Raw genomic sequence first — 386,665 nt, forward strand, 5'->3', positions numbered from 1 at the left:
CATGAAAAAGCTTATGCACGATTTAGTAAAAATACGCGTTCGTCCTTACTATATTTATCAATGTGATTTATCAGAAGGAATTGGGCATTTCCGAGCACCTGTTTCCAAAGGGCTTGAAATTATGGAAGGGCTGCGAGGTCATACGTCTGGCTACGCTGTTCCAACGTTTGTTATTGATGCGCCAGGAGGTGGAGGAAAGATTGCTGTTCAACCAAACTATATTATTAGTCAAAGCGCAAGTAAAGTTGTTCTGCGAAACTTTGAAGGCGTGATTACGACGTATCCGGAGCCAGAAAGCTATGTGCCTGGGCGTGCAGATGATTATTTTCGAGCTGTTTATCCAGAATCGGATGATAAAGATTCTTCCATCGGCATCTCGGGTCTTATGAATGATGCTCAATTCAACCTTGTACCGGAAGGATTAGGGAGAGTAAAAAGACGTAAAACATATGAAAGTGACAGTGCTCACGAAAGCCTAAAAGACAAACGTGAAAAAAGAGATGAATTAAAAGATAAAAAGTTTAAAGCTCAATTGAAAAAAGACGGTAAAAGCGACGATGCTCCATCATCTTAAGGAGGTCCTGTAATATGACTGTTCAATGCGCATGGTGCGAAGAAGAAAAAGCGGTAGAAACAACCAATACCGCATACTGGGAATTGCCAGATGGAACGAGAAGTATCGAAATTACTCATATGCCATGTATCAGCTGTTCAGGTTGCGGGATGTCATATCAAGAAGAAGAGATCATAGAAGAAGTGGAAACACAGCTGCTTCTTGTCGATACAAAAAAACTTGATGAATCCATTCGGTATGATGAGCTATTAAAAGTGCCAAGATTATTAAAGCGCAACTACTTTAAATTCTAAAAATCCGCCCCTTATTTTGTAAGGGGCGGATTTTCTTATTGATAAGCCTTTGTTCCAGCAGTACGTAGGCTGTATGCGTGCTTTAAAGCTACTGTAACAGGACGAACAGTTGGAAGTTCGACTTCGTCTATTTTCGAAACGGGCAAAAGACCAACAGACGTGCTCGTAATAAAAACTTCATCAGCGTCTTTTAAAAAGGAAGGAGTCATATTTTGTTCTCGGATTTGAATGGCTTGTTCCTGCGCACATTCCAGTACGTTAGCGCGCGTAATACCGGATAGAATTTTTCTTGTGGCAGGAGTCGTGAACAAGACGTTGTCTTTTATCGCAAATACATTGCTGCTCGACCCTTCGGTTATGTATCCGTCTTTTACTAAAATAGCTTCTTTGCACCCTTTAGAAGCCGCAGCTTGTTTGGCCAGAAGGTTAGGAAGTAGGTTCAATGATTTGATATAGCAATTAGCCCATCGTTCGTCTTCCAATAGAAGAGTGGAGATGCCTTTTTCATAGGCTTCTTCAGGTGTTTGGCGAGGATGGCGTATTGTGAGTGCTAATTGTGCAGGTACATCAGGAAATAAATGATTTCGAGGAGCAATCCCGCGCGTAACTTGAATATAAATATCAGCGTCTTTTAACGTTGATTTTTCCATTCCTTGACGAATGATGTCCTTTAGTTCCTGTCTTGAAACCGGCAGTTCAATAAAGATTGCCTTTGCACTTCTTTCTAAGCGGTCTAAGTGACGTTCAATCGAAAACGGAACTCCTTTGTATACACGAATAAATTCATAAACACCGTCTCCAAACTGGTGACCGCGTTCATCAATTGGAATAACAGCCTCGTTAATATCTCTAAACTCTCCAGCATAATATGCTAATTCCATCTTGAAAAACTCCCTTCCTTTAGATATTAAAACGTTAACATAAAATTCAGCAAAATGAAATTATTTACTTGGTTTCTCTAAAGAAAATGAAAAAAGTCATACTCCTTTAGGAGTATGACTTTTATGAAAACGTACGTTTGAATGCTAATGAAAATTTCTGAATGGCTTTTTTAGGTGTAACAAACTGAACGATGAGCTTGGTACCGGTGATGAACCAATCGACAATACGGCTGCCAAGAAGCATCGTTACTAAAATGGACAGTGCGATTAAGACGATAATACCCCATGATGTTGGCTCTAGACTTTTTGAGAAGTCAGTTGTAAAGAACCATTTTAAAATGAAGCCGTGCAATAAATACACGTATAGTGATCGCTGTCCAATGCTTGTTAAAGCAAAACCGCGCGTTGGAATTAAAGCCATAAAGGCAAAAGATACAAGAAAAGCAATTCCATAGTGAGAAACGCGCATTAAAAATTCGGCCACATTGTCGTACGTGTTCGTTCCATACAGCATATCTGTGTAAGCCGTGTCGTCTAAGAAAGAATAGCTTCCAATTAATGTAACTAGAAATACGATGGATGCAATGATTCGATTTCGCGCTGTCAAAAGATTTGTAAAAGGCTCTTGTCGCTGTGACAAATAGTAGCCTAAAAGGAAAAACGGGAAGAAGACAAACATTCTGCTAATGCTTAGAATTTTATCAAATCCGTCAATATCAATGAAGCCCATTGCAAGTCCAAGCGAAATAGAGACAGTTAAGCTAATCCACATTGGGAATTTTGCAAAGAAAGGAAGCATTAATTTCCAAAAAATTAAGCTCAGTAGAAACCACATTGCCCATCTAGGAACCAAATATTGAAGCGTGTACGTTTCATCTGTATAAAGCACACTATAATAAAGAGTATAGATCGTTTGGAAAGCTAAGTAAGGAAGAGCCACCTTTGTAAATATTTTTTTGTAATATCCTTTTTTATGGAAATTTTTCGAGAAATAACCTGCTAGTAAAATAAAGACAGGCATATGGAAAATAAAGATAAAGTGATAAATGGACAGCATTCCGCTGCTATCTGTTCGGTACGGAGAAATCATGTGCCCAAATACAACTAAAAAAATTAATACGAATTTAGCATTATCAAAGTAAGCATTTCGAGTATTCATAGTATTATTTTTCCTCAACATATGCTGATGTAAACCTCCCACCAACAAGATTTATTTAAATGGCGATTATTGTTAGAATAACCTTTCACTACGGAATTAAAACATGAATTCTTCTTTTTTGCAATTACATAAAGGCTTGAGAAACCTGTCGAATCAACACTTTTGTTATAAAAACGATGTGTTTTTGTTACAAATGTCTTTTTGAAAAAAGAAAAATATTGATATAACAATATTTATTCGTTACGCTAATAGTGAAATTTGTTTTGCAACTGTAACATGAATTTAATATTTTTTGTCCAGTAAAACACTCATATTGCAGTGTTCGACATCTACATATCACAGAAGAAAGTTGTAGATTTCTTGAAAAAATGATAGAAAAGATACACATACCGCTGGAGGGGGAGTACGATGAAATCCTTTTATCACTATATAATGAAATTCCGATCAAATAAAAAACATGATCGAATGGGAGAGTTTGCGCGAAGTGCTTATGATGATCACAGCTTCCCGAAATCTTCAACAGACTATGACGAACTGAGTTCTTATTTAGAGCTAAACGGACATTATTTATCAAGTATGACCGTATTTGATGAAGCATGGGAGCTTTATCAAAATAATGCGTGAGAAAATAAAAAGAGGCTAGAACAACAGTATTTTAGTTGAAGGAAGATCCGAACGATTCATCGTTCGGATCTTTTTATTTTCCTTAGCCTGTACAATAAGCAGAAAAAAATGATAGAGGGCAATAGATAATAAAGGCTTGGTTCTAAAGATGTTATACTTCCCCTTTTTTAGTTACTGCATATAATATTGTAACTTTTCAGTAGGTGTATGTTTACTAAGGAGGTGCGACGATGGCAGGGAAGAAAAAACCTAAATACGGAATTGGTGAAACAGTCGTTGTAACAATATACGGGACCGTTGGCACTATTACCGATATAAAAGTGATGGATGGGATTTTTGTATATGAAATCAACCATAGTGAAGGTCTTTTTTTAGAAGATACAATTGAACTTCTAGAAGAATATGAAGGTCAAATATTAGTACAGGAAAGAGTAGAGCTTGAATATAAATTTTTCTTCGGCGATATCGTCCAGGTTTTTAATTATGGAAAAGAGTTATTTAAAATCATTGGTATTCGAACAGAAATATGGCGTTATAAAGAGGATTCATGGGAAGATATTGTCTATGAATTGTCACGTGTAACAGATGGAGAATGGCTTGAGGCTAGTGAAGAAGAACTCATTCTCGTAACTCCTCATGAGGAAACAGAAAATTACGCTCAAAGTGTTGATATGTTGTATTTAGGTAAAGAAATTAAAAAGACGGAGTTGCTACCAAAGATGAAAAAACAAAACGGTTCTGAAAAAGAAGAAGTGAGGTTAACTAAAGAAAAGCATGAGATTATAAACGGTCTTTTAGATGTGTACAATGATTATAAATTTTTGTATGAGCTTTTTGAAGATGAAGAATACGCTGAAGTCATGAACTTAGTGCTGAAACATTTAAAAAAGATAGCAAAATCCGAACAAGGAAAATAGCAGGTAGATGCCTAATAAATAAAAGATAGCCGAGATAGATCATCACATCTCTCTTAGCTATCTTTTATTGTGTATACGGCGATGGTAATGAAAAAAGAATGGGTATAATTACCTTTCTATTTAAACTGCTGAAATTTTAGACATACTATTGCCAAATTGTTCATAAATGTGTATAAGGTAAAACTTCAAGCAGAAGATGGAGTGAACCTATTTTTAAGAAAAATAAGGTACGCTAATCCGTTCAAACGGGATAAGGAGTGATATTGTGAAAGAAATCGAAGTGGTCATTGATACGGAAGAAATTGCGGAGTTCTTTTACAATGAACTAGTCAAGCGAGGCTATGTTCCCGCTGAAGAAGAGCTAGGCGAATTAGCGGATATAACTTTTGATTATCTCATTGATAAATGTATTATTGATGAGCAAGATGAAGAATAAAAAGATAGATACATCTGTAACGACGGGGAAACTCGTCGTTTTGTTTATGAGACAGGGGTTATGAAAAAGGATTAGCAGCTTTTATAGCGGATTGCACTTTTATATGATGCTGAAGGGGAATTTTTTTAACTGAAGAATCGGGAATAGAGTCAAGAAGAGAAAATATGCTTTCGTCTTCAAACCAATCTTCTTTTCTTAAAAAAAGATGTATGCGGTCTCCCCAGCTCATAGTTAAAGTCGGGCTATAGAGCTTTTTGGAATGAGTTCTGTCATTTGTAAATATATCTGAATTATAATCGCTTCGAGACCCTGTATGAGGGTGTTTAAGGCTAAAGGTATAAATAGCATCATGCAAGTTTGAATAAAAAAGAAGAACGTATAGGGTTTTTCCCACTTCAATCCGTCTTATCACAGACTCAAAATGGTACACTTTCGTTCCACATAAATCAATTTTATTACCTGAATAATAGGGAAAGACGATTTGAGTCATACCGAGAAAATTTTGAGTGTGAAACTGCCAAGAGTGAAGAACATCACGCTGAAACTCTTTTTTAAAGAGAACATTTTTTTCGATATGATACTGTTCGTTCACAATCAGGGCTATTGATAAGAGCGTTTTGTTTCTATGCTGCCAAAAGTCATTCCAAACAGCTTTCATAAAAGAAGATATGTGAAAGGCGGGGAGTAAATGAAACAGATTGCTGTTTTGCTCTTTGCTTTTTTCATAGAGTAACAGCTGAGCGTAAGCATCATGAAATATCGCTGAGTTGGAATGTTCTAAAAACAAGAAGTATGCGTGCTGTTTCTCTGATGAAAGCAGGGATTTTATTAAGGTAGTGGAGAGATCTGTCATATAATAGCCGCCGTTTCGTGAAACTAAGTGTGCTAAAAGAGCCCAGTGAATTTCAGGGTGTTTTTGATAATAGTCCAAATAAGCTTGTGTACGTGTAACATTGTTTTGATTAGCTTTTTTTACTTTTCTTCGAATTTCTTTAATCCATTTTACATCTTCTCCAATAAAAGAGAGCGGGAGAATAGCAGGAGGTTTGTGCTGCATCATCTGCTGCAGACGAAGAACATCCTCCAATCTAATGAGGGGATTTGTGTCAGTAGAAGTCATGTTAAGCCTCCTTTGAAACGTTTAACTATTTTAAAAAAGGGTAAGGGACTTTTTGAAACCTTTATAACATTTCGTACGTATAAAGGGTAACAAATGTTAAGAAAAGAGGTTTTCTTTATGTTCAGAAAAATATTTGAATCATTAACTGGATCTAAACATCGCCGCTACAGCAGCAGTGATCGACACTACCGACGTCCACGCCACTACAGCAGCAGTGATCATCATCACAGACGTCCGCGTCACCATAGCAGCAGTAGCGATTATAAACGAAGCAAATATTATGACAGCCACAGTCATTCAAAATATGGTCATCACCATTACAAGCGTAAACGCAAAAGCGGAAGCTTCTTCTCAAGCTTTTTCTCAAGTTGATTTGGAATGAAAAATCGAATGTTCAAACACTTTCATCGCTGGCTAGTTGACCGTCCTTTTAAAAAAGGAACAGTCATTTGTGAGTGCTATGAAATCATAAATGTACTGGGAATGGGGAGCTATGGTATAACATATGTTGCTAGTGACATTGTGCAACAAAAAGAGGTAGTAATAAAGCAACTCCGCAAAACGAAGCAGCGCACGCCTCAGGGGCTGAAGTCTTTTCATTATGAAGCAAAACTGCTGTCTCAACTAGATCATCCTCAAATTCCTTCGCTGTATGAAGCTGTTGAAATAGATGAAGGGTGTTTTCTAGTGATGGAGTTGATTCAAGGAAAAACGTTTGAAGATTTAATTTTTGAAGAGAAGCGCGTATATACAGAAGAAAAAGCGCTTGACATTTTACTTGATATTCTAAAAGTAGTTTCCGTTATTCATGAGCAAGGAATCGTTCACCGTGATCTTCGTATTCCAAACATTATTGATGTTAACGGGACCATTTATGTTATTGACTTTGGTCTTGCAAGATTTTTGGGAGCTCATGAAGAAACAAGCAGCCTTATAGAAGAACAGCAGTTTATGAGACAAACATCGGTTGCAAGCGATATCTATGCGCTTGGTCATTTTCTTTTATTTTTATTGTATTCTGGTTATGAGCCGACGGATAAACAAGAAAAAAGCTGGGAACAAGAGCTAAGCTTGTCGGCGCCCATTAAAACCATCATTCAAAAAATGCTGAGAGCAGATGAAGCGTATGAAAGTATTAAAAGTTTACAAAAAGACATTTATGACTATATAAATAGTAAGAACTCGGGGAGGGAAAAGCATGGCGCTATTTAATAAAGCGTTAGCCCGCATTGGAATTGGTGCAGCGCGAGTGGATGCTAAGCTTGTCAATGATGAATTTCGTGCTGGTGAAACGATTGAAGGGATTGTTGAAGTGTACGGCGGAAATGTTGAGCAGAAAATTGACAGTATCTATCTGCGTCTATTCACAACCTATGTAAAAGAAAGAGACGATAAAAAATACAAGCAGGACATTGAACTTAATACGTTTAAGATTAACGACCCGTTTACGATCCAACCATCTGAAACCAAGTCTATTCCTTTTACCTTTCAGCTACCTGATGATACGCCTGTTACATTAGGGAGAACCCGAGTGTGGGTGGCGACGAGCCTCGATATTAAAGATGCGGTTGATCCGTCGGATATTGATCATGTAAAAGTGCTCCCTAACCTTATGGTAACAAGCACAATTGAAGCGATGGAACAGCTTGGCTTTCGCTTGCGCCAAGTCGAGTGCGAAGAAGCTCCTCGCAGGATGAGAAAAAGACTTCCTTTTGTTCAAGAATTTGAATTTGTTCCAAGCGGTGGAGTGTACGCTGGGAAAGTAGATGAAATTGAAATCATCGTGCAGCCGAGCGGCTTACATGACTACGATTTATTTATAGAAGTAGATCGACGGGCCAGAGGACTTGGCGGGTTTTTATCTGAAATGCTGGATGCAGATGAGTCGCTCGTTCATGTTTCTGAAAAAGAAATTCCTCAGTTAAAAAATAGATTAACCAATATTATTTCACGCTATAGCTAACGTGCATAGCTCTCCTTTATTTTTCGTATATTAAAGACAGTAAAAAGAAAGGAGAGAGGTATATGCCGCAATCAAAACAAACGAAAAAAATAAATGCAAAAGAGGAATTTTCGGCTGAATTTGTCGTTCATCAAGCTCCCAAGCCGGAAGACTATATTCAGCCAAAACGTGTGAATAAGTAAAGCATGTAGCACGCTACATGCTTTTTCTTTTAATAGGTTGGAGGAAATAAAAAATGGTAAATCGCACTACAAAATATTCTCTATTTATTGTATCGCTTTTAGCTTTCTTTTTACTCATTTTATTTACGTTTAATACACCTTGGGTGAAACAGCTTGACTTTAATGTACTTCATACCATTGAAGGATGGAGGACGGATACGTTAACACCCATCATCATATTTATAACAACTGTAGGATCTTGGTATGTCACTGCGCCAATATGGTTTGCCATTATAGTACTTCTTCTTTATAAACGAAAAGGATTGCTCGCTTTATATATCACGCTTGTTTTTTGGGGAGTTCGCGCTTTAAATTGGGGATTGAAGGAGATTTTTGCAAGACCAAGACCTGATTGGAGTCAAGTCGTTCCCGCCTCTCACTATAGTTTTCCGAGCGGACATGCCATGAACTCAATGGCGTTTTACAGCGGAGTGCTTTTGTTAATATGGATGTATACAAGAAGCAGGGCTATTAAAACGGCAGCTGCATGCGTAATTGCTATTATTATTTTATTAATTGGATTTAGCCGTTTGTATTTAGGCGTACACTTTTTAACGGATATACTAGCAGGATATTGTGTAGGACTTGCTTGGTCATTAGGAGTCTACCTCCTTTCTAAGCGCCTATATAACCAAAAATAGGAGCAATGGTTACATTTTTTTCGTTAATATTTCATTTTGTTTAAGTAGGCCTATTGATTCATCCATTCAAAAACAACTAATGATAAAATGGGAAACAAATATTTTATGTACATGTTTAATAAGAAAAAACTAGTAATTTCGACAAAAAACGTTTTGATTCGATAAAGGGTTTTCGGATTTTATCACTAATTATATAAGAATACATGACGTAAAAGAGTAAATACTTGCTTTTGGGTGGAGGGAAGAATGTTGAGTGTGTGGACCACAATAAAAAAACAATTTAATATTAGCACAGAATATGATGTAACCATTATGCAAACAGAAGAAAAAGGCGAAAAGCGCGGATATAAGCCTGTCCATCGTCTAACGATTACAGCATTCGATCATCAAGACGCTGCAACACAAGTATTTCAGATGTTTAATATTGCTGATAATTTGCCAAAAGATTGTGATGCGAGATTTATTAGCACAGGCGATATTTTGTTAATTGATGAAGGTACTCGAGGGAAATATTACTACAAGCTATGGACAGACGGATGGCAAAAAGTGAATCGCCTGCATGTACGTTAAACATAAGGTAAAAGCGACCTATCTGGCCGCTTTTTATTTATATGTTGACTCTTAGTAATCACGAGTATGATGACCAGGGCCATTTTTTCGGTTTGTTGCTGAATATTCATCTCCATGGGCTTCATGTTCTGCTATAATTGCTTCTTTTGGAATGTGATTATTCTTTTTAGGCGAATTAATTCGGTTGCGATGTTTTTTCCCCATACATATCACCTCAGCTAAAGTTAGTAAATCCCTTGCGCTATTAGCGTACCCTTATATAAAAAGACATACTACGCCATTTTTTGGGCAGTATGTCTTTTTATTTTTGACGCATAATTTTAGAAGTAAATAGACATGCAAGGGATACAATATGGTATAGTGAAAGCGTAAGATTTTTTACATATAGGAGGTACGAAATGAGCGTACATATTGGGGCAAAACAAGGTGATATTGCAGAAACGATTTTACTTCCAGGTGATCCACTTCGTGCAAAATACATTGCAGAAACGTTTTTAGAAGACGTAACTTGCTATAACGAAGTGCGCGGTATGCTTGGATTTACAGGAACATATAAAGGAAAGCGCGTTTCTGTTCAAGGAACGGGAATGGGTGTACCATCGATTGCTATTTATGTAAATGAACTAATGAATGAATATGGTGTTCAAAACCTAATTCGCGTGGGTACATGCGGAGCAATCCAAAAAGATGTAAAAGTACGTGACGTTATTTTAGCCATGTCTTCGTCAAGTGATTCACAAATGAACCGCGTTAAATTTGGTCCTATTGACTATGCACCGACAGCTAACTTTGATTTATTAAAGCGCGCTTATGATGCAGGTGTTGAAAAAGGCCTTCAGTTAAAAGTAGGAAGTGTATTTACATCTGATCAATTTTACAATGAAGACGGCCAGCTAGAAAAATTAGCAGCTCACGGCGTATTGGCAGTTGAAATGGAAACGACGGCTCTGTATACGCTAGCCGCTAAATACGGCCGTAATGCTTTGTCGGTTTTAACAGTAAGTGATCACATCTTCACTGGTGAAGAAACAACGTCAGAAGAACGTCAAACGACGTTCAACGATATGATTGTTGTTGCGCTTGAAGCAGCAATTAATGAATGAACATAATTTCATTTATTTGCTGAATGGAAGCGAAATGCTGCCGCGTAACAAATAAAAAGACGAGAAGCAATCAAGCTTCTCGTCTTTTTATTTGCGAAAATTAATTGTTTCCAAATAGGAAATTGTATGGTACGATTTGATACGTTAAAAACGGCCTTGATTTTCGTGAAAGTCGAAAATCGTATAAAAAATTCATAAGAGGTGATAAACCATCATGATGGCAAGTATTAAGCAGCAGTGGTTTTCAAATGTTCGAGCAGACATTTTGTCAGGGATGACAGTTGCTCTTGCGCTTATTCCAGAAGCCCTTGCTTTTTCCATTATCGCCGGTGTCGATCCTATGGTTGGTCTGTATGCATCTTTTTGTATGGCAATTGTGATTGCTTTTACAGGTGGAAGACCAGCTATGATTTCAGCTGCAACAGGAGCAATGTCTTTATTGATGATTAACTTAGTCAAAGATCACGGCATTGAGTATTTATTTGCAGCTACTGTTTTAACCGGAATTATTCAAATTTTACTTGGTGTTTTGAAAGTAGGAAGGTTTTTATCGTTTCTTCCTCAAACAGTGATGATTGGCTTTGTAAATGCGCTCGGTATTTTGATTTTTACCGCACAGCTTCCGCATTTTGAAGGAGCAAATTGGATGATGTACGCCATGGTAGCCGGAACGCTGCTCATCGTCTATTTATTTCCGCTCATGACCAAGGCAATACCATCTCCGCTTGTTGCGATTGTCTTGATGACGATTGTAGCGATTGTCTTTCATTTAGATTTAAAAACGGTAGGAGATATGGGGAATATTACGCGTTCATTGCCGGTTCTTCACTTTCCAAAGGTTGATTTATCAGTGGAGACACTGCTCATCATTTTACCTTATTCGCTTCCTTTGGCGATTGTAGGCCTACTTGAATCTATGCTAACGGCAACGGTACTGGACGAAATTACAGATACGCCTTCGAATAAAAATAAAGAAGCGCGCGGTCAAGGCATTGCTAATATTGTAACAGGTTTCTTTGGAGGAATGGCTGGCTGTGCCATGATTGGACAATCTATGATTAATGTAAAATCAGGGGGACGTGGAAGGTTATCTACCTTAGTCGCCGGAGTCTTTTTATTGTTCTTAATTATGGTGCTTGGCGATGTTGTTAAACAAATTCCAATGGCTGCTCTTGTAGGCGTTATGTTTATGGTAGCTGCCGGTACATTTGATTGGCAGTCCCTTAAAGACTTAACGAAATATCCGCTATCGGATGCCATTGTAATGGTTGTTACGGTGGTTATCGTATTGTTTACACATAACTTAGCATTAGGAGTAATGGTAGGTATTGTTTTAAGTACGATTGTATTTGGCTGGAAGATGGCTAAATTCAAAACAACTTCACAAACAGAAGGTAATACGAAGCAATACAGAGTTTCAGGGCAATTATTTTTTGCTACCATCAGTTTCTTTATGGATGAATTTCAGTATGAAACAGACCCAGATACCATCATTATTGATTTTAGTTCTTCTCATATATGGGATCAATCGGCCGTGATTGGCATCTCGAAAATTATCGATAAGTACGAGCGATTGAATAAAAAGGTTATTGTAAAAGGATTAAATGAAGAGAGTAAAAAAATCGTTAGGCAGATTGGCTTAACGTCGCTGTCGAACAAATAAAAGGTGTGCAGTAGCACACCTTTTTTACTTGTTTCGTTTTAGTAGCTGTATGAGCCAGGTGGAAAAAGAAGTTGTAGATGAAGGTGCGGATGTCTGTTTTAACAAAATAGCATAGGCTTTGCGCCGATATTGGTAATCAAGCATGCATATCTACTCCTTTTAAAACAGATTTTGAAAGCGTTTTCTTTATTGTAGCATGCTTAATAGGGAGATAAAAGAAAAAAGAGAGACCATTGTCTCTCTTTAATCATTTCCAAACATATAGCGTTTGTGATGCCATGAGATTCCAAACATCAGACCCATTGCAAACATGTTCCCCATCAGTGAACTACCTCCATATGAAATAAAAGGAAGTGGAATTCCGGTAATAGGCAAGACTTGAATGGTCATACCGATATTTTGAAATACGTGGAACGTAAGCATTGAAATAACGCCTACACATAAGTAAGAATTGAATTCATTTTTTGTTTCAAGCCCTAGCTTGATCAAGTAATAAACGAGTACGAAGAAAAGACTAATAACAATGCTGGCGCCTATAAAGCCAAACTCTTCTCCAATAACCGCAAAAATAAAGTCGGTCTGTCCTTCTGGCAAATAGACAACTCCATTTCCGATCCCTTTACCGTTTACCATTCCTGACCCAATCGCATCTAACGATTTCTTTAAATGATAGCCCTCTCCCGAACTATACGACTCAGGATCAAGCCAAGAATAAATACGTCCAAATTGGTATTGCTTAACCCCTAGATACTTTTCTAATAAGTTAGGTGCATAAACAACAAGTCCCAAAATAACAGAACCAACCGCTGTAATACCTAAAAATGCAGGCGCGATGATTTTCCAGCTTACGCCTGAAACAAATACAAGTCCAACTGTGATTGCTAAGAACACAAGAGCGGTACCTAAGTCAGGCTGCTGCATGATTAACAATAAAGGTAAAGCAAGTACAGCGCCTAGTTTACCAAGCAGTAAAAAGTCTTCTCTTACTGTTCGGATACGATATTTTTCATTGTGTTTAACAATGACCGTACTCAGTGTGATAATCAAAAACACTTTCATAAACTCTGATGGCTGCAACGAGAAGCCGGGAAGTGTGAACCAACTTTTTGCCCCGTTAATTTCTCTGGCAATACTTGAAGGAGCCACTAGTAAAAGAAGCAATAAAAAGTTCCCAAATCCATAAAAAACCCACGTTAGCTTTTGAAGCTGATCGGAGTCAAAACGCATGACAAATCCTATAATCACCATTCCAATAATATAAAAAACAACTTGTTGCGCTACGAAGTTCTTATCATACTGCCCAATTTTTTCAGCACTATGGATTGCCACAACGCTTACGCAAAACAATAGGAAGATTAGGAAAGCCAAGTTCCAGTCAAATCTACTAACATTTCTTTGATTTTCACCCATATTATTCACCTGTCACTATTAAATCTCATTCTTTCTTTATGATAAAAGAAAAATGCTGGTTTTTAATGCAAAGTCGATTAATGAAGAGTCGCACTAACCCCGCTTTGCAGTTTTTGCTTTGAATATAGACTTGCTAAAAGTAAGAAAAGATATGTCGCAAGCTGCGTTACCATACAGCCTTTTATTATACATGAATTATTCTATAACATAAATAGGAGAAATGATAACAATTTCTTTTTTCTAAAAACTCTATTTGTAAGGATTTATTCAATTCATCTTCTTTATCTCCTTAAAGGTTAATATGAAAACATATTATAGGAATTTATCTTTTTTTGCACGTGAAAAGATAAAGAAACATGTATATATATAACGAAAGAAAGGGGCAAATAGTTTCATATGAACGACTGAAAAATTCTAAACTGCAAGGACTAAATCTAGCAAGCTATACATATGAATAATAGTAAAGGTAAGAGAAAGTGTTCTACACTATCTTTTTCTACATGCAGACATTCAACTTCTTAGCTCCCTACAAGTAAACAGTCATAGTCTACTTTCTTACTGATGAACGTATGGAAGGCATAGGGTAGATTACCGAATAAGAGACACAGGATATTAGGAAAATAATAGATAGAGATTAATAGAATCATAACGTAGAGAGGTGTGTTTATGATTATAGGGGCAAGTTTGACAGCATTTTTATTATTATGGTGGACAATTTTTTATATCGGGCGCTACCATCATTATGTTTCAGAGCCTGTTGGCAAAAGAATTTCCCTTCACGTAGGAATACATGTTACCTTAGTGGTTGGAGTGAATGCATGTCTCTGGCTTGAGCAGCCGCTGCTTTTTTCTAGCATTTTAGCAGGGTGTGCAGGACTAGGAGCCGGATGGTTTGTGGGGATTCCTTTTTCGGTAAAAAGTATTTTAAGCGGAATAATGGGGGGCATAGGAACCGGTGTTAGTTTTTATATCTCTATGAGTATGTGGATAGATCAATTTAACTCGCTGTCTTTTTTATTGATAGGAACGAGCGTTATTTTTAGCGGAAGCTCGTTATTTCAAGTGTTAAAATCGATTCCGTCATTTGAAAAGGTACTGGTGAAAATGTGGGTTCAACATCCTTTTCTGATAGCGCCTATTTTGATTACCGTATTTTGGCTGTATAATTTTATTGAAAAATATTTTCCGCAAGCAGATCCAACACGCAAGTAGTTTCCGTGTTGGATTTATTATTTCTTCGGGTAAGCCTCCTTTAAGCTCACCAAGTTTGACATCGTTCCATTAGTCTATAGAAGGTAAAAGTAGACATTCACCTATCTTCATTATGATGCATATTGTAACGTAGCAAGCATTATAAAGGGGGAGTGCGTATGTATCCATATCAATACGATCCACGTTTTCAAAATTTGTTTCCACCTGGAGGAGGCCAAGGCTTTCCATCGTTTCCACCTGGAGGAGGAGGTCAGGGCTTTCCGCCGCCACCACCTGGAGGAGGAGGTCAAGGCTTTCCACCGCCACCACCTGGAGGAGGGGGCCAAGGGTTTCCGCCGCAGGGAGGAGCGCAGCCACCTTCAAGTCCGCCGCCAGGTTTTACACCTGCACCAAAGCTAGGTTCAGGAGGTCCATCGCTTTATGCTGTTGATCCAGGCGCTATTTCAGGATGCTTATACCGATATACCTATATATGGCCGAGAAATGGTCGACCTTACTGGTTTTACCCAACCTTTGTGGGCAGACGCTCAGTTGCAGGATATCGCTGGACAGGATCTTTCTGGGTGTATGCTGGGGTAGATGTAAATCAAATTCGAGAATTTCAATGTGTATAAAACTCCGCTTGCGGAGTTTTTTTGTGCGAAAGGGTTGACGCATAAAAAATGGCGTTATATAATAAATCTCGAATTAAAGATAATTTGTTTAGTAATATCTCGAATTGATGATAATAGACACTTTTTAGGAGATGACATTTATGGCAAATGTATTATATGTAAAAGTAAATCCGCAGGTTGATGAAGCATCATTTTCAACTCGTTTAGCACAGGTTTTCTTGGATGAGTATAAAACAGCAAACCCGACTGATACAGTGACAACGCTTGATCTGTATAAAGAAACAGTTCCATTCATTGATGGAGATGTTTTAGCAGCATGGGGAAAAGCTGGAGCTGGTGAAGAATTATCAGCTGTTGAGTTAGAAAAAGTAACGCGTATGGGTGAATTAGTAGAGCAGTTTTTACAAGCTGACAAAGTTATTTTCTCAGCTCCAATGTGGAACTTAAGCTTCCCTCCACTAATGAAAGCATATATTGATAACATTTTAATTGCAGGAAAAACGTTTAAATATACTGAAAATGGTCCAGTAGGATTAGCTTCAGATAAAAAGGTAGTATTACTAGAAGCTCGTGGAGGCGTGTATTCAGAAGGCCCTGCGGCAGAGCTCGAATTTACTCAAAGCTATTTACGTACAGTAATGGGATTCATTGGTGTTCAAGATTTCCAACTGGTTGTTGCAGAAGGCATGGCTTACACGCCAGCAGAAGCAGACAATATTCTAGCAAAAGCATCTGAAAAAGCAAAAGAAGTTGCGTCAACGTTCTAATCTCAAGAGGCTGGGACAAAAGGATTTTAGGCGAAGTGAAAAACGAACCACTGATCAAGATGTTTGATTAGTGGTTCGTTTTTTTTTGTTACGGTGAACGTAGGTTTCATGTTTGTAAGTCTTTCTAGCAGTTGATGGGAGGGCAAGCCGAAGACTCCTGCGGGAAAAGCGGAATAGGTGAGACCCCACAGGAGCGTATGCGACGAGGAGGCTCAGCATCCGCCCGCGGAAAGCGAAGTCTTGCACGGAAATCAACTGCGGTGTCAAAAGCGGTTCGGCTCATGTATACGAGTTATTCGTCTTTAGATTGGATTCATTTGTTTATGTCTTAACCTCTTTTTTAGGGTTGAAATTCAATATCCACCCTTCAGAAGATGTAGAAAGGGTTACATAAAGTGCAGCATAGGGAACGTGCTTCTTATAAAAGCGCTTATACATTTTTATTTACAAGATAAAAAAAGCATGGTTAAATAATGACCATGTTAATGTACCATCAGGATAGGGGAAGTTTTTCTGCAGAATCATTGGGGTATGCTACAAGTACAATCTAAAAAAGGGTGATTGAGATGTTTAAAAAATTATTTGGTAATAAGACAAAATCAAAAGAAACAACCGTTCTAGCTCCGCTTTCAGGTAATATCCTGCCAATCAGCGAAGTGCCAGATCCAGTGTTCGCACAGAAGATGATGGGAGACGGTTTTGCAATCGAACCTTCAGAAGGACAAGTTGTTTCACCCGTTGCTGGGGAAGTCGTTCAGCTTTTTCATACAAAACATGCGGTAGGCTTAAAAACAGAAGCCGGTACAGAAGTATTAATACATATCGGCCTTGAAACAGTGGCAATGGAAGGCGAAGGATTCGAAGCTCACGTAACACAAGGTGACAAAGTAAGTGTAGGAACACCTCTTATTACATTTGATTTAGCGCTTATTCAAGAAAAAGCGAAAAGCATTATCACACCAATTGTTATTACAAATAGTGATGCAAGTGAAAGTTTCGAAATTTTGGCTCAAGGGACGGTTCAAAAAGGCGAAACTGCTTGTGCAAAAGTAACGATGAAGTAATAAGCAAGGCCTTTTCCTTTAAGAAAGGAGAGCGCATTTGAAGATTTTAAAAGTGTTAAATAACAACGCCGTTGTCTTTAAGGAAGGCGGAGTTGAAAAGATTGCGATGGGTCCCGGCATCGCTTTTCAAAAAGGTAAAAATGATCTTATTAATGCTGCAAAAGTGGAGAAAGTCTTTGTCATGAAAGAAGAACAGGAAAAGTTTCAAGAACTATTAAAAAATCTTCCTGAAGAGCATATTCAAGTGGCGGAAGAAATCATTTCGTATGCTGAGCAGCAGCTTTCTGCTACGCTAAGTCATCATGTGCATATTGCTTTGAGCGATCATTTATCCTTTGCTGTCGAAAGGATAGCCCGCGGAATTTCTATCCAAAATAAATTGCTTAATGAAATTAAATCACTCTATCAGCCTGAGTATGAAATAGGAGTGTGGGCTCTTCAGCATATCAAAAAGAGGTTAGACATCACGATGCCGATCGATGAAGCGGGATATATTGCGCTTCATATTCATACGGCGAAACTGAATTCACCAGGAATGCAGCAGCTCATGATGAATACAACGATTATTAATGAAATGGTTACGATTATAAAAAAAGAGCTGAATATGGAGATTGATGAAAACAGCATGTCCTATCAGCGTCTGCTGACTCACTTGCGCTTTGCGTTAAATCGTTTAGCGCAAAATGAACCTTTTCATGAGATGGATGAAGAGATGCTCGACGTATTAAAAGTCAAATATAAAAAATCGTATCAGTGTGCTGAAACGATAAAGCAATTTGTCAAAGAGGAGTACGACATTAATTTTCCAGAAGCGGAGTTAGGCTACATCACGCTTCACATTTGCCGAATAGAGCAAAGAATATAGAAAAAAGCATTGACGAATATTGTTGCATTGAGTACAATGAAAGCGTATTAATTGAATAATCGGGATTGTGACTGGTAAAGCAGGCAAGACCTAGAATGCGCATAAAGGACAAGTGTGTCTTTTATAAGCGTGTTTTAGGTCTTGCTTTTTTTATGACATACAACAAGGAGGAAGTAAGATGGACGTAAAAGAAATTGCTAAAAAGCTTGTTCCGCTTTTGGGAGGAAAAGAAAATATTGCTAGTGCCCAGCACTGTGCTACGCGTTTGCGCCTCGTTATTCGAGATGAAAGCAAAATCGATCAAAAAGGTTTGGATGAAATAGAGGATGTAAAAGGGGCTTTTTCAAATTCAGGACAGTTTCAAATCATTTTTGGAACCGGTCTCGTTAATAAAATCCACGCTGCTTTTGTTAAAGAATTAGGCGCTGAAGAGGCTGCTGCCCCAGTAGATCACCAAGAAGAAATGAAGAAGAAGATGAACCCATTTGCCCGTTTTGCTCGCATGCTTTCCAATATTTTTGTTCCGATTATTCCAGCCATTGTAGCAAGCGGTTTATTAATGGGATTGCTCGGTATGATGAAAGCGTTCCACTGGGTCTCAGAAGATAGTGCGTTATTTGTTTTATTGGACATGTTCTCAGGCGCAGCATTTATCATTTTACCGATTTTAATCGGGTTTTCAGCTGCAAAAGAATTTGGTTCAAACCCTTATCTTGGAGCGGTTATCGGAGGAATTTTGACGCATCCGATGTTATTAAATCCATGGACATTAGCAGATGCTAAGCCAGAATATATGGATTTGTTTGGCTTAAGTATTCCGCTGATTGGCTATCAAGGTACGGTCGTTCCGATTTTATTGGCTATATACGTCATGAGCAAAATTGAAAAGGGACTCCGGAAAATTGTGCCGAATTCGGTTGATTTACTTGTTACGCCTTTTTTAACTGTTATTATTACAGGCTTTGTGTCACTTGTGTTTATTGGTCCTTTCGGTCGCTATATTGGAGATTTAATTTCCATTAGCCTTCAGTCTCTATACGATGTAGCCGGAGTGTTTGCAGGAATTTTGTTTGGTGGCTTATATTCAACCATTGTATTAACAGGCTTGCAGCATAGTTTTCATGCTATTGAAGCAGGACTGCTTGCTAATCCGAAGATTGGCGTTAACTTCTTACTTCCTATTTGGGCCTGTGCGAATGTGGCGCAAGGAGGAGCAGGGCTGGCTGTTTATTTTAAAACGAAAAATGCCAAAACGAAAAAAATTGCGATTCCAGCTGCTATTTCTTCCTTCTTAGGAATTACAGAACCGATTATTTTTGGGGTCAACTTACGACTTCGCAAGCCATTTATTGCTGCAGCTATAGGCGGAGCAGCGGGGGGAGGCTACGTGGTACTTATGCACGTAGTAGCTAACGCCTACGGACTCACAGGTATTCCAATGATGGCAATCGCCGCACCGCTTGGTATGAGCAATTTAATTCACTATATCATCGGTATGATTATTTCTGTGGGTGTAGCATTCGGCGTTACGTGGTTCATGAAACTAAAAGAAGACTGAGAACCAGCGCTAAGCATACGAGAATAGAGAATGGGATTAGATTTGCTCATCATATTTTATGATGAGCAAATTTTGTGTCGTAAATATGAAACTTTTTAAAAAGTAATACGTAGAACAGTCAAAGAGATAAGTTGATGTTGTGTAACAGGAACGTAAATGCTACACTACATATATTGGATTGTACTATTATAGTCAGAAAGAGAGCTGGCACATGGAATTTTATCACGATCTTTTTCTATATGCGCCGTATTTATCTGCTTTCGTTTTATACATCCTTTGTTATTATATGCTTCGTGAAGCTAGGTTTACGGCTTTTCATGCGGAACCTGTCACTGACCATGTGAATGCAGGGATCGATCCTTCAGTATTAACGATATGGAAAAGACGAAATGTATTTATACATGTGTATAGAAAAACACCAGTTAAAGAGAAGAATAATGATGAAGAAGATCCTTTCCTTCTGAAAAACACTTCATACATTTAGTCATTATTAGGAGGAAAGAATATGAAAAGAAATAAAAAATTATTATTGCTTGGTTTAATGGGAGCGCTTCTTTTAGCTCTAGCCGGCTGTAGCAGTACAAAAACACCGGTTACGGCTACAAGTGGCGGATTCTGGGATCATTATTTTGTTTACCCTTTATCTATGGCATTAACGAAAATTGCCGAGTGGGCAGGCGGAAGCTATGGTCTGTCTATTATTATTGCAACGATTATCATTCGTTTAGTTCTATTGCCACTTATTTTAAAACAGCAAAAGAGCACGATGGCTATGCAAGCACTTCGTCCAGAGATGGAAAAGATTCAAAAGAAATATGCTGGTAAAAAAGATCCGGAAACACAGCAAAAGCAGCAAAAAGAAATGATGCAGCTTTACCAAACGCATAAAATTAATCCGGTTGGCGGATGTTTGCCAATCTTTATTCAAATGCCTATTATTATCGCATTTTATAATGCCATTGCACGAACGCATGAAATTGCGCAGCATTCATTCTTATGGGTAAGTTTAGGAAAGCCAGATCCTTACTTCATTTTACCGGTAGTTGCAGCGATTACGACATTCTTACAAATTCGTGTAAGTATGACGGATGAAATTCAACCTCCAATGAAAATGATGATGAACATTATGCCAATCTTCATCTTAGTAGCGGGAATTTCACTTCCATCTGCTCTTGCACTATATTGGGTAATTGGTAACTTATTCGGAATTGGACAAGGTTACTACTTGAAAAAACGTATGAGTTTATTAAAAGAAAAAGATGCGGCTAATAATGCAGCACAAGCTAAAACAAAGCCATCACCAAAATCTAAGTCAAAATCATAATATACAAAAAGCGCAGCTATCCGCTGCGCTTTTTTATTTTTTCAAAAATGTGATGAGATGAGGAGATTTGTGTAACGCTATAAAAAAAGACAGGAGTGAACATGGTGAAAAAAATAGCGTTATGTCTGCTTTTTCTTATGTTGTTCCCTATGCAAATAAATGCTGCCAATACAGTGAAGGTCAGTTTTATACGGCAAGGAAACCTATGGGTATATGATAACGGTACCGAAAGGCAGTTATCCTATGCCCGTCATGCCTCTATGCCTCAATGGTCATCACATGGAGATATAGTTGCGTATGCAGAAAATGATTCTTTAATGATTGCACCGTTAAAAGGAAAACCGCTGCTTGTTGAACATGATGTGACTCATTATCAATGGTCACCGGTTGCCGAGGAGCTTGCGTATATTTCGAATGGAATCTTAGTATATTACAACGTTAAAACGCATGAAAAGAAGCGTGTAGCCATAGGAGTTGATCAGTTTTCATGGTTTCCGGAAGGAGATCGATTTTTAATTACGTCAGCTGCTGCGCTGGCGCCCACGGGATGGGGACCGGTAAAGCTATATACAGTGAGCAAATATGCAGGGTTAGACGTGAAAAAAGTAGAGGCTTTTACGACGCTGCCAGCAGAGAATGATTCATTTTTTGCGTATACAACAAGCAGCTTTAAATGGTCTCCTAACGGTCAATGGATTAGTTTTATCGCTATTCCAACGGCTTCGATGTCTGCAGATGCAAATAAGCTGTGCATCATTACAAAAGAAGGAAAAGCTTTTCAAGTGGTGGGAGATATGCTTAATGTACCCAATTGGTTTAAGTGGAGTAATGAAGAGCAAGTACTGGCATTTATTAATGGAGAAGGAAGATTTGCCACCGAAAATAAAAAGTTCACTTTAAAAGAGATGCCCGTTTTTAAAGAACATGTGTTTACGCCAAAAGGCTTCGCAGATTGGGATTTCACTTGGACAGAAAAAGATAACATCATCATTTCACGTGTGCCCGAAGCAGGGTGGTCGAATGATGAAAAAAAGAGGCCGCTGCCTTTTTTATATAGCATGAATGTAAAGACCAATAAGCAAAGTCAGTTCACATTTCCGCAAAAAGGCTTAGGCGATTACGCGCCTGTTTATCATAAAGCAACGAATCAAACGATGTGGATTCGTACAAATCGAAAACAAGCAAATCTTTTAACACGCGTAAAAGATACGAAAAATGACAAGGTACTCATTTCAGATTTAGACCTGCCTGGAAATTATTATGAGCTGTATCGGTGGAATGAAGTATTTAGCGTGTACAGTCCTTAATAGCTAATTAAAACATAAGAAACTAAGGTGAAAAGATGAATATACGATTGTTGGCAAAAGAAGACGCTGACGTGTACTTTGAACTCCGTCTTCGTGCTTTAAAAGATCATCCCGAAAGTTTTATTTTAAGTTATGAAGAAGAATATGAAAAAGAAATTGCTGATATCAGAAATTATTTTCCAAGCAGCCAATCAGAATTTGTAGTAGGAGCTTTTATGGAAAGCCAGCTTGTAGGGATTGTAGGGTTTCAGCAGCAAAAGCCTTTAAAAGTTCAGCATAAAGGAGATATTTGGGGCATGTACGTAGCCCCTGAAGCAAGGGGGAAAGGTCTTGGGAAGAAGCTGTTAAAAGCCGCTGTTGAACAAGCTTTTTCCAAAACGAATGTTTTGCAAATCTACCTAGCTGTCGCTGCTAAAAATGAAGGGGCAAAAGCCCTATACAAAAGCCTCGGTTTTACTTCTTATGCGTATGAAAAAAGAGCTCTTCAAGTAGATGGTGAATTTATTGATGAAGAGCATATGGTATTGTCTATAAAAAGCCTTTGACCATATCAAAGGCTTTTTTGTACGGGAAAAATTTAGCTGAAACGTATAGAGATGGAAGCACATTCCCCATAAATATGCTATGATTTAACATATAGGATTATGGAGAGGCGAGGCAGCGGATGGAAAAACTGATTGAATTAAAAAATGTTGCAAAAGTATACAAAAAACATACCGTATTAGAAAACATTCATACGACCCTTTATAAAGGAGAGACTGTTGCGATTGTTGGAAAAAACGGGGCGGGAAAAAGTACGTTTTTAAAGCTAATTGGCGGATTATCTAAACCGACTAAAGGAACAATTCACCTTGATAAAGAAACCGGTACGCCTGGATTTGTGGTAGAGCAATTTCCTCAGGAGCTGCGTTTTACCCTAGTAGGTTATTTGCAGCACATGGGACGAATTCAAGGATTGTCTAAGAAAAAGCGCAGCTCTAGAATTGAAGAGCTGCTCGAAACTTTCGAAATGGTAGAGTTTAGACATGAAGAAATCGTTTCTTTTTCAAAAGGAATGAAGCAAAAAGTCAACATGATGCAAGCACTGCTGAGTTCTTCTAAGCTGCTATTACTTGATGAACCTCTATCAGGATTAGATGCGCGTGCTCAGCTAGAAGTAGAACGAATTTTTACAAAGCTAAAAGAACGAGGGATGACCATTGTATTTACGTGTCATGAAGAAAGGCTCATACATGCTGTAGCAGATCGTGTTATCACCATTGGGTCACAGCGCATTTTAAAAAATGAGCGCGTTCAACTCATTGAGCATTTAACGGTTATTGAGGCAAATGTGATTCTTAATAAGCCACTTCGTTTATTAAAAGAAAAGTGCACGAAAATTGAACAGCACGGAAACTACTGGATTTTTTATATAGATAAAAAATATGTAAACGAGTTTCTTGCAGAATTACTTGCTGTTCAAGGTGAAGTTGTAAAGCTATATCATATGGAAAGGGAAGAAATTTAAGATGGGTGCATTGATTCGCTATCATTTTATTACATATATTAAATCGTATCGATATATTCCGCCGCTTGCACTTTATATTATTTCGCTGTGTATGAACTATACATATAGACCGAACCCGGTGCTTGATAGCTTTTTTAATACGGCGCTTTTCCTCTTTTTTCTAACCACTTGGTTTACAATGTCGCTGTTTCACGCGGAAGATTCCAGTCAAGAAGTTATTACAAAACTTCACGTAGGGAAAAAGAATAAGTACTTTACGAGCAAACTTATTAGCTGTGTTCTGCTGTTTACATTTTTATCAGCGGTTTCAATTGCCTATCCCGTGCTGCTTGATATGTTTGAAGTGGATATATCCACTAAGCAAATGGTGTTTGGGTTTATTATTCACTGGACGTTTAGTTTGCTTGGTATGAGCATAGGTCTTGTTTTTACAAGAGATGTTGTAAGAGAAGGCAGCTTATCATGGTTTGGACCTCTATTTATTTTAATCATTACGCTTGCAGCGGCAGGCGTTTCATTTCCGTATCAAGGAGGCGGACTGCTGCTGTATGTACTGCCGCCCGTATCTGCAATCATTCAATTTATTAACGAAGGATTAAATAAATTTTTGGTGTTTGGCTGGGCTTTGCTTTATGCCATAGCATTAATTAGCCTGTACTTGTGGCGAGCGAATAGAAGAGATGTATAAAGAATAAACACTTGCCGCGGCAAGTGTTTATTTTTTATGAAGCACGTTATAAAGACGATCCGGGTAATTAGTAAACATGCCGGTTACGCCCCACTCGATAAGTGTTCTCATTTGTTTTTCATCATTTACTGTATACGGGTGGACGTCTAAATCATACGAGCGAGCTTTTTGTACATATGGTTTTGTCAGCGTGCTTGCGTTAGGACCGATGCCGTTCGCGTATGTTTTAATTTGTCTGAACTGCTGATCTGTTAACATATTGGTTTGCTTGGAACGAATCAGTTGAATTAGTTTCATAGTAGGTCGGTATCGATGGACGGTTTTTAAGCTTTCAGGACTAAATGATTGTACAATGACGTGACTGGTATGAATGTTGTACTTAGCCATCAGCGTTAACAATTCTTTTTCCATACCTGGATATTCATGAGGAGATTTTGTTTCAATATAATAGTTTGTTCGATTGCCAAACGTACGGAATATTTCTTCTAAAGTTGGAATGACCGCTTTTTTAGGACCTTTTCCTGCGTTCAAACGCTGAAGTTGCTTCACTGTATACTGTTTTACATATCCTGTTCCATTTGTCGTGCGGTCAACTTTGTAGTCATGAATGGCTACAAGCTGCTGATCTTTAGACATGTGAAGATCAAGTTCAATGTAATCCGCTTTTTGCTGGACGGCCGTGAGATAAGATTGCATCGTATGCTCTGGCTCATATCCTGATGCGCCTCGATGAGCAATAATGGCTACTTTTTCTGCTTGAGTAGAAGCTGCCTGCGTATGTATAAACATAAAAATACCGCATAAACAAAAAGTGATTGAGCTTACAAACCACCATTTTCGTCTCATATCAAAACTCCTTTTTATTGAGGGGTCGTGCATTAGTTTACCAGCGAGATGTTGTGTTCATATTAAGGCTGTGTAAATATTTAAATAAAACGAACCAGTGTGTAATTAAAAGTAATAAAGGCCGATGTTTAGTGAGAAACATCGGCTGTTTTTTCCGGGCGGAGGCTTGTATAAATAACGAGTCTGCGCTCATGAGTTTTCTGTCTATGATCAAATGTTCCCGTACAGGTGATTAAATTAAGCTGGTGTTGAAAAGTTGGACCGAAAATCTCTCTGATAGGAGCAGACTCTCGGGGGTAAGAAGCTTTATTGGTAACAACAAAGGCCAGCTGCTGACCTTGCTGATCGGTTACAAAAATTTCATCTCCTTTTGTGAGCTTGTCGAGATGATAGAAGATAGCGGGTCCTTTTTGGTCATCAACATGTCCTGCAATGACCGCATTTCCTTCCTCTCCGGGTCTTGCTCCAAGCTTAAACCATGCTACATCATGACCGTTATCAGGAACGCTCATTTCACCTTGATTAGTAAGGCCCATTCCTTTTATAAAAGCCTTGATATGAAGCTTCGGAATAATAAGCTGAGATGGAAGAGGTGTAGAAGCGGTCCCTGAAGAATTCAAGGATTGAGCCGATTTTGTTTCAGCCATCTTCACAACAAAATCCGTCGAGCTGTTTGCAAATGCTGATTGGGCAAACCAGCTGCTCATGAATAGTATAAAAGAAAAGGTGAAAACCCCTCCTATCCATTTCATTCGCTTTCGTATCCTCTGTGACGACGAACAACAAATATAGCGACCGCTCCAATTCCCAATAAAGTAAGAACCGGCACAATTGAATTATAATTATCCTCTGAAGCACCGCCCATACCTGTTTTTGGCATTTCGGAAGGCATAGCGGTATTATCTTTTAATAACAGTGTTTCAAGGCTGTCGGCTTTGTTAATAGCGAGCACCGTGTAGACCGTGTTGGCTTCTAAATTAAGCTTTGGAATTTCCAGTATTTTTTTGTTGTCTTGACTAGTTGCGATGGTTAAATCATAAGTTCCGGCATCTACTTCAGAATAATTTGTCATTTGTTTAAAAGCAGTGTCTTTAAACAAAGTAGGGCCGTGATTAATACCTACATTAACAGCGGGAGCATCTGGAGAAAAGTGAGCAATTCGGATTTTACTCTTTCCTTTAGCTACGTTCATATCATCTTGAGCTACTTTTAATTCTAAGTGTGCAACTTGGTTAATAGCAGCAAGGGTATAGGCTTTGTTTGCTTCGACGGTTACATTAGTGGAAATGACAGGTTTTTCTTTTCCTTTTGTACCTATAGCATATACCTCTACTTTATGAGACCCCGCAGGTACCTTAAGGTAATCTGTCACATCTTTAAACGATGCGCCGACTACGATGCTTTGATTGTCCACATATATATCTACTTCAGGTGCATCAGGTGATGCATGCACAACTCGTATCATTGCCTCCTGCACAGCTGCAGAAGTGAAATTATCTGAAAAAGCTAGCAATAAAACTGCGAGTAAAGAAGCAGCAATAATCTTTACACGGTTCATAACGTTTTACTCTCCTTTTAATCTAAGTTTGTCCTGTTAATCCCGTATGAAAAGTGGTCGGGGTGCATTCACTTTTGAACGTACTCGGGCATTTATTCACTTGTTATCATCTACAATTTTATCCAATATATGCATAATTTATTTCATTAGATGAAATTTTTGTAAAAGAGCAGATAAATAGTTTGAATTTTGTGATAATATTAAAATAGAGCGTTTAGTTAGTAATTGATGTCTCTATCACAAAAAGGAGGGGAAGTTATGTGCTGCAAACGAATCATGAAATAAAAAAGGTTGTTCATCGTTCGCTATCAGCTAAAATGATTGTAAAGCGTATGCTATTTATTTTAGTGGGGGCCCTTTTAATGGCCGTCGGGCTAGAATTTTTTCTTGTCCCTAATGAGGTTATTGACGGTGGAATTGTAGGTATATCTATTATTTTATCCCACTTAACGGATGTTCAAATCGGCTTTTATATCTTCGTATTAAATCTTCCATTCTTTTTTATTGGATACAAGCAAATTGGAAAAACATTTGCGCTATCTACGCTATTAGGTGTTATCATTCTATCCATTGCTACCTCTATTTTTCACGACTTGCCGGTCTTAACAGGCGACCCTCTTTTAGCAACTGTGTTTGGCGGAATTGTTCTTGGTGTGGGAGTAGGAATTGTTATTCGATACGGAGGTTCTTTAGACGGCACCGAGATATTAGCTATTTTATTTAATAAGCGTACGCCGTTCTCCGTAGGTGAGACGATTATGTTTTTTAATTTATTTATTTTGGGAAGTGCCGGTTTTGTATTTGGCTGGGATCGCGCTATGTATTCTTTAATGGCTTACTTCATTGCTTTTAAAACGATTGACATTGTGATTCAAGGTTTAGATGAGTCCAAGTCAGCTTGGATTATTAGCGAACAATATGAACAAATTGGTGAAGCAATTCTTGCTCGTTTAGGGAGAGGCGTCACGTATTTAAACGGGGAAGGTGCGTATACGGGAGATGATAAAAAAGTGATTTTTTGTGTTATTACCAGGCTTGAAGAAGCAAAGTTAAAAGCGATTATCGATGAGATAGATCCATCTGCTTTTTTTGCTGTAGCAGCTATTGCTGAAGTCAGGGGAGGAAGGTTTAAGAAACGAGATATTCATTAATGAAGGTTGTCTGCTAATGAGACTGCCCCTTATTATAGCTTACAGCCGAATTTTTAGCTTTCTCTGCTTGATTGTTTGTAATGGTTTACGTTACTTTTGCTGCTTCATGCATATTGAGCCCCTCTTTTTTCTTGTATGTCTTTGAAACAAACATGTAAAATGTCTAAAAGATATAAAAAGAGTACATAGTAAAAAAACAGAAAGAGGGAGTGACATGAAAAAAACGTTAAAAATACTAGGAGTCAGTCTTGCCGTTCTTGTTGCAGTAACCGCGGCTTTTTTTGTTATATGGTCGGGTTTTGATTATGAACCTTCAAAACAGCTTCACTCACTGATAGATGAGAAAAAAGTAGTGAAAAAAGACGATTATTACGTATTTAAGCCTCAAACGAACAAAGAGATAAAGGCCGGCTATATTATTTATCAAGGTGCTAAAGTAGAGCCGTTAGCATATGGCTATTATGCTCAGCAAATTGCAAATGAAGGATATCTTGTTGCTGTTGTAGATTCTCCGTTTAATATGAGCTTCTTTAGTCAAAATAAAGCGACGGATATTGTGAAGAGCTACCCGAAGATTGCCGCATGGTTTATCGGAGGGCATTCCCTTGGAGGAGTGAGTGCAGCGTCTTATGCGTATGATCATCAAAACTCAATAAAAGGCTTAGTTCTTTTAGCATCGTATCCGATGAATAAAAATGATTTTTCAACCTCCACTTACCCTATTTTGTCTTTAACCGGTGAGAAAGATGGTTTGTCGACGCCTGAAAAAATTAAAGAAACCAAGCATTTACTTTCAAAAAATACGGAGCTGGTCCAAGTAAAAGGAGCTAATCACGCACAGTTTGGAATGTACGGGAAACAAAAAGGCGACAACAAAGCCAGTATTTCTCCTAAAGAGCAGCAGGATGAGCTAGTAAAAAGAACGGTCAAGTGGTTCAACAGTCAAATGAAAAAGTCCGTCAGTAACTAACTGACGGACTTTTTTTCTTTTTTTTTGGAAATAATACTTGAAAAAATAACCAGTTAGTTATATAGTTAGTTGCATGAGTAATGAACCACTTAAGTGAGGTAGTCAAAATGAAACAATCATTAGATCATCAGCGACCAATTTTTCAACAAATCAAAGAAACCATCGAAGAGAATATTTTAAATGATGCTTTTCCAGAAGAAGAAAGAGTACCGTCTACGAATGAATTTGCCAAAATGTATCGCATTAACCCTGCAACGGCAGCTAAAGGAATTAATCAGCTAGTTGACCACGGAATATTGTATAAAAAGAGAGGGATCGGGATGTTTGTATGTGCGGGTGCCAAAGAAGTGTTGCTTACACAAAGAAAAGAAGAATTTTATAACCGTTTTATCGTTCCGCTGAAAAAAGAAGCACAGCATTTAGGAATTACGGTAACCGAGTTAAAAGAGCTGTTAGACAAGGGGGAAATAGAATGAATATAGAAGCGCAGCTGTTAAATAAATGCTACGGATCTAAGCAAGTGTTAAAGGATATTTCACTTACGCTAGCACAAAATAAAATATACGGACTGCTAGGTAGAAACGGAGCGGGTAAAACGACTCTGATGCAAATTGTAGCCGGACATATTCCAGTTACAACAGGAGAGGTAAAAGTGGGAAATCAATCTCCGTTTGAAAACCGCTCTGTTCTACAAAACATCTGCTTAATTAACGAAAGCGGAAATTTCAAAAAAACATTAAAAATCAAAGACGTGCTAAAAATTGCCTCCTTTTTTTATCCTTATTGGAGCCAGGAAGCTGCTGAGAGGCTTATGGAAGAGTTCGATTTAGATTGTAATAGGAAAGTGAAAGCATTGTCTAAAGGTATGGAATCAGCGTTAGGAATTATTGTTGGGTTATCTTCTCGCACAAGCATCACAATTTTTGATGAACCTTATATTGGACTTGATGCTGCGATGCGAGCGCGCTTTTATGAGCTTTTATTGGATGAATATGAAGAATATCCACGCACGTTCATTATTTCAACGCACTTAATTGATGAAGTAAGTAATTTGTTTGAAGAAGTACTTATTATGCAAAAAGGAAAGCTGATTCTTCAGGATACAGCAGAAAATTTGCAGCAGCGCTGTGTAAGTGTGAAAGGACCTAAAAGTCAAATTGAAGAGTATGAAAAAGGAAAGCAAGTCATCCATGAACAAGTATTCGGGGGAGAGAAAAAAATAGTGCTGTTTAATGAAGATATTTATGCTGAAGAACTTGTCGACAGTTCGTTTCATGTAGAAGCCGTTCACATACAGGATATTATGATTTATCTTACAGCCAATCGTGGAGGTGTAGCGTAATGAAAGGACAGTTTGCAGCCATTAGTTATTCGCTCTACGTTGAACTAAAGTATTTAATGATTCGCTTTTGGACGATTCTGCTAGCTTTTGTTGCAGTAGATATTTTAGTGTTCAGTCAGGTGAATGAGCATCTTCTGTTAGTAACAAGTATGCCGCAGTATATCTTTTCAGGTATTGTAAGTTTTATTATCATTCGAAAAAGTTTTTCCTTTTGCTTAAAGTTAGGAGCTACTCGTAAAGCATATCTTTCAACGATGACCTGTGTTTTTGCTCTATTTGCAATTGTAATGTCTTTTATCAATGTTGTCATCATGAGCATTTCAATGAAGGTGATTAATAGTTTGAATTTAATGAATGTTCAGCTTTATTATGCAAGTGATTTTATTTTCCATGATCCTACTCTCGCTGTTCACTTTTTAACGGACGCTGTCTTTATCTTTTTTATTACAGCAGCCGCGTGTTTGCTTGGCAGCATTGTCTACAAATTCGGGCAAACAGGAGGGATGATCAGCGGTGCTGTTCTGGTGTTACTGTTCACAATTCCAGTAACAAAAGAACCGATTATTCATTTTATAAAAAGCTTTTCGAGCGGGTCGTTATTGCTTACATTCGGAACAATGGTTATCGTAAGCTTCCTACTCTTTCTTATCAACTGGCTGTTTTTAAAAAAAGCATCTCCTGTCCATCAAGCCTAATAAAAAAGCAATCATTCCTTTACTGAATGATTGCTTTTTTACTGTACTTTTTTTGAACAAGCTGCATCAATATCTAGAATCCAGTCGTGAAACTTTTGCTGAAGAAGTTGAAGAGAAGACTGATTGTTCGATACAATGTCCAGTCCGCGCTCATCGTATAGGTGGAAGATGGTTTCTTTATTCAAATTCACAATGTAACACTCTTCTTCAATAGCCGGATGAATATGAAGATCACGGTTGGCAATTGATTGTAAAAGAAGTTTTTCTTTCACATCATTTGTTTTACAAGCAATAATATACTCAGCGTTATTTAATAATGCTACGGATTGAACTTCTTGTTTCTTCAGGCGAGAGCGGATGAATTTTTTAATAGCTGTTTCTTTTTTCTTTTTTAAAAGTAAATCATCCTGTGCAGCATTCGCTTTGAAAACAAGCAGCAGCTCATCATTTTTTTCATGGAGTGTCTCAAAAATTTCGTAAGCGCGTGCGTACACATTTTTCATGTATTCTCGTTCCCATACGCCTTTTTGATTGGTAAGCGTAAAACGGATGCCTGCCGGCGCGTTATAAAAAAGAGGTCTCTTCATTTGAACATTTGGAAACATTGTTGTTAAGTATGATTGAAGCCGCATTGTGGTCATACGCAACACCTCATTTAGTTTAGTCCTGACTTAATATGTTGAATTTAGTCTATCACGTGATTAGCTAAATTTGTAAAGAAGTAATGTTATTTAATCAAAAGGTAACCAAACTGTTATATTTTGTTGATTTTGCATTATTTCTTTACACAACCTTTGCGGATGAACAGGTTTTTTCATACGGCTGTCGTATTACTTAACGTAGTAACGACGTGAAGAAAGGATGATAGACGGTGAAAAAACAGCTTGTTCTTATTTCAATTGTTACAGCTGCTTTCTTTGTGCTTATTTTTCACAAAACGATCTTTCAAGAAGGTAATCCTCTTCCCATTGCATGGAGTATTGTAAAACTAAAGTCTTCAGGTGAAGATGTTGTTCAAATATCCGATAAGCCTAAGAGGTACCTCATTCATTCAAATGACTATTTAACGTTTATTAAACAAATGAAAAAGAAAAAAGTGAATTTTCAATATCAAGACGATAAAAAGTTTTATTTTAATAACGACGATGAACGCCAGCTGTTCGTCAGCAAAAACTATACCGATAAGTTCACGATTATGGAACTAAAGAAAAAAGAGCTGACTGAAGCTGGCGTTGAGTAATAAGACTAATCTCTGCCCTGTGTCCCAAAATCTTTAATTTGAACATGAACATGATAGTCGATGGTCGACTGGCTAAATATTTCATCCCATTCATGCTGATGTTTTTTCCAAAAACGAGGATAATGAATTCGTACGTAATCATGCAGGTCAATCACATCAGCTTTGTAGTTATTTTGCAGTAAGCCGAGTGTTTTTTTCGCATCTTTTCGAATGATTTTTTCTATTTTTTTTTCGATCTTTTTTACATTAGAGGCGGCAAGAGACTGTTTTGAAGTCTCCCAATCTTCTGATAGTCTGCCTCTTGTTTGGACGTTGATGTCAAAATGAACGGAGTGATTTGAATCAATGCGGGCCTTCACATCTTGCTGAACATCTCCAATTTCATAGGAAAAGGGATATGGACCGTGTTTGCCGTAAATAATTCCGCCTTTAATATTCCCCGTTAACCACGTTAAAGCCTCTACTTGGTGCTGAGTTAAGATGAATTTTGCTTTTTTATCTTTGATGATCGCCGCACCGTCTAGTTCAACGCTGTTTTTTATTTTAGAAAGCCGCTGTATTAAAAAGCTTTGATCGGTTTTTAACTTAGCCGATAGCTCTCCCATGGTTAAGGGATTTAGAATTTTATTCGTCTTGAATTTATTGTAAACAAGCTCATAAATTAAGTTGACTGGAGGCACAGACATTCCTTGAATCGTTAAAACGTTTTTAGCATCGCCTTTTGTAACAAACGCAAGGCTGCTGCGCCGTATTTCATTATCACGGACAAACTGATTGATAAGCGCATCCAGAGGGATCGTCTTGCTTGCTTTTTCTCCTATTAAAAGCGCTCGCTGATGCTGGCTGTATATAGGGTCAGATTTCAGCGAAATATTTCGCGTGATTTCATGAATGGTAGGACCAGCTGTTGTAATGTTCTTGTATGGAATGGAAGAAGACATATTTCCGGATTCCGTTTCGGTCAACGTTTGATGAGTCAGCACAAGCTGATTTTTTCCTGTTTTTGGTTCGATTTTTGGTGTAATATCCATTGCCACTCCTATAACAAGAGCAAGTTGTTCAATATTCCGATGGCTCATACAGCCGCATAATAAAAAAACGGTCATCATGACAGGAAGACATTTTTTCGTCATTTGAACACAACCTTTTTTATTTTCATTAACGTGCTGAAAAAAAGAGGGATAACTAAAAATGTCACTAAAAATGCCCAGCCTAATACCGTTGAAAAATGGGACACGTCGCTTGCTGTTTTGGGGGCTAACGAGCTCATAAATAAAATGGGCACAAGAAAGATAATATTGGTAGTTGATCGGTTTTTGAAAATCTTTTTAAATCCTGAAACAGCCAAAAAGAAATACATTACAAAGGTTAAAAAAAACTGAAGAAGCCAGACAATAAGTAAAAATAATTCAAGCCTCTCAAAGAAAATTCCTTTTACTTCATGCGTCTGAACAAATTCAATCGTAGGCCAGACGGTCGTTTTTACTTCCGGAACGGATAACGCGCCGACAACTAATACGTAAGTGATAATATATAAAAGTAAAGGAATAGAAAATCCGATGATCGAAACTTTTCGTAAGTGATTTTTATTTTTCATATGCTTCGGAAGAAATACAATGGTTTCAATCCCTAAAAAAGAAACAGAGACGGTTGTAAAGGCAGCAAGAAGCGGGCTGAATCCGTCAGCTAATACAGGCTGCAAGTTTTTTAAATCCACCATACCGATGCTAAGAGCGTATAAGGTAAGAAGAATGATGACCGTTACAGGAAAACATAGTGCCATTACTTTTCCAATAGAATCAATACCTCCCGTGATTAAATAAACGCCTGTCAAAATAAACGAAAGAATAATTAATTCAATGGGCATCGTTTCCAGTAAATAAAAATGAATCATTTCTGCCATAGCTCTTACTTCAAAACTTGCTACAGATGTAAAATAAACGACCATAGCAAAGTTGAAGATATTTCCAATTATCTTGCCGGTTACTTCCTGTGTAAAATCAAACATACAGCTGATTGTAAAATACTTAACCATCCAGACTAAAAAAAGAACAATTCCAATAAACAAAAGACCGTCCATAATCAGTACAATCCATCCGTCTGCATTATTTGTCTGGTTTGTAATACTGCTTGGCAGTGTTAATAAACCGACGCCAAGCATAGTTGAAGAAATAATTGAAATGGCGTAAAAATCTGAAAGAAGCTTGCTTGATTGTGATTGTTGCATATGGTCCTCCTTTTGTTAGTTTTGTTTTGATTTATTTTTAGACTGTTTTAGGCTTTTGTTTGGAAGACGAACATAAGAGTCTTTCCACGCTTTTTTATTTAACGCAAAAAACGGTTTAAAGTAGGCTATACCAAAACTTTCGAGTTTGGTTAAATGGATGACGAGCACAAGGAAAAACATGGAAACTCCGTATAATCCAAAAATTGCTGCAATCATCATAGATACGAAACGCAAAATTCGAAACGAAAGGCCAATTCCGTACTGAGGAACGGTAAAGGACGCGATTGCCGACACGGATACAACAATAATCATCACGGAACTAACGATATGTGCTTCTACCGCTGCTTGACCAATCACAACGCCTCCTACAAGTCCAACTGTTTGTCCAACAGGAGTAGGGAGACGCAGCCCGGCTTCGCGCAACAATTCAAGCGTCACTTCCATGACCACTGCTTCGATAAAAGGAGAAAAAGGAACGTTTTCTCGTGTGGCTGCAATAGTAATAGCCAGCTCTGTCGGAAGCAGACCTTGGTTAAACGAAACGAGTGAAATATAAATAGCTGAAAAGAACAACGTAATAAAAATAGACAAGTATCTCAGCAATCTTAGCAATGAACCCGCTATCCATCTTTCGTAATAATCATCGGGTGATTTCATAATCATATCGAAAGTAGTAGGCACTAAAAGAGCAAAAGGAGAACCATCTACTAAAATGGCTACTCGCCCTTCATTCACCGCAGCGAGAACGCGATCCGGTCTTTCTGTATTTTGTACTTGAGGGAACGGTGAGTAGGGTGCTTCTTCTAAAAATTCTTCAATCATTCCTGAGTCTTGAATGTTATCTAAAGGAATATCTAATAATTTCTCTCGGACTTGATTCACGATGTGAGTTTGACAGTGTTTATTATGAAAAACGATACTTGTTCGATGTTCCTTTGCATTTCCAATGTAAATGTCTTCAATAACCATTTCTTCTTCGGTAGAACGCTGCCTTAAAAGACCAAGGTTTTCATCTAAGTTTTCGATAAGCGCAATTTTAGGGCCACGCACTACTTTTTCTGTGGTAGGTTCACTTAAAGAGCGCTGTTTGGTCATAGACATATTCAGCGAATATGCCGTGGTGCTTTCGCTAATAAACAGCAAGGGCTGACCTTTAAAAAAACACGAGATTGCTTGCTTGTATGTATAAACTTCTTTGTCTTTAATGACAGAAATAAATGAATCGATGTCATCGAGTGTTTGCGTTTCACTTTTTGCTTTGGTCTCAACAACATGCTGAGTAAGATTATCAAGCTTTTCTCCGTCTACTAATCCTTGGAGGTAAATAATGCATATATATTTTGTGGGGGACAGCCATAATTTTTTGGAACCAACATCTGTATTTTGACCCACCAAATCTAGAAACGTTTGAACGGTGTAGTCTGCATTGGGCTGAAATTTTGAATCGAGCATAAATAAACTCACCGCCTGTTGTGTTAATGAGCTTAGTGTTTGCGATGTAAAAACGAGTTATACGAAAAATGTGGAAGAATAGAAAAGATATGTTATGGTAAAGAAAAGAGGTGATGGTATGCTACATTCATTTACGTTAAAAACGAATAAGCGTGACGAAATGATCGACGTTACGAGTCAGGTACAAGCAGTAATAAGAACAGAAGGATTAAAAGAAGGGGCTGTAGTTGTTTACTGTCCTCATACAACCGCTGGTATAACAATTAATGAAAATGCGGATCCGGATGTAAAAACGGATATGATCCGACGCTTCGATGAAGTATATCCTTGGGAACATCAGTTAGATCTTCATATGGAAGGAAATACGGCGGCTCATCTCAAATCGAGCACGGTCGGCTCCTCTCAGCATATAATCATTCACGATGGGCAGCTGCTGCTAGGAACGTGGCAAGGAATTTATTTTTGTGAGTTTGATGGACCGAGGAACCGTACGTATTATGTGAAAATTTTATCCCTGCAATAACTTTTTTTCATACTCATTGTCCAACTTTCTTTTTAAAGTTGTTATAAAACAAAGTTTAGTTAATATAAATGTTATATAACAGTTAAAGGGAGAGATTGAACAATGGAAAAGATCGGTGCAGAACAAGAAACAGTAAAAAAAGAAAACGAAAAAACAAACTTTACATGGGTGGAAGAATACCCAACTATTTTAGACATTGTTAATGAGTATTACAGTACGTGTCGATAATGTGAAGAATCTGGGGCAAAATTATTTTAGTTGAAGGAAGATCCGAACGCGTTTGATTCCTGCTGGAGAATCCAACGCATTCGGATTTTTTCATTGATATAGTGAACGTAGATTTTATGTATGTAGACGAGGAGGCTCATCAGCCGCCTGGGGAAAGCGAAGTCTTACAAGGAAATCAACAGCAACGTAGCAAGCAGTTGAGATTATTTATCCCGTTTGTTCGTCTTTTTGGAATAATTTAGTTAGGTCTTAATATCTTTTTTATAAAAAAGATATAATAGTAGCAATTTTTCTAAAAGGTTTAATATAATAAATATTAGGGTACTGAATTGTATGAAATAAAGATAAAACGCATCGTTTCATACTATTTCCTTTTTTACCGCTAGTATAGCCTTGAAGAAAAAGTTTCATTTGATATACTAACTATACGCTTAGTCTTTAAGAGAAAGATGAAGATTCATTGTCATTGTTACACGCAGTGAATGAGCTGCCTTTGCTTGGCGAAACCGTCGTACAAACAAAGACAGATAGCGAATTGTTTTGGGTGCGTTCATTTAGTTCAAAACAGGGAGGCGATTAGTCTATGTTACTTGTACGTATGGCCATGATTGGTTTCTTTTCACTAACAGCCATATCATTGTTTTCTTTTCAGTCCGTTGAAATTATCCATGCAATTATGGACTTTTTTTCATCAGCTGATAAGTACTAAAAAACGATATCTTTTTTAAATAAAAAGCGGATAACCCTTAGGGGGCTATCCGTCAAAAACCGCCCAAAAGGCGGTTTTTTTATGCTTATAGCTGTGCTCACAAACGCACTGCATTCATTCTCTGATAACAAAGTCTACGTGTTTTTTTGATTAACATTCGTTAAAATAAGTATTTACGTACTGTTCAAACTGAAGCCAATCGTCCACGCGAGGGACATTTACTTCTTCGTTATACGGGTAGCTCATGGCAACAGCATGGCGACCTGTAGCTTGAAAAGCCTTCAAATTATGAGGTGCATCATCAAATAGCAAGTCTCCGTATATTTTATCTTTTTGGTGTGTAAACACGATATTGTACTTTCCGATAAACGGAAGATGTTTTTCAACCCACTGCTCTTTTTCTGTATAAGCATAGGTACGGCTGCTTGTGACAATTAAAATGGAAAACCTTTCATAAAGTCGTTTGAGAACCTCAACAGCATGAGGCAGAGGTTGTAAATGTAAAAAAAGCCCCGGCTGATCGAGGTAGTCATAAATCTTTGTGCCGCATTCCGGCTTTACATACTTTTCTGATTCCCAGCATTTTAACTTTTCAACCGATAAGCTGTCGCAATAATCTTTGTTATATTGGTTATGCCAATCCGTCATAAGATCACAAATGACAGAATCCATGTCAATTAAAAGGGTGTGCATTTATTCAACTTCCTTTACAGTATTCATCTACACGCTTGGTTTTGCAATGCGCTGCTTCTACTATACCAAATCTTTTACATGCAGAAAAAGAGCAAGCCGCATCAAAATCGCACAGCTTGCCCTTTTTATCGAAACTACATTCTTTTAGCACCTAAATAGCGTTTGCTCCAATAGCTCTCTTTTAGAGAAGAGATGCTCACACCTTTAGATGAAGAACAGTGAAGAAACTGGTTGTTTCCTAAATAAATTCCTGCATGGGAAGGCCCTTTTGTATAGGTTTGGAAGAACACAATATCTCCAGCTTTTGGACTTGAGACGCGCGTTCCTTTTTGATAAATCTGAGCTACTGTCCGAGGAAGCTGGACCCCGCCGCCATGTTTGAACGCATAGCCAATAAAACCGCTGCAGTCAAAGCCGCTTGGCGTTGTTCCGCCCCAGCGATAGCGAACGCCCATGTACTGTTTTCCTTTGTTAATCACTGCGTTAGGGTTATAGCGCGCTGAGCTAGAAGGCGATTTGCCCTTTGCTGAAACGCCTAGTTTAGCGTACGTTCCTTTTCCGACAATACCATCTGCTGCTAGTCCATTTTTGCGCTGAAATGATTTTACAGCAGAAGTTGTAACAGTCCCAAAGTATGTAGTCGTATTCCCTTTAAAATAACCTTTATTTTTCAACGTTTGTTGTAGTTGTTTAACATCTTGGTGATTCATGCCTTGGCGAAGCGTTTGGTCGCCTAGAGCCGCTTGGCTGACAATCGGGCTAGTAGAAACAATAACGCCAGCAAGCGTAAGAGCTGCTATTACTTTTTTCATAAAACTAGTACCCCCTGAAAATTTTTCCTGATTTGAGTAAATTCATCATATCATCTTTCGACAGTGTTCTACGTTACAATTTCATTACATATATGAAAAAAATGAAATATAAAGGTGAATATAGTCTTATAAAAGCTGTAATTAAAAGGGTTCTTTAGATGTGTAATATTGCTAGAAAAACTTTGAATATTTGACGGTAAATAACTAAAAGATATGAAAAAGTATGTACATTTAAAATTTAACAAAGAAATATGTTGTGAATTACTACACAAAAAGTTCGAACTCGGGTAAAATGTAGAACTATAATATAGTAGTCATATATGTGACTTTGATGAGGTGAAAGTAATGAAAAGAATAGGTGTATTAACAAGCGGCGGAGATTCTCCAGGTATGAATCCTGCGGTTCGTGCTGTTGTGCGTAAAGCAATTCATGAAGGTATGGAAGTTTATGGTATCTTCCAAGGATATCAAGGATTAATAGAAGGAAATATTAAAAAGCTAGAAGTTGGAGATGTTGGTGACATCATTCAACGCGGCGGAACGATGCTTTATTCTGCAAGATGTCCAGAATTCAAAACAGAAGAAGGGCGTTTAAAAGGTATTGAAAACCTTAAGAAGCACGGTATTGAAGGCTTAGTAGTTATTGGTGGAGACGGATCATATATGGGAGCTGTAAAACTAACAGAGCTTGGTTTCCCTTGTATCGGCATCCCAGGAACGATTGATAACGACATTCCAGGAACAGATTTTACATTAGGATTTGATACGGCTCTTCATACGGTTATCGATGCAATTGATAAAATCCGTGATACGGCGACTTCTCATGAGCGTACGTTCATTATTGAAGTTATGGGGCGTAATGCAGGAGACATTGCTCTTTGGTCAGGTCTTGCTGGAGGTGCGGAAACAATCCTTATCCCAGAAGCAAAAGATGAGTTCCAAGAAATGGTTGATCGTTTGAGAAAAGGACAAGAGCGCGGTAAAAAGCACAGCATTATCGTAGTAGCTGAAGGTGTAGCTAATGGTAATGAAGTAGCGAAGCAGCTTCATGAAGCTGCAGGTATTGAAACGCGTGTAACAGTATTAGGACACATTCAGCGCGGTGGTTCTCCAACTGCTCAAGATCGTGTGCTAGGAAGCCGTTTCGGCGGTCGCGCAGTCGAACTTCTACTAGAAGGTAAGGGCGGCCGTGCAATCGGTATCCGTAAAAATGAAATTGTAGATTATGATATTATGGAAATTTTAGGTGAACCTCATCATATCAATGCTGATATGTACCGTTTATCTAAAGAACTTTCAATTTAATCCCAGTGTTTCTGAGGCGAAGCTTCTTATATAGAAGGAGTTTCGTCTTTTTTTGATTGCATGCCTGTCCCTTCACAGTGTTTGCATGTTTTCATGTAACCGATACCAGGAATAACAGCTAGCTTTCCGAGCCCTTTGCAAAAAGTGCAAATTAATTCAAAACCAAACATTGGTTCATCCCCTCTGTACACGTTTTCTTTCAGTTTATCATAAAAGTAGACAAATAATTTTAAAAATTATAGAAATAATCAAAAAAATGATTACATTTGAACAGCGAGTGATATAGTAAAGAGAGAAGACCATTTTATAAAAGAGGAGAGGAAGCGTGATGTTTAAACGAATTTTACTTGCCTCAGATGGCTCAGAGCATGCAGCTAAAGCAACAGAAAAAGCCGTTCAGTTGGCTCAGCTTACGGAAAACAGTTTTATTCAAGTTATTTATGCAGTAGAAGGTGATTCAAGATTAAAATCACTTAGCCGCGACGAGGAACGGGAAAGTCGGATACATACAACGGATGAAATTTTAAAGCAAGGAAACGTGGAGTATGAGATTACCTTTATGCACGGAGACGCGGCTAAAACAGTGATTCAATTTGCTAATCAAAATTCATTTGACCTTGTAGTAATAGGAAGCAGAGGGTTAAATCCTGTAAAAGGCATGCTGCTTGGAAGCGTTAGTTCTAAGATAGCACAGCAAGTAACAATTCCTGTGCTAATTGTTAAATAGGAGAGAAATGCAATGTCAAACCAGTACAAAGAATTAAAACAGCTCATTGATGATGCTAAACACATTTGTTTTTTTACGGGAGCAGGAATGAGCACAGAGTCGGGCATACCCGACTTTCGCTCTCAAAATGGCTTATATCGCCAAAACAAAAGCTTTGTGGACATAGTAGCCGCTGACTTCTATGAACAGTATCCTCATGAATTTTGGCCGCTGTTTAAAGAGATTTTTCATATTAAAATGCTGCATCAGTATAAAGCAAATAAGGGCCATCGCTTTATTGCTGAACTAGAAGACGGCAAAACCGTGCATGTGATTACGCAAAATATCGATGGGCTGCACCAAGATGCAGGAAGCACGAACGTTTTTGAAATTCATGGGTCCATTAAGAGAGCTCATTGTCCGAGGTGTAAAAAAGAGTATGACTTAGCGTATTTAAATCAGTCAGCTCTCCCACAATGTACAGCGTGTGAGCGCCTTTTAAAGCCAAATGTCGTTCTCTTTGGAGATGCCATTCATCAGTTCGATGAAGCAGTTACAGCAGCGCTGTCATCTGATTTATTCATCGTGCTTGGTTCATCGCTTGAAGTAGCACCGATTAATCAGATTCCGCTGCTTGTGAGCCGGTACAATCGTACAAATATGGTGATCATTAATAAAGAACCTACGCATTACGATTATTTGTTTGATTTGGTTATCTATGATTCCATTGGACAAGTGGTTGCAAATTTATAAGCGTCTATGCATGGACATAGCGCTTTTTTAGCATTTAGTGATAAAGTGTAGGGATGTATCATATGGTGTAGTACATCATCCATTCGCTAATGGATAGAAGGGATGTTTTTGCATATGAGTGGAGGCCTGAGAGTTTGTCTTTTCATTGTTGGTATTGCACTCAAAGTGACAGCTGTTTTGACTTTGATTTTTGAAATGAATCTTGTCCCTATTCACGGAAGGAGTCTCACTTATTATGCTGAAGCGATAGGTATGAAACTCCCCATTATCTGTTTTGTCCTTGGTTTTTTTTGTGTAGCAGCAAGCTTTTATTTGCCTGCTAAAAATCGCCGCACCAGTAAATAGCAAGGGCAGGAGACTAACTAAAACGTTTGACTGCAAAGTTTTTAACATTTAAAATAAAGTCAATAAGTTTAAAAAGAAATAGGATAATTATTCCTGAATCTTTTTAGATATACGGAAATAGAGGTGATTGGATGGGGCAGTGTACCACGTTGGCGAAGTAGCATTATATGCACCAGTGTCAAAGCGTACAATACATTATTATATAAACCTACATTTGCTTCACGCATATCGCTCTTTATCACATAATCGCTCTTTTAAGGCGTTAACAGACTTTAACTTTATAAAGATTGGAAACTACTAAATTTTTTATAAATGAATGGAAGAGAGAATCAGCGCTGAAGCAACATCATGAAATGAAGCGATGTGAGCCATTGCTTCACATCTAGAACAGCTGAATAAAGAATGACCTGCTACATTAACGAGTGAAACGTGAGATAAGGAAGAAAGGCTGGCAGTTTTGCTCCATATAAAGATGTTTATACATTTATCATGTGATTCCTCCTTATATGCACTTTTCCATGTGATCAGTACAGGGATAGAGTTCTTTATCCAAATTTTTTATTTTTTAGGAGGTGAGTCCTTACTCGTTTTTAAACGAGCTAAGGAACTTGATTGGACATATTTAACTTGATTTTACTAGCGGTACTGATTGCATTAACTGCTTTTTTCGTTGCTACCGAGTTTGCGATTATTCGCGTGAGGAGTTCCAAAGTGGATCAGCTTATAGCAGAAGGGAGCAGCAATGCAAAAGCTGCGAAGCAAGTTATTTCAAATTTAGATGAATACTTATCTGCGTGTCAGCTTGGTATTACGATTACTGCGCTGGGAATTGGTTGGTTAGGAGAGCCTACAATTTCGCATCTCCTGTCACCATTACTTGATCAACTAGGGATAAGCGGAGCTTTAACAAAAGTACTATCTGTTGCGATTTCTTTTGCGGTTGTTACATTTATAAATGTTGTGGTCGGAGAGCTTGCTCCGAAAACATTTGCAATTCAAAAAGCAGAGAAAGTCACTTTATTATTTGTTCGTCCGCTTATACTTTTTTATAAAGTAACCTATCCTTTCATTTGGCTATTAAACAGTTCTTCTCGTTTAATAACAGGGTTATTTGGTCTAAAGCCTGCTTCAGAAAATGAGCTTGCACACAGTGAAGAAGAGCTTCGCATCTTGTTATCAGAAAGCTATAAAAGCGGTGAAATCAATCAATCGGAGTTTAAATATGTAAGTAAAATTTTTGACTTTGATGATCGCGTTGCCAAGGAGATTATGGTGCCGCGTACGGAAGTCGTTTCAATTGACCAGGAAGATACGGTCGAATACATCCTTGAGATGGTCCAAGAAGAGCGGTTTACCCGCTATCCGGTCATTGATGGAGATAAAGACCATATTATTGGAATGGTCAATATGAAAGAGATTTTAACCGAGATTGTTATGAACAACAGCAAGGAAAAAATAAATTTAAAACAGTATATCCGTCCTGTTATTGAAGTAATTGAATCGATTCCTATTCATGATTTATTGCTTAAGATGCAGCGTGAACGCATCCATATGGCTATTTTAATCGATGAATACGGAGGAACTGCAGGGATTGTAACAGTAGAGGATATTTTAGAGGAAATTGTCGGTGAAATTCGGGATGAATTTGATGCGGATGAACTTCCATTAATTCAGAAAGTCAAACCCGATCATTATATTGTAGATGGAAAGCTATTAGTAAGTGAGCTTAACGAGCTCCTTGGCACAACAATTGATGATACGGATGTTGATACAATTGGAGGCTGGGTCTTGACGGAAAAATATGACGTCAAGCAAGGAGAAAGCCTTAGCTTTGATCAGTATGACTTTACTGTTACGAAAATGGAAGGCCATCACATTCAATATATTGATGTGATCAAAAAACGTCAGGTGCATCAAAGTACGGATGAAGCGGTTAATGTGTCGGACATGAACCAGTCACAGGCTTTATCTTCATAATAAGAAGGCGCATTGCGAAAGAGCAGTGCGCCTTTTTTATAAAGAAAATGTGGAGGGAAGATGACAAAGTAATATGATGGAACTATGGGATAATATTACCGCTATGAATCTTGAAATCAATTTGCTTTAATAAAAGTATGAAAACTCTATCAAAACTTTTATTAGTAACATTGTTGTCTGTCACTCTAGCTTTTGGTCTTAATAACACTGCGCAAGCAGCAACCGTACATACCGTTCAATCGGGCGATACGATGTGGAAAATAGCAGTAAAATATCAGGTTGGCGTTTCCGAGCTGATTGAAGCGAACTCTGCTATTAAAAATCCTAATTCTATCTACCCGGGACAAAAAATTACCATACCAACAGATAAAGCGGGAAGTTCATACGAAGAGCAAGTGGTTCAGCTAGTGAATCAAGAACGTGCTAAAGTAGGGCTTAAACCTTTAAAATCTAATTGGGAAGTAGCTCGCGTTGCTCGCTATAAATCGCAGGATATGATTGATAAAAACTATTTCAGTCATACATCGCCTACATATGGAAGTCCGTTCGACATGATGAAAAAATTTGGTATTACATACAGTACAGCAGGTGAAAATATCGCTGCTGGACAAGCAACTCCAAAAGAAGTGGTTAACGCATGGATGAATAGCGAAGGTCACCGTAAAAACATACTATCAAGTCAATTTACCGAAATCGGAGTAGGTTACGCTAAAGGCGGAAGCTACGGTCATTACTGGACTCAAATGTTCATTTCAAACTAAAGAAGAAAGGAAAAAAAGCTGACTACTAAGTCAGCTTTTTTTAGCTTCGAGCACTTTCTAGAAATTCTTTTGGATTGCCAGAAAGCTTTCCGTCCTGCTCAACGATGAGTGTGCGCGTAGGGAAAGCAAATTCTACGCCTTCTTCTTCAAGAATGTCCATAATTTCGAAGTTTATATTTTCTTTTACATCTAAGTAATCAGCAAAAACGGTTGTATTTGTAAAGAAATACAGATAGATATTTAAACTAGATTCATAGAAACCGTCAAAATTTACAAGAATCGTTTCATTGTGAATTTCTTCGTGCTCAGTCAGCATCTTTTTAATTCTTGCCACTACGGTTTCTAACTTTTCTTTTGGTGTATTATAATTCAAGTTTAAATGAAAGGCAATTTGACGTTTCCCCATTTTAGCCCAGTTAATAATAGGTTCATTAGAAAGAGTAGCATTTGGAACCGTTACGACTGCTTGAGCGAACGTTCGAACTTTGGTGCTTCGAAACGTAATATCTTCTACAACGCCTTCAACACTTGGTGTTTTAATCCAATCTCCAATGGTAAAAGGCTTTTCAGTAATAATTACGATTCCGCCGAATAAATTACTAACGGTGTCTTTTGCGGCTAAGGCAAAAGCAAGACCACCTAAGCCAAGACCCGCTACAAAGCCATTTACGTTAAAACCCCATTCTTCTGCGATGATGGAGATAGAAAGCATAACAACAACGATGCGGATAAACTTTTCAATAAAAGGAATAATGATTCGATCCACTTGGATATCAAAATTTTTGGCAAACGTTGCAAAAAATAAATTGGTAGAAGCAGCTAAATTATACAAGCCCCATCCTGCAAGGCCAACAGAAGCTGAACGAACTAAATGTCTTTCCGTATCGGCTGTTAAAACATCAAAGGGAAGATAGGGAAGAGCAAGCTTGAAACCAATAATCACAAAAATCCAGCGCAGCGGCTTTTCAAAAGCTTCTAAAACGCTCGTAATTAAATTGATTTTTTTATTTTTGACAAAACCAATAATAAACTTAAACAAATAAGTCGTGAAAAGTTTGCGAAGAATTAAAAAGATCAAAAAGATCCCAATCGCAATCACGATTTTTTTCCAATCATCTAATGATGATAGAGATTTCAAAAAATCCATACAATCCTCCTAGTTACCAAAACTGTGCTACAGTCCATTTATATCCGTCAATTGAAAGCATTCCTATGTAGAGTGTTCTTTACCCTAAATTCATGCTTTTTAAAAGCTTCTTCCCTATTAAAATAGCACAAAAATACCTGTAAATCTATTTAAGTGATAATTATGAATATATCTCTTTTTAGTAAAAGAGACAGACAATAGTCTGAAAATAAGTTGTATAATAAATAGGTGATATTATAACCATTAATTTATCTTATTATTTATTTAAAACGTTCGTTGGAGGGAGAAAGCTTTGTTAAGTCAATTAAATAGAATGCTAGAAAAATTGATGCCGTTTATTACGCCGGTCAGCTTGCTCATAGGAGTTCTTATCGGTTCATCATTAAGTCAGTATACCTTCTTAATTCCATGGCTTTTTGCATTAATGACGTTTGCCGGAAGTTTGAATTCAAACTTTCACCAGTTAAATGCCACGATACACCGTCCATTTCCAATCATTATGGCTCTGTTTGTTTTACATATTTTTATGCCGGCATGGGCTTGGAGCGTTGGCCAAGTGATTTTTCCACATGATGTATTTACAAGCACGGGTCTTTTGCTAGCAGCAATTATTCCAACGGGAGTGACTAGTTTTATATGGGTCTCGATTTACAAAGGAAGCATTCCTCTTGCACTATCCATTATTTTAATTGATACTCTTTTAGCACCGCTTATCGTTCCTTATACGCTTTTATTGGTGGTTGGAGACACCGTACATTTGGAAGCGCTAAAGTTAGTCAAAGATTTATGTTTTATGATTGTCCTTCCATCTCTGTTAGGCATGTGCTTAAATCAATATACAAAAGGAACAATTAAGCAGACCTTAGGACCAAAGCTGGCACCTGTTTCGAAAATAGGGTTAAGTGTGATGGTTATGGTAAACGGGGGAGTGATTGCACCTTATTTAAAACATATTGATAAAAAACTGCTGTTTATTATCGTGATTGTCTTTTTAATGAGTTCAGCTGGTTATTTCTTCAGCTGGATGATTGGCAAATGGCTAAGATGGGACCGAGCAAAAGTTGTGACGCTTACGTTTTGCGGAGGCATGAGAAATATTAGCGCCGGAGCCGTATTAGCCGTATCTTATTTTCCAGCTCCCGTTGCTGTACCGGTCGTATTAGGGATGTTATTTCAGCAGGTATTAGCTGCTTTATCAGGGCGTTTAGTTCAAAACTATTACCAGAAAAAAGACGCTGAATTTGCTTCATTAAAATAAATGAAAAAAGCAAGGGACGAACCACAGTAATCATAAAGTAAGCACTCTGTTTTAACGATCAGAGATAAGATACTTTTACACTTGCTGCGTTCAAGATAATGAGATGATTAGAAAAAGCTGCGGTGTGGCATACTAGAAAGAAAAAGGTCGGATATTCTTGCTTATCAATATAGCGCTGGCGTTTGTTTTACCTTGGATTTTTGGCATCCTCTATTTACATCCTAGAAATCGTCGTTTACTGCCTTTAGTAGGAACTGCTTTTTGCATTTTAGCAATCGTTATCAATGAATTAGGGAGCTATTATGGCTTTTGGAAACTCCGGACTTCTTTAGAAAATGAAGCATTAGAAGCGCTGCCTTTTAATTTAGGTGTTTATCCTGTATTGGCCAGCTATATGATTTTTTTAATCCAGCGAATTGGAAAGCCTCATTTTTTTATTTTTCTTATAGCGCTGTTTACAACATTTTTAGAAGGAACGTATATGTATATGGAAAGAGTTATATACGGAAACGGATGGAATCTCGGCTGGACATTTTTTTCCTACTGGATTCCGTACAGCGTAATTTATTTATACTATAGGTATTTGGTTAGTCTTAGACTGCTTCACTAGAAGAAAAAAAGAAGTAAATTTGCACAATAAAAAAGCCGTGAATATTCACGGCTTTTTTTATTAGATCGCTTCTTTCGAGCTAGATTTATCTTTTGAATGATCCCATGCATCAATATCATCAAGTCCAGAAATGCTGTCTTGATAGAAGACAGGGTCTTTTCCAGCTTTCTTTTGGGCAAGATAATCTTTGAGTGCGGCAAAGGCCACTTTCGAGAGCAGGAGAATTGCGATTAAGTTGACTACTACCATAAAGCCCATAAACAGGTCTGCTAAGTCCCATACAAGCTGAATTTGAGAAATAGAACCGAACACGATCATTGCAAGCACAGCAACACGATAAGTCATCAGCCAAGCTTTATTCGTGTTCAAGAACTCAATATTTGTTTCTCCGTAGTAGTAGTTACCAATTAATGTACTAAACGCAAATAGGAAAATCATAATTGCAAGAGCACCTGTTGCCCAAGAACCAATATGAGTGCTTAAAGCAGCTTGTGTTAATTCAATACCGCTTAAATTTTTATTTGTATAAGTACCTGAAAGTAAAATGATAAAGGCAGTACTACTACAAATAATAAGCGTATCCGTTAATACACCAAAGGCTTGAATTAATCCTTGTTTTACCGGGTGGCTTGTTGTTGCAGCTGCGGCTGCGTTTGGCGCACTACCCATACCCGCTTCGTTTGAGAATAATCCGCGTTTAATTCCTTGCATAAGAGCTGCTCCAAGAGAACCTCCGGCAATTTGATCGAAACCAAATGCATTTTTAACGATTAACGCAATAAGAGAAGGCATTTCTTGAATGTTCATGATAATAATGAAAAGTGCTACTGCAATATAGGCAACAGCTAGTACCACAACAATGTATTCTGACATTTTTGCAATACGCTTAACTCCGCCAAAAATAATGGCAGCGAAAGCCACTGTCATAATAATTCCTAACACTAAACGATTTGTTCCAAACGCATTTTCAAACGCAAGAGTAATCGTGTTTGATTGTACAGCATTAAAAATTAAGCCGAATGATAAAGTGATTAAGACAGCAAACAGTCCGCCCATCCAGCGCTTTTTTAACCCTTTTTCCATATAGTAAGCCGGTCCGCCTCGGAAGCCGCCGTCTTTGTCTTTTACTTTGTATATTTGTGCTAACGTACTTTCGATAAATGCTGAAGCTGAACCGATAACGGCAAGCACCCACATCCAAAATACAGCACCAGGTCCCCCTAAAGCGATCGCAATCGCAATACCTGTAATGTTCCCCGTACCAACGCGGGCTGCCATACTGATACAAAACGCTTGGAATGGCGAAATTCCGTCTTTAGAAGAGCTATCCGCACCTTCTTTTAATACACGAACCATTTCTTTTAATAACCGAATTTGTAAAAACTTTGACCTGAATGTAAAAAACAAACCAAATGCAATCAGCATCGCAATCAGTAAGTAGGACCAAAGAAATTCGTTGATTGAACTAACAAAACCTTGAACTACTTCTTGCATAGTTTCACCTCTTCATAAATTATAGTAGAATAATAATAAAAAACGTGAATTTATAGAATTTTCCCTCTATTTAGATAGATCTCTCTATTTCCCCGCTGTTTTTCTTCATTATCCTTGTCGAATCTTGTTGCTAAATCTGAACCTTATATATATATAAAATAATAATTTTGGTCTTTTGTCAACTAACCTCACATGGAAAAATAGGGTGATATGACAAATGAAGCGGGTATGAAAAGGTGATAACAGCAGGGATGAAAGAAATTTCATTTTGTTTTAATTAATTGTTGCTAGAAAATAAAAGTTTTAGGCCAAGTACCCCAAAAACGGTTCCTTTTACATATTTTAATGTGTGCTGAAAGATACGGCTTTTTTTGACTTTCTTCCCAAGGCCAGAAGCAAATAGCGCAATAAGTGAAAAGATGATGAGCGTTTCGGCGATAAAGATGATCCCAAACAAAATCATCTGCAAACTTACATGTCCAAGAGACGAATTAACAAACTGCGGTAAGAACGTAATGAAGAAAATAGCTACTTTTGGATTGGTTAAGTTGCTAACAAATCCTTTTCTAAAGTGATGGTGGTGCTGAACGTTTTCTGTTAATTCCAACGGACCGCTTTTTTCGCGAAACGATTGGTAGGCTAAAAACAGCAGGTACAGAACACCTACAACCTTTAGAATCGTAAAGGCAATAATTGATTTTTGAAAGATAATAGATAGCCCCACTGCGGCTAAAAGAGTATGTACAAATGTTCCCGTAATGGATCCCAGTACGGTTTTGATGCCTGCTTTGACGCCTGAAGCAATACTTTGTGTCATTACAAAAATCATGTCTTGTCCTGGTATTAAGACAATGATAAGTGACACGGCTATGTAAGGTATAAGCCAAGAAAATGTCATGATGATTCCCTCCCAACAGAATTTTAACAATTTCGACAAAAAGTTCTCAAGAGTGTGTGCTAATGAATTAATAGTTTAATGGAGTAAAGCTAAGAGGATATAAGGGCGTAAAAAGAGGTTACTCTCCTTAATAAAAATCAATAAAAGGTGTAGGAAAAAAATAGGTGGTGTTGTATAATAATTCGATATACTTAATTTTTATAGAAAGAAGGTAAAATTTATGAACTACTGTTTAGCACAGCCGGAGGACGCTGCTACAGTTCACGATCTTATGCTGCAAGCCTTCTCCGTCTATCGCGATTCTGTCCCACCTTCCAGTGCTCTTGATGAAACAACGGAATCTATTATGCAATCGTTAAAGCATGGAAAAGAAGCTGTCATTTTATACGTTGAAAATAAGCCCGTAGCGATGGCGCGTTTTACGCTAGAAGAAACGAGCTTATATTTTTACCGTCTGTCTGTTATTCCTGCTTTTCAAGGAAAAGGACTGGCTAAACGGCTTATTCAATGGTTAGAAACATACGCCAAAGAGTGTGGTAAGGAAAGTTTATCATGCAAGGTGAGAATGAGTGTTTCTCGTAATATAGCTTTGTATGAATCAATCGGCTTTTACATAGAGAAAAAAGAAATCGTACATAGAGGGGGAGTGAATATTCCCGTAGTAAATATGAAAAAAGAGATTTTAAAAGGAGTAATGGCATGAATAAATCAACTCTTCCTTTACCGCCTCCTGTCTTTCTTTTAATTGGTGTATTAGCCGTTTCCTTTTCTTCTATTTTAATTAAATGGTCGGATGCGCCTGCTTCTATTTTAGGAATGTATAGACTGCTGTTTACCGTCCTTTTATTTTTACCGTTTTTACCATGGAGAAAAATGAAAATTCTTTTTAAAAACAGCACGGTAAAAGAATGGCTAATGCTAGCTGTATCAGGCGTGTTTTTAGGGCTTCACTTTCTGTTTTGGATGGAATCTTTTTCACATACAACAGTTGCTAGCGCGATGATTTTGACTGCGCTCGAGCCGGTCTTCGTAGTGATTGGAGCTTATTTTTTATTTAAAGAAAAAACAAGCAAAGTAGGAGTTATCAGTATTTTAATGGCTGTTAGCGGCTCGGTGATTATCGCATCGGGCGATATCGGAGTATCTAAAACGGCTCTTTACGGAGACTTACTTTCTGTTTTAGGTACAGTGGCCGTTTCTGTTCATATGCTGGCGGGGCAAGATCTATGCAGGAAAATGCCTCCAATCATCTATAGCTTCGCCGTTTTTTTAATCGGTGGACTGGTTCTATTTGTCTACAATATTTGTACAAACGTATCGCTGACTCAGTATGACACAAAGGATTGGTGGATCTTTTTGCTTTTAGCGCTTATTCCTAATATTTTTGGTCACGCCTTATTTAACTGGCTGTTAAAGTATGTAGGTGCTACAACGATTTCGATGGCTATTTTAGGCGAGCCAATTGGTGCCATCATTCTCGCCTATTTCTTGCTTGGAGAAATGACAACCATTTCTCAGCTAGCGGGAGGCATGATTGTGATGATTAGTGTGATGATCTTCTTAAAGCACAAAGCAGCAGAGCCCGAAAAAGTTATAGCTTTTCAAGAAAAGTCGAATACCAGCTAATGGGATAGGCAAGCAGCACCGAGTATGATACAGTTTATTTATCATTATTTACCATTTAGTAAAGAGGTTTTTATTAAACTACATAAAGCAGGTGTAAATATGCTGAAAAAACTAACGGACCACGTTTATTACTTTCCTCATTCTGAAGAAACGGATCGGCCGGTGCTCGGGCTTATATGCGGGGAAAAGTATAGTTTCGTCGTAGATGCTGGGAATTCTCCTGCGCATGCATCATCATTTTTAGAAGAAGTGGAAAAAATGGGAGCCCCTCCAATCAAAGGAGTAGCTATTACGCATTGGCACTGGGATCATACATTTGGCATTCATGCAATGAACAAATATACAATCAGCCATCATTTGACGAAGAAAAAGCTGGCCTATTTAAAGACACTGCGCTGGGACGATGATTCCTTGGATAAACGCGTCCAGGAAGGGGAGGAAATCGAATTTTGCCGGGATATGATAAAGAAAGAAATGCCGTGTCGAGAGACGTTAATTTTACGGGAGCCGGACGTAACGTTTCATCATCATATGGAAGTTGACCTAGGTGGAATCACTTGTTGCATTCAGCATATTGGAGGGGTACACGCGCAGGACTCGTCCGTTGTCTACGTCCCCAAAGAAAAAGTACTGTTTTTAGGTGATTGTCTATGTCCAGATTTTTATAGCGGTGACTGGAGTTATGATAAAGAAGACCTTGAGCGGATTCAGAGAGAACTTAAAAAATATGATGCGCAGTATTATCTTTCATCTCATTTTGACCCTGAAACTTCTGAGGAACTTTGGAGAGATTTAAACCAATTGAGTGCGATTGGAGAAATTGTAGGAAATGAAGTCGATTTAGAAAAAGCATGTTTTCAGTTTGAATGTGAAACGTATAAGAAGCCAACAAATGAGCAAAAAGAGAGAATACAGTATTTTGTTAATGGAAATGCAAAACGTAAAAGCAGAGAACTGTTTTGATAGTTTATGCATAGCCTAATGGTAAATAAGCCCGCCTGTTCATACTATATTATGAGCAGGCGGGCTTATTTAATTGGTTATGCTGTAATATGAGTTTTAAGTTATGATACTAAAATAAATAACTTGACGAAACAAAGTTATAAAAATATAATAAGTTACATAAAGTAAGTTAATTAAAAAATGATCTATTTAAAAGGAGAAATAATCATGAACTTTCACCGTGCACCCCATGTATTTGTTGGGAAAGTAAATTTAAAAGTAGAAAATTTAGAGCGTTCACTTGCTTTTTATCAGCAAATAATCGGGTTTAAACTTTTAGGGAGAAAAGAGAACAAAGCCTTGTTAACAGCTGATGGACGCACGGCGCTTTTATCGATTGAACAGCCGGAAAGCGTTACAGCAAAACAGCCTCGTACAACAGGCTTATATCATTTTGCTCTATTGTTGCCGACTCGTTCTGATTTAGGAAGTATTCTGCAGCATCTGTTAAATAGCGGTTATCCGCTTCAAGGGGCGTCTGATCATCTAGTGAGTGAAGCGCTGTACTTGGCAGATCCAGATGGAAACGGCATAGAGATTTATCGAGATCGTCCGTCAAGTACATGGGAATGGAATGACAGTGAAGTAGTAATGGCTACAAAACCTTTAGACGCAGAAGCGATATTATCTGAAGGAAACGGTAAACCATGGACAGGATTACCTTCAGCTACCTTAATGGGACATATTCACCTTCACGTTTCTGAATTAGAGCAAACGGAAAACTTTTATCGAAATGGATTAGGTTTTGAGGTTGTGAGCAATTACCATAATCAAGCCTTGTTTATTTCAACTGGCCGCTATCATCATCACATCGGACTAAACGTTTGGAATGGAATTGGAGCGCCTAGTCCTCTTGAAAACAGCGTTGGTTTGGACTCATTTACACTTGTTTTTCCAGCTGAAGAAGCAAGGGAACAGGCAATAAATCAGCTTCGTGAAATCGGAGCAGCTGTGTCTAAAGAAAACCAAGATTTCATCACAAAAGATCCATCAGGAAATATAATTAGATTAGTCCTTTAACATAAAAGCTGCCGCAGTTGGCAGCTTTTATTTATCGCAATGTTCGTCAAAATAGGCAAGAAATGTACACTTTTTTCTCAAATAGTAAGATGATAATGGCGAAAATAGTGTTATTTTCAGGGAAATAAACGAAGAGTCTTATGCTTAAAAAAGTTTGTAAACAAGCGTGCGTGGGAATAAAATACATATCAAGCATCATTTCTTATCATTATTGAATCTTTATATAAAGTCTTTCCATATAAAACCTTGAAGGAAGGGAGCGGAAACCTGTGAGATATAAAGTGAAACATTGGCTTAGATTAACTTCAGACGAGCGCTATCTTGTATTGTTTGCTACTGCTGCTTTGCAAAAAGAAAAGCGATAAAAGAGTTGTTAATAGTAAGGAAAGTAGCTTTATATGCTAACGAAAAGGTAATAAAAGGCCTGAAAATAATATATTTATTTTCAGGCCTTTTATTGTTTTCAAACCTTGTTTAAGTCAACTGTTGAGAGATAGCTTCGGCCGTTTGTTTGCCGTTTGTTATACACGCTGCAATCCCCACTCCATAGTAAGAACAGCCGGCTAATGTAATAGCGGGGTGCTTGTCATACAATTTTTGAGTCAAGCTGCGTACGAGTTCACCGTGTTTAAGGTGATAGGTAGGCATCAATTTATCCCAATTTGTTACGTCGCTTTCAATGGGCTGCTCTTTGATCCCTAAGCTGTTTTTAATGTCCTTTTGTGCCACTGCTAGCAGCTCTTCTTTTGACATCGTCCGCAGGCTGTCAAAGTGGTGACTCGTGCTTTTATAAAACAGGCGAACTAACAAATTCCCTCGCTTAGAGGTGTGAGCCCATTTTTTGCTCGTCCACGTGCAGGCATTGGCAATTAAGTTGCTTGATTGAGAGGTAATAAACCCGGTGCCTTCATCGGGAAGGTATTCGTCTGGAACGTCATAGCCGATGTACACGCTAATGAGAGAAGAATCTTTTAACTGCTCAAAGTCTTCGTTTAGTTCGGGATCGTTCAACAGATGCTGAGCAGCCGTGTGCGGTGTAGCTAACACCACGTAATCCGCTGAATAGGCTTGCCCCGGCGTAGTGATTTGATAGCGCTCATCGTACTGTTTTATGCTGGTGGTTGGCGTATCTTTTAAAATCGTTACATCAGAAAGCTCTTCTTCTAAGCGGTGAATAATCGTTGATAAACCTTGTTTAAACGAAATGAATTTTTTATTTCCTGCCGTTTTAAATTTTTTTTCATTGGCGCCCATTCCTTTGATGATGCTGCCGTACGTGTTTTTGTAGTCGAGCAGATACGGGAGAGTCGAAGAAATCGTGAGCTTGTCTAAATCGCCAGAGTAGACGCCCGATAAAATAGGTGCAATTTGCTTTTCTACTAGCTCTTCTCCTAAAAAATGTTTTAAAAAGAGTCCAATCGAGCTGTCTTTCGTAAACGTTGTATTTTTAGTAATTAAGTCTTTTAAAGCTGTAATTTTAGCTTTTGAAGAAATCAGCTCGCTTTTAAAAAGAGATTCCACGCTTGTTGGAATACCGAACATGGTATCTTCAGGAATTGGAAGCAGCTCATTAGCAGAGTAAATAAATGATTTGCCCGTTTCGTTATAGACTAAATCGTTTGTTAAGTACAGCTCTTCTAGCAGAGGCATAACGTTTTCTTTTCGAGCCACAATAGAATCCGCCCCTGTTTCCATAATAAATTCCCCAGCTTCACGCGTATTGATTTTCCCTCCTAGATGGGGATGTTTCTCTAGTAATAATAATTTAAGCGGAAGATTACGTTCTCGTTTTAGTTTCTGCAAATAGTACAGAGTGGTTAAGCCCGTAATTCCTCCTCCAATAACAGCGACCGTTTTCAAAATATTCACTCCTACATTTTCAACAATTAGTCTGTAATATACGAAAATCATACCACTATGACTAGGAAAAGTGTAATGAATTGATTGTGAACATAGTGTATGCAAACACGAAAAGAAATATTGAAACTATACGATTAGATATTTTGAAATTACATAAAATAAAAGCTCATACACGTAGAGAAAATGACTGAGACGCAGCAGTGAAGGAAGGAGGAAGCATCATGCTCGGCGGTTTTATGGAAACGCTGAAAAAAGACTGGCTCGCTTTAGTATTAATAAGTGTTCTTATATGCGGGATTACCTTAAATGTACGAGCTGAAGAGAAGAGCGGACGAAGCGGATACATCGAACCAAAGCTAGTTTTTCCTGTGATCAGTGATGTTCATATTAAGGAAACAGGAACGCTTGATTTGCGTACTTTTCAACATGCATTAACGCAATTAAATGAACAGGCACCGAAACAAGATGCATTTGTAGTCGTAGGAGATTTGGCCGACACAGGCGCGTTAAAAGAATACGATCGCTTTTTTTCTATTTATAATCAAAATAAACAGTCGCAGGCCGTGTCTCTTTTTACAATTGGCAACCATGAATACCGGGACAGTGTAACCAATCAGCAAGCGCAGCAGCGTTTTTTATCTAAAACCAAAATGAAGTCTCTTTACTTTCATCAAGTGATAAAAGGATATCATTTTATCATGCTTGGAACAGAAAGCCGTCTGACCGCCGGTGATTATTCAATCAAACAAATTAACTGGCTTGCTGAACAGTTGAAGATAGCAAAGCGAGATGATCCTAAAAAACCGATTTTTGTCTTTATTCATCAGCCTATTAACAATACATTGTACGGGAAAAACAGATGGGGGATAGAAGTGAATGAACAGCTTCTTTACAATACGTTAAAACCTTATCCGCAGGTCATTACGTTTTCTGGTCATACCCACCATCCGTTGGACGACCCTCGTACTATTTTTCAAAGAGATTTCACTTCTCTTGCAACGTCTTCTGTTCGGTATATATGGCCTGGTGCTGGATATTTACAAGGTGAACTTCCTCCTGGCTACCGAGATGTGAGTCAAGGTCTTCTTGTAGAGGTTTATAATCGAAAAGTAGTCGTTAAAAGGCGGGATTTTCACGCAAATAAGTGGACGGGAGAAGCGTGGGAAATTGACATACCTGCAGATACAAAAAAATTTCACTACACGAATGAGCGAGATTTAGTAAAACCGATTTTTCTTCCAAGCTCTACTATTTCTGTTATACAAGAAAAAGCTTCAGCAAATCAGCTTTATATCCAGTTTACGCAAGCGGTGGATAATCTGATGGTTCATTCTTATCGCATTACCGTCAAAAATAAAGAAACTGGAAAAGTGGTCAAAACATATAATGCATTTTCTCAATATTACAGCGATCCTGTTCCGGATGTTTTAAGTCTTCCGTTATCCGGTTTGCAGCCTCATACTGCGTATCAAATAGAAGTAGCGGCAGTGGATGCGTTTGATAATCAAAGCGATCAAAAATTAATGATTGAAGGCTCTACTAAATAGCTGAAAGAATCCTGATTTTTATTGATTCTTTTAGCTTTTTTTCATCTGTTTTTAATGTTATTTTCATTAGATTTTTAAGTGGAGTTGCTACACTGAAACTGTATTTAAAGTCATAATATGTAATTTTTATGAAAGTATCAAAATCAAAAGGAGTTTATATGAAAGGATCTTTTGTACGTTTTTTAGTAGTGGGACTGGTCAATACAACAGTAGGTCTCTCCATTATGTATGTGCTGCTTCATATCTTTCATCATTACTGGATAGCGACGTTCGTCGGCAATGCAGCGGGGGCAGTCGTCAGCTACGTGTTAAATCGAATATTTACGTTTAAAAGCGGAGTTCATTTATCAAAAAGCATACTGCGTTTTATTTTAGTTATCGGCATTTGCTACGGCTTGTCTTACTATATTGGACTGCAGTTCTCCAGCTGGTTATTGCATCAACTTCCTGTTGCGGTGCGTCCGTTCAAAAAAGACGTCGGTATATTAATTGGAACAGGTCTGTATACGCTTTTAAATTATACGGGTCAAAAATACTTTGTATTTAATACAAAAAAAGAAGCAGTCGTCCACGATTAGCTTTTAGTCATTATGAAATGGAAATAGGTGTTAACAGATGAAGAAAGAAACAGCTATGAATAAAGAAAAAACATTGCTTATTATCGCTTTCCTTTTGCTGCTTGCGTATGTATCTCCTATGTTTTTGCTTGGGGAAAATTCACATATACGCGTGCATGATAATTTAGACTCAAATATTACGTGGTATAAAGTTCTGCATCGAAGCGGAGAGCTGTTTGGCTCCAGTCATGCCGTATTACCTCAAATTATTAACGGATTGCCGAGGAATACGTTTGGAACAGAATTTAGCGGTATCCAGTGGCTGTATGGTGTATTCCCGACCATGCTTGCATACAGCCTGAGTCAAACGATCACGCGCGTATTTGCTTTAATTGGAATGTATTTATTATTAAAAAAGCATTTTATTAAAAGCAAGGATGCGTATGCGATTCGAGTGCTTGTATCGCTTGCTTTTGCACTTACGCCATTTTGGCCTTCGGGCATGCTGAGTACATTAGGACAGCCGCTGGCGCTGTGGGCGTTTTTAACCATTCGAAACCGCGAAGGAACGTGGAAGGAATGGCTTACACTTTTACTGCTCCCGTTTTACGCGAGCTTTGTGCTCGGGTTTTTCTTCTTTTTAGCAGCGATGGGGCTGCTATGGCTAAGAGACGTAGTAAAAAAACGAGCGTGGAATATTCCTTTTTTAAGCAGTATTGCAGCGATGACTGCTGTCTTTCTGCTCATTGAATACCGACTTGTTGATTCGCTTTTATTTCCGGAGGCCCCGACGAGTCGAAATGAATTTTTAAGCTCTACTCTAAGCTTTGGACATTCCGTTCGCCTTGCTTTGAAGAACTATACGCTCGGGCATACGCATGTAATGACGCTTCATACTTTTGTCATTTTGCCGCTTTCTTTTGTCGTATTGTGGTTTGTTGCTCGAAATCGCAAGGAAAAGCTTGAAAAAACGTTTTTGCAGTTATTTATTCTTAATCTACTACTGTCGATTTGGTATGCGTTTTGGTTTTATAAAGGTTGGGAGCCGCTAAAAGAAAAATATCAGCTTTTTAATACGTTCAACTTTGCTAGATTTCACTTTTTACGCCCGCTCATTATTTATTTGATGTTTGCCGCTGGCAGCTATGTTTTATGGAAAAGGAGCAAGGCGTGGAAAAAGTTTGTGTGGGTATGTTTGATTTTACAGCTGCTTGTGTTATTTATAGCAAATCCTGAACTTTACTATCGCTACAATCACGAGCCTTCAGTCAAAGAATTTTATGCTGTGCATCAATTTGATGAAATAAGTAGATATATTGGAAAACCTAAATCATCTTATCGCGTAGCGAGCATAGGGCTTCATCCATCAATTGCTCAGTATAACGGCTTTTATACGCTAGATACGTATAACAACTTCTATCCGTTAACATATAAACATGAGTTTCGCAAAATTATTGCCAAAGAGCTTGATAAAAATAAAAAACTAGAAAGCTACTATGATCATTGGGGCAATCGCTGCTATGTGTTTGTTAGCGAGCTAGGGAAAAAATATGATTACCGAAAAGACTCAACGAAAAAAATCCATCATTTGCAGCTTAATATCAGCCAATTTAAGAAAATGGGCGGTCGCTATATTTTTTCAGCTGTGCCAATTGAAAATGCTGAAAGCGACGGTTTGCACTTTTTAAAAGCATTTAACGATAAACAGTCCGCTTGGAAAGTGTATGTATATGAAGCAAAGTAAGGGGGCAATAACATGAACAGACCTATTTTAACGATCGTGGTTCCATGCTACAACGAAGAAGAAGTATTCACAGAGACGTCTTTTCAATTAACTACTGTAGTAAAAGAACTGATTAATGAACGACTTGTATCAAGTGAAAGCACTATTTTATTTGTAGACGATGGAAGTAAAGACAGCACGTGGTCGCTTATTGAAAAAGAAAGCTGCAGCAATTTGTTTGTAAAAGGGTTAAAGTTAGCGCGAAATGTAGGACATCAAAATGCTTTGCTTGCAGGACTAGAAGCAGCTCATAAGCAATCTGACTGCGTCATTTCCATTGACGCGGATTTGCAAGATGATATCAGCGTCATTCGTACTTTTGTAGAGAAATATTGGCTTGGGTATGAAGTTGTATATGGCGTTCGAGACAGCAGAGAAACCGATACATTTTTCAAACGAACCACGGCAGTAGGGTTTTATCGTTTTATGAACAAGCTAGGAATTCAGCTCGTTCAAAATCACGCTGATTTTCGCCTTATGAGCAAACGTGCTCTTGGTGAACTCATGAAATATAAAGAAGGAAACGTCTTTTTGCGGGGCCTTGTACCATTAGTAGGATTTCGCTCCACGGAAGTCACATATGACCGCAAAGAACGGACGGCGGGTGAGTCAAAATATCCGCTAAAGAAAATGCTCGCTTTTGCATTTGACGGGATTACGTCTTTTAGCGTAGCACCTATACGCTTACTGACGCTGCTTGGAGGAGCTTCGTTTCTCTTTAGTATTTTGTTTGGCATTTATGCGCTGATTCAAAAATATTTAGATCATACGCAAATTGGCTGGACGTCTCTTATTTTATCAATTTGGCTTGTAGGCGGCCTGCAGCTAATGGGAATAGGTCTTGTCGGAGAATACATTGGCAAGATTTTCAACGAAGTGAAACAGCGTCCTAAATATGCGATTGAAAGAGATTTATATACAAAACACTCGTTAGACACACAAAAAGATTTGCTGATGCATTAATTAAGAAGCTTCTCCTGAATGGAGAGGCTTTTTTGTTAAAGTGTTTATCATAATTTTTAAGGTAATAGGAGATGCTACTACTAAAATTTCTAAGGAGATCAAAATCTATGAAAAGACTACTTTATACAGTCAGCACTTTTTGTTTTGTTTGGCTTGCTTTTGCAACCATTCATGTCAGCGCTCTTTCGATTGAGAAACTTCCAATGAAGAAATCATCTGAACAATGGTCGGTCGAACTGACAAAAGCGAGCATGACGGGAGATAATCAGCTAAAGTGGAAAAATAACGTCTATCATACATATGGATTAACCGTTGAAAACATTGGAAAAGACGTAGAGCGTGTGCAGGTCCAAGCTTTTCGGCACGAAGGAAAAAATAAGGCGAAATACAGCTTGTTTTCTCCTATTGAAAGGTCTAACTTAAGCAAAAGCGGTCAGCGTTTTCGCTATGCCAATTTTGCTGTTCCTGGAAAAGCGGCAGGCTTAGACATCATGATTAACTGGACGGATGAACAAGGCAACCATCAAGAACATTTTGAATTTAAATAAAAGTCTTCGCTTAGGCGAAGACTTTTTTTTGCAGGAATTTATCTCTGTATGTGGAAAACGAACACGAAAGGAGAGATTGTGATGATTGCAAAAGCTACTGAAGAAGAAATACAGGAAATTCGGAAGAAATCTGCTGATGCGCTGTTTGAAGGAACAACGCATCAGTTTCAACCGTCAACTGAACGCGTAAATGAACTAATTGATAATGCCCTTGAAAAAGGGTGTTATTATTTAGTATCTAGACAAGAAAATAAACTTGCAGGCTGGGTTTTTGTCGGTCCATCTGCCGACTTCTTTTCAAAAGCAGAAATTGGCTTTATCTACGAGTTATATGTTTTACCAGAATACCGCGGGCAAGGTCTAGCCAAGCCGTTAATGCAAAAAGCAATTGATGAATTGTCTATCAAAGAATACCCTGAAATCAGACTCAGCGTTCATGCTGGGAATTTTGCACAGCATGTGTACCGTGAACTTGGATTTGTAGATAAACAAATATCAATGAGCCTACAGGTGGCAAAACGTCCGTAATGTTGGTGAATGTCAGCGAGTCCATAAAACATAAGATGTTATACATGCGATGAGGTTCGGTAATGAAAGTAAAAGCAAATAAGTAGCCCAAACGGTGCTTTTATCCAGTGATTCAACAGCTCCGGCACCTGTATTACCTGAGGAGGGAGGATCTTCAAGCGCGTTCATAACTAAAGCCGCCGCTGCTAAAATAATCCCTCCAATGCTTCCGGTTGTTTTGACAATTGCAACGTGGAAAGTAGATGAAAAAGCAATGCTAAGAAGCAGCAGCAAGCTTCCCAAAAAAGCAGATAACATATATCGTTTCATGTGCTCACCATCCTTTATAAAATCATACCATATTTTACTTCTTTTTTCTTTTTATTGAAAAGCTATTGACGTAACCTATAAAACATATTAGAATAGTCAGAAATAATTTAAAAACGAAATATTCTTATCTAGAGAGGTGGAGGGACTGGCCCTTTGAAGCCTCAGCAACCACAATTATTGAATGGTGCTAATTCCAGCATAGCCTAGCTCTGACAGATAAGAAGAGGAATCTTTTTCTATGATGAAATCCTCTTCTTAGGAAGAAACATTTCGTATAGAAAAGGTGATGACATTGAAAAATACACAACAGGCGCTAAGCGTTGATGATTATTTAGATCTATACTTGTTAGCAAAAGAACTAAAAGACGAAACGTGGCAGCAGGAAATTTTAGCCGCGCTAAAAACGAAGCAAAATCGTTCATTTGAAGACAAACAATCCGCACTCGTTCAAGAAATATGGGAAGATTTTAAACAGTTAAATGAAGATATTTCTTTTACGTATCGCTTAATTCAAGAAGAGCCAACTAATGAACAGTTTCAAGTTAAATTAAGGAACTTGAGAGAACGGCGGATCACGCTGAGTCGTGAATTATATTTAGCTAAAAAACAGTATGTTGAACACACGCAGTAAAAGGATCCGCTTGATAAACAAGCGGTTTTTTTGCATGTGAATGTTAGAAGCGTTCTATTTCGGGTAGTAAATAGATAAGACAAAAAAAGGAGGGATAACAGTGGCCCAAGGTGTATTATGTGAAGTGAATGAGTGCATGTATTGGAAATCGGGAAATAAATGCAGTGCAGAGTCCATTTACGTTGTGAGTCCTGAAAGTAGTCACCATGTTTCTGAAACGGAAGAACCTGGCTGTAAAACTTTTGAACCCGCGAGATAAATGCTAGTTTTATAAAAAAGCATAAAATGAACGATGCGCTGACGGAGTTGAGTCGGCGTTTTTCTATTTTTTTAAAAAATACTATTACTTAGGTGCGATAATAAATACATAGTAAAAAAGCAGTGTCTACGTCTAATTGTGCGTTTAAACAAAATGATACGATAATTTTTTTGTTTTTCGACAAAAGAAAAGGGAGAGAAAGGTGATAGAATACAAATATACAGCCTAGCTGACTTTTAGCATAAATTTATATGAAAGCGCTAACAAAAAGCTGTATTCATCTCGTTTTGACAGATTGGAAAAAGGGGAGACGTTTATGCAGGGGAAAACTCAGGGGAAAGAATTGAAACGCGGGTTAGAAGAAAGACATGTGACGCTGATGTCCTTAGGAGCAGCCATAGGGGTAGGGCTGTTTCTTGGATCTGCATCTGCTATTAAATTAGCAGGGCCGGGAATATTATTGGCGTACGGATTTAGCGGAATGATTATGTTTTTTATTATGAGAGCACTTGGAGAAATGGCGATTCAAAAACCTGTTGCAGGTTCATTCAGCAAGTACGCGCGCGACTATTTAGGGCCCCTTGCTGGTTATCTAACAGGTTGGAACTACTGGTTTTTATGGGTTGTAACATGTATGGCTGAAATTACAGCCGTTGGTATTTATATGGGATATTGGTATCCGGATGTACCAAACTGGATTTGGGCGTTATCGGCGCTTGTCATCATGACAACAGTTAACTTCTTAGCTGTTAAGGCATATGGTGAACTGGAATTTTGGTTTGCACTTATTAAAATTTTAGCGATTGTGTTAATGATTGCCGTTGGATTATTAATGATTGTGTTTGGAATCGGGAACGGCGGCGTTGCGACGGGTATTAAAAACTTATGGGACAACGGCGGGCTGTTCCCGAACGGATTCAAAGGTATTTTACTGTCGCTGCAAATGGTTATGTTTGCATATTTAGGAATTGAAATGATCGGCGTTACCGCGGGAGAAGTGAAAAATCCAGAAAAATCTCTAGCAAGAGCGATTGATTCGGTCTTTTGGCGTATTCTTATTTTCTACGTTGGTGCATTATTTGTCATTATGTCAATTTATCCTTGGCAAGAAATTGGTTCACAGGGAAGCCCGTTTGTATTAACATTTGAAAAAATCGGGATTCCAGCAGCGGCAGGCATTATTAACTTTGTGGTGCTAACAGCAGCTCTTTCTTCTTGTAACAGCGGTATTTTTAGTACAGGCCGTATGCTGTTTAACTTAGCAGAGCACGGAGAAGCTCCAAAAGGATACGGTCAGCTGACAAAAGGCGGCGTACCTGGAAAAGCTGTTTTAGCATCAGCGGGTGCGTTATTAGTCGGAGTAGCGTTAAACTACATTGTGCCTGCCAAAGTATTTACGTGGGTAACAAGCATTGCAACATTCGGTGCGATTTGGACATGGGGAATTATTTTGCTTTCTCAAATTAAGTATCGCAAAACGCTAAAAAAAGGTGAAGAGGCAAAGTTAAAATACAAAATGCCTTTATTTCCGTTAACGTCTTATGTGTCACTTGCGTTCCTAGCGCTGGTGGTTGTTCTTATGGCGTACAATCCAGATACAAGAATTGCAGTTGTTATCGGACCACTATGGTTTATCGGTCTTATTATCGCGTACTACGCAAAAGGATTTCATAAACGAAGTCAAGGTTCAGCTGGGACTGAGCAAAAGCTAGTGAAGTAAACGAAAAGACCTCTTTCTTGGAAAGAGGTCTTTTCGTTTATTTGTTCTTACTTTCCTATAAATAATTAGTTTAGGTAGGTTTCAATAATTGTTTCAATATCATAAGGAGTAACACCTTCATCAAGCGAATAAATAGTGTCAGCTTTTTGTTTGTCATGGACAAGTGTTCCTCTAGCTTGTGCGTGAAATGAAAAAAGATCATAAAGCGTTGGCTTTAACAGCTTTGTCATGGCTTTTCCCATAAGAGAGACCGAACCATTGTTTTGTTCAAGATTATTTTCAAATTCAACATGGTGATGCAGCGAAATATCCGTCCAGATTAATTTTCGCTCTTGTAAATCAAAAATTAAAGGGATGGAGATGGTGGAATCACTAGCAAGATCTACTTTATTTTGTACGGTAGAAGGTTCGAATATCTCGCCGGACTCTATGTGCTGTCTCATCATCCATCCTCCAAAACATTCGGGAAGCATAACAAAAGGCTGGACAGAAAATGAATAAACGTTCATCAATATATAACGGCCGCCTTTTTTTAGAATCGTAGGGATATGCAAGTCAATAAATTCACATGCCCCGTTAGGAGCAGATGTAATATCTCCGCTGTGAAAAGCTTTGAAGCTTTTTGAAGATAAGTTTGTATAAGAAATATGCTCTTTATACTGCCAGTTTTCATCGTAAATTCCGGCAGATAAATCAATATCTACACTACCGGTATGTTCACCATTTGCAAAGCCTTCTTTCCACCAAATGAAAAAACGAAGCGTATCGCCTTCAGGAATTGTTAATTTACTTCCCCTGCTAATCGTTTTTAATGTTTTGCTGCTTGAACGCTGTGAAAACGGTATAGTTTGTTCACGCAAACGTTCATCAAGCCATACATTTCCAAGAGGTGGCAACTTAGCAAAACGGTCATGTAAAGCATCTTTGCATGCATCTATTACACCATCACAAAGATTTTTACGAAGAGAGGGTAAGGGATTATCAAGCGCCATTACTTTGGACACATTCCCTTTTGGAAACACTACGCGCATATCTTGTCTATGATGTCGATGTTTCATATGTGAATAGAGCTGAAGCAGTACTGGCGTAGAGACGTGATGAGCGACTGCTGCAAATGCTGTAATAATAGAAGCAGCTTCTTGTTCCCCAGTAGATAAGCGCAGCAAATGGTCAATTCGTCTAGCAAAGTCACCTGGACGTTTTTCTAAAAGTGAAACTGCTTTTGAGACGTCTTGTTGCTCGAGTGCTTTCTCTAATTTACTATAGAACGTCAATGGTCTTTTATGATTCCGAACAGTATCGAATCCTTTAGCAGCATGAGGAAATCGATGTTTGTATTCTCCAGGATGTAAAATTTCACCTAAACGAATCCACTTTACTTTATAACGAAACATATCTTCTTCTACGTTTGGAGTGCTTTCTAGCAGCTGCAACAAGCTTCGGCGTTCAAAACGACTAAACTTCTTAAATAAAGTGGGTGATGAAAGACTAATATCGCCATCAGATAAAGCGGTTGCCAAACGTAAGACATCTGTTGCTGTTTTAAAATAAGAAGACAAGACATCAATAGGTAGTTTTTTTGTCTTAATTAACACTGAGCTAACAAATGCAGCATTTTCTTTTTGAGGAATGACTGCTGGAAGTAGATCTAATGCCGGTAAATTGATAAGAGACCATTCGATGTCTGCTCGATCCGTTTGCGATAATGAGGTATTTGCACCAATTAATTGGCATATCATAAGGTCAAATTCTTCATCTGTTCCGAGGTCAATAATCCGTAAATCTGTAGTATCTAACAGTGGAAAAACATCTTGTTTTTCACTGTTTGGTAAAACCCCAGTCAGATAGTGAAGTACGGCATTTATGTATAGTTCTGCTTCGGAAGCTTGCATGACTTCGTTTGGAAAGTTAGGATACATCGGTTTATATTTGACATGAGCGCCAACAAGTCTTTTTAAAGATAAGAGAAGCTGCTCATAAAAAGACATAAATTCGTAGAACGGAAGAGTGAGTAACCGATCAATTAAAGAAGTTGAAGCTGTAAATCCTAATGCCTCAATGTTTTTTAACATGGAAGCTACATAAGCAGGGGATAATATATCTGATCCTTGCTTCACAATTACTTTAGACTGTCTTCTTAAAAAAATATCGTTTTTCATTCAAACACCACCATGTATGATTTGCACAGAAAAAGCCAGGCGCTGTGCTTCCTGACTTTGAATATATGTATAGTTAAGTTAATAGATTAAGGAAAGCGATACCTCTAAATTCTAAGAGTTGGATGAGAAGGAAGAAGTATCATAGCCTTAATCTTTGAATATTGTAACATCATATCAAAAAGATGTAAAATAATAATAGTTTAGTAATAAAAGGAATTTTTTATCTTTTTTATCTATTGAATTCTCCCAATTTTAAACCCATTATCAATCTGATGAAAGCCGACTTTTGGATAGTAGTTCATAGCAGAAGGAGCGGAAAGTAAAATGAGCGCGGCTTCTTCACCGATTTCTGATTGAACGTGCTTGATGAGCTGTGTGCCAATTCCTTGATTTTGATAGTCTTTTACGACAGCTAAATCCGATAAATAGCAGCAGTAGCTAAAATCTGTTAACGCTCTGGCTATGCCAATGAGTTCGCTGTCTTTCCAAGCGGTAATGGTAAGGGAAGCATGATCAAGCATTCTTTGAATCCGATCAAGATCTTGTGCCGGACGTTTAATACCTGAATATACAAACACTTCAGCAGCTTGTTCGGCACGGATTGAGACGTTGGTTTTGTAAGTAATGGTCATTGTGTCATCTCCTTGATTTATAAGATATAGTCCAGTATATGAAGAATCTGAACTGAGAATAAGTGTCAGAAACAGTAAATTTAATAGTGTCAGTTAGAAAGGAAAGAACATCATGTTAGAGTTAATGCCTTTGCTCGATAAAAGAAAAGCAGATCCCTTATACATGCAGCTTTATACTTACATAAAAAAACAAATTCAAAAAGGCACCATTCCGCCTCATGAAAAACTGCCTTCTAAACGAAAGTTAGCTCTTCATTTAAGCATTAGCCAAAATACGGTTGAAGCGGCTTATGTACAGTTAGAAGCTGAAGGCTATATCGAGATACTAGCCAGGAAAGGAGCATTTGTAAAAGAGATAAAAAATGAAGTCGTGCTTCAAAAACAGCCTCCCGCCTATGTCTCTTTACCGCAAGAAGAAGGGAAATCAACTGTCATTGACTTTAGCCATGGAAAGGTAGACGTAGAAAAATTTCCGTATAACACGTGGAAAAAGCTAACGGTTCAAACAATTTATCATGATGAAAGCCAGCTTTTTTATAGCGGACATCCACAGGGCGAACTGCTTCTTCGTCAAGAAATTGCAGCGTATCTTTATCATTCAAGAGGAGTGCGCTGCACAGCGGAGCAAATTGTGATAGGTGCAGGTACACAGTACCTCATGTGGCTGCTTTCTGTCATTCTAGGAAAAGAAAAGATAATTGGGTTCGAAAACCCAGGCTTTCACCGAACGAGGCACGTTTTTCAAGAACAAGGCATGTCGGTCGTCCCTATTTCTCTTGATAGTTCTGGCTTGAAAGTGAAGGAACTGAAAGAAAGCGGAGCGGATGCGGTGTACATTACGCCGTCTCATCAATTTCCTGTTGGGATGGTCATGCCGATAGCAAGAAGACTTGAACTATTAGAGTGGGCGGCAGAAACGAATGGCTATATCATAGAGGATGACTATGACGGAGAATTTCGCTATAAAGGAAAACCGATTCCGGCCCTTCAAGGATTAGATCAAGACGATCGCGTTATTTATACGGGTACGTTTTCAAAATCGTTGATGCCTTCTCTTCGAATAAGTTATGCCGTCCTGCCACACCGGCTTCTTACAAGTTATATGAAACACTGTGGACTTTTTAAACAGCCTGTTTCAAGGCTTCATCAGCATACGCTTTTTCTGTTTATGAAAGAAGGGCACTGGGAACGTCACTTGAATAAAATGAGAACAGCATACCGTAAAAAACAAGCGCTGCTGCTAGATTGTTTGACTACTATTATGGGAGAATGTGTAGATGTTATTGGAGAACATTCTGGCTTGCATATTCTTCTTAAGGTAAAAAACGGAATGAGTGAACAGAAACTAATTGAAGCAGCTGCCAAGCAAGGGGTAACGATTTATCCAACATCTATTTATTATCATAGTGCGGGTGAAAACAACACGCCCTATGTATTGCTTGGATTTGCAGGACTGTCTGATGGAGAAATAAAAACAGGTGTAAACCTGCTGTTTAAAGCTTGGTTTGAACAGAAGGATTAAGAGGTACGCTGGGGGGATTTCTATGAAAGTAAAGCGGAAATTGTTTGGTTTATGGACAGGAGAGCTTACGGCAGCTTTACTGTTTGCTGCGCTGTGGATAGGGTACTTAAATGAGTTTTCTCATCTGGCTTTTTATTTAACAACGTTTTCAAGTGTGTATGCTTTTATTATACTTGAGTTTATCCTGTTTCAAGGAAGCTTGTACTGGTTTATGAAATGGAGGCGAGTGAGCCGAAAAGAAGATTCTCATTTGCCCTCCAGCTACATTCAGTTGTTTCTGCTTTTTAAAAAAATGAATAAAATTCTTCTTACGTTAGGTTTAGGTGTACTCATTTACCACTATATGCAGTTAGGGGTTAAGGGACTTGCTTTTTTTCTAGGCCTTTACGCGTTTGCTTGGATTGAATATATTAACTACTATGTGATTAAACTTTGTTATCAAAGTCCAAGTGAAATCAAAGAGTTTTTTGAGAAAAAAGGCTTTAAACGATCTATTTTAGCGAGAGAAATAGATAAAAACCAGCGCGTTTGATTATACAGACTGCGCTGGTTTTTTTGTCTGGAAATCGAGAATTTTTGAAAATTAGTGGATCTGTAGGTAAAGGAAAGTTTGATAGGAAGAGGATGCTTCTTGTAAGGAAGATACGAATGTATAAAAAAGAGGTGTTACATTCATGCGGTTGTTTCTTGACCAGTCATGGTTTGCGAAAAATGATTTTCTTAGTTCGGCTGTGAGTTCAAGCTGCACGCCGGCTTTTAACAGGTTATCGTTCACAATGTTTTGTTCGCTTGTTCCCGCTATGTTAGAAGGAGCGTCACGGACGGTAAAGCCGTTTTTGCGCAGTGATTGCTTCATCAGCTCTTTATAAAGCTGATTTTTTCCACCTATATACACGATAGGCTGACTGCCGCTGTAGCCGTGAATCGTCAAAACGTACATGCTTTGCTGAGCCATTCCTCTAGCAATCGGTTCGTCAAAGTTTTCTGAGGTTATGTGCAGAACTCCATTGTTAGTGGACTTGATGCCTTCGAATAAATAATAAGAAGCAGAAAAGCGATCAGCGAGTTCTTTGGCAACTTCTGATGTACCTGGTTCAATTCCGCCGCCGTGAATGGCCATAATGGATAAATAGCTAAAGCGCTGCTCGTAGCGAATGTCGTAGTCTTGGTGAAGAATTTCGTACTGCTGCAGTTCTGCATAAGAGGAGTAATAGTCACCGCTTGCATAAGAGGGAGGGGGAATCAAAAAGCAGTACATAAAACATAGCAAAATGCTTGTACTCCATTTGAATAAACGGTTCATTAATAATCACCTCTATTTATTCTATGATAAATAGAGGTGATTATTAGTGTTTTCGCTTTTTGATAAAATGCCAGTTTACTTGAAACTCAATAGGTTCTCGTTCTAACCGTCCCCATTCATCAAATCTGCTGTAATAATCGATGACTTTATCCATTTTAAAGAGCCTCCTATTCAAAAAATTAGTTATAGTAAATTATAACAAAAATAGAAATAGTTAATAGGTGCATTTGTGAAAAAGTGAAGAGAAAGGAGGAAAAAAATGACCGCAGCTTTTATTAGTCGTCTAGCCCTATCAGGTTTGTTAGGGGCTTTGGTTGGTTTAGAAAGAGAGTTTAGAGCAAAAGAAGCGGGGTTTCGCACTCATTTTTTAGTTGCTGTCGGTAGCACGCTGATTATGCTAATTTCGAAATATGGCTTTTCAGATGTGCTTCATCAAGATCATATGGCTCTTGATCCGAGCCGGGTGGCCGCACAAGTAGTAAGCGGTATTGGTTTTTTAGGAGCAGGTATGATTATTATTCAAAAGCAGCATATTAGAGGGCTCACAACAGCCGCAGGCGTATGGGCAACGTCGGGAATTGGTTTAACCATTGGGGCCGGTATGTATACAGTCGGCATTAGCGCAACTATATTAGTGCTGATTGGCTTAGAAATATTGAACGTAATGTTTACATCTCTTTCTACTCATTCCCTTTTAATTAAGTTTCGTGCAGCAAATCAAGAGGATATTTATGAGCTGCTTGATAAGATTGAAAAAGAAAATATTATGATTTCGTCTTACGAAATTCACCAAGATCATCATCAAGGAGAACTGCTTTATTTTGTTGAAATAAAAGGAAAGGCAAAAAAGAAAGGAAATAAAGTAGAATTGATTAAATCGATTCACTCTATGGCTCACGTGTTATTTATTGAAATTGAATAAGCACTCATTTATTTTTTTAAAAGAGACTGGAAGAAACGTATTTTAGTTGGCGGAACAGGTGAGACCCCGCAGGAGCGTAAGTGACGAAGAGGCTCAGCAGCTGCCTGTGGAAAGCGAAGCCTTGCACGGAAATCAACCGCGGTGTTAAAAGTAATCCATACTAACTCATTTATCCAATTTGTTCTCTCTATCTTGCTTAAACCGTTTTGCTGTGTTTTATCATAGCAAAAAAAGGCTATTACCTAAATATAGAGAATTTTACTGGAGGTTATAAAATGAAAATTGGAGTTGTAGGTGCTACAGGAAAAGCAGGAAGTTTTATCGTGAAAGAAGCCTTAAATCGCGGGCATGACGTGACGGCAATTGTACGTGATGCGGGCAAAGTAGAAGAAAAGGATGTTCGTACACTGGAAAAGGACATCTTCGATATTACGGCAAACGATATTGAAGGTTTCGATGCGGTAGTGAATGCGTTTGGAGCTCCTGAAGGAAAGGAACATCTGCATGTAGAAGCGGGGCAATCGTTAATTCATGTATTTAAACAAGCTCCGGACGTTCGTCTTCTTGTTGTAGGAGGAGCAGGAAGTTTGTTTGTAGATGAAGAGAAAACGACGCGTCTAGCAGATACGCCTGATTTTCCAAAAGAGTACAAAGCGACAGCTGACAACCAAGCCCAAAATTTAAAAGACTTAGAAAGTACAAGCGATATTAATTGGACGTTCATTAGCCCAGCAGCATTTTTTAATCCTTCAGGAAAACGAACGGATGCTTATAAAACAGGGAAAGATCATGTTATTTTAAACTCAGAAGGAAACAGCCATGTCAGCTATGCGGATTACGCCATTGCAGTTATTGATGAAATTGAGCGAGGAGAGCATGTAAACGAACGCTTTACCGTTGTATCCGACGCTAGATAAAGGAAAAGCCGCTTTATGCGGCTTTTTTTGTGCATGTTATACTATGGAAAAAGAAAAGGAGTCCAGCAGAAAATGGAGAATAAAGAAAACGTAGCCTTAACGTTTTATAGTGAAGCCTACGAGTCATCTATACATAGCTATACGCTGCCTGAAGAGCAGCTCATTTACACGGCACTTCCCGCTGAAGCTATAGCTAAGTGTAAGCAGGAAAGAGATAGAACGCCCGTTTTGATTTTGGCAGAAAACAAACTAGCCGGCTTTTTCGTGCTCGACGCAGGGGAAGCCGTTAAAGAATATACCGAGGGATCCGGCGCGCTTTTAATACGGTCTTATTCCATTCATCCTGATTATCAAGGAAAGGGAGTTGGCAAAAAGTCATTGAAACTTCTTCCTTCTTTTATCAACCATCACTTTCGCACTAAAAATAAAGTGGTGCTAGGCGTGAACCATAAAAACACGGCGGCGCAGCACCTATACAAACGATGCGGCTTTGTCGATACAGACCGGCATGTTTTTGGAAGCCAAGGAAAGCAGTTTGTTTATCAGATGAACATAAAAAAAGCTTGAACAAGAGTTCAAGCTTTTTTCTTATATAACAAGGAGAAAGCTAGAGCAAATAGGCAGCGCTACAAGGGACGTTTTTAATACGGGAGCAGGTACACGATTTGTAAATTTTGCTCCAATATATGAACCGACCATTGTGCCGACAACTACTTGAATCAACAGCGGGATATCTAAAAAGCCCTGCTGATAATAGCCCATTCCTCCGCCAATTGCAATCGGAATAATAACGAGCATCGTCGTTCCGGCGGACTGGCGAATAGACAAGCCTAACACCATCATAAGGCCAAGCTGGATAAATGGAGTTGAGCCAATTCCAAACATTCCGGACAGAGCGCCCGTAATTAAGCCGATTAGTAAAGAGTAGACGACAAATTTAGCTCCTGTTGGAACAGTACGTTCTTTTTGCTGACGGGAAAATAAAAACATTCGCAGCCAAAGTAAAACACCAGATAATAAAAGCATGCCGGCTGTGAGCCATTTTAGCTCGCCTTCTGGGATGAAGGATGAAAGGTTAGACCCAATCCAAGCGCCTAATGCACCGAGGATACCAACAGAGATACCGGATTTTAAAGATACGTTACCTTCACGGTAATGACTGACGGCGCCAGATAAAGAAGAGAAAATCATTGCGGTAAGAGCCGTTGCGAGTGCAACGTGTACAGATACGCCGTACAGCAGCGTTAAAATTGAAATAATAAAACCTGATCCGCCTGCTCCGACAAATCCTAAGATCAGTCCGACGGCTAACATTGTTAAAACAATTGAAACATCCATAAACGAATTCCTTCTTTCAACACTTATTCTATGCAGACACATAACATTTTCGGCAAGTGCTACGTTCTTCATTTAAACATGAATTTTTTATGACGTCCAATGTATAATTTATATGAAATCGATAGTATTATGTAATAAGTAAAGGATGTGAAAAAAATGGAATGGCAGCAGCTCGAATATTTTAATGTTGTAGCTCAAACGGAACATTTCACAAAGGCCGCAGAAAAATTATCAATCGCGCAGCCTACGCTCAGCCGCTCAATTTCTAAATTAGAATCAGAGCTTGGCGTACCGCTATTTGAACGAAAAGGAAGGCAAGTTATTTTAAATCGATACGGAAGGCTTTTTTATGAACGAACGGCTAAAGTATTAAACGAAATGGAAGAAGCGAAACGTGAGCTTTCAGATTTGATTCATCCTCATCGCGGCAGCATTTCGTTTGCTTTTTTAAAATCATTAGGCGCTTCGTCCGTCCCGAAACTAGTTCATGCTTTTTTACAAGAGTATCCGAACGTTCAATTTCAAATTTTTGAGAACGCTACGAACATCATGCTCGATCAGCTTCAAACGGGAGAAATTGATTTTTGTATGTCTTCCGTAACGGAATCTAGGGCAGGAATTCAGTGGGAATATTTATGGAAAGACGAGCTGTACGCGTATGTCCCTGATACGCATTCTTTTGCCTCAAGACAAGTGCTTTCGCTTTCAGAGTTGGCTCATGAATCGTTTATCGCGTTAAAAAAAGGATACGGAAGCCGAACAATTTTTGATCAGCTGTTCGAAGAAGCTGAAATTGTCCCAAATATTACGTTTGAAGGAGAAGAATTTTTGACGGTGATTGGTTTTGTAGCGGCTCATTTAGGGGTTGCCTTGCTTCCTGAAATAAAGGGAGTGGACTTGCGAGGCATTAAAAAAATAAAGCTCAAAGAAGACACAGCTTCAAGGATAATTGGGATTGCGTGGAACAAGGATAAATACTTAACTCCTGTTGCGAAAAAGTTCCAGGAATTTTTAATTCAGTATTTCAAAGACCATCATACAGGAGGAAAACGATGAAGAAAATTGCTTGCCTGCACGCTCATCATTCGAACATCTCTTATATAGAAAAAGCGCTGCCGTTTGCGAGCTGTATGCATTTCGTAGACCCTGGACTTGTACATCGGGTAAAAACCGATCCTAAATTTGCAGCGGAGTCAGCAGGTGCAAAAGTAGAGAAGCAGTTAAAGTGGATGGAAGAATGTTCAGCGGATGCCATTTTACTTACGTGTACGAATTACATTGCTCTTTTACCAGAAGCATTTACAAGTGATGTTCCAATTATTAAAATCGATGAGCCTTATTTTCGCCGAATATGTGAAATAGAAGAACCGCAGCTTATCGTGTTTACAAATCCGGAGACCGTAGAAGGAACGATGAAGCGTCTACACGAATTTGCATTTTATCAAAATGTAAAGATAAAAGTTCACCCTGTTGTGATAGAAGGTGCTTTTGAACTAGTAATGACTGGAAACCTAGAGAAGTATAAACAGAAGGTGAAACATGTCTTAGATGAGCTAGTAAAAGACCACAACACTGTTGTTTCAGTGGCGCAGCTCTCGATGGTAGAAGCGGCTGAGGAGGTAAGCGACCGTATTATTACGCCTCTTCAACCGTTAGCGGAAGAAGTAAGAAAAACAATTATTAGGTCATAAGAAATGAAAATAAGGAAAAATAAATGGTAAAATATTCACTTTATTTTGACAAAAATTTCATTTCCTTATATGATAAGTAGTGTTATAGAAACCACTTATTATATAGGGGAGGCATCGTTTTGTGAAGAAAGCAAATGCACGCGATAAGATTTTAGAAACAGCATCGCGGCTTTTTCAGCTGCAAGGCTATCATGCAACGGGATTAAATCAAATTATTAAAGAGAGCGGATCACCAAAAGGGTCTCTTTATTATTATTTTCCAAAAGGGAAAGAAGAACTGGCGATTCACGCTGTTCAATATACGAATAAATACGTCCAAGTTCAAATTAAAGAAAGTTTAAATAAATCTTCTGACGCGGCACAGGCTATTCAGTATTTTATTGAAGAATTGTCCAAGCAGTTTGAACACGAAGAAAGTATTGCTGGTATGCCTGTTGGGCTGATGGCTGGAGAAACGGCGCTTATTAATGAACCGCTTCGCGAAGTCTGCTATGCAGCGTTTCAAGATTGGGAAAAACTTTTTAGAGAAAAAATGATAGAGAGCGGATTTCAAGATAAGCAGGCAGGAGAGCTTGCAGTTGTGATTAACTGTATGATCGAAGGAGGAATCTTGCGTTCGTTAACAGAGAAAACAGGTGCTCCTTTGCAGCAGATTCAGCAGCAAATTCCGGTTTTGATTCGCAAATAAAAAAAAGCTTTTCACTTTTAGAGTGGAAAGCTTTTTTTTATGGATTGACGGAATTTGGCATATATTGATAAAATTTAAAGGTATATTTTCTGAAAATTATATTTCTTTAAAAAGAAAGAAAGGAGTAGCTCGTGATTTTTACTATTATTCAAGCTGATGATACGTGGGCACTATGGGGAATTCTAGCGATTTGGGCTTCTGTTAGTATTTTTCTCGAACAAAAGTATAAGTGGGCTTCTTTTCTGTCAGGAGCTATTATTGCGCTAGCAGGAGCGCTTATCCTATCAAATTTAAAAATTATTCCAACAGAGTCTCCGGTCTATGATGCGGTTTGGGCGTATCTAGTACCGCTTGCCATTCCATTATTGTTATTTCAAGTCAATATGAAAGAATTATTTCAAGAAAGCCGGAAACTGCTTTTTATTTTCTTAATCTGTGCGGTAGGAACGGTCATAGGGAGCACAGCAGGCTTCTTGTTGTTAAAAGATTATATTCCTGAACTAGCAAAAATTGCAGCTGCTATTGGCGCTTCTTATGTAGGCGGAGGGGTTAACTTTGCTACCGTTACGGCCAAATTTGAACCATCAAGTCAAATGGTTTCCGCGACGGTGGTTGCTGATAATATGGTCATGGCTTTACTGTTTGCCGTGTATATGTTTGTTCCTTCTATGAAGTTTTTTAGGAAACATTTTAAGACACCTCATATTCAAGAAGTAGAGGCGGGGCAATATGGAGAAAATGATCGTCATACGCTTGCAGAAAAATATTGGGCAAAAAAAGAAATTTCGTTAAAAGACGTGGCGGCTTCCATTGGTACATCATTTTTTCTAGTGGTTGCATCTTTTAAATTAGCCGAATGGTTTGGAACAATCGTTCCAGCCGGTCCAAATGCTTCCGTAGTTCAAACGTTATTACATACTATTTTGAGCGAAAAATACTTATTGCTTTCCACACTTACGTTTCTTGTCATTTATCTGTTTCCTTCTTATTTTAAAAACATTAGCGGAAGCCAAGAAATCGGCACATACTTCATTTATATTTTCTTTGTTGTCATTGGAGTGCCGGCGTCCATTCCATTAATTGTTGAAAAAGCACCTCTTTTGATTCTATTTGTGCTCATTGTGGGGATGAGTAATTTGATAGTGGGACTGCTTTTAGGAAAAGTATTTAAAATTGATTTAGAACATATTTTACTGGCGAGCAATGCAACGGTAGGGGGACCTACGACAGCAAGCGCGATGGCGATTGCTAAAGGATGGGGAAGTTTGGTTGGTCCTATCTTGGTAGTAGGAACGCTTGGCTATATTATTGGTAACTATATCGGCTTTGCACTTGGCTATTGGTACTTAACATTTTAAATAAAAAAACGCCTCCTCTGATGACTCAAAGGAGGCGTTTTTTTATTTAGCGTGCTTGACTGCTGAAGATTGATAAAAGCGACCTTTAAAGATATACGTAGCTGTAATAAATAAATAGATAGCTAATGTAATAGTCGTAATAACAACGGATGTTGTGCAGATAACACCAATTAAAATAGCGCTTAGTGCAATAAGGGCAGCCCACGTTGTATAAGGAAACCATTTAACAGAGTAGCTGCTCGATGCTTCTGGCTGAACTTTGCGGGACTTTAAGTGTGCAATCGCAATAATCAACCAAATAAACAATACCGTATACCCTAAAGATCCCATCAAATAATCAAATGTCTTACTTCCTGCAAATAAGGAAATCAACACGCCCACATAAAGGGATGATGTACACATTAAGATTGCATAGACAGGAACTTTGTTAACAGAAAGTTTCGAAAATATCTTCGGCACTCGACCGTCTACTGCTTGCGTATACAAAATACGTGATGAACCGTAAAGTCCTGAGTTCATAGAAGAAATAACGGCTAACAAGATCACGGCATTCATAATATGATCTGCTCCGGGAATGCCAATCATTTTAAATACCATTACAAAAGGACTTTGAGAAACGCCGTTCACTTCATTCCAAGGAATCAAGCTCACGATGATAAAAAACGGGAACAGATAAAAAGCAATGATACGCGTTAATGTACTGCGCACAGCCTTAGGTACTACTTTTTCAGGGTTTTTTGTTTCAGCTAGCGTTACTCCGATGATTTCAGTTCCACCGTATGAGTAGATGACAACTAACATCGCCGTAATTAGCCCGGTTGGTCCCTTTGGGAAAAAACCGCCGTGAGCGCTTAAATTTGAAAAACCCGCTGCGGTATGATGACCGAATGATACAAACAATAATAAAAGTCCAGCGATAATAAAGATCACAATGACCGTGATTTTAATTAAAGCTAACCAGTATTCCGTTTCAGCAAATACTTTAACTGAAAGCAAGTTAATGGCTGTAACAATAACGGATACGCCTAAAGCAAGCATCCAAATTGGGTAATCAGGAAGCCAGTACTGAATAAAAATAGCGGCTACAACGGCTTCAGCTGCAATGTTTAACACCCACATTTTCCAGTAAATCCAGTCCAAAAAGTAAGCGGGATAGCTTCCTAAAATCGACTGAACTAAATCACGAAACGTTCGTGCTTCACTATTTCGAACCGCCATTTCAGCAAGACCTTGCATGATGAATAGTAAAATAATTCCGCCAATTAAATAGGCAATAATAACTGATGGTCCTGCCATATCAATAGCCGAGCTGCTTCCTTTAAATAAACCAGCGCCAATTGCTCCACCTAGCGCCATCATCATAATGTGACGTGAAGTCATTGTTCGCTGCAAACCTTGGTTGTCCTTCTTCATGACTTTTCCCTCCACTTTTTTATAAAATAAAAAAAGCTTATCGTCTCCTACCTCATTATCAAATGAGAGAAGAGACGATAAGCTTTAGCTAACCGCGGTACCACTCTTGTTGGCTCTTAAAGAACCCTGCTTAAAACCTGATAACGAAGGTTAGACGTTAAAACTTAGAGAACACTTCTGCATTCTTTCTGAATTACCACTCCTGGGCGAGTTCAAAGTATTATTGGACTACGTCACACCAACCCGTAGCTCTCTTGACCGAATAATAAGCTTCTACTACTCCCAATCGCTGTGTTTTTGATTAAAATCTGAAAGTTCTTGATGAATAACCATTACTATACGTGCTTCTTTTTTCTTTGTCAACAGCTATTTTTGAAAAAATAAAAATGATTCTACTCTATTTTTATAGAACTCAGGACTGGTTATTTTGGTAAAAAAATCAGTCGTTTCACCTAATTTTCACCAAATCTGCTTACATTAAGAAATATGAAAAAGGAGTTGTTTTGACAAATACATAGGTGAGGAGAATGAATAGAGTGAAAAAGATGATGTACGTCCGGTTTGGACTGGATCTTTTAATGGCCGTTACGTTTGTTTTGTTTTTTAACAAGCAAGTATTGGGAGGGTTAACATTTCATGAAATTGCGGGGTTGGCGATTGCCGTCGCCTTTTTTACCCACGTGCTGCTAAACTGGCAGTGGGTAAAGAAAGTTACGGTTAAATTATTTGACCGCAGGCTTCCGCGCAGAACAAAGTTCGGTTACTTTTTAAATATCATGCTGTTAATTACGATGTCATTTATTATGATTAGCGGTATTTTTATTTCAAGAGTAGTATTTCCAAATATTAATGTTGGGAACGAACAGTGGTTTAAGGTTTCGCATATTTCCGTATCATTTTTAGTGTTAATTTTAGTAGCCGCTCACATAGGTCTTCATTGGCAATGGGTTATAAATGTATGTAAAAATATGACGAAATTCAAAAAGTCAAAGAAAAGCTTGAGCATAGCAGCTAAGCTCACAACCGCTGCGCTGTTAGTCATTGGCATATACGAAATAAATGAAACGGGTTTTCTTGGAAAACTTGGAGGAGTAGCGAGAGTACTGAATGTAAGTTCCTCAGATATGCCGCAAAAAGGCGGTGGGAAGCCGAATTTTGATCGCCATTCATTTAGCGAGAACAAATCTTCTGCGACGGCATCTGCTGGTCACGAACGTCCAAACTTTGATCACGATGGCGGAGGTCCGGAAAGAGGAATGAAAGGAAAAGAAAGCGGTTTTGAAAGTCCAAATCCTTTTGTTGTAATCGGTACTTATTTTGCTATTATGTCAGTTTTTATTATTCTTGTTTATTATATTGAAAAAATATTAGCAGGTGTGAAGAGACGTAAAAAAATAACGGGTCCTTCTGCGGAAATTTAAAATGAAAAAGCTTTCTATTTCACCGTTTTTTCATCGTATAGAAGTAAAATCATTTATGTAAAAGCGAATGCTTTGCAAAATTAAAATGAGAGAACCTTAGGTGGTGGAAATCGTGAAACAACATACACAGCCTGAAACGGAACATAAGAAAAATTGGTTTATTAATGCGCTATTGAATTTTGGTATTTATAAAAAAGGAAATCGGCATCTATACGAACTGACACTTCAAGAGTTAGAAGCTCAATACGTAAAAGTAAAATCTTTCATGTATAATCAGGAACCTCTTTCGCAATGATAAAAAGGCACTCAGTATATGAGTGCTTTTTTGTGTTAGAAAGTCTTATTCTTTGACAGGTAAAACTGTACAGATTAAAATCACAGTATATTTTAAAGTTACAGTTTTAAATGACACATATTATTAGGAAGGAAAACAGTCTCTACCTATAATATGCCACTATTTTTGACCGTATCATTTTTGGAGGGAAATAAAATGACAAATAAAAAGTATGAGCCGCTTTTACAGCCATTTACTTTTTCAAATGGCATCAAATTAGATAACCGCGTTATTCTTGCTCCTATGACAAATTTTTCATCAAATGAAGATGGGACAGTATCAAATGCAGAAGTAGACTACTACGTACGACGTTCAAAAGGTGTTAGCATGGTCATTACAGCATGTACATACGGAACGGCGAACGGAAAAGGATTTCACGGAGAGTTTGCTGCAGACAGCGATGAAATGATTCCTAGCCTGCGTCGATTAGCAACAGCCATTAAAGATCAAGGAGCAAAAGCAGTTCTTCAAATTTTTCACGGAGGCCGCATGTGTCCGCCTGAGCTTGTTCCGAATGGAGAGGTTGTTAGCGCAAGTGCTGTTGCTGCAGAACAAGAAGGAGCTCCGGTACCTCGAGAGTTAACAAATGAAGAAATTGAAGGCATTATTCACGATTTTGGTGAAATGACGCGCCGTGCCATTGAAGCAGGATTTGACGGAGTTGAAATTCACGGAGCAAATAACTATTTAATTCAGCAGTTCTTTTCTCCGCATTCTAATCGCCGCGAAGATAAATGGGGCGGCAGCGTAGAAAAACGCTTAACATTCCCGCTTGCAATCGTAGACGAAGTAAAGCAAGCCGTTTCTAAGCATGCAAAAGAATCATTTTTAGTAGGCTATCGCTTCTCGCCAGAAGAGCCTGAAACGCCAGGAATTACAATGGCTGATACGTTGAAGTTAGTCGATGCACTAGCAGAAAAAGACCTTGATTACCTTCACGTATCGCTAATGGAATTCTGGTCAAAACCGCGCCGAGGCGTGGAAGATACTCGTTCACGTATTGAAATTATTCAAGAGCGAGTAGGAAGCCGCGTACCTGTGATGGGCGTAGGTTCTATTCATACAGCAGACGAAGCAGCAGCCGCTCTTGAAACGGGCATTCCACTGCTTGCGATTGGCCGCGAATTAATTATGGATCCAGACTGGGTTCAAAAAGTAAAAGAAGGCCGTGAAAATGAAATTGTGACAACATTAAGCAAAAAAGATCAGGAAAAGCTTGTGATTCCTGACCCGCTGTGGCAAGCCGTTATTAACACACCAGGCTGGTTCCCGGTTGAAGATTAAAAGAAAGGCAGAAAAGCGCAAAGACGATGGGACTGATCCCATGTCTTTGCGCTTTTTGCTTTTTCATGGAATAGCGCTTTTGAACCATTAATTTACAAATGGGCTTCTTTATGTTTGAATAGTAATAGTTTTCTGAAAGTGAGGTGAGAGAATGAAAGCAGGGCCAATGGTGAAAATGATGATTTCAATGAGTATTTTTGGTTCAATTGGCTTTTTCTCCACACAAACTGGACTGCCTTCTTTTGATTTAGTATTTGTTCGCTGTATTTGTGCAACGCTTTTTCTCGGAATATGCTGGTTTGTAACAGGTGAATATAAAAGAGAAAAATGGAATGCCAAAGAAATAAAGCAGATTTTACTGTGTGGGATATTTCTTGTGTTTAACTGGGTGTTTCTATTTAAAGCATTTGAAATGATGTCCGTTACGGTTGCTATTTCTATTTATCATCTTGCACCCGTTTTAGTATTGCTTCTGGGGAGCTTTATGTTTAAGGAGAAATTAACGGTTCTTGGCGTGATGTCTATCTTCATTTGTTTTGGAGGAACACTTCTAATTATTGGAGTGGAGCAACTTACGATTGACGGCTTCATGTCTTCAGGAATACTCTGGGCGCTTTTAGCCGCTTTGTTTTATGCATGCACGACGCTGCTTGGTAAAGGCATTATTCATACGAGTGCTTATGCTGTTACATTTCTTCAGACTTTTTTAGGAATTTTTCTATTATTGCCGTTTGTTCATTTTACTGATTTTCATTTCCTAACAACGACCAACTGGACATCTATTTTAGTAACAGGCTTTGTACATACTGGTTTAGTGTATTATTTGTTTTTCGACAGCCTGCGCTATTTAAAAACTCAGGTGATTTCGGTTCTGGTGTTTTTAGATCCAGCCGTTGCCATTTTATTAGATACAGCATTCACGGGATTTCGTCCTACGCTTTTGCAGCTTGCAGGCATTGTTTTGATCTTTTTAGGAATGCTTTTTACTTTGAAGCCAAAGCCTTCATCTGAAAAAAATATTTCCAATAGCAAGATTAAAAAGATCACATAGAATTTCTATTTCATCTGCAGGTGTTCATTTATTAGAAAAAGGGGAGCTAGTCATGAAAGTTAGTAAGCAAAACGCAGAACACTACGTGTGGGGAGGAAAATGCGATGGGTGGCACCTAGTGAAAAATAAAGACGTAAGTATTATTCATGAGCGCATGCCCCCTTATACGGAAGAGGTAAGGCATTATCACTTGAAAGCACATCAATTTTTCTTTGTACTAAAAGGAACAGCTGCTCTAGAAATAGACGGAGTTATTTACGATGTAAAAGCACACGAAGGAGTAGAAGTATTTCCTTCGATTCTTCATCAAATGATGAATCGTTCGAGTGAGGAGATCGAGTTTCTTGTGATTTCACAGCCTTTTGCACAAGGAGACCGCATAGCTGTTGATGAAGATAAAGACTAAGCATAGATAGGTCTATTTTTACTAGTCCTAACAGTAAGCGAAGAATGCCATCCAGTACAATAGTACCTTTTCATTCAGCAAGTGAAATATTATGCCTAATAAAATAAAAATACTTTTATTGCAGAGCAGAAATGTGGTAAATTAATATGTATGCAATATAGGGAGAACAAAATTTACAAATTAACAATTGTGTAATATTAACATCACGATAAAAAATAAGAGATTGCAAGTTAAAATGTAAATTTTGTAGATGACTAAAAAAAGAGATGAAGATGATATTGTTTGACAAATTGAATCATTTTCAGGTAATCTTTTGCAGGACGTAACCGTTACGATTTAATGTAGGGGACTTTCCTGAGGTTAGCTGAACATGAAATCTCTACTTTTTAGTGAAAGGAATTTGAAAATGAAAAAACTATTTTCAAAGCCGTTGTTTTACTTTTTTATAGCGGTTTTATTCATGTGGATCAAGTCTTACATGTCTTACAAAGTGGAGTTCAACTTAGATATAAGTGACTCAATGCAAAAAACGTTATTGTTTATTAATCCAATTAGTTCAACTTTGATCTTTTTAGGGTTAGCATTGTTTGCAAAAGGAAAAAGAGCCATCGTTTGGACGCTTATCCTTAGTACAATCATGACGGTCATTTTGTACAGCAATATTTTATATTATCGATTCTTCAATGACTTTGTGACATTGCCTACTTTAACGCAAACAAGCAATGTGGGTCATTTGGGAGGCAGTATCGCTGATTTAGTAAAAGCTCACGATATTTTTTACTTTGTAGATATCATTTTACTGATTGCGCTATTGTTTGTTAGAAAAATCGAATGGCCAAAAGCACGTCTTAAATTCCGCTATACGTTCATGGTGTTAGCGGCAGGAGCTGTCGCATTTGCAATTAACTTGCACTATGCTGAAAAAGATCGCCCTGAATTATTAACAAGAACATTTGATCGCAACTACCTAGTGAAATATTTAGGAGCATACAACTACACGGTGTATGATGCAGTTCAAACGTTTCAAAACTCAAAGCAACGAGCATTCGCAAGCAGTGATGACTTAACAACAGTGAAAAACTTCAGTACAAGTCACTATGCAGCTCCGAATATTGAGTATGCGGGTAAAGCAAAAGGAAAAAATATTATTAAAATTCATCTAGAATCATTTCAGTCATTCCTAATTAATTACAAGTTAAACGGACAAGAAGTAACGCCGTTTTTAAATTCATTAGCAAATGGAAATGAATTTATGTATTTTGATAACTTCTTCCATCAAACAGGACAAGGTAAAACAGCTGATGCAGAGCTTATGATGGATACGTCATTATATGGCTTGCCTCAAGGATCAGCATTTAGCTTAAAAGGCCGCAACACGTACCAAGCAGCACCAGCGATCTTAGATCAAGAGGGCGGCTATACAAGTGCTGTGTTACACGGAGATTATAAAACATTCTGGAACCGTAATGAAATTTACAAACAGTTCGGTGTGGATAAATTCTTTGATGCAAGTTATTACAATATGACTGGTGATAACAAAGTAAACTATGGATTAAAAGATAAGCCATTCTTCAAAGAATCTATGCCAATGCTGCAGTCATTGAAGCAGCCGTTCTATGCGCATATGATTACATTAACAAACCATTTCCCATTCGTTCTTGATAAAGGTGATGCTAGCATTGAACCGGCGAACACAGGAGATGGAACGGTAGACCGTTATTTCCAAACGGCTCGTTATTTGGATGAATCACTGCAAGAATTCTTTACAGAGCTAAAAGCTTCAGGTTTATATGACAACTCAGTTATTATGATTTACGGTGACCACTACGGTATTTCTGAAAATCATAACAAAGCAATGGAAAAAGTTCTTGGCGAGAAAATCACGCCATATAAAAACGCTCAGCTTCAACGCGTACCGTTCTTCCTTCACGTACCAGGTGTAAAAGGTGGAGTGAACCATACGTACGGCGGTGAAATTGACGTAGTGCCTACGCTTCTTCACCTAGTGGGAATTGATAGTAAAGAGTATGTTCAATTCGGTACAGATTTATTATCAAAAGACCATGATCAGGTAGTAGCATTTAGAAACGGTGATTATGTTTCTCCGAAATACACGTCAATTGACGGCAAGTATTACGATACAAACACAGGAGAAAGAATCACAGCAACAGACGAAGCGAAAGCTTATAAAAAGAAAGTTGGAAGAGAGCTAGAACTTTCTGATAAAGTGTTATACGGTGATTTATTACGATTTAATAAATTAGATGACTTTAAACCGGTCGATCCATCAAAATATATGTATGGAAAAGACCAAGAAACAGAAAAATAATGTAAGCTTTCACACCATACAATCCAAACAAGCAAGTAGAGGAGCTTTTTAAAAGCTTAGCTACTTGCTTGTTTTATGAGAACTTCATTGAAAAAGAAAGCTGGTGACAGAAACGTGGAGCGAACAAGACGCAAAAGAAGAAGAAGAGTTCGATGGGGCAGAGTGTTCTTTGCTTTGTTGTTCATTTTTATTATCGTTGGGGGCATATACAGCTATTTCCAATATAAGCAAGGGCTATCGATGGCAAGCGATGGTAAATTTGCGGATGACGGCACGACATTTGAACAGTTTCAAGGCAGTCTCCCGAATAACGGAGAAGTAAATATGCTGCTGTTAGGAAGTGACTCGCGCGGGGAAAAGCATTCTCGTACAGACTCTATTTTAATTGCTCACTACGATTCTAAAAGCAAACACCCGAAAATTGTTTCTCTTATGAGGGATATGTACGTGGATATTCCAGGACACGGCAAGCAAAAGCTGAATGCTGCTTACGCGTTCGGAGGTCCTGAGCTGCTGCGTCAAACGATCAAACAAAATTTTGATATTGATATTAACTATTATGCAGTTGTGGACTTCGAAGGATTTTCAAAAATTGTAGATACGATTGCGCCTGATGGCATTGAAGTAACCGTGCCTCACGATATGTCTTCGGGAATTGGTATGACGCTTCACAAAGGTACCCAAGTTTTACACGGTGAACAGCTGCTTGGCTACGTACGTTTTCGCCATGATAACATGAGTGATTTTGGACGCGTTCAGCGTCAGCAAGAAGTCGTTTTAAAGCTCAAAGATGAAGTAGCAAGCCTAAACAGCGTGTTTAAAATACCGAAGCTTCTCGGCGTAATGGATCCTTACATCGATACAAATTTAGATACAAAAAGCATGATGCTTCTAGCTAAAGATGTGGTAACAGGAAACATGAAAGACGTTCAAAGCCTGCGACTGCCTTTAGACGGATCATTTGAAAACAAAACGTATAGCGGCGTTGGTATGGTGCTTGATATTGATTTAGATAAAAATAAAGAAGCGCTGCAAGAATTCTTAAATGACAAATAAAGAAAAGCCTCCAGACGCATGTCTCGAGGCTTTTCTTTATACATAGACGATGATGCGTTTGAATGACGTGATTAAACTGGTCACTATACCAGAGCATACAACAATGAATAATGAATAAATAGCTGTATCGTTTTGAAGCAGTAAAATACCTGAAATAATAATAGATGCGTCAATCACTAAAATGATGATGCCAGGGTTTAACGATAACCATTTCGCAAGTATCAGAGAAAATAAGTCGACCCCGCCTTGACTTGCGTGCTGCCGGAGCATGATGCCGGTTCCGATTCCGTTAAAAATGCCTCCAAGGCAAGCGCTTAAGATAATGGGAAGATGAAAAATCCCGTGAAGCGGAAACAGCAAATCAATCATAACGGCTGAGAGAACCATGCCATAGATAGCATTTAAAAAATAAGAGCGGTTAAAACCTAGAGCGAGAAGGTAAATCGGCAAGTTTAAGCAAAAAATCATCACGCCTACTTTATAGCCAAGTAAATAATTAATGATTAAGCTAATTCCCGTAATGCCTCCTGTTACAAGCTGAAGCGGAAGAATAAAAACGTTAATTCCGATACTAACAAACACACTGCCAATTCCAATTGCAATTAATTTTTTGTACATGCTGTCTCATCCTTGTCTATGAATCTCTTTATATGTATATGAAGACAAGCAGAGTTTCAGCACAAAGACTGCTTCAGAAACCATAATGCACGGATTAAATATATGCAAAGGAAGCTGTTTCGCAATGCAAATGTGTTGCATAAACATTCTTCACCATAGACAATAAGAATTAACGAAGAAGGTAAATGGAGGAGAAAAAATTGATCGTTCGAAAAGCTAGAGAAGAAGAAACATCATCTATTGAAACAGTAACGCTTGCTGCTTATGAGCAATATGCAGCTGTAAAATCGGAAGCACACTGGAAAAGATATCGAAAGGGAATTTTACATACCCTGAGTGAAGAAAAGAAATTTGAATGCATGGTAGCTGAAATCGATGGAGAAATGGCAGGAAGCGTTTTGTTTTATCCGCCGAATACGGATGTATATGGAGGGTTATTAAAACCATTTCCATGGGCTGAAATTCGTCTGCTGGCAGTTGCTCCATCTCATCGCCGAAAAGGAGTCGCCAATGCGCTTCTTGAAGCGTGTGAAAAAAAATCTCGGGAGCTAGGGTGTTCTTATTTAGGTTTACATACAGATCATTCAATGGAACATGCCATTAAGCTGTACACTAAAAGAGGTTACGTTCGTTTTCCTGATAACGATTTTTATCCGGTAAAAGATTTGCACGTTATGGCATTTAGAAAATCAGTTTAATAAAAAAGCCTTTGAAATCATTGACTTCAAAGGCTTTTTTGAGATTCTGAATTTAAAATGACAAAAGCGAGAAAAAGAATAGGAGAAGCTAGCCAAATTGCTTTTGTTCCGAGGGTGAAAGTAGAAATAGAGCCTAACAATGCACCACTTAAAAAAGAGAGGATAATGGCCGTAAAACGAAGGCACTGATAAGCAGCATTTTCGTCGCGTTTGAATATAGCATAGTATGCTGCTTGAGAAGCAGTACGAAGGTTTCCAGTTGTCATTGTTGTATTATATGACCATTTTATCAAAGTTCTAAATGAAGAAACTTGAAGAGCAGCAACAAATGAAATTGTTACTGTAACCAACATATTAGGAACACTAGGTGGTAAAAACCCAACAATAATGAGTACGACAATTTCTAAAAGCAATACGATACGAGAAGTATCAGGGAGTACAGATACAAATCGCGGCTGCTTAAATGTTTCGGTTACAGCAACGCCTAGGATAAAGGCTACAATAGGGGGAATATGAAGAAAAGCTTCTGTCCATTGACCTTGTGCTGCCTTTACACCTAATAAAACGATATTTCCACTTTGTGCATTTGCAAATACTCCGTTTCTGCTTATATACGTATAAGCATCAAGAAAACCTCCCACAATAGCTAACAAAATTCCAAGGATAACTGAATTTGCCGTTGCAGCTTTTTTGAATCGTTTCGTTAATTGTAAAAAGTAAGATGATTTGTTTGTGAGCATGTCTTTTTTCTGCCTCCTGAAAATCTAAGGTGCATTATCTAGTATAAGCAAAAAATCGGCTTTTCTTCAATTGCTGTGACTCCATGTAAAAAAGATAGGGAAGATCCCTATCTTTTGTGTCATTTATATAACGTGACGATTCCAGTGGCGGTGAGCTGAAACAGCTTCAACAAATTCATCTGTAAAACGTGTAGAATCTCCAGTTACGACACCGGGACTACTATCTAAGCCAGCAGCTTTTAGCCACTTAACACCTTCATCTGTGGCGCCAATTGGTTTAAAATGCTCGAATGCTTCTTGAGCAAACGTCAGTGCTTCTTTACGAAACTTCTCATCAGCTGACGAACTTCCGACAACATAAACCGCATCGAATAAGACAGAATCACTTGTTAAGAACGTGTGCTGTACTTCAAGTTCTGACCCGTCTGTTCCTTTTACGTTTTGGAGGGTTGTGCTTACAATTTCAGGCTGAATGCCCTGTTGTTTTAAACTGTTTAACACTTGTGGTAGGTCACCGCTAAAGTCATTAGCTACAATGACAGCTACTTTACGCGTATTCGGCTTTTTAATCGTCTGTTCCTGACTAAGAGCCGGAGACGACTTGGTCACTGGCGCGTCTTCTCCTGATGGAGGCGTTGCACCAATCGCTTGTGCCACTTGTTTAGCTAGCACTGTACTGACGTTGGCAAACATATCAACAACCTGTTGCTGAACAGACTTGCTTTTCACTTTTCCAAGCTCAAAGCTGAAAGCACTGATAATATGCTCTTTTTCAGGGTCGCTCATGCTATTCCAAAATAGCGTTGCCTGTGAAAAGTGGTCTTTAAAACTTTCGCTTCGGCTTCGAACTTTTCTTCCTTCCACTTTTTCTTGATAGTGAGCATAACCGCCCTCTGACTCTGGTACAGGAGCCGGGGTATTGGCTGCAAGAGAGTTTCTGTGATAGCTGACAGGCCCTTTGTTAATCGTTTGACGTCCGTAACCGTCGCGTTGATTGTTATGAAACGGGCATACTGGACGGTTGATTGGAAGTTCGTGAAAATTCGGACCGCCAAGACGAATAAGCTGGGTATCCGTGTATGAAAACAATCTTCCTTGTAAGAGAGGATCATTGGAAAAATCAATTCCCGGTACTACATGCCCCGGATGGAATGCGACTTGTTCTGTTTCCGCAAATACGTTGTCTACATTTCGATTTAAGGTCATTTTTCCAACCAATTTGACGGGAATGTCTTCTTCTGGCCAAAGCTTAGTTGGATCGAGAATGTCAAAGTCGAATTTAAATTCATCTTCCTCAGCTATGATTTGAAGCCCTAGCTCATATTCAGGATAGTCTCCGTTTTCAATTGACTCCCATAAATCGCGGCGATGAAAATCAGGGTCTTTCCCAGAAATTGTTTGAGCCTCGTCCCAAACAAGGGAATGCGTGCCGAGCACAGGCTTCCAGTGGAATTTGACAAAATGAGCTTTTCCTTCTGCATTAACTAAGCGAAAAGTATGTACGCCGAAGCCTTCCATCATACGCAAGCTGCGAGGAATTGCACGGTCTGACATTGTCCACATGACCATGTGGGCAGACTCTTGGTTATTAGCGACAAAATCCCAAAACGTATCATGTGCTGAAGCCGCCTGAGGCATTTCGTTGTGTGGCTCAGGCTTAACAGCGTGAATTAAATCCGGGAATTTAATCGCATCTTGGATAAAGAACACGGGAATGTTATTTCCAACTAAGTCATAGTTTCCTTCTTCTGTATAAAATTTTGTTGCAAAACCACGTGCGTCGCGAACCGTTTCAGCTGAACCTTTAGAACCTGCTACAGTAGAAAAACGGACAAATACAGGTGTTTTTACAGACGGATTCTGTAAAAATTTAGCTTTTGTATATTCACTGAGCGAGTCATACAGCTCAAATTCTCCGTGAGCAGCGAAGCCTCGTGCATGAACGATGCGTTCAGGAATGCGCTCGTGGTCAAAATGCGTCATTTTTTCACGGAAATGAAAGTCTTCCATAAGGGTTGGACCACGTTCGCCTGCTTTTAAAGAAAATTCATCTTCGGAAAGCTTTAACCCTTGATTGGTTGTGAGTGCTTGGTTTCGATCGTCTGTTTTAAACTGCTCGAGCTGTTCTTGCTTGCTTTTTTCATTTACAGGGTGCTTTTTTGTCATACTTGTCTTCCTCCTTGATCTTCAGTTAATAATCATTACAAAATGTGTACCCTATCAAAAGTTGAAGCAAACAGAAATGTTGGAATTTTTTCGTAGGAAATCCGTTATTTTCTTGTTATGATTATGAATAAGTATTCATAAATACAAAAAAAGGAGAGGGGATACATAGATGAAAACACGGGTAACAGATTTATTAGGAATTCAATATCCAATTGTACAAGGAGGTCTTGCGTATCTAGCGTACGCAGAACTTGCGGCTGCTGTCTCAAATGCAGGCGGGCTTGGACAAATTACAGCTATGACGCTCCGAACACCTGAGAAACTTCGAGCTGAAATTAAGAAAGTACGTTCTTTAACTGAGCGTCCTTTTGGCGTTAATTTTGCTGTTGGAGGTCAAACAGAAGGTTCTTATAAAGAACTTCTCGACGCAGCAGTAGAAGAAGGTGTTCCGGTTATTTCCATAACAGGAGCAAATCCCACACCTATTTTTGAAAGATTAAAAGGAACGGGAATTAAAACGCTCGTGCTGGTAGCCAACGTACGTCAAGCTCAAAAAGCTGAGAAGCTAGGAGCAGATGCTGTCATGGCAGTAGGGCAAGAAGCCGGAGGGCATATTGGACGTGAGGATCTAGGCACAATGGTATTAATTCCTCGAGTAGCTGCGGCTGTGTCAATTCCGGTCTTGGCAAGCGGAGGGATTGGAAACGGACAAGGATTATTGGCAGCGTTATCATTAGGCGCTGAAGGGATAGAAATGGGAACACGTTTTATCGCGACAAAAGAATGTGTAGATGCCCATGATGCGTATAAACAAGCTATTGTAGAAGCAAAAGAAACGGATACCGTGGTTATTAAACGTTCGTTCGGGGCACCTGGACGCGTATTGAAGTCTCACTACACTCTTGACATTATTGAGCGTGAGGAGCAAGGAGAGAGGTACGAAGAGTTAAAAGACGTCATTAGCGGAGGGGCAAACTGCCGGTATATTTATGAAAATAAAATCGATGAAGGCTATGGATGGGCAGGCCAAGTCGTTGGACTGATTGATAGTATTCCAACGGTGCAAGAGCTGTTTGACAGTATGATAGAAGAAGTGCACGCCGGTTCTAAACGACTGCTGAGTATAGTGGAAAAGAAGTAGAGATACAAGCCGTCATACTGTAGCAATTGTTCGCATATTTATAATCTATATCTCTAAATGAGGTGAGAGAATGAAAAGAATGCGAGCATTTGCTATCATGACGTTTTTAATAGTAGGTTCAGGATATGCAGTTTTTATTAAAAAAGAAGAAGTTTCCAAGACTCAGCAAGCACAAGTGTACGAAGAAGCAAAGCCTGTTATTAAACAAATGGACAAACTGGATATTTGGCATAAAATCAGCAGCGGTTTAACTGAAGCGGGCTATGAATCAAGGGGTGTGAATTCTTCCCTTTATTCAAAAGACAGAGTAGAGCTGGATGTGTATATGGAGCCTTCCGTTTCAGCTGATGCCAAAACGCAAGAAACGATTAAACAAATGGTATATAAAATACTGGAAGAAAATAAATTTCAGCAAAAGGCCTTTCATGTAACAATTAAATTCCTGCCCGAAAAACAAGCAAAATAGACTTGTCTCGGCCAGGAATTTTTTTTATTAAAATGCTTTTTCATTGGCTGCTGGAATACTCTCAGGGAGAGAAATTTCAGCATTTTTGGGCTGATACGTAATTTTTCCGTCCAGCACATCATTGGCTTTTTGTAGGTCTAATAAATTTTCCCATCGTGCGATAATAAAAGCAGCTACCGCATAACCAATAATATTAACTGTGGTCCGGTAATTACCCATAAAGCGATCAGGAGCAAGCATCAGAGCAACGGCAGCTACCGGAATGGATCCAGTTGCTGCTGCGGTAGCAGAAAGAGCAACAAAAGCTGATCCTGGAATGCCAGCCATTCCTTTAGACGTAAGAAGAAGAACACCAAGCATTAAAAGCTGATCAGTGAGGCTCAAGTCCACGCCCGTTGCTTGTGCTAAAAAGACGAGAGCAAGAGACAGGTAGATAGAAGCACCGTCTAGATTAAACGAATAGCCCGTAGGCACAACAAGGCCAACGACTGCTTTGTTGCATCCTGCTTGTTCAAATTTATCCATGAGCTGCGGCATAACGGCTTCAGTAGAACCCGTAGCAAATGCCAGCATAATTTCTTCTCGTATATATAGAATAACTTTCCACAAGCTTAATTTTAAATAGGTTCGTAAAATAACAGCTAAAACAAGAACAAATGCTAGACAAGCAATTGTCATAGCGATAAATAGCTTTCCAAATGCAGCAAGTGTTCCAAGACCGTACTGACTAACCGCAAATGCCATGGCGCTAAACGTGGCAAGAGCCGTTAACTTCATGATGTATCCCATAATTTTAAATAACACATCATTTACTTTTTCTAATACGTGTAGAAGGGTCTCCGCTGTTTTTCCACCTATATGGACAAGAGCGATTCCGAACAAACACGAAATTAAAAGCACTTGAAGCATGGAGTTGTTTGAAAAAGCACCAACTGCACTGTCTGGAATCATATTAAGAAAAAAATCACCTTCGCTCGGAAGTTCGGAGCCGTTTGTCTTCGCGTCCATTTCAGTTGTGCTTAAGCTTGAAGGATCAACATTCATACCGGCGCCGGGGTTCATTACGTTTGCTACTAATAGACCGATAAGTAGAGCGAATGTTGTGACAATTTCGAAGTAAAGAATGGTTTTTCCACCGATACGCCCAACTGTTTTAATGTTTCCAACCTTGGCAATTCCGACAACGACTACCCCAAAGATAAGAGGAGCAATCAGCATTTTGATGAGCTTAATAAAACCGTCTCCAATCGGTTTCACAGCATTTCCAAAGCTTGGCCATAGATATCCTACGGCTACGCCAAGTACAATTGCCATCATAATTTGAAAGAAAAGACCTTTATAAAAAGGTTTTTTCTTACTTTTTGCCGCTGTTTGTGTCATGTGTTCTCCCTTCGTCGTACAATTTTTTGATATTACAATAGATGTTATGTTTTTTTACATTTTAACGTAAGGTTATTTGAGGTGTCATTGGTCTCTTTGACTAAAATTCAATAAAAATATTAGTTGAAGTGTATAAGAAGGGAAGGGAGTGGTTTAAAACATTATTATTTTTAATGTAGATCTTTAAAAAAACTAATAAAAAGCACATGCAGAGGCATGTGCTTTTTATTTATTAAATTAGTTTAATTCCGCTAATTAAAATGATGGTCGCCATAATGGCTTGAAGCGGTCTTGAGGGCACTTTCGTTGATAAACGGCTTCCGAGTAACACACCCGGAATAGATCCAGTTAATAGGTTAGCAGTCAACATATAATCCACGCTTCCAAAGCTTGCATTTAAAATACCAGCCACCGTAACGAGAAGAAACGCATGTGCAATATCAGTACCAACCAGCTCAGATGTTTTTAACTTAAATAAGTACAGCATTGCAATGGCAAATAATGAGCCAGAACCAATCGATGTTAGTCCGACAATGAACCCAAAGACTACGCCAATTCCGATTGTTAATCCTTTTTTCTGATTTAAGTCCATTTCCTGAAACCGATTTGGGCGAATTAATTTATCAAAAAAGACGCGAAAGATAATTGAGATGGCAACCAGCGTCATGACGTACCCGAGAGCGTGCTTAATAATCGTTTCTTGATGCTCGTGAAAAGATGGGAATGCATGAAGTGTGACAATAGCCAGCACAGCGCTCGGAATACTTCCGAAAGCTAAATATTTTGCTAATTTAAAGTTAATGGTTCGCTGTTTGTAGTGCTGAGCGACTCCGAATAATTTTGTGATAGAATTGTAGACAAGATCTGTTCCTACGGCAATGGAAGGGTTAATGCCGAGTACAATCAGTAAAGGTGTTAATAAAGCGGCACCTCCAACCCCCGTTAAGCCTACAAGGGTTCCAACGAATAATCCCATTAAGGTAATTGATAGTTCCATATTTTGTCCTCCTACTCTCAAAACCAAGTACATTGATCTGATTATAGAGCATTGTAACTCATATGTAAATAAAATTCTGAATATTTTTAGTGAAGTTGAAAAGGTTTTCTTAGTCTTCACTATTTTAGGGAACGGACGATAAAGTCATAGGAAGTTATAAAAAAGTAAATAGAATACGTTTATTTATCTATGATTACGCTCTAATTTGTGTTACAAATGTAAATGCAATAAAAGAGTTTATTTTTATCTCATTTGAAAGACCGGTGAATGCATGAGTTTTGTTACGAAAGATTTGTTAATTAATTTTTTATTTATTTTATTGGCGCTGTTTTTAGTGCAGATGTTTTATTTGATCAAGTATGCTAAAAAAGTTCATTGGTGGAAAGATCACTATATCGCGGTATTTCCGATTTTAGCTATTACCTTTTGCCTTTTGTTTCCGGTTAACGGAGCTTATGTCCCGGATGACTATCGAATGGATTTACGAAGAATTCCTTATATTTTAGGAACGTTATATGGAGGCTGGCCGCTAGGAAGCTTGCTTTTTGTCTTTATTTTACTGCTGCGCTTGCTAATTGGCGGGTACGATGTAGGGTTTTTATCAACATTAATTGCTCTTCCGATTTTATCCATTCCTTTATTTTTCATAACAAAATACTTTTTACATTTCTCATTAAAAAATAGAATTATCGTGAGCACCTGTCTTAGTGTAATTGGTTCTTTATTAGCTATGCTTGTATCTATTTTCATCTTACACGTAACAAGCATTCCTATTAGCGTGTGGGTTCAGTTCGCTGTTTTAGATGTGGCAGGCATGTTTGTGATTACCATACTGTGGGAAGCGATACGGGCAAATTTATTAGTGCTGCAGCGCCTGATGAAAGCAGAAAAGCTAGAAATTGTCAGTCATTTAGCCGCCAGCATCTCTCATGAGGTGCGAAATCCTCTAACTGCAAGCAGAGGATTTATGCAAATGCTGCAAGAAGATGAAAAAGAACCTGCTAAAAAACGCTACATTTCGATTGCTATTAATGAACTAGACCGCGCAAAAGAAATCATTGATGATTACTTGCTATTTGCCAATTCCGCTCCAGAACGAAATGAAAAAATGAATATGTCAGAAGAAATTCATCACGTCACCCATATTATGACGCCTCTTGCCAATATGAACGGAGTCGCGATTGATTTTACATTCGATGAAGAAGTGAAGTTCTTCGTAATGGGAGAAAGAAGAAAGCTTCAGCAGTGTCTAATCAACTTATTTAAAAATAGTATTGAAGCCATGCAAAACGGAGGCACGTTAACTATTAAAGTAGGAAAAGAAGGCGGAGTTGTGATCGTTGATATTATGGATACAGGCTGCGGTATGACGCAAGAACAAATCAACCGGTTAGGCGAACCGTATTTTACAACAAAAGAAAAAGGTACGGGGCTTGGAACGATGGTATCTTTCAGTATTATTCATTATATGAAGGGAAAAGTAAGTGTGTCTAGCGTAAAAGGAAAAGAAACGTGCTTTTCACTTCAATTTCCCCTTTGTGAGTAAAGAGCAGCTTTAGGGCTGCTCTTTTTATATGCAAAAATTTTAAAAATAGATAAAAGTAAACTGATTATTAAAAAAGTATTGAATTTAAGAAATGAAAGCGTTACAATCTATTTAAAGTTATCCGAAACGTTTTGGAGGAATTTTGATTGACAACGATTAAAGATATAGCGCGAGTTGCCGGCGTATCTGTAACAACGGTGTCTCGGGCTTTAAATGGTTATTCAGATGTAAATGAAAAAACAAGGCAAAAGATTGCAGCCGTAGCAAGAGAGCTGGACTATAGCCCCAATACGTTAGCTCGAGGATTGGTTATGCAAAAGTCAAAGACAATTGGACTACTAGTTTCAGGCATCAGCAGAGAGAGCGTAAAAGATAATTTCACGTTTGAAGTATTGTGCGGTGTAAATGAGCGTGCATCTACTTTGGGGTATGACTTGATTTTATTTAATACAAACACGATGATGCAGCGAGAAAAAACGTATACTCAGCTTTGTCGAGAGCGAAGAGTGGACGGGGCAATTATTCAGGGCATCAAAAAAGAAGATCCTTATTTAAAAGAAGTAGTAGAAAGCGATATTCCTTGTGTTTTAGTTGATATTCCCGTCCATTCTAGTTCAGTAGGCTATGTCACCACCGATAATGCTTTGGGAGCTAAAAAAGCGGTTGAACATTTAGCGAGTCTTGGCCATCAGAATATTGGGATGATTAACGGACATGAAGACGCATTTGTCAGCCAAGAACGTCTCAATGGATACAGACAAGCCCTCAAAGAATGCGGTTTGTCGTTTCGGTCTGAATGGGTTGTAAGCGGAAAGTTTGAAGAAAAGAAAGCAGAGAAAGCTGCCAGTGAGCTTTTAAATAAGTATAAAGAGCTCACCGCTATTTTTTGTGCAAGTGATTTAATGGCACTGGGAGCATTAAAAGCATGCAAAGAACTTGGCCTTGATGTACCAAAAGACGTTTCGATTGTCGGATATGATAATATTGTTCTTGCTTCTTACTCGTCTCCAAATTTGACGACTGTAGGGCAGGAAGTATATCAGATTGGCTATGAAGCTGCAGATTTACTAATTGAGATGCTAGAAGGGAAAGAAACAAATATGAAGCGTTATCTTGATACACAGCTGATTATTCGAGAATCAACAGCTAAAAACCACGGCTAGTGGTTTTTATATAATGTAAAAACCGAAACGTTTCGGTTTTGTGCTTCGTTTTTCCAAAACGTTTCGGTAAAATTTAGGGGGATGGAAATGGATTACCGTGTGATTAAAGAAAATGACTTATTTTTACTAACAGATCAAGCAGGAAATATCACTGAAAACCATCAGTATGGTTTAGGGCTATATATGAAAGATACGCGTTTTTTGAGCAAATTTCATTTGAAAATTAACGGTACAGATCCTGTGTTATTGTCCTCAAGTGCCGACGAAAACCTGTTAGCCACAATTCTTCTTACTAATCCGCATATGGAAAAAGAAGGAGAACTATCGCTGTGGCGAGAGTCTGTAGAAATAGAAAGAAAACGCTTTATATATGAGGGTGTTTTCTATGAAAAAATAAAATTGAAAAGTTATTTTCCTAAAAAAATTGCTTTTACATTAAGTATCCAAGCAGATGTCGATTTTAACGATATGTTTATCGTAAGAGGTTTTCAAACTGGAAATGTCGGAAAAAGAACAGGGCAAATAAAAGGGGAAAGCAGTTTAATATATACATACGAAGGATCAGATGATATCAAGCGTTCGACATGGATTTCTTGGGATAAAAAAGCCTCACACGTGTATGAACAAGGAGAGGTTATGTTTTCTTTCGAACTGAACCATCAGGAAGAAGAAGAAATTACATTAATGGTTCAGCCGCAAATGGGCGAAGACATCAATGAAAATATTTTATCAGCTGGTGAAGCATTTAGTTTACTAACGCAGTCATATAAAAAGTGGGAAAAATCTTCTACAAAAGTGACAACCGATCATCCGACAATGCAGCGCCTTATTACAAGAGGACTTAACGACCTGCGCGTACTGCTAACGGATGTAGGATTCGGTGCTTTTCCTGTAGCTGGATTGCCTTGGTTTGGTGTGCCATTTGGAAGGGATAGTCTAATTGCAGCGCTTCAAATGCTGGCTTTTAATCCGGAAGTAGCAAAAGGAACGCTACGTACTATGGCAGCATATCAAGGAACGGCAAATGATCCATGGCGTGATGAACAGCCGGGTAAAATTATGCATGAAATACGTTACGGAGAACTAGCCAACACAAATCAAATACCTTTTACTCCATATTACGGAACAGTTGACGCGACACCATTATTTTTAATTTTGTTAACGGAATATGTGAAGTGGACGGGAGACTTCGAGTTTGTAAAAGAAATGCAAATGACTGTCGATGGAGCTTTGACATGGATCAATGAATATGGAGATCGAGACGGTGATTTATTTCTTGAATACCATCAAGAATCAAGTAAAGGAATTGCTAACCAAGGATGGAAAGACTCAGGGGATTCTGTTGTCCATCGCAGCGGTGAATATGCAAAAACTCCTATTGCTTTAGTGGAAGTACAAGGCTACGTATATCAAGCGAAAATGGGTATTGCTTCTTTGTATGATCAGTTAAACAAAACAAATGAAGCAAATAGTTTACGTGAAGAAGCTGAGCTGCTGCGTAAAAAGTTCAATGAAGCCTTTTGGATGGAAGACGTGTCATTCTATGCCATTGCACTTGATGAACATAAACATCAAGTAGGAACGATTACGTCAAATCCAGGTCATGTACTTTTAGCCGAGATGATGGATGAGGAGAAGCTGAACAAAGTAGCGGAAAGGCTAGTATCAGAATCTATGTTTTCGGGATATGGAATTCGTACAATGGCAGAAGGAGAAGCGGGTTATAATCCAATGAGTTATCATGACGGGAGCATTTGGCCGCACGATAATAGTTTAATTGTTCTCGGTTTGAGTAAAGCGAACAAGCAAACAGAAGTCAATAAAGTGATAAAAGGGCTGGTTGATGCAGCTGAGCATTTTGAATACGACCGCCTTCCAGAGTTATTCTGCGGCTATTCAAGTAACCTTGGCAAGCCTGTCAAATATCCCGTTGCCTGCTCACCTCAAGCTTGGGCAGCCGGAACGCCTTTAGCTTTCGTACAGGCGATGCTAAGACTGTTTCCTGATAGTACAGCAGGTACTATACAGATAAATCCTTTGTTCATAGACGATATGAATGAAATCTCTGTAGAAAACCTTGTGATTGGCAGTGGGAAACTTTCATTAACGGTTAAAAAAGAAGAAAGCGAAACTATTATTTACGTGAAAGAAAATACGACAAAATACGAGCTTCTATCTCAATGTAAGGTAAGAAATTATGTAGGTTAATGTTACTTCGACCGCGGCTTATTAAGCGTCAATTAATAAGCCGCAGGTCAATGAAATGAAAGGAGACAGCTAATGAAGAAGTGGATACTCGCTTTAAGTTTGGTTCTGGCAGTGGCTGGAGCAGCTTTAACTGGATGTTCAAATGTACAAGAAGTTTCCGGGGAAAATGGTCAAGTCGAAATTGTATTAGCCGGCTGGGGAGGCAACCCAACAGAGACGAAGCTGCTTAATCAAACTATTCAAGACTTTGAAAAACTCCATCCATCAATTCATGTGAAGCATGAAGTAATCACTGATCAATACATGGATATTCTAAAAACGCGTTTAATAGGTGGAAATGGTCCAGATGTTTTTTATCTTGATGCACTTGAAGCGCCGGGTCTTATTAATACAGGGGTTTTAGAACCTTTAAATTCTTATGTAAAATCTGATTTTGATGTTCAGGATTTTGAGAAACCATTATTGAAAGCGTTTCAAAAAAATGGAGAGACTTATGGTTTTCCAAAAGATTACTCCACATTAGGCTTATTTTACAACAAAAAGCTATTTAAAGAAGCAGGAGTAGAAGTACCAAAAACATGGGATGAGTTTAAAGAAGTTTCAAAAGTATTTAAAAAGAAAGGGATTCAAGCGTTTGGTGTTACGCCGGAATTAGCGCGTATCTTCTACATGGCGCAGGCAAACGGAGGAGACATTGTAAAGAGCAATAAGGCAAACTTTGCTACGAAAGAAGTCGTGGATTCTCTTCAGCCGCTCATCGATCAGCATTTAAAAGATAAAACGTCTGTACAGCCCTCTGATGTAGGCGCAAATTCAGGTACGGACATGTTTGCACAACAAAAAGTAGCTATGGTGATTGAAGGGAATTGGATGATTCCATTTTTACAGGAGTCCTTCCCAAAACTTGATTACGGTACAGCGGAAGTTCCGACAATAAACGGTCATAAAAATACGATGGCATTTACGGTCGCGTATGTAATGAATGCTGACTCAAAAAAGAAAAAAGCATCTTGGGAGCTCATTCAGTACTTAACCGGGAAAGAAGGAATGGAAACTTGGACAAGCAAGGGTTATGCATTGCCAACAAGAAAATCCGTAGCGGATAAGCTTGGTTTTGCTGAAGACGAAAAACGAGGTCCATTAGTAAAAGGAGCTGCTTATGCAACTGTCTGGCAAGATGGTCCGTATTTGCCTATTATCATGAATAACTTTAATAACCAGTTTTTAAGCGCCTTTTTGGGACAAAGTGATTTAGAGACAGCTTTGAAAAAAGCACAAAAGCAGGCAAATCAAGAGATTAGTATTTACGAATAAGGCTCGGCGGGGGAGTGGAGGAAATGAAAAACGGAAAAATACGAACGTACAAACCTCGTGATGTAGGGCAAGGATATGCTTTTATGACGCCTACACTGTTTGTACTATTGCTGTTTGTTATTGCACCTATTTTTTATGCCATCTTTTTGTCTTTACATAAAGTTCAATTGCTGGGAGGAACTGAGTTCCATTTTCGAGGGCTTGAGAACTACATGAAGGTTCTTGAAGATGAGAAAGCTAAAATTGCTCTTTGGAATACGGTGAAGTATGTAGTAATTGTTGTACCGGTACAAACCGCATTGGCACTTATACTGGCTGCCACATTAAATGCAGGGCTAAAAGCAGAAAAAGTTTTTCGCATTATTTATTTTTTACCTACACTTACATCATCGGCTGTATTAACGCTTATTTTTATGTGGATGTACAATCAAAATGGAATTGTGAACGAGTTTTTAAAGTTTGTTGGTCTTCCAACTTACAATTGGCTTGGAGATCCTCAGGTCGCTTTGATTGCCATTATGATTATGAACATCTGGGCAACAGCTCCATTTTTTATGGTTATTTATTTGGCAGCTTTGCAAGACGTACCAGATTCGCTTTATGAAGCAGCTCAGTTAGATGGGGCTAATGTATTTCAACGATTTTGGCATATTACAGTTCCGAATCTGCGACCGGTTACATCATTCGTAGTGATCATGGGACTGATTGGTACGTTTCAGTTATTTGATCAATCGTTTATTTTCTCAGGAGGTTCAGGAGGTCCTAATAACTCGACTCTGACTGTTGTTCTGCTTATTTATCAATATGCATTTAAAAATTTAGGTACTATGGGGTATGCTGCAGCACTAGCCTTTATGCTGGCGCTCGTGATTTTGGTGGCAACGGTTATTCAGAGAAAGTTTTCAAAAGAAGAAAGTATGTACTAAGGGGGGGAGAAAAAGATGAAGAAAAAAACAGGAGTCCTCATTTTATATACGATTTTAAGCATATACGCGCTGATTACTCTGATTCCATTTATTTGGGCGCTGTCCGCTTCTTTTAAAACGCTAGAAGAAATTGTGTCAGGTACGGTGAACTTTATTCCGAAACACTTTACGCTAGACAACTATAAACAAATTTTTGTGGAACAAAAGCTGTTCCCTCGCTGGATGTTTAATAGCTTATTTATTGCCGTAGTAGGAACAGCTCTGAATTTGCTATTTAACTCAATGGCTGGTTATGCCCTTGCACGCCTCAGTTTCCCGGGAAAGAAAAGTTTATTTATTATTATTTTAGCGGTGCTTATGATTCCTGGACAAGTAACGATGATTCCTAATTTTTTAATTTTAAAAGAGTTAGGCTGGTTAAATACCTATCAGGGAATGATTGTACCGGGAATGGTAAATGCGACTTTTATATTTATGATGCGTCAATTTTTTATTAATTTCCCAAAAGAGCTTGAAGAAGCAGCGGAGTTGGATGGGTTATCGAAGTTTGGAACATTCTTCAAAATAGTCCTTCCACTTGCAAAACCTGCCTTAGCAGCACAAACGATTTTTGTATTTATGGGGTTTTGGAATGATTTTATGAAGCCTTTAATTGTGATGTCTGATGAAAATATGTTCACGTTGACTTTAGGCCTTAACACATTTAAAGGTCAGTATATCAGTTATTGGAACTATATTATGGCAGCTTCCATGGTTTTTACACTTCCAATTTTGCTCATTTATGCGTTTTTTAACAAATATTTCATTAAAGGAATTTCGTTTACTGGAGGAAAATAAAAAAGAGGCTGGGATAAAAGTATTTTAGTTGGAATTACAAAAAAACGAACGATTAATTAAAAAATCATAATCGTTCGTTTTTTGTTGTCATGGTGAGCGTGAATTTCATATGTTTAGTTGCTTCTAGCTGTTGATTGAAGTTCACTCACATACTGATCAATCATCGTTTGCAGTTCCTCTAGGTTCGTTTTACTGTTGTTAACAGGCAGCTGCTTTAATGAATGAAGGGCACTATCCACAACAAACTTGCGGGGATTTGATTGTTTAAACAGCTCTTCTTCAATAAAACTAATAAGCTCTGTACATTTTTGACGTTCAAATTCATCCGTAAATTGTTTGTGAACCTGCTTTTTTAAATCGATAAGTGCTGCGGAAATGTCCTGTTCTATTTGATTTTTAGTATTTGGGCAAGATGGAAGCCATTCTTTAATCGTTTGCGGATCGAGCAAAATGTCTCCTGAATTTGCTACTTCGTCTACAAGAGGAAGCAGACGCTTAACGCTGTAAGTTATAATCTCATGGGGATCAGTCTTTGTACCATTGACCATAAAGTTATAGTGAAAGTTGCGGTGAAGCATGCCAAGAAACATAATTGCACAATCTAGCAGGTAAGGTTTCTTTTCTTGACCAAATAAATCAATGAACCGTTTGTAGAACCAGTTTACTTCAATAAACTGGGTTTTTTTTATGTATGCTTTTAAATCAGGGTCATTGGAAACAAATACTTCTTCAAGTAATGTAAAAAATTTGTGTTTGTGATGGTTTTTCATCTGTGCATCGATCTGTTTAATAAATACATCTACATCGGTCAGACTTTTACCAACCAGCAGCTGATTCCGCTCTTGTTCAATGGTCGTATGAAGCCATGTAAAAACAGCGATTAATAATTCATTTTTTGAAGAAAAATAGTTGTAGAATGTTCCTTTTGAAATGCCGCTATAATCAATGATGTCTTGAATAGACGTAGCTTGAAATCCTTTTTCAACGAAGAGATGGTGTGCATTTTTTACAACTTGCTGTTTTCGGTTATTCATTATTATCACCTAAATATAAAATTAGACTCATGGTCCAACTTTATGATACATGATTTAAAGCGTTTACACAAATGTTCTTTTCAGAAAACTGAACGATATCACGACAATATATTGGTATAAAAGGATTATAGGACTAAAAAAGTTGAGAAAGTAAAGAACGTGAACGTAAGATTTTTCACTTGCATAAATTGAACTCACAGTATAATATACTCTATGTAGAACACGTGTCTAAAAAAATGAACCTAAAGTATAAGGAGGTACAATAATGAGTCGATCGATAAATCAAATGGAAAAGCCGCCTTATGGCATAATTGCTATTTTGTTAATTGGCGCTTTTATCTCATTATTGAATGAAACGTTATTAAATGTGGCGCTGCCGTCTATTATGAAAGACTTAGATGTGACAACGTCAACTGTCCAGTGGCTTTCTACTGGTTATATGTTAGTGAATGGTATTATGATTCCAACTACCGCTTTTTTAATTCAGCGCTATTCTGTCAGAGGCTTATTTTTAACGGCGATGACTTTATTTACAGCAGGAACAATACTTGCAGGTGCTTCGCCCGTATTTTCTGTGTTGTTAACCGCTCGTATTATTCAAGCGTCAGGCGCAGCTATTATGATGCCGCTTTTAATGAACGTATTGCTCACAAGTTTTCCATTAGAAAAACGCGGAGCTGCGATGGGGATTTTCGGTTTAGTTATGATTTTTGCTCCGGCAATTGGTCCTACATTATCAGGATGGCTAATTGAACACTATGAGTGGAGAATGCTGTTCCACCTTGTTACGCCAATCGCAGCCATTGTATTAATAGGCGCTTTCTTCCTATTAAAAGACAAAAAAGAAAAAGTGGAAATCAATTTGGATTTTTTATCCCTTTTGCTATCTACAATTGGATTTGGCGGACTTCTATACGGGTTTAGCTCAGCAGGGGATAAAGGCTGGGATTCTGTGGAAGTATACGGTACCATTATCGTAGGAGCTGTGGCGCTGATTTTATTTATTACACGTCAGTTCAAGCTTAAAACACCGATGCTTGAATTCCGCATTTTTAAATATCCAATGTTTGCTTTATCATCAACGATTTCGATGGTGATCACAATGGCATTATTCTCAGCCATGCTGCTAATGCCAATTTATGTTCAAACGGTACGAGGCATCTCTCCGCTTCATTCAGGATTACTAATGCTTCCAGGTGCGCTGCTAATGGGTGTAATGTCACCGATTACCGGAAAATTATTTGATAAATTCGGAGCGCGTGCATTGGCTGTAACGGGTCTAACGATTACAGCTGTTACGACGTATTTCTTCAGTAACTTAGAGCTTGATACGACGTATACAACGCTCATTACGCTTTACACGCTTCGCATGTTCGGAATGTCTATGGTGATGATGCCGGTTATGACAAACGGATTAAATCAGCTGCCGCAGCGCTTTAATCCGCATGGTACTGCCATGAACAATACGCTTCAACAAGTATCGGGAGCTATTGGTTCGGCTCTTTTAGTAACGGTGATGTCAAACCGTACAGCTACTCATGCAAAAGAGCTCGCTCAAGATGCAATGAGCGGAGCAGGAGCAGCTAATGCAACCGCAGCCGGGGCAGCTCAAATGAAAGAGCAGATTGGGATGCAGGCAATGGTACAAGGGATTAACGATGCGTTTGCTATCTCTGTAGTCCTAGTGGTGGTTGCCTTAATTCTTTCATTGTTTATGAAACGAGCAACGCCGGCAAGTGAAGATGAAATGATAAAGGAAAAAGCAGGACGCGAGCAGTTTGCTAAATAAAAAAGAAATCCCCGCTGAGACAGCGGGGATTTTTTCAGCTTGTATATCTAAAGCTTAAGCCCATTTTCTTTAATAATTTCCGGTAGCCGATAGACGTTTGATCAGCCATAATATGCGCTTCCATCTGCAGGTCTAAAGGCAAGTCTTCAGGTTTTTGATTTTCAACCATTTCACGGTCTTCGTCAAAGACGCGAAGGTTAAAGTCATACACACCTTCAACGGGAGAATCTTTGTCAAAGTTTCGAGCGATTGGCGCGAATAAACGTGTTTCGCGGGCTGAAATAGGAGAGACTGCATTCATAATCCACAGCTCTGCGCCTTCTGGGAAGTATACTTTTAGCGTAGCTGTAAACGGCGGATAAACATCAAAGACGCGAAGCCATTTAAAATCAGGTGGATTTAAATGCTGCTGTTCTTTGGAATAATTGCTCACGGTGCTCGTATATTCTACATGAAGCCCATAGTCTGTATCGCTTACTTTATATTTAGGCACAAAGGCGTTGTTTCGATCACCAAATGTGTCCGTGTGAACCCAAGCAAAATGAGCTACGTCTAAAAAGCCTTCCATTTGACGACCGGCTGAACCCATGATATCAAAGCTCGGACAAACAATTTGCTGAAAATCAGGGTCTTCCCACGCATTGAAGTAAGGCAGGTTATCTTGTTCTCCTGTCAGGGAAGTCCAAACTAATCCAAATCGTTCAATAACTGGATAGACGGCCATACAGAGGCGGGGAGAAATGTTGGCGTCAGGGTGAGCTGGAATCGACGTGCATGCGCCGTCCGTTGCGTAGCGGAAGCCGTGGTAAGGACAGACAATTTCATCATCTTCCACCCAGCCCATGCTAAGCGGGGTCCCTCGGTGAACGCATAAATCGCGTGCCGCTACAACTTTGTGTGTGGTGCGGTATAGAACTAGATTTACATCTAGCAGTTTTACAGACGTTGGTTTCTCAGTTACATCACTGCAGCGTGCGACGGGGTACCAATACTTAGCGAGCGTCGTCCAATCTTCCAGGCTGAACGTGCAGTCTCTTGGGTAGGGAGTTGCCGTTTTTGATTTGGTCATGGTTGGTTGTTGTTCCATCTATTTTCTTCCTTTCTTTTGTAAGCTCTTTTACTAAGGGTAATATAAAAAAAGAAAATTCACACAATTTATGTGAGAAGTTCTAACATAAAATATGGAACTTTGTAGAAAGTGCGAATTTCAGAAGACGCCAATTAGAGAATATACCAATAAAAAAATTTAAAAAAGCGCTTCCTAAATAAATTTAAACGTGATATAATTTTCCAAGACGCTGGTGTAGCTCAGTAGGTAGAGCACTTGCATGGTAAGCAAGAGGTCGCAGGTTCGATCCCTGTCGCTAGCATACTCAAAAACCTTCTTTCTTGTTGAAAGAAGGTTTTTTTATTTGAATTGGCTTTAAATTTATTCTCCGAATTATTCTTCCCCGCCTTGTGAAAACTTTAACAGTTTGATAGCCTTATTAGGAGGCTGTTAGAAAACATGTGTATCTTTTCCACTATGTCTTATGAATCATATTTAGAAATATTCTTAAAAGAATGTTTATTGCCTCTAAGTATTGGGTACACGAAACTAGGGGTTAAATTTCAACAGGGAGTGTGAACGATAATTTGATTACGTTTAAGAATGTGTCAAAGCAATATCCAGACGGTACGACCGCCGTGAAAAATATTAATCTAGAAATAAAAGAAGGAGAGTTTTTCGTTTTAATTGGTCCGAGTGGATGTGGGAAAACAACCACCTTAAAAATGATTAACCGTCTTCATGATATTACCGAAGGAGAACTATACATAAAAGATAAGCTCGTATCGGACCACAACATACATGAGCTACGCTGGAACATTGGTTATGTGCTACAGCAGATTGCTCTTTTTCCTCATATGACCATTGCTGAGAATATAGCCATTGTACCGGAGATGAAGCATTGGAAGAAAAACAAAATCAAAACGCGTATTGATGAACTGCTTACCTTGGTAGGACTAGACCCAAAGCAATATCGAAACCGAAAGCCGTCTGAGCTCTCAGGTGGCCAGCAGCAACGTGTAGGTGTAGCACGTGCCCTCGCAGCTGATCCCCCCGTTATTTTAATGGACGAACCCTTTAGCGCCCTCGATCCGTTAAGCCGCGAACAGCTTCAACAAGATGTTATTAGCTTAAAAGAAAAAATCAAAAAAACATTTGTGTTTGTTACGCATGATATGAGCGAAGCCATGACGCTTGGAGATCGTATCTGCCTGATGAAAGATGGGGAAATTGTTCAAGTTGGCACCCCGGAGGAATTCATTCAAAAGCCTAAAAATGAGTTTGTAAAAACATTTATTGGAAATCAAGGAAATACTTTATTTGAGACATTGGATATGTTTGTCAAAGAAAGTGAACAGCCAGACGTAGAACCTACTGAAGAGCTAGCTTCAACCGCCACTGTTCAGCAGGCAATGGACGCCCTTTACGACCATGAAGCAATAGCTGTGAAAAAAGGGAGCAAACGCATTGGCGTTGTAACGCGCAAAACTCTATTAGCGTTTCTTTCTGATAAAACGAAAGAAGGAGGAACGCTGTAATGAATGCACTAAGCACATTATTAGATCAACGAGGAGATGCCCTGTTTCAAGCTCTTCTTGAACACATTCAAATTTCAGTACTGGCTCTTGTGATCGCCGTATTAATTTCAGTGCCGCTTGGACTGTACTTAACGAGGCATGACCGCATTGCTGAACCGATCATTGGCGTAACAGCCGTACTGCAAACCATTCCCTCACTCGCTTTATTAGGATTACTGATTCCTCTTGTCGGAATTGGAACCTTTCCCGCGGTTATTGCACTGTTTTTATATTCGCTTCTTCCTATTGTACGAAATACATATACCGGAATTAAAGAAGTGGACCCATCTTTAATTGAAGCATCCAAAGCCATGGGGATGAACTCGTGGAGACGATTAATCAAAGTAGAACTTCCTCTAGCGCTTCCTGTCATTATGGCCGGAATTCGCACAGCGATGGTACTCATTATTGGTACAGCGACAATCGTGGCTCTTATCGGAGCAGGCGGACTCGGAAGCTTAATTTTGCTTGGTATTGACCGAAGCGATAATAGTTTGATTTTATTAGGAGCCGTTCCAGCAGCATTATTAGCGCTTATTTTTGATGGAATTCTGCGAACGATTGAACACTCTGCTAAAAAAGGGTCCAAAAAACGCTCGTTCATCATGATCATCGTATTAATACTTATTCTTGTTTCTCCGTTTGCAGCAATGAGCGCAACAAAACCAGACCTTGTTATCGGAGGGAAAATTGGCGCAGAACAAGATATTTTAATTAATATGTACAAAGAATTAATTGAAGATCAAACCGATATGAAAGTAAATCTTCGTTCGTCGCTTGGAAAAACAGTATTTGTATTTGAGGCTCTGCGTAACAAGGAAATTGATTTGTACCCTGAATATACGGGGACAGCCATTGTGACGCATCTAAAGGAACAGCCGGACAGCAAAGATGAAACACAGGTGTACAAGCAGGCAAAAGAAGGATTTCAAAAGAAATTCGGCCTTGTCTATTTAGATCCAATGAAGTTTAATAATACGTACACATTGACCGTTACAAAAGAATTTGCTAAAGAAAATAATCTAACGACCATTTCAGATTTGGCAAATGCAACAGATAAAGTAAAAGCAGGATTTACGCTTGAGTTTAAAGATCGTGAAGACGGCTACGTAGGCCTTCAAAAAGAATATGGCCTTACCTTCCCGAATATTAAGACGATGGAGCCGAAGCTTCGCTATCGCGCTGTAGAAAAAGGCGATATTAACATGCTTGATGCTTATGCAACGGATCCTGAAATCAAACAGTTTGGTTTAAAAGTCTTAAAAGACGACCAGCAGTTCTTCCCACCGTATCAAGGAGCGCCTGTGCTTCGTGAAGATACGCTAAAAGAGCACCCTGAACTGAAAAAAATCTTAAATCAACTGGGTGGTAAAATCAGTGACGACGAAATGCGTGAAATGAACTATCAAGTAAACGCAAAAGGAAAAACGGCTGAAGAAGTCGCTCATCAATTCTTAGTGAAAAAAGGATTAATTAAAAAATAAAAATGAAGACAAAAAGATCCGAACGATTTATCGTTCGGATCTTTTTTTAGGCGTGATTTCGTTATGTTTCAATCTCTTTTTAATGTGAGAGAAGCGTTAATGAAAATGAGGTCTTATGAACAAGCTAAAGGTACCAAATTTGTTTTCTGATGGAGAGGAGGCGCCGTTATGAATTCATTTTTTGCGTGTCATCCTGTACAACATTCTTTTCAGCTTTTTTCAGTTGAACACCTTGTAACTTTAGCCATTATCGTGATCATAGGAACAGTTATTTTTTTGTGTCGAAAGCAGCTGCGAAAAAAGAGGTTTGTGTTCGTTTTGCTTTCACTCGTTCTAATTGCTTCAGAAACGGCCTACCAGGCTTGGGAAATCGGATGTCATCAGTGGTCCGTTGAAACTTCTTTGCCTCTTCAGCTGAGTGATATAGTCGTGCTGCTGGCTGCTGTTATGCTGATAACCAAAAGCAGATTTCTTTTTTATTTTGTGTACTTCGCAGGAATCAGCAGCTCTGTTCAAGCGATGATTACCCCAGACCTTGGCGGCTATGCGTATGCCCAGTTTCGCTATGTGCAGTTCTATGTATCGCATGGTGGTGTGGTACTTGCTTGCTGTATGCTAATTGCTGCCTGCAGATATGAGCCGACGCTTCGTTCTTTATGGGTAAGCGTAGTATTTGTTAATCTGTACGGAGGTTTTATCTATGTCATGAATCGTTTACTCGGTGCGAATTATTTATACATGATGAAAAAGCCAGAGCACGCTTCCTTGCTAGATGTTCTTGGACCTCATCCTTGGTATTTAGTATGGATTGAAGGAATCATGATTCTTAGCTTTCTTGTCCTTTATCTTCCGTTTTGGGTACATAAAAAAATTAAAGGTGATAAAAGCAAAGTCAATTTTATTGAAGCAGAATGATAATACTGGTAATTTATAAGTGTAAACGAACTCGGATTTCCTGAAGGAAAAGGAAAGAATGAGTGAACAAGACGTGAGAGGCAAGCGTAAAAAATAGAAAAGAAAAAAGCAAGCACAGACATCAGAAGGAGAGTATCCAAATGAAAACACTGGTTATTTTAGCGCATCCAAATCTAGCATCTTCTCGTATTAATAAAGCGTGGGCAGAGCGAGTAAAAAAAGAGGAGGATGTGTACGTTCATGATTTATACGCAAACTATCCCGATTTCAAAATTGATGTAGAAAAAGAGCAGGAGTTAGCTGTTCAATTCGATCGTATTGTTTTTCAATTTCCATTTTACTGGTACAGCTCACCAGCACTCTTAAAAGAGTGGCAAGATGTTGTTTTAACATACGGATGGGCTTATGGAAGCAAAGGTACTAAACTTCAGGGAAAAGAGTTTGTCGTAGCTACTTCGACAGGAGGCCCTGCAGAAGCTTATCAAGAAGGGGGATACAACCGTTACCCAATGAATCATCTGCTTCTTCCTTTCCAAGCTATGGCAAATTTAACAGGTATGAAGTTCCAAACTCCATTTTTATTTCAAGGAGCAGGCGGTGACCTGAGTGACAAAGTTATTCAAGATAGCGCAGAAAGCTACGCTCAATTACTAAGATAATAAAAAAAGCCGCGTCAAAGCGGCTTTTTAATTTGCGTTTGTTCGTGAGAAAGAAGTAAGCAGCTTTTGAGGAGCAATATCTAATCCTTCAATCAGTAGTCCTGTCATAGCCGTTAGACTCCCGACTTCAAAAGATTCCCCAGCTCTCCAAAATGCTGATTCACCTTGTTTGATATAAATTTTCAGTCCGTTATCGCCAGCTACCCAGCCTTCCCCGTGAACGACTAAAAGAAGCTGTGGAATCGTAGCTTCTTGACGGGGGGTATAATCATTTTCTTGAAAAGATAAAAAGCTGATTTTGACATCTCCAGTATGAGAAAGCAATGGGTTTACTTTATAGGTAGAATGAAGAAAGGAACGCTCTTCTTCAGATTGAAAACCATATAATTTCATCATTTCATCTCCTTGACTAAAAAATATAAAAAAGAAGTCCTTCTCTTTTCATATACGCATACAGGAGAAAAAATAGAACTCCAAAGAAACAGCTGTTTTCTAGAAAACAACTCCATTTTATCTCCATTTTTTGTCGAAGCTGAAAATTTTTTGAAGGATAGGGAGGAAAAACAGAAGTTTTTTTGAATAGTATAAAAAAAGGTGTCCTCTAATGGACACCTTTTCCTAATTTAAAAATGACTGTAACGCTTGTTTGTTTTCTTCAAGGTCGATGCTTAAAACAGCACCAATACCGGATATTCGTTCATTTGAATAGGAACCTTCAACCGGTAAACGAAGAGATTTTAAATCTGGCTGATTTCCAACTAAAAAATCTTTTCCTATCACAATAAATGTTTTTGGCGGAATATTTGTATCCACATATGGATCAATGACACCCCATAGCTTAGGAGCTTTCGCCAGTGTCTTTACTTGAAGAGCTTCATCCATTAATTTACCAATCACTTCTTGTTGACGCTTCACACGCCCGAAATCACTTTGGCTATCATGGCGGAATCGCACGTATCCTAGTAATTTATCTCCGTGAAGAGTTTGTTTTCCAGGTTTTAGCGTCATGCCAATTCCTGACGACATTTCGTGTGGCACGGTAACCGTAATTCCCTCAGGGGCAATCGTATCGGCAACTTTAGAAAAACCTTTAAAATCAACAACGGCATAATAGTTTACATCTACGCCGAAATTTTCTTTAATTGTCTTACGCATTAATTCGGGCCCGCCAAATGCATAGGCTGAATTTAATTTGTTTTTGCCATGTCCAGGAATATCCACATATGAATCACGCATCAAAGAAACAATTTTAGGCTGATTGCTGTCTTTGTCATAATGAGCAATCATGATTGTATCGGCACGCGAATGTTCTTCACCGCGAGAGTCAATTCCGAGAAGCAGCACATTCATGCTATCTAAATTGGCACTTGCACCATTAAAATCAAACTGTCCATCTTTCCCAAAAGCTCCGTCTGCTTCTGCTAATCCTTGTTGGTATTGATAATACACATATGCACCAGCGGCGATTACAAGAATGAGAAAGAAAAGAAGTAGCTTTCTAAAGCGTTTCTTTTTTCTTTGCTTTTTTCTTTTATGTTGTTTACGTTCTGTACGTTCTTCCAAATGTCTCACCATCGCATTCAAAAATATTAATACTTTTTTGTCTAAAACCAATTATGCAAAAAATTATAAAACGACATAATAAAATTAACACTAAGGAATTAGATTAGCAAGTACGTTCACTAGTAAATCTGCGAAGACAGCTAAAATAAGAGAAGTGTACAAATAGAAGAAAGAGGAAATAAAGGTTATTTTTTTCGAGGATATTTGTTATAATCTATCATAGTTAGGGAAAAAGTTCTGTCTTTTAAGAAGGGTATAAGAGAAAAGTCTCTGTTTGTTGAGAATTAAATATAGGTCTAAGTGTAGAAAAAAGGAGTGAAGCGAATGAGTATATATGTGTCATCTTCGAACCTTGTGCTGATTCCAGAAGCGGCGTTAAGTCATTGGAAACCTTATGGCGCGGGGGAATTGACCGGAGCTATTATTTCAGGTAAGGATAGTGCTGAAATAATTAGAGAGCTTAATCAATCGTCTATTCTGCCTTTTACAAGTTTTTTCTATCGAAAGCATTTTGTTATTCTATTTGATAAAGAACAAGTGAAAAATCATTTTGAACAGCTGCTTTTATTATATAAATCTCAGGGCTATATTTTTTATTCTTCTACTTTATACGATGATCATTGGTCCCAGGTCCTTGAAGGAACCAAGCAGCTGCTAACGGTAAATGGACAAGTGGTACCGGTGCTTGAGCTTGAACAAAACGGTGAATTTGACGTTGTGCGTGATGAAGGTGGTCTTCACATTGTGATAGATGATGACGAAGACGAAGAGAAGCAGCTAGAAAAAAAAGTTCATGAGCTCCCGCTTGAAGAAGGTAGCTATTTTATTGGCGATCCGGGATTTGTTGAAAACCGAGACATGCTGGTAAAAGAATATTTTCCTAAAGGTACGTACGAATTTATTTATAGATACGGAGAAAATGGCTGGCTGATGAAAGTAAGTATTCAGCGAAAAGCGATTAAAGAGCAGCTTACTACTCTTCACGCGGCTTTGTCTTAACCTCTATTCATTGTACAATATTGCTAAATAACTATGTTATAATAGTAATATTGCACAATGAAAGGGGTTTTTTTAATGGAAGCACGTTTGCAAAAAGTCGTATCATGGCTGAAGGAAAAGAATGTAGAAACGGCCTTTATTTCGTCAACTGAAAACGTATTTTATTTAACTGGATTTCACACGGATCCGCATGAGCGTCTGCTTGGTTTATTTTTATTTAATGAAGCGGAGCCGATGCTTGTTTGTCCATCAATGGAAGTGGGTCAAGCAAAAGAAGCCGGCTGGAAATTTGATGTGATCGGATATGAAGACCATCAAAATCCTTGGGAACTTATTAAAGAAGCTTTACATAAACGAAACGTAATGGATGTGAAAAAAGTTGCTGTAGAGAAAGAGCAGCTGCTGTATGCGAGAGCTGAAGAACTGCTTAATTTATATCCAAATGCTGAGCTAGTCGGAGCAGAAGAGAAATTAAATCAGCTGCGTTTAATTAAAGATGAGCGTGAAGTTGAGATTCTGCAAAAGGCAGCTGCATTAGCTGATTTTGGCGTGGAAGTAGGCGTAGCTGCCTTAAAAGAAGGCGTTACGGAAATGGATGTTCTGGCTAAAATTGAATACGAGCTAAAGCGAAAAGGAATTCGTGAGATGTCGTTTTCAACGATGGTGTTATTTGGTGAAAAAACGGGAGAAGCGCACGGGAACCCAGGTCTTCGCACGTTAAAGCCAGGAGATATGGTTCTCTTCGATTTAGGTGTAGTGCTAGATGGATACTGTTCAGATATTACGCGTACAGTCGCGTACAAGTCGATTAATGATAAGCAAAAAGAAATCTATGAAACGGTACAGCGCGCCGAGCAGGCAGCTCTTGAAGCTTCCAAGCCTGGCACTCGCATTGGCGACTTGGATATGGTAGCACGCAATATTATTACAGAAGCAGGGTATGGAGAGTATTTCTTGCATCGTCTTGGTCATGGCCTTGGTATCAGCGTGCATGAGTTTCCTTCAATGAGCCGCAACAATGATGATGTGCTTCAAGAAGGCATGGTGTATACGATTGAACCGGGTATCTATATTCCAGGACTCGGAGGCGTGCGTATTGAAGATGATGTAATCATCACAAAAGATGGATACGAAACGTTAACGAAGTACCCAAAAGAATTACAAATTATTTCATAATAATGTCATAAAAAATAGAGGCTGCCATGGTGCAGGCTCTATTTTTTTATGGGAAAAGAAAAAATTGGTTAAGGTTTCTTGTTTGCTTCTTGAGACAATTTCATAGTATGTTACGAAACGATAACATTTCTATCACATTTTCTAAAAACTATATCGTAAGCGAGTGCGGTAGTATATGCTGTACAGTAGGGGACTTTTTAAGGTCGCAAGCAAGGAGGTTTTTTATGAGTAATTTTACAAAAGATGAAGAATTAATTATACATAAAGCAATAGATGTATTTGGTCAAAAGGACCGAATTGAAGATTATTCAGATGAACGAAAAAAGCATGGTATTCACGTTGTGGCATGTGAAAATCATCCGCGTCAAGACGTAACCGCGTATGCAACGCTCGGTGGACATCAATGTCCGACAGGTTATACAGTTGGAGGGATCCCGCTTCGAATTGAAATTGTTGGGGCATGTCATGAGGAGTTCGGTATTTATTCTGCTATTTTAGCAAACTGTATTTTCCATATGATGAAATCTCATGTCTCCATTTTCCCAGGAGCTATTTATAAAGACGTTATTGCAGTCCTTGATGACAGCTTTCATATGCAGCACATTTTGCTGATTCCGCCGTTTTTATGGGATAATTTTTCAACGATTGAACTATCTGATAAAAAAGTAACGTTCCTGCAGGCCGTTCCGATTTCAGAAAATGAACGTGCTTTTGCACTTGAGTACGGAGTAGATTCGTTGCTAAGCCGCTTTGATGCTGAGCAGGTTAATGTCTTCAATTTAGAAAGAAGATCTGTTGTATAAACAAAAAGAGCGCCGACTGAGACGCTCTTTTTTGTTATTGATTAGTAGGTCAATTCTTTTTGAGGTATAGCTTTTTTATGACTCGTTTGGTAGCTGTGAAGCACCATGCCTGCTACGATAACTCCCATTCCAACCCAAGAAAGAATCGATGGCAAAGGACTTGATAGAAGGAAGACCTCTCCTAGCAGGGCAAATAAAACTTCCATCGATTGTGTAGCTTCAACTGCACCTAACTTGTGAGAATCTTTTTTCACAAGGTCAGTTGCCGCAAAAAATAAAATCGTTGCACACACTCCTGAAAGTAAAGCAACTAAACTGCTTTGATACATCTGAGTTGGTTTTGGTAGTCCATCGGTCAAGTAGGCATAGACAGAAAGAATAATCCAAAACGGCAGGCTTGAAAGCGTCATTCCAAGCACGCGCTGAAACGTATTAAGCGACGACAGCTCCATCATCTTACGGTTGCCAAGCGGATACGCAAAAGACGCAATTAAAATGGGAATCGTACAAAGCAAGGCAGTAGCCGCCGACAGTTCAGTCGCATGCTCAAGCTGCATGAGCACAACTCCTATTAAAATAATAAACGAAAAACCTAGCTGCTTGAAAGGAATGGCTCCTCGCTTTTTTCCTTCCTTGTAAAACAAAGGAGCTAGGAGAGACCCCGATAAAATCGTGATTTGCCAAGTTCCTGCAATAAGCCAGCCGGGACCGTAGGCGGAAGCAAAACAAAGAGGAGCGTAAAATAAGCCAAATCCGACCGTGCTCCATAGCAGCCATTTTTGCGGCTGGGCTTTTATTTCTGCCACCACAGGTTTGATGCCACCCCAAAAATAAACAAGCATAAGCAAAAGAGGTACCATAAAAAAATAGCGCAGAGATGCGCTCCACGCCCAGCTGCCTCCAGATAAATCCATCGCTCGATTTAAAACGAATGTAAAAGCAAAAAAGAATGATGCAGCAACGCCTAATAAAAGAGGCTTCACTTTGCTTCCTCCTCACTTGTCAGCGCTTCACCTAGTGTCAGCCAGTTTGTTTCGACAAGCTGTGATGTCAGTGCGGAATCTTTTTGACGGCAAGCATTTATGATTTCTTTGTGCTGATCAACGGAAGAAAGGCTAGCAAGAGAAGAAAAGCGAGCGATTTCCAGACGTTGAATTTTGGCGCTTGTTTGTTTTACAACACGTTCTAGCTCTAAATTATTTGCCCGGTTTAAAAAAACGGAATGAAATGCTTCATCCGCTTCGATCGCTTTCAGTACATTTCTTGTTTTGATTGCATGTTCTAGAGATTGATTATGTTTGATTAGTTCGCCCATATCTTCTTCTTGCAATGAAGTACAAGCCAGCTTAGCAGCAAGTGCATGAAGAGCTGCGACGACAATAAAGGATTGTTTTGCCTCCTCAAGGTTTAATGGAGCCACTTTTGTAGAAGAACCAGGTGTCGTTTGTACAAGGCCTTCATCTTCGAGCCTTTTTAATGCTTCTCGAACAGGAGTGCGGCTAACTCCAAATTGCTCAGCCAGTTCTTTATCCTGAAGCTTTTGTTCCGGCTGAAATTCAAGCATAACGATATTGTGTTTAAGTGTTTGATAGACTTCCTCCCGTAGGGAAAGTCGTTTGAGAGGTTGAATGTTATTTTTCATAAAACCAATATATCGCATATCATATTAAATAACAATGTGAAATCTAAAAAACTTCGTCTAAAAAGCAGACAGCTGCTTTTTAGATGAAGAGCTTAATTACTGCTGCGCAAAGATTTAGATAAGATGCGCGCAATTGCTTTGCTGTGCTCAACCTGCGTTTTTTTGGACTCTTTTCGTTCAAGAGCTACTTTTTGAAGGCTTTTTTCTTCTTCAGTTTGAGCAATAACTTGAGGAACGGGAGCAGGCTTCCCATTTTCTAATGCGACGAAGGTAAGAAAAGAAGTAGCAGCAATACGTTTAATGCCCGTTAACAAATTTTCGGCAATGACTTTAACAAAAATAATCATGGAACTTTTTCCTGTGACAACAACGAATGCCTCATATGAAATAAAATCTTCTTCTGTGACGGGCTCGATAAAGTCAACATGATCAATGGAAGCTGTAACACACGACTTTCTGGAATGTTTAGCTGCTGAAAGAGAAGCCGTCATGTCCATGTCAGCGACAATTTTGCCGCCAAAAAGGGTGTGGTGATTGTTCAGGTCATTTGGAAAAATGTGCTGTGATTTGACTACTCGTGAGACGCTGCAAAGTACTGCTTTTTCACTCATTGAAAACACTCCTTCAAACTGTTTATATGGTTTAATGTATGTTGACTACTTGTTCTTATGTATACAAGTTATAGAAAGCCCTTTCGTAAAAAGCTCTTCAAAAGCTTCTATATGGTAAAATAGAACAAATATGAAAGAGAGGATGAGAGCATGAACTTAACGCAATTTTCTAGAAGAAAATATACGGATTCCCCTACACCTTTAGAAAAGCTATCGGTTTTATCTCAGCAGTTAAACGGACCTTCAATTTATATGAAGCGCGATGATATGCTTGGACTGACAGGGGGCGGAAATAAGACGCGTAAGCTTGAATATCTAGTAGCTGATGCAAAAGCAAAAGGGGCAGACGTGCTTGTAACGTGCGGTGCGATACAATCCAATCACTGTCGTTTGACGCTTGCTGCTGCCGTAAAAGAGCAAATGAAATGCGTGCTCGTATTAGAAGAAGGGGAAAATAAAGCAAGTGATCAGCCGACGGGAAACTATTTTCTTTATCATTTATTAGGCGCTCATGACATGCGGTTTGTCGCTGAAGGTTCGGATTTGACAGCGGAAATGGAAAAAGTAGCGCGCGAGCTAAGTGAAAAAGGTCATAAGCCGTACCTAATCCCCGTAGGAGGTTCAAATGTTATCGGTGCAACAGGCTACGCTGCCTGCGCACAGGAGCTGCTTATGCAAAGCTATGAGCAACAAATAAAGCTTAGCCACGTAGTTTGCACAAGCGGAAGCGGAGGCATGCATGCAGGGCTAGTGGCAGGCTTTCAAGGCCTTCAAAGCGGGGTGTCTGTTATTGGAATGAATGTGAGTCGTGCTAAAGAAGAGCAAGAAATGAAAGTTGCCAAGCTGACGAGTGAACTTTATGATCATTTACATAGCAAAACGCCTTTTAAAAAAGAAGATATTGTTTGTATGGATGAATATGTCGGTCCAGGCTATGCTGTTCCAACAGAAGAGATGGTGGAAGCAGTCAAACTTGTGGCCGGTACGGAAGGAATTTTATTGGATCCTGTGTATACGGGAAAAGCGATGGCCGGCCTGATTGATTTAATTCGAAAAGGTTATTTTAAAAAAGATGAGAATGTGGTGTTCATTCACTCCGGGGGTTCACCAGCTCTTTATGCATATACATCGGTTTTTTCATAAAAAAGCAAGGGAGTCGACTCCCTTGCTTTTTTAGTTTATATAGGAATAGTAAGTGAAAACGTCACTCCGGCGTCTGTGTTTTCAGCCGTAATGGCTGCATCGTGCATCGTAACAATACGCTTTACGATACTTAGGCCAATACCGAATTCACCGTTTGCTCCTTTTTTAAACGGTTCAAACAAGTGTTGAAGCACGCTTTGATCAATCGGCGGACCATCGTTGCTGATGGTACATTGAACGTTCGTTTGGTGTTTAGCAAGTGAAAGTGAAACCTTCGTATCAGCATAGCGCAGCTGATTGTCGAGTACATTTTCAAGGACTTTTGTCCACAGCTCTTTGTCTCCCTTAATCGTTGCATTTACGTCGTCAAATTCCCACTGTATTTCAGGGCGCCTCCACCGCAAGCGATCCACTACTTCATGAAGAAGTGCAGTAAAATCAAAGTCGTCTTGTGCAAGCTGGTGAGTGGACATATAGTCAAGCTTGGTTAAGTAAAGCAAATCGCGGATTTTTTTCTCAAGATTTTTGGATTCATCTTCAATGACTTTTACCGTTTGGGATAAATCACCTTTTGGATAAATGCCGTCTTGAATCGACTGAGCGTAGCTTTGAATAACCATTACCGGTGTTTTTAAATCATGTGAAATATTTTGAAGGAGCGTTTGCTGTGCTTCATCTTTAGATACGAGCCTTTTGCGCATTTGCTCGATGGACGCGCCTAGCTTGCCGATTTCATCGGAACGGTTGACTGTAACAGGTTCATGCCAATTTTGTTCGGCGATTTTTTTTACATCTTTTTCAAGCGATACAAGCGGCTTGCTTAAGTATCTTGATAGCCAAATAGATGGAAGCCAGCTGAATAGAAATACAATTGAAATGACAAGAAGCAGCTGTTTAAAAAGAGTAGAAGTGAGCGCGTTGCGATACGTATCCCACGAAAATGAAAGTAAAAAAGCAGGCTGTCCGTTTACGCTTACTTTTCGAATCACATAAAAAAGCGTCCGGTTGCCGAGATCTTTTTCATAGCGAGCGACGATTTTCCGCTGACTGATTGCATCTTCCTGTGCTTTTCTCAAAAAGTCTTGAGGCAACACCCGTGATGAAAAATAAGAGATATCCGCATGTTCAGGCAATAAAATATGATCCACGGTTCGATTGCCAAGCGTTGGTTCACTGTCTTCATTGCTAAAGTAGTATTCACCTGAGCGGCTTGGCAGGCCGTATTCTTTTAAAATATGCTGTTCATTTTCAATAGTGGTATAAATTTCATTCGTGAAGAACTGCCTAAGCGTCGTTGGGAATAAAATAGCGAGCAAAATTGAAATGAGCAGTAAAATACCCGAGATGACGAGCCAAATTTGAAATGCAAGCGACTTGTTTTTCATGCTTTCATCATCCGGTATCCGTATCCGTAAATCGTTTCAATTCGTGCTTGCGGCATTTTTTTACGCACGCGCCTCACTAAATCATCCACCACTCGGTCTGTGCCGAAATAATCTTCTCCCCAAATGAGATTCAACAGCTGCTCCCTTGAAAAAGCCTGTCCAAGGTCTTTTGAGATAGTGACAAGAAAATCAAATTCTTTAGACGTCAAATCAATCGGCTTTCCATTTTCACTGACTGTACGCGTATGTAAATCGATTTCATAAGGAGTCAGCGTAATGGTATCGGTTTTCTTTTGATTGGAACCATATACGAGGTTTAGCAGTTTGTTTGCTCGAATAACTAGTTCACGAGGTAAAAAAGGCTTTGATAAATAGTCGTCGCTGCCCATTTCAAGTCCAAGAACCCGGTCAATATCGGCATCGCGTGCTGAAATGAAAATAACAGGCACATGTGGCGTTTGCTGCTTGATTTCGCGAATGAGCTGATACCCGTCAATATCAGGCAGCATAATATCTAAAATCCACAGGTGCGGAGGAGTTGCAATCATTTCTTTTGCGTCCGTGCCGTTAAAAAATGAGCGAACGTCCCAGCCTTCTTTTTGAAGGTAAAGGGTTAAAACTTCGTTTAAATTTTGTTCATCCTCTACTAAATATAGTGTAAAGCTCAAATTTGACACCTTCCTCTGAATATATGAAAATTAAGGTAAATAAAGCATATTGCGCCATCTATGCGCGTTTTTTTAAAGGTTTATGTACCCGCTATTATACTACGTGTTTGCTGTTATAAAGAAATTTTTCACAATTTCACATATTGTTTTGATACTTATCCCAAACTTTTATTTTATAGTATAGATAACATAAAATTTGCTACGTTAAAAGGAGTGTTTTTCATGGATCCACGTGATTATGAAAGAGAGCAAGAACGAAAAGAAGAATATGAAAACCGCCAGCAGCGCTACGATCAGTATCAGCCTGCGTCATCATCACAGCCTCCAAGAAGACGCTTATTTCCAGTGATCGCATCTTCCATCGCGGGAGCAGTGCTAGGGGGAGGAATTGTGCTATACGGCGCTCCGCAGCTAGGGTTAATGGATTCAGCGGATACGCAAACAGCGAATCAAACAACGCAGACTCAAACGGCAACAACAACGAGCACAACGCCTCGAACAGTAAGCACAACCGTGAATCAGTCAGATCTTGTTTCAGTTGTAAATAAAGTATCAGCTGCTGTTGTAGGCGTGAACAACATCCAGCAGCAAACAAATCCATTTTCTGGAGATACCCAAACGCAAGAAGCGGGAACGGGTTCCGGTGTTATTTTCAAAAAAGAAAATGGAAAAGCCTACGTTGTGACTAATAACCACGTTATTGACGGCGCAAGCGAAGTAGAAGTGTCACTTTCAAACGGACAAAAAGAAAAAGCTAAAATTGTCGGAGCTGACGCGCTAACGGATTTAGCGGTGCTTGAAATGTCCGACAAAAATGTTGAACAAGTGGCGAAGTTCGGAAAATCATCAGATTTAGTGGCGGGTGAAACGGTTCTTGCAATCGGAAACCCTCTTGGTGAACAATTTTCTCGCACGGTCACACAAGGTATCGTGAGCGCAGCAAAACGCTCTGTCCCTATTTCAGAGAATTGGAACGTAGATGCAATTCAAACGGATGCGGCGATTAATCCAGGAAACAGCGGCGGTGCCTTGATCAATTCTTCTGGTGAAGTAGTTGGTATCAACAGTATGAAAATTTCAGAAGACAATGTAGAAGGAATCGGCTTTGCTCTTCCAAGTGATGAAGTGCAGCCAACAATTGAACAGCTGATGAAAAACGGAAAAATAACGCGTCCATATATGGGGGTAGGTCTTCAAGATGTAGGTCAGCTTTCAGCTGCAACAAAACAAGATCAGCTAGGCCTAACAAGCGATACGTCTGAAGGAGTTGTCGTAACGACGGTTGAACCATTCTCTTCTGCTTCTGATGCTGGTTTACAATCAAAAGACGTGATTGTTGCCATCGATGGAAATGAAGTCAAAACATCCAGTGATTTACGTCAATATCTATACACAAAACGCAAAGTAGGAGACACGGTAAAATTAGACGTGTACCGAAATGGAAAAAAACAAACTATTTCTCTGAAGCTTTCAGAGCAGCAGGATAACAATGGATGAGTTCAGCACCGTTAAAGCTGCTGCTAGCAGTATTAACAGCGTTCGGATTTTTAACAGGCTGCGGAGGGAAGCATTCAAACACGATGTTTCCTTCTGTAGAAATTAGTCAGCTATCTTCTGCTAAAGAAGTGGCAGCGTATGAAGGAGGAAAGGTGACAGGAGCTGAATTCAATCGTTTTTTAGCAGTTGAAGGGTTCTTAAATCCCGATGCTCCGCTAAATGATACAAGCTACCGCAAAGAGTTGTTGCGGCAGCTTGTCATGCAAAAAATCTTAATTTCGCATCTAAAGACAAGTGACAGGGTACAGAAAAAAGTCGAGGATATGTGGAAACAAATCAAACGTTCATATGACGAAGATACAAGAAAACAAGGCTATGAAGTCTTGCACATTCGTTCTAGCGATGTAACTAAACAGTTAATAAATCAGTTTAAATTAGAAGAATATTTCCGTAAACAAATTACGTCTGATGAACTAGACGCTTACTATACACGTATTGAGAATGATGTAACGCGCGTATCTTTTTCGCAGCTAACTTTTACAACTTTACATGATGCCGAGACCGTTGCGGCTGAGCTGCAAAAAGGAACATCGCTTCAAGACGTTCAAAAAAAATATGCTGATGTCCAGACCATCAGCAAAATAGAGAATGATGATAATCTAAAGCTTTCAAGTCTATCTCCCTCTTTTATAGATGTTTTAAAAAAACAGCACATCGGAGAGTGTAGTAAGCCCATTAAAATGGGTAAAGTCTATTATATTCTTATTTTAAAACAAAAAGATAAAAAAACGGAATCAGAAGTCAAAGAAGAAATGATGAAAGAACTTGTTTTGAATCATATCAACCGGTATATCCAGGATCAACTGCCAAGGTTTCACGTGACTTTCAACCTTAGGTAGTTCCCTTTTATATAGATTGATTGTTTTCAAAAAACAAGCAGGTAAAAGAGCTTTCTGTTAATAGAGAGCTCTTTTACATTTTTAAGTAGACAGAAATGTCGGTACCTGATAGAATGAAGTTGTAAAACTTTCATTATTCGGAAAATTTATACCCTCCAGCTTTGGAGGGTTATTTTTTATGCTTTTGGACGAATAAAAGAGGCTAGGACAGAAGTAGTTTAGTGGAAAGAAGATCCGAACGATGAATCGTTCGGATCTTTTCGTTAGTACGGTGAACGTATGTTTCAATCACTTTTCATCTTTTAAATGACTCAATAATGCAGAAGACATCTCCACGTGAGAAAGGGCGATGTGTGAAATCGTTTTGGCATAAGGTGTAATTTCGTTAATAAATTGCTCGAGTACGTGCAGGTGAGGAAGCTGAAGCTTTGTAATGAAGCAAGCCTGTCCGGCGATGCGTTCACAGAATAAAGCATAGGGATACTGAGAAATAAATCTTTTAAAACGCTCGTGCTCTCCGTTTTTCATGGTTACTTCAATAAAACACGAGACGGGCAACTGCAGCTTTTCATAATCAATATCGATTGTATATCCTTTTATAATACCAAAGCTCTCTAGCTGTCTTACTCGCTCTGCCACTGAAGGAGGAGACAGGTTAATTTGTTTTCCTAGCTCTCTTAAGGAAAGACGGCTGTTTTGCTGCAGTGCCTGCAAAATCGATAAATCAATTTCATCAATTTTCAATTGAAAACCTTCTTTCATATTAATGTTTCATTTGATTAGTAACAGCAGATAATATGTTTTATTTGTTATCTGAAATCTCCATTTTTCTTACTATAATAATTAAAAAGGAGTGAGTGAAAAATGGCAAGAGTTTTGTTAACAAACGAAGAGGGAACAAATTTTGAAAAAGCACTGAATTTAATTCCAGATGTAAAAAGGTTGTATGATGAGCTATACGACAAGCTTTGGAACAGTGATATAGTAAAAAGAGAGACTAAGGAAAAAATCAGGCTTTATCTAGCAGGTGTTAACGGCTGTGAGACGTGTATGAGCATGTCATATGTAGGCGATAAGACGCTTAATCAAAAAGTGTTAAGAGAAAAAGAGCTGGAAGAAAAAGATCGACTGCTGTTTCGATTTATAGATGTATACCGAGTGCGTCCAAGGGATTTGACGGATGCTGATATGGATCAATTAAAGAAATTTTACAGTGATACGCAGCTATTAGAGCTTTTGGCTGTTATTAATTTGTTTGATCAATTTCACAAACTGATTGTCAGTTTAGATTTATATGATTTTTGCAGTTTGCAGCGCAAGTGATGTCTTCCCTAAAAATATCTTGACAGACAAAATCCACAGGAGTAAGATAGCTTTCGTGAAGTGAAACGTATCATGAATCGAATCGATTATTCTAAAAAATAGATCATAGACATTTGAATAAAAATCGCTTAATCCATTACGGAGCGGAGGACCCATTATTTACGCACATATTGTGCTCCGGGGTGAATCCTTAAAAAGGTAGGGTTACTCTTAAAACCCGAACCCGACAGCTAACTTCGCAAGCGTTTTGAGGGGGAAGAGTGTGAAAAAACACAGGAGCCTTCCTGTGTTTTTTTGCGCTTTTTTTAAGAAAAACATGTAATTTTTTAGAAAAAGTATAAGCTAAGAGAACACACAGCAGTTGAAGAAAGGAATAAATACATTATGAAAAAACAGTTTGCTGTATTGGGATTAGGTCGTTTTGGAGGCAGTTTGGTTGAAGAGTTTGCTAATTTGGATGTGGATGTGCTCGCTATCGACCGCAATCAGGAGGTAGTAAAGAAATATAGCAACTCAGCTACATATGTCGTGCAAGCGAACGCAATTGATGAAGCTAGCTTAAAAGGGCTAGGCATTCGTAACGTTGATCATGCTCTTATTTCGTTTGGAGACGATATCGAAGCAAGCGTGCTTGCAACGATGCTTTTAAAAGATATGGGCGTTAAGCAAGTATGGGTAAAAGCGGTGAATATGTATCATCAAAAAGTGCTGGAGAAAATAGGAGCGGACAAAGTCATTCACCCTGAGCGCGATATTGCGAAGCGGATTGCTCATCACGTGGTGTCAGAAAAAATCATTGATTACATTGAACTGTCAAAGGATTATAGTATTGTCGAAATTGTCGCTTCTAAAAAGCTTCATAATAAAACGCTGTTTGATTTAAATATCCGTGCCAAGTACGGCTGCAATATTATCGGCTTTCAGCGAAAAGACGGGGAAATGGTGATTTCGCCTACCGCGCATGAAATAATTGAACAAGGAGATATGCTGATTGTTATCGGACATAATCGCGATTTAAACCGTTTTGAAGAAGAAGGAGTTTAACTCATGAAAAAACAAATCATTAAACTAACTCCTCCGCAGCTTCTTGTTTCCATTTTTGGCGGAGGAATTATTATTGGTGCTCTTCTATTGATGATGCCTTTTTCTACTACTGAGCCAATCCGGTGGGTAGACGCCCTTTTTACATCTACTTCCGCTATGACAGTGACCGGCTTAGCCGTCGTAGATACAGGTACGCGTTTTACCGTCATCGGTCAAACGATTATTATGCTGTTAATTCAAATAGGCGGTCTTGGCATTATGTCATTTGCCGTGCTGATTTTTATGATGCTAGGTAAAAAAATTGGATTTAAAGAGCGTATGCTCGTTCAGCAGGCATTAAATCAGACGAGCGTCGGTGGAGTTGTGCTGCTAGTTAAAAGGTTGTTCATCTTTTCATTTTTAATTGAGTTTGTTGCACTGATCTTTTTAGCGATACGCTGGATTCCGGAATTCGGATGGTCTAAGGGGCTGTTCTTTAGCTTGTTTCATTCGATTTCGGCTTTTAATAACGCAGGGTTCGGACTACTGTCTGATAACTTAGTTCAGTATGTAGGAGATCCTATTATTAACATCACGATTTCTTTTCTCTTTATTATTGGTGGGTTAGGGTTTACCGTCCTTGCTGATATGTGGGTGAAAAAATCGTATAAAAAACTAACGCTGCATTCAAAAATTATGATTATCAGCACGTTCGCCATTAACGTGATTGCCATGCTTTTTATTTTTTTCTTAGAGTACGGCAATTCGCATACGCTCGGAAATTTATCATTAGGAGACAAAGTATGGGCTTCTTATTTTCAAGCGGTAACAACAAGAACCGCTGGCTTTAATACAATTGATTTAGCTCATTTGCATGACGCAACGGTGTTTTTAATGGTTTTATTGATGTTCATTGGTGCAGGGAGTGCGTCAACAGGAGGGGGTATCAAACTCACGACGTTTGTGGTGATTGTCTTTTCTGTATGGGCATTTTTACGAAGCAGGGAAGATATTGTGCTGCTAAAGAGACGACTTCTTCCTCTTCATGTGTTTAAGGCACTAGCCATTACGATGATTTCAATTATGTTTGTGTTTGGGGCCATCTTCCTGTTAAATATTTCGGAAAACCTGCCGTTCGTAAAAATTATGTTTGAAGTTGTTTCTGCGTTTGGAACAGTAGGTTTATCGATGGGAGCGACTCCTGAACTTTCGTACTTTGGACGCGTGATTATTATCTTTATCATGTTTTTAGGAAAAGTGGGGCCATTAACGCTTGCGTTTTCATTATCTAAGCAAAAGCGTGAAGCCGTTCGCTATCCAAACGAAGATATAATGCTAGGATAGAAAAATCGCCTTCGATGAGGCGATTTTTTTATATTATTTATACGTTCAAGACATATAAGAGGTTACGCACAAAACAGTTGCGATGAATAAAAAGAAGGCAAAAACAAGAACAATGGGCAATTTGGAATGTCGGCGCATTAAAGCCCCTCCTTTTTTATAGTAAAAAAATCTCTTACTATATATAACGAAAGAAACAAAAATATGATTCACTTTTTTTGGCGAAATTTGAAGGTTTTTCTCATTGGAAAAATCCGCACCCCTGTCCTAAACATTTTGCCAAGCTGTTGCATACACTAAAAGCAGATAACAGGAAGTGAGGGATGGTACGTGGGAAAACAAAATTTTGCGTTAATCGTTGTGTTATTTGTTTTACTTGTTATTGTAGGTGCGTCTGGCTTTCGCTTTTAAACGTTAACTTTATTTGCGCATAGCCCCCGTCAAAAAGGGCATACTAGGCGGAAGTAAAAACCAAAAATTTCTTCAATATTGCCGAACAATGAGTTCCTCTACTCATTCATCTAATCGGTATGTAGCCATGCGAAAGCATGGTTTTTTTTGAAATAGGAGAGGATGAATGATGTTCATCCTCTCTAGAAATTAGTAGTAGCAAGAACACCCTACGATTACTAATAGGATAAATAAAACAACGATAAATGAAAAACCAAAACCGCCTTTTGCGCCCATATGTGTAACCTCCTTTAATAAAAGTCTCTATATCCTATGTACTAATTGGGTTAAGTGATTGAGAAATTTGCCTATTTTTTAATGGTAACGTTTTTTGTGAAGAATGAAGAACACTTACTTTTTTCATTTGCGCAGAAATCCTTTATGATAAAGAGGAAAAGGAGGGCAAACAGGTGGGAATACATGCACAATACGTCATGAATCAGCTAGAAGAGGGAAAGTGGAAAGAGATCAAGCGCGAAATTCAACAAGAAATGAAGAAAAAACCTCAAGCATCTGATTTGTACTGTTACTTAGCCGTTTGTTTAGCAAAGCAAATCGAAGAATCAATTATCTTTGAAAAAATGGTATTGAACTTAGAAATGGACCGGGCTCTTCATCAGGCATTAACATTAAATCCATCTTCAAGCTTGGCGCACTTCGTTCGAGGAATAAAATATCGGGAAACTCCGCTTATGTTTGGAGGGAATTACGAAAAATCGCTGTTTTATTTGCAGAAGGCGCAAGATCTTGGTTTTGAAGGGATTATGCTGCCGCTCGAACTCGCCAAAACCTATATTCAATTAAAAGAAATGGAAAAAGCGAAAGAACAAATCGCCTATGCTCGGGAAATCAATCCTACGCACGCGGACATTAAAAAAGTCGAAAACATGCTCCAAACAGGACGATGAATCTAAAGTCCTGTTTTATTTTTGATTTTCAGAAAACGTATGCTGATTTTCATAAAGGATTGCTTTTTATATAACAATAAGAATATTTATAAAAAATTTAAGAAGTGCATGTAAGTCGAACGACTTCTTAACTGCTAGATTTTCTACATTATTAGAGCGTTCAGTCTACATAGTTCCAAAAATAGTAAGAAACTATCAGCCTATGGATAAATTGTTAGAAAATATAGATAATTGTAAATGAATAGAGAGAAAAGTTAAACATGCGATTAACTAAAAAAGCAAAGGTATGATTTACTTTGCTTTTTATTTATACGCATATGTAAAAAATATCATAATAAACCAATTTATTCTTCGTGAAATCCATCGTCTCAGGCGATGTGAAATAATGCATTTGAAGGAGGAGACCCAGATGAAGGTTATGAAGATGTTGGCTATTACGTTATTTAGTTTATGTTTAGTTGTCACACCAGCTGCTGCTGAAGTTCCGGGTGTCGACCATTCAATGAAACGGGGTGCTACACAAGGAATTGTAGCGGCATCTCACCCGCTGGCTGCTGAAGCGGGGAGGAAAGTGTTAGCTGAAGGCGGAAACGCTGTAGATGCGGCAGCGGCCATTCAACTATCTCTAAACGTTGTGGAACCGATGATGTCTGGTATCGGCGGCGGCGGTTTTATGATGATTTATGAAAAAAAGAAAGATAAAATTACGATGCTAGACAGCCGTGAAATGGCACCGGCTGATGTCACCTCTAAGCTGTTTTTAGATTCAAAAGGAAAAGTCATTCCTTTCAGTAAGCGTCACATAACAGGAAAAGCAGTTGGAGTTCCGGGCACGTTAAAAGGAGTAGAAACAGCCCTTGAAGATTATGGAACAATGGACTTATCAGATGTTATTAAACCTGCTATTACTCAAGCGGAACAAGGAATTAAAGTGAATTGGTCGATGGCTCAGTATATCGATGAAAATGCGGACAAGCTTGAAAGATACCAAACGGCCGGTAATGTATTTGTACCGAATGGCAAGCCGTTAAAAGAAGGAGATAAGCTTGTTCAGCCTGATCTTGCGAAAACATTAAAGCTTATTCAAAAAGAAGGGTCAGACGCTCTTTATAAAGGAGAAATTGGAAAAGCACTTGTTAAAGAAGTTCAAAAACGCGGTGGAAGCATGACCATGGATGATTTAAAAAATTATGTTGTAAAAGAACGCGAGCCGGTCAAAACAACTTACCGAGGCTACGATGTGGTTAGTGCGGCTCCTCCTAGCTCCGGCGGATTAACCGTGCAGCAAATTTTAAAGCTAATGGAAGGTTATGATGTAGAAAAAATGGGTTCCAATACGCCACAGTATTTGCAGCATTTAACGGAAGCGATGCACTTAGCTTTTGCAGACCGCGCGGCGTATATGGCAGATGAAGACTTTTACGAAGTGCCGAAAAAAGGCCTGTTAGATGAAGATTATATTAAAGAACGTCGTAAATTAATTAATCCAAATAAAGCAACGCCTAATGTTAAAGAAGGAGACCCTTGGAAATATGAAGGAAAAGAAAATCCAAATAAAGCAACGGTAACGGAAGAAAATCCAATCGGCCAAACGACTCATTTCTCTGTTGTAGACAAATGGGGAAACATGGTTTCTTACACGACTACCATTGAACAAGTTTTTGGTTCAGGAATTATGGTTCCTGACTACGGATTTATGCTCAACAATGAAATGACGGATTTTGATGCCACTCCGGGAGGCGTGAACCAGGTTGAGCCTAAAAAACGTCCTCGAAGCAGCATGTCTCCAACGATGCTGTTAAAAGACGGAAAGCCGTTCATGGCAATTGGTTCACCGGGAGGCCCAACCATTATTGCGTCTGTAGCAGAAACGATTATGAATGTTATTGACCATAAGATGCCAATTCAAAAAGCGATTTTAACGCCTCGTATTTATTCAAGCGGCTATCCAACCGTAAGATGGGAACCTGGCTTTAGCCAAGATACACTCCTTGAAATGATGGCTAAAGGACATGCGTTTGAAGAAAAGCCAGAGCATATTGGAAATGTCCAAGCGGTTATCTATGACTATGAAACGGGGAAAATGTACGGAGGTGCTGATAATACGCGCCAAGGCACGGTATTAGGAGTAGACGCAATTAAATATGTATCCAAACAGCCAAAACCAATTAAAGAAGAGAAAAAAGGAGAGTTTACGGTCGAAGTCAACCGTGCCGTGTATCCATTTACTGATAAGCAAGTAAAACTGATTGATGGAAAGCCTTACGTTCAGTCCGACCGCTTGCTGCTAGGATTAGGCGTCATTGATTCGAGTGATTTAAAGCTGTATAAGCCAAATCACCACTCCTATTTATCGGTTATCAAAGTAGCCAAATCACTTGGCTACAAAGTGAAATGGGATGAAGAAAAGAAAGTAGTCTCATTAGAAAAAGATCCTGGTGAAAACGATACCGGCGATGATGAAGACGGAGACGTTATTACAAATTAAATGGGATAAAAGTAGCTTAGTTGAAGGAAGATCCGAACGCGTTTGATTCTTGATAGAGAATCTAAAGCGTTCGGATTTTTTATTGCGATGGTAAACGCAGGTTTCATTTATATATTGGCTCACTCCTTTTTAAGAAAGCAAATAAAATTGGCGATTTTAAACCAAACGACAAAAAAATTTGCGTAGTTTGCCAAAAAGTTGTAGAAATCGACAGTTTTTTTGGCATGTGTAAGAAAAACTGTGATAAAAAGACTGATAGAATGCTACAAACAAAGTTGGCATCATTTTTGCATAAGAAATAGATGAGGGGCTGTATCAATGAAAAAATACATAGTTAAATAAACGCCTATGTTTACTTCACACAGACTAACATGCAACGGAGGTATAGAAAATGAAAAAAGAAATTTCAATTATCGGTGTACCAATGGATTACGGGCAAACAAGAAGGGGCGTAGACATGGGGCCGAGCGCAATCCGCTATGCGGGCATGAATACACGCTTAGAAGCTCTTGGCTATACCGTACATGATGAAGGCGATATTAAAGTAGAGATTAAAGAACGGGCAGACGTGGATAAAAACACGAATTTGAAAAACTTAGCGGCTGTAGCCAGCGGAAATGAACAGCTTGCTGCAAGAGTTGAAGAAGTGAAAGAGCAAGACCGCTTTCCGTTAATATTAGGCGGAGATCACAGTATTGCAATTGGAACGCTTGCAGGAGTCGCAAAAGGTTCAGAAAATTTAGGCGTTATTTGGTATGATGCTCATGGTGATTTAAACACCGCTGAAACATCTCCATCGGGCAACATTCACGGCATGCCGTTAGCGGTGAGCCTGGGTATAGGACATCCTGTACTTTTAAATATTGGAGGGTATACACCAAAAATTAAACCTGAAAATCTAGTTATTATCGGTGCACGCTCGTTGGATGATGGTGAAAAAGAGTTAATTAAAGAAAAAGGAATTAAAGTGTATACCATGCATGAAATTGATCGTTTAGGTATGACGCAAGTGATGAAAGAAACGATTGATTATTTAAGCGGTACAGACGGTGTGCACCTGTCGCTGGACTTAGACGGCTTAGATCCAGATGATGCACCAGGCGTAGGTACACCTGTAAAAGGCGGCATCAGCTACCGAGAAAGTCATTTAGCAATGGAAATGTTAGCGGAAGCAGACATGGTCACATCCGCTGAATTTGTAGAAGTGAACCCTATTTTAGATCAGCATAACAAAACTGCAGAAGTAGCGGTTGCGTTAATGAGTTCATTGTTTGGTGATAAGCTTTTATAAGAAAAAGCTACTTACAGGTATCGTGTGGAGAAAATCTGTTATGATCCAAGAAACGGTCATACAGGACTAAGCGGCTGCCATCCTCGCTACGGGGGTGGCGCCATTTGAAAATCATCCGGCATCAATTGACTTCAGTCAGGAAGAGCTGCGTAATAAGCGGCTATAAAAACAAAATAAACCTATAAAAATGAAAGCGATTTCATTTTTATGCAGCAAAGGGAGGAAATGGGATGAATATTCCACAGGGACAGCCAGGAGAATTAAAAAGAACGATGAAAACAAGGCATCTTTTTATGATATCACTAGGGGGATGTATTGGTACCGGTTTTTTTCTTGGTTCAGGTTATACCATCAATGAAGCAGGTCCGATGGGAGCAATGATTTCCTACTTAGTAGGAGGGATCATTATGTATCTAACGATGCTGTGTCTTGGAGAATTATCCGTTGCTATGCCAGTTGCAGGATCGTTTCAAACGTACTCCACTAAATTTATCGGCCCTGCAACCGGTTTTGCGATTGGATGGCTGTACTGGCTAGGATGGGCAGTAACGGTGGCACTTGAGTTTTTAGCTGCCGGACAATTAATGCAAAGATGGTTCCCAGACTCGCCCGTTTGGTTATGGTGCGCCATTTTTGGAGCGTTAATTTTTTCACTAAATGCACTTTCAGCCAAAGCATTTGGTGAAACAGAATTTTGGTTTTCAAGCGTTAAAATTTTCGCCATCATTATGTTCATTGTGGTAGGTGGAGCGGCAATGTTTGGACTTATTGATATGAAAAGCGGACAGGAAGCACCGCTTCTATCAAACTTCTTTGCCGAAGGGCTGTTTCCAAACGGAGTAACGGCTTTGCTGATTACAATGATTACGGTGAACTTTTCGTTTCAAGGAACAGAATTGATTGGAATTGCGGCGGGAGAAAGTGAAAATCCGGAAAAAACAATTCCAAAAGCGATCAAACAAACGGTTTGGCGTACGCTTTTCTTTTTCGTCTTATCCGTGTTTGTCTTAGCAAGCATGATTCCTCGTGAAAAAGCAGGCGTTGTAGAAAGCCCGTTTGTTGTTGTGTTAGATAGTGTAGGTGTACCTTACGCGGCGGATATTATGAACTTTATCATTTTAACAGCTCTTCTTTCAGTCGCAAACTCTGGGTTTTACGCGGCTACACGTATGCTTTATTCTCTTTCAAGAGAAGGAATGGCAAGTCCTGCGCTTGGAAAAGTCAACAAAAGAGGTGTACCGTTTAATGCACTATTAATTACGCTTGTGATTTCATGTTTTTCGCTGCTTTCAAGCGTAGTGGCAGCTAAAACCGTTTTCGTATGGCTGATTTCACTCGCTGGACTTGGCGCTCAAATTGGCTGGATTGCGATTACAGCTTCACTGCTTGCGTTCCGTCGTGCTTACGTGGCTAAAGGTGGAAAAGTAGAAGATCTGAAATTTAGAACACCTCTTTATCCGGTTCTGCCTATCGTAGCGCTTATTACGAACTGTATTGTTATGATCAGTCTTGCGTTTGATCCTGAGCAGCGAATGGCGTTATACTGCGGAGGTATCTTCTTTATAGGCTGTTATGTTTATTATTATTTGAAAATTCGAAAACAAAATCAGTCAAAACAGGAGCAAGAAGTTCAGCTTGCGGAAAATAAACGAATGATTATTTAACATAAAAACCCGGAAAATCATGATTTTCCGGGTTTTTTATGTACTTGTCTTTAGCTATCTAGTGTTGTCTCTTCATTTTTACGGCGGCGAAGTCTCCATAGCGTGATAAGGGCAAGCAGTGTAAGAACGATACCGCTGCCGAGCAGGATATGACTCACTGTTTTATCCTGCTTTTTTTGGCCTTGTTCAAAATATTTCTTGTACATCGCCACCGCAGCTTTATTTTGCTTGTATTTTTTCGGAACGCTCATTTCTTTTCCTAGTTTCCAGCCGTCTTTATAAGCTTTTTGCTGTAAAGATTTCACATCTTTATTCGAATAAAAACCTGCTTTGTACCATTTTTCTAGTTGAGGCTTATCCTGAAGACTTTTAGGCGCTCTATAGGTCTGATAAGTGAAAGCTGAGTCGTATCCATCTGCTTTTACGTCTTTTTGTTTTTGTTTCTGTCCTTTTTCATATCCTTGTTCAAAGGCTGTTTGCAATTCGCCCTCTGCTTCTGCAGGTACTTCGAGTGGAAGGTCGTGATAGCCTTGTACGTAGCCTTGCTTTTCAAACTGCTTTTTTTGCTGATTCAGTACTTCGGCTTGAGCGGTTTCAAAGCCTTCTGTAAAAGCCTGACGTGTGACATCCTCATCATCATACATGCTGGGAACACTCATCGAATCATTTTCAAGACCTTGTTCATAGCCTTCTTTTTTTGCTTTAACAGATAGGTCCATTAAAGAAATAGCTTTTTTGTAGCCTTGAACATAACCTTTATTCCAGTCGGATGACTTAGAAGGGAAGGGGTCGATTTCTGATTGAATAGTAGCATGTTTGTAATCAAGGACGCCTTGCTGATAGCCTTCCTCTTCGCCGGCAGCCATTTCATTTTCTTGTTCAGTCTTGAGCTCTTCCTCTTTTTGCTGCTGTCCTTTTTTATATCCTACCGAATACCCCATCATAAACCATGTGAATTCTTCAGAAGATTTGTCCAGCCCTGTTGTTTGATCGAACTGCTCGAATTTTTTCTGTGCGTATCCATCTTCTTCTCCGAGCGAATAGCCTTCTTGATAAAGAGAGTCAAAAATAGCTTTTACATCTTCAGTTGTATCCACGTCCGTTGACTGGTCCAAAACATCGGAAGAGGAATCCGGGGAATCAGGAGTAGCATAAGAAGAGATGGGGTCACTTGCAAGAATAAGTAAGCAAGCTGTACTAATAACGGCTAATTTTTTTTTCATCATTTCTTCACCTTTTAGTTCAAAGTTAATATTTATTTTGTAGTTTAAGCGTACAGCTTTCCATGAAGAAAGGCGTGTAAAAGTTTCTCCAATTATGAAAATTATAACATTTAAATGGAAAGGAGAATAGGTGGTAAAAAGGAGAAATATGTGTTTTTTACGGAGTTTTATTTTTGCTGCTGTTTTGCTTTTTTTACTTTAAATGAGCGGTAAAATACTTCAACTACAAAACAGAACAAAAGGAAAAAAAGGACAAATAATTCAGCAAACTCCATAACACGAAACGGACTGTAGGCATTTTGCAAGGCCATGGAAAAACTAAATCCTTGCATCATATCCACGCTGATAGAAAATCCCATTAAGCATCCTAACAGTAAAGCTGATATCCAAACGATTTTCATATGTCTCACTCTCCGTTTTTATTTTTTTCTTAAAAACATTCTACTGATAGTTTTTGTTATTTTTTTGGTCTTACGCTTTGATTGCTCTATTAAAAATTGCATACAAAGCATTTATTTGGAAAAAGCTAAAAAAAAGAAAAGAAAGGTGTTTTTAATCGTGCCTTCTTTATTTAAAAATAAAAAAAGCAAAGACAATAAAAAGGAAACAGAGGGTTCGCTACCAGAGGAACAAGAACTGCTGATGCAGTCGCTTGAAGGTAATATAGCTAACATAAAAAAGCGAACGGGGAACAGCTCGGATATGGTGATCCGCTATATAAAAATTGGGGAAAGGGCAGCCATTCAAGCCGCTGTTATCTATATAGACGGAATTGTAGACAATCAGTCTATCCAAGAGCTTTTAGTAGACACCATGATGAAAGATGACGTGTTTTCTGAACCAATAACACCTCAAAACGCCTTTACGTTATTAAAAGAAGATGTAGTAGGAATTGGAGACGTTGCGATTTTACATACGTGGAGTGAAGTGTTTCCCGCCTTGATGTCAGGAGACACGCTTATCTTGATAGATGGAAACAACCATGCGATGAGTGCAGGTACGAAGGGCGGGGAGTGGCGTTCAATTCAAGAACCGACTACACAGCTTGTCGTTCGGGGTTCTAAGGAAGGGTTCACGGAATCGATTGCTAAAAACATGCCCATGGTCAGGCGAATTATCAAATCGCCTGACTTATGGGTAGAAACGATGAAGATTGGGAAAGTAACGCAGACAGACGTTTCAATGATGTACATTAATGGGATTGCCAATGACAAAATCGTAAAAGAAGTAAAGCAGCGTCTTAACCAAATTAATATCGATAGCATTTTAGAATCAGGCTATGTAGAGCAGCTTATTGAAGACCAAACGTACACTACTTTTCCTACAATGTATCACACGGAGCGTCCCGATATCGTTGCAGGAAATCTCTTAGAAGGGCGTATTGCGATTTTTGTAGACGGAACGCCATTCGTTCTGATTGCACCTGCTGTCTTCATTCAGTTTTTTCAGTCTCCTGAAGATTATTATTCGCGCTTTGATATTGCCACGTCGATTCGTTTTTTACGCATTCTTATTTTTTTTATTTCACTGATTGCACCGGCTACGTATGTAGCGATCACAACTTTTCATCAAGAAATGGTTCCGACGAAGCTGCTCATCGCCATTGCTGCACAGCGGGAAGATGTTCCGTTTCCTTCCTTGGTTGAAGCGCTCATTATGGAAGTCACATTTGAAATTTTGCGAGAAGCTGGTATTCGACTTCCAAGGGCAATCGGTTCTGCAGTTTCAATTGTAGGAGCGCTCGTGATTGGGCAAGCATCGGTTCAAGCAGGGATTGTGTCTCCAGCGATGGTTATTGTTGTAGCGATGACGGCGATTGCAAGCTTTGCGACGCCTTCATTTGCCATTGCGATTTCTGCTCGGCTCATTCGCTTTGTTTTTATGATTGCAGCGGCTACTTTCGGGTTTTATGGCATTATCCTGTGCTTTTTAATGATGATTGTTCATCTCTGCAGTCTTCGTTCATTCGGTGTTCCATACATGACGCCTCTTGCTCCATTTATTCCGAGCAATTCAGGTGATACCATTGTTCGCATGCCGTGGTGGACGCTTAGACAAAGACCAAGGCTCATCAGTAGTGGAAATATGGTGAGAGAAGGAGACAACCAGCGCCCAATGCCTCCTAAAAGCCGGGGAATGGCAAACACTACGGTGAAAGAAGGCGATCAAAGTGATGCGTAAAGGGCTTTTATGTACAGTTATGGCATTTTCGATTTGCATCCTTTCAAGCTGCTGGAGCAGTAAGGAATTAACCGATTTAGCGATTGTCGCAGCGATGGGAATTGATAAAACAAAAGATGGTCAGTATCAAATCACGCTGCAAATTATTAATCCAGGTAACGTAGCCGGCGGTCTTCAAGGCGGCGGGGGTGGTACCCAAAGTCCGTCTGTTTCCGTATACGGAGCAAAAGGCGCAAACTTAGTGGAAGCAAGCAGAAGAGCATCGAGCACGGTATCAAGAAGACTGTACTACGCTCATACAAACTTAATTGTTATCGGAGAAAGCCTAGCGAGAACGGAAGGCATTGATGTCATTATTGATGGCATTGACCGAGATCCGGAATTTCGAATTACATCTGATATGGTCATTGCAAACGGCGTAAAAGCTTCCAGTTTTGTAAAATCTCTTACGCCAATTGATAAAATTCCAGCTAATAAAGTCCTTAAAACGCTGGAGCTCACCGAAAAAAAGTGGGGAGAACATATGAAAGTATCGGCTCAAGAAGTTATGAAAAACCTTGAATCCCCGGGAAGTCAAGCGCTGATGTCAGGGTTTGGAATAAGAGGTAGCGCTCAAAAAGCCCAAACGCTGCAAAATCTTCAGCAAACTGCTCCTGAATCGACTCTTCGTGCAGAAGGACTCGGCATGTTTAAAGATGGGAAGTTGATTACATTTTTATATGGAAAAAAAGCGCGAGGCGTGATGTGGCTGCGGGATAAAGTGCAGGGAACAGATGTGAATATTTCATGGAAAGATAAAAAGAAAGCCATTGCTTATCAAGTCGTCCGTCAGCGAACAAACGTGAGTGCAAATATGGTAAACGGCAAACCAAAGATGATTGTACGAACTAGAGTAGAAGGAGATATTGGTGAAATGGAAGTACCTATAGATATTAAAAATCCATTTGTGATTCTTGATATTGAAAAAAAAATAGAAGCAGCGATTGAAAACGAAATAAAAGAAGCGTTTGCTTTTGCTCAAAAAAAACAGACGGATGTTGTGGGATTTGGAGAAGTCGTGCACGAAAATTATCCGAGGCAGTGGAAAAGGCTTCAGCATGAGTGGAGCGATGTGTATTTTCCTGAAGTGGAGATGGATGTGAAAGTAGAAGCGTATGTAAGACGAGCAGGTTTGCGAAACAAGTCGTTTATGTCTGATGCGGTAAAACAACGCCAGTAAACAGGAGGGAGCAATGAGTGGAAAAAGTGAAAATTAGCTCTGTGCAGTTTTTTATTTTAATCGTCCTTTTTGAACATGGAAGCGCATTGCTCATTCCGCTTGCAATGGATGCAAAACAAGACGCCTGGCTTGCTATTTTACTCGGTATGTTTGGGAGCTTATTGCTTTACCTCATTTACTACCGGCTGTATAGGTACTATCCTAATATGCTGCCGACAGAATACATGCAAAAGCTGCTAGGGAAAGTCTTGGGATCTGCACTTGCTTTTTTATATTTGCTTCATTTTTCATATGCTGCCGCTCGCGTACTTCGTGATTTTGGAGAAATGCTGCTGACATTTGGCTACCCCGACAGCCCTTTGTTTGTCGTGAACGCGATGTTGATGCTGTTGATTATTTATACTGTGCACAAAGGACTTGAAGTAGTGGCTCGGGCAGGAGAGCTCATGTTTATTTTGATGTATATCTTGGCTGTAGCAGGATTTGTGCTTATTTTTGTTTCAGGATTAATTGATTTTACTTCTTTAAAACCGATACTTGGAGATGGGATTTGGCCGGTTTTAAAAACAGTCGCCACTCAGACTCTGTATATTCCGTATGGAGAAGCTGTTGTGTTTACGATGATTTTTCCATATGTAAAAGATCCTAAAAAAGTAAAGCTTGTAGGCCTTTGCGGCATTGTGTTAAGCGGCATTAATTTAGCAATTACAATGGCGATCAACGTGAGTGTATTAGGGATAGGGTTGACTAACAGGTCGGTCTTTCCGCTTTTAAGTACGGTAGAGAGCATTAGAGTAGCTGATTTTTTAGAGCGGCTAGACGTGTTTTTTATGATTGCGTTAGTCATTGGAGGGTTTGTTAAAATCAGCGTCTTTTTTTACGCGGTAATTGTGGGGCTTTCCACGCTGTTTAAGGTAAAACGACCTTCTGCGCTGACATATCCTGTTGGCACGGTGATTTTATTTTTTTCTCTGACGATTGCAAGTAATTTTCAAGAGCATTTAAAAGAAGGCTTAACGATTATGCCGGTGCTACTTTTTATCCCTTTTCACGTAGTGATTCCGCTTACGCTGCTCTGTATAGCCTTTATTAAACATCGCATAAAAAAAACAAAAGCGCTGCAGCCATCCTAATGGCTGCAGCGCATTCGTCTGCGATCCTCTACTGCAAGTGCAGCTGTTCCCGCTCTTTTTTTACTTGTTCTAGCTGTGAAATCGTAACAAGCTGATATCCTTGTGCGTGAAGCTGCTTCATAATTTCAACTGCTGCTTCGGCACTTGTTTGGTAAATATCATGCATTAAAATAACTTTCCCGTCTCCGACTTGGCTCATAACTGCTTGAACGGAGTGAGGAACGTTTCGATATTTCCAGTCTTCAGGATCGATATCCCATAGAGTCACGCCAACATTTCCGACATAACGTCTTACATTTGCGTTCACAGCTCCATAAGGAGGACGTACATGCATTGGTTCATAGCCGCTCACTTGTTTAATAAGCGCTTGGGTATCGCCTATTTGGTGTTTGACCTGCGCTTCATTTAAACGTGTGAGCTGAGGGTGGTCCCAAGAGTGATTTCCGACTTCGTTGCCTTCCTTCACCATACGTTGGATTGTTTCAGGATAATATTGAACGCGGCTTCCTAACACAAAAAAGGTAGCGTGTCCGTTCACTTCTTTTAATCCATCTAAAATCACATTGGTAGATGCAGGGTTAGGTCCATCATCAAAGGTCATCGCAACGACTTTTTTAGTTGGATCAATAGGCGCTCCTTGCTGCGGTATTTCGTTAACGATATGTTTTGGAGGCGTTTCTTTGACTTTATTTTTATTTGCGGCTTCGTCTTTGTAAGCATCACTCAGCATGTCTTTAAATAAATCTTTTTGGATAGCGATTGTTTTGGTTTTCGTTTGTTCAGCACCTAGCTGATAAGGCTTAAAGTAGATCACAATACTGTTTTCAAGCAGCGCAAACTGACTGAAATTTTGATTGGCTGCCTGAGTTCCTTTTTGAAGGCCCGGGTCAAAATCAGCTTTTTTCATTTGTTTTTTTAATTCAGCGTATGAAATAGCCGAAAGGCGATCTAAATAGTTTGCATTCTCGTTAAATAAATCTTTTAACGTCATTTGTTTTTGAGCAGGCAGGTCAAATGTAAAGGTTTTGAGAGAAGACGTTCCTTTCTCTCCATTTATAGATTCATATTCATCAAAGACAATGCTTAGCGTTTGCTTGCTGTAATGGACGATTTTATATGTAATCGTTAATTCAGATTTTTTCTTTTTTGACTGCTTCTTCAGATTTTTTTCATAGTGTGCCACTTGATCTATTACGTAAGCTTGAATGGATTGATCAATTTCTTTTTTACCAAAGGAAGGGTAGCTAATGGCATAGCCTCCGTCGGTAAGGTCCTTAACTAGCGTTTGAATTTCAACGTCTGGATAGGTTTGATCTGTTTGAATACTTGCCGTTTTTTTCTCTGTACTGTTTGCTTTGACGATATACCCTGCTGTACCAAGAAACAAAATACAGCATCCAAGCAGTGTCAAAATACGTTTGTAGCCCATGGTTTTCATGTAGTAATATTCCCCTTTTTGTATATATCTACCTAATAGACGCATGAGACCATCATTTAGTTTTACTTTTTTTAAAAAAAACCAAACTATTTTTCTACTCATTCCGTCTACCTTATAGATGTACTTCAGCAAGAGAAAATAGAAGGGGTATGAAAGACAATGAAAAAACACGATGCACATCAGATGCTCGTAGCATGCATAAGCGAGCATAAAGCAGATTTTTACCGGCTTGCTTTTAGCTATGTAAAAAATCAAGAAGATGCGCTTGATATTGTGCAAGAATCGATTAAAAAAGCACTCATTTCAATAGACAGTATCAAAGATATTCAATCGATTAAAAGCTGGCTTTATAAAATTGTTGTACGAACGGCAATCGATTTCCTGCGTAAGCATAAACGTTTAACGCTTATGGGCGATGAAGAGCTTGAGTATCTGAGCAGCGGACGTGAAGATCAGTATGAAGATATTGATTTAAAGCAAGCAATGGATCAGCTGCCGGTTAAATATAAGACGATTATTATTCTGCGGTTTTTCGAAGATTTAAAAATGGACGAAATTGCGGAAATCATTGAGGAAAATGTAAATACAGTAAAGACAAGGCTATACAGAGCGTTGAACCTGTTGCGGATTACGATGACGGAGGAGGACTTAGAACAATGAATGAAAAAATAGAAAAGTTAAAGAAGCAGTATCATGACATTCCTATTCCAGACGAATTAGATGGTGTTGTTGCACAGGCACTTTCTTCACACCCTCGTAAAAAGAAATTCTATATTTGGCCGAGCTCGATTGCGGCAGCAGCGATGATTTTTATCACAACGGTGAATGTAAGTCCAGATGCGGCAAATGCAATGGCAAAAATTCCTGTACTGGGAAAAGTAGTAGAAGTAATTACATTTGAGGAACTAAAACAAGAAGAAAAGCATTCTCGTATTGACGTGAAAACACCATCGATTTCAGGCTTGGAAAACAAAGGTCTTCAAACAAACTTAAATGAAAAGTATATAAAAGAAAATGAACAGCTGTATGAACAGTTTAAAAAAGAGATGAAAACATTACGAAAAGAAGAGAAAGGAAACGTGGCTGTCAGTAGCGGCTATGATATTATGACAGATACCGATGATTTGCTTGTGGTTCATCGATATGTGGAAGAATCGAGAGCTTCAACGTCGAGCGTTAATCAGTACGACACGATTGATAAAAAACACGAAGTGCTCGTTACGCTTCCAAGTTTGTTCAAAGATAAAAGCTATATAAAGGTCATTAGTGAAAATATTAAACAGCAAATGAAAGATCAAATGAAGCATGAAGAAGGCAAAATCTATTGGCTGACTGAAGAAGATATGGATCCTTTTAAAGAGATTGCTGAAAATCAAAGCTTCTACATTACAAAAGATCACAAGCTTAGAATTGTATTCGATAAATACAAAGTCGCTCCAGGATATATGGGAAACATTGAGTTTGAAATTCCAACGGACGTTATTTCAAACCTTCTAGTTGGTAAACGGTATATTCATTAAAAACCAGGCGTGAACACTGAACGTTCACGCCTGGCTTTTTACATAAAGAAACGTTTAAATTTATTTTTATGCAAAATAAGTTGAAATATATAAGCAATCATGTATAATATTCTGTATATATTTTCATTCTTTTTATTTATAAAGTCTTAGGGACAAATGATGTGAACGGTTGCATTTCTAGAGAGGAAGTGAAGAGGTGAAACGCACGTTAAATCAAGATACGATTAAAGATGCCATGCTGTTTAATCAGCTTGTGATGCAAGTAAGCAAAGCTCTTTGGAAGTCTACTGAAAAGGATTGGGAACAGTGGGTTAAGCCGTACGATCTGAGCATTAATGAGCATCACATTTTAGGGATTGCTTATCAGCTGGAAATTGCGTCGATGACCGACATTTCAAAGCTAGGCGTCATGCATTTATCCACAGCTTTTAACTTTGCAAAAAAATTGCACCTGCGGGGCTATCTTACCCTTTCTAAAAATGAGAAAGATAAGCGGAATACATACGTGCAGCTCACAGAAGAAGGAAAAAAGATGTTTTTAAAAACGATCGAGGATTATAACCCTCTTGAAAATCCTTTGTTTCAAGGAGCGATGCCGCTGCGAGATGTTTATGGAGAGCTGCCTGACTTTGTTGAGCTGACCGCTCTGATTCGAAGCATATACGGAGATGATTTTGTCCAGTTCATCGAACGTTCTTCTCAAGAGCCCGCTAGCTTGAAAAAATAAAAAAGCCTTCTTGTGCAAGCTGAGAAGGCTTTTTTGCATATCAACTTTTTTCAGTTAACCGTTCAAGTTCTTCTGAGGAATGGGCCATCTTCTCAATCCGCAGAGATAGCTGCTTCATTGCGTCAGCGATTTTATCAAGCTCTTTTTTTGTTAGAACTGTTTGCTGTTTGTTCTCGGTTGTTATGCTAAGGACGTTCGTGAAAAAAGAAGTAATGTTGTTCATATTGTCAGCTGTATCTTTTGTTAATGTAGCGACTTCTCCACCTAACGCCGAAACGCTTTCGATTTGTTTTTGAATGTCTCCGATAAAAGTAGAAATATTAGAAATCGATTTCTTCGTTTCTTCTGCAAGCTTCCGTACTTCCTGTGCCACCACTGCAAATCCTTTTCCATGCTCACCTGCTCGAGCAGACTCAATCGAAGCGTTTAATGCCAATAAATTCGTTTGCTCCGCAATAGAAGTAACAATCGAAACGATTTGATGGATTTGCTGTGATGTATGTTCGAGCGTTTTCATTTTGTTTTGAATGAGCGACGTATTTTTTTGTATGCTTCCAAGCATGTTTTGTTCTTCTTTTAATTTTGCTTGACTCGTAACGGATTCTTTCTCAATGACTTCTGCCAATTGGGAGCTTTTGTTTGCATAAGAAACGACGTCAGAAGACTGATTGTGCACTTGATTCATAAATTTCTTCGTTTCTTCAGATAACGAGGAAAGGATAGATGATGTACGAGAGATTTCTAGCTGAATTTTCTCTTTTTGAGTCTGAAGTCCAGCGCGCTGCTCGTCATATTCAAGCTCATAGGCTTTTAACACAATTTGCTGTTCTAGACTAATAAGCTTTGTCATACTTGCGATAAAAGCTAGACATTCTTCTTTTGATTCCATCGTACGTTCACATACTGAAAGAAGCGACGTAAATAAATTTTGAAATGCGCACAAATACCAGTTTGGCTCAAGTCCAATTTTAACGTGCATCTTGGAAATTTTTTGACGTTTTACCACAAAAGCGTCGTCTATTTGTCCATCAAACATTTCTAAGATGTGCTGTTTTAACGTTTGTTTTAATGCATGGACGCTGCTGTGCTTTTCGATAATCGCAACCAAATGAGCCTGTTCGCCAATAGCTTTATAAAAATCATTCACGATTTCTTCGATGGCGTTCAGCGCGTGAACTTGAAATCTGGCAATGCGTTCGAGATCCTCTGCCGTTAAGGAAATCATGTTAATCTGCTTTTTTATCATCGGGTCCGATACATGAAGCTTTACAGTGATGGATTCGACAGCCGCGGCTTCGGGGTGCACGTTGTTTCGTTTAAACCAATTCATGTTTATCACCTTTATTTGCTAGAATAGTTGTTTTTCTCTTCTTCTTATATTTCGGCGTTTTACGTCTAAGAGTTGAGGCTGTTTAAAAAGATTGTTATCAAATTGTTATCTTCTATTAATTGAATTGTTATCCGCAGATGTTATGGTTGTACGGTGCTTAAAACATGATTCGGGGAGGAAACGAAATGAAAAAAATGCTATCGGCGCTTCTTGTAGGAGGAGCTTTATTTGCAAGTCCGGCAATGGGACATGCTGCGTTTGGCGACACGGTTTTAAAACAAGGGATGACAAATGATGATGTTGAACAAGTTAAAACGGTGTTAAAAGATAAAGGATTTTTAAAAGGCGAAGTATCGCGTTATTTTAATTATGAAACAAAAAAAGCGGTTATGGCTTTTCAAGAGAAACATAACCTAGAAGCAGATGGAATTGTTGGAGAGAATACATACAATGCATTAGGTAAAGGCGGCGTTGTAGAAGGCGAATCAGAAGTGAATACGGATAAAGTAATCAGCAAAGCAAAATCCTTAATGGGCACCCCGTACAAATGGGGCGGCACTACACCTTCGGGATTTGACTGCAGCGGATATCTTCAGTATGTATATAAAGAAAGCGTAGGCGTTGATATTCCAAGAACGGTTGAAGATATCTATAAAGCAGGTGAAAATGTAAGTGAACCGCAGGTAGGAGATCTTGTTTTCTTTGAAACGTACAAAGAAGGTCCTTCTCATGCAGGCATTTATCTTGGAGACGGACAGTTTATTAACGCATCGTCTTCTAAAGGCGTTACAATTAGCGATAAAAATTCAAGCTATTGGAAAGAGCGCTATATAGGAGCAAAGCGTATTGCAGTCAACTGATTCATAATTTAATAAATAAACAAGGCAAAGCTTAAAGGCTTTGTCTTTTTTTGTTTTCGTTTCAACAGGACTAGGTAACAAGGATCCTGTGTAAAATGGGCTAGTCATGTGCGTATTTGTATGAAAATACGACAAAAGTTCTGTCACCTTTACGACAGAGCTTGTATATATTGATAAAGTAATCTCTTAGGTTAAGTCAATTGTTGTAGGTAATTTGAAGGGATAACAGTATAAAAAGGAGGAACAAACTTTATGTTTTTTTGTTGTTACCGTCGCTATGTAGAAAAGATAAAATACCTGTTGTTTTCAAATCGATTTGCTGAATTTATTCAGGAAAACACAAAAAAAGCAGTAGAAGACGTTGTTTATTCCGACACGTTTAAAGAGTATGTGATCAGTATTATTAAAGAAGCTCAAGAATCACCTTTTAAAGAAATTGCCAAGCAGTATATCGGACAAGAAGTTGTAATTGAAACAACGGCTGGTCCGCTTGAGGGCGTCGTGACGTTTGTTGGGGATAACTATTTAGAATTGATAGAGTCTTCCACATCAACGGTATTACTGCCATTTACAAGCATCGTCACCATTCAAAGTGCTTAAACGAAAGGAGAGAAAAGTATGTTTCAAGATGCATTAAGAGAAAATGTGGGTTCATTTGTGCAAATCATCACAGCTATTGACGTTATTAATGGAACACTGCTTGCTGTTACGGACGCAGCTGCTGTTGTACGTACATCAAGCTCATATGGTGAGCCAACGGATGTAACCATTCCACTAGTATCCATTACGTATGTTCGAATTTTTAGCGGAGTTGAGTGAGTTTGAAAGTATCAGTGATTATTCCAGCCTGTAACGAGGCCGATTCTTTGTTACCTGTCATTAAAGAAGTTCAAAAAATGAAGCCGTTTGAGATTATTGTCGTCGTAAATGGATCCAGTGATACAACAAAGGAAATAGCCGAGGATGCAGGATGCCGCGTTGTTTATTATGAAGAAGCTCTTGGTATTAATATCGGAAGAGCCATTGGGGCTAAAAAAGCAAAAGGAGATATTTTGCTTTTTTTGGACGGAGATATAGCGGTTCCTCATGAGGAGCTGATGAAATATACTCAAGCTATAGAAACCGGTCATGATATCGCTTTAAATAATCTTACATGGATTATGAAACGAAAGGTGCGTCCTCATCCTGTTTCTGTTGCCAAATATATGCTGAACTTGTGCTTACAGCGTGAAGATTTATCTGTTCAAGCCTTAACAGCTATTCCTCATGCCATCAAAAAAACATCAGCAGCTAAAATCGGATACGAGAATTTAGCTCATCCGCCCCTCGCTCATACGATTGCTCTTTTAAAAGGAATGTCAATTGTTGCACCGTGTTCTTCAGACGTTATTTATACAAACAAGATTCGAAACACTCATAAAACCATTCCTACCAATTCCCCTTTTCCTATTTCCACTAACTATATCATTGGAGATCACATTAAAGCGTTAGCTCATCTTATTGAAGAAAAAGGAATAAGAGGCGGACTAACAGACGGCGATCGAAACCGGGAAGTTGTTTCGGCTTATACACCGAATGTGAAACGGAAAACAGGCGTTAAGTACAGCGCCGTTATTCCAGTAGGTGAAGAAAAAGAAACGATTGCAAGCGTGATCCAAGAAGTGAAAAAAGCAGGAGTGGAAGAAATCATCGTGGTTGCCAACGGAGCCGATGAAGTGACGGTTAAGCGAGCAATTGAAGCGGGTGCTACTGTTCTTCATTACAAGCAGCGGCTTGGGCATAACGTCCCTCGAGCAATCGGTGCGATGTACAGCAGCGGTGAGATTTGCTTGTTCATAGATGGAGACATTGTGATTTCCGCGGAAGATTTACGACGGTATTTAGAAGCAGCTGACCAAGGCATTGATGTAGCGCTTAATAATTTAGAGTGTCTGCTGGATGAAGTGCATCCTATTCACTCGGTAAGTACTGCCAAATATTTTCTGAACCTTATCTGTAAACGTCCTGATTTAACAATTAATACAACGACGGCTATTCCCCATGCCATTAAACGAAATGTAATGGAGAAGGTTGGCTACGAATCTCTTATTATTCCGCCTTTATTTCAATTAAAAAGTATTATGTACGGCTTTATGGTTCAGCCCGTTCATTTTGTTGATGTGGCGCGAACGAACCGGGTTCGAAAGGAGCACATGAAAGTCAAAGGTTTGGCGGCATCAACGCAGCGTATTCTAGGAGATTATGTTGAGGCCCTTGCATACTATATTAGCCAAACAAGTGAAAGAGGCGAGTTTCTTCCGGACATACGAAGACATGATATCTTGTTTGAGGTGTTGAAGAATGAATAAAAAAGTTGCTGTTATTGGTCTTGGCTATGTTGGATTGCCGCTTGCTCTTTTATTTGCAAAGAAAAACTATAGCGTCGTTGGTCTTGATATTGACGCACGAAAAATTGAGGCGCTAAAACAAGGGAAAAGCTATATTCCAGATGTGCATAGTGATGTGATTCAAAGCGAGAAAAATTTTGAAGCATATGAGTTACAAAAAGGTATCTCTGCATTTCAAGCATGCGATTATGTAGTTGTGACCGTGCCAACTCCTATTACAGAAAATCATAACCCCGATCTAGGACCAGTCATTAGCGCATCTGCATTCTTAAAAGAACAGATGGTAAAAGGGCAAACCGTTATTTATGAAAGCTCTACTTACCCAGGCACGCTTGAAGAAGTCGTGTTGCCTATTTTGAAAGATTCCAACTTACAGGCAGGTAAAGATTTTTATCTAGCTTATTCTCCAGAACGAGTTGATCCGGCAAACAAATCATACGATATTGAGCATATTCCAAAAGTAATTAGCGGCTACAGCAAAGACTGCCTTTATCACGTGCAGACGTTTTATGAAAGTATTTTTCAGCAAGTCGTACCTGTTTCTTCTCCAAAAGTAGCGGAAATGTGCAAGCTGTTTGAAAACATTCAGCGCCTTGTCAATATTTCGTTGGTGAATGAAACAAATGAATTGTGCGAGGAATTAGGGATTGATTTTCATGAGGTATTACAGGCGGCATCTACTAAGCCGTTTGGGTTCACACCGTATTATCCAGGACCCGGAATTGGAGGGCACTGCATACCCGTTGATCCGCTTTATTTTTTATGGAAACTAAAGCAAAATGGGTTAACGAGCGAACTTATTGAAGTTGCTCATCATATTAATGAAGAAATGCCAAATAAAGTAATTAGACGTGTTGAAAAGCAGCTCGCAGCAAATGAGAAACGCGTGTTTGTTGTAGGCATCGCGTATAAAAAAGACGTAAATGATATGCGTGAATCGCCTGCGCTGACGGTATGTGAAGGTCTTTTAGCCAAAGGATATGAGCTGACGTATCATGACCCTTACATTGACTCCGCTATATTAAATAAGCAAACGTATTTCTCTGTCCCGCTGACAAAAGAAGAAGTTAAAAAAAGCGATGTTGTACTTGTGTTAACCGATCACAGTCAAATCGATTGGTCGATTGTAAAATACGCAAAAAAAGTTGTCGATACAAGAGGTATTTTAAATGAATGAAACCGCTGAATTGTTCAGTGGTTCTTTTTTTAGGGGGGATATCAATGAATACTCTTTCTGTCGTTCTGCCCGTTTACAATGAAGAAGAAATGTTAAAAAGCGTGCTTAAACAAATTAAAAAAGTGAACGTGCTTGAGATTATCATAGTTGCAAACGGCTGTACCGATGCTTCAGTTAAAATAGCGAAAGAAGAGGGATGTACGGTAAAAGTAGTAGAAAAACGCCTTTCTCCACATGAAGCGAGAATGGAAGGGGCAAAGGCTGCTAAAGGAGATGCCGTCTTATTTGTAGACGGCGATATTATTCTTTCGGCTTCCGAGCTTGAGCGTTTTGTTCAGCCGCTGTTATTTGAACATAGCGATGTGGTGCTAAACAAGTGGGAAAAAACAAAGATGAATGCTTTTAACCGCAGCGAGCTGACGTGGAGTACGGTTCTGCATCATGCACTTGGAAAGCCTCATCGTGCCAACGCTTGTTTAAAAGCGCCTTACGGTGTGCTAGTAAGCGTATTAAAGAACCACTGGGAGTTGCCGCCTCTTTCTTTATTTGTGACGTTCTTAACACAGTATCGTGTAAGCTCGCATATTACGATCGAAACGCAGGGAAAGGGAAGCTTTCGTCCGTTTGATCGGCCGCTGCGTAGCAGAGAACGAATTCAATCCTACCAGCAGCTTCTTCAAACATATTATACGTTTGCGTCACACCGTAAAAGGCGAGTGGATATGCTCGCACAGCCTCTTCCAGTTGTTGAGCACGGCTGGGGGAGATTATCTTCTTTTTATGGAGGTAAACAGCTTTCTGTTATTATTCCGGTTTGCAACGAAGAACAAACACTCAAACAAGTGATTGCAGAAGCAAGAAAACTTGAACCGTTAGAAATTATTGTTGTGATTAACGGCTCTACGGATCAGTCGGAGAAGTATGCCAAAGAACAGGGTGTTAAAACTATTGTTTACGATGAGCGGTTAGGGCATGATTGCGGAAGAGCTGCAGGAGCACTTGCAGCAACGGGAGATATTCTTCTCTTCATAGACGGGGACTTTGTTCTTTCAGCTCAGGAGTTGTATCCGTTTGCTGCAGCGGTAGCGAGCGGTGTCGATGTAGCTTTAAACATATGTGAAGATGAAGAAAAGCTCACGCATGTGGTCCAGGGGTGGAAGTACGTGTTGAACGAGACAATAGGAAGAAAAGATTTATTAATGAGCTCCATGACAGCTGTTCCTCATGCCATAAGCAGAGAGTGCCTCGAGAAAATTGAGCCCGAATCTCTTGCTGTACCGCCTTTTGCCCAAGTAAAAGCCATAGTAGGGGGTTTTCATGTGCAGGCCGTTCACCATGTTGATGTAAATAAATTTAACCGATTTCGATATTCTGAACACTTATCATTAAAGAGCCATTCTGCTACGGCAGAACTCATTATTCAGGATCATATTTTTGCATTTCTATCTTATCTTCAGCGTGACTGAGCAGGAAGCATGGTCTTATTTTCAAAAAAATGTTTAAAATGAGGTAAAGAAATTTGCTGATATCTTGTTTTTCTGTTCTAACCTCTTGAATTTGTTCACAGTTGTAACTAAAATTGTTACATGTGCAGACAAAAGTAAAAAAGGAGGAAAAGAAATGAAAAGCTATCAGCTTGGAACGTTTTTACTTCGTCTTATGTTAGGACTAACGTTTTTTATTCATGGACTTGGCAAATTTCAAAGCGGTATTGATAATACGGTCGGTTTTTTCCACAGCATGGGGATTCCCGCGTTTTTCGCTTACGCAGTTGCTGTTATTGAATTCGTAGGAGGAGCTGCTATGATTCTTGGGTTTCAAACGCGCTTAATAGGTGTTCTGTTTGCGATCGTGATGATTGGCGCTATTTTCACAGCGAAAAGCGGTGCTGGTTTTACAGGCGGCTATGAGCTTGAGATTGCCCTTTTTGCTGTTTCGCTTCATGTGATTCTAGCAGGAAGCGGCGCGTACGCGTTAGACAACCGATTACAAAAGCCAGAAGAACATTATTCTTAAAAAGGGTAGGCGCTATGCGCCTACCCTTTTTTGTAAAATATATACTTCTATCGATTCATTTTTACTAAAATATACAGCTATCATTTTTAAGGAAATTCGTATATATGGTACTATTTGGTCATAGATGACTACATAGTCAGTCTATTTGAACGATACGGGGAGGTTTTAACATGAAAACCGAAAGAGAAAACGGAATCGTCCGTCAAGTGAATACGATTCAATCAAAAGAAGAGCGCTTTAATCCTTTTTCATGGTATGAAGAGATGAGAAACAGCGCGCCTGTGCAATGGGACGAAGAAAGGCAGGTATGGGATGTTTTTCACTATGCTGGAGTCAAAGAAGTGCTAGAACAAAAAAATATTTTTTCTTCTGATCGAAGACCTCCACAAAACCAAAGACAAACTGCTCTAGGAACAAGCCTAATTAATATTGATCCGCCTAAGCATGCTGAAATGAGAGCGCTTGTTAATAAAGCTTTTACGCCTAAAGCAATGAAAGCATGGGAGCCTAAAATTGCGCGCATTACCGCTGAATTATTACAAGAAGTTGAGCATCTTGAAGATATTGATATAGTTGAGCATCTTTCCTATCCGCTTCCGGTTATGGTAATTGCCGATATTTTAGGCGTCCCGATAGAAGATCAGCGCCAGTTTAAAGACTGGTCGGATATTATCGTAGCGGGTCCATCGAATAATGAACGTGAAACGCTCGAAAAATTGCAGCAAGAGAAAATGAAAGCAAACGATGAGTTAGAAACTTATTTTTATCGAATCATTGAAGAAAAACGGACGCAGCCAGGAGATGATATTATTTCCGTGCTTCTTCAGGCAAAAGAAGAAGGGAAACAGCTAACGGATGAAGAGATTGTCGGTTTTTCTATTTTGCTGCTGATTGCAGGAAACGAAACAACTACGAACTTAATTTCAAATACGATTTATTGTTTAATGGAAGATAAGGCTTCTTTTGAACATCTCAAACGTGAGAAAGAGCTTTTGCCTTCTGCGATCGAAGAAGTTCTTCGCTATCGTTCACCCGTTCAGGCTCTTCACCGAATCGTAAAAAAAGATGTGACTCTTGCCGGTCAAAAACTAAAAGCGGGCGAACACGTTATTCCATGGATGGGATCCGCGCACCGAGACGCGCAGTACTTTGAAGACCCAGATGTATTTAAAATCGACCGAAAACCAAATGTGCATATGGCATTTGGAAGAGGGATTCATTTTTGCTTAGGAGCACCGCTTGCTCGAATCGAAGCAAAGATTATGCTGGCTGAGCTGATTGATCGCTATCCGCATATGGACTGGAGCCCGGCATTTGAGTTAAAGCCGATTGAAAGCACGTTTGTGTACGGGTTAGAAGAATTATTGATTCGTAAACATGTATAAAAAAAGCACGCTTTGCGTGCTTTTTACTCTTTCTCTGCCTGAATTCTCGCTTCAGCAATTTTATCCGTATGATCATATCCCCATTTAAACATCAGCTCGATAATAGGAATGAGAGTTTCTCCAAAAGGCGTTAAATAATATTCTACTTTAGGCGGAACTTGTTTGTAGACTTCGCGGTGGATAATTCCGTCCCGCTCAAGTTCACGAAGCTGCAGCGTCAGCATTCGCTGCGTCACGCCTGGAATGAGTCTGCGCAGTTCATTAAAGCGCCGGCGTTCCTTCGATAATTGATATAAAATGACGCTTTTCCATTTGCCTCCGACTACATCAACGGCTGCTTCCACAGGGCAAGAATAGCCGTGAGGCTCCCATTTTGTTAAGTCGTATTTCATAGTGATTACTCCTTTTATCCGTGAGTCCAGCTGCATTTGTGCTGTCTATACTATAGCACGTCTTATTTGATAAAAACATGGAAATGATTCATGGAATTATTGACGGAAAATTAAAAAAGTAATGGAAATAATTATGAGTTTGTTGTATGATGAAACTATGAAAATAATTTTTCTATTAAAAAGCGAAATATTTTGAAAGCGCTTTATTTATAAAGGACGACAGGGGAAAGGGCGGAGGAACGATGAAAAGATTTATCAAAGTAGAAAAAAGAAATCACGTGGCGGTTGTACGAATGAATCAGTCGATGCTTAATCGTTTGAACAGTGAAGTTATGTATGAGCTGCAAGAAACGATGAATGAGCTGCAGCACGATGCGTCGGTTGGATCTATTGTATTTATGGGAGAGTACTATAAAATGAACGGCGATCATAGAACAACTTCTTTCCTGCGTGAAGAAACAGGAAGGCTTTATCAGCCGATTCATGCAGTAACAGCTCGAGCGATTTTTCATCGCATTTCATGCAGCTCCAAACAAACGATTGCGCTTCTTACAAACTTTACGTTTGGCGGAGGGTATGAGTTAGCTTTAGCATGCGACGTACGAATTGCAGAAGAACCTGTGCAGCTGAAGTTAACAAACGGTATGACCGTTAGTGCGCAAGAAGCATGCAACATGGGTAAAGTGCAGCATATTGTGCAAAAAGGAAAAGGGTTGGACTATTCGCTTGCGCTGAACGCATTAGAAAAGGAAGCTTAAAAAACGCTTTCACTTTATTTTTATAAAGTGAAAGCGTTTTTATTTCATTTTGTTGATAAAAAGGTATTGAAAATTCTGAAAAAAGGAGTAGAATGATAACAAATCTACTTATTTTAAATAAGCAAAGGAGCTGGTATCAATGCCATTCATTTTTAAAGAAGCGGTAGTCGGATTGTTTACAGCGGCAGCAGCAGGTTTACTGGCGTTTCAAGGGGTAGAAGTGGTGTCAGCCATCATTCATCTGCTAACTTTTTGGAAACAGTAATAGCTAATAAGTAGAGAAACAACTTATAAAGATAAGGGGCTTGAGACTTTCTCAGCCCTTTTTGTTGTGGAGCTCATTATTTTTCAGTATACTAACGGTGGAAATTAAGACATAATATGGTTACATAGCAGGGATTTACGAACTCAGTAGGGAAGTATGTAGACTCTGAAAAAATAAACAATGATCGCTTTTACCCGGTAACAAGTTTTGTTATCGGGTAACGTGTGTAAGGGGTGTGGATAAGTGAAAGATAAAAATTTAACAGAAGAACAGCAGCGAGTTGATTGGGTAGTCGAAGAAATCAGCCAAAAAGCTGAAAAAATAGGCAAAAGCGTAGGAAGCGTAAAAGGCGAAATTGTCGATTTGCGAAGCACGTTTTGGGACGATGTCACGGTTAATATGGATGAGCCGGATGACGTGATTGAGACATTTACGAGCATTAAGCAGCAGGCAGAACTTTTAGCTGAACGTGAAATTACCCATAGACAAGCGTATGATCAATTAAAAACATTAAAAAAGCTAACGCAATCCCCTTATTTTGGACGTTTTGATTTTATAGAGAATGGTGAAAAAGAAGCGGAAGCTATTTATGTGGGCGTGGGCTCTTTAATGGATCAAAAAGATGAAGAGTTTTTAATTTATGATTGGCGTGCGCCTATTTCGAGTCTTTATTATGATTATTCACCGGGAAAAGCGCAGTACGAAACGCCAGGTGAAGCGATAAAAGGCGAGATGAAGCTAAAGCGTCAGTTTATTATCGAAAATAGCGTAATTAAAAGCATGTTTGATACAGGAATTACCATTCGAGACGAGCTGCTTCAAGAAGTGCTCGGACACAACGCAAGCAGTCAAATGAAAAGTATTGTAGCGACCATTCAAAAAGAACAAAACCAAATTATTCGAAATGAAAAAAATAAAGTGCTGATCGTCCAAGGAGTAGCAGGGAGCGGTAAAACGTCTGCAGCTCTTCAGCGGGTGGCTTATCTTCTCTATCATCATCGAAAGCAGCTGACTGCAGAAAATATGATGCTGTTTTCGCCAAATCCGCTTTTTAACAGCTACGTCTCAACTGTTCTTCCGGAGCTTGGAGAAGACAATATGAAACAAACAACGTTTCAGCAATATGCCGACGGACGGTTAGGAAACGAGTTTGACGTGGAGGATTTGTTCGTTCAAATTGAATATTTATTAACGGAAAAAGATGCTGCGGCAAAAAAACAAAAAATGCAGGAAATCCGCTACAAAGCAAGCCGTGAATTTAAAAAGCAGGTAGATGCGTATATCGAAGAGCTGTCTACTAAAGACATCATTTTTAAAAACATTAAGTTTCGCGGCGAAATCGTGTTATCTGCTCGGCGTTTGTTATCTTATTTCTATTCGCTTGATACGGGAATTTCCATTCCTAACAGAATGCAGCTCGTAGCCGAGTGGGCGCTTAAGCTCATCAACCAGCTTGAAAAACTTGAACGTAAAAAAGATTGGGTTCAAGAAGAAATTCAGCTTTTAGAAAAAGAAGATTATGTCGAGGCCTATCAGCACCTGCAGAAAAAGGAAGGCTATACCGAAAGCTCATTTGATGACTTTGACCGGGAACAAGCGTATTTAGCCAAAGCCGTTGTAGCTAAGAAAATGAAATTTATTAAGCAGGCCATCAAGCAGCTTAAATTCATCGACATTCGTCGTATCTATATGCAGCTGTTTGAAAGACATCACCTTTTTTCACATGTAGAAGGATGGGACGAAACAGCTAAAAACACGGTGGAAAGAGTTATGAACATGAAGCTGTCTTATGAAGATGTAACGCCTTACTTGTATATAAAAGATCAAATTGAAGGGCGAAAAGCCAATCCTGTCATTCGCTATTTGTTTATTGATGAAGCACAAGATTATTCACCGTTTCAGCTAGCGTTTTTAAAAGAGCTGTTTCCGCATGCTAGAATGACGCTGCTTGGAGACTTGAATCAAGCGATTTATGCGCACGCCTTGAACGCACCGACCATTCTTTCAAGCGAACTGTACGAAGAGAAAGAAGCAGAAACGCTGACTCTTACAAGAAGCTATCGATCAACGCGTCAAATTGTCGAGTTTTCAAGGGATATGGTGGCAAACGGCCATTTAATCGATCCGTTTAATCGAGACGGAGCGAAGCCGACCCTGACGGCTGCAGGTAACGTCAAAGATCTGCATGACGCAATTATAAACAAAATTAATGAATTGAAGCAGCAAAACTATAAAACAATTGCTGTGATTGCCAAAACTGCTGAAGAAAGCCGAGAAGCATTCCAAGCACTGCCTGATTCGATGTCTGCAAGGCTGCTGACAAAAGAAACAAGTTCATTTGAAAAAGGCATGCTTGTCCTGCCAGCCTACTTAGCAAAAGGAATTGAGTTTGATGCAGTCATCATTTACAATGCCTCGAGTGAATGTTATCAGGATGAATATGAGAGAAATTTATTTTATACAGCATGCACAAGAGCGATGCATGAGCTCCACCTGTTCTCACTTGGTGAAATTAGCCCGTTTATATCAAATAAAGAAACTTATGAATACAACGGTAAATAAACAGAGAACGGTCAGTGTCTTGAGTGTCTGAAATAGTAGTACGAAAAATCGAGGGTGAAATCGCAAAGGTTTTACCCTCGATTTTTTATTTATATGGAGTCAGCTCCTGTTCATTGCCAAAATAAAAATTGTTTGATTAAGTTTCCACTACTATAAAACGAATTAGAAAGACAGTGAAAGGAGGATTTTTATATCCAATATTTACGAATAAATGTATTACTCACCTCTTTGATAAGTTTATTTTTCTCGGGTATTATTCTTATTTCTTATAAGTTATTTGCTGCAGGAATGTTGCCCATCATAGGCTTGCTTTTTATCTACGCTTTAACCTCTAAATACCGTTCAACTGTTTCTCTGTTTCTATTCTTTTTAGTAGGGACATGTATGTTTCAAGTAGGAAGCAATTATTTCATTGAATGGGATCTATCTAAAGAGATGAAAATCATTGTAAACAGAGTTTTACTTTTGTTTATCATAGGTGGACTATTGCTTTCAATTTTATTGTCCAAGCAAAAGGTATTTCTTTTTGCATCATTACCAGACTGGCAGAAACGTATAGTGATGCCACATCATTCAATTAAACTAACGTATTTTTTACTGTTTGGTCTAATTGGTTCGGCTACAATTTTTGTACCTTTACTATTCGCTGAAGATATAAGCTATACAAAATCATTCGTCATATACGGTATAGTATTCTCAATTATAAATGCAATTTTAGAAGAGGTGCTTTGGAGAGGAATTATGTTATCTCATTTAAAAAGCAGTCTATCGACTTTTTACGCTGTTTTTATTACGAGTATTGGATTCGGTCTTTTGCACATATCAATAGGAATTCCTGTGGTAACAAGTTTACTTTTTTCTTTTGGTGGACTTTTCTATACATTTGTCGTTTTAAAGACGAAAAGCATATACCCAGCCGTAGTTTTTCATTTTATTATTAATTTAGGCATGGTCTTTAACGGATGGATATTTTAGTATCTTGCACCAAAAAGCTCAGAGCTATATATCGCTCTGAGCTTTTTATGAGTTATTAGTGTTGTATATTACCTGAACTGTCTACAGTAGGTCGTCTTTTTTTATTGACTTTCAAAATGCAGCAAATACTTCACTAAATAAAGGCCTGAGTTTGTTTTTTCTTGAAGAGGAATGGTCAGGCATGTAACGTAATAATATCCTTTTGGAATATCATAGCTTAAGGCTTCAGATAGGACGCTTTTGATTTCAATGCCATCGCTTTCGACGTGAAATGGAAGGCGAGTCGTCTTTTCAGCTTGTGATGCGTCTGGAGTTTCGTTTACCCACACTTCGACAATGGCTTTTGTGTTCGACACGGCTTCAAACGAAATGGCTTTATCATCTGCGACATATCCTTTTTGAATATCTTCATCACTCCAGTCGTGATGGGGCTTTGGCTGTCCTTTTTGAAACAGCGTAAACTGATGATATGACATCGTTAGCTCTTGTTCTTTCCATTTTGTTTTCATCTTTTCACCTCTTCAAAGTAAAGCTTGTTCAGCTATTATTGCACGATAAATTGTACGCGTGTACCATCTGGGTATTGTTCTAATTGATTTCCAACCCATGAGCCCGCTCCGCGGTTATCAGAAGGTGAAATATAGCGAATATCAGCTCCCGCTCCGCCTTCTTCGCACATAGCCATTGGCCATTCGTCGCGGTCATATCCTGTTTTTGTTGGGTATCCTTTCAGCGATTCTTCCCGATTCGCTTCAGCACCGTCGCGATCAATTGTGCAAACGGAAGAGTGACCAGCGGCAATCGCGTCGCGAATATGATCACCCGTTTCAGGATATCGGTCCAGTGGAAAATAAAGCGTTGCATCATAGTTTACTTCGGCTTCCGTTTTTTCAGGAGCTAAAAACGCTGCATGTCCTATAAACCCTAAAACGCATGCAATGATAATGAATAGACTTGCCATTAATTTTTTCCCGTATGTACTCATCTCAAACCTCCAGTGTAGTCGTTTTTACAGCTCAACTATACTCTCAGATTGCTAAGTTTAGATTACAGGACAATAAATACGGTGTAAACAAGTATTAACAATTATGTAAAAATGATCATTTTGTCTTGTCTGTAAGATGTAAAAAGCCCCCATAATATTCTGAGAGTTATACTTTCTGATGTTTATCTACTTACGATTCAGATTAAATGCAGTGTGAAGTGTCTATTTGCATGTGGGTGAGTCCTAGGTGAAAAAAAGAGTCAACTTCCTTTACTTGACATCATACCCTAATAGGTATAAAGTTGTGTATACATTTACTTCTTGCGTATAGCTTAAAAGCAAGAAACGCAATCATGCATGAGCGGAGGTAGTAGTATGATGGAATATGATAAGCAAGTTAAAAATCGCTTGAAACGAATTGAAGGTCAGTTAAAAGGCGTCTTGAATATGATGGAACAAGGAAAAGACTGCCGCGACATCGTGACACAGCTCTCAGCAGCCAGAAGCGCAATTGATCGCACGATGGGTGTTATTGTCAGCACAAACCTTGAACAATGCGTAAGAGAAAGCATTGAAAAAGGCGAGAATACCGAAAACTTAGTAAAAGAAGCAGTAGAGCTGTTAGTAAAAAGCAGATGAGACATTCGTTTCATCTGCTTTTTGTTTTTACTGTACGCTGCTCATAAGGATAAAAAGCGCTGTTCCTAAACACAATACGGATAGGAACAGCGCTTTTTTAGGTTTATCTCGTTTTAAGAACAGGAAAGATATATGAAGAGAAAGGAGGAGGTCAAGGTGAGTGATGACAAAAAGTCACCAACATATAATCATACGGAAATTCATCATAAAATTGAGGCTTCTCCAAAAGCGCCGGGAATCAAAGCTGCTTTTCGCTTTAACCACGCTTCTTCTCCGTGGGTAAGAGGAATCAGCTCGGGCTTGTCTTCAAGTTTGCCGATTTTAATAGGAATTTTGTTTGATCATTTGCAGTACGGACTCATTGCAAGTATTGGCGGCTTTACATATTTGTATACAAAAGATGAACCTTACGCGCAGCGTGCCGTTAAGTTATTTTTAGCTTTGCTTGGCGTTACGCTGTGCTTTACGCTAGGCTCGTTATTTGCTGACGTGGAGTGGATGAAAACTATTTTATTTGGTGTGATTGGAGCCGTATCGGTTTATATCTTCGGAGCTTTAAAAATTCCGGGACCCTCCGCGATGTTTTTTGTCCTTTCATTTGCAGTGAGTACAAGCATTCCAGCTCCGAATTTACAGGCAGTTTTTTTGCATGCAGGTCTCGTTTTTTTAGGAGGAGCACTATCTTGGTGTATTAGCATGAGCGGCTGGCTTATTAATCCGCGCGGGCCTGAAACGGCCGCTGTGGCGAAAGCTTATAGGCAGCTAGCTTCATTTGTTGGATCACTTGGCACGGAATCGTTTCACGCTGAGCAGCACAAAACGGTTGTAGAGCTTCGAGCAGCGGAAACAGCAATGAAGCAAGCGAAAATTAATCGAAAAAAATCATCGTTTTCTCACCGCCTGTTTTTATTAAACCAAAAAGCTGAAGGGCTGTTTATTTTTGTGATGGCCGCTGCGAATGATTTTAATCCGGCTGTTTCGAAAAAAGCACAAGCGGTAATTGAAACGTTCGCATCCGAAATGGCCACGTTAAAAAAACATAAAAAAATTCGAGACGTGCGAGAAGAAATTGAAGAGCTGTCCATCAAAGAAGAGCTGCGCACATTGTTACTAGATGTAAACGACGTTCTTCAAATGAAGGAATTAAAAGAAACGGAGTATATTCAATTTTCACAAGGCAGCGTAAAAGCACGGTTAAAAGCTGCTTTTCACAAACGTTCGTATGTACTTAAAAACGCTTTGCGCTACGGAATTATTATGATTATCGCCGCAGCTGTTGCCTACACGACAGACATTCCAAGGTCTTACTGGATTCCTCTCACGTGTGCAGGAGTGATGCTTGGGGCAACCGTTCGTGCAACGGTTCAGCGAGGTATTCAACGCTCTGTCGGAACCATTTTAGGTATTTTAATTGGAACCGGGATTCTCATGCTTGAACCAACGGGAATTGTCATTGCGCTCATTGTCTTTGTGCTTCAGTCAACGATTGAAATTGTGATTGTTAAAAACTACGCGCTCGGTACGCTTTTTATCACACCGAATGCTCTTTTAATTGCTGAAAGCGGTCATCCGGACAAAGCGATTAGCTACTTTACGTCCGCTCGAGTGATTGATATTGTTATTGGTTCTGTTATTGGAGTGGTCGGTACGGTATTAGTTTTTAAACGAGCTTCTTCGCTTCGTCTGCCGTATTTACTTGGAGATGTCATTCGAAAAGAAGGACAATTTTTAGAAATGCTAAGCACTGAACAAGATGAAGAAAGAATTAAACAAGAAAGAAATAAGCTTCAAGGGGAACTAGTTAATCTTCGGGCGCTTTATGATAATGTGATTGGAGAATATTCTAAAACGGCCGTCAAGCTTGAAGGACTGTGGCCGGCAGTTGTCGCTACGCAGCAGTTAGGTTATATGCTTCTTGCGTCGTATGAAGGATATGAGCTGTCAGAAACGGAAAAGCGAGAGCTTCAAGAAACGTTTGCTCAGCTAGCCGCAGCAGCAGAGCAAAAGCGAGCGCCAAAGCTTTCAAGTGTTCCGACCCTGAAACGCTACCCCATTATTCAAGGGGAAATCACTGCTTTATATGAAAGTCTGCAGGTAGAAATATAAAAAGCACGGAACCAATGGGCTCCGTGCTTTTGCTTTTACATATCCACAACTTCACTTACCGTTTTATTTACATCGTCACGCGTCATTTTTTCTTTTCCTTTCATTAAGGCGTTTAACGTTCCATCGGCAAGCGCTAACGGAATTTTACAGAAATGAAGAATCGGAAGCGATTTGACATCTTCTAAATATTTCTTTCCTAGTGACAGATTTCGGCGAGCATAGGCAAACATATCTTCTCTGCTCCAGTTGTTAGGGAAGAAGCTGACTCCACGCTCTGAATCTTCCGAGGTATTGCGCAGAATATTTACAGACTGCAAGCCGCGTCCAAATGCAATGGCTAATTCTTTGTCTGTCTCCGTGCCGTCATACCATTTCCAAATGTCGTTAAGCATCACGCCTACTAGACCAGCTACATAGAACGTATAGTCATCTAAATCCGCTTCATTTTGAATATGCCAGTCTTTTTCTACCCAATCGGCCATTCCTTTGGCCATAATAGAAGTTGCATCTAATACTTGATCTGCAACTCCAGTCGGACAAAGCGCAATCCAGTTGCCGAGCTGAAGCGTTACGTCAGGTAAATCAGCTTGATAAGGACCTACTAATGCCATGTAGTCGTCTTCGTTAAAAGACTTTTTTAACAGGTCACTAATGGCGTAAAGCAAGCGGCTTTTTACACCGGCTTCTAGCTCAGGGTGATCTTCAATTTCATCAATTGCCCTCATACATAAGTAAGCAGATCCTACTGCGTCTTGCAATTCTGCCGGCAAGTGGCTAATTGGAATAAAAAATGTTCGGCTTGTCTCTTTTAACATCACCATTGCGTTGTCGCGTAATTTGTTGGGTACACTCATTGATAACTAGCTCCTTTTTACATATCCACATGTCAAATTAGTTTAAGTTTTCATCTTATATACTATAGTAACAAAAAATGAGCATTTAATGGAGTTTAAAGATTACTTATTAACGATATTGTCATTATTTTGTAGTATTTAAACAGAGATACTTGTATCATGCACAAGTTTACACTACGATAATACTCGTTCATTCTTCATTTTACAGACATAAAAAGTTTATTTTTAAGAAAATTGCCGTCATGCTAATGGGTTAGATGAACTTTTAAGAAAACCCTCAACAGTCGGGTATACATAATACATAGGAGAATACAGAGGTGAAGGTATGAAAATTTTAATTGTAGAAGACGATAGCAAAATATATGAATTAGTGAAAGAAAAATTCGAACAGTGGTCATTTGAAGTGGCTAGAGTAGAAGATTTTCAAAAGGTAATGGAAGTATTTATTGCAGAAAGCCCAGAATTGGTCATTTTAGACGTGAATTTACCTGTATATGACGGGTTTTACTGGTGTCAGCAAATACGTACAGTTTCAAAAACTCCTATCGTATTTCTGTCGTCTCGTGAACATCCAATGGACATTGTTATGGCAATGAATGTTGGGGCGGATGACTATATCCAAAAGCCGTTTAACTTGGATGTTCTTATTGCTAAAGTGCAGGCACTTCTGCGCAGAACGTATTCGTATGGAGACACGATTTCAGACGTTATCGAGTGGAACGGTGCGGTGCTAGACTTAAAAAAAGGAAGTTTGCATTATAACGATCGAGAAGTTCATTTAACGAAAAATGAATTTTTTATTTTACGGCTTCTTTTGGAAGAGCGAGGCAAGATTGTATCGCGAGAAGAGCTTATGCGAAGATTATGGGAAGATGAGAAATTTGTAAGTGACAATACGCTTTCAGTCAACATCACACGCATTCGTACCAAGCTGGAAGAAATCGGGCTGAATGATCAAATCGTTACCAAAAAAGGTCAAGGATATCTGGTGAATTAAAATGTGGAAAAGTTTTTTAAGAGAAAGGCTAAGCTGGATTCTATTCGTTCTTTTATGGCTGAGTGTAATCGATGCTCTGCTGCTTCTCGAGTATGATATTAAGGTATCGTCTACTTCGTTTTGGTACTTGAATCTTTTAACGCTGTGTATGCTAATTCTCTTTCTTTTATGGAGAGGAGTAAAAGAAAGAAGATTTATAAAAAGATTAAGTTTAATGCTGCAGAATGACGCTTACGATTTACAAGAAATACATTCATACGTGCGAACGAAAGCAGATGAAGACATGCTGAGTCTGCTGCAGCGTATAGATCGTGTCTATCGCAGACAAACTCACGCTCTTCACGTACAGCAGAGAGAGCAAGAGGAATATATAACGACGTGGGTTCACGAAATCAAAACGCCGCTTACTGCTATGAAGCTGCTTATTAACGCTCGTCGTACAGAGCTTTATAAATGGCCTTGGCTTAAGGATATTGAAGATGAATGGATGAAAATTGATGGGTTAGTAGATCAGAATTTATATGCCGCACGTCTGCGTCACTTAGAAAAAGATTACCAGGTGCACGCAGTGTCGCTAAGCGAACTTGTTTTTCCAAACGTTGCGTATTTCTCGAAATGGTGTATTGAGAAAAGACTGCATATTGATGAAAAGAATCTAGATACGTTAGTGCACACTGACCCAAAGTGGATGCAGTTTGTTGTGAGGCAAGTGCTGTCTAACGCTATTAAATATAGCCCTCTAGAAGGAAAGCTTTCTTTTTTTAGTGAAGAAACGCCGAAGTATGTGAAGTTATTTATCGTTGACCAAGGGGAGGGCATTCCACCACAAGACCTTCCGCGCGTATTTGAAAAAGGATTTACAGGAAATGTCGGAAGAAAATCGAAAGGAGCTACGGGGCTAGGGCTGTATTTTTCAAAAAAAATTACAGATGCTCTTGGCCATCGAATAGAGGTACATTCACTTTTACACGAAGGAACCACGGTAATTTTGACCTTCTACAAACCGAATTCTTTTGATAACCTTTCAAAAATGTAAGATTGAAAGCCGAGATTGTCATCTGCTTCAAACGAATCTTTCCTTGTTACGAAGTAAGATAGAGCTATACACAAGGAGGGAACGTACATGAAGCGAAAGTGGATTAGCCTTTTAGCCCTGATTTTTATTGTGGGAGCATGTATAGGAGGAATAAAGATTTATCAAAACGCCGCAACGGAGCATCAATACGGGATCATCCCAAAAGAAGCAAAAAAAGTGGACGACTATGGACGAGTTCAATATACCATTTCAGTAATAAACGAAAAAGGACAAACAACGTTTCAAACGTTTACGACGATTAAACAGTTAAAAGAAGGAACGGTTATTGACCTTTTTGTTCGAGGTAACGAAGTTCGGAAATATGACATTATAACAAAAAATGAGCTGCCGCAGCGGGTGAAAAGCGTGTGACCTACAAAAGAACGAAAGGAGGAAGGGAAATGAGTATTGTCCTTGAAGGGAAAAATGTAACCAAAACGTTTGGATCAAGAGGAAACGTATACGAAGCGCTAAAAGGAATTGATTTTACAATCGAAGAAGGAGAGTTTGTCGGTATTATGGGACCATCTGGAGCGGGAAAAACGACGCTGATGAACATTCTTTCAACGATTGACCGTCCCACAGATGGCGAGGTATGGATACAAGGAGAAAACGTAGCGCTCATGAAAGATAAGAAGCTGTCTGCTTTCAGACGCAATCATCTAGGATTTATTTTTCAAGATTATAATTTACTGGATACGTTAACAGTAAAAGAAAATATTCTTCTGCCGCTTACGGTTACAAAAATGTCTAAGAAAGAAATGGAAGCGAAGCTGAAAGACACCGCAACGCGACTAGGCATCTATGAGCTGGCGGGTAAGTACCCGTATGAGATTTCTGGTGGACAAAAACAGCGCGTTGCAGCAGCGAGAGCAATGATTACGAATCCAGCCGTTATTTTCGCCGATGAACCTACCGGAGCTCTTGATTCCAAGGCCGCTTCAAGCCTGCTTGAAAAGATGTCCCAGTTAAATCAAGAAGACCGTGCCACCATTATTATGGTGACGCATGATCCGCTGGCTTCAAGCTACTGCAGCCGCGTGCTGTTTATTAAAGACGGACAAATTTACACGGAGCTGTTTAAAGGCGAACAAACGAGACAAGAATTTTTCAAACGAATTATGAACATTCAAGGCGCATTAGGCGGTGAAGGCTATGACCGTATTTGATCTTGTTAAAAAGAATATGCGCAAAAATATTAGTCGGTACAGCCTTTATTTCTTTTCAATGATTTTTAGTATTGTTGTGTACTATGTGTTTGCTACGCTTCAGTACGACCAATCGATTTCAAAAGTGATTGGAGAAGAGATGAGGCTGCAGGGCATTTTTAATGCTTCAAATTACGTTCTGCTTACTTTTATTGTTGTCTTTATTTGGTACACAAACTCATTTTTTATCAGACAGCGTAAGAGAGAGCTCGGACTGTATCATTTAGTCGGTATTGAAAAACGTACGATTGGGAAAATGATTTTCTACGAGAATATGCTGCTGGGGATTTTTTCTTTGGTGGTCGGTATTTTACTAGGTACCGTGTTTTCAAGGCTGTTTGTGCTGTTTTTACTAAAGCTTATGGGACTGTCGCTTTCTATTACGCTCACATTTTCTCTTCAAGCGGTTTTAAAAACAGCCGTAGTGTTTTTGATTGTTACCATTTTTATCTCGTTTCAAGGCTATTTTATTATGTACCGCTATACGCTATTAGATCTGTTTCAAGCAGAAAGCAAAAGTGAACGCGTAAATAAAATGAATTCGAAACGCTCAATTGCAGTGGGAGTACTGGGTATCTTACTCATTGGCTATGGGTACTACCTTTCATCGGGAAACATTGTGACGCCTAATTTTTTTCTAATTGTAGCCGTTGTACTGTTCTCGGTCATTTTCGGTACATTTTTACTTTTTAAAGCCACAATTGAGTGGCTGATGGGACTTTACCGAGAGCATGCAAGCCGATATTATTCGTTTGCAAATATGCTAAGCGTTTCTACGATGATGTATCGCATTAAAGCAAATGCACGAGTGTTAACATTAATTACGATTTTGTCGGCTACTACACTTGTAGCAGTTGGTGTGACGTATTCCTCATACTATAACACAAAAGCCGATGCCAGAAGCATGCAGCCTTATGACTATACGCTGCACAGCAAAAACGCAGCGCAAGACTTTATAGATGTACTGCATGAGTTGGATATCCAATCAAATCAGTATGTGTATCATATCGTCAAGCACTCCGCTGATTTATCAGACTTTCGATTTATTACATCCGGTTATTACGGAGATGGTGAGCGAATCAGCTTTTTAGATGAAGAAGAAGTGCGGAAAAATGGCGTTTCGGTTCCTGCGCTAAGCGCAAATGAAACCGTTATTTTTGATTCGATGGCAAAAGGAAAAGTGTTTAAACCTAGTACAGGTAAAACCGCAGCTGTGCCGCTGAAGGAATCAGAAGAGCTTGCTTTAAAAGTCATTAAATCAGAACCTTCGCTTATTCTTGATTCTGAGAGTGCCGGCTATCAGTTTGTAGTCAATCACGACACGTTTATCAAACTTTCAAAGTCTGGACAAAAGCAAGCGGTGTACGTATTTAATACAGGTGATGGAAACAAACAAAGTGAACTTACTAAGAACTATCATCAAATCGCAAAAGAAGCTGGGGAAAGCCGTACTTCATACTATGATTTGTTTCAGACAGGCTTAATGAGTAAAGGATTGTTTATTTTTATTGGAGGATTTTTAGGGCTCGTCTTTTTGATGGCAACGGGCAGTATTATTTACTTTAAACAAATCTCAGAAGCCGAACAAGAGCGCAAAAGATTTGAAGTACTGCGTAAGCTTGGGTTTTCAGTGTCTCAAATGATGAGCGCCGTTCGAAAGCAGCAGCTGTTTACGTTTGGTTTGCCTTTAGTAATTGGCATCTTGCACAGTCTATTTGCGCTGAAGGTCATTACGAATCTAACTGGTGAAAGTCTAATAGTCCCTGTTTTAATAGCGGATGCAGTATACGGGGTTATTTATTTCATTTTCTACTGGCTGACAATGAATTACTACCGAATGGTAATAAAGCGACTGTAAAGAAAAGACTGTTTCGATCAAAGAAACAGTCTTTTTTTGTTAAAAAAATAAAAGGTATGGAGTAGCGAAAATCTGAATATAAAAAAGGGTATATAAAAACTAGAGAGTTGTATAGGAGGGGGAAAATGTGAAAGCAGATGCTGTGTTTGAAGGGGGAGGAGTTCGAGGAATCGCATTCACCGGTGCGATTGAAGCGATGGAAGAAAGCAATGTAGAATGGCAGCGTCTAGCAGGTACGTCAGCCGGAGCGTTGATTGCGGCACTTTTGGCGAGCGGCTATAAAAGCGGGGAAATTCGCAAGGAGCTTCAAAACATGGACTATGCCAAGTTTCGCGGAAAAACGATCATTAACCGAATTCCTCTCATTGGCAACTTGATTGAACTGATGGTTCATTTAGGTTTTTATAAAAATGATTATTTGGAAAAATGGGTGTACGGTCTGCTGCGTGAAAAAGGAATCGAAACGTTTGCAGATTTGCCTGCAGATAAGCTGAAAATTATTGCCTCAGATATTTCGAACGGACAGATGCTTGTGCTCCCTGACGATTTGCCCCGATACGGAATGCAGCCAAGCGATATGAAGATTTCACAAGCCGTGATGATGAGTGCGTCCATTCCTTTTTTCTTTCGTCCCGTCATTTGGAAATCCAAAGGGTTCAAGAGGTCATACATTGTCGATGGAGCGCTTTTAAGCAATTTTCCGATTTGGCTGTTTGATACGGAGCATCCGCGTTTCCCGACGTTTGGTTTTCGATTTGTAAAAGAAGAAATTGATACAGCTGCTATTATTCCAACACCTGTCCATTTATTTAAAAGCATGTTTACAACGATGCTGCAAGCTCACGATTTGCGGTATTTGAACGCGGAGACAAAAGAACGAACCGTACAAATTCCAACGGGTGTGATTACGGCAACGGATTTTGCCTTAAAGGAAGAAGAAATCGAGTTTTTATATGAATCTGGTTATATATCAGCCAAGCGCTTTTTAGAAAAGTGGGATTTTGAACAGCATAAAATGAATCGGACCGAACGTCCGCTGACGCGAAGGAAGCTCCTGTAACAGGAGCTTTTCTACGGCTGTTTTAAAATGTTGACTTCTACAGCCTCGCCTTTTGCGGGAACAGAATACTGAACGCTTTTGTCTTTTTTGAGCCATGCTTTAACGAGCTGTCCTTTTTTGTATGTTTGATCATCCGAAACTTTTACATAAATAGGCTGTACATCGCTAGAACCGAGTATTTCTTTTGTTGTATAGTCAAGCGCAGTATCTCGCGGAATGACGTTTGCAATAAGAATTTCATTCTGTTTCACTTGTAAAATGCGCCCTTGAACTAAATAGCCGGCCGGCTTTTTTGACTGCTCGGCGTTATCAGAACAGCCGCTTAAACAAATAAAAAAGAGAAGAAAAAGTGCAGCTGATTGAACGGTAAACTTCATAAAATCTCCTTTCCGTTTTAACATGACTACCATTATAGCGCGTTTGACCATTTCTTTTCCAGTTTTCGGAGAAAGCAAGAGGTAATCATTGACGTTATTTCAGCGCGCGTGATATGTTTTAACTCATAAACGCTATATTACTAGAAGCTATGCTTAGTACGGGAGGTCCTTGTATGGATGTTACCTTTTTAACCAATGTTATTCGACATATATTAGAACGAGATAATTTTGTCATAGACTTTGAAGAATCAGACGAACAGAATATTCATTTTTGGCATCGAGACGAGCCGTTTCGCCTTTTTATTTCAGAGCAAACGGAGGATTATTTAGTATGGACCGTGTTTGAAAATGAAAAAGAACAGTGGAGCGGCAAGAAATTTCTTCAAGAAGTGACGAATACGTGTAAAGACTGCAGTGAGCCAATCGCACACTGGATTTATAAAGATGGAGGCAAAGCAGGTTATTGCGATCGTTGTCTTCAAACGTTTGGAAATGCGTATTTTACCAATGCTGATGATATCAAGCAAAACCTTCATTTAATTGACGGTTCTATTTGTTTTATTACCGATGAAACCGGAAGCGACTGGTGGATTGCATATGAAGGACTCAAACGAGTAATTGCAAGATTAGAAGAAAATCCTAATCAGAAAGTCGAAATGTACAAGCCTGAATATCCCGTCTTTAAATGGGAAATACATTTTCTAGAGGAAAACAATTCTGCTAGCTTTAAGTTTAAAGATGACTTTGCATCTGGAATTGTACCGAAGGGAAGAATACTCTAACATCCTTGTTATAAGGGTGTTTTTTCTTATAATGGGAAGTTTTTTTGAAAAAAATAATTAATTTAGGTTAAAAAGAAGGAATTAAAGGGTAAAGAGTAGAAGATATATCACTATAGGAAGAATGGGGGAAATAATTATGACAACTACAACAAATTTAACACTGGGGTACAAAATGTACACGATTGATTTTAGCCGTCCAACGCAGTCTAACGAGGCACTGCTTGATTTCTTTAAAGATGTGCAGCACAGACAGGGAAATAATGCAGAAAGCTTTTCTAAAACATTAATGGAAATTGAAGAAATCAAAACAAAATATGTAGATCATGAAATTGTCCTGCTGGCTAAATCGCTTGAACAGCAAATAAGCCGCTCAAATGCAGAAAAACTTGAGGTCTGATAATCACCAGAAATGGTCGATTTATCAGACCTTTTTTATTTTTTATTTTTATCGATGTAGCTCTGTCTCCTTGGCTAAAGAGCAGCCAAGGAGACAGAGCTAGACCTAAGCGGAAGTTGCCCTCCCTTGCGGGCTGCCAACTTCCGCATAGGTGGACCTTTTTGGGGGAATTCAAGGGGTCAGGGAATCTGGTAGCGTAGGTTTTTGGTCGACGATAAAATGCTGTACATTTCTCAGGACGTTTGATTTCATCAAAAGTTGTAGATGAATAGACTAATTAAGTCGTTGGAGGCGTTATATGGTTGGAATTTGCAGCTGGAAGTGTGCAGTGAGTGGAATAAGTATTGCGAGTGTCTACAGTAAGCAGCCGTCGTGGCAGCGGGAGTGTTATTTGGTGACACCTGGTAAAGTTTATTATGAGTCGTGCTATCAAGGGTACGGAGAGTTTGCGGGAATGGATATTTTTTGTTTGATGAGAGAACGCGGAGCGGAGCAAGAAGACAGTGAAGGGGTAGCGGCTTTTAAGCCTAAGATTGTGCTGGCGAAGTATTACAGCGGACAGCGTTATGAAGAACTGCCGGAATCAGAGCCGTGTCCGTATGGAGGCTATTTTTTTGAAGGGTGGAAAGAAGGATAGCGAATATACATAAAAGCTGTAGAGATATCTCTACAGCTCGTTATTAACGTCTTGTTTCATCGACAGATTGTTCTAAGTCACTTACTTCTTGCGTAATTGTATTTAATTCTTCTTGCACCGCTTCAGCTTCAAGAACAGGATCTTGAACGATTTCTGTCGTTTCAAGCTCTTCTGCTGCAGCCGTTTCTGCAAGCGGCTGTTCTTTAGCAGTGCGTAGAGATTTCACTTTGTTGACAACTTGCGAAGATTGTTCGGAGACTTTTTGTGAAAGACGAGCCGTGCGCTGTTTGAGATCTTGGCCTTTTGCATATACCGTTTCTTTCACTTGACCTGTTTTAGCAAGTGCTTGATTCGCTCCGTCTTGAATAGAAGCACGTAGCTCTTTTCCTGACTTTGGCGCTACTAGTAAAGCTGTTGTTACACCCACTACGCTGCCTACTAAAGTGCCGACTAATAACTCTTTGCTTCCACCTTTTGTTTCTTTACCCACTGTTTCTTTTACGTTTTCTTTTGTCATGACATTTCCTCCTTTTATAATATGTAATATGAAGGGTTTACCATTTTGTTGAATACTTCCTGCAAAACGCAAATGATTCGCTAAAAAAATCTGCAAGTGCCGTCGGACGCTCGTACAGGCTGGTGAAATTTGATTGTATATAGTATTCAACCACCTGACAGAAAAACCTTCTTTTCTGCTATAAAAACAGAAAAAAACTTATCTATAAAATCCGACACAAGAAAACGACAACATTCGTTCTTTGGTAGCATTTTCACTTGAAATTTTATATCATAGAGTGCAAGGAGAATACGTTCTCTTTTTTTAGATGCTGGAGGGATTGAAGAAATGGCTGAATCGAAGTACAGAACGATTTTAGAAGCAAAATCTGGAGAGTTAGAAGCATTAAAAGACAAAGCAATCAAAGACAGCTGGCAGCCGATTTATCATATTCATCCACAGTACGGGCTGATGAATGATCCAAACGGATTGATTCAATTAAACGGTGAATATCACGTGTTTTATCAGTGGTATCCGTACGGTGCGATGCATGGAATGAAGCACTGGGCTCATGTGAAATCTACGGATTTAGTAACGTGGGAACGCCTTCCGGTTGCCCTAACACCAACGGAAGAATATGAATCGCACGGCGCATACTCAGGCGGCGCTATCAAAAAAGATGGTCAAGGGCTGCTGTTTTATACGGGGAATGTAAAATACGAAGACGGCTCACGCTCAGCTAATCAATGTATCGCGATGCTAAAAAGGGATGGAAGTGTAGAAAAATACATGCACAATCCAGCGGTACGAGGCGTTCCTGATGGGTATACAGGACATGTGCGCGATCCGAAAGTATGGAAAGAAAATGATACATATTATATGCTGCTGGGCGCTCAGCGTGAAAACGAAACGGGCGCATTAATTGTGTATGAATCAAGCGATGCGCTTCAGTGGTCATTTAAAGGCGAAGTTCAAACATCGCTTCCTGACTTTGGATATATGTGGGAGTGCCCGGATTACTTTAAACTGGACGGAAAAGATGTGTTTGTCTTTTCACCGCAGGGAATCAAAGCGGAGGGCCACGATTTTCATAATATTTATAATGTGATTTACGCGGTGGGAACCTTTGATGTGGAAAGTTTAACGTTTGAAATGGAGTATTACCGTGAAATTGATAAAGGATTTGACTTTTATGCACCGCAAACGTTTCAAGATGAAAGCGGACGTCGCTTGCTATTTGCATGGATTGGAAACCCGGACGTTGACTATCCATCAGACGAATACGGATGGGCCCATGCATTAACGCTTCCTCGTGAGCTTTCCCTTGAAGGTAATGAACTTGTTCAAAAGCCTGTAGAAGAGTTAAATAAGCTTCGAGATCAAGCGGTTCATTTTAGAGGCACGCTAAAAAATGAAGAAGTGATTATTGATGAAGCAACAAACAATGCCTATGAAATCAATATGACGTTCCGCGAGATAGCGGCCAAACAATTTGGTTTAGAGCTGTTTAATAGTAAAGAAGAAGAGCTTCGCCTTATGTTTGATACAGAAAAGCAAGAAGTGAGACTCGACCGCTCTTCATTCCACCATCAATATGCAACGGAATACGGTGTCGTTCGCTCTGAAAAATGGACGGCGTCAAATGAAGTAGATGTTCGCGTATTTGTAGACAAAAGCATTGTCGAAATTTATATAAACGGCGGTAAAATTGTCTTCACTTCCCGCGTATTCCCGAAAAAAGATTCTAAATCAGCTGTAAATGTATTTGCAGAGGGATCTGTGGACTACCGTATTGATTATTACGGTATGTCGCGCGGCATTTCGTAAATGAGAAAAGAAGCTGTGACAAAAGTACTTTAGCGCAAGTGAAAAACGAACCACTAATTAACATGTTTGATTAGTGGTTCGTTTTTTTTACGATGGTGAATATAGTTTTATCTGTTTCGTTCCTTCTAGCAGTTGATTGGAGGGCAAGGCGAAGACTCCTGCGGGACAAGCAGAAGAGGTGAGACCCCGCAGGATCCAAGCGACGAGGAGGCTCAGCAGCCGCCCGCGGAAAGCGAAGCCTTGCACGGAAATCAACTGCGGTGTAACAAGCGGTTCAGCTCATGCATCTCATTTATTCGTCTTTAGGTTAGCTTCATTTCGTTATGTTTTAACCTTTTTTTGAGCTCTATAAAAATAAAATACAAATACAAGAAGCAACTAAATGAGGAACAGCTGCAATAATAAAACGTTTCATCCATTCTGTATCCTCTCGCTGCCGGACCGGGGTAAAGTAAGGTCCTCTCGTTTCAAATCGAAATGTATCCAGTAAGGTTACGAGTGCAATTGCCGTAAGTAATATGCCAAGAGGGCCTGAAATATAGTAAATATACTGCCAGTTGCCTGCTGTAATAGAAATGATAATCACAATAATTAAAGATATAATGCCAGATATTAATCCCGTTTTCAAACTAAAAATCTCCTTACATCCAGTTTTTGCTTATCTATTTTACCATAACCGAATGAAGGTTTGTATATACGGCTCCGGACTGATATTTACTTTTTGGCTGTTCTTCTATGTAAGTATCTTCTCGTATAAAAAGAGTTTCCTAGCAAAAGCAGTGTCCCTAAAATCCAGCCAGCTGCAGGGGAATAAGGAAAGATATTTTTTATGCGTCAATCTGAACGTTTCTTTCCGGTTTATCACGCAGCGGCATCACCATACTCACAAATCCAACGACTACTACGATGATTGCCGCCGTTAAAAAAGTCGTCTGAGCACCTGCAAGCTTTACGACCATGCCTCCAAGAACAGGAGCAGTAAGTAAAACGGCGCTCGTTAAGGTGTTAATGAATCCGTACACTTTCCCTAGATGCTCTTTGTCACTGTACTTTTGAACGATATAGTTAAACAGCAGCAAATTAAGTCCAACTCCGGCGCCACCGATAGGTGCAGCAATCAAAATAAAATAGCGCGACATAACGGCTGGGTTAAAGCAGCTAATAAAAAATAAAGAACCTCCAAATAGAAGCAGTCCAAGTGATAAAAGTCTAAATGGATGGTGAACCTGTTTTTTTCGATTAAGATACACTCCTGTTGCTAGCGCTCCCAGCCCGATTCCAGAAAGCAGCCAGCCGAGCATTTCCGGGTTATGAGGGAGCACATCTCGAAGAAAGATGCTAATTTGAGCATCAACAAGCATGACGACAAAGTATGAAACGTGAAACAAAACAACGACACGTAAAAGAATCGGGTGCTGAAAAACGAGTTTCCAGCCGTTTGAGTACGTTTCTTTCGGTTGATGGGAAGAACGAGCAGCTTGCCCTTGAATATTTTTACCTGCTTTTTTAAGTGAAAACAGCACGCCGATAGAAATCATACAAGCTGCGGCGTTAACTAAAATACATGCTTTAGGTGTTGTAAACGTCAGCGCGGCGGCTCCGAGAAACGGTCCCACAACTTTGGCAATTTGAAACATAATGTTTTGTAAAGTAGAGGCCTGCAGCAGCTGGTCTTCTTTGACCACTTCTCGAACGTAAGCGAGCTGTGCGGGCACTTTCATAACAGAACTCATAGAGCGCAGCGTCAGCACCCCTAGTGCCAAAAGCGGTTCATTTGTGAAAAATAACAGACATGTAAACAGAAGACGGACTAGTTCAGACAGAAACATCAGCTGTACTTTATTGTAGCGGTCTGCTAAATTTCCAGCTGCTTGACTTAGCAGGATGCTAGGCAAAGCGTACGCGACAGGAATAAGCGTAATCCAGAGGGAATTTGCGTGCCACACGTATGTAAAAAGCGTCATCACCGCAAACATATCAAATAAATCTCCGAAGCTTGCCGCAGTACTTGAAATAAATAATTTTTTATAAGAAGAATTAGCAAACAGCTTTTCTTTTTTCAATACTTTCATTCCTTTATGTGTTGTTCGTAAAAAATAATCGCATCTTCAATAAATTGAAGGACTTCGCTGTCAATAGGATAGAGATTAAGTGAACTGGATGCCTCAGGAGATTTGCGAATATCCCAAAAGGCTTTCTCTAAATCGGTATGAGCGCCAAATAGCTCACTTGATAAAAGCAGTATATCCGCCGCAATCAGCTGGCCATCTTCAGACTGTGGTGAACGCTGATGCTTTAAACACAGCTGAATTCGTTTAATGATGCTGATCCATTTATCAGCGCTCTCATTCTCCAGTTTAGGCATATCACGCTGCAGAATCTCACTTTCTTCTATTGAAAGCAGATCAGTCCAGCTGCTTTGTGTAGTAGGCTGATTGTGAACTAAAGGAAGGAGCTGCTTCCAGTTTAGTTCACCTTCTATTTTTATACTGTTGCGAAGAGTGTGGGTGTGTTCTAAAGCTCGCTGAATTTCTGAAGCTTTTTGCTGAAGTTTTTGCTGATGAATCGCTAAAAGTTCATCAATACTTACTTGATGAAGAATAAGTTCAATATCTCGCAAAGGAACGGCTAAGTTTTTTAACAGGGTAATTTTCTCTAGTGTGACTAAGTCCGTTTCTGAGTAGGAGCGTTTTCCATTTTCGGCTTTTGACGATGGATGAAGCAATCCGATTTGATCGTAGTAACGAAGCGTACGCACCGTGAGTCCTAATTTTTTAGCGGCTTGCCCCGTAGAAAAATAAATCATGTTTAATCCCTCCAAAAAAATGCTTGCAGGTAACGTTACGTCACCTTTTACACTGAATATAGGTAAAAGGGAGGCGAAGTAAATTGAAACAACAAAATCAAGGATTATGGACAATAAAATCATTTGTAATTATGCTAGTCGTTACGTTTATTGGTGTTCCTGTTTTCATTGAAGGAGCATTGCAGCACGTTTTCCAGTCGCTATTTAAAAGTGAGCTCTATGCTGGAACAGCTACTGGATTTGTTATGGCAACTGTGTTTTTATCAGCTCTGTATTGGCTGATGGTGCAGGATGGTGATAGAAAAATTGGTTTTCAATCGTTTTCAAAACGGCACTGGCCGCTCATTCTTTTTTGGCTTTTTGTGCTGATCTTAGGAAGTGTGGCAATTGTTGTACTCATGGAATGGTTTGGTATGACGTATGAAAATAAAAAAACAGCCAGTTTACAGCATGACCTGTCGCTGTTTTCATTTATACTTGCTTTTGTTTCAGCCGCTGTGATCTCACCTTTTTATGAAGAGATTATTTACCGAGGTTTTTTTTATACGTGGCTGAAACGTAAAGGAGGGATTATATTTGGATTAGTGGGAAGTTCGTTTATCTTTATGCTAGTGCATATTCCAACGTACAATACCTTGCCCGTTAACTTTTTATCAGGTCTCGTGTTTGCGTGGGTGTACGAAAAAACAAAGTCGCTGCTTCCGAGTATGATCATTCACGCTTGTTTTAATGGAATCGCCGTGATTTTAACAGCGGCAGCTTAATGTAGTTTCGATAACGAGTAAGCTATGATTTATCTTACCATATTATGTCTAATGAAGAAGCGAATTACAAAAAATAAGCAGAAAATGAACCAAAAAACGGCTAGAAGCACTGCCTGTTCCTAGCCGTTTTTTGTATATGTACGCATGCTTGAGGCTTGTCTTAAAGTGAACATTAAGGTGTATGATAATAGTGACTATAAACAGAAATAAAAAGGAGAGGGTATCGATGCAATATCGAAAGCTTGGAACAACAGGTCTGGAAGTATCAAATTTATGTCTAGGTACCATGGCTTTTGGACGATGGATTGACGAAAAAGCGTCGGCAGCTATTTTACATAGCGCCATTGAAAACGGAATTAACTTCATTGACACAGCCAACTATTACGGAAAAGGGCAGGATGAAGAGTTTAGATATGGCACAGGGGAATCTGAAGAAATTATTGGACGCGCGTTAAAAGGAAAACGAGATGATGTTGTGCTTGCAACAAAAGTCGGCATTGCCGTAGGAAAAGGCAAAAATGATAAAGGTCTTTCACGCACACATATTATGAGAGAAGTTGATAATCAGCTGCGACGACTGCAGACGGACTACATCGATCTTTATCAAGTTCATCTTTTTGATCACCATACACCTATGGAAGAAACGCTTCGCACGCTAGATGATTTAGTTCGTCAAGGCAAAGTTCGTTATATCGGCTGCTCCAATTATGCCGCGTGGCAAATCGCAAAGTCTCATCATATTAGTGACAACATGAATCTTGAAAAATTTATTTCCGTTCAGCCTCAGTACAATCTTCTCTCTCGTGAAATTGAACACGAGCTGCTGCCGTTTAGTCAATCCGAAGGTGTAGGCGTTATGGTATACAGTCCGTTAGCGCGCGGCATGCTTTCAGGCAAATATAAAACACCAAATGACGTGCCGCCAGAAAGTCGTGCTGCACATGGTGAAAAGCTACTGCGAAACTACTTTACTGACCGAAACTTTCAGCTGGTGGAGCAGTATCGCAAGTTAGCAGAACAACATGAAGTAAGCTTGTCTCAGTTTGCTCTTTCATGGGTGCTAAATCAGCCCGCTGTGACATCAAGCATTATCGGAGCTAGTAAATTGCACCACGTAAAAGATGCAGTTGAAATCAGCGATTGGACATGGTCAGAAGAACTGCTAAACACCGTAAATTCACTGTATTAATAAAAAGTCCGCAGGTGCACCTGCGGACTTTTGTGTTTATATTTTAATTTCTTTTTGCTCTAACCTTGCTTCTAGTGAGTCGTACAAAGCCAACTTGTAGTTAATTTGCTCGAGGTATTTAAAAGTTTTGGCCATTTCTTCTTCTACCGCTTCTTTGTGCTGAAGCATCATGTTTTTTCGTTCTTTAATCGTGCTTTCCCCTTGTTTATAGAGCTCTACATAGCGCTTTATTTCTGCAAGCGGCATGCCAGTTGAGCGCAGAGCTAAGATAAAACGGATCCACTCAATATTCGTATCGTTATAGAGGCGCTTTCCATTTTCATCACGTTCTACAAAAGGAAGGATTCCTTCTTTTTCATAATAGCGCAAAGTTGGTGCGGAAAGCCCGGTTTTTTCATTCATTTCTTTCATGCTATAAGACAAGATTGTTCACTCCCACTTATGAATCGCAAAGCTTACTTTAAGGTATATGATAATCGATAGTTGAACGTTTTATCAAATTCTTTTTCGGTTATTTTTTAAAAAATGGAACTTTTATACATTTTGTCCGTAATAACAAGTAGACAATAAGAAACTTACTGTAAAAGGGATAGAGTAATAAAAAAAATAAAATGGATTAGTTTTATACTGCTGCTGATTTCAAGCGGATTGTTTTTTATCAATCATCAGTACGCCATTTTACTAGCGGCTTGGACCGCTTACGGAATGGCTTTATCAGTCCTGGTTTATTTCTTTTCATACGGCATGAGTGATTCAAATCAGGAATAAAAACCGTATACGCGTTTCTTATTGTCTTCAAAATAAAAGCAGAAAATGAAAGGATGGAGGAAATGGGAGAACTTTTTTGGATGATTTTTTTCGGAGCGTGTATTTGGGTTCCACTAATTTGGAATAAAATTGCGATTGGCAAGCGCATCGCTTACGAAGAAAAGAAAGCAGGACGTGATTTAACAGGGGAAATCAATCCGTTTACTGGAGGAAGAATGTAAATAGAGATTAAGACATCTCTAAATTACTCCCATTGAAAGACGAACAAATAGGATAAATGAGCTCATATGAATTGTTTGTGACACCGCTGTTAATTTCCGTGCAAGGCTTCGCTTTCCGCGGGCGGCCGGTGAGCCTCCTCGTCGCTTACGCTTCTGCGGGGTCTCACCTGTTCCGCTTTTCCCGCAGGAGTCTTCGCCTTGCCCTCCAATCAACAGCTAGAAGCAGCTACCTACATAAAACTTACATTCAGCCTATCCATAAAAAATCCGAACGAATTTAATTCTCTACCAAGAATCTCAATGCATCGTTCAAATTTCCCTACCACTAATAAAATACGTTTGCCTCAGCCTCTTCATTAGTAAAGAAAACAATAGTTTAATTTTGTTATTAATAGTATAATTAACCATATTTATTTTGAATAGAAAGGCTGATGAAAAGGTGTCAACATTCTTTTTGGCCGGCATGGTACTTATGCTGGTGATGATTATTTTTTCGCGTACGCTGTGGGTTCCCAGCGGAGTGGTAGAACGTCTCAGCAAGAAAAAGTGGTTTCAAAACCACTGGCTGAGCGGAGGCTATTTGTTTGGCATTAATGCTTTATATTTTGGCACTACGATATTTTTACTCTATCTTCTTATGTTTACAGATATCCCTTATTTACATCTTGTTCTTATGTTTTTAGCGACGATTGTAAGTATTTTCACGTGGAGCGCTTTTAGTACAGCGTGGACAGGGTCATTTAAAAACCGTCTTAAAATGGCTTTAACAGGAAGCAGCTTTTATTTAATATTGGCATTGATTATGGTGAGCCAGTGGCTAAGCGTTAAACCTCTGTATCCCAATGAAGATACGTTTATGCGAGCTTTAGGATGGATGCTTGGCTTTTTCGTCTCAGCCGTCGCTTTTAGTATATGCTTCATCTTCACTGCGTTTCTAGGAAAACGTTCACCTCGTGTGTCATGATATCATCCGCTTTTTAACGTTTTTTTCTAGTTAACTACTATTTACGAAAGCAGGGGTAAACGTGATTCGAGAAATTTCATCTTCTGATGCAGCCGCTTTTTTAACGTTAAATAAAAAGCTTGATAAAGAAACCGCCTATATGCTGTATGAGGAAAATGAGCGTGCGACTACGCTTGAACAGCAGAAAAAAATGATTACAACTTTTTTAAAGATGCCGAACTCAACCATTTTAGTGGCGGAACAAGACGGACAGCTTGTTGGGCATTTATCTGTGATTGGCGGAAGCGTTAACCGAAAAAAACACAGCGCATACTTAGCTGTTGGCGTGCTTCATTCTTATGGAAACCGAGGTATCGGCACTGCGTTGTTTGAAGAAATGGAGAAATGGGCAGCGCAGAGCGGCATTAAACGAGTAGAGCTAACGGTGATGACTCACAATGAACCGGCCATTTCGCTGTATAAAAAGATGGGTTTTAAAATAGAAGGGAAAAAAGTATGTTCACTCGTTGTAGATGGAAATGCAGTCGATGAATATTATATGGGGAAGGTTTTTGAAAAAAACGTGTTTAAAGGAGAAATGAACATGGAAACGACGATTGTTCAGTTAAATGAATGGGTGATAAAGCTTCCTAAAAAGCTTGAAGTACTCTCTGAAGCAGAGACGTCAAACCGTCCTGCTCCTAAGAAATGGTCACCAAAAGAAATTGTGGGGCACTTATGTGACTCAGCCATTCACAATTTACAGCGCTTTATCAACGTGCAGCATGAAAAAAATCCTTGTGTACTGATACCTTACAAACAAGATGAATGGGTAGAACTGCAGCACTATCAAGATACGTCCATGGAAGAAGTAGTTGCCCTGTGGCGCAGCTTAAATAAGCAAATTGCTTCCGTTCTTTTGCATATACCAATAGAAAAGCATATGTATCAATTCGAACTAGGAGATGGAAAGTTCGTTTCGCTTGAATGGTTGGCTAAAGATTATATCTCTCATTTGGAGCATCATATCAAGCAAATCGACGCTCAAATGCCGCTAGGAGGCAAAGAGGATGAAAAAAGAACATAAAAAAGAAGAATCTCAGGTGAAAGTCGATTTGAGAGCAGGCCGCGCCTATGGTGATCATGAATACATAGGATCTTCGAAAAAGGGCGTGCTTCTTGCTTTGTTACCCGTTCTGATCATTGCTGGAGGTATACTTTTTTTGATGGTAAAATGACAAAAGCCGCATTATAGCGGCTTTTTTTCATAAAGGTGCTAAGTTTTGCTTCCTTCGGGATTGTTGAGGCTTTCTAGGGTGGAAAAGCCTGCGTGTTCTGCGACTATTTTAGCTGCAGAAGGAAGCGTTTCGACTCTTTCCCAAGATTCTGGGTTCCACAGTTTTGATCGCTTGAACGCTTTGCTGCAGTGGAGAAAGCACTCTTGTACTTCGACGCCGATAGCGAGCAGCGGAGTTTTATTTTGAACCGCCATTGTTTCAAGCAGCGCTTTTTCTTTTACAATGCAAGCTTTGCCGTTAATACGCAGCGTTTCTTCTATGCCTGGAATTAAAAAAAGCAGCCCTATTTGAGGATTAGATAAAATATTTTCCAATGAATCTACTTTTTGATTGCCGCGCCTCTCTGGAATCAACAGCCTTTTCTCATCGACGACTTGTACAAAACCAGCATGATCACCTCGTGGAGAGCTGTCGCAAATTCCTTTATGATCAGCTGTAGCGATGATGACAAAAGGGGAATGTTTAATAAATTCCCGGCAGTGTCGATCTAAATAAGGAATTATTTTTTGATGCGCCAATTTGTTAGGCGCGCCGACTATACGTCGAAGCTCTTCCTTTGTTTTTACTCGTTCTTTAAAGTGACCGTTTTTCATTCCTCTTTTCACTCCTACAGTTTGCGTATACTGAAAATACCATTTTTACATATGAAATTCTATGTTTTTATATTAAAAAAACAGAAAAATCAGTATATTTAAAAGAAGGAGAAGCATGGTAACGCTAATTTCGGTCTTTTTTTAAGTTTTTGATTGCGTTATCAAATATGTCATTAACCGTTCTCATATGTTCACTGACAAGATGGTCGGAGTCTTTTTCTCTCTGGCGCATGTCTTTTAACAAATCATCCATATCATCTAGCAAACTTTGAAAATACTCATCTTTTTGTTCTTCTTTCATTGTGGAATCGTCCATTTCATCGAGCTTATCGAGCTTATCTTCAATTTTTTTGAAGTATTCATCTCTCAAAATTCTCACCTCATTTATAAAGTAGCTTTCTGCTTATTGTATGCAAAATGTTTGTTTGCATGAGTAAGAAGTAGAAAGGGTATAAAGAAAAAAGAGTCTAAAAAGCTCATTTGCATCTTAGTAGGTTACTTTTTAGTTCCCATATTACTTTAAAGTGCGTACTTTTTTTTCGTGTTTCCATGCTTCATAATGAATTTTGTCAGGGAATAACAAGATATTTAATAAATCGATTGGTCGTTGGGTTCTCCTTCGTACTAATTAATTTCTAAAATAGAGGTATAAAAATTTCAGGAGGTTTTATTCATATGAGAGAGATACTGCAAGGAAAACTAGGTTTTGGAACAGCACCACTAGGCAATATGTATCGCAATATTCCAGAAGAAGAGGCTATCGCGACGGTCGATGCTGCTTGGGAAAGCGGCATCCGCTACTTTGACGCAGCCCCTCTTTACGGAGCTGGCTTAGCAGAAATGCGCCTTGGTGAAGCACTATCAAAAAGAAACCGCGATGAGTATGTGCTAAGTACAAAGGTAGGTCGCGTCATTTCAGATGAATTGGAAGATACATCTTCACGTGATATGGGAGAAAAAGGCGGGCTTTTTGAATTCGGCCGTAAAAATAAAATTATTAATGACTATAGCGCTGATGCAACTCTTCGTTCAATTGAGCAAAGCTTAAACCGTTTAAAAACAGATCGCTTAGACTTTGTGTATATTCATGATGTTGCGCAAGATTTTTATGGAGATGAGTGGGTAGGACAATTTGAATCTGCTCGAACGGGCGCATTTCGTGTGCTTACACGTTTGCGCGAAGAAGGAGTTATAAAAGGATGGGGACTTGGAGTAAACCGAGTGGAACCAATCGAAATTATGCTGGAATTGGAAGAAGCAAAGCCCGATGTATCGCTGCTAGCTGGCCGATACACGCTGTTAGATCATGAACGTGCGCTGCAGCGAGTGATGCCCGAAGCTGTAAAGCATAATATGGACATCGTTGTCGGCGGACCATACAGCTCAGGCGTTCTTGCTGGAGGTACACACTTTGAATATCAAAAAGCGTCTTCAGACATTATGGCAAAAGTAGAAAAAATCAAAGCCATTGCAGATCGTCATCAGATCAGCATTAAGGCTGCTGCTGTACAGTTCTCACTGGCTAATCCAGCGGTTGCTGCCGTTATTCCTGGCGCCAGTCGTCCAGAGCGTATTGCAGAAGACAAAGCTGCATTAAACACCGTCATTCCGGCAGCCTTCTGGGAAGAAATGCGTGAACAGAAGCTTGTAGCGGCTCATGCACCGCTGCCAATAAACGTTAAATGAAGGTAGAACGGTAAATAGTAAGTAGAAAAAGAGGCTGAGGCAAAAGTATTTTAGACGAAGTGAAAAACGAACCATTAATCAACATTTTTGATTAGTGGTTCATTTTTTTTTGTTAGGGTGAACGTAGGTTTCACCTATTTCGTTCCTTCTAGCAGGTGATTGGAGGGCAAGACGAAGACTCCTGCGGGAAAAGCGGAACAGGTGAGACCCCGCAGGAGCGCAAGCGACGAGGAGGCTCAGCGGCCGCCCGCGGAAAGCGAAGTCTTGCACGGAAATCAACTTCGGTGTCACAAGCGGTTCAGCTCATGTATGCCATTTGTGCGTCTTTAATTCGATTCATCTCGTTATGTCTCAGCCTCTTTTTTTTGTTTTGAGATAGGTATTTGTAATATATTTAGTGAAAACTGGTTAAAGACGAACGATTTAGATTAATAATATTAAAATATTCGCTTTTTGTATTGAATAAACATTTTGTATTTGATACATTTAGAAAGTGAAAAATATTGCTCGTATATGCTTGGAAATATGGTCTAAGTGTCTCTACCTAGTTCCCATTCAAAGAACTGGACTACGAGTTAAAGTATAAAAATGTTCGGTTTATCCAGACAGAAGCTGTATTCCGTAATTAATTTCTTATACTTCGACTCTAAAAAACGTAGACCATGAAACATGCTCTAGTTTTTTTTCTTTTGTCCAATCATCGAGTGTATGAAACAGCAAAACGAAATGGAGTGAAAGTAACGATCTATGAAAAACAAGATGTTAAAAACAGGGGCTTTATTTACTATTGGTATGGTTTTACTGCTATCTATACTTGCCGGGTGTAATTCAGCTTCAAAAAAAGAAGCCGGAGATAAACAGAAGCAGCAGCCTATTATTGTGCAAGGACCGATGCCGATAGAAGCGCAGAAATTCGCTAAAAAATTAGAAAATGTAAAAGAAGAAAAGTCAGGGAATTTTGTTTTTTACAAAGGAACTGTCGATAATTATCCAGTCATCGTGGTTAAAACAGGAAAAGGAATGGAAAACACGGCAGCTGCTACAGCGATAGCTATAGAAAAATACCATCCTAAAGCAATTATCAACCAAGGAACATCGGGCGGGCATGATGAAAACCTGAACGTGTTTGATATTGTATTAGGAAAGCGAACAACGAATATAGGCTCTTTAAAAACAGAAGATAAAAAAGAAGGCGAAGGAATGGATCCTACTGCGTGGAAGCCGATGGATTTAATGGCTTCTGAAGGAAGCGCTGGAGAAGATCCTGATGCTGAAAAAGCTCGTTATTATGAAGGAGATAAGAAGTTACTTGCGGCTGCAAATGCAGTAAAAGATACATATAAAAAAGGAAAAGTGGTTGAAGGAACGATAGGATCAGCAGACACGTGGAATAACGAAGTGGATCGAATTAAGTGGTTCCATACTAAGTACGGGACGTCTGTAGAAGAAATGGAAGGCGCAGCGGCAGCACAAATTGCAGGAAGCTACGACGTTCCATTCTTGGGTATCAGAGTGTTATCTAACAACAAAGTAAACGGTGGAAAATATAATCCAAATACAGCAGCCGCTTGCCAAGACTATGTTTATGAAGTAATTAAACATTATATCAGCACAAACGCTAAGTAAATCTTTATTTAAAAAAGCATCAAAGCTTTTGTTTCTCTAACAAAAGGCTTTGATGCTTTTTTCGTCATGTCTATAGGGGTTTACTGTATTTACGCTATCAAAATTTTATAAAATAAATGGATTGGTAAATTTAAAGTTTATACAACTCTTCATACTTTTTCGTCAAATAATTAATTAAGGGCTGAGCATCAATTCTATCTATAGAAAGACCAGTTAATATCTCTTTTGGCGTCTTTAGTTTTCCATACTGGTGAATATGCTGTTTTTGCCAGTCTGCTATAAGCGATAGATTTTGACTCGAAATGATTTTATCAAAGTCAGGATGGTCATTGATTAGGGCTTCTTGTAGCTGAGCTGCATAAATAAATCCTAGATTGTAGGAAGGGAAGTAGCCAAACGCTCCTCCGTACCAGTGGCCGTCCTGCAATACTCCGTCAATGTCCGTTTCTGGTTTGATTCCTAAGTACGCTTCATATTTTGTATTCCATGCAGAAGGAAGATCCGAGACGCGAAGCTTGTCAGCGAATAAATCTCTTTCTAGCTCGTAGCGAATGATAATATGCAGCAGATACGTAAGGTCATCTGCTTGCAAACGAATAAGAGAAGGTGTGACTTCATTTAAGGCAAAGTAAAGAGTTTCAAATGAAATATTACCGTAGATCGCAGGTTCTAACTCTTTGAATAAGTGAGCGTGATTTCTCCAAAACCCTTCATGTTTTCCGATGATGCGTTCCCAAAAAAGAGATTGAGATTCATGCAGTCCCATAGACGTGTATGCGCCTAACCCTGTGTCAAGCAACTCAGAGCTAATTTGCTGATTATAAATAGAATGTCCGCCTTCATGTAAAAACATAAAAGCTGCCAGTTTTACATTGTGTTCGTCGTATCTTACTGCAAGCCTTGCATCGTGAGGGTGAATGCCTGCACTAAACGGGTGGGTAGTGGTGCCTATTTGTCCCGACTTAAAGTTATAGCCAATCGCAGTTAGCAGGTGTTTTCCGAGCTTTTGCTGATTTTCGACCGAAAACGATTCGTGGAGAAACGATGTATCATGTGTAACCGAGGAGCGTTTGATTTTTGTCAGCAAAGGAAGAATAGCACCTTTAATTTGTTGAAAAAGCGAATCGATGGTTTCACTAGAAATTTCAGGCTCATATTCTTCTAAAAGCTGTTCGTAAGGAGCGAGGTGAGGATTACGGTATTCCGCAAATCTTTTATGCATATGAATCAGCTGCTGCAGGTTGTCTTCAACGAGCTTAAAGTTATTTTGCTCTCTAGCCTGTGACCAAAGAGCATGAGTAGAAGCTTTTAAAACAGAAAATTGATGATAGTCTTCCAGTGGTACAGTGGAAAGTTTTTGATAGATGTTCCAATAGTGCTGTACTTGTTTTTGCTGTAGTTGACTTAGATTTTGTTCTTGAAGATGCTGCAATTCTTTTGCAAAGGCTGGATCTGTTTGCAGCAAATAAAGCTCTTTGGAAAGCGTGCCTTGAATGGTTGCATGCTGCTTTTGACTGTTAAGAGGAGCGGATGTTTTTGCGTCCCATGATAGAAGAGATAAAGCTTGTTTGTAGTGTTCAATCGTTGCAATATGTTCTTTAGTATGAAGACGGATGGCAGAGTTCATAATATCCTCCTTTAGATAAAATACTTTACTTATAAACATACTAAGAATTGAGAATTGAAACAAGACAAATTGAATCAGTAATTGCAAAGAAACAGTTTAATTTTGCTAATTTCACAAACAAATGGAAAGGTGGTAGGATGGTTTATATTCCTACTAACCTTACAAAAATAGTGGGTTTTAAAAAGTGATTTTAATTATTGGGGGAATGACGTTGAAACAGGTTAAGGTGAAATGGTTATTATTTATTGTGATTGCTTTATTTGTTGCCGGGTGCAGCAATAATCAAGCAAGCTCAGGCGATAAAAGCACCAGTGCCGCCCAAAAAGACGGAGGTACGCTAAACATTGCGTTTCAAAGCGAGCCAACAACTTTAGATTCTCAGATTACTGGAAATTCTTCAGTTAAAGATGCGGCGCGAAATATTTACGAAGGACTTGTTATTTTTGATAGTAAAGGCAATGTAGAGCCTGATTTAGCAGAAAAAATTGATATAAGCGATGATAAAAAAGTCTACACGTTTCAGCTGCGAAAAGGCGTAAAGTTTCATAACGGAAAGGAAATGACAGCGGACGATGTAGAAGCTTCGATTAACCGATGGATTAAGCTGTCTTCACTTGGCAAAACAAACTTTGTTGGTGCACAAGTTAAAAGAACAGGAGACTATACGGTTGAGCTTCATTTGAAAACACCGAACGTGAATACGCTGGCACTGCTAGCAGATCCAATTCCGGCAGCCGCTATTTTTCCAAAAGAAATTATCGAAAAAGCACCTGCTGAAGGAGCTACTGAGTTCGTTGGCACAGGGCCATTTAAAGTGAAGGAATGGAAAAAGAATCAATATATCACGCTAGAGAGATTTAAAGATTATTCTTCAAAAGGACGAAAAATTAAAAAGACTCCTCACGTAGATGAAATTAAAATTAGTTTTTTAAGCGATGAATCTACTAGAATTTCAGGCATTACAGCTGGACAGTTTGATATTGCCTTAGGTGTTTCAAGCGACAATGCGGCACAAATTGAAAGTACGCAAAACGTTAAGAACAAGCTGGCTCCAGGAGGATTTATTGGTTTATTTTATAACACGCAAGAAGGGTTCTTTAGCGATTTAAATGCTAGAAAAGCTGTAAATGCCACGATTAATGCAAAAGATATTTTATCAAGTTCATACGGCGATTCCGATTATTATGAACTGACTTCATCGATTGTAAATAAAAAGTTTCCTAACTATTACAGTGAAGCAGGAAAAGAAGAGTACAATCAGCATGATGAAAAGAAAGCAAAAAGCTATTTGAAAAGAGCTGGATACAGCGGGCAGGAACTGCGTCTTTTAACTTCACGCGATTATCAAGATCAGTACAATACGGCTGTTATCGTCCAGCAAGAGCTTGAAAAAATCGGTGTAAAAGTAAAGCTAGAAGTGTATGACTGGGCAACGTTTACAGATAAAGTAAATGATCCTAAAGCATGGGATATTTACCCGGTAGACTGGGCGGCGCGTTCAACCATTTTCCAAGGATTTTGGACGTCAGGGGGCGCTCCTGTTGAGAAATCAACAAAGTACTTAGATAAAATTAAAGCGGCTGCTTCTGTAAAAGATGCGAGACCAGCCATTGATGCTACGCAGAAATACGTATGGGATGAGCTTCCGTTTACGTTAATTGGTCATAAAGTCAATATTAACGCCGTGTCTACACATGTAAAAGGCTATGATTTTAACTTAGGACCTGTATTTTATAACGTGAGCGTGAATAAATAACATACGCTAAGTTTAAACAAAAAGCGGTTTTAAAGGTACGAGAGAGGCTAGAACAAAAGTATTTTAGTTAAAAGAAAATCCGAACGGTGAAGATTCTTAATGGGAATCTAACTCGTTCGGATTTTTTCATGGTTAGGGTGAACGCAGATTTCATGTATGTAGGTGCTTCTAGCGGTTGATTGGAGGACAAGGCGAAGACTCCCGCGGAAAGCGAAGCCTTACACGGAAATCAACAGCGGTGTAGCCATCCATGCTAGATTGTTAATTCTGTTTGTTCGTCTTTAGATTGAATCCATTGAGTTATGTCTCAATCTCTTTTATTTATCTATCCTTCACACCGCTCATCAGTAAAAACAAAGGAATCCGCATTCGACGCTCGTAAGTCTCAGCGCTGTCAAAATGTTCTTTTTGAGGACATGCTTCTTTTAAATTTGTAACGGTGAATCCGCTTTGCTGCATCAAAGAAAAGTACTCTTCAAGCGTGCGATGATACTTTTGAACGTATCCGCCCATCCAGTGCTGCTGACGGAATCCCATTGAAAAGTAGTTATCCACCGTCCAGTTTGTGTGGAGAGCGGAAGGCTGCAAAGTGGAAGTAATGACTGGGTGTTCCACAGAAAAAATAAATCTTCCTTCAGGTTTGAGTGCTTGATTCACTTTGATGAACATGGAAGCTAAGTCTTCCATATAGTGGAGAGACAGTCTTGCGGTAACTAAGTCGTAGGTGTCATGAGGTGGAGTATAGTGCTCCATCGATTCGTGAATCACTCCTGCATTTGGATAGGTTGAAAGCTGTTGCTGAGCTGCGTTTATCATATTGATAGAGCCGTCTACTCCGGTATAAGAAAAACAGCCTTGTGCAAGAAGCTCTGCGCCAAATCCAGCGTTTCCACACCCTAAGTCTAAAATGTTTGCATTTGTAACATCACCTAGAAGCTGTAGAATAGCTGGTTCTTCAATTGTATCATTCGCATTTTCTTTTTGCTGCCGGCGTTTTGTATAAGCCAAAAACGTCTCGTCATTATCGTAAAATTCAGCTCCTGTTGAGATCTTCAACTAAATCAGCCTCCTTTATGCAAAGTATCTTATTATAATCATATATTCAAATTATTTACAATGATTTTGATGGATATGGAAATAGCGTTTTATTTTGGAGAAGTGCTATCATGTGGAGTAACAAACTTGTACACGTTTATGGAAGATAAGTCTAAAAGCTAAGAGTTGAGTATAGAAAGGGTCAGTCTATGCGTAACTCTTAGCTTTTGCTTTGAATCCGTAGGAAACCATTTGTTTTTGGCGTCGTTCTTATTTCGGTAATTTTTCAACAATTGCTGCGTCTATTTGCTGAGATAATACGCTGCTAATCTCTTTTTCATTTTCCACTTTTTCTAAAATTAGCTGCTTATTACCTGTCTTGATTTTTAACATCGTACCTGAGTGGATGGAGAAATCATCTCGCAGCTTTTTAGGAATGGTGAGTCGAAAACGTTCATCAATTTTTCGAGATTGAGCCGTAAATATTAAAGTCGTTTTTTCACCGAAATTCATTTCGTATTTTTGAATCACAATGTTATTTTTTTGGTTAATAAAAAATTGAACCTCCATGTTTGCATCCAATTCGACTGACGTTAAAAGTTCAGAAGTGAGCTGAATCTGCCGTCCGGTTAATGTTGCATAATAAGGAGGAGGCGCCACAGGTTTTTGTGAAAGCGCTATCGTTTTTTCGTCTCTTTTTTTCATAACAATTTGCTGTTCTACTACGTATAGTTCTACATAATCAAATGGCTTAAGTTCATAGTCATCTCGTAGGGATCTTGGAATGACTATTCTACCCATATGGTCAATTGTTCGAATGAAGATATGAGAAGGAACGGGGACATTTTCATCATGATGATCAATAATAATCCAATGATCACAGCTCCGTAAAAGAACTTTGTCGTTCGTCTCGAGTTTCGTTAGTTGCATAAACAAAGAAGGAAGGGATACTCTTCCCATTTCATCAATTATACACTCTTCTTTTTTTGTACGCATCTTGCTACTTAATCCTTTCTAAAAACAGTTTAGATGGGGTATGTTACTTAAATTACACAGCATTTATTTCTTTGTCAAATGAAGAAAATGAGTATTTATTCATCCTACAGATTGAGAAATACAGGAAGTTTGACCTCATTCAGTAGATGCACAGCTTTCCCGTGTAAATGGTAATCATCTGAAGAAAACAAGTTAATCTATAATTGAAAAAGCATAGAATAAAAGCGTTCTTCTTTCTTTTGGTTTTATTGCAAGAAGAGAAAGAAAAAAAGGCTTAAAAAGGGCCAATACCCTATTTCTAAAGAGTAGATGTAGGTTTTTAATCAAAAAATGCCGCGGAACTCAGTCTGAATGATGAATAGATTTATGCATATTAAGCCTAGAAAAAAATTTCAAGCAGTGCTTTTTTTACTTGTTTCGGAGAGCAGTTATAGTTGAAGAATAAAGAAAAAAGCTCAATGTAATGAGCTTTGAGCTAATTTTATCGTTTTTCAACCAGCAGTAAGATGAAGGTAGCAAGCGGTCCTAAAGCAAGAGATAATAAGAACCAGTTCAGACCGGTTCGATTTTTACCTTGCGCTAATCCGGCATTAATTAGAGCCAGCGTTCCCCATCCTACAACGTATTGATTATCCATATGACACCCCGCTAATATTATTTCTTTATATGATTAACAAATTTTATATTAGCATAAATATCCATATTTTTGATTGGAATTCCTGAATTAGGTGGAAAAGCGGTGAATTTCTTCATGAAACAAAATTCCTGTTTTCCTCCACTCAGTGAAGGTAGTAGTGAATAAGAGAAGGGTGCACGTAGTACACGTGAACGTACTGAGGACGATGATAGTGAAGCTGATGCATATATTGATTCATAAGCCTTTGAATGGCGTCGTACACATTGGGCGGATAGCCGTAATAGCCGTGATGAATCCCAACTCGAAGCAAGGAAACGGGAGGCGTGTTATTGTTTTTGTACATTGTTCGGTGCTCTTCTGCGCGTTTAACCTTGCGCAGCTGCTCCGCCCGCCGCCGGCGCAGCTTTTCGCTGTCCTAGTTCTTGATCGAGTATAAAAATAGCTGCAGGGTTATTTTGAGCAATTTTTAAGCGGTCTACAATTGTCTGAGCCTGAGCTTCTTCATCGACTTGTTCTCTCAAAAAGTCCTGCACGATGACTAGGGTTTGAGGATCGTTCGCTTGGCTGATAAATTGAAACGCTTGACGATAAGAATTTGTGACGAACTTTTCATGCTCCAATACTTTTTGAAACGTTTCTAACGGTGTTCCAAACTCACTTGGCTGAGCAGGTAAAGAACTTAATTCAACCGTGCCGCCGCGGTCAACTAAGTAGTCAATAAGTTTTAGCATATGAGTGCGTTCTTCTTCAGACTGCAGACGCAGCCAACTGCCCATTCCTTTATAGTTTAATCGATTCATATAGTTAGACATAGCTAGGTACAAAGTCGAAGAGACGTGTTCAAGTTGAATTAAGTTATTGAGCAGCTTTTGAATTTGTTCGTTCATATTTGTTATTCCTCCTTAAGGAAAGAATTTCTTTCATATACTAGCTGCAACCCTCACGTTTTTTATGGTGAAAGAAATCTACAGTGATACTATATGTCACTTCTTTGAGTAGGTAACTTGCCCATCCTTTATTGGTGCTTCTTACTTACATAAAGGGGTCGTATAATATAGGAATAAACGTAGTTTAAAAGACTCTTTTTTTAGATGGTTAAAATTACTATGTTCTATTTAACCAATTTAGTGATAAAATTGTCACTCTGTGCAATTTTAATTGGTGTGAAGGAGTCAGAAAAATGAATATGCAACACGTATTAATACCTGGATTTGAAAAGCTCGCGAGCTTTGTTTTCTGGTATCCATTTATTATGTCTTTATTTTGGATTGCGGGCACGCTTATTTACATACGCTATCGCGACCGAGATCCCAAAGTTGATTTTTCAACAGTTGATTGGCCGTTAGTGAGCTTTTTAGTGCCTTGCTATAATGAAGAAGAAACGATTGAAGAAACGCTTAAGCACCTTTTGGCGTTAGATTATCCGTCTAAAGAAATCATTCTTATTAACGATGGAAGCACCGATGGAACAGCTGATATTTTAAAGGAAATCAGCAGGAATCACCCTGAAGTTCGTGTGATTCAGCTTTATGAAAATAAAGGAAAAGCCAATGCGTTGCATTTAGGTGCGCACGCATCTAAAGCTGAGTTTTTAATCTGCTTAGATTCAGACGCTATTTTAGATCAAGACGCTCCGTATTATCTAATCCATCATTTTCTTCATAAAGGGGAACGGCTGGGAGCCGTTACCGGAAATCCGCGCATTCGAAACCGTAATACGCTGCTGAGTCGCATTCAGCTAGTTGAGTATTCTTCTATTATCGGTTCTATTAAACGAACACAGCGAATTTTAGGAAAAGTAATGACGGTCTCAGGCGTAGTAGTGGCTTTTCGAAAGAAAGCACTTGTGGACGTCGGGCTGTGGGATCGTGACATGATTACGGAAGATATCGCCGTAAGCTGGAAGCTGCAGCAGCGCTTTTGGGATATCCGCTATGAACCGCGGGCATTGTGCTGGATGCTTGTGCCCGAAACCTTAAAGGGAATTTGGAAGCAGCGAGTACGTTGGGCTCAAGGCGGGCAAGAGGTAATGCTTCGCCACTGGAAAGTGTTATTAAAATGGAAGCAGCGCAGAATTTGGCTTGTATACCTAGAGCAGTGGATCAGTACTCTTTGGTCATTCGCATGGCTGTTTGTGACGATCATGCTGCTTGTTACCGCGAGCAGTCCTCAAGACATACTGTTTTGGTTTACGTTTACGTCATTTTCCCTTGTGTTTATGAGCTTAATTCAGCTGTTTATTGCGCTGAAAATTGATTCGAAATACGACAACGTGAAGCGGTATTACGTATGGGCTGCATGGTACCCAGCGCTTTACTGGATTGTCAATACGATTGTGGTAGTGGGCGCATTTCCTCGTGCTATCAGATCTAGAGTGAAAGGAGGCTATGCCACATGGAGCAGTCCAGACCGCGGCTTAACGAAGAGCAAATCATGATTCAAGCCAAGCAGCCTCTTGCTCGATTCGTGATAAGCATCATTGTTTCATCTGTTTTTTGGCTGTATTGTGCCATTGTTCTTTGGTTTTTCCTTTCAGCTGTTATCGGCGTAAATGACCGTTACAGCGGGGTATTAAAAATTGCGTTCAAAACGACGAACGGCGAAATTCGAACGTTTTTAGTAATTGGACTCGCTATTTTTTGCTTCTTTTTCCTGGCTCTGTTTTTATGGAGATTCTACAACAAAAAGAGATTTGGAAGCTTAAACCGACGAAAAGAGCCGGCGTATACGAGTATTAAAGATTTAGAGCGTCTTGAGCTTTTATCGAAGGATCAAATTCAAGAGCTTCAGCGTGCACAGTACATCGAGTTTGATGTTAATCCGTTAAAACATACTGAGGAGAGGAAGCACGCATGAAGAAATATGTATTCTTTCTTTTAATTGCGGCAGCGGTAGTTGGCTTTATTTTCTTTAAAGTAGTGAACTGGGAAGATAAGGCGAAAGCAACAACGACCGTGGAGCCAGCGCTTGAGACGAACGGATGCTTAGGCTTAAATTATCATCGCGTGCGCAAGCATAATTGGTTTAATCGAATTGTCAGCTCAGTTACAAAGTCTGACGAACTGACAGAGTACAGCGTCTACAGCAATGATTTTGAACAACAGTTAAAAAAGCTGAAGGAACTTGACGCTACGTTTGTTACGCCAAAAGATATTGAAACGTATCAGCAAAAAGGCACGTTTCCAAAACGCTGCGTATGGATTTCATTTGACGATATTGACCGTACCGTGTATCAAAATGCTTTTCCAATTTTGAAAAAGGAAAACATTCCGTTTACGCTATATGTAATCGCAGGACAAGTGGGAGCAGAGGACTTTCAAAATTTAAATATGGCTTCATGGAGTCAGCTAAAAGAAATGAAAGACAGCGGCCTTGCGACAATCGGTTCGCATACATATGATATGCACCGTTTAGAAGAAGACAAGCCTTTATTTCTGACGCCTGCTAAATACAGCGCGTTTGCTCGTGATTTACGAAAAAGCAAAGAAACGATTAAGAACCATTTAGGAATAGACCCCGTTTACTTTGCTTATCCATACGGCAATACAAATGATGACGTAGCTAAGATTGTGAAAGATGCTGGTTTTCACCAAGCAGCTATTTTAGCCCCTCATGTTATTACAAAAGACAACGATCCGTATTATCTTAACCGGATTGTTGTGTACAACAAAACCTTTCAATATCTTATTCTTCCGTGGCTGACGCGTACGAGCTCATGAGAAGAAAGTGAAAAAAGCCTCTGTCTAAAGCAGAGGCTTTTTTCTGTTTACCATCAAAAGGTATGTCAATTACGTGAAGAAAGTACACTTTCATTTCTATAAAAATCATTTTAATGTTACCATAGAAAAGTTGTGATAACAGATATGGATAAACGAAACTATCTATCAATCCTTTTACAAACTGCGTGTAAGAAGTTTGTAAAGGTGTAAAGAGGAAAAGCGGCAATTGTACGCTTACTATTTTACGAATGTAAGGCAATCGGACAAACTAATTCGCTGTCCATTGCTAATTAAATTGTATTCATTATTCACGATTCCTCTCTATCATTTCGTCATGGGTTTTGTTTTATCGTTAAAATTTTGATAAAGGTGTATAGGATATGGAAAACAGGCATTTTGAATATAAATTTAAAGAAGCGCTGAAAAAACTAAATGATATTGAACTTGCGTTAAATGAATCATCGATTGTAGCGATTACAGATAGTCGCGGATTCATCAATCACGTGAACGATAAATTCTGTGAAATTTCTAAGTATGAAAGACATGAGCTTCTTGGTCAAGATCATCGTATTATTAATTCGAAACATCACTCAAAACGGTTTTTTAAAGAGTTATGGAGTACAATCAGCTCAGGTAAGGTCTGGCACGGAGAAATAAAAAACAAGGCAAGAGACGCTTCGTATTACTGGGTGGATACAACCATTGTTCCATTTTTAGATGAACGAGGAAAACCGTATCAGTACGTATCAATTCGCAATGATATTACAAAGCGAAAAGCATATGAAGAAAAAATTAAGCAAATGGCTTATTATGATCCGTTAACTAATTTACCTAACCGCTACTGGTTAAACAAACAGCTAAAAAAACTGTTTTTAGATGAAGAATCTCCAGAACTGCTGGCTATTTTATTTTTAGATTTAGACCGCTTCAAATCAATAAATGATACGCTTGGCCATCATCACGGCGATGTGCTGCTGAGGCGCGTAGCAGAAAGATTAAAAAAATGTATTCCGTCCTCTGATTTTATCTCGCGGCATGGGGGCGATGAGTTTATTTTAGTGCTTCATACACTAAAAACTGTTGAGGAAATTGAAGAAATGACCGAGCAGATTGTAAAAGAAATGTCGCTTCCTTTTTATATAGACGGAGATAAAGTGCTAACCTCTACAAGCGTTGGCATCAGCCTATTTTCAAAGGAATGTCAGCAGCATATTATTCCAAAAGACGCAGATGAACTAATTGACAGGTTAATTAAGCAAGCAGATATTGCGATGTATGTAGCAAAACGAAATGGGCGAAACACATATGAAATGAGTTCTTCTTCATCAAATGAAAAAATCATTAAAACGATCAGCATGGAGAATGAGTTAAAGTATGCGTTAGAAAGAAATGAGTTTCAGCTCGTTTATCAGCCGTTAATCGATTTGAAAACGTCTGATGTCATAGGGGCAGAAGCGCTTATCCGCTGGAATAGCGCAAAATTTGGTACTGTCTATCCAAATGAATTTTTGCCCATTTTAGAAGAAGTTGGTTTGATTGTACCGGTTGGCAAATGGGTATTAGAAGAAGCATGTCAGCAAATGAAAGCATGGACGGGGATAAATTTAAAAGCGAGTAAAATAGGGGTGAACGTGTCACCTATTCAGCTGAAGTCCTCACGATTTGTAACGGACATGGAACAAATTTTGAAGAAAACGGGCCTTGAGCCGCACTTTCTAGAACTTGAAATCACCGAAAGCGTTATTCAAAACAGTCAAGAATCGAAAAAAGTGCTAAACCGCCTGCGGAGTCTAGGGATAAAAGTGGCGATGGATGATTTCGGAACGTGCTACTCTTCTCTCAGCTATCTTAAACACTTGCCAATCAATACGTTAAAAATTGATAAATCATTTATTGATGACTTAGATGAAGTTGGAAAAGTGCTGGTGGAAACGATTATTCAAATGGGGAAAAAACTTAATTTTGCCCTAACCGCAGAAGGAATCGAAAACGAAGAACAGCTGCAGTTTGTGACGGAACAAGGCTGTCATATCGGTCAAGGCTATCTATTTGATAAGCCGCTTTCTCCTGAGGAAATGAGCCGTTTGTTGAAATGAAGGAAAATCCTATGTACGGAAAGAAGCTCTTTAATAGAGCTTTTTTTATGGTTTTTAATCGTATGTAAGGAGTGTGAAAGTCGTGAAAGAGTACGTTGGAATCTGCACAGTATGTCAAAAGAACGTGTACTGTTTAGAGGGATTTTTAAACGGTGTGGTTGTTGAAGGGAAGCTTGTCTGCTTTGCGTGTGAAGAAAAGGAGAAGCGTGACTCTCATAAAAACAAAAACTAGCTACCTGGGGTAGCTAGTTTTTGTTTACTGCGCATTCACTTTTTCAGCTTGCCAATAATACTCGCTGAACACATCAGAAAAGGCTTTGACGGTATTTGTGAGTTCTTCCATATTGTTATCGACGCCGCCTACTTCAATTAAAATGGAGCGGTCGGATAAGTCTTGATTATACAGACCGTTATTGCCGCTTGTTTTCTTTTTGCTTAATACTCCGCGGCTAAGGCCTGGATATTTTTCCTCTAGCTTTTCATGAATCGCTTTAGCCATTTTTACATTTTCATCAAATTTCGGATTCGCTTCACCTAATACAATCATTATTTTAGCGTACGATTTGCCGTTGATAGTAGCCGTTGTTTTTTCTTGACGTAGTGAATCACGATGAATATCAATTAAATAATCGACGTCTTGGTTTTGCTGAAGAGCTGTTTCCACCACGCTTCGAGACATCGCATAGGCTCGTCCTGTACCCCAGCCTTTTTCATTCAGCTTTTGCGTCATGTTGGTTGTATCTACTTCCGATCCGATTCCGTCTGCTTTTAATTCCATTCCTAGCATTTGACCAACGAGCGTGATGTTGGTTTTGTTATCTACTGCTTTATTTTCGTTCGCTTCACCTTGCATACCAAGTAAAGGGAAATAAGATTCCCAGCTGTGCGTGTGGTAGATGTACACAACTTTTCTGTCTCCCGTGCTTTGCTTAGCCTGTGTTTGAGACTGTTTTTTGCTTTCTTCGTACGTTTTGCTTTCAGCAGGATCCAAATCACGCTCTCCAGAAATGCTTTCGAGAGGAGGAGCCGATTCATGAGGAATCGTGGTATAATCCGTTCCTTCACCGGCTAACAGAATATGAGAATCAAAAATAGAAAAGCCGGGCAGTTCTGATCCAAATAGACTTCTTGTATCCGCCACGCGAATATTCGTCGCAAGCTGCAGGGCGACAGAAGAAAGAGGAGGCGGGGAGAAGTCTTCTTCAAAGGCATGAGAGAAATGATGGTTTTCCGTATGCATGAAGTAGAACAAGCTTTGAGCTTTATAATTTGATAGCGCTTGATAGACAACGTTCGAGCGCAGCGTATGCTGAAGAGTTGAATACGTGACGGTAAAAATAGCGGCAGATGTTAACAGAACAAATAGTATAGCGATAATTAATGATTTATAAGAAAGAATCCAAAAAAGCTTTTTAGGCTTTTCAGTGAACTTTTTTTTCATAGAGTAAACCTCCTCTAATAAAATTTGAAATCAGCGAATAAGAACTCTAAGAGGAGAATGTTATGTATCTACTATTTACTCTATTAAAAAGAAAAAGAAATATGATAGAAACCATGATATTTAACACAATATAAAAAAGGTTATAGTAGGGCATACTATAAAAAAACGGTGCGTATTGGAGCTGGTTAGATGAACGATTCATGGGTTTATCATCATTTTATTAATACACTGTTATTTCCTTTAACAATGTTTGGCGTGGCATTTTGTTTACTGGGGCTGTTGCTATACATGCTGTGGAAAGAAAAGCAAAAAGAAGGGCGAAAACAACGAGATTGAGGCATCTAATCTAAAGACGAACAAATGAGGTAAAGGAGCTAGTATGGAACGCTTTTGACACCGCGGTTGATTTCCATGCAAGACTTCGCTTTCCGCGGACGGCCGGTGAGCCTCCTTGTCGCGCACGCTCCTGCGGGGTCTCACCTGTTCCGCTTTCCCCGCAGGAGTCTTCGTCTTGCCTTCCAGTCAACCGCTAGAAGTATCTACATGCATGAAACCTACGTTCATCACACCAATAAAAAAATCCGAACGAATAATTGTTCGGATCTTCCTTCAACTAAAATACGTTTGTCACAGTCTTTTTGTCCGAATTTCAGCTGGGAAAAGGAAGGTTTTTTCTTTCTAAGAACTCCATACGGTTCCCAAATGGATCATCCACGTAAATTCTTTCAGTACCGGGAATGTTTTTGTCTTCTATAAAAGAAATACCAAAGCTACTCAGATGATCTTTGAACGCAGGTAGATTTTTAACGTGAAAGCCTGGATGCGCTTTTTTAGCGGGTGAAAAGGCAGGTTCCACACCAATATGCAGCTGATAAGAACCGAATTCAAACCACACGCCGCCGCGCTTTTTTAGACTTTCCGGCTTTTCGACTTCTGTTAATCCAAGAACAGTTCCGAAAAAGTGTCGTGCTTCGCTTTCTGAATTCGGTGGTGCAGCTAGCTGAATATGATCAATATGCGTCAGTGTAAAAGCCATAAACATTCCTCCTTAAATAGTAGAGTACTAGTTAAGTTTACGTGATGTATATCTGTAAATAAATGATAAAAAGTTGATGTATTTCATAAGAAAAACTTATTATTTTATATACATATAACACCAAATGAGGTATATTTTATTTTGTTGTTATTTAGAAGAATTGGAGATTAATATGGAATATCACTATACGTTAACAAAAGATGATTATGTGGCTTTTAATATGCATCATGCTCAACATTCGGAAAGAGTACAAAAAGTGCTGAAAGTTCAGCGATGGATGTCGCTTATTTTTCTTCTCATTCCTTTGCTTGTTTCGTGGGTTGAAGGAGAGTTTTTACTTGGCATGTTCGTAGCATTTGCGCTGCTTGCGGTTCTTTGGTTTTTATTTTATCCGAAATATTTTTACGGAAGTATTAAAAAGAACATTATAAAGGTAATAAATGAAGGAGATAACAGCAGTCTGACAGGTGAGCATACTATGATGGTTACGGAAGATGGCTTGGTAGAGAAAAGCTTAAAAGGAGAAGTGAAGACTCCTTGGTCAAGCATCACTCAAATTAGAGAAACCGATGAACATATCTTTATTCTTGTTAGTGCAATGAGCGGATACGTTATTCCTACAAGCGCATTTGCAGATGTAAAAGCGCTACAGCAGTTTAAAGAAACGCTGAATGCTGCAAGGGCTGGAAAAACAGGCTGAGTAGTAAATAATAATAATGTAAAAAAACGCCCTCCTAGATACTTTTCTAAGAGGGTGTTTTTTTTAACAGCAGTCCCAGTTGTACAAAACATCTTTAAAGTTACGGTTGCGAAGGTCTTCTTCTTTAATGAAAAAATTGGCCACTCCCGCATCACCAAACATAATATCCGCTTCGTCGTCCATGGCGAATTGAAGAAGCAGAACGTTATATGCGCGCAGCGCTTCATCGTAGTCTCGAGGATCGCTTTGAGTGAAAAAAGCGTATCCGCCCATTTTATGATACTCGCCCGTAAGCTCATCCCAGTAGATCTCTTCCATTTCTTCATCATCAAATAAATCTGATTCCATATCATTATATCGATAGTCAGTAGGAGACACGGGTTCGCTTTCTATTTCAAACTGTAGGCCTACTTCTTGAGGAATAGGGAACATATCTCGGTCAACGTCTTCTAGATACGTAAAATCGGTTATTAACTTGTTTTCGTCGGTTGTTATGTCTTCATAAAAAACGACGCGAAAGTCTTTTTGAGACGTGGGTTGGTCAAAATCCAGACCATACACATCACCGGTGTTTTTGTTATCAGCTCCGCAAATGAAAAATTGAAGCATGCCTTGAGAAGGCATATTTTCATAGGGAGGCACGTCAGAAAAATTGATTTGTGCCATCATTAACATAGGCTTGCCCTCGGAGTCGAGAGGATGATTTGCTTCTAGAGGCAGGTAAGGGTTGCCGCCGAACTTGCTGTCATATAATTTTGGACTGTTCATAACCGTATGGATGTGGATATAAGGTTTACATGTTTTTTCGATTTCTTTTCGGTAAGGTTCTAGCTTAGGAGGCAGTTCTAATTTTGATAGAGGATTCATGTGTATTCTCCTTTTTGTTTATAATGAAAAGAACGTTTGTTCGTATTCGTATTTTATCGCAATACATACTGAAAGGGAAGAGAAATCGTATAAAAAATCCCTTTGCAGAAGCATCCGCAAAGGGTACAAAGAAATGATAGCGTTTTCATTGTGGTACTTACTGAATAGATTGCTTATTTAGAAAAGAATCCTTTTAAAGCAAATGCGACGTTTTGCGGTCTTTCAGCTAAGCGGCGCATAAAGTAGCCAAACCAGTCGTTGCCAAATGGAACGTATACGCGCATTGTATAGCCTTCTTTTGCAAGGCTAAGCTGCATATCCGTTCGGAATCCGTACAGCATTTGAAATTCAAACTGCGTGCGCGGGATGTTATTTTTGTGAGCGAACTCTTTTACTTTTGCAATAATATTGTGGTCGTGAGATGCAATAGCCGTGTATGTTCCACTGAGCAAATGCTCTTCGATAATTCGCATATAGTTCTCATCAATTTGGACTTTGTCTTGAAACGCCACGGTTGGTGATTCTTGATACGCGCCTTTTACCAATCGAAGAGGAATGCCTTTTAGCTCTTTTACATCTTGTTCAGCGCGGAATAGGTAAGCTTGAATAACCGTTCCAACATTATCAAACGTCTCGCGGAGCTCTCGTAAAATATCTAGCGTCATTTGACAGTGAGCATAGTCTTCCATGTCGATTCGAACAAAGTTATCGTATTTTTTCGCCGTTTCAAGAATGCGGCGCATGTTCTCAACGCAAAAGCTGCGGTCAATATCCAAACCAAGCTGCGTCATTTTGACAGATAAGTTGCACGTTACACCGGCTTGGCCCATAGCTTCTAGTGTTCTGATGTTATATTGAGTTGCTTCGATAGCTTCTTCTCTGCTTGAAACAAATTCCCCTAAATGATCAAGCGTACAAACAAGCCCTTTTTCATTCAATTCCCGTACTTTTTTGATCGCATGTTCAATTGTGTCGCCAGCTACCACTTGAGCTGCACCAAAGCGAAGACCCCATTTTTTCGCCGCTTTGTTTAGCGCTTTATTTTGGGAAGCGTGAAGAAACACATTTTTAGATACCTCTGCTAACATAAATATCTCCCCCTATAGAAAAAATCCCTTGTTGTTTTAAGATAGAGCAGCCTAGGGCTGCTCTACTGAGTATTAAAGCGTTGTGCTTGTTGTTTTTGCTTGCAGGTGCAGAATCAAGTAATCAGGACCGCCAGCTTTTGAATCTGTTCCTGACATATTAAATCCGCCAAACGGCTGGTACCCAACGATGGCACCTGTACAACCGCGGTTGAAATAAAGGTTTCCAACGTGGAACTCTTCTTTCGCACGCTCAATGTGTTCAGGCGTATTTGAAAGAAGGGCACCTGTTAAACCGTAGTCAGTGTTGTTCGCAATTTCCATCATATGATCGAAGTCGCGCGCTTTGCAGAATGCTACGACTGGGCCGAAGATTTCTTCTTGCATTAAACGTGCTTTTTCATCTACATCTGCAATAATCGTAGGCTGGATGAAGTAGCCTTTTGAATCATCTGCTTCTCCGCCCGTCATTAAACGGCCTTCTTCTTTACCGATTTCAATGTACTTTGTAATTTTGTTGAAAGAAGCTTGATCAATAACAGGTCCCATATACGTGTTTACATCTTCAGGGCTGCCCATTGTTAATGTTTTTGTCAGCGCAACTGCTTTTTCAAGAACGATATCGTATACGTCTTGATGAACAACTGCACGAGAGCCCGCTGAACACTTTTGTCCAGAGAAGCCAAACGCTGAATACACAATAGAAGAAGCAGCTAAATCTAAATCAGCATCTTTATCTACAACAACCGTGTCTTTTCCGCCCATTTCAGCAATAACGCGTTTTAGCCAGATTTGACCAGGCTGTACTTTTGCTGCGCGTTCATAGATGCGGCAGCCTACTTCACGAGAACCTGTAAATGAAACGAATCGTGTTTTTGGATGATCTACTAAATAGTCGCCAATTTCGCTTCCGCTTCCCGGCACGTAGTTTAGTACGCCGTCTGGAAGGCCAGCTTCTTTCATTACTTCTACAAATTTTGCTGCGATAACGGGTGTGTTGTTAGCCGGTTTTAATAAAACCGTATTTCCTGCTACGATTGCTGCTGCTGCTGTTCCAGCCATGATCGCTAGCGGGAAGTTAAACGGTGAAATAATAACGCCGACACCAAGTGGAATGTAGTTAAATTTATTTTCTTCACCTTCGCGGCTCTCAACAGGCGCGCCGTCTTTTAGCTGCACCATTTGGCGAGCGTAGTATTCAAGGAAGTCAATTGCTTCTGCTGTATCAGCATCTGCTTCATTCCACGGCTTTCCTGCTTCTTTTACAAGGTAAGCTGAAAATTCATGCTTGCGGCGGCGAATGATGTCCGCTGCGCGGAAAAGAATGTCAGCGCGAGCTTCCGGCGCTTCTTTTTTCCATGTATTAAATGTAGAAAGTGCTGCTTGCATTGCTTTTTCAGCCAGGTCTTGATCTGCTTTTGACACGCGTCCGATAACTTCTGCTTTATTTGCTGGGTTAATGGACTGAATTTGATCTTCTGTTGTAATGAATTCTCCGCCAATTACAAGAGGATAGTCCTTTCCAAGCTCTGATTGTACAAGTTCTAATGCAGATTCAAACGCATCTTTGTTTTGTGCAGTCGTAAAGTCTGTGAAAGGCTCGTGTTTGTATTGTTTGATTTCGTTGATATTCATTGTGTTCATTTTCATTACCCCTTTTTTTAGAAAATTTTAAACATAATTAATATTCCAACACCCTATACCTGTATTATAATCACCTTATTATCGTTTTGTACATAGTTTTTTAACAAAAATGTTCAAAAAAATTAAAAATAAACACTTTTGTTTAAATATCCAATGAATCTATGGTTTTTATAGTGATTTTGAACAAAATGAAAAGAAAGGAGTGTCGGTAAAGTGAAAGAAAAGATGTTTTGAAGTAAAGAATTACGATAGCGGAAAGAGTTTATCGGTAGTAAATTAAAATGATCTTCCTTTCAAAAAAACAATAGACAAAGTTGTTCAATATAAATTATCATATAATTCGAAAAGTAATTTTTGCCGAATGAAGCTATCTTTTTCGTCAAGTGAAGGCTTCATTTGCATGCACAGATAGAAGGAGGGTAGGAAAACGGCAGTTATTTGTCCACGATATTGTAAGGGCTTACATATTTAACGCGCGATGCGAAGAACGTGTAATTCTTTAAATGACGGTTTCTATGAGGAGGATTTTAATATGAGTCATCAACCGCCTGAGTTAAAAAAAGAATTAAAAATTCGACACATAACCATGATTTCTTTAGGAGGAATCATTGGTGCCGGTTTGTTCATTGGAAGCGGATCGCTTATCAACGCAGCAGGTCCTGGTTCCATCTTTTCGTACGCGTTTGCCGGTTTGCTGGTGATCTTAGTGATGCGAATGCTGGGGGAAATGTCTACGGCTAATCCTTCAAGCGGTTCGTTCGCGACATATGCCAGAGAAGCGCTTGGACCGTGGGCTGGCTACACAATCGGCTGGCTATACTGGTTTTTCTGGGTAATTGTTATTGCTGTTGAAGCGATTGCCGGCTCAACAATTATTCAATACTGGTTTCCATCTCTACCGTCTTGGGGTGTCAGTCTGCTCCTGACATTTTTATTAACGTTAACGAACTTATACTCTGTTAAATCATTTGGTGAATTTGAATACTGGTTTTCGCTTATTAAAGTAGTTAGTTTAGTGCTGTTTTTACTTTTAGGGGGAGCGATCATCCTCGGTTTAATACCGGGAGTAGAGTCTCCGGGAGCGTCGAACCTTCTTCATAGAGGAGGATTTCTTCCAAATGGAATCAGCTCCGTCTTTTTAGGAGTGGCGATTGTCATGTTTTCCTTTATGGGAACCGAAATTGTCGCAACAGCGGCTGGAGAATCGGCTCAGCCTGAGCGAGCGATCACCATCGCAACAAATACCGTTATTTATCGTATTTTAATTTTTTATCTTGGGTCTATTTTAATCTTAGTAACGATCCTTCCTTGGGATTCTTCAAGCTTGATGAAAAGTCCGTTTGTTTCGATATTAGAGCTGGTAAACGTTCCGGCAGCTGCTCAAATCATGAACTTTATCGTACTGACTGCCGTTCTTTCTTGCTTAAATTCAGGTCTATATACGAGTTCTCGTATGCTGTACTCAATGGCGCAAAAAGGAGACGCGCCACGCATGTTTTTGAAAGTGAATAAAAAAGGCATTCCGTTTAATGCCATTGTAGGATGTACCGTGATTTCTTACATCAGCGTTGGGTTTAACTATCTTTCACCTGATAAAATCTTTTTATTTTTAGTAAATGCATCTGGAGGCGTAGCGCTTCTTGTGTACCTTGTTATTGCTTTTTCACAGCTTCGCATGAGAAAGAAATACGAAAAAGAAAAGCCAGAAGCTTTAAAAATCAGAATGTGGCTGTTTCCTTATTTAACGTATGGAACAATTGCGGCGATCACAAGCATCTTTATTGCGATGGCATTTATTGATTCGCTTCGCACTCAGTTTTATCTCACGCTGCTGATTGCTGTATTTGTGGTATGTTCGTACTTCTTTATGAAAAAGAAAAAAGATGATCATTCCCTATCAGGACAGGGAAATAAAAGAATCTCTTAAATAGAAGAGAAAATCATCACGAGGGGCTAGGGGGAAGTAAATTGGCAAACAAAGAGTTAAAAAGAGGGCTTGAATCTCGTCATATTCAAATGATTGCTCTTGGAGGAACGATCGGGGTAGGGTTATTTATGGGTTCAGCAAGCACCATTAAATGGACGGGGCCATCCGTCCTGCTTGCGTATGCTATTTGCGGCGTTTTCATTTTCTTTATTATGCGTGCAATGGGTGAAATGCTTTACTTAGAGCCAAGTACGGGTTCATTTGCGACATTTGGTCATAAATATATTCACCCGTTAGCTGGTTACATTACGGCTTGGAGCAACTGGTTTCAGTGGGTGATTGTCGGCATGGCAGAAATTATTGCCGTCGGAGCTTATATGCAGTACTGGTTCCCGCATTTGCCGGCGTGGGTTCCGGGAATTGTCGCCATGATCATTCTCGGTGCGGCAAATTTAATCTCAGTGAAATCTTTTGGAGAGTTTGAATTTTGGTTTGCAATGATTAAAATCGTGACGATTGTGCTCATGATTATTGCCGGTCTTGGCCTTGTTTTCTTCGGTCTTGGAAACGGGGGAGAAGCGCTTGGACTATCGAATTTGTGGGCAAACGGAGGTTTCTTTACAGGCGGATGGTCCGGCTTTTTCTTTGCGCTGTCGCTTGTGATTGCTGCCTATCAAGGAGTAGAGCTTATTGGAATTACAGCAGGAGAAGCCAAAGATCCTAAAAAAACGTTAACAAGCGCGATTCAAAGCTTGATTTGGCGTATATTAATCTTTTATATCGGTGCCATCTTTATCATTGTAACGGTATATCCGTGGAATGAGCTTGACTCACTCGGCAGTCCGTTTGTTTCTACATTTGCGAAAGTAGGGATTACGGCAGCTGCGGGAATCATTAACTTTGTGGTCATCACAGCGGCAATGTCTGGATGTAACAGCGGAATTTTCAGCGCAGGACGCATGCTTTATACGTTAGGCGTAAACGGACAGGCTCCAGCGTTTTTTACAAAGGTTTCTCGAAACGGTGTACCTATTTATAGTACCGTTGCGGTAATGATTGGGTTAGCTGCGGGCGTTGTCTTAAATTATATTGCTCCGCCAAATGTTTTTGTGTACGTGTACAGCGCGAGCGTGCTTCCAGGTATGATTCCATGGTTTGTCATTCTTATCAGTCAAATTCGTTTTCGAAAAGCAAAAGGAGCGGCGATGGATCAGCATCCATTTAAAATGCCTTTTGCTCCTGTGACGAACTACGTAACCATCGCGTTTTTACTTATGGTGCTTGTAGGTATGTGGTTTAATGATGAAACGCGCATATCGCTGATTGTCGGGATTATCTTTTTAGCTATTATCGTGCTGAGCTACTATGTACTAGGTATCGGAAAGCGCACGGAAGTACGGTCTTCTGAAAGACGTAAGCTAGTGAAATAAATGATTTTGTAAGAGAGGCTGAAAAGCATTTTCTTTTTTTACTAATGAGGTGCATGGCAAGAAGGAAAAAGAAAAAAGAAAAAACCAGAGTCAAATCGGCGTGTTCAGGCATAAGATAATCCAACTCAAGCGAAATGCAAGCGGCGTTTTTCTTGAGGAAAGAGTAACTAAAGAAAAGGAAGTGTTCGTATGTCTGGAAACGCTGGATGTGGATATGGATCTGGTTTTGCTTTATTAGTTGTATTATTTATTTTATTAGTAATCATCGGCTGCAGCTGCTACGGCGGAGGCCTTGGCTGGTAATTCACTCATTTAAAAAGCCCTATAAGGGCTTTTTTCAATGCTTATAAATAACGCTTTTTCCCGTTTTGATAAATGTTTATGTGAAAGCCGTTCATTTCTCCGATATAGAGTTTAGAGGGTAAATCAGCTACTTTGACATATGAAGTAATTTCTACAGTTTGATACCCCTTTGATTCTAGCGTAATGGTATGAAGTTTAGGCTTATTCATCATTTGTAAAAAAGGCTGTTCATCTTCAAAAAAAGCGCGCTTATCAATTGCCACTTCAAACGTAACAGGCTTTGAACGGTTATTTTCAAAGGAAAGCTTGCAGTTTCCCGTTAATATGGTTTCTCTTTTATTAGTCTCGAATGTACAATTGCTGTTTTCAGCATCGTAAGAAACAGCATACATTCCTGACAACACGGTCTTTTGCATGACTTCAATCATAAACCCAGGGCCGGAAGTAACGATGAATGCAGCTAAAATCGTTAGTTTTAAACGATGACGGTTTAAACTTTTATAAAGTAAAAAAAGACTTATTAAAAGTATGATTGCCCAAGCATTGTTAGCATAATAGAATCCCGTCATTGTTTCTTCATTTCCATAAATGGGAAGGCCTAAAAAAGAAAAGACAGAATTAATAAGCGGCGCTGAGTTAGGGAAAGGGATATTTAAGATAAAAACAGCTAGTAAAAAGATGAGTCCTTTTATCAAAAGTGATCGTTTACGAATCATGTTGTTCCTCCTTAGCTATAAATCACGTATCATTATATACTATTATTATTTTTTTTTGTAATTAATGGTTATTTTATTGCGCGGGAGGAAAGAGAGTGGAAAATAAATTGATAAAAAATGTGCATGTCCATTTATAAGCGTCGTAGTTTCTTAGAAAGCAGGATATGAAATATTTATTTTTGTGCAAATGATACATATTGCCGAATGAAAAAACGTTATGCCGTATCACAATCCAGAAATGTCGGTAGCCTCAAAGCTTACACAGAGGGTTTTAACAGATACATAATTAGGATAAAGCCTGTCTTAGAACAGAGACTTGCTATTTCTAAATTGATATGTTACACTAAGGTTAATTATTTTTGTTCGGTATGAAATTGAAAGAAGAGAAATATTCTTCATTAGAAATTTTTATCTGGAAATAGTACGATTGAGCAAGGGTAGTAATATATGTGTGGAGTAATTCCACCACTGGAGGAAATAGTATGACTGAAGGTACAGTAAAATGGTTTAATGCAGAAAAAGGTTTCGGTTTCATCGAAATTGAAGGCGGAGAAGATGTATTCGTACATTTCAGCGCAATTCAAGGCGACGGATTCAAATCTTTAGACGAAGGTCAAAAAGTGACTTTCGACATCGAGCAAGGTCAACGCGGTGCACAAGCTGCTAACGTTGTAAAAGCATAATTTTATGCAATCCAAAAAAGACTCCGACTTTGGACGGGGTCTTTTTTTATTGTAGCAAACACGCAGGTAACGGAGGAATACGTATGAGTAAAGCAAAAGGTAAAGGCGGCACGGGGCGAGGCACCGGCAAAAAAGGGTGGAACCGCTGGCAGGCGAGTGCAAAAAAGAAGAAAAATGCAAAGCCTTATAAAAGCAAGGGAACAAAAAATGCTGATAAGCCGGAAGACAACTAATCCTATATATGCAGTATCATCTGCAACTTCGACTTACTCTGCTTGAGTAAGTTTATTTAATATGGAAGTATTTTTTTATTGCTTTTTTGACAGATTGCTGTCACTATATGAAATAATAAAGTGATTTGTGTGAATTTTCTATAAAAATTGATTTTTTTTGCAAACACTTTCATATTTCGACAACCTTTTTAATTTTTATCGGTTATACTTCTTTATAATAGATTATAGAAAGATGCAGGGGAGCATAAAGTGAGAGAGGAAAGCGACAGTTTACCTGTACGCTTTTTACGTTTCTGGACCGTATTGCAGTAGCGTCGTAGTAAGTAGATCATGCATCAGTTTAGAACACATCAAAACTCAACTAAGTGTAACGGGGGGATATGAGTGAGCGTAGGCATCGTAATTGAAAAAGTTCAAAATTATGCTATGTTAGAAGATCATGTTTTGGTTGAAATGGTTCACAGCGGAGACGAAAAATCATTAGAGTATTTAATCAACAAGTATCAAAATCTTGTAAGGGGAAAAGCAAGAAAATACTTTTTGATTGGTGCTGAAAAAGAAGACATCGTCCAAGAAGGAATGATTGGACTGTACAAAGCAATTCGCGACTTTAACGAAGACAAGCTAACATCTTTTAAAGGGTTTGCGGAGTTATGTATCACAAGACAAATTATTACGGCGATTAAAACGGCTACTCGTCAAAAGCACGGTCCGTTAAATTCGTACATTTCATTGGACAAGCCTCTGTATGATGAAGAATCAAACTATACGCTGATGGATATGATTCCTGGAGATCAAATTGCTAATCCGGAAGCGGTGCTGATTCATCAAGAAAAAGTGGAAGACCGCGAGTTAAAAATTGCGGAAACACTTAGTGAATTGGAAAGAAAAGCATTGACGCTGTATATGGACGGCCATTCATACGCTGAAATTTCGAAAGAATTAAATACGCACGTTAAGTCAATTGACAACGCGCTGCAGCGTATCAAAAGAAAGTTAGGTCGAGACGTAGAAAGCAGACAAGCTATTTCATAATAGGTAAAGAGGACCTTATTGGATAATAAGGTTCTTTTTTTATTGAATAGGTGTCTATTCTGCACTGAAATATTTAACAAATTTAGGTTTTTACCATAATTTCCTTTATGTGTTAAACTAATAGCACGTTAATTTCGAAGGAGGATTTTATGTTTTTCTTTCTAGACAAGCATCATGACAAGCTAACGTGGATGATTGTAGGAATCGGACTTATTCTTTTTTTCTTAAGGCGAGATATGCTTACATTTGTATTGACCCTCTACATATGCTTACAGGGAATTCAACATCGCAGGCTTATTAAAAAGAAAATAAAAGCTACCTCTTGGGGTAAGCGTATTTTATACGTACTGTGTTTTTTACTATTAATTGTTGTATTGGCTTATTCTACGACTCATATGCTTGCTTGGGCACATACGCATCATGTGTTCATTGTTTTTCAATTCATTATGATTTACCTGCTGATTCTTTTAGGTAGGTTTTTACTGTCTCACGTCATTCCAAAAGTGATGAATAAGCTACATGAATAGAAAAGGGCCGGACCTCAAAGGGGGTTCGGCTCTTTTTCACGATCTTTTAAAATGTCTTGAATAATTTCAATATGAACAGAAGCCCACGATTGTTCACGGAAATGAAGAAACACGCTTGGAATGAGAATAAAAACATACAGCACGACAAAAATAATCCAAAGCCAGCTGCCGTCTTTAAATAAAAATTGCTGCAGCCGCTGCGAAAATAAAAAAAAGAGCCAAGGCAAGGCAGAAACAAGGATAGGGATGACGCCGGAGCCGTTTTTTTCTTTGATCATTCGGTAATACACTTTTCGCAAAATAGCGCTTTCTAGCGTAAGGTAAAGCTGCCGGATTTCTTCCATTTCCGCTAATTCATCAATATCTGCTGCGTTTTGATTTTGATGAGCCGCTTTTTTCAGTTTAAGGTAGACTTTATGAGCATCGCCGCGCAGTGAAAACATATACCAGCCTCCCGCATATTGTTTCGTCTTCTTTAACAGAGTTTGCAGGTGCATGTAAATCTATACAAAAAGTTTCGTGATACGAAAGAATAAGAAAACAGAAGTGTAAGCGTAAATCATTAGTAGAAAATGAGAGAAAACAGCTGATTTTTACTCTTTTTGGCTGCCTTTACACATCAACTAGCAGCACATATACTAATAAAAGAGCAATTAGTTACCTAGGTAAATAAAATGAAAAGGTGAGGTGAGAAAAGTGAATAACTTGGTGTTTCATGAGCTTCATCAAAAGTCGAGATTGTCTATTAAAGAAGTAAATGAAGTGTTAAAAGCGTACGGGCTATACAGCTCACAGTATTCGATTTTATTTTGTTTAAAGCGATTCGGCTCGATGACGCAAACGGAGATTTGGCAGTATTTAAATGTCGAAGCGCCAACGGTTACCCGCACGTTAACAAGGCTTGAAAAAAGCGGATGGATCGTTCGAAAAGCAGGCAGTGATAAACGAGAGCGCATCGTTTATTTGTCTCCTCAAGCGAAGAAAAAGCTTCCAGAAATTCAGCAAGAAATTGAACGTTTAGAAGAAAATTTGCTGATTGCTTTATCCGACAGCGAACAGGATCAGCTTATTTCGTTATTAAAGAAAATTTGTAAATCTACAGAAAAGGGTGAAATGAATGACGAACCAGCAGGAGCCAATCTGGACTAAAAGCTTTATCAGCATTGCGATTACCAACTTTTTTATTTTTGTCGTGTTTTATGCATTGCTGACGCTGCTGCCGATTTATGTATTAGACGCCTTGGACGGCACGAGTACGCAGGCAGGGCTTGTTGTTACCATCTTTTTATTATCTGCGATTATTGTTAGACCGTTTTCAGGGAAAGTCATTGAAAACATTGGAAAGAAAAAAACGCTTGTATTTAGTACCCTCATTTTTGCGCTTTCTTCCTTCTTATATATGTTTATCCACCATTTTAACGTGCTTTTATTACTGCGCTTCTTTCAAGGAATTTCATTCAGCTTAGCGACAACCGTCACCGGAGCGATTGCAGCGGATTTAGTTCCCGCTAAACGACGAGGAGAAGGGCTTGGCTACTTCGGAATGTCAATGAACTTAGCTGTAGTTGCAGGGCCGTTTTTAGCATTAACGCTTCATCAGTACATGGCATACAACATTATTTTCCTTGTATTTGGCGTGATTATGCTCGTTGGTTGGCTGTGTGGAATGATGGTCAAAAATCTTCAAGAAAACGCTGCTTCGCCAGTGAAGGAATCATTTTCACTGAGCGACTTGTTTGAAAAGAAATCCATGCCGATTTCATCTGTAGGTATTCTCGTTTCTTTTTCGTATGCAAGTATTATTTCGTTTATTTCTGTGTACGCACAGTCGCTTGGATTAATTAAAACAGCAAGCTTTTTCTTTGTTGTGTTCGCAGCTGCGATGCTGATTTCACGACCGTTTACCGGAAGACTATTCGATAAATCTGGTCCAAACATTGTGATTATTCCATCATGCGTTGTCTTTGCGATTGGTCTATTTAGCTTAAGCTTTACGCATTCTTCTTGGATGCTGCTGTTTTCAGGTGCATTAGTAGGACTAGGCTACGGAACGCTGCTTCCTAGCTTCCAAACGCTGGCGATTCAAGCAGCGCCTGCTCACCGAAGCGCATATGCAACTGCCACGTTCTTTACGTTTTATGATAGCGGAATTGCAGTTGGTTCGTTTGTATTAGGAATTGCAGCAGGTGCTTTAGGCTATTCAAAATTGTACTTTGCGCTTGGTATTTTTGTTCTTTTGATTACACTTTACTACAAGTGGATTGCAAATTTACGTCAAAAACAAAAAGCAGCAAATATCCAGGTGGGCATGAAATAAAAAAGCTCGGCGTAATATGCGCCGAGTTTTTTTATGGATTTTTTACAGGACTTTGGAAGGGAAGCATATTTAAGTCAAAAGGTACTAGCCAATTCCTATCCATCTGCACCATACTTTAACAGGGGAACCATTTACATATAAAACTTCTTGGATGAAATAAAAAACAAAGGAGAACAAACATGAAAGTAATGAAACCTCTTATGGTCACAGCGTTAGGGCTTAGTCTTGCCACTTTTTATGAAGGCGCTTTTCCTGCAGAAAAAGTTGTGCAAGTACAGGCTGCTACAGATGAAAACGTGATTGCTGATAAAGCAAAAACGTATGAAGGAGCCGGTTATACATCTGGAGGAGAGACGCTAAGCGAAGGGTTTGACAGCTCTGGCTTCGTTCAATATGTGTTTAAGCAAGCGCTGGATACAACGCTGCCTCGTTCCGTGAAAGAACAGTCAGAGCTTGGGACAGACGTTGATAAAAACGAGCTGCAAGCGGGTGATGTATTGTTTTTTGACACTAATGAAAACGGTGAAGTTAACGTAGCCGCTATTTATATCGGAGACGATGAGATGATTTATGCATCTTCTTCAGACGGAAAAGTAGTGGTGAAAAACATTTCAAGCAGCGCCTATTGGTCATCACATTTCGCCAAAGCAAAGCGCATTACAGGAGCACCGGAAATTGCAAAAGATAATGAAGTCATTGCAGAAGCATTAAAACATCTCGGCACGCCATATGTATTTGGAGGCGAGTCGCCAACAGACGGTTTTGACTGTTCCGCATTTGTTGCCTATGTATTTCAACATGCATCGGACGTCTACCTTCCGCGATCAACCGATCAGCAGTGGCAAGTTGGAGAAGAAGTTGCACGGGCAGATTTAAAGCCAGGAGACGTTATCTTTTTTAAAGACACGTATCGTGAAGGGATTTCACACGTAGGCATTGTGCGCCCTTAAGGGCTCAGAAGGATTCTACCCTAGCAAGGTAGTAGGCAAAGAACACAAATAGTCTATCGTCACCTAACTTATCCGGATGGGAAACCAATGGGGAGTGTAGCATGTTAGGAAAGCTATAAGTTACCAAGTTGCCATGGTAAGACTGAATAGCAAGACGAAATGTTGTAAATAAGGATGAAAGCTAAACTGCTTGAATGACAGCCCGAGCGAGTATAACGTGGCTTACGACGAAAGGTAACTAGAAGACGTCGTATAACTCTAAGGAAAGACTAATATATGCCGAGTCTTTGCGAGTGTTCTAAGAGTTACGCAGCCCTAATGAAGGGAAAAGGACGAACGTCACATCCGACATTATAACAAGCTATCCTTAGAGTGCTAAAAGGGGATTACCTAAGTTGAAACGCCCAATGAAAAAGGCTAGTGAGGATGATACCAAGTGGTAAAAAGCGAGGTATGTGGCTCATGAAAATTCAATAAGGTAACGGAGTTTCCATAGTAGTCAGAGATAGGGAAAGCCTATTACGAGGCGAAGGGAAACAGCTTAATCGTTTAATACAACATATGGAGGGAGCGTGAGGCTTCTTGAGAAGTCCAAATAACGTATTAAACAGTCTAGCTTCCAAATCTAATGATTCCACCTATAAGTTTAAGCGTCTCTATAGGAACTTATATAACCCCGAGTTTTATTATATTGCATATCAAAAGATGTATGCAAAAGAAGGAAATATGACTCAAGGGACAGATGGAAAAACTATAGATGGAATGAGTATCAAACGCATAGACAATCTCATTGAAGCGTTAAAGACTGAATCTTATCAACCCAAACCAGTTAGAAGAGTATATATCCCGAAGAAGAACGGGAAACGTAGACCACTAGGTATCCCTTCAATAGAAGACAAGTTAATACAAGAAATAATTAGAATGATACTTGAGTCTATATATGAAGGCACATTCTCTAAATTTTCGCATGGCTTCAGACCTCAAAAAAGCTGTCATACAGCGTTGATGCAAATCAAAACACATTTCGATGGTGCAAGATGGTTTGTAGAAGGTGACATTGAAAGTTTTTTTGATAATATCAACCATCATAAGCTTATACAGATACTCAGGAAAAGAATTCATGACGAAAAATTTATCAATTTAATTTGGAAATTACTTCGAGCAGGATACTTGGAAAATTGGGAATATCATAAAACGTATAGTGGCACACCGCAAGGTGGAATTATTAGTCCTATCCTAGCAAATGTTTATCTTAATGAGTTTGATAAATATGTAGAACAACTCGTGCTGAAATTTAACAAGGGTACTAAAAGAAAGCCGAGTTCTGAATACAAAAGAATCTGTAACAAAATAGGTAAAGTAAGAAACATTTTGCGAAATGACGAACTTAGTACAGATAAACAAAGGGATATCATTCTGATGATTAAAGAGCTGAGAGAGGAACGGAGTAAGATACCTGTTGTAAAACCCAATGACGAAGACTTTAAAAGAATGTACTACACAAGGTATGCAGATGACTTCTTGATAGGAATGATTGGGAGTAAGCAAGAGGCACAACAAGTAAAACAAAAACTAACTAAATTTCTTAAGGAAGAACTTCAATTAAATCTCTCACAAGAAAAGACACTAATTACGCACTCGAGTAAACCAGCTCAATTCTTAGGATATGACGTGATGATATCGCGAAATCAAGATCGGAAAATGTGTAAGGACGGACGGATGAGAAGGTCTAAATCTTACACATGCACACTATACGTACCACATAAAAAATGGGTTGATAAGTTAAAAGATTTAAGGGTCTTAAAAATAACGCCAGATGGCACTTGGAAGCCAGTTCACAGAACTAGTCTCATAGATTTAGACGATTTAGAGATTCTCCGAATCTATAACGCCCAAATTAGAGGAATGTACAATTACTACAGGCTAGCTAAGAATGTAAGTGTACTTAATAAGTTTTACTACCACATGAAATATAGCATGTATAAAACGTTCGCTAACAAATATAAAACAACCATAAAGAAAATCACTAGGAAATACTGTGAAAATGGAGTATTTACAGTGACCTATTCCACAAAAAAAGGTCTACAGAAATGTACTCTATACTCAGACGGTTTCACCTGCAATCCATCTGTAAAAGACAATTCGACCACCGATTTATTAGTGAACGAGCAGAAGAATAAAGGTGAAACAAGTCTAATAGATAGGCTTAAAGCGACAACATGTGAGTGGTGTGGTAAAACAAATTCTCCCCTTGAAATGCATCATGTTAGAAAAATCAAAGATTTAAAAGGGAAAGCAAAGTGGGAAAAGTGGATGATTGGAAGACAAAGAAAAACTGTAGCTCTGTGTCTAAAGTGTCATCGAGACCTGCACAATGGAAAGCTAGACTAAGGTTAAGTGGAGAGCCGTATACACCGAGAGGTGTACGTACGGTTCGGAGGGGAGTTCTTGGAAACCTATCATAGTAATATGAAAAGGCGCTGGGTTCTTACCTTACTACGCAGGCGGCAATCAGTTTATTCACGCCAAGCGCAGCGAAAATGTGACGGTTGATTACCTAACAAGCAGCTACTGGACGTCTAAGTACGCCGGAGCAAGGCGCTACGATGACTTATCGCTGTCAAAAGACAATCCATTTGTGACGGAATCTCTTAAATATGTAGGAGAAGTACCTTACGCACAAGGTGGGACAAGTCCTTCTACAGGCTTTGATACAGCTGGTTTTGTTCAATACATTTATAAAGAAGCAGCTGGAAAAGACATTCCGCGCTATGCAAGTCAGCAGTGGGAAGCAGGAGAAACCATTTCACAATCTGACTTGAAGCCGGGAGATCTCGTCTTTTTTGAAGGAAGTTCACTTATTCCATCTATCTATATTGGAAATGACTATGTCGTTCACGTAGCCACATCTGAGGGCGTGAAAATTACAAACTATAAAGTAGACAGCTACTGGGCGCCTAAATACTACGGAGCAAAGCGCATGCCATAAAGGTAAAAAACTAAGACAGTCTGGGGCTGTCTTGGTTTTTTAATAGGTAGCCAATTGTTTTTGTATATCTTTGATTCGATCTAGCGTTATCCCTTCCCGCTGCTCGATGGCTAAAGGATGATCGGTTGGTTCTAATTCAATGAGAGGTCTCGTTCCAACAGGTCTTGTATGCACATTTGTTTTTAAATTTAACGTTTCAGGATAGCCTGGAATTGAAACTGAAAACCAGCCGAAATAAGGCGGTTCATGTTCTCTTTCGTCACTTTCCCATAAATTTATCATTCGATGAAAATTTTCTTCGCTTAAAGAAACCCAAATGTTCCAAATGAAAGGGTCTTCTTCATTAAGAACGGGAATTTCAACGCAGCCTCTGACGAAAAAATGTTCTTGATTCATGATACAAATCTCTGAATATAGTTCAAAGTCGTTTTGTTTTTCGTCTTCTGACGCCTCATAATAGTAAAAAGGAGCTTCACTTGTATAACTCATAGGCAAAGCGGGCGGAGGGTGTTCACAGGTTAAGTCTTTATAGTGAAGTTTGTTCGTTTTCTTTTTGCCGTATAATCGTCTTCTTCGCATATCATTTTAGACTCCTCAGATAAAAGTATCTTCATTATAATACAAAAAAATGGCTGCTTAAGCGTATAATGTATAAAAAAGTTTGATTCCCCGTATCTTTTGAACTTCCTTTAATCGTTTAGTAAATAGAGAGTGCAAAAGGAGTGAAAACCATGTCACATTCAAAAAAAATTGAAAAACAAACAGAAAGCTTTAATGAGGCTTGCTGGAACGAGCATTACCCAAAACTGCAGCAGTACTGCCGCTTTTTAGCACAAAATGTGTGGGACGGAGATGATATCGCGCAAGAAACGTTTTTAAAAGCTCAGCGATATAAAGGCGAAGAGCACAATTTGTCTTCTGCGCTGTTAAATAAAATTGCGTACCACCACTGGATTGACCTGCTGCGAAAACGAAAGCGTGAAGGAATAGTCGAAGAAAAAGCTTTGGAACAACAAGCCGACAAGCATGCGTTTGATAGTAAGGGACACTCGGTCGAACTGCTGCTTAGTCAATTTACGCCGAAGCAAGCGGTTATCTTTTTCTTAAAAGAAGGCTTTCGCTATCAGCTGAAAGAGATCGCTTCGATTTTACAAACGTCAGAAACAGCGGTGAAAAGCAATTTACATCGTGCTAAGCAGCGGTTAGAAAAAGACAGTGAGCCGTTTTCTACAGATTCTTTTTGGAATGAAAGAGAGCGTAAAAAGCTGTCAGAACTGTTTTATAAAACGTTAGAAGCGCAGGACCCAGCACTTTTGATTCGGGAGTTGCCTTCCTTAAAAAGCGTCATTCAAAAACCAACGTATACTCCGACATGCACTCTCTGCATGGCTGCATAGCCATATTACGTGTGATAGGGAGGATATATATGAGTACCATTCCATATGTAATTGAACAAAGCAACCGCGGTGAACGTTCGTATGATATTTATTCAAGGCTGTTAAAAGACCGAATTATTTTAATTGGTGATGAAATCAATGATCATATTGCCAACAGCGTGGTCGCGCAGCTCTTATTTCTTGCGGCAGATGATCCTAAAAAAGATATTTCACTGTATATTAACAGCCCCGGAGGTTCGACTTCCGCAGGGTTTGCGATTTATGATACGATGCAGTACATCGAGCCGGACGTTCAAACAATTTGCACGGGCATGGCCGCTTCTTTTGGCGCACTGCTTCTCCTAGCAGGAGCAAAAGGAAAGCGCTATGCGCTTCCGAATAGTGAAGTTATGATTCATCAGCCGCTAGGAGGAGCTAGAGGGCAGGCGACTGAAATTGAAATTAGCGCTCGGCGGATTTTAAAATTAAAGCAGCATATTAATGAAATCATATCAACACGAACGGGACAGCCGGTTGAAAAAGTGGCAAACGATACGGAACGAGATTATTTCATGAGTGCTGAAGAAGCAAGGGAGTACGGAATTATCGATGGTATTCTGTTGCCGAAATAAAGAGGTGACAAGAAAGCATAGACGGCAGTGTCTATGCTTTCTTGTCTATAAAAATAAGAAAAAAGACCTTAGTATTATCTTTATTTTTCTTTAAAAGGTAGGTATTATATAAAATATAACAGATTTTAGAAAGAAGGTTTTACACATGCAAGAAGTGATTGGAGTAGAGCAGCGGTCTCTGTTTCAAAAAGTATTAGTCACATTTATTTTTTCGTTATTTATTTCAACAGTTGGCTTATATGTAGGTCAATATGTGCCGCCGGCTTATTTCCTTCCATTAGCGATTGCTGAACTTGTGATGCTGGTTGCCGCATTTATGTTACGAAAGAAAAAAAGCGTAGGATATGGCTTTACATATGCTTTTTCATTTATATCAGGCATCACGCTGTTTCCGATTGTCAGCTACTATGCATCAGTAGCGGGGGCGCAAGTCGTTCTTTATGCGTTTGGAAGCACGTTCGTTATTTTTACGGTGATGGGTGTAATTGGCGCAAAAACAAAAAAAGATCTAGGGTTTTTAGGCAGCTTTTTATTAGTGGCGCTGTTAGCATTAGTGTGCATCAGCATTTTCTCGCTGTTTAGTCCATTAACAACGCCTGGACTTATGGCATTCTCAGTGATTGGTACCATCGTTTTCTCACTTTACGTACTATATGATTTTAACAAAATGAAGCATGGTGAAATTACAGAAGAGCTTGTTCCACTGCTGGCACTATCTCTTTATTTAGACTTTATTAATCTATTCATCAACTTGCTTCGCTTTTTTGGTATTTTAGGCAGCGATGATTAATAAGAAATAGGCTGGGACAAAAGTGTTCTAACTGAAGGGCGATCCGAACGGTGAAGATTCTTGATGAAGAATCAACTTCGTTCGGATTTTTTATTGGTAGGATGAGCGTAGGTGTCATCCATTTAGATGCTTCTAGCTGTTGATTGGAGGGCAAGGCGGAGACTCCTGCGGGAGAAGCGGAATAGGTGAGACCCCGCAGGAGCGGAAGCGACGAGGAGGCTCAGCGGCCGCCGGCGGAAAGCGAAGCCTTGCACGGAAATCAACAGCGGTATAATAAGCAGTCCACCTCATGTATCCAATCTGTTGATCTTTAGATGGGAGTGATGTAGTTATATCACAATCTCTTTTTTTGTTTTAGTTATTCTCCGCCATCCCCATCTCCATCCTCGCTAACGTCATCCTCTGTTTTTTCATAGTTTGGTCCGGTAGCGTAAGGTTCTTTCAAAAACTTTTCAAGCCACGTGGAGCCTGTAGCGACCGCGCCGTTTTTAGCATGAATAAATTCACTGATTGTATATATTTCAACGACTTGCTTTCGATATTTACGAAATAAAAATGCGCTGGCAACAACGCCAATACTGATGATTACATACGTATTCATGGAATCCTCCTTATAAAAGGGTTAGTGTTACGTATGCCGCATAGTAAAAGAATATGCATAAGGCGTTGTAACCAAATAGATTGATGTAAATCATAATTGTGACGATTTTTCATGGTTTCTCTTATGGATATTTTTGGTATTATATATTTGTGATGAAAAATAAGATGAGGAGAAGAGCGAGTCTTAAGAGGAGGGGAAGTATAAATAAAGTAGTTCTTACATCGTTATTCTTTTTCTTACTAGTTGGTTGCAACCAAGAAAAGGTCAATGTATCTACACCTAATGATGAACAAGTTCCAGTGTCAGGAAGCATTGTGGTTAATGACAAAGAGTATGAAATGCGAGTAGGAGAATATGAATGGAACGGTGACGATGGTGCGCACATAACCAAAACGGATTCTTACTCACCAAAAGAGGTTGTTAAAGAATTTGATGACCTCACGCTAGAGAAAGATACCAAAGTTACAATTATACTAAAAAACAATCCAAAACTTACAATTTATCAACTAAACAAAAATAATCAAAAAGAAAAAATTAAAATAACGGATAATCATATTGAAGTGTCTTCAAAGAACGGTTACTATCTTTACGAAGTATCGGGTAAATGGCCTCATGGAAAGGCAACTTATTTATTCGATGTGAATGTGAAATAGCCAACTGATCGGATATTTGGGAGTTATAGTGAACTGCTATACATGCATGAATTTAAAAGAAGTTCATTTAGTGGTGCGAGCCTTTGAAAAAATGGTAGTATAGAGCAGGTACATAGAGAACGCAAATTTTTTGGAAGGATGCATGTTAGTGTTGAATTTTAACGAGTTTTTTACTATTTCTTCATATGAAGTAATGGAGCATTCGAGTCGAAAAGAAAACGGAAAGAATATAGATGAATATGAAGTGATGTTGTATAACGAAAACGTTAGTCAAACAGAAAATGTGATGATTAAATTTAAAAAGGTGAGCGATGAAATAGCAGTGGAAAAAGTACAAACTCTCTCTTACTTTAATCAACAGCGTCCTAAACACCCCTGTAAGATTTGCGGCAGTGAAGTGATGGTAAAAGAGAACAGCACTGAAGAACTGGATGTTTACGCACATAATTGTTCATTTAACTACAAAGAAATAGAAGGTTGTTTAAGAGAACTAGTACAAAATGAACTTTTGCAGGATGGATTTACTCAAGAAGAATTTGAACGGAACTATGGAGTTAACTACCGTGATGACAGTAATAAAGAATATGGCTTTTACGACGCGCAGCAACGAAATACTTTTTATACCATCTTTAATGATAGTGTTTATCACACCTCATACGCAGGACCACAAGAGCTCCGCTGCAAGTTTTGTGGGATGGACGAAGAGCTGCTTTTTGTAGACGGAGCCTTTTATCAAAAGTGCGCAGTGCTAACTCCACATACCAATCGAATTATTGATATGATTGAAGCAAGAAAACAAAACGAACCAGACGTAACAAAACGTTGATGAGAGAAAAGAGGCCGAAGCCTGAGAAGAACATAAAAGAAAGAAGCTTCCTTTTGAGCGAAAGGAAGCTTATCAAATTTGTACCTATAGGGTTGAGTGGTGCATAATTAAATAGCTATTGGAATAACGGATGAATCATTAAAGTAAACAACTTCTGAAAGAATACTGCAGCCTTTCAGGTTTTTGAGCTGAGAAAGGGCTTCTTCTTTACTATCAAACTCGTACATTTTCATTTCACCTTTTCTGACATAACACGTAATCACATACATTTTAGAAGTACCTCCACCTATCATTTAAAATTTATTAATAAAAAGCTATAGCAGCTTTTATTCCCTATCAAAACAGCGTAAGTGCGCCTGTGACAATAGCAAGGACAATGAGAACAAGAGACGTTAAAACGGCCCATTTAAATGCAAAGCGCTGATGTTCACCAAGATCAACACCTACCATACCTACAAGTAAGAAAGTAGAGGCAACGAGTGGGCTTAATAGATGAACAGGTTGTCCGAGTACTGAAGCTCGCGCAATTTCCATTGGATCAATTCCGTAAGAAGCAGCAGTTTCAGCGAAGATTGGTAAAACACCAAAGTAATAGGCGTCGTTACTCATCACAAATGTAAACGGCATGCTTGTTAAAGCAACGATTGTTGGTAAAAACGAACCGAGTGAATCAGGAACTAAATGAATTAACAGGCTTGCCATTTCGTCCACCATTTTAGTGCCGGAGAGTATTCCTGTAAAAATACCGGCTGCAAAGACAAGGGCTGCAACGGTTAACGCGTTGCCTGCATGAGCCATTAAACGTTCTTTTTGATCCTCAAGTTTTGGATAGTTAATCATAAGAGCAAGCGCAAAACCAATCATAAATAAAACAGAAACGGACCAAATACCAGAAACTAATACGACCATAAGTGCAATGGTTAAGGCTAAGTTAATCCAGATTTTTTTAGGCTGCGTAATATCTTCTTGAGAAGTTAAAGACGCGTCTTCAGCAAAAGCAAGCGAGCTTTTTAATTCAAACTGCTCGATGTCAATAGCACCAAGTCGTCTGCGCTCTTTTTTCCCAAGAATATAGCCTGTAAAAATCACCCACAAAGCTCCGCCAATTAACGTTGGAAGAAGTGGAATAAAGAACTCTGATGCATCGAGGTGAAGAGCGACAATCGCACGAGTAGCCGGACCTCCCCAAGGCGTCATGCTGCTCATAATACTAAGAGAAAGCATCGCAACCGTCGTTAAAACTAACGGGCTCATATTCAAGCGTTTATAAAGGGGAAGAAGAGCAGAAACCGTAATCATATAAGTGGTTGTGCCGTCTCCGTCTAGTGCAACTAAAAGCGATAGAAGAGCGGTTCCAATGACGATTTTAAGCGGATCGCCTTTTACGATTTTTAACAGCTGCTTAATTAATGGATCAAACAGGCCGGCATCAATCATAACCCCGAAGTATAAAATGGCGAACAGCAGCATCGCAGCTGATGGAGCTACTTGTTTTAACCCTTCTAGCATCATGTCTCCGACGCCTTTGCCAAACCCTCCAATCACCGCAAAAAGAAGCGGAATAACCATTAAAGCTACAATAGGAGACATCCTTTTTGACATAATGAGATACGTAAAGACAATAATCATTGTAAAACCTAGTAGTGCTAGCATTCAAACAACCTCCTTTATTTTCCCTCTTTTCTTTGAAAGCGTTTACTTTTAGAGTAAAAAAACGTGACTAACATCTCTCATCCCCATGTATGAGCCGTAGTTTGATTATTAAGAATTTTTAAAGCCGCTCTTTACTCCCGCTGATGTTTCTTGTTTTCATGTTAGTACATTTTGAAAAATAAAGGAAATATAGGTTTTTTTAGAAAGTTCATAAAAATTTTTTATAATGGTAGTCTAGAAAAAAGCTTGGTCTAAAAGAAAGTTTCTTCCAAGACGCAAACTTTTTAGCTTTTGCTTTATTTTTCACTTAGCTTTAAAAAGTCAATAAATGCTTTCACGACCGCTAGATTCAAATAAGAAGGATCATACATGAGCCACGTGTTTCGAAGCAAAGGTGATTCATCTCGGTATGAAAGTCCGTATGTATATAAGTTGTCGCTGGAGTGAAGGCAAATTTCAGGCAAAATTGCAAAGCCTAAATCATTTTTAACCATTTCTTTAGCTGTTTCTTGCCGGTCAACTTCCATTGCCACAAACGGAGGCTCTGAAAACTTGTCATGCCACCAGTCTTGAATGAGATCTTTTAGCGACGTATCGGTTTTATAGTTAATATAAGGCAGGTTCGGCAAGTCATCGATCGCAATCTCTTTTTTTGAAATTAAGCAAAGCCGCTCTTTTGTCAGCAGTGATTTTTCTCCGTTCCACGGGTAATTGCCTCGCAAAATACCAACGTGCACACGCGAAGAGTCTAATAGATTCATAACTTGCGTACTCCAGCCTGTATTCACACTGAACTGTACGTTTGGATAGTGAAGAGAAAACTGCTTTAAAATCTTTGGAAGCTTATGCTGTGCAAAGTTACTCGATACCCCTAGGCGAAGCGTTCCTGTAACGGTTTCGCTCATATTACGCATGCTGTCTTTTGTTTCTTGCAGCTGTTTCCACATGTTTTCTGCATAGCGAACAAGATGCTCACCTTCAGATGTAAACTCAATTCCTTTTTTCGTTTTGAAAAAAAGCGTCACGCCAAATTCTTCTTCAAGATTTTTAAGCCGGTAGCTTAAAGAAGGCTGCGATACGTAGAGCCTTTCAGCCGTTCGCGTAATGTTCTTTTCTTCGTGAAGCGTTTTAATTAATATCCAATCTTTTTGATCCATCCCAATTCCCCCTTGTATTTAGATTATAAAAAAATTTTTAAAAAGACAATAAATTTTATGTATTTTACTTATGACCACCTCTATTATACGATAAATGGCAAATGAACCGGTTCTAAATAGTAAAAAAATAAAATGGTTTGATGAACGCCTCGGCGTTTGTTAGTAGGGGAGAAAGGTGATTAAGATGACGCGTATTCCTGTAACGGTTATGAGAGGTGGAACGAGTAAAGGGGTCTTTATCAATCATGAAGAAATGCCTGTGAACAAATCGGATTGGGAACCGTTTTTGCTAGATATAATGGGAAGTCCGGATCAACGTCAAATTGACGGGTTAGGCGGAGCCAATTCGCTGACAAGTAAAATTGCGATTATAAAAAAATCAGATTTAGAAGAAGCTGACGTAGATTACACGTTTGCGCAGGTCAGCATCAGCGAATCTCTCGTTGATTTTAAAGGAAACTGCGGCAATATCTCCTCAGCAGTGGGGCCTTACGCAATTGAACAAGGACTTGTACAAGCTGTGGAACCGGTGACCAAAGTGCGGATTTATAATACGAATACTAAAAAAGTAATCGTAGCGGAAGTAGAAGTAGAAAACGGGAAAGTGAAAACAGAAGGGGAATGTATGATTCCTGGAGTGCCAGGTACGGGTTCACCTATTTATCTTTCGTTTGAAAACGGAGAAGGAGCCGTTACCGGAAAACTGCTTCCGACCGGGAACGCTATTGATCTTCTGCAAACATCTATGGGAACAGTAAAAGCATCAATTGTTGATGTAGGAAATCCGCTTGTATTTGTTAAAGCAGCGGATATTGGCCTAAAAGGAACAGAACTTCCGCATGAATACACGGACAAACAGCTGAAGCTATTTGAAGAAATTCGCTCCATTGCAGCGGAAAAAGCGGGGCTCGCACCTCAAGACAAAGCAACTAAACTATCACCAGCGGTTCCAAAAATGACGATTATTGCTCCTCCGATGGACCACCGCGACGGGACTGGCAGAGAAAAAGCTGCTTCTCAAATGGACGTATTAATTCGCATGATGTCGATGCAAAAACCGCATCAAACGCTTGCGATTACAGGAGCAATTTGTACAACGGCGGCTATCTATACAAAAGGCACGCTTCTGTCAGAAATGGTTCAACTAAAAGGCGATACGGTTCGACTTGCTCATCCAATGGGAATTATGGAAACCAGTGTAGATCTAAAAGAAGGACAGGTTAATGGAATCAAAGTAGTGCGTACGGCCCGTCTTATTTTTGAAGGATTTGTTTATACAAAGCACGCGTACGATGTATGTTTATCAAGTTAATCAAGTTAATAACGTTCTCTAAAAAAAACTCTTTCTAGGAAACTAGGAAGAGCTTTTTTATGTTAGACTATTTTTACTGAATATTGAAAAAAGTAGGTGGTAGTATGAAAAAAAGAACGTATATTGATTTAAGCCACGTCATTGAAGACGGAGTTATCACGCATAAAGGCTTGCCGGCACCGATTATTTGCGACTATTTAAGCCGAGAAGAGTCTAAAAAGCTGTATGAACCAGGGACTGAATTTCAAATTGGTAAAATTGAAATGGTCACGAATACCGGTACGTATATTGACGTGCCGTTTCACAGATATAAAAACGGAGCGGATTTAGCTCAAACGGCTATTGATAAAACAGCCGGACTGGAAGGAATAGTAGTTTCAATCGACCCGACTTTAACGGCTATTGATGAATCTCATTTTCACCATATAGACGTAAAAGGCAAAGCGGTATTAATTCACACGGGATGGGATCGCTACTGGAATAAAGACGATTATCTAGAAAACCATCCATACTTAACAGAAAGCGCGGCGGCTTATTTAGTATCTCAACAGCCCGCTCTTGTCGGAATTGATTCGATGAATATTGACGACACAAAAGGAAAAGCAAGACCAGCTCATACGCTGCTTTTAGGAGCGGGCATTGTGATTGCTGAACACTTATGTCGCTTAGATCAACTAACGGGGTCCTTTTTATTTTACGCCGTGCCTCCTAAAATACAAGGAGTCGGAACATTTCCGGTAAGAGCATTTGCGGAGGTAGAAAGAACATGATCCAATTACATAGATACAGGGAAGTCCAGGAATTTAAAAACCAAGTCGAGCCGTTTTTAGCGAAAAATGAAGTTCTTCATAACTTAGCGCTTGGCATTTTACACAGCTTACATGAAAACAGCAAACCGAATTTTATGGGCATTATTTTAAAAGACAATCGTGCTGCGCTTGTGTTGCTGCAAACCCATCCTCAGCAAATCATCCTGTCTCAAATACAGAAGCTAACGAATGATGAGCTGAACGAAGTAGCGGAGCTGTTACAAGAAACCGCCGTACCGGGCTTAGTTGGAGAAAGGCAAACGGTTTTATATCTTTCTCAAAAACTAGCAGCGCTAAAAAATCAAGAAGCTTCGTTGAAAATGGATCAGCGCATTTACCGGTTAGACAAAGTGAAAAAAGCTGCGGACGCGGAAGGAGTGCTGGTAAAAGCAAGATCAGAGCATATTCCGCTCGTGACGGAATGGATTTGGGAGTTTATGGGCGTCATTGGAGAGCCTGTATCAAAAGAGCAAGCTGTCAAAACAGGCGAAGCTTTTATTAAAGCAGAACGGCTATTTTTATGGGAAGTGAACGGGAAGTATGTGTCAATTGCTAATGCTACGCGTCCGACAACCCACAACGTTACGATTAACTTTGTGTACACGCCGCGGGAAGAACGTAAAAAAGGCTATGCATCAAGCTGTGTGTCCACGCTTTCTCAGTTTATGCTAGACAGCGGTTTTCAAACAACAAGTCTATACACGGACACGACAAACCCTACGTCTAACAAGATTTACATGGAGATTGGGTATGAACACGTAGCTGATTCAGCATTAGTTTTATTTCATGAAAAAAAGTAGCAGGCTGTCTGCTACTTTTTCTATTACTTAAGGTTTTTTAACTAAATTAACGTGATTTAACGTTTTGCTATTATCAAAAATAAATTCAAGATCATAGCCGCCGGCGTGATACGTGTATCTCGTTTGAGTCGTACCATCACCTTTTACTTTGCTTGTAAAGTTTGGCTGACCTAATTCTTTCTTTAAGTTAGCTTGTGTGATGGACCCTAAATTTGTTTGACGCTCTACATTTGTACCAAAATAGCGGATTTCGTTAATGACATTATTTTGGTCATAGCCAAATGCATATCCAGGGTGACCCATTTCCGCATGATAGTAGTCAAAGTTATTTGATGAACCTTCAGGCGGAGGACCGAACTGATCTCGAACATCTTGACGCAGGCTTTTGCCAATTTTTAAGTCTGCTGTTAATCGCGGCACTTCACCTTGCACCGCCGCATTATAAATTTCGTTAATGTTTTTTACAGCTGTTTGACTTTGGCTGCCTGTTTCTTGAGATGTAGCTGCGTGTGCTGGGGTATCAAGCTGAGCCACAGGAGCAAATCCAAACGCAGCAATTCCTGTAATCGTCGCAGCAGCAGCCGCTTTTGATAGTCGTTGTTTCATTTTCATGATTTTTTCCTCCTATATATAACGATTTAGCAATCTCAGTCTACCTAAAAGAGAAGGTAGGCCAGAATGGTCAAGGAGTCTTAGTTGAGTTGGTAACTGATATATATAATGTAACACGCCTTTCAGAATATAAACGTCAGGTAAGGTGAAAAGTAAAAACGATTCATTTCTCATAGGTGAAAAGAGTGGTTTATATTCCTTTATTAGGTAAAAAAACGTAATATGAAGAAAGTTCTAATGCTTTATAAAAAACTGGATAATAATTGTAATTATGATACAATAAATCAAGTATTTGTTAAAAATATAATATCTATTTCTGGAGTTTTGATGTATGGAAAAAAATTTGATGAGAGGTACGCTTTTGTTAACAGCGTCTTCTTTGCTAACAAAGATTTTGGGTTTTATTTATATTATTCCGTTTACAGCGCTAGTCGGAACGTCAGGTTACGCGCTTTATAAGTATGCATACGGTCCATATACCTTGATGCTAAGCTTATCGACAATGGGTCTTCCGCTTGCTGTTTCGAAGTATGTATCGAAATATAACGGTCTTGGAAACTACAGGGCAGGGCAAGATCTATTAAAAGCAGGCCTTCTATTAATGACGATAACAGGCATAATAGGATTTTTAGTCCTCTATACCATGGCGCCTTCGCTCGCTGAGCTAGTGATTAACGGAAAAGATTCCTCAGGAAATAGTCAAAAAGACGTGGTATACGTGATTCGAATGGTGAGCTTTGCTTTAATTATTATCCCACCTATGAGTCTATTACGAGGCTACTTTCAAGGTAACCAGTCCATGGGACCATCCGCGCTAAGTACAATTATTGAACAAATAGTGCGTGTGCTGTTTATTTTAGCAGGAGCATACGCTGTTATTCATCTCTTTCATAGCACGATGACAAAAGCTGTTGGAATTGGTACGTTTGGAGCGTTTATTGGAGGCTTAGGGGGTATAGGGATTCTCGGTGCGACGTATCTAAAACGCAAGCGGCTGATTATGAAGGAAGTGGATAGCGGAAAGAATAATAAATCTGTTCCGTTCTCTTTAATGTTCAAAGAGCTTGTGACGTACGCTGTTCCGTTTGTATTAGTTGGTTTAGCTATTCCAATCTATCAAAATATTGATACGTTTACGATTAACATGCTTTTTCAATCAATAGGGTATGGACAAGCTAAAGCTGAAACGATTAACTCTGTCATTGGGTTAGCGCAAATTTTAGTAATGGTGCCGGTATCGCTAGCAACTGCCTTCAGCATGTCGCTGATTCCGGGTATTACATCTTCTTTTGTGCAAGGAAATTTACGAGAAGTAAAAGGAAAGATTACAAAAACGCTGCAGCTGCTGTTGTTTTTTACTCTTCCTTCTGCGGTGGGGCTTTGTTTATTGGGTAAGCCGGTATATATGATGATCTTTGGAGCGAAAAACAGTCCTGAAATCGGTGGAGTTGTTTTACAATGGTATGCGCCTGCTGCCATTTTATTTGCTCTTTTTACCGTAACAGCCGCGATTCTTCAAGGAATTAATCAGCAAAAGAAATTAATTTTTGGCTTGGGCTTAGGTATTGTTGTGAAGATAGTATTAAACGTACTGTTGGTTTCAAGCTTAAAAGAAATTGGACCTGTTGTCGCGACGTACGGAGGATATGGTGTATCGGTTATCTATAACTTTTATTTAATTGAAAAATCCATTTCTTACCGAGTTCAATCACTAGGAAAAGCCGCGTTGACTCCTGTTTTATTAGTAAGTGTGATGTCAGCCGCTGTGCTTATTGGCAATTATGCTTCTCACTATTTTCTGGAAAATAAGCTGTCTGCATCTTCACTTGCGAGTAGCACGTCTTGTATTTCAATAGCTTTAGGTGCTGCTGTGTATCTAGGGCTTGGAGTCAAAACAAGTTTAGGGCAATCTGTTGTGTTAAATAGAAGAAAAAGAATGTAAAGGAGAGAAAGAAGTGTCAAAACGATTTGTACTAACCGTAGCCGCTGGAGGATGTATCATAATCTTCGGCGCGCTGCTGCTACTAAACTGGGAAAAGGTGTTTGGAGACTACCGTCCCATTCAAACAGCAACAGCCGTATTCAAGTTAGAAGTGGGAAGTCAAGATGTAGCAAAGACTACGGATTCAGATAATGTTCTTTACTATATGGTGAAAAAAGGACATTTAGATGAATATATTCAACTGATGAATGAAAAAGGCTATGTGTTAAAAGAGAAAGATATTGATCATAACCGACTTGTTTTTAACAATGGACAAGAGGATGAGCAAATTTACTACAAGCGCTTTGCTAGGAAGTATACGATGATTGATGGAGAAGGGTAAAGGCTTTACATACTTAGTAGACTAAAACCTTATAACTCTATCTGTTTTTAAAGTTTTTTGTGCGGAAAAGAAAAATAATATTGACAATTATGACAAAAAGCTTAATACTGACTTTATTACATAAAACAAATACAATTTGTTTCCTTATCAAGAGAGGTGGAGGGACTGGCCCTGTGAAACCCGGCAACCGCTGTCTATGACAGAATGGTGCCAAATCCTTAAGAGTGTATCGCTCTTAGAGATAAGGAAGAAGCTGAAACAAAGCTCTTCCTTATTTATTTAAGGAAGGGCTTTTTATGTACAAAAAACAACGAGGTGATAATTTGAACAAAGCAGACCGTATTAAACGAATGAAAACACCGGAAATTGATCCAAAGTATGAAGGACGAGTGCCTCCGGGTCAGGTAGTAACAGAGCGCTTTCCCATTTTACACGAAGGCGATGTGCCGGATTATAACTTAGAGGAGTGGACGCTTCGCGTGTTTGGGTTGGTAGACAAAGAAGTGATGCTTTCGTATCAAGATATATTGAACATGCCTCAAACAACGGTTAAATGTGATATTCACTGCGTAACGAGATGGACAAGACTTGATAATGAATTTACGGGCGTGCTGTTTGCAGACTTTTTAAAAGCAGTTGGCGTGGAGTTGAAAAGTAAATACATCATGCTGCACGGAGATAATGACTATACGTCAAATATTGAAGTAAAAGATTTACTGAGAGACGATATTCTTCTCGCTCATTCCTTTAACGGAGAGCCGCTTATACCTAAGCATGGATATCCGCTGCGATTGGTTGTGCCGCATTTGTACTTTTGGAAAAGTGTCAAATGGCTTCGGGGCTTTGAAGCTATTGATGAAAACCATCCGGGCTTTTGGGAGCAAAACGGCTTTCATCTTAGAGGAGATCCGTTTAAAGAAGAGCGTTTTTCTGGAGAAGATTTAGGCATTCCAGAAGATGAGTGGGTACATAAAGACTATGATTAATGAAAATGCCTATGCTTGCGCATAGGCATTTTGTTAGCGCTGGCGGTTTAATTCCCACACAACGTGGCGAAGTTCAGGCAAAATCAGTTTGGTCATAGCTAGGCGAACAGCACCGCTTGATCCTGGTGTAGAAAAAACGGCTTTTTCGTTAATCGTCCCGGCAATTGCCCGGCTCATAATCGCTGCGCTGCCAATGTCTTCGGTGTAGCTCAGCATGCGAAACAGCTCGCCAAACCCGACGATTTCTTTATGAATCAGCGCTTGAACGGCTTCAATTGTGACGTCTCGTTTTGTAATGCCGGTGCCGCCGTTTGTGAGAACAACGTCAATGTCCTCAGCACTGCATCCGGCAAGTATCGCTTGTTGAATCGACGTTTGATCGTCTTTTACAATTTCATAGGAAGCGACCTGCATCTCGTGTTCTTTCAGAAGTTGGATCATTAGCGCGCCGCTTTTATCGGTTTCTTTTGTACGTGTATCGGATACCGTAATGACTTTGCAGCGAACGGGCTGAGTTGCTTTGGATTTATGTTCATGTGCGCTCATTATGTACCTCCTTTACGCTTCCGTACGCTTGTAGTCACCGTTTTTGCCGCCTGATTTTTCAAGCAGATATGTTTCGCCGATAATCATGCCTTTATCAATGGCTTTGCACATATCATAAACGGTTAGAGCGCAGGCAGAAGCGGCAGTTAAAGCTTCCATTTCAACGCCCGTTGAGCCTTCCGTTTTAACAGTTGCTTCTATTAATAAACGATACTTGTCATTGCTTGTATCCCAGTCAAATGAAAGGTTTACGCCTTTTAATAAAAGAGGGTGACACATCGGAATAATGTCAGACGTGCGTTTTGCTGCCATAATCCCTGCTACTTGTGCCACAGCAAGCACATCGCCTTTTCCGATTTTATGTTCTACAATGGCTTCGTGAATTTCTTTGTTAACGAGTATGCTTGAACGAGCTGTTGCAACGCGGCGAGTGATAGATTTTTCGCTAATATCGACCATATTGGCACGGCCTTGGTCATTAAAATGTGTAAAAGAAGACATCGGTGTTTTCATCCTTTTTCAGTAAATTTTGTTGTATGATAGAAATAGTGAGATATGCTATGATTTTACACCATAGCGTAAAAAGTGAACAGACATAAAGGAAGTGAAGAATGTATGTTAGAAAGCAGAACACCTATTTCAATTCCTGAAGCAATTGAAAAAATTATGACATATAAAAGAAAAGGCAGCATCGAACGCGTATCGATCACCGAAAGCTACGGGCGCTATTTAGGAGAAGATATTATTGCCGACCAAAACGTGCCTCATTTTAATAAATCGCTTTATGACGGCTTTGCGGTTCGAGCACAAGACTGCGTAGAAGTATCAAATGAACATTCTGTAGAGTTCGAAGTTGTAGGTGAAATCGGCGCTGGCTCTGTTTTTGGAGAAGAAGTAAAGCCGTTTCAAGCAGTGCGCATTATGACAGGAGCGCAAGTGCCTCATTCATGTGATGCGGTTGTGATGCTTGAAGTAACGAAGTCGTATGAAAAAGAAGGCAAAACGTATATGGCGTTAAGCAGGCGGGCTTCAAAGTGGGAACACATTGCGTTAAAAGGAGAAGAAACAAAAAAAGGAGACGTGCTCGTTTCAAAAGGAACGCGCATTAATCCGGGCGTCACGGCTTTTTTAGCTACGTTTGGCTATGCGGATGTAGCCGTGGTGAAGCAGCCGGTGGTTGGCGTGTTAACAACGGGAAGTGAACTGCTTGATGTAAACGAGCCGCTAGAGCCAGGAAAAATCCGCAACAGCAACTCTTATATGGCACTTGCGCAAATCGTAAGAAGCGGGGGAATTCCGAAATATTTACGGAAGCTTGAAGATGATTTTGACCGCTGCTATGAAGCGGTAGAAAAAGCACTTGAAGAAGTGGATATTTTACTGACAACCGGCGGGGTATCCGTTGGTGACTATGATTATTTGCCGGCTATTTATGAAAAGCTTGGTGCCAATGTGCTGTTTAACAAAATTGCGATGCGACCGGGAAGCGTCACAACAGTCGCAGAACGAAACGGACAGCTGCTGTTTGGATTATCAGGAAACCCATCTGCTTGCTATGTCGGGTTTGAACTGTTTGTACGTCCGATTGTTCGCAGCTTTTTACATTCACCGGCGCCTCATTTACATAAAACAAAAGCGGTGTTAAACGGCCGTTTTAAAGAGCCTAATGCATTCACAAGAATGGTACGGGGAGAAATGACAGACGAAGGCGGAAGGCTCTTAGTAACGCCTGTTGGCATGGACAAGTCAGGCGCTATTTCGTCATTAGCTGCAGCAAACGCGCTGGTTGTTCTTCCGGGTGGAGAGCATGGATACGATAGGGGAATAGAAGTGGATGTGCTGCATCTCGAAAAAGAAGGTACAAGTTCGCTTTGGGTATAAAAGCAGAAGTCTGCTTATTGCTTGTCCTTTTTTTCAATAAGAATTTGAAGCAGTTCTGTAATTCGATCTAATTTGCTTTCAATGCGCACGAGTAAGTAAAAAGATAGCGCAACTGGAAAGCCTAATTCTTTAATATAACTAACCAAGTTTTCTATAATTGCATACCTCCTTCAATTAGAAGATACACTATAATATGTGATTTCTAAGTATTTGTTCGCAGGACATACATCCATTTTTAAGACAAAAGTCCTTAAGAAATAAGAAAAAGCAGCCTCGGCATTGGCAAGCGAGGCTGCTTTTTACAAGGGTTCATTCACACGTATTCAAGTATGAACGATTATTGGAATTAAACTATAACATATTTTAAAATATAAATAATACTTTTGATGTGTTCTAACATATGAATAAGAGGTGCACTTTTAATTCATCGATTTAATTGGTCCTCCTAATGAAAAATCAACTAAATGAAGGATGTATAAAAAGCTGCATATTCTATAAAAGTGACTTTTTCAGAACTCTTACTTCCCTAAGGGTTCTCTTTTTTGCTGTGTGCCTAAGAGGGTGGTTTGTGTACACGGTCTTAATCCTGAGATAAATAAATCCAGTTGATTTCATCAAATTCTTCAATACTATAATTTGAGCCTACGTTTTTTAATATTTTATTGAAGAACTTTAGATTAACTTCATGATCATACAAATCTTCTTGAATGTATTCCTTAATAATAAAGTTTGTTAAATTTGTATTATTAACAAAGTCTGAAAAGAACGACGTTATAAGGTCTGAATCTTCTTCGTTTAATTTTTCATCATTAATGATCGAAATCCTAAAAACGTTTAAAATCGCGTCAATATCTTCTGCATCCATATAACATAATGGATCTAGTTTTTTATCTTCTTCTGTAAATGGATTTCGAGTGTCTTCAATAACTACATAAGATATAATTCTTCCATTTCTTGATACATGGAAGATTTCTAAATCACGCAATTTTAAATTTCTATGAAGTGATATCATAAGTTCCTCCTATTAAAATGTTGATTTACGATATCTTAATAAATTAGATATTGGTAAATCTAAAAAGTATAGTATTCAGTTTACAGTAAAATAATCTTGTGTGGTATTAATTAACAAATATATAAACGTAAAAAGAGAAGAGGATACGTATATGAGAGAGTATTTCTTGAAAACGAAAAGGTTAGGATTTTCCATTTGGCATAGTGATGATGTTAAATATGCAAACTCTCTTTGGCGAGATGAAAACGTAACGAAATTTATTGTGGCAAATGGAAAAATGTCTGTCGAGGAAGTACGAAATAGACTTGATAGAGAAATAGATATGTATCGTCAACATAACATTCAGTACTGGCCTGTTTTTTTACTCCAAACGAACGAACATGTAGGTTGCTGCGGTGTGCGACCTTACAATATTCAAGGTAAAACTCTAGAGTTTGGCATACACTTAAAACGTGCTTATTGGGGAAAGGGAATAGCTCAAGAAGCAAGTCAAGCAGTCATAGATTACTCTTTTACTAACCTTGAGGTAAACAGTTTATTTGCGGGGCATAATCCTAAAAATAGAGACTCTGCAAAATTACTTAATAAATTAGGGTTTAAATACACGCATGATGAGTTTTATAAACCTACGGGGTTGCAACATCCTTCTTATGTACTTACTAAAGAAGGATAGCGGCAGTTAATTTTTTAAATAGCCTAGGACATGTTTTGTGTTAACTAGAAAGAAATAGATAAACAAATACTTTATTAAGGAGGGAGATCAAATGCATTGTTTAGAACCAAAAGATTATCATAAGATACACAACATTTTAAAAGCATCATTTAAGACTCCTACATTTGCTTTTTCTGTCGTTAATCATGTGATTGAAGGATCTGTGTACGTAAATAATAGTATGAAGCCAACATCAGGATTTCTTAGAATACGTGCAGGCGACTATTACGTATTTGGTCAAGGAAATGACTTAGTGTTTAATAATTCTCTCTATCGTTACTTCGTTGAGAATGTTTATGGTAAGGAAAAACGTTTTACTGTTTTTACTCCATCGGCCGACTGGGAGGCTTTTTTTGACGAGACTTTCCAACCTTACCTAAAGAAAATGATGCGTTCTAAGTATAGATTTGTTCCTTCAAAAGTTCCTTCTCAGTATAATCTTCCCGATCTTTATGAGTTAAAAGATTTTAACTCCGACGCTTTAAGAAAAAGTAAGAATTTTAATGAATCATATATAGTGGATTACTGGGGATCAGAAAGTCATTTTCTGAAAAACGGATTAGGCGTTTGTGTTATCCATAAAGAAAATATTGTCGCTGAATGTGTGTCGATCTTTCATAGTGGAACAATAGCTGAAATCGATATTGTGACTAATCCTAGCTATAGAGGACAGGGACTGGGAAGAATAGTAGGTCAAGAGTTTATAAAAAAGTGTTTAGAAAAGAGCGTTATGCCTGCTTGGGATTGCGATAATAATAATGAAGCGTCAAAAGTATTAGCTAGTAAACTTGGATTTTCTAATGAAGAGAGGTACGCTTTATATGTATTAAAATGAAAAGCCCTAAAAATAGGGCTTTTTTGTACCGATTATACTTTTAAAGCAACAAAGTCTAGATAGAATAAGCATGTGTAAGCACTGTTCTAAAAGTATGTTACAATGTAATTATAAGGAACAAGAGGGGGATATAGGGATGTTGACGGCAGTAGTTGTAACTGTTTCAATTTTATCTTTAGCTTGGATTGTAGGGAAAAAAGAGCAACCAGGAAAACAATGATTAGATTAGAAGAAAAGCATCTGAGGTGGTATATATGCAAAAACAGCAAAGCATTACTGTATTTTTATTAATGCTAGGAATAGCAGCCATTTCTTTAGGGATGGCTTTGAAAGATGTATTCGAGTATTCTCCTACGGTGGGCTGGCTTCTAGGAACCGCAATATTAACAGGTAATTCTATTTATACAGGTGTACAAATTAAAAAGAAAAGTCATACATAATTAATTTTTTAAGTGCTTGGATAATATTTATCCAAGCACTTTTTTAGCTTATTACATTACAGTAACTACTCGTGTATAGGAGGCCATATCTAAAGTACACGAATCTATTAATAAATATAATTTATATTTAAATTTCTTCTTTTTCTATTGCTCTCGCATTAATAATTCTGTTCTTATGCGTTTCTCCCCAGTCTTTCATAAGCAAAATGATTGGTTCGAGAGATCTTCCGAATTCGGTTAGGGAGTACTCTACTTTTGGGGGGATTTCTTTATAGATTTCACGGTGAACAATCCCGTCTTTTTCTAACTCTCTTAATTGTAAAGTCAGCATGCGCTGTGTAATGGCAGGATATAGTTTTCGGAACTCATTAAAACGTTTCTTTCCATCAATGAGATGATAAAGTATAATTCCTTTCCATTTTCCACCTATTACGTCTAATGTGGTTTCGACCGGGCACCCGACTTTACTGGGGGAATAGTCAAAGCCTACTTTTTGGTTTCTCATCCATTTTCACTCCCTGTAGTATACAGTTTTATACTATGTTTAATTAATGTGCGTACTTCCTCTAATTTATTACAAAATATACAATATAATCATACCAAAAATAACAAGGAGGTCTATATATGAAAACATTAGTACTCATTGCACATCCACATATTGAATCTTCTCGAGTAAATAAAAAATGGAAGGAATCAGCTTTGAATCAAACGGATGTAACGGTTCATGATCTGTATGAAACATATTGTGATCAACCCATTGATGTGAAGTTTGAACAGCAGCTGCTTCTTGCTCATGATCGTATTGTTTTTCAGTTTCCATTGTACTGGTACAGCAGTCCGCCACTTTTAAAACAGTGGTTTGATGAAGTGTTTACCTTTGGATGGGCTCATGGTCCTGGTGGAACGAAGCTGACGGGAAAGGAGTGGGTGCTGGCTATTTCCATCGGTTCGCCTGAACATTCTTATCAAGCGGGTGGGTATAATTTATTTTCAGTAAGCGAAATAACAAAGCCGTTCCAGGCATCTGCTAGTTTAGTTGGCATGACCTACCTTCCTCCTTTTGTAGAATATCGTTCCAATAAAATTAGTGACTATGATATTAGTCAAAGTTCAATTCGCTATGTAAAGCATATTACAAATACAGAATTAAATCCGAAAATTCGTTTTCGTAATTATTTAAAACAGCTAGACGAAAATACCTCATTTGTTAATGAATAAACCAAGGAGAAAAGAACAAACCATAATCCGTTAATGAGAGAAATCCAATTTATTTTTTATTATGTAAACCCAAAAGGGACATTGTATACAATGAATTTTCTTTGTAAACATATCAATATAGAAGACTTTTTATTATTCCATTGTGTAAAGAAAAAAAGAAGAGGAGTGGGTTGATATGTGTGATAAGGAGAAAATGGAATCAGAGATTGAGAAACCTAGTCTAGATAGAGTTGGGATAAGGTCGTATATGGGTCACCCAGAAAAATTCGAACTCTCCTTTTATGGGATATTAATGGCATGTGTTCCTTTAATCATTGTCGGAATTTTCATTTGGTACAATTGGTAAATAGATTTCAAAAATGACGTGCGGAGGACAAGTTCATTTATGATTTCTTTAATTAGTGGAATACTGTTATTTGTTTATCTTGCTGTTATGAAAATAGGCTGTGAATCGCTTTTTAGGAGAATGAAACAACTAAATTTCAGCTATGAACTATGTTTAATACCTTGTTATATGCTTGTATTTATCACATCTTGTTTCATTTATATTTTTTCTTTTGAGTTTCCCGGAAAAGTATTTAGTACATTTACAATGTGTGTGTCCTTAGTAATAGTAGTACTGCTTATGTGTTTAAGATTACTAAAGATCATTAATAGTGAATGGTATTATAGGATTTTAAGTAAAGTAAAAAAATGATGAATAAGAAAGAGCATCTAATGTGGTGATTAGATGCTCTTTTTTGGTACTTAGAAGCAGCATATTGCATACATTCTGTTTTCCGTATAATGGAAGGTTTTGAGAGGACATAAATGAATATAGAAGAAACGTTAGAGCTTCTCTTTTAAGTTTAATTCCATAATCATTCCTTGTTAGGGTTTAATCGTATTTGAAAAGGGGTATAGTATTCTTTAGTCAAGGTGCCAGAATAATTGCCGCAAATGTTATACCCTTTGCAATCGATATGGATACACTGTTCTAAAAGCAGCCGTACACTCTAAAACAAAGGGGAAAACATCTAGCTTTGACAGACAAGAATGCAAAGCGTAGAATTGTTCTAATGAATAGATAATTTACTATTTTAAAAGGCTTAAAATTTAGGTTGATTTTATATAAGGGAGCGTACATATTTGAAAAATCAGTTTGCTCAATTAATACAGAATAATGAAAGCGTTCATATTTACTACAATATTGACGATATGAAAAGTTACTTAGACAATCTTGTGTCTTATATTGTTTCGGGTATTGAACAGAAGAGACATACTTTAGTTATAGAAAGTGAAAGATTAATTCCATTAATTTTTGAAAAATTAGAGGGAATTCTAACTAAAGATCAATTAACCTATATACATACTATTAATAATTTTGATTATTACTGTTCAAGTGGAAGTTTTCAGCCTGCCATAATCTTTGAACACCTTTCTAGACACTTAGATCCTTTCTATAAAAACAATACATCTTTTCAAATATGGGCTCATGTAGAATGGGGACAGCAAGAAGGAATTATACCTATTCTAGAAGAGTTTGAGAATGAAGCCGATAAATTAGTAAATAAAGGCGGATTGTATTTAGTATGCGCTTATGATGAAGAGAGAGTACCAGAAGTTCTTAAGCTCGCTTTAATGAAATGCCATCCATACGTAATTTTAGAAAACAAAATTGCGCCATCCCATTTATATGTAATGACAGATGCAGTGTAATTGCTATTTTGGTTGGGATTTGCTCATAAAAACACAGGTGAATAGAGAACCAATAAAGAGCCTTATACTTTAAGGCTCTTTATTGGTTGTTTTCGAAAGTTATTATGTTAACTAAAATTGCATTTTGAATAGCTTGTTTAAGTTTGTGAAAACTTATGAACAGAAGAAAAAAGCCTGCATAACTGTGCATGAAATGTCGGATAGGTCTATTCAAATCCTGCTATTCTGATAATAAGGGAGGTCATATAAATGGATTTGCTTAGAAATATGAATAGAGCTTTAGACTATATTGAGGAGAATTTAACCAATGATATCGATTTTAGAGAAGTAGCAAGACTGGCTCTTTGCTCTGAGTATCACTTTAAAAGAATGTTTTCTTTTCTTGCAGGTATTACTTTATCAGAATATATTCGCCGAAGACGACTTACACTTGCAGCATTTGAACTTAAAGATAGTAACATCAAAGTCATTGATGTTGCGATCAAGTACAATTACAGCTCACCGGATTCGTTTACAAGAGCTTTTCAAAATTTGCATGGTATAACTCCTTCCGAAGCTAAAAAGAGCGGCAGTTCACTTAAAGCATTTCCAAAAATGACCTTTCAGTTATCAATTAAAGGGGGAAATGAGATGAATTATCGCATTGAAAAAAAAGAAGACTTTCATATAGTCGGTATTAAAGAAAGAGTTCCAATAATCTTTCATGGAGTCAATCCAAAGATTGCTGCTATGTGGGAAAGCTTGAACGATGAAACAATACGTGAATTAAAAGAACTTTCTAATGTTACACCACTGGGTTTGCTTAGTGCATCTGTGAACTTTTCTGAAGGGAGAATGGAGGAAAAAGGGCAGCTGGACCATTATATCGGTGTAGCTACAACTAAGGATTGTCCCGATCATTTAGTACAACTCGAAGTGCCAGCTGGAACATGGGCTGTATTCGAAGCAGTCGGACCATTTCCTGACACATTACAAGATGTATGGGGACGAATTTATTCAGAATGGTTTCCGGCCTCAACTTATGAACAAGTAGAAGGACCGGAAATCTTATGGAATGAACATAAAAATGTAACGTCGCCAACCTTTAAAAGTGAAATATGGATACCCGTGTTAAAAAAGTAATGATGACTCCGTAATGGAGAGCAAAGGTAGATCGCAAATGTGATCTACCTTTGCTACTTTAGAGCTTTCTATCAACTACATTACGTTGACTAAATAAATATGTACCGTCCTTACATAAAAAGCAGAAAAAGCTCCCTATTTCCGTAGGGAGCTTTTCTGCTAGGAGAATTATTTCTCACATAGTCGATACGTTGCGGTATCTTGAGTAGTTTAAGCAAACACTGGAATATTATTCGCTTTTTAACTTACAGCTTTTAATTTTAATCTTGCTTTAGAGTTTAAGCTCCATAAACTAAGTAATACGGTCATTAACCCAAGTATGACGCTAGACCAAGGCACCCCGTCTGTTAATGAATAAATAAAGGGAAAAAGAATAAACCATAATCCGGTAATGAGTGAAATCCAATTTTGCCATGAATTCCATCCGGGTTTAGTAACTCCCCAAAAAGACATAATCACTTGAAGGGTTCCAAATACAATACTTGCTGACGTAGCCCCTGCATTATATGAAAACCCAAGCATCCACGGGGCCATAACAAACCAAATACCAATTACGGCGTTAGCGATTCCTCTTGCTTTCATCATTATCCCCCCTCAAATTATGACACTCGTAGTGATGTCATGATTAAACTATATATTTGGAAGTAACGTGTGTTGAGTATTCATCAACGCCTATTGAGATTTTTTCAACTTTTCATGTAGGAACAAGCACTTCTGTTGATGAGTTCTCATAAGATGTTTCAAAATCAAGTATAAGAAAGAGAGTGAAAACAAATGTACTATTGCGTTAATTGCTGCAGATTGCAAAATGAAAATCTTATTAAGAGTAAGTTATTTGAAAATGGAGTCTATATAGATCCATTTGTAGGAGAGAAAATCCCTTTAGGTATGTGTGCACATAGATGCAACCATGAGTCATGCGAGCCATGTAAAAAAGAAAAAATCATTAAAAAGATTGTGCCAAAGGAATTATCTAAATTAAAGAAGGCAACAGAGTATTTACCTGCTCATCGTCATGGTTCAGAAAAAGTTCCATTTTCACAATAAATAGCGGAATGCCGCGTTCAGTTCCCTTAATAAAACTCAGTTTTTATTCCGTAAGTTGATTCATCACTAGTTGTACAGCTATTGCATCGTCTAAATAACCGATTGGAAAGACGTAGTCTGGAATAATATCGGTAGGCAAAATAAAATACAATAGCGCACTTCCCAATATAGAGCGCTTGGCGGCTGAGGTTTCTTCGCTACAATATTCAAGATACATTTGCTTTAATTGGTCGATGAAAGTACCAACGCTTCCTACTTGCTCTATTTTGGATTGAAAGTTATTTATGATCATGCTGTGTCCTTCGTCTGTCTGTGCATATTGCTTGTATTTTGTTAGTTCTTGTTTTACACGTTCAATCGTAAAGTTGGTATCTGCTATATTAAAAGATTTAAGTATTTCTTGAATTTTATCGATGGAGTAATGAATGCCTGTTTCTAGTTCATTTTCTGTATGGTTTGAAGCAGCTTCAGCAGGATCAATCAATGCTTCAAGAGGCGTATTTAAATAGTGTGCAAATTGCTTTAAATGATGTAGATTTGCTTGCTGCTTGCCATTTATAATCCGTGAAATAGTTGCCGTGTCAATCCCCGTAAGTGAGCTTAGTTTCCGCATAGATAAAGCATTTTCCTTTAATAAAGACCTTAATAACAGACCAAGGCTTTGGTCATTTTGGATGTTTGACATTGCGATTCACCTCTTTATATTTTTCAACGCGCAGTACTCATTTTATTGAAGGTTTATCAACAATATATGCAACAAGTGAGCAAATTTCCTCAATATTATCATCAAAAGGAGAATACAAAATGGAATGGTTATTCATTTTAGGTTTTGCTCTATCATCAAGTATAGATAACTTTGGTGTAGGAATATCTTATGGAGTACGAAAAATCAGGATAAAATGGCTTTCGAATTTACTAATAGCAGCTATTTGTTTCCTCTTTAGCATGACCGGGATTATGTTTGGCCGATGGCTTTCAACGATTTTACCAGGGGTGTTCCATGTTATTGTAGCCGTCGTATTATTAACGCTAATTGGAATTCGAATTATTTTATTAGTTGGTTCCCAAAAAAATAATGAAATTGATGAATTAGATAGTAGTGGTCAAGAAAACGTACGATATATTGGCTGGGTTGAAAGCAGTGTGCTAGGTGTTGCACTTTCAGCCAATGCACTTACAAACGGTCTAGGAGCGGGTTTACTTGGTTTATCACCTTTAGCTATTTCGCTCACATCAGCATTTGGTAGTTTTATAACGGTATGGCTAGGAGTAATGGTGGGGCAAAAAGCAGCAAATGTTCAAATTGGGAAGTTTACATTAGGTCAATTTGGAACGTTAATCAGCGGGATTACGATTTTAATTGTAGCTTTTACTCAAATATTCTAAAAGAAGAGACGCCATTTAAAGCAAGTGGCGTCTCTTCCTTATGTTTTAAGTTAGTACATTATGTTGATTAAGTTCGTATACCGTGTTCATCCACTAAACTATGATAAAATGGAAATATAATCAATATATTCTTTATATTAGGGGGGCGGGACATAGTGATCAACTCACAAATGCTGCAGTGTATTTTCTTACTCAGTATTTAAATAATAAAGCGTAATATATATTAGGAGATTTTACGTTAAAACAAACGCATAATTAGTGGAAGTTTGGACAAGGGAGGGAACGCTTATCATCAGTTGGTTTCGCCACTTGCCACAAATAAGCAGGGACTTTTCTGAATGGACGCCTTTTATCCAGAATACGTGGTATCGAAAACACTATATGAAGTTTGTATATTTACTTCAAATTATTATTCTATTGATACCTTATTTCTTTGGAGCAGACTTTACTCACATCAATCTCTTTTATCTTATTATAATGGGTATGATTGTCTTTGCTATTCATGAATGTCTGCACGTTTTAGTCGTATATAAAAAAGGTGATGTGAGCTTGACATTTAGCGGAATATTTTTCTGGCTCAATACAAATGCAACTCTATCTAAAACGAGATATTGGATCTTTATGAGCTTGCCTTTTCTTGTATTATCGATAGTTCCTGCTATTACGTCGTTCTATGTATCAGGAAATATTAGATCCATCCTATTGTTTGTATGTTGGATAAATACATTCATTTCTGGCTCAGATATCTATAACTCATTTTTAATTGCGATTAAACCGAAGAACTCGTTTTTTTGCAGAGGTTATTATCACGTAAATAAAATAGTAGTAGATTGGTTTATTTGTATTCACATCTAGAAAAGGAGCACCTGTAGTAATTAGGTGCTTTTTTTGTGCTGATAAAACCAGCCGGTATTCCAAGATAAAAGTAAGGATTGTAGTGTTTACTGTAATAGGTAAACTAGACGATGTTTTCTAAAGGTACTGTCTTTGGAGTTACTAATACCATAAAGTAATTCAATAATTTTGTAAAAGGTGTTTGATATTATGAAATTTTTACCATAAACTATATATGTAAAAGATGTTTTACATGTTGGTGTAGAGGGATATAAATGCACCACCGAATGAAAGAACCTTAGGAAACCAAAGAAATTATCCTCGGAGGGGTTAGTGAATGCGTGCTAAGTTTCCAGGCAAATGATTAATACTGTTGAAATTATTAAGTATGATTCAAGTTAGTTCTAGCGTTTCTAGTAGTACAGAATTTTAATGTAAGTGATGACGAATTATTTTTGTATAGAAGCAGGAGGGATTTATGGTGAATAATGAGAGAAGAAACAATGTAGTTGGAGGTATTATATTAGGTATTATTACTTTAGGGCTGCTTACTTTATACATAACGGATTTTATAAATGACAAGAAATTAAATCTAAATAGTATTCTAGGAATTGTCCTTTTATTAATTGCCTGGTTGCAATTTAGTACATGGGGATCTGATAAAAAAGTACAAAAAGATGAAATGGGAAAGAAAATTGCTGCTATCAGTGCAAAGACAAGCTATCATATCCTAACAATAGCTCTTTTTGTTCTTTGGGTACTAGATCGAATTATTTTCGTCAGAAGAAATGATTTTGGCAACATATCTTTATTTGCAGCGATATGTCTTTCTTTAATTATTTTTCCGATTGTCCAATTCTTTTCGGCAAGGCGATATAGATAAAAATCAAAAAGTTTAGAACCACTGTGGTTCTAAACTTTTTGATTTTCATAAGAAGCTAGAAGGATGTACACTATTTATTTACTAAAAAAATTCTTTTTTACTCTAAATTTCAACAAGGTAGAGCAGATTCCAAACGGCACTGAACAACTAAGAGAAAAAAAGAGGAATGGTTTAACTAAACTCAAGTTTATAAAAAACTTACGATCATCTATTGAGATAAGTAGTGAAATAAGTACGGAGCTAATGAATGCAGTTATAACACCGAACACAACATACCATACTAGCTCAACTATATATTTATGCCTCGTTTGATTCTTTACAATAGCATCGATTATGAAAGAAGAAGGAATTCCTAATACAATTACAAATGGTGCAATATACATAAATCCAAACATTATTTGGTCTAGAAAATGGTTTAAGCTCATTTGCTCGTAACCATTAGAAAAAGATAGTCCAGAAAGAACTAAGCTACCGCACAAGGTAGAAATTAAAAACGATATAACTTTTTTCATGATCCTATAATCTCCCCGCTCATCAATAAGCCTATTTTAACATTTAAAAGTAAAATAAGTATAATTATGTTAAAATATAACTATATTTATTTTTTTGGTGGTGAAATAGATGGATAATCGAAGCTTGGGATTATTTTTAGTCGGTATAGGAACAGTCTTTTTGATTTTAGCTTTAACATTACATATAGCTGGATTATTATATGGTGTTATTTTAGGAAGCAGCATATTATTAAATGTTTCAGGGGCAGGTATACTTATGAAGTTTATAGCTGATGAAAAACTGGCTAATTTGTAGAGATCTTATAAAGTAAGATCCCTTTGTTATGAATCTTACGCTAGAATGTATTTATTAGAAATGTTTGGGGGGTATCCTGTTTTGGAAATGAACTTTTTTTGGTTAGCGTTAGGATTAGCTGCCCTTGGTTATTTTATAGGCGATGGTTTAAAAAATTTTAGTAAACCTCAAAGGAAATCAAAATATCCTTATTTGATTAAAGAAAAAGATCTGCACTATCACTTTCATTTGAGTAAGGGTGAAATTGAAGAACTGTTAACTAAATATCCTGGAGCTCCAAAAATAGAGCTGAAAGGGACTACATATTATCCGTATCATCAATTCGTTGACTGGCTGTCGTCTAATGAAATCTATAAGGTGTAAAGGAGGAGAAGCATTTAGTCTTTAAAGACTAGATGCTTCTTTTTTTGAGGATTGGATTCTAATGCCATCGTCACTAGAAATAAACGCTATATAAACTAAAAACACTAATAAAACGAAACTTTATTTTATTAGTGTTTTTAATTTTATTAAAAAATACTTTAACTTTATTTAAGTTCATGGTATATTAAAAAAGGAAGAGGTGGTTATATATGGATAATAGAGATGTTCCTTCGTGGATACTGTCGTTAGAAAGTGATGATGTAGAATTTATAAGAAAATTTGTATTAAATTCAGGTTCTTTAAAACAGCTTGCAAAAGACTACGAAGTGTCCTATCCAACTGTTCGTATACGTTTGGATCGTTTAATACAAAAGATTGAGATAAATGAAGAACATGATAAAGAAGAATTAATTAGCCTTGTTAAAAAGCTTGCTATTGAAGAGCGCATTAGCTTAGAAGATGCCAAGCTGATTATAGAGAAATATAAAGGTGAAAAGGGGATTAAGTAATGTCTGATTGGAGTACGATTGTAGTTATTGCTATTGCAATTTTAGGTCATCATTTTTTATCTACTCGAGCGAGTGTGTATTGGGGAGCTATCGTTCCAACCGCTTTTCTATCCTATTGTGGATGGAGATTGTTTACGAATCATCAAATACTAATGGATCATCCTATAAAGGCTCCTTTAGCAATCCTTTTTGTGTTGTCTATATTCATTGTGGACTGGGGAACAGGAAGAGATTCTCATAAAAAGAAGCAGCAAAATGAATTAAATAAGATGAAAACTCAGGATATATAAAGGAATCTTTGAAAGGGAGATTAAATCATGCCTCATCATTTGTTATTTTTTGTACTGATATGTGCTGTTCATTACTTTTTATCTACTCGAGCAAGTGTATACTGGGGAGCGATTATGCCAACAGCTTACTTAGTATACTGCGGATGGATATTTACAGCTCACCAAATAAATCACCCAATCAAATTAATTTTATTGCTTTTATTTGGTTTAAGTATATTTCTCATCGAATGGGAAGAAGGAAGAAAGATTTTTAAAAAGAAGCAGCAAGATGAATTAAATAAAATGAAAACTCAGGATATATAAAGTAGCATAAAGGCAAAAAAGCAAAGAGAACATTCTCTTTGCTTTCTTTATCACGATTCACCATTATAAAGTGCAAAGGTAGAAACGCCTAGAAATATAAAAATATACGTATGTCATGGTTATCTAGGTTATCTTTGCCTAGAATCGTTGTGCATGTTACATAACCTTTCAATTTTAGGTAATAATATTTTGGAAAATATAGTTTGAGGAGACAATTCATGCGTAAGTATAAAAGAAAATTGATCATTTCTTTAAGCGTGCTAATCTTTCCATGGTTAACCGTGCCTTTTATAGGAACAAAATCATTTGTCCGTTTTTTGCCTGTAGCTACTTTCGCTAACTTATTCATCATTGTGTTTACCGTCATTGCCAATCAGAAAAAATGGTTTAGAAATAATAATCCTTTATTTCCTAAAGCACCTATAGATTTTACTTATATTTTAGGTCCGCACTTAATAGGAACGCTTTGGATATTTAAGCTAACGTACGGCTCTTTTCTAAAATACATACTTGCCAATACGGTGTTAGACTGGTTTAATATTTTCCCTTTTGGCGGCGCTTTGAAAAAAGTGGGCATATTTAAAATGAAAAAGATGTCGCCAAGCATGTACTGGGGGATGACTACGGTTTTAGCCGTTGTTTTATATGGATATCAGTACATCGTGGAAAAAGTAATTGGGCAAACCAATGATTCTCAGTCAAGATTATAAGCGCTTAAAGCAACTATCCAAAAAAGATCTTCTAATAGCTGAAGGTCTTTTGTTATTTCTTTGGGGAGCTATGACGTATTTATTTAACTCTTTTTATTTTCCATAATAAGGTTGAAAGGAAGGCGCTAAAAAAGCCAATAGCAATTAAACAAAAACCAATTTGATACAAAATGAAATTCCAGCTGTCTCCAAAAGGAAAAAATGTAATTCTTCCTGATTCTATAATATCAACACTAATAAATAATGACATGGTAATAAAATATATTAAAAAGAACTTACTGTAGAAATAGCTTTTATAATCACTGCTCATTTTACTCACCTCACTTTAATTTTACGGCAAGTTTATCTATATGTTTATTGTTTTAATTAAAAGCGGCCTAATTTAGGGAAATAATGATCATGAATTATAGCAAAGGCAGGTCTTTGTACTGCGGAGAAGATACATGATGATAACTGAAAGTACACACCATATGTATAAATTATAATTTTTCACCTATATTTAATTCTGAATATTTAAATTTATTTTTGAGTAAAGTGCTATACTAGATAGTAATAAAAATAGAAAGAGAGGAAGAAATATGTTTAATCAATATCCGATTGGGAAATTTACTGTGAAAGAAAATATTCAGCAAGAAGATATTCAAGGTTGGATTCATGACATTGGAGATGCCCCAAAGCAATTAGCTGATGCTGTAGAAGGACTGACAAAAGAACAATTAGCCACGCCTTATCGAGAAGGCGGCTGGACATTAAGTCAAGTTGTCCATCATTTAGCCGACTCCCATATGAATGCTTATACCCGTTTTAAATTAGGGTTAACAGAGCAAGCGCCTACTATTAAGGCATATGATGAAGTAGCTTGGTCGAATCTTCCTGATAATGAGCTACCCATAGAAGTTTCTCTCCAACTTTTTTCAGCTTTACATAAGCGCCTTTATACATTGTTAAACTCGCTTGATGAAAAAGACTTGAAGAAAACTATCCATCATCCTGAAAACGGGGAAGTGACGATTGAGCAATTGATAGCTACGTACGCCTGGCATGGAAAGCATCATGTTGCTCATATTACGACATTAAGAAATCAAAAAGGATGGTAGAAAGGCATTTAACATATGTTAGAACTAAAAAAGCTCTTTTTAAAAGCTTTTTTGGTTCTAATAACATGACATTATGTTAATTAAAGAATATACAGCTTAAAAACAGACAAACTCCCTCAATGCGTTAAGGAAGTTATTACTAAAATTGAAATAGTGATTCATTCATCCTGTATCTCGCTGGGTGATGACTTATTTTTATAAGCCATCAGATCTGACTTTTGAAACACCTAAGGCAAGGTTTTCCCACAAGGTTTGTTCAACCACTCCGGCGTCCACAGTATGACAATCCACAATGAGTATAACTTCCGAATGTTTGCCGCGTAAAAGGCGTTGATTTTTCTTGATTACTTTAAACATAAATAGTTTAATTCCTAGTCCTAAGATAAATCCGATAAAAGCACTAATTAGTCCCCAGTAGATGGGCCCCCAGCTTAGTTTAAAACCAATGCTTGCGCCGATGACTGAAAAAGCTGTTGCTAGAGCCATTCCTAGATCAATAAGAGAAACTCCATCGGCTCGATGAAGGCTGTCAAAAATCCGGCGATCTTCCGTTCGATTATTGAGAGGAACAATAAATATATCTTCTTTCTTTATCCCTTTTCTTTCTAGATCTGAAACAGCTAATTCTATGTAACTGGAGTATTCAAATGTGGAAAAGACCTGCATATTTTCACTCCACCTTTTTTCCTTTCGCAATACAAAAGCTTGGATGTTGGTACGTTTTCTCGAAGAAATTTTTTTGCTCTCTTTCCACAAGTTTATTGTTCTCGACAGTATTCATGTAGGAATCAAAAGTAGCAAAACCATATAGGGAAGGGAAAAATAACAACCATTCTTTATTTAAAATGGAAGTAGCCTGTTTTATTTCTCCTAAAAATAGTAGAGAAACCCCTTCAAGCAGGTGAGAGTAATAAAAGAAAATGACTGCCCAAATGATAACAAAGAAAGCACCAATGATCCGATGAATATAAAGTTGTCCTAGACCTGGCATCAAAAAGGACCAGGCAACCGACAAGACGGGATTCCGTTTATCTAAATAGTTTATTTCCATGGCTCCTATACTAAAGGAGTTGAACCGATGATTTTCTCTTTCAGCTAACACGTATATTTTATTTAAATCAACGGTTGTTCGGTAACTATCCCATATAGCAAAAATATAAACGGGAATATAAATAAGAAGCCATCTTGTATTAAGCACGTCTTTGGCCATATCAATGTTTCCTTGAAAAGAATAAATCATTGCTAAATTTACATGAGATTTAAGGTTTATGACGACCTCCCATATAAATAACACAAAGCCGCGAAGATATTTAGACAGTAGCAAGTGTCCAAATCCAGGAAAAGCTGCTGACCACCAAGCAACAATATAGGGGTTTCTTAAATGAATTTGAGTCGTTCCAAATATACTAACATGAGCAATATAGCGTCTTGCAGTATTGTCATTTTTATAATTATTCATATACGATCTCCTATGGTTTGGAAGGAAATATACTTTTTATACCTATCATTCATATTTAATATGGTCTTGTTTACTTATTTTATGCAATCCATTGATATACACTTAATCTTTGTCAAAATAGAGAATTCGTTGATAAGAAAAAGCTCTTTATTTTTCGATAGAGACCTTTTTTACATGTTGTTTCTAACAATTGGTATTATGTTAATAAAGAGGTGGTTAGATGCTTCACGGCGTCTTGATTCGTTTGTTCAAGATATAGAAATATATTCAACTTTATGGCATTGGATATATTGGGTTGCTTTCAATTAGTCAGGTTAACGGGTACATAAAAGAAGGGCTGAATGGCGACGGACAAAATACAAACTAATTATTTTTCAGGTGGACAAGGCAGGCTCGCCTTTTATATATTGGGGATTAGACCGTTTGCCTTTGTGTTTCACCAGTATGGACCTGATGAAACACACCCGAAGTCACAGTATCTCCCGCGTCGAAATAGAGTAGACTGCTAAAAGTACCTCAGTTAATAGAAGTACTTTTTTAAGTTTTTGTACAAAGAATCGAGGGTTAAAAACCGCTCAAATTAATTTTTAATCGCGCATTGCGCCTGCTTCTCGAGAAGTCATTGCACCTTGTCCTTCATTTACGTCTCTTTGGATTTCTTGTTTTACTTGTTGTGCATTTGTTGCAGAAGCTGTTGATTTTTCAGTAAAACCAGCATTTTCGTTAGCCGATTGATTTTGCTGCATATAATCTCTCCTTCTTTTTTTATTCGTACAAAAAGGAAGAATGGAGATCCATTCTTCCTTTAGCCATCGATTATAAAGTTGTCTTAGAAACGTCCGCCGCCAAGTTGTTGCTCAGCTAATTGCACAAGACGCTTTGTGATTTCACCGCCTACTGATCCGTTTGCACGTGCAGTTGTATCAGCACCAAGGTTTACACCAAATTCGCTCGCGATTTCATATTTCATTTGATCGATTGCTTGTTCAGCACCGTATACTAATAATTCGTTGTTGTTGCTGCTTTTGTTGTTTGCCATGTTGTGTCACCTCCTTGTTTTCCTTAAGTTTCCTAGAGGCCAAGAAGTATATACATGGTAATTTGTGGATGTTTAGACCTTTATCATTTCTTTATCATTTAATGATACTAAAGAGTAGAAACAAGTTACGCTGTGAAAAGTGGAATTACATGTTTCATTTCCTTGTGAAGAAAACTATACTCTTGCCATGTGTAGGAGAAAGAATGACAGTTCATTTGTCATTCTTTTTTTCATGTTCATGAGTATACTATTTGAATGACAAAGTACTAACTCTTTAAAGAGTTAGTCTTTGGATTAATAAAAATGATTGCTTTTTATAGCTATTTTAAGAAGTGTGTTTAGTTATTCTTCCTCTGTAAATTCAGTTTTGACGTTTTAGTTTCCCCATTTCGTAAAACAATTAAGCGTGTTGTACATATCTCTTTGCAACAAGTATCTAATTAATTCTGGGGAAATAAAAATATAACTTAACCTTCCACTTATTTTATCTTCAAATTTTCAAACAATAGGGACAGGAGGTGTTTTAATGCCAAAGAAAGACTTTAAAGACGTTGATAATTCAGGAATTGCAGAAAGAGTTGATTATAACAACTATAAAAATAAAGATAGCCATAATGACCCTACGCTTAACCGTATTGTCGAAGAAGACGGACGTGCTCTTGACCCAAGGGAATCTTTAGAAAATTTCTTTACTGACCTTGAAGGCGAAGAGCCACAAGAAATTACAACGTAATAAAAAAAGTCAAAAATGGCGGATCTTTTTTAGCGAAAAGACCTATGAAACATAGCTATTTTTATTAGAGGATCTGCTGTAAACGAGTTAACATGATTTAAAAAAACGAGGGCTATTAATAGAGGTGAAGTTAATGTCGCATACAGAAACTGAACGAACAACGTATATGTATGATCCTTTCACTATACAAGGTCTTGAAATGAATATACCTAAAGAAAACGAAGGCAGCCAACCGCTAATAAATCGTTCAGGACTGAGTACCTCTATGTTCAAAACAAATATGAATAGAGAACATTTTGAACGTTATATTTATTAGCAGGAATATTCTGCAGCGTTTTATTTTATTAAAAAGATCCTTCTATTTTATATGTTAGAAGGATTTTTCCACTAAATATTCTTATTTCAGTGTAGTAATCAATTGCTTATTCCTAACACATTGGAGATTTTATCTTGGTTTTAGGTGTGCATAGGTAATAAAAGTGGTTAGTGTTTTTTCATATGTACTGTCCGTACATCCATTGTAGAAAGGATTTAACGAAATGCAGAAGCAAACCTTACTTTTTAATTTAGACGATACGCTTGTTCACTGTAATAAATATTTTAGAGACACCATAAATGCTTTTGTGGCTCAATTGCAGGAGTGGTTTGAGAATCTGACTAAGGAAGAAATAAAACAAAAGCAGTTAGAGATAGATTTAAAAAGTATCGAAAAGTATGGGCTTCACTCTTCCCGTTTTCCAGAATCATTAGTAGCTACTTATTTATTTTTTAGTGAACAAAATCATCAAGATATCCATGACGAGAGAGTCGAAAGAGTCAAAAAAATTGGCCAAAGTGTATTTGAAGTACCGATAGAGCCTCTGCCAAATATGTATGAAGTATTAGATAAGCTTAAAGAACAAGGACATAATCTCTACTTACACACAGGTGGAGACGAGGAAAACCAAGGTAGAAAAATTGTTCAGCTAGAGCTAGCTAAATATTTTGAAAAAAGGGTATTCATTTCTGAACAAAAAGATACATCTGCATTAAAAGAGATACTAAACCAAATTAAGTACGATCCAAAAAAGACTTGGATGATTGGCAATTCATTAAAAACCGATATAAGACCGGCAGTAGAAGTTGGAATACATGCGATTCACGTGCCTTCTGAACTGGAGTGGAGCTATAACCAAGTTGAAATTGATATTGCGCCAAAAGGTAAATTAATAACCGTTCATTCACTGCTGGAAGTTCCAGAAATCATTCAAAAGCACGCTCAAGAAACGGTTGTGTCCACCTAAGGTCATATGTAAACACAATATACAGAAACAGCTAACCGTTGATTAAACCTTACTCAACAGTAGTGAGATAAAGTTCTTATGTTTTTTCTAATCATAATATACAGAGGAGGTGACTGATATGGAAGGTCAATCCAAAAAATCAGAAAAGATGATATGTGAAGATCATAATTCTCCAGTTGATGAAAGAAGCTACGATTTATACGAAGCCACGCGTAATTCACTTTTACGTAATGAATTAGACGATAAAAACAAAACTATTTTAAATAATATTGATAACGGAGCGATGGATGTTAATCTTGAGGAATAATGGGCATTAAAAAACCTTTTATTTCTTAGTATCATAGCTATGTTACTAAGGATACACATTTTTTCTCTTAGTAAAAAAGCCCCTAAATAGTTAGGGTCTTTTTTAGGTATTTGTCCAAACATTCTATAGTTGTTTCACATACAGTAATAGGAGTCTACTAACAGAAAGGAGAAGATTTTTAATATGAGAAACAACTATCCTTATCAGCACTCTAATTACGATGGTTATCACGGCGCTATGTATCCTCAGCAAGGTAACTGCGGTTATCCTCAAGCTAAACCTTGTGGTCAATTGCCTCCTCAAACCATGCCTGCTCAGTATGACCCAGTTAAACAAAATACATCTTTTACTGGTCAAGATGTGTTTGTGCCAGTGGTGCATCCGAGTCATACTACAAATGTTTATCAAAAAAATTATAAATATATGCACTCATTCCCGCATACAGAATCCGTTGTATGTCAGGAAACGCACCAACATTTTTGTGCTCCAAGCTGTCCTCCTAGACCTCGTCCTTGGTGCTGATAGCCAAAAAAGCTCCTTCATTTTAACAATGAAGGGTTTTTACTATGTGACATTTAGGATGTTATTTAGCTATCGTTAAACAAAATAGCCCATTTTAGACCAAAATCCAATCGATATGAGCTGTGTCTACATATAATACCTTAACCCATGTAAGTTTAAAGTTTTTTCCTTTAGTTAAATATCACGAAAGGAAGTGTTTGTATGTCTAGTTATGGTGGAGCTGGTTCTGGTTTTGCTTTATTAGTTGTTCTGTTTATTCTTCTTGTCATTATTGGATGCAGCTGTTACGGCCGCGGATTTGGCTATTAATAAGAATAAAAAAGTCTTTCTCTAATTAGAGAAAGACTTTTTTATTCTAGGTTGTGCAGGGAGTGCTTTTATACGCAATAGAACTGATTGGGCGGAATTCAAACAATCTATTGCAGAGGGTGTACCACTCATATATGGGATCTGAGGATGCTTCATTGTATGTAAAAGAAACTAAAAGGTTATTGTTTTTTTTATAGTGATATAAAACGTAGTCTATCCACTTCGTGGAGCACATTTCGTTTTTTATCATATGCTAAATGTATGAAGAAGAAGGAGGTGGAGTTTATGTTCTTTGGCGGTTATGGCGGAGGTTGTGGCTATGGTTATGGCGGCGGCTGCGGTTACGGCGGTGGCAGTGGTTTTGCTTTAATTATCGTGCTGTTTATCTTATTAATCATTATCGGCTGTGCTTGTTGGGGAGGATTTGGCGGTTGCTAATTATTAGCCTGCCTTTATCTCTAACTTAAAAAAGTTAGCTTTATGCTAGCTTTTTTTCTGTGTTGAATTTGTACATGTCCAGTGATTACGCTTTATATTTGCCGCGTTAACCAATGGTTTACAGCTTGTTACTAAGCGTTTATGGAATTTTTTACATATTTATTGTAAGCTAAGCCTTAGAGGTGATGAGAGTGAATTTAGGGGAACAGCTGCAGAAGTTAAGGGAAGAAAAAAAGATGTCCAGGGAAGACCTAGCTGGGGAAATGAATGTATCTAGACAAGCCGTCTATAAGTGGGAAAATAATAAAGGGTATCCGGATATTGAGAACCTTATTAAGTTAAGTGAGCTTTATAATGTGACGCTGGATGAATTGATTAAGGGAGATCAGAAGTTTCAAAAGAAAATTGCAATAGATGAAGAGGAAGAGGAGCCAGCTACTCCAGGGTTCGTCATAGGGATTATCATTGTATTTATAGGAATATTTTTTGACTTGGGTAAATTTTCATTCTGTATTTCGATACTAGGGTTTGCAATTATGCTTTTTTATAACGAATTAAAACAAACGTTTTGGAGTATAAAAAAAGATTTTAAGGAAGAAAGGTAAGTGGACAGGCTTTAAGGAACCTTAAAGCCTGTTTTTGTACTTGTAGTCATACAAACATTAACATTGGCTATTATTTTCTTTTAGAGGGTTTATTAAATATGAGTAATATAGATAAAGATGTTAGTAGTAAGGAAACGAACGGTTTTTCACAAAATTTCGTAGTCTAATTCACAGTTTCGTCTGTAAACGAATGGTTTACGGGCGATTACCATACGTTTTCGACTCTATGGTTTTTTTGTATGATTTAGGTGTTTATGTTAAGTTATGGGTATCCTCTAATTGTTTTAGAAAGGAGTGAATTTATATCTTAAAAACAGCAGTTGCCTCAATCATTGGGGGGGGTTATTTAGCCTATGTGCAAAAGTAATGATGCATACAAGATGGTCAAAGTATTTTCTAAAAGCAAATGAAGCTACTTATAGGCCAATAAACTTTGTTTTTCAGGGAGCTTTGTTTGCGATTATCATGTTTATTATGCTTTCAATTGTAAAACCTTTTACGTAAGAAAATAGTGTGATAGCTAAAGGGATTAATTCTTAAACATTCCTATTGGTTACCAAAATATTTGCCCGGGAAATGGAGCGATGTTGTTTTCTCTACTGAACCAGCTATATACGGATATTAACAGTTTTTAGAAAGGAGTATCGGATGTTAGTTAAAGCACTAATTACAGCAATCATTGGAGGGATTCTGTTTCCATTGTTCTTCAAGCTATTTACCCGAAAATCCTTAGATAAAAAGACTACTAGACCTGTCAGTCAAGGATTTTTCTTCGCGGTTATCTTCTTTATAATCCTTATGGTTACAAAAACCTTCAGTTAAAGTTATATTACAGATAATCTCTGTTCTATTATGGATTGCTCCAGAAGGAAATTAAGTGGATTAAAGGAACTCAAACCCAAGGAATACGTATATTCTTTGGGTTTTTTATAAGATTTCAAGAGTAAAGCCTCCTTTGACTTAGAAATATTAAAGCAATGATAATGAGTATGTACGCATAGTGTCACGAGATTCGAAGGTCTTTAAATATTTAAAAAATAATTTGCGCAAACGATTGCATTAAATTATTAGTTTAGTATATAATGTTCAAATAAAAGTATTCTAATGTTTTTAATAATTAGATTTTATGAAACTTTTAAGAAGGTATAAGCGATAGTCAGCAGCTTACGGATGAGCAGATAGTGAAAATTCTTACATACTCAAACAGCATTTTTAGACAGGACTATTAGTTATGCCGTATTCCTGAGGTAATCTAGCAAAATAGAAAACAGCCAGCCAAAGACACTAACATTTACAGTATTCATCGTTGTTTTGAAAACGTTCACAACGAATGTCGTAGCACTTTATCTTTTGCGGCTATTAATTGAATCATAGGAGGCAGTTATGTTAGAAGAAAGAATCGTTGAAACCAGTGAAAAAAGCGTTCAGCCAAACTTACCTTATCTACCGATCAGTACCATATGGTTAATTAGTTTTGGATTTTTAGGTGTACAAATGGCATTCTCATTACAGAGTTCAAATATGGGACGCATATTTCAAACAATCGGTGCTGATCCAACTACATTAGGCTTTTTCTTTATTTTACCGCCGTTGGCCGGTTTAGTGGTTCAGCCCTTAGTTGGTTATTTTTCAGATCGTACCTGGATGCCAAGGCTTGGCCGTCGTATCCCCTATCTACTGATTGGCGCAATTGTAGCCGTAATTGTTATGTGTTTGCTGCCAAACGCCGGCAGTTTTGGTTTTAGTGCGGTGGCTGCTATGACTTTTGGCGCCATCACTATTTTGTTTATGGACGTATCATCAAATGTAGCCATGCAGCCATTTAAGATGATGGTTGGAGACATGGTCAATGAAGAGCAAAAAGGTTTTGCCTATTCTATTCAAAGTTTTCTATCAAACAGCGGTGCTGTGCTAGCCTGTATTTTCCCTTTTGTTTTAACGGTATTAGGCGTATCAAATAGTGCACCAAAAGGGGTAGTACCACAATCAGTTGTTATTTCATTTTATGTTGGAGCCGTTGTGTTAATTATTTGTAGTTTATTTACAATACTTAAAGTAAAAGAATATTCACCTGCAGAATTTGCAGCATACCATGGTATTCCAGATGAAGCTACAAAAGAAAATGTAAACGTTTTTAAACTGCTTCGCAACGCTCCAAAAGTTTTTTGGACGGTCACACTTGTTCAATTTTTCTGCTGGATGGGCTTTCAATATTTATGGACATACGGTACAGGTGCAGTCGCTGAAAACGTTTGGTATACGAATCAGCCGTCTAGCTCAGGCTATCAAGCAGCTGGCAACTGGTTCGGCATTTTATCAGCTGTACAGTCGATTGCCGCAGTCATTTGGTCACTAGTTTTGTCCCGCGTAGCCAACAACAAACGTAAGCCAGCATATGCCTTTAGTTTACTGTTAGGTGGTATTGGTTTTGGATCTGTCTTTTTTATTCACAATCAATGGACGCTGATTGCTTCATTTATTTTAATTGGCATCGCTTGGGCTGCTATGATGACGTTTCCGTTTACGATGCTTACCAACGCCCTGTCAGGAAAGAATATGGGAACATATCTAGGATTATTTAATGGAAGTATTTGTTTACCGCAAATTATAGCTTCTTGCTTGAGTTTTGCTTTGTTCCCAATAATCGGATCTTCTATGCCAGGCATGATTTTAATCTCAGGTATTTTACTTGCTACGGGAGCAGCGTCTGTTTCAATTATTAAGGAAACATATACAAACTAATTAGTAACTGTCCATGGTACAAAAGCAGCGTGGTTTCTTAGCTTTTTTGTGTTCGAGCTATTGACCGGAATCTATAAACATCTTATTTTTGTATTGACTATCATGATAGAATGTAAACGAATTCAATTTAGTGGGAAATTTGATAACAAGAATGGAGAATGAATCAATGAAAACTGAAAAAGAAAAAATGGTGGATGGCGAGCTGTATTTTCCAGCAGACCAAGAATTAGTAAAGGACCGGGAAGATGCAAGAAGGCTTGTTCGTTCGTTTAACGATACAGATGAGACGAATTATGAAAAGCGTACGGAGTTACTAAAGGAACTCTTTGGTTCAACAGGAGAACGTATCTACCTTGAATCCAACTTTCGATGTGACTATGGATACAACATTCACGTAGGAGAAAATTTTTATGCGAACTTTGACTGCACACTTTTAGATGGGGGACGAATTACAATAGGGAAGAACTGCATGATGGCACCGGGCGTACATATTTATACGAATACTCATCCTGTGAATGCAGAACAGCGAATTACAGAAGTTGAATATACCAAGCCCGTCACGATTGGAGATAATGTATGGATTGGGGGACGGGCTGTCATCAACCCAGGCGTTACAATTGGACATAATGCTGTAATCGCTTCCGGAGCTGTTGTGATAAAAGATGTTCCAGATCATGTAGTAGTGGGAGGGAACCCCGCAAAAATTATAAAGAAGTTGGATTAATTTCTAATATGCTACAAAAGCCTATTTGTTTTTAAAAAATCCGAACGAGTTAGGGTCTTGGTATGAAATCTAACTCGTTCGGATTTTTCATTTGTATGATAAACGTAACGAAAGAAAGTTGCGTTGATGTCTTATTTTGAAAGTTGACTTACAGGACGTTTCATATAACTTCTTGGTAAAATAAATACTACGCTCAATCCTAATGACAAGATGCCCACTAGTACAACGTATTGTATACCCATTCCTGATATAAACAGTCCACCTACGGCTGTACCAATGGTTGTTCCTAAGTTAACGGATGCTAAAAATAGTCCGTTTGCGAAATCAGGAGCTTCTGGAGCTGCGGAGGAAATCCAATATTGATTAATATTCGTTCCTATACCAGCAAATATTCCCCAAACTAAAGTCATGATAGCCATAGGCCAAGTAAACTGTCCGATGAAGAATAAAATGATGTAAACGATTCCCAATGCGAAAGGAAAAATGACTACAGTTTTAATGGCATTTTTCGTAAGTAATTTCCCTGCGATAATGTTTCCGATAATATTTGCCACACCGTACAGCACCAGCATGAAACTAATTAATTGTCCAGAGAGGTTCGTAACGCTTTTAAGATACTCAGCAAGATAGCTATATACCCCAAATACTGCTGAATTCAGTAAAAGGACGGCAATAATAGAAAGCCAAGTAACAGGTTTTTTTAATACGCTTAGCTGTGCTCCGTATGAAAGTCTTTCTGTAACAGGCATAGAAGGGAAAAATGCCCACGTAGCAATAAATACTATCGCGTTAATAACAGTAAAAAACGTCATGGATAGTTGAAACGAGACTGTACTTGCAAGAAAACTTGCGATCGGCACACCAAGTACCATACCTGCAGATACGCCAATAAAGACTTTTGAAACAGCTTTTGGAGCCTCTTCCTTGCTGACTGAGTTCGCTGCCATTGTAAAAGCTACTGAAAAATAAATTGGATGAAAAATAGCTGGAATCACACGCGCAATGATGGCAATAGCAAAATTAGAAGTAAAGATAGAGATAATGTTACCTAAAATGAAAATACCAAGTACAAGCAGCATTGCCTTCTTGCGATTGACTCCCGAAAATAATAACGGCATCGTTGGACCGGATATTGACACGGTAAGCGCAAAGAGACTCACCAGCCATCCTGCTTTTGATACACTGATATGAAAGTGATCCGCAATGTAGGGTAATATCCCTATAACGCCCATTTCGGTATTGATAATACCGAAAGCTCCTAAAGTTAAGACAAATATAAGTAGCTTAGTTTGTTTAGACATAAAATAAAGATCCTTCTTTCTAAAAAATGTTGTGTTCTAGTGGCTGTAAATCGGGTTGTTTAAAGGTGTATTGTCATGTTTTTACTGAGTCACTTTTTCAATTCTACCTGTAAAATCACCATCAACATTTTCAACATTTTCTTTTCCTGATTCAATTTGACCTAGTATGATAAGGTCGTTTGTAGCATCCTCAAGACCTTTGTAAAAAATAGCTACATTTCCCCAAGGAGCGTAATAAGCAAAGTCTCCTTTTTTGGATAGGTCTTCGGCTTGTACATCATCTATAGATAATCTTTTTTGTAAAATACTAACTTTCTCTTTACCTATATAATCTTCAAACGTTACGGTTAAAGGCAGTTGAACTAGAAAACCCTTACTTGCTGGGTTATCGTACATCCTAACAAACACTTCTTTGTTGTTGAACGTTAACTTTATTCTTGTATTTGAAATACTATCTTCTTCTATTTGTTCTGGTACTCGGTTTGAATGCTTACTGGCATTATGGTCGGTTGCAGAAGAATGATTGTTGCCGCAAGCAGCGAGTGCAGCGCTTATTACTAAGATAGAAGGCAGATGTAACATTTTTTTCATCTTAAGATCCTTTCCACATTGAATTATTAAAGATGTTGATGGTGTGATATGAACTTCTTTGTTGTTTATTCTAACGGCTTCTTCCAAATATAAAAAATACTTATATCTTATATCATGATATGTTTGATAAGCATTTCTGGAGTGTATATACTAAAGCTTATGAAAGGAGGAGAGGGATATAGAAATTCGAGTTTTGCGGTATTTTCTTACGGTTGCAAGAGAAGGAAACATCACGAAAGCCGCTGATGTTTTGCATGTGACACAGCCAACACTGTCTAGACAATTAAAAGATCTTGAACAAGAGTTAGGCAAAAAATTATTTATTCGCAGCAGTCACAGTATCATTTTGACAGATGAAGGAATGCTTCTGCGAAACAGGGCAGAGGAAATTGTTAATATGGTCGATAAATTAGAGGCGGAGTTTAGGTCCATGGAAGAAACAATAGGTGGTGATATTTATATAGGGGGCGGGGAGACAGAAGCAATGAAACATATTGCACGAGTCGCAAAAGATGTGCAGTTACGTTATCCAAATATACGATATCACCTCTACAGCGGAAACGAAGAAGATATAACGGAACGGCTTGACAAGGGGCTGCTTGACTTTGGCATTTTAATTCAACCGGCTGATATTTCAAAATACAATTATCTTAATATCCCTGCCAAAGATGTTTGGGGCGTTGTGATGAGAAGAGACAGTCCTCTTGCCCTCAAAGAAAGCATTCAAGCGGCGGATTTATTAAACGCTCCACTAATCTGTTCACGACAGGCCATGAAGCAGACATTTTCAAAAAATGAATTTTCGGATTGGTTTGGCGAAGACTTTCATAAATTAAACATCGTTACTACATACAATCTTGCATATAATGCGGCCATTATGGTTGAAGAAGGCATTGGGTATGCCATAACACTTGATAAAATAGTCAATACAACCACTAATAGTAACCTTTGTTTTAAGCCGTTACAGCCAAGACTGGAATCTGGTTTAAATATTGTGTGGAAAAAGCATCATGTTCTTTCAGCTGCAGCTGATGCGTTTTTAAAAGAACTGCAGGGGGAATTTTCACAAACTCTAAACTGACAGCGCATCGGTCTAGTTCAAACAAATGGATTAAAAAGACTTATCTATACGGTATGGTAGATAAGTCTTTTTACTGCGGGTATGGAGGTGATGTTAAGAGCCTTAGGATGTTTTATTAGGATGTATTAACTCCCATTCGCCAGGGTTAGTGTCATCTGGCGATAAACCGTTAATAATATCAAGGTAATGATTAGCTTTTTCGTCCATATATTTTACAGTTCTTTTAGCTTCCTTTACAGGGAGCGATTGAAGATAAAACAGACGTACCTAAAAATAGCAGGCTTGAACGAGTAAGCGATGATTAGAGACCGGTTAACTTTCATAGATCTTAATGGAATATAGATGTATAAAAGCGTAGCCTATCACGAGTTCACGCTTTTATAGTGAGAGCTTAAAACGTAGACTTCATTTTTCAAAGAAGAAATTTTTAAAAAGATAAGTGAGACGAACATTTCACCAATTTTTCACTATTAGATGCTAGTATAAATATCAGTAATGCAATACAACATTTTCTATAGAACTCCCCTATTTAGGCTGACCTTTTAAGGTGAGCTTTTTTTGTGTCTGTAATTAATATGCTCCATAGAATATGGAAAAAAGTAAATATAGGCACTCCAATAAAAGCGATAAAAGCTGAAGCAATAAGAGAAGCAATCCAATAAATCTTCCATTTGCTAAAGAATTGGTAAACTAATGTAAGTGTAACCGGGATAACTGCAAAATCAACGGAATGAAAACGATGAGTAAAGACCAATAATTGATGAGGGTAGCTCCATACGCCAAAGAACTTTCCGAGTTCATCCACAGTACCAACTAAAACAAAACTAATGAAAAATACTAAGAGAATAAATATTATTCGTTGTCGGTCAATGAGGAGATAAAAAACGAATAGAAAAGCGCACTTAAAATGATAATTAGCCACCATTGAGCACTAAATAAATCATGATGAAGCCAGTAATCATATTGTTTATCATTAACACGCTGGGTAAGAACTTCTAACTGATTAACCATAAACACCACCTCCTTACGAGTATGTGTGAAAAAGAGGTGGTTCATGCAATTAGTCACTTCGTTAGATTTTTTCTTTTTATGGGTTTTGTAATGTATTAAATAAAAAAAGAAATCTACAGCGCTTGTTCTGAGCTTACGTTATTTTGTTTAAATGTCGTATGAATCATAAAGGCAATAAGAATGGAGGCTAGGACTAGAGAAGAGCCTGCCGTACCTAAGTCTAAACCACCTTTTTCATGTGGCTTTGTCAAAAGATCTCCAAATGTTGCTCCGAAAGGGCGAGTCAAAACGAATGCTACCCAAAATAAAAACACACGAGAAATCTTTGTATAGAAGGTACATATAACAATGAATGCTAGTAAGCTGCCAATTAAAATAGCTCCACCTATATATCCAAGGCCAGACGTATCAGACAAAAAATCTCCTAAAGCTGTACCTAATGTGTTTGAGAAAAGGATGGCAATCCAATAAAGTATTTCAGCCTTGCGGTTTCTAATATAGTTGATATTTAATGAACGCTCGCTAAAATACCAGTATGCAAATATCGACAACAATATAGTGATTAATATCATCGAGCCTTTTGCGTAACCTAATGCCAGTGTACGATCCATAAAATCAGACATAGTTGTGCCAGCTACGCTAGTTGACAGAATAACAGTCCAATAAAGGGCCGGAATATACCTCTTAGAGCTTAGTTGAGCTACAAGTGTAATTAAAAATATGCTAAAAAAGATCAGCGTACTAACTGCATATCCAACTCCTAATGTTTGTGCTAACAAGTCACCTGCGGTTTCACCCAGTGTCGTAGCAGAAATCTTCATAATCCAAAAAACAAGGGTAATTTGTGCAATTTTATTCATTGGCGAAGATGCTTGCATTTTTAATTTTTCTCTCCTTCTTGTGCTAACTGTTTATTCTCTTAAATAAACGGCACACTTGCCTAACGTTTTTCTTAAAGAAATTTTTTAAAAGCTTCATCGCTGCAATTCAAACTGTACAGTCTTTTTCTAAAATCAAAATGAAAAATAAATAAGAATTTAATGAGATTTTTATAAAAAACTTTTTATTAATGTTTTAATTAAATGTTTTATCAACTCTGTTGCACCATGATGTTTTTATAAAAATAAAATATTTATTTTTTATCGGATTCTCATTTTAATTTCATTTAAATTTCATTACACCGTATTAAATTTAAATTATGTGAGCCAAGTTTTTTAAACATAACGTTATGCCTTCAGCTTTTGAAACTAGAAAATAAGTACAATTCATTAAAAGAAGGAGAACGTTGAATAGTTGTTAAGAGGTCAAAGATGATAATACTTAAGAAATTTTTAAGAAACAGCTAGTAAGATTATAAATAGCATGACTATTGGTAGGAAGGTGCCATTGTGATACGTTTTCAAAGAAAGAAGAAAAGACATACATATATTTTGATAGGAGGGATTCTTACTGTAGGAGGACTTATTTTTGTTGGAACCTTGTACAAAGGTAGCTTACTTTCTTTAGACAATCTTTCTTGGAGTGAACCTCAACAAGTGAGTCAATTATTTTCCACTTACAAAGAGAACTCTATCTTAAAGAATAAGCTGGCCACTGAAAATCAGGAGGAAGCAAATGCTTATAAGTTGGAATATGAAAATAAAGTCTTAAAAAAAATTTTAAAAGCAGAAGATCAGGTGAAAACCTATAATCCTGTAACAGCTACCGTAATTGGCCGCTCAACGAACAACTGGAACAATGAATTAACAATTGATAAAGGAAAGAAGCAGGGGTTAAAAATAGATATGAATGTGCTAGGTACAAATGGCGTCATTGGGAAGGTATCCAAAGTTTTTTCGTCAACCTCTATTGTAGAACTAATTAGCTCAAACCTTAGAACAAATCGTATGGCGGTAATGTTAAAGGATAGGAAAAGCGTGAATGGAACATTAGAAGGCTACGATGATAAAAAAGGTAATTTAATTATTAGAAAAATCCCTAGTGAGGCTGAGGTTAATGTAGGAGATAAAGTTCAAACCTCTCCTATCAGTTCAATCTTTCAAGGGAAATTAGCCTTAGGAAAAGTCATCAAAGTAAAGCCTGATGAATATGGACTAACGCAATTGGCCGTTGTAAAACCCTCATCCAACTTTAATGATATTAGTGAAGTAGTTGTTATTAAAGCAAAGAACAATGGGTAGGGAATTTAATATCACATTCTAATAGAAGTCTTTTATCTTATGTTTTTATGTTCAGCACTTAAAATTTTCTATAGTCCACTGAGATGTTGGTTTGTGATAGCTATACACTTCTCTTTATTATTGGAAAGAGCGATCGATATGCAAAGCAAAAATATAGAGATTGAAAAGAGAGGTTAGTTAGATGAAAGAAAGTATTTTAATTGTGGAAGATGAAGTAGAAATAGGCAATATATTAAAAATGGAACTTGAACATGAAGGTTACCAAGTGAAAATTAAAAACAATGGAAGAGATGGTCTCGAAATGGCCTTATCAAATATGTTTGATTTAATTTTACTTGACATTATGCTACCGAAAATGAGTGGTATAGAGGTCTTGCGTAAAGTAAGAAAGAGAGAAAATTACGTGCCTATTATTCTTTTGACAGCTCGCAACTCAACTCTAGACAAAATACTGGGGTTAGATCATGGCGCAAACGATTATATAACTAAGCCATTTAAAACTGAAGAATTGCTGGCTCGGATACGTTCTTTACTACGTTATAAGCACCTTGTTATTAGGAATAAGGTAGAAAAAGACTCGTTATTATTAATTGAAGATATGGTTATAAATACTGAATCAAGAGAAGTAACTAGAGCTGGGCAAAAAATCAGCTTAACCCCTAAAGAGTATGATTTATTAATTTACTTAGTCATCCATAAAAATAAGACGGTTACTCGTGAAGGAATCTTACTAAATGTATGGGGATATGAATACGAAGGAGATACAAATATACTTGATGTTTATATAAGTTATTTGAGAAAGAAAATTGAAGAAGGATTTAGTCCCTCACTCATTGAGACTGTTCGAGGTATAGGATACACCATTAAAGAAAGTTAAAGAAACAAGGAAAGCAACTTTATATGATTCATTAAAGAAGATTAAGAAATAAATTCATTTATTCTTAATCTCTTTTTTATTCAAATCTAATTTTTATTTGATAAATTGAAGAAAAGCCTATAAAGAAGAAAGTCATAGAAAACTTATTTCATATTTCTTCTTATTATCTTTCAAAATGGAGGGATATAGTACTAGTACTCATATTCATTTGTAGAAGCAGTTTTTACGTTTTTAATTTTTAGACAAAGGAGAGTACTTTATATGCAAAAGGTACTAATTGTAGAGGATGAAGAAGGATTAGTAGAATTTTTAGAATTAGAACTAAAATATGAAGGATATTTAGTTGACGTAGCTTACGATGGTCGTACTGGTTTAGATAAAGCAACCAAGCAGAAGTACGATATTATATTATTGGATTTAATGATGCCTGGATTAAATGGAATTGAGGTATGCAGAAGACTAAGAACAACTAAGGATACTCCTGTTATTATGCTCACAGCTAAGGATAGTGTCATGGACAGGGTAATGGGGCTTGATAATGGAGCTGACGATTATTTGTCCAAACCATTTGCAATTGAAGAATTATTTGCAAGAATGCGAGTCATTTTTAGACGTCAAGAAAACAACAAGATGCTGGATCAGAAGCTACTATTAACATTTAAAGATATTGAACTTGATTTGGAATCAAGAACAGTGATAAAAGAAAAAAAACTAATTGAACTCACGAATAAAGAATTTGAACTCCTAGCCATTTTTATGCGTAACATTAACAAAGTATTAACGAGAGACATACTTTTAGAGCAAGTGTGGGGGTACGATTCAGTTGTTGAAACGAATGTTGTAGATGTATATGTTAGATATTTAAGAAACAAATTAAGTGTAGAGGATAAAGAGTTATATATTCAGACCATTAGAGGGGTTGGGTACGTGATGCGTGATGTTTAAATGAGAAAATGGATAAAGGGTATAAAAGATTTACCTATAAGATGGAAGATAACGTTATGGTCTTCCATGTTTTTATTCTTTCTTTTTCTCTCTTATAACCTCTTTCAATACATTGTGATTGATAACGGTATTTTAAATTATGAGAAGCAAAATGGTATTCATCAATTAAACGAGGTTCTCGCTTTTATTCAATCTGATGATGAACCTTTATCCTTAAAACAAATTGAAAACAGTGAAGGATACTTATCGAAAATTAATGAAAAGAATCAGTTGATTCGTGTTCTTGATAGGAAAGGGAACATTATAACCAGTACCTCAAACAATGTTTCACCAAACTGGCAGCAACCGAAGGCGGTGAAGCACAAAGAGTATAAAGTGATTCGAAACCACGATGAACGTCTACTCGTTCTTCGTTCTCCAATTGTCACCGACAACTTCACTGGAACGGTTGAAATTGTTAGAAATATGGAGATGTCTGATGCTTTTATGGACAAGATTTTTTTATTAATGCTTGCTGCAGGGATAGGCTCACTAATCTTTAGTATTCTAGGTGGAACCATTCTAGCAAAGAAAATACTATCCAACGTTCAAGCGTTAACATTAACGATGAAAAAAATAAAAACAAATGGCCTTGAAGAACGTGTTCCAGTTAATGAAAAAAACGATGAATTTGCTCAATTAGGCAGTTTATTTAATGAGTTGATGGATAGCCTTGAAGACTCCTTTTTACAGCAAAAACAGTTTGTAGAGGATGCTTCACATGAATTAAGAACTCCGTTAGCCATTATCCAAGGACATTTGACATTGTTAAATCGCTGGGGGAAAAATGATGCAGCAGTATTAGATAAATCCTTGAAATCCAGTCTGAAAGAAGTAGAGCGTTTAACGAATCTTGTGCAAGAATTATTGGACCTATCCCGAGCTGAAAATAGTCTGATAAATCCTGTAGATGTTGAACCTATTAACGTATTGGCCACTGTTCAACATGTTGTAAGGAATTTTGAAGTACTGTATGACAACTATGAGTTTAAAATAAGACACTCACATGAAAATCTGTACGTGAATATTTCTTCTCGCCATCTAGAACAAATATTAATCATTTTGTTAGATAATGCAGTCAAATATTCTAAGAAGGAAGAGAAAGAGGTAGTTATAGACTGTTCTCTCATCAATGAAAAGGTATCCCTTAAAGTAATGGATAAAGGAATTGGAATTCCAGAAGAGGATATACCTTATATTTTAAATAGATTTTACCGAGTGGATAAGGCAAGGAGCAGAAAACAAGGAGGACTTGGCTTAGGACTGGCTATAGCCAAACGATGGATTGAAAAGTACCACGGTACGATTAACATTGAGAGTAAAGAGGGCGAAGGAACAAATGTAACGGCTGTATTGCCTCTGTTTACTAACTCTCTATAAATGTGCATATCAAACAAGCTCTGTATTTTTAATACTCCTAACTTCAAATGCAAAGAAGCATCAAAATCTAGAAGTAAAAAGACTTTATCACATTTCATCAAAAGTAGCTTGATAAAGCACAGAAAGTAGAGGTGTCTAGTATGAAGTTGAAGTTTCAATTTACAATTGCTTTTATGTTAAGCTTGTTGTCCCTTATTTGTTTTAGTGGGATGGCTCTTTTAATTAATGGATCAAAAATTGTCGCATTTGATCGGTCTATTATATCGCTAATTCAAGGGTTCGAAACTCCTGGGCTAACGACTATTATGAAATGCTTTACTTTTATTGGCTCTACGCCATCTGTTGCAGTGATTTCTCTCTTTAGTTTGTTTTTTCTCTATAAGGTATTAAAACATCGAACGGAGCTTATTTTATTTATCGCGATTATTGTAGGTTCTCCAATCCTCAATGAGCTGCTAAAACTATTTTTTCATCGTGCACGTCCTGATTTCCATCGATTAATCGAAATCAATGGTTATAGCTTTCCAAGTGGGCATGCTATGAGTGCTTTTGCTGTTTACGGCGTCCTTTCATTTTTGCTCTGGCGTCATATTTCTACTCGCTGGGGACGTACACTTTTAATCGTTATTAGCACTACAATGATTCTAGCAATAGGTATTAGTCGTATTTACTTAGGCGTGCATTATCCTAGCGACGTTATTGGAGGCTATTTTGCTAGCGGCTGCTGGCTAGCTATTGCTATTTGGTTCTATCAGCGCTATCAGGAGAAGAAGATTGAGCAAAGAAGATCTACTCAAAATAAAGAATGAATACGATGATATATCAACGCGAAAATAACCATATAGGTAAGGATGCAAGTGACTGGCTTCATAATTAAATGTGGATTATCAAAAGTACTGATATGAACAGCCAGCATTGATTTATGGACGTTTTTTCAGTAGGGGGAATAAAAAACGAATTTATAAGAACTGCATTTTTTATAAAGATGATACACCACCTAGGAAATGAAATTTTTGATAGCATTCTACTTAAAACAGTCATAAAATTGACTGTTTTTATTATTAGAAAATGTAAAATAACGGTTACTTTTTTCTTGAACTTATTACAAAAAAATCAAATGAAATTGATCCATTTCTATCGATTGTGGCAGAAACTGTTAAATTTTATCTTAAAAAGTGATATTCTTACAGTAATTCAATCAATATACTTTCAAAGCTATTTGCGGATTGAATTTTTACAGTATAAAAAATATTGAGAGTCATGATTACTGTATTACTCTGAGACTAAGGATGAGCAATGTATGAACAAACTTATAATACCAGCCATACTCGTTATATTCGCTTTGTGGATCTTATTACAATTAGCTTTAGACGGGAATATCTTTAAAAACCCGCTAAATTATTTTATCTTAATTACGGTTTTTTTTTATTTATCAAGCAAGCAAAAGAAAAATAGCCTAGAATGTTCGCTGCTGAGTAGTCTATAGTTATAGGCTGTTTTTTCTTTTGGCCGCGTTAAAAATAATTTCATATATAAGCTAATTAGAAAAAGAAGGTTGAACCTTGCTTTATAAAAAATACCTTATGAATATAAAATGGTTAAAATTTTAAAAAATATTAAACAGTACCTTGCAATAAACAATAGCTGGTGATATATTGTAATTATTAGGAAGTTATTATAAAACAGTACTATACAATAAACAGTAGTGGACTGTGAAAAGAAAAGGGTGAAGAACAGTGAACGTGCAATTTAAAAAAGGGGTTTTAGAGCTATGTGTCCTTGTGTTACTTGATAAGAAAGACCGCTATGGATATGAATTAGTTCAAAAAATCTCCGATCAAATTGAAATATCAGAAGGGTCGGTATATCCTCTTCTGCGCCGATTAACAAAAGAAGAATATTTTACAACGTATTTAAAGGAATCTACAGAAGGTCCTTCAAGGAAATATTATCAGCTTACCGATAAAGGCAGGGAGTATTTATACGAACTTATCGATGAATGGAATGAGTTTTCAAGAGGTGTTAATCAATTAATTAAAGAAGGTGTGAACAATGTCGAAGAGTAAATTTTTACAGCAATTAAATGAATCATTAAAACCATTATCCTCAAAAGAACGAGCGGATATTTTACAAGATTATGAAGAACATTTTTCCATTGGCTTAGAAGAAGGAAAAACGGAAGAAGAAATTGTAGCGTCGCTAGGATCCCCGAATCAAATAGCCAAAGAATTGCTGGCAGATTATCACGTTGAGCAAGCAACAGCTAAGGCAACAACTCAAAATATTTTGAGAGCCACTTGGGCCGTAATTGGTTTAGCTTTTTTTAATGTAGTAATTGTTCTTGGTCCGGCCGTTGCATTAGCTGGCTTTATTTTATCAGCTTGGGCCATAGGTCTATGTTTCTTGCTATCACCTATTCTAGTTCTCGGTGAGGCTATTGTACATTCAAGCGGCTTTTTTCTCTTTAATTTATTTATGTCGTTAGCATTTTGCGGAATTGGATATTTTATTATGCTAGGTATGTTTGTTGTAACGAAGCTAGCTATAAAAGGCTTTGTACGTTATCTGAAATACAATGTATCACTGGTGAAAGGCGGTTTAAAACGTGCTGAATAAAAAGAAACTCTCCGTTCTTGCAGGCATTCTCATCCTTGTTGGGATTATAGGAGGCCTCCTTACTTATCGTGCTATTGATCCTGAACCTATTTCAAAAGAAAAAGTTATTAACAGCAATCAAGTATCCAAGGTAAACATTGATACGGATAATACTCGTGTTCACGTGTATCCTATCAAAGGTGATAATATCAAAGTAACATTAAAAGGCGAAACATCTCCTAATATAAAAAGAGACTTCACTACTGACGTTAAAAATTCAACGCTTTTTATCTCCTATAATGAACAGCAGCGCAGCTGGGTCAATTTTGACATTGTTAGTGTATTAAAACCGCTATCCATCAACGTTTATCTGCCTGAAAAACAGTATAATTCATTGGGGATTTCCAGTAACAACGGATATGTGTCTGTTAAAAAATTACGCGCAGCAGATGTTTCTGTCCGTGCAAACAATGGACGTGTAGAATTAGAGGACATTGATTCACAAAACCTGACCACCAGCGTACACAATGGACTTACGAGCATAAAAAATGCTGCAGCCAAAACAGTTCAAGCAAAAGGAAATAACGGAAAAATAACGCTGAGTAACGTGGAAGGTAGTTTAGAAGGTGAAACCCATAACGGAAGTATCACTCTTGAAACAGAAGAACTTGATCGAGATATTGACTTTAAAACGCACAATGGAAAAGTTGAGATTACAACGGAAAAAGAACCAAGTAACGTTCAATTTAACGTTTCTGTCGATAATGGAAAAGTCGATATCTTGAATAAATATGATAGGGACGCTGTTATTGGAAAAGGAAAGAATATTATTAAACTAGCCACTCATAACGGCAGTATTTCTGTAACAAAGTAGCCTGTTAGCTCTACGCACAAAGCTCATCTGCAAAAAAGCAGAGGCACAGCTAGCAGCAGATAATCAAAAAAAGGTTTCACTCATTGAACGTTGATGAGTGGAACCTTTTTTAATTTAGTTTATGGTGAAGTAAAGTAATAATGGCAGCTAAAAATGAGCCGTATACAAATCTCTCTTGGTTCTTGTAATTTGAGCATGGAAGGTCTAGAAAAAATATATCTTCTTTTATACTAAAAAAGGAATATTTCTTTAAATGAAACGATACTATTTTCTGATACAACCTATTCCTGCGAAAGGAGCAAAAGTAAATGAAACGAAATGTTGTGTATGGCTTATTACTAACAGTGTCTTTAGTATTTGCGCTTTTTTTAATTGTTGATTGGTGTCAGTATGAAACTGGGTTAGAACACGCTATTAAACCTGCTGATCAAAACTATGAAAACAGCGAAAACTATATTTCTGATAAACGTATGATAGATGTAATTGTAAAGCTAACGGAAGAAAGTCCTGCAACATTTGGAACGAGATTAAAAAGTGCACAAAGAATAGACGAGAAACGTGTCCATGTGAATACCAATAAGCTAGAGGGAACTATTGAATTAAAAGATATAGAAGGTAAGACCTTGGTATGGCGTGTGCTAGATAACACATCCAATCATTTAATTATAGAAAGCAAGAACTGGGGAAATGAATAAGGGATCTGCTGATGTTTTTTCTTATGAAAACAGGCTGAGACAAAAGTATGCTAGTGGTGTCTCGGCCTGTTTATACTTTTGTTACCGATTGTTCTTAAAACACCAAAATGGAGGAGAAAAGATATTTTTGATTAATACTCATTAAAATATTCTTGAATCTTTTTAGGCTCCTTTGTTTTCGTTAAAGCAAGCATTAAAAGAATACGGGCTTTTTGTGGATTTAATGAATCCGATGTAACAAACGTATCTTTATTATCTGATTCTTCATGTGTCACAACCCCGCTTCCTACGCGGCTTGATCTAACGATAACTACGCCTTTTTTTACCGCATCTCTAGCACCTGTTAGAGCAGCATCCGATAGCAGCCCATTTCCTGCTCCTGCGACGACTATTCCTTTAGCTCCAGCTTTGACGGCTGTGTCATAAAAGTTTCTAGAGTCGTTTTGATACCCATATATGATGTCTACTCGAGGAAGCTTATCTAATTTTGATACATCGAATAGTGATTGCGTTGTATGCTTACGAGTTGCTTTATTATAAAATAATACCTGATCTCCAGCTATTTCTCCTACATATCCCTGTTCAGGAGATTTAAACGTATCCACTGCCGTTGTATGTGTTTTCGTTATATAACGAGCTGCACCAATTCGATCGTTTAGCGCTACTAAAACACCGGTATTTCGTGCTTCTTTTGTAGAAGCAATTTTCACCGCATTATACAAGTTTAGCGGTCCATCTGCACTTATAGCGGTAGCTGGTCTCATTGAACCAACCACAACCACAGGTTTGTCACTTTTTACTACTAAATTTAGAAAATAAGCCGTTTCCTCCATCGTATCAGATCCGTGTGTCACGACAACTCCATCAATATCCTTAGACGCTAATAGTGTATTAATTCGTTTGGCTAACTTCAACAAAATGCTGTTATTTATATTTTGACTTCCGATATTTACAACTTGTTCTCCGCTTACATTCGCTAGTTTTTTTAACTCAGGAACAGCTTTAATGATTGTTTTAATGTCAAGAGCTCCTGATTCATATCCAGTTGTGTCTGTGCTGCTTTCAGAAGAACCTGCAATCGTACCTCCAGTGGCCAAAATCTTTATATTGGGCAATTCTTCTTTCACTGAATGTTTTACAGTCATTTTAGAATCATTTACTGATGCATTGACAAATGATAAAGATCCCGAAAATAAGATAACGCTTGATAAAAAGGTGATGCTTACTATTCTTTTCAGTTTCATCGTTACGTAGCTCCTTTTACGCCAAAGACATGTAACGGTATTATTAGTAATTTGAGTTTGAAATATCCAATCATTTGTCCGCACGAAGAATAAATAGATAAACGCATTATTTTTATGAGATCCTTGTTGCTTTTTCTCTTAACAATTTTCTAATCTCCTCACATAAGTGAACTTGGGAATCTAAAATCTTTATTTCGTTTATATCTTCCATTTGTTTAGACATGAGTTGGGTTCCTTTATAACATTTTAAGGAACTATTCTGTTCTAAAAAATGGAAATCATTTCGCTTTTTTACCCATTTAACATAAGGTAGTCTCTATATAGGGATGAAAATAATGATTTTAATAGGAACGTTTATAAAAAAAATCCTTGCTGCCGCAGGTAAGGAGTCATTATTGATATAAGACATGCTTGACATTTATACGGTGAGAGTTGTCTTATTTACTAAAATTCAGGTATATAATGCTTGTTCAAAGTCACATATTACTATAGTATTTGAAATTAAATTTTAAGATTTTAAAATAATTGTTGAAATTTAATTTCAAAGACGTTATTCTGTACTTGAGAACGATTTCAAACAAAAACAAAGATAGGATGATAAGTAATGCTTGAACATTTAACTACTGAGACTCGTAATGAAAAAACAATGAATCTAGATGAAATGTCCATTTTTGATTTTCTTACAACCATGAATGAAGAAGATGAAAAAGTTGCGAGTGCGATAAAAAAAGAACTTCCTTCTATTGCAAAAGCTGTAGAAGCTATTATAGAAGCTAAGAAACAAGGGGGGCGCCTTATTTATATAGGTGCAGGAACCAGTGGCCGCATCGGCTTGCTTGATGCTGTTGAGTGTCCGCCTACATTTGGTACAAACCCAGATGAAGTAATAGGCTTAATTGCCGGCGGAGAAAAAGCTTTTATCAAAGCAGTAGAAGGAGCAGAAGATAGTAAAGAGTTAGGCATGGAAGACTTACAAAACATTCGACTTACTAAGGTAGACATTGTTGTAGGGATTGCAGCAAGCGGTCGTACACCTTATGTCATTGGAGCATTAGAATATGCTAACTCAATTGAAGCTCAAACAATAGCAGTTAGCTGTAATAAGGGCTCTGATATTGGAAAAGTAGCAAACATTGCAATTGAAGTAGTAAATGGTCCTGAAGTATTAACAGGTTCTACTCGCTTGAAAGCCGGAACAGCACAAAAATTGGTTTGTAACATGCTTTCGACAGCTTCTATGGTAGGTATCGGAAAAGTGTATGGAAATCTAATGGTAGACGTTCAGCTGACGAATGAAAAGCTCGTAGAACGCGCAAAACGAATTGTGATGGAAGCAACTTCATGTACGTATGATACGGCAGAAGAGTACTTAGCAAAAGCAAATTGTAATTCTAAGCTTGCTATAGTCATGATTTTAACAGGACTTTCATATGAGGAATCTTTACATCGTTTAGAACAAACACAAGGGTTTATCCGTCAAGCAATCGTGAATTAAGTAGCGAAACTATAAGGGAGATGGGAACAACTATGAGTAAACATCATCAAACAGCTAAAGAACTGCTTCAAGCTCTTGGAGGCAGTTCTAATATAGCGAATTATACACACTGTATGACAAGACTCCGTGTCACCCCAGTGAATCATAATAGAATCGATGAAGCGAGTATAAAACAAGTGAAAGGAGTGGTAGGGGTTGTCGATGATGATACGTATCAAATTATTCTAGGACCAGGAGTAGTTACGAAAGTTGCTGAACAATTTGGTATTGTACTTCAAGAAGATCCTGCAGCTCCTTCATCTGAAGATTTGACGTCAAAAGGTGCAGATATGAAGTCTGAGCTAAAAAAGAAAAACAATACGCCATTCAAAAATTTTTTGCGAAAAGTTGGGAGCATTTTCATACCTTTAATCCCAGCATTCGTAGGTGCAGGTTTAATAGCTGGTATTGCCTCTATTTTAGCCAATAGCATAACTGCAGGAGATCTTGATAAAGATACTTGGCAACAATACGTTACGATCCTTAATGTGATCAAAAATGCAATCTTCAGCTATTTAGTTATTTATGTAGGTATTAACGCAGCAAAAGAGTTTGGAGCTACTCCAGCCCTAGGTGGAGTTATCGGAGGTATCACCCTTTTAACGGGAGTTACAGAAGAATTTCCTATTATGAATATCTTTACCGATCAGCCTCTAACGCCTGGGCAAGGCGGGGTTATCGGAGTTTTGATTGCTGTATGGTTACTTTCATTTTTAGAAAAATTCTTACGTCGATTTATTCCTGATGCAATCGATATTATTGTTACACCTACAATTGCTCTTCTGATTGTCGGATTGTTAACGATTTTCTTTATTATGCCTTTTGCAGGTCTAATTTCTAGTAATTTAATTGGCGGAATAGATTGGACACTTGAACGTGGAGGGGTTTTTGCAGGTTTTGTACTAGGAGTGGCATTTTTACCATTGGTGATGCTAGGTCTGCATCAAGTATTAATCCCTATTCATATTGAAATGATTAACACAGCTGGTATGACCATCTTGCTTCCGATTCTTGCAATGTCTGGTGCTGGACAAGTAGGTGCAACTTTAGCACTTTGGGTTCGTTGCCGTAAAAATAAATCACTTGTTACCATTATTAAAGGGGCTCTTCCTGTCGGAATATTAGGTATTGGAGAACCACTTATTTATGGAGTTATTCTTCCATTAGGACGCCCATTCATTACGGCTTGTATCGGTGGAGGAATTGGAGGAGCTGTAATTGGAATGTTCGGAAACGTTGGTTCCATTGCTATCGGCCCATCTGGCCTAGCTTTAATTCCATTAATTGCTCATGGTTTATGGCTGAAATATATCATCGGCTTACTTGCAGGATATGCTGGAGGATTCATCTGCACATATTTATTTGGCATACCAAAAGAGGCTATTACAGAAGGCTCTAATAACAAAGAAGTACCTGAAGCGAAGACAAAAGCTGAAGTTGCTGCAACAGGTGAGAAAAAAGAAATGAACGATACAACTTTAGGAAGCGCATTCAAACTTCCGTTTGATGGATATATTGTGCCTCTAGAAGAAGTCCCTGATGCCGTTTTTTCTTCAAGGATGATGGGAGACGGTTTTGCCATCGAACCAACTAATAATACGCTTATTTCTCCTATCAATGGGGAGGTTGTTAGCATCTTTCCTACAAAACATGCCATAGGTCTAAAAACAGATCAAGGTTTAGAGTTATTAATTCACATAGGGTTAGAAACAGTGAACTTGAATGGGAAAGGGTTTACATGTCTAATTAAAGAGGGAGAAAAGGTTACACAAGGAACCCCGCTTTTAAAAATAGACCTAAACTACATTAAAGAAAATGCTAAATCACTTGTTACACCAATCATTTTTACAAATTTATCTGAACATAATCAAATACAGTTATTAAACACAGGGTACAATGAGCAAGGTATAACAAATGTTATTGAGTTAGTTTCTAAAAAACAGTAAGTTAATTAAATCTAATTGATTATTTAAGGGTACTTTTCTAAATAGAAGAGTACCCTTTTTTACTGGCGGCAAGTCATAACTTCTAGAGAGTAGCCAGGGCTGGATTGGCTATTAGTTCGTTTTTGTAATATTAAACATTAAGCAATGATAGGTTACTTTTACGCCATTTTCGTCACGATGATTATTTTCGTATAGGTTGATTAATTCACGAAAAAAGGAAGGGCGCTGACAGTAGCTTTCCTCGTTACTGTTACTTGCTCCAATCTTTTTTATTGATGTGAAAAATGCCTTAACCGTCGGAAAGTATTGAACCTCTAGCTCCTCCGTTTTTGATAGTTTAAATGGATGCTCTCTCAATGGAACTAATGCTTGTTCACAAATTTGAGACAACTCTTCAAGAGAAAAAAACGATTGGCCAGGTGAACTGTTACTGAAAAGACCAAGCTTTTGTTTCACATGGCTGTAGCATGAATGAAGCTCTTGAAACGTACGGTTACCAAAGGTTGAAAATAGCAGGCTGCCTGTAGGCTTAAGTTGTTTATACAATTTTTTAATTGTCGTATGAAGACTATTAAACCACTGAAATGTTGCATTAGAAATAATAAGGTCATAATGTCTTTCTATACTTAGTTCCTCGATATCTCCGCATATGAAAGAAATTCGATCTTCCCTTACTTTTTCCTTTGCTAACTCAATCATTCCTGATGACAAATCAACTGCTGTAATAGCAGCCTTAGGGAATTTTTCGCACAATAATTGTGTTAAATAACCCGTGCCGCAGCCAATTTCAAGAATAGCTATTTCCTCGTTAAAGAAATTGGTGGAAAGCTGATCTATTAATTGGTTTGCCATGCTTTTTTGTACATCGGCATAAGCATCATAAGTTTTAGCATGATTATTGAACCTTTTCTTTAAAAGTTGCTTATTAATCATAAATGAGCTCCTTTTCGAGAAATTTTTCTATAAGTTGTGTACAGTGCTGAGGCTTTGTAAAAAAAGGAATATGGCCAGCTTTTTCTAGGATACACAGCTGCGCTTTTCCACCAATTCTTTCAGCTATGAAAGAAGATGACTCAGGTAAACATATTTGATCATCTTTTCCATGGATCAACAAACAAGGAGTTTGAATTTGATTGAGTTGCATTCTAACATCTTTTTGGAGTAAATAATCCAGCCCTGTAAGGAGGGAGTACATACTGTCTCCTTGATAATCACGCTGAACAACTTCTATAAATTGATGATGAAATTCTTCTTCTTTTTCAGATTTAGTGAACATAGCGTTATAAAATGAAGTAAGGGTTTCTTCTTTATTACGCTGTAGTTGTTTTTTCATACGTTCAACAATGCGTTGCTCCCATCCAAATGTATTATGCATGCCGTTTGTAAAGCGACTAGTTCCGCTAATTAATATGAGTCCTTCTATCTTGTTAGGGTATAAATTTGCAAGTTCAAGCGTTACAAGAGAACCTAATGACCAACCCATTAAATAAACAGTGCCTGGAGTAGAAATAAGCAATTGGATTGCTCGTTCTCTAAAGTTACTTAGTTCTTTTACACCTCTCCAGTCTGTACACAAAACGTTACATATAGTAGACAATGATTTTATGATTGGTTGAAACGCTGCTTTTTCCATTCCCCATCCGGGAAATATTATAATAGTGGATGGTTTCATTGAATCACACTCATTTCTTTTCCAATTAGAGAAATTCTCTTTATGGCCCAATCTAAATCTTCTCGCGTATGATCTGCTGTTACAGTAAAACGAATTCTTGCTTTATTTTCAGGAACAGTAGGAGGCCTAACTGCAATAGCAGCAATTTCTTCTTTCTGTAAACGCTCTGCAAACTGCATTGTTCTTTTGTTTTCTCCCGTTAAAATTGGAATGATCTGAGATTGACTATTACATGTGTTAAATCCTTCGTATGTAAGTGCCTTCCTAAAAAATAGTGCATGTTTATGAAGAAGTGCGCGGCGCTCTGTGTCTTGTTGCACCTTTTCAATTGCAGCCGTTATTGCACCGAGTATAGCAGGGGGAAGAGCAGTTGAATAAATGAGTCCTCGCATTCTATTTTTCAAATAATCTATGAGCCACTGTTTTCCCGTAACATAAGCTCCAAATGACCCTAGCGCTTTACTAAACGTTCCCATTTGAATATCAATTTTATCTTGCAGATTAAGAAAATGTGCGTATCCTTCACCATTTTTTCCGTATACACCGCTTGCATGAGCCTCATCAACCATTAGTAGGGCGTTATATTGCTCTTTTAATTTAACAAGCTCCTTGAGCTTGGCGAAATCGCCATCCATGCTGAAAACAGTATCTGTTACAACTAACTTCCGTGACTCTAAGGGAACTTTTTTTAATAAATTTTCTAGGTGGTTCATATCGTTATGGCGATAGCGTTGAAGTTTTGCACGGCTCAGTAGGGCCCCGTCAATGATACTTGCATGATTTAACTTATCGCTGAAGATGAAGCCATTACGCGGAACCAAGGCTGAGATGATTCCTAGGTTTGCATTATAACCACTATTGATAATAAGTCCTGCCTCAGCTTTTTTCCAATTAACAAGGGCTCTTTCTGCTTTCTCGTAAAGGAAGTGATTTCCTACTATTAAGCGTGAAGCTGTTGCTCCTACTCCATACGTCATCACAGCATCACTCATTGTTTTCTTCAGTCCACTATCTCCTGCATAGCCTAAATAGTTATTAGAGGCAAGGTTTAACATTTTACGTCCATTGACTGTAAGCCATGGTTGTTCAGTAAATTCTGTAGTAACAAGGTGCCTTTTTTGAAAAATCTCATCTAAATAGGCAAGTTCTCTCTTAATATCTTCTTCCCAATACAATACACTCTCACCACCGACAATAAAATTAGTTAACTTTAATTTTTAAAAAGTTAACATATATATCTAATCACTCCTTTAGAAGAGTGTCAAGATGAGAGAGGTTATAAAAACTCTTGAATAAAAGAAGCAAACTCCTAACGGTAGGGAGTTTGCTTTTTTTGTTCTTTAAATATTCCTGTTTAATAACAAACGTCTTTTCCAACATGTTTTGGATTTATTTACACGCATCATATTAATCTAGCAATTTTATTTGCTTTACTAAACACTTCATATTGATTATCCTCATTTTCTTAGTTATAATGTAATTGTTACATTTGTAATAATAATGTAATATAATTGTAACTTATATACATTTTTGCGGTGTTAGACAGAATGGTAGCTAATTTTAAAAAATGAAAAGCTATTTATGGATAAGCCCTTAGCGATTGTGGAAGCAGCCGCGAGGGGAAAACTTTAGATAAAAAGGTGAGGACAATGTTGAAAAAAATATTTATTTTAGTTGTTCTAGGATATATATTCTTGAGTAGCAAGTATTTTCTTCAAAATTATGTGTATGCGGGCACGTATGAGCAGGATATAAAGGTTAACGATGACTTAGTGTCGAGTCTTCTTTTAGAAGAAGCTGTTTTTTGACGGCTTTTAAGGTGCTAAATTTTATATAAAGAGGTAATGGGTAGAGTTGTAATTTCTTAATGTTGTCAGTCTCTTCCCTTATCTTCACAGGTAAAAAGTAGGCGGTAGTTAACATAATTGCAGGACTTCGGGTCCTAATAGATTTTTACATTGCCTAGACAACAACGAAGTAGAGAAGAACGATGTAGTTGAGAAGAGAAGGCTGAGGGAGTAAGAATAAAATGAAAAACTATTTAAATGTAGAAGAAGGAAAAAATAGCTGGAAGCGTTATGTAAGTACAACAGTCCTTGCTTCTGTGTTTATGCTGTTAGGATCCATTATTTATATTATTGCTGAAATGATAATGGTTGCAGCTGATGAAAGTGGAAAATCATATGTTGATTTTGATACCGGATTAGCTGTAGGAATCAATGCTAATCTTGATTTTCTGTTGTCTCATATTATGTACATATGCTGGATTTTTGGTTTATGGATCGGGATTCGTTTTATTCACAAACGAAAAATGAAATCACTAATCACTGCTAACAAACGTGTGAACTGGAAGAAAGTAATATGGTCTTTTGGAGCTTTTAGTCTGTTACTAATCGTTTCACAATTAATTGATGTCGTGTTTAACCACTCGGATTATTCATGGAATCATGTAAGTTTAAAAGAGTATGCCCTGTTAGTACTGATCACGCTTTTATTAGTACCTATTCAAACAACAACCGAGGAGCTGTTTTTTAGAGGTCTTCTTCTTCAATGGGTGGGTAAGAAAGTGAAGCGTCCAATTTTACTTGCGATTATTGTGGGACTAATGTTTTCAATAGGTCATTTTGCTAATCCCGAAATGAATAAATCCATTATATTGGTGGGACTAGATTATATTGTAGCTGGTTTTGCTCTTACATATATCGCGGTTAAAACAAAAAGCTTAGAAATTACCATTGGCGCACACGCAGCCAACAACATGTTTCTCGCTCTGTTCCTTACAACGGATGATTCTGTTTTCGGGTCTATACCGAGTTTGTTTAAGGTAGCTAACACTGAGCCAGGAGCTAACCTTATTTGGTCGATTGTTATGTTTAGTGTTTTCTATATCTTATGTAGAGGGAAGATAAAAAAGGAAGAAGCAGCTGACAAAGATCAGCTTATTACTTAAATTGGCAGAACCAATACCTAAACAGGATAGGAGATGTAACAGAGTGAGTGGAAATCACGATGAAAATAAACCATTGACTCGTGCAGAAATGAAGCGGGGCCACTTAGCTACTCAACATCGTATTTTAAATGTGCTTATCGTTCTTGCATCGATTGCTGCAGTATATCTAGTAATAAAAACCATACTTTAAAAGAGCAGCCTTAAAGGCTGCTCTTTTTATTTTGTATAAACACGCGCACGCAGCTACCAATTGAAAAAAGCTTTTAACGAAATCATTGTAGCCGCGTAGACAAGAGATGAGATTAAAAAGGTTGGCAAATGCGCATGTTTTTCAAAAGGGAGCTCTTTACTGATGACGTTAAATAACATTGCACCTGAACTAAAAGCAATCATCGACTCAATAAGCAGTCCTGATGAGGGACCGAAAACGCCCAGAATGGACCCAAGAAAAGTTGCTCCGGCAAGCATATAGCGACCTCTATTTTTGTGTAAGCGCGGATGTTTTTTTCCTAGATGGTAAGACCACCCGATAAAATGAAGGCTGATAGCCAGTCCGTAGAATACTGATTCAACTCGCTTAACATCGGTTGAAAACACGACATAAGAAATGATAAAAGAATAAATCATAAAAAAACTAGCCTGTACCATATAAACGGTCAGTTCCGTTAGGTGAGTGGCTGCTTTTGTTTGAGCAAATGAATACACTGAAAAATAGACGAGTAAGCCGAGAAGACCAAGAAAATATAGTTCAGTATCAAGGGCTAGCGATCCTCCAAACTCTTCTTGTTTCTTATGAAGCGTCGGTAAGATATAAATAAATACATAAGCAATAGCTACACCGCCTGATAATGAGAGCAGCTTTTGCTCCCCGATTGGAGAACGTTCGACAATCGTTAATGCGTATAGTTGAATGAGGATAAAAACAATACCTATGATAATTGATTCAATTGTAACCATGATGGTCTCCTTTTAAGGTTCACTTTTAGGGTTTAATTCCCTTTAATAGAAGAAGAGAAACCATGATTTAGATGGAAACATTGCTGAATTATAGGTAGATGTTCGAAAACGTCAGACTTTTAAGAATGGTGTTAGTTTATAGTATATACATATTTTACTTACTTATTATTAGCTAGAGAAAGGGTATTTATTATAAAGGAAAGCTGTTGAGTTCGCGGGTGAAGGCATATTCATTCTGTATTTTGGTATAGCTAGAACGTTTAAATGGCGGCCCTGAAGGTTTCCTTTAAGAGAACACTTTCCTATTCCTTTTATTTATTGTGTTAATTAAGATACAAAGATATAAAATATAGAAAAAATGTTATTATATAGATATTGTTCTGAAAATAAAATGATGTATGGGGGATATCAGCTAATATGTTTTTTGTCATTATAGGATTTATAGCCGTCTTTATCACTTTATGTTCGTTAGAAGCTAAGCTAAGAACGATAGTGAAACAAAATGATAGATTAATTAAATTACTTGAAAAAAAGAACAGATACTAACAAAAAATCACCTAATAGGATATTGGGGTGCTTTTTTATCGTGTAGGAGGATTTAAATTGAAAAGGAAGTTTTTGTTTTTAGGACTTATATCTATTTTTTTATTAGTATTGGGTAGCTGTGGTACCAAAGAAGAAAGTGTGCGTTTCGAAGGTGAAGGAGATCATTGGAAAGCTTTATATCTTTTAAATAAAGGAGAGAATACTGAAAATGGGCAAGGCAGTATCATCTATAAAGGAAAAGACAAGGAGAAAGTAGGAAAAGTTTCTTATGTTGTTGAAGGGGAAACAAGCAAATTATCAGGTACAGATGACGAGACAGAAGGGAAAATTAATTTAAATGGAAGCTGCAGCGGGTGTTCGACTCAAAGCAGCAACGCTCCTTATCACGTGACAATAAAATGGAATGGGAAAGAAGATAAATTTGATTTAACATCAAAGTAGAACGATAAAACGTTGTATGTATATGAAACTAAAAATCTGGCCACGTTAATAACATATTTTTCCTATTCTGATCAAGTTAAAAATCCTTTGCCTACATCAGGGAAGGATTTTTTTAAAAAATTTTGCATTTATTGGTTGTTAATCTGAATAAAGGGGAATTACATCTATTAAGAGCATACAAAGGGGATAAATAGTAGTGACAAATTATAGGTACTATACGGGATCCCTGTTCGTCAGGGAATTAGAACGTTTAAAAGAAGAATATATTCAACTTGATCTCGATGATATGAAAAGAATGGTTGAAGAAGATATTTTACTGTTGGAAAAAGCGGTTAATATGTTGTCTGTGAATACCATTTCTTAAGTTAAGCAACTTACTCAAGAAGCAATAAAGCATTATTTAATGACTACTGTTCATTCAATTTTAAAAAATGCTACCTCTTGTAACTGGGAAGAGGTGGTCTTTTTCAATTTCTAGACTGGATAGGGCATATGAAACAAAAAAAAGCGTTTGAAAGAAGTTTTATAACATTTCCTAGTTTCTAACAAATGTTGCCCAAACAAAAAAAGGACATTTCTTTTATGCCCTGTTCCCTCATATCAGCCCCGCCTACGCTAAATACTATGACAGCCACTCATGCCATCCAACCTATACTTAGTATAAACGAAAACGTTTACAAAGTAAAGATATTAATTAAATATTCTGTCTATTTTTTATATTAAACGTATCTATTTCGAATAATATCAAATATAATAGATGAAATTTTTAATGTCTAGAGATTAGCTCACTCATTAATCTGTTTAAAGCAATGTGTAATATATCATGTTCTGTATACTCTTGTTCAAAGGCTAGACTTCTTTTTTCTTTTTTCCTCAACAGCTTTCTAATTTCCTCACATAAGTAAAGTTGAGAATCCAAAAGCTTTATTTCTTTTCTATCTTTTGTTTGTTTAGACATGAAATCAACTCCTTTATGATTCTTTAAGGAACTATTCTACCTTAAAAAGTAAAAATCCTTCTTCTATTACATCGGATTAACATAATGGGGTTTATTAGAAGGACCAACCTTAGATTAGAGAAAAATTGATCCTGTTTTTTGAGAAACAATGTGTCAACAATGCTACAAAAGGATTCTTTTTCTATTTAAATATCTTCTAAGGTGCAAATCCTTAAAAGTTAACTTCCTTTAATTATAATTAATGGTAAAATAATCAATATAAAAGGAGGTTATCATGTATTCACCACAGAAAGCCTTATTGGCCAGTTCTCTTTATTTTGTATTCATTATTTTCTCTTTCATAATTAGTTTCTTTATTGGAAGAATACTTATTATAAAATCTCATAGATCAGTAGGAGAAGTTCAGGCAATTTCTCTTTTTATTCATTTTGTTTTGTTCGGAACGGATTTTAGATATTGGTGGTGGGGACACGCTATGTCTATTCTTAACATCTTTGAGTTTTTAGCAACTACGTTTATAAGCGTTCTTCTCTTTATAATTAGCGAATGTATTCTTTATTCCTGGTTGAAAAAGCTCTATAAGACGAATGTACAAAAAGGTGCTTAAATCTAAAACAACAGAAATCTTAATGCAATAAGATCTATCTCATTGTAAAAATGTCATTGAAAGAAGGGCAATAAGTTGAAAAAAGCCGTGACGACTGTTTCAGCAATTCTACTAATAGGAGCAGCGATTTTTTATTTTGTTACATTCTTTTCCTATATCCCATCTGATAAGTTTTTCGGTTTCCCTGTCCCTAAAAATGCAAAGTTAGTAAAAGGAAAAAAACGTGCAGCTATATATGATTGGTCTAAAGCTTCTGAAGAAAACGGCATCCCGTCAGGATATAAATTAGTGATTAAATCAAAAGGGTGGAAGGAAAGGGATCGAGAATGGGCCTCGACTTATTATGAAAAAGGAAATAAGATAATTGATTTAATAGCTCAAACCGATGAATTAACCTTAATTAAAGACAAAGATTAACTATACGTAAAATGTAAGAGAGGGTTTTTTTATTGATTTTAGAAGTATATACAAAAATGTTCTATTTAAACAGATTAATGGCTTCATTCAATTATGCACCTACTTATTTTAATTTGGCTGTTGTATATCGTAAGTAGAAATACACATTTACCTTTGTCAGCGATATTTATGGAATGAATTGTAATTTGTGGTTAACTCTTTTTAAAAGGAGAAGATAAATCAATGAGTACAAAAAGAATATATCTTACACCATTTGAAACTACTCACATTCAATACTTACATAAATGGTTAAATGATGAACGGGCAATACGAGTGATAGGCAGAACACCTTTAACTTATGAAGAGGTGGTACAAGAAGTAGAAAAGAAAAGAATGAACAACGATTTAATTTTAGGAATTGAAAACGATAAAAAAGAATTAGTTGGATGGGTATTTCTGAAGGATATAGACCATGGACATGGAAGAGCTAGTATAGGAATTCTCCTATCTTCAGAATCTAGAGGTCACGGATATGGTCGAATGGCTATGGAGCAAATGATTGATTTAGGGTTTAAACAGCTTCGTCTAAATAAAATCTATTTAACCACAAGAGGAATAAACGAACAGGCCATTGCATTGTATGAAAAAATTGGTTTTGTTACCGAAGGAAAATTAAGAAACCATGCCTATGTGGATGGGAAATACGTAGATACATATTTTATGGGTATATTAGCTTCAGAGTGGAATAAGTAAGCTTACCGGCCATGATGAAATTTTAAAAACTAGTACTTCTTAAGGTATGTATTTGATTTTAGACAACGGGAGGGATATAAATGAAATCTTATAACTATTTTTGTTCTACTCAAATTGAGGTAGGAATGGGCAAAGCTAGAGAATTACCAGAAATGCTGACATCTTTAAATATTGGTTCATCAATTTTAGTCGTGAGTGACCCTGGTGTGGTTCGTGCAGGATTAGTTTCACCAATTGTAACTGCCCTGGAGGCAGCTGGTTATCGAGTGCTGGTATTTGATTCAATTGAACAAAACCCTCGAGATACGAATTGCTTGGAAGGTGCTAAGTTATTTCGTGACTTTAGTGCGGATGCAGTTGTTGCCATTGGTGGCGGGAGTGCGATGGATACAGGAAAAGCTATTGCGCTGTGCGGCCCAAACGTCGGGGAACCATCTGACTATGCAGACGGCCGACTTCTGTATTCAAACATTGCACCAGTTATTTGTATTCCAACTACTTCAGGTACGGGCTCAGAGGTTACTCGTTCTGCCGTTATTACCGAGGCATCTACACATCGGAAAATGACGCTCAAACATAGTACATTAAGACCTGTCTTGGCGATTCTTGATCCTGAACTAACATTAAGTCTTCCGCCTTCTGTTACGGCTGCGACTGGCATTGATGCCCTCGTTCATGCGATTGAAGGTTATACGTGTAAAGTAACAAATCCTATTTCACAAGCGCTTGGAGCTCAAGCAATGAGAACGATTGTTTCGGCATTACCTATCGTTTTCCGAGATGGTAAAAATGAAGCGGCTCGTCAAGATATGCTGGAAGGAAGTCTCTTAGCTGGCTTGTGTTTCGGATCTGCAGATGTTGCTTCGGTACACTGCTTAGCAGAAGCGCTTGGAGGACTTTATGATACCCCGCATGGAGTTGCTAACGCAGTATTTTTACCATATGTATTAAAATTTAATTCTATGGAGAATAAGCAGCTGCATGCTACATTAGCAAGGTATATGAATTTTGCCAAAGATTCAGATTCAGATGAAACAGCTGTTGAAAAATTAATTCAAGGAATTATAGAATTAACAGAATCATTAAACATTCCTAAATTAAAAGAGCTAGAGGGTGTAAAGAAAGAAGACTTTCCGAGCATTGTAAAGTTGGCTATGCAAAACAACTCAACGCCAAGTAACGTCCGCTTAATTACCGAGGCTGATTATATGCAAATTCTTGAACAAGCTTACTTTGACCGTGTAGATAAAAAACGGCATTCTGAAGTAGAGAGCTTGAATTAAAGAATGAAAATTAAAAACCGGCCCCAATTGTCAGACAGTGTCTAACGATTGGAGGCCAGTTTTTAAGTAGGATCTATTTTTAATAAGAAGATACGTAATACCAGTTCTTATGTACTTTTTCTATCTGTTTAAAATCTCCGTCAAAATCGCTTTTTGAAGGCTTATGATCGTTTGGATCATAAACAAATCCTGAGAAATTGTCTAGCATCCCGCGGTACGTAAAGAAAAGAATGGATGTCGACTTTCCTTTTGTTTCTACTTCAATGTCGCCTCCGCCTTTAGACAATTGGGTATACTCTTTTGGCAATTGAATAAGTGATGGACTATCGGGGACGTTAGGTTTAATCACGCCATTTTCTATTTTAGCCGCAGCTTCTTCTCTCTTCTCTTGATGGATTTTAAAGTTCAAATCCAAGTTGACTTGAGTAAAGGGAAAGAAGAACCATAATGCGATAGTGATGAGCTGAATAACAACGGGCTGCCACTTTCTATTTTTAAAAAGGTGAATCAATGCCCATACAGTTATGATGATAAAGAAGGCATAGACAAATAACCAAACAGGCAACATTAAAAATTCCGTTATTATATCAACGAGATCCCACTGGAATAACGATACTGAAATAACTAACAAACTACTAATTAACGATAAAACCAACAATCGACTACGTTTCACACATTTTCCCCTTTCTGAAATTATTCTTTTTTAGTCTTAATTATATATTAAAATCCTTATAAAGACGTATGTATCATAATGTAATTTTTCGATAGAAATAAAAGCAGACCTTTCTTGTTTCCTCTTCTATTTTGAAGACAAATAAAGGAACATACAAATTCACTGTATGTTCCTTCGCTTATTTTTATATTTGTTGAGTGACTTTATTCGAATTAACGTCTTTGTTTACCTGCTTTTTATGGAGCCATTGATAAATGATTGGAATCACTAGGAAGCTATTACAAGTAGATGTAATCATTCCTCCAATTACTACAATTCCTAACGTTTGAGAAATTACCGTATCTGCTTGATGCGAAAAGGCAAGTGGCAACAGCGTTAAGATTGTTGTAGCAGCCGTGATTAAAATTGGGCGAACTCGAGAGAGACTGCCAGAAATAACGGCTTGTTGTATATCCATTCCACTTTTACGGTTGCGTTCAATTTTATCAATCAACACAATCCCATTAGTTACAACGATTCCTGTAAGCATCAGCACCCCGATCAATGCAGCCAAGTTCCATTCGCCTCCAAAAATTACAAGAGCTATCACAACGCCACTTAATGCAAGCGGGATACTTAGCAAGACAGAGAAAGGCGCTCTCCAGCCTTTAAACAGTGTTGATGTGATTAACAACACGAATAAAATAGAAAAGGCAACGGCAACGGACATGTCAAAAATCATGCTTTTTACTTGTTCTGTTATACCTCCCATCGAATAGGTTACACCATTTGAAAGGTTCATACCTTGAAGTTTTTTATCCACTTGTTTAGATACTTTGCTGATATCATTAGATGTAATTTGAGCTGTTACTAAAGAAAACGGTTGTCCATTTCTTTCACTAATAGTAGAAGACGTCGGGTCTTTTGTAATCGATGCTAGCTCATTAAGTTTAACAATTTTTCCGCCTTTGCCCGAGAACGTTTCATTTCCAAGAGACTTCATCACATCTTCTGGACTCGTATTCATTTGAACATTGAGCTGATCAGAAGACGTTTGATCTGCATATACATCAACGGGAAGACTCATATGATTTACTACGAGAGTTGCGTCTTTTGTCTGTGTCATATATCGATTAATCACGGTCATTATGTCAGAAAGCTGAACTCCTTTTTGAATAATAGCCTGCTGGTTAAACGTAATTTTGTATTTTGGTTGGCCGTTTGTTAGATCAATTTTTCCGTCTACACTTAAGCCATCTATTGTAGATAATTCTTTTCGTGCTTTTTCAGCTGTTCTGTCTAAGGTAGCCTGGTCGGAGCCGGCAAACATGATCTTCATTTGCGAATCATCACCAGAAATATTTTGGCTCGTTACGGTATAAGCTACATTTTTCGAAAGCTTAGGAAGAGTAGAAGCTAACTGCGTAATCACTGTATCTATTTCTTTCTCATTCTGTAGTACTACTGAAAGATTGGCTACATTTGGTTTTTGTAAAAAACCACCGCCTTGATCGAACACGTCATCACTTTGCGGCGTACTGGTTGCACCAAACGTCGATGAATAAGACTTTACTTTGCTATTTTTTTGTAGATTTTGTTCCACTTTTTGAACCTCAGCATCGACTTGTTGTAGAGTGCTTCCTTGAGGCAATTCTACTTTAATTGCAACTTGACCTGTTTTGGCACTTGGCAAAAATGAAACAGGAAGGAAAGCGGAATAAGAAGCTGCAAAAATAAAAAGTAAAGCCGAAATGAGCACGACGAGTTTCTTATGCTTTAGTGCCGATGCCAAAACGGGCTTCATCATAGGTTCAAGAGAAACAGCTTTCTGCTTTGATGGTGCTCCTTTCCACCCCATAAAGGCAAGTGTAGGAATCACCAGCATGGCAACAAAAAATGAAATGATTAACGCAATCACAACGGACCAAGCAAACCCGCTATAAGAGGCGCTTACAATTCCTCCTACAAAAGCTATTGGAATATAAACAGCGATAGTGGTAAGTGTTGAACCAAGAATAGCTGGAATCATTTCATGAACAGAAGCACTTAAAAGTGGCAGCAGCGCTTTATTTTGAGACTTTTCTCTCCTGCGATACATATTATCAATGATAACGATTGAATCATCTACAATACGTCCCATGGCAACAATTAGTCCTGAAACGGTTAAGATATTAAGCGTAATGCCCATTGTTTTTAAAATAGCAGCTGTTGCTAACAATGAAATGGGCAGCGAAATGGCTATAAGCAGCGTAGATCGCACGTTTCGGAAAAAGAAAAATACGCAAACCATGGAGAATAAACATCCGAGTAAGCCTTCTCGAATTAACCCATTTAACGAATCGTTTAATTCTTTTTCACGATCCAACTGCGGTGTTAATGACACAGATCCATCTTTAACAAGCTGCAGTCCATGTACCCGTTCTTTTACATGTTTCGCTACGTCTGTAATATTGGCAGATGGCGTTTTAATGACATTTAATTGAACGCTTGGTTTACCATCTATTCTAGCAACTGTTTTTACATCATTTAACGCATGTGAAATGCTTGCAACTGCTGAAAGAGGGATGGAATTACCGTCTGCATTTTTAATTTTAATGTTTTTCATTTGCTGTTCATTTAACGTCCATCCCTCAAAGGTAACGGGAATCGATAGCTGATTTTGCAGTACAATCCCTTTAGGTAATGATGGAACGGATAGAGATAGTGCTTTATTCAAGTCATCCATCGTTAAATTATTTTTCGCTAAATCCTTCATTCCTACTGTCAAAACATATCCATCTTTTGCCCCGCCAAATGTGGAGACGTCAGATACTCCAGGCACTGTTTTTAATTGTTGGACGATATCTTGTTGAACGGTTGATTTCAATTGGTTTTCATCCAGCTTATCACTCGTTAAGTTATACGTAAGTATAGGAAAAGAACTGGTTGTAACTCTTGTAACAAGAGGCGTTGATGTAATGGTTGGCGGTATATCAGCGTTAGCCAAAGCTTTATTTACATCGCTTTCTGCTTGCTTCATATCCGTATTCATTGGGAAATAGAGACTCATAAATAAGCCGCCATCATATGAGCTCGTTTCAATATCTTGTAATCCGTCTGTCGTTCTTGCAGCACTTTCTAATTTGTCTGTAACCAATTGTTTTACTTGTTCAGCTTGATACATAGGTAGACGCATGCTTACAGTAAGTGTTGTATTATTGATGCCTGGAAGATAATCTCGTTGCATTTGAAAAGCTGAAATACCACCCCAAGCTAAAATAATCACGACACATACAATCATTAAGATAGCTCTTTGCATAGTTCCTTCTACGAGTTTTTTGAGCATATATTTACTCCTCCTGCTTTATTATCTTTGTACAGAAAAATTTCCTAAAGCCTGTCTTATCAGATGTTTCCACTCATTTATTCCATTGTGCGAATACTCTAGAAGGTTAAAAAGGCTTATGAAGACTCTAGATCGTACTAATCCTTTAATAGATTCATGCATACCTATGTTTTCCTTTCTGTTACATAAATTTGTTATCAACTCCTTAACCTATTGATTAGAAAAACAATTCGTTTCATAAAGCGTTTTCAAATAGGACTCTTTAAGTCTAGGGCTTGTAATTAAAAAAACATTAAAGATAACATTAAAAATTCATGAAAAAGCCTTTGTTTTCTAAAATCAGTGCTACAGTAAAACTAAGTAGATCTCTTTAATGTCCTATCTCCAGTTAGATTCAGAGTGGGATTATCCACTCGGTTTTAGATAAACATGTGTATAGGAAAGAAGGACGAATTATGGATTTTATTCCATCTTACTTATATAGATTATTCCGGTTATATTTTGTTGTTTTTATGAATGTAGTTCGTTAGCTAAATAGAAAAGGGCATTCTTTCCTCAAGGAAATGTTTTTTTTAGTCTAGTTGAGAGAGGAGAATATCGATGAAAAAATGCATTTTAATCGTTGAAGACGAAGTAATGATTGCGAGGGCCCTTCAAATTGAGCTTGAGCATGAAGGATACGAAGTAATCGTGGAACACGAAGGGAAAACCGGCTTAGAAGCCGCCTTGAATAACAATATTAATTTAATTTTATTAGACGTTATGCTTCCAGGATTAAATGGAATTGAAGTTCTTCGAAGAATTAGAAAAAAAGATATCTACTTGCCCATTATTCTTTTGACAGCTCGCGACACCACGCTGGATAAAGTGATGGGGCTAGATCATGGGGCGAATGATTACATCACCAAGCCGTTTGAAATAGAAGAAGTTTTAGCTAGAGTACGTAATAGTCTTCGTCATAGAGCGATCGTTCAGGATGTTACTGAAAAAAAAGATGTTCATTTATCTATAGAAGATTTATCTGTAAATTTAGAAACTAGAGATGTACTTAGAAAAAACAAGGCGATTATATTAACGCCGAAAGAATATGATTTGCTTGTTCACTTACTAAAAAATCAAAATATCGTACTAAGCAGGGAGAATATTCTTTTAACCGTTTGGGGCTATGATTATGAAGGAGAAACTAACGTGGTAGATGTGTACATCGGACATTTAAGAAAGAAACTAGAAGAAGGTAATCCATCTCCCTTAATTCAAACTATTCGAGGAGTAGGCTATGTGATGAGGAAGGATCAACATGAAAATCACTACCAAAGTTAATTTGTTTATTACGGTCTCTCTGTTAGCTAGCTTACTTATAGTCAATACGATTGTATTTTTCTTGTTTATGAAAACGACCGTTAATATGGAGGCCCATTTAGTTTCAAAAAACGCGAATGAAATGCTGAAGAAATATCATATTTCCGACACCTTAACATTAGACAAAAATCTTTTGAATTCGTACATGTCTACTCACTCTTTTATTCGAATTGTAGGACCCGACTCTAAAGTGATTGATCAGGTCAGTAATGATAACACCCTTGTTAAGAAAATTCATCCTGCTTTTTCGTCAGAAAAAAACTTTGAACTTAGACCTTTTCAAGAACATCAAAACTTAGTAGTTCATGTACCTATTCAGCAAAATCAAAAAGTAGTAGGGACACTAGAAATAAGTGAACGGTTATCTGGGCTAGAAAGCCGCAAAGACATTATTTTATCCATAATGGGGACGGTCACGGCTATTTCTGTTCTTCTTTCTTTTTTAGCTGGCAGATGGTTATCAGCCATCATTATGAAGCCTATTGTATCTATGATCTCCACAATGGAAGATATTGAGCAAAGTGGAACCTTAAAAAAAATTAACATACAAACTGAAACAAAAGATGAAGTGTACAAAATGGCCGCTACATTTAATCGTATGATTGGTAAACTGGAGGAAAATTCAAATAAGCAAAGACAATTTATTTCCGATGCTTCTCATGAATTAAAAACACCTTTAACTATTATTAGCAGCTTTATTACGATTCTTAGAAGACACGGCACACGAGATGAAAAAATAGCCAAAGAAGCAACTGAGGCGATTTATATAGAAACAAATAGAATGAAAAGTTTAACTAAAACATTGTTAAGTTTAGCTGAATTAGAGGACGCCGAATCTGTTGATATGAAACCAGTTGATCTTGTTGCTCTCTGTACAACTCTTATCAATCAGTTTAAGCAAGTTTATGATCGGCCTATTGTTTTGCATAAAAATTCTCGGTCGATCTTCATTAATGGAGATGAATTGAAGCTGAAACAGGTTATCATTATCTTTTTAGATAACGCCATAAAGTACAGTACGGGTGCAATTGAAGTCTTTTTAGAAAGTGGTCAACAGAAAGGGATTCTTCGAATAAAAGATTACGGAATTGGGATACCAGAAGAGGATCAAGCGCATGTTTTTGAACGATTTTATAGAGTGGACAAGGCACGCAAACGGGATTCAGGAGGAAGTGGCCTGGGATTAGCCATTGCTAAAAATATTGTTGACCTTCATAAAGGGGAAATTCACATACAGAGCAGAGAACACGTAGGAACAGAAATTAAAGTCGTTTTCCCTCTTAAGAACTAAAAAAACTTAATTTTTGTATATACTTTTTAATACTAAGTATATACAAATACCCCCAGTCCATAAAAATGTCTAGGGGATTTTATTTTATGATGTAGTTTATTCCTCTTCAGGAATCTTAATTAAAATAGTGATAGCAACTGTTGTCAGAAATATAACTCCTAAAATGATCAATAGATTTGTACTCATATGTCCCATCTGCCCTTCTGCTATAATCCCTATAATTTCATTGTAACAAAGGAAATGAGTTAATAGAACAAAAAAATGAAAGCGTTTTATTTTTTGTTTTTATTCAGGATCTCTTTTGAAAAGATATATACTTTAGTTCCATATATTGTTAATAGAAGAAACTCATCAAAAAGAAGCCCTTGCTACAATTAGCAAGGGTTTTCAAAATTATGAGAATCACAGTTAATATGATTAGCTTAAAAGATATTCGTTTTCAGAGTTTATTAAATGTTTATACTCATTAAGAACAGGTAAATCAGTAGTAAAAGACGTTTTCAAGGAGGAATACTATATGCCCTACAATTCATTAAAAGAACTGCCTGATGGAGTAAAAGATAACCTTCCTCATCATGCTCAGGAAATTTATAAAGAAGCATTTAATTCTGCCAGTGACGAATACAAAGAAGAAGCTACGGCGCATAAAGTTGCGTGGAATGCGGTAAAAACAAAGTACAAAAAGGATAGTAATGACAACTGGGTGAAAAAATAGCTAGAAAAGAGCTGAAGATCCGAACGATAAACCGTTCGGATCTTTTTTATTATGAGGGTGAATGTAGGTGCTTGTAGCCGTTAATTGGATAGCGAGGCCAAGACTCCTGCGGGCTCACTTGCCGCCTGCGAAAAGCGAAGCCTTGCATGGAAATTAACAGCGGTGTAACAAGCAATTCATGCCCTGTTTATATCATTACTTATTCTTTTTCAGCTACGGTAAAGTATTGAACGCTGCTTTTAACGAGTACCAAGTCATTTGCTAAGTCCAATACTTTACTTTTATCTTCAAATCTATATTGTATGTAGTTCTTTGCACGAATAAGTGATTTAGTTTCAACTATATGACTGATTTCACCATTGATTAAATGAAACGTTACTTCAAACTTTTTCATAAGAAAACACCTCCATAATATCAATTTTTACTATTACCTCATTTCTAATACCATTTCTTTTGAACGTTTTTACAAAAGATTTCACTCTTGAGTTCACACCACCGGTGTCTAACAACGAAATGATTTGTTCTGCACCCATTTTTGATATTGACAGATTGGCAATACTTTGTAAGACTTAATATACATGATGTTCATTAGTTTACATTATGTATAGAATATATGCTGATGATACAGGATAGTTTAAATAGTCCATCGTATGTCTTAATAAAAGTGATACAAGGAGATCAACTATGTCTAAAAAAACAAAAGTAGATCCTAGGATAAAAAGAACAAATAAATACTTAAGAGACGCTTTAGTCGAACTTCTTAAAGAGAAAGATGTCACGTCCATTACGATTCAAGAAATTACGGAAAAAGCGGAGTTAACGCGAGGAACATTTTATTTACGCTATCAAGATAAGCAAGACTTTCTTGTTCAGATCATGAATGAAGTTTTAGAAGAACTAATAGAGCAGGTAAAGCCTAAACAAAATAACGAGGCTTCCTCAGAAGTAGAAGAAAAAGATGAGTCTGTTTCTTTTTTAAAGCTTTTTGAATTCATCTACGAACACGCTGATTATTTTAAAGTCATGCTAAGTGACCGAGGATTGCCTCAATTCAGAAGTCATATGACGGAAATTGTAAAGAAGAGAGTGTACGGAGAGCTAATCTCTTCAATTGGAGAAGCAGAGGATGGACTGGATATTCCTAAAGATATCCTCATTAGCTATATCACATCAGCTCATATAGGTGTCATTTGTTGTTGGTTAGAAAGCGATATGAAATTTAGCCCTGCATTTATGGCTGAAAAATTAACCCGTTTAACACTTCTAGGGCCAATTCGAGTGGCAGGTTTAGAAAATAAAATAAAGCTTCCTTACTGAAGCTTTATTTTTTAGTTTGTTCAAATAAAGATATTTTACAATCATGAAAGGCAGAAAGGAATTGTGGTATGAAAATAGAAAAACACTGGGGGATTTCCTTACTGGCAGTTTTAGCTATTGGTCCTGGTTTAATGTTAAACACGTCATTAAATTCTATACGTGAAATTCTCCAACAAACGTTTCACAATCAATCTTATATTTCAATAACACCGGTTTTAATAGGGGTTATAAGCTTTGCATTTTGTATTCCGTTTGGACCTATCCTGCGACACAAGTTAGGGGAGAGAAGGAATTATGTTCTTTCGATGTGTTTGTTTCTTATAGGAGCTATCGTAAGTATTGCTTCTAACAGCTTTTTAGGGATGGGAGTTGGTCGTTTTTTACAAGGGACAGGAACGGGTTTAGCACTTATGATGATGATTCCAATGCTGGTTCTTTCTTTTCCGATTCAGAAACGGAACTTGGCATTACTGATTCTTATTGGCGGGTTTTATGGATCTAGCGTTGTGGGTATTTTTCTCGGAATGTTAGTGAACAGCTACGGACACTGGAGATGGTTATTTTATATAGCGGCCGTACTTTCCTTACTGGGAATAGGTTTTAGCTACAAATTTTTAACAAATGATCACGCCAAGCAGCAGAACAAACATCATGAACCATTTGACATCATCGGTGTAGCGTTAATGTTTATGGTTACTGCATTTATTACGTTTACATTACTTAATCTCCAAAAATCAGGATGGGCATCTACTTATGTATGGATAGGCATAGTAGGAAGCATCATCTTTTTATGTTTTTTATTTATAGCAGAATGGCATATTAAAAATCCTTTAATTCCCTTTCGATTAGTGGCTTCTCGAAAACCAGCTCTCGCTATCTTAATCGCTGTTATAGGAAATATTAGTATGAGTCTCACTCTTTTATCTCTACAAGGATTGCTTAAAAGTGGATCTGGTTTTGATAAAGGAGAGATGTCACTGATCTATATCGGGCTTTTTGCGGGGATAGTAATTGCGGCCATATTAAGTGCCGTATTATATGATAAAGTCGGGCCGGGCGTATTAGGTATTATAGGAGCCGTCATTATTATGGGAGTAAACATACAGTGGATGTATGTGGACGGTCATGCTTCAGCTTTTCTCTTTGTTAGTAACTTCGCTGCTTTAATCACAGGAGTAGGATTCACAGTCGCTGCAGGTCTTATGGGTGCTGCTTTAGGCGGACCACTACCAAGTTTAGTCCCTCGAATGGTCACGGTTCAATTTATAAGAGTTACAGTATCTGCAGTCATTCCTGTAATCAGCAGTATTGTTTTTGCAAAGGTGTATAAAGATCACCTGGCGACGGTAAGTGCAGAGAGCCAGGTTGCTAGTAAAGAAAATTTTACTCAGTCTCTACATGTAAAATCTGAAATCATTACGTATCATACCTTTTCTACGTTTTCGTGTGTATTGAGCATTGTGGTATTCATTCTCTCGTTTTTGATGTTTCTAACAGGTAAAGGACACAAGCTGGCTCATAAGCCGCATGATAAAGAAAAAAATAAAGAAAAACTGAGTACCGAAAAGGTTCACAGTAAAAAAGCTACTCCCGTTTTTGAGCGTTCGCCTAAAGAGATTGTTTCGAATGGAGTCATTGGTGACAGCGAGTATAGAGAAGCTTTGAAAAAGTTTGGCCAGCCTAAACCTTCTCCTGATAAAATGCTGCATATGAGAGATCAAGAATATAGAAAAGCTCTTAAAAGGATGAAGGATATAGGACAATAAGTTAAACTGAAGAAATTGGAATAAAGAAGAGAAAGAGCAAACTCACGTGCAAGGGAGTTTGCTCTTTTCATTTCTACATGTACGCTTTACAGGTATGTTTTATGTAAATTAATAACTAATACAAAAAATACAGTGCAAATATAGGTGGATATATGTATAATTATTTATAAAATAGAATAAAAACCCAAGAGGAGAACCTAGATGAATTCCTTCATAAAAGAAAGTATTGAATCCCTTGATACACAATTGAATATAATTCAAACTTGTATTAGTAGACTAGAAGATGATGACATTTGGAAAAAGTTCCGTCAAGAAACGAATAGTATTGGAAACTTGTGTTTACATCTTGCCGGCAGCGAATATGCATTTATCGCCAGCATAATTGGTGGTAAGCCTTTTATTAGACAGCGATCTAAAGAGTTTACTGACAACAGAGTAATGAACGCTGATCAGCTGATAGAAAATTTAATCCTTACACGACAACAAAGTAAAGAAGTTATCGGGAATTTTGATTTTAACGATTTAGAAAAATCCATACAAATGCCCTCTACAACAAGTACCTTAATTCCAGAACCAAGTAAAATACAGTCTTGCTTAAGTGTTATCTTATATGCCGTTGAACATTATGCCTATCATACGGGACAAATCGTTTATATGACGAAGCTGCTTCAAACGGAAAATGAACATATCTTAAAATGGAGACACTGAATTCAATTATTCTGTTCAGAACTATTAGTTATTCATAGGTATATAGATATTATTATTTAGTATATTTTAGATAGAAACAGTGCTTATAGCTGTGTTACAATATTCCTGGATACAAAGTGGAAATTCATTTTTCCTTTGTGCAGGGGAATGGTATAAATATGTGCCTTTCCTCTTTTCATTTTTTAGTTCTATCTTGCTTATTGAAAAAGCATATACATAAATGGGAAACAGTTTACATACGTAATTTAGAAATGAAATGGAGAGAGAGGTATCTGTGGAAAGAAACGAATTTAGAAGACAAAAAGCAATCCGGTCAAAAGAGAAGAGAAGGAAAAAGCTTAATCAGCACAATGTCTTAAACTTATTACTAATCTTTATATCGGTATGTATCGTTTGTCTGCTAATCAACTTATCATTGAGATAGAAAAAATTCACCAAAAAGAGTACGTAAAAGAGAGGAAGACAATTTAATATGAGTAATCAACAAACAGCAGCCGAAAGCTCTAACATCAAAGTGCTGCCGATTATTACGTCGTTTCTTATTGCCGGGTTTATTGGTTTATTTAGTGAAACAGCCTTAAATATGGCGTTAAAGGAGCTAATTTCAGGCTTTGGTATTCACGAAACAACCGCACAGTGGCTGACAACAGGGTATCTGTTAACGTTAGGAATTTTGGTACCTATTTCAGGTTTTATTCTTCAGCGCTTTACGACCAGACAGCTTTTTATAGCATCTCTAATTTGCTCCATCGTTGGAACATTTATTGCCGCTATTGCACCAACGTTTGGGGTACTGATGATTGCCCGTGTCGTGCAAGCGGTGGGCACTGCTTTACTGTTACCGCTTATGTTTAACACAATTCTTGTTATTATCCCGCCGCATAAACGTGGAAAGTCAATGGGGATCATCGGCCTTGTTATAATGTTTGCGCCAGCTGTTGGACCAACTGTATCAGGCTTAATTTTAAAAACATTAACGTGGCACTGGATTTTTTGGATTTCACTTCCACTGTTATTTGCTGCTTTAGTGTTTGGAGCTTTCTTTATGCAGAACGTTACCACACCAACAAAGCCAAAAATCGATATGATTTCTGTTGTTCTTTCAACAATAGGTTTTGGAGGAATCGTATTCGGATTTAGCAGTGCCGGAGAAGGCGGGGGCTGGGGAAGTCTACAGGTTATTCTAACTCTTGTGATTGGAACTATTGCGTTAGTTGCGTTTTCTATTCGCCAAACGAAGATGAAAGAACCAATGTTAGACCTTAAAGCCTTTAAGTATCCAATGTTCACAATTGGCCTTTTATTAATTCTAGTCTGCATGATGGTACTGCTGTCTGCGATGATGATTTTACCTTTATACTTACAAACATCACTAGCTTTATCAACCTTTACCGCTGGCCTAATGCTTCTTCCTGGAGGAGTGATTAACGGAATTCTTTCACCGGTTATGGGGGGATTATTCGACCGTTTTGGTCCTAAATGGTTAGTTATCCCTGGTCTTGTGATTGTAGCCGGCACCATGTATGGTTTCTCAACCGTAACGCTGGAAACGTCAACAGGGTTTATCGTTGGGTTGCACATTGCGCTTATGATCGCCATTTCGATGATTATGATGCCGGCTCAAACAAACGGGTTAAACCAGCTTCCACCGGAGCTGTACCCGCATGGAACAGCGATTATGAACACCTTGCAGCAGGTTTCTGGCGCAATTGGAACAGCTGTTGGAATCTCGATTCTGTCATCAGGTTCAAGGAGCTTCCTTGAGACGGTATCAGATAAAATGGATCCATTAAACCAAGTTCTTGCCTTTACCAACGGTGTTCAACATGCGTTCGTCTTTGCGATTATTGTTTCAATTGTTGGATTGGTTATCTCGTTCTTTATCAAGAGAGTCAATGTTGAACAGAAGGCGCATTAATAAAAAAACACAGACCATTATAGATGGTTTGTGTTTTTTTTTGTAATAGGCGGACACTATAAGAAGAACTAGATAAAGTACATTGAGGTGAGTTCACTTATGATATCAAGGAAACACTTAGGATTTAATCTATCTATAATAGCGATTCCGTGGTTGTCATTGTTGTTTATAGGAAAACGCAGCATAAGACGTTATTCAGTAGCTGGAATTTTTATTATTATCTTAGAAATTATTAATCATTTGTATGGGCATCAGAGGAAGTGGTGGAGGTTTTATGACAAAAAAGATTCGTTTATAAAAGATGAACTTCCTTTTAGCATTGGGCCTTATATGCCACTTTCAATGTGGCTGCTTAAATCTTCGTATGGAAACTTTAAGAAGTTTATATTATTGAATATTATAGCTGATGGAATCTTTGCTTTTTACTTTATTGATGTTCTTAAAAGGTTGAAAATTGTAAGTCTAAACCGATTAAGTCATTTTCAATTTTTTATCTACCTTCATTACAAAGCATATTTGTTATATGGAGTGCAGTATTTATTTGAAAAGGTGAAAAGATGGAGTTGATTTAAAACCTTAAGTGGGATTACGTAGGCACCATTTTTAAATTTCGTGGATATAGACATCCCCTTATTATTCAAGCAATTGAACATGAATTTGATGTCCAAATTGTTGAGATCAAATTGACAAACGGAGATACTGTATCAGTCATGATTGATTAGTGATTTGCTTATGTTATATTTCAATCTTTAATGTAATTTAAAGTTAAATATATAGAAGAGAGCTGTTTTGAAGAATCAGCTCTCTCTTTTTTATGTTCCCATAAATCATTCATGTAGATAGTATTCCAAATAATACAGCCACAATCGTCATAACTAACGCTGTTCCAATGGCATACTTGGCAGCAAAGCGAATATGGTCGCCTATATCAATGCCAAGGAGTCCTACTAAGACATAGATAGAACCTTGAAGTGGACTTAATAGATGCAAGGGTTGCCCTAGTAAAGAGGCTTGACCAATTTCTAGTGGAGGGATGCCAAAGTGAGCAGCCGTTTCAGACATAATAGGAATAATCCCGAAATAGAAGGGAGCATTTGCCATAAAAAATGTGAATGGCATACTTATAAGGGCAACAATTACTGTTAATTTTGGGCCAAGAGCATCAGGAATAACGGCTATTAAAGTATCCGCCATAGCTTTAACAATACCTGTTCCATCTATAATTCCAGTAAATATACCTGCAGCAAATATCATGGAAACCACCGTTAATATATTTCCTGCATGAGCATGCAAGCGTTCCTTTTGATCTTGTAAATTTGGGTAATTAACAATCATCACGATAGCAAATCCAATCATAAACAAAGCTGGTAATGGTAAGAACCCTAGAACTAAAGCAATAAGAAGTAAAAGTGTTAAAGCTAAGTTAAACCAAAATAATTTTGGACGCTTTATTGATGCATCCATTCCTACATCAAGAGCTGCAGCAATTTCATTATTAAATTCTGTATCTATATTGATAACTCCAAGTCTTTTACGCTCGCGTCGTCCAAGGAAATAAGAAACCCCTAAAATCCAGATAGTTCCTGCAATCATAGAAGGAATAAGTGGTAATAGTAAGTCTGTTACATCTGCTTTTACAGCAGCCGTAGCTTGCACAGCAGGACCACCCCAGGGAGTCAAATTCATAATACCCATTGCTAACGCAGGAATACAGGCTAGAATAAGTTTATTCATACCTAATCGATTGTATAGTGGGAGAAATGCAGTTACTACAATTAGATATGTAATGGTACCGTCACCATCTAAAGCAACTATTAAAGAAAGTACTGCAGTACCCATTACAATTTTTAGAGGATCACCGCCAACCATCCTTATAATCTTCGCTACTAAAGGATCAAATAATCCTGTATCAATTAACACCCCGAAATAGAGAATGGCAAAGATAATCATAATTGCTGTCGGAGCAATGGTTTCAAGACCCTTCATCATCATTGGTCCTAAATCAGTGAAGCCGCCCAATAAAGCAAAAACAATAGGAACCACTGTTAATGCACTGAAGGCAGACAAACGCTTACTCATGATTAAATACATAAATACTACAATCATCGAAAAACCTAAAAATGTTAACATATTATACCCCCTCTAGAACTTTCCTTCATTTTCCCTCTTGTTTATCTTTAATGTCATACTTTTTAAATTCTCATGAAACTATCTAACTATCATTCTTTATTATAAAGCTGCTTTTCACAATCATTCATTAGTAGAAATGAATTGGCTTTTTTTACATATTATTGGTTTAAAACCTGTTATCAGAACGAATGTAAGGGTTTACAAAAAATCTGGCGTGAAATCCCCCATAAGCCCACTGTATATATAGAATCATTAATAGATTATTTTCTATTCTCGTGTTTCTTGAACTAATCACTCCTTTACTAAAACCTTTTGTTGATGATTGCTTAGAACCAAAGGTAGTGCTCTCATCATTTGCGTGTTAACAAGCAAAATACCAGTGTTAGGATTAATAAACTTATAGTCACTTTGTAATATCTTAGTAGGGGAGCAGTCAGATATCTCCGGATGATATCTAAAAATGATTTTACAGAACTAACTATATTCATTATTACAACCCATCGTTTGAAGTAATAATTATTACTTTTTATTTAATTGTTGTAATAATTGTGACTATTTAAAAGTATACTATCATGGCTTCTAATGAAAAGTAAATGTTTTTTTATAGAAATGAAAAGTGAAAGGGAAGTATTAGACTTAACTGAAAAAATAAAAAAAATGGTAAAAACATAAAATATCGAATTATTTTATACATTCGATATTTCATGCTTTTACCACATTCGTAAATTTAATCAGTGTAATGATAATTAATTTTTGTAAGGATTGAAGTGATTTTATCGAGACGATCCTTTGTCTTTTCTGGATAATTTATAGCTATCGCACTTACAAGATAATCGGCCACAAGTAGCGACGCTATAGGTGAATTATGAAAAGCGATACTACTCGAGCTACAAGTCAGTACTAAATCTGAGTACTTAACTAAAGGAGAAGAATAACTGTCGGTAATTGAAATGACCTTGGCATCGTTACTTTTAGCAGCTGTTACGAACTCAACAGTTCTTCTAGCGTACCTTGGAAAGGAGGTTGCAATAACTAAATCTTTGGAAGTTAAAGTAATTCCTTTATCCACCCAATCACTTAAGTCAGAGACAATTAGCTCACAGTTTCCGAGTAGTCGATTAAGCCCAAAAGATAGATGCTGTGCCACGGGTAAACCACTTCTAACGCTTGTACAAAATATTCGGTCTGCAGAGACAATCATTTCTAACGCTTTATTTAGGCTCTCTGTAGAAATCATTTCTACTGTTGATTGAATGTTATTGAATTGACTTTCTGCACATCGCATCCACAAATCACTCTCATCTAAGCCCTTCAAATTTGTTTCTAATCTGATTTGAGGAGCAGCATTGTTACGTAAAAGCTCCTGAAGTCCTTTTTGAAACTCTGCATATCCAGAATAGCCTAGACTAAAAGCCAATCTCATTATCGTGGTCGTACTAGTTTTTACTGTCAAAGCCAATTGATCAACCGTTAAAAAAGCTACATCGACAGGATTTTTAAGGATATAGTCTGCTACTCTCCGTTGAGTTTCTGTTAGTTGTGAGATATTATCTTTTAATTTTAATATTGGATTTTCCATACCTTCGCTCCAATTAAACAGATTATATTGTAAATTTTATTTTTTTAAGCATATAAAAAGTATTTATCACAATACTTACTTGAATTTTAGCATGTTTACTTTTTTATGTAAAAATGTTTCTTCTAAGCAATAAAGCTTAGGATATGTTTTTCCTGTGCTTTATTTATAAAAATAGATTTACTTTATTAGGCACCGGTGATAAGATACATTTAAGATTATAGTAATAAATATTACCTAAATAAAAAATGTAGTAATTTTTATCACTTTATTTATTTTTTACGACGTTTTTCTATCTTTTTCAAAAATGCAGCAAATAAACTGTAGATATTCTGCGAATAGGGGGGCAATATCTAATTTTATTAATTTAATTTTGTAAGCGTTATCCTGAGTAGAGCATTGATTAGAATATATTAAAATCGAAGAGGAGTGTATATCAGTGAGTAATTTAGCACCAGTATTATCTGAAGACATTATTAAGAGAGCAAACCTTCTTAATACAACTCTTATATCCGATGCAATGGGGTGTACAGGCTCAATGGATTATAAAATTAAGCCTGTATCTACAGGAATGAAGGTAGTTGGAACCGCTCTAACTGTAAGTTTAAGACCTGGAGATAACTTATTTCTTCATCAGGCAATCTATGATGGTACAGAAGGATATGTACTAGTTGTAGATGGAAAGGGGCATACGGCAAATGCTTACCTTGGAGAATTAATGGCAGCTGCAGCTAAAGCTATTGGACTTGAGGGGATTATTATAGATGGGGCAGTTCGGGACAAAGAGACCCTTAGTCAATCAGGATATCCTATTTTCTCAAAAGGATTTATTCCGAATGGTCCTCTTAAAGATGGTCCAGGTGAGTTACATAAACCTATTTCTTGTGGAGGCGTAGCTGTTATTCCAGGAGATCTAATTATAGGTGATGATGACGGAGTTGTTGTAGTTCCAAAAGAAAAGATTGAAGAGGTTCTTTTTAAAGCGGAAAAAAAACTAGAGTATGAGAAAACACGTTTAGAAACGATCGAAGCATTTGAAAGAGCGCGTCTGCAAGGTGAATCTGGAGGTAACATTCAGCCTTCATGGTTAAGAGAACAGATGAAAGCATATGGATTATAAACAGAAGGGAGAGCTTTAAAGTGAAATTAGGTTTTATTGGATTTGGAGAGGCGGCCTTTGAGTTATCAGTTGGCTTAAAAGGCGAAGGTTTAGAAACCATTTTTGCTCATGATGTTATGATAGACCATCCTACATATGGTCCACAAATTAAAGAACGAGCTGCTCAAGCTCAAGTAGAACTTCTTTATAGACCCGAAGAAGTTCTAAAACAAGTGGATATAGTAATAGTAGCAGTACCCGCAGATAAAGCACTTGAAGTTAGTGAGATGCTAAAACCATTTATAAAGAAAGGTTGTATCTATGTAGATGTATCAGCTTCCACTCCTATCGTAAAACAAAAAATTGATATAAATATACAAGAGAAGAATGCATTCTTTGTGGATGCCGCAATGCTAGGTCCCCTGCCAGTTTATAAACATAAGGTTCCTATTTCAGCAAGTGGTAATGGTGTAGATCGACTGATTTCTTTAATGACTCCATACAGTATGGACATAACTAAAGTAAGTGAAAAACCTGGTGATGCCTCTGCTGTAAAGCTAATTCGCAGCATTTATATGAAAGGTGTAGTTGCTCTTTATCTAGAGTTATTAGAAGCTTCTCATGAATTTAACGTAGAACAATTAGTCTTAGATTCTATTAGTGAAACTTTAGATAGTAAGAGCTTTAGAGAAACAATGAACCGATTGGTAACTGGAACCTCTATACATGCATTAAGAAGATCAATTGAGTTAGACGGCTCTATTCAAATGCTAGAGGCCTCTAATTTAAATTCTGTTATGTCTAGAGCGGCAAAAAGTAAGTTAGAAACATTGGCTTCATTTAATTTAAAAGAAAAGTTTAAAGGACAAAAGCCAGATCATTGGTTGGATGTTATCAAAGCATGTAAAGAAGATGCTGTTGTAAACAATTAAATAAACTAATCTATTATATCAATAGTAAGAGACGGGGAGATTTACTTGGGAACATGGAATTTTCAAAGCGGTTCTATTTGGTTAGAAAAGGGGTTCATTCCAAATAAGTCTACAGGTATAACAGTTACTCATAAGAATGCTAGAGATATTCATTTATCAGAATCAAATTTAATTGTAACAACCCTAGGGGGTTTTTAATGTGGGTGGTTACTGTAATCAATGCTTATTCAAGAGAAAATAATATTATCATGTTTGAATTTAAAACAGAAAGGGAGGCAAGAGAAACTTTCGTGAAATTACAAAATCATAAAATTTTTTCTGAAATTATCTGTTGTTATAATCCAGCTTCTACTTTAGCTGTTAACTGAGTTCTTTTAGGTTTAGGAAATCCGCTTAAAAAAGACAGTAAAGAAGGCCAAGTAAAATGAGTGAACACGCAAATATAGTAATTCTCCAGAGCTTGACAATAAAAGAGATATAAACGTTATGTTTAAAAATAAGGTAGTGTTGGTAACCAATGGGGAACAGGAATTAGAAAGGCTGCTTCCCATGATCAAACTTGTGGAAATTAAAAAATACCTCATATGACACTTATATAAAAGATAATTGCAGGTAAGGAATTGTAAAAGAGGTTACAGGAAGAACTGTAACCTCAATTCAAACAACTAGAATTATATGTGTGTGAATTCTTGTATAAGTGGTTTTGCATTTCTCCCTAAAATATAAAAGCTACGTTAGAAATCCTCTTTTATTAAGTAGCACCTCAGTTGATCTTCTTTCTTTCTTTTGAATCCAAAACTCGCGATATAGGCTATTACTAACGAAATAACCGCAGCAACACTAATTTTTATGTAAGAAATCCCCAAAGCCCAAGGACCATATTTATGGGAGTTCAAATGGTACATAGACCACCATTCTCCACCTTGGCCTTTAGAAAAAGAGAAGATGATCCATAGAAGGAACAAGAATAGAAACCACACAAAAAAGATGATGATATTAGCGATTTTCTTATTTATTTGTTACCCCTCCACCTTATAATTTATAGGTAATGTGCTTCTCTCTTATTATAGTAACAGCAATCAGAAAAACGTAAAAGTTTTTATTGAAAGAGGCTGAGTAATCTAATTGATGTTCGCTTTGTGTAGTACTAAAATTAAACGTAGTAAGTCAAAAACATATTTCTACATAGAAGTAAAAACATAGAAGGGAGGGGGAATAAATGAGTGATCTTAAGTTCTCTGAACGAACCTATACAATCTCTAACTTCAAACAAAATGGGTATGAAGAACTTGTCCTATCTCAACCACTTGATGAAAATGAAGTTGAAGTCCCAGTTACAAGGCGATGGTTTTGGAGTACGGATATAGGAGAATGGGAAGAAGTTGAAATTACGATAGAGGGAAATAGTGAAAAGCCATACGAGGAATTTGTTAAAATGGCGGATTGTATATTGAAACAATTACATATTTATCTTAAAAGGTCATTCGAGTATTTAAAGCAGTTCATCTCTGCACAAAAATTTAGTGTCTATTATCTGTCCGCTGTAAGTTTTGGGCGGCTTTTAAATTTTGACGGACATATTCTTGCAGGATGTTCTTTAGCTTTTGTTTACGGCGATTATCCCAATGTATTTCAATATAAAGTAAAGTTCAACAGAAGCGGATGGCCTATTGGTTTTGAAGGTGGACCGCTATAAAGAGATAAAAGCAGAGAATTAACATATCAGTTTGTGACTATATATTTAGGGCGAATTTTTCAACAGCAGTTAAAGAGGGGAATGTATATTAAATGAGTGAATTCAATGAAAAAAAGACATTTGAAAAAGAGTTCTCAGAAGACGTAATTGACATAGCAGCGGTTACAGGTTCAGTAGGGATTGGTGCTGGAATGTCCAGTGAAGAGACGTTATGGACAGCATCAATTGATTTAATCGCATGGAAAAGTTTAGATGAAAATGAAGCTGTCAAAAAAGAAGAGATACAGCTTAGATGGCTAGTGGACGAGGAAGAAGTGGAAAAAGCAATGAATCTACTGCAAAGTAATACCGTTGTAAAGCTACAAGTACGTACGGGAACGGATTCAATGATGCTCGTTAACATTCTGGAACCAGAGTATGAAGACGGAGAGTTAGAAACGATAGTAAAAGAATCAGTAAAGCCGGTTTATTATCATGATGAGATATTTGGCAAGTTTACACTTGAAAAGGGTATTAAAGTTTTTGAAAGAAACATTGCTTGGGAGAATGAACAGTGCGAGCTGTATTTCGACTGGCATGAAGATGAAAGTATGATGAAATCTGCGCTGAAGACAGCACACACACTTTTTGGGGAGCAGGATAAATGGAGCCGGAAAATTAGAATGTATGCCGCAGCGGAACTGGTCGATTTAGCAAACGATTGGCTACAGGAAGAGGATGAAATAGAGGGAATTACAGAAGAAATGTTTATGGATTTTATGAGTTTAGACACTATATCCGTTTATCCAGAAGGTGATTTTGATTTTTATTTTTCTGATGGAGATATGTTTGCAGGACATAGTATCGTTGTAGAAGGAAATATAAATGGGACTTTTAGTAGGGCTCAAATTGCAGGATAAATAGAGTGGTTGAATGATAGTTTAAAAACAATTATGTAGTGTAAGAGAAGGCTTTTATCCTTCTCTTTTTTATTTAATTTTGTGGATGAGTTAAAACGGATTATTAATATTGTTGAAATTTATATTTAAATTTTTAATTTATTAGTTAAAATTATTTAATTTTATTGTTTTTAATATTAAATAATTGTTGTATAATCAAATTAACTAAAAGAAGGAGATTTGATTATGGCTTATAAAGTGCTTACAAGTTGTCCTGTCTGCAGTGAAACGTTAAAAATTACAAAGCTGCAGTGCAGCCATTGTCACACGACGATTGAAAATGAGTTTGAATTATCTAAGCTGGCATCTTTATCGAGTGATCAGCTTCATTTTGTAGAAGTGTTTTTAACGTGCAGAGGAAATATCAAAGAAGTTGAGAAAGAACTGGGCGTCTCGTACCCAACCGTCCGAGGCAAGCTGACTGACATCATTTCATCTCTTGGATATGTAGAAAAGAAGAAAAACGAAGTAGACGAGAAAAAAGTTGTGTCTATGTTAGAAAATGGTGAAATTACAGCAGAAGAAGCCATCAAGCTCTTAAAAGAAGAATAGGGGGGATTGTCTATGAAAGAGGAAATTACAAAAGTGTTAACAATGGTTCAAGAAGGAAAAATTGATGCAGAAAAGGGATCAGAACTGATTCAAGTGTTAAAAGAAAAAGAAGAAACAGGCAATAAGCTTTTGAAGAAACCGAATGCGTATTTAGATAAAACGTTAAAAATTCGAGTTGTTTCAACTGAAAATGATAATGTGAAGGTTAATTTGCCAATAAAGCTTGTCAAGCTGGTATTAATGGCTGGACACAGCATCGCAGCAAGTATTCCTCAATCAGAAAAATATGTAAAAGATATAGACATAAACCTGATTGTTGAAGCAATTGAAAACGAGTTAGATGGCCAGATTGTTGATATTAAATCGGCGAACGGAGATACCGTTTCAGTCATCATTGAGTAACGGTGCGCTTATGATTCATGTAAAAGTGAAAACCAAAGAAGCTCGGTTTAGTATCCCAATTCCATATGCTCTTTTGAACGTTGCTATTAGCGTTGCTTTTTCGAAATTTATCCAGAAGCATATAGATAAATGGACAAAAGAACATTTTAAAAGAAAAGAGCTGAACTTTACTTTTCCGCTAATAGATAAAAGTGTGCTAAAGCCTATTGTTAAGGAACTGAAGAAACATAAGGGAATGGTGCTAGTAGATGTCAAAGCTACTGACGGTACGGAGGTAAGAGTTAAACTATAATTTAGTGTAAAGTGCAATTGGCTTTAAAGAACTGAATTGAGAATGGCTCCGAGTGTCTGAGCTTATTTAATAAAAGGTCTTAAAATATTTAAAAGTAGAAAAAAACTTCCGTTAGTTATATACACGAGTACTATCTAACAGTTGGGTATTCTCTATGTGTCCAAATAGAAGGAGCAAACTCTGGCGATACGGGGTTGCTTCTTTTATTTATGTATACGATTCTGTTTATAGGCTTTGAGATAAGTTTTGATACAAAAAAGGGCCTCAATTTAGCTCAGAATCATTAAGTATAGTGGCGTTTCAAAAACCACTTCACTTTTAGTAAGAACAACAAAGTTCAGCCGTTATATTTTCCGCCCCCGTGCTCATATCCACATAAAATCATGAATATGTTTTTAATAAGCCGTTAAGCGTTTTAACTAGCTGCAAAAAATATAAAAATTTATGTTGACAGCAGGAGCATATGATTTTATAATTATCCTTAATTCAAGATATTTTAATTCGAGATTTTAAAGTAATGAAAAAATAGGAGGAATAAAAATGGTGAGCATTGGTTTATTGTTAATACGTTTGGTCATTGGATTATCTTTTATGGCACATGGAACTCAGAAATTATTTGGATGGTTTGGCGGTCACGGCTTAAAAGGAACGGGCGGCTGGTTTGAATCCATCGGAATGAAGCCGGGTGTTAGAATGGCTTTAATGGCTGGTTTATCAGAGCTAGTAGGCGGAGCTTTATTTGCTGCAGGACTTCTTACACCGCTTGGAGCGCTTTTAATTGCCGGAACAATGGTTATGGCGATTGTGAAAGTACACGGCCCGAATGGATACTGGGCAACACAAAATGGGTATGAATATAACCTTACGCTTTTAGTTGTAGCGATCGGTGTAGCAATTGCAGGACCAGGTTATTATGCGATAGACACTTTTATTTTCTAAAAGAGAGAATGGGTTGAAATAAGCAAGGTGCTTTTATTTTTTGATTAATATCTCGAATTCGAGATATTAATGATAAATAGTTGTAATTTTAAGAGGGATAACGAAACATATGACGAAAAATGTATCGAAGGAGATGGTAGTAATGAGTAAAAAAACAGCGGGTATTCATCATATCACGGCGATTGTAGGTCATCCTCAGGAAAATGTTGATTTCTATACGGGCGTGTTAGGGTTACGCTTGGTCAAACAAACGGTAAACTTTGATGATCCAGGAACGTATCACCTTTACTTTGGGAATGAAGGCGGAAAACCTGGAACGATTATCACATTCTTTCCGTGGGCAAATGCACGACAAGGAAAAATAGGCGACGGGCAAGTTGGCGTAACTTCCTATGTGGTTCCAAAAGGTGCGATGGGCTTTTGGGAACAGCGATTAGCTAAGTTTGGAGTTCCAGCTACAAAGATGGAGCGATTTGGAGAGCAGTATTTAGAGTTTGACGATCCTCATGGTTTGCATCTAGAGATTGTGGAAAGAGAAGAAGGTGAAAAGAATACGTGGCAAGCTGGTGAAATTAATTCAGATGTTGCTATTAAAGGATTCGGAGGCGCTACGCTATTATCCGTTCGACCTGATGAAACAGCTCAATTATTAGAAAACGTAATGGGTCTACAAAAAGTAGGGCAAGAAGGAGATTTTATACGTTTTCAATCATCAGCTGACATTGGAAATATCATCGATTTAAAATTAACAACCATTGGACGCGGGCAAATGGGCGTTGGAACGGTTCACCATATTGCATGGCGAGCAAAAGATGATGAAGATCAGTTAGAATGGCAGAAATACGTAGCCGATAGCGGATACAGAGTGACGGCTGTTCGAGATCGAAATTACTTTAATGCGATTTACTTTAAAGAACACGGAGAAATTCTATTTGAAATTGCAACAGATCCTCCAGGCTTTGCACATGATGAGTCACTTAAAACAATGGGAGAAAAGCTCATGCTGCCTGAACAGTATGAAACTCATCGAGATCAAATTGAAAGAGCTTTGATTCCTTTTGAAGTGAGAGAATTAGACTAAAGGAATTCTTTTAGTAATAGTAAAATGCTAGTTCAATTCTAAATTAGGTACAAAGAAGGAATTAATTTATCTATATATAAAACTAATATCTATATTTGAAACACCGTGGTAATATGAAATTAATTCCAAGTGAGGAGGTGAATAGATGACAAAAACCATTGGTCTTATTTGTGGAAGTTTACGAAAGAATTCGTATAACCGAATGATTGCTGAGTCATTGACTACATTTGATGACTCAGCTCAATATCGCTGGATTGAAATAAGCAGCCTGCCTTTTTTTAATGAAGACTTAGAAGCTGACGGATCACCAGAATCTGTCGCATCCTTTAGAGCTGCGATTCAAGAGGTTGATGGTGTTATCATTGTAAGTCCAGAGTACAATTCCGGAATTACAGGGGTATTAAAAAATGCTTTGGACTGGGCATCAAGGCCTCGGACTTCTTCTGTTTTAAACAGAAAACCAGTTGGTCTCATTGGAGCAACTCCAGGAGGCTTCGGTACTGCTTTTGCTCAAAAGCAAACGAGAGAAGTACTGGAAGCTATGCAAGTTCATGTTTTACCATTTCAAAAAATGCTGATTTCGCAAGTTCATGAAAAAGTTGATGCTCAGCAAAAGGTACTAACCGATGAATCAACGAAACGCTATCTTCAGCGCTACTTACAGCAGTTCATTCATTGGATTGATCAAGCGCCTGTTCCTGTTCTAGATTAAGAAAGAGAACACACCTCACGAACCTTCACCTCAGAAATAACTTTTCTTTCTATACATGTTTTACTCAACAGATCATAAATGAAATCTAAAAAACCGTTCAAATGATAGACCGCTTGTAAGGAATGGAAAAGGTACGTGTCCTTACTTGCCTTAATTTAAGGAGGATGATAAAATGTCTGATCTTTACTCTCGCCTTTCAAAAGATGATGCTGCCGTGCTTTTAGTTGACCACCAAACGGGTCTTATTTCTGGCCTTGTACGTGACTATGGTGTTGATGAATTTAAAAACAACGTATTGGCGCTTGGTGATACGGCTAAATTCTTTGATTTACCGGTTATTTTAACAACTAGCTTTGAAAATGGACCCAACGGCCCGCTAATGGGGGAACTCGTGGATTTGTTTCCTGACGCGCCAAAAATAGCTCGTCCTGGACAAATTAACGCGTGGGACAACGAAGAGTTTGTTAAAGCCATTAAAGCGACCGGGAAAAAACAGCTGATTATCGCCGGTGTAGTGACAGACGTCTGCGTTGCTTTTCCTGCGCTTTCTGCCATTAAAGCAGGCTACGAAGTGTTTGTTGTGACAGACGCTTCCGGGACGTTCAATAAGCAAGTCGCAGATGCGGCATTAACGCGTATGGCTCACGGCGGCGCGCAGCTTATGAACTGGTTTAGCGTAGCGTGCGAGCTGCAGCGTGACTGGCGCAACGACGTTGAAGGTTTTGGCAATTTAATTTCTAGTCATCTTCCTGGTTATCAAAACTTGATGGGCAGCTATAGAGGAGCTCAGCGCGATTTCAGCAAGCAGAGCGTCTAACATAGCGGAGCTTATGTTTGGCATCGGTCGTTCTCTTTACATATAAGACACGAAAGTAGAATGGCATCTATGGATCATTTATGTGACGGAGAAAATGTAACAACATAAAAGTAATTGTTAGATAGGTGAGCCGACTAATGAACCGTTGGCTCACCTATCTTTTACTAAGCTGCCTTTCATGAAGTATGCGCCTCTTATATATAAAATAAAGTACATTCACGACAGCCTGGTAAATGATAGGAAGGGATGCGGAGTAGTGGAAGAAAAAAAAGTTACGTGGCTGGAGCTTTTTTATGATTTGTTATTTGTGGCAGCCGTTGCTACTGCTACGCATGTTTTGCTTCACGTTGAACAAGGGTATATTCATGGAGAGTATTTGTTAAAGTTTGTACTAATTTTTATTCCTATATGGTGGGCGTGGACCGGACAAACGATGTTTATCAATCGGTTTGGACAAGATTTTTTGCATCAGCGCATCTTTATGATTCTTCAAATGCTGTTTGTTCTTATCATGATCTCAAGCCTGTCCGTAGATTTTGATCAATATTACGTGTCTTTTTTGATTGGCTATATTGGACTAAGAGCGTTAACCGCTCTTCAGTATCTTATTGTTCAAAAATTTGAACGAGATGAACGAAAAAAAGTTGCTGTGTTTTTAGGCACATGCTTTGGAATTGGGATTTTCATCTCACTTCTTTCGCTTCTTTTTGATTCGTGGATTCGCTACGCCGTGTTGTATACAGGAATTGCAGTTGATATGATTTTACCTGTTTTAGGGCATAATAGACTGGCAAAATTACCGACCAACACCGCTCATTTATTAGAGCGTTTTGCTTTGTTAACATTAATCCTATTTGGAGAATCCGTTGTCAGCATTCTTGCTGTGATACAGCCACAAAAAGGGGACTGGAATACCATTTTATTTTCGGTTATTTCATTTGTCCTGATTATTGCCATGTGGTGGCAGTACTTTGAGAATGTAGAAAAGAAAGTAAACAAGTCTATTCAAAGAGCCGGACAAACGATTATTTACGGACACTTACTTATCCTCATGTCTCTAAGCATGATTGCAGCATCGATTAAGCTCATGTTTTTACATGAAGTTCAGTACACATTCAGCTTATATTTTGTATTCGGATCCGTGCTGCTTTATTTCATGGCAACCACTCTTGTTTTTCACCAATATAGATTTGAACAACATCGTTTGAAAGTATATCACTTGGGAATGTTTTTAGGGATTTTAGCGCTGTTTTTTATTATTAACTTAATACTTATTGTTCCCAGCACTGTCATCATAGGAGAATTAGCGATCTTTTTTATGATCTACGCTAGGTTTACGACCACTTAACCAAATAAAGAATGACTATATAATGGAGGTAGCGAAATGGCAAAAATTACGGTAGGAACAGAAAATGAAGCACCTATTGAACTATACTACGAGGATCATGGCACAGGAAAGCCCGTTGTCTTAATTCACGGCTGGCCACTAAGCGGACGTTCTTGGGAATATCAAGTTCCGGCTCTTATTGAGGCTGGACACAGAGTCATCACGTATGACCGCCGAGGATTCGGCAAGTCTTCTCAGCCATGGGACGGCTACGATTATGATACATTTGCTGCTGATTTACATCAGCTGCTAGAACATTTGGATTTAAAAAATGTGACACTAGTTGGGTTTTCAATGGGTGGCGGAGAAGTAGCCCGTTATGTAGGAACATACGGCACAGATAGAGTAGAAAAAGCCGTATTTGCAGGAGCCGTACCACCATTTCTTTACAAGTCAGAGGATCATCCTGAAGGAGCATTGGATGATACAGGCATTCAAGAATTTGAAAACGGCGTAAAAAATGATCGTTTAGCTTTTCTTGATGATTTTACAAAAACATTTTTTGGAGCTAAAGACGGAAAGGGCTTAGTCAGCGAACCATTTCGACTGTACAACCGGGATATTGCAGCAGCTGCATCACCTAAAGGGACGCTAGACTGTATAGCTGCTTTCAGCAAAACGGATTTCAGAGCCGATTTAGCTAAGTTTACAATACCGACTCTTATTATTCACGGTGATGCAGACGAGATCGTTCCATTTGAATATAGCGGAAAGCGAACGCATGAAGCTATTTCTGGTTCCAAATTAGCTTTAATAAAAGGCGGTCCTCACGGCTTAAATGCAACGCATGCACACGAATTTAACGAAGCGCTGGTGTCATTTTTAAGAGACTGAATGTAAGTGAATGTTTGATAAGTAAAAACAGCTCGGAAAATAGTTAATGAACAGAAGAAGTGACCAAAGGGTCACTTCTTTTTTGTTTTTTTACGCCGATAGAAAAGCGTACTATAGTAAGGGAGGCCATTTAAATTGCTTTGCTATAGCTTTAAAAGATAAAAATCAAATAATAAACGTTTGCCATTCTGTGGTGCGAGAGCTTATGTTAAACTTTTAAATGGGAAATATAACCTTCAGTCCAACAGCTATTCTAAAATGACAACAAAGATTGGATTGAACAGTTATGTAATCGCTAACACTTCTATTTTATAATAAACATGAGGAGGATAATAAGATGTTTGATCATAAATCATTGCAGCTGCTTGAGCAGATGATTAATTACCCGAAGTTATCAATTCCGGAGTTGAGACTTCAAATAAATTTATCACCTCGACAATTTGCTTATACGCTTGATAAGTTGAACAATGCATTAAGCAATTTAGATTTACCGGAAATTCAAGTGATTGATATAGAATTTAAGGTTGATGAAAGAATTAAAAATTATTGGAAACTAGAAGGCACATCGCTTAACCGTCAGCAGTCAGTTTTTCAAGAGACTGAGCGGATATACTTAATTTATTTATACACGTATATAAGAAAAGAGCCGATAGCAAATATACATTATCAGTCTTTTCTGCAGGTAAGCAGGAATACAGCACTAGCGGATATTAAAAAGCTTCGTTCGTATTGTGAGAAAGAAGGCATTCAGTTATCTTATAACCGGACAGATGGCTTTCATCTAGAGGGAGAAGAGAGGCTTAAGCGTCGATTTGCAACTATTTGTATTGGAACACTTTTGCAATTGCCAATGGGCATTTCAGGGATGAAGCAGGTTCTTAATAGTTGGAATTATGAAAATACGGGTTCGGCAATTAGAGAGAACGTAAATGATTTAGCTAAAAAATATCGGATTGATTTTGTTAGTAACCGGCTAGATCAGCTAGTTTATGAACTCTTATTTCTACAGTGCAGGTCTGGGCATCATAAACTGATTCTACCAATCAAGCAAATTAAATTAATGAAAGAACAGCCCTTACTAAAAATGGGGGAAGAGCTATCAGCTTATTTATTTGATGAAGTGGCTGAAGCAGAGGTTATCTATCTAACGGTTCAATTGTTATCTGCTATGCAGAATATAGACGAGCTCCATATTGATGAAAAGCTTGACCTTGTATCAAGCACTATTATTTCAGAAGTAGAGCGCTTAATATTAGTACCATTTAAGGAAAGGCATATTTTAAAATCGCTCTTATATAAACATTTGGTACCAGCCTATTTTAGAATCATCTGTGAAGTGCCATTATCAAATCCGTTGATTGACACAATTAAAACAGAGCACGGTGTACTCTTTGAATTTGTTAAACAGGCGTTGAAGCCGCTTTCTGAATATACGGGAAAATGTATTTCAGATGAAGAGATAGGGTATTTTACGATTTTATTCGGTGGGCATGTTCGAAAACTGGAGGCTAAACCTAAAGTGTATAAAGCCACAATCGTTTGCCCAAATGGGATTAGTTCCTCTATGATGCTACGAACGCAATTACGACAACTGTTTCCAAAATTGCATTTTACAGAATCATATTCGGCTGCAGAAATCGAAAAACTGTCACCAGACAGTTACGATATGATTTTTTCAACTATTTATTTGGAATCATCCAAGCCTGTTTATTTAACACGTCCATTATTAACAGCGCTAGAGGAAAACTATTTGCAGCAGGCTGTGGCAGCTGATTTTAATTTGCCGGTTCAATCAACTATCCCAATGGATAAGTTAATGGCGACCATACGAAAATATGCAACTATTAAAAATGAAAAATCGCTTTATGAAGATTTAACAAAACATTTAAGACAAAGCTATACATGTGAAAGGAGTTACGCCCCTATGCTTTCTGAACTTTTAACAGAGGATAAGATTCAATTCTCTGACGCTTCTCTAGAGTGGGAAGAAGCAATCCAACTAGCAGCAAAACCTTTGGAAGAACAGCATTATATTACTTCAGCCTATACTCAAGCAATGATTGATAGAGTTTTAGAAATGGGAGCTTTTATTCATATAGGGAAAGGGATAGCTATTCCTCATGCTCGGCCAGAACAAGGTGTACAAGAGCTTGGTATGTCCCTTCTACGAATGAAGAAACCAGTTTTGTTACTGAACCAAGAAGAACATGCAATTGACTTGTTTATCTGTCTAGCAGCCATTGATAACAAATTACATTTAAAAGCACTGTCAGAATTGACCTCATTTTTAGTAAATGAAGACTCATTAAAACGTTTAAAAGAAGCTGAAACTTCAGCTGAAATTATAGCTATGATGCGAAAAAAAGGAGAAGATGAATAATGAAAATTTTAACAGTATGTGGATCAGGATTAGGAACAAGTTTTATGGTAGAAATGAATATTCAACAGTTGTTGAATGAGATGGGAGTAAGCGGCGTAGAAGTAAATCATTCTGATTTAGGTTCTGCAACACCAGAGGATGCAGACGTGTTCTTCCTTGCAAAAGATATTGCAGAGGGCGGGGCAAGCTTAGGAAACGTCGTAATTTTGGATAATATTATTGATTTAGAAGAATTACGCGCTAAATTAACAGGGGTTCTGCAAGAAAAAAATCTACTGTAAAGAAATTGAGAGGTGATAGCGATGAATCAGGTGTTAAATGTATTAGTTAACGTTCTGAGTGAACCTTCAGTTTTAGTAGCCATAATTGCTCTAGTAGGTCTACTTGCACAAAAGAAAAATCTTTCAGATACACTAAAAGGAACAACAAAAACGTTTGTTGGGTTCCTGGTTATTACAGCAGGTGCAGGGATTCTTCAGCAAGCACTCGCTCCATTTGGAGAAATGTTCAAAGCAGCATTTAACGTAAACGGTGTCGTTCCAAATAATGAAGCCATCGTTGCGATTGCACTGAGTAAATATGGTTCTTCGACCGCATTGATTATGTTTTTTGGTATGATTGTAAACCTGCTGATTGCTCGTTTTACACGATTTAAATATATTTTTCTGACAGGACATATCACTTTGTACATGTCATGTATGATTGCCATCATTTTATCCGTAAGTGGTTTTACATCTTTTTCATTAATTCTTTTTGGTGCTTTAACAGTGGGAATTTTTATGACGCTTTCTCCAGCCCTCGTTCAGCCTTTTATCCGTAAATTAACAGGTAATGATAATGTGGCACTAGGACATTCTGGAGCAGTTGGTTTTGCAGTTGGTGGTCTCGTGGGGATGGCTGTAAAGGGAAAGAAAGAGATTGTATCAACAGAAAAAATTAACTTTCCAAAAGGGCTCGGCTTCTTACGAGACAGTACGGTTAGTATTGCATTAACTATGGCGATTTTCTACGTTATTGTCGCTCTTTTTGCGGGGCCTGGTTATGTCGAAGGAAAATTAAGTGACGGAAAAAACTATATTTTATTTGCGGTACTTCAAGCAGGAATGTTTTCTGCCGGCGTTTTCGTCATTTTAGCTGGTGTACGATTGGTATTAGCTGAAATTGTACCAGCATTTAAAGGGATATCTTCTAAAATTGTGCCAAATTCAAAGCCAGCATTAGATGTTCCAATCATCTATACTTATGCACCAAACGCTGTATTAATTGGTTTCTTTTCAAGTTTTTTAGGCGGCATTGTTAGTATGTTAATACTAGTTTTATCAGGAGGAATCATTATTTTGCCAGGTGTAGTACCTCACTTCTTTACCGGTGCAGCTGCAGGGGTGTTTGGAAATGCAATGGGTGGTGTACGCGGTGCGATTTTAGGATCATTTGTGAACGGCCTTTTAATCAGTTTCATGCCAATTCTATTAATACCCGTGTTGGGAGATTTGGGTCTATCAAATGCTACATTTTCAGATTCAGACTTCGGTATAGTGGGACTATTCTTGAGTGGGCTAGCTCATTTCGGTGGAAAAACTACCATTATGGTTGGTATTGGTTTAGTGTTACTGATAATGATCTTGGCCAGTATACGCAAGCAAGAAAGTCATGCAGTGCCTTACAAAAAAGTTGAGAAATAAAAAATGATAGACAAGAGCTTGAAGTAGTATCGTCAATCCATTCATTATCAGTTCATGCCATTAACAAAGGCATTCTGACCGCTTCAAGGATTCTTTAGGGTGACGCATCTGATTCGTAAGCATAAGGTTACAAATAAAATCCCTAAATAGCTATAATAACTTTTACTTTATTTTCTTCTGTTTACCATAATAATTGAAATGAGTGGTAAAAACAAAGAGCAAACCTTTAATTAAAGGCTGCTCTTTGTTTTCTACATCTTGTTTTGCTTCTCTAACTAGAACAAAATGTCTTCATAGTTAAGTGTGGTAATACAATACTATTTACGTAATTCTTCTAATTCTGCAAGAAGAGTTTCAATCATTTCATCACTTCTTCGAAGTTCTTGATTAAGCATATGAATTGTTTCCTCTTCCCAATTGAAAGGGTTACCATAAGAAGGCGTAATAGGAAGATCTTCATACACATCTCCATTTTCTTCACTGTGCTTTGTAAAATATATAGCAACTTCACACATTGGATGACCAAGAGCAATACGCTGGCGCAAGCTCACTTTTCCATAGCCGAATTTCCGAGCTGCAATTCCTCCAAACACACTAGACGTCATCTTACATAAATGAGGAGCATCCTGTACGACGTTACCAAATGGACATTGGGTAGCGCTTACAATCACATGGTCTGGATGAACGGAAACAATTTCAAAGTGACCTCCAATTGAATTTTTAAGGTCAATTATAACTTCTGCATATTTCTCTACCGTCCACTTTTCATGCTTATCGCTATAAAGGCTTTCCATCCACTCTCCAGTACGAATACCAAGTTGTTTAATATATTCTTCAGCTACGGGGCCTACCGTTTTTTCATGAATCATTGCGTACTGTGTAATAAGTTTAGCCAAAAATACATGTCCGGTTAGCTGATCTTTTTTTAAAGCCATATTGTAAATCCCCCTTTTGTTTTGTAAAAGAGCAAAAATATCAATTCGATAAGCAGCACTTTTTCTATATATATCTATTTCTTAATTATTACAGATTAATAAGAGTGTGTGTTATGTTTTTTAACTTTTCTTCCTAGATATAATTGCTTCAAAAGAAAAGGGGGTACAAGTGACTAATCTATTAAAAAGAATGTAATAAAAAGTCCAATATAGTGTTTTGCAGATCCTCATGAAACTCTTTGCGATTAAAGCCTTCCGGATCCTGAGAAGGGAGGAAGGTAGGAGATTTCATAAAGTCCGGAAATGGACTGAGAAATGAAAAATGTCCTCCATTTTCTACAACGATATACTGAACTTTTTCCGCATCAGGAACCCCATTTAACACAAATCCCCCGTGAAAAGAAGGAGTAATCGTATCCTTTTCTCCTGTAATCATTAAAATAGGTATATTCACGTCTTGAAGCGCTCCTCTTTCTCTAAACCATCCGGCGGCTGGCGCTAAAAGAATAAGTGATTGAACCCGCTTATCATGATCAACAGATAAACAATAAGGCTTTTGATCAGGAGATTCAGAAGGAAAAGAAGTGGGAACTCCACCTGCTACAGCAAGAGCCGTATATCCTCCCATTGAATGGCCAATAAGAGAAATATTATTTGAATGAATGGATGGAGAAAAGGAATTTTCTTTTAAAAACCAATCGATTACAGTACGTATATGAGTAGGCCGATTTTTTAGATTGTCTATTGTTCCAGATAGCGTATTATTTTCTCGATTATTAAACGGATGCTGAGGTACCCCTACAATAAAACCATTACGTGCTAAAAATTGAGCAATGGTTCGATAAGCAAGAGGCGTGCTTCCATCTCCATGAGAAATAATGACCAAAGGAAATAATCCATTTGAAAGCGGAGCATCTTGCGCAGCGCTTATCGTGTAAGGTCCCATCTTTTCAACTTTTTCTTCTTTGTATGTAGGATACATAATAAGCAGAGGCAAGACGTTTTCATGTTCTTGATTTTCTATATCTACGAATTGACATCCGGCATAAAATAACTGTCTTTCATGTTTTTTTATTTGCACTTATATACTCCTCCTTGCTTTTAAAAATCCTTATTACAACAAGCTCATATATGAAATTTTATTGATTTAGCTCTCTTGGAAAATCAATAAAGGGTTAATTAATTTAAAAACGAAGATTTAATTACCTCTATAATACTCTTTTTTGTCTGACTCAAATAAGTTCTTTTTTCAGTAGAAATTAATAGCCCTATAGGCATTTTGGGGTCAAACCTTTGTACTTTAAACGGGATATTAGTTGGCTTCAAACTAGTTCCTCTAGGGATAATTCCCACCGCATGTCCAAACATCATTTCTGGAATAAGGTGTAGGGCACTACAGCTGTAAACGGTTTTAAAGGCTAAATTATTCTCTGCTAAAAAATGATTGACGGATTGATAGTAATAACAGCTATTTTCTCCTATTAAAATGGGATAGCCAATAATATCGGCTATTTCAACTGATTTTTGCTTTAATAACGGGTGATCAGGGGTATTAACAATAAATTGAATGTGTTCTTTATCAAGCGGGGTGAAAGATACGCCGGAAAGGTTTGTATTCTCTCCACAAACAGCAAAGTCCAATTTATCTTGATGTAGTAGTTCTGATAAAAGAGCCGTGTTTCCAATAGTGAAATCGCAATGTATGTACGGTTTTTCATCATGTAAATAGCTTAATATAGCTGGCATCAGCTTTTGAGCAATCGATTCTGATAAGCCTATTTTGATCGTTCCTTTTTCTTCTTTGCTTATACGCTGCGCTTGAGATATGGAATACTCCCAGTGCTTCAACAAGCTATCTACTTCTTCTACAAATAACGTACCTTCCTTTGTTAATGTTGCTTCCCAGCCTCGTTCAAACAAAAGAAATCCAAGGTCTTTTTCTAGCTTTTTAATATGAGCAGTGACGGTAGACTGGGCATAGTTTAATTTTTGTGCTGCAAGTGAAAACGTTCCTTCTGCCACAATTGTTTTAAACGTCGTTAATTCTTTAATTTCCACTTTCTAACCCCATCTCTATCGGATTTTACGATACTTATACGATATATTTTCAATTATACAAATGAAGATATTGGAAGTAAACTAAATATAGAAAGGAAGATGATAGATGCCATTTGTGAACGTTTATTATCCAGAACATCAACTAAATAATAAGGAATTAAAAAAAGTAAGCAATCATATTCATCAGTCGTTAATCCAACATTTTCACATCCCAAAAGAAGATTATTTTCAACTGTTTTTACCGTATCCATCTCAGCATTTTTTCTATGACTCACAGTACCTCTTAGAAAATGGAGAAAAAAGAACGGATCCAATGATTTATATCTCTATTACATGTGGGCAGGGGAGAACTATCGAGCAGAAAAAGAAGCTATATCAGTCCATTGCAGAGGGACTTCACACTGACTTAGACCTTTCTACAAACAATATCTTTATTACAGTAAACGAAACAACCCTTGAAAACTGGTCATTTGGGCAAGGAATCGCACAAATGGTTAATCAAAAGGAGGCACAATAAATATGAATAACGGTATTGATTCTAAGCTGCTGAACGACATGAGAGATCTTGCTCCGGACTTTGTGAAATATGGAGAACATATCTTATTTGGAGAAGTGTGGGGAGACCCAACTTTAACACCAAAAGAAAGAAGTTTGAGTACACTTTCTGCTTTAATCAGTATTGGCAACACTGAACAAATGCCTTTTCATCTGCAGCTGGCAAAAAAGAATGGAGTGACTGAAAAAGAAATTATTGCACTAATAACTCATATGGCTTTTTACGTGGGGTGGCCAAAAGCAGCTGCAGCACTGAGTATAGTGGGGAAGCAATAATAGAGGCAAAATAGATAAATATTATTACTTTTTAGTTTGTTTTTAATAGAAAAAGCTCCCTTTGGTGAGGGAGCTTTTAAATATGTTACTTCATCCATTGAAATTCTTTTAAAGGCCAATAAGCTAATTTTGCTTTTCCTACGATTTTGTCTACGGAGATTGTTCCTACTTGAGGTGATCTGCTGTCTAAGCTGTACATTCTATTATCTCCCATAACAAATAATTGGCCTTCTGGAACTGTTTTGTTGCCTGTAAAATCCTCAAGTTTAAAATCCTCAGTTAACGGGCCTGTTACTATTTCTTTTTTGTATTGATCCAAATAAGGCTCTTCATATTTTTTTCCGTTTATATATAGCGTGTCATTGCGATATTCTATATGATCACCCGGTAAACCAATTACTCTTTTAATATAGTCTTTTTCCTTTGTAGCATGAAAAACGATAATATCAAATCTTTTTATATTATCTGGGTTATTTTTACCCATTTCATTAAGAATAATATGTTCACTATCTTTTAAAGTCGGCATCATCGATTCACCGTCTACTACTATAGGCGTAAAGATATACTCTCTCACCACAAAAGCCAGGATACAAGCAATAACGATGGATTTGATCCACGAAAAAATCTCTTTCTGTTTCAATTTAAAACTCCTCTACAACCGTAATACATGTTTAAAAGTATAACATAATATATAGAAATTAACCTTTAATTTAACAATTAAAGGTTTGCTTAGCTGATTTTTTAACAAGATTAATAAACTTCATAGAAGGCCATAGCAGCAGAAATAGTGTGGTTCTCGAAATAAGAACATAAAAAAAGCTATTTCAATCGTATTGGCATCGGAGTGAAATAGCTTTTTCTACTTTACATTCAAGAGTTTGTTAGTTCATATGAACATCCTTACATGTGAAGTATATCACAAACTATTTTTGTTGTGAAGATGAAAATTGAAATTTGTATGACAAATTTTATTGCGTTGAGAGAATTTGAATGGGTTATTTAGCGTGACCCTTAGGCAGAGGCTATTTTAGAACAGCTGAGCATCTTAATAAAAATTGACGTCACCTCTCAATACCTCAAAAAAACCTGCTTCTTTTAAAGGAACCTTTCAATTTCTATAGACAAACAAACACTAGTTTATCAAGTATATTGTTAAAAGAAGTTTTAAGTGGTAAGTTTGTGTTCACTATATTTGGTATAATAAACATTTTTGGGTGGCTCTTCATATACAGGGCAAAAAATATAGATAACAGTACCTCTACTGATAAACCATCTTTTTAAAGGAAAACATCTTACCGATAAAAATGATAAAAAGGAGAGACTCAAATGAAATTTGATGTCCCTGAATTAGTTGAAGCAAAACGTCAAATTGATTCAACTTTACACAAGCTTAGGCAGACTGTAAAAACGTTTGAAACTAAAGAAAATGCGGATAGATATAAATCTCAAATAACCTTAGCTAAAAGAAGGATACAAGCATTCGAGCTTTCAGTAGCTCTTATTGAAAGGGAGATAAACGAACTTTCTAAAAGCTAGATGCCAGCTTTTAGAAAGTATGTATTCAACCACGTTATTTAATTTATCTTCAATTGTCGCTTAGAGTGGAATATCAGAAAGAAACCTTGAAAATACTAGGGTTTCTTTTTTTGTAATTAGTACTCTGCATACCCCAGTATATCTTTTGGATTTTGACTAAACCTGTTTCCAAAGCGGGCAGCCTTTGCACTTCTCAAAACTTATCCACGCTCTTTATCTCACTGAAAATAATTCATTCATTTAAAAAAATAAGGGTTGAAGGTGACGCAACGTAATCTAATATAGTTGAACTATGAGATATCAAGAAGGGGAGCAACGAAAGTAAAAGTAACGGATGGGGGCATGAGAAGTGGAGAATAAAAAGCGAATTCGCTCGTTAGATATATTAAGAGGACTAGCGATTCTGGGAACATTAGGAACGAACATTTGGCTGTTTGCCTATTTGGGAGATATAAATTATATATTTACTTTTAACCATAACAAATGGTGGTTATCAGGAGATGACTTTTTAAGAATCCTTTTTCTGTCCTTAATTAATGGAAAATTACTTGGCCTCTTAGCCATTATGTTTGGTGTGGGTTTAGAACTGAAATATCAGCAATCAAAACGATTAAATCAGACTTGGCCAGGAAGATATATATGGCTGTCTTTGATTTTATTAATGGAAGGGCTTTTGCACTTTATTTTTGTTTTAGAGTACGATATTTTAATGTCTTATGCCGTAACTGCTATTGTCGTATCGTTTATCGTAAAAATGCGGAAGACGATGATAAGAATAACAATGATTAGTGCAGCGGCAATTCATCTTTTCTTTATATTGCTCGTGTTCTTAGGTGCGCTAACTAACTCCGTAGGAGATGAGCTAGTCGCTGTCCCAAAAGAAGTGCTAAACCTTTATCAACATGGATCATGGATGAATCAAATTCAGTATCGACTTCTTCATTTTTGGGAGCTGCGCACAGAAGCCATTTTCGTCATTCCATTTAATATATGTATGTTTTTAATTGGTGTTTTACTAGTGAGAATAGGGGCTTTTGACAATAACTCCAAGGGTATTAATATCAGAAAGAGGATGATGAAGGCAGGACTTTTAGTTGGGCTACCTCTAAACCTATTATTATTTGTTCCTGGGGGATACTTTGATTTTCCAGTAAGGTACGTATTTGCCCCTATTTTATCAATTGGATACATGGGAGCCATTAGTTTTCTAATTGAAAAATTTCAGGCCTTTTCGTTATGGAGCGTTTTAGAGAAAGTAGGGAAGATGTCTTTAAGTTGCTATGTATTACAGAATGTTTTAAGCTCCATTTTATTTTATGGATGGGGCCTTGGGTGGGGTGGACACCCACGTTCATTCTTCGTCATTTTTGTTTGGATACTAATCTGTTTGTTTCAAATGCTATTTGCTGTTTTGTGGCTTCGTTATTTTAACATGGGTCCTATGGAATCAGCGCGTAAACGCTTAGCCAGTTTAACTATGAGGAAAAATATAAAGAAAGATCTTAAAATGTAAGTCATCTTCTTTTGGATGAATATCAAACCTGTTATAAGAAGCAAAACTTTCACATAGAATGTTATGTTAAAGTGATATTAGGTATTGGGTATTTTAACCAATTAATAGTCCGTAGAGGAGAATTAAAGAAAATGGCTACCTTTTTCTTAATACTTATCGGCTTCTTTCTTATTATTTCAAATATCGTTGGATTTATCTCCTACAAAAAAAAGAAAAGTCTATACGCTGCTGCTTTTACAATATTGATACTGGCCGCTTTATTTGTGGCATTAGGCGGTATATTAGCACTGTTGATCATTAGAGACGCTTTTGCCATATTTTATGGTTTACAAGTTGGATACTATTTACTTATAAATAGCGCAATTGTTCTGTTACTGGCAGTTATAGTTACAGTTATAAAACAATATAACGATAAATAAAAAATTTGCTTAGTAAGATTTATACTTTGTAAGTTTGTAGTTACTATAATCACGGTTGGAGGAATAAAAAAAAGCCTATACGACTCTATTTGTTATTTTCTCTTATTCCAATGAAATAGGTTTCTAAAAATATTTGTCGAACTAATTAATACCCCTATCAAAAAAGCAGAAAATACAGTAAAAGGAGGAATTAGTTTGCAAACTATGTTTCATTATAACTGGTTGGTTAGAGAAGAGTGGTATCAATGGTGTGAGAATATTCCACTAGAGGAATTACTTCGGAAGCGAACAGGAGGAGTAGGAGGAATATTACATACGCTCTTTCACATTGTTGATGTAGAGTGGAGTTGGGTTCGCGTTCTTCAGGGAAAAGATGATTTTCAGGAGAATTTTGAGGAATATCAAAGCTTAGAAAAAGTTCGCCAGCTAGATATCAACTTTCAGTTTGAGGTAAGAGAATTTGTTAGGACTTGGAATGCAGAAAAAGAAAAGAATATTCTTTATGATCCACAACCAGACGGAAGTATAGCAACTGACACTTGGGGAGAAATTATGCGTCATGTGGTGGCTCATGAAATACACCATATTGGACAATTATCGATATGGGCTAGGGAGATAGGAGAGAAACCAGTTTCAGCCAATCTTATTGGTAAAGAACTTAGTCATACATTGCCAAAAATTTAAGTTAATGAACTTTATTGATAGAACTCATGGCTTGTAATTAAGAGAATAGGAGCTTTAAAACTCTGGCTTCTTATAGTATATAAAATAATTTTCACTAGTTAAGGTAGGAAGACATTCTTAAGAGTACCCTCCTATCTAACTAAACTAAAGATTCGTGTAATATGCCCCACTAATTTGTCTTTCTGAGTTTCCATACAATGTATTACCGGAAATAAAAGAGCGTTAAGTTTATCAAAAAACTTACGCTCTTTTTACTCACAATTTATCAACTAGAGAAACTAAGTTTAGAATAGGCTCTGCCTCTTTCTCTTCTTGATATGCCTCAAAATTTATTTCACCAAGTTTTACACCTACATCATATTCACCAATTAAACTATCAAGCATAATAAATGCTGCAGCAATAAATTGATCATTTTCTTCGCCATATCCTTTAATGTAAATAACAATATCTAAACAATCCATTTGTTTATCTTCTCTATACGTAAAGAAAATATCTTCTGTATTTAAAACAATATCTTCAAAATAAATTTCTTGTTCACTATCTTGTCTTTGTCTAAATGCTACAATGTTAAATTTCTCGAGGCTGGGAGCTTCCTCTACCAGCTTTATGACAGCAGGAAACGCTGAAACCATTCCTTCTGCACTGATAATAAATTCTCTTTTTCCTTGTTTCATTTCTACACTGAATTCAAAAGTTAACTCTTTATGATACTTGGATAATTGTAAGCCTAATTTGTTAAATAAAAGATCATAGTTATTTTCGTCTAATTGGAAATAATCTTCGCTATTTTTCTCAAACCAAGACCAAAATTCTTTTTCAGTGATTTTTCTCTTAAATAAATTCTTTAACATAAGACCTCCAGGGGGTTCTATATACATTTTTAATTAAAGTATATATCAAAAGCTTCACAAGAATATATGTATATTTCATATAAAGTTAGCTACCATAATGTGCTTTTTCTTTTTTTAAATATTAATACAGATTCATAGACAAACCAATAAACTAATAAGTATACGATAATCAAAATAAACACATTTTCAAAAGAAATTTTGTTAAGATTACAATATATGTATGGAAAGATTAAATGTTCATCTAGATACATTTAGCATACACAGAAAGGGGAAAAAAATTTGTCGATTTACCATAAAGTAATTGGAGAAGGATATCCTATCGTTATGTTGCATGGTTGGACACTTGACCATCAAGTGATGTTAAATGCAATGGAACCGTTATTCGAGAAACGAAGCAATTGGAAGAGAATATACATAGACTTACCAGGGATGGGGAATTCCGAGCCTCAATTGTCTATTCAGAACTCTGATAATATGTTAGAAGCGATATTATGTCTTCTAGACGAAATTATCCCTGACCAACAGTTTATTGTTTGTGGCAATTCATATGGAGGGTACATTGCCAGAGGTATAGTTCGTTCACGTCAGGACAAAGTTCGTGGATTACTACTAATGGCACCATTGATTATACCTGAATATGATGAAAGGGTGGTGCCCCAACAGACTGTTCTAAGGAAAGACAACGACTTGATATCACGTTTGTCTCCAGAGGAGGCTGATGAATTTTTTTCCATGGGGGTAGTACAAGGTCAAACTGAATGGGAGAGGTTTCAAAAAGAAATTTTACTTCCTTCCAAACAAACAAATCATGAATTTTTAAACAACATTCATCAAAATGGATATGGCTTTACCTTTGATATTTCATTTAAACTTGAGCATCCCACACTCATTATAACAGGACGTCAGAATAATGTAGTGGGATACCAGGATGCGTGGCAACTAATAGAAGATTACCCAAGGGCCACTTTTGCAGTGCTTGATATGGCTGGTCACAACCTACAAATTGAACAAACTGATGTATTTAACGAATTAGTTCATAACTGGTTAAACAAACTTGAACTGGACAACTTTTTGTTGTTTAAGAGTAGAATTTAATTATCTACATCATTAGCATCAAACGTATCTTTTGTAACGTTCAATATATGACCACTAATGTTAACTGTTTTGTTATTTACCCATTTAACTTTGGCTGTTTCCTGAGGGTAATTCCAATAGATGTTTTTCTTTTTATTAAAAACTTTATTTGTATAAGTCACTTCTCCTCTAATAGCAAAAGGTGTAGTCGCTCCACCACTTGAACGATAAATCTTTACTATGTAATCACCGTTAGGAGATGTACTTTGAGAAATATATTCTCCCTTTGGAGCAAATCGTAGATAACTAGGCGCAAAAAGAAACCACCAAACAAATCCTATAACTAGAAGAGAGCTTAATGCAGTCAAACACACAATATATCGTTTTTTCAATTTCTAACCTCTATTCAGATGGACTCAATTATAATTTTGTTCCTATCTGATTATATATCAGAATTGAGTTGAAAAATCATGAATATCATATACAAAATCAGTTTACATAATACCTGTTTCAACAATCAAAACAGCCTTTAGATTGGTAAATCTAAAGGCTGTTAGTATATCTAGATATTTAATATTCCTTGTATGTAACAGCTACATTCTTATAATCATTAGGGCTTATTGGGTCGAATAGATAGTGGATTTTTGATTGGTTCTGATCCATCCATTCTAATTTTTAGTATTATTGTTCCTCTTTTTTTAAAAATAAAATAAAAAAACACTTGATAATTTGTATGCGTTTTCATATTATAAATAAAAAGGTAGTAACTTTTTTTAAAACGTTGTGATGTTATGAAGAGGGAGGTGATTTTGGTATCGGCCTAGAGGAGATTACAATTTTGAAGTCTATCAAAATTGTAATCTCCTACGTGATGCATGTTTAATGTGAAGTCTCAAAATGTGTTAATCAAAGGGGGAGAACTTATGGAACAGCCATTGGTTCAAAATGTAGAACATTCAATTAATACGCCTAAGAAACTAAGACTTAAAGAGAAGGTTGCTTATGGATTGGGAGATGTAGGAAATAACTTTATGTTAGACTTGGGTCAAATTTATTTGCTGAAGTTTTATACCGACGCGTTAGGCTTGCCTTCTGCAACAGCAGGTTTAGTATTTTTAATTACGAAAATATGGGATGCGTTCGCTGATATTACAGTAGGTACTTGGATTGATAACCGTAAGAAGATAGGCCCTAAAGGCAAATTTAGACCATTCTTTCTCTATGCTGCAATACCGCTTGCTTTGATAACGATAGTCAGCTTTACTAATCCTGATTTTTCAATAACCGGAAAGATTATATGGGCATATGTAACGTATATGGCATTTGGAACGATTTATAGCATTTCAAATATTCCTTATGGATCAATGGTACCTGCGATGACAAAAGATCCTGTTGAACGAGCAGAAATGGCATCATTTAGACAAGCAGGCTCAAATTTAGGTCTTCTTATTACAACTGTAGGGTTTATGCCGATTGTCTTAATGTTTAACAATCAATCTACTGGTTATTTAGTGGCTGTATCTATTTTTGCATTTTTGGGCGTTTTATTACAAGTCTATTGTTATGCCAATGTAAAAGAAAGATATGTGTATGAAAAACCCCAAAATACAAATGTAAAGCTGACTGATAGCTATAAAGGGCTTTTTAAGAATACGCCTTTACTCATTCTTTGTTTAGTTAATTTGTTTACCTTTTCAGCTTTTAACGTCAAGCTTGCTGTACAAGTCTATTTTTGTCAGTACGTTTTAAAAAATGTAGCAATCGTTCCTTATATGGGCTTTTTTAGTATCGGCTGTGTATTTATCGGCGTAGCAATGGTTCCTTTCATGGTTAAAAAAATTGGAAAGAAATCTACGTACATATTAGGGTGCGCGATTTGGGCTGTAGGAGATATTTTAGCTTATGTTTTTGCAGATAACGCAGTGATTTTTATTACATTAGCTTGCTTTGCTTTCTTCGGAAGCTCATTTGTAAACAGTTTAAACTGGGCATTAGTTTCTGATGCTGTAGAGTATGGCGAATGGAAGACTGGAAATCGATCTGAAGGTGTTGTGTATTCTTTCTTTACGTTCTTCCGTAAACTTTCTCAAGCGCTTGCAGGCTTTATTCCTGGGGTTGTGTTAGGAATTGTGGGTTACGTTCCAAACGCGGTGCAAAGTGCAAATGTACTGGAGGGAATCAGAGGGTTAATGTTTATTTATCCAAGTGCATTAGCCATTGCAACGATTATTGTCATGTTTTTCTTTTATAAACTTTCAGATGAAAAATACAATAAAATCGTAGCGGATCTTGCTAAAAGTAAAAATAGAATACCAATGTAAGATGATAGGTAAAATGAACGAAATACAAAATTAATTTAATAATCTAGCAAAAAGCACTTGAAATATTGGTGGCGTTTTCATATTATAAATACAAAGGTTATTACAAATTATATAAAGGTCATTATCTTTTAGGGGTAATAGTCACTTAACTGGAGGTATAAAGATGAAGTATTTTTTAGATAGTGCAATTTTAGAGGAAATTCGTTACGCGTATGAAAACTGGGCAATTGATGGAGTTACAACAAACCCTCGTCATATTATGAACAGCGGTAAACCATTTTTAACGGTTCTAGATGAATTTGCAAGTGAGTTTAAAGGAGTCGAAAATTTCCCGATTTCAGTGGAAATCAATCCTCATTTGGATAATGCTAGAGATATGGTAGAAGAAGGGACAAAGATTGCTAAGCTGTCGTCAAACTTTGTTATTAAAATTCCATGCACAGAGCCTGGCTTAATTGCAGCAAAGGAATTTGAAAAACAAGGTATTTCTACTAACGTCACTCTTGTCTTCTCGCCATCACAAGCACTTCAGCCTGCAAGAATTGGAGCTAAATTTGTATCTCCATTTGTCGGCTGGAAAGAAAATAGCGGGGATGATACAACTCAATACATTCAGGATATTGTGAATATCTATAAAAACTACGATTACAACACAGAAATCATTGTTGCTGCTTTACGTAATGGTAAACAAATTGTAGATGCGGCAAAAGCTGGTGCGCATATTGTGACTTGCGGATTTGATGTATATAAAGAAAGCTTCCAGCATGCGTTCACAGACTATGGTTTAAACAAATTCCGCAACGCTTGGGATAATACAGTCACAGAAGCTCCTGTCTTAAAATAAACATATGTATTTTATAAAAGGCGCCTCTTAGAATCTTATTATCTTCTTGGAGGGGCTTTTTATATAGCAAAAGGAGAGAAGAAAACGTTGAGCAGCTTTCAATACATGAAAGACTTAAATAAACATGTACCTTTTTATCATATAGAGGACAGCAAATTTAAGCCTTATGGAAAGGTAATTAATGAATACAATTTCAGTAAACTAGAAACATATATGGATAGTTTAACTATTCCTCAAGATCAGAATGTATATGTAGCATCCGTTACTGAGATGGAAAACACCATTATTAAAGATCAGCTTCAAGAAGCTTTTTATGGTGAGATGCCTATTCAAATTGGATATTGTAATGGTCCTAATTCAACCTTAAATGGTCTTGAGTATCATAAAAGCAGTGAAATTAATATCGCTATAACGGATATGGTTCTTTTATTAGGTAAGGTACAGGGAGTTGAAAATAACTTTTTTAATTCAAGTGATGTAATCGCTTTCTTTGTACCTGAAGGAACAGCAGTTGAATTGTATGGTACGACATTACATTTTGCTCCTTGTAAGGTCAATAACGAAGGGTTTAAAACAGTCGTCATTTTACCTAAAGGAACAAATGATCCGTTATCAACTAATATTCAAAAAAGAACAAAAGAAGATGAGTTATTGTTTATGAAAAATAAATGGTTAATTGCTCATCCTGAAAGAGAGCAATTAATTAATAAAGGCGCACATCCCGGTATAAAAGGAGAAAATATTAAAGTTTATCAATAGAGCGCATGAATGTTAGACAAAAGACTAAGCTCTATTAATTGATGGGAGAGATAAAAATGTCAGGTACCTTAAACGTAACTAAAGGGGTAAATGTGGAGATCTTACAAGATGGATTTGAGGTTGCTCTTAACGGTGTAGTTCTTCTTCAGCATACAATACAAAAGCCAATGCTGTTTGTTGGTTATGGAGAAGAAACGATTGAAATGTATAGAGGGAACTTTGATATTAAAGATTATGTGACTGAACGTACAGCTCTTCGCTACGCGAATGTTGAAGAAGTAGAAGGGGCATATAAAATTGATTTCTCCAGCTTTAAAAATGGAGATACTATGCTGTCTCTTATAGTTAAGGAAGAAGAGGATCGTCTAAAAGTAGAATACCAAAAGCACGATGCGAACATTAACCGCTTTTGGTTACGAGTAGCTGCAGATGAACAGGAAAAAGTCTATGGATGCGGAGAACAACTTTCTCACTTTAATATGAGAGGAAAAAATTTTCCTTTATGGACATCTGAGCCGGGTGTAGGGAGAAATAAACAAACATATGTAACATGGCAAGCTGATGTAATTGATAAGGCTGGAGGAGATTACTATAATACCAATTTTCCTCAACCTACATATGTATCTAGTAAAAAGTACTATTGTCATGTAGAAACAACGGCATACGCGGACTTTGATTTTCGCAATGAGGCGTTCCATGAACTGCAGGTTTGGGAAGTACCTAAATATATGCTGTTTGAAACGGCGGATACGTACCTTGAATTAGTTGAAAAAATTACCGGTTTATTCGGAAGACAGCCCGAGCTACCAGACTGGGTATATAACGGCGTGGTTTTAGGTATTCAAGGTGGTACAGATGTTGTTGAACAAAAATTAGAAAAAGTTTTAGCAAAAGGTATGAAAGTATCTGGAGTATGGTGCCAAGATTGGCAGGGCAAACGTATTACTTCTTTCGGCAAACGTTTAATGTGGAATTGGAAATGGAACGAGAATGAATACCCGGAGCTAGATAAAAAGATTGCAGAGTGGAAAGAAAATGATATTCGTTTTCTAGGTTACATTAATCCATATGTAGCCATTGAAGGTGATTTATATAAGGAAGCTGAAGATAAAGGGTACTTAGCATTAAATACGGAAGGAAATACGTATTTAGTGGATTTCGGTGAATTTTATTGCGGAGTTGTTGATTTTACTAACGAAGAGGCTACCGAATGGTATAAACAAGTTATTAAAGAGAACATGATTGATTTTGGATTAGACGGATGGATGGCCGACTTTGGCGAATACTTACCAACTGACGTTGTGCTCAAAAATGGAGTCGACGCTAAGATTATGCATAATGCTTGGCCGACAATGTGGGCAAAAGCGAACTATGAAGCGGTATCAGAAGCAGGGAAACTTGGTGAAATTGTATACTTTATGCGTGCCGGATATACGGGCATACAAAAATACTGTACGCTTCTTTGGGGCGGAGATCAAAGTGTAGATTGGTCGCTGGATGATGGTTTGGCTTCTGTTATTCCTGCAGCTTTATCATCAGGAATGAGTGGCTGTGGCTTACACCATAGTGATATTGGAGGGTACACAAGTCTACATGGTAATAAACGTTCAAAAGAGCTTCTGATGAGATGGGCAGAAATGGGAGCCTTCACGCCTATGATGAGAACACATGAAGGAAACCGTCCTGATGATTGTTTTCAGTTTGACGGTGATGAAGAAGCACTAGAGCATTTAGCAAGAATGTCTAATGTTTATGTAACGATGGCACCTTATATTAGATCACTTGTAGAAGAAAATGCGCGACGCGGAATTCCTGTTCAGCGACCTTTGTTTATGCACTATGAAGAAGATGAAAAAACATATGATATTCAATACCAATATTTATTTGGTGAAGATGTACTTGTTGCGCCGGTTCATCAAGAAAATCAAACAGAGTGGGAAGTATATTTACCAGAAGATCAGTGGGTCCATGTATGGAGCGGTGAAGAGCACACAGGAGGATCGGTTACTGTTCAAGCGCCATTAGGTTATCCACCTGTATTTTACCGTAAAAAATCTATATGGAGTGAGTTGTTTTCTAAACTACTTCACATCTAATTTAAGAGCTATTTATATAAGAAATGTAGTCAAACAATAGTGTTGATAAAGGTAATGATGTATTTTAAAATGGTTATAACAAATAGTTTTACGACAAGGGGAACTCTATATGCAAAATACAACAGTTTTATATGTGCCTATAGGTAGAAAAACATTTGATATTGAAGCGGCTGAAATGTATCGTCAAAAAAGTATGGAGTGGCTGAACGGCAACTGCAGTACTCTTATCGCGCCGGAGCAAATTATAACTTCAGTTGAAGAATTACAGGGATTTCTTGATTCAATTAAAGGGAATAAGATTGATACCGTCTTATATCAAAGCGTTACGTTTGCTGACGGTGAATTTATGGTTAAGATATTGGAGTATTTTAAACAGCCTGTAATTGTTTGGTCCGTACGTGAGCCAAGTGTAGGGGGACGTTTACGTTTAAACTCTCTAACAGGCGGAAATAGCACCAGTAATGTGCTGCGTAATCATCAGCATCCGTTTGCATTTGTATTTGGAAATCCAGATGAGAAAGCGTTGCAGGAGCGTCTATTAAGACAAATTAACGTTATGCGCGTGCTAAAAGCATTAAATGAATTAAAAATTGGGGTAGTGGGAGATTATCCACCAGGATTCTTCTTTTCACAAGCTAACGAAGATGAATTAAAAAACGTACTTGGCGTAACCCTTCATAAGATGGATTTACAAGAAGCGTTTAAAGAGTGCGTAAAACTTCCAGAACACGAATGGATAGGGGAAGTTGAGCGGGCAGAAAAGCAGGTGATTGGTCTAAATCGAAACGATGAAACCGTTGCTAAATTTGCTCAATTTTCCACTTATATTAAAAAGCACATTCAACGTGAAAAGTTAGATGCATTAGCTATGCGATGTTGGCCAGATTTCTTTAATGATTTAGGAGCTGCTCCGTGCTCAACTTTATCTCAGTTTACGGAAGACGGAATGGTGACATCCTGTGAGTCGGATATTCACGGATCAATCTCCATGTTTATCCTGCGTGAGTTAGCAGGCGGAAATGCACCTTACCTAGGGGATTTAGTTCACATAGACGAAGAAAAAAACTCAGTTGTTTTTTGGCACTGCGGTGCAGGAGCATATTCGCTTGCCAACCCTTCTACTGGAGCAACAGCAGGGGTGCATCCTAACAGAAAAATCGGTTTTGCAATGGATTTTGGATTAAAAGCAGGAGAAGTAACGATTTTTAGGGTAAGTCATACGCCTGATGGGTATCGCCTTCTAGTGATGAAAGGAGATGCCTTAGATGTAGAGCAGCCTTTTACAGGTACATCTGTAGAAGTAGAACTGGCGACAAATGCATCAGACACACTTTATGAACTTATGCACGCGGGGTATGAACCTCACTTTGCACTAGTGTATGGTGATGTGACAGAACATCTAATTGAACTAGGCCGTATACTTAATCTAGAAACAAAAGTCTATATCTAAGAAAATCGTACTTCTCTGCTACAGTAAAAGTTAGCCAATACTATATAATAATACCAAACGCTAACCTAAAAGGAGTTTGAGAATATGAAAGATACAATCGGTTCTAATAAAAATATTGCGCTTTATCTTCAAGTAAAAGATGTCTTAATTAAACGTATACAAGAGAAAGTTTGGAAGCCCAATACGTTAATTCCAACAGAACAGGAATTAATGCAAGAGTTTGATGTAAGCCGTACTACCTTAAGACAAGCTATTTCTATGCTAGTACAGGACGGGCTGCTGGAAAAAAAACAAGGCAGAGGAACAATTGTAAAACCTCAGCCTCTTATCGGCGGCAGCTTAGGCAAGCTTAAAGGACTAGCAGAAGAAGTAGCGGAAAAAGGATTAACACCAAATTCAAAACTCATTCGTACTGATTTTAAAAAAGATTTATATCATGAAACTTCCATGCTGGAATTGGACGCTGGAGAAGAGGTTTTAGTTATTGAACGAATTCGTTTTGCCGATGAAGTACCTATTGCGATTGAACGTTCTTGTTGGCCTACGCATATTGGGAAAATACTAGTTGAACAAGATTTAAATCGTGCAAAATTTTATGAAGTGCTAGAAGAGAATGAAATCTTTTTAAAACGAGCTAAAGAGAAGATATCTGCGATTAATGCAACGATTTATGAAGCCGATCTGTTAGGCATACGAGGCGGAGAAGCTTTACTTGAAATGACACGAGTAAGTTACGGTTTTGATGATAAGCCACTCGAATTTACGGTAACAAAATATCGCAGTGATAAATATCATTACAATATTGAGCTTACAAGATAAAACGCTAATACAATTGGGGATGTGGAGATAATGACAAGTTTAACTCAAGTCAAACAATATGGTTTATATGTAAACGGGGAATGGGAAACAACAGCAGAAAAAATGGAAGTCTTAAATAAATATACGCAGCAGCCTGCAGCTGAAATCTCAGTAGCTACAAAAGACGATGTAAATAAAGCTGTGGCCAGCGCGAAAGAGGCGTTAAAAAACACTTTTTCACCGTACGAACGCTACGAGGTATTAATGAAGGCAGCTGAGTTATTACTAAGCCGTCAAGAAGAATTTGCTGAAATTTTGGCTGTTGAAGTTGGAAAGTCTATTCGTGAATCTCGCGGAGAAGTTGAGCGCGCGGCTACAACTTTACAAATTTCAGCGGAAGAGGCAAAGCGTATTCATGGAGAAGGTGTGCCTGTTGAATCAGCTCAAGGCTCAGAAAATCGCATGGCTTTTACAGTAAAAGTCCCGGTTGGAGTTGTTGCAGCTATCACACCGTTTAATGTACCTATCAATCTAGTTTGTCATAAACTTGGACCGGCAATCGCAGCTGGGAATAGCGTAGTATTAAAGCCTGCTGAAGTCACTCCAATTTGTGCGCTCAAGCTAGCTGAGTTAATGGAAGAAGCAGGCTTGCCAAAAGGGCGCCTTCAAGTATTGACTGGAGATGGGGCAGAAATTGGTGAATGGTTATTAGAAAACCAAGATGTTAATATGTTTACGTTCACAGGAAGCCCAAGAGTAGGAGAACTTATCCGATGTAAGGCGGGTTTACGTAAAGTTTCACTTGAACTAGGAAATAATTCGGCTACTGTCGTACATAAAGACGCTGATTTAGAAAAAGCTGCATCTTTAATTTCTCAAAAAAGCTTTAATAACGCAGGACAAGTTTGCATTTCCGTTCAACGAATTTATGTTCATACGAATATTTATACTGCTTTTGTTAATAAGCTAAAAGAAAAAACAGAAAAGCTAGTAGTCGGTAATCCAATGGATGAGCAAACGGATATTGGACCTATGATTCGTCTTAAAGAAGCAGAGCGAGTGGAAGAATGGGTAAAAGAAGCGGTGGAAGAAGGGGCAAAAATTGAACTAGGAGGAAAGCGTGACGGTGCTTTTTATCTTCCTACAATTTTGACTAATGTAAATGATGAGATGAAAGTTTGTCGTCAAGAAGTATTCGGGCCAGTAGTAGCTATTGCTCAATATGACGAGATTGATGAAGTGATTTCAAAAGTAAATGATTCTGACTATGGGTTGCAGGCAGGCCTTTTTACGAATGACTTACAGTTTGCTATGAAGGCAGCTCGTGAAATCGAAGTAGGCGGATTAATTGTAAATGATGCTTCAGCGTATCGTGTTGATCATATGCCATATGGCGGTGTGAAAAAGAGCGGTAACGGAAAAGAAGGGCCAAAATATGCAATTGAAGAAATGACGGAAGAACGTATCATTGTTCTAAATTTATAATTTATTAGTTTAAATGAAAGACCTAGATTTTTAATTTTCTAGGTCTTTCATTTGGGAAATAACAAAGAAAAAATGACGAAGGTGAACAAATATGGAGTTCCTAACAATCCTCCTTCCTATTTTCGGGATTTTTGCACTTGGATTTATTGGACAAAAGAAAATAGGATTTGATACCAAAACGATTTCAACAATGGCACTTTATTTGATGTCTCCAGTTCTAGTGTTCAAAACATTTTACACAACCAAATTTACGATTGATTACTTATATCTTACGTTATACACATTTGCCCTTTGCTTTGCATTAATTGCTGTCGTCTATATTATTGCTTATTTCCAGCAATATTCTACTTCAGAAACCTGTGGAATGATATTAGCGTCCTCATTTATGAATAATGGAAACTACGGTACACCTGTTGTTTTATTACTTTTCGGCGTGACAGGCTTAGACTCTGCCATCATTCTAATGGTCATACAGCAATTGGTCATGTGTACAGTGGGAGTTTACTATGCAGCTAAAGGAAGTCCACAGGGAAATGGTATAAAATCAGCCATTGACGCAGTTCGAAGGATACCAATTGTGTATGGGGGACTTTTAGGAGCTATATTTCAGTTTCTTCATATTCCATTAAGCAACTCTGTAAAAGAAGCGGTTGATTTAGTAGCGGGTGCAGCTATTCCCACCATCATGATTGTACTTGGAATGCAGCTAGCTAAAATATCAATTAGAAATTTAGCCAAAGCAAAAGTTTCATGGTCATTAGCTATCAAGCTTGTAATCTCACCATTTATCGCTTATATACTAACGCTTCTGCTACCTGTGGATGAGATGGTGAAACAAATAATGATTATTATGGCTGCTATGCCCACAGCTGCTAATACAACTATGTACGCGCTGCAATTTAATACAGAGCCGGAGTTTGTATCAAGCGCAACGTTAATTAGTACCTCTCTAAGCCTTGCTACATTGCCTATCATTTTTCTAATTGTTTTGTAAAATAACACAGAAAAACGTTTCAATATAGGTTGAAAAAAATAATTTTATTATATGACTTTAAAAGGAGTAGTCAACGTGAATTCTCCTCATAACGCTGTTTTAAAAAGATATTTAAAATTCATTTTCTATTTTAGTTTTGTGTTCTTCTTATACTTCTACTTCACATACAGTTTTCAACACTATCTGACTAAATATTTATTTCTTAATTGTTTACTGACGGGGACATCTTTCTTAATTCGAAATTTAAGAGGTTATACGGAAAAACTGTAAAGGTATCTGTAACGGAAAAAACTTATGAAAAGAACCTATGGATTCTTTTCATAAGTTTTTTTGGTTCTTAGTATTATCCCTGAATATATCTACATTTGAAAATATTTTAAAAAATAGTTGAAATGCCCGGTACTAAGTATTACAATCTACATATACTAAGTATTACTTAATAGCTTAATTTTAAAAGTTATTAAGTGAAAATTGGCTTGGTACTAAGTAATACAGAATATAAGTCAGACAATATAGAGGAGGTTCTGAAGATCGAAAATTTAACTGAAATGCTGAAGGGTTCGCTGGAAGGCTGTGTGTTAGAAATTATCAGCCGCCATGAAACCTATGGCTATGAGATTACACGCCGTCTGAACGAGCTTGGATTTATCGAGGTCGTGGAAGGAACGGTCTACACTATTCTCGTACGATTAGAAAAGAAAAAACTTGTGAATATAGAAAAAAAACCATCAGATATGGGCCCACCCCGCAAATTTTATTCGCTTAATGAGGCGGGCTACAAGGAGCTTGAGTTGTTTTGGAAAAGGTGGGATTTTGTATCATCAAAAATCAACGTCTTGAAGTCAAACTAGCTTCATAGGATAGACCGTCGGATAGTTTTAAAGCATCTTATGAAGCTTTATAAAAAGGAGGAAAAATGACATGTTGGAAATATTCAAAAAAATGATTGGTGATAAAAAAGAGTATAAAATGATGATGGCACGGGTTGAAGCCTTGCCAGAGGACTATGAGTTTGTATTTAAAAAAATTCAAAACTACATGTGGAATTTCTCATCGGGCAACGGAATGGATATGCTACACATGCAGTATGAATTAATTGATTTATTCGAAGCAGGTGCTGCAGAAGGTAGACAGGTGCTCGAAATTACTGGAGACGATGTGGCTTCCTTTGCTGACGAATTAGTGGCAAATGCTAAAACTTATATGGTTAAGTATCGTGAAGATTTGAACCAGAGTATTAAGGAACGATTAGGAAAAAATAAATTTAATCAATAACATCGACTGAATAGCTAGTTGCTTTCGCTATTCAGTCATTTTTTAAACTCAGTACTAAGTGATACAGAATATAAGTCAGACTAAATAGTGAGATATCAAAAACTTAGCTCTACGAGATGCTCAGCTTAGTTACAGCATGACAGTTCTAGCAAGAAAGCTTGTGGAGCTTTTTAAAAGGAGGAAAAACGTATGAGAAATACAGCGATTTTTGTAAAAGAGTTAAAAAAGGCCTTTAAAGACAAAGAAGTTTTAAAAGGGGTGAATGTTGAGGTGCAGCGCGGTGAAATTTTTGCACTGCTGGGCTCAAATGGAGCAGGCAAGACGACGACAGTTAACATTCTTTCAACGCTGATGAAGGCTGATAGCGGCGAAGTAAGTATTTGCGGATTTGACGTCCAACGTCAACCGGCTGACGTCCGCCAGAACATCAGCCTAACGGGGCAGTTCGCAGCGTTAGACGGCATGCTTACTGGGAAGGAAAACCTGATAATGATTGCCAAATTGCGAGGGGTATCTAACCCTAATGAAGTAGCTGACAATCTTCTTGCAAGATTCAGCTTGACCGATGCAGCCAATCGCCGGGCGGATCAATATTCCGGTGGAATGAAGCGCCGACTTGATATAGCTATGAGTCTGATTGGGGCGCCAGCCGTTATTTTTCTCGACGAACCGACGACCGGACTTGATCCGGAAGCCCGGATTGAAGTCTGGAACACCATCAAAGAGCTTGCTGGCGGTGGTACGACCATCTTGCTCACGACTCAGTACCTGGAGGAAGCTGAACAACTGGCAGACCGTATAGCCATCCTACATGGCGGGAAAATCATCAAAACCGGTACCCTTACCGAACTCAAAGAGATGTTTCCCCCAGTAAAAGTGGAATACATTGAAAAACAGCCAACATTGGAGGAAATCTTCCTCGCAATCATCGGCAAAAAGGAGGAAATGTAAATGAAAAACAATACAGGTGTATTACTAGGACGGTTGATGCGCACTATTATGCGCAGCCCGGATACGATTATTACGGTGGCCATTACGCCAATTATGATGATGCTACTGTTTGTCTACGTATTTGGTGGCGCTATAAATACAGGAACAGCCAATTACGTCAATTATTTATTACCGGGAATCCTGCTGATGGCTATCGCATCCGGCGTCGCTTACACTTCCGTGCGGCTATTTAATGATGTAAAAAGTGGACTGATGGCCCGTTTCATCACCATGCCTATTAAACGCTCTTCGGTATTATGGGCTCACGTGTTGACATCTTTTGTTTCCAATGCGCTTACTATCGTGATAGTTATCTTCGTCGCGCTTTTGATGGGTTTCCGTTCCAGTGCTGATATCCTAGATTGGTTCGCGGTAGCCGGGCTACTCGGGCTGTTTACGCTAGCCCTGACATGGTTGGCCATTATTCCAGGACTGACAGCGAAATCTATGGAAGGAGCCACAGGCTACTCGTACCCACTGATTTTTCTACCTTTTATTAGTTCCGCCTTTGTTCCCACTGAAACGATGCCTAAAGCTGTTCGGGCATTCGCCGAGAACCAGCCCGTGACTTCAATCGTGAATACGATTCGTGCACTCTTGTATGAGGGATCTGTTGGCAACGATATCTGGAGTGCCCTTGCCTGGTGCCTAGGTATCATGGTCACTGCTTACTTCTTCGCTAGTAAAGAATTCAAACGCAAATTAGGGTGAATTTTATAAACTGAGCAAGCTACCAAACGTATATGGAATCATCGGAATTTTAATGTGAAGTATTGATAGCATAAAACAGGGATTACTTCTAGTTGTCGTAATGCCTCTTTCCGGAACTCATGCAAAAAACAAACCCTTGGTACTCAAGGGCTTGTTCGCCTTTTGAGTTTATCGTTTATACAGCTAACTGAACAAAATCAAAAATTAAATAAAGGAGAAAGACCCATAGATAAGCTAAAAATACATTAAAAAAATCGATAATAAAAAATCTCTATTTTTCATAACTAACTTCCATTACAATTTTTTCTAGTTTCTATGATTTCATCATAGAAGCTTTTTTATATTGGTATTTATTAATCATTTTTCAGTTTCTGTCATAAGTATTTTTGTTTAATTTATAAAAATATTTTGAATTAATGACCTGTCTATGATAATATTTAAATCAGTAAATCATATATAAAATTCAAAATCACATATGTGATTTAGAGGGGATTTCTTCATGTCAGTAAAATCAGCAGAACGTGTATTAAGGGTATTTGAATTGATTGCTCAACATCCCGAGGGGTTAACAGTAAAAGAAGTTAGCGATTTACTTTCGCTTCCGCAAAGCAGTACGTTTAATCTTGTGGGAACACTTCATAATGAAGGGTATTTGAATCAGGACTCATTAAAGAAGTACAAGCTAGGGCCAAAGCTAATTCAAATTGGAACAGCGGCTATGGAATCATTGGATATTTCTTCTGAGGGAAAACCGTATTTAAAGAAGCTGATGGAGGATGTTCAAGAAACTGTGTTTATGGCCTTGCTGTCAGATGGAGAGTTGGTCTATGTTGTTAAGATTGATAATAATCGCTCTATTAGAACAACAGCTCAGCCTGGTAACCGAAAGCCGCTCTATTGTACCGGATTAGGAAAAACCTTTTTAGCTTTTCTTCCTAAAGATCAGCGAGAACAGCTGCTTGAACATACGGAGCTGCTGCCTATTACGGATTATACGATTACAAATAAAAAAGTTCTTAATGACAATCTAGACTCTTTTATTCAAATGGGCTATGCAATTGATGATGAAGAAAATGAAGAAGGCTTATTTTGCCTTGCTGCACCTGTATTTGGAGCAAAGGGAAGCATTCAAGCTGCTATTAGCGTAGCTGGACCTAAGGAAAGAATGCTGAAGCATAAGGACTTTATAGTAGAAAGACTGCTTCAAACAGCGACTAATATATCTTTTATTGCTGGATATGAAGAGGCAAAGAGATAAGTGAAAAGAGGGGTAAAATGGATGTGATAAGCATGGGGGAAACAATGATTCTGTTTACCCCACACTCGAATGGAAAGATGCGATATGCTAAAGATTTTTCTTCGAAAATTGCAGGGGCAGAAAGCAATACGTTAATCGCCCTGTCAAAACTCGGTTATCAAACGGGATGGGTTAGCCGGTTAGGAAAAGATGAGCTAGGAGAGCGGATTCTTTCAAGTATTAAAGGAGAAGGAATAGATGTAAGACATGTGATATTTGATGATCATGCTCCTACGGGTCTTTTTTTAAAGCAAAAAACAAATGAAATGAACAGTAAAGTCTTTTATTACAGGAAAGAATCAGCAGCAAGCTTTATGAATCCGCATGATATGAATGAAGAGTACATCTCTTCTGCCAAATACTTATACGTGACAGGAATTACACCTGCGCTAAGCGATTCCTGCCACGAAGCTGTTTTTCAAGCGATGAAAGCAGCTAAAAAAAATGGTGTAAAAATAGTGTTTGATCCGAATTTACGCAAGACGCTTTGGGATGAAGAAACTGCGCGTCAAACACTCATTAAAATGGCTACATATGCAGATATTATTTTACCAGGAGTGAATGAAGGCCAGTTTTTATTTGAGAAGGATAATCCTGAAGACATTGCAGCAGCGTTTCATCAATTAGGTGCAGAGTTAGTCGTTATTAAGCTAGGTGAGGAAGGAGCTTATTATTCAACTAAAAATGAATCCGCTTACGTAGAAGGTTTTAAAGTTGCTAGAGTGATAGATCCAGTAGGAGCTGGTGATGGGTTCGCCGCTGGGATACTATCAGGATTAATAGATAAATCTTCTTTAAAAGAAACGGTTAGAAGAGGGTGTGCTATAGGAGCTATGGTTGTAACCGTAGAGGGTGATATTGAAGGCTTGCCTGATAAGAAAGAGCTTTACGAATTTATGAATGCGATTACAAAAGAAGACGTTATACGATAAAAGAAAGGGGCTTACCCATGACGGATAGTTTATCACATTTATTAGAGCATAAAATCGTTGCGATTATTAGAGGAGCCAAACCGAAGGACGTAGTGAAAATTGCCTCTGCGCTTAATGACGGCGGTGTAAAAAATATAGAAATTACTCTAAATTCGCCTGATGCACTTTCAGCCATTAAAGAGGTTTCTACAGAGCTCGGTGATCAAGTGCTAGTAGGAGCAGGTACAGTGCTTGATCCTGAAACAGCACGTTCAGCTATTTTAGCAGGAGCAAAGTTTATCCTTTCTCCAACTGTTAACACGGAAACGATTAAACTAACAAAAAGATACGGTGCGGTTAGTATCCCAGGGGCTTTTTCACCTACTGAAATTCTAACGGCATATGAAAATGGCGGAGATATTATAAAAGTCTTTCCTGCTAGGCTGGGTGCTAGCTATATTAAAGATATTCGAGGGCCGCTTCCCCATATTCCACTTCTTCCAACAGGAGGAGTGAGCTTAGACAATATTCAAGAATTTGAAGAAGCAGGTGCCGTAGGGTTTGGTATTGGAAGTTCTTTAGTTGACACAAAACGTGAAATTACTCATGCATATCTGCAGGAGCTAACACAAAAGGCTAAAGCATACGTAGCCGCAGTAAATCGTATAACGAAAGGGGAAAAAGTACATGAAAATTACTAATTATGAATTGTTTCAAGTGCCGCCACGCTGGTTATTTTTAAAAATAGAAACAGACGAAGGAATTGTTGGGTGGGGAGAACCTGTTATCGAAGGAAGAGCCTCTACCGTTAAAGCTGCAGTAGATGAGCTGATGGAGTATCTTATTGGCAAAGATCCATTAAATATTGAAGATCATTGGAACGTTATGTACCGAGGCGGCTTCTATCGAGGCGGACCTATTTTAATGAGCGCGATATCAGGAATTGATCAAGCATTGTGGGACATAAAAGGAAAATATTACGATGCTCCTGTACATCAACTGTTAGGCGGAAAAGCAAGAGAATCTATTAAAGTATATTCGTGGATTGGAGGAGACCGCCCTTCAGATGTAGGCGAAGCAGCAAGAGAAGTTGTTTCAAAAGGGTTTACAGCAGTAAAAATGAATGGGACAGAAGAGCTTCAATACGTAGATTCATATGAAAAGATTGATCAAGTAGTAGAACGTATCGCTGCTGTCAGAGAAGCAGTGGGGCCTTATGTAGGAATAGGTATTGATTTTCACGGACGAGTACATAAGCCAATGGCAAAAATTTTAGCTAAAGAACTAGAGGTCTATCGTCCAATGTTTATCGAGGAGCCGGTTTTGCCCGAAAACAATGAGGCGCTAAGAGAAATTGCCAATCACGTATCCATTCCTATTGCGACAGGAGAAAGAATGTTTTCAAAATGGGAGTTTAAAAAGCTCTTAACGGACGGATACGTTGATATTATTCAGCCTGATTTATCACATGCAGGAGGAATTACAGAGTGTAAGAAAATTATTTCGATGGCTGAAGCCTTTGATGTAGCGGCTGCACCTCATTGCCCGTTAGGACCTATTGCATTAGCAGCTTGTCTTCAAGTAGATGCAACGTGCCACAACGCATTTATTCAAGAACAAAGCTTAGGCATTCACTATAACCAAGGCAGTGATTTACTAGATTATATTGTTGATAATCACGTATTTAAATATGAAGAAGGATTCGTAAAGATTCCAGATGGACCTGGCTTAGGTATTGAGATTAATGAAGACCATGTTAGAAAAATGGCTGATATTGGTCATAATTGGCGTAATCCAGTATGGCGTCATAAAGACGGTTCTGTAGCGGAATGGTAAAGGGGAAACCATTTTAGTACGGGAGATCTGATTGACAAATGACCGTCAGTCAGATCTTCTTTTTAAACTAGTCATATACAGGGGGATAAGGGAATGAAGGGGTATAGCGAAAAGCCGACTCGCGTTAGATTTCGTGTTTTAGCATTTATTTTCGTAAGCGTTGTCATCAACTATATGGATCGAAGTAATATTTCTGTAGCCGCCACGGCCATGTCCAAGGATTTAAAGCTATCATCAGTAGAACTGGGCCTTATATTTTCAGCCTTTGGATGGGCTTATGCTGCTTTGCAAATACCAGGAGGGGTAATGGCTGACCGTTTTGGTGCTCGTGTTACGTATGCCGTTAGCTTAATCACCTGGTCTATTGTTACATTATTACAAGGATTTACCAAGGGATTTGTGAGTCTTTTTGGTCTGCGTCTAGCGACAGGAGCGTTCGAAGCACCGGCTTTTCCGACCAATAATAAAGTAGTTACCAGCTGGTTTCCAAATCAGGAAAGAGCATCAGCAATTGCTTTTTATACTTCAGGACAGTTTGCAGGGCTAGCATTTTTAACACCTACATTGGTGACCATTCAGCACTTTTTAGGGTGGAGAGGTCTGTTTATTACTACAGGGGTTATCGGTATAGCATGGGGCATTATATGGTACATCTTTTATCGTGATCCTTCTCAGCATAGCAAAGTAAATAAAGCAGAGTTACAGCATATCGAAGAAGGTGGAGGCTTAGTTAAAGCTGCGGATACGAAAGGAGAAAGAGCAAAGTTCGAATGGGGAAATCTTAAAGAAGCCTTTTCTCACAGAAAGCTATGGGGCATCTACTTAGGACAGTTTGCCGTCAACTCTACTTTATGGTTCTTCCTTACCTGGTTTCCAACGTACCTTGTGGAATACAGAGGGTTAGATTTCTTAAAATCAGGGTTCTTAGCATCAGCGCCGTTTTTAGCAGCGTTTGTAGGGGTACTATTATCTGGCTTTGTATCGGACGCCTTAGTGAAAAAAGGAGTATCACTAGGTATTGCAAGAAAAACACCTATTATCGTAGGACTGCTTTTATCAACTTCAATTATCGGAGCCAATTATGTAAATAGCACATCTCTCATTATCATGTTTATGGCTATTGCATTCTTTGGAAATGGTCTGGCTTCTATTACATGGGTCTTTGTCTCAACGCTAGCGCCTAAACACTTAGTCGGTTTAACAGGCGGAGTTTTTAACTTTATCGGAGGTTTAGCTTCTATCATCGTTCCGATTGTTATTGGTTTCTTAGCTAAAGGAGGAAACTTTGCTCCAGCGCTAGTATTCATAGCGGCATTGGCCCTTTTAGGAGCACTTTCGTACATCTTCCTTGTAGGAAAAGTGGAAAGAATTAAAGTGGTTAAAGATGAAAAATTGAATCGAGATATTGTGTAAGGCCGTTTGTAGTTTTATAGGAATCATACATCTGAAATTATTTGTGACGAGATGAAAAGTGAATTCTTAAAAATTCTATTAGAGAAAGAGCATAAATTTTGTTGGAGACCAACGGATTTATGCTCTTTTTTTCACCTATAAAAGAGGATTTGAGGCCGTACAAGAATAAGATTATTAGGTTAGGGAGTTGTGAGGTTTATGAATAAAAAAAGCATTATAAAATATACAAAGTTTCTACCTTTTACTCACGGTAGTCAAAGAATAATAAGTAAAAAATGATTATTAGAGAGTTGAAGGTGCATGTATGAAAAAGGTTTTAACAACTTCTGCTGTATTATCGCTAGCATTAGCAGCTGGCAGTAGTAATCAAACCAAGTAAATAAGAGCAGAAACATAATATTTCCTGCTATAATTCTTAAGACTGCGTAGCTATTCCAACATTTGAGCAAACTATCCAAGACACCGCGAGGTATCTATCTAATATCCTAATCCGCGGGGCAAAAGAAACTATTAAGGATGAGATAGTTTCTTTTGTTTTTTTAATACATTATCAACTTAAATAGACCTTAGTTAGTTAACATAAAACGGCTTATCGGAAATTACATGCAAAACAACCTTCCATAAGGGGTTTTTGTTATTTTCACTAATACTATTTTGAAGCTAAATTTTCTCTATCTACAGCCTCTGGTGGAATTTCCATCCATCCATTTTCCATCATAATATTTGATGCATCCTTAACAAAATTTGCTATATTCATTAAAGATCTCCCATAAAGTAACGCTAAATCATGTCTGCCATTTACAGCTAGTGAATTCCCAAATGCTCTTATTTTCATGGAAAACATATCGACCTTATGAAACAGCATTAGTTTATCCGAAAAAGGTGCGAAAGTTGAAGTTGTGACTAAATGGTCAATAAATTCTGGAGCAGGTAAGTTCTCACGATGAAGTTTTTCTATGTAATGTTCAACTGCTTTATGGGTAAGGTCTTTTCCTTTTACAAATATGTCTCTAACTTTTTGGTTTTTGGCAACTTGACTAAAAGCCATGATTAAAGCTTTGCTTGTTACGTTATTTTCAATATTATCGTATAAATGAGCAATTTCTAACGCGTGTAGAGGACGAACATCTCCAACAAAACCACTCAAATAATCAGTACTGGCAATTTTCACTTTTTCTGGAGCTGGAATAATGGGTGGGGCAATAATAAGGCTTTTATCCATTAAAATGGTTTTAATTTCTTCCATTAATTCCATGGTCGAGTTCATACAGTAAGTTAAGAAATTACGTACATCTTCTCTATATATTAAAGGTATAGCGATACTATAAATGCTAAGTCCTGCTTTTCCTGCATACTTTAAATAATATACATAAAATTCATCTTCAAATAATCTTGGAGCACCTAGATTAACGTCTTCCTCTGTAAAGCCATGTGGAATAGGTATATTTTCTTTGATAAATATCTCTTTGACGCTACTTTGAAATTCTTCAGTTAGTCTTTTCGCATGTTCTACTAGCTTTTTTATGTCTTGATCTTCAACATGTTGTAGAAAATAATTTAAAATACAATTACACATGCTATTACCCATATAGGTTGCCCAGAGTTTTCCCATTTCTGGAGCCGTCAATTTTCTATCAGGATTTGATTTTTTTAAGCCTATCTTAATTGGTTTAATTGTTCCCATTTATAGTCTCCTTTTCTTAGGCTTGCCTTTTATATTGTTTTTATTCTTCATACCCTGTAAACATTACAAGTCCCTTCAGAACTTTTTTAAGATATATATGGATTGTCAGGAACAGTTTAAGTTGGTAATGTTAAACTGCTCCTATTTTATTTTTATAGAGTGGGTAAGTTCAACGCTGTATCGATATTATTTAAATCTAAACTAATTTGTTCATTTGTATCCCAAACATGGTACCATCCTTTTTCTACCATATATGCAGATATTTGTTCATGCATATCAAGAGCTTCCACTAAATGGTGAGTGAGCATTTCTTTAATTTCAGGTGTTCCTGCCTCCGTAACTGCCATGGCATAATTTCTAACTCCACTTTTAGCTGCAATTAATAAATCCATTGCAACCACTTGATCCGATAGGGCATTCATGCCAGTTAAATTTTCAATAATTGGATTCATGTGTATTCATCTCCTATTTTACTGCTTAGCGTTGGAAAGGATAGAAGCATATTCTTGTAATTGTCTCGTAGATACATCTATGTCTTGCTGCATAATATCTTTTAATTGCTGATCTGTAACTAATCCTCTCATCGTTTTGGACTTAGTCAAGCAATTGGTCTTAAATGCAGCCATTTCATGGACCTCAAGAACTTCATGTAAAGCGTAATTCATTTTTTCTACCTCCTTCCTCAAGGTTTTAACAAGACTTTTATACAATTATCCATTTTGGTGTCAAAAATCTCATAGCCACGCTTTGCTTCACTAAGTGGAAGTACATGACTCACGACATCTCCTGGATCAATTTTTCCGGTCGAAACTAATTCAAACATATATGGCATATAGTGAATCACAGGTGCTTGTCCAGAGCGAATATTTACGTTTCGGTTCATAATATCTCCCATTGGGAATCCATTATATTTGCCACCGTAAACGCCTGTAACTTGGATTGTCCCGCCTTTACGTACTGCTTGTGAAGCCATGATGAACGCACCAAATGCTCCGCCCTGCAGTTTCATTCCACTCGCAAGGAACTCCATATCAGTCATTTTACCGTCCATACCAACTGCATCAATGACAACATCAGCGCCACCCTTCGTCATTTCTTTCAAATGCATTCCTGCATTTTCAAAATGTGCGAAATTTACAATTTCAACTTTGTTGGTACGTTTGGCGTGTTGCAAACGATAATCTACATAATCTACGGCAATGACACGCTTTGCTCCTTTTAGCCAACAGAATTTTTGAGCAAAAAGACCAACCGGACCACAGCCAAGAACAATAACTGTGTCTCCACCCTTTACGCCTGCATTGTCAACACTCCAATAACCAGTAGTCATTGCATCGGCAATAACTGCTAACTTTTCATCTGGTTCTTCACAAGTCTCTGGAATTTTGAAATGAGTAAAGTTAGCAAACGGTACTCTTAAATATTCAGCTTGCCCACCTGGATAGCCACCCGTCGTACCAGAATATCCGAAATAGGCACCCATATCACCATTATCATTGGAATTATCACATTGGCTTTCTAAATGGTTTTTACAGTAAAGACATTCACCGCATGCTATATTAAAAGGAATAATGACACGATCTCCCTTTTTTACCTTCGTCACATCTGGACCAACTTCTTCGACGATTCCCATTGGTTCATGGCCAATCACATAGTTTTCTTGCAGGTTAGGAATCATGCCATGAATTAAATGTAAATCAGACCCACATATAGCCGTACTGGTTACTTTAATAATCATGTCATCTCGTTTTTCAATCTTTGGATCTGGAACTTCTTTGACTACAACATTTTTAATACCTTGATACGTTACTGCCTTCATGATAGATATCCTCCAGTGTTAGTGTTCATCAGGTGTTCGGTCAAACAGACCTTTTCTATTGGTCTCAACAGGAAATAAATTCATTTTGCCAATCATCAATGTATTGTTGGCAGAGAGTTGGTCTAGTTGATATTGTTCACTTAATTCGTATGGATGGAACCATTTCTTACTGATCATTAGTTCTGTAATTTCTTGGTGCATGGCAATCCCTTGCATTAACTGTTCTCGTAAGAGGGTTCTAACATCAGGTGATGCGGACTCCGTTAATGCGACTGCGATATTGCGAACACCTTCCTTAGCACGAAGAAGAAAGTCCATCGCAAATGTGGTATCTGCGAGCTCTGGTACGTGTAGCGAGTTTATAGGATCTAAATAGTCATGATTCACTGAATTTACCTCCTTTTCAATTGATTATTGGTGTTGGCCGGTTTTGAGGAACAGGGGCTTCAAAAGGTGCACGTTGATAAACTGCCTGTAATTCTTCCAGCGCTTGTATCGATTGTTCAACATCTTTTTTCATTAATGCTCTCAAATCATCATCAAATACAAGTCCTTGCATTAGTTTTGATTTCGCTAAGCAAAGGGTTTTAAAATTAATAACTTCATGTAGATCCAATGACTCATGATCGGCTAATTTTTGAATATCCATTTCTGATTACCCTCCTTTTTACGTAAATACAATGTTATTGTTCCGAATATAGGAGGAAACATTCTATAATGTTTTTTATGGATCAAGTATATTAAATAGTTGTAATGAATATAATTGGGAGAATTCATCCATTGATAGTAGCTGCGGCTGAACGCTTCAGTTGAATAGAAGTAAAACGTTGAGTGCATACTCATGAAATAATGTGAACATTAGCATGCTAAACCTATTGGATAATATTTAGGTGAGGGTATTTAGAGATTTTCCACCATAAAAAATAGCCTCCTTTAAAATAGAAGTCTAGCTCTAGAGGAGACTTGCCTATAAGGCATATTTATTTAACAGCTTCTTTCAATTCTTTTCCTAGTTTAAAATTAGGAACCTTTGAATCCGGAATTGTCCTTTCCTAACCTGTTTGGAGGTTACGACCTGCACGTTCACGTACTTCAAACGTGCCAAATCCAATCAACCGAATTTTTTTCTTTCGCAAGTGTGTTATTAAGCAAGGCTTCCACAGCTTTTTAGCATCTTGCTTTAATAGTTCTGCTTGTGTTGCAACTGTTGTATATACTAGTTCAGTTTTATTCATCTCCAAACACCTCATCCTCTTATTTTTACATAATATGTAGAATTGCTAACGTATTATAGCTTCTAAAAGCTTGTCATTTAATAAGATTAGATAAAAAGAAAAAGAGTTCCTATTTTTCTGGGAGCCTTCATACGGAGATTTATCTTTTCGTATAGAAAACCTTATTAAGAAACATGCATTAGAAAAAATATAGATCATATATATGAGATATCCCGTTTGAATGTTTGAGGAGGGTATTATGAAACCTATGTTACCTAGTGAAAAATATTTCGGTAATTTAGAACTAGTTTATGCATTTTATGGGGCTATGCCTACAGGTGTTACTGTTTCAGAAACCGGTCGTATTTTCATTTGCTTTCCGAAATGGGGAGACGATGTTAAATTTACAGTGGCGGAAATTGTTCAAGATAAATTGCAGTCTTATCCCAATTTACAAACCAATTTGGTTAACTCCGAAAATATCACAATGACTTTCATCAGTGTCCAAAGTGTAGTCGCTGATGGAAGGGGAACGCTTTGGATATTAGATACAGCAGCACCCAATTTTTCTGAACCTATTAAAGGGGGAGCGAAATTAGTCGCTGTTGATTTAGAAACCAATACAATAAGAAAAGTATATACCTTTACAGAAGATGTTGTTCTACCTACAACTTATCTGAATGATGTCCGTTTTGATTTTCGTGTTGGAAAAGCAGGTTATGCCTATATAACAGATTCTTCTTCAAAAGGACCAGGAGCTATTATTGTCGTAGATTTATCAAATGGAAACGCGTTTAGACGGTTAAATGGAGCAAAATCAACTTCACCCGATCCCTATTTTTTACCGAAGGTAGAAGGTGAAATTTTGATGAATAGAAACATAGATGGCTCAACTTCCCCATTTAGATTGGCTTCTGATGGAATAGCGATTTCTCCCGATGGCAAAGTTTTATTTTTTTGTCCACTAACCAGTCGTCATCTTTTCTCAATCCCAACAGAAGTTCTAAGGGACCGAACTATACCAGATAAAGATTTAATTTATCATGTGGAGTATTGGGGAGAAAAAGGTGCTTCTGATGGAATGATCACCGATGCAAAGGGAACTGTTTATGCTGGAGATTACGAAAACAACAGTATTCGTAAGATATTTCCAAATGGCACAATGGAAACTATCGCACATGATCCGAGAATTTTGTGGCCGGATACTTTTTCAATCGGTCCGGATCAATATTTGTATGTCATTGTGAACCAATTACATCGACAGCCTAGATTTCATTATGGAAAAGACTTACGAGAGAAACCTTATAGTTTACTTCGTATCAAAATTGATGAATTTCCTGCTCCAACCTTTTCATCATAAAAATAGTCAATTAATTGTTTTTATTATATAGTGTAAAACAAACACGAGTAAGCAAGAAGTATTAGCTTTATTTACTTCTGCCAAATAACATCAAAATGGTTTAATAGAAACAGTTTATTTGGTTAGTGTTAAACTGTTCCAGGAAATGTTTTATAATATCGGTAAATTCAATGCAGTATTAATATTATTTAAATCCAAACGCATCTGTTCGTTTGGATCTCAAGCAGGGTAATCCTTATACGCTTATTTAATAACATGAATGTCGCATACATATCTAGTTAACATAATACCTCTTTAGTTAATGAAGTTGCTCGACTGAAGAATGCAAAATCCTTAAAGAGAAATTCTTTATGAAACAATTTACTAAAGTAGAATAAGAAGTCTTTGCTCTTGCTATTGATAGTCATTCCATTTCAGAAATACAAAGCCTTCTTCATAAAGAAGAAAGCACCATTAAAAATTAAAGAAAAAGTATCTTAAAGAAATTGAATACGGAATCTATGACAGACGCTGTTCACCAATTTCAAAATCTACATCAAGAACCTTCACAGAAGATAATACGCATTTCATAACCATATAAGTGCCTTTAAGCCTGCTTTTCTTTTTAGTCTAATAATCCCTTTTCCTTAAACACTTTTCTCAGAGCTTCATTCACTAATTCTGATTTATAACTTTTTGGGACTCGATCAATAATACTTAAAACATCATCATCAAAATAAAAACCTCGATACACTCGTTTTGAACGGTCTTTTGGACTTTGCAACAGCAAATCAATTGCATCTACTGTACTAGCTTTTTCAAAGCGGTCATTACTACTTTCACTTTCATTTAAATAGCTAGCCACTAGCTGCTACTTCATTAGTGGCTAGCTTTTGTTTTGCTGGCATTTTATTGTTTTTAGAAATAAGCGTACTAAAATTAACATCCAAAGGTTCTGATTCTTCTCCAACGTAGCGATAAATACTTTCCTTACTGTCCCATTCATAGCCTAATTTCTTAATCTTTGATTGAATGGTACGAGTACTTACATCATACTGATCAGCTAATTCTTTAATGGGTAATAACAAATAATTTTTAGGGGAGACTATTTATGACGCTGTGAAGCTTCTGTTTGGAAATCCTCATTACTTGTTGAGTTAACAACATGCTTCGTTAAAAAGCTACTGACCCCTGTTCAGTAGCTTTTACTTTTTAATTAAAATAAAACGGCTTATAGGCAGTGATAAAAAAGAAGTCTTCCATGGAGACTTCTTTTCAATATTTATTAATTCTTTATTTCCAGACTGATTTAAATGTTAGAATTAAATAAGATCCTCTATTTTTGCATTCTTTTTAAATTCTAAAATGGCTTCCACTGCCTTTTTGTATCCTCCAGAATTCCTCAAGGATTTTCCAATTTCCAAGCTCTTTTCTTTAAATGAAGCGTTTGATAGCACTTGTTCTGTTTTGTTTCGTAATGTAGTAGCGTCTAATTCTTGACGATTAAGTTGTAGACTAGCTCCTAATTCTTCAATCCGATTAGCTACTATTAGCTGATCCCCCACAACAGGCATAACCACAGGAGGAACACCAAAATAAAGTCCTTCACTCGTACTATTCATTCCACCATGAGTAATAAAAACATCGGCTTGTTCTAGTATTTCTAACTGAGGTACATAATTACGTATAATGAAATTGGATGGAATATCTTTAAATTGGCTAATGTCCGTATGTTTTCCTACTGATAATATAACTGTAGCTTGTATTTCTTGGAATGCTTCTAAACTATAAGCAGCCGTATGAAATATATTAAAAACTATATTCGTAAAAAAGAAGGTAACTGTTCTATGAAAGCTGTACAAGTAACAGGGTATGGAGACGTAAGTAAATTAAGCCTAGTAGAAATTCCTATACCTGAACCGAAAGAAAATGAAGTTCTTATAAAAGTGAAGGCCTGTGCTATTAACAATACAGAAATTTGGATGAGAGAAGGTGCTTACGGTACTGACTCAAAATCTGGATGGCGACCGGAAGGAGTCCAGTTTTCATGTACACCAGGATCTGATATAACGGGAAAAGTAGTAAAAGCAGGAAAGTTAGTAGAGGAGTCTATAGTGGGAAAAGATGTTGTGTTATTCCCCTTTATATCTAGTGGAGAAGAAGGGTACGAACATATTTCTGATGATATGTCTTTTATAGGTTCAGAATACGATGGGGGTTATGCTGAATATGTGGTCTGGCCTGCTGAACTTTGCTTTGACATGCCCCTATCAAGCTATTCAGAAAGTGCTGTTTTTTCGGTAAGTGGGTTAACTGCTTGGCACATGGTCAAACAAATTCAAGCTCAACCAGGTGAGACAGTTATAGTAACTGGAGCAAATGGTGGTGTGGGATCATTAAATGTACAGATTGCCTTTAAAGTCTTTGGTGCTAAAGTTATTGCAATCACGGGGGACTTAGAGAATCAAGAAAGAATTAAGGAATTGGGAGCCACACACGTATTATCATATAAATCTGATACTCTTTCAGAAGACATTTTAGAACTGAACGGAAGTCCGGTCGATTCCGTTCTAGATGTTGTAGGAGATGCTTTGTTTTCCATATCTCTTCAAGTTTTAAAAAACGGAGGGAAATTTTGCATTTCAGGCTCTGCAGGTGGTCAGCATACAAACTTTGATTTTAGAACATTGTATCTAAAACATATTACAATGTATGGATCGGTGTTAGGAACGAGAGCAGAGTTTAAAGATATGCTTAAGGCCATTTCTGAGGGGGAAATTAAACCAGCTATCGATAAAATTTTCCCTTTAGACAAAGCAAAAGAAGCCCAAATTTATTTTAAAAATAAAGGGAAGTTAGGGAAGGTTTTATTACTTCCCCAAGAATAACTTTGTATCACAAAGGGTTCTTTCAACGAGCATGAAAGAACCCTTTTAACATTATTTTTGTTTTTTGTTTGCTTGAGCGTTTTGACGTTTAACGTGTTGTACGTCAGTCTCGCTAGCAAATTCCGTACCGTATTTACCAGAAGATGCTTGAGCATTCTTTTGCTTCACGTGTTGTACATCTGTTCCTGAAGCTGTCTTGTTAGAGTATTTGTTTTCCATTACTATCACCTCCACAAGAATTAATATATCCAAGTGGAGAGACAGTATCCTTAGAAGTACCTGGTAAGAAAAAAATGAAAATTTCAGGAAGTATTGTGCATACCACTATGAGGCAACATGTACAAGAAAACACCGTCAATAGGTTGTTCGAATTTTTACCGATTATATATTATAATCCTTAGGCAGCATGCTCTTAAGATAATTCGTTGTGTAATTTTAGAATAGATGTACACCTTAAAATAGAGAGGGGTATAAAATCATGAAAAAGAATAGACTATTTTTAATACTGTTAGTTATCACTTGTTGGTCCAGCTTTTCATTTATGAAAGGCAAAGATTTTAAACGTTTTCTTCCAGCGTCCATTGCTATTTGTATGGTAACTAAATACCTTAATTCTTATGCTAAAAGAAAGAATTTTTGGTCTTTTAAACGAAGTATACATCCAAAAATTCCTGGTGAAGATGTGTGGACATGGGGGCCCTTTTTTACTGTATCCATGTGGGTGCTTAAATCCACATACCGTAAATTGCCTCTGTATATAGCTGTAAACTTTATGATTCATACTACATTTACATTTGTAGTTGTACCTAAATTAAAAAAGGGCAGCATCTTTAAGCTTAAGAAAATTAATCCTTTTCAGTACGTAACCATTTTGACTGTTAGACAACTTCTGTTATATGGTTTTCAACATATAAGCGAGTTTATAATGTCGAAGAAACTAGAGGTAAAGCCGGATAATGGGGAGCATTAATAGGAGCATTCCTTTATTAGGTAAGTGATAAAAATATCTAAGCATCTTCATCAGTACACAGGGCACGAGCCGTTTGGATAAAGGCATCCGTTTCTTTTGATGTACCTTTCCTAGCACTGCTATATTAATTTCTCTGAACGTGTTCGGCTTTAACTCTCGAGAAACTACTTGTTCTGGCAGTAACAAGTAGTTTTTTTCGTTGTAATCGTAATTCCTAATCCTTCTTGTACCATACTTAAGGCTGTGTCATATGTAGTTCTTCACCGTCTTTTGTAAAACTTCCGGTTTTCGATATCTGAACAATAAGTTGAATTTGTGATTTTGTCATATCAATTTTGTTATATTCTATATAATTAATATGCATTTTATTTATGTTGAAACCTAATGTACCATAAAAGAGAATTAAACTTCAAGAAATCAACCGGAGGTAATTAGTATGGTCAATCGTCATAAATTGTTTCTACTTGCACTTATACTAGCTGCATTTAACCTTAGACCGGGTCTAACTTCAGTTAGCCCAGTCTTGCATGGAATATCGAAGGATTTAGGTATGAGTTCAACTTTAGCTAGTTTGCTCACTTCCATTCCTTTGGTATGTTTTGGTTTTTGTTCGTTATTTGCTGGTCGTTTAGCAAATCGCTATCAACCAGAGAAGATGATTACTTTTGCTATAACTTGCATAGGTATTGCAACGTTTCTAAGGGCCTTTACAAATTCCTCAATTTACCTGTTAATAACGGCTTTATTAATTGGTGCAGGAATTGGTGTTGTAAGCCCTTTGCTTTCTGGTTTCATTAAAAGTCATTTTCCAGACAAGGCAGCATCGATGATAGGCATATACTCTACTTCAATGGTAGTAGGTGCATCTATTTCTATTGGGCTAACGACACCACTTCAACACTGGTTCAATCATTCATGGAAAAATGGATTAGCATTTTGGAGTATTCTTGCGCTACTCGCTATTCCACTTTGGCTTGTGGTGATAAAACAATCTCGTATTCCTGCGAGTAATTTTTCACAAAAGACGAAGGTTTCTTTACCATTAAAAAATAAAAAAGCCTGGCTATTAACTTCTTTTGTAGGGATTGTAACTCTGTTGTTTTATTGTTTTTCAGCATGGCTACCAGCCATTGTAGAGGAAAAAGGGTGGACACCAGCATTTGGTGGTCTTGTAGGGACAATCGCTATGATTGCACAGCTACCAGCTACTTTTTTATTACCTAATCTTTTAAAAGTGCTACCGAGCAGAAGGTTTTGGATTACAGCCTTTACCTTAAGTATAATAATTGGTTTATCCCTTTTATGTTTTACAAACGTAACACCTATTGTTTCAAGTATATGTTTAGGAGTTGGTGCCGGTGGTCTTGTGTCGCTAACTTTGTTGTTACCATTAGATATGGCATCTTCCCCTATGGAAGCAAGTACTTGGTCAGCAATGACTCAAGCAATCGGATATATGATCGGTGCAGTCGGCCCGTTCATAATTGGATTTCTTCATGATTATCTAGGAAGTTTTGTTCCGACGTTATATCTTCTTATAATTATAGGGTTCATTGCCATCTTATTAGGATGGAAAATCACAAAACCAGCTAGGGGTAAAGCAGAGGGTCTACCTGTGAAATAAAAACCACGAAGTAAATCGTGGTTTTTATTTTAACTTTTGAGAAAGCCTATATAACAACTTTTAAAGTATAGAGTGATATTACTGTGTGCAAGAGGGGGGCCCATGAATACATTTGGTCAGATAAATAGTAGCGATTATATAGAATCACGCGTGGGTATCGCCTACTAATAAAGACTTATCTGACTCAATTCTTAATACATATTTTTCTATCTTTCTGAGGTGACGTTATGGATTTACATGATTTTACAAGCCATCTTATTCATCGTACAGATGTAAGAGCAATGAATTATTTCAAGAAAAAGCTCAAACCTTATGGCATGACTCCAGTACGATGGAGCATCATTAGCGTTCTAGACTCTCACAAAGGGATAACCCAAACAGAACTAGCAGAAGCAATTGATAAGAAACAAACAACTATTGTAGACATGATTTATGCGATGGAGGAAAAAGGACTCATAAAAAGAATGTACAGTGAACGAGATCGTCGCTTACACTATCTGTTTCTTACAGAAAAGGGGGAAGAGTTAAAGAAAACTCTTTTACCTTTAGTTAAAGACGCTCACCTCTTCGTCACGCGTCAGTTAAGTGATGAAGAAAATACTCAACTAAAGACATTGTTAAACAAGGTATATAACGGTATACAATAAGCGGTTTTACTGAATATTCCTTTCTCTAATCAGGATCCTATAAGGATTCTTCCATCATCCTTTTGTTTGATTAACAACGATTAAAAAGAGTAGAAATAAAAAAGACAGCCACTTTTTGAATCAACCGGCTGTCTTTTTTATATGCACTAAATAGCAACACATGTTTCTTTAAGTGCTATTTAAGCATCTTCTTGAGCAAAAAGAGTGAGAGCTGTTTGAATAAAGGCATCTGTTGCTTTGGATGTATCTTTCATATCTAGCACTGCTATATTGATATCTCTAAACGTATCTGGTTTTAATTCACGAAAAACGACTTGGTCTGGCAACCACCAAATATTTTGTTTCGTTGTAATGGTAATTCCTAATCCTTCTTGTATCATACTTAATCCTGTCTCTATATAATCCATTTCAAACCGTACTTTAGGAGTCAAGTTATACTCGTTGAATAAAGCATGAATTTGTACCTCATAACCGCATTTTCCAATTAGTATATCTTCACCTTGTAAGTCAGGAATACTTATTGTTTCTTTCTGAGATAAAGGATGGCTTGAGTGCATAAGTACAATCAGTTGATCTTTAATTAAAGGTACGGTATCAAAATCTTTATCAGGAGGAATAATAATTCCTACATCAATGCATTTGGAACGTAACCACTCTTTGACTTGATCTATATTACCTTCCGAAAGCTTGATTTCTATACCAGGATACTGACTTTCCATTGTACGTATGATCTTAGGAATAAACCTAGTACAAGCAGTTCGGTAAGCGCCAATGTGTACCTTCCCAATTTCTAACCCCTGTTCAGCTACAATTAATTCATCTACTTTTTGTAATTCACTCAGGATTGTTCTAAAAGTAAGTAATATGCGCTCTCCTACATCTGTAAAAGATAATCCATTCTTCTTATCTCTTTTAATTAACTTCGTTCCTAGTTGCGATTCAATTGTTGCTACAGCACGACTTACTGCAGGTTGTGTCATATGTAGTTCTTCACCGGCTTTTGTAAAACTTCCTGTTTCTGATATTCGGACAATAAGTTCAATTTGTGATTTATTCATATCAATTTTGTTATCTCCTGTATAATTAATATGCATTTCATTTGTATTAGAATCCAATGTATCATGAAAGAGAATTAAACTTCAAGAAATTAACCGAAGATAATTAGGATTAGCGATTGTAATAAATTATTTTCATTTGTGCTTATAGTACTGTTTTGAGGATTTTATTTTTAAAGTGCATTTGGCTTTAGCAGATGAGATCTCAATAGTGTATTTGCTACTGTAATGTTAGCTTGTACTCATATGATGTATCTAATTGATTTAGGAAAGCGGGGTGCTAACAATGGAGAATAACTCGAAGTTACAGCAAGCGATAAAAATATATAAAGCACTCGGTGAACCAACACGATTAAAAATTGCTCGTTTGCTTGCTAATGAAGCAAATTTATGTTGTTCGGATATTGGGACAAAACTTGAATCAATTGCTGGATCAACTCTATCCCATCACTTAAAACAATTAACTGATTGCGGACTTCTGAGTACGTACAAAGAAGGCACATATATATATTACAGCCTAGACCGTGAGTTAATTGGAAAGTATGCTCCATATGTGATGGAGTAATTTCTCTTATTTCTATATTTCTATACTTAAGGAAATATAGAAATAAGAGGTATGATTTTTCTTGTCTGGATTATGGCTAAAGTGCTTAATAGGTATCCTCATCTAAATTCTGAGTATATCCATTACTGGTACTTTAGATAAAAAGGCTAAAGCAAATCACTTATCGTTATCATAAGCGCGTTAAATTCATGGTGTGTCACCTTTATAAAACATTTTTTAAGAAACTGTAAAGGTCACTTTGTCTACGCGCAAAGATCAGCTCTTTACAGTTAACTTTTCAAACACTCGGTTAATTTACGAACTTAAATCTGTATTTCTAGAAATATCGAAATATAAAAACAAAAGGTGTGATTTATTTTGTCAAATATATGGAAAATTTATTTATTAGCTGCCATTAGTTTTCTTAATGGTACATCAGAATATGTTATTGCCGGAATCTTAGACAGAATTGCTGAGGCCAATAACATTTCAGTTTCATCTGCAGGACAGCTAATTACGGTGTTCTCAATAGCTTTTGGTGCAGGGACACCTTTTCTAATTGCTATGACTGCTCGACTGGAACGAAAAAAACTTCTCGTCTATGCTTTAACCGTTTTCTCTGTCATCAATATTCTTATTGCGATTATAACAGGTTATGAAATGCTAATGGCAGCTAGAATCATCTCTGCCCTTAGTGCCGGCGTTATTCAAGTTACGCTTTTAACCCTTGCTGCAGTTTTAGCAGCTCCAGGAAAGCAGGGAGGTGCGATTGCTACAGTTGTTACTGGGCAAAGTACTGCTTTGGTTGTAGGTGTACCTATAGGAAGAGTTGTGGCTTCGCATTATGATTGGAATGTAATATTCATTGGGCTTGGTTTAGTAGGATTACTTTTCGCCGCCTTAGCGTCGTTTACTATACCAAAAACAGTTGCTGAAGAACCTGTACCTTTGCGTGAGCAGTTTAAATTTCTTATGAAACCACGTATCTCAGCATACTTGCTCATCACGTTTCTATGGTTAGGTTCATATTCCATTGTATTTACGTACATTTCACCGTATTTCTTAAATACATTCGGAATGAGCAATCAAGGGGTAACTACAGCTCTCTTTATATTTGGTATTGCTAGCGCTATTGGATCCAAATTAGGAGGTTTTAGTACAGATAAGTGGGGATCATTTCGTACATTAACTGGAGGAATATTACTCCATGCTATTGCACTACTGCTATTCCCGTTTATCGGTCAATTTGCTTTTCTTTTCTATGTATTGCTTATTTTCTGGGCTCTTTCAGCTTGGTCTTCCGGCGCGCCAATACAATTTCAGCTTATAAGCCTTGCTCCTGCTGCAGCAAGCATTGTACTTAGTTTACACAGTGCTTTTGGACAACTTGGAATGGCAGCTGGAGCTGGTATCGGCGGTGTTGCTGTCAAAAATGGCTTGTTGAATTATATTCCTTGGATTGGGGCTTTTGCTCTTGCCGTTTCTGTCGTAGTAATCGTTGCCGACAACGTTCTATCTAAACGAAAACAGACTAAACAAACTCAAAGCAATCTTTGTATAGAAAAATAAAAGTCTCATATCTAAAGTAGCAAAAGGCCACTTGTTTTATACAAGTGGCTTTTTACGTTGGCTATTTTTTTGTTTTGAATCACTATACAAAGCGAACATCGATTAAATCGCTTAACCTCATTTTGTTCCTTCATAAACCATCCATTGAAATGAATAAGAAGGAAATTAGTAAACTCGCTTCAGCAGTAGCGGCTACGTATATGAAAGACGAAGAAGACATTGATTTTGTTCCCAAAGATGTTGAACTTTTAGGTGGAAAAGGTGTAAGTACAGTATTAGTCCACGGATATGCTAATGGTAAAGAGAAGAAAAAAGAGGTGTCTGTCACAGTAGATTACGGTGATGATTACTGAGTAACAGGGTACGGATACAACTAAAGAAAACCTATGTAGAAAACTCTGTACACCTTAATGGAAGCCTTACATACAAATAAACAAGTATACCTTAGATAGTATGTATAACAAAAACGAGATGCAAACGATTATGCATCCCGTCATGTGAAGAAGGAAAAATCAGCTTTTAATGTAGCATATGATCTTTAAGGAACACCTCATTTACGTAATTACATTGCCTAATGAAACAGTCACTTGAAAAAGTATATTCTCTTTAACAAACACCTCATTTAAGCATTGAGCTAAAAAAATATACAATGTGAACGAAATCGTTCTTGGTCTGGGACAAACACCTCATTTGTACAGTGATAAATGAATATTATTGTCTACCCATTATATATATTCTTACTACGTTCATGACTACCATCCCCTTATGAATCAAACATACATCGATTTACAATAAGGTTTTCTGAAATATGCCTGCTGTAGACACCTCATCCCAAATGTAAGAAGCTTTGTAATGATTAGTTGTAATCAATAACTTGTTTTCCTTCTTCCCTAATTAGAATATCCCAATAGCCTCTTTATAATTCAGTAAAGTTAACAGGTGTTTTTTGGATTACATATATCCTTTATTTATAAGAAAGATTAAATAGTGAATTATTATGAACAGCTATAATAAATGGAGATATATACATATTCGATTTATTCAATATATGCTACATATGCCTATCATGAGTCTTGGTAGGGGAAAGATGAATAGGTAGAACTTGTTGAAGGGGATATTTTTCTTGTTTGCTATCAATCCTACTATGTGTTACACTACAGATAACTTATTTTTGTTCGGTATATTGAGAAAAGAAAAAACCCTAAGTAGAAGTTTTTATCTTGAAATAGTATGTTTGGGCAAGATTAGTAATACATTTGTGGAGTATTCCACAGCAGGAGGCAACATTATGACACAAGGTACAGTAAAATGGTTTAATGCAGACAAAGGTTTCGGTTTCATCGAAGTTGAAGGCGGAGAAGATGTATTCGTTCATTTCAGTGCTATTCAAGGTGAAGGTTTCAAATCATTAGAAGAAGGTCAAAAAGTTACTTTTGATATCGAGCAAGGTCAACGTGGAGCACAAGCTGCTAACGTTCACAAAGCATAATTAAAAGTGATAAAAAAAGACTCCTATGAAGGGGTCTTTTTTTTATGGTGTCATAATTAGCATACTATTGGTTCAATAGAAAACCCAGGCTTTAAAAAAGCCTGGGTTTTAGACAAGACGATTGATACAAGGTTAACTAGTTATAGCATACAATAGAAATAGAAAGCAAAGATGAACCAAGCTTTTTTTATGGATAGATAGTGTTTAATCTTTTAGAAAGCATAGGTTTATATTATTTTTTATGCGGATTACGGGGGATTTTATCAATAAGCCGTTTTTTAACTTCCATCTGACTTTTACACAAAGGACATTTCTGATGCCTATCGTAAGAGAAGTCTTTCCTCATCCAGCCTTTACACTCTTCTACTGTACATTCCCAAATTTCTGTTTCCTCTTGAATCGGAGGTTCTTGATTTCTTTTACTATAATGCATATTAATCACTACTCCTCTCTTTAGAAGTATACCTTATAAAGAGAGCATAAATACTTTATACCTTTTATTTTGTTCATATTTCAATAGCATCGATCTCATATTTGAAAATAAGAGTGAAGTGAGAAGAAGCAGGGAAAGTTCCCTGCTTCTTTTTTTATATTGTGAGTTTAAAAATATTCCAATCGTAATATGATGTTGTTAAGAGGGGGAATGAATGTGAGTAATTTAGCACAGGAAGACAGAGAAAAAGAAAAAAAGAAAAAAAGAAAAGAAAAATGATGCTTATTGTTTTGACATTTGTGCTCATTATTGTAGCTAAAAAAGGCAGTCAAATAGAAGGCTGCCTTTTAAACAAAATTGAACAACTAGAATTACGTCTTATCATCACATATGATGAATTTCATTTGAAATATATCATATTCTGTAGTCCTTCAGTTTTTTAATTCCTCTCTTATAGATAACTTTAAAGACTCACATTGTAAAATCTACTTACTTAATTTTGTTTATTGCTAACAAGAGTGACATGCGGAGTTTTACCTTTTGATTTCCTAGATGAAAGATAAACGCCAGCAAAGATAATAAGTAGTCCAACGATTACGTTTGGAGTAATTGTTTCTCCAAGTAGTAAATAACCCCATACCATGGCCGAGGCAGGGATCAGGTAAGTAACCGTCGCTGCTAATTCAGGGCCACCATTTTTATTGATATAAAAATAGATTAACTGACCCAATCCTGAGCCAAAACAGCCAAGACCCACAATTGCCAGCAGCGGAAGTGGATGAATCAACAGATCTGATTTGAATGGTTCAGTAAACAACATTCCAATTAAACCGATGATAGCACCTGTTAGTAAGGTGAAGGTTGTTATAGTTAATACGCTCACCCCAGACAAAAACCGCTTTGTTAACTGCCCAGCAAGCCCATAGCAGATACAAGCAACAAGCATTGTTCCAATTCCAACAAACCCTTTCCCGAAAATCTGACCAAATTGAAAATCCATAAGGACGAGTATCCCGAAAAACCCGATAAGAATACCGATCCACTGACGTCCGGTAAGTCGATAAGAAAAAAGAATAAATCCGATAAGACCTGTCCAGATTGGAGTGGTTGCATTCAGAATAGAGGCAGTCGTACTGTTTATCTCAGTTTCGCTTAAGGAAATTAATCCCCACGCCAAACCACAGTTAAATATACCAATAACAATCAACGCCTTCCAGGGTAGTTTCTCTTTAACTTTTCTACGCTTCCACCATAGAAAAGGAAGCAAGATGATTGCACCTGCTAGACAACGAAAAAATACAATTCCCCATATACCAGCTGAGGGAAGCAGCCACTTCATAAATACAAAAGATAAACCCCAAATGAAACTAAGCCCAATTAAGGCTCCATACAATCGAAACATAATACACCTCCTTACTTCACTTATTATGGCAAATTTTGTTGATTATTTCATTCCGAAATTTTGCTTTGTAGAACATTTTCTCATGTTTTTTTTGTTATCTCGATATCTTTCTCTAGGTATATAAGGTGTTTCTTTTTTTATAAAATAATAAATTCGACGTTATTCATAGAAAAAATTTGGAAAACTTTAGAGTTTTCATTGAAAAAGGAACGTTTGTTCTTATATAATATAGAGAACGAATGTTCTTTTTTTGTAGGTTCTTTGGATCGAGTATGAGTAGCTACCAAACAGAGTCATTATATGTATCGACATGAAGGCATTCCTTGCTTTGTTTTGTTTTTCTATATTAAATGTAAATGTTGAAGAAGAAGAGGAGAAAATGAGATTATTGGTGGATATTGTAATAAGAGTGAAATAAGCCCACTCGCTTGCCAAAACGATTGTTTAAATTTGGCTTTCCCTTCAAGAACGCCCAACTATACCATCATCTTAAAAGGAAAAGGTAACCAATATATAAATTATATAAAATTAGTTTTCTAAGGAGAAATAACATTGAACTCTACACTCAATAATTCAGAAGATATAAAAAGGGAAGAAGGACAAAAGCAGCTGCTTGAAAAAAGTCTTCAAGCTCATAGAAATAAAAAATGGATAATCAACTTTACTTGTGCTATATCTTTTCTTTTAGCAGTATTATGTTTTTGCTTCCAAGTGCCAGACGCTATAATTATTACTGTTATCTTACTGTTCATGTGTGTAACTTTCCAAATCGCACATAAAATGTTAGATAGAAAAATAGAGCTGCGCTTGAAACGTATAAAGCAGGATCATAGAAAGATCATATTCAAGATAAAATAAACCCTAACTTCCTACTTGAAATGTTTATAATTTTAATAACTATCACGTCAGTTGAAGAAGGGCATTTCCTACATTTGAAGAATAGTAACACCATTAAATGAATTGACGGCTGACTATATCATTGCGAGAGCGACAGATTAAAAAATTGAATAGGAGTGTTCCTTGATGACAAATAGCAAAATGAATCCTAAGGTCGATGAATTTTTAACTAAAGCTAAAAAGTGGAAAGAAGAATATGAGACGTTGAGAAAGATTGTTCTTGACTGTGAGTTGACCGAAGATTTTAAGTGGATGAATCCTTGTTATACGTTTGAGAAAAAAAACATTGTTTTAATACATGGATTTAAAGAATACTGTGCGCTGCTGTTTCCTAAAGGTTCTCTGTTACAAGATTCTCATGGTATTCTAATTCAACAAACGGAGAATGTACAAGGGGCGCGACAAATTCGGTTTACCAATGTGCAAGAAATAGTTGAAAAGGAAGCTATCTTAAAGGCTTATATCTATGAGGCTATTGAGGTGGAAAAAGCCGGATTAAAAGTCAAAGCTAAAAAGCCTGAAGAACTCATTATTCCTGAAGAGCTACAGCATAAATTTGATGAAATACCTGATTTAAAAGATGCTTTTACTACATTGACTCCAGGACGGCAAAGAGCATATATTCTTCATTTTTCTGCGGCCAAACAATCTAAGACTCGAGCATCAAGAGTTGAAAAATGCATTCCAAACATTCTTATTGGAAAAGGATTAAATGATTAGTACATTTTATTTAAAACATGGCGAATATAAATTGTTAATGCATTTGAGTTAAAAATGAAATAGGGCTAAGTGAACTGACTGATGTTCGCTTTGTGTAAAAGTAGAGTAGATTAAAAAAATTTTTATTCTAGGAGAAGATGCTATGGAAGTTTTTGCAGAATATTTAGCGCGTATAGATAGCCCTGACCACCGTGACCGAACAGAGGAAGTTTTGGCTTGGATTGCTGATACTTTCCCGAATTTGGAACCACAAATGAAATGGAATACGCCAATGTTTACTGATCATGGAACATTTATCGTCGGCTTTGCCTCAGCGAAACATCATTTGAGCGTTTCACCTGAAGAAACAGGCATGGCGCACTTTAAGCATGACATCGCCCAGGCTGGATATAGCGCTACCAAAGGCCTGTTTCGAATTCTATGGACTGAGCCAGTAAACTATGAATTACTTAAGAACATAATCGAGTTTAATATGTTAGATAAGAAAGACTGTTCAACTTTTTGGCGGAAATAAAAAGCAGATTATGAACGGAGAAGAAGGAGGGTACAGAAAGATGGATTTTGAAATGGTTATGAAAGAACTTGAAGCGCTTGGTACGGAACGAATTAAAAAGACTTACATAAACAATGGTGCACACGATCCACTTTTTGGAGTGGCAACAGGAAAAATGAAGCCGATTGCAAAGAAAATCAAGAAAAATCAGGCTTTAGCTGAGCAGCTTTATGCGTCTGGCAATTATGATGCTATGTATTTTGCTGGTATCATTGCAGACCCAACAGAGATGACTGCGGAGGATTTTGAGCGTTGGATCGATAAAGCGTATTTTTACATGCTATCTGATTATGTAGTTGCGGTAACTTTGTCAGAAACCGATTTTGCGCAAGCTGTTGCTGATAGATGGGTGGCAAGCGATGAAGAATTGAAAATGTCGGCAGGTTGGAGTTGCTACTGCTGGCTTTTGGGTAATCGTCCTGACGATGAATTTAGCACAAGCAAGATTGCCGAGATGCTTAATCAAGTGGAAAATACGATTCACGATTCTCCAGATCGAACGAAATCGGCTATGAATAATTTTATCTATACAGTTGGTGTTTCATATTTGCCACTTCATGAAAAGGCGCTTGAAACGGCAAAGACAGTAGGTCCAGTCGAAGTTAAGAAGGATAAGAAAAAAAGTAGTATTCTTCTTGCGTGTGAAAACATTCAAAAGGATATAGATAGAGGACGACTTGGTTTCAAACGCAAACATGTAAGGTGTTAGCATGATTTGTAATGGAGCTGCGCTATCTGAAACGAGACTAATAATTAGCTTACTATACGTAGGATGTTTTGTTCCTTCACAAACCATCCATTGAAGAAGTGGCAGGGGATAAAAGCTAAAAAACTCTTGTGAAAAGGAGAGAATAAAAATGAAAACCCAAAAGGAAAATCTAAGAATCTGTCATAAAGGACACAAATATTATAAAAGCAGTAACTGTCCGACTTGCCCAACCTGTGAGCAAGAAAACAAACCTGACAATGGATTTCTTTCAGTGCTATCAGCACCAGCAAGACGAGCATTAGAAAGCAACGGGATAACTTCTTTGCAGCAGCTATCAACATTTAGTGAAAAAGAGATATTACAATTTCACGGTATGGGGCCAGCTTCTTTACCTAAACTTAGAGAAGCTTTGCAGACCAATGGGTTAGCCTTTAAAAATTAAACATCAAGGATAGTTAAAATAAGAAATAGATTGGGATAAAGTGTACGAATACGCTGAATTTCTGGATATGGAAGGGTGTTAAGAGATAAATAGGGGGAAAAAGAAGGGTTGGAGATTTAAGTGATGAATAACAAACTAGATAAAGCATTAGCGTTACGAAAGAATGGAAATCACAAAGAATCTAACGAATTGCTAAGTGAATTAGTTAAGGAATGTCCAGACAATGCTTTATATAACTATCAATGTGCTTGGAGCTTTGATGTATTAGGAGAAGAAGAAAAGGCAGTGCCCTTTTACGAAAATGCCATAAAGATAGGATTACCTCCTAAAGATATGGAAGGTGCAGTATTAGGATTGGGCAGCACATATAGAGCCTTGGGGGAGTATGAAAAGTCAAAAGAGACATTTTTAAAAGGAATAGAATTATTCCCAGATAATCATGTAATTAAAGTGTTTTATTCCATGACCTTATACAATTTAAAAGAACATAGCAAAGCGATGGAACTGTTACTGAAATGCTTAATAAGTACGACAAATGACAATGAAATACTAAGTTATAAAAAAGCCTTACATTTCTATTCAGATAAACTAGATCAGACTTGGAAGTAGCTTATAAAATTCACTGAAATATACGTTCCTTTCCTGAAACGAGGAGAGGACTTTTTTGTAACAATATTGGCAGGTCTCCTTTGATAAAATGACTTTTAAAATGATAGACTGTGAAGAAATACATTTAAACTATAGGAGGCTTTGTTGGGTAAGAAAGCCCTTACATATTATATATGTCTAATATGTAAGGAGCCCTATAAGAATTACATTTGAAATAGGAGATTCCTGCTTTGGATCTTGCGCTTCTTTCTTTGTTGAAGCACTTATGTTTGTACAACCCTATCCTTACTAAACTCTTCTTCAATTAGCTTATCCATGAGAAAATGATAAAAAACGTGATAATTTGTTTTAGTTAGTTTGTCCAGTTCCTGGTGAGTGATGATATTATGTTGGATTAGTAAACCTATAGCAGCTGATATACAATTTACTTTTAAATCTTCTTCCCCTAACATATAAATCACCTTCCCTTATTTACTAAGTAACCCATTCTATATAATAGGCATACTTAAGACACGGACTGATATAAGCTCTTTTCTCAAATTATTGCTCTCGTGCTGATAGAAAATGATGATAAAATGTTCTCAACACTTTTTGATGCATACTGTTATCTTTATATACTGCGCTTTCTTTTCCTGCAAAAAAAACCAAACGATTTAAATTTTCCCTTATTTTGGAATGTTGTATTTATTTTTAACAGTTAGAGAAGCTTTTGAGCGCTCATTATGTATCTGAATGTCAACACCAAGAACTTATGAATGCCATCCAAGGAAACTGAATAATGGACTTTATTTTAATTGGTTCTTATTATTTATCTTATGTAAATGCGGTTTTCCTGTAAGTGAAAAAGGCAACTTTAAATATGTCATAAACTTCCCTGTAGGTAATTATTAAATTATATAGGGAAATTTACAGCTCAATAAAATACTGTTATTACAAGTTAGTGAGGTAGAAGTATGAAAGAAACCAATAGTAAGAATTTAAAATCGGAAATTATAAAAAAGCACGAGGTATTATTTGCAAAGAGATTGGAACTTGAGAGCGAAGCAAGCCGTTTGATGTTAGAAATTAATTTATTAGACGCACAGAATACTCTTAATAAAGTAAGTCAGTTAAACCAAAAAATAGATGATATAACCTCTGAAATGGATTATTTGAAACAAGCTCTTGAAGCCATTAATTAAGCTATATATCAGAGTGTAACTAATTCTATAAGTATAAGCACGAGCAAATTAGAAAAAAGTGATTAACATGGCAAAGAAAGAAGGTATTTCTATGAAATCTGTATTACTAATTGGACAATCAAATATGGCAGGCAGAGGATTTATTGGGGACGTACCGCCGATTTATAATGAGCATATACATATGTTACGAAACGGCAGGTGGCAAACGATGGCAGAACCACTTAATTTTGATCGTCACATATCTGGTGTTGGGCCGGCAGCCTCTTTTGCTCAAGCTTGGACAGAGGATCATCCGGGCGAGTCCATTGGGTTAATACCATGTGCCGAGGGGGGAAGCTCAATTGATGAGTGGACAATTGACGGACTATTAACCAGACACGCGATTTCTGAAGCGAAATTCGCAATGGAAACAAGTGAGTTAGTGGGAATTCTGTGGCATCAAGGAGAAAGCGACAGTTACGGAGAACGTTATAAGACGTATGAAGATAAATTGCTTTCGTTATTTAAACACTTGAGAGAAGAATTGAATGCACCAGATATCCCGATTATTATTGGTGAGTTGGGACATTACCTTGGAGAAGTCGGATTTGGAAAAAGCGCCGTAGAATATAAACAAATAAATCAGATATTATCTAAAGTTGCCCATGCTGAAAAAAATTGTTATTTTGTAACATCAAAAGGCTTAACAGCAAATCCAGATGGCATTCATATTAATGCCGTTTCCCAAAGAAAGTTTGGATTAAGATACTATGAGGCTTTTTCAAAACAAAAGCATGTGTTAGATATTTTAGACGTTGAGCATGAATGGATTGAAAAGGAAGCAAAGCGTGAACTAACTAAAAATGAACGTATATTTGTTGAAAGTATGAAGCTTGCCTTGGGACAAGTAAGTTTTGAGGAGTTTTCTCTTAATATCTCTATTATTAATGAAAGTAAGTAAAGCAAAATTAAAAGGTTGAGGCAGATTACAGGATAAACCCAACAGAAAGCTTGCAGTATTGCTAAAAAGGAGAAAAGCAATGAAAAAAGCTCTCATTTTTTGTTCAGTTCTTATACTCCTAGTCGTAGGCGCAGGAATGTATATGAACCATTCTAAAGAAAAACAAATGGAGCAAAAACAAAATGATCAAATGTTCCATAAGGCAGAGCAGGCAGCCGTTACATACTTTAAAGAAAAAAGACATAAAGACTTAGTGGTGGAAAAAGCAGATTTTGCGGACCGTGGTTTTGAGTATATAGAGGTAACGGGAAAGGTGAAAGAAGGCGAATCGAAGCAATACGTAGTAAACGTCAGCTACAATGATAACTACCGCGTTACTTCTATTGTTGATATGAATTAAAAACAGATATAAAAGCTAAAAAAGCACTCACCAACAGTGAGTGCTTTTCCATTAAATAAACAATCCAACCATAATACCTGTTAAAATCGATCCCATTGTTGCCACTAACAGCATCTTCAAGCCAAACTTCGCAACGCGTGAAGCTTGTTCGCCGTTGATTGCTTGGATCGTACCAAGAACGATACCAATTGAGCTGAAGTTTGCAAATGAGATTAAGTAAGCTGATACGATCCCAACCGTTTTTTCAGAAAGGTGAGGCATCATTTTTTGGAAGTCAAGCATGGCAACGAATTCGTTTGCTACTACTTTTGTTCCCATTACGCCGCCGGCTCTCATTAGTTCGTCTGCCGGGATACCCATGATAAAGGCAATTGGGTAGAAGATATAGCCTAAAATGTCTTGAACAGTTAATCCGATTACGCCGTTTAATACGTAGTTCACTAATGCTAAAAGACCAACGTACGTTACAAGCATAGCTGCTACGATTAACGCAACGCGTCCGCCGTCTAGGGCTCCGTCACCGATTGCTTCAAACAGCGTGCCTTGTTTAGCAGGCGCTTTGATATCTACTTCGTTTTCATCTTCTACTTTTACTGGTGCAACGATAGAAGAAACGATTAAACCAGAGAATACGTTTAGCGGAAGGGCAATTAATACGTATTCCGCCGGAATCATCTGCATGTATGCGCCTAGAATCGAACAAGAAACGGATACTAAAGACGTTGTTGTAACGATAAATAAACGGTTTGGTGTTAAACCTCCGATGTGGTTTTTCACCGCAATTAGCGCCGTTGTATCACCAAAGATCATCGCATTCACGGCTGTGAAGCTTTCAATTTGGGGAAGTCCGGTAATTTTTGAAACAAGTCCTCCAATATATTTGATCCCAAAGGGTAAAATACGAGAGTAGTTTAAAATACTTAATAATGCTGAAACGAATACAATCATAACTAACGTTTGGATAAAGAAAATGCCTTTTCCTGCAAGATCTCCAAACACGAACGAAATTCCGTCGTTACCAAATGATAAGATCTTTGTAAATACACTCGTGATAAAGTCAAGCACCTTGCGACCAATCGATGTATTCATCATAAAAGCAGAGATAGCAAGCTGGATGACAAGCATAACTGCGATGCCTTTATAGTTGATAAGTTTCCTGTCGTTTGACATGAGGAATGCAACTGCTAAGATAATTACAATCCCGATAATTCCCATTAAAATTGACATTTACTTTTCTCCTTACATGTATTCTATATTTATAAAAGAGGGACGTGCATAGAAATGACTATGTAAATCGGCCTCTATTTTATACAAAAACGGAACTTCTACGCCAATTTTGTTAAAAATGGGCAAAATTTTTTAGGCCATTATAAAAAATGACGTAATTGTAAAATAATATTTACTATGTGCTAATATGTAAAAAAACATGCAGAACTGACATAATAACTTATATTTCGACAGCCTCTACTATCTTAAATCATTTTGAACAAAAGAAAAAGGGGAAATGAAGATATTTTTAATATAATTGTGAAATATTTTTAAAAATTTATGATACTTCCGGTTCTTGGAATTACAGCATGAGAAGTAAAAAAGAGACAAAATGACCTATAATACGTCGTTTTAGAGAAACTTTTCCTTTTTAATGGTAGAATATTCATGAGGGATTATAAAGCAATCGCATAAAGGAGTTAACAATGAATAGTATTCAAACATTTTTTTCAAAGCATCCAAAATGGTCGTATACAGGAAATTTTGTGGTAACACTAGCGTGCGTAGCCGTGTTTCCATCTTTATTTATGCCGACCGTTTCGGGAGTGCTGCTTGGATTTGTCGCAGCTACCGCTATTAATTATGCACTAGGACTTAAGTGGAAACCGCTGAGACAGCTCATGAGTACATCCAGTAAATAAAACGCTCTATAAATGTGGTAAACTAGTAAAAATGATAAAAGAGGTGTAAACATAATGACAACACCTGAGAGAAAGCTGATTCATTTAGCAACCGGCATGCCCGAACAAATGGCATACGGCTCTGACAAAGAAATGCGGACAGGTATATGCAAAAAGCAAGTAGACGAAACGTTTTTAGCAAAAGAAGGGTTTCAAGGCGACGGCGTAGCGGACTTAAGGTATCACGGCGGACCGGATCGTGCGGTGTGCGTGTATCCGTATGAGCACTACAAAAAATGGAACGAAGAGTTTGATACGGAGCTGCCCATGTCTGCGTTTGGAGAAAATCTTGTCTTAGCGGGCATGGTTGAAAAAGACGTATGCATTGGAGACGTTTATCAAGTGGGAGACGCCGTTATTCAAGTGACGCAAGGGCGAAATCCATGCGACACGATTACAAAGAGAACGGGCGTTAAAGGGATTTTAAAACGAATGATTGAGACAAGCTATACCGGCTATCTTTGCCGCGTGCTGAAAGAAGGTACGATTACGAAAGACGCGGAAGTGAAATTAATTCAAGCTCATCCGGACCAAGTATCCGTGTGGTTCACGCTTGATTTATATTTCCATCATTCAAAAGATGTAGAAGGAATGCAGCGGGCTTTAGAAGTGGCTGAGCTTGCGGAAGACTGGAAAAATAAATTTCAAACGCGGATTGAAAAGGCGCTTTCTGTCGCGCAGCGATAAAAAGTAAATGCCCTCCAATCGTTAGAACGTATCTAACGATTGGAGGGCATTTTTTTCTTAGAAGCGTCCGTATCCTAAGAAATGATCTTGATAGTAAGAAACATCTAGGTCAGCTACAGCTACACCGTGTGAACCAGCGTGAATCATTTGGCCATTTCCGATGTAGATTCCCATGTGAGATGGGCCGCTTGTGTATGTGTTTTGGAAGAATACTAGATCGCCTGGTTGTGGAGACGAAATTTTTGTCGCCATGTTCCAGTAGTTGGCTACGCTTGTACGTGAAATGCTGTGACCGCTATGGTTGAACACGTATGCGATAAAGCCTGAGCAGTCAAATCCGCTTGGTGTGTTTCCTGCCCATTGGTAAGGTGATCCTACTAAACTACGTGCAACATTTACTGTGCTTCCAGAAGCCGTGCTTGTTGTTGGAGCAGGTGCTGGTGTGCTAGTTTCTTTTGCTGCAGATGTAGATGCTGTAGAAGTAGAAGTAGAAGGAGTTGATGTGCTTACACCTTTTACTTGGCTTGCGCTTGGTTTACCTGATGCAATTGTTACGTAGCTTGAGCTTTTTGAAATCCATTTGTTTGGTGCAATTTCAACTAAGCCGTTTGCTTCTTTTAAAATAGCAAACTCTTGGCCTTGTGTTGCCGTTCCAACAACTGGAGATGAAAAGCTAGCTCCTTGACGAATATTTAACGCACTCACGTTTACGATGACTTTTTGATTAGTAGTAGTTGCTTGTTGTTGAGGTACGCTTGGCGTTACCTTTTCTTGTACGGGTGCTGGTGCAGCGCCTCCGTCATTTGCACTTGCTGAAGTTGTGCTAAATGTTAGGGCAGCGGGAACAAGTAATGCTGCTAACCCCATATTCATAACTGTACGATTTGCTTTCTTTAGCATGTTCTTTCTCCCTTTCCATAACTTGTTTTATTCACAACTGTGAGTCTATCAATCCTGACAGGAAAAGTAAACATCTAATTCCAAATTACGACATTTTGTAACATAGTTTTAATATTAAAGGGCGATATAAGTAGAATTGTCACCTTCTCTGTAATAATTCTGACAATTCATCTAGGTAGAAATGTTTAGGAGATTCATAGATTTATTAGAAAATATGTCAGCTAAATGAAAAAGGGGAGCAGAAACCCAGCAGCTGAATGGCTTCAAGGCTTTTAGGATGTATAAAAGCTATAGGTAAAAAGTGATATTGTTCCCTAGCGACGCATTTTATTTTTTTCTAAATGAACACATAGAGAAGAAAGATACGCTGTCATAAAAGAAACTCAGTTACTAACTGCTATACATAAATTACATCAAAAGCATCCAGTTGAAGCGAGTGAAAAAGAAGCGTAGTATACAAGGAGTAATGAACGCGTGAATCATTTACATTCATATATGTAGAAGTGGTTGTTGTATGAAACAGTCATCATCTTTTATTAACGGGATTCTTTTAGCTGCTCTTGTACTGATTTGGGGATTAACGTGGCCGGTATCGAAGCTGGCGCTTGGGTATTCATCGCCGATTTTGTTATCTGGCGTGAGGTCATTACTTGCAGGAATTGTGTTATTAGCAGTTGCACTGCCACGATATAAACGGCTTCACTGGAAGCAGAACTGGCATAAATACATGGTATCAGGTTTATTTAATGCCATCTTATTCTACGGACTGCAAACGCTCGGACTTATGTTTATGCCAGCGGGTGTCTTCAGCGTGATTGTCTACTTGCAGCCGGTACTCATCGGCATCATTGCATGGCTATGGATTGGAGAAAGCATGAACGCTGTGAAAGTAGGGGGCTTGATTCTTGGGTTTGTAGGCGTAGCCACTATCAGCATGGGGGAATTATCTGCTAATGCTTCAGCCGTTGGAATTATTCTTGCTGTGCTTACGGCACTGAGCTGGGCGATTGGAACTGTCTATATCAAACGTATTAGTGACAGCGTAGATGGCATTTGGCTTATTACCATTCAAAGTCTTGTCGGCGGAGTGGTTATGACAGCGACAGGCAGTGGAGTAGAAGGGTGGTCTCATATGGTGTGGAATTCATCATCTGTGCTGCTGCTTTTATTTTTAGCACTGTTTTCCGTTGCCGTTGCGTGGCTTATTTATTTTCATTTAATCAGCCACGGAGATGCCAGCAAAGTGGCGTCGTTTAATTTTCTTGTGCCGATTATTTCAATTGTCATTGGAACACTCTTTTTAGACGAACCGTTTACATCGTCACTTCTTGTAGGGTTAGCGCTTATTATTATCAGTATTTATTTAGTGAATAAAAAAGCGAAGAATAAAAAGGCAAGACCTTCTGCTGGAGGAGACCAGGCAGCTTGAAATCACCCATAAAAAAACCGTATTCGCAACTCGAATACGGTTTTTCTTCTATTCAGCAACTTCTGTTTCATTTGCTTTTAGCTTTTCATAGAATACGCCAAGCGAAGTCGTTACATACGGAACAAGCCATAATAACCCGATGCCAAGCGTAATCAAGCTTAAAATTCCCCAGCCGATAAAGCTTAAAACGAGTAAAAAGTAGGTCCACTTGTAGCCGTTCATTAACCGTCTGCTTTCAGTAATAGACTGGTTCACCGAATAATCTGGGTTATCGCGGAATACGTAGTAAGCCTGTGAATAGGCAAGGCTTTTGATGATACCGGGAATGATTAATAAAATACTCCACAGCACGGTATAAATAATCGTTAGCAAGTAAAGTCCGAGGGTTCTAAAGTATAATCCTGCAGATGAAAATGAATCAAACACGTTTCCTACACGTACACTTTCTCCTCGCACCAGACGCAATAGTACCCAGTAGTAAGAGAAAAAGAGCGGTACGAGCAGCAGGGATACAATATTAGCTAAGGTAGACTGAGAGTATTCGGTTTCAGACCCGCTTGGAAATCCGTTAACAAGAAAGTCAATAAGTCCTGGAATACCGGCAGCAATTAGATACGTAACGAACGTAAGCAGTACGGCGAATCCCCAGCGATTTTTCAGCGCTGTGAGTGCACCTTGCTTCACTTCTTTTATTCTCATAACTTGATGTCCCCCTCTAGGTGAGTTTATACAGAGAATTCAACCTGTACATTAGTCAATATATTAGCGATTTTTAAATATATGAATGCTTGCACTAATAAGTTGGATAAAGTTTTTTAGATACTTGAAATTTATGGAAAGTCCTTTAAAATGGAAGTATAAGGATATTTTAAGTCGGAAGGAGGGACGGAAATGACGCTTGTGTATTTGCTGATTCTGGCAGTCGTTTATATCTTTCTGGATCTTGCCATGCGAAAGAAGCTGAATACAAAGATGAAAAAAAGCTATTGGAGAAGCTTTAAGGGAAGGCGTCCGCTGTTTATCACACTTGAAATGGTGATGCTTGCTGCGTTTTTAGTGCTGATCTTTGTTATACCTCCAGCCTATACCTCCGTTTTTCTGTTTCTTTTCTTTTTTTTCCTGTACGTAATTCGAGGATTTGAAGAATGGAAGTTTGAAAGAAAACAAAAAGAGCACTATCATTCGTGGTTTGGTGCAACTTTTTTCTTATTTGGGACGTTTGTATTACTGATGACAGATATGTAAAACAAAATTGTGAAACGACGAAATGAATCGCGGTTGATTTCCGTGCAAGACTTCGCTTTCCGCGGGCGGCCGGTGAGCCTCCTCGTCCCGAACGCTCCTGCGGGGTCTCACTTGTTCCGTTTTTCCCGCAGGAGTCTTCGTCTTGCCCTCCAATCAATCATTGGAAGCACCTACATATATGAAACAAACCTACATGCACCATACCCATAAAAAAATCCGAACGAATTGGATTCTGCATCAAGAATCAAGTTCGTTCGAATTTTTCTTCAATTAAATAACCTACTTATATACAAGCCTCTTTTTTTACGTAAAGTGTTGAACGACCGTGCCTTTATTCTTCTCTACGTTAATACGCGCATACGCGCCGTTAATAAGCGTGAGCTGAGGAGGGAGGTGGCCGCAGTCGATGTCATAGATAACTGGAATATGTAAGTCAGAGGCAAGATCATGATACACATCTTCAGCCGTGTAGGAATCAACGGGTTGATTAGCAATGCTTCTGCCGAATAAAATGCCCGAGCAGTTATCAAACCAGCCCGCTAGCTTAAGCTGAAGAAGTGAGCGGCGAAGGTCTACAGTCGTCAGTTCACAGTTGTCAAAGTACCAAATGACCGGTTCAGCAGGAATATATTTTTCTCGAAAAGCTTTTACATCTCCAAAAGGAGTTCCTACCAAGTGCCTGATTACGTCAATACATCCTCCGAGCAGGCGTCCTTGGATATGAACGTCGCTTGACGCTGTGTGCTTCCAAGCCGTTTGCTCGGTTAAATGAAACACGCACGGTGACGGGTTGTCATGCTGCCATTCTGTTTGATAGCGATCAGAAGAAACTTGAGCTACGCTTTCTCCTTTTTTGGTCGTCAGCACCTGCTGCCACATCGCAGTCGTTTTATCCCAGTATTCTCCGCGTAAATCCACAAAGTTGGTTCCATGAGCCGTTGCAATCCCGGTATTAAGTGTAATAGCCAGCAAAAGAACGCTGGTGTCAGAGTAACCAAGCACCCATTTTGTTTTCCATTTCGTAAAGTCGAGATGTTCAAGAATTTCAATGAGCAGCTCGCCTCCCCAAGGCGGGATAAGGATATCAATGTTTTCATCAGCAATCATGGCTTGAAGTTCACTTGCCCGTTTTTTAGGAGAAGCGGATTTTGCTTTATGCTGCGTCCAAGCGGTTTCTCCCGGTATGACAGAAAAGCCTTTTTCCTCCATTCGTTCACACGACAAAGAAAACATAGAATGAAGAGACTTCGGTACGCCAGAAGACGGTGCGGTTACGCCGATAGTTGGGTTGGATGTCAGAAAAGGATAGTTAATCATAGCGGCCTCCTTCAAAGGTTTTAGCTTATTTTATCAGCGAGAGAAATACGGAACAAGCTTATTTTTTATTTAATTTAAGAAGATTGATAGGTTTTGTAAAAAGAATGCGTATTAATAGATGTAAAAGCAAGGAGAAAGGAGCAATGTCATGGAAGATGACTGGATTGTTGCGAGTATAATGCGTAAAAAAGAAAAAGGGCTGGAGCTGTTAATTGATCAGTACGGAGGATTAATTACGGCCATCGTCCGCAAGCATTTAGGCACGTTAAAAAGCTATGAAGAAGAGTGTATAAACGACGTATTATTAGCGGTATGGCATCATATTCACCGCTTTGATTCGGAGAAAAATACGTTTAAAAACTGGGTTGCAGCTGTTGCAAAGTACAAAGCCATTGACTATCAGCGCAAATACATAAAAACGCAGCACGAATCGCTTAATGAAGCGGAATTTGGTGAAACATCAGGAGTTCATAACGTTCGAGGGGACGACTTGGAAGAACTTTTAGGTCACTTAAGTGAAGGAGACCGCGAGCTGTTTAAAGCGTATTACTTACAGGAAATCGAGCTGAAGCAAATTGCGAAAAAACAAGAGACCACCATCAGCAATTTATACAACCGGCTGTCGCGCGGACGAAAAAAATTAAAAGCCATTTTTAAATAAGAAATAAGGAGGGACAAAGATGAAAAATCAGTACGACTTATTAAACGGATCGTCTATAGATGTTGATGAATATGAAGAAATCGAGCTAACGGAAAGAGAGAAAAAACGAATGAAAAAACGTTTAAAACGTGAAATAAAGCCGGTGCGGAAAAAAGTGCGTCCGCTGATTGCCGCTGCAGTGCTGCTGCTTGCTGTGACGCCTGTGATGATGAAAAACGAAACGGTATGGGCATCGGCTGTGCGAATCAGTCAGCAACTCGGTCAGCAAATTGAGCTGCTTATGAACAAGCCTGAAGGCAGTTTGAGCAGCTATAAAAAAGCGGTAAATGAAACGGCAACGGACCAAGGCATTCAAGTAAAAGTAAATGAAATGATGCTTGATGACGGACAGGTGCTGCTTGGGTTAACCATTAGCGCAGATGAATTTAGAAGAACGGCACTAGGTCTTAACCGAAACACCCCAATTCGACCGGGAGAGCTGCGCGTGAAAATTGGTAATATGTCGTTTTTTGATTCTGCTTCAAGTATTAGAGAGGAACCAATCAAAAACAAAGACGGAAGCTGGGACTATCTGTACACTTTAAAATTAACGCAAGCGGACACGAACGGAGACGGGAAAATCGATGTGAAAGGCTACAGCGTGCTAGATCATATTGATCCGAATAAAAACTATCAAATCAGCGCGCAGTTCACAAGCCTCGAATTTGAAAAGAATCCTGGTCAGACGAAAAGCGGGAACTACCGGGATTCGTACGGAGAAATTAAAGGGAATTGGACCGTACACACCAGCGTAAACGGCTCAAAAATTATTGCTGATACTAAAGTGTATCCGTTAAACAAGGAAATTCCGATTAGCGAAAAGGGAATAGAAGGCGTACTGTCTATTAAAGAAGTTCGCGTATCGCCTGTTTCGATTAAAATGCACTATACGTTTACATCATCAAACGGAAGCATCCGGGGCGGAACGGATGTTGGTGTAGACATAAAAGATCAAAATGGAAGAAATCTTTCTGAAAGCGGCAGTGGAGGAGGAACAGACACAGTGATAGAGATGGACGGAGAGTACCGAAATGATAAGGACGTCACTATGCTTCGATTTATTCCGTATGTAAGTGATCACGAAAAAGATTGGTCAAAAGACTTAACTTCAGACGCCTTTAATTTGAAGGTAAATGACAACTAACACAAATAAAAACCAGAGGCCTGCTTAGCGGGCATCTGGTTTTTTATTAAATATCCATTTTATTTAACAAGCGAAGAAACGTCTGTAATTCTTCATCCGTAAAATGGCTAAGCTTTTCACCGTATTCTTTAGTGAGCACTTTTTCCATTTCTTCTGCAAACGCTTTTCCTTTATCCGTAATCGATAAGTAGACAACGCGGCGGTCTTTTTGACTGCGTACGCGCGTGACAAATTCTCTTTCCATGAGACGGTCGCTGACGCACGTCATGCTGCTGTTTGAGATGTGCATATGCTCGGCAATCTCAGAAACGATATGATTGCCTTCTTTATACAGCAGGCGAAGCGCTAAAAATTCATTTAAAGGAATATATGATTTTAAAGTGGGGATAACCGATAGCTGCATTTTTTTCGTTTGGTTTCGCATCGTGGAAACCACATTTTGGATAAGTTGATCTCGTGTATTCATAGAGGTTGCATGCTCCTTTTTCCGTTCAAACAATTCTTTTTCTTTTCTATTGTACCATATTGTACATAAAGAGAAGCGGCAGGTTTTTTAGAGGGAAAAAGAGAAGTAGTAGGTATCTGTTGCGATAGAAAGGGGCTTGAGTGATGGGAAAGGTAATTGAATTTAAAACGACGCTGCTTCCTTTTGATGGAGCAAAAAAGCTTGTGAACGCAAATAATTCGGAAAGTGACTTACTATACAAAGAATATTATGACCTTGGAGACGGCAAGCAGCTGTGCACACTTGTGTTTGAACGCTATTTTTTCCGCACCGGCGGCAGAGGATCACTAACCATTATTCTAGAAAATGTGTCGGGTCCAAACAAAGTTAAGTGTATTCCTTCAGGAAGCGCAGAAGGGGTATTAAATATTGACTGGGGAGCAAGCAAAGATTTTGTACGATGGGTCGAAAACGCACTGTCTGCTTATACGCTAGAAGAACCGCAGAGATAAAGGTAAAGCTGGAGAAGGCAATACGCTTCTTCAGCTTTTTTGTGAAGGAAATGACGATTAGAGAAATGAAAAGATGCAAAAGCTACTGTAGAAATAAGAACTTTATGTGGACAATAAGCAATTTTTCTCTTTTTACCGGATAAATGAGTATAATATGAAATTGCAGGAAGACGTCACATTTACATAACAAAGGAGAACAACATAATGAAAAAACTCACCATCGTATTATTTGTTTTAATGATAGCTATAGTAGGATGTTCAAAAGGAAATGATTCACGTTCAAAAGAAGTAAAAGGAACGATTGAAGTACCGGAATCCATTCAAGCAAATGAACAAGTCAAGCTTAAAGTCCTTGTGACACAAGGAGATAAAAAAGTAGAAAACGCGGACGACGTACAGTTCCAAGTTGAAAAAGAAGGCTACATCAATCAAGAAATGACAAAAGCACCGCACGAAGGAAAAGGCGTCTACAGCACGGACTATACGTTTAAAGAAGACGGCGAATATATGATTACCGCTCATGTTACGGTAGATGGTGACATGAAAATGTTTACGAAAAAAGTAGAGGTAGGCAAGTCTAAAGAGTAGTACCTTATATAGCCATTTAAAAAGAGAATGCCTTGTGCATTCTCTTTTTTTTCATAAGAACACTTTAATCTACGTAGTTCGACACCTCAATCAAATTGTAATCAGGATCTCTTATGTAGACAGAAACGATCGGACCTAAAGCACCTGTTCGTTTGACCGGTCCTTCTTCAATTTCTACATTATGTTTTTGTAAATGATGGATTATGCTTTCGATCTTTTCTTCTGTAATAAAACATAAATCAGCGGAACCTGGAAGAGGGTGATTTGCTTTAGGCTCAAATTCATGGCCCGCTTGATGTAAGTTTATTTTTTGTTCGCCAAACCGAAGCGCTATTCTTCCTTCTCCGAACGTTTCTTTTTGCATGCCTAAGATAACCGTATAAAAGTGAATGGTTCTTTCAACGTCTTTTACCGTTAGTACAAAATGGTCTAGTTTCTTAATCATTTCGTTTCCTCCTAACAATGTACACTTTCTTCCTCTGAGGGTAGGGTAAGTACTGGGTGAGATCTGAGAGGTTTTTCTATAAATAAGTATATCATTTGTAAAGTGGAGAATAGCCAGAGACAGCTTTATGTTCATTTTTAGTTCAAATGAGCGTTTTATAAATAGCTTATTTTCTAAAATGCTGCGGTTTTTACATCACACATTAAAAAATTATGGAATTTTATGTTAATATTAAGTAGAGAGTAACATTTATTTTCGCAACTCGGTCGGGAAAGTTTGTTGATTAAATATGTTAAAAAATTTAAATACATATAAGGATGGAGATGCTCGTATGTCTATGGGGATACTTTCTTTAATCACTTTTGTGATTTGGTTCGTAGCCATTCAAGAGTTTTTAAAACCTGAAAAGAATCAGAGTAACCGAAAAATAATGATGTTAACATCCGCAGGCTCCTTGCTGACGTTAGTTTTGACCATTTCACTTTTTCAAACGCTATAAAAATACCTTAAAAAGCGGTTTTTCGTCTGCTACAAGAAGCGTAATACATGCGGCCCTGAGTTCTTCCGTGGTTGTATGATTTGGTTTTCGGAAAATGATGGGGAAGGGGAGAGTAGAGATTGTGAAGAGGAACTACACATTACTGTTTTATTTTCTGTTTGTATTGTCAATGATAGGCGGTCTAGCGTTAAGAGATACGTTTTCCTATTCAATGATGGTTGGAGGCGGAATAGGGCTCACCTTTCTTTTTTGCTCCGCTTATTCTGCAGAAAAAAAGAAAAAGAAGCATGTGAACTGATGTGAACTGCCCCCTGTCAAATAGACAGTGGAAATAAATAAAACTTTCTAAACGGCTTTAGCTCTGTATTCTAAGGGGCTAAGGCCGTTTAATCGTTTTTGTAAACGCTCATTATTATAAAAGTATATG

The 386,665-nt window shown here is 37.8% G+C and carries 427 protein-coding genes, 1 tRNA gene, 6 pseudogenes, 4 riboswitches and 1 other annotated feature (1 of these 439 running past the window's edge); of the genes and pseudogenes, 299 read left to right on the plus strand and 135 right to left on the minus strand.

All coding sequences use genetic code 11. The features are described 5' to 3' along the window. Positions 1-574: the 3' end of a lysine 2,3-aminomutase gene (kamA, locus tag ACNHOZ_RS04450; RefSeq protein ID WP_048019890.1), read on the plus strand. The gene continues 839 nt to the left of window position 1, outside the view; only the last 574 of its 1,413 coding nucleotides appear in the window; its start codon lies beyond the left edge, outside the window; the stop codon is at positions 572-574. A 14-nt stretch (positions 575-588) separates the two neighbouring features. After that, entirely contained in the window at positions 589-867 is a 279-nt protein-coding gene (locus tag ACNHOZ_RS04455; protein ID WP_013058725.1) for a YokU family protein, read from the plus strand. Between the two features lie 35 nt (positions 868-902). Here ACNHOZ_RS04455 and dat read toward each other — a convergent pair whose 3' ends face one another. Further along, on the minus strand, positions 903-1,748 hold the full coding sequence (dat, locus tag ACNHOZ_RS04460) for a D-amino-acid transaminase (RefSeq protein ID WP_028415114.1): 846 nt from the start codon (positions 1,746-1,748) through the stop codon (positions 903-905). A gap of 121 nt (positions 1,749-1,869) precedes the next feature. Beyond that, a complete protein-coding gene (locus tag ACNHOZ_RS04465) occupies positions 1,870-2,907 on the minus strand; it encodes an acyltransferase family protein (protein WP_048019891.1) in 1,038 nt (345 codons plus the stop codon). A 408-nt stretch (positions 2,908-3,315) separates the two neighbouring features. On the opposite strand from ACNHOZ_RS04465, the gene ACNHOZ_RS04470 reads away from it, so the two are divergent. The 3 genes from ACNHOZ_RS04470 to ACNHOZ_RS04480 all read left to right on the plus strand — a co-directional run bounded on the left by ACNHOZ_RS04470 (position 3,316) and on the right by ACNHOZ_RS04480 (position 4,884). Next, complete coding sequence (locus ACNHOZ_RS04470; RefSeq protein WP_013058722.1) at positions 3,316-3,531, plus strand: YozE family protein; 216 nt, start codon at positions 3,316-3,318, stop codon at positions 3,529-3,531. Positions 3,532-3,761: 230 nt separating this feature from the next. Further along, positions 3,762-4,448 (plus strand): hypothetical protein, encoded by a 687-nt coding sequence (locus ACNHOZ_RS04475; RefSeq protein WP_013058721.1) that lies wholly within the window; start codon positions 3,762-3,764, stop codon positions 4,446-4,448. A 265-nt stretch (positions 4,449-4,713) separates the two neighbouring features. Next, a complete protein-coding gene (locus ACNHOZ_RS04480) occupies positions 4,714-4,884 on the plus strand; it encodes a YozD family protein (RefSeq protein WP_013058720.1) in 171 nt (56 codons plus the stop codon). 58 nt (positions 4,885-4,942) lie between these two features. Here the strand turns inward: ACNHOZ_RS04480 and ACNHOZ_RS04485 are convergent, their stop codons facing one another. Beyond that, entirely contained in the window at positions 4,943-6,004 is a 1,062-nt protein-coding gene (locus ACNHOZ_RS04485; protein WP_048019892.1) for a DUF2515 family protein, read from the minus strand. A 117-nt stretch (positions 6,005-6,121) separates the two neighbouring features. On the opposite strand from ACNHOZ_RS04485, the gene ACNHOZ_RS04490 reads away from it, so the two are divergent. From ACNHOZ_RS04490 to ACNHOZ_RS04510, 5 genes are all read left to right on the plus strand, one after another. After that, the gene (locus tag ACNHOZ_RS04490) at positions 6,122-6,376 is read left to right on the plus strand and encodes a hypothetical protein (protein ID WP_080754470.1); all 255 of its coding nucleotides are present in this window, start codon (positions 6,122-6,124) and stop codon (positions 6,374-6,376) included. A gap of 6 nt (positions 6,377-6,382) precedes the next feature. Further along, on the plus strand, positions 6,383-7,216 hold the full coding sequence (locus tag ACNHOZ_RS04495; RefSeq protein WP_048019893.1) for a serine/threonine protein kinase: 834 nt from the start codon (positions 6,383-6,385) through the stop codon (positions 7,214-7,216). Next, positions 7,203-7,967 carry a sporulation protein gene (locus ACNHOZ_RS04500; RefSeq protein WP_255903333.1) on the plus strand — a complete coding sequence of 255 codons (765 nt, stop codon included), beginning with the start codon at positions 7,203-7,205 and terminating at the stop codon, positions 7,965-7,967. The genes ACNHOZ_RS04495 and ACNHOZ_RS04500 overlap by 14 nt, the downstream gene beginning before the upstream one ends. Positions 7,968-8,202: 235 nt before the next feature. Continuing rightward, complete coding sequence (locus ACNHOZ_RS04505; RefSeq protein ID WP_048019895.1) at positions 8,203-8,829, plus strand: phosphatase PAP2 family protein; 627 nt, start codon at positions 8,203-8,205, stop codon at positions 8,827-8,829. Positions 8,830-9,075: 246 nt separating this feature from the next. Continuing rightward, the gene (locus tag ACNHOZ_RS04510; protein WP_013058713.1) at positions 9,076-9,399 is read left to right on the plus strand and encodes a hypothetical protein; all 324 of its coding nucleotides are present in this window, start codon (positions 9,076-9,078) and stop codon (positions 9,397-9,399) included. Positions 9,400-9,450: 51 nt separating this feature from the next. Here the strand turns inward: ACNHOZ_RS04510 and ACNHOZ_RS04515 are convergent, their stop codons facing one another. Beyond that, positions 9,451-9,603, minus strand: a complete 153-nt coding sequence (locus ACNHOZ_RS04515) for a hypothetical protein (protein WP_013058712.1) — start codon at positions 9,601-9,603, stop codon at positions 9,451-9,453. Between the two features lie 194 nt (positions 9,604-9,797). Here ACNHOZ_RS04515 and deoD point away from each other — a divergent pair, with 194 nt between their 5' ends. Both deoD and ACNHOZ_RS04525 read left to right on the plus strand, forming a co-directional pair. Then, positions 9,798-10,502 (plus strand): purine-nucleoside phosphorylase, encoded by a 705-nt coding sequence (gene deoD / locus ACNHOZ_RS04520; RefSeq protein WP_013058711.1) that lies wholly within the window; start codon positions 9,798-9,800, stop codon positions 10,500-10,502. A gap of 214 nt (positions 10,503-10,716) precedes the next feature. Continuing rightward, positions 10,717-12,165, plus strand: coding sequence for a SulP family inorganic anion transporter (locus ACNHOZ_RS04525; RefSeq protein WP_447697048.1), 1,449 nt, complete (start codon positions 10,717-10,719; stop codon positions 12,163-12,165). Positions 12,166-12,408: 243 nt separating this feature from the next. Here the strand turns inward: ACNHOZ_RS04525 and ACNHOZ_RS04530 are convergent, their stop codons facing one another. Beyond that, positions 12,409-13,575 (minus strand): FtsW/RodA/SpoVE family cell cycle protein, encoded by a 1,167-nt coding sequence (locus tag ACNHOZ_RS04530; RefSeq protein ID WP_014458560.1) that lies wholly within the window; start codon positions 13,573-13,575, stop codon positions 12,409-12,411. A 666-nt stretch (positions 13,576-14,241) separates the two neighbouring features. Between ACNHOZ_RS04530 and ACNHOZ_RS04535 the strand changes: the two genes are divergently transcribed. The 13 genes from ACNHOZ_RS04535 to ACNHOZ_RS04595 all read left to right on the plus strand — a co-directional run bounded on the left by ACNHOZ_RS04535 (position 14,242) and on the right by ACNHOZ_RS04595 (position 24,481). Next, on the plus strand, positions 14,242-14,787 hold the full coding sequence (locus ACNHOZ_RS04535) for a hypothetical protein (RefSeq protein WP_048019897.1): 546 nt from the start codon (positions 14,242-14,244) through the stop codon (positions 14,785-14,787). 158 nt (positions 14,788-14,945) lie between these two features. After that, entirely contained in the window at positions 14,946-15,401 is a 456-nt protein-coding gene (locus ACNHOZ_RS04540; protein WP_014458562.1) for a hypothetical protein, read from the plus strand. A gap of 140 nt (positions 15,402-15,541) precedes the next feature. Continuing rightward, positions 15,542-16,168 (plus strand): FMN-dependent NADH-azoreductase, encoded by a 627-nt coding sequence (locus ACNHOZ_RS04545; RefSeq protein WP_014458563.1) that lies wholly within the window; start codon positions 15,542-15,544, stop codon positions 16,166-16,168. A gap of 134 nt (positions 16,169-16,302) precedes the next feature. Next, complete coding sequence (locus ACNHOZ_RS04550; protein WP_372452798.1) at positions 16,303-16,500, plus strand: hypothetical protein; 198 nt, start codon at positions 16,303-16,305, stop codon at positions 16,498-16,500. Between the two features lie 234 nt (positions 16,501-16,734). After that, the gene (locus ACNHOZ_RS04555; protein ID WP_028415105.1) at positions 16,735-17,232 is read left to right on the plus strand and encodes a PTS sugar transporter subunit IIA; all 498 of its coding nucleotides are present in this window, start codon (positions 16,735-16,737) and stop codon (positions 17,230-17,232) included. Between the two features lie 37 nt (positions 17,233-17,269). Continuing rightward, positions 17,270-18,097 carry a PRD domain-containing protein gene (locus ACNHOZ_RS04560; protein ID WP_048019898.1) on the plus strand — a complete coding sequence of 276 codons (828 nt, stop codon included), beginning with the start codon at positions 17,270-17,272 and terminating at the stop codon, positions 18,095-18,097. Positions 18,098-18,275: 178 nt separating this feature from the next. Then, the gene (locus tag ACNHOZ_RS04565) at positions 18,276-19,655 is read left to right on the plus strand and encodes a sucrose-specific PTS transporter subunit IIBC (protein ID WP_028415103.1); all 1,380 of its coding nucleotides are present in this window, start codon (positions 18,276-18,278) and stop codon (positions 19,653-19,655) included. 211 nt (positions 19,656-19,866) lie between these two features. Next, on the plus strand, positions 19,867-20,139 hold the full coding sequence (locus ACNHOZ_RS04570) for a hypothetical protein (RefSeq protein ID WP_013058702.1): 273 nt from the start codon (positions 19,867-19,869) through the stop codon (positions 20,137-20,139). 21 nt (positions 20,140-20,160) lie between these two features. After that, the gene (yidC, locus tag ACNHOZ_RS04575) at positions 20,161-20,979 is read left to right on the plus strand and encodes a membrane protein insertase YidC (RefSeq protein WP_048019899.1); all 819 of its coding nucleotides are present in this window, start codon (positions 20,161-20,163) and stop codon (positions 20,977-20,979) included. A gap of 101 nt (positions 20,980-21,080) precedes the next feature. Further along, complete coding sequence (locus tag ACNHOZ_RS04580; protein ID WP_034328202.1) at positions 21,081-22,286, plus strand: TolB family protein; 1,206 nt, start codon at positions 21,081-21,083, stop codon at positions 22,284-22,286. A gap of 35 nt (positions 22,287-22,321) precedes the next feature. Continuing rightward, a complete protein-coding gene (locus ACNHOZ_RS04585) occupies positions 22,322-22,831 on the plus strand; it encodes a GNAT family N-acetyltransferase (RefSeq protein ID WP_033579864.1) in 510 nt (169 codons plus the stop codon). A 119-nt stretch (positions 22,832-22,950) separates the two neighbouring features. Further along, complete coding sequence (locus tag ACNHOZ_RS04590; RefSeq protein ID WP_028415101.1) at positions 22,951-23,793, plus strand: ATP-binding cassette domain-containing protein; 843 nt, start codon at positions 22,951-22,953, stop codon at positions 23,791-23,793. Position 23,794: 1 nt separating this feature from the next. Next, a complete protein-coding gene (locus ACNHOZ_RS04595; protein ID WP_028415100.1) occupies positions 23,795-24,481 on the plus strand; it encodes a hypothetical protein in 687 nt (228 codons plus the stop codon). Between the two features lie 27 nt (positions 24,482-24,508). Here the strand turns inward: ACNHOZ_RS04595 and ACNHOZ_RS04600 are convergent, their stop codons facing one another. The 3 genes from ACNHOZ_RS04600 to ACNHOZ_RS04610 all read right to left on the minus strand — a co-directional run bounded on the left by ACNHOZ_RS04600 (position 24,509) and on the right by ACNHOZ_RS04610 (position 26,885). Continuing rightward, positions 24,509-25,327 (minus strand): glycerophosphodiester phosphodiesterase family protein, encoded by an 819-nt coding sequence (locus ACNHOZ_RS04600; protein ID WP_048019900.1) that lies wholly within the window; start codon positions 25,325-25,327, stop codon positions 24,509-24,511. Between the two features lie 128 nt (positions 25,328-25,455). After that, entirely contained in the window at positions 25,456-26,079 is a 624-nt protein-coding gene (locus tag ACNHOZ_RS04605; RefSeq protein WP_048019901.1) for a class F sortase, read from the minus strand. Next, the gene (locus ACNHOZ_RS04610; protein WP_048019902.1) at positions 26,076-26,885 is read right to left on the minus strand and encodes a DUF4397 domain-containing protein; all 810 of its coding nucleotides are present in this window, start codon (positions 26,883-26,885) and stop codon (positions 26,076-26,078) included. Before ACNHOZ_RS04610 ends, ACNHOZ_RS04605 begins: the two co-directional genes overlap by 4 nt. A 260-nt stretch (positions 26,886-27,145) precedes the next feature. Between ACNHOZ_RS04610 and ACNHOZ_RS04615 the strand changes: the two genes are divergently transcribed. From ACNHOZ_RS04615 to ACNHOZ_RS04635, 5 genes are all read left to right on the plus strand, one after another. Then, positions 27,146-28,036 (plus strand): YitT family protein, encoded by an 891-nt coding sequence (locus ACNHOZ_RS04615; RefSeq protein ID WP_013058693.1) that lies wholly within the window; start codon positions 27,146-27,148, stop codon positions 28,034-28,036. A gap of 214 nt (positions 28,037-28,250) precedes the next feature. Beyond that, positions 28,251-29,006 carry an alpha/beta family hydrolase gene (locus ACNHOZ_RS04620; protein ID WP_048019903.1) on the plus strand — a complete coding sequence of 252 codons (756 nt, stop codon included), beginning with the start codon at positions 28,251-28,253 and terminating at the stop codon, positions 29,004-29,006. 107 nt (positions 29,007-29,113) lie between these two features. Beyond that, entirely contained in the window at positions 29,114-29,482 is a 369-nt protein-coding gene (locus ACNHOZ_RS04625; RefSeq protein WP_028415095.1) for a GntR family transcriptional regulator, read from the plus strand. Then, positions 29,479-30,348, plus strand: coding sequence for an ABC transporter ATP-binding protein (locus ACNHOZ_RS04630; protein ID WP_048019904.1), 870 nt, complete (start codon positions 29,479-29,481; stop codon positions 30,346-30,348). The genes ACNHOZ_RS04625 and ACNHOZ_RS04630 overlap by 4 nt, the downstream gene beginning before the upstream one ends. After that, positions 30,348-31,043, plus strand: coding sequence for a hypothetical protein (locus tag ACNHOZ_RS04635; protein ID WP_033579869.1), 696 nt, complete (start codon positions 30,348-30,350; stop codon positions 31,041-31,043). Before ACNHOZ_RS04630 ends, ACNHOZ_RS04635 begins: the two co-directional genes overlap by 1 nt. A 38-nt stretch (positions 31,044-31,081) precedes the next feature. On the opposite strand, the gene ACNHOZ_RS04640 is transcribed toward ACNHOZ_RS04635, so the two are convergent. Next, positions 31,082-31,684 (minus strand): DUF3885 domain-containing protein, encoded by a 603-nt coding sequence (locus tag ACNHOZ_RS04640; RefSeq protein ID WP_013058688.1) that lies wholly within the window; start codon positions 31,682-31,684, stop codon positions 31,082-31,084. Positions 31,685-31,914: 230 nt separating this feature from the next. On the opposite strand from ACNHOZ_RS04640, the gene ACNHOZ_RS04645 reads away from it, so the two are divergent. Then, positions 31,915-32,283 (plus strand): hypothetical protein, encoded by a 369-nt coding sequence (locus tag ACNHOZ_RS04645; RefSeq protein ID WP_033579870.1) that lies wholly within the window; start codon positions 31,915-31,917, stop codon positions 32,281-32,283. A 5-nt stretch (positions 32,284-32,288) separates the two neighbouring features. On the opposite strand, the gene ACNHOZ_RS04650 is transcribed toward ACNHOZ_RS04645, so the two are convergent. The 3 genes from ACNHOZ_RS04650 to ACNHOZ_RS04660 are packed head-to-tail and all read right to left on the minus strand — an operon-like array spanning position 32,289 to position 35,962. After that, a complete protein-coding gene (locus ACNHOZ_RS04650) occupies positions 32,289-33,416 on the minus strand; it encodes a Ger(x)C family spore germination protein (protein ID WP_048019906.1) in 1,128 nt (375 codons plus the stop codon). Then, a complete protein-coding gene (locus ACNHOZ_RS04655) occupies positions 33,413-34,510 on the minus strand; it encodes a GerAB/ArcD/ProY family transporter (RefSeq protein WP_098113576.1) in 1,098 nt (365 codons plus the stop codon). The genes ACNHOZ_RS04650 and ACNHOZ_RS04655 overlap by 4 nt, the downstream gene beginning before the upstream one ends. 15 nt (positions 34,511-34,525) lie before the next feature. Next, the gene (locus ACNHOZ_RS04660) at positions 34,526-35,962 is read right to left on the minus strand and encodes a spore germination protein (protein ID WP_048019908.1); all 1,437 of its coding nucleotides are present in this window, start codon (positions 35,960-35,962) and stop codon (positions 34,526-34,528) included. 118 nt (positions 35,963-36,080) lie between these two features. Here ACNHOZ_RS04660 and ACNHOZ_RS04665 point away from each other — a divergent pair, with 118 nt between their 5' ends. The 3 genes from ACNHOZ_RS04665 (at position 36,081) to ACNHOZ_RS04675 (ending at position 37,422) form a co-directional block, all read left to right on the plus strand. Continuing rightward, positions 36,081-36,485, plus strand: coding sequence for a secondary thiamine-phosphate synthase enzyme YjbQ (locus ACNHOZ_RS04665; protein WP_048019909.1), 405 nt, complete (start codon positions 36,081-36,083; stop codon positions 36,483-36,485). Positions 36,486-36,587: 102 nt separating this feature from the next. Continuing rightward, the gene (locus ACNHOZ_RS04670; protein WP_016765283.1) at positions 36,588-36,713 is read left to right on the plus strand and encodes a hypothetical protein; all 126 of its coding nucleotides are present in this window, start codon (positions 36,588-36,590) and stop codon (positions 36,711-36,713) included. A 583-nt stretch (positions 36,714-37,296) separates the two neighbouring features. After that, positions 37,297-37,422, plus strand: a complete 126-nt coding sequence (locus ACNHOZ_RS04675) for a hypothetical protein (protein WP_013058681.1) — start codon at positions 37,297-37,299, stop codon at positions 37,420-37,422. A gap of 150 nt (positions 37,423-37,572) precedes the next feature. Here the strand turns inward: ACNHOZ_RS04675 and ACNHOZ_RS04680 are convergent, their stop codons facing one another. Further along, positions 37,573-38,115, minus strand: coding sequence for a 5' nucleotidase, NT5C type (locus tag ACNHOZ_RS04680; protein WP_028415087.1), 543 nt, complete (start codon positions 38,113-38,115; stop codon positions 37,573-37,575). Between the two features lie 134 nt (positions 38,116-38,249). Then, positions 38,250-38,927, minus strand: coding sequence for a C40 family peptidase (locus ACNHOZ_RS04685; protein WP_016765281.1), 678 nt, complete (start codon positions 38,925-38,927; stop codon positions 38,250-38,252). Between the two features lie 345 nt (positions 38,928-39,272). On the opposite strand from ACNHOZ_RS04685, the gene pfkA reads away from it, so the two are divergent. Next, positions 39,273-40,232, plus strand: a complete 960-nt coding sequence (gene pfkA, locus ACNHOZ_RS04690; RefSeq protein WP_028415086.1) for a 6-phosphofructokinase — start codon at positions 39,273-39,275, stop codon at positions 40,230-40,232. A 26-nt stretch (positions 40,233-40,258) separates the two neighbouring features. On the opposite strand, the gene ACNHOZ_RS04695 is transcribed toward pfkA, so the two are convergent. Further along, complete coding sequence (locus ACNHOZ_RS04695) at positions 40,259-40,402, minus strand: hypothetical protein (protein WP_013058677.1); 144 nt, start codon at positions 40,400-40,402, stop codon at positions 40,259-40,261. Positions 40,403-40,560: 158 nt separating this feature from the next. Here ACNHOZ_RS04695 and ACNHOZ_RS04700 point away from each other — a divergent pair, with 158 nt between their 5' ends. The 5 genes from ACNHOZ_RS04700 (at position 40,561) to safA (ending at position 44,774) form a co-directional block, all read left to right on the plus strand. After that, on the plus strand, positions 40,561-40,959 hold the full coding sequence (locus tag ACNHOZ_RS04700) for a universal stress protein (RefSeq protein WP_013058676.1): 399 nt from the start codon (positions 40,561-40,563) through the stop codon (positions 40,957-40,959). Positions 40,960-40,971: 12 nt separating this feature from the next. After that, positions 40,972-41,691, plus strand: a complete 720-nt coding sequence (locus ACNHOZ_RS04705) for an NAD-dependent protein deacylase (protein WP_048019910.1) — start codon at positions 40,972-40,974, stop codon at positions 41,689-41,691. 114 nt (positions 41,692-41,805) lie between these two features. Beyond that, complete coding sequence (locus ACNHOZ_RS04710) at positions 41,806-42,036, plus strand: hypothetical protein (protein WP_016765278.1); 231 nt, start codon at positions 41,806-41,808, stop codon at positions 42,034-42,036. Positions 42,037-42,648: 612 nt separating this feature from the next. Beyond that, positions 42,649-44,013, plus strand: coding sequence for a hemolysin family protein (locus ACNHOZ_RS04715; RefSeq protein WP_048019911.1), 1,365 nt, complete (start codon positions 42,649-42,651; stop codon positions 44,011-44,013). Between the two features lie 137 nt (positions 44,014-44,150). Then, the gene (gene safA, locus ACNHOZ_RS04720) at positions 44,151-44,774 is read left to right on the plus strand and encodes a SafA/ExsA family spore coat assembly protein (RefSeq protein WP_074677042.1); all 624 of its coding nucleotides are present in this window, start codon (positions 44,151-44,153) and stop codon (positions 44,772-44,774) included. A gap of 40 nt (positions 44,775-44,814) precedes the next feature. Here safA and ACNHOZ_RS04725 read toward each other — a convergent pair whose 3' ends face one another. After that, on the minus strand, positions 44,815-45,921 hold the full coding sequence (locus ACNHOZ_RS04725) for a mechanosensitive ion channel family protein (RefSeq protein ID WP_025750169.1): 1,107 nt from the start codon (positions 45,919-45,921) through the stop codon (positions 44,815-44,817). 292 nt (positions 45,922-46,213) lie between these two features. On the opposite strand from ACNHOZ_RS04725, the gene ACNHOZ_RS04730 reads away from it, so the two are divergent. Further along, positions 46,214-47,179: a bile acid:sodium symporter family protein gene (locus ACNHOZ_RS04730; RefSeq protein WP_048019912.1), complete on the plus strand. Its 966-nt coding sequence runs from the start codon at positions 46,214-46,216 to the stop codon at positions 47,177-47,179. A 157-nt stretch (positions 47,180-47,336) separates the two neighbouring features. Next, on the plus strand, positions 47,337-47,789 hold the full coding sequence (locus tag ACNHOZ_RS04735; RefSeq protein WP_048019913.1) for a CBO0543 family protein: 453 nt from the start codon (positions 47,337-47,339) through the stop codon (positions 47,787-47,789). 60 nt (positions 47,790-47,849) lie between these two features. Here the strand turns inward: ACNHOZ_RS04735 and ACNHOZ_RS04740 are convergent, their stop codons facing one another. Both ACNHOZ_RS04740 and ACNHOZ_RS04745 read right to left on the minus strand, forming a co-directional pair. Further along, positions 47,850-49,283 carry an alanine/glycine:cation symporter family protein gene (locus tag ACNHOZ_RS04740; protein WP_048019914.1) on the minus strand — a complete coding sequence of 478 codons (1,434 nt, stop codon included), beginning with the start codon at positions 49,281-49,283 and terminating at the stop codon, positions 47,850-47,852. Positions 49,284-49,560: 277 nt separating this feature from the next. Then, a complete protein-coding gene (locus ACNHOZ_RS04745; RefSeq protein WP_028415080.1) occupies positions 49,561-50,181 on the minus strand; it encodes a LysE family translocator in 621 nt (206 codons plus the stop codon). 220 nt (positions 50,182-50,401) lie between these two features. Between ACNHOZ_RS04745 and ACNHOZ_RS04750 the strand changes: the two genes are divergently transcribed. From ACNHOZ_RS04750 to ACNHOZ_RS04765, 4 genes are all read left to right on the plus strand, one after another. Further along, a complete protein-coding gene (locus ACNHOZ_RS04750) occupies positions 50,402-50,884 on the plus strand; it encodes a GNAT family N-acetyltransferase (protein ID WP_048019915.1) in 483 nt (160 codons plus the stop codon). Next, entirely contained in the window at positions 50,881-51,807 is a 927-nt protein-coding gene (locus ACNHOZ_RS04755; protein WP_048019916.1) for a DMT family transporter, read from the plus strand. Before ACNHOZ_RS04750 ends, ACNHOZ_RS04755 begins: the two co-directional genes overlap by 4 nt. A gap of 24 nt (positions 51,808-51,831) precedes the next feature. Further along, positions 51,832-52,770: an MBL fold metallo-hydrolase gene (locus ACNHOZ_RS04760; RefSeq protein WP_048019917.1), complete on the plus strand. Its 939-nt coding sequence runs from the start codon at positions 51,832-51,834 to the stop codon at positions 52,768-52,770. Between the two features lie 207 nt (positions 52,771-52,977). Next, positions 52,978-53,829: a VOC family protein gene (locus ACNHOZ_RS04765; RefSeq protein WP_033579880.1), complete on the plus strand. Its 852-nt coding sequence runs from the start codon at positions 52,978-52,980 to the stop codon at positions 53,827-53,829. 474 nt (positions 53,830-54,303) lie between these two features. Here the strand turns inward: ACNHOZ_RS04765 and ACNHOZ_RS04770 are convergent, their stop codons facing one another. Beyond that, positions 54,304-55,689 (minus strand): protoporphyrinogen oxidase, encoded by a 1,386-nt coding sequence (locus ACNHOZ_RS04770; protein ID WP_447697049.1) that lies wholly within the window; start codon positions 55,687-55,689, stop codon positions 54,304-54,306. A 221-nt stretch (positions 55,690-55,910) separates the two neighbouring features. Here ACNHOZ_RS04770 and ACNHOZ_RS04775 point away from each other — a divergent pair, with 221 nt between their 5' ends. From ACNHOZ_RS04775 to ACNHOZ_RS04800, 6 genes are all read left to right on the plus strand, one after another. Further along, positions 55,911-57,236 (plus strand): metallophosphoesterase, encoded by a 1,326-nt coding sequence (locus tag ACNHOZ_RS04775; RefSeq protein ID WP_033579882.1) that lies wholly within the window; start codon positions 55,911-55,913, stop codon positions 57,234-57,236. Positions 57,237-57,394: 158 nt separating this feature from the next. Continuing rightward, on the plus strand, positions 57,395-57,814 hold the full coding sequence (locus tag ACNHOZ_RS04780) for a GtrA family protein (protein WP_048019919.1): 420 nt from the start codon (positions 57,395-57,397) through the stop codon (positions 57,812-57,814). A 37-nt stretch (positions 57,815-57,851) separates the two neighbouring features. Beyond that, on the plus strand, positions 57,852-59,537 hold the full coding sequence (locus ACNHOZ_RS04785; protein WP_048019920.1) for a DUF6044 family protein: 1,686 nt from the start codon (positions 57,852-57,854) through the stop codon (positions 59,535-59,537). 12 nt (positions 59,538-59,549) lie between these two features. Then, positions 59,550-60,539, plus strand: a complete 990-nt coding sequence (locus ACNHOZ_RS04790; protein ID WP_048019921.1) for a glycosyltransferase family 2 protein — start codon at positions 59,550-59,552, stop codon at positions 60,537-60,539. Between the two features lie 107 nt (positions 60,540-60,646). Next, entirely contained in the window at positions 60,647-61,087 is a 441-nt protein-coding gene (locus ACNHOZ_RS04795; protein WP_028415071.1) for a hypothetical protein, read from the plus strand. Between the two features lie 81 nt (positions 61,088-61,168). After that, positions 61,169-61,615: a GNAT family N-acetyltransferase gene (locus tag ACNHOZ_RS04800; protein ID WP_048019990.1), complete on the plus strand. Its 447-nt coding sequence runs from the start codon at positions 61,169-61,171 to the stop codon at positions 61,613-61,615. A gap of 12 nt (positions 61,616-61,627) precedes the next feature. Here ACNHOZ_RS04800 and ACNHOZ_RS04805 read toward each other — a convergent pair whose 3' ends face one another. After that, positions 61,628-61,924, minus strand: a complete 297-nt coding sequence (locus tag ACNHOZ_RS04805; RefSeq protein WP_014458607.1) for a hypothetical protein — start codon at positions 61,922-61,924, stop codon at positions 61,628-61,630. Positions 61,925-62,045: 121 nt separating this feature from the next. Then, positions 62,046-62,147, plus strand: a riboswitch (SAM riboswitch). A gap of 63 nt (positions 62,148-62,210) precedes the next feature. Here ACNHOZ_RS04805 and ACNHOZ_RS04810 point away from each other — a divergent pair. From ACNHOZ_RS04810 to alaP, 3 genes are all read left to right on the plus strand, one after another. Further along, positions 62,211-62,555: a hypothetical protein gene (locus tag ACNHOZ_RS04810; RefSeq protein ID WP_230624677.1), complete on the plus strand. Its 345-nt coding sequence runs from the start codon at positions 62,211-62,213 to the stop codon at positions 62,553-62,555. Positions 62,556-62,655: 100 nt separating this feature from the next. Further along, on the plus strand, positions 62,656-62,814 hold the full coding sequence (locus ACNHOZ_RS04815) for a DUF1540 domain-containing protein (protein WP_016765258.1): 159 nt from the start codon (positions 62,656-62,658) through the stop codon (positions 62,812-62,814). Between the two features lie 316 nt (positions 62,815-63,130). Continuing rightward, on the plus strand, positions 63,131-64,534 hold the full coding sequence (alaP, locus tag ACNHOZ_RS04820; protein ID WP_028415068.1) for an alanine permease AlaP: 1,404 nt from the start codon (positions 63,131-63,133) through the stop codon (positions 64,532-64,534). 65 nt (positions 64,535-64,599) lie between these two features. Here alaP and ACNHOZ_RS04825 read toward each other — a convergent pair whose 3' ends face one another. Both ACNHOZ_RS04825 and ACNHOZ_RS04830 read right to left on the minus strand, forming a co-directional pair. Beyond that, positions 64,600-66,693, minus strand: coding sequence for a TerD family protein (locus ACNHOZ_RS04825; protein WP_048019922.1), 2,094 nt, complete (start codon positions 66,691-66,693; stop codon positions 64,600-64,602). Between the two features lie 233 nt (positions 66,694-66,926). After that, positions 66,927-67,325, minus strand: a complete 399-nt coding sequence (locus ACNHOZ_RS04830; protein ID WP_048019923.1) for a GNAT family N-acetyltransferase — start codon at positions 67,323-67,325, stop codon at positions 66,927-66,929. 112 nt (positions 67,326-67,437) lie between these two features. Here ACNHOZ_RS04830 and pdxR point away from each other — a divergent pair, with 112 nt between their 5' ends. Together pdxR and ACNHOZ_RS04840 are read left to right on the plus strand one after the other, a co-directional pair. Next, positions 67,438-68,847 carry a MocR-like pyridoxine biosynthesis transcription factor PdxR gene (gene pdxR, locus ACNHOZ_RS04835; protein ID WP_048019924.1) on the plus strand — a complete coding sequence of 470 codons (1,410 nt, stop codon included), beginning with the start codon at positions 67,438-67,440 and terminating at the stop codon, positions 68,845-68,847. A gap of 22 nt (positions 68,848-68,869) precedes the next feature. Next, entirely contained in the window at positions 68,870-69,379 is a 510-nt protein-coding gene (locus tag ACNHOZ_RS04840; protein WP_048019925.1) for a hypothetical protein, read from the plus strand. Positions 69,380-69,430: 51 nt separating this feature from the next. On the opposite strand, the gene ACNHOZ_RS04845 is transcribed toward ACNHOZ_RS04840, so the two are convergent. Together ACNHOZ_RS04845 and ACNHOZ_RS04850 are read right to left on the minus strand one after the other, a co-directional pair. After that, entirely contained in the window at positions 69,431-70,150 is a 720-nt protein-coding gene (locus tag ACNHOZ_RS04845; protein WP_048019926.1) for a poly-gamma-glutamate hydrolase family protein, read from the minus strand. A 55-nt stretch (positions 70,151-70,205) separates the two neighbouring features. Beyond that, positions 70,206-70,304, minus strand: a pseudogene (locus tag ACNHOZ_RS04850) (class I SAM-dependent methyltransferase); the annotation flags it as partial. A 105-nt stretch (positions 70,305-70,409) separates the two neighbouring features. Here ACNHOZ_RS04850 and ACNHOZ_RS04855 point away from each other — a divergent pair. The 3 genes from ACNHOZ_RS04855 to ACNHOZ_RS04865 all read left to right on the plus strand — a co-directional run bounded on the left by ACNHOZ_RS04855 (position 70,410) and on the right by ACNHOZ_RS04865 (position 72,556). Then, positions 70,410-71,072, plus strand: coding sequence for an MgtC/SapB family protein (locus tag ACNHOZ_RS04855; protein WP_048019927.1), 663 nt, complete (start codon positions 70,410-70,412; stop codon positions 71,070-71,072). Between the two features lie 275 nt (positions 71,073-71,347). After that, positions 71,348-71,989 carry an NAD(P)-dependent oxidoreductase gene (locus ACNHOZ_RS04860; protein WP_028415060.1) on the plus strand — a complete coding sequence of 214 codons (642 nt, stop codon included), beginning with the start codon at positions 71,348-71,350 and terminating at the stop codon, positions 71,987-71,989. Positions 71,990-72,061: 72 nt separating this feature from the next. Next, positions 72,062-72,556 (plus strand): GNAT family N-acetyltransferase, encoded by a 495-nt coding sequence (locus tag ACNHOZ_RS04865; RefSeq protein WP_048019991.1) that lies wholly within the window; start codon positions 72,062-72,064, stop codon positions 72,554-72,556. 21 nt (positions 72,557-72,577) lie between these two features. On the opposite strand, the gene ACNHOZ_RS04870 is transcribed toward ACNHOZ_RS04865, so the two are convergent. Beyond that, positions 72,578-73,327, minus strand: a complete 750-nt coding sequence (locus ACNHOZ_RS04870; RefSeq protein WP_016765247.1) for a sulfite exporter TauE/SafE family protein — start codon at positions 73,325-73,327, stop codon at positions 72,578-72,580. Between the two features lie 156 nt (positions 73,328-73,483). Here ACNHOZ_RS04870 and ACNHOZ_RS04875 point away from each other — a divergent pair, with 156 nt between their 5' ends. The 4 genes from ACNHOZ_RS04875 (at position 73,484) to ACNHOZ_RS04890 (ending at position 77,064) form a co-directional block, all read left to right on the plus strand. Further along, positions 73,484-74,383, plus strand: a complete 900-nt coding sequence (locus ACNHOZ_RS04875; RefSeq protein ID WP_255903041.1) for a LysR family transcriptional regulator — start codon at positions 73,484-73,486, stop codon at positions 74,381-74,383. Further along, complete coding sequence (locus ACNHOZ_RS04880) at positions 74,380-75,018, plus strand: hypothetical protein (protein WP_255903038.1); 639 nt, start codon at positions 74,380-74,382, stop codon at positions 75,016-75,018. The genes ACNHOZ_RS04875 and ACNHOZ_RS04880 overlap by 4 nt, the downstream gene beginning before the upstream one ends. 121 nt (positions 75,019-75,139) lie before the next feature. Continuing rightward, on the plus strand, positions 75,140-75,706 hold the full coding sequence (locus ACNHOZ_RS04885; protein ID WP_033579894.1) for a TetR/AcrR family transcriptional regulator: 567 nt from the start codon (positions 75,140-75,142) through the stop codon (positions 75,704-75,706). Between the two features lie 131 nt (positions 75,707-75,837). Further along, a complete protein-coding gene (locus ACNHOZ_RS04890; protein WP_063248331.1) occupies positions 75,838-77,064 on the plus strand; it encodes a DUF819 family protein in 1,227 nt (408 codons plus the stop codon). Between the two features lie 42 nt (positions 77,065-77,106). Here ACNHOZ_RS04890 and ACNHOZ_RS04895 read toward each other — a convergent pair whose 3' ends face one another. Further along, positions 77,107-78,477 (minus strand): amino acid permease, encoded by a 1,371-nt coding sequence (locus ACNHOZ_RS04895; RefSeq protein ID WP_255903033.1) that lies wholly within the window; start codon positions 78,475-78,477, stop codon positions 77,107-77,109. Between the two features lie 67 nt (positions 78,478-78,544). Continuing rightward, positions 78,545-78,776, minus strand: a binding site (T-box leader). A 246-nt stretch (positions 78,777-79,022) separates the two neighbouring features. On the opposite strand from ACNHOZ_RS04895, the gene ACNHOZ_RS04900 reads away from it, so the two are divergent. The 7 genes from ACNHOZ_RS04900 (at position 79,023) to ACNHOZ_RS04930 (ending at position 86,358) form a co-directional block, all read left to right on the plus strand. Next, positions 79,023-79,898 (plus strand): DUF4405 domain-containing protein, encoded by an 876-nt coding sequence (locus ACNHOZ_RS04900; protein WP_447697071.1) that lies wholly within the window; start codon positions 79,023-79,025, stop codon positions 79,896-79,898. Positions 79,899-80,007: 109 nt separating this feature from the next. Then, the gene (locus ACNHOZ_RS04905) at positions 80,008-80,193 is read left to right on the plus strand and encodes a Fur-regulated basic protein FbpA (RefSeq protein ID WP_033580328.1); all 186 of its coding nucleotides are present in this window, start codon (positions 80,008-80,010) and stop codon (positions 80,191-80,193) included. Positions 80,194-80,388: 195 nt separating this feature from the next. Continuing rightward, positions 80,389-81,516 carry an NADH-dependent flavin oxidoreductase gene (locus ACNHOZ_RS04910; RefSeq protein ID WP_033579898.1) on the plus strand — a complete coding sequence of 376 codons (1,128 nt, stop codon included), beginning with the start codon at positions 80,389-80,391 and terminating at the stop codon, positions 81,514-81,516. Between the two features lie 151 nt (positions 81,517-81,667). Next, positions 81,668-82,567, plus strand: coding sequence for a DMT family transporter (locus tag ACNHOZ_RS04915; RefSeq protein ID WP_063248328.1), 900 nt, complete (start codon positions 81,668-81,670; stop codon positions 82,565-82,567). A 52-nt stretch (positions 82,568-82,619) separates the two neighbouring features. Beyond that, on the plus strand, positions 82,620-82,973 hold the full coding sequence (locus ACNHOZ_RS04920; protein ID WP_028415049.1) for a cupin domain-containing protein: 354 nt from the start codon (positions 82,620-82,622) through the stop codon (positions 82,971-82,973). A gap of 406 nt (positions 82,974-83,379) precedes the next feature. Beyond that, a complete protein-coding gene (locus ACNHOZ_RS04925) occupies positions 83,380-85,302 on the plus strand; it encodes an LTA synthase family protein (RefSeq protein WP_028415048.1) in 1,923 nt (640 codons plus the stop codon). 75 nt (positions 85,303-85,377) lie between these two features. Further along, on the plus strand, positions 85,378-86,358 hold the full coding sequence (locus ACNHOZ_RS04930) for an LCP family protein (protein ID WP_372452787.1): 981 nt from the start codon (positions 85,378-85,380) through the stop codon (positions 86,356-86,358). A 36-nt stretch (positions 86,359-86,394) separates the two neighbouring features. Here ACNHOZ_RS04930 and ACNHOZ_RS04935 read toward each other — a convergent pair whose 3' ends face one another. Beyond that, complete coding sequence (locus ACNHOZ_RS04935; protein ID WP_033579900.1) at positions 86,395-86,976, minus strand: YitT family protein; 582 nt, start codon at positions 86,974-86,976, stop codon at positions 86,395-86,397. 200 nt (positions 86,977-87,176) lie between these two features. Here ACNHOZ_RS04935 and ACNHOZ_RS04940 point away from each other — a divergent pair, with 200 nt between their 5' ends. After that, the gene (locus tag ACNHOZ_RS04940; protein WP_028415046.1) at positions 87,177-87,674 is read left to right on the plus strand and encodes a GNAT family N-acetyltransferase; all 498 of its coding nucleotides are present in this window, start codon (positions 87,177-87,179) and stop codon (positions 87,672-87,674) included. Positions 87,675-87,700: 26 nt separating this feature from the next. Here ACNHOZ_RS04940 and ACNHOZ_RS04945 read toward each other — a convergent pair whose 3' ends face one another. Beyond that, positions 87,701-88,414 carry a YoaK family protein gene (locus tag ACNHOZ_RS04945; RefSeq protein WP_447697050.1) on the minus strand — a complete coding sequence of 238 codons (714 nt, stop codon included), beginning with the start codon at positions 88,412-88,414 and terminating at the stop codon, positions 87,701-87,703. A gap of 123 nt (positions 88,415-88,537) precedes the next feature. Continuing rightward, positions 88,538-90,580 (minus strand): catalase, encoded by a 2,043-nt coding sequence (locus tag ACNHOZ_RS04950; protein ID WP_255902992.1) that lies wholly within the window; start codon positions 90,578-90,580, stop codon positions 88,538-88,540. Positions 90,581-90,749: 169 nt separating this feature from the next. On the opposite strand from ACNHOZ_RS04950, the gene ACNHOZ_RS04955 reads away from it, so the two are divergent. Together ACNHOZ_RS04955 and ACNHOZ_RS04960 are read left to right on the plus strand one after the other, a co-directional pair. Next, the gene (locus tag ACNHOZ_RS04955) at positions 90,750-91,721 is read left to right on the plus strand and encodes an NAD(P)H-dependent flavin oxidoreductase (protein ID WP_243495083.1); all 972 of its coding nucleotides are present in this window, start codon (positions 90,750-90,752) and stop codon (positions 91,719-91,721) included. 70 nt (positions 91,722-91,791) lie between these two features. Further along, a complete protein-coding gene (locus ACNHOZ_RS04960; protein WP_028415042.1) occupies positions 91,792-92,187 on the plus strand; it encodes a hypothetical protein in 396 nt (131 codons plus the stop codon). Between the two features lie 27 nt (positions 92,188-92,214). Here ACNHOZ_RS04960 and ACNHOZ_RS04965 read toward each other — a convergent pair whose 3' ends face one another. After that, on the minus strand, positions 92,215-93,567 hold the full coding sequence (locus ACNHOZ_RS04965) for a cation:dicarboxylate symporter family transporter (RefSeq protein ID WP_255902987.1): 1,353 nt from the start codon (positions 93,565-93,567) through the stop codon (positions 92,215-92,217). Positions 93,568-93,799: 232 nt separating this feature from the next. After that, positions 93,800-94,564, minus strand: a complete 765-nt coding sequence (locus ACNHOZ_RS04970; protein ID WP_028415040.1) for a sulfite exporter TauE/SafE family protein — start codon at positions 94,562-94,564, stop codon at positions 93,800-93,802. A gap of 271 nt (positions 94,565-94,835) precedes the next feature. Between ACNHOZ_RS04970 and ACNHOZ_RS04975 the strand changes: the two genes are divergently transcribed. The 6 genes from ACNHOZ_RS04975 to ACNHOZ_RS05000 all read left to right on the plus strand — a co-directional run bounded on the left by ACNHOZ_RS04975 (position 94,836) and on the right by ACNHOZ_RS05000 (position 102,558). After that, entirely contained in the window at positions 94,836-96,110 is a 1,275-nt protein-coding gene (locus ACNHOZ_RS04975) for an ATP-binding protein (protein ID WP_048019940.1), read from the plus strand. Positions 96,111-96,256: 146 nt separating this feature from the next. Next, a complete protein-coding gene (locus ACNHOZ_RS04980) occupies positions 96,257-97,273 on the plus strand; it encodes a LacI family DNA-binding transcriptional regulator (RefSeq protein WP_048019941.1) in 1,017 nt (338 codons plus the stop codon). Positions 97,274-97,360: 87 nt separating this feature from the next. After that, positions 97,361-99,481: an amylo-alpha-1,6-glucosidase gene (locus ACNHOZ_RS04985; RefSeq protein WP_063248323.1), complete on the plus strand. Its 2,121-nt coding sequence runs from the start codon at positions 97,361-97,363 to the stop codon at positions 99,479-99,481. Between the two features lie 72 nt (positions 99,482-99,553). Beyond that, complete coding sequence (locus ACNHOZ_RS04990) at positions 99,554-100,795, plus strand: ABC transporter substrate-binding protein (RefSeq protein WP_048019943.1); 1,242 nt, start codon at positions 99,554-99,556, stop codon at positions 100,793-100,795. Positions 100,796-100,818: 23 nt separating this feature from the next. Then, a complete protein-coding gene (locus tag ACNHOZ_RS04995) occupies positions 100,819-101,721 on the plus strand; it encodes a carbohydrate ABC transporter permease (protein WP_048019944.1) in 903 nt (300 codons plus the stop codon). A gap of 15 nt (positions 101,722-101,736) precedes the next feature. Beyond that, complete coding sequence (locus tag ACNHOZ_RS05000) at positions 101,737-102,558, plus strand: carbohydrate ABC transporter permease (protein ID WP_014458643.1); 822 nt, start codon at positions 101,737-101,739, stop codon at positions 102,556-102,558. A 113-nt stretch (positions 102,559-102,671) separates the two neighbouring features. On the opposite strand, the gene ACNHOZ_RS05005 is transcribed toward ACNHOZ_RS05000, so the two are convergent. After that, entirely contained in the window at positions 102,672-103,592 is a 921-nt protein-coding gene (locus ACNHOZ_RS05005; RefSeq protein ID WP_255902978.1) for a TetR/AcrR family transcriptional regulator, read from the minus strand. A 265-nt stretch (positions 103,593-103,857) separates the two neighbouring features. Between ACNHOZ_RS05005 and ACNHOZ_RS05010 the strand changes: the two genes are divergently transcribed. Further along, positions 103,858-105,381, plus strand: a complete 1,524-nt coding sequence (locus tag ACNHOZ_RS05010; protein ID WP_048019947.1) for a DHA2 family efflux MFS transporter permease subunit — start codon at positions 103,858-103,860, stop codon at positions 105,379-105,381. A gap of 34 nt (positions 105,382-105,415) precedes the next feature. Here the strand turns inward: ACNHOZ_RS05010 and ACNHOZ_RS05015 are convergent, their stop codons facing one another. After that, positions 105,416-106,468 (minus strand): aromatic ring-hydroxylating oxygenase subunit alpha, encoded by a 1,053-nt coding sequence (locus ACNHOZ_RS05015; protein ID WP_048019948.1) that lies wholly within the window; start codon positions 106,466-106,468, stop codon positions 105,416-105,418. 210 nt (positions 106,469-106,678) lie between these two features. Between ACNHOZ_RS05015 and ACNHOZ_RS05020 the strand changes: the two genes are divergently transcribed. The 5 genes from ACNHOZ_RS05020 (at position 106,679) to ACNHOZ_RS05040 (ending at position 111,064) form a co-directional block, all read left to right on the plus strand. Continuing rightward, positions 106,679-106,751, plus strand: a tRNA-Thr gene (locus ACNHOZ_RS05020). 265 nt (positions 106,752-107,016) lie between these two features. Continuing rightward, complete coding sequence (locus tag ACNHOZ_RS05025) at positions 107,017-107,967, plus strand: ABC transporter ATP-binding protein (RefSeq protein ID WP_028410979.1); 951 nt, start codon at positions 107,017-107,019, stop codon at positions 107,965-107,967. Beyond that, positions 107,967-109,490 carry an ABC transporter permease/substrate-binding protein gene (locus tag ACNHOZ_RS05030; RefSeq protein ID WP_048019949.1) on the plus strand — a complete coding sequence of 508 codons (1,524 nt, stop codon included), beginning with the start codon at positions 107,967-107,969 and terminating at the stop codon, positions 109,488-109,490. The genes ACNHOZ_RS05025 and ACNHOZ_RS05030 overlap by 1 nt, the downstream gene beginning before the upstream one ends. A 168-nt stretch (positions 109,491-109,658) precedes the next feature. Further along, complete coding sequence (locus tag ACNHOZ_RS05035; RefSeq protein ID WP_048019950.1) at positions 109,659-110,405, plus strand: YwaF family protein; 747 nt, start codon at positions 109,659-109,661, stop codon at positions 110,403-110,405. 140 nt (positions 110,406-110,545) lie between these two features. Then, positions 110,546-111,064 carry an NAD(P)H-dependent oxidoreductase gene (locus ACNHOZ_RS05040; RefSeq protein WP_033579910.1) on the plus strand — a complete coding sequence of 173 codons (519 nt, stop codon included), beginning with the start codon at positions 110,546-110,548 and terminating at the stop codon, positions 111,062-111,064. A gap of 27 nt (positions 111,065-111,091) precedes the next feature. Here the strand turns inward: ACNHOZ_RS05040 and ACNHOZ_RS05045 are convergent, their stop codons facing one another. Further along, a complete protein-coding gene (locus ACNHOZ_RS05045) occupies positions 111,092-111,457 on the minus strand; it encodes a hypothetical protein (RefSeq protein ID WP_028415028.1) in 366 nt (121 codons plus the stop codon). 225 nt (positions 111,458-111,682) lie between these two features. Beyond that, positions 111,683-112,639 carry an LCP family protein gene (locus tag ACNHOZ_RS05050; protein ID WP_372454540.1) on the minus strand — a complete coding sequence of 319 codons (957 nt, stop codon included), beginning with the start codon at positions 112,637-112,639 and terminating at the stop codon, positions 111,683-111,685. Positions 112,640-112,951: 312 nt separating this feature from the next. Between ACNHOZ_RS05050 and ACNHOZ_RS05055 the strand changes: the two genes are divergently transcribed. The 3 genes from ACNHOZ_RS05055 (at position 112,952) to ACNHOZ_RS05065 (ending at position 115,605) form a co-directional block, all read left to right on the plus strand. Next, the gene (locus ACNHOZ_RS05055) at positions 112,952-113,626 is read left to right on the plus strand and encodes a hypothetical protein (protein ID WP_028415026.1); all 675 of its coding nucleotides are present in this window, start codon (positions 112,952-112,954) and stop codon (positions 113,624-113,626) included. 75 nt (positions 113,627-113,701) lie between these two features. Continuing rightward, positions 113,702-114,802, plus strand: coding sequence for a M24 family metallopeptidase (locus tag ACNHOZ_RS05060; RefSeq protein WP_033579912.1), 1,101 nt, complete (start codon positions 113,702-113,704; stop codon positions 114,800-114,802). 224 nt (positions 114,803-115,026) lie between these two features. Further along, positions 115,027-115,605 carry a suppressor of fused domain protein gene (locus ACNHOZ_RS05065; protein ID WP_013084584.1) on the plus strand — a complete coding sequence of 193 codons (579 nt, stop codon included), beginning with the start codon at positions 115,027-115,029 and terminating at the stop codon, positions 115,603-115,605. 41 nt (positions 115,606-115,646) lie between these two features. Here the strand turns inward: ACNHOZ_RS05065 and ACNHOZ_RS05070 are convergent, their stop codons facing one another. The 3 genes from ACNHOZ_RS05070 to ACNHOZ_RS05080 all read right to left on the minus strand — a co-directional run bounded on the left by ACNHOZ_RS05070 (position 115,647) and on the right by ACNHOZ_RS05080 (position 117,858). Further along, the gene (locus tag ACNHOZ_RS05070) at positions 115,647-116,588 is read right to left on the minus strand and encodes a DMT family transporter (protein ID WP_028415024.1); all 942 of its coding nucleotides are present in this window, start codon (positions 116,586-116,588) and stop codon (positions 115,647-115,649) included. Then, the gene (locus ACNHOZ_RS05075; protein ID WP_255902948.1) at positions 116,585-117,265 is read right to left on the minus strand and encodes a GntR family transcriptional regulator; all 681 of its coding nucleotides are present in this window, start codon (positions 117,263-117,265) and stop codon (positions 116,585-116,587) included. Before ACNHOZ_RS05075 ends, ACNHOZ_RS05070 begins: the two co-directional genes overlap by 4 nt. Positions 117,266-117,339: 74 nt before the next feature. Continuing rightward, positions 117,340-117,858, minus strand: a complete 519-nt coding sequence (locus ACNHOZ_RS05080; protein WP_028415022.1) for an acyl-CoA thioesterase — start codon at positions 117,856-117,858, stop codon at positions 117,340-117,342. Positions 117,859-118,008: 150 nt separating this feature from the next. Between ACNHOZ_RS05080 and ACNHOZ_RS05085 the strand changes: the two genes are divergently transcribed. After that, entirely contained in the window at positions 118,009-119,001 is a 993-nt protein-coding gene (locus ACNHOZ_RS05085) for a D-cysteine desulfhydrase (protein ID WP_048019951.1), read from the plus strand. Between the two features lie 35 nt (positions 119,002-119,036). On the opposite strand, the gene ACNHOZ_RS05090 is transcribed toward ACNHOZ_RS05085, so the two are convergent. After that, positions 119,037-120,386: a sensor histidine kinase gene (locus ACNHOZ_RS05090; RefSeq protein WP_033579914.1), complete on the minus strand. Its 1,350-nt coding sequence runs from the start codon at positions 120,384-120,386 to the stop codon at positions 119,037-119,039. Next, the gene (locus tag ACNHOZ_RS05095) at positions 120,383-121,054 is read right to left on the minus strand and encodes a response regulator transcription factor (protein ID WP_028415019.1); all 672 of its coding nucleotides are present in this window, start codon (positions 121,052-121,054) and stop codon (positions 120,383-120,385) included. The genes ACNHOZ_RS05090 and ACNHOZ_RS05095 overlap by 4 nt, the downstream gene beginning before the upstream one ends. 222 nt (positions 121,055-121,276) lie before the next feature. Here ACNHOZ_RS05095 and ACNHOZ_RS05100 point away from each other — a divergent pair, with 222 nt between their 5' ends. Both ACNHOZ_RS05100 and ACNHOZ_RS05105 read left to right on the plus strand, forming a co-directional pair. Beyond that, positions 121,277-122,551, plus strand: a complete 1,275-nt coding sequence (locus ACNHOZ_RS05100) for a S1C family serine protease (protein WP_033579915.1) — start codon at positions 121,277-121,279, stop codon at positions 122,549-122,551. After that, positions 122,548-123,450, plus strand: coding sequence for a peptidyl-prolyl cis-trans isomerase (locus tag ACNHOZ_RS05105; protein WP_048019952.1), 903 nt, complete (start codon positions 122,548-122,550; stop codon positions 123,448-123,450). The genes ACNHOZ_RS05100 and ACNHOZ_RS05105 overlap by 4 nt, the downstream gene beginning before the upstream one ends. Positions 123,451-123,738: 288 nt before the next feature. On the opposite strand, the gene ACNHOZ_RS05110 is transcribed toward ACNHOZ_RS05105, so the two are convergent. After that, positions 123,739-124,194, minus strand: a complete 456-nt coding sequence (locus ACNHOZ_RS05110) for an Lrp/AsnC family transcriptional regulator (protein ID WP_028415016.1) — start codon at positions 124,192-124,194, stop codon at positions 123,739-123,741. Between the two features lie 120 nt (positions 124,195-124,314). On the opposite strand from ACNHOZ_RS05110, the gene ACNHOZ_RS05115 reads away from it, so the two are divergent. From ACNHOZ_RS05115 to ACNHOZ_RS05130, 4 genes are all read left to right on the plus strand, one after another. After that, a complete protein-coding gene (locus tag ACNHOZ_RS05115; protein ID WP_028415015.1) occupies positions 124,315-124,773 on the plus strand; it encodes a carboxymuconolactone decarboxylase family protein in 459 nt (152 codons plus the stop codon). A 115-nt stretch (positions 124,774-124,888) separates the two neighbouring features. Beyond that, positions 124,889-125,033, plus strand: a riboswitch (cyclic di-AMP (ydaO/yuaA leader). A 124-nt stretch (positions 125,034-125,157) separates the two neighbouring features. Beyond that, a complete protein-coding gene (locus ACNHOZ_RS05120; RefSeq protein WP_028415014.1) occupies positions 125,158-125,817 on the plus strand; it encodes a potassium channel family protein in 660 nt (219 codons plus the stop codon). Positions 125,818-125,820: 3 nt separating this feature from the next. Then, on the plus strand, positions 125,821-127,140 hold the full coding sequence (locus tag ACNHOZ_RS05125) for a TrkH family potassium uptake protein (RefSeq protein ID WP_168761202.1): 1,320 nt from the start codon (positions 125,821-125,823) through the stop codon (positions 127,138-127,140). 327 nt (positions 127,141-127,467) lie between these two features. After that, on the plus strand, positions 127,468-127,548 hold the full coding sequence (locus ACNHOZ_RS05130) for a YjcZ family sporulation protein (RefSeq protein WP_016765202.1): 81 nt from the start codon (positions 127,468-127,470) through the stop codon (positions 127,546-127,548). A gap of 189 nt (positions 127,549-127,737) precedes the next feature. Here the strand turns inward: ACNHOZ_RS05130 and ACNHOZ_RS05135 are convergent, their stop codons facing one another. Further along, positions 127,738-127,824: a YjcZ family sporulation protein gene (locus ACNHOZ_RS05135; protein WP_016765201.1), complete on the minus strand. Its 87-nt coding sequence runs from the start codon at positions 127,822-127,824 to the stop codon at positions 127,738-127,740. Positions 127,825-127,997: 173 nt separating this feature from the next. On the opposite strand from ACNHOZ_RS05135, the gene ACNHOZ_RS05140 reads away from it, so the two are divergent. From ACNHOZ_RS05140 to ACNHOZ_RS05155, 4 genes are all read left to right on the plus strand, one after another. After that, the gene (locus tag ACNHOZ_RS05140; RefSeq protein WP_028415012.1) at positions 127,998-128,495 is read left to right on the plus strand and encodes a tetratricopeptide repeat protein; all 498 of its coding nucleotides are present in this window, start codon (positions 127,998-128,000) and stop codon (positions 128,493-128,495) included. 409 nt (positions 128,496-128,904) lie between these two features. Continuing rightward, entirely contained in the window at positions 128,905-130,983 is a 2,079-nt protein-coding gene (ggt, locus tag ACNHOZ_RS05145) for a gamma-glutamyltransferase (RefSeq protein WP_447697051.1), read from the plus strand. A gap of 391 nt (positions 130,984-131,374) precedes the next feature. Next, on the plus strand, positions 131,375-132,274 hold the full coding sequence (rocF, locus tag ACNHOZ_RS05150) for an arginase (RefSeq protein WP_034270538.1): 900 nt from the start codon (positions 131,375-131,377) through the stop codon (positions 132,272-132,274). A 230-nt stretch (positions 132,275-132,504) separates the two neighbouring features. Next, positions 132,505-133,938 (plus strand): amino acid permease, encoded by a 1,434-nt coding sequence (locus tag ACNHOZ_RS05155; protein ID WP_043978423.1) that lies wholly within the window; start codon positions 132,505-132,507, stop codon positions 133,936-133,938. A gap of 50 nt (positions 133,939-133,988) precedes the next feature. Here ACNHOZ_RS05155 and ACNHOZ_RS05160 read toward each other — a convergent pair whose 3' ends face one another. Together ACNHOZ_RS05160 and ACNHOZ_RS05165 are read right to left on the minus strand one after the other, a co-directional pair. After that, positions 133,989-135,161, minus strand: coding sequence for a hypothetical protein (locus ACNHOZ_RS05160; RefSeq protein ID WP_328179568.1), 1,173 nt, complete (start codon positions 135,159-135,161; stop codon positions 133,989-133,991). A 167-nt stretch (positions 135,162-135,328) separates the two neighbouring features. Continuing rightward, positions 135,329-135,562, minus strand: a complete 234-nt coding sequence (locus tag ACNHOZ_RS05165; RefSeq protein ID WP_182029200.1) for a hypothetical protein — start codon at positions 135,560-135,562, stop codon at positions 135,329-135,331. Positions 135,563-135,719: 157 nt separating this feature from the next. Between ACNHOZ_RS05165 and ACNHOZ_RS05170 the strand changes: the two genes are divergently transcribed. Genes ACNHOZ_RS05170 through ACNHOZ_RS05180 form a run of 3 tightly spaced genes read left to right on the plus strand, consistent with a single transcriptional unit; the run spans position 135,720 to position 139,694 of the window. Further along, on the plus strand, positions 135,720-137,342 hold the full coding sequence (locus tag ACNHOZ_RS05170) for a spore germination protein (RefSeq protein WP_034270531.1): 1,623 nt from the start codon (positions 135,720-135,722) through the stop codon (positions 137,340-137,342). After that, on the plus strand, positions 137,332-138,561 hold the full coding sequence (locus ACNHOZ_RS05175; RefSeq protein WP_048407607.1) for a Ger(x)C family spore germination protein: 1,230 nt from the start codon (positions 137,332-137,334) through the stop codon (positions 138,559-138,561). The genes ACNHOZ_RS05170 and ACNHOZ_RS05175 overlap by 11 nt, the downstream gene beginning before the upstream one ends. Before the next feature lie 17 nt (positions 138,562-138,578). Beyond that, the gene (locus ACNHOZ_RS05180) at positions 138,579-139,694 is read left to right on the plus strand and encodes a GerAB/ArcD/ProY family transporter (RefSeq protein ID WP_028415005.1); all 1,116 of its coding nucleotides are present in this window, start codon (positions 138,579-138,581) and stop codon (positions 139,692-139,694) included. A 28-nt stretch (positions 139,695-139,722) separates the two neighbouring features. On the opposite strand, the gene ACNHOZ_RS05185 is transcribed toward ACNHOZ_RS05180, so the two are convergent. Next, the gene (locus ACNHOZ_RS05185; protein ID WP_048019956.1) at positions 139,723-141,132 is read right to left on the minus strand and encodes a polysaccharide deacetylase family protein; all 1,410 of its coding nucleotides are present in this window, start codon (positions 141,130-141,132) and stop codon (positions 139,723-139,725) included. A gap of 159 nt (positions 141,133-141,291) precedes the next feature. Between ACNHOZ_RS05185 and ACNHOZ_RS05190 the strand changes: the two genes are divergently transcribed. From ACNHOZ_RS05190 to ACNHOZ_RS05200, 3 genes are all read left to right on the plus strand, one after another. Continuing rightward, the gene (locus ACNHOZ_RS05190) at positions 141,292-141,792 is read left to right on the plus strand and encodes an RNA polymerase sigma factor (protein ID WP_447697052.1); all 501 of its coding nucleotides are present in this window, start codon (positions 141,292-141,294) and stop codon (positions 141,790-141,792) included. Continuing rightward, positions 141,789-142,652 carry an RsiV family protein gene (locus tag ACNHOZ_RS05195; RefSeq protein WP_028415002.1) on the plus strand — a complete coding sequence of 288 codons (864 nt, stop codon included), beginning with the start codon at positions 141,789-141,791 and terminating at the stop codon, positions 142,650-142,652. The genes ACNHOZ_RS05190 and ACNHOZ_RS05195 overlap by 4 nt, the downstream gene beginning before the upstream one ends. A 196-nt stretch (positions 142,653-142,848) precedes the next feature. Beyond that, complete coding sequence (locus ACNHOZ_RS05200) at positions 142,849-143,379, plus strand: HTH-type transcriptional regulator Hpr (protein WP_028415001.1); 531 nt, start codon at positions 142,849-142,851, stop codon at positions 143,377-143,379. 40 nt (positions 143,380-143,419) lie between these two features. Here ACNHOZ_RS05200 and ACNHOZ_RS05205 read toward each other — a convergent pair whose 3' ends face one another. Continuing rightward, positions 143,420-144,709 (minus strand): globin-coupled sensor protein, encoded by a 1,290-nt coding sequence (locus ACNHOZ_RS05205; protein WP_048019957.1) that lies wholly within the window; start codon positions 144,707-144,709, stop codon positions 143,420-143,422. Positions 144,710-144,894: 185 nt separating this feature from the next. Here ACNHOZ_RS05205 and ACNHOZ_RS05210 point away from each other — a divergent pair, with 185 nt between their 5' ends. The 8 genes from ACNHOZ_RS05210 to ACNHOZ_RS05245 all read left to right on the plus strand — a co-directional run bounded on the left by ACNHOZ_RS05210 (position 144,895) and on the right by ACNHOZ_RS05245 (position 152,534). Next, a complete protein-coding gene (locus ACNHOZ_RS05210; RefSeq protein ID WP_033579928.1) occupies positions 144,895-145,569 on the plus strand; it encodes a C40 family peptidase in 675 nt (224 codons plus the stop codon). Between the two features lie 252 nt (positions 145,570-145,821). After that, on the plus strand, positions 145,822-146,169 hold the full coding sequence (locus ACNHOZ_RS05215) for a hypothetical protein (RefSeq protein ID WP_048019958.1): 348 nt from the start codon (positions 145,822-145,824) through the stop codon (positions 146,167-146,169). A gap of 18 nt (positions 146,170-146,187) precedes the next feature. Beyond that, positions 146,188-146,388, plus strand: coding sequence for a hypothetical protein (locus ACNHOZ_RS05220; RefSeq protein ID WP_033579930.1), 201 nt, complete (start codon positions 146,188-146,190; stop codon positions 146,386-146,388). 2 nt (positions 146,389-146,390) lie between these two features. Beyond that, a complete protein-coding gene (locus ACNHOZ_RS05225) occupies positions 146,391-147,917 on the plus strand; it encodes a glycosyltransferase family 2 protein (protein WP_048019959.1) in 1,527 nt (508 codons plus the stop codon). After that, on the plus strand, positions 147,910-149,133 hold the full coding sequence (locus ACNHOZ_RS05230) for a nucleotide sugar dehydrogenase (protein WP_048019960.1): 1,224 nt from the start codon (positions 147,910-147,912) through the stop codon (positions 149,131-149,133). The genes ACNHOZ_RS05225 and ACNHOZ_RS05230 overlap by 8 nt, the downstream gene beginning before the upstream one ends. Positions 149,134-149,177: 44 nt before the next feature. After that, complete coding sequence (locus tag ACNHOZ_RS05235; protein ID WP_048019961.1) at positions 149,178-150,599, plus strand: glycosyltransferase family 2 protein; 1,422 nt, start codon at positions 149,178-149,180, stop codon at positions 150,597-150,599. Positions 150,600-150,753: 154 nt separating this feature from the next. After that, on the plus strand, positions 150,754-151,149 hold the full coding sequence (locus ACNHOZ_RS05240; protein WP_048019962.1) for a DoxX family protein: 396 nt from the start codon (positions 150,754-150,756) through the stop codon (positions 151,147-151,149). A gap of 170 nt (positions 151,150-151,319) precedes the next feature. Continuing rightward, on the plus strand, positions 151,320-152,534 hold the full coding sequence (locus ACNHOZ_RS05245; RefSeq protein WP_048019963.1) for a cytochrome P450: 1,215 nt from the start codon (positions 151,320-151,322) through the stop codon (positions 152,532-152,534). A 23-nt stretch (positions 152,535-152,557) separates the two neighbouring features. Here ACNHOZ_RS05245 and ACNHOZ_RS05250 read toward each other — a convergent pair whose 3' ends face one another. Further along, the gene (locus ACNHOZ_RS05250; protein WP_013084552.1) at positions 152,558-152,926 is read right to left on the minus strand and encodes a winged helix-turn-helix transcriptional regulator; all 369 of its coding nucleotides are present in this window, start codon (positions 152,924-152,926) and stop codon (positions 152,558-152,560) included. 242 nt (positions 152,927-153,168) lie between these two features. Between ACNHOZ_RS05250 and ACNHOZ_RS05255 the strand changes: the two genes are divergently transcribed. The 4 genes from ACNHOZ_RS05255 (at position 153,169) to ACNHOZ_RS05270 (ending at position 157,486) form a co-directional block, all read left to right on the plus strand. After that, positions 153,169-153,684 (plus strand): enoyl-CoA hydratase/isomerase family protein, encoded by a 516-nt coding sequence (locus ACNHOZ_RS05255; protein ID WP_048019964.1) that lies wholly within the window; start codon positions 153,169-153,171, stop codon positions 153,682-153,684. 139 nt (positions 153,685-153,823) lie between these two features. Continuing rightward, positions 153,824-153,949, plus strand: coding sequence for a hypothetical protein (locus ACNHOZ_RS05260; protein ID WP_016765178.1), 126 nt, complete (start codon positions 153,824-153,826; stop codon positions 153,947-153,949). A gap of 243 nt (positions 153,950-154,192) precedes the next feature. Next, on the plus strand, positions 154,193-156,511 hold the full coding sequence (helD, locus tag ACNHOZ_RS05265; RefSeq protein WP_048019965.1) for an RNA polymerase recycling motor HelD: 2,319 nt from the start codon (positions 154,193-154,195) through the stop codon (positions 156,509-156,511). Between the two features lie 384 nt (positions 156,512-156,895). Next, positions 156,896-157,486 carry a CPBP family intramembrane glutamic endopeptidase gene (locus ACNHOZ_RS05270; RefSeq protein WP_255902898.1) on the plus strand — a complete coding sequence of 197 codons (591 nt, stop codon included), beginning with the start codon at positions 156,896-156,898 and terminating at the stop codon, positions 157,484-157,486. 101 nt (positions 157,487-157,587) lie between these two features. Here ACNHOZ_RS05270 and comJ read toward each other — a convergent pair whose 3' ends face one another. Continuing rightward, positions 157,588-157,995, minus strand: coding sequence for a competence protein ComJ (gene comJ, locus ACNHOZ_RS05275; RefSeq protein WP_033579939.1), 408 nt, complete (start codon positions 157,993-157,995; stop codon positions 157,588-157,590). A 35-nt stretch (positions 157,996-158,030) separates the two neighbouring features. After that, complete coding sequence (locus tag ACNHOZ_RS05280; RefSeq protein ID WP_033579940.1) at positions 158,031-158,471, minus strand: NucA/NucB deoxyribonuclease domain-containing protein; 441 nt, start codon at positions 158,469-158,471, stop codon at positions 158,031-158,033. A 378-nt stretch (positions 158,472-158,849) separates the two neighbouring features. On the opposite strand from ACNHOZ_RS05280, the gene ACNHOZ_RS05285 reads away from it, so the two are divergent. Together ACNHOZ_RS05285 and ACNHOZ_RS05290 are read left to right on the plus strand one after the other, a co-directional pair. Further along, the gene (locus tag ACNHOZ_RS05285; protein ID WP_013058561.1) at positions 158,850-159,110 is read left to right on the plus strand and encodes a metal-sensitive transcriptional regulator; all 261 of its coding nucleotides are present in this window, start codon (positions 158,850-158,852) and stop codon (positions 159,108-159,110) included. Positions 159,111-159,266: 156 nt separating this feature from the next. Beyond that, entirely contained in the window at positions 159,267-161,216 is a 1,950-nt protein-coding gene (locus ACNHOZ_RS05290; protein ID WP_047750005.1) for an FUSC family protein, read from the plus strand. A gap of 35 nt (positions 161,217-161,251) precedes the next feature. Here the strand turns inward: ACNHOZ_RS05290 and ACNHOZ_RS05295 are convergent, their stop codons facing one another. After that, entirely contained in the window at positions 161,252-162,070 is an 819-nt protein-coding gene (locus ACNHOZ_RS05295) for a squalene/phytoene synthase family protein (protein WP_033579942.1), read from the minus strand. A 325-nt stretch (positions 162,071-162,395) separates the two neighbouring features. Here ACNHOZ_RS05295 and ACNHOZ_RS05300 point away from each other — a divergent pair, with 325 nt between their 5' ends. The 6 genes from ACNHOZ_RS05300 (at position 162,396) to ACNHOZ_RS05325 (ending at position 168,268) form a co-directional block, all read left to right on the plus strand. After that, a complete protein-coding gene (locus ACNHOZ_RS05300) occupies positions 162,396-163,067 on the plus strand; it encodes a response regulator transcription factor (protein ID WP_048019967.1) in 672 nt (223 codons plus the stop codon). A gap of 1 nt (position 163,068) precedes the next feature. After that, complete coding sequence (locus tag ACNHOZ_RS05305) at positions 163,069-164,103, plus strand: sensor histidine kinase (protein ID WP_048019968.1); 1,035 nt, start codon at positions 163,069-163,071, stop codon at positions 164,101-164,103. An 87-nt stretch (positions 164,104-164,190) separates the two neighbouring features. Further along, positions 164,191-164,514 (plus strand): YxeA family protein, encoded by a 324-nt coding sequence (locus ACNHOZ_RS05310; RefSeq protein WP_447697053.1) that lies wholly within the window; start codon positions 164,191-164,193, stop codon positions 164,512-164,514. 29 nt (positions 164,515-164,543) lie between these two features. Next, positions 164,544-165,311 (plus strand): ABC transporter ATP-binding protein, encoded by a 768-nt coding sequence (locus tag ACNHOZ_RS05315; RefSeq protein ID WP_033579946.1) that lies wholly within the window; start codon positions 164,544-164,546, stop codon positions 165,309-165,311. Further along, complete coding sequence (locus ACNHOZ_RS05320) at positions 165,298-167,208, plus strand: ABC transporter permease (protein ID WP_048019969.1); 1,911 nt, start codon at positions 165,298-165,300, stop codon at positions 167,206-167,208. Before ACNHOZ_RS05315 ends, ACNHOZ_RS05320 begins: the two co-directional genes overlap by 14 nt. Before the next feature lie 127 nt (positions 167,209-167,335). Further along, a complete protein-coding gene (locus ACNHOZ_RS05325) occupies positions 167,336-168,268 on the plus strand; it encodes a patatin-like phospholipase family protein (protein ID WP_028414980.1) in 933 nt (310 codons plus the stop codon). A gap of 11 nt (positions 168,269-168,279) precedes the next feature. Here the strand turns inward: ACNHOZ_RS05325 and ACNHOZ_RS05330 are convergent, their stop codons facing one another. After that, a complete protein-coding gene (locus tag ACNHOZ_RS05330; protein ID WP_048019970.1) occupies positions 168,280-168,645 on the minus strand; it encodes a DUF3221 domain-containing protein in 366 nt (121 codons plus the stop codon). Between the two features lie 173 nt (positions 168,646-168,818). Between ACNHOZ_RS05330 and ACNHOZ_RS05335 the strand changes: the two genes are divergently transcribed. From ACNHOZ_RS05335 to ACNHOZ_RS05345, 3 genes are all read left to right on the plus strand, one after another. Further along, complete coding sequence (locus ACNHOZ_RS05335; RefSeq protein ID WP_048019971.1) at positions 168,819-169,427, plus strand: hypothetical protein; 609 nt, start codon at positions 168,819-168,821, stop codon at positions 169,425-169,427. 136 nt (positions 169,428-169,563) lie between these two features. After that, complete coding sequence (locus tag ACNHOZ_RS05340; protein WP_016765166.1) at positions 169,564-169,824, plus strand: hypothetical protein; 261 nt, start codon at positions 169,564-169,566, stop codon at positions 169,822-169,824. A 298-nt stretch (positions 169,825-170,122) separates the two neighbouring features. Beyond that, entirely contained in the window at positions 170,123-170,461 is a 339-nt protein-coding gene (locus tag ACNHOZ_RS05345) for a hypothetical protein (RefSeq protein WP_033579950.1), read from the plus strand. Positions 170,462-170,504: 43 nt separating this feature from the next. Here the strand turns inward: ACNHOZ_RS05345 and ACNHOZ_RS05350 are convergent, their stop codons facing one another. Further along, complete coding sequence (locus ACNHOZ_RS05350) at positions 170,505-170,978, minus strand: YtxH domain-containing protein (RefSeq protein ID WP_013058548.1); 474 nt, start codon at positions 170,976-170,978, stop codon at positions 170,505-170,507. Between the two features lie 327 nt (positions 170,979-171,305). On the opposite strand from ACNHOZ_RS05350, the gene ACNHOZ_RS05355 reads away from it, so the two are divergent. Both ACNHOZ_RS05355 and ACNHOZ_RS05360 read left to right on the plus strand, forming a co-directional pair. Beyond that, positions 171,306-172,784 (plus strand): glycoside hydrolase family 32 protein, encoded by a 1,479-nt coding sequence (locus ACNHOZ_RS05355; protein WP_048019972.1) that lies wholly within the window; start codon positions 171,306-171,308, stop codon positions 172,782-172,784. A 132-nt stretch (positions 172,785-172,916) separates the two neighbouring features. Continuing rightward, a complete protein-coding gene (locus ACNHOZ_RS05360; protein ID WP_196299102.1) occupies positions 172,917-173,090 on the plus strand; it encodes a hypothetical protein in 174 nt (57 codons plus the stop codon). A 40-nt stretch (positions 173,091-173,130) separates the two neighbouring features. Here the strand turns inward: ACNHOZ_RS05360 and ACNHOZ_RS05365 are convergent, their stop codons facing one another. The 3 genes from ACNHOZ_RS05365 to ACNHOZ_RS05375 form a co-directional block, all read right to left on the minus strand. Beyond that, a complete protein-coding gene (locus tag ACNHOZ_RS05365; protein WP_028414975.1) occupies positions 173,131-173,412 on the minus strand; it encodes a hypothetical protein in 282 nt (93 codons plus the stop codon). 199 nt (positions 173,413-173,611) lie between these two features. Continuing rightward, positions 173,612-174,856, minus strand: a complete 1,245-nt coding sequence (locus ACNHOZ_RS05370) for an MFS transporter (RefSeq protein WP_230683532.1) — start codon at positions 174,854-174,856, stop codon at positions 173,612-173,614. After that, positions 174,853-175,590 carry a MerR family transcriptional regulator gene (locus ACNHOZ_RS05375; RefSeq protein WP_048019973.1) on the minus strand — a complete coding sequence of 246 codons (738 nt, stop codon included), beginning with the start codon at positions 175,588-175,590 and terminating at the stop codon, positions 174,853-174,855. Before ACNHOZ_RS05375 ends, ACNHOZ_RS05370 begins: the two co-directional genes overlap by 4 nt. Before the next feature lie 83 nt (positions 175,591-175,673). Between ACNHOZ_RS05375 and ACNHOZ_RS05380 the strand changes: the two genes are divergently transcribed. Together ACNHOZ_RS05380 and ACNHOZ_RS05385 are read left to right on the plus strand one after the other, a co-directional pair. Then, a complete protein-coding gene (locus tag ACNHOZ_RS05380) occupies positions 175,674-176,354 on the plus strand; it encodes a CPBP family intramembrane glutamic endopeptidase (protein ID WP_048019974.1) in 681 nt (226 codons plus the stop codon). A gap of 226 nt (positions 176,355-176,580) precedes the next feature. Continuing rightward, positions 176,581-177,543: an aldo/keto reductase gene (locus ACNHOZ_RS05385; RefSeq protein ID WP_048019975.1), complete on the plus strand. Its 963-nt coding sequence runs from the start codon at positions 176,581-176,583 to the stop codon at positions 177,541-177,543. Between the two features lie 36 nt (positions 177,544-177,579). Here ACNHOZ_RS05385 and ACNHOZ_RS05390 read toward each other — a convergent pair whose 3' ends face one another. Beyond that, positions 177,580-177,966 (minus strand): MerR family transcriptional regulator, encoded by a 387-nt coding sequence (locus tag ACNHOZ_RS05390; protein ID WP_033579956.1) that lies wholly within the window; start codon positions 177,964-177,966, stop codon positions 177,580-177,582. A 407-nt stretch (positions 177,967-178,373) separates the two neighbouring features. Between ACNHOZ_RS05390 and ACNHOZ_RS05395 the strand changes: the two genes are divergently transcribed. Next, positions 178,374-178,532, plus strand: a complete 159-nt coding sequence (locus ACNHOZ_RS05395; RefSeq protein ID WP_162200723.1) for a hypothetical protein — start codon at positions 178,374-178,376, stop codon at positions 178,530-178,532. A gap of 18 nt (positions 178,533-178,550) precedes the next feature. Here the strand turns inward: ACNHOZ_RS05395 and ACNHOZ_RS05400 are convergent, their stop codons facing one another. Next, a complete protein-coding gene (locus tag ACNHOZ_RS05400) occupies positions 178,551-178,745 on the minus strand; it encodes a hypothetical protein (RefSeq protein ID WP_048407606.1) in 195 nt (64 codons plus the stop codon). Between the two features lie 250 nt (positions 178,746-178,995). Between ACNHOZ_RS05400 and ACNHOZ_RS05405 the strand changes: the two genes are divergently transcribed. The 3 genes from ACNHOZ_RS05405 to ACNHOZ_RS05415 all read left to right on the plus strand — a co-directional run bounded on the left by ACNHOZ_RS05405 (position 178,996) and on the right by ACNHOZ_RS05415 (position 180,713). Then, positions 178,996-179,496: a hypothetical protein gene (locus ACNHOZ_RS05405; RefSeq protein ID WP_048020481.1), complete on the plus strand. Its 501-nt coding sequence runs from the start codon at positions 178,996-178,998 to the stop codon at positions 179,494-179,496. Positions 179,497-179,557: 61 nt separating this feature from the next. After that, entirely contained in the window at positions 179,558-180,562 is a 1,005-nt protein-coding gene (locus ACNHOZ_RS05410) for a GNAT family N-acetyltransferase (protein WP_372497461.1), read from the plus strand. Continuing rightward, on the plus strand, positions 180,546-180,713 hold the full coding sequence (locus ACNHOZ_RS05415) for a hypothetical protein (RefSeq protein WP_014458721.1): 168 nt from the start codon (positions 180,546-180,548) through the stop codon (positions 180,711-180,713). The genes ACNHOZ_RS05410 and ACNHOZ_RS05415 overlap by 17 nt, the downstream gene beginning before the upstream one ends. A 38-nt stretch (positions 180,714-180,751) precedes the next feature. Here the strand turns inward: ACNHOZ_RS05415 and ACNHOZ_RS05420 are convergent, their stop codons facing one another. Further along, positions 180,752-181,366: a pyridoxamine 5'-phosphate oxidase family protein gene (locus ACNHOZ_RS05420; RefSeq protein WP_048020359.1), complete on the minus strand. Its 615-nt coding sequence runs from the start codon at positions 181,364-181,366 to the stop codon at positions 180,752-180,754. A 124-nt stretch (positions 181,367-181,490) separates the two neighbouring features. After that, positions 181,491-181,736 carry a hypothetical protein gene (locus ACNHOZ_RS05425; protein ID WP_048020361.1) on the minus strand — a complete coding sequence of 82 codons (246 nt, stop codon included), beginning with the start codon at positions 181,734-181,736 and terminating at the stop codon, positions 181,491-181,493. Between the two features lie 305 nt (positions 181,737-182,041). Here ACNHOZ_RS05425 and ACNHOZ_RS05430 point away from each other — a divergent pair, with 305 nt between their 5' ends. The 3 genes from ACNHOZ_RS05430 to ACNHOZ_RS05440 all read left to right on the plus strand — a co-directional run bounded on the left by ACNHOZ_RS05430 (position 182,042) and on the right by ACNHOZ_RS05440 (position 184,678). Next, complete coding sequence (locus ACNHOZ_RS05430) at positions 182,042-183,052, plus strand: aldo/keto reductase (protein ID WP_048020363.1); 1,011 nt, start codon at positions 182,042-182,044, stop codon at positions 183,050-183,052. Positions 183,053-183,207: 155 nt separating this feature from the next. Continuing rightward, complete coding sequence (locus tag ACNHOZ_RS05435; protein ID WP_168761181.1) at positions 183,208-183,426, plus strand: hypothetical protein; 219 nt, start codon at positions 183,208-183,210, stop codon at positions 183,424-183,426. Between the two features lie 113 nt (positions 183,427-183,539). Continuing rightward, positions 183,540-183,643, plus strand: a riboswitch (purine riboswitch). A 156-nt stretch (positions 183,644-183,799) separates the two neighbouring features. Further along, on the plus strand, positions 183,800-184,678 hold the full coding sequence (locus tag ACNHOZ_RS05440) for a 5'-methylthioadenosine/S-adenosylhomocysteine nucleosidase (RefSeq protein ID WP_033579961.1): 879 nt from the start codon (positions 183,800-183,802) through the stop codon (positions 184,676-184,678). 130 nt (positions 184,679-184,808) lie between these two features. Here ACNHOZ_RS05440 and ACNHOZ_RS05445 read toward each other — a convergent pair whose 3' ends face one another. Next, the gene (locus ACNHOZ_RS05445; RefSeq protein WP_255902845.1) at positions 184,809-186,305 is read right to left on the minus strand and encodes a carboxypeptidase M32; all 1,497 of its coding nucleotides are present in this window, start codon (positions 186,303-186,305) and stop codon (positions 184,809-184,811) included. Between the two features lie 205 nt (positions 186,306-186,510). On the opposite strand from ACNHOZ_RS05445, the gene ACNHOZ_RS05450 reads away from it, so the two are divergent. Beyond that, positions 186,511-188,061: an ABC transporter substrate-binding protein gene (locus ACNHOZ_RS05450; protein WP_028414963.1), complete on the plus strand. Its 1,551-nt coding sequence runs from the start codon at positions 186,511-186,513 to the stop codon at positions 188,059-188,061. Between the two features lie 321 nt (positions 188,062-188,382). Here the strand turns inward: ACNHOZ_RS05450 and ACNHOZ_RS05455 are convergent, their stop codons facing one another. From ACNHOZ_RS05455 to ACNHOZ_RS05475, 5 genes are all read right to left on the minus strand, one after another. After that, positions 188,383-189,117 (minus strand): class I SAM-dependent DNA methyltransferase, encoded by a 735-nt coding sequence (locus ACNHOZ_RS05455; RefSeq protein WP_255902843.1) that lies wholly within the window; start codon positions 189,115-189,117, stop codon positions 188,383-188,385. Between the two features lie 249 nt (positions 189,118-189,366). Continuing rightward, on the minus strand, positions 189,367-190,092 hold the full coding sequence (locus ACNHOZ_RS05460) for an AbrB/MazE/SpoVT family DNA-binding domain-containing protein (RefSeq protein WP_255902824.1): 726 nt from the start codon (positions 190,090-190,092) through the stop codon (positions 189,367-189,369). 481 nt (positions 190,093-190,573) lie between these two features. Beyond that, positions 190,574-190,729: a hypothetical protein gene (locus ACNHOZ_RS05465; RefSeq protein WP_014458731.1), complete on the minus strand. Its 156-nt coding sequence runs from the start codon at positions 190,727-190,729 to the stop codon at positions 190,574-190,576. A gap of 142 nt (positions 190,730-190,871) precedes the next feature. Continuing rightward, the gene (locus tag ACNHOZ_RS05470; protein WP_014458732.1) at positions 190,872-191,072 is read right to left on the minus strand and encodes a hypothetical protein; all 201 of its coding nucleotides are present in this window, start codon (positions 191,070-191,072) and stop codon (positions 190,872-190,874) included. 22 nt (positions 191,073-191,094) lie between these two features. Continuing rightward, positions 191,095-191,616, minus strand: coding sequence for a ferritin (locus ACNHOZ_RS05475; RefSeq protein WP_014458733.1), 522 nt, complete (start codon positions 191,614-191,616; stop codon positions 191,095-191,097). A gap of 293 nt (positions 191,617-191,909) precedes the next feature. On the opposite strand from ACNHOZ_RS05475, the gene pgaC reads away from it, so the two are divergent. The 5 genes from pgaC to ACNHOZ_RS05500 all read left to right on the plus strand — a co-directional run bounded on the left by pgaC (position 191,910) and on the right by ACNHOZ_RS05500 (position 196,776). Next, on the plus strand, positions 191,910-193,166 hold the full coding sequence (gene pgaC, locus ACNHOZ_RS05480; RefSeq protein WP_048020377.1) for a poly-beta-1,6-N-acetyl-D-glucosamine synthase: 1,257 nt from the start codon (positions 191,910-191,912) through the stop codon (positions 193,164-193,166). Beyond that, the gene (gene pgaD, locus ACNHOZ_RS05485; RefSeq protein WP_047750023.1) at positions 193,124-193,585 is read left to right on the plus strand and encodes a poly-beta-1,6-N-acetyl-D-glucosamine biosynthesis protein PgaD; all 462 of its coding nucleotides are present in this window, start codon (positions 193,124-193,126) and stop codon (positions 193,583-193,585) included. The genes pgaC and pgaD overlap by 43 nt, the downstream gene beginning before the upstream one ends. Further along, positions 193,582-194,448: an intercellular adhesin biosynthesis polysaccharide N-deacetylase gene (gene icaB, locus ACNHOZ_RS05490; RefSeq protein ID WP_028414957.1), complete on the plus strand. Its 867-nt coding sequence runs from the start codon at positions 193,582-193,584 to the stop codon at positions 194,446-194,448. Before pgaD ends, icaB begins: the two co-directional genes overlap by 4 nt. A 380-nt stretch (positions 194,449-194,828) precedes the next feature. Then, a complete protein-coding gene (locus ACNHOZ_RS05495) occupies positions 194,829-196,544 on the plus strand; it encodes a putative bifunctional diguanylate cyclase/phosphodiesterase (RefSeq protein WP_243495050.1) in 1,716 nt (571 codons plus the stop codon). A gap of 82 nt (positions 196,545-196,626) precedes the next feature. Beyond that, positions 196,627-196,776 (plus strand): hypothetical protein, encoded by a 150-nt coding sequence (locus ACNHOZ_RS05500; RefSeq protein WP_447697054.1) that lies wholly within the window; start codon positions 196,627-196,629, stop codon positions 196,774-196,776. A 24-nt stretch (positions 196,777-196,800) separates the two neighbouring features. Here the strand turns inward: ACNHOZ_RS05500 and spoIIP are convergent, their stop codons facing one another. Beyond that, positions 196,801-197,985, minus strand: a complete 1,185-nt coding sequence (gene spoIIP, locus ACNHOZ_RS05505; protein ID WP_168761176.1) for a stage II sporulation protein P — start codon at positions 197,983-197,985, stop codon at positions 196,801-196,803. 189 nt (positions 197,986-198,174) lie between these two features. Here spoIIP and ACNHOZ_RS05510 point away from each other — a divergent pair, with 189 nt between their 5' ends. Next, on the plus strand, positions 198,175-198,321 hold the full coding sequence (locus ACNHOZ_RS05510) for a hypothetical protein (protein WP_196299095.1): 147 nt from the start codon (positions 198,175-198,177) through the stop codon (positions 198,319-198,321). Positions 198,322-198,331: 10 nt separating this feature from the next. On the opposite strand, the gene ACNHOZ_RS05515 is transcribed toward ACNHOZ_RS05510, so the two are convergent. Together ACNHOZ_RS05515 and ACNHOZ_RS05520 are read right to left on the minus strand one after the other, a co-directional pair. Further along, the gene (locus tag ACNHOZ_RS05515) at positions 198,332-198,511 is read right to left on the minus strand and encodes a hypothetical protein (protein WP_080968645.1); all 180 of its coding nucleotides are present in this window, start codon (positions 198,509-198,511) and stop codon (positions 198,332-198,334) included. A gap of 123 nt (positions 198,512-198,634) precedes the next feature. Then, on the minus strand, positions 198,635-199,021 hold the full coding sequence (locus ACNHOZ_RS05520) for a VOC family protein (protein WP_048020385.1): 387 nt from the start codon (positions 199,019-199,021) through the stop codon (positions 198,635-198,637). Between the two features lie 172 nt (positions 199,022-199,193). On the opposite strand from ACNHOZ_RS05520, the gene ACNHOZ_RS05525 reads away from it, so the two are divergent. Further along, complete coding sequence (locus ACNHOZ_RS05525; RefSeq protein ID WP_034271281.1) at positions 199,194-199,721, plus strand: YcxB family protein; 528 nt, start codon at positions 199,194-199,196, stop codon at positions 199,719-199,721. A 63-nt stretch (positions 199,722-199,784) separates the two neighbouring features. On the opposite strand, the gene ACNHOZ_RS05530 is transcribed toward ACNHOZ_RS05525, so the two are convergent. The 3 genes from ACNHOZ_RS05530 to pruA form a co-directional block, all read right to left on the minus strand. Next, entirely contained in the window at positions 199,785-200,588 is an 804-nt protein-coding gene (locus tag ACNHOZ_RS05530) for a YwqG family protein (RefSeq protein ID WP_048020388.1), read from the minus strand. 173 nt (positions 200,589-200,761) lie between these two features. Continuing rightward, positions 200,762-201,676, minus strand: coding sequence for a proline dehydrogenase family protein (locus ACNHOZ_RS05535; protein WP_048020390.1), 915 nt, complete (start codon positions 201,674-201,676; stop codon positions 200,762-200,764). A 72-nt stretch (positions 201,677-201,748) separates the two neighbouring features. Beyond that, on the minus strand, positions 201,749-203,317 hold the full coding sequence (gene pruA / locus ACNHOZ_RS05540) for an L-glutamate gamma-semialdehyde dehydrogenase (RefSeq protein WP_048020392.1): 1,569 nt from the start codon (positions 203,315-203,317) through the stop codon (positions 201,749-201,751). 532 nt (positions 203,318-203,849) lie between these two features. Between pruA and ACNHOZ_RS05545 the strand changes: the two genes are divergently transcribed. The 3 genes from ACNHOZ_RS05545 to ACNHOZ_RS05555 all read left to right on the plus strand — a co-directional run bounded on the left by ACNHOZ_RS05545 (position 203,850) and on the right by ACNHOZ_RS05555 (position 206,977). Further along, the gene (locus ACNHOZ_RS05545) at positions 203,850-205,244 is read left to right on the plus strand and encodes an amino acid permease (protein WP_028414950.1); all 1,395 of its coding nucleotides are present in this window, start codon (positions 203,850-203,852) and stop codon (positions 205,242-205,244) included. Positions 205,245-205,285: 41 nt separating this feature from the next. After that, positions 205,286-206,674: an amino acid permease gene (locus ACNHOZ_RS05550; RefSeq protein WP_048020393.1), complete on the plus strand. Its 1,389-nt coding sequence runs from the start codon at positions 205,286-205,288 to the stop codon at positions 206,672-206,674. A gap of 189 nt (positions 206,675-206,863) precedes the next feature. Next, positions 206,864-206,977, plus strand: coding sequence for a YjcZ family sporulation protein (locus ACNHOZ_RS05555; protein ID WP_080754474.1), 114 nt, complete (start codon positions 206,864-206,866; stop codon positions 206,975-206,977). 41 nt (positions 206,978-207,018) lie between these two features. Here ACNHOZ_RS05555 and ACNHOZ_RS05560 read toward each other — a convergent pair whose 3' ends face one another. Continuing rightward, positions 207,019-207,693: a hypothetical protein gene (locus tag ACNHOZ_RS05560; RefSeq protein WP_048020395.1), complete on the minus strand. Its 675-nt coding sequence runs from the start codon at positions 207,691-207,693 to the stop codon at positions 207,019-207,021. 482 nt (positions 207,694-208,175) lie between these two features. Between ACNHOZ_RS05560 and ACNHOZ_RS05565 the strand changes: the two genes are divergently transcribed. The 4 genes from ACNHOZ_RS05565 (at position 208,176) to ACNHOZ_RS05580 (ending at position 210,171) form a co-directional block, all read left to right on the plus strand. Beyond that, complete coding sequence (locus tag ACNHOZ_RS05565; protein ID WP_013058502.1) at positions 208,176-208,376, plus strand: cold-shock protein; 201 nt, start codon at positions 208,176-208,178, stop codon at positions 208,374-208,376. Positions 208,377-208,453: 77 nt separating this feature from the next. After that, positions 208,454-208,609, plus strand: coding sequence for a DUF3934 family protein (locus ACNHOZ_RS05570; RefSeq protein WP_196299097.1), 156 nt, complete (start codon positions 208,454-208,456; stop codon positions 208,607-208,609). Positions 208,610-208,993: 384 nt separating this feature from the next. Beyond that, on the plus strand, positions 208,994-209,644 hold the full coding sequence (gene sigH / locus ACNHOZ_RS05575; protein WP_013058500.1) for an RNA polymerase sporulation sigma factor SigH: 651 nt from the start codon (positions 208,994-208,996) through the stop codon (positions 209,642-209,644). A gap of 149 nt (positions 209,645-209,793) precedes the next feature. Further along, entirely contained in the window at positions 209,794-210,171 is a 378-nt protein-coding gene (locus tag ACNHOZ_RS05580; RefSeq protein WP_048020398.1) for a hypothetical protein, read from the plus strand. Between the two features lie 14 nt (positions 210,172-210,185). Here ACNHOZ_RS05580 and ACNHOZ_RS05585 read toward each other — a convergent pair whose 3' ends face one another. Further along, complete coding sequence (locus ACNHOZ_RS05585; protein WP_048020400.1) at positions 210,186-210,614, minus strand: hypothetical protein; 429 nt, start codon at positions 210,612-210,614, stop codon at positions 210,186-210,188. Between the two features lie 253 nt (positions 210,615-210,867). Between ACNHOZ_RS05585 and ACNHOZ_RS05590 the strand changes: the two genes are divergently transcribed. The 5 genes from ACNHOZ_RS05590 to ACNHOZ_RS05610 all read left to right on the plus strand — a co-directional run bounded on the left by ACNHOZ_RS05590 (position 210,868) and on the right by ACNHOZ_RS05610 (position 216,427). Further along, positions 210,868-211,320, plus strand: a complete 453-nt coding sequence (locus ACNHOZ_RS05590) for a MarR family winged helix-turn-helix transcriptional regulator (RefSeq protein WP_013058498.1) — start codon at positions 210,868-210,870, stop codon at positions 211,318-211,320. Continuing rightward, positions 211,289-212,488, plus strand: coding sequence for an MFS transporter (locus ACNHOZ_RS05595; protein ID WP_048020402.1), 1,200 nt, complete (start codon positions 211,289-211,291; stop codon positions 212,486-212,488). Before ACNHOZ_RS05590 ends, ACNHOZ_RS05595 begins: the two co-directional genes overlap by 32 nt. Positions 212,489-212,667: 179 nt before the next feature. After that, on the plus strand, positions 212,668-213,438 hold the full coding sequence (locus ACNHOZ_RS05600) for a C40 family peptidase (protein WP_447697055.1): 771 nt from the start codon (positions 212,668-212,670) through the stop codon (positions 213,436-213,438). A 582-nt stretch (positions 213,439-214,020) separates the two neighbouring features. Further along, on the plus strand, positions 214,021-215,829 hold the full coding sequence (locus ACNHOZ_RS05605) for a reverse transcriptase domain-containing protein (RefSeq protein WP_447697056.1): 1,809 nt from the start codon (positions 214,021-214,023) through the stop codon (positions 215,827-215,829). 151 nt (positions 215,830-215,980) lie between these two features. After that, complete coding sequence (locus ACNHOZ_RS05610) at positions 215,981-216,427, plus strand: C40 family peptidase (protein ID WP_447697057.1); 447 nt, start codon at positions 215,981-215,983, stop codon at positions 216,425-216,427. A 39-nt stretch (positions 216,428-216,466) separates the two neighbouring features. Here the strand turns inward: ACNHOZ_RS05610 and ACNHOZ_RS05615 are convergent, their stop codons facing one another. Further along, positions 216,467-217,006 carry a DUF2199 domain-containing protein gene (locus ACNHOZ_RS05615; protein WP_048020405.1) on the minus strand — a complete coding sequence of 180 codons (540 nt, stop codon included), beginning with the start codon at positions 217,004-217,006 and terminating at the stop codon, positions 216,467-216,469. 152 nt (positions 217,007-217,158) lie between these two features. Between ACNHOZ_RS05615 and ACNHOZ_RS05620 the strand changes: the two genes are divergently transcribed. From ACNHOZ_RS05620 to ACNHOZ_RS05635, 4 genes are all read left to right on the plus strand, one after another. Further along, a complete protein-coding gene (locus tag ACNHOZ_RS05620) occupies positions 217,159-217,824 on the plus strand; it encodes a sigma-70 family RNA polymerase sigma factor (RefSeq protein WP_048020407.1) in 666 nt (221 codons plus the stop codon). Positions 217,825-217,853: 29 nt separating this feature from the next. Continuing rightward, positions 217,854-218,435 carry an ATP-dependent Clp endopeptidase proteolytic subunit ClpP gene (gene clpP / locus ACNHOZ_RS05625; protein ID WP_028414941.1) on the plus strand — a complete coding sequence of 194 codons (582 nt, stop codon included), beginning with the start codon at positions 217,854-217,856 and terminating at the stop codon, positions 218,433-218,435. A gap of 145 nt (positions 218,436-218,580) precedes the next feature. Beyond that, the gene (locus ACNHOZ_RS05630) at positions 218,581-219,225 is read left to right on the plus strand and encodes a Bax inhibitor-1/YccA family protein (RefSeq protein WP_028409806.1); all 645 of its coding nucleotides are present in this window, start codon (positions 218,581-218,583) and stop codon (positions 219,223-219,225) included. 139 nt (positions 219,226-219,364) lie between these two features. Continuing rightward, the gene (locus tag ACNHOZ_RS05635; RefSeq protein ID WP_255902688.1) at positions 219,365-219,499 is read left to right on the plus strand and encodes a hypothetical protein; all 135 of its coding nucleotides are present in this window, start codon (positions 219,365-219,367) and stop codon (positions 219,497-219,499) included. Positions 219,500-219,583: 84 nt separating this feature from the next. On the opposite strand, the gene ACNHOZ_RS05640 is transcribed toward ACNHOZ_RS05635, so the two are convergent. Then, the gene (locus tag ACNHOZ_RS05640; RefSeq protein WP_048020409.1) at positions 219,584-219,826 is read right to left on the minus strand and encodes a hypothetical protein; all 243 of its coding nucleotides are present in this window, start codon (positions 219,824-219,826) and stop codon (positions 219,584-219,586) included. A 152-nt stretch (positions 219,827-219,978) separates the two neighbouring features. On the opposite strand from ACNHOZ_RS05640, the gene ACNHOZ_RS05645 reads away from it, so the two are divergent. After that, a complete protein-coding gene (locus tag ACNHOZ_RS05645; RefSeq protein WP_230683516.1) occupies positions 219,979-220,479 on the plus strand; it encodes a hypothetical protein in 501 nt (166 codons plus the stop codon). Between the two features lie 148 nt (positions 220,480-220,627). Beyond that, positions 220,628-221,305 carry a hypothetical protein gene (locus tag ACNHOZ_RS05650; RefSeq protein WP_048020411.1) on the plus strand — a complete coding sequence of 226 codons (678 nt, stop codon included), beginning with the start codon at positions 220,628-220,630 and terminating at the stop codon, positions 221,303-221,305. Between the two features lie 336 nt (positions 221,306-221,641). Here the strand turns inward: ACNHOZ_RS05650 and ACNHOZ_RS05655 are convergent, their stop codons facing one another. Further along, complete coding sequence (locus tag ACNHOZ_RS05655; RefSeq protein WP_034267599.1) at positions 221,642-222,958, minus strand: CitMHS family transporter; 1,317 nt, start codon at positions 222,956-222,958, stop codon at positions 221,642-221,644. Between the two features lie 296 nt (positions 222,959-223,254). Continuing rightward, positions 223,255-224,115, minus strand: a complete 861-nt coding sequence (locus ACNHOZ_RS05660) for a LysR family transcriptional regulator (protein WP_033579989.1) — start codon at positions 224,113-224,115, stop codon at positions 223,255-223,257. Between the two features lie 184 nt (positions 224,116-224,299). On the opposite strand from ACNHOZ_RS05660, the gene ACNHOZ_RS05665 reads away from it, so the two are divergent. From ACNHOZ_RS05665 to ACNHOZ_RS05675, 3 genes are all read left to right on the plus strand, one after another. After that, on the plus strand, positions 224,300-225,427 hold the full coding sequence (locus ACNHOZ_RS05665) for a 2-methylaconitate cis-trans isomerase PrpF family protein (protein WP_048020414.1): 1,128 nt from the start codon (positions 224,300-224,302) through the stop codon (positions 225,425-225,427). 104 nt (positions 225,428-225,531) lie between these two features. Beyond that, positions 225,532-226,197, plus strand: a complete 666-nt coding sequence (locus ACNHOZ_RS05670; protein ID WP_048020416.1) for a cyclase family protein — start codon at positions 225,532-225,534, stop codon at positions 226,195-226,197. Next, positions 226,194-227,036, plus strand: coding sequence for a GNAT family N-acetyltransferase (locus tag ACNHOZ_RS05675; RefSeq protein WP_048020418.1), 843 nt, complete (start codon positions 226,194-226,196; stop codon positions 227,034-227,036). Before ACNHOZ_RS05670 ends, ACNHOZ_RS05675 begins: the two co-directional genes overlap by 4 nt. 27 nt (positions 227,037-227,063) lie before the next feature. Here the strand turns inward: ACNHOZ_RS05675 and ACNHOZ_RS05680 are convergent, their stop codons facing one another. Then, positions 227,064-227,648, minus strand: coding sequence for a YjgB family protein (locus tag ACNHOZ_RS05680; RefSeq protein ID WP_048020421.1), 585 nt, complete (start codon positions 227,646-227,648; stop codon positions 227,064-227,066). A 331-nt stretch (positions 227,649-227,979) separates the two neighbouring features. On the opposite strand from ACNHOZ_RS05680, the gene ACNHOZ_RS05685 reads away from it, so the two are divergent. The 3 genes from ACNHOZ_RS05685 (at position 227,980) to ACNHOZ_RS05695 (ending at position 230,958) form a co-directional block, all read left to right on the plus strand. Beyond that, the gene (locus tag ACNHOZ_RS05685; protein WP_048020423.1) at positions 227,980-229,590 is read left to right on the plus strand and encodes a putative polysaccharide biosynthesis protein; all 1,611 of its coding nucleotides are present in this window, start codon (positions 227,980-227,982) and stop codon (positions 229,588-229,590) included. Positions 229,591-229,603: 13 nt separating this feature from the next. Continuing rightward, positions 229,604-229,972: a hypothetical protein gene (locus ACNHOZ_RS05690; protein ID WP_048020426.1), complete on the plus strand. Its 369-nt coding sequence runs from the start codon at positions 229,604-229,606 to the stop codon at positions 229,970-229,972. Positions 229,973-230,113: 141 nt separating this feature from the next. After that, a riboswitch (SAM riboswitch) is annotated at positions 230,114-230,220 on the plus strand. A 75-nt stretch (positions 230,221-230,295) separates the two neighbouring features. Continuing rightward, complete coding sequence (locus ACNHOZ_RS05695; protein WP_080968648.1) at positions 230,296-230,958, plus strand: sulfite oxidase-like oxidoreductase; 663 nt, start codon at positions 230,296-230,298, stop codon at positions 230,956-230,958. A 33-nt stretch (positions 230,959-230,991) separates the two neighbouring features. On the opposite strand, the gene ACNHOZ_RS05700 is transcribed toward ACNHOZ_RS05695, so the two are convergent. Together ACNHOZ_RS05700 and moaC are read right to left on the minus strand one after the other, a co-directional pair. Beyond that, positions 230,992-231,504, minus strand: coding sequence for a MogA/MoaB family molybdenum cofactor biosynthesis protein (locus ACNHOZ_RS05700; protein ID WP_048020431.1), 513 nt, complete (start codon positions 231,502-231,504; stop codon positions 230,992-230,994). Between the two features lie 12 nt (positions 231,505-231,516). Further along, positions 231,517-232,005, minus strand: a complete 489-nt coding sequence (gene moaC, locus ACNHOZ_RS05705) for a cyclic pyranopterin monophosphate synthase MoaC (RefSeq protein ID WP_033580001.1) — start codon at positions 232,003-232,005, stop codon at positions 231,517-231,519. Between the two features lie 114 nt (positions 232,006-232,119). Between moaC and ACNHOZ_RS05710 the strand changes: the two genes are divergently transcribed. After that, a complete protein-coding gene (locus ACNHOZ_RS05710) occupies positions 232,120-233,385 on the plus strand; it encodes a molybdopterin molybdotransferase MoeA (protein WP_048020433.1) in 1,266 nt (421 codons plus the stop codon). Positions 233,386-233,399: 14 nt separating this feature from the next. Here the strand turns inward: ACNHOZ_RS05710 and ACNHOZ_RS05715 are convergent, their stop codons facing one another. Continuing rightward, positions 233,400-233,531: a YvrJ family protein gene (locus ACNHOZ_RS05715; protein ID WP_014458777.1), complete on the minus strand. Its 132-nt coding sequence runs from the start codon at positions 233,529-233,531 to the stop codon at positions 233,400-233,402. Positions 233,532-233,965: 434 nt separating this feature from the next. Continuing rightward, positions 233,966-234,397 carry a hypothetical protein gene (locus ACNHOZ_RS05720; RefSeq protein WP_048020435.1) on the minus strand — a complete coding sequence of 144 codons (432 nt, stop codon included), beginning with the start codon at positions 234,395-234,397 and terminating at the stop codon, positions 233,966-233,968. Between the two features lie 151 nt (positions 234,398-234,548). Between ACNHOZ_RS05720 and ACNHOZ_RS05725 the strand changes: the two genes are divergently transcribed. The 3 genes from ACNHOZ_RS05725 to ACNHOZ_RS05735 all read left to right on the plus strand — a co-directional run bounded on the left by ACNHOZ_RS05725 (position 234,549) and on the right by ACNHOZ_RS05735 (position 236,384). Then, a complete protein-coding gene (locus ACNHOZ_RS05725) occupies positions 234,549-235,070 on the plus strand; it encodes a GNAT family N-acetyltransferase (protein WP_048020437.1) in 522 nt (173 codons plus the stop codon). A 91-nt stretch (positions 235,071-235,161) separates the two neighbouring features. Beyond that, positions 235,162-235,944 carry a GNAT family N-acetyltransferase gene (locus tag ACNHOZ_RS05730; RefSeq protein ID WP_048020439.1) on the plus strand — a complete coding sequence of 261 codons (783 nt, stop codon included), beginning with the start codon at positions 235,162-235,164 and terminating at the stop codon, positions 235,942-235,944. A gap of 254 nt (positions 235,945-236,198) precedes the next feature. After that, complete coding sequence (locus tag ACNHOZ_RS05735) at positions 236,199-236,384, plus strand: hypothetical protein (protein ID WP_048020441.1); 186 nt, start codon at positions 236,199-236,201, stop codon at positions 236,382-236,384. Between the two features lie 127 nt (positions 236,385-236,511). On the opposite strand, the gene ACNHOZ_RS05740 is transcribed toward ACNHOZ_RS05735, so the two are convergent. Beyond that, entirely contained in the window at positions 236,512-236,889 is a 378-nt protein-coding gene (locus ACNHOZ_RS05740; RefSeq protein ID WP_013058468.1) for a winged helix-turn-helix transcriptional regulator, read from the minus strand. Between the two features lie 119 nt (positions 236,890-237,008). On the opposite strand from ACNHOZ_RS05740, the gene ACNHOZ_RS05745 reads away from it, so the two are divergent. The 3 genes from ACNHOZ_RS05745 (at position 237,009) to ACNHOZ_RS05755 (ending at position 240,422) form a co-directional block, all read left to right on the plus strand. Beyond that, entirely contained in the window at positions 237,009-237,602 is a 594-nt protein-coding gene (locus ACNHOZ_RS05745) for an NAD(P)H-dependent oxidoreductase (protein WP_063247146.1), read from the plus strand. A gap of 1,128 nt (positions 237,603-238,730) precedes the next feature. After that, entirely contained in the window at positions 238,731-239,300 is a 570-nt protein-coding gene (locus tag ACNHOZ_RS05750) for an MEDS domain-containing protein (protein WP_028414918.1), read from the plus strand. 249 nt (positions 239,301-239,549) lie between these two features. Next, on the plus strand, positions 239,550-240,422 hold the full coding sequence (locus tag ACNHOZ_RS05755; protein ID WP_176343546.1) for a GyrI-like domain-containing protein: 873 nt from the start codon (positions 239,550-239,552) through the stop codon (positions 240,420-240,422). A 240-nt stretch (positions 240,423-240,662) separates the two neighbouring features. Here the strand turns inward: ACNHOZ_RS05755 and ACNHOZ_RS05760 are convergent, their stop codons facing one another. Continuing rightward, on the minus strand, positions 240,663-241,004 hold the full coding sequence (locus tag ACNHOZ_RS05760; RefSeq protein WP_375166594.1) for an SPW repeat domain-containing protein: 342 nt from the start codon (positions 241,002-241,004) through the stop codon (positions 240,663-240,665). A gap of 192 nt (positions 241,005-241,196) precedes the next feature. Here ACNHOZ_RS05760 and ACNHOZ_RS05765 point away from each other — a divergent pair, with 192 nt between their 5' ends. Then, entirely contained in the window at positions 241,197-241,469 is a 273-nt protein-coding gene (locus tag ACNHOZ_RS05765) for a DUF3973 domain-containing protein (protein ID WP_063247143.1), read from the plus strand. 43 nt (positions 241,470-241,512) lie between these two features. Here ACNHOZ_RS05765 and ACNHOZ_RS05770 read toward each other — a convergent pair whose 3' ends face one another. Next, positions 241,513-242,154, minus strand: coding sequence for a DUF1232 domain-containing protein (locus tag ACNHOZ_RS05770; RefSeq protein ID WP_243495031.1), 642 nt, complete (start codon positions 242,152-242,154; stop codon positions 241,513-241,515). Between the two features lie 119 nt (positions 242,155-242,273). Between ACNHOZ_RS05770 and ACNHOZ_RS05775 the strand changes: the two genes are divergently transcribed. The 3 genes from ACNHOZ_RS05775 (at position 242,274) to ACNHOZ_RS05785 (ending at position 244,572) form a co-directional block, all read left to right on the plus strand. Then, positions 242,274-242,855, plus strand: coding sequence for a manganese efflux pump (locus ACNHOZ_RS05775; protein WP_063247141.1), 582 nt, complete (start codon positions 242,274-242,276; stop codon positions 242,853-242,855). 381 nt (positions 242,856-243,236) lie between these two features. Continuing rightward, the gene (locus ACNHOZ_RS05780) at positions 243,237-243,710 is read left to right on the plus strand and encodes a DUF3267 domain-containing protein (RefSeq protein WP_447697058.1); all 474 of its coding nucleotides are present in this window, start codon (positions 243,237-243,239) and stop codon (positions 243,708-243,710) included. Positions 243,711-244,167: 457 nt separating this feature from the next. Continuing rightward, the gene (locus ACNHOZ_RS05785) at positions 244,168-244,572 is read left to right on the plus strand and encodes a hypothetical protein (protein ID WP_063247140.1); all 405 of its coding nucleotides are present in this window, start codon (positions 244,168-244,170) and stop codon (positions 244,570-244,572) included. A 74-nt stretch (positions 244,573-244,646) separates the two neighbouring features. Here ACNHOZ_RS05785 and ACNHOZ_RS05790 read toward each other — a convergent pair whose 3' ends face one another. Further along, complete coding sequence (locus ACNHOZ_RS05790; protein WP_243495030.1) at positions 244,647-245,084, minus strand: hypothetical protein; 438 nt, start codon at positions 245,082-245,084, stop codon at positions 244,647-244,649. A gap of 109 nt (positions 245,085-245,193) precedes the next feature. On the opposite strand from ACNHOZ_RS05790, the gene ACNHOZ_RS05795 reads away from it, so the two are divergent. From ACNHOZ_RS05795 to ACNHOZ_RS05820, 6 genes are all read left to right on the plus strand, one after another. Further along, positions 245,194-245,379, plus strand: a complete 186-nt coding sequence (locus tag ACNHOZ_RS05795; protein WP_028414911.1) for a hypothetical protein — start codon at positions 245,194-245,196, stop codon at positions 245,377-245,379. A gap of 81 nt (positions 245,380-245,460) precedes the next feature. Next, positions 245,461-245,742 (plus strand): hypothetical protein, encoded by a 282-nt coding sequence (locus tag ACNHOZ_RS05800; protein WP_025749994.1) that lies wholly within the window; start codon positions 245,461-245,463, stop codon positions 245,740-245,742. A 209-nt stretch (positions 245,743-245,951) separates the two neighbouring features. Further along, complete coding sequence (locus tag ACNHOZ_RS05805; protein ID WP_063247138.1) at positions 245,952-246,251, plus strand: DUF2089 family protein; 300 nt, start codon at positions 245,952-245,954, stop codon at positions 246,249-246,251. Next, positions 246,251-246,541, plus strand: a complete 291-nt coding sequence (locus ACNHOZ_RS05810; protein WP_063247137.1) for a hypothetical protein — start codon at positions 246,251-246,253, stop codon at positions 246,539-246,541. Before ACNHOZ_RS05805 ends, ACNHOZ_RS05810 begins: the two co-directional genes overlap by 1 nt. Before the next feature lie 27 nt (positions 246,542-246,568). Beyond that, positions 246,569-246,844: a hypothetical protein gene (locus ACNHOZ_RS05815; protein WP_063247136.1), complete on the plus strand. Its 276-nt coding sequence runs from the start codon at positions 246,569-246,571 to the stop codon at positions 246,842-246,844. A gap of 218 nt (positions 246,845-247,062) precedes the next feature. Beyond that, positions 247,063-247,554 carry a hypothetical protein gene (locus tag ACNHOZ_RS05820; protein WP_243495029.1) on the plus strand — a complete coding sequence of 164 codons (492 nt, stop codon included), beginning with the start codon at positions 247,063-247,065 and terminating at the stop codon, positions 247,552-247,554. A 79-nt stretch (positions 247,555-247,633) separates the two neighbouring features. On the opposite strand, the gene ACNHOZ_RS05825 is transcribed toward ACNHOZ_RS05820, so the two are convergent. Next, the gene (locus tag ACNHOZ_RS05825; protein ID WP_447697059.1) at positions 247,634-247,864 is read right to left on the minus strand and encodes a hypothetical protein; all 231 of its coding nucleotides are present in this window, start codon (positions 247,862-247,864) and stop codon (positions 247,634-247,636) included. Between the two features lie 268 nt (positions 247,865-248,132). Between ACNHOZ_RS05825 and ACNHOZ_RS05830 the strand changes: the two genes are divergently transcribed. After that, on the plus strand, positions 248,133-248,651 hold the full coding sequence (locus tag ACNHOZ_RS05830; RefSeq protein WP_275210886.1) for a YfiT family bacillithiol transferase: 519 nt from the start codon (positions 248,133-248,135) through the stop codon (positions 248,649-248,651). A 195-nt stretch (positions 248,652-248,846) separates the two neighbouring features. Here ACNHOZ_RS05830 and ACNHOZ_RS05835 read toward each other — a convergent pair whose 3' ends face one another. Further along, positions 248,847-249,317 (minus strand): hypothetical protein, encoded by a 471-nt coding sequence (locus ACNHOZ_RS05835; RefSeq protein ID WP_221832188.1) that lies wholly within the window; start codon positions 249,315-249,317, stop codon positions 248,847-248,849. Positions 249,318-249,321: 4 nt separating this feature from the next. Beyond that, positions 249,322-250,110 carry a hypothetical protein gene (locus tag ACNHOZ_RS05840; RefSeq protein WP_221832190.1) on the minus strand — a complete coding sequence of 263 codons (789 nt, stop codon included), beginning with the start codon at positions 250,108-250,110 and terminating at the stop codon, positions 249,322-249,324. Between the two features lie 265 nt (positions 250,111-250,375). Between ACNHOZ_RS05840 and ACNHOZ_RS05845 the strand changes: the two are divergent. Continuing rightward, positions 250,376-250,477 (plus strand): annotated as a pseudogene (locus tag ACNHOZ_RS05845) (esterase); the annotation flags it as partial. 220 nt (positions 250,478-250,697) lie between these two features. Here ACNHOZ_RS05845 and ACNHOZ_RS05850 read toward each other — a convergent pair. Both ACNHOZ_RS05850 and ACNHOZ_RS05855 read right to left on the minus strand, forming a co-directional pair. Further along, positions 250,698-250,856 carry a hypothetical protein gene (locus tag ACNHOZ_RS05850; protein ID WP_196299089.1) on the minus strand — a complete coding sequence of 53 codons (159 nt, stop codon included), beginning with the start codon at positions 250,854-250,856 and terminating at the stop codon, positions 250,698-250,700. Positions 250,857-250,939: 83 nt separating this feature from the next. Then, the gene (locus ACNHOZ_RS05855; protein ID WP_013058452.1) at positions 250,940-251,149 is read right to left on the minus strand and encodes an alpha/beta-type small acid-soluble spore protein; all 210 of its coding nucleotides are present in this window, start codon (positions 251,147-251,149) and stop codon (positions 250,940-250,942) included. Positions 251,150-251,675: 526 nt separating this feature from the next. Between ACNHOZ_RS05855 and ACNHOZ_RS05860 the strand changes: the two genes are divergently transcribed. The 10 genes from ACNHOZ_RS05860 to ACNHOZ_RS05905 all read left to right on the plus strand — a co-directional run bounded on the left by ACNHOZ_RS05860 (position 251,676) and on the right by ACNHOZ_RS05905 (position 258,812). Further along, entirely contained in the window at positions 251,676-251,882 is a 207-nt protein-coding gene (locus ACNHOZ_RS05860) for a hypothetical protein (RefSeq protein WP_063247133.1), read from the plus strand. A 133-nt stretch (positions 251,883-252,015) separates the two neighbouring features. Further along, a complete protein-coding gene (locus ACNHOZ_RS05865) occupies positions 252,016-252,198 on the plus strand; it encodes a hypothetical protein (RefSeq protein WP_243495027.1) in 183 nt (60 codons plus the stop codon). A gap of 223 nt (positions 252,199-252,421) precedes the next feature. After that, positions 252,422-253,165, plus strand: a complete 744-nt coding sequence (locus tag ACNHOZ_RS05870) for an HAD family hydrolase (protein WP_338704943.1) — start codon at positions 252,422-252,424, stop codon at positions 253,163-253,165. Positions 253,166-253,283: 118 nt separating this feature from the next. Then, a complete protein-coding gene (locus ACNHOZ_RS05875) occupies positions 253,284-253,472 on the plus strand; it encodes a hypothetical protein (RefSeq protein ID WP_063247131.1) in 189 nt (62 codons plus the stop codon). Positions 253,473-253,655: 183 nt separating this feature from the next. Then, positions 253,656-253,994: a CotD family spore coat protein gene (locus ACNHOZ_RS05880; protein ID WP_168761152.1), complete on the plus strand. Its 339-nt coding sequence runs from the start codon at positions 253,656-253,658 to the stop codon at positions 253,992-253,994. Between the two features lie 201 nt (positions 253,995-254,195). Then, the gene (locus tag ACNHOZ_RS05885) at positions 254,196-254,303 is read left to right on the plus strand and encodes a YjcZ family sporulation protein (protein ID WP_016766356.1); all 108 of its coding nucleotides are present in this window, start codon (positions 254,196-254,198) and stop codon (positions 254,301-254,303) included. 285 nt (positions 254,304-254,588) lie between these two features. Next, the gene (locus ACNHOZ_RS05890) at positions 254,589-254,741 is read left to right on the plus strand and encodes a YjcZ family sporulation protein (protein WP_013058439.1); all 153 of its coding nucleotides are present in this window, start codon (positions 254,589-254,591) and stop codon (positions 254,739-254,741) included. Positions 254,742-254,932: 191 nt separating this feature from the next. Continuing rightward, positions 254,933-255,346: a helix-turn-helix domain-containing protein gene (locus ACNHOZ_RS05895; protein WP_243495025.1), complete on the plus strand. Its 414-nt coding sequence runs from the start codon at positions 254,933-254,935 to the stop codon at positions 255,344-255,346. Positions 255,347-256,729: 1,383 nt separating this feature from the next. Further along, positions 256,730-258,088 (plus strand): SLC45 family MFS transporter, encoded by a 1,359-nt coding sequence (locus ACNHOZ_RS05900; RefSeq protein WP_447697060.1) that lies wholly within the window; start codon positions 256,730-256,732, stop codon positions 258,086-258,088. Between the two features lie 166 nt (positions 258,089-258,254). Further along, positions 258,255-258,812, plus strand: coding sequence for a sugar O-acetyltransferase (locus ACNHOZ_RS05905; protein ID WP_394554056.1), 558 nt, complete (start codon positions 258,255-258,257; stop codon positions 258,810-258,812). 131 nt (positions 258,813-258,943) lie between these two features. Here the strand turns inward: ACNHOZ_RS05905 and ACNHOZ_RS05910 are convergent, their stop codons facing one another. Together ACNHOZ_RS05910 and ACNHOZ_RS05915 are read right to left on the minus strand one after the other, a co-directional pair. After that, a complete protein-coding gene (locus ACNHOZ_RS05910) occupies positions 258,944-260,113 on the minus strand; it encodes an MFS transporter (protein ID WP_447697061.1) in 1,170 nt (389 codons plus the stop codon). Positions 260,114-260,194: 81 nt separating this feature from the next. Then, positions 260,195-260,704, minus strand: a complete 510-nt coding sequence (locus tag ACNHOZ_RS05915) for a cyclophilin-like fold protein (protein WP_447697062.1) — start codon at positions 260,702-260,704, stop codon at positions 260,195-260,197. 178 nt (positions 260,705-260,882) lie between these two features. Here ACNHOZ_RS05915 and ACNHOZ_RS05920 point away from each other — a divergent pair, with 178 nt between their 5' ends. Further along, positions 260,883-261,785, plus strand: a complete 903-nt coding sequence (locus ACNHOZ_RS05920; RefSeq protein WP_447697072.1) for a LysR family transcriptional regulator — start codon at positions 260,883-260,885, stop codon at positions 261,783-261,785. A 529-nt stretch (positions 261,786-262,314) separates the two neighbouring features. On the opposite strand, the gene ACNHOZ_RS05925 is transcribed toward ACNHOZ_RS05920, so the two are convergent. The 3 genes from ACNHOZ_RS05925 to ACNHOZ_RS05935 form a co-directional block, all read right to left on the minus strand. After that, a complete protein-coding gene (locus tag ACNHOZ_RS05925; protein WP_221832204.1) occupies positions 262,315-262,590 on the minus strand; it encodes a hypothetical protein in 276 nt (91 codons plus the stop codon). 47 nt (positions 262,591-262,637) lie between these two features. After that, the gene (locus tag ACNHOZ_RS05930; protein WP_155017460.1) at positions 262,638-262,796 is read right to left on the minus strand and encodes a hypothetical protein; all 159 of its coding nucleotides are present in this window, start codon (positions 262,794-262,796) and stop codon (positions 262,638-262,640) included. A 113-nt stretch (positions 262,797-262,909) separates the two neighbouring features. After that, positions 262,910-263,674: a COG4705 family protein gene (locus tag ACNHOZ_RS05935; RefSeq protein ID WP_228123018.1), complete on the minus strand. Its 765-nt coding sequence runs from the start codon at positions 263,672-263,674 to the stop codon at positions 262,910-262,912. A gap of 510 nt (positions 263,675-264,184) precedes the next feature. Here ACNHOZ_RS05935 and mreC point away from each other — a divergent pair. The 10 genes and pseudogenes from mreC to ACNHOZ_RS05985 all read left to right on the plus strand — a co-directional run bounded on the left by mreC (position 264,185) and on the right by ACNHOZ_RS05985 (position 272,381). Then, positions 264,185-264,976: a rod shape-determining protein MreC gene (mreC, locus tag ACNHOZ_RS05940; protein ID WP_221832206.1), complete on the plus strand. Its 792-nt coding sequence runs from the start codon at positions 264,185-264,187 to the stop codon at positions 264,974-264,976. A 181-nt stretch (positions 264,977-265,157) separates the two neighbouring features. Next, complete coding sequence (locus tag ACNHOZ_RS05945) at positions 265,158-265,853, plus strand: response regulator transcription factor (protein ID WP_033580022.1); 696 nt, start codon at positions 265,158-265,160, stop codon at positions 265,851-265,853. Between the two features lie 261 nt (positions 265,854-266,114). Next, on the plus strand, positions 266,115-266,798 hold the full coding sequence (locus ACNHOZ_RS05950; RefSeq protein ID WP_063247122.1) for a response regulator transcription factor: 684 nt from the start codon (positions 266,115-266,117) through the stop codon (positions 266,796-266,798). Continuing rightward, on the plus strand, positions 266,799-268,217 hold the full coding sequence (locus ACNHOZ_RS05955) for a HAMP domain-containing sensor histidine kinase (protein ID WP_221832208.1): 1,419 nt from the start codon (positions 266,799-266,801) through the stop codon (positions 268,215-268,217). It begins immediately after the preceding gene. Between the two features lie 140 nt (positions 268,218-268,357). Beyond that, positions 268,358-269,026 carry a phosphatase PAP2 family protein gene (locus tag ACNHOZ_RS05960; RefSeq protein ID WP_221832211.1) on the plus strand — a complete coding sequence of 223 codons (669 nt, stop codon included), beginning with the start codon at positions 268,358-268,360 and terminating at the stop codon, positions 269,024-269,026. A 491-nt stretch (positions 269,027-269,517) separates the two neighbouring features. Next, positions 269,518-269,672 (plus strand): annotated as a pseudogene (locus ACNHOZ_RS05965) (hypothetical protein). Between the two features lie 281 nt (positions 269,673-269,953). Then, complete coding sequence (locus ACNHOZ_RS05970; protein ID WP_033580026.1) at positions 269,954-270,283, plus strand: PadR family transcriptional regulator; 330 nt, start codon at positions 269,954-269,956, stop codon at positions 270,281-270,283. Further along, positions 270,270-270,833, plus strand: a complete 564-nt coding sequence (locus ACNHOZ_RS05975) for an HAAS signaling domain-containing protein (RefSeq protein ID WP_140451133.1) — start codon at positions 270,270-270,272, stop codon at positions 270,831-270,833. The genes ACNHOZ_RS05970 and ACNHOZ_RS05975 overlap by 14 nt, the downstream gene beginning before the upstream one ends. Beyond that, the gene (locus ACNHOZ_RS05980) at positions 270,823-271,686 is read left to right on the plus strand and encodes a DUF4097 family beta strand repeat-containing protein (RefSeq protein WP_048019314.1); all 864 of its coding nucleotides are present in this window, start codon (positions 270,823-270,825) and stop codon (positions 271,684-271,686) included. The genes ACNHOZ_RS05975 and ACNHOZ_RS05980 overlap by 11 nt, the downstream gene beginning before the upstream one ends. A 308-nt stretch (positions 271,687-271,994) precedes the next feature. Then, complete coding sequence (locus ACNHOZ_RS05985) at positions 271,995-272,381, plus strand: hypothetical protein (RefSeq protein ID WP_221832213.1); 387 nt, start codon at positions 271,995-271,997, stop codon at positions 272,379-272,381. 131 nt (positions 272,382-272,512) lie between these two features. Here ACNHOZ_RS05985 and ACNHOZ_RS05990 read toward each other — a convergent pair whose 3' ends face one another. Next, a complete protein-coding gene (locus ACNHOZ_RS05990; RefSeq protein WP_221832214.1) occupies positions 272,513-273,625 on the minus strand; it encodes a type II asparaginase in 1,113 nt (370 codons plus the stop codon). Between the two features lie 604 nt (positions 273,626-274,229). On the opposite strand from ACNHOZ_RS05990, the gene murQ reads away from it, so the two are divergent. The 3 genes and pseudogenes from murQ to ACNHOZ_RS06005 form a co-directional block, all read left to right on the plus strand. Further along, positions 274,230-275,120, plus strand: coding sequence for an N-acetylmuramic acid 6-phosphate etherase (gene murQ, locus ACNHOZ_RS05995; RefSeq protein WP_028414879.1), 891 nt, complete (start codon positions 274,230-274,232; stop codon positions 275,118-275,120). Between the two features lie 32 nt (positions 275,121-275,152). Further along, positions 275,153-276,544: pseudogene (locus ACNHOZ_RS06000) on the plus strand (PTS transporter subunit EIIC); the annotation flags it as partial. Positions 276,545-276,664: 120 nt separating this feature from the next. After that, positions 276,665-277,105: pseudogene (locus ACNHOZ_RS06005) on the plus strand (PTS sugar transporter subunit IIA); the annotation flags it as partial. 111 nt (positions 277,106-277,216) lie between these two features. On the opposite strand, the gene bioC reads toward ACNHOZ_RS06005, so the two are convergent. From bioC to bioF, 3 genes are read right to left on the minus strand one after another with little or no spacing between them, the layout of a single operon-like run. Continuing rightward, entirely contained in the window at positions 277,217-278,038 is an 822-nt protein-coding gene (bioC, locus tag ACNHOZ_RS06010; RefSeq protein ID WP_034267442.1) for a malonyl-ACP O-methyltransferase BioC, read from the minus strand. Further along, positions 278,031-278,777, minus strand: coding sequence for an alpha/beta fold hydrolase (locus tag ACNHOZ_RS06015; RefSeq protein WP_063247115.1), 747 nt, complete (start codon positions 278,775-278,777; stop codon positions 278,031-278,033). Before ACNHOZ_RS06015 ends, bioC begins: the two co-directional genes overlap by 8 nt. After that, positions 278,774-279,952 carry an 8-amino-7-oxononanoate synthase gene (bioF, locus tag ACNHOZ_RS06020; RefSeq protein WP_221832218.1) on the minus strand — a complete coding sequence of 393 codons (1,179 nt, stop codon included), beginning with the start codon at positions 279,950-279,952 and terminating at the stop codon, positions 278,774-278,776. The genes ACNHOZ_RS06015 and bioF overlap by 4 nt, the downstream gene beginning before the upstream one ends. Positions 279,953-280,806: 854 nt before the next feature. Here bioF and ACNHOZ_RS06025 point away from each other — a divergent pair. Beyond that, on the plus strand, positions 280,807-281,727 hold the full coding sequence (locus ACNHOZ_RS06025) for a CPBP family intramembrane glutamic endopeptidase (RefSeq protein WP_168761145.1): 921 nt from the start codon (positions 280,807-280,809) through the stop codon (positions 281,725-281,727). 43 nt (positions 281,728-281,770) lie between these two features. Continuing rightward, the gene (locus ACNHOZ_RS06030) at positions 281,771-281,917 is read left to right on the plus strand and encodes a hypothetical protein (protein ID WP_014458831.1); all 147 of its coding nucleotides are present in this window, start codon (positions 281,771-281,773) and stop codon (positions 281,915-281,917) included. A 53-nt stretch (positions 281,918-281,970) separates the two neighbouring features. Here the strand turns inward: ACNHOZ_RS06030 and ACNHOZ_RS06035 are convergent, their stop codons facing one another. Next, positions 281,971-282,684 carry a hypothetical protein gene (locus tag ACNHOZ_RS06035; protein WP_034267430.1) on the minus strand — a complete coding sequence of 238 codons (714 nt, stop codon included), beginning with the start codon at positions 282,682-282,684 and terminating at the stop codon, positions 281,971-281,973. Between the two features lie 603 nt (positions 282,685-283,287). Here ACNHOZ_RS06035 and ACNHOZ_RS06040 point away from each other — a divergent pair. Continuing rightward, a complete protein-coding gene (locus ACNHOZ_RS06040) occupies positions 283,288-283,671 on the plus strand; it encodes a hypothetical protein (protein ID WP_063247112.1) in 384 nt (127 codons plus the stop codon). A gap of 196 nt (positions 283,672-283,867) precedes the next feature. Continuing rightward, positions 283,868-284,035 (plus strand): hypothetical protein, encoded by a 168-nt coding sequence (locus tag ACNHOZ_RS06045; protein WP_168761144.1) that lies wholly within the window; start codon positions 283,868-283,870, stop codon positions 284,033-284,035. 402 nt (positions 284,036-284,437) lie between these two features. On the opposite strand, the gene ACNHOZ_RS06050 is transcribed toward ACNHOZ_RS06045, so the two are convergent. Beyond that, on the minus strand, positions 284,438-284,629 hold the full coding sequence (locus ACNHOZ_RS06050; protein WP_028414873.1) for a hypothetical protein: 192 nt from the start codon (positions 284,627-284,629) through the stop codon (positions 284,438-284,440). 274 nt (positions 284,630-284,903) lie between these two features. Between ACNHOZ_RS06050 and ACNHOZ_RS06055 the strand changes: the two genes are divergently transcribed. The 4 genes from ACNHOZ_RS06055 to ACNHOZ_RS06070 all read left to right on the plus strand — a co-directional run bounded on the left by ACNHOZ_RS06055 (position 284,904) and on the right by ACNHOZ_RS06070 (position 287,668). After that, positions 284,904-285,236: a hypothetical protein gene (locus ACNHOZ_RS06055; RefSeq protein WP_048019322.1), complete on the plus strand. Its 333-nt coding sequence runs from the start codon at positions 284,904-284,906 to the stop codon at positions 285,234-285,236. Positions 285,237-285,311: 75 nt separating this feature from the next. Continuing rightward, a complete protein-coding gene (locus ACNHOZ_RS06060; RefSeq protein ID WP_048019323.1) occupies positions 285,312-285,653 on the plus strand; it encodes a hypothetical protein in 342 nt (113 codons plus the stop codon). Between the two features lie 222 nt (positions 285,654-285,875). Beyond that, positions 285,876-286,385, plus strand: coding sequence for a GNAT family N-acetyltransferase (locus tag ACNHOZ_RS06065; RefSeq protein ID WP_048019324.1), 510 nt, complete (start codon positions 285,876-285,878; stop codon positions 286,383-286,385). Positions 286,386-286,465: 80 nt separating this feature from the next. Beyond that, positions 286,466-287,668: an iron-containing alcohol dehydrogenase gene (locus tag ACNHOZ_RS06070; protein ID WP_048019325.1), complete on the plus strand. Its 1,203-nt coding sequence runs from the start codon at positions 286,466-286,468 to the stop codon at positions 287,666-287,668. 79 nt (positions 287,669-287,747) lie between these two features. Here ACNHOZ_RS06070 and ACNHOZ_RS06075 read toward each other — a convergent pair whose 3' ends face one another. Continuing rightward, positions 287,748-288,341 carry a hypothetical protein gene (locus tag ACNHOZ_RS06075; RefSeq protein WP_048019326.1) on the minus strand — a complete coding sequence of 198 codons (594 nt, stop codon included), beginning with the start codon at positions 288,339-288,341 and terminating at the stop codon, positions 287,748-287,750. Positions 288,342-288,525: 184 nt separating this feature from the next. Further along, a complete protein-coding gene (locus tag ACNHOZ_RS06080) occupies positions 288,526-291,645 on the minus strand; it encodes an efflux RND transporter permease subunit (RefSeq protein ID WP_221832220.1) in 3,120 nt (1,039 codons plus the stop codon). 600 nt (positions 291,646-292,245) lie between these two features. Here ACNHOZ_RS06080 and ACNHOZ_RS06085 point away from each other — a divergent pair. The 3 genes from ACNHOZ_RS06085 (at position 292,246) to ACNHOZ_RS06095 (ending at position 295,010) form a co-directional block, all read left to right on the plus strand. Next, a complete protein-coding gene (locus ACNHOZ_RS06085) occupies positions 292,246-292,965 on the plus strand; it encodes a response regulator transcription factor (RefSeq protein WP_048019328.1) in 720 nt (239 codons plus the stop codon). Continuing rightward, positions 292,943-294,295 (plus strand): sensor histidine kinase, encoded by a 1,353-nt coding sequence (locus ACNHOZ_RS06090; protein ID WP_255902423.1) that lies wholly within the window; start codon positions 292,943-292,945, stop codon positions 294,293-294,295. Before ACNHOZ_RS06085 ends, ACNHOZ_RS06090 begins: the two co-directional genes overlap by 23 nt. 517 nt (positions 294,296-294,812) lie before the next feature. Continuing rightward, positions 294,813-295,010: a ChaB family protein gene (locus ACNHOZ_RS06095; RefSeq protein WP_033580050.1), complete on the plus strand. Its 198-nt coding sequence runs from the start codon at positions 294,813-294,815 to the stop codon at positions 295,008-295,010. A 199-nt stretch (positions 295,011-295,209) separates the two neighbouring features. On the opposite strand, the gene ACNHOZ_RS06100 is transcribed toward ACNHOZ_RS06095, so the two are convergent. Next, the gene (locus ACNHOZ_RS06100) at positions 295,210-295,404 is read right to left on the minus strand and encodes a hypothetical protein (RefSeq protein WP_028414863.1); all 195 of its coding nucleotides are present in this window, start codon (positions 295,402-295,404) and stop codon (positions 295,210-295,212) included. A 290-nt stretch (positions 295,405-295,694) separates the two neighbouring features. Between ACNHOZ_RS06100 and ACNHOZ_RS06105 the strand changes: the two genes are divergently transcribed. The 5 genes from ACNHOZ_RS06105 to ACNHOZ_RS06125 all read left to right on the plus strand — a co-directional run bounded on the left by ACNHOZ_RS06105 (position 295,695) and on the right by ACNHOZ_RS06125 (position 301,286). Further along, a complete protein-coding gene (locus tag ACNHOZ_RS06105; protein WP_168761138.1) occupies positions 295,695-296,327 on the plus strand; it encodes a TetR/AcrR family transcriptional regulator in 633 nt (210 codons plus the stop codon). Between the two features lie 68 nt (positions 296,328-296,395). Continuing rightward, entirely contained in the window at positions 296,396-298,093 is a 1,698-nt protein-coding gene (locus tag ACNHOZ_RS06110) for an MFS transporter (protein ID WP_168761137.1), read from the plus strand. A 201-nt stretch (positions 298,094-298,294) separates the two neighbouring features. After that, the gene (locus tag ACNHOZ_RS06115; protein ID WP_033580053.1) at positions 298,295-298,801 is read left to right on the plus strand and encodes a DinB family protein; all 507 of its coding nucleotides are present in this window, start codon (positions 298,295-298,297) and stop codon (positions 298,799-298,801) included. A gap of 472 nt (positions 298,802-299,273) precedes the next feature. Continuing rightward, complete coding sequence (locus ACNHOZ_RS06120) at positions 299,274-300,719, plus strand: DHA2 family efflux MFS transporter permease subunit (protein WP_168761136.1); 1,446 nt, start codon at positions 299,274-299,276, stop codon at positions 300,717-300,719. A gap of 99 nt (positions 300,720-300,818) precedes the next feature. After that, positions 300,819-301,286 carry a hypothetical protein gene (locus tag ACNHOZ_RS06125; RefSeq protein ID WP_048019335.1) on the plus strand — a complete coding sequence of 156 codons (468 nt, stop codon included), beginning with the start codon at positions 300,819-300,821 and terminating at the stop codon, positions 301,284-301,286. Positions 301,287-301,550: 264 nt separating this feature from the next. Here the strand turns inward: ACNHOZ_RS06125 and ACNHOZ_RS06130 are convergent, their stop codons facing one another. Together ACNHOZ_RS06130 and ACNHOZ_RS06135 are read right to left on the minus strand one after the other, a co-directional pair. Continuing rightward, positions 301,551-302,849, minus strand: coding sequence for a CitMHS family transporter (locus ACNHOZ_RS06130; RefSeq protein WP_048019336.1), 1,299 nt, complete (start codon positions 302,847-302,849; stop codon positions 301,551-301,553). Between the two features lie 727 nt (positions 302,850-303,576). Then, the gene (locus ACNHOZ_RS06135) at positions 303,577-304,428 is read right to left on the minus strand and encodes a MurR/RpiR family transcriptional regulator (RefSeq protein ID WP_048019337.1); all 852 of its coding nucleotides are present in this window, start codon (positions 304,426-304,428) and stop codon (positions 303,577-303,579) included. A gap of 436 nt (positions 304,429-304,864) precedes the next feature. Between ACNHOZ_RS06135 and ACNHOZ_RS06140 the strand changes: the two genes are divergently transcribed. The 17 genes from ACNHOZ_RS06140 (at position 304,865) to ACNHOZ_RS06220 (ending at position 320,168) form a co-directional block, all read left to right on the plus strand. Further along, on the plus strand, positions 304,865-305,545 hold the full coding sequence (locus ACNHOZ_RS06140) for an S-adenosylmethionine--2-demethylmenaquinone methyltransferase (RefSeq protein ID WP_048019338.1): 681 nt from the start codon (positions 304,865-304,867) through the stop codon (positions 305,543-305,545). Positions 305,546-305,565: 20 nt separating this feature from the next. Further along, on the plus strand, positions 305,566-306,456 hold the full coding sequence (locus ACNHOZ_RS06145; protein WP_048019635.1) for a prephenate dehydrogenase/arogenate dehydrogenase family protein: 891 nt from the start codon (positions 305,566-305,568) through the stop codon (positions 306,454-306,456). Positions 306,457-306,653: 197 nt separating this feature from the next. Next, complete coding sequence (locus ACNHOZ_RS06150; protein WP_196299088.1) at positions 306,654-306,824, plus strand: hypothetical protein; 171 nt, start codon at positions 306,654-306,656, stop codon at positions 306,822-306,824. 851 nt (positions 306,825-307,675) lie between these two features. Further along, positions 307,676-308,152: a hypothetical protein gene (locus ACNHOZ_RS06155; RefSeq protein WP_048019340.1), complete on the plus strand. Its 477-nt coding sequence runs from the start codon at positions 307,676-307,678 to the stop codon at positions 308,150-308,152. Between the two features lie 92 nt (positions 308,153-308,244). Continuing rightward, positions 308,245-309,051 carry a DUF2262 domain-containing protein gene (locus ACNHOZ_RS06160; RefSeq protein WP_048019341.1) on the plus strand — a complete coding sequence of 269 codons (807 nt, stop codon included), beginning with the start codon at positions 308,245-308,247 and terminating at the stop codon, positions 309,049-309,051. Positions 309,052-309,276: 225 nt separating this feature from the next. After that, positions 309,277-309,642, plus strand: coding sequence for a DUF2089 domain-containing protein (locus ACNHOZ_RS06165; RefSeq protein ID WP_014458854.1), 366 nt, complete (start codon positions 309,277-309,279; stop codon positions 309,640-309,642). Between the two features lie 12 nt (positions 309,643-309,654). After that, positions 309,655-310,044 (plus strand): SHOCT-like domain-containing protein, encoded by a 390-nt coding sequence (locus tag ACNHOZ_RS06170; RefSeq protein ID WP_016766321.1) that lies wholly within the window; start codon positions 309,655-309,657, stop codon positions 310,042-310,044. Positions 310,045-310,054: 10 nt separating this feature from the next. After that, the gene (locus tag ACNHOZ_RS06175) at positions 310,055-310,336 is read left to right on the plus strand and encodes a hypothetical protein (protein ID WP_028409889.1); all 282 of its coding nucleotides are present in this window, start codon (positions 310,055-310,057) and stop codon (positions 310,334-310,336) included. Positions 310,337-310,876: 540 nt separating this feature from the next. Continuing rightward, entirely contained in the window at positions 310,877-311,275 is a 399-nt protein-coding gene (locus ACNHOZ_RS06180) for a DoxX family protein (RefSeq protein WP_016766319.1), read from the plus strand. 142 nt (positions 311,276-311,417) lie between these two features. Beyond that, positions 311,418-312,356, plus strand: coding sequence for a ring-cleaving dioxygenase (locus tag ACNHOZ_RS06185; RefSeq protein WP_048019342.1), 939 nt, complete (start codon positions 311,418-311,420; stop codon positions 312,354-312,356). Positions 312,357-312,501: 145 nt separating this feature from the next. After that, complete coding sequence (locus ACNHOZ_RS06190) at positions 312,502-313,068, plus strand: NADPH-dependent FMN reductase (RefSeq protein WP_048019343.1); 567 nt, start codon at positions 312,502-312,504, stop codon at positions 313,066-313,068. Positions 313,069-313,240: 172 nt separating this feature from the next. Further along, positions 313,241-313,885 carry an isochorismate family cysteine hydrolase YcaC gene (ycaC, locus tag ACNHOZ_RS06195; protein WP_033580062.1) on the plus strand — a complete coding sequence of 215 codons (645 nt, stop codon included), beginning with the start codon at positions 313,241-313,243 and terminating at the stop codon, positions 313,883-313,885. A gap of 256 nt (positions 313,886-314,141) precedes the next feature. Continuing rightward, complete coding sequence (locus ACNHOZ_RS06200; RefSeq protein ID WP_048019344.1) at positions 314,142-315,233, plus strand: low temperature requirement protein A; 1,092 nt, start codon at positions 314,142-314,144, stop codon at positions 315,231-315,233. A 36-nt stretch (positions 315,234-315,269) separates the two neighbouring features. Continuing rightward, positions 315,270-316,106 (plus strand): alpha/beta fold hydrolase, encoded by an 837-nt coding sequence (locus tag ACNHOZ_RS06205; protein ID WP_048019345.1) that lies wholly within the window; start codon positions 315,270-315,272, stop codon positions 316,104-316,106. Positions 316,107-316,443: 337 nt separating this feature from the next. Further along, entirely contained in the window at positions 316,444-318,486 is a 2,043-nt protein-coding gene (locus tag ACNHOZ_RS06210) for a BglG family transcription antiterminator (protein ID WP_048019346.1), read from the plus strand. Next, positions 318,486-318,767, plus strand: coding sequence for a PTS sugar transporter subunit IIB (locus ACNHOZ_RS06215; protein WP_028414844.1), 282 nt, complete (start codon positions 318,486-318,488; stop codon positions 318,765-318,767). The genes ACNHOZ_RS06210 and ACNHOZ_RS06215 overlap by 1 nt, the downstream gene beginning before the upstream one ends. Before the next feature lie 21 nt (positions 318,768-318,788). Then, on the plus strand, positions 318,789-320,168 hold the full coding sequence (locus ACNHOZ_RS06220) for a PTS ascorbate transporter subunit IIC (RefSeq protein WP_028414843.1): 1,380 nt from the start codon (positions 318,789-318,791) through the stop codon (positions 320,166-320,168). 317 nt (positions 320,169-320,485) lie between these two features. Here ACNHOZ_RS06220 and ACNHOZ_RS06225 read toward each other — a convergent pair whose 3' ends face one another. From ACNHOZ_RS06225 to ACNHOZ_RS06235, 3 genes are all read right to left on the minus strand, one after another. Further along, on the minus strand, positions 320,486-321,103 hold the full coding sequence (locus ACNHOZ_RS06225) for a methanogen output domain 1-containing protein (RefSeq protein WP_063247086.1): 618 nt from the start codon (positions 321,101-321,103) through the stop codon (positions 320,486-320,488). Positions 321,104-321,284: 181 nt separating this feature from the next. After that, positions 321,285-322,184 carry an alpha/beta hydrolase family protein gene (locus ACNHOZ_RS06230; protein WP_255902367.1) on the minus strand — a complete coding sequence of 300 codons (900 nt, stop codon included), beginning with the start codon at positions 322,182-322,184 and terminating at the stop codon, positions 321,285-321,287. Between the two features lie 98 nt (positions 322,185-322,282). Then, entirely contained in the window at positions 322,283-323,161 is an 879-nt protein-coding gene (locus tag ACNHOZ_RS06235) for a LysR family transcriptional regulator (RefSeq protein ID WP_255902365.1), read from the minus strand. Between the two features lie 106 nt (positions 323,162-323,267). On the opposite strand from ACNHOZ_RS06235, the gene ACNHOZ_RS06240 reads away from it, so the two are divergent. Together ACNHOZ_RS06240 and ACNHOZ_RS06245 are read left to right on the plus strand one after the other, a co-directional pair. After that, entirely contained in the window at positions 323,268-323,678 is a 411-nt protein-coding gene (locus tag ACNHOZ_RS06240) for a tautomerase family protein (protein WP_034267341.1), read from the plus strand. A 2-nt stretch (positions 323,679-323,680) separates the two neighbouring features. Further along, positions 323,681-323,992, plus strand: a complete 312-nt coding sequence (locus tag ACNHOZ_RS06245; RefSeq protein WP_047750148.1) for a carboxymuconolactone decarboxylase family protein — start codon at positions 323,681-323,683, stop codon at positions 323,990-323,992. An 85-nt stretch (positions 323,993-324,077) separates the two neighbouring features. On the opposite strand, the gene lepB is transcribed toward ACNHOZ_RS06245, so the two are convergent. Then, a complete protein-coding gene (gene lepB, locus ACNHOZ_RS06250) occupies positions 324,078-324,632 on the minus strand; it encodes a signal peptidase I (RefSeq protein WP_255902344.1) in 555 nt (184 codons plus the stop codon). A gap of 686 nt (positions 324,633-325,318) precedes the next feature. Here lepB and ACNHOZ_RS06255 point away from each other — a divergent pair. The 4 genes from ACNHOZ_RS06255 to ACNHOZ_RS06270 all read left to right on the plus strand — a co-directional run bounded on the left by ACNHOZ_RS06255 (position 325,319) and on the right by ACNHOZ_RS06270 (position 328,144). Further along, positions 325,319-325,528 carry a hypothetical protein gene (locus tag ACNHOZ_RS06255; protein WP_255902329.1) on the plus strand — a complete coding sequence of 70 codons (210 nt, stop codon included), beginning with the start codon at positions 325,319-325,321 and terminating at the stop codon, positions 325,526-325,528. A 349-nt stretch (positions 325,529-325,877) separates the two neighbouring features. After that, entirely contained in the window at positions 325,878-327,041 is a 1,164-nt protein-coding gene (locus ACNHOZ_RS06260; RefSeq protein ID WP_447697063.1) for a DUF418 domain-containing protein, read from the plus strand. Between the two features lie 131 nt (positions 327,042-327,172). Further along, on the plus strand, positions 327,173-327,460 hold the full coding sequence (locus ACNHOZ_RS06265) for a 3-isopropylmalate dehydrogenase (protein ID WP_255902324.1): 288 nt from the start codon (positions 327,173-327,175) through the stop codon (positions 327,458-327,460). 195 nt (positions 327,461-327,655) lie between these two features. After that, positions 327,656-328,144, plus strand: coding sequence for a DinB family protein (locus ACNHOZ_RS06270; protein ID WP_048019354.1), 489 nt, complete (start codon positions 327,656-327,658; stop codon positions 328,142-328,144). Between the two features lie 255 nt (positions 328,145-328,399). Here the strand turns inward: ACNHOZ_RS06270 and ACNHOZ_RS06275 are convergent, their stop codons facing one another. After that, the gene (locus ACNHOZ_RS06275) at positions 328,400-328,996 is read right to left on the minus strand and encodes a hypothetical protein (RefSeq protein ID WP_047750153.1); all 597 of its coding nucleotides are present in this window, start codon (positions 328,994-328,996) and stop codon (positions 328,400-328,402) included. 279 nt (positions 328,997-329,275) lie between these two features. On the opposite strand from ACNHOZ_RS06275, the gene ACNHOZ_RS06280 reads away from it, so the two are divergent. Beyond that, complete coding sequence (locus ACNHOZ_RS06280; RefSeq protein WP_048019355.1) at positions 329,276-330,091, plus strand: alpha/beta fold hydrolase; 816 nt, start codon at positions 329,276-329,278, stop codon at positions 330,089-330,091. Here ACNHOZ_RS06280 and ACNHOZ_RS06285 read toward each other — a convergent pair. Beyond that, positions 330,088-330,462: a DUF5412 family protein gene (locus tag ACNHOZ_RS06285; RefSeq protein ID WP_047750155.1), complete on the minus strand. Its 375-nt coding sequence runs from the start codon at positions 330,460-330,462 to the stop codon at positions 330,088-330,090. The genes ACNHOZ_RS06280 and ACNHOZ_RS06285 overlap by 4 nt on opposite strands. A gap of 531 nt (positions 330,463-330,993) precedes the next feature. Here ACNHOZ_RS06285 and ACNHOZ_RS06290 point away from each other — a divergent pair. The 17 genes from ACNHOZ_RS06290 (at position 330,994) to ACNHOZ_RS06370 (ending at position 349,250) form a co-directional block, all read left to right on the plus strand. Then, positions 330,994-332,391: an MFS transporter gene (locus ACNHOZ_RS06290; RefSeq protein WP_014458885.1), complete on the plus strand. Its 1,398-nt coding sequence runs from the start codon at positions 330,994-330,996 to the stop codon at positions 332,389-332,391. Positions 332,392-332,554: 163 nt separating this feature from the next. Next, on the plus strand, positions 332,555-333,235 hold the full coding sequence (locus ACNHOZ_RS06295) for a transaldolase family protein (protein ID WP_048019356.1): 681 nt from the start codon (positions 332,555-332,557) through the stop codon (positions 333,233-333,235). Positions 333,236-333,340: 105 nt separating this feature from the next. Continuing rightward, positions 333,341-333,994 carry a DUF4867 family protein gene (locus ACNHOZ_RS06300; protein WP_255902320.1) on the plus strand — a complete coding sequence of 218 codons (654 nt, stop codon included), beginning with the start codon at positions 333,341-333,343 and terminating at the stop codon, positions 333,992-333,994. Positions 333,995-334,050: 56 nt separating this feature from the next. Beyond that, entirely contained in the window at positions 334,051-336,090 is a 2,040-nt protein-coding gene (locus ACNHOZ_RS06305; protein WP_048019358.1) for an alpha-glucosidase, read from the plus strand. Between the two features lie 109 nt (positions 336,091-336,199). Next, the gene (gene sftI / locus ACNHOZ_RS06310; RefSeq protein WP_048019359.1) at positions 336,200-337,540 is read left to right on the plus strand and encodes a sulfoquinovose isomerase; all 1,341 of its coding nucleotides are present in this window, start codon (positions 336,200-336,202) and stop codon (positions 337,538-337,540) included. A gap of 84 nt (positions 337,541-337,624) precedes the next feature. Then, on the plus strand, positions 337,625-338,359 hold the full coding sequence (locus ACNHOZ_RS06315) for a GntR family transcriptional regulator (RefSeq protein ID WP_048019360.1): 735 nt from the start codon (positions 337,625-337,627) through the stop codon (positions 338,357-338,359). A 30-nt stretch (positions 338,360-338,389) separates the two neighbouring features. Next, the gene (locus tag ACNHOZ_RS06320; protein ID WP_048019361.1) at positions 338,390-339,823 is read left to right on the plus strand and encodes an aldehyde dehydrogenase family protein; all 1,434 of its coding nucleotides are present in this window, start codon (positions 338,390-338,392) and stop codon (positions 339,821-339,823) included. A 91-nt stretch (positions 339,824-339,914) separates the two neighbouring features. Then, entirely contained in the window at positions 339,915-340,817 is a 903-nt protein-coding gene (locus tag ACNHOZ_RS06325; RefSeq protein ID WP_048019362.1) for an AEC family transporter, read from the plus strand. Between the two features lie 530 nt (positions 340,818-341,347). Next, complete coding sequence (locus ACNHOZ_RS06330) at positions 341,348-341,668, plus strand: PadR family transcriptional regulator (protein ID WP_028414817.1); 321 nt, start codon at positions 341,348-341,350, stop codon at positions 341,666-341,668. 70 nt (positions 341,669-341,738) lie between these two features. Next, positions 341,739-342,092 (plus strand): DUF1048 domain-containing protein, encoded by a 354-nt coding sequence (locus ACNHOZ_RS06335; RefSeq protein ID WP_048019363.1) that lies wholly within the window; start codon positions 341,739-341,741, stop codon positions 342,090-342,092. A gap of 189 nt (positions 342,093-342,281) precedes the next feature. Next, positions 342,282-343,043: an ABC transporter ATP-binding protein gene (locus ACNHOZ_RS06340; protein ID WP_048019364.1), complete on the plus strand. Its 762-nt coding sequence runs from the start codon at positions 342,282-342,284 to the stop codon at positions 343,041-343,043. Then, complete coding sequence (locus ACNHOZ_RS06345) at positions 343,044-343,793, plus strand: ABC transporter permease (RefSeq protein ID WP_048019365.1); 750 nt, start codon at positions 343,044-343,046, stop codon at positions 343,791-343,793. Between the two features lie 499 nt (positions 343,794-344,292). Beyond that, entirely contained in the window at positions 344,293-345,051 is a 759-nt protein-coding gene (locus ACNHOZ_RS06350) for an IclR family transcriptional regulator (protein WP_048019366.1), read from the plus strand. A 17-nt stretch (positions 345,052-345,068) separates the two neighbouring features. Then, on the plus strand, positions 345,069-346,022 hold the full coding sequence (locus ACNHOZ_RS06355) for a sugar kinase (RefSeq protein ID WP_048019367.1): 954 nt from the start codon (positions 345,069-345,071) through the stop codon (positions 346,020-346,022). Between the two features lie 17 nt (positions 346,023-346,039). After that, positions 346,040-346,702 carry a bifunctional 4-hydroxy-2-oxoglutarate aldolase/2-dehydro-3-deoxy-phosphogluconate aldolase gene (locus ACNHOZ_RS06360; protein WP_048019368.1) on the plus strand — a complete coding sequence of 221 codons (663 nt, stop codon included), beginning with the start codon at positions 346,040-346,042 and terminating at the stop codon, positions 346,700-346,702. Further along, positions 346,689-347,837, plus strand: a complete 1,149-nt coding sequence (gene dgoD, locus ACNHOZ_RS06365) for a galactonate dehydratase (RefSeq protein WP_013058319.1) — start codon at positions 346,689-346,691, stop codon at positions 347,835-347,837. The genes ACNHOZ_RS06360 and dgoD overlap by 14 nt, the downstream gene beginning before the upstream one ends. 93 nt (positions 347,838-347,930) lie before the next feature. Beyond that, a complete protein-coding gene (locus ACNHOZ_RS06370) occupies positions 347,931-349,250 on the plus strand; it encodes an MFS transporter (RefSeq protein ID WP_048019369.1) in 1,320 nt (439 codons plus the stop codon). A gap of 649 nt (positions 349,251-349,899) precedes the next feature. Here the strand turns inward: ACNHOZ_RS06370 and ACNHOZ_RS06375 are convergent. From ACNHOZ_RS06375 to ACNHOZ_RS06405, 7 genes and pseudogenes are all read right to left on the minus strand, one after another. After that, the gene (locus ACNHOZ_RS06375) at positions 349,900-350,934 is read right to left on the minus strand and encodes a DUF3231 family protein (RefSeq protein ID WP_048019370.1); all 1,035 of its coding nucleotides are present in this window, start codon (positions 350,932-350,934) and stop codon (positions 349,900-349,902) included. A 152-nt stretch (positions 350,935-351,086) separates the two neighbouring features. After that, positions 351,087-351,386 (minus strand): spore coat protein, encoded by a 300-nt coding sequence (locus ACNHOZ_RS06380; RefSeq protein ID WP_048019371.1) that lies wholly within the window; start codon positions 351,384-351,386, stop codon positions 351,087-351,089. Positions 351,387-351,404: 18 nt separating this feature from the next. Then, complete coding sequence (locus tag ACNHOZ_RS06385; protein WP_048019372.1) at positions 351,405-351,599, minus strand: hypothetical protein; 195 nt, start codon at positions 351,597-351,599, stop codon at positions 351,405-351,407. Between the two features lie 17 nt (positions 351,600-351,616). Continuing rightward, complete coding sequence (locus ACNHOZ_RS06390; RefSeq protein WP_048019373.1) at positions 351,617-352,753, minus strand: zinc-dependent alcohol dehydrogenase; 1,137 nt, start codon at positions 352,751-352,753, stop codon at positions 351,617-351,619. Positions 352,754-352,771: 18 nt separating this feature from the next. Further along, the gene (locus ACNHOZ_RS06395) at positions 352,772-353,140 is read right to left on the minus strand and encodes a spore coat protein (protein ID WP_016766279.1); all 369 of its coding nucleotides are present in this window, start codon (positions 353,138-353,140) and stop codon (positions 352,772-352,774) included. A 16-nt stretch (positions 353,141-353,156) separates the two neighbouring features. Further along, complete coding sequence (locus tag ACNHOZ_RS06400) at positions 353,157-353,402, minus strand: hypothetical protein (RefSeq protein WP_048019374.1); 246 nt, start codon at positions 353,400-353,402, stop codon at positions 353,157-353,159. A 331-nt stretch (positions 353,403-353,733) separates the two neighbouring features. After that, positions 353,734-353,988 (minus strand): annotated as a pseudogene (locus tag ACNHOZ_RS06405) (HU family DNA-binding protein). Positions 353,989-354,226: 238 nt separating this feature from the next. On the opposite strand from ACNHOZ_RS06405, the gene ACNHOZ_RS06410 reads away from it, so the two are divergent. Beyond that, positions 354,227-355,327 carry an L-dopachrome tautomerase-related protein gene (locus ACNHOZ_RS06410; RefSeq protein ID WP_048019375.1) on the plus strand — a complete coding sequence of 367 codons (1,101 nt, stop codon included), beginning with the start codon at positions 354,227-354,229 and terminating at the stop codon, positions 355,325-355,327. 604 nt (positions 355,328-355,931) lie between these two features. Here the strand turns inward: ACNHOZ_RS06410 and ACNHOZ_RS06415 are convergent. The 3 genes from ACNHOZ_RS06415 to ACNHOZ_RS06425 all read right to left on the minus strand — a co-directional run bounded on the left by ACNHOZ_RS06415 (position 355,932) and on the right by ACNHOZ_RS06425 (position 357,168). Further along, complete coding sequence (locus ACNHOZ_RS06415) at positions 355,932-356,171, minus strand: hypothetical protein (RefSeq protein ID WP_053074038.1); 240 nt, start codon at positions 356,169-356,171, stop codon at positions 355,932-355,934. Next, complete coding sequence (locus tag ACNHOZ_RS06420; protein ID WP_048019376.1) at positions 356,164-356,394, minus strand: HTH domain-containing protein; 231 nt, start codon at positions 356,392-356,394, stop codon at positions 356,164-356,166. Before ACNHOZ_RS06420 ends, ACNHOZ_RS06415 begins: the two co-directional genes overlap by 8 nt. 234 nt (positions 356,395-356,628) lie before the next feature. Further along, positions 356,629-357,168: a nucleotide disphospho-sugar-binding domain-containing protein gene (locus ACNHOZ_RS06425; RefSeq protein WP_053074039.1), complete on the minus strand. Its 540-nt coding sequence runs from the start codon at positions 357,166-357,168 to the stop codon at positions 356,629-356,631. Between ACNHOZ_RS06425 and ACNHOZ_RS06430 the strand changes: the two genes are divergently transcribed. Further along, positions 357,154-358,194, plus strand: coding sequence for a zinc-binding dehydrogenase (locus ACNHOZ_RS06430; protein WP_048019377.1), 1,041 nt, complete (start codon positions 357,154-357,156; stop codon positions 358,192-358,194). The genes ACNHOZ_RS06425 and ACNHOZ_RS06430 overlap by 15 nt on opposite strands. A gap of 51 nt (positions 358,195-358,245) precedes the next feature. Here the strand turns inward: ACNHOZ_RS06430 and ACNHOZ_RS06435 are convergent, their stop codons facing one another. Then, a complete protein-coding gene (locus tag ACNHOZ_RS06435; RefSeq protein ID WP_053074040.1) occupies positions 358,246-358,413 on the minus strand; it encodes a gamma-type small acid-soluble spore protein in 168 nt (55 codons plus the stop codon). 259 nt (positions 358,414-358,672) lie between these two features. Here ACNHOZ_RS06435 and ACNHOZ_RS06440 point away from each other — a divergent pair, with 259 nt between their 5' ends. The 3 genes from ACNHOZ_RS06440 (at position 358,673) to ACNHOZ_RS06450 (ending at position 361,435) form a co-directional block, all read left to right on the plus strand. Then, positions 358,673-359,164, plus strand: coding sequence for a hypothetical protein (locus ACNHOZ_RS06440; protein ID WP_447697064.1), 492 nt, complete (start codon positions 358,673-358,675; stop codon positions 359,162-359,164). Positions 359,165-359,600: 436 nt separating this feature from the next. Then, a complete protein-coding gene (locus ACNHOZ_RS06445) occupies positions 359,601-360,788 on the plus strand; it encodes an MFS transporter (RefSeq protein WP_447697065.1) in 1,188 nt (395 codons plus the stop codon). Positions 360,789-361,015: 227 nt separating this feature from the next. Continuing rightward, positions 361,016-361,435 (plus strand): MarR family winged helix-turn-helix transcriptional regulator, encoded by a 420-nt coding sequence (locus tag ACNHOZ_RS06450; RefSeq protein WP_447697066.1) that lies wholly within the window; start codon positions 361,016-361,018, stop codon positions 361,433-361,435. A gap of 179 nt (positions 361,436-361,614) precedes the next feature. Here the strand turns inward: ACNHOZ_RS06450 and ACNHOZ_RS06455 are convergent, their stop codons facing one another. After that, a complete protein-coding gene (locus ACNHOZ_RS06455; protein ID WP_447697067.1) occupies positions 361,615-362,493 on the minus strand; it encodes a LysR family transcriptional regulator in 879 nt (292 codons plus the stop codon). Positions 362,494-362,776: 283 nt separating this feature from the next. On the opposite strand from ACNHOZ_RS06455, the gene ACNHOZ_RS06460 reads away from it, so the two are divergent. From ACNHOZ_RS06460 to ACNHOZ_RS06475, 4 genes are all read left to right on the plus strand, one after another. Next, the gene (locus ACNHOZ_RS06460; RefSeq protein WP_034267237.1) at positions 362,777-363,055 is read left to right on the plus strand and encodes an ArsR/SmtB family transcription factor; all 279 of its coding nucleotides are present in this window, start codon (positions 362,777-362,779) and stop codon (positions 363,053-363,055) included. Between the two features lie 357 nt (positions 363,056-363,412). After that, positions 363,413-364,603 (plus strand): MFS transporter, encoded by a 1,191-nt coding sequence (locus ACNHOZ_RS06465; protein WP_394553998.1) that lies wholly within the window; start codon positions 363,413-363,415, stop codon positions 364,601-364,603. Positions 364,604-364,677: 74 nt separating this feature from the next. Beyond that, positions 364,678-364,956 carry a hypothetical protein gene (locus ACNHOZ_RS06470; protein ID WP_394553996.1) on the plus strand — a complete coding sequence of 93 codons (279 nt, stop codon included), beginning with the start codon at positions 364,678-364,680 and terminating at the stop codon, positions 364,954-364,956. A 935-nt stretch (positions 364,957-365,891) separates the two neighbouring features. After that, complete coding sequence (locus ACNHOZ_RS06475) at positions 365,892-366,092, plus strand: cold-shock protein (protein WP_033580115.1); 201 nt, start codon at positions 365,892-365,894, stop codon at positions 366,090-366,092. Between the two features lie 232 nt (positions 366,093-366,324). Here ACNHOZ_RS06475 and ACNHOZ_RS06480 read toward each other — a convergent pair whose 3' ends face one another. Together ACNHOZ_RS06480 and ACNHOZ_RS06485 are read right to left on the minus strand one after the other, a co-directional pair. Then, positions 366,325-366,525 carry a cold-inducible protein YdjO-related protein gene (locus ACNHOZ_RS06480; protein WP_048019379.1) on the minus strand — a complete coding sequence of 67 codons (201 nt, stop codon included), beginning with the start codon at positions 366,523-366,525 and terminating at the stop codon, positions 366,325-366,327. 493 nt (positions 366,526-367,018) lie between these two features. Further along, positions 367,019-367,927, minus strand: a complete 909-nt coding sequence (locus ACNHOZ_RS06485) for a DMT family transporter (protein WP_447697068.1) — start codon at positions 367,925-367,927, stop codon at positions 367,019-367,021. A gap of 552 nt (positions 367,928-368,479) precedes the next feature. On the opposite strand from ACNHOZ_RS06485, the gene ACNHOZ_RS06490 reads away from it, so the two are divergent. From ACNHOZ_RS06490 to ACNHOZ_RS06515, 6 genes are all read left to right on the plus strand, one after another. Then, positions 368,480-368,785, plus strand: a complete 306-nt coding sequence (locus ACNHOZ_RS06490; RefSeq protein ID WP_048019381.1) for a hypothetical protein — start codon at positions 368,480-368,482, stop codon at positions 368,783-368,785. A 165-nt stretch (positions 368,786-368,950) separates the two neighbouring features. Further along, entirely contained in the window at positions 368,951-369,544 is a 594-nt protein-coding gene (locus ACNHOZ_RS06495) for a YdeI/OmpD-associated family protein (RefSeq protein ID WP_048019382.1), read from the plus strand. 142 nt (positions 369,545-369,686) lie between these two features. After that, positions 369,687-370,058, plus strand: coding sequence for an iron chaperone (locus ACNHOZ_RS06500; RefSeq protein WP_048019383.1), 372 nt, complete (start codon positions 369,687-369,689; stop codon positions 370,056-370,058). Between the two features lie 40 nt (positions 370,059-370,098). After that, the gene (locus ACNHOZ_RS06505) at positions 370,099-370,806 is read left to right on the plus strand and encodes a DNA alkylation repair protein (protein ID WP_048019384.1); all 708 of its coding nucleotides are present in this window, start codon (positions 370,099-370,101) and stop codon (positions 370,804-370,806) included. 148 nt (positions 370,807-370,954) lie between these two features. Further along, positions 370,955-371,248 (plus strand): RNA polymerase alpha subunit C-terminal domain-containing protein, encoded by a 294-nt coding sequence (locus tag ACNHOZ_RS06510; RefSeq protein ID WP_048019385.1) that lies wholly within the window; start codon positions 370,955-370,957, stop codon positions 371,246-371,248. A gap of 123 nt (positions 371,249-371,371) precedes the next feature. Beyond that, on the plus strand, positions 371,372-371,857 hold the full coding sequence (locus ACNHOZ_RS06515) for a tetratricopeptide repeat protein (RefSeq protein WP_048019386.1): 486 nt from the start codon (positions 371,372-371,374) through the stop codon (positions 371,855-371,857). A gap of 263 nt (positions 371,858-372,120) precedes the next feature. Here ACNHOZ_RS06515 and ACNHOZ_RS06520 read toward each other — a convergent pair whose 3' ends face one another. Beyond that, complete coding sequence (locus ACNHOZ_RS06520) at positions 372,121-372,309, minus strand: hypothetical protein (RefSeq protein WP_014458940.1); 189 nt, start codon at positions 372,307-372,309, stop codon at positions 372,121-372,123. 501 nt (positions 372,310-372,810) lie between these two features. Here ACNHOZ_RS06520 and ACNHOZ_RS06525 point away from each other — a divergent pair. From ACNHOZ_RS06525 to ACNHOZ_RS06535, 3 genes are all read left to right on the plus strand, one after another. Next, positions 372,811-373,038 carry a hypothetical protein gene (locus tag ACNHOZ_RS06525; protein WP_034267138.1) on the plus strand — a complete coding sequence of 76 codons (228 nt, stop codon included), beginning with the start codon at positions 372,811-372,813 and terminating at the stop codon, positions 373,036-373,038. A 91-nt stretch (positions 373,039-373,129) separates the two neighbouring features. Further along, positions 373,130-373,978: a sialate O-acetylesterase gene (locus ACNHOZ_RS06530; RefSeq protein WP_048019639.1), complete on the plus strand. Its 849-nt coding sequence runs from the start codon at positions 373,130-373,132 to the stop codon at positions 373,976-373,978. 79 nt (positions 373,979-374,057) lie between these two features. Next, positions 374,058-374,378: a hypothetical protein gene (locus ACNHOZ_RS06535; RefSeq protein WP_275210946.1), complete on the plus strand. Its 321-nt coding sequence runs from the start codon at positions 374,058-374,060 to the stop codon at positions 374,376-374,378. A gap of 51 nt (positions 374,379-374,429) precedes the next feature. Here the strand turns inward: ACNHOZ_RS06535 and ACNHOZ_RS06540 are convergent, their stop codons facing one another. Then, positions 374,430-375,605 carry a NupC/NupG family nucleoside CNT transporter gene (locus ACNHOZ_RS06540; RefSeq protein WP_025750788.1) on the minus strand — a complete coding sequence of 392 codons (1,176 nt, stop codon included), beginning with the start codon at positions 375,603-375,605 and terminating at the stop codon, positions 374,430-374,432. Positions 375,606-376,072: 467 nt separating this feature from the next. On the opposite strand from ACNHOZ_RS06540, the gene ACNHOZ_RS06545 reads away from it, so the two are divergent. Then, complete coding sequence (locus ACNHOZ_RS06545; protein WP_063247517.1) at positions 376,073-376,288, plus strand: hypothetical protein; 216 nt, start codon at positions 376,073-376,075, stop codon at positions 376,286-376,288. Between the two features lie 54 nt (positions 376,289-376,342). Beyond that, on the plus strand, positions 376,343-377,014 hold the full coding sequence (locus ACNHOZ_RS06550; RefSeq protein WP_221832305.1) for an MOSC domain-containing protein: 672 nt from the start codon (positions 376,343-376,345) through the stop codon (positions 377,012-377,014). 57 nt (positions 377,015-377,071) lie between these two features. On the opposite strand, the gene ACNHOZ_RS06555 is transcribed toward ACNHOZ_RS06550, so the two are convergent. Then, positions 377,072-377,914: a C40 family peptidase gene (locus ACNHOZ_RS06555; RefSeq protein WP_221832307.1), complete on the minus strand. Its 843-nt coding sequence runs from the start codon at positions 377,912-377,914 to the stop codon at positions 377,072-377,074. Positions 377,915-378,428: 514 nt separating this feature from the next. On the opposite strand from ACNHOZ_RS06555, the gene ACNHOZ_RS06560 reads away from it, so the two are divergent. Then, entirely contained in the window at positions 378,429-379,343 is a 915-nt protein-coding gene (locus ACNHOZ_RS06560; RefSeq protein WP_063247515.1) for a DMT family transporter, read from the plus strand. 48 nt (positions 379,344-379,391) lie between these two features. Here ACNHOZ_RS06560 and ACNHOZ_RS06565 read toward each other — a convergent pair whose 3' ends face one another. Next, positions 379,392-380,042 carry a DUF975 family protein gene (locus ACNHOZ_RS06565; protein WP_034267099.1) on the minus strand — a complete coding sequence of 217 codons (651 nt, stop codon included), beginning with the start codon at positions 380,040-380,042 and terminating at the stop codon, positions 379,392-379,394. A 273-nt stretch (positions 380,043-380,315) separates the two neighbouring features. Between ACNHOZ_RS06565 and ACNHOZ_RS06570 the strand changes: the two genes are divergently transcribed. After that, on the plus strand, positions 380,316-380,588 hold the full coding sequence (locus tag ACNHOZ_RS06570) for a DUF4181 domain-containing protein (protein ID WP_230683499.1): 273 nt from the start codon (positions 380,316-380,318) through the stop codon (positions 380,586-380,588). A gap of 303 nt (positions 380,589-380,891) precedes the next feature. On the opposite strand, the gene ACNHOZ_RS06575 is transcribed toward ACNHOZ_RS06570, so the two are convergent. Beyond that, positions 380,892-381,905: a S66 family peptidase gene (locus ACNHOZ_RS06575; protein ID WP_447697069.1), complete on the minus strand. Its 1,014-nt coding sequence runs from the start codon at positions 381,903-381,905 to the stop codon at positions 380,892-380,894. Positions 381,906-382,053: 148 nt separating this feature from the next. Here ACNHOZ_RS06575 and ACNHOZ_RS06580 point away from each other — a divergent pair, with 148 nt between their 5' ends. Both ACNHOZ_RS06580 and ACNHOZ_RS06585 read left to right on the plus strand, forming a co-directional pair. Then, entirely contained in the window at positions 382,054-382,566 is a 513-nt protein-coding gene (locus ACNHOZ_RS06580) for a sigma-70 family RNA polymerase sigma factor (RefSeq protein WP_447697070.1), read from the plus strand. 19 nt (positions 382,567-382,585) lie between these two features. Next, positions 382,586-383,749, plus strand: coding sequence for a DUF4179 domain-containing protein (locus tag ACNHOZ_RS06585; RefSeq protein ID WP_115654558.1), 1,164 nt, complete (start codon positions 382,586-382,588; stop codon positions 383,747-383,749). A 46-nt stretch (positions 383,750-383,795) separates the two neighbouring features. Here ACNHOZ_RS06585 and ACNHOZ_RS06590 read toward each other — a convergent pair whose 3' ends face one another. Continuing rightward, positions 383,796-384,215 carry a MarR family winged helix-turn-helix transcriptional regulator gene (locus ACNHOZ_RS06590; protein ID WP_016765035.1) on the minus strand — a complete coding sequence of 140 codons (420 nt, stop codon included), beginning with the start codon at positions 384,213-384,215 and terminating at the stop codon, positions 383,796-383,798. A 143-nt stretch (positions 384,216-384,358) separates the two neighbouring features. Here ACNHOZ_RS06590 and ACNHOZ_RS06595 point away from each other — a divergent pair, with 143 nt between their 5' ends. After that, entirely contained in the window at positions 384,359-384,706 is a 348-nt protein-coding gene (locus ACNHOZ_RS06595) for a DUF6054 family protein (RefSeq protein ID WP_028414741.1), read from the plus strand. A gap of 204 nt (positions 384,707-384,910) precedes the next feature. Next, on the plus strand, positions 384,911-385,294 hold the full coding sequence (locus ACNHOZ_RS06600; RefSeq protein WP_154973942.1) for a FixH family protein: 384 nt from the start codon (positions 384,911-384,913) through the stop codon (positions 385,292-385,294). A gap of 64 nt (positions 385,295-385,358) precedes the next feature. Here the strand turns inward: ACNHOZ_RS06600 and ACNHOZ_RS06605 are convergent, their stop codons facing one another. Beyond that, positions 385,359-385,739 carry a VOC family protein gene (locus ACNHOZ_RS06605; protein WP_394553981.1) on the minus strand — a complete coding sequence of 127 codons (381 nt, stop codon included), beginning with the start codon at positions 385,737-385,739 and terminating at the stop codon, positions 385,359-385,361. Between the two features lie 331 nt (positions 385,740-386,070). On the opposite strand from ACNHOZ_RS06605, the gene ACNHOZ_RS06610 reads away from it, so the two are divergent. Next, complete coding sequence (locus ACNHOZ_RS06610) at positions 386,071-386,238, plus strand: hypothetical protein (protein ID WP_013058248.1); 168 nt, start codon at positions 386,071-386,073, stop codon at positions 386,236-386,238. Positions 386,239-386,583: 345 nt separating this feature from the next. Here ACNHOZ_RS06610 and ACNHOZ_RS06615 read toward each other — a convergent pair whose 3' ends face one another. After that, the gene (locus tag ACNHOZ_RS06615) at positions 386,584-386,664 is read right to left on the minus strand and encodes an IS3 family transposase (protein ID WP_447697073.1); all 81 of its coding nucleotides are present in this window, start codon (positions 386,662-386,664) and stop codon (positions 386,584-386,586) included. Between the last annotated feature and the right edge of the window lies 1 nt (position 386,665).

It is taken from the genome of Priestia sp. D51, assembly GCF_053345675.1.

Coding starts and splice junctions, on each gene's coding strand:
- ACNHOZ_RS05720 (WP_048020435.1), bottom strand. CDS start 234,397: ATGATATCACTTCATAGAAATTTAAAATTGCGTGATTTAGAAATCTTC.
- ACNHOZ_RS06350 (WP_048019366.1), top strand. CDS start 344,293: ATGTCAGTAAAATCAGCAGAACGTGTATTAAGGGTATTTGAATTGATT.
- ACNHOZ_RS04490 (WP_080754470.1), top strand. CDS start 6,122: ATGTTCAGAAAAATATTTGAATCATTAACTGGATCTAAACATCGCCGC.
- ACNHOZ_RS06500 (WP_048019383.1), top strand. CDS start 369,687: ATGGAAGTTTTTGCAGAATATTTAGCGCGTATAGATAGCCCTGACCAC.
- ACNHOZ_RS04955 (WP_243495083.1), top strand. CDS start 90,750: ATGAAAACACGGGTAACAGATTTATTAGGAATTCAATATCCAATTGTA.
- ACNHOZ_RS05280 (WP_033579940.1), bottom strand. CDS start 158,471: ATGAGTACATACGGGAAAAAATTAATGGCAAGTCTATTCATTATCATT.
- ACNHOZ_RS05000 (WP_014458643.1), top strand. CDS start 101,737: ATGAAGAAAAAAACAGGAGTCCTCATTTTATATACGATTTTAAGCATA.
- ACNHOZ_RS05725 (WP_048020437.1), top strand. CDS start 234,549: ATGAGAGAGTATTTCTTGAAAACGAAAAGGTTAGGATTTTCCATTTGG.
- ACNHOZ_RS06095 (WP_033580050.1), top strand. CDS start 294,813: ATGCCCTACAATTCATTAAAAGAACTGCCTGATGGAGTAAAAGATAAC.
- ACNHOZ_RS05270 (WP_255902898.1), top strand. CDS start 156,896: ATGTTTCAAGTAGGAAGCAATTATTTCATTGAATGGGATCTATCTAAA.
- ACNHOZ_RS05340 (WP_016765166.1), top strand. CDS start 169,564: ATGACAACTACAACAAATTTAACACTGGGGTACAAAATGTACACGATT.
- ACNHOZ_RS05795 (WP_028414911.1), top strand. CDS start 245,194: ATGGATAATCGAAGCTTGGGATTATTTTTAGTCGGTATAGGAACAGTC.
- ACNHOZ_RS06165 (WP_014458854.1), top strand. CDS start 309,277: ATGGCTTATAAAGTGCTTACAAGTTGTCCTGTCTGCAGTGAAACGTTA.
- ACNHOZ_RS05035 (WP_048019950.1), top strand. CDS start 109,659: ATGAATTCATTTTTTGCGTGTCATCCTGTACAACATTCTTTTCAGCTT.
- clpP (WP_028414941.1), top strand. CDS start 217,854: ATGAGTACCATTCCATATGTAATTGAACAAAGCAACCGCGGTGAACGT.
- ACNHOZ_RS05645 (WP_230683516.1), top strand. CDS start 219,979: ATGAAAAATAAGATGAGGAGAAGAGCGAGTCTTAAGAGGAGGGGAAGT.
- ACNHOZ_RS05395 (WP_162200723.1), top strand. CDS start 178,374: ATGGGAGAACTTTTTTGGATGATTTTTTTCGGAGCGTGTATTTGGGTT.
- ACNHOZ_RS06295 (WP_048019356.1), top strand. CDS start 332,555: ATGAAGTATTTTTTAGATAGTGCAATTTTAGAGGAAATTCGTTACGCG.
- ACNHOZ_RS04975 (WP_048019940.1), top strand. CDS start 94,836: ATGAGTTTTGTTACGAAAGATTTGTTAATTAATTTTTTATTTATTTTA.
- ACNHOZ_RS04510 (WP_013058713.1), top strand. CDS start 9,076: ATGTTGAGTGTGTGGACCACAATAAAAAAACAATTTAATATTAGCACA.
- ACNHOZ_RS05010 (WP_048019947.1), top strand. CDS start 103,858: ATGAGTCGATCGATAAATCAAATGGAAAAGCCGCCTTATGGCATAATT.
- ACNHOZ_RS05665 (WP_048020414.1), top strand. CDS start 224,300: ATGACGCGTATTCCTGTAACGGTTATGAGAGGTGGAACGAGTAAAGGG.
- ACNHOZ_RS05815 (WP_063247136.1), top strand. CDS start 246,569: ATGCCTCATCATTTGTTATTTTTTGTACTGATATGTGCTGTTCATTAC.
- ACNHOZ_RS05125 (WP_168761202.1), top strand. CDS start 125,821: ATGAAAAAACAAATCATTAAACTAACTCCTCCGCAGCTTCTTGTTTCC.
- ACNHOZ_RS05295 (WP_033579942.1), bottom strand. CDS start 162,070: ATGAGTGTACCCAACAAATTACGCGACAACGCAATGGTGATGTTAAAA.
- ACNHOZ_RS05560 (WP_048020395.1), bottom strand. CDS start 207,693: ATGATTCGTAAACGATCACTTTTGATAAAAGGACTCATCTTTTTACTA.
- ACNHOZ_RS06575 (WP_447697069.1), bottom strand. CDS start 381,905: ATGATTAACTATCCTTTTCTGACATCCAACCCAACTATCGGCGTAACC.
- ACNHOZ_RS04485 (WP_048019892.1), bottom strand. CDS start 6,004: ATGACTTCTACTGACACAAATCCCCTCATTAGATTGGAGGATGTTCTT.
- ACNHOZ_RS06225 (WP_063247086.1), bottom strand. CDS start 321,103: ATGGCTTTAAAAAAAGATCAGCTAACCGGACATGTATTTTTGGCTAAA.
- ACNHOZ_RS05755 (WP_176343546.1), top strand. CDS start 239,550: ATGGATTTGCTTAGAAATATGAATAGAGCTTTAGACTATATTGAGGAG.
- ACNHOZ_RS06560 (WP_063247515.1), top strand. CDS start 378,429: ATGAAACAGTCATCATCTTTTATTAACGGGATTCTTTTAGCTGCTCTT.
- ACNHOZ_RS04545 (WP_014458563.1), top strand. CDS start 15,542: ATGGCAAATGTATTATATGTAAAAGTAAATCCGCAGGTTGATGAAGCA.
- ACNHOZ_RS05510 (WP_196299095.1), top strand. CDS start 198,175: ATGAACGATTCATGGGTTTATCATCATTTTATTAATACACTGTTATTT.
- ACNHOZ_RS06430 (WP_048019377.1), top strand. CDS start 357,154: ATGAAAGCTGTACAAGTAACAGGGTATGGAGACGTAAGTAAATTAAGC.
- ACNHOZ_RS06315 (WP_048019360.1), top strand. CDS start 337,625: ATGAAAGATACAATCGGTTCTAATAAAAATATTGCGCTTTATCTTCAA.
- ACNHOZ_RS06545 (WP_063247517.1), top strand. CDS start 376,073: ATGAATAGTATTCAAACATTTTTTTCAAAGCATCCAAAATGGTCGTAT.
- ycaC (WP_033580062.1), top strand. CDS start 313,241: ATGTCTGATCTTTACTCTCGCCTTTCAAAAGATGATGCTGCCGTGCTT.
- ACNHOZ_RS04605 (WP_048019901.1), bottom strand. CDS start 26,079: ATGAAATGGATAGGAGGGGTTTTCACCTTTTCTTTTATACTATTCATG.
- ACNHOZ_RS05740 (WP_013058468.1), bottom strand. CDS start 236,889: ATGAGAAACCAAAAAGTAGGCTTTGACTATTCCCCCAGTAAAGTCGGG.
- ACNHOZ_RS05810 (WP_063247137.1), top strand. CDS start 246,251: ATGTCTGATTGGAGTACGATTGTAGTTATTGCTATTGCAATTTTAGGT.
- ACNHOZ_RS04810 (WP_230624677.1), top strand. CDS start 62,211: ATGACATTGAAAAATACACAACAGGCGCTAAGCGTTGATGATTATTTA.
- ACNHOZ_RS05165 (WP_182029200.1), bottom strand. CDS start 135,562: ATGAAAATCGTTTGGATATCAGCTTTACTGTTAGGATGCTTAATGGGA.
- ACNHOZ_RS05565 (WP_013058502.1), top strand. CDS start 208,176: ATGACTGAAGGTACAGTAAAATGGTTTAATGCAGAAAAAGGTTTCGGT.
- ACNHOZ_RS05370 (WP_230683532.1), bottom strand. CDS start 174,856: ATGAAAGTATTGAAAAAAGAAAAGCTGTTTGCTAATTCTTCTTATAAA.
- ACNHOZ_RS04915 (WP_063248328.1), top strand. CDS start 81,668: ATGAAAGCAGGGCCAATGGTGAAAATGATGATTTCAATGAGTATTTTT.
- ACNHOZ_RS04665 (WP_048019909.1), top strand. CDS start 36,081: ATGCTACATTCATTTACGTTAAAAACGAATAAGCGTGACGAAATGATC.
- ACNHOZ_RS06125 (WP_048019335.1), top strand. CDS start 300,819: ATGATATCAAGGAAACACTTAGGATTTAATCTATCTATAATAGCGATT.
- ACNHOZ_RS05375 (WP_048019973.1), bottom strand. CDS start 175,590: ATGATTTATTTTTCTACGGGGCAAGCCGCTAAAAAATTAGGACTCACG.
- ACNHOZ_RS05660 (WP_033579989.1), bottom strand. CDS start 224,115: ATGGATCAAAAAGATTGGATATTAATTAAAACGCTTCACGAAGAAAAG.
- ACNHOZ_RS05890 (WP_013058439.1), top strand. CDS start 254,589: ATGTTCTTTGGCGGTTATGGCGGAGGTTGTGGCTATGGTTATGGCGGC.
- ACNHOZ_RS05790 (WP_243495030.1), bottom strand. CDS start 245,084: ATGAAAAAAGTTATATCGTTTTTAATTTCTACCTTGTGCGGTAGCTTA.
- ACNHOZ_RS05825 (WP_447697059.1), bottom strand. CDS start 247,864: ATGAGCAGTGATTATAAAAGCTATTTCTACAGTAAGTTCTTTTTAATA.
- ACNHOZ_RS06035 (WP_034267430.1), bottom strand. CDS start 282,684: ATGGTTACAATTGAATCAATTATCATAGGTATTGTTTTTATCCTCATT.
- ACNHOZ_RS05880 (WP_168761152.1), top strand. CDS start 253,656: ATGAGAAACAACTATCCTTATCAGCACTCTAATTACGATGGTTATCAC.
- ACNHOZ_RS04875 (WP_255903041.1), top strand. CDS start 73,484: ATGGAATGGCAGCAGCTCGAATATTTTAATGTTGTAGCTCAAACGGAA.
- ACNHOZ_RS05085 (WP_048019951.1), top strand. CDS start 118,009: ATGAACTTAACGCAATTTTCTAGAAGAAAATATACGGATTCCCCTACA.
- ACNHOZ_RS06015 (WP_063247115.1), bottom strand. CDS start 278,777: ATGAAACCATCCACTATTATAATATTTCCCGGATGGGGAATGGAAAAA.
- ACNHOZ_RS04880 (WP_255903038.1), top strand. CDS start 74,380: ATGAAGAAAATTGCTTGCCTGCACGCTCATCATTCGAACATCTCTTAT.
- ACNHOZ_RS04995 (WP_048019944.1), top strand. CDS start 100,819: ATGAAAAACGGAAAAATACGAACGTACAAACCTCGTGATGTAGGGCAA.
- ACNHOZ_RS05465 (WP_014458731.1), bottom strand. CDS start 190,729: ATGGATAATCAATACGTTGTAGGATGGGGAACGCTGGCTCTAATTAAT.
- ACNHOZ_RS04680 (WP_028415087.1), bottom strand. CDS start 38,115: ATGCACACCCTTTTAATTGACATGGATTCTGTCATTTGTGATCTTATG.
- ACNHOZ_RS06390 (WP_048019373.1), bottom strand. CDS start 352,753: ATGAAGGCAGTAACGTATCAAGGTATTAAAAATGTTGTAGTCAAAGAA.
- ACNHOZ_RS05520 (WP_048020385.1), bottom strand. CDS start 199,021: ATGGCTTTTACACTGACGCATATTGATCATATTCAGCTAGCTGCACCA.
- ACNHOZ_RS05955 (WP_221832208.1), top strand. CDS start 266,799: ATGAGAAAATGGATAAAGGGTATAAAAGATTTACCTATAAGATGGAAG.
- ACNHOZ_RS06410 (WP_048019375.1), top strand. CDS start 354,227: ATGAAACCTATGTTACCTAGTGAAAAATATTTCGGTAATTTAGAACTA.
- ACNHOZ_RS05535 (WP_048020390.1), bottom strand. CDS start 201,676: ATGTTAGCAGAGGTATCTAAAAATGTGTTTCTTCACGCTTCCCAAAAT.
- ACNHOZ_RS04515 (WP_013058712.1), bottom strand. CDS start 9,603: ATGGGGAAAAAACATCGCAACCGAATTAATTCGCCTAAAAAGAATAAT.
- ACNHOZ_RS06605 (WP_394553981.1), bottom strand. CDS start 385,739: ATGATTAAGAAACTAGACCATTTTGTACTAACGGTAAAAGACGTTGAA.
- ACNHOZ_RS05160 (WP_328179568.1), bottom strand. CDS start 135,161: ATGAAAAAAAAATTAGCCGTTATTAGTACAGCTTGCTTACTTATTCTT.
- ACNHOZ_RS05255 (WP_048019964.1), top strand. CDS start 153,169: ATGAAAAGATTTATCAAAGTAGAAAAAAGAAATCACGTGGCGGTTGTA.
- ACNHOZ_RS06305 (WP_048019358.1), top strand. CDS start 334,051: ATGTCAGGTACCTTAAACGTAACTAAAGGGGTAAATGTGGAGATCTTA.
- sftI (WP_048019359.1), top strand. CDS start 336,200: ATGCAAAATACAACAGTTTTATATGTGCCTATAGGTAGAAAAACATTT.
- ACNHOZ_RS04535 (WP_048019897.1), top strand. CDS start 14,242: ATGATTATAGGGGCAAGTTTGACAGCATTTTTATTATTATGGTGGACA.
- ACNHOZ_RS06120 (WP_168761136.1), top strand. CDS start 299,274: ATGAGTAATCAACAAACAGCAGCCGAAAGCTCTAACATCAAAGTGCTG.
- ACNHOZ_RS06300 (WP_255902320.1), top strand. CDS start 333,341: ATGAAAGACTTAAATAAACATGTACCTTTTTATCATATAGAGGACAGC.
- ACNHOZ_RS05990 (WP_221832214.1), bottom strand. CDS start 273,625: ATGAAACTGAAAAGAATAGTAAGCATCACCTTTTTATCAAGCGTTATC.
- ACNHOZ_RS04780 (WP_048019919.1), top strand. CDS start 57,395: ATGAAAGGATCTTTTGTACGTTTTTTAGTAGTGGGACTGGTCAATACA.
- ACNHOZ_RS05060 (WP_033579912.1), top strand. CDS start 113,702: ATGGAAGCACGTTTGCAAAAAGTCGTATCATGGCTGAAGGAAAAGAAT.
- murQ (WP_028414879.1), top strand. CDS start 274,230: ATGCTTGAACATTTAACTACTGAGACTCGTAATGAAAAAACAATGAAT.
- ACNHOZ_RS06265 (WP_255902324.1), top strand. CDS start 327,173: ATGGCTACCTTTTTCTTAATACTTATCGGCTTCTTTCTTATTATTTCA.
- ACNHOZ_RS05075 (WP_255902948.1), bottom strand. CDS start 117,265: ATGCGATATATTGGTTTTATGAAAAATAACATTCAACCTCTCAAACGA.
- ACNHOZ_RS06360 (WP_048019368.1), top strand. CDS start 346,040: ATGACGGATAGTTTATCACATTTATTAGAGCATAAAATCGTTGCGATT.
- ACNHOZ_RS04855 (WP_048019927.1), top strand. CDS start 70,410: ATGACCGCAGCTTTTATTAGTCGTCTAGCCCTATCAGGTTTGTTAGGG.
- ACNHOZ_RS06435 (WP_053074040.1), bottom strand. CDS start 358,413: ATGGAAAACAAATACTCTAACAAGACAGCTTCAGGAACAGATGTACAA.
- ACNHOZ_RS05190 (WP_447697052.1), top strand. CDS start 141,292: ATGAAAAAACACGATGCACATCAGATGCTCGTAGCATGCATAAGCGAG.
- ACNHOZ_RS06055 (WP_048019322.1), top strand. CDS start 284,904: ATGTATTCACCACAGAAAGCCTTATTGGCCAGTTCTCTTTATTTTGTA.
- pruA (WP_048020392.1), bottom strand. CDS start 203,317: ATGAACACAATGAATATCAACGAAATCAAACAATACAAACACGAGCCT.
- ACNHOZ_RS04595 (WP_028415100.1), top strand. CDS start 23,795: ATGGGTGCATTGATTCGCTATCATTTTATTACATATATTAAATCGTAT.
- ACNHOZ_RS06160 (WP_048019341.1), top strand. CDS start 308,245: ATGAGTGAATTCAATGAAAAAAAGACATTTGAAAAAGAGTTCTCAGAA.
- ACNHOZ_RS05805 (WP_063247138.1), top strand. CDS start 245,952: ATGGATAATAGAGATGTTCCTTCGTGGATACTGTCGTTAGAAAGTGAT.
- ACNHOZ_RS05675 (WP_048020418.1), top strand. CDS start 226,194: ATGATCCAATTACATAGATACAGGGAAGTCCAGGAATTTAAAAACCAA.
- ACNHOZ_RS05785 (WP_063247140.1), top strand. CDS start 244,168: ATGGTGAATAATGAGAGAAGAAACAATGTAGTTGGAGGTATTATATTA.
- ACNHOZ_RS06375 (WP_048019370.1), bottom strand. CDS start 350,934: ATGGGAACAATTAAACCAATTAAGATAGGCTTAAAAAAATCAAATCCT.
- ACNHOZ_RS06450 (WP_447697066.1), top strand. CDS start 361,016: ATGGATTTACATGATTTTACAAGCCATCTTATTCATCGTACAGATGTA.
- ACNHOZ_RS05420 (WP_048020359.1), bottom strand. CDS start 181,366: ATGAAAAACGGTCACTTTAAAGAACGAGTAAAAACAAAGGAAGAGCTT.
- ACNHOZ_RS05870 (WP_338704943.1), top strand. CDS start 252,422: ATGCAGAAGCAAACCTTACTTTTTAATTTAGACGATACGCTTGTTCAC.
- ACNHOZ_RS05595 (WP_048020402.1), top strand. CDS start 211,289: ATGACGAACCAGCAGGAGCCAATCTGGACTAAAAGCTTTATCAGCATT.
- ACNHOZ_RS06275 (WP_047750153.1), bottom strand. CDS start 328,996: ATGTTAAAGAATTTATTTAAGAGAAAAATCACTGAAAAAGAATTTTGG.
- ACNHOZ_RS05230 (WP_048019960.1), top strand. CDS start 147,910: ATGAATAAAAAAGTTGCTGTTATTGGTCTTGGCTATGTTGGATTGCCG.
- ACNHOZ_RS05730 (WP_048020439.1), top strand. CDS start 235,162: ATGCATTGTTTAGAACCAAAAGATTATCATAAGATACACAACATTTTA.
- ACNHOZ_RS05620 (WP_048020407.1), top strand. CDS start 217,159: ATGTCACATTCAAAAAAAATTGAAAAACAAACAGAAAGCTTTAATGAG.
- ACNHOZ_RS05525 (WP_034271281.1), top strand. CDS start 199,194: ATGGAATATCACTATACGTTAACAAAAGATGATTATGTGGCTTTTAAT.
- ACNHOZ_RS05765 (WP_063247143.1), top strand. CDS start 241,197: ATGTACTATTGCGTTAATTGCTGCAGATTGCAAAATGAAAATCTTATT.
- ACNHOZ_RS04960 (WP_028415042.1), top strand. CDS start 91,792: ATGAAAAGAATGCGAGCATTTGCTATCATGACGTTTTTAATAGTAGGT.
- ACNHOZ_RS05680 (WP_048020421.1), bottom strand. CDS start 227,648: ATGAAAATGAAACAACGACTATCAAAAGCGGCTGCTGCTGCGACGATT.
- ACNHOZ_RS06510 (WP_048019385.1), top strand. CDS start 370,955: ATGAAAACCCAAAAGGAAAATCTAAGAATCTGTCATAAAGGACACAAA.
- ACNHOZ_RS06525 (WP_034267138.1), top strand. CDS start 372,811: ATGAAAGAAACCAATAGTAAGAATTTAAAATCGGAAATTATAAAAAAG.
- ACNHOZ_RS06385 (WP_048019372.1), bottom strand. CDS start 351,599: ATGAATTACGCTTTACATGAAGTTCTTGAGGTCCATGAAATGGCTGCA.
- ACNHOZ_RS05240 (WP_048019962.1), top strand. CDS start 150,754: ATGAAAAGCTATCAGCTTGGAACGTTTTTACTTCGTCTTATGTTAGGA.
- ACNHOZ_RS04965 (WP_255902987.1), bottom strand. CDS start 93,567: ATGACACAAACAGCGGCAAAAAGTAAGAAAAAACCTTTTTATAAAGGT.
- ACNHOZ_RS06485 (WP_447697068.1), bottom strand. CDS start 367,927: ATGTTTCGATTGTATGGAGCCTTAATTGGGCTTAGTTTCATTTGGGGT.
- ACNHOZ_RS05545 (WP_028414950.1), top strand. CDS start 203,850: ATGAGTCATCAACCGCCTGAGTTAAAAAAAGAATTAAAAATTCGACAC.
- ACNHOZ_RS06085 (WP_048019328.1), top strand. CDS start 292,246: ATGAAAAAATGCATTTTAATCGTTGAAGACGAAGTAATGATTGCGAGG.
- ACNHOZ_RS05760 (WP_375166594.1), bottom strand. CDS start 241,004: ATGAAAGCAAGAGGAATCGCTAACGCCGTAATTGGTATTTGGTTTGTT.
- ACNHOZ_RS05300 (WP_048019967.1), top strand. CDS start 162,396: ATGAAAATTTTAATTGTAGAAGACGATAGCAAAATATATGAATTAGTG.
- alaP (WP_028415068.1), top strand. CDS start 63,131: ATGCAGGGGAAAACTCAGGGGAAAGAATTGAAACGCGGGTTAGAAGAA.
- ACNHOZ_RS05580 (WP_048020398.1), top strand. CDS start 209,794: ATGTTTTTCTTTCTAGACAAGCATCATGACAAGCTAACGTGGATGATT.
- ACNHOZ_RS06255 (WP_255902329.1), top strand. CDS start 325,319: ATGAAATTTGATGTCCCTGAATTAGTTGAAGCAAAACGTCAAATTGAT.
- ACNHOZ_RS04465 (WP_048019891.1), bottom strand. CDS start 2,907: ATGAATACTCGAAATGCTTACTTTGATAATGCTAAATTCGTATTAATT.
- ACNHOZ_RS04670 (WP_016765283.1), top strand. CDS start 36,588: ATGGAAAAGATCGGTGCAGAACAAGAAACAGTAAAAAAAGAAAACGAA.
- ACNHOZ_RS06080 (WP_221832220.1), bottom strand. CDS start 291,645: ATGCTCAAAAAACTCGTAGAAGGAACTATGCAAAGAGCTATCTTAATG.
- ACNHOZ_RS06025 (WP_168761145.1), top strand. CDS start 280,807: ATGAAAAACTATTTAAATGTAGAAGAAGGAAAAAATAGCTGGAAGCGT.
- ACNHOZ_RS04610 (WP_048019902.1), bottom strand. CDS start 26,885: ATGAACCGTGTAAAGATTATTGCTGCTTCTTTACTCGCAGTTTTATTG.
- ACNHOZ_RS05820 (WP_243495029.1), top strand. CDS start 247,063: ATGCGTAAGTATAAAAGAAAATTGATCATTTCTTTAAGCGTGCTAATC.
- ACNHOZ_RS05475 (WP_014458733.1), bottom strand. CDS start 191,616: ATGAACGAACAAATTCAAAAGCTGCTCAATAACTTAATTCAACTTGAA.
- ACNHOZ_RS05700 (WP_048020431.1), bottom strand. CDS start 231,504: ATGAGCGCACATGAACATAAATCCAAAGCAACTCAGCCCGTTCGCTGC.
- ACNHOZ_RS04635 (WP_033579869.1), top strand. CDS start 30,348: ATGAAAGGACAGTTTGCAGCCATTAGTTATTCGCTCTACGTTGAACTA.
- ACNHOZ_RS05040 (WP_033579910.1), top strand. CDS start 110,546: ATGAAAACACTGGTTATTTTAGCGCATCCAAATCTAGCATCTTCTCGT.
- ACNHOZ_RS04590 (WP_028415101.1), top strand. CDS start 22,951: ATGGAAAAACTGATTGAATTAAAAAATGTTGCAAAAGTATACAAAAAA.
- ACNHOZ_RS04705 (WP_048019910.1), top strand. CDS start 40,972: ATGTCAAACCAGTACAAAGAATTAAAACAGCTCATTGATGATGCTAAA.
- ACNHOZ_RS04895 (WP_255903033.1), bottom strand. CDS start 78,477: ATGAAGAAGGACAACCAAGGTTTGCAGCGAACAATGACTTCACGTCAC.
- ACNHOZ_RS05685 (WP_048020423.1), top strand. CDS start 227,980: ATGGAAAAAAATTTGATGAGAGGTACGCTTTTGTTAACAGCGTCTTCT.
- ACNHOZ_RS06070 (WP_048019325.1), top strand. CDS start 286,466: ATGAAATCTTATAACTATTTTTGTTCTACTCAAATTGAGGTAGGAATG.
- ACNHOZ_RS06445 (WP_447697065.1), top strand. CDS start 359,601: ATGGTCAATCGTCATAAATTGTTTCTACTTGCACTTATACTAGCTGCA.
- ACNHOZ_RS05105 (WP_048019952.1), top strand. CDS start 122,548: ATGAGTTCAGCACCGTTAAAGCTGCTGCTAGCAGTATTAACAGCGTTC.
- ACNHOZ_RS04525 (WP_447697048.1), top strand. CDS start 10,717: ATGATGGCAAGTATTAAGCAGCAGTGGTTTTCAAATGTTCGAGCAGAC.
- ACNHOZ_RS05005 (WP_255902978.1), bottom strand. CDS start 103,592: ATGAATAACCGAAAACAGCAAGTTGTAAAAAATGCACACCATCTCTTC.
- ACNHOZ_RS06185 (WP_048019342.1), top strand. CDS start 311,418: ATGAGTAAAAAAACAGCGGGTATTCATCATATCACGGCGATTGTAGGT.
- ACNHOZ_RS06245 (WP_047750148.1), top strand. CDS start 323,681: ATGAATAACGGTATTGATTCTAAGCTGCTGAACGACATGAGAGATCTT.
- ACNHOZ_RS05630 (WP_028409806.1), top strand. CDS start 218,581: ATGCAAGAAGTGATTGGAGTAGAGCAGCGGTCTCTGTTTCAAAAAGTA.
- ACNHOZ_RS04990 (WP_048019943.1), top strand. CDS start 99,554: ATGAAGAAGTGGATACTCGCTTTAAGTTTGGTTCTGGCAGTGGCTGGA.
- ACNHOZ_RS04475 (WP_013058721.1), top strand. CDS start 3,762: ATGGCAGGGAAGAAAAAACCTAAATACGGAATTGGTGAAACAGTCGTT.
- ACNHOZ_RS05960 (WP_221832211.1), top strand. CDS start 268,358: ATGAAGTTGAAGTTTCAATTTACAATTGCTTTTATGTTAAGCTTGTTG.
- ACNHOZ_RS05850 (WP_196299089.1), bottom strand. CDS start 250,856: ATGCAGCAAAATCAATCGGCTAACGAAAATGCTGGTTTTACTGAAAAA.
- ACNHOZ_RS04700 (WP_013058676.1), top strand. CDS start 40,561: ATGTTTAAACGAATTTTACTTGCCTCAGATGGCTCAGAGCATGCAGCT.
- ACNHOZ_RS06595 (WP_028414741.1), top strand. CDS start 384,359: ATGGGAAAGGTAATTGAATTTAAAACGACGCTGCTTCCTTTTGATGGA.
- ACNHOZ_RS04900 (WP_447697071.1), top strand. CDS start 79,023: ATGATGTACGTCCGGTTTGGACTGGATCTTTTAATGGCCGTTACGTTT.
- ACNHOZ_RS06550 (WP_221832305.1), top strand. CDS start 376,343: ATGACAACACCTGAGAGAAAGCTGATTCATTTAGCAACCGGCATGCCC.
- ACNHOZ_RS05835 (WP_221832188.1), bottom strand. CDS start 249,317: ATGCAGGTCTTTTCCACATTTGAATACTCCAGTTACATAGAATTAGCT.
- ACNHOZ_RS05640 (WP_048020409.1), bottom strand. CDS start 219,826: ATGAATACGTATGTAATCATCAGTATTGGCGTTGTTGCCAGCGCATTT.
- ACNHOZ_RS04530 (WP_014458560.1), bottom strand. CDS start 13,575: ATGGGTGAAAATCAAAGAAATGTTAGTAGATTTGACTGGAACTTGGCT.
- ACNHOZ_RS04920 (WP_028415049.1), top strand. CDS start 82,620: ATGAAAGTTAGTAAGCAAAACGCAGAACACTACGTGTGGGGAGGAAAA.
- ACNHOZ_RS06115 (WP_033580053.1), top strand. CDS start 298,295: ATGAATTCCTTCATAAAAGAAAGTATTGAATCCCTTGATACACAATTG.
- ACNHOZ_RS06210 (WP_048019346.1), top strand. CDS start 316,444: ATGTTTGATCATAAATCATTGCAGCTGCTTGAGCAGATGATTAATTAC.
- ACNHOZ_RS04795 (WP_028415071.1), top strand. CDS start 60,647: ATGAAAAGACTACTTTATACAGTCAGCACTTTTTGTTTTGTTTGGCTT.
- pgaC (WP_048020377.1), top strand. CDS start 191,910: ATGAATATGCAACACGTATTAATACCTGGATTTGAAAAGCTCGCGAGC.
- ACNHOZ_RS05155 (WP_043978423.1), top strand. CDS start 132,505: ATGAATATTCCACAGGGACAGCCAGGAGAATTAAAAAGAACGATGAAA.
- ACNHOZ_RS04740 (WP_048019914.1), bottom strand. CDS start 49,283: ATGCAAGAAGTAGTTCAAGGTTTTGTTAGTTCAATCAACGAATTTCTT.
- ACNHOZ_RS06050 (WP_028414873.1), bottom strand. CDS start 284,629: ATGTCTAAACAAACAAAAGATAGAAAAGAAATAAAGCTTTTGGATTCT.
- ACNHOZ_RS04860 (WP_028415060.1), top strand. CDS start 71,348: ATGAAAATTGGAGTTGTAGGTGCTACAGGAAAAGCAGGAAGTTTTATC.
- spoIIP (WP_168761176.1), bottom strand. CDS start 197,985: ATGAAAAAAAAGTTCACTGAAAAGCCTAAAAAGCTTTTTTGGATTCTT.
- ACNHOZ_RS05260 (WP_016765178.1), top strand. CDS start 153,824: ATGCCATTCATTTTTAAAGAAGCGGTAGTCGGATTGTTTACAGCGGCA.
- ACNHOZ_RS04585 (WP_033579864.1), top strand. CDS start 22,322: ATGAATATACGATTGTTGGCAAAAGAAGACGCTGACGTGTACTTTGAA.
- ACNHOZ_RS04685 (WP_016765281.1), bottom strand. CDS start 38,927: ATGAAAAAAGTAATAGCAGCTCTTACGCTTGCTGGCGTTATTGTTTCT.
- ACNHOZ_RS05445 (WP_255902845.1), bottom strand. CDS start 186,305: ATGAACTCTGCCATCCGTCTTCATACTAAAGAACATATTGCAACGATT.
- ACNHOZ_RS06110 (WP_168761137.1), top strand. CDS start 296,396: ATGAAAATAGAAAAACACTGGGGGATTTCCTTACTGGCAGTTTTAGCT.
- ACNHOZ_RS06515 (WP_048019386.1), top strand. CDS start 371,372: ATGAATAACAAACTAGATAAAGCATTAGCGTTACGAAAGAATGGAAAT.
- ACNHOZ_RS06215 (WP_028414844.1), top strand. CDS start 318,486: ATGAAAATTTTAACAGTATGTGGATCAGGATTAGGAACAAGTTTTATG.
- ACNHOZ_RS05840 (WP_221832190.1), bottom strand. CDS start 250,110: ATGAATAATTATAAAAATGACAATACTGCAAGACGCTATATTGCTCAT.
- ACNHOZ_RS05405 (WP_048020481.1), top strand. CDS start 178,996: ATGGTACTTATGCTGGTGATGATTATTTTTTCGCGTACGCTGTGGGTT.
- ACNHOZ_RS04800 (WP_048019990.1), top strand. CDS start 61,169: ATGATTGCAAAAGCTACTGAAGAAGAAATACAGGAAATTCGGAAGAAA.
- ACNHOZ_RS05985 (WP_221832213.1), top strand. CDS start 271,995: ATGAAACGAAATGTTGTGTATGGCTTATTACTAACAGTGTCTTTAGTA.
- ACNHOZ_RS06150 (WP_196299088.1), top strand. CDS start 306,654: ATGTGGGTGGTTACTGTAATCAATGCTTATTCAAGAGAAAATAATATT.
- ACNHOZ_RS06590 (WP_016765035.1), bottom strand. CDS start 384,215: ATGAATACACGAGATCAACTTATCCAAAATGTGGTTTCCACGATGCGA.
- ACNHOZ_RS06555 (WP_221832307.1), bottom strand. CDS start 377,914: ATGCTAAAGAAAGCAAATCGTACAGTTATGAATATGGGGTTAGCAGCA.
- ACNHOZ_RS04620 (WP_048019903.1), top strand. CDS start 28,251: ATGAAAAAAACGTTAAAAATACTAGGAGTCAGTCTTGCCGTTCTTGTT.
- ACNHOZ_RS04845 (WP_048019926.1), bottom strand. CDS start 70,150: ATGAACCGTTTATTCAAATGGAGTACAAGCATTTTGCTATGTTTTATG.
- ACNHOZ_RS05915 (WP_447697062.1), bottom strand. CDS start 260,704: ATGAAAAAAATGTTACATCTGCCTTCTATCTTAGTAATAAGCGCTGCA.
- ACNHOZ_RS05205 (WP_048019957.1), bottom strand. CDS start 144,709: ATGAATTGGTTTAAACGAAACAACGTGCACCCCGAAGCCGCGGCTGTC.
- ACNHOZ_RS04640 (WP_013058688.1), bottom strand. CDS start 31,684: ATGACCACAATGCGGCTTCAATCATACTTAACAACAATGTTTCCAAAT.
- ACNHOZ_RS06320 (WP_048019361.1), top strand. CDS start 338,390: ATGACAAGTTTAACTCAAGTCAAACAATATGGTTTATATGTAAACGGG.
- ACNHOZ_RS05460 (WP_255902824.1), bottom strand. CDS start 190,092: ATGCGTACAAAAAAAGAAGAGTGTATAATTGATGAAATGGGAAGAGTA.
- ACNHOZ_RS05120 (WP_028415014.1), top strand. CDS start 125,158: ATGAAAAAACAGTTTGCTGTATTGGGATTAGGTCGTTTTGGAGGCAGT.
- ACNHOZ_RS06175 (WP_028409889.1), top strand. CDS start 310,055: ATGATTCATGTAAAAGTGAAAACCAAAGAAGCTCGGTTTAGTATCCCA.
- ACNHOZ_RS04660 (WP_048019908.1), bottom strand. CDS start 35,962: ATGCTCGATTCAAAATTTCAGCCCAATGCAGACTACACCGTTCAAACG.
- ACNHOZ_RS04600 (WP_048019900.1), bottom strand. CDS start 25,327: ATGAGACGAAAATGGTGGTTTGTAAGCTCAATCACTTTTTGTTTATGC.
- ACNHOZ_RS06155 (WP_048019340.1), top strand. CDS start 307,676: ATGAGTGATCTTAAGTTCTCTGAACGAACCTATACAATCTCTAACTTC.
- ACNHOZ_RS05530 (WP_048020388.1), bottom strand. CDS start 200,588: ATGAATCCTCTATCAAAATTAGAACTGCCTCCTAAGCTAGAACCTTAC.
- ACNHOZ_RS06535 (WP_275210946.1), top strand. CDS start 374,058: ATGAAAAAAGCTCTCATTTTTTGTTCAGTTCTTATACTCCTAGTCGTA.
- ACNHOZ_RS04790 (WP_048019921.1), top strand. CDS start 59,550: ATGAACAGACCTATTTTAACGATCGTGGTTCCATGCTACAACGAAGAA.
- ACNHOZ_RS04775 (WP_033579882.1), top strand. CDS start 55,911: ATGCTCGGCGGTTTTATGGAAACGCTGAAAAAAGACTGGCTCGCTTTA.
- ACNHOZ_RS04580 (WP_034328202.1), top strand. CDS start 21,081: ATGGTGAAAAAAATAGCGTTATGTCTGCTTTTTCTTATGTTGTTCCCT.
- ACNHOZ_RS06495 (WP_048019382.1), top strand. CDS start 368,951: ATGACAAATAGCAAAATGAATCCTAAGGTCGATGAATTTTTAACTAAA.
- ACNHOZ_RS06460 (WP_034267237.1), top strand. CDS start 362,777: ATGGAGAATAACTCGAAGTTACAGCAAGCGATAAAAATATATAAAGCA.
- ACNHOZ_RS05045 (WP_028415028.1), bottom strand. CDS start 111,457: ATGAAATTATATGGTTTTCAATCTGAAGAAGAGCGTTCCTTTCTTCAT.
- ACNHOZ_RS06600 (WP_154973942.1), top strand. CDS start 384,911: ATGAAAAAACTCACCATCGTATTATTTGTTTTAATGATAGCTATAGTA.
- ACNHOZ_RS04555 (WP_028415105.1), top strand. CDS start 16,735: ATGTTTAAAAAATTATTTGGTAATAAGACAAAATCAAAAGAAACAACC.
- ACNHOZ_RS05830 (WP_275210886.1), top strand. CDS start 248,133: ATGTTTAATCAATATCCGATTGGGAAATTTACTGTGAAAGAAAATATT.
- ACNHOZ_RS04500 (WP_255903333.1), top strand. CDS start 7,203: ATGGCGCTATTTAATAAAGCGTTAGCCCGCATTGGAATTGGTGCAGCG.
- ACNHOZ_RS04750 (WP_048019915.1), top strand. CDS start 50,402: ATGAACTACTGTTTAGCACAGCCGGAGGACGCTGCTACAGTTCACGAT.
- ACNHOZ_RS04765 (WP_033579880.1), top strand. CDS start 52,978: ATGAACTTTCACCGTGCACCCCATGTATTTGTTGGGAAAGTAAATTTA.
- bioC (WP_034267442.1), bottom strand. CDS start 278,038: ATGATTAATAAGCAACTTTTAAAGAAAAGGTTCAATAATCATGCTAAA.
- ACNHOZ_RS05945 (WP_033580022.1), top strand. CDS start 265,158: ATGAAAGAAAGTATTTTAATTGTGGAAGATGAAGTAGAAATAGGCAAT.
- ACNHOZ_RS06400 (WP_048019374.1), bottom strand. CDS start 353,402: ATGGATATTCAAAAATTAGCCGATCATGAGTCATTGGATCTACATGAA.
- ACNHOZ_RS06585 (WP_115654558.1), top strand. CDS start 382,586: ATGAAAAATCAGTACGACTTATTAAACGGATCGTCTATAGATGTTGAT.
- icaB (WP_028414957.1), top strand. CDS start 193,582: ATGAAGAAATATGTATTCTTTCTTTTAATTGCGGCAGCGGTAGTTGGC.
- ACNHOZ_RS04805 (WP_014458607.1), bottom strand. CDS start 61,924: ATGAAACGATATATGTTATCTGCTTTTTTGGGAAGCTTGCTGCTGCTT.
- ACNHOZ_RS05865 (WP_243495027.1), top strand. CDS start 252,016: ATGTCGCATACAGAAACTGAACGAACAACGTATATGTATGATCCTTTC.
- ACNHOZ_RS06480 (WP_048019379.1), bottom strand. CDS start 366,525: ATGCATTATAGTAAAAGAAATCAAGAACCTCCGATTCAAGAGGAAACA.
- ACNHOZ_RS04950 (WP_255902992.1), bottom strand. CDS start 90,580: ATGACAAAAAAGCACCCTGTAAATGAAAAAAGCAAGCAAGAACAGCTC.
- ACNHOZ_RS06475 (WP_033580115.1), top strand. CDS start 365,892: ATGACACAAGGTACAGTAAAATGGTTTAATGCAGACAAAGGTTTCGGT.
- ACNHOZ_RS04565 (WP_028415103.1), top strand. CDS start 18,276: ATGGACGTAAAAGAAATTGCTAAAAAGCTTGTTCCGCTTTTGGGAGGA.
- ACNHOZ_RS05910 (WP_447697061.1), bottom strand. CDS start 260,113: ATGTCTAAACAAACTAAGCTACTTATATTTGTCTTAACTTTAGGAGCT.
- ACNHOZ_RS04710 (WP_016765278.1), top strand. CDS start 41,806: ATGAGTGGAGGCCTGAGAGTTTGTCTTTTCATTGTTGGTATTGCACTC.
- ACNHOZ_RS05285 (WP_013058561.1), top strand. CDS start 158,850: ATGGAATATGATAAGCAAGTTAAAAATCGCTTGAAACGAATTGAAGGT.
- ggt (WP_447697051.1), top strand. CDS start 128,905: ATGAAGGTTATGAAGATGTTGGCTATTACGTTATTTAGTTTATGTTTA.
- ACNHOZ_RS04830 (WP_048019923.1), bottom strand. CDS start 67,325: ATGACCATTACTTACAAAACCAACGTCTCAATCCGTGCCGAACAAGCT.
- ACNHOZ_RS06240 (WP_034267341.1), top strand. CDS start 323,268: ATGCCATTTGTGAACGTTTATTATCCAGAACATCAACTAAATAATAAG.
- ACNHOZ_RS06520 (WP_014458940.1), bottom strand. CDS start 372,309: ATGTTAGGGGAAGAAGATTTAAAAGTAAATTGTATATCAGCTGCTATA.
- ACNHOZ_RS05235 (WP_048019961.1), top strand. CDS start 149,178: ATGAATACTCTTTCTGTCGTTCTGCCCGTTTACAATGAAGAAGAAATG.
- ACNHOZ_RS04935 (WP_033579900.1), bottom strand. CDS start 86,976: ATGTACAAAAAATTAATTGCAATTGGAATTGGCAGTGTGTTTGTTAGT.
- ACNHOZ_RS05315 (WP_033579946.1), top strand. CDS start 164,544: ATGAGTATTGTCCTTGAAGGGAAAAATGTAACCAAAACGTTTGGATCA.
- ACNHOZ_RS05245 (WP_048019963.1), top strand. CDS start 151,320: ATGAAAACCGAAAGAGAAAACGGAATCGTCCGTCAAGTGAATACGATT.
- pgaD (WP_047750023.1), top strand. CDS start 193,124: ATGGAGCAGTCCAGACCGCGGCTTAACGAAGAGCAAATCATGATTCAA.
- ACNHOZ_RS05135 (WP_016765201.1), bottom strand. CDS start 127,824: ATGGGCGCAAAAGGCGGTTTTGGTTTTTCATTTATCGTTGTTTTATTT.
- ACNHOZ_RS05615 (WP_048020405.1), bottom strand. CDS start 217,006: ATGCGAAGAAGACGATTATACGGCAAAAAGAAAACGAACAAACTTCAC.
- yidC (WP_048019899.1), top strand. CDS start 20,161: ATGAAAAGAAATAAAAAATTATTATTGCTTGGTTTAATGGGAGCGCTT.
- ACNHOZ_RS05935 (WP_228123018.1), bottom strand. CDS start 263,674: ATGCAAGCATCTTCGCCAATGAATAAAATTGCACAAATTACCCTTGTT.
- ACNHOZ_RS06180 (WP_016766319.1), top strand. CDS start 310,877: ATGGTGAGCATTGGTTTATTGTTAATACGTTTGGTCATTGGATTATCT.
- ACNHOZ_RS04550 (WP_372452798.1), top strand. CDS start 16,303: ATGGGAGGGCAAGCCGAAGACTCCTGCGGGAAAAGCGGAATAGGTGAG.
- ACNHOZ_RS05015 (WP_048019948.1), bottom strand. CDS start 106,468: ATGGAACAACAACCAACCATGACCAAATCAAAAACGGCAACTCCCTAC.
- ACNHOZ_RS04745 (WP_028415080.1), bottom strand. CDS start 50,181: ATGACATTTTCTTGGCTTATACCTTACATAGCCGTGTCACTTATCATT.
- ACNHOZ_RS05930 (WP_155017460.1), bottom strand. CDS start 262,796: ATGGTTAATCAGTTAGAAGTTCTTACCCAGCGTGTTAATGATAAACAA.
- ACNHOZ_RS05860 (WP_063247133.1), top strand. CDS start 251,676: ATGCCAAAGAAAGACTTTAAAGACGTTGATAATTCAGGAATTGCAGAA.
- ACNHOZ_RS04970 (WP_028415040.1), bottom strand. CDS start 94,564: ATGGAACTATCAATTACCTTAATGGGATTATTCGTTGGAACCCTTGTA.
- pfkA (WP_028415086.1), top strand. CDS start 39,273: ATGAAAAGAATAGGTGTATTAACAAGCGGCGGAGATTCTCCAGGTATG.
- ACNHOZ_RS05710 (WP_048020433.1), top strand. CDS start 232,120: ATGTTAGAAAGCAGAACACCTATTTCAATTCCTGAAGCAATTGAAAAA.
- ACNHOZ_RS06540 (WP_025750788.1), bottom strand. CDS start 375,605: ATGTCAATTTTAATGGGAATTATCGGGATTGTAATTATCTTAGCAGTT.
- ACNHOZ_RS06345 (WP_048019365.1), top strand. CDS start 343,044: ATGAAAAACAATACAGGTGTATTACTAGGACGGTTGATGCGCACTATT.
- ACNHOZ_RS04695 (WP_013058677.1), bottom strand. CDS start 40,402: ATGTTTGGTTTTGAATTAATTTGCACTTTTTGCAAAGGGCTCGGAAAG.
- moaC (WP_033580001.1), bottom strand. CDS start 232,005: ATGTCTTCTTTTACACATTTTAATGACCAAGGCCGTGCCAATATGGTC.
- ACNHOZ_RS05090 (WP_033579914.1), bottom strand. CDS start 120,386: ATGAAAAACAAGTCGCTTGCATTTCAAATTTGGCTCGTCATCTCGGGT.
- ACNHOZ_RS05350 (WP_013058548.1), bottom strand. CDS start 170,978: ATGACAAAAGAAAACGTAAAAGAAACAGTGGGTAAAGAAACAAAAGGT.
- ACNHOZ_RS05775 (WP_063247141.1), top strand. CDS start 242,274: ATGGAATGGTTATTCATTTTAGGTTTTGCTCTATCATCAAGTATAGAT.
- ACNHOZ_RS04505 (WP_048019895.1), top strand. CDS start 8,203: ATGGTAAATCGCACTACAAAATATTCTCTATTTATTGTATCGCTTTTA.
- ACNHOZ_RS05415 (WP_014458721.1), top strand. CDS start 180,546: ATGAAAAAAGAACATAAAAAAGAAGAATCTCAGGTGAAAGTCGATTTG.
- ACNHOZ_RS04760 (WP_048019917.1), top strand. CDS start 51,832: ATGATACAGTTTATTTATCATTATTTACCATTTAGTAAAGAGGTTTTT.
- ACNHOZ_RS05430 (WP_048020363.1), top strand. CDS start 182,042: ATGAGAGAGATACTGCAAGGAAAACTAGGTTTTGGAACAGCACCACTA.
- ACNHOZ_RS06090 (WP_255902423.1), top strand. CDS start 292,943: ATGAAAATCACTACCAAAGTTAATTTGTTTATTACGGTCTCTCTGTTA.
- ACNHOZ_RS06380 (WP_048019371.1), bottom strand. CDS start 351,386: ATGAATCCAATTATTGAAAATTTAACTGGCATGAATGCCCTATCGGAT.
- ACNHOZ_RS06290 (WP_014458885.1), top strand. CDS start 330,994: ATGGAACAGCCATTGGTTCAAAATGTAGAACATTCAATTAATACGCCT.
- ACNHOZ_RS05670 (WP_048020416.1), top strand. CDS start 225,532: ATGAAAAAAAGAACGTATATTGATTTAAGCCACGTCATTGAAGACGGA.
- ACNHOZ_RS05210 (WP_033579928.1), top strand. CDS start 144,895: ATGAAAAAAATGCTATCGGCGCTTCTTGTAGGAGGAGCTTTATTTGCA.
- ACNHOZ_RS05555 (WP_080754474.1), top strand. CDS start 206,864: ATGTCTGGAAACGCTGGATGTGGATATGGATCTGGTTTTGCTTTATTA.
- ACNHOZ_RS05900 (WP_447697060.1), top strand. CDS start 256,730: ATGTTAGAAGAAAGAATCGTTGAAACCAGTGAAAAAAGCGTTCAGCCA.
- ACNHOZ_RS04725 (WP_025750169.1), bottom strand. CDS start 45,921: ATGGATTTTTTGAAATCTCTATCATCATTAGATGATTGGAAAAAAATC.
- ACNHOZ_RS04755 (WP_048019916.1), top strand. CDS start 50,881: ATGAATAAATCAACTCTTCCTTTACCGCCTCCTGTCTTTCTTTTAATT.
- ACNHOZ_RS05030 (WP_048019949.1), top strand. CDS start 107,967: ATGAATGCACTAAGCACATTATTAGATCAACGAGGAGATGCCCTGTTT.
- ACNHOZ_RS05855 (WP_013058452.1), bottom strand. CDS start 251,149: ATGGCAAACAACAAAAGCAGCAACAACAACGAATTATTAGTATACGGT.
- ACNHOZ_RS06370 (WP_048019369.1), top strand. CDS start 347,931: ATGAAGGGGTATAGCGAAAAGCCGACTCGCGTTAGATTTCGTGTTTTA.
- ACNHOZ_RS06565 (WP_034267099.1), bottom strand. CDS start 380,042: ATGAGAATAAAAGAAGTGAAGCAAGGTGCACTCACAGCGCTGAAAAAT.
- ACNHOZ_RS05440 (WP_033579961.1), top strand. CDS start 183,800: ATGAAAAACAAGATGTTAAAAACAGGGGCTTTATTTACTATTGGTATG.
- dat (WP_028415114.1), bottom strand. CDS start 1,748: ATGGAATTAGCATATTATGCTGGAGAGTTTAGAGATATTAACGAGGCT.
- ACNHOZ_RS04945 (WP_447697050.1), bottom strand. CDS start 88,414: ATGCTCACAAACAAATCATCTTACTTTTTACAATTAACGAAACGATTC.
- ACNHOZ_RS04825 (WP_048019922.1), bottom strand. CDS start 66,693: ATGAAAAACGATATTTTTTTAAGAAGACAGTCTAAAGTAATTGTGAAG.
- ACNHOZ_RS05185 (WP_048019956.1), bottom strand. CDS start 141,132: ATGAAAACCATGGGCTACAAACGTATTTTGACACTGCTTGGATGCTGT.
- ACNHOZ_RS05600 (WP_447697055.1), top strand. CDS start 212,668: ATGAAAGTAATGAAACCTCTTATGGTCACAGCGTTAGGGCTTAGTCTT.
- ACNHOZ_RS05330 (WP_048019970.1), bottom strand. CDS start 168,645: ATGAAGTTTACCGTTCAATCAGCTGCACTTTTTCTTCTCTTTTTTATT.
- ACNHOZ_RS06065 (WP_048019324.1), top strand. CDS start 285,876: ATGAGTACAAAAAGAATATATCTTACACCATTTGAAACTACTCACATT.
- ACNHOZ_RS06205 (WP_048019345.1), top strand. CDS start 315,270: ATGGCAAAAATTACGGTAGGAACAGAAAATGAAGCACCTATTGAACTA.
- ACNHOZ_RS05385 (WP_048019975.1), top strand. CDS start 176,581: ATGCAATATCGAAAGCTTGGAACAACAGGTCTGGAAGTATCAAATTTA.
- ACNHOZ_RS05975 (WP_140451133.1), top strand. CDS start 270,270: ATGTCGAAGAGTAAATTTTTACAGCAATTAAATGAATCATTAAAACCA.
- ACNHOZ_RS05905 (WP_394554056.1), top strand. CDS start 258,255: ATGAAAACTGAAAAAGAAAAAATGGTGGATGGCGAGCTGTATTTTCCA.
- ACNHOZ_RS06340 (WP_048019364.1), top strand. CDS start 342,282: ATGAGAAATACAGCGATTTTTGTAAAAGAGTTAAAAAAGGCCTTTAAA.
- ACNHOZ_RS05495 (WP_243495050.1), top strand. CDS start 194,829: ATGGAAAACAGGCATTTTGAATATAAATTTAAAGAAGCGCTGAAAAAA.
- ACNHOZ_RS05215 (WP_048019958.1), top strand. CDS start 145,822: ATGTTTTTTTGTTGTTACCGTCGCTATGTAGAAAAGATAAAATACCTG.
- ACNHOZ_RS05335 (WP_048019971.1), top strand. CDS start 168,819: ATGGATGTTACCTTTTTAACCAATGTTATTCGACATATATTAGAACGA.
- ACNHOZ_RS05745 (WP_063247146.1), top strand. CDS start 237,009: ATGAAAACATTAGTACTCATTGCACATCCACATATTGAATCTTCTCGA.
- ACNHOZ_RS05355 (WP_048019972.1), top strand. CDS start 171,306: ATGGCTGAATCGAAGTACAGAACGATTTTAGAAGCAAAATCTGGAGAG.
- safA (WP_074677042.1), top strand. CDS start 44,151: ATGAAAACTCTATCAAAACTTTTATTAGTAACATTGTTGTCTGTCACT.
- ACNHOZ_RS05305 (WP_048019968.1), top strand. CDS start 163,069: ATGTGGAAAAGTTTTTTAAGAGAAAGGCTAAGCTGGATTCTATTCGTT.
- ACNHOZ_RS05220 (WP_033579930.1), top strand. CDS start 146,188: ATGTTTCAAGATGCATTAAGAGAAAATGTGGGTTCATTTGTGCAAATC.
- ACNHOZ_RS05655 (WP_034267599.1), bottom strand. CDS start 222,958: ATGCTAGCACTACTAGGTTTTACAATGATTATTGTCTTTACGTATCTC.
- ACNHOZ_RS04455 (WP_013058725.1), top strand. CDS start 589: ATGACTGTTCAATGCGCATGGTGCGAAGAAGAAAAAGCGGTAGAAACA.
- ACNHOZ_RS06335 (WP_048019363.1), top strand. CDS start 341,739: ATGTTGGAAATATTCAAAAAAATGATTGGTGATAAAAAAGAGTATAAA.
- ACNHOZ_RS04675 (WP_013058681.1), top strand. CDS start 37,297: ATGTTACTTGTACGTATGGCCATGATTGGTTTCTTTTCACTAACAGCC.
- ACNHOZ_RS05195 (WP_028415002.1), top strand. CDS start 141,789: ATGAATGAAAAAATAGAAAAGTTAAAGAAGCAGTATCATGACATTCCT.
- ACNHOZ_RS05875 (WP_063247131.1), top strand. CDS start 253,284: ATGGAAGGTCAATCCAAAAAATCAGAAAAGATGATATGTGAAGATCAT.
- ACNHOZ_RS04540 (WP_014458562.1), top strand. CDS start 14,946: ATGTATCCATATCAATACGATCCACGTTTTCAAAATTTGTTTCCACCT.
- ACNHOZ_RS06220 (WP_028414843.1), top strand. CDS start 318,789: ATGAATCAGGTGTTAAATGTATTAGTTAACGTTCTGAGTGAACCTTCA.
- ACNHOZ_RS05950 (WP_063247122.1), top strand. CDS start 266,115: ATGCAAAAGGTACTAATTGTAGAGGATGAAGAAGGATTAGTAGAATTT.
- ACNHOZ_RS04930 (WP_372452787.1), top strand. CDS start 85,378: ATGAGAACTTCATTGAAAAAGAAAGCTGGTGACAGAAACGTGGAGCGA.
- ACNHOZ_RS05770 (WP_243495031.1), bottom strand. CDS start 242,154: ATGTCAAACATCCAAAATGACCAAAGCCTTGGTCTGTTATTAAGGTCT.
- ACNHOZ_RS06440 (WP_447697064.1), top strand. CDS start 358,673: ATGAAAAAGAATAGACTATTTTTAATACTGTTAGTTATCACTTGTTGG.
- ACNHOZ_RS05450 (WP_028414963.1), top strand. CDS start 186,511: ATGACGTTGAAACAGGTTAAGGTGAAATGGTTATTATTTATTGTGATT.
- rocF (WP_034270538.1), top strand. CDS start 131,375: ATGAAAAAAGAAATTTCAATTATCGGTGTACCAATGGATTACGGGCAA.
- ACNHOZ_RS05585 (WP_048020400.1), bottom strand. CDS start 210,614: ATGTTTTCACTGCGCGGCGATGCTCATAAAGTCTACCTTAAACTGAAA.
- ACNHOZ_RS06170 (WP_016766321.1), top strand. CDS start 309,655: ATGAAAGAGGAAATTACAAAAGTGTTAACAATGGTTCAAGAAGGAAAA.
- ACNHOZ_RS05115 (WP_028415015.1), top strand. CDS start 124,315: ATGGCAAGAGTTTTGTTAACAAACGAAGAGGGAACAAATTTTGAAAAA.
- ACNHOZ_RS05100 (WP_033579915.1), top strand. CDS start 121,277: ATGGATCCACGTGATTATGAAAGAGAGCAAGAACGAAAAGAAGAATAT.
- ACNHOZ_RS04630 (WP_048019904.1), top strand. CDS start 29,479: ATGAATATAGAAGCGCAGCTGTTAAATAAATGCTACGGATCTAAGCAA.
- ACNHOZ_RS04470 (WP_013058722.1), top strand. CDS start 3,316: ATGAAATCCTTTTATCACTATATAATGAAATTCCGATCAAATAAAAAA.
- ACNHOZ_RS06135 (WP_048019337.1), bottom strand. CDS start 304,428: ATGGAAAATCCAATATTAAAATTAAAAGATAATATCTCACAACTAACA.
- ACNHOZ_RS05320 (WP_048019969.1), top strand. CDS start 165,298: ATGACCGTATTTGATCTTGTTAAAAAGAATATGCGCAAAAATATTAGT.
- ACNHOZ_RS06580 (WP_447697070.1), top strand. CDS start 382,054: ATGGAAGATGACTGGATTGTTGCGAGTATAATGCGTAAAAAAGAAAAA.
- ACNHOZ_RS04655 (WP_098113576.1), bottom strand. CDS start 34,510: ATGCAACAATCACAATCAAGCAAGCTTCTTTCAGATTTTTACGCCATT.
- ACNHOZ_RS05345 (WP_033579950.1), top strand. CDS start 170,123: ATGGTTGGAATTTGCAGCTGGAAGTGTGCAGTGAGTGGAATAAGTATT.
- ACNHOZ_RS06355 (WP_048019367.1), top strand. CDS start 345,069: ATGGATGTGATAAGCATGGGGGAAACAATGATTCTGTTTACCCCACAC.
- ACNHOZ_RS06610 (WP_013058248.1), top strand. CDS start 386,071: ATGTCTATGGGGATACTTTCTTTAATCACTTTTGTGATTTGGTTCGTA.
- comJ (WP_033579939.1), bottom strand. CDS start 157,995: ATGAAAACAAAATGGAAAGAACAAGAGCTAACGATGTCATATCATCAG.
- ACNHOZ_RS05885 (WP_016766356.1), top strand. CDS start 254,196: ATGTCTAGTTATGGTGGAGCTGGTTCTGGTTTTGCTTTATTAGTTGTT.
- ACNHOZ_RS04625 (WP_028415095.1), top strand. CDS start 29,114: ATGAAACAATCATTAGATCATCAGCGACCAATTTTTCAACAAATCAAA.
- ACNHOZ_RS06530 (WP_048019639.1), top strand. CDS start 373,130: ATGAAATCTGTATTACTAATTGGACAATCAAATATGGCAGGCAGAGGA.
- ACNHOZ_RS04925 (WP_028415048.1), top strand. CDS start 83,380: ATGAAAAAACTATTTTCAAAGCCGTTGTTTTACTTTTTTATAGCGGTT.
- ACNHOZ_RS06130 (WP_048019336.1), bottom strand. CDS start 302,849: ATGTTAACATTTTTAGGTTTTTCGATGATTGTAGTATTTATGTATTTA.
- ACNHOZ_RS04840 (WP_048019925.1), top strand. CDS start 68,870: ATGAAAGTAAAGCGGAAATTGTTTGGTTTATGGACAGGAGAGCTTACG.
- ACNHOZ_RS06105 (WP_168761138.1), top strand. CDS start 295,695: ATGTCTAAAAAAACAAAAGTAGATCCTAGGATAAAAAGAACAAATAAA.
- ACNHOZ_RS04570 (WP_013058702.1), top strand. CDS start 19,867: ATGGAATTTTATCACGATCTTTTTCTATATGCGCCGTATTTATCTGCT.
- ACNHOZ_RS05780 (WP_447697058.1), top strand. CDS start 243,237: ATGAAGTTTGTATATTTACTTCAAATTATTATTCTATTGATACCTTAT.
- ACNHOZ_RS04495 (WP_048019893.1), top strand. CDS start 6,383: ATGAAAAATCGAATGTTCAAACACTTTCATCGCTGGCTAGTTGACCGT.
- ACNHOZ_RS05250 (WP_013084552.1), bottom strand. CDS start 152,926: ATGAAATACGACTTAACAAAATGGGAGCCTCACGGCTATTCTTGCCCT.
- ACNHOZ_RS05310 (WP_447697053.1), top strand. CDS start 164,191: ATGAAGCGAAAGTGGATTAGCCTTTTAGCCCTGATTTTTATTGTGGGA.
- dgoD (WP_013058319.1), top strand. CDS start 346,689: ATGAAAATTACTAATTATGAATTGTTTCAAGTGCCGCCACGCTGGTTA.
- ACNHOZ_RS04910 (WP_033579898.1), top strand. CDS start 80,389: ATGACAAATAAAAAGTATGAGCCGCTTTTACAGCCATTTACTTTTTCA.
- ACNHOZ_RS05050 (WP_372454540.1), bottom strand. CDS start 112,639: ATGGTGAGACATTTGGAAGAACGTACAGAACGTAAACAACATAAAAGA.
- ACNHOZ_RS06325 (WP_048019362.1), top strand. CDS start 339,915: ATGGAGTTCCTAACAATCCTCCTTCCTATTTTCGGGATTTTTGCACTT.
- deoD (WP_013058711.1), top strand. CDS start 9,798: ATGAGCGTACATATTGGGGCAAAACAAGGTGATATTGCAGAAACGATT.
- ACNHOZ_RS06100 (WP_028414863.1), bottom strand. CDS start 295,404: ATGAAAAAGTTTGAAGTAACGTTTCATTTAATCAATGGTGAAATCAGT.
- ACNHOZ_RS05055 (WP_028415026.1), top strand. CDS start 112,952: ATGAGTATATATGTGTCATCTTCGAACCTTGTGCTGATTCCAGAAGCG.
- ACNHOZ_RS06505 (WP_048019384.1), top strand. CDS start 370,099: ATGGATTTTGAAATGGTTATGAAAGAACTTGAAGCGCTTGGTACGGAA.
- ACNHOZ_RS04785 (WP_048019920.1), top strand. CDS start 57,852: ATGAAGAAAGAAACAGCTATGAATAAAGAAAAAACATTGCTTATTATC.
- ACNHOZ_RS05065 (WP_013084584.1), top strand. CDS start 115,027: ATGAGTAATTTTACAAAAGATGAAGAATTAATTATACATAAAGCAATA.
- ACNHOZ_RS06190 (WP_048019343.1), top strand. CDS start 312,502: ATGACAAAAACCATTGGTCTTATTTGTGGAAGTTTACGAAAGAATTCG.
- ACNHOZ_RS06570 (WP_230683499.1), top strand. CDS start 380,316: ATGAAAAAAAGCTATTGGAGAAGCTTTAAGGGAAGGCGTCCGCTGTTT.
- ACNHOZ_RS06455 (WP_447697067.1), bottom strand. CDS start 362,493: ATGAATAAATCACAAATTGAACTTATTGTCCGAATATCAGAAACAGGA.
- ACNHOZ_RS04865 (WP_048019991.1), top strand. CDS start 72,062: ATGGAGAATAAAGAAAACGTAGCCTTAACGTTTTATAGTGAAGCCTAC.
- ACNHOZ_RS05470 (WP_014458732.1), bottom strand. CDS start 191,072: ATGTACAAAAACAATAACACGCCTCCCGTTTCCTTGCTTCGAGTTGGG.
- ACNHOZ_RS04650 (WP_048019906.1), bottom strand. CDS start 33,416: ATGACGAAAAAATGTCTTCCTGTCATGATGACCGTTTTTTTATTATGC.
- ACNHOZ_RS05080 (WP_028415022.1), bottom strand. CDS start 117,858: ATGAGTGAAAAAGCAGTACTTTGCAGCGTCTCACGAGTAGTCAAATCA.
- ACNHOZ_RS04870 (WP_016765247.1), bottom strand. CDS start 73,327: ATGGATGTTTCAATTGTTTTAACAATGTTAGCCGTCGGACTGATCTTA.
- ACNHOZ_RS04985 (WP_063248323.1), top strand. CDS start 97,361: ATGGATTACCGTGTGATTAAAGAAAATGACTTATTTTTACTAACAGAT.
- ACNHOZ_RS05735 (WP_048020441.1), top strand. CDS start 236,199: ATGCAAAAACAGCAAAGCATTACTGTATTTTTATTAATGCTAGGAATA.
- pdxR (WP_048019924.1), top strand. CDS start 67,438: ATGTTAGAGTTAATGCCTTTGCTCGATAAAAGAAAAGCAGATCCCTTA.